Origin of the sequence: Sabulicella glaciei (assembly GCF_026183895.1) — a bacterium.
GTDB classification, from domain to species: domain Bacteria; phylum Pseudomonadota; class Alphaproteobacteria; order Acetobacterales; family Acetobacteraceae; genus Roseococcus; species Roseococcus glaciei.
This window is the reverse complement of sequence record NZ_JAPFQI010000001.1, coordinates 267736-721551: the sequence shown is the minus strand read 5'-3', so window position 1 is coordinate 721551 and position 453816 is coordinate 267736. Positions and strand designations below refer to the sequence as shown.

The following is a 453816-nucleotide window of genomic DNA, read 5'->3' as shown; positions in this document are numbered from 1 at the left end:
GCGCTGCTGCGCGACGGGCGCTTTGACGTGCTCGTGGGCTTCGGCGGCGGCAGCCCGATGGACACGGCCAAAGCCATGGCGATCCTCGCCGCGGCGCCCGAAGGCGCCAGGATGCGTGAGTTCAAGGTGCCCTTCGCCGCCGATCGCGGGGCGCTGCCCATCGTGTGTGTTCCCACCACGGCGGGCACGGGCAGCGAGGCAACCCGCTTCACGGTCATCACCGATGCCGAGCGCGACGAGAAGATGCTGATCGCCGGGCTGGGCGCGCTGCCGCTCGCGGCCATCGTGGATTACGAACTGACCTTCACGGTGCCCTCTCGTATCACCGCTGACACGGGCATCGACAGCCTGACGCATGCGCTGGAGGCCTTCGTTTCCCGCCGCGCCAACCCGGTGAGCGACATGTACGCGCGGGAAGCGATGCGCCTCATCGGCCCGCGCCTGCGCGACGTGTGGCGGCGGCCGGACGACGCAAAGGCGCGCGAGGACATGATGCTGGGCGCGACCCTGGCGGGGTTGGCCTTTTCCAACGCATCGGTCGCGCTGGTCCATGGCATGTCGCGCCCCATCGGTGCGCATTTCCACGTCCCGCACGGCCTGTCCAACGCGATGCTGCTGCCGGCCGTGACCGAGTTCGGCCTGAACTCGGCGCTGCCCCGGTACGCGGAGGCGGCACGCTGCATGGGCGTCGCCTCGGGTGCCGATGCCGACCAGGTCGCCGGCTCCCGGCTGCTCGAGGAATTGCGCGCCCTGAACCGTGAGCTGGAGGTGCCGAGCCCGGCCGCCTGGGGCATCGAGGAAGCGCGCTGGAACGCGTTGGTGCCGACCATGGCGGAACAGGCGCTCGCCTCCGGGTCGCCCGCCAACAACCCGCGCGTCCCCGATGCCGGGGAAATCGTGGACCTCTACGGCCGCGCCTTCCGCGGCTGACCGACGCTGCGCCGTGCCCAGGCTGCCAGGGCCTGGGCCGGCAGGGGCCGCGCCAGCCAGAAGCCCTGACCGCGGCGGACGCCCAGGGCACGCAACAGCCGCGCCTCGCTGCGCGAGGAAATGCCCTCCGCCGTCACGGCCATCCCCGTCTCGCACAGGGCATGGATCTGATTGCGGGCGCGCGCGCTGGTGAGGGCGAGGCGCGTGAGGCTGCGATCGAGCTTCAGCCCGCTGAAGGGCAGATGGAGCAAACGGCGCCGCGGGTCGTCCAGGATCACGTCGTCCATCAGCACCTCATGCCGCGCCGCGCGAAGCCGTCGCAGCGCGTGGGCCAGGCGCGACACGTCACGCACCGGCGAGGTCTCGGTGAGTTCGATGCCGACCCGCGATGGGGGAAGGCCGGCGCGGCGCGCCTCGAAACTGAGCCATGAAGCAACGTCGCGCCGCTCGAACTCCGCCACCGAAAGGTTCACGGTCACGCACAGGGGCCAAGGCATCCGCGCCATGTCCTGCGTTGCGAGGCGCGTGACCGCGCGCGCCAGGACGCGCCCAAGGCCCATGAGCTCGATCGCCGGAACGAAATGGATGGGCGTCACAGCAACCGGCTCGCTCGCCCAGCGGGCCAGCGCCTCGACCATCTCGATCCTCCCGTCGCGCAGCGACACGATGGGCTGGTAGCGCAGCATCAGCCCGCCCGGACGCAAGGGCGGAGTGAGCTTTGCCTCGGGCGGGGTGGGGCCCGAAAGAAGCGTCGCAACCGCCTCGGGGTCCGAATCCGAGTCGACGACGGAGATCACGGCCTTGGGCGAGGCCTCAGCCAGCGCATCCACCAATTCTGCGCCGAGGCCCGGCAGGCCTCGCTCGATCAGGATGCGCCCGAAGCCCCCGATCTGAGCGACGACGGCGTGGAGCAGCGCTGCATCATCGCCAAGCAGCACCGGGTCCGGCAGGCCGCTCCGCCTTATCGCCAGGGACGCCGCCTCGCGCAGGGCGGGGCTGGAGGCGACGATGACCGTGCCGCCTGTTCCCACGACCTAACGAGCCGCCGGAGCCGTGCCTGGACGCGCGGTTTCGACCTCAGCACGGCGAAGGGAGCGGCGCCCCGTGAAGAGCACGATCGGCGCCGCGATGAACACAGAGGAGGAAGTGGAGATCACGATGCCGAACAGCATCACCCAGGCGAAGCCCGAGAGCGTCTCGCCACCAAACAGGGCAAGCGGCAGGGCGGACAGCAACAGCGTCATCGAAGTGCCGAGCGAGCGGTTCAGCGTCTCGTCGATCGAAAGGTCCACGAGGTCGCGCAGCGGCATCGTCTTGAACTTGCGAAGGTTCTCCCGCATCCGGTCGAAGACCACGACCTTGTCGTTCACGCTGAAGCCCACGACGGTGAGGATGGCTGCGATGGTGGTCAGGTTGAACTCGACCTGGAAGAGAACCATGAAGCCGATCGTCTTCGTGGTGTCGAGGATCAGCGTGATGATGCCCGCCACGCCGAACTGCCACTCGAACCGCGCCCAGATATAGACCAGCATCGCGACGAGGCTGATGCCGAGGGCGATCAGCCCTCCCCGGAACAACTCGTCCGAAATGCGGTTGCCTACGGCCTCGACGCGCAGGATGCGGACGCCCGGGCTGGCTTCCTCCAGCGCGCCGCGGACTCGGTTCACCACGGCCTGGGTCTGCGCCTCCTCCGGCGGGGCGGGCAGGCGCAACAGGATCGTACGGTCATCGCCGAATTGCTGGAGCCCGACATCGCCCGCGTTCAAGGTGGAGACGGCGGAGCGCATCCGGGCGAGGTCGGCCGCCTGCTCCGTCCGCACCTCCATCACGATGCCGCCCTTGAAGTCGATGCCCTTCTCCAGCCCCGGATAGAAGGCACCGGCCAGCGAGGCGAGCGACAGGACAGCGGAGACCAGAAGGCCTGCCCGCGCCCCCTTCATGAAGGGGATGCGGGTGATGTCGGGCACCAAACGGAACAGCGGCCGGGCGAGGCGCTGGCCGAGGGAAAGGCCCGGCCGCTCGATCACCGGCAACTCCTTCGGGCGGCGGGCGCGGTACCACCAGATCACCATCAGGCGGGTCAGCACGGTCGCGGTCCACATCTGCACCACTGTGCCGATCGCCACCGTCACGGCGAAGCCGCGAACGGGCCCGGAGCCGAAGCCGTAGAGGCAGGCCATGGCGATCAGGTTGGTGAGGTTGGCGTCCAGGATCGTCCCTGACGCCTTGGTGTAGCCGGCTTCCAGCGCATTGATCGGCGAGCGCCCGAGCTTCACCTCCTCGCGGATGCGCTCGTTGATGAGGATGTTGGCGTCGAGCGCCGTGCCCAGTGTCAGCACGATGCCGGCGATGCCCGGCAGGGTGAGAGTCGCCTCCAGCAAGGTCAGGCAGGCGATGAGCAGCACGATGTTCACGGCGAGCGCGATGTTCGCGAACCAGCCGAACAGGCCGTAGGCAAGGCCCATGTAGAGGAACACCACCACGGTCCCGACGGCCATGGAGATCATGCCGGCGCGGATCGCGTCCGCCCCGAGCTCTGGCCCGACGGTCCGTTCCTCGATCACGGTCAGCGGGGCGGGCAGGGCGCCCGCGCGCAGCAGCACGGCAAGGTCGTTGGCGGTGCGGACGGTGAAGGACCCGCTGATCTGCCCGCGCCCGGCCGTGATGGGCTCGCGGATCACGGGTGCGGTGATCACCTTGTCGTCCAGGACGATGGCGAAGGGGCGGCCCACGTTCTGGCGCGTCACTTCGGAAAAGCGTCGCGTGCCGATCCCATCGAAGGTGAAGTTCACCACCCATTCGCCGGTGCGCGAATCCTGCGCGGCCCGGGCATCGGAAAGATTGGCGCCATCCACCTCAACACGGCGCCGCACGGCGTAGCGCTCCTCCGCGCCGGCGCGCTCGCCCTGCAGGAACAGCACGCCCGGCGGCGGCGTCGCGGCGGAAAGACTCGCCGTGTCGTCCAGGAGGTGGAAGGTCATGCGGGCGGTTCGGCCCAGCAGGTCCTTGATGCGCGCCGGATCCTCGACGCCGGGAAGCTGGACCAGGATGCGGTTCGCGCCTTGGCGCGCGATCAGCGCCTCGACCACGCCCGTCTCGTCGATGCGACGGCGGACGATCTCGATGGACTGCTCGACGGCGTTGGTGGCCTTGGCGCGCAGCCCAGCCTCCGTCACCGTCGCGGTGACGAGCCCGTCCGGGGCGGCTACGACCTCGATGTCAGGCTGCGTCGCGCCCCCGCCCACGTTCACGGCATTCGCCATCTCGCGCAGGACGCGGAGCGCGACGTCGCGCTGGGATGGATCGGTGAGGCGAAGCTGGATACGCCGCTGGTCTGAATTGGCGGAAAGCCCCGTGTAGCCGACGCGAGGGTTCGCCTGGTTCAACCCGCGGCGCGCACCTTCGACGAGGCCCTCCAGCCGCTCGCGCAGCAGGACGGATGTGTCCACTTCCAGCAGCAGGTAGGAGCCGCCGCGGAGGTCGAGGCCGAGCGCGACCTGCCGCACCGGGAACCAGTCGGGGAAACTGGTGCGCGGCAGCAGGTTGGGCAGGCTCACCAGCGCGCCCAGAAGGCAGACGAGAAGAATCGCGGCCTGCTTCCACCGCGCGAAATACATCATGACCGAACCATATCCCCTTGGGGTGTCCCGCGTCCGGGATTCGGCCGGAACATGACGAGGGGAGGGGGGGGATGCAAGCCCGGTCCCCTTTCGGCTACCGGAGGGGCATGAATCCCCGCATCGGCGTGATCGGCGCCGGCCATTTCGGCCGCTTCCACACCTTGAAGCTGAAGGGCCGCGGCCTGTCCGGCCTGCATGACCCCGACCCCTCCCGCGCCGCACTGGTGGCCGCCGAGGCGGGGACGGAGGCGCTGGCCCTGGACGCGTTGATCGAGCGCTCCGAAGCCCTGATCATTGCCGCCCCGACGCCATATCACTTCGCCCTGGCCAGCCGTGCCCTCGAAGCCGGGCGGCATGTGCTGGTGGAAAAGCCCATCGCCGCGACGCTGGAGGAGGCGGACGCGCTGATCGCCCTCGCCGCGCGCAAGGGCCTCGTCCTCATGGTGGGGCAGATCGAGCGTCACTCGGCCGCGATTCGGACCCTTCGGGCGGAGTGTGCGGGGCGTCGCCTCCGTGCGCTGGAAGCAGTGCGCGTCGCGTCCTTCCGGCCCCGTTCGCTTGACGTGTCGGTCGTATTGGACCTGATGATTCACGACCTCGACCTGGTGATGGCGCTCACCGGCGCGGATCTGGCCGAGGTCCAGGCCGTAGGCGGGCGGGCGGTGAGCGAGCAGACGGACTGGGCCGTGGCCCATCTCCTCCTCACGGATGGGACCCGGGCGACCGTCACGGCCAGCCGGATCGCGGTCGGGCTGGAGCGCCGTCTGCGCGCCCTCGGCCCGGAGGGTGAACTGCGGGTGGACTTCCTGGCACGCACCCTGGATTTCGTCGCGCCGGGCGGCGCCGAGCCCATGGAACACCTTCCTGGCTGGGGCACCACTCGCCGATCCTGGGTCGAGCATGACAGCTTGGAGGCGGAGCACGACGCCCTCCGCGCTGCCATCGCCGGGGCTCGCCCCTACGAGGCGGATGGGGCGGCCGGGCGCGCGGCGCTCGACGCGGCGCTTCGTGTCGAAGCCGCGCTCAGCGCCCCCGCCTGAGCAACTGCCCGGGAAGCTCCCCCGTGGGACGACCATCCCGGTAGGTCACTCGGCCCCGCTTGACCGTTGCGCGATAGCCGCGTGCCCGTTGCAGCAGGCGCTTGCCACCGGCCGGCAGGTCATGGGCCATGAAGGGGGCCTCCAGCCCCAGCCCGTTCGGATCCAGTATGTTCAGGTCCGCCAGCATGCCGGGCGCAACTACGCCCCGGTCGAAGAGTCCGATGGCGCGGGCGGTGTCCGAGCTCTGCCGGCGGATCAGCTCCTCAAGGGAAAACCCCTTCTTTGACCAATAATCAAGAACATAGGTTGGGAAGCTTCCGTCTGAAACGAAGCCGACATGGGCGCCGCCATCGCCAAGCCCGATGATGGTGTTGCGGTGCCGCATGCATTCCGCTGATGCATCAAGGCTGAAGTCGGCAAAGTTCGTCAGCGGTGCGAAGATCCAGCCACCGGAAACGAGCAGGTTATAGGCCACTTCCTCCGGCGAGCGTCCCTCGCGTGCAGCCTGGGCCTCCAGGCTTGCCTCGCGCGGGGGTGCGTAGTCCGGGGGATCGCCGAAGGGAAACATGCGGGCCCAGGACAGGCGGGTGATCAGCGGAAAGCTGGAGCCGGTCACACGGTCCTCGGACAGGATGCGTGCGCGAAGGTCCGGGTCACGCATCGCCGCCGCGCGCCGCTCGGGCGCGAGGTCGGCGATCGCCTTATAGGAGGGGCAGCCCGAGAATGGGTTCTGGCTCCCTTGAAGCCCAAGCAGGATGCCGATGGGCCGAGGCGGGAAGACCGGGCGGATGGATAGCCCCTCCTCGGCCGCATCGTCGGACAGTGCCAGCAATTCCTTCCAGGCTTCCGTGCGATCGTGCCGCGCGGTCAGGCTGAACAGGACCGGCCGCCCCGACGCCTCATGGATCCGGCGAACCATGGCGAACTCGGTGGCGGGGTCCGGCTCGTTCCAGTCCGAGATCAGTTCCAGCAGGCCACCGCCCATGCCCCGCGTCAGGGCCAGCAACTCCGCTTCCTGCGCACGCAGCGTCGGCGTCGGGTCGCCGGCGAGGGTCTTATGGCTGATGGTGCGGCTGGTGGAGGCCCCGAAGGCGCCCGCGGCGATCGCCTCGCCCGCGATGCGCCCCATGGCTTCCGCTTCCGCGTCGGTGGCGTTCTCCAGCGCAAGGGCGCGCTCCCCCATCACATGGACGCGGACCGCGGCGTGTGGCAGCAGCACGGCCGTGTCCACATCGCGGGTGCGAGATTCCAGCGCGTCAAGATACTCGGGGAAGCTTTCCCAGGCCCAGTTCAGCCCTTCATGCAGCACGGGGCCAGGGATGTCCTCCACGCCTTCCATCAGGCGGATCAGCGTTTCCCGGTCCTCGGCCCGGCACGGAGCAAAGCCGACGCCGCAATTCCCCATCAGAACGGTAGTGACGCCATGCCAAGATGAGGGGGCCAAGTGCGAATCCCACACGGCCTGCCCGTCGTAATGCGTGTGCAGGTCCACGAAGCCGGGGCAGACAACATGGCCGCCGGCATCGATCTCCGTCTCGCCACGGCCCGGCACGTCGCCCACTGCGACGATGGTGCCGTCCCGCACCGCCACGTCGGCACGGAAGCCAGGGGCGCCGGTGCCGTCCATCACGGTACCACCGCGGATCACGAGGTCATGGGTCATGCGCGCGTCCCCCGCACAAGCTTGCCGGGCAAGGCTCCGGTTTCCTCGCCATGGCGCCGCGTCACGACGCCTGAAACGATTGTCGCGTCATAGCCGGTGGCGCCTTGCACCAAGCGCTTGCCGCCAGCCGGGAGGTCGTAGCGCATCTCCGGCCGATGGAGCGACAATGCTTCAAAATCAATAATATTCAGGTCAGCCTTGAGGCCTTCCTTGAGCAGCCCGCGGTCGCGAAGGCCGATCGCCTTGGCATTGTCGGCGGAAAGCCGCTGCACGGCGAACTCCACCGGCAAGCGCCCGCCACGGGCCCGGTCGCGGACCCAATGGGTGAGGAGATGGGTGGGTGCGGAGGCATCGCAGATATAGCCGACATGCGCCCCGCCATCGCCCAGGCCCAGCAGGGTGTGCGGGTGGGTAACCATCTCGCGGATCGCGTCGAGGTTGCCATTGGCGTAGTTCAAAAGGGGGCGGTTGAGGATGGCGCGGCCATTCTCCTCCAGCATCCAGTCGTAGCAAAGATCCTCGGGGTCGCGTCGCTCGCGCTTGGCCGTCTCCAGCACCGAGGCCTCGGGCGGCGGTTCGTAGTCCGGCGTCAGGCGATAGATCCGGGCGTAGTTGTTGAGGCGCGCGCGGAGCGCCGGGTCGTCCGTCAGTTCAGCAAGGATGCGGGCGCGGCGCGCCGGGTCGCGTAGTGCGGTCACCCGCTCGTCGATGGGAAGATGCGCGACCTCGCGATAGGCCGCCCGGGTCAGGAAGGGGTGCTGCGACAACTCCCAGCCGAACATCAAGCCGACTGGCCGTCCCATCACCTGGCCGGTGACGCGGAGTCCCTCCGCATTCGCCTCGGAGACGCGGTCCAGCAGCCAGCGCCAGAAATCGGGCCGGGATTCGCGCTGGAGCAGCGAGAAGGTCATGGGCCGCCCAGCCAGCCGCGCAACGCGGGTCAGCCTCTCCCATTCCTCCTCGGCCGGGTCGTCGAAATCGGAGATGACCTGCAGCCAGCCGCCGCCAAGTGCCCTTCCGATCTCGGCCAGCTCGATCTCGGCCGCGCCGAGGGTCGGGGTCGGCTCTCCGGCCAGCGTCTTGTGGGCGATGGCGCGGGAGGTGGAGAAGCCCAGCGCCCCGGCCGCGATGCCCTCGCGCGCAAGCCGCGCCATCTCGGCCCGGTCCGCCTCGGTGGCGGGCTCGCGCTCGAAGCCGCGCTTCCCCATCACGTGCACCCGAAGCGCCGCGTGTGGTACCTGGGCCGCGACGTCCATGTCGTAGGGGCGGGAATCCAGCGCGTCGAGGTAGTCGGGGAAGCTTTCCCAGTTCCAGGGCAGGCCTTCGGTCAGCACCACCTCGGGCAGGTCCTCCACCCCTTCCATGAGGGCGACCAGCATGTCGCGATGCTCGGGCCGGCAGGGGGCGAAGCCGACGCCGCAATTGCCCAGCAGCGCCGTGGTCACCCCGTGCAAGGAGGAAGAAAGGATCTTCGACGTCCAGGTGGCCTGGGCGTCGTAATGGGTGTGGATGTCCACGAAGCCCGGGGTCACGAGGCGTCCCTTGGCCTCGATCTCCTCCGCGCCGCGCGGGATGGAAAGGTTGCGGCCGATGGCCGCGATGCGGTCGCCGGAAAGCGCGATATCCGCTTCGAAAGGCGACGCGCCGGTGCCATCCACCAGCGTGCCGCCCCGGATCACGAGAGTCGGCTCCATGTTTCCTCCGGTGCTTTGGCCGGAGGATAGACCCCTTCAGCCCGCCTTCACCAGAACGTGCCGCTTGCGCCCGGCCGATAGCTTGGCCGGCGCCTCCACCACCAGTGCCGGATCAGAAACCGGCGCGTCGTCGAGGCGTACCCCGTTCTGGGCGATGAGGCGCCGCGCCTCCCCCTTGGAGGCGCAGAGCTTCGCCTCCACCAGCAGGTCCAGCAGCGGGGCGGGAAGGGCATGGATGATGCTGGGCAGGGTCTCTGCCGCCTCGCCCTGCTCGAAGGCACGGCGCGCCGTTTCGGCCGCTTCCTCCGCCGCCGCACGGCCGTGCAGCAGCGCGGTCGCTTCCGTCGCCAGCACCTTCTTCGCCTCGTTGATCTCGGCGCCGCCCAGCGCACCCAGGCGCCGCACCTCCTCCATGGGCAGGTCCGTGAAGAGGGCGAGGAAGCGGCCTGCATCCGCATCCTCGGCGTTGCGCCAGTACTGCCAGTAATCGTAGGGGCTCAGGCGGTCTGCGTTCAGCCAGACCGCGCCGCCCGCCGTCTTGCCCATCTTGGCGCCCGACGCCGTGGTGATGAGCGGCGCGGTGAGGCCGTGCACCGTGGCATTGCTCATGCGGCGAACCAGGTCGGCGCCCATGACGATGTTGCCCCATTGGTCGGAGCCGCCCATCTGCAGCGTCACGCCGTGGCGCTTGTGAAGCTCCACGAAGTCGTAGCTCTGCAGCAGCATGTAGTTGAACTCGATGAAGGTGAGCGGCTGGTCGCGCTCCAGCCGCAGCCGGACGCTGTCCATGCTCAGCATGCGGTTGACGCTGAAATGCCGCCCGACCTCGCGCAGGAAGGGGATGTAGCGCAGCCCGTCCAGCCATTCGGCATTGTCGAGCATGATCGCCTTGCCCGGCCCGTCGCCAAACTGAAGGAAGCCGTCAAAGGCGCGGCGGATGCCCGCCTTGTTCTGCTCGATCCGCTCCTCGGTCAGGATCTGACGCGTCTCGTCGCGGCCGGAGGGGTCGCCGATCTTGGTCGTGCCGCCGCCCATCAGGACGACGGGGCGGTTGCCCGTGCGCGCCAGCCAGCGCAGCAGCATGATCTGGACGAGGTGGCCGACATGCAGGCTGTCTGCCGTCGCGTCGAACCCGATATACCCCGTCACCGGCCCGGCGCGCAGCGACGCCCGCAGCGCCTCCGCATCCGTGACCTGATGGACGAAGCCGCGCTCCGTCACGACGTCGAGAAAATCCTGCCCGCTCATTTCAAACCCCGCCCGATGGCGCAAAGACTGCGGCGGTAGCACAATGCGGGGATGCTGAGAATCATCGGGACGATGAGCGGCACCTCGCTGGACGGGGTGGATGCCGCCTGGGTGGAGACGGACGGCGAGAAGGTCGCCCAGCTAGGCCCCGCCATCACCGTTCCCTACGAGCCCGCGCTGCGCCGCGACCTGCGACGCCTGCTCGAACTGGCGCCCGGCCTTCCGCCCGACGACCAATTCCTGCGCGACTGCGAGGCTCGGCTGACCGAGCGCCACGCCGCGGCCATCAACCGCGTTGCCCTGGATGCGCAGCGCGCCGGGCTGCCGGCACCGGAAATGGCCGCCTTCCATGGTCAGACCATCCTGCACCGCCCGCGCCAGCCCGGCGACGCGGCGGGCGCTGAGGGGCGAACCTGGCAGATCGGCGATGCGGCCGCGCTTTCACGTCAGACGGGCCTTTCAATCGCCCATGATTTCCGCTCGGCGGACGTGGCGGCGGGCGGGCAAGGGGCGCCGCTGGTTCCCGTCGCCCATGCCGCGCTCGCTCATGCCCTGCCGAAGCCGCTCGCCGTGCTGAACCTGGGCGGGGTCGGCAACGTCACCTTCCTGGGAAGCGACGGCACGCTCCTCGCCTTCGACACCGGGCCGGCGAACGGGCCTCTCGATGACTGGGCGCGGCGCTCGGCTGGGCGGGATTACGACCGGGACGGGAACCTCGCTTCCGCCGGGCAGGCGGACGGGGCCGTGCTGGGAAGGCTGATGAACCATCCCTTCCTGGCTCAGCCCCCGCCGAAGTCGCTGGATCGGCTTGATTTCGACCGGGCGCTGCGGGATGCCGGAGCGCACGAGTTGTCGCCAAAGGATGGCGCGGCGACCTTGGTCGCCTTCGCCGCGATCTGCGTGGCCGCCGCCGCACGTCATTTTCCGGAGCCGCCTCTGCAATGGCTCGTCGCCGGGGGCGGGCGCAGAAACTCGGCCATGATGCGCGCCCTCGCGGCCACCCTGGCCGAACCTGTGCGGCCCGTAGAAGTGGCGGGCTGGAACGGGGATGCGCTGGAGGCTCAGTGCTTCGCCGTGCTGGCCGCCCGCACGGCCCGCGGCCTGCCGATCAGCTTTCCCGGCACGACCGGCGCGCCCCAGCCGATGCCGGGCGGCCGGATCCTGGGCGGCCTGCTCTAGTCGGACAGATCAGCCGGGCTGAGGCGCCAGCCCTCCCCCTCTGGCTTGCACCATAGAGGCAGGGCATTCGGGGTGCGGACATTCGGCTCCAGCCCCGCTTCGTAGCGGAAGGCACGGAACAGCGCGCCATGCGCCACCACCAGGACCGGGCCGGGCAGGGCGGTGGCGCGGTTGATGCCCCGCGCCGCGCGGGCGCGGAGATCGGCGAAGGGCTCGCAGCCCTCTGGCGTGAACTCGCCCCGGATCCAGTCGTCGTACCAGTCGCCCATGGGCTGGCCCTCCTGTTCCCCGAAGGCGACCTCCATCAACTCGGGGTCGAGGGCGGCGATGGGCAGGTCGAGCGCCTTCGCCACCACCTCCGCCGTGACGCGGGCGCGGGAGAGCGGCGAGGAGACGATGGTGACGATGCCCCGGCCCACCAGCGCGCGCGCTGCACGCTCGGCCTGCATCATCCCGACTTGGTTCAAGGGGATGTCTGTCTGGCCCTGCGACCGGCCTTCGGCGTTCCAGTCGGTCTCGCCGTGTCGGAGGAACCAGAACGAGACGGGGTTGAGGCTCACGTGGCAAATCCTTCGGCGGAGAGGGCGTCCTGGAGGGCGGGCAGGGCGAAGAACCGGCGGCGATGCGCCGTCAAGGCCTCAGGCGGCGCGATGCCGAGAAATCCCCCCAGAACCGTCAGCAGGGCAAGCGAGCAATCCGCTGCCGTGGGCGCGCCGCCGACCGCCCAGTCCCGCCCCTCGACGCGCGAGGCGGCGTAGATAAGCGCAAGGTCGGCGCGTGCCAGGGCCGCGCGGCGAATACCCTCCTCCGCCGGCGCGGGGCCGAAGCGGCCGGGATCGAAGCCGGGCATGAAGGTGCCCGGTATCGTCCAGGCGACCCAGGAGAGCCATTCCATCACCCGCCAGCGCTCCTCGCGCGAGGTGCCGAGGAGGTTGGATTCGGGAAACATCTCGCCCAGCGCGACAAGGATCGCGGGCGTCTCGGTCAATGCGAACCCGCCCTCCATCTCAAGGACAGGCACCTGTCCCTTCGGGTTGATGGCGATGAAGCCGGGGGTTCGGGCCTCGCCGGCGCGCAGGCTGATCTCCCGCACCTCCCCGGGCGTGCCGCACATTGCGAAAGCCAGGCGCGCGGCGAGGGAGGAGGTGCGCGGCGAGACCCAAAGGATCAAGCGAGGCCCTCGCGTGCCATCGCGCGCTGCACGGAGGGACGCGCCCGCATCGCGGCGTAATGCGCGGCCAGGCGGCCGGGAAGCTCCATCTTGAGGCGCTCGGCTGCCCAGAAGGAGATGTAGAATGGCGCGGCATCCCCGAAGGAGAAGCGTCCGGCAAAGAAATCGCGGCCCTCCAGCGAGGCGTCGAGGTTCTGCAGCCCCTTGGTAAAGATTTCGGTCCCTCGCGCCTTCACAGCCTCGTGGTCGGCCTCGCTCGGTGCGAAGTTCGCCGGGCGGAAGATGCGGGAGAAACCTTGCATGTGCACCGTGGCCACGGCGTAATCCGTCGCCTCGATCGCCCGCGCCATGGCGTCGGCGCCCTCGGGCATCAGCCCTGCCTTGGGGAAGCTGGCGGCGAGCCAGAAGGCGATGGCGGGAAACTCGGTCAGCACCGAGCCGTCCCCACGCATCAGGGTCGGCACCTTGGATTTCGGGTTCACCGCCTTGAACTCGGGCTTGAACTGGGCGCCCTCGCGCAGGTTCGTGGCCACCGCCTCGAAGGGCGCGCCGATCTCCTCCAACAGCATGTGGATGCCCAGCGAGCATGCGCCGGGCGAGTAGTACAGCTTCATCATGGGGAAATCCCCTCCCGCTTCATCGCCCGCTCGACGGCGGGGCGGTCCTTCATGGCCTTGTGATGCGCCTTCAGCCGCGGCGGCAGTTCGATGCCTGCGCGGCCCGCCGCCCAGTGCTCGAGGAAGAACAGCGCGCAATCCGCGACGCTGTAGCCGCTGGGCAAAAGCCAGGTGCCGCCCTTCCACAGCTTTTCGATCGTTTCCAGGTAGCCGGCCGCGAGCTCCTTGCCCTGCGCGACGACCCGCGCCTCGTCCTCCGCGTCGCGCGCGAAGTTGCTGGCGCGGAACATACGGGTGAAGCCCTGCGGGTGGACCGTGCCACACAGGTAGTCCATCCATTCGAGGCAGCGCGTCTCCGCCTCGAACTCGACCGGGATCAGGTTGGACATCGGATTCGCTTTGGCGAGCCACCAGGCGATGACCGGCCATTCCGTCAGCACCGTGCCGTCGTCGCGCTGGAGCGCGGGCACCTTGGCCTTTGGGTTGATGGCCAGGTATTCCGGCTTCCGGTTCGATCCGTCGCGCGTCGAGACGGCGACCGCCTCGAAAGGCTTGCCGATCTCTTCCAGGATGACGTGAATTCCGAGCGAACAGGCGCCCGGCGAGTAATAGAGCTTCATGGTCCGCTGCCTCCGAAACCCTCAACCTGCCATAGCCGCCCCGGGGCGGGTGCGGAAGCCGACCCCTAGTCGAAGAGCGAGGAGACGGACGCTTCTTCGCTGATCCGGCGCATCGCCTCGGCCAGGAGAGGGGCAATGGGGATCTGGCGGATGTTCTCCGCCTGCTGCACCGCCTCGGTCGCCGCGATCGAGTCGGTCACCACCATCGCCTCGATCGGCGCGTCGGCGATGCGCTGCACCGCGGCGCCCGAAAGCACGCCATGGGTGACATAGGCTGAGACGGAGCGGGCGCCGTTCTTCATCAACGCGGCTGCGGCGTTGCAATGCGTCCCGCCGCTGTCGCAGATGTCGTCGATGATGATGCAGTCGCGGCCCGACACGTCGCCGATCACGTTCATCACCTCGGACACGCCGGCTTGCGGGCGGCGCTTGTCGATGATCGCAAGGTCGGTGTTGAGGCGCTGGGCGATGACGCGGGCACGCACCACGCCACCCACGTCGGGCGAGACGATCATCAGGTCGCGCCCCGCGTAGCGACTCTGGATGTCGCGCGCAAAGAGCGGCGCGGCGTAGAGATTGTCCACCGGGATGTCGAAGAAGCCCTGGATCTGCCCCGCATGCAGGTCCAGCGTCAGCACCCGGTCCGCCCCGGCCTGGGTGATGAGGTTCGCGACGAGCTTGGCGCTGATCGGCGTGCGCGGTCCGCTCTTCCGGTCCTGACGGGCATAGCCAAAATACGGCACCACCGCCGTCACCCGCCGTGCCGAGGAGCGGCGCAGCGCGTCGAGCGTGATCAGCAGCTCCATCAGGTGGTCGTTGGCGGGGTAGGAGGTGGACTGGATGACGAAGACGTCCTCGCCGCGGATGTTCTCATGGATCTCCACGAAAATTTCCATGTCGGCGAAGCGGCGCACCGAGGCGTCGGTCAGCTTCAGCCCGAGTATGTCGGCGACGGCCTGCGCGAGGGGCCGGTTGCTGTTGCAGGCGACGATCTTCATCGGGCGGGGGCTTTTCCTTGCGGGGCCTTGGGCGGCACGGCGGACGGATACAGGCGCCGCGCCGGCCCTTCAACCGGGGGAGGAGGCATTGCGGATGATCTGCAGGATGCCGCCGGCGGCCTCCTGGGCGGCGGCATAGGCGACATCGCCCCAGAAACGGTCCAGGGACCCGGCGCGGACCTCGTTCAGTTGCAACACCCGTCCCAGCTCGTGGCCATCCCGGCGGGAAACGATCCACTGGATCTCCACGCGCTGGTTGCCCGGCGTGCCGGCCACCACCGAGACCTCCGCGGTGACGGCATGGTTCGCGCCCTCGGCCAGGTCCTGCACCACGTAGCCGCGGGTGGACAGGAACTCCCGCAGTCGGTTGGTCAGGGCGTTGTTGCCGTCGCCCGGGGCGCCACGCACCGGGATCAGCCGCAGCCGGGGCGGGCCGCTGGCGATGGCGTCCGGCGTGGCGCTGGCCCGCGCAGCCTGGATGCCGAGCAGGATCTGCGTCACCCTGGGGGCGCCTTGCGCCGCGATGGCGCGGAGCGTGGCCGGATCCCCCGTCGTCCAGGCGCGGGCCGGAACGGGGGTGGTGGAGACGGCGCCCTGCTCCCGCCCATCCGCGTCGGTGATGACCAGGCGTGGCCGCACCGTGCCCCCCGAGGACTCGGCGCGCATCAGGAGGCGCCAATCCAGCGGAAGCGGCGTCTCGGTCGCGGCGGCCGGCACGTCCTGCGCCTGCAAGGCGGCCGCCAGTTCGTCGGCGACGAGGCGTGCCCCTGCGTCGCTCAACAAGGCCTCGGGCGGCGGCGGGACGGCGATACGGATCGCGAGCGGGACCGAAAGGCGCGGCGCCAGCCCACCCGGCCGCCCGCGATGCGGGCGCGGAATGTCGGCGCAGGCAGCCAAGGTACCCAGCGCGCCCAGGAGGAAAGCACGCCTCATGCCGCGATCGCCGAGATCTGGTGTCCGAGCGGCCCGCCGCCGGCGAGGGTCCGCCGGCGGTGCGAGAAGAACCGCGCCTCATCCGAAAGCGTGTCCAATCCCATCACCGCCACCTCTGCGACGCCACCGAGGCGCGATGCGCAATATCCAGCGAGGTCGAACTGCCAGTGCTCCGCGTCTCGGCCGGGCGCGAGGAAGCCCGGGTCGCCCACCGCCTCGTAAAGGTCACGCCCGACCTCATAGGAAGGCTGAGCGATGCACGGACCGACGACGGCACGGATGCGGTCGCGCCGGGCGCCCAGCCCCTCCATCGCGGCAAGGGTCGCCTCCAGCACGCCGCCCACCGCGCCGCGCCAGCCGGCATGGGCAGCGCCGACCACCCGCGCCTCGGGATCCGCGAACAGGACCGGCGCGCAATCGGCGGTGATGACGCCCAGCGCCACGTCCGGCTTGGCGCAGACCATGGCGTCGGCCTCGGGCAGCACATCCCAACCTAGCGCGGCGTCCACGACGCGGGGGCCATGGACCTGCCGTAGCGCACGCAGCGCCCGGGCACGGAGGACGGTGCGCACCCTTTCACGGTTCTCCGCCACCGCGTCGGGGTCATCCTCGCTCCGCAGGCCGCAGTTGAGGCTGGCATAGGCGCCCTGCGACACCCCGCCGCGTCGGGTGAAGAACCCATGGGAAAAGCCGGAAAGGGCGGGGTGGGTCAGGAACTCGGGTGTCACTCGCGGAATCCCTCCAGGGGTGGCAGGCCGGGATGGGTCAGGGCCAGGGATTTGAACAGGCGCCCCATGCCTTCTGGCGCCACGAGGCGCTGCGCCGCGCCGAGCAGGTTGCGGGCATGGAAGGGCTCGACTCTCGCCAGCATGGCAGAGCGCGAAACGAGGCCGAGGCGCTGAAGGAACAAGCCCATTGGAACCGGGCCCTGTGCCGTCGCTCCCGCTTTTGCCGCGGCAGCAGCGAAGGCCGCGAAATCCACATGCGCGGTGACGTCCACCGCACCCGGATCGGCCAGCGGGTCGGCCGGCTTTCCGGCCTTCATCGCCTGGAGGCTGTCGCCAAGCCCGCTTTCCCCCGGTCCGTAGTCGAGGAAGAGGGCCACCCCCCCTTCACGCGCCAGCCGCGCGCCAAGATGGGCGGCGATGGAAAGGCCCGGCTCGCAACGTTCCTTCACGCTGCCCTCAGGGGCCCCACCCCAATCCTCCTCGGTTGGGCATTCGACGAACTGGCCTTCGGACACCCAGCGTTCCCTCCAGACGCCCTCGCGGCGGATGAACTGGCGGATCGGCAGCGCGTCCAGGAACTCGTTGCCCAGAAGGACCAGCGGGCCACCCGGCAGATCCTCGATGCGGTCGTGCCAAGCGGACACGCGTGCGCCCATGCGGCCCTTCTGCATGGCGCGAAGCACGGGCGAAGTCTCGACCAGATGGATCTCGGCGGCCGAGGCGAAGGCGGGGACCATCTGCTCGACGGCGCGCAGGGCGTCCTGGATCAGCGTGCCTCGGCCGGGGCCGCATTCCGCCCAGACCACGCGCGCAGGACGGCCCATCGCCTCCCAGGCCAGGGCAGACCAGAGGCCGAGGCACTCGCCGAAAGCCTGGGTCATTTCGGGCGCGGTGGTGAAATCCGCGCCGATCCCGGCACCATGGCCGTAATAGGCCGCGGAAGCGCGGGCAAGGAACGCGTCCAGCCGCTCCATCAAGCGACGCGTCGCGCGCGAAGCATCAGGAACAGCCCCAGCGCGACCATGGGAATGGAAAGAAGCTGGCCCATGGTCGCCCCGGCGAAGAGGAAGCCCAGATGCGCGTCCGGCTCGCGGAACACCTCGCCGACGAGGCGCGCGACGCCGTACCCCGCGATCATCGCGCCGGCCAGGAAGCCGCGCTTGGCGCGGATGCCAGGCGTGAACCAGAGCGCCCAAAGCAACGCGGAAAGGGCAAGCCCTTCCAGCCCCGCCTGATAAAGCTGCGACGGGTGGCGGGGCACGCCGAGCGGGTCATGCGGAAATACCATCGCCCAGGGAACGTCCGAGGGCCGCCCCCACAACTCGCCATTCACGAAATTCGCCAGCCGCCCGAAGAAGATGCCGATCGGCACGACGATCGCGACCCGGTCGCCGAAAAGCAGCGTGTCCAGCTTGTTGCGATGGGTGAAGATCAGCGTCGCCAGGATCACGCCCAGCGCGCCGCCGTGGAAGCTCATGCCGCCCTGCCAGAGCGCCAGCGCCTCCATCGGGTTCTGGAGGTAGTAGCCCGGCCGGTAGAACAGCACGTAGCCCAGCCGCCCACCCAGGATGATGGCGAGGGTGATCCAGGTCACGTAGTCGTCCACTTGCTGTGCGGTGGCGGCGCGAGGCTCCGCCTCGACGAGGCGCCGAGCCACGCGCCAGCCGATCACGATTCCGGCGATATAGGCCAGCGCATACCAGCGAATGGCGAAGGGTCCGATCTGGAGCGCGACAGGGTCGATCATGCGCCGGGAGGCGTAGCCCGGTCCGGCCGCGCAAGGAAGCCGCGCCGCGCTTCAGCGTGCGCGGAAGACGGGCCCGCAGGCCGGCGGCAGGGCTGGGGGCGGACCCGGAGCGCGGGGTGGGGAAGGGGGGCGGCGCGCCTCGTCGCTCAGCCACCAATCCAGCGACGCGTCGCAGCCATCGCCGGCCGGGATGGGCGGGCCTTCCTGGCATTCCGGGCTTCCAGCGGGGCAGCGCAAGCGGACATGCATGTGGCTGTCATGCCCGCGCCAGGGCCGCACGCGGCGCAGCCAAGCCTCGCCGCCATGGACGGTGCAGAGCGAGCGCTTGATGCCGTGATTCACCAGCACGCGGTCCACGTTGGGCAGTTCGGCCGCCAGTCTAATCAGCCGGGCGTGGGCGGCGGTGAAGCGATTCGGGTCTGCCCCAGACTGGTCCGGGAGGACGAGCGACGCGACCGGCCAATCCTCGCGCTGGGCGCGGGAAAGCGGCGGGCGCGGATTGACGTCGAGCCACACGTCGAAATCCAGGCCCGATTGATGGCTGGCGTGTCCAAAGGGCATCGGGCCGCCGCGTGGCTGCGCGACATCGCCGATCAGCAGGTCCGGAAGCCCGGCGCTCCGCGCGCGCTGCGCCAGGGTGCGGATACCGCGGATCGTCTCGGGATGGCCCCAGTTCCGGTTGCGCGACAGGCGCACGGCTTGCCACGCGGGCCCTTCCGGCGGCAGCGCCTCCCCGCCCGCTAGGCAGCCCAGTGCGGTGGTGCCGATGACCCGTGCGGGGCCGGCGGAAGGCGCCTGGTGCGCCGCCCAGGAAGAGGCCGGCTGCGCCAGGGTCGGCCCCCCCGCGAGGGCCAGAAGGAATGCGAGGGCAAAGGGGCGCATGGGGGCGGGCCTCGGGCGAGTGCGGTCTGGCGGGCAGGGTGGGATTCGAACCCACGGTGGGCGTGAACCCACGCCGGTTTTCAAGACCGGTGCCTTAAACCGCTCGGCCACCTGCCCGGGCGCGAAGGCTTAGGACGCCGCGCGCTTCCTGCCCAGGCCCCTACTCGCCCGCGAGGCGGACAGGCTGCAGCGGCGCGCCCAGGCGCAGCATCGCGTGCACATCCTGTGCCTTGTCGAGGGTCAGAATCGCATCGGCCAGCTGGACCGCACGCTCGTGCCCTAGCACAGCATCGGCGAGGCCATGGAACTTCGCGCGGAGTTCGTCCTCGGTCAGGAAGTTCGACGGCTCGCCCTTCGGCACCTTCACGAACTTCGTGAAGACCTGGCCGCGGGCGCGCACGGTCAGCTTGCCGGACATGTTGGCCGGGAACTCGGCCTGCACCTCCGGATCCTCCTCGGTCGTGACCTTGGGCATCAGGGTGCGAAGCTCGGCCTCGTCCATGCGGGCGTAGCTGTCCCAGCCGAAAAGCCCGTGCGCCAGGGCGCAGGACACCACGAAGGGACCGGAGAACTGGCCATCCACCACGTTCTTCGGGTGCTGCTTGTATTCAAGCGGCGCGCCGACCAGCAGCATGCCCTTGTTCGGCAGGCCCATTGTGACGGACTCGATTTCCGCCGCCTTCAGCCCGTGCTCGGCGCGCAACGCCAGGGCCGCGTCCACGCAGGCATGGCCGTACCGGCAGGAAGGGTACGGCTTCACCGCCGTCTCCATCAGCTCGTACTCCTCGCCCAGGCCGCGCAATGCGCGCTCCGGGGTGGGGTTCGGGGCGTAGGCACGCAAGAATCCGGCCTTGCCCTCCAGCGCCTCGGCGGCGCCGCGGAAACCCTCGCGCGCCGTCAGCGCGGCGGCCAGCCCGGCCATGGAGGCCCAGCCCACCTGGAAGCGCTTGGTCCAGGCGCCATTGGCCAGGAACTGCAGCGACCCGGCCGCCTGGGACAGGGCGATCCCCAGCGCATCCTCGATTTGCGCTGCGGACAGCCCGAGCACGCGCCCCGCCGCCGCCGCCGCGCCGAAGGCGCCGCAGGTCGCGGTGGGGTGGTAGCCTCGGTCGTAATGGTCGCCGGCCGGCATGGCGACGGACAGGCGGTTGGTCACCTCATACCCGGCCACCACGGCGGCAATGATGTCGGCGCCCTTGGCCCCGGCGATCTCCGCGGCCGCTAGGGCTGCCGGGATGACCGGCGCGCCGGGGTGCAGCGTCCCGGCGGCATGCGTGTCGTCGAAATCCAGCGAATGGGCAAAGGCGCCGTTCAGCAGTGCGGCGCCGAGCGGTGAGACGCGCGCCGCCTCGCCCAGCACGGCGTGCTGGCCCTGCATCAGCCCCATGGCCCGCGCGGCGGCGAGGAGCGGGGCGCTGCTTTCCGCATCATGGCGTCCGCGCAGCATGTTTCCCGCGAGGTCGAGGAGGAGGAACCGCGTCCGCGCCTCCACCTCGGCCGGAAGGTCGGCATGGCGGATGCCGGCGGCGTAGGCGGCGAAACGTTGCGTGAGCGCGACCATGGGCGGGTTCCTCCGTTCGCCGCCCAAGGTGCGCCAGGCTTTTGCCAAGATCAACACGCGGACCGTGAAGGCTTCCGTTGCCGCCCTCGACGGAGCGTGGCAGGAAGCGCCCATGCTGACCCGACGTGCCCTGGCCGCCCTTCCCCTGGCGGCGGCGGCGAGCCCCGCCCTGGCCCAGGGCTCCTTCGCATCCTTCCTGGAAGGCGTGCGCACCGAGGCGCGGCGTGGCGGCGTGTCGCCGCAGACGCTGAGTCGCGCCTTGGCCAATCTCCGCCCCAATGATCGGGTTCTGGAACTGGACCGCCGACAGGCCGAGTTCACCCAGACCTGGTCGCAGTACCGCGACGCGCGCCTCTCTACGACACGGATCGAGAATGGCCGCCGCGCCTTCGCGGAGAACCGGGCCCTCCTCCAGGCCATCCACTCGCGCTTCCGCGTGGATCCGCGCGCGGTGGTGGGCATCTGGGGGATGGAAACCTCCTATGGCGGCTTCACCGGCAATTTCAACGTGATCGAGGCGCTGGCGACCCTGGCCTGGGAAGGGCGCCGCGCCGCCTTCTTTCGCGCCGAACTCCTCGCCGCCCTGCGCATCCTTGATGCCGGCAACATCAGCGTGGAGCGGATGCGCGGCTCCCATGCCGGCGCGATGGGCCACCCGCAATTCATGCCGACCTCCTTCGAAAGACTGGCGGTGGATTTCGACGGAGACGGCCGCAAGGACATCTGGGACAGCCGCGCCGACGCGCTTGGCTCCATCGCCAACTATCTTTCCCGCTCCGGCTGGCGCGACGGCGAGCCCTGGGGCTTCGAGGTGTCGCTTCCCAACAGCCTCAGCGCCGAGGGCCTGGACCACCGCACCATGCGATCCATGGTGGACTGGGCACGGGCGGGCGTGAGGCAATGGGATGGCAGCCTGCTGCCCGGCTACGAGGGCGAATGGGCCGTCGTCGTCCCCGGCTACTCGCGCGGCGAGGGGCAGAGCTTCATCGTTGGTCGCAACTTCATGGCCATCCGCCGCTACAACCCCTCGAACTTCTACGCGACCGCGGTAGGGATGCTGGCGGACCGCGTGGGATGAAGCGCGTCCTGGCGGGGCTCGCCGCCCTCGCGCTCCTGGCCTCGTGCGGGCGGCCCCCGCCGCCCGGGCCAGAGGCCCGTCCGCGCTACGTGGTGGGCGAGGGCTACAATCTCGGCGGGCAGTGGTCCTACCCGCGCGAGGATTGGAGCCTCGACCAGACCGGCATCGCCGAGACCATGCCGCGCCGCGCCGGGCTGACCGCGAATGGCGAACGCCACGACGCCTCCGCGCTGGTGGCAGCGCACCGCACCCTGCCGCTGCCCTCGATCGTCACCGTCACAAACCTAGAGAACGGACGCAGCCTGCGCGTGCGCGTCCATGACCGGGGGCCGGAGCGGGCAGGGCGCGTCATCGCCGTCTCACCGCGCGCCACCGAACTCCTCGGCGCCCGCGGACCCTTCCAGGCGAGGGTGACGGCGGATCAGGGCGCCTCGCGCCTCGCGGGCTCCGGGCTCGAAGGACACGCGCCGGCCCTCGCGATCGCCGCCGCGCCGGTCGGCCGGGTCGAACGGGAATCCCTTGCCGCGCCGGAGGGCGCCCGCGTGGCCGCGCCGCGTGCCGAGACCGTCCGCCCCGCCAACGCGGCCGAGACGGCCGTGGCCGTCCCGCCGCCCGAGCGCCTGCCGGAACAGGTAACCCAGGGCGCCCCCATGCCCGGCCGGCTGTGGACCGAGGCGGGCAGCTTCTTCCGTGCCGACTTCGCGCGAACCCAGGCCGCGCGCCTCGGCATGCGGGCGGAGCCCTTCGGACCGGCGGGCCGGCAGCAGGTCTGGCGCGTGCGCGGCGGGCCCTACGCGACGCTGGCGGAAGCCGACGAGGCCTTTGCCCGCGCGCTGCGTGCTGGTCAGCAAGAACTCCGTCTTGTGGTGGAGTAGCCGGCCGGCGTAAGCCTCCGCCATGCCGTCCCGCCGCCTCCTCCTCGCCGGTCTGTCCCTGCCGCTCGCCGCCCCGGCCCTCGCGCAGCAGCGCGGCGGCCCGCAGCGGCCCGCGGCGCGCGGACCCACGCCCCAACCGACCACGCCCGCCAACTCGCCGCTCGGCCCGGTGGACACGGCGGCGCGCTTCGCCTTGCTGATCGATTTCGAGACGGGCGCGACGTTGCTGGAGAAGGGTTCGGAGCAGTCCATGCCGCCCGCCTCTATGTCGAAGCTCATGACCATGTACGTGGTCTTCGACATGATCCGCAAAGGCCGCTTGGCCATGGACCAGCTCCTCCCAGTCAGCGAGGCGGCCTGGCGCATGGGCGGCTCCAAGATGTTCGTCGACCTGAACACCACGGTGAGCGTCGAGAACCTGGCGCGCGGCGTCATCATCCAGTCGGGCAACGATGCCTGCGTCGTCTTCGCGGAGGCGATCGCGGGCTCCGAACGCGCCTTTGCCGACCTCATGAACCAGCAGGCGCGGGAAATCGGCCTCACGGGCTCGAACTTCCGCAACAGCACCGGCTGGCCGGACCCCGAGCACCGGATGACGCCGCGCGACCTCGCGACGCTTGCGCGCCGCATCATCCTCGACTTCCCGGATCACTACCGCCTGTATTCCGAACGCTCCTTTCGCTGGCACAACATCACCCAGGAAAACCGGAACCCGATCCTGGGCCGCGTTCCGGGCGGCGATGGCCTCAAGACCGGCCACACGGAGGAGGCGGGCTACGGCCTCACAGCCAGCGCCAAGCGCGGCGACCGGCGCCTGATCCTCGTCGTCTCGGGCCTTCCCACCATGCGCGCGCGGGCCGAGGAGAGCGAGCGCCTCCTCGAATGGGGTTTCCGCGAGTTCGAGAATGTCGTGCTGTTCCGCGCCGAGGACACGATCGAGGAAGTGCCGGTGCATCTCGGTGGGCGCCGCACCGTGCCGCTGGTGGGCGGCCGCGACGTGGTGGCGACGCTGCCGCGCGGTTGGCGCAACGGCATGCAGGCGCGGCTGCGCTACGACGCGCCCGTCCGCGCGCCGGTGGCGAAGGGCCAGGAGCTCGGCCGCCTCGAAGTTTCCGGGCGCGGCGTGCCGGAGATGAGCCTTCCGCTCTATGCCGGCGCGGACGTGGAGCGGCTTGGCCTTGTGTCGCGCATCCCGGCGGTGCTCGGCCGCATGGTCGGCGGGGGCACTTGAAGGGTCGCTTCGTCACGCTGGAAGGCGGGGAGGGTGCGGGCAAGACGACCCAGGGCGGGCGCCTCGCCGCCGCGCTCTGCGCGCGAGGCCTTCCGGTGATGCGCACGCGCGAGCCCGGCGGATCGTTCCGCGCGGAGGCGCTGCGCAGCTTCATCCTGTCCCAGGGCGGCTGGGATCCGCTGGCCGAGATGGCACTGCATTTCGCCGCGCGCCGCGAGCACTGGTCGCGCCTGATCCGTCCGGCGCTGGAGGCCGGGATCACCGTGATCTGCGACCGATTCCACGACAGCACCTTTGCGTACCAAGTGGCCGGGCAGGGTGGCGACGCCGGAGCCTTCGAGGCACTTCGCCATGCCCTCGTCCCCGACGCCGTACCGGATGCGACGATCCTGCTCGACATCCCGCCACAGGCCGGCCTGTCCCGCGCCCGCGACGCCAATCGCTACGAGGCGATGGGGCCGGAGTTCCACGCGCGAGTCCGCGAGGGTTTCCTCCGGCGCGCATCGGCCGAGCCGGACCGCATCGCCGTGCTGGACGCCACCCGGCCGCAGGCGGAGGTGACGGAAGCGGCGTTGCGGCGGGTTCTCCATGGCGCCTGAGCCACGCGCCAATCCGGTCCTGTTCGGCCATGACGGCGCGGCCGCTGCCCTGGCTGCCGGGGCCCGCTCCGGTCGCCTGGCCCATGCATGGCTCGTCACCGGGCAGCCGGGCGTGGGCAAGGCGACACTGTGCTGGCGCTTTGCCCGCTGGCTGCTCGCCGGGATGCCGCGGGACGAGGGGGGCGAGACGGCACTCCACCTTCCGGAATCGGATCCGGTCTTCCGCCGCGTCAGCGCCTCGGGCCACCCGGATGTCCTTCTGCTGGCCCCGGCGCAGGAAGCCGGCAAGCGTCGCATCATCAAGGTTGACGAGGCACGCGAGGCCCGGCGCTTCCTTTCGCTGACCGCGGCCGAGGGCGGCTGGCGCACGGTCATCATGGACGAGGTGGAGGCGATGGAGGCCCCCGCCGCCAACACCATCCTCAAGACGCTTGAGGAACCGCCCCCGCGCACAGTGCTCCTGCTCGTCACCGCTGCCCCCGGGCGGCTGCTTCCCACCATCCGGTCCCGATGCCGCCGCCTCGATCTTGCTCCCCTGGAGCCGGACGCGATGCGAAAGGCGCTCAGCGTGCTGGCCCCGGATGCCGACGCGGCGGCGCTGATCCCGCTGGCGAATGGCTCGCCAGGCCGCGCCCTTGCGCTGGCGGAAGGGGAGGGCGTGGAATTGGCGCGCCTCGCCCGCGCGGCCTTGCAGGCCCTGCCGCAATCCGGCGCCGCCGAGGCCCATGCCCTGGCCGACCGAATCGCCGGCCGCGACGCCGCGGGCTTCGCGCCCTTCTTCGATGTCCTGACGCGCGAGCTTCAGGCCGCGCTTCGCGACGCGGCGCGGGGCCGGACGGCACCGCCCTGGCTTGCCCTCCGGCCGTTGCCCGCCTGGGTGGAGGCAGCCTCCTCCCTCCGCCGGCAGGTCGAGGAGGCGGAGCGCCTGTCGCTGGATCGCCGGCAGGCCGTCCTGGTGGCGCTGGACACGCTCCGCCGGGGGTAGCAGAAGGCGCCATGCGCCGCTGCTACCTCACCACGCCGATCTATTACGTCAACGACAAGCCCCATATCGGCCACGCCTACACCTCGCTGGCGGCGGACGTGCTGGCGCGTTGGCGCCGCCTGTCGGGCGATGAGGTCTTCTTCCTCACCGGCACGGACGAGCACGGGCAGAAGGTCGAGAAGGCAGCCCGCGATGCCGGGATGGACCCACAGGCCTTCACCGACCGCGTCTCCACCGCCTTTCGTGACCTGACGGCGACGATGGGCTTCAGCAACGACGCCTTCATCCGCACTACGGAGGAGCGTCACCGCCGCGCCTGCCAGGAATTGTGGAAGCGCCTCGCCGACCGTGGCGAGATCTATCTGGGCGGCTACGAAGGCTGGTACGCGGTGCGTGACGAGGCCTTCTACGGCCCGGACGAGCTGACGGAGCGCGACGGTGTGAAATACGCGCCCTCCGGAGCTCCGGTCGAATGGGTGACGGAGCCCAGCTACTTCTTCCGCCTTTCCGCCTGGCAGGACCGGCTGCTGCGCTTCTACGAGGAGAACCCCGACTTCATCGCGCCGCAAAGCCGCCGCAACGAGGTCATCGCCTTCGTGAAGTCAGGCCTGTCGGACCTTTCGATCAGCCGCACCTCCTTCCGCTGGGGCGTGCCCGTGCCCGGCGACGACGCGCACGTGATGTATGTCTGGTTGGACGCGCTGACCAACTACATTACCGCCCTCGGCTGGCCCGAGGAGGGCGAGGCTTGGAAGTTCTGGCCCGCCGACGTCCATTTCGTCGGCAAGGATATCCTGCGCTTCCACGCCATCTACTGGCCCGCCTTCCTGATGGCGGCGGGCCTCGAGCCGCCCCGGCGGGTCTTTGCCCATGGCTGGTGGACCAATGAGGGGCAGAAGATTTCGAAATCCCTGGGCAACGTGATCGACCCGGTCTCTCTGGTCGAGGAATACGGGCTCGACCCCGTGCGCTACTTCCTTCTGCGCGAGGTGCCCTTCGGCCAGGATGGCGACTTCTCGCGGACCGCCCTTGCCAACCGGACCAATGGGGAACTTGCCGATGTTCTCGGCAATCTCGCAAATCGGACGCTGACGCTGATCCAGAAGAATTGCGAGGCGAAGTTGCCCGCGCCGGCCGCGCCGGAAGGCGAGTTGGGCGCATTGCTGGGTGATCTTCCGGGGCGCGTGGGTGCGCATCTGGAGCGCCAGGATTTCCACTTGGCACTGGAAGCCGCCTTTGCAGCGGCCCGCGCCGCCAACGCCTACATCACCACCGAGGCACCCTGGGCCCTGCGCAAGACCGATCCGGCCCGCATGGCACAGGTCCTCCGTCGCCTCCATGACGCGCTGCGCGTGCTGGCGACGGTGCTTCAGCCCTTCATGCCCGGCACGATGGCGGCGATGCTCGACCAGCTTGGCGTCCCGGCCGAGGCGCGCGGCCTTTCCTCCCTCGCTGAGCCGTTGCCGGAGGGTGATGCCCTGCCACCGCCCGCGCCGCTCTTCAGGAAGATCGAAGCGTGATCGTCGATTCCCACTGCCACCTCGACTATTTCGAGGAGGCCGAACTCCCCGAGATCATCGCCCGCGCTGCGGCCGCGGGCGTCACCCGCATGGTGACCATCGGCACCCATGTCGAACAGGCCGCTTCCGTGAAGGCCCTGGCTGAGCGCCATCCCGAGATCTGGGGCACGGTTGGCGTGCACCCCCACCGGGCGGGCGAAGGGCGGATGCCGACGGTGGAGGAGCTTGTCGCCCTGGCGGACCACCCCCGGGTGATCGGCATCGGGGAAAGCGGCCTGGACTATTTCTACGACAAGTCACCGCGAGAGGTGCAGCGCGAAGGGTTCCGCCGCCACATCCGCGCCGCCCGCGCCGCCTGCGTGCCCCTGGTGGTCCACGCGCGCGACGCGGATGCGGACATCGCCGCCATCCTGCGCGAGGAGCGGGAAGGGGGCGACTTCGCTTTCCTCCTGCACTGCTTCTCCTCCGGCCCGGCTCTGGCGCGCGAGGCGGTGGCCATGGGCGGCTACATTTCCTTCTCTGGCATCCTCACCTTTCCGCGCAGCGGCGAGTTGCGCGCCCTGGCAGCGGAACTCCCCGAGGACCGGCTGCTGGTCGAGACCGACGCGCCATACCTTGCGCCCGCGCCGCATCGTGGAAAGCGCTGCGAGCCGGGCTTCACGGCCTTGACCGCCAAGGTGCTGGCCGAGGCCCGTGGCGCCGGCCTGGAGGCGATCGCCGCGGCGACGACCGATAATTTCCGCCGCCTTTTCCCGCGCGCGGAACTCTAAGCCTCCCCGAATCCGGCTTGCCCTGCCATCACGCAGGGCATGTCTCCCAAGAAGCGCGTTCGCCTGACCCTGCTCGGCACCGGCCCCTCCCAGGGCGTGCCCGCCATTGGCGGCCTCGACGGGCGGGGCGACTGGGGCGCCTGCGACGCGTCCGAACCGCGTAACAGGCGCCGCCGGACATCGGCGCTGCTGACCTGCGAGGGAACGCGCCTCCTCATCGACGCAGGTCCAGACTGCCGGGAACAACTTCTGTCCGCCGGGGCTGCTGGGCTGGATGGCGTGGTCTTCACCCATGCCCATGCCGACCATGTGATGGGCATCGATGAACTGCGGCAGGTGAACCGCAACACGGGCCAAGCTCTTCCGGCTTTTGGATTTCCCGAGACGCTCCGCGAACTGCGGGAACGCTTCGCCTATGCGTTCCGCGGGACGACACCCGGCTTCTTCAGACCGGCATTGGAGGGCAGGGAAGTCGAGCCCGGCGCGACCATTGTCCTAGGAACAATTTCCTTACGCCTGCACGAGCAGGACCATTCGGTCATGAGGACGATGGGCCTAAGATGCGGAAACCTAGCCTATTGTACGGATGTGGTCCGGATGCCGCCTGAGTCTGTGGAGGCGCTGCACGGCGTCGCCACGCTGGTGGTCGGCTGCTTCCGGCTGGCGAGCCATCCAGTGCATGCGGGCCTGGATGAGGTGCTCGCTTGGGCCGAGGCGATCGGGCCGCGCAGGGTCGTGCTGACCCATATGGGGCCGTCCATGGATTGGGCGACGCTGCGGCAGGATCTGCCTTCGGGCGTCGAGCCTGGCTACGACGGCATGGAACTCGACGGCGACCTTTGAGGGCGAAGAAAACCGCTTCGCGGGCGGGGAGGTCCGGGGACCAGCCGCGCAGTTTTCCCACCAGTTTTCCACCACCTTTTCTTTCCATAATCTATCTTATCCGGGAATTCGAAGTGTGGACAACCGGTGGACAGCGCGGAAATCCGGGGCTTTCGGCCCATCCCTTCCCCCTCTACACCCGAGGCTATGAGGCCAGACCCCCAAGCTGAACTCCTCCGTCTTCTGGATGTCATGGCGCGCCTGCGACACCCGGACACGGGCTGTCCCTGGGACCAGGTCCAGGACTTCGCGACCATCGCGCCCTATACGATTGAGGAGGCCTACGAGGTCGCCTCGGCGATCTCGGCCGGGCCTGAACCGGAGACGTTGCTCGAGGAACTCGGAGACCTGCTCTTTCAGGTCGTCTACCACGCTCGCATGGCCGAGGAGCGCGGCTGGTTCGGCTTCGGAGACGTCGCCGCGTCGATCGCGTCGAAGATGATCCGGCGGCACCCGCATGTCTTCGGCGAGGAGGCCAAGCGCGATGCCAGCACCCAGACCGAGGCCTGGGAGCGCCAGAAGGCCGCCGAGCGCGTCGAACGGGCGGAAACCGGGACCTTGTCCGGCGTGGCTTCCTCCCTGCCCGCCCTGACACGCGCCGCGAAGCTGACCAGCCGCGCCGCCCGGGTCGGCTTCGACTGGCCTGACGCCGCTTCGGTCCTGGACAAGCTCGAGGAGGAAGCGGACGAAGTCCGGGCTGAACTCGCCGCGGCCGACCAGGTTCGGCTGAAGGATGAGGTCGGTGATCTGCTCTTTGTCCTCGCCAACCTTGCGCGAAAGCTGGACCTGGATCCGGAGTACTGCCTGGTTGGGGCCAATGCGAAGTTCGAGCGGCGCTTCTCGTCGGTCGAGGCGCAGCTTTCGGCCCAGGGCCGAAGCCCGGCGGAGGCGACATTGGATGAGATGGAAGACCTATGGCGCGCTGCGAAGCAGCGCGAGCGTGAGGCCTGAAGTCCTAGGTCCGCGGTCCTGTCTGGCCCAGCCATCGACCGCCCATCGCGGGCAGATCCTTCGCGGGAAAGAGGGCACCGCCATAGCCGGCATCTTCCGGGATACGCAGCATCACGCCCCCTGCCCCGTCCGATATGGGTTCCGGCGTGACGGTCACGATGGTGCAGTCCCGCGCAGCGGCCAGGGCCTCGGCGGCACTGCCTTGCTTCGCCAGGCGCAGCAGGTTCAGTCGCGTGGCGAAGACAAGACGCCGCTTCCCGGCCTCGGCCTCCGCCACAACGTCGGCGGGCCGGACCCAGACCGCCTCGACCGCCTCATAGCCATCATGGACGGCCTCCTGGTCGTCGGGTGCCTGCGCCAGAAAGAAATGGGTGTCGAAGCGCTTTGGGCTGTAATGCGGGGTGATCCAATGCGCGAAGGGCACCACTGCCCCGACATCCGGGGTCACGTTCCGCTCCTGCAACGCGGCACTGAAGGGCCCAGCGGGCAAAGAGGCCGGCGCGGGGGCGCGGCCGAGGAGGATGCCGCACTCCTCCCAGGCCTCGCGGATCGCGGCGACCTTGAAGGCGCCCAGCGCATCGCCGGGCGGGGCAAGGTGCGAGTCTGCCTCCTCGACCCGGCCACCCGGGAAGACCAGCGCGCCGGAGGCGAAGTCCACCTCCCGCGCCCGGCAGACCATCAACACCTCAAGCCCCACTTCCCCATCCCGGATCAGGAGGATCGTGGCGGCCGGGCGGGGCGTGACGGGGACGGGCATATTCATGTCCGCCACGCTACGCCCGGTGCCGGTCCGGTCAATCCGCCTTGATGTTGGCGTCGCGGATCACCGGCTCCCAGGTTTCGTACTCCCGGCGGATATGGGCGGCGAACTCGGCCGGCGTGCCGCCGACCACGCGCCCGGCCTGCTGACGGAACACCGCCTCCTGTACCTCGGGCATGGCAGCGATCCGCCCGAACACGTCGTTGATCCGCAGGACGAGGCTCCGGTCCATCCCGGCCGGCGCGACGATGCCGTGCCAGACGGACTGGTCAAAGCCCGGCAGTGCCGCGGCAAGGCCCGGCGTGCCAGGCAGAAGCTGCGAGCCCGCCGGTTCGCTGACCGCCACGGCCCGCGCGCGGCCATCGCGGATCATCGCGAGGCCGGAGGAAACAGTGGGGAAGCCGAACTGGGCATCGCCGCGCACCAGTGCCGTCACCATCTCGGCGCCCGAGCGGTACGGCACGTGCACCATCCGGATGCCGGCGCGCTTCAGAAAGAGCTCCATGAACAGGTGCGAGCCATTGCCCGTCCCGGCCGAGGAATAGGTGAAGCCATCCGGCCGCGCCTTCGCCGCGCGCACGATCTCCTCGACGCTCCGCTCCGCGACCGAGGGATGGGCCATCAGCACCCCAGGCAGGTTCACCAGATGGATGATGGGGGTGAAGGCAGTCAGCGGGTCATAGGGCAGGCCCGGGTAAAGAAGGCGCCCGATCGCGTTGGCCCCCATGTCCGCCATCATCAGCACTTGCCCGTCCGGACGCTGCGTCGCCGCGAAGGCCCCGGCGATGGTGCCGCCAGCCCCGGGCCGGTTCTCCACCACCAGGGTCTGGCCGTTGGTGTGCTCGGCAAAGCGGGACGCCACGTTGCGCGAAAGCGTGTCAATGGCCCCGCCCGGCCCGAAGGGGACGATCAGGCGGATTGGCTTGTCCGGCCAGGGCGACTGCGCCAGCGCCGGCGCGGCAAGCAGGGCGCCGCCCGCGAGGGCAAGCCCGCGGCGCGAAAGATTGTGCTGCATCGTCTCCTCCTTTCTTCTTGGGTCGTCAGCCATGCCCGTCCAGCGCCTTGCAGGCAAGCAGGAAGCATGGCCAAGAAGGAACGTCGGCATTTTGGAGGCGGCCCGTCCATGACCTGGTCCCTGCTCGCCCATGAACCTGAGACGGGCGCCTTCGCTGTGGCGGTAGCCACCTGCGCCCTCGCCGTTGGGGCCTCCTGCCCTTTCCTGCGGCGCGGCGTCGGCGCGGTTTCGACGCAATCCATCACCAACCGCTACCTCGGTCCGGCGACGCTCGATGCGATGGAGCGTGGCTTGGCGCCGGCTGCGGCGCTGGAGGCCGCCTTGACCGGTGACGGTGGGCGCGGCCTGCGCCAGCTCCATGCGCTAGATGCCAAGGGTCGTGCCGCAGCGCATACGGGAGAGAATTGCGTCGAGTGGTGCGGCTCCCTCACGGGCCGGGGCTGGTCGATCGCGGGCAACATGCTGGCCGGTCCCGCGACGCTCATCGCGACGCGCGACGCCTTCCTGGCGCATGCCGCCCTGCCTTTGCCGGAGCGCATGCTGCTCGCCCTGCAGGCTGGCGAGACGGCGGGGGGCGACCGGCGCGGGCGCCAATCCGCCGCCATCCAGCTGGTGACGGAGGAGGACTTCCCTGACCTGGACCTGCGCGTGGACGACCACCACGCGCCGCTGGACGAACTGGAGCGCCTCCTGCGCCTATGGCGGCGCGACCGCGAACCGATGCTCAAGCGAGCGCCGCGCCGCGCAAGCCCGTCGGGCGATGCGGATATGGCGGCGATGGAGGCCGCCTGGGCCGCGAAGGGGCTAGACCTCCGCTTCCGGCGCTGACGGCTGGGAAGACGCCAGCTTGGCTTCCAGCGCGGCGATACGCGCCTCCAGCGCCTCCACCTGCTCCCGGGCGCGACGCGCGACTTCCATTGCAGCGTCGAGGTCCTCGGCACGGGCCAGGTCCAGGCGGCTGACCAACGCTTCCGCTTGGGCGCGGGCTACCGCCTCGAACTCCGCCTTCATCCCGCCGAGGAGCGACATCACGCCCCCAGCCACTCCGGCTAGGTCATCGAGCCGCTGCCGTCCATCCTTGAACATTGATTCGCTCCGTTCGTCGTCGTCTCGTCTCGATATAGGAGACACTCCCCGGCGCGCCACCTCAACCGGGCCTTGGTCTTTCCCGCCGTAAGTCTCCGTTAACCGCTTGCGCCCTATCGCCCTCCCTGCCGGCACACCGCCGGAGCGCCGGGGCCACCCCAGACCGGCGTGCCTGACGCCAGAACGGCGATGCAAGGGTCCCCCGGCCGATGCATACCCCCCCTTGGCAGGACATGCCGGACGATCTGCAACTGGCCTTGGCACGCGAAGCCCTCCGCTGCGCCGCCAAGACACTGGCCGAACATGCGGAAGTGCTGGCCGTGGAAATGGAGGCCGGCACATTGCTCGACCGAGGCGGGCCGGACGCGCTCCGCCTCTTTGCCCACGTGGTCCGCGCCACCAGCCTGGACGGGTGCGCGGCCGTGGGTCACGCCTGAGGAAACCGCACCTTGCCCGCTAACGGCGGAGAATGCGTCCCGCCACCACGTCGAGCTTCGCCAGGAGGGCGGGGTCGCGCCTTTCAGGCGCGGTGATCAGCGCGTGCTCCAGCGCCCGGTCGCAGCCTGCTGGGCATTCCCCGCGCGGCGCGCCGATCCGCGGCACCAGAGCCTTCACGAGCGCGCGCGCCTTGTCGGCATTGGAGAACAGCACCTTCACGACCTGGTCCACCGTGACGTGGTCGTGCTCCTCGTGCCAGCAGTCGTAATCCGTGACCATGGCGACGGAGGCGTAGCAAAGCTCCGCCTCGCGCGCGAGCTTCGCCTCGGGCATGTTGGTCATGCCGATCACGTGGCAGCCCCACTGCCGGTAGAGCAACGACTCAGCCTTGGTGGAGAACTGCGGCCCTTCCATGACCAAGTAGGTTCCGCCGCGCGTCATCGGCAGCGCAAGCTCCCTGCCCGCTTCCTCGATGGCATCCGACAGGCGCGGGCAGGTCGGGTGGGCGACGCTGACATGCGCGACGCAGCCAGTCCCGAAGAAGCTCTTCTCCCTCGCGAAGGTCCGGTCGATGAACTGGTCCACGATCACGAAATGACCGGGCGGCAGCTCTTCGCGCAGCGACCCCACGGCGGAGAGGGAAACGACATCGGTCACGCCCACGCGCTTCAGCGCGTCGATGTTGGCGCGATAATTCAGCGCCGAGGGTGAGCGCGGATGGCCCCTCCCATGGCGGGGCAGGAACACGCAGCGGATCCCGGCGAGGCGTCCAAACAGCAACTCGTCGGAAGGATCGCCCCAGGGGGTCTCGACCCGGCGCCACTCCCGGTCCTCGAGCCCCTCGATGTCGTAGAGGCCGGAGCCTCCGATCATGCCGATCACCGGCTCGATCATTTCCGCCATGTGGCGACCTCCTCGCAAGAAAAAGGCCCCCGCTTGCGGCGGGGGCCGGATCACGCCTCCGGTCGGAACCGGGCGGCGTCTGTCAGTGCTTCACCTCGGCCCACATCTTGCGCTTGGTGGCGTAGACGAGGCCGCCCAGGATGGCCAGGAAGATCAGGATCTTCACGCCCATCTGCTTGCGCTGCTCCGTCTCCGGCTCAGCGGCCCAGGCAAGGAAGGTAGTGACGTCGCGCGCCATCTGGTCGACCGTCGCGCGGGTCCCGTCCGCAAACTCCACCTGCCCGTCGTTGAGCACGTTGGGCATGGCGATCTGGTGGCCGGGGAAGTATTCGTTGTAGTGCATGCCATCGGCGAGAGTGACGCCCGGAGGCGGCTCCACATAGCCGGTCAGCAGGGCCCGCACATAGTTCGCTCCGTCATGCCGCGCCTTCACGATCACGGACAGGTCGGGCGGCAGGGCGCCGTTGTTGCCCGCGCGCGCCGCCTGCTCGTTCGGGAACGGGCTGCGGAAGCGGTCGGAAAGGCGGGCCGGACGCTCGAACATCTGGCCTTCGTCGTTCGGTCCATCCTGCACCGTGTAGCCGGCCGCGATCGCGCGCACCGCGGGCTCGCTCAGCCCGAGGTCCAGCAGGTTGCGGTAGGAAAGCAGCCGCATGCCATGGCAGGCGGCGCAAACCTCCTTGTAGACCTGGAAGCCACGCTGCTGCGCGCCACGGTCGAACGAGCCGAAGAAGCTGTTGAAGCCGAAGCGCGCATTCGGCGGCGCGGGGGCCTCCCCGGCCGCAAGGACGGGGGAGGACATCGCGACCGCGACGGTGACGGCAAGTACCTTGAGGAGCTTCATTGGTTCACGCCTTTTCCATCGGCTTGGCGGTCGCGGCGCCGGGGAGCGGCCCGCCGCCCGTGCTGGCCCTGGGGCCAAGCACGGCAGCCGCGATGCTCTCCGGCAGGGGAAGCGTCCGCTCGTACTTGCCGAGCAGCGGCAGGATCACGAGGAACCACAGGAAGTAATAGGCCGTCGCGACCTGCGCGATGATGACGTAGGGCTGCTCGGCCGGCTTGCCGCCCACGTACATCAGCACGAAGAAGCTGATGACCCAGAGGAAGAAGAAGATCCGGGCGATCGGGCGGAACCGCATGGAGCGCACCTTGGAGGTGTCGAGCCAGGGCAGCGCGAACCAGATCAGGATCGAGCCGAACATCAGCAGCACGCCGCCCAGCTTGTCAGGCACCGCGCGGAGGATCGCGTAGAAGGGCAGGAAGTACCACTCGGGGACGATGTGGGCCGGCGTCACCAGCGGATTGGCCGGGATGTAATTGTCCGGATGGCCCAGGTAGTTCGGCATGAAGAAGACCAGGAGGGCGAAGAGCGCGAAATACGCGACCATGCCGACCGAGTCCTTGATCGTGTAGTAGGGATGGAAGGGCAGCGTGTCCTGCGGACCCTTCGGCTCGATGCCCAGCGGATTGTTGGACCCGGTCACGTGCAGCGCGGCGACGTGAAGGAACACCACGCCCGTGATCACGAAGGGCAGCAGGTAGTGCAGCGAAAAGAAGCGGTTGAGCGTCGGGTTGTCGACGCTGAAGCCGCCCCACAGCCAGGTGACGATCTCCGGCCCGATCAGCGGGAAGGCGCTGAACAGGTTGGTGATCACCGTGGCGCCCCAGAAGGACATCTGGCCCCAGGGCAGCACGTAGCCGAGGAAGGCCGTGGCCATCATCAGCAGGAAGATGACGACGCCCAGCATCCAAAGCAGCTCACGCGGCGCCTTGTAGGAGCCGTAGTACATGCCGCGGTAGATGTGGATGAAGACCACGATGAAGAACATCGAGGCGCCGTTCATGTGAACGTAGCGCATGAGCCAGCCATAGTTCACGTCGCGCATGATGCGCTCGACGCTCTCGAACGCCAGGGTGGTGTGCGCGGTGTAGTTCATCGAAAGGAACACGCCGGTCAGGATCATGATCACCAGCGTGATCACGGCCAGGGCGCCGAAGTTCCAGAAATAGTTGAAGTTGCGGGGAGTCGGGAAGGTCCCGTACTCCTTCTGCAGCATGGTGATGACCGGCAGGCGCTGGTCGACCCAGCGCAGGACCGGGTTCTTCACCTCGGAGTCGTGAAGGCCGATGGCCATGGTGGGGTCCTCTTCAGCCGATTCGGATCATGGTGTCGGAGGTGAAGGCGTAGTCGGGAACCAGCAGGTTCGACGGCGCCGGGCCGCGGCGGATGCGCGCGGAGGTGTCGTAATGGCTGCCGTGGCAAGGGCAGAACCAGCCATTGTAGTCCCCCTTGGCGTCGGTCGGCTTCTGGCCGAGCGGCACGCAGCCGAGGTGTGTGCAGACGCCGACGACCACCAGCCAGTTGTCGCGCTTCACGCGGGATTCGTCGGTCGCGGGGTCCTTCAGCTCGGACATCGGGACGGAGCGCGCCTCGCGCACCTCCTCCTCCGTGCGGTTGCGGACAAAGACCGGTTTGCCGCGCCACATCACCGTCACGGACTGCCCTGCCGCGATGGGTGAAATGTCCACCTCCGTCGAGGCGAGGGCCAGCACGTCGCGCGCCGGCGCCATGGAGGAAACGAACGGCCAGACGATGCCTCCCACCCCGACCGCCGCGAAGGCCGCAGTGGTCAGCATCAGGAAGTCGCGCTTCGTGGTCCCGGGAACATCGCCCGGGGCCGCCTGGGCCATCTGCGGCGCCATGGAATCAGCCATTCCGTCCAAACCTCGCATAGGGGCCGGCAGGCGACGGCCCTGAACTCGCGGGCGGCACGGGACACGCTGCGCACCCCGTTCCGCGCCGTCCTGCCTATTAGGGTCGGTTCCGCCGCGTGGCAACCGCGGTTGCGCCTCCGTTCCCATCTCGGAAGCGCCATTCTGCGCTACTCTGCGCCCCCGATGACACAGCCCCCCGCCCATCCTCTCGCCGTTCCGGCACGGACTTGGTTCGAATCGCTGCGGGACCGCCTCTGCGCGGCCTTCGAAGCCATCGAGGACGACGGCACGCCGCCCGGCGAGCCCCCTGCCCGCTTCACCTTCACCCCCTGGGAGCGCCCTGGCGGGGGCGGTGGCACGATGGGGCTCATGCGCGGCCGCGTACTGGAGAAGGCGGGGGTCAACGTCTCCACGGTCTTCGGCGAGTTCTCGCCCGAGTTCCGGAAGCAGATCCCGGGCGCGGAGGAGGATCCTCGCTTCCTGGCCACCGGCGTTTCGCTTGTCGTGCATCCGCGCTCGCCGCACTGCCCCACCGCGCACATGAATACGCGCTTCATCGTGACCTCCCGCTCTTGGTTCGGAGGCGGGGGCGACATCACGCCGATGGACAGGGAGGCGCCGTGGTCGCAGGAGGACGCAGCCTTCTTCCACCAGCATTTCCGCGAGGCCTGCGACCGGCACGACCCCGGATACTACGACCGCTTCTCGCGTTGGTGCGACGAGTACTTCTTCCTGCCGCACCGGAACGAGACGCGCGGACTGGGCGGGATCTTCTATGACTGGCTGGGAGACCGGACGCCCGGAAAGGGGGCGGAGGCCGACTTCGCCTTCACGCGCGACGTGGGCCTCGCCTTCCTGGAAGCCTATCCGGCCATCCTGCGCCGACGCATGGCCGAACCGTTCGGGGAAGCGGAAAAGGCTGTCCAGCTTCATCGCCGCGGCCGCTACGTCGAGTTCAACCTGCTGCACGACCGCGGCACGCTGTTCGGTCTGCGTACCGGCGGCAACGTGGACGCGATCCTGATGTCCCTGCCGCCCCTGGCCGGCTGGTAGGTCAGCGCGACCCGCGCATGTAGCGGCGTTCCGGCCGGTAGCCGAGCCAGTGGCGAAATCGGTGGGCAAGCCAGGCCAGCATCCGGGATCTCCAGTTTCTCCTGGATGATCGAAGTCGCGCAGGCTGGCGGTGGCGTGGCGACGCCGTGGCGGGACGGTGGCGCGGGTTGGGTGACGGAAAGATTGCCGCGCTGCGAGGGATCGCGCATCCTCCGCCCATCCAAGAAACAGACCGGAGGAAACGGGATGAAGCCGACCCGACGCGCCCTTCTGGGTGCAAGCGCCCTTGCACCCCTCGCCTTGCCTGCCATCGCCCAGCCGCAATGGCCCGAGCGAACGGTCCGCGTGATCGTCCCCTGGCCGCCGGGCGGCTCCACGGACGTCTTGTGCCGCCTCCTGTGCGAGCAGATGCAGGCGCGCCTCGGCCAGTCCTTCGTGGTGGAAAACCGGCCGGGTGCGGGCGGCAACATCGGCGCCGATGCGGTCTCAAAATCGGCGCCCGACGGCTACACGATGGGGCCGATGACGCTCACGGTCTGGGCCATCGGCCAGTTCCTGTATGAGCGCCTGCCTTACAATCCGGATCGCGACTTCCAGCCCATCTCGATGCACTGGGAGCTGCCGAACGTCTTCGTCGTGCCGTCCCAGTACGTCCCGGCCCGCAACGTTCGGGAGTTCGTGGAATGGGCCAAGGCGCGGCGCCAGGGCGTGTCCTATGGGTCCCCCGGCGTGGGGACGACGCCGCATCTTTCTGGCGCGCTCTTCGCCGCGCGACAGAACGTGGACGCTCAGCACGTGCCCTTCCGCGGTGCCGCCCAAACCATTCCGGCCATGCTGTCGGGCGACGTGAACTTCGCCATCGACAACCTCGCCTCCTATGTGCCCGTCATCCAGGAAGGGCGGATGCGTGCCCTCGCCGTCACCTCGGCGGAGCGCCACCCGGCCTTGCCCGATGTGCCGACCATGCGCGAGGCGGGGATGGAGGATTTCGTCGTCACCTCCTGGTGCGCCATGTCCTTCCCGGCGGGCGTCGCGCGCCCGATCGTCGACCGCGCGAACGCCGCGATGAAGGCCATCGCCGAGGATCAATCGGTGAAGGAGCGCTTCCTCCGCACCGGCGCCCAGGCCGTGTGGTCCACGCCCGAAGGCGTGCTGGAGCGGGCCCGTCGTGAGCGGCCGTTGTGGCAGGAGATGGTGCGGATCTCCGGCGCGCGGCTGGAATAGCGCCTTTCCATTTCCGGGCAGGGCAACCTTTTCCCCGGCATGCGTGTTGCCCCGGCGTGGCGGCGGCCATTTCCGGCCGCTCCTCGCTCGGAAGGAATGACCATGACGCGGATTCATCTTGCTCTGTTGCTCGCGCCCCTGGCCCTTGTCGCCTGCGACCAAGGGATGGGCGGCGGGAACATGGCGCCCCGTGCCGCCTCCGACACGGCTGCCGCGCCTGGCGTGAGGTCCGCCTTGCCGCAGACCACGGTTCCGCAGGCCACCGGCAACACCTCCACCGGTCAGGTGACCAGCCCGAGCGCCCCGGGCCGCGCCTCCACCGCGGCTGGCTCCGGTTCTGCCGCCACCGGGATGCGCTGACCCTTTGCGGCGACGTGGATCGGGGGCATAGCCCCCGCCATGTCGCTTTGGGTGAACAGCCTTTTCGTCGACCACGCCCTGCTCCGCATTCCCTGGCGGAATTGGGGCGTGGTTGAGAGCGGAGCCCTTTATCGCTCCAACCACCCCCTGCCCTGGCAGCTGGCCGAGGGGACGAAGCGTCATGGCCTGCAGAGCGTCATCAACCTGCGCGGCCGTCGCGACAGCTGCGGCTCCGATGCGCTGGGTCGGGAGCGAGCTGCGGCGCTCGGCCTCGTCCATGCGGACCAGCCCTTCGAAAGCCGAGGCGCGCCGCACAAGGACCGCATCCTGCGGTTGATGGAACTCTACCGGACGCTGCCCCGGCCCATCCTGATCCACTGCAAGTCGGGCGCCGACCGAACCGGGCTCGCCGCCGGGATCTGGCACCTGATGCAAGGGCGGCCTGCTGCCGAAGCTGCGGGGGAACTCAGCCTCCGGCATGGCCACGTAGCCGCCGCGCGCACAGGCATTCTCGATGCCTTCTTTGAAGCCTACGCGAAGGCGGAAGCGCGCGGGGTGCCCTTCGAGACCTGGCTGACGGAGGAGTACGACGAGGCCGCGCTGCGCGCCGCCTTCCGTCCCCAGCCCTTAGCAAGCTGGATCACGGATCGGGTGCTGCGCCGGGAATAGGCCGCCGAACTCCTGCCACGATCCATGGTTTCCCTGGCATCGGTTCACCAGGGAAGCGCTCCACGGCCTTGCGTCACGGATTGCAGCTGGCCCTTCTCGCCCTGCCCGGTGCCGCCCAGGCGGGAAGCCAATCCTCCAACTCCTCCTCCAATTGCTCGGACGGACGCTGCACCCACCGCGAGTCCTACACCGTGGACGACGACCCTTACGGACCCCGTGGCTGGGTGCGCGAGGAACGGTGGCAGGGGAACCCGCGCCGCGGCCGGGAGCGCAATCTCCGGCATGCGGATGCGTGGTGGGATGACCGTCGGGTGCCGCGCCGTCGGCGGCGGGACGACGATGACGACGATTGACCGACTCAGGCCAGGGTGACGGCGTAGCGCAGGCGGCGCGTGTCCAGCCAGGACAGGCGCCATTCCACCGCGCGCCCGCCAAGCTCGAACGCAAGCCGTGCCACGTTCAGGACCGGGGTCCCTTCCGGCATGGAACCGCCCGCCGGCGCTGGGGTGGCGGCGAGCCACTCCTCCACCCGCGTCACGGTCAGGCCAAAGCCGCGCTGGTAGAGGACGTAAAGCTCGTCCTTCAACTCGACGCCGATCGGCAGCGTCAGCCCGGGAAAGAACGCGGCCGGGATCGCCACGCGTTCCAGGATCGCCGGCTCGCCATCCACCAGGCGCTCGCGCTCCATGAACAGCACCGCGGCCCCGGCCGCGAGGCCCAGGGCGCGCCGCTCCGCTTCACTCGCGCGGCGCCGCGTGAGCGACAGGACACGGCTGGTGGGCACTGGCCGCGTGCCGTCGAGCCGCTCCACCCGGAAGAAGTGAAACAGCGCGCGCTCGCTGGTCGCCTCGGCGACGAACGTGCCGACACCCTGGCGGCGCTCGATGACGCGGGCACGCTCCAGGGTGGCCAAGGCGCGGCGCAAGGTGCCCTGGCTGATACCCAGCTCCCCGGCCAGGGCCGGCTCGGTGGGCAGGGCCTTGCCGGGCTTCCACTCCCCGGCAGCGATGCGCGCACGCAGCGCCGCCTCTGCGCGTGCGTAGAGCGGACCGCTCAACGCTTGAGCGAGGGCGCCGGCAGCCCTTCGATCATCACGTTCACCAGGGCCGGGCGGCCGCTGGCGAAGGCACGTTCCAGCGCTGGGCCCAGATCTTCCGCGCGCTCCACGAACTCGCCATGCGCGCCGAAGCCCTGCGCGACGAGGTCGTAACGCGTCCCCGGGGCAAGTTCGCAGCCATGAGCGCGGTTTGCGCCGTAGTCGCGCTTCTGGATCTGGTATTCCGCGTTCCACTTGTTGTCGTTGCCGACCACCGCGACGAAGGGCAGGTTGTGCCGCACCGCCGTGTCCAGCTCAGCAATGTGAAACCCGGCCGTGCCGTCGCCCATCACCGCCAGCACGCGCTTTCCGGGTCGCGCCGCGCTTGACGCAAGGGCAAAGGGCAGTCCGGCGCCGATGGAGCCGGCCACGCCGTTCACGATGCGCTCCGGCGCGCGCAGCGTCGCCTGCATCCACTGGCCGATCTCACCGCCATCGGCGACCAGCACCGCGTCTTCCAGGAAAGGCTGCAGCGCCGCGCCGAGGGTCGCGGGATGGATTGGCGCGCCGCGTCGCCCCGCGAGGTCCTTCCACGCCGCGGGCCGGTGGGCGGTGGCACTCCATACCGACTCCGCCCATTCCTTGGCCGGGTGAGCCGTGGCCACGCCGGCCAGCGCCTGCGCCGCAGCGAGCGGCGCGGCGTCGAGGCGCAGCGCCAAGCGGTCGCCCAGCAGCCGCTCCGCCCGCGCAACCAGGGCCGAATCAGGCTCCGCCAGGGCGAAACGCGCCTTGGTGCCGCGTCCGAAGCGCAGGGTGAAGTCCAGCTGCTTGCCAAGCAGCAGCACCGCATCCGCCTCGCCGAGGCATGTGGCGAAGTCACCCAGCGACGGGTCGTTCAGCCCGCGCGGGCTTTCCATTAGCAACACGGGCAAACCCGAGCCTCGCTCCAGCCTCGCCAGCGCGGCGCGGCCCTCCGGGTTGTTCAGCGACGGCCCGGCCAGGACGAGCGGCCGTTCCGCACCGACCAGGAAGCGTGCGAGCGGGGCGGCATCCACCGGCTCCTCCACCGGTAGGAAGTCGGCCGGATCGGGCATGGCGGCGCTCGCATGGGCCTCCGTCACGTCGGTCGGCAGCGAGACATGCACCGGCCCAGGGCGCCCGGAACGCGCGAGGCGGAAGGCGCGCGCCATCTCCGCCGGAAGCCCAGCCGCGTCGCGCGCCAGCCAAGCGCCCTTGCACAGCGGTGCCGCCATCTCGACCTGCGGCGTCTCCTGGAAGGCGCCGGTGCCCAGCTCGTTTAGCGGTGCGTGGCCGGACAGCAGCAACACCGCAGTTTCCGAGGCCAGGGCGGTGGGCAGCGCCGCGACCGCGTTGCTGTGCCCCTGGCCGCCCGTCACCAGTGCGACGCCCACCTGGCCGGTCAGCCGCGCCCAGGCATCGGCCATGTGCACCGCAGCGGCCTCGTGCCGCACGTGGACGATCTCGATGGGGGAGCCGAAGCCGGCGTCGTAGATCGGCATGATGTGGTTGCCGGACAGGGAGAAGACCCGCGTCACGCCCCCCGCCTCCAGCGCCCGCCACAGCAGGTCGGCCCCGCGCAGCCGCGCCTCGGTCGCTTGTCCGTCGGGCATGGTTCCCTCCCCCTCGATCCGTTTCGTCGCTGCCGATGCTGCCCCGGTCTTGTATAAGACTCAAGCCGGGCGCATCCTGCCGGGGACGGAGGGAATGGGATGGCGCAACTCAAGGTCCGCATCCAGCGCGGCGACGGGATGGCCGAATATGGCGTCGCGGCCCGCGAGAATCAGACGGTGCTGGACGTGGTGACGGAAATCCAGCGCGAGCAGCAGCCCGACCTCGCCTACCGCTTCGCCTGCCGGGTCGGCATGTGCGGGTCCTGCGCGATGGAGGTGAACGGCGTCGCCCGCTGGACCTGCCGAACCCATGTGCGGAAGGTGGCCGAGGACGGGACGCTCACCCTGCGGCCGCTGGCGAATTTGCCGGTCATCCGCGACCTCGCCACCGACATGACGCCCTTCTTCGACAAATGGGCGCGGGCGCGCGGGCAGTTCCAACCCAAGGACGCACCGAACGGCGCCGTTCCGGCCGAATTCGCGGTCGTGCCCCCCTCCTCGCCCAAGCGGCAGGAGGCGGATGCGGGCATCGAGTGCATCGGCTGCGGGGTCTGCTACGCCTCCTGCGACGTCGTGTCCTGGAATCCGGATTATCTGGGGCCGGCGGCGATGAACCGCGCCTGGACGCTGGTGAACGACGTGCGCGACGGCGGGCGGCGGGAAAGGCTGGACGCCGTGGCGGGCGATGCCGGGTGCCACTCCTGCCATTCCACCCAGGGCTGCACGGAACGCTGCCCGAAGAACCTCGATCCCTCCTCGGCCATTGCGGGGCTCAAGCGCTCCATCTTCTGGGGCGTCCTGGCGCGATGAGGGGACAGGTGCATCTCTGGGCGGCGCAGCGCGTCTCCGCCGTCTTTCTGGCCGTGGCCGTGTTCGTTCACCTTGCCACCATCATGCTGGCCGTCCGGGGAGGGCTGTCCGCGGCCGAGATCGTTGCGCGGCTGCGCGGTGCGGAGGGGTGGCTGGCCTTCTATGCGGTCTTCGCGCTGGCGGCCGGCATCCACGGCGCGATCGGGATGCGCAACATCGCGGGGGAATGGCTCGGCTGGCGGGGGCGCGGCTTCGACGCGCTGTGGCTCGGCATCGGGCTCCTGACCGCGGGTTTCGGCATCCGCGCCGCCTGGGGCCTCTACCATGCGTGACCGGCGCCACCCGGCCTATTGGGGCTTCGTGCTGCACCGCGTTTCGGGCATCGGGCTCGCCCTGTTCCTGCCGCTGCATTTCTGGGCGCTGGGCCATGCCATCCAGGGCGAGGCCGCGCTCGAAGGCTTCCTGCGCTTCACCGACAACTGGGCCTTCAAGGCGGGTGAATGGGGCCTTGTCACGCTGTTGGCCCTCCACCTCGCCGGGGGGCTGCGCGTGCTGGCGCTGGAGTTCCTGGGCTGGCGCGCCCGTCAGAAGGACCTCGTCGCGCTCTCGGCCGGCTTCGCCCTGGGGGCGGGGCTGATGTTCCTTCTCCATGCTGGCTGACGCGCTGCTTCTTTCCGGCGCGTGCTTTGTCGCGGCGTTCTGCGCCGGGATGGCGGGCTTCGCCTTCGTCCTGGTCGGGGCCGGGCTGCTGCTCCAGTTCCTGCCGCCGGCAACCACCGCGCCCGTTCTGGTGCTCGGCAGCTTCGTCGTGCAGTCCATCGCGCTGAAGGCGATGTGGGATCACGTAGACTGGCAGGTGCTGCGCCGTTGGATGCTCTTCGCCATTCCCGGGATGCCGCTGGGAGTCTGGCTGCTCGCCCACGTCCCGGCAGGACCGATGACGGCGGGAGTGGGGGCGCTTCTGGTGGTGTATGCCGGATACATGCTTGCGCGGATCGGACTTCGCCTGCCCGCGCCGTCCCTCCAGGGCGGTCCAGCCGCCGACGGTGCGGTAGGCTTCGCGAGCGGCATCCTCGGCGGAATCGGCGGCTATGTCGGAGCGCTTCCGGCCATGTGGGCCGATGCCCAGGGCCTGGACAAGCTGGCGACGCGGGGTCTGCTGCAGCCCTTCATCGTCTTCATGCAGCTTCTCACCCTGCCGGCACTGATGTGGGCCGGGTTTTTCACGCGGGAGGCGGTGTGGCTCTCCCTCGCCGCGCTGCCGGGAATGCTGGCGGGCATGTGGCTCGGCCTCGCGGCCTTCCGGCGCCTTCCGCAGCAGGGATTCCGCCTCGTCCTGCTCGGCCTGCTGCTGATCTCCGGACTTTCGCTGCTCATCTAGGGGAACGCCCATGACCGACACGCTGCACATCGCGATGGACGCCGTGGAGGAAGCCGCGAAGCTCCTCTACATCCGTGCCCTCAAGGTCCTGCCGGACGACATCAAGCAGGGCTTCGCGCGGCTGGACTCAACGGAAAGCGACGGGTTGGCGCGCTCGGTCCTCGCCACCATGATCGAGAACATCGCCGTGGCGGAGCGGACGGACAACCTGCTGTGCCAGGACACGGGCATCCCGATCTACAACGTCACGATCGGCCGCAACGTGTCCTTTGACGGGTGGGAGCTCAAGCAGGCCATCCGCCGCGGCACCGAGCGCGCGACGCGCGAGCATCCGCTCCGCTCCTCCGTCGTGCATCCCCTCACCCGCGTGAACGAGCATACGAGCTGCGGCCTCCATGTCCCCGTCATCAACCTGGACTTCTCCGACGAAGACCGGGTGCTGCGGATCGAGATGGTCCCCAAGGGCTCCGGCTCGGAGAACGGTTCCTTCCTGCAGATGCTGATTCCGGCCGATGGCATCGCCGGCATCAAGCGCTTCGTGGTGGATGCGGCGATCCGCGCCGGCGGCAAGGTCTGCCCGCCCACCATCCTGGGCGTGGGCCTCGGCGGCACTTCCGATCTCTGCATGCACCTCGCCAAGGTTGCGGCGACCCGCGCCCTCGGCTCGCGCTGCGCCGACCCGGAAGGCGCGAAGCTGGAGCAGGAGCTGGGCGAGGCGGTGAACAGCCTTGGCATCGGCCCGCAAGGGCTTGGCGGTGATTCGACCGCCTTCGCCGTGCACGTGGAACTGGCGGCGACGCACATCACGATGAACCCAGTCGCGGTGAACGTGCAGTGCCACTCGGCGCGCCGTGCCAGCGCCACCTTCACCGCCTCCGGCGTCGAGATCGGATTCTGACCATGGCCCATCACGTTCTGCACATGCCCGCCACCGAGGAGCAGATTCGTGCGCTGCGCGTCGGCGACACGGTGACGCTGGAAGACACGCTGTTCGGCATCCGCGACGCCACGCAGATCCACATGTTCGATCGTGGGCGCCGCACCCGCTTCGACCTCAACGGCCACGCTGTCATCCACACCGCGCCCAACGTGCGCAAGGTCGAGCGCAGCGGCACGAACCAGGCGGGCTACGAGGCGGTGTGCATCGGCACCACCACCTCCGACCGCATGGAGCGCTTCACCCGCCCGCTTATGGAGCGCGAGGGTGTACGCCTCATCATCGGCAAGGGCGGGTTGCGCGACGAAAGCGCCAAGGCATTTGAAGAGCTGGGCGGCGCCTACCTGGCCGTGATCGGCGGCGCTGCGGCGCTGGAGACGACCTGGATCACGGCGATTGAGGACGTGGACCTGGACGACCTGAACCCCGAGTCGCTCTGGCGCTTCGCCATCAAGGGTTTCGGGCCGCTGATCGTCGGCATGGACTCGCACGGCGGCAGCCTCTACCGCGACGTGCAGTCCAAGGTCTCCGACCGGCGGGCGGAGGTGCTGGCGCGGATGGGAGTCTCGGCGTGATGGAGCGCATCCGCACCGACATCCTCGTCCTGGGCTCCGGCGGGGCCGGGCTGCTGGCGGCGCTGCACGCCAAGAGCGCCAATCCGGAGCTTTCCGTGACGGTCGCGGTGAAGGGACTGCTCGGCAAGTCGGGCTGCACCCGCATGGTGCAGGGCGGCTACAACGTCGCCCTCGCCGCCGATGACAGCGCCGAGCGGCACTTCATGGACACGCTCGATGGTGGGAAGTGGCTGAACGACCAGGACCTCGCCTGGACGCTGGTCACCGTCGCGCAGACCCGCATCCGCGAGTTGGAAAATCGCTGGGGCTGCTTCTTCGACCGCAATCCGGACGGAACCATCCACCAGAAGGCCTTCGCCGGGCAGACCTTCGACCGCACCGTCCACAAGGGCGACCTGACGGGCATCGAAATCATCAATCGCTTGGCCGAACAGACCTGGGCGCGCGGCATCGACCGGCTGGAGGAGCACCGCGCCCTGGCGCTTGTGCGGTCGATGGACGGGTCGCGGCTGTCCGGCGTGCTGCTGCTCGACATCCGGCGCGGCAGCTTTGTCTTCGTCCAGGCTAAGGCCGTGCTGCTGGGCACCGGCGGCGGGCCGACCATGTACAAGTATCACACCCCCTCGGGCGACAAGTCCTGCGACGGCATGGCGATGGCATTGCGCGCCGGCCTCGCCCTGCGCGACATGGAGATGGTGCAGTTCCACCCGACCGGCGTTTTGGCCGGGCCAGGAACGCGCATGACCGGCACCATCATCGAGGAAGGGCTGCGCGGCGCCGGCGGTTACCTGCTGAACGGCGACGGTGAGCGCTTCATGCACAACTATGACCCGCGCAACGAGCGGGCGACGCGCGACATCGTGTCCCGCTCCATGGAGCGTGAGATCCAGGCAGGCCGCGTGAATGACGCGGGCGGGCTGTGGATCGAGATGGGCCATCTCGGCCCCGAGAACGTCCGCAAGCAGTTCAAGGGCATGGTGGAACGCTGCGCCGACATGGGGTTCGACCTCGCGGGCGGGCGCGTGCCGGTGGTGCCGACTGCGCACTACATGATGGGCGGCGTGGCCTTTGCCGCCGACGGGTCGACTGCCCTGCCCGGGCTTTTCGCCGCGGGCGAGGACACGGGCGGCGTGCATGGCGCGAATCGCCTCGGCGGCAATGGCGTTGCCAATTCCACTGTGTTTGGCGGCATCGCGGGTGATGCCATGGCGCGCTGGGTTCCCCGCGAGGGTGCGTGGGCCGAGCCCGACCCGGCGGCGCTGGGCGCGGCGCGGGCGGCGGCCGAGGCCCCCTTCGGCCAGAAGGCGAAGCCCCTCGGGCCGATCCGCGATGCCCTGGCAACCCTGATGTGGGACAAGGCTGGCATCCTGCGCGACGGCCCTCGCCTTGCCGAGGCGTCGAGTGGGCTCGACGCACTGGAGGCGGAGCTTCGTGCCGCAGGCGTGGCCGATGGGACGCGGGACTTCAACCTTTCCTGGTCCGACTGGCTGAACCTGGAAAGCCTGATCCTGGTCAGTCGCGCCATCGTCGCGGCCGCCGAGGCGCGCACCGAAAGCCGCGGTGCCCATTGGCGCGAGGACTTTCCGCAGACGGAGGACGCAACCGGCGGGCTGCGCCACACCGTCGTGACCCTGGACGGCGGTGCGGTGCGCCTGAACTGGCGCGACGTCGCCTTCACGCGGCTGAAGCCGGGCGAAACTCTGCTGACCGAAGCCGCTTAACCCTTCCTTCACGGCATCCGGCGCAGCCTCGTGGCATGACGCCGGATGCCGCCCTTTATGCCCGTCTCGTCTCCACGCGCGAGGAACCGCCCGTGCCATTTCCGCCCGACATGGATCTGCCTTTGCTGGCGGCGCGCCTAGCCTCCGGCGTGCGCGACGTGTCGGAGGTGCTACGCGAGGCCGCTGACCTGATGGCCGAGTTGCGCGAGGGCCGGCGAGGCGTGGCGGAACGACTTGCCGCGACCATCGCTCGGGCTGAGACGGTGGCGGAGGTGCAGGCCATCCGCATGCGCGACCTCCTGCGCCATGTCCTGAGGCCGGCCTAGCTCGCCACCCGGATTCCGGGCTGATGCAGCCGCACGGCGCTCTGCTCGGTCACGGCGCTCACATACTCGAGGTCGCGCAGCGACCGGCCCGCGCGACTCATGTGCCCCTCTCGAAGCGAGCGCGAGTCTTCCAAGGGAGGGCCAGGGGGCCCACGCGCTTGACACGTGCGACAGCCCGCCGACATGCTGTCGCCCAAGGGGGCGACGCGATCCCCCCGTGAGGCTGCGGCCGAAGCATCGCCCGATCCCTCCTCACGGAGCATCCGTGCCATGCCTGCCCCCGGCATCATCACCGCCGCCCAGCTGTCCCGCCGCATCGGCCTGCCCGACGCGCCGATCCTTCTCGACCTCCGCACACCGGAGGATGCGTTGGACGACCCACGCATCCTTCCTGCTTCCCGCCGTGCCAGCCACGAGGACATCGCGGATTGGGCATCCGCCTTCCGGGGCAAGGAGGTGGTCGTGGTCTGCCAGAAAGGGCTGAAGCTGTCGCAGGGCGCAGCCGCCTTCCTTCGGCACGAAGGCGCGGCGGCCGAGGCGTTGGAAGGCGGCTTAGCCGGCTGGCGCGAAGCGGGGCTTCCGCTGGTCAAGGCAGCCGCCCTGCCCGCTCGCGACGCGCGGGGCCGCACGCTTTGGGTGACGCGCGCCCGGCCCAAGGTGGACCGCATCGCCTGTCCCTGGCTCATCCGTCGCTTCGTGGATCCGGAGGCGGTTTTCCTCTTCGTCGCGCCGGCCGAGGTGATGGGCGTCGCCGAACGCTTTGGCGCCACACCCTTCGACGTGGATGGCGTCTTCTGGTCGCATCGTGGTCCCCTCTGCACCTTCGACGTCATGACCGAGGAGTTCGGCCTCTCCATCCCGGCCTTGGACCGCCTGGCCCGGATCGTGCGCGGCGCCGACACGGCCCGGCTCGACCTCGCGCCAGAGAGCGCAGGGCTTTTGGCCGCGTCGCTCGGCCTTTCGCGGATGCACAAGGACGATCTCGCGCAGCTCGAGGCCGGTCTTGCCCTCTACGATTCGTTTTTTCGCTGGGCGCGCGACGCGCATGAGGAGACGCACAACTGGCCCGCGACCGCGATTCCGGCATGAACCCGCCTGCCCTTCCGACCTTCCGGGAAGCGTTGCCGGTCTGGATTCGCATCGGCCTCCTTTCCTTTGGCGGCCCCGCCGCGCAGATCGCGCTGATGCATCGCGAGCTGGTGCAGGAGCGACGCTGGGTCGGCGAGGCGCGGTTCCTCCATGCCCTCAATTTCTGCATGCTGCTGCCCGGGCCCGAGGCGACGCAGCTCGCCACGTATCTTGGCTGGCTGATGCATGGGGTGAAGGGCGGCGTGGTCGCGGGCGCCCTCTTCGTCCTGCCCGGGGCGCTGGTGCTGCTTCTCCTGTCGCTGATCTACGCCGTGCTCGGCGAAGTTCCGCTGGTCGCGGCGCTGTTCTTCGGGCTGAAATGCGCGGTGCTGGTGCTGGTGATCGAGGCGCTGCTACGCGTCGCCCGGCGAGCCCTGCACGGCCCGGTGCCCTGGATCGTGGCGGCGGTCGCCTTCGTCGCGCTTTTCTTCGTCGACGTGCCCTTCCCGGCGGTCGTGCTCGGCGCCGCGTTGGCCGGCTGGGCTGCGCCAGGAGCCTTCGCACCGGCTGCGCACAAGGGCGAAGCAGCAGACGCGCCGGCGGCGCTGGATGCCATGCTGCTGGCCGATCCCGGACGGATTGCCTCCCTCACCGCGGCGGCTCGTCGGGCCGGGCTGGTCGCGTTGGTGCTGTGGCTCTGGCCCGTGGCGCTGCTGGGAGTCCAGGGCGGGTTGTGGGGCGACATCGCCTGGTTCTTCTCCAAGATGGCGGTCGTGACCTTTGGCGGCGCCTATGCCGTCCTGGCCTACGTGGCGCAGGAGGCGGTGGAGCATTACCGCTGGCTGTCCGCCTCCGAGATGCTCGCGGGCCTCGGCCTCGCCGAGACGACGCCGGGGCCTCTGATCCTTGTGCTGGAGTTCGTGGGCTTTCTGGCGGGCTGGCGCCATGGCGGCCTCGTGAGCGGCGTGGCGGCGGCGGCGCTGACGGTCTGGGTTACCTTCGTCCCCTGCTTCGCCTGGATCTTCCTGGGGGCACCCTTCGTCGAGCGCCTGCACGGACACGCCAAGCTCTCCGGGGCGCTGGCCGGTGTGACGGCGGCGGTGGTGGGGGTCATTGCCAATTTGGCCCTGTGGTTCGGGCTCCGCGTGATCTTTCCGGAAACCGAAGGCCCGATGCCTGTCTTGGCCGGGATGCGATGGGATGCGCTGGCCCTGAGCATCCTCGCGGCGCTGGCCTTGTTCCGCTTCCGGCTCGGGGTGGTGCCGACGCTGGGGGTGACGGCGGTGGCGGGGCTGGCCGTTAGCCTCGTCCTATGAAGCGCGCTTGCCCCTGACGGCGCGCCAGATCTCGCGGAAGCCGGCAGCTTGCTGCCGGAGCCAGCCACCCTCGACATAGGCACGCGGCGCCGAAGGATCGCCGGTGCGGGGGTAGTGGTCGCGATGGAAATCTGCCGTGCCGAAGATCCAGTCCCAGACCGGCAGCAGCACGCCGTAATTCTTGCCCTCCGCTCCCACGCTCAGCACGCCGTGATGCAGGCGATGGAAGCGCGGCGAGACGATGAGCCTTTCGCCGACACGGCCGAAATCCAGTCGGACATTGGCGTGGGACAGGCTTTCGGCGAGGCGCAGGACGAGCAGGATGATGGGAAACTGCCCCGGAGGCACCCCGATCAGCACCGCGATGGCGCCGAACCACGCCGCGGCCAGGATGTCGTCCAGGATGTGGTTCCGGTCATCCGTCCAGAAGGTCATCTGCGTCTGGGCGTGGTGGATGGAATGCAGCGCCCACCACCAGCCGATGCGGTGCTGGAAGCGATGGTGCCAGTAGGCCGCGAAGTCCAGCACCACGATGTAGAAGAGAAGCGCGAGGAACGGCTCTTCCCTCAGGAACGGGAGAAAGGTTTCCAGAGTCGGCGGCACCCAGCCGGAATCGGCGATCATCGCCTCGATGCGTGACTGGGCGGCGAAGAACAGGACGAAACCGATCATGGGCAGGATGCCGAGGCGGGCGAGCAGCGTGTAGGCCACGTCCGTCAGCACCTTGCGCCGGCTTTCCCAACGCTCCACTGGCCGCCAGGCCTCGAGCGGCAGGCAGACCACCACCACCACCACCACCTGGATGAGGCCAAAGACGAGGAAATCCATCCACAGGAAGGCTTCGTCCGCCCAGTCCATCAGGCCGAGCCGGTACATGAGGGGCTGGAGGACGATCTCGAAAGCCCAGCCGGTGAACAGGTCGTAGCGGTCCGCGATCCAGTCCCACATCACGCGATGCCCTCCTCGGGCAGCGGGGCGAAACAGAAGCCACGTCCGAGAAGCCCTTCCAGCAGGCGGTCGAAGACCAGCCCGAAAGGCTCGCGGCGCGAGCGGACGCCCCAATGCATCACAAGAACCTCGTCGGGGCGGGTATTCGCCAAACCCCTGCGCAGCAGCGCGTCGTTGGGATGGACTGCGCTGTCAAGCTCGTCCCCCAGGAAGCCGTTGCGGCTCCAGCCCTGGTGGCGCAGCCCGCAGGCCGCTGCGAGGCGCAGCGCCCCCGGCGTGACGATCCCGCCTGGGGCCCGCCAGAGCGGCAGGATGCGCGCCCCTGGGACGAGTTGGCGCAGCGTCTCGACGGGGCGCAGCAGTTCGGCGCACAGGGCGGCGCCATCCAGCGTTTCCGCGCCTTCGCCCTGACGCGAGGCGTAGCGGACCCGGCCGGGGGTCGGATCGCCGCGAAAATACCAGTGGCGCCAGGTGTGGCTGGCGAAGACATGTCCCTCGGCCGCGCGGGCCCGCCAGAAGGGCGCCCAGCTTTCCTCGAGCTGGCGGTCGCCGCGATGCGTCCTTTCGTTGGCGACGAAGAGGGTCGCGACCACGCCGCGCCGCCGCAGGACCTCGGCGATCATTTCCGCCTCGCGCGACCAGCCCGTGTCGATGGTGAGGTAGAGCGTCCCGGCGCAGCCCTGCGCCAGGGCCGGTGCCGAAAGCAGTGCCGCGGCAAGGGCGCGGCGGGGGATCATCGCCAGGGCGCGCGCAGCCGCGAGGTGGGGGACCCGGCCTCGACCCGCACGGGCGTCACCGGCACGGCCGGGACATACCCGTCCAGGGCGGCGAGGCCTGGGGGCGGTGGCGCTTCCATGGGCCGCGTGCCGCTCCGTGCGCCGGGGAACTGGAAAGCGAAGGCGGCGTCGAGCCCCGGTCGGCGCGGCATCACGAAGACCCCATGCGGCGAGCGCCCCACCCGGATCTGCGCATGCTCGCCGGTCGCGGGGTCGAGGACCATCAGCCGCCCGGTCCAGCGCAGCGTGGCATAGAGTCGGCCTTCCGAATCGAAGGCGATGCAGTCCGGCCCGCCCGCGATCTCGAAAATGCGGCGGACTTCCAGCGTCTCCGCATCCACCTCGGCGATGCGGCTCTCGACGCGGGAGGTGGCGTAGAGGGTGCGCCCGTCCGGCCCCGGGAAGATGGTGTGCGCGCCACGCCCGACGCGGAAGGCGATGCGGACCTCGCGCGTCGAGGGGTCGAGGGCGACGAAATCCTCGCGCCCCATCAGCCCGACGATCAGCCGGCCGCGATGCCAGATGATGCCCGCCGGTTCCGGTCCGACATCCTGCACCCAGGCCGTCTGCCGCGCCTCGAGGTCCACCGCCGCGACCTGTCCGGAGCCTTGCAGGGTCACGAAGGCCCAGCGGCTGTCGGGGCTGAAGGCGACGTGGCTCGGCTTGTCCGGCTGGCGGAAGCGCTGAAGCAGGTTGAGCGACGCCGCCTCGTAGATGTCCACCTGGTCACGCCGCAGGCTGGCGACGACGAGGTAACGCCCGTCGGGACTGTATTCTAAGTGATAGGGATTGCTGATCCGCTCCCGCCGCTGCACCGCGCCGGACTCGGGATCCAGGAAGATGAGTTCGTTGCCGCCGCTGTCGCCGACCACGAGCGACCGCCCGTCCGGCGTGACGACGAGGTGATGCACCTCCCGCAGCACCGGGATGCGACGGATTTCGGCCCGGGTCTGTGTGTCGACCACACTGATCGTTGCGTCGCCAGAATTCAGCACATAGGCAAGGTCGGCGCGTGCCGGTGCAGCCCAGAAGGCAAGGACAAGAAGAAGGGCACGCCACATGACCGGCAATGTTCCAAGAATTTCCCTAAGAGGGAGAAAAGCCTGGACGCTTCCCGGTTTCAATCGGGCTTGAACTCAAGGGCGGCGCCGTTGATGCACCAGCGCATTCCGGTCGGCTCCGGCCCATCCGGAAAGACGTGGCCCAGATGCCCGCCGCAGGCTGCACAATGCGCCTCCGTCCGGCGCATGAAGAAGGAACTATCCTCCTCCGTGGCCACGTTGCCCTCGACCGGCGCGGTGAAGGACGGCCAACCCGTTCCGCTCTCGAACTTTGTATCCGACTCGAAGACCGGCGTCCCGCAACCGGCGCACAGGAAGTGGCCGGAGCGCTTCTCGGCATTCAGGGGGGAGGTGCCGGCGCGCTCCGTCCCGTGCTCGCGCAGCACCTTGTAGGCCGTGGGAGACAGGCTGGAGCGCCATTCTGCCTCGGTCCGCTGGATGGGGAAGCTTTCGTCCTTGGGCTTGCGTCCGAAGAACATGGCTCAGGCCTCCGTGCGGGAAAGTCGGTCGGCGAATCCCTTGCGAAACTTCGCGACCTTGGGGGCGATGACGGCCCGGCAGTAACCGGACCAGGGGTTGCGGCGGAAATAGTCCTGATGCTCCGTCTCGGCGGGCCAGAACTCGGCGGCCGGCAGCAATTCGGTCACGAGGGGGGCACCCCAGACGCCCGCTTGCTCCACCTCCGCCATCACGGCGCGGGCGGTTTCCATCTGCTCGGGCGTCTCGGCCATGATGACCGACCGGTATTGCGGACCCACATCGGCGCCCTGGCGGTCCTTGGTGGTCGGATCGTGCAGGGTGAAGAACATCCGCAGGATGTCGGCGTAGGAAATGACCGCCGGGTCGAATCGGAGGCGCACCACTTCCGCGTGACCGGTGCGCTTGCCGCAGACCTGCTCGTAGCTGGGGTTCGGGACATGGCCACCGGCATAGCCCGACACTACCTCCTGGATCCCGCGCACGTCGCGGTAGGCGCCGTCGAGGCACCAGAAGCAGCCACCGCCCAGGGTGGCATGTTCGAACGTGGCGTTCTCGGTCGCTGTCTGGCTCATGCGCTCGATGTGGGGTTGCCGAGCCCTTCCCGCCAGATCCACCCCGCAGCACCGGTTTTCCTGGCGTGGAAAGCGCTTTACAGGCTGGAATGTCAGGCGGTGCCACGACACCCGACACCGCCACGTCCGAGGAAACGCCATGCTCCGACCGCTTCTCGCCGCCACGGCCCTCGCCCTGCTGCCGAGCCTCGCTCAGGCCCAGGGTGCCGCCGCCTGCACCCATCGGGGGGCACTCGACGACGCCTTTTGCGATGAGGACCGCGACCTGGTGGCCGACCCGCCGCGGGATGCGAGCCGCTTCCGGAACCCCTCCACCCTCGTCTTCGCCTATACCCCGGTCGAGGACCCCGCCCTCTACGCCTCGCAGTTCCGGCCGCTGCTGGAGCATCTGACGCAGTGCACGGGGCGGCGGGTCGTGTATTTCCAGGTGACCAGCAACGCGGCGCAGGTCGAGGCCATGCGGTCGGGTCGGCTGCACATCGCCGGCTTCTCGACCGGGCCGACCGCCTTCGCGGTGAACCTCGCCGGCGCCGTGCCCTTCGCCATCAAGGGCAATGAACGGGAGTTCGAGAGCTATCGCGTCGTCACCCTCGTGCGGGCAAACAGCGAGTTCCGCAACCTAGCCGACCTGAAGGGCCGCCGCGTCGCCCATACCTCCGCCACCTCGAACAGCGGCAACCTTGCGCCGCGGGCCATGTTCCCGGCCCAGGGCCTGACGCCGGACACGGATTACCGCGTCATCTATTCCGGCGGGCACGATCGCAGCGTCATGGGGGTGAATGCGGGCGACTACGACGCCGCCCCGGTGGCCAGCGACGTGTACAACCGCATGGTGGGGCGCGGGCAGGTGCGCGGCGAGAACTTCCGCACGATCTGGCAGAGCGACCCCTTCCCCACCAGCAGCTTCGCCCACGCGCATGACCTGCAGCCCGAACTGGCGCAGCGCATCCGCCAATGCTTCTACGACTACCGCTTCCCCGAGCAGATGCAGCGCGACCTGGGCGGAAATGACCGGTTCTGGCCCGCCACCTACCTGCGCGAATGGGCACCGGTGCGCGCCGTGGCCGATGCGGTGAACGCGCCCTACACGCGCGCGGCCTTCGATGCCGAAAGCCGCCGCGAGCTGGAAGCGGAGGCTCGGCGCCGTGCGGCCCAGCAGCAGCAGCAACCGGCCCAGCAGCCTGCCCCGGCGCCGCAACGCCCGCAGTGACGCAGCCCATCCTCGAGATCCGCGGGCTGGTGAAGGAATACCAGCCCGGGAAGCCCGTCCTGCATGGCATCGACCTTGCCATCGGCGCGCAGGGCATCACCGCCATCATCGGCCCCTCCGGCACGGGCAAGTCCACCTTGTTGCGCTGCGTAAACCGCCTGGTGGAGCCGACGAAGGGGTCCATCATGATGGGCGGGCAGGATCTCGCGCGGCTGCGCGGCGGGGCGCTGCGTGCGGCGCGGCGGCGCATCGGCATGGTGTTCCAGGAATACAACCTCGTCGAACGCCTTTCGGTGATGGAGAACGTGCTCACCGGGCGTCTGGGCTACGTGCCGCTGTGGCGCGCCTGGCTGCGCCGTTATCCGCGCGCGGACCTCGACCGCGCCTTCGCCCTGCTGGACGCGGTCGGCCTGCCTGAGCACGCGACGCGGCGCGCGGACGCGCTCTCCGGCGGACAGCGGCAGCGCGTCGGCATCGCCCGCGCCCTAATGCAGTCCCCTGCCCTGCTCCTCGCCGACGAGCCCACCTCCTCGCTCGATCCCCGGACGGCGGTGGAGGTGATGGAGTTGATGGCGCGCCTCACCGGGGAGGCCGGGGTGCCGGTCATCGTGAACATCCACAACGTCGAGTTGGCCAAGCGTTTCGCCGTGCGGATCATCGGCATGACCGGCGGCCGCATCGTCTTCGACGGCCCGCCCGACGCCATCGGCAACGACCACCTCAGCGAAATCTACGGCGGCGAGGATTGGATTTGAGGCGCGCCTTCGCCCCGAACTGGCCTGCGCGGATCGGGCTATTCGTCCTCGCGGCCTATGCCGTCTGGGCCACGTCGCAGCTCGGCATCACGGGCGAGCGGCTGGCGACCGGGCTCGGCGAAGGCGGACGCTTCCTGGCCCGCATGTGGCCGCCCGACTTTTCCCGCTGGGAATTGCTGCTGGAGGGGCTGGTCGAGTCCATGCAGATCGCCGTGATCTCGACGGTGCTCGGCATCATCCTCTCACTACCGCTCGGGCTGATGGCGGCGCGCAACCTGTCCCCCGCCTGGCTTTCCGCGCCGACTCGCGGCTTCATCGCCGTGTGCCGGTCGCTGCATTACGTGATCGTCGCCATCCTGTTCGTGAAGGCGATCGGCTTCGGCGCGCTGGCCGGGGTCGCGGCGCTGACCGTCGCCTCGCTCGGCTTCGTCGCCAAGCTCTTCGCCGAGGCGATCGAGGAGATCAGCATGAAGCAGGTCGAGGCGGTGCGCGCCTCCGGCGCCGGGCCTGCCGCCGTGCTGCTCTACGGCGTGCTGCCGCAGGTCGCCTCGCGCTTCATCGGCTTCTCGCTCTACCAGCTCGACTCCAACCTGCGGAACTCGACGCTGGTGGGGATCGTCGGCGCCGGGGGTATCGGCGGGACGCTCTTCGCGGCTTTCAAGCGCTTCGACTACGACTTCGTCGCGGCCATCCTGCTCGCCATCATCGCGCTGATCTTCGTGGCCGAGATCGTTGCAGGACGCATCCGGGCGGCGCTGCAATGAGCGCGACGCTGCATCGCGAAGGGATCCGCCACACGCCAGGCCAACGCCTCGGGCGGTTCCTGGTCACGCTGCTCACCGTGGCGGCCGTGGTCTGGGCGATCCGCACGGTCGAGATCATTCCCGAGTTCCTGTCCGACGCGCCGGAACAGATGGCCGACCTGCTGGTGCGGATGTGGCCGCCCGACCTCGGGCACTACTATCCCTCCGTGCACGCGGCGCTGATGGAGACGCTGCATATCGCGACCTTGGGCACCCTGCTCGGCATCGCGCTGGCCATGCCCTTCGCGCTGATGGCGGCGCGCAACATCTGCCGCAGCGTGCTTCTGAACACGCTGGCGCAGCTTGTGCTCGTCTCCTCCCGGTCGGTGAACTCGCTGGTCTGGGCGCTGATCTTCGTGGCGGTGTTCGGGCCCGGCCCGGCGGCGGGGGTCTTCGCCATTGCCTTCCGATCCATCGGCTTCGTCGGCAAGCTGATGGCAGAGGCGCTGGAGGAGGCACATCCCGGCCCGGTCGAGGCGCTGACGGCCACGGGCGCCTCCTGGCCGCTGCGGATGCTCAAGGGCGTATGGCCGCAGGTCCAGCCCTCCTTCTGGGGCGTCGCGCTATTCCGCTGGGACATCAACCTGCGGGAATCCGCCGTCCTGGGACTGGTCGGCGCGGGCGGCATCGGCGTGGTGCTGGACGACGCGATCAACTTCTTCCAGTGGGAGCGCGTGGCGACGATCCTGCTCGCCATCCTGGCGGTGGTCCTGCTGGCCGAAATCCTCGTCACCCGTATCCGCGCCCGTCTTCTCTAGAGCGTCCCCATGCAGCAATTCGACATCCTGGTGATCGGCGGCGGGGTAAATGGCGCCGGCATCGCCCGCGATCTCCAGGGGCGCGGCCATTCCGTGCTGCTGGTGGAGCGCGGCGACCTCGCCCAGGCCACCTCCTCCGCCTCGTCCAAGCTCATCCATGGCGGCCTGCGCTACCTGGAACACCACGAGTACCGCCTCGTGCGCGAGGCGCTGGGCGAGCGCGAGGTACTGCTGCGAACTGCGCCGCACATCATCTGGCCGCTGCGCTTCGTCCTGCCGCACCGGCCGGAGATGCGGCCGCGCTGGATGATCCGCGCCGGGCTGTTCCTCTACGACCACCTCGCCCGCCGCGTGTCACTGCCCGGCGCCGAGAGCTTCCGCACCGCGGGCGACCCGCGCACCGCGCCGTTGCGGCCCGAGATCACCCATGCCTTCGGCTATTCGGATGCCTGGGTGGAGGACAGCCGCCTTGTCCTCCTGAGCGCCATGGATGCGCGGGCGCGCGGCGCCACGATCCGCCCGCGCACCTCCTTCACCGGTGCGCGCCGCGCGGCCGACCACTGGATCGTGACGCTCGAGGGCGGCGAGGAAGCGCGCGTGCGCGGCATCGTCAACGCGGCAGGGCCGTGGGTGCAGCGGGCCCTGGAGGCCGCGAACACCCCGCCCCCCGGCAAGGTGCGGCTGATCCGCGGCTCGCACGTCGTCGTGCCACGCCTTTACGAGGGCGACCACGCCTTCATCCTGCAGAATGACGACCGGCGCGTGGTCTTCGTCATTCCCTACGAAGGCCGCTTCTCCCTGATCGGCACGACCGACGTGCCGCATGAGGGCGACCCTGGTGAGGCGCGCTGCACGCCCGAGGAGGCGGAGTATCTGTGCGCCGCTGTATCCCGGCAGTTCCGCCGCGCCGTGACGCCCGAGGAGATCGTGTGGACCTATAGCGGCGTCCGGCCCCTGTTCGACGACGGCGCGGCCGACCCTTCGGCCGTCACCCGCGACTATGTCCTAAAGCTGGACGGCGCCGGGGCGCCGCTCCTTTCGGTCTATGGCGGCAAGATCACCACCTTCCGCCGCCTCGCCGAGGAAGCGTCCGGGCAGATCGGCGCCGCGCTCGGCCGCCCCGGCACTCCATGGACCGGTTCCGCCACGCTTCCCGGCGGCGACCTGGGCGGCATGACCCGCGCCGTCTTCATCGAGGAGATGGCACGCGCCCTGCCCCATATCCCGGCCGAATGGCTGCCGCGCCTCGTCCGCACCCATGGCTCGCTGCTGCCCGAGGTGATGGGCGGCGACCCAGGCCGCCATTTCGGCGCTGGCTTGACTGAGCGCGAGGCCGCCTGGATGCGCGCGCAGGAATGGGCCACGGCGCCGGACGACGTGCTGTGGCGCCGCACGCGCCTCGGCCTGCACCTTTCTCCGCAGGAGGCGCAGGCGTTCCGCGACTCCTGGGAAGGACTTACTTCGCGGCGGTGAGGGCGCGCTCGGGGGGCGTTGCGGCGCCCTCTCCCAAAGGACGCGTCATCAGGACGGAATCCACCCAGCGCCCGTGCTTCCATCCTACCGCGGGAAGCATCCCTGCATGGCGGAACCCGGCCGCCTCGTGCAGGCGGATGGAGGCCTTGTTGGCGCTATCCCCGATCACCGCGACCACGAGGCGACACCCCGCCTCCTCGCAACGTGCCAGCAACGTCGCCAGCAGGGCGCGCCCGACCCCGCCCCCGCCCATCCCGGGCGCGACGTAGATCGAGTTCTCGACGGTGAAGCGATAGGCACGGCGCGGGCGGTAGGGGCCGGCATAGGCGTAGCCAAGGACGCGCCCGCCTTGTTCGGCGACCAGATAGGGGAAGCCGCCCGCGAGGATCGCCTCGCGCCGGCGGCCCATCTCGGCGGCGCCCGGCGCCTCCTCCTCGAACGAGGCAAGGCCGTGCAGAACCCAGTGCCCGTAGATCGCGGCGATGGCGGGGACGTCTTCGGGGCGGCTGTCGCGGATGATCATGCGCAAGGAAAACCGCGGAAGCCCCATGCCGCCCAGATGGACGACCGGGCCGGAGGTCGTTAACCCAGACCGGAACGGCACACGGAACAGGCAACGGGGGCGAATATGGACCAGGACGGCGGCACTCCCATCCTTTCGGTCGCGGGGATGCGGGCCACGATCCGGCTCAACCGGCCCTCGGTCCACAATCGCATCGAGCCGGAGGACCTCCGGACCCTCATCGCCCACTTCGCCGCGATCGATGCCGACCCGGCGATCCGTGTCGTGATCATCACCGGCACCGGCCGGTCCTTCTCCTCCGGCTACCACCTGGGCGACCTCGCCTCCCGCCCCGCCGCCGAGGTGACGGGCGAGGCATCCTTCGAGCAGATGCTGGAAAAGCTGGAGAACCTCCGGGCTCCGGTGATCTGCCGGCTCAATGGCGGCGTGTACGGCGGCTCCACCGACCTCGCCCTGTGCTGCGACTTCCGCATCGGCGTGGACACGGCGGAGATGTTCATGCCCGCCGCGCGGCTGGGGCTGCACTACTATCCCTCTGGCATGGTGCGCTATGTGTCGCGGCTCGGGCTGAACGCCGCCAAGAAGCTGTTCCTGACCGCCGAGAAGATCGCCGCGCCGGAGATGCTGGCCATCGGGTACCTGACCGAGATGGTCCCGGCCAGCGAACTGGACGCGCGGGTGGACGCGCTCGCGGATCGCCTCGCCGCCATGGCGCCGCTTGCCGTGCAGGGCGTGAAGCGCTCGCTGAACGAGATCGCCCGCGGGCAGTTCGACGTGCCCGCCGCCCTGCTCCGCGCCAAGGAAAGCCAGGCGAGCGAGGATCTGCGCGAGGGTCTCGCCGCCTTCCGCGAGAAGCGCGTGCCCGTGTTCAAGGGGCGCTGAACACCTCGCGCAGGGCGTCGAAGGCGGCGTCGAGGTCGGTGCCGCCATTGTAGCCATGGAAGGACACGCGGATGCGTCCGCGCCCGCCCCAGGCCCAGACGCCATGCCGGGCCAGGAGGGCGGTGGCCGTGCGCGTGTCCGGATGCGGCAGGCAGACGCTGGCGCCGTGGTTCGCGGGCGTCAGCATGGGCAGCCGGACCTCCAGGGAGCGGGCGCGCAGCTCCCCGGCCAGGGCCAGGACATGCGATTCCAGCGCCGCCGCGTCGTGTCGGTCGAGGAAATCCAGCGCGGCATGCAGGGCATAGGCGCCGGCGTGATTCGGATTGCCGCGGTTGAAGCGCATGGCGCCGGGCACGAGGGGGCGCTCGGGCCAGTCCGGCCGCCATTCCGCACCGATGCTGTGCCACCCGGCGGTGCGCGGCGCCCAGCCCGGCTGCCGGGCGCGGTTCCAGTGGGCGATGGCGATGCCGGTGATTCCGAGCAGCCACTTGTAGCAGGCGGCGAAGCCGAAATCCTCGATTCCTGCGGCGATGCGGCACCAGCCCGCGGCCTGGGTATGGTCCAGCACCAGCGCCGCGCCCACGCGGTCCGCGGCCTCACGCAGGGCCCGCAGGTCGGCCCGTTCGGCGTCGAGGAAGCTTACATGGCTCGCCAGCACCATGCGTGTGCGCGAGTCGGAGCGGGCATGCAGGGCGGCGAGGTCCGCGACGACCCGGAGTTCCACCCCCGGCAGGGCGACAAAGGGCGCGGCGAGGGAGGGGTACTCGTGCGCGACCGCCACGACATTGTCGCCCGGCCGCCAGTCCCAGCTTTCCGCCAGGATGGAAACCCCCTCCGCCACGGAGGAGCAAAGGCCGACATCGCCCTCGGGCACCGACCAGAACCCGGCCAGGCGGCCGACGAGGCGCTCCACCTCCGCTTCCTGACGTGAATCGCCTTCCTTGCCGCCCGTCTTGTCCTGCAGGAACCGCAGAAGCGCGGTTTCCGTGCAGCGCAGCACCGCGGATTTTCCGCCTGCACAGAGATGATGCACCCCATCGGGGATGGTGAATTCACCGGGGTCGAAGAGGGGTCGCATGGTCCCTATAGTGACGCGCCGCTTGCTGACGGGGAACCATGTCCATCCACGCCGCGCTGACCCACCGCACCACCTATCGCTACGAGCGGCCGGTCAGCATTGGCCCTCAGGTCATCCGCCTCCGCCCGGCTCCGCATGCGCGGGCTCCGATCCTGTCCTATTCCCTCAAGGTCGAGCCGGCGAAGCACTTCCTGAACTGGCAACAGGATCCGCAGGGCAATTTCCAGGCCCGGGTCGTGTTCCCCGAAAAGGTGAAGGAATTCACCGTTACGGTGGACCTCGTCGCCGACATGGCGGTGATCAACCCCTTCGACTTCTTCCTGGAGCCAGAGGCGGAAAGCTTCCCATTCAGCTACGACCCGGTGCTGAGCGAGGAACTGGCCCCCTTCCGCAAACAGGCCCCGGCCGGGCCGATGCTTCGCTCCCTCCTCGCCGAAGTTGCGCCGCGCGAAGGCGAGGCGACGGTGGATTTCCTGTGGCGCATCAACCAGGCGGTGCAGGGGCGCATCGCCTACATCGTCCGGATGGAGCCGGGCGTATGGGAGCCGGAGCGCACCTTGGACGAAGGGCGCGGCTCCTGCCGCGACTCCGCCTGGCTGCTGGTCCAGGCGCTCCGCCACCTGGGCTTCGCCGCCCGCTTCTGCTCCGGCTACCTGATCCAGCTCGTCGCGGACGTGAAGCCGGTCGAGGGTCCGGAAGGGCCGAGTTCCGACTTCACCGACCTTCATGCCTGGGCCGAGGTCTATCTCCCTGGCGCGGGCTGGGTGGGGTTAGACGCCACCTCCGGCCTTTTCGCCGGCGAGGGCCACATCCCGCTGGCCTCGACGCCAGAGCCGCAATCCGCCGCGCCCATTTCCGGCCTCGTGGAAAAGGCGGAGGTCGAGTTCGGCTTCGAGATGCAGATCCGCCGCATCGAGGACCGGCCGCGCGTCACCAAGCCCTACACCCCCGAACAATCGGCCGCGATCGCCGCCATGGGGCGGGAGGTGGACCGGGCGCTGGCGCGGCAGGACGTGCGACTCTCCATGGGCGGGGAGCCGACCTTCGTTGCCGCCTCCGACCGCGACGCGCCGGAATGGAACACCGATGCGCTGGGGCCGACGAAGCGACTCTACGCGCAGAAGCTGATCCGTCGCCTCGCGCCGCTCTGGGCGCCGGGGTTCGTGCTGCACACCGGAGTGGGCAAGCAATATCCGGGCGAGCCCCTGCCCCGCTTCGCCCTGTCTTGCCACTGGCGGCGCGATGGCGAGGCGATCTGGCGCGACCCTGGCCTCCTCGCCTCCGACGACTCGCCGGGCGGGGCGACGCCGCAGGACGCCGCGCGCTTCGCCCAGCGCCTGGCCGAACGCCTCCAGGTCCCGCCCGAGCTGGTGCGGGACGCGCACGAGGACGTGCACTACTACCTGTGGCGCGAGAACCGGCTGCCCGCCAACGTGGCGGCCGAGGACAGCAAGCTGCTCGACCCGCTGGAGCGGGCACGCTTCGCCCGGCTGTTCCGCGGCGGCCTTGGTTCGCCGGTCGGCTCCGTGCTGCCCCTGCGCCGCGTCCGGATGGATGCCGACCGGCGCTGGCAATCGGGCCGCTGGTTCTTCCGGGACGACGCCCTGTTCCTCACCCCCGGCGACTCGCCGATGGGGCTGCGTCTGCCGCTGGCCTCGCTGCCCTGGCTGTCACCGGAAGATCTCGCGATGGAGGGCCCCTTCGAGCCGGACCCCTTCGCACCGAAGCAGCCCCTCCCCTTGCTGAACCAGCTTCGCGCCTCCGTATCCGGCGTGGACCTGCCGGTGAACGAGCGGCCCGTGCCGCAGCCGCCGCCCGAGGTGGGGATGAACGATCCTGCCCAGGTCCGCACCGCGCTGTGCGTCGAGCCGCGCGACGGGAAGCTGCACATCTTCTGCCCGCCCCTCTTCGATGCGGAGGATTGGCTGTCCCTTCTCGCCGCCATCGAGGCGACGGCCGAGGAGGCCGGGCGCCCGGTGGTGATCGAAGGATACCTGCCGCCCGAGGATGACCGGCTCAACAACTTCTCCGTCACGCCCGACCCCGGCGTGATCGAGGCCAACATCCACCCCGCCCATTCCTGGACGGAGATGGAGCAGCGCACGACGCAGCTCTACGAGGAGGCACGGCAGGTCGGCCTCGCCACCGAGAAGTTCATGCTGGATGGCCGCCATGTCGGCACGGGCGGCGGCAACCACGTCGTCATGGGCGGCGCGACGGTGGAGGACAGCCCCTTCCTGCGCCGGCCGGACCTGCTGCGCTCCCTCGTGTCCTTCTGGCACAACCACCCTTCGCTGAGCTTCCTGTTCTCCGGCCTGTTCATCGGCCCCACCTCGCAGCACCCGCGCGTGGACGAGGCGCGGATGGACGCGATCCGCGAGATGGAGATCGCCTTCCGTGAGCTGGACCGCGCGCGCGCCGGTGGACCGGTGCCGCCCTGGCTGACCGACCGGCTGTTCCGCAACCTCCTGGCCGACATGACCGGCAACACCCACCGGACGGAGTTCTGCATCGACAAGATGTACGACCCGAACGGCCCGGGCGGGCGCCGCGGCCTCGTCGAGTTCCGCGCCTTCGAGATGCCGCCCCATGCGGAGATGTCGCTGTCGCAGATGCTGCTGATGCGCGCCGCCGTCGCCGCCTTCTGGAACCAGCCCTACCGCCGCTCCCTGGTGCGCTGGGGCACCGCGCTGCATGACCGCTTCATGCTGCCCCACCACGCGGAGGAGGATTTCCGCGGCGCGCTGGAGGAGATCGGGCAGATGGGCTTCGCCTTCGATCCCGCCTGGTTCGCGCCGCATTTCGAGTTCCGCTTCCCGCGCCTCGGCGCGGTCGAGGCGGCGGGGATGGAGATCGAGCTTCGCCACGCCCTGGAGCCGTGGCACGTGCTGGGCGAGGAGAACGCCGCTGGCGGGACCGCGCGCTACGTGGACAGCAGCGTCGAGCGCGTGCAAGCCCGCGTTTCCAACTGGGTGCCGGAGCGATACTCCCTCGCCGCCAACGGCGCCGCCGTGCCGCTGCATCCGACGGGCCGGGCCGGCGAGTTCGTGGCCGGCATCCGCTTCAAGGCCTGGGACCCGCCATCCGCCCTGCATCCCACGGTGCGGGCGCAGACGCCGCTGGTGCTGGACGTGCACGATGCCTGGAGTGGCCGCGCCGTGGGCGGGCTGACCTACCACGTCTCGCATCCGGGCGGGCGCAACTACCAAACCTTCCCGGTCAATGCCAACGAGGCGGAAGCGCGCCGTCGCGCTCGCTTCTTCGCGCATGGCCACACCCCCGGCCCCATGCAGCGCCCGGTCCCAGCTCCCAGCCTCGAGCATCCCTGCACGCTCGACCTGCGCACGCATGTTTCCTGAGTTCACCGCCGGCCGGGACGAGATGGTCTCGGGCGAGGGCCGCATCCGTCCGCATTGGCGCGGCCTGATGGGCGCGGTCGGTTCGCTCGACCGCCCGGCGCTCGCCGAACGCGTCGAGCGCCTGTCGCGTGCCATGCAGGAGGAGGGCCCAGGCTCGGTCCTCCCGGGCGCACGGGCCGGCTGGCGGCTGGATCCGCTGCCCCTGCCGCTGGACAGCGCGGAGTTCGAGGCGTTGTCCCGTGGCGTCGCGCAGCGGGCGCGGCTGCTGGATGCGGTGCTGTCGGACCTTTACGGGCGGCAGGAGCTTCTTTCCGAGGGCCTCCTGCCCGCGCCGCTTGTGCTCGGCAGCCCGGATTTCCTGCGGCCCATGCGCGGCGCGGCGCCGCAATCCTGGCTGAAGCTCTACGCGGCCGACCTCGTGCGCGGGGCGGATGGCGCGTGGCGCGTGCTGCAGGACCGGACCGGCCGCGCCTCCGGCCTCGGCCAGGCGTTGGAGAACCGGCGCCTGCTTTCCTCCGCCATGCCGGAGGCATTCCGGACCGCCGCGCCGCTTTCCCTCTCCCCCTTCTTCGAGCTTTGGCAGGAAGCCCTCGCGCGCCTCGCGCCGGGGGGGCGGGTGGAGCCGGCCATCGCCCTCCTCTCCCCCGGCATCGGCGACCCGCACTGGTACGAGCATGTCGTCCTGTCGCGGGAACTGAACTGCGCACTGGTGGAAGCCGGCGACCTTTCGGTCCGCAACGGGGAGCTGTTCCTCAAGACATTGGCGGGGCTGCAGCGCCTCGACGTGCTGCTGTCCCGGCTCGATGCCCACGCGATCGACCCGCTGGACCAGCCCGAAGCGGATACGGGGCGCGGCGTGCCGGGCCTGCTCGACGCGCTCCGCCACGGGGCACTGGCCTGCGTCAACCGGCCGGGCGCATCGCTAGGGGAGATGCCGGCCCTCGCGACCTTTCTGGACGGGCTTGCCCCGCGGCTGATCGGCGAGGCGCTGGAGCTGCGCTCCCTGCCAACCTCGCTTCTCGCTCCTGGAGACCCCGCGCCGCGCCTGCCCGACGGCGCCTCCGCGTGGTTGTTCCGCCCGGGGGAGGATGGCCGCGCCATGGAGCGCCGCCACCGCGACCCCGCCCGGAGGGAGGCGGCCGTTGCCCTTCCAGCCCTGCCCATGGCGCCCTCGCTCGAGGAAGGGACCCTCACCCCGGCGCCGCTCATCCTGCGCGTCTTCGCCGTGCAGGACGGCGAGCGGTGGCACTGCTTTCCCGGCGGCATCGCGCGGCTCGTAGGCCCGGGCGCGCCACTCACCGGGCGGCTGCCGGGCGCGGGCTGGTGCAAGGATGTCTGGGTTCCGCCCGATCCGTCCGAGGCCATCATCGGCCCGGCTGCGCTTGTCTCGCCGCCCCTGCCCATCCGTCGGACCCCGGGCGCCATCCCGTCGCGCGTCGCCGACAACCTGTTCTGGCTGGGCCGGTACGTGGAACGGCTCGACCGCGGCGCGCGCCTGATGCGCGCCAGCATCGCCCGCATCCGGCGCGGCGGCCTCCTCCCGCGCGAGATGGTGGAGTTGTCGGTCCTGGCCCATTGCCTGAACGAGGCCACACTGGTGGGGCGCGAGGCCAAGCCTTCCACGGGCAGCCTTTCGCCGCTGGCGGATGCGCTGCAGCGGCAGGCCGCCCCCGCGATGCGGCACCTGCAGGACCGGATCGGCCAGCTTGTGGAATCCGTGCGCGACCGGCTGACCGCCGACATGCACGCCACCTTCACCCAGACGCTGCGCGCGGCGGAGGCGGCACTGGACACTGCACCACCCGACCTGCCGGAGTTGGGCCGGGCGCTGGTTCCCTCGCTGCGCTTCGCCAACGCCGTGGCCGGTATGGCGGCGGAGAACATGGTGCGGGGCGGGGCCCATCTCTTCCTGGAGCTCGGCCGCCGCATCGAGCGCGGACAGGCCATCGCCTCCGAGATCGCGACCGCCCTGGACGGCCCGCCCCAGCGCATCGAGGCGGGGCTGCGCCTCGTGCTGGAGCTTTGCGACAGCGCCATCACCTACCGCTCGCGCTACCTGAACGTGCTGCAGCCGGCCCCTGCTTTGGACCTCGTCCTGGCCGACCCGTCCAATCCGCGCGGCCTCGCCTTCCAGCTGGCGGGCGTGGCCTCCGCGCTGGGCGAGGTGTCCACGGAGCGGGATGACATGGCGGCTCAGGAAGCGGGGCGCCTGCTGGCCTTGGCGCAGGGCATCACGCCGCGGCTGCTCGACGCGGCGGACCAATCGCGCGAGGCGGCGGAACTGCCGCCGCTGCTGCGCCATGTCGCGAGCGAGATCGGCGTGCTGTCGGACATGGTGACGCGGCGCTACTTCGCTCTGCTGCCGGCCCCGCACGCTGTCGGCGTGGACACGGGCGGCGACGCGCTGGTCCTCGGCGCCTGAGCGTGCCCATGCCGATCTACTGGCTGCGCCACCGGACCGCCTATGAGTACCAGTACCCGGTAGACCTCGCTTCCCATCTCCTGCATCTGCGCCCGCGCGAGCTGCCGGGGCAGAAGGTGATCTCGACGCGCATCACATGCCTGCCCGCCCCCGACCACCACACGGAGGCGCCGGACCATTTCGGCAACCCGGCGACGCGGCTCTTCCTCGCCGCGCCGCACACCGCCTTCGAGGTGACCGCGGAAAGCCTGGTCGAAGTGGGTTTCGCCGCCCCACCCGCCGAGACGCCGCCTTGGGAAGCAGCGCGCGACGCCGCGCACGACGCGGAAGCCGCCGAGTTCGCCCTGCCCACCGCGACCGTTCCGCTGCTTTCCGCGACGCGCGACTATGCCTCGCCTTCCTTCCCCCCCGGCCAGCCCATGCTGCCCGGCCTGATAGACCTCAATGCCCGCATCCGGCGCGACTTCACCTTCCAGGCGGGCGTCACCAGCATCACCACGCCGATCGCCGAGGTGATGCGGACGCGGCGCGGCGTGTGCCAGGACTTCACCCAGGTGATGCTCTCGGCGCTGCGCGGGATGGGGCTGCCGGCGCGCTACGTCTCCGGCTACGTGCGGACGCGTCCGCCCCCTGGCCAGCCACGGCGGCGCGGGGCCGATCAGTCCCATGCCTGGGTGCAGGCTTGGCTCGGCCCGCGCCTCGGCTGGGCGCAGCTCGACCCGACCAACGGCATCGTCGTGCGGGACGAGCACGTGCTGCTCGCCTGGGGGCGGGACTTCGCCGATGTTTCGCCGATGCGCGGGGTGCTGCTGGGCGGCGGCGCTCACACCCTCAGCGTCAGCGTGGACCTGGAGCCCGAGGGCGAGAACTGATCGCCCGCCAGACCTTCTCCGGCGTCGCGGGCATGGTGATGTCCGCGCCCAGCGCATCGCGGATCGCCGCCATCACCGCCTGCGGCGCGGCGATGCATCCGGCCTGGCCGCTCCCCTTCACCCCAAGCCCGTTCGCCTCGGTGGGCTGGTCCTCGCGCAGCTCCACCCGCAGCTCGGGAAGGTCCGAAGCGCGGGGCATGGCGTAGTCGGAGAAGCCGGCCGAAAGCAGCTGGCCATCGGCATCATAGGCGATGCGTTCCATCATCGCCTGCCCGATGCCCTGCGCCAGCCCGCCCTGCACGCTGCCGCGGAGCAGCAACGGGTTGAGCACGCGCCCATAGTCATCGACGGCGAGGTATGAGAGCAACGCGACCTCGCCCGTCTCGGGGTCGACCTCCACCTCGGCGGCGTGGGCACCATTGGGAAAGGTGACGAGGTCCACGCCGTGCGCCGCCTCGCCCTCCAGCGCGCCTTCCAGCGCCGCCACCTCGACCAGGTCGAGGCCGCGGCAATCGGTCAGGGTGAAGCGGCCGGCGGTGTAGTGCAGCGCGTTCGGGTCGCATTGCAGCAGCCGGGCAGCGGCGGTGCGCGCGGAGGCGAGCAGGGCTGCCGCAGCAAGCCGGATGGCCTCGCCGCCCATGTGCAGGGAGCGGGCGCCGCCGTGGCCATTGCCGCGCACGATGCGGTCCGTGTCGGCCTGGACGTAGCGGAACGCTTCGGGCGGGATGTCCAGCAGGGTGGCGGCGTATTGCGGGAAACTGGTCTCGTGGCCCTGGCCGTTGCTTTGCGTGCCGACCGCCAGTTCCACCCCGCCATCCTTCAGCAGCCGCAGCCGCGCCCATTCGCCGGGGCTGCCGCGCGCCGTTTCCAGGAAGCAGGTCAGGCCGAAGCCGCGGAGCTTGCCGCGCGCTTCGCTGTCCCTGCGGCGTCCCGCGAAGCCGGCGCGGTCCGCGAGGCGCGCGGCCTCCTGCAGGCGCTCGGGGAAGGCGCCTTCGAGGATGTTCATGCCCAGCGCGGTGCGGTGGGGATGGCTGGCGATCAGGTTGCGGGCGCGCAGGTCGTGCCGCTCCCCACCCGCCAGCTCGATCAGGGATTCGATCAGGAAATTGGCTTCTGGCTTGCCGGCGCCGCGATACGCCTCGACGGGCGCGGCGTTGGTGAAGACGCCGCGCACGGAGAAGCGGATGGCCGGGATGTCGTAGCAGCCCCCCATGGCGGTCGAGGCCGCATTGGTCGGACAGTGCGGCCCGTGCAGGGACAGGTAGGCGCCCATCTCCGCGACGGCCTGCACATCCAGCGCCAGCATGCGCCCCTCGCCATCGAGGGCGAGGCGTGCCGTCCCGTGCAGGGCGCGGCCATGGGCGGAGGCGGCGAAATCCTCCGCCTGGGTCGAGATCCAGCGGACCGGGGCGCCGAGCCGCCGCGCGGCATGGAGGAGCGCCACATGCTCCGGGAAGGCCACGTTCTTCACGCCGAACCCGCCGCCCACATCCGGTGCGACGACGTGCAGGGCCTCCGGTTCAAGCCCCATCGTCGAAGCGATCTGCGACCGCATGCCATGCACCGCCTGCCCATTGCACAGGAGGTGGAGGCGCCCACCTTCCTCCCAGGCCAGGGCGGCGCGCGGCTCGATGGGCGCACAGGTGACGCGCTGGTTCGGGATCGTGGCCTCGATCACCCGCGCCGCGCGCGCGAAGCTGTCGCGCACGGCTTCCGTGTCGCCCTTGCTCCAGAGGAAGGCGAGATTGTCGGGCGCGATGTCGTGCAGCGCGGGCCCGGACGGATCCAGGGGGTCCGTGACGGCGGGGAGCGCCTCGTAATCCACCGCGACGAGTTCCGCGGCATCCAGCGCCTGCGCCTCGGTCTCGGCAACGACCAGCGCCACCGCCTCGCCGACGTGGCGCACGCGGTCGGTGGCGAGGCAGGGGCGAGGCGGCTCGCGCAGCGGGATCTCGGCGCCCGCGAGGGTGTTGGCACAGCGCAACGACCCGATGCCGGCGGTCGCGAGGTCGGCCCCCGTCACGACCAGGCGCACGCCGGGTATGGCCCGCGCCGCCTCCACCTCGACCGAAAGCAGCTTCGCATGCGCGTGCGGCGAGCGAAGGAACACGGCCCGGAGAGCGCCGGGGAGCACGCGGTCGGCCACGTAGTCGCCGCGTCCAACGAGGAATCGTGCATCCTCGAAGCGCCGGAGCGGTGCGCCGAAAACCGTCACCGCCGCGGGGCTCCGCTGTCGGCGAGGCCGAACAGGCCGCGCAGGAAGCCCGGCGTCAGCGCGGCCAGCGGGTTCACCGTCACCTGCGGGTCGTCCGCATCGCCTTGCGCACGGAAGGTCGCAGCGAACAGGCCGCCCCCTGCCTCGGGCGAGAAAAGCCGGCCGATCAGCGGAAGGTTCCCCAGGAGCGAGTTGAAGAAATAGGCCGGCACGATCGTCCCCTCCATGTCCAGTACGCCCCGCTCCCGCAGCAATCGCCCCCGCGCCGTCACGCCGAGCGAGGCGGAAAAGGCGCGCGCGTCGGCGATGCGGACCTCATCCGGCGTCAGGGTGAAGGGCACGATGGCGCGGGCGAAGGCAAGCCCGCTTCCGCCCTGCATCGCCTCGACGAGCCCGTAGAGCGTCATCGCCTGCAATGTCTTGCCGAGCGCCGGGGCGTCGCGCACCACGAACTGGTCCAGTTCCGCCGTGCCGCTGAGCGGCGCCCCGGGCCGGCTTTCGGCATACTGCGCCGCCAGCGTCATCCGCCCCCCGCGCACGGAGGAGGTGATGCCGAGCGCATTCAGCAGCGCGCCGCCATCATCGGCCACGCCACGAAGGGTCCGTGCCTGTCCGCGCGGCGTCAGCGCCAGCTCGAACCCGCCGGCGCCCCGCGCGGTGGCGCCACGCAGCGCGGCCTCGCGAAGCACGCCATGCCGGTCGGTGGCACCGCGCGCGACCACGCCGAAGACGTCGCGCCGCTCGCCCAGCAGCACCTGGTCGAAACGCAGGTCGAGCAGCAGCGGCGGTGCGTCGCCCTCCCCTTCATTCGGCGCCAGCCGGTCGCGTGCCGCGCCGCCCGAGACGTGGCCGGCGGGACCGAAGACCGGACGCAGGTCGAGTACGGGTCCACGCAGCGCCACGGTCCAAGGACCGCCGCGCTGCGCCGGCGCGCGCGCATCGCCCACGAAGCGGCTGCCGCCGAACAGGCTTTCAGCGAACTCGACGCGTTCGATCCGGCTGCCGCGCGGCGCGACGGCCCGGCCACGCAGCGCAAGCTCCAGGGCCTCGATGCGGATGTTCTCGATGCTGGTCAGCGCCTCGCCGTTCAGGCGCAGCGAGGCCTCGGCGCTGCCCGGCGTACCGCGCGGCTTGACCCAGTTCAGCGGTGAGAAGCGGAGCACCGCGTCGCGAAGGTCGCCGCGCAGCGCCACGGTGCCCTGGTTGTTGCGCCGGCGCTCGGTCCGCGCCTCGATCGCCACGGGGCCGGAGAGGAGCCCGCTGGCATCGAGACCCAGTTCCGCCAGCACGCGCGCATCGAAGCGGCCGCTCGCCGTTTCGCGCGAGACGACTTGCGTCGCCGGCCCCTGCCGGAAATCCATCTCCACCCCGACCCGCACCGGCGTCGCCGCAAAATTCGCGTTGCCGGCGACACGCATGGAGTCCGTGTCCAGCGCCAACTCGGCGTTGATCTCCTCCAGGTCACGCTCGAGCAGGAGGCGCGTGAGGCGCCCGCCCCGGACGCGACTCTCGGCGCGCAGGCGCAGCTGGTCCGTCGTGAGATTGGCTGCGAGGGGAAAGACCAGGTTCAGCGTCCCCTCCATCGTTCCCGCCGCCACCGTCACCGGAAAGGGCCGTCGGTCGAACAGATGCAGCCGCGGATGGCGGACGATGGCGACCACGTCCGTGACCGGCCCGGCGAGGTTCAAGGTCATCTCCGTGCGCGGCATCTGACCTGCGGGGAACAGGAAGCGCAGATTGGCATCACGGACCTCCAGCGCGCCCGCCTCCCCGCCATCGCGCTCCTGCCGTCCGCCGCGCGTCACGACGGTGACCTCCTCCAGCCCGAAGCGCACCGTCGCCGAGACGCCACGGACAGGCGGCACGGGGCGGAGCCAGTGGACCGTCGCCCCCTCCACCCGCGCCTCGCCGCGCAGGACGAGCGGCGTGAGGGTCGAGAAGTCGCTCGCCGCCTCCGCCTCCACGATCCAGCGGCCATTGCGGATTTCGCCGACCGTGAGGTTCTCCGTGATCCAGCTCCGCTCCGGTCCGCCGAGTCCGGTCGGCCACAGGGTCCGAAGGTCGTTGAGCCTGACCCGGTCAAGCGCGAGCTCCGCGCCGCCGCGCCACTTTCCACCCTCGGCCCGCGCGGCACCGGAGGCGCGCAGCACCGTGGCGGGCGCGCCTTGCGCGACGGGTTCCAGCCGGATCTCGGCGCGCCGCAGCGTCAGGGCGCCGCGTGCCGCCGCGGCGTCCAGCTCGGCGGCATCCAGGTTGATGCGCCCGAGCCCGTCAAGCGCCAGCGTCACCCCGGATGCGCGGGCCTGTGCCTCGCCGCCCTCCAGGCGCCATTCACGCAGCGCCCCGTCCGCTGTCACGTCCAGACCGAGCGAGATCGCATCCACTCGGCCGCGCGGCCAGGCGCCCACCACGCTGGCGCGCGTCTCGGGCCAGAGCGTGCTGGGCCACTGCCGGGCAAATTCCTCCGCCTCTACAGCATCCGCGCCGATGTTCAGCCGGCCGCGCCAGCCCGAATCGTGTCGCAGCAGCACGCCCTGGGCGGAAAGCGACCGTGGGCCGACGCCGATCCGCGCCTCCTCCAGGTCCAGCCGCTCTTCCGTCGCGTGCAGCCGCGCTTCCAACGCCGCGAAGGGAAGCCCAGCGATGCGGCCGCCCTCCGGCGCCGACAAGTTCACCGAGATGCCGCGCGGCGTCCCTTCCTGGTCGAAGGACGCCGCGGCTTCCAACGCGAGCGGCGCGTCCAGCGCGGAAAGCGCCTCGGCGGCGGGAAAGATGCGGGCGATCTCCGTCGGGCGCAGCACGGGCAGGGCAAGCCGCGCCGTGAGCGACCAGGGATCACCGCGCCCTTCGCCCGAGACATGGACCGGGACAGTCGTGCCCGCCGTGACCAGCTCGGCCTCGCCATCGGCCAGCAGCACGCCTCCCAGGTCGCGGTGGATCTCGACCTCCACGCCCTGCAGCCGCCACATGCGGTCCAGCGCCTGGTCCCGCACGGCGACGAGCCCATGACGGATGCGAAGGCGGCGCAGCTCGGCGACGGGAGAGTCGGACGAGCCGGGGCGCATCAATTCGGTCAGCAGGTCGGCGGTGGCGTCGGCCGGCGCCGCCTCGCGCGGTTCCCCCTCGCCCGGGAGGTCCAGGTGAAGCCGTCCGTCCTCTTCCCGGCGCAGGCGGATCTCCGGGTTGCGCAGGACGATTTCCGTCGGGGCCAGCCTTCCGCGCAGGAGCGGCCGCAGGGCCAGGAACAGCGAGGCATCGGGCAAGGCACCTACCATTCGCCCTGCCTCGTCGCGCAGCGCGACGCCGGAAACCTGCACCTCGATCGGTGTCGCGCCCCGGAACCCATCCCAGGCAAGGCGCGCCTCGGCGACGGAAAGGCGGCCCCTTCCTCCCTCCGGCGTCAGTTGCTGCTCGATCTGCCGCGCCAGGACGGGCACAGACAGGGGGCCCTGACCCAGCCGCCAGATCAGCGCACCCGCCGCCATCCCACCCAGCAAGGGGATTGCGACCAGGAGAGCCAGAAACCAGCGGAGCCATCGGTGGCGGCGAAGGGCTTGACCCCCGATCATCGCCCGGCCTTCCCTCTGTCCCGATGCCCGAAAGCCCGATCCACGACCCCGAGGCCGCCGCCACGCTGCGCGCCCGCCTTGCCGAGGGCGACGCGGCCCGCCAGGCCCTCGCCGCGCGATCCGACGCCCAGGCCCTGCTCGACCGCATCGGCGGCCACAGCCCCTTCCTTTCCGACCTCGCGGTCGGCGAGGCGCCGAGCCTGATCCGCCTGCTGGATCGTGGGCCGGAGGACGCGATGGCCTGCGCGCTGGAGCCCCTGACAAAGGCCGACCCGGCCTCCCCGCGCGAGGCGGTGGCGACGCTGCTGCGGCGCGCCAAGCGGCAAGGCGCGCTGGTGGCCGCCGCCGCCGACCTCGCGGGGCTGTGGAGCCTGGACAGCGTGACCGGCGCACTGTCCGACCTCGCGGACAGCGCGATCGAATTTGCCTGCGCCCATCTGCTGCTGGACGCGCATCGCCGCGGTCAGGTCCGCCTCCCGCGCGCCAAGGGCGAGCCGCGCGCGATCACTCGCGGCTCCGGCCTCATCGTGCTCGGCATGGGGAAGCTGGGTGGGAGGGAGCTGAACTACTCCTCCGATATTGACCTGATGCTGCTGCATGATCCCGATTCGGCAGCCTACCACGAGGAGCACGGTGCCGCCCCCTATGTGCGGCTGGCGCGCGACCTCGTGCGGCTGATTGAGGAACGCACCGGCGAGGGTTACGTCTTTCGGACCGACCTTCGCCTCCGCCCCGACCCAGCCGCGACGCCCCTTTGCGTCTCCGTCCCCATGGCGCTCACCTACTACGAGAGCCTCGGCCAGAACTGGGAACGCGCCGCGATGATCAAGGCGCGCCCCGTCGCGGGGGACCGCGCGGCGGGCGACGCCCTCCTGAAGGAGTTGCGCCCCTTCGTCTGGCGAAGGCATCTCGATTTCGCAGCCGTCGCCGACATCCATTCCATCAAGCGCCAGATCCACCGCCACAAGGGCGAGAAGGGCGCGGGCGGCACCATCGCCGTGGCGGGGCATGACGTGAAGCTCGGCCGCGGCGGCATCCGCGAGATCGAGTTCACCGCGCAGGTGCTGCAGCTGATCTGGGGCGGGCGTGACCCAGGGCTGCGCGACCCCACGACGCTTGGCGCGCTGGCAGCACTGGCTGGCGCGGGCAAGATGGACCGCCGCGCCGCCGCCGACCTCGCCGACGCCTACGTCTTCCTCCGCAACACCGAGCATCGGTTGCAGATGGTGGCGGACCGCCAGACCCACAGGCTTCCGGAGGCGCCGGACGAGCTGGCGCGCATCGCCCGCTTCATGGGCTATCCGGATGCCGAGGCCTTCTCCGCCGCTCTCACAGAGCACCAGCTGCGCGTGCAGAGCCACTATACCTCCATGTTCGAGACGGCGCCGCGGCTCTCGGCCGGCGACGGCGAGGGCGGCAGCCTTGTCTTCACCGGCGTCGAGGACGATCCGGAAACCCTGGAGACGCTGCGCGGCATGGGGTTCCGCGACGCATCCTCCGTCGCTGCCATGGTGCGCGGTTGGCACCACGGCCGCCCGCGCGCCACGCGCTCCGAACGCGCACGCGAGCTGTTGACCGAGATGATGCCGGCTCTGCTCGCCGCCTTCGCGCGGCAACGGGAGCCGGAAGCGGCGCTGGCGCGGCTCGACTCGCTTCTCGGCAAGCTTGCGGCGGGGGTGCAGTTCCTGTCGGTGCTGCACCGCAATCCTCGCCTGCTCATCCGCCTGGCCGGGCTGCTCGGCGCTGCGCCGACGCTGGCCGACCATCTGGCCCGGCGCCCGGCGGCGCTGGAGGGGCTGCTGGCCGGCACCCACGCGCCACCGGGCGAGAAACCCCTCGCCACCCTGCCCGCCTTGCTGCGCGAGGCGCGCGACCTGGACGACGCGCTGGAGGCAACGCGCCGCATGGTGGTCGAGCGCATGTTCGAGGTGGACGCGGCGGCGCTGGAAGGGCGGATGGACGCGGACAGCGCGGGCGAATGCCGTTCGGCCGTGTCGGATGCCGCCGTCTCCGCCCTGCTGCCGGCCGTCCAGGCGGATTTCGCCCGCCGCTTCGGTGAGGTGCCTGGCGGCGGCATGGCGGTGCTGGCCTTGGGCAAGCTAGGGGGCAAGGAGATGCTGCCCGCCTCCGACCTCGACCTGATCCTGATCTACGATTGCGATCCGGAGGCCGAGGGCAGCCAAGGCGGGGCACGCTCCCTCGCGCCTTCGGAGTACTTCATCCGACTCGCGCACCAGATCGTCGCCGCGCTGACCGCGCCCGGCGCGGAGGGGCGCGCCTTCGAGGTGGACATGCGGCTGCGCCCCTCGGGCAACAAAGGGCCGGTGGCGGTGCGGCTCTCCTCCTTCCAGCGCTACCACGCCGAGGAGGCCTGGACTTGGGAGCGCATGGCCCTCACCCGCGCGCGGGTCATCGCAGGCCCGGCCGCGCTGTCTCGGGCGGTGCGCGACTCGGTGCAATCCGCCTTGACTCAACCGCGCGACGCAGAGGCCGTGCTGGCGGATGCCGCCGCGATGCGCGCCCGCCTGCTGCGCGACCTGCCGCCGGACGGTCCCTGGGACATCAAGGGCATGCCGGGCGGCCTGACGGAGGTCGAGTTCATCGCCCAGGCGATGACCGTGGCCCATGCGCATTCGCACCCGCGCCTCCTGCGCGGCACGACCCGCGACGTGCTGCGCGCCCTGGGCCGTGAGGGGCTTCTGGATGAGCAAGAGGCCGAGACTCTGATCCGGGCCGAGCGGCTGTGGCGGACCCTACTCAGCCTGCTGCGCCTCACGGTCGGCAAGTGGCGCGAGGCGGCGCTGCCGCCCACGGCCGAGGAGGCGATGCGCGAGGTGGCCGGTGCGAAGGTCGGGCGGGAGATCCCGAATCTCGACGCGCTGCGCCGCGTGATGGAGGAGCATGCCTCCGCGGTGCGCGACAGCTTCGCGAGACGGGTCGGTGCCTTCAGCGCCGCTGCCGCGAAATAGCGTCGGCGACGAGGTTGCAGCCCAGCACGGCCAGCAGGATGGCAAGCCCGGGCCAAAGCGCGACGAGCGGCGCCTGAAACGCCAGCTCCTGCGCGTTGGCGAGCATGTTGCCCCAGGAGGGCGCAGGCGGCGCGATGCCAAGGCCGAGGAAGCTGAGCGTGCTCTCGGCCAGCACGGCGCCGCCGACCGCGAGCGCCGTGGCGATGGCGATGGGAGTCGCCAGCTCCGGCAAGACATGGCGGCGCAGGATGCGTGCCTCTCCCACACCCATGGCCCGCGCCGCCCGCACGAAGTCGCGCGCCAGCACGGAAAGCGCGCCCGCCCGCACCAGCCGCGCCACCCCGACCCAGCCGAACAGCGCCAGCAGCCCGGCGATGCGGATCATGTCGGACAGCGCCTCGCCGCGCGGCAGGCCGATCGCCGCCGGGTCCAGCGCCGCCAGGATGACGAGGAGCGGCAGGGCCGGCAGCGCCAGCATCCCGTCGGCCAGGCGCATCAGCGCCGCATCCATCCAGCCGCCCTTCCAGGCGGCGAGCAGTCCCGCCGTCGTGCCAATCACCGTCGCCGCCAGCGCCGCCGCCAGCCCGACCGCCAGCGAAACCCGCGCCCCGTGCAGAAGGCGCAGCAGCACGTCACGCCCCAGTTCGTCGGTACCGAGCGGATGTTCCACGGACGGTGGCGCGAAGCGGTTGAACAGATCCGGCAGGAACGGGTCATGCCCGAGCGCAGCGGCGGCGAGCGGCGCAGCCAAAGCCGCCAGGACCAGCGCGCCGAGGAGGATGAGCCCCGCCTTCACGCGAGGCGCGGGTCCAGCCAGCGCTGGACGAGGTCAGCGGCCAGCGTCGCCAGCATGGTCACCACGGCGACGACCAGCAGCGCCAGCAGGGCGAGGTTGAAGTCGCTGCCCATCACCGCATCGAAGATCAGCTTGCCCATGCCGGGCCGGGCGAAGACGGTTTCCGTCACCAAGGCGCCCGACACCAGCGCCCCGGCATCCAGCGCCGCGACGGCGACAACGGGAATGGCGGCGTTGGGCCAGGCATGCCGCCACAGCACCCGCGCCTCGGACGCGCCCTTGGCGCGGGCGGTGCGGATATGCGGCTCGGCCAGGGCGCTGCGCAGCGCGGCGGCAGAATGGCGCGTGTAGGCGGCGAGGTTGGCGAAGGCCAGGGTGACGACCGGCAGGAGGAGGAAGCGCCAGCCGCCCTCCGCCCCGCCCGCCGGCAGCCAGCCAAGCGTGACGGCGAAGAGGATGATAAGGAGGAGCCCGAGCCAGAAGGTGGGCACGGCCTGGGCCGCCAGCGCCAGGGCCTGCACGGGTCCTGACCAGCGCGGCCGCAGCGCCGCCAGCGCCCCCAGCCCGACCCCCGCACCCAAGGCCAGCAGCAGCGCGAGGCCCAGCAATTCGAGCGTCGAGAGCAGCGCCGGGCCTAGCAGCGCGGAAACGGGCTGCGCGAAGAGGCGGGAATGGCCGAAATTCCCGCCCAGGACCGACTGCGCCCAGGCGAGGTATCGCGCGAGCAGGGGTTGATCCAGGCCGTGCAGCGCCCGCATCCGTGCCGCGTCCGCCGCCGAAAGTCGCGGATCGCCCGCGATGGCGAGGTCGATCGGGTCGCCCGGCATCAGCCCGATCAGGAGAAAGGCGCAGAGCGACAGGATCGCGGTGGTCACCGCGATCTGCAGGAGGCGGCGGAGGATCAGCGCGCCCGCCATTCCTCGGCCCAGAGGGTGGAGGGGTTGAGGTGCCCGGTTGGCCGCACCCCTTCCAGCCAGCGCGGCCAGAGATGCGCGTCCTGGCGGAACCAGAGCGGCAGGGCCGGCAATTCCTCGGCATAGATGGCCTGGAGGCGCCGCCACATCTCGCGCCGCCTTTCCCGGTCCAGCTCCTGCGGCAGGGCTTCCAGCAGCGCGTCCATCTCCGCGTTGCGGAAGCCAGTGTAGTTCTGTCCCGACCAGTTGCGCTCGGCCGAGGGGATCTCCTCCGAGTGGAGGGAGGTGCGCGGCACGCCCTCGGGCGCGGAGATCCAGGCATACATGGCGGCTCCGCCGAAGCGGCGTCGGGACAGGCTCTCGCCGAACAAGACGCGCGGCGGTTCGTTGCGGATGCGCACCTCCACGCCCACGGCGCGCCACTGCGCCTGGAGCACCTGCTGCACCGCCTCCCGCGAGCGGTTGCCGGCGGTGGTCATCAGCTCAAAGGACAGGCGCTCGCCGGATGCGTTCACGCGGATGCCGCCGGGGCCGGGACGCCACCCCGCCTCCTCCAGCAGCGCGACAGCGCGGGCAGGGTCGTGCGCGTATTGCCGCGTCGCTGCCTCGTGCACCCAGTCGAGCGGATTCACTGTCGAGTGCGCCACGGTCTGCCGTCCCTCGAAGAGCCGCGCGACGATCTGCGGCCGGTCGAGCGCGTGCAGCAGCGCCTGCCGCACCCGCCGGTCGGAAAGCGCCGGGTGGTCGAGGCGAAGGTCCACGTGCTCGTAGATCAGGCCGGACTTGTACTCGACCTGGAAGCGGTTGCCGGCGCGGCGCATCAGGGCGGAGGCCTGCTCCACCGACAGGCCCAACTCGCCCGCAACCATGTCCACCTGTCCGGCCAGAAGCTGCGCCTCCAGGCTCGCCGTGTTCTCCACGGTGCGGACCTGGATGCGACGGAAATGCGGGGCGGGGCCGGACCAGCGCTCGTTGCGCTCCAGCGTCACGCCGGAGCCGGGTTGGACGGCGGTGATGCGGTAGGGGCCGTTCCAAAGGCCGGGATTGGTCGGCTCCGTGTCGTAGAGGGTGCGCATGCGATAGCCGCGCGGGTCGGCCCGCCATCGCTCGCGCTCCAGATGCGCGGGCAGCGGGGCGAAATCGCCCAGACTGGCGAACTCGAAGGTCACCTTGTCGAAGCGGATGGTGAAGCGCCGCGCGTCGTGGGCGGTGAACTCGTAGGCGGAGCGGTAGAACTCGGCGGGGCCGAAGCCGGTCGCCGCCTCGCGTCCCGCCTCCCAGGCGAAGCGCAGATCCTCGGTCGTGAGGGGCGTGCCGTCGCCCCAGCGCAGCTCCTCGCGAAGCACCCAGGTGACGGCGATGCCCTCCTTGCCGTCCGGCGTTCGCTCGCGCGCGGCGAGGCCATTCTCCAGGGTCGGCAGCGTCTCGCAGAGCAGGCAGACGGGGCGCCACTCGGCGTCGTAGGCGGTGACGGGACGGCGTGCGAAGCCCAGCACGTAGGATTTGGCCGCCATGTTGTCGATGTTGGGGTGGAAGGTGGAGGGATATTGCGTGATGCCGATGGTGAGCGCGTCGCGCCCCTGCGCCATCGTCGGCAGCGCAAGGAGAAGGAAGGCGAGGAGCCAGCGCTTCATGTCCCCTCCCCGCCCGTCAGGCGCCCTTGCCCTTGTGGGCCAGCGCCTCGTCCAGGCTGCCGACGCCGCCATTGGCGCGGCTCCATCCCACCGGGTCCTCCAGGAAGCGGCGCACCCCGGCGAGCGAGGATTCAGGGAAGTAGTCGCGCTCCCGGCACACCTCCAGCACGTCCCACCAGGAGGCGAGGTGGTGCAGCGAAAGGTCCATGGCCTTCATCTGCTCGAAGGAACCGGGGAAGACACCGTAATAGAACACGACGAAGGTATGGGCGCATTTCGCCCCCGCCTCGCGCAGCGCCTGGGCGAAGCGGATCTTGGAGGCGCCATCCGTCGTCAGATCCTCGACCAGCAGGGTCTCCCTGCCGACCGGAACGTCACCTTCGATCAGAGCGTTGCGCCCGAAGCCCTTGGGCTTCTTGCGGACATAGGCCATGGGCAGGTTCATGCGGTCGCTGATCCAGGCCGCGAAGGGAATGCCCGCCGTCTCGCCGCCCGCGATGCTCTCGATCGTTTCGAAGCCGACGGCGCGGTTGATCTTCTCCACGCCCAGATCGCAGATGCGGGCCCGCGCGCGGGGGTAGGAGATGATCTTGCGGCAATCGATATAGACGGGGCTCTTCCAGCCGCTGGTCAGGGTATAGGGGTCCTCCGGCCGGAAGTTCACGGCCTTGATCTCCAGGAGGATGCGCGCGGTGGTCAGGGCGGCGTCGCGGTCGAAGCCGGAATCGTGGTGGATGGTCATGCTGGAACCCCGGGAAAGCCACTCTCCCGATAGCCGCGCGCGGGTGGCGCGACAATGACCGAACCCGTCTGGGTGCTGGAAGATCCGCGCGCCGGCACCGCCGCGCAGGCCCTGGGCATCGCCGAGCGGCTGGGGCTGCCGCTCCGACGCGTGCCCCTGCGCTGGTCTCGCTGGGCCTCGCTTCCCGTGCCCTTTCCAACACTTCTGGGCCTTTCCGATGATGCGGCCTTCGCTCCGCCCTGGCCGCGCATCGCCATCTCGGCCGGGCGGCGCGCCGCACCAGTCTCGCGCTGGCTGCGGCGGCGAGGGGTGCGGACCGTGCATTGCATGTGGCCCGGGCTAGGCGCGGAAGATTTCGACCTCCTTGTCGTTGGGTCGCACGACGGTGCAAAAAAGACGGATAATCAGCTGGAAATTCTCGGTTCCACCCATCGCGTGACCGCTGAGTCCCTGAAGGCCGCGCCGCGCGTGCCCCGTTGCGACGTGGCGCTGCTGCTCGGCGGTCCGGTGCGCGCGGAGGGAATGGACCCCGCCCTTGCCGCCCGTTTCGCGCGCGAGGCTGCGGGGCTTGGCGGCTTTCTCTTCGTCACCACCTCCCGCCGCACGGGCGAGGAGGCGTCGCAGGCCGTGGCGGAAGCCCTGCAAGGCATGCCACACCACCTCCATCGCTTCGGGACGGAGGGACCTAATCCCTACCTGTCCCTGCTGGCCCAGGCGGGGCGCCTGGTCGTGACGGGAGATTCCATCTCGATGCTGTCGGAAGCCCTGCTCTCCCCCGCGCCCCTCTTCGTGGCCCAGCCTCCCGGCCTCGGGCCGCGCCACCGCCGGCTCCTGGCCGAACTTTATTCCCGCGGTCTCGCTGCGCCGCTGGGCGCCGCGTCTCCGCCAAGGCACCCGCCAGTCGACGAGACGGGACGCGTCCTGGACGCGATCCTGGCACGGCGCTGGCTGTGAGCGCGGCACCCTGGCGCGACCGTGCGGGGCGTGTCTCGCCCCTGCGGATCGCCACCTTGCTCGCCCTGGTCCTGCCAGCCGGGTGGATCCTCTCGCTGGCACTGTCGGACGGGCTTGGGCCGGAGCCGCTGAACCAGGCCATGCACGAGACCGGGCGTTGGGCGCTGCGCTTCCTCGTGATCACCCTTGCCGTCACGCCGCTTGGGCGGGCGCTCGCCTGGCCGAGGCTCTTCACGCTGCGGCGGATGCTTGGGCTGGGGACGCTGGCCTGGGCGGTGCTTCACCTTTCTCTCTACTTCGCCGACCAGAACTGGGTCATCTGGCGGGTGGCGCTGGAGATCGTGTCCCGCTTCTACCTGACGCTGGGTTTCGTGGCGCTGGCTGGCCTCGCAGTGCTGGGCTGGACCAGCACGGATGGCTGGATGAAGCGGCTGGGGCGGCGCTGGAAGAAGCTGCACCGGCTGGTCTTCCCCATTGCGCTTCTCGCCCTGCTGCACGCCTTCATCCAGAGCAAGGCCGACACCTCGCAGCCCGTGCTGATGGCGGGGCTGTTCCTGTGGCTCGTCGCGTGGCGCTTCCTGCCTGCGCGATGGCAGGCGCATCCGGCAGCGCTGCTCGGCCTCGCGGTGCTAGCGGTCGGCGGCGCGGCAGGGCTCGAGTATGCCTGGTACGCCCTGACTACCAATCTGCCCGCCGCGCGCATCGCGGCCGCCAATCTCGATCTGTCCTTCGGGCCGCGCCCGGCGGTACAGGCGGGGCTCGTCGCCTTGGCCCTGCCCCTGGGGGTCCTGCTGCGCCGTCTTGCCGGGGGACCCCGCGCGGCGTAACCCGGCCGGGTTCAGCAAGAGGGGAAAGCGTCCCATGGCCGGCCGCAAGCACCGCATCGCCGTCATTCCCGGGGATGGCATCGGCAAGGAAACCACGCCCGAGGGGCTGCGCGTCCTTGACGCGGCCGCCCGCCGCTTCGGCTTCGAGCTGGAGCTGAAGCACTACGACTGGTCCTGCGAGACCTACGCCGAGACGGGCAAGATGATGCCCGATGACGGGCTGGACCAGCTTCGCGACAGCGACAGCGTCTTCCTGGGCGCGGTGGGCTGGCCGGGCGTGCCGGACCATGTGTCGCTCTGGGGCCTCCTGATTCCGATCCGGCGCGGCTTCGACCAGTACGTGTCGCTCCGGCCCTGCAAGCTTCTGCCCGGCGTGAAGACGCCGCTGGCCGACCGCGCGCCGCATGAGATCGACTTCTACGTCGTGCGCGAGAACACGGAGGGCGAATATTCCTCCGTGGGCGGGCGCATGTTCCCCGGCACCGACCGTGAGTTCGTCTCGCAGCAATCCATCCTGACCCGCACGGGCACGGACCGCATCATCAAGTACGCCTTCGAGCTGGCGATGACCCGCCCGCGCAAGAAGGTGACCAGCGCCACCAAGTCCAACGGCATCACCTTCACCATGCCCTACTGGGACGAGCGCTTCGCAGAGATGGCGAAGAACTATCCCGCGGTTTCGACGGACCAGTTCCACATCGACATCCTCTGCGCGCATTTCGTGCAGCATCCGGACTGGTTCGACGTGGTGGTTGGCTCCAACCTGTTCGGCGACATCCTGTCCGACCTCGGCCCGGCCGTGGCCGGGTCCATCGGCGTCGCGGCCAGCGCCAACATCAACCCGGAGAAGGACCATCCCTCGATGTTCGAGCCGGTGCACGGCTCGGCGCCCGACATCGCCGGCAAGTGGGTGGCGAACCCGATCGGTCAGATCTGGTCCGGCGCGATGATGCTGGACCACCTGGGCGAGCGTGATGCCGCCAAGGCCATCACGGACTCCATTGAGGCGCTGCTGCGCGACGGCGGCCCGCGCACTCGCGACCTGGGCGGCCAGGCCGGTACCGTGGACGTAGGCAAGGCCATCGCGGAGGCAGTTTCGCGCGCCTGACGCGGCCGTCACTTGAACGCGTGTTCAAGCGTCGCTATCCTCCCTCCAAGTTGCGAGTGATTCGCAACTTGGAGGGTTACAATGGGTCGCGACTACAGCCACATCGCCCGGCGCTGCGAGCGGGCCGTCGTCACCGCCTATCGCGAACTGCGCGACCTGGGCCAGCCTGACATGGTCGCCTTCCAGGCCTGCACGACGCTGTATCGCGTCCACCATCCGGAATCTTCGGTGACGGAAGCGCGGCGCCTCGTGGCCGAGTGGGTGGATCATCACATCGTCCGCGGCTCCTTCGATCCCGCGCCGGGCTGCGAATGCTGAACTGACCCGGCTTCGCGCCGGGCCGCATCACCTCTATCCTCCGGAAGAATACGGAGGAACGCCGATGTCACAGTATCCCGAATTGAAGATGCTCATTGCCGGCGAGTGGCTCGGCGCCGAGGGCCGCAACAGCGAGCCCGTGCTGAACCCCGCGACGGGCCAGAGCCTGGGCACCCTGCCCCACGCATCCACCGCCGATCTCGACCGCGCCCTGGAAGCGGCGCAGAAGGCGCTGCCGGTCTGGGCGAACACCCCGGCCTATGAGCGCGCCCGCATCCTCCGCAAGACCGCCGATTCGATGCGCGAGCGCGCGGACGCGATCGCCGCGATGCTGACGCTGGAGGAGGGCAAGCCCCACCCCGAGGCGAAGATGGAAGTCCTCGCCGCGGCCGACGTGTTCGAGTTCATGGCCGAGGAAGGCAAGCGCGCCTATGGCCGCATCATCCCGGCCCGCGCCGGCGGCACGCGCCACATCGTGCTGAAGCAGCCTGTCGGCGTCACGGCGGCCTTCGCGCCCTGGAACTTCCCGGCCATCACCCCGGCCCGCAAGATGGCCGCCAGCCTCGCCGCCGGCTGCCCCTGCATCATCAAGCCCTCCGAGGAGACGCCGGCGACGGCGATCGAGATGGCGCGCCTCATCACCGAGGCGGGCGCGCCGGCCGGCGTGATCCAGGTCGTGTTCGGCGTCCCGGGCGAGGTCAGCACGCACATCATGGCGAGCGACGTCATCCGCAAGGTGTCCTTCACCGGCTCGACTGCCGTCGGCAAGCAATTGATGAAGCTGGCCGCGGACAAGGCGCAGCGCACCACCATGGAACTGGGCGGCCACGCCCCCGTGCTGGTCTTCGACGACGTGGATGCCGAGAAGGCGGCGGTCATGGCCGTAGCGGGCAAGTTCCGCAATGCCGGGCAGGTCTGCGTCTCGCCGACCCGCTTCATGGTGCACGAGAAGTCCCACGCGAAGTTTGTCGAAACCTTCGCCAAGGCCACCGAGGCGCTGAAGGTGGGCGACGGGATGGAGTCCGGCATCCAGATGGGACCGCTCGCCAATCCGCGCCGCGTGGATGCCATGACGGCCTTCATCGCCGACGCCACCTCCAAGGGCGCGAAGCTGCACACGGGCGGCGAGCGCATGGGCAACGAGGGCTTCTTCTTCCGCCCGACCGTGCTTTCCGACGTGCCGATGAACGCGCGCATGATGACCGAGGAGCCCTTCGGCCCTGTCGCCCTCATCAACCGCTTCTCGAGCGAGGACGAGGCCTTCGCCGAGGCGAACCGCCTTCCTTATGGCCTCGCCGCCTATGCCTTCACCCGTGACAGCGACCGCGCCATCCGCCTGCAGGAGCGGGTGGAGAGCGGCCTGCTGGGCATCAACACCTTCGGCATCTCCGTGGCCGAGACGCCGTTCGGCGGTGTGAAGGAGTCGGGCCATGGCAGCGAGGGCGGGCCGGAAGGGCTCGAGGCCTACCTGACGACCAAGTTTGTCGCCCACGCTCCGGGAATCTAACAATATTTGGGGCGGGCCTGGCCCGCCCTACCCTGGCAAGGTTGATCTGATCCGGAGGGATACACCTTGCGTTTGCTCTTGCCGCTGCTCGGCCTCGCCGGGGCGCTGTTCGCCGCCCCGGTCCTTTCCCAACCGGTCATTGCCACCGAAGGCGGCGCGCTGCGGGGCGTTTCCCGAGATGGCATCGCCGAGTACCGGGGCATTCCCTATGCTGCCGCGCCTGCCGGCGCCCGGCGCTGGGCAGCCCCCGAAGCCCCCTCCCCCTGGACCGGCACGCGCGATGCGGCGGAGTTCGGCCCGGCCTGCCCGCAGGTCGCCCGCTACGGCCTCACCGAGGCGAGCGACGCCGAGGATTGCCTCCAGCTCAACGTGGCCGTGCCGGAAGGCGGCGCCACGGGGCCGAAGCCGGTCCTGGTTTGGATCCACGGCGGCGCCTTCGTGGGCGGCTCCAGCTCCCTTTATCCGCTGGCGCCGCTGGCGCGTGCGGGGGACCTGATCGTCGTCTCGCTCAATTACCGGCTGGGCGTGTTCGGGTTCCTGTCGCACCCGGCCCTTCCCGCGGCGACGAATGGCGCCGTCGCGCTGGAAGACCAGCGGGCGGCGCTGCGCTGGGTCCAGCGCAACATCCACGCCTTTGGCGGCGACCCGGGCAACGTCACCCTCGCCGGCGAGTCGGCCGGCGCCGGTTCGGTCTGCATGCAGGTGCTCACCCCCGAGCGGGCCGAGGGCCTGTTCCAGAAGGCCATCATCCAGAGCGCCGGCTGCGCCTTCCATCTCCGCTCCGCCGAGGAGAACGAGGCGCTCGGCCAACGAATTGCCACCGCAGTGGGCTGCGGCGACGCGGCGACGGCCGCGGAATGCCTGCGCGGCAAGGATGTGAATGCGTTGCTGGACGCGGCCAACACCGCGGCGGGCAGTGACCTCATCGCATTCGCCCCCAGCTTCGGCAGCCCGGCCCTGCCGCGCCAAAGCGCGGATTCCCTTGAATCCGGCCGCTTCCTGCCCGTGCCCACCCTGTTCGGCGGCACGCGAGACGAATTGCGCCTTTACGTGGCCTACGACATCCAGGCGGGGGCTCGCATCACGGCGGAAACCTACTCGGACGGGCTCCGTCGCGCCTATGGCACGAACGCCGATGCGGTGGCCGCGGCCTACCCTTCCGACCACTTCGGTCCTGCGCCCGCAACGCTCGGCAGCGTGATGACCGAGTTCCACCCGACCGTCGGCATCAACCACTGCATCTACCTGCGGACGGCGGAGCTTCTCGCCCGCCGGGCCAGGGTCCACCGCTTCGAATTCGCCGACCGCACCGCCCCGATGCTCGGCGTGGCGCTGCCAGCGACGCCGGACCCGGGCTTCGATCTGGGCGCGGCGCATTCCTCCGACCTGAACTACATCTTCCCGCGCTTTTCCAACACGCGGGCGATCAACGGGCCGGACCTCGCCGGCGCATCGCGTCAACTGGCCGACATCATGGTCGCCTATTGGACCAGCTTCGCCCGGACCGGCACGCCGCGCGCGCCTGGCGCCCCGGAATGGGGAACGGACCAGACGCTGCGCTTCGAGGCCGGGCGCATCACTCCCATCAACCCGGAATCCGAGCATAATTGCGGCTTCTGGCGACGCCTCTACCCGGACCTTTTGGGCGGCTGAGCGCGCTTCAGGCGGAAGCGTAGCCCACGTGACGGATCGCCGCCCGGGCCAGGGCGGCGACCGTGTCCACCACCGGGAATTCCAACGCCTCTCCCGCCGCGATGCCGAGGGGGATCTCCGTGCAGCCAAGCACCACGGCACGGGCGCCCCTTCCGCGCAGGATGCGCGCTGCCTCGGCCAGCGGCGCATAGGCCTCGCGCACCCGGTTCGCCTTCACCAGGGCGATGCCCAGGCTGACATGGGAGTCCATCAGCGCCGCTTCGGGCACCAGGCATTCGCGTCCAATGCGGCCCTGGTAGAGCCCCATCGCCAGGGTGCCGGCCGTGCCCATCAGACCGATCGGCCCTTCGCCCACCTCCAAGCGCTCCAGTTCCTCGCGCGCGGCGTCCACGATGTGCAGGATGGGCAGCGTCGTCGCCGCCTGCATGGCGTCGAACCAGCCATGGGCGGTGTTGCAAGGAATGGCGACGGCACGGCATCCCGCCTGCTCCAGCCCGCGGATGCCTCGCATCAGCATGGGAAGCGGGTCTTCTGCCTGCCCCAGCCTTGCCGCGGTCCGGTCCGGAACGCGCGGGTCGCTCCACAGCACGGCGGGAACATGGTCCTGGTCGCGCTCCGCCCGGGTCAGCAGTGTCAACTGCCGCATGAAATCCGCCGAAGCCAAGGGGCCCATGCCGCCAAGCACGCCGAGCATCATCGAAGACCGCCTTCCCAGATTAGGTGCAGGGATGTGAGGAAAAGGAGGACATGGACCACCCGGTAGAAGATGCGGTCCGACATGCGCTGCGCCAACACGACGCCGATCCGGATCCCGAGCGGCGCCAAGGGCAGCAGGACAAGGCTGGTGAGCAGGTTCTGCACGGAAAGCACGCCCAGGAATCCATACGGCACCAGCTTCGCGTAGTTCACGAAGGCGAAGAAGACCGCCGTTGTCGCCGCCAGGGTCTGGCGCGGGAGGCGCAGGGGGAAGAGGTAGATCGCCAGCGGCGGACCCCCGGCATGGGCGATGAACGACGTGACGCCCGAGGCGGAAGAACTGAAGAACGCCTTCACGCGCGACGGCGCCCGGGCCGGCGCCTCGCCGGATGCGAGGAGGCTGCGAGCCAGGAAGGCCAGCGTCATCATCCCGATCACCAGCTTCACGCTGCGGTCCGACAGCGTACCGAAAACCAGTGTGCCCAGTGCCATGCCGATCACGGCGCCAGGCAGAAGGGAAAGCAGCACGCCCCGGTCCCATCTCCCCCACCAAGCCCGCACGGCAGAGATGTCCATGGCGCACAGCACGGGCAGAGCAATTCCGGCCGCGTCGGGTGCGGGGATCGCGATGGACATGAGAGGCACGCCTGTATTGCCGGCGCCGGAGGCGAAGCCGCCCTTGCTGATCCCGGTGAGCAGGAAGGCTGGGACAGCGAGGGCGTAGAAGAAGGGATCCGTGATCAGCACGCGCGCCTATCGTGACAGGTTGGGGCAGCGAAGCTATGGCGGAAGCGACTGACGAGGAAGGCGAGGCCCATGGTGGATTGGCAATGGCTGGCGGGGCTCGCCGCAGCGATGGTGTTCACGGGCTGCGTCTCCGGCGTGCTGGCGGGGCTGCTGGGCGTGGGCGGGGGCATCGTCATCGTGCCCGTGCTGTTCTACGTGCTGCCGCTCTTCGACGTTCCGGAGGCGACGCAGATGAAGGTCGCCGTCGCGACCTCGCTCGCCACCATCATCCCGACATCCATCGTTTCGGCGCGGAAGCATTACCAAAAGGGGGCGATGGACATGGCGCTGCTGCGGTCCCTGGCCCCCTCGATCTTCGTGGGCGTGCTGGTCGGCACGGCGCTGGCGGTCGCGATGCGCGGTCCCGGGCTGACGCTGGTCTTCGCCGTGACGGCGCTGGCCGTGGCCATCAACATGGGCTTCACCGGGGTGGATTTCCGGCTGCGGGACAGCCTCCCGGGCGGGGCGGCGCGCCAGTTGATCGGCGGCGGCATCGGCGCGATCAGCGCCATGATGGGCATCGGCGGCGGAACGGTGGGCGTTCCGGTCCTGAGCATGGCCGGCGTGGCGATTCGGCAGGCCGTCGCCACCTCCTCGGCCTTCGGGCTGATCATCTCGATCCCCGCGACGATCGGCTTCGTCCTGGCCGGGATCGGCGCCGAGGGTCGGCCGCCCTACTCGCTTGGCTGGGTGAACCTGATCGGCTTCGCGCTGATCGTGCCGTCCTCGATCGTCGCGACACCGTGGGGGGTCCGGCTCGCGCACTCTATCCCGCCCCTGGTGCTGAAGCGCGCCTTCGCGGTTTTCCTTGCCATCACCAGCACGCGGATGCTGTACACCTTGATCAAATAGGATCGTTCGCCGGCAACTCCATGAAGTTGGAGGCGAGCGAAGCACGGGAGATGAGGTTCCGCAGGGCCCGGTGCGTGAGCGGGTCCGCCCCAATCAGCGTGTCCATCGGGCAGAAGAACTCATGCGGCTGCGCCGTCTGGGTCTGGGCGAAGCCCAGGTAATCCTTCGGCTTCAGCGCAAAGAGCACGCGCGCGTCGCGCACGGGCAGGACCAGGGGCTCCTTCGGCTCGCGCTTCAGCAGCCGAAGCATGCGCCAGCGGGGCACGTCATGGCCCGGCTGGACGGGGGTCAGCAGCCAATCGACCGGGCACACGGCCAGCAGCGAGGTCACGGAAGGCGCGAAGCGCGAGCGCTTGTCCATCAGGTTCTGCACCGTCCCGCAGGCCTCGATGCAAAGGATGTCCACATAGGGCTCCTCCGCGCTTGGCGAGAAATGCAGGTAGAGCCCGTCCGGCAAGGTCCGAAGGCGGCTTGCTCCTGGAACCTTCAGGTAGGGTTGCGTCGCAGGCCGCCCGTGCTCCGGCCGGGCGCGCAGCCACGTGCCGGCTGCTTCGCTGACGCGGCGAGGCCAGGGGGCCGCTGGGGCCAAGCCGCGAGGCTGCGACGCACCTCGTTGTCGAGCCGCAGCTATCATTCACGTACGAAATATGAAGGACCATTCAATACCCCTGCGATATGACTGCGAAGCCGACCAGAATGCTTTCCTAGAAATCAGCTTTGCAACCTAGGATAGAATTACCGCACAGCGTGCAACCTGGCGAGTGAACCGACGTTTATTTTCCTTTTGAGACAGATACCATTCCCATTTCACTTGTGCCGTGGCGGGCGATTACTTGCATGAGCAAGAATCAAATGCCCGGCGCGACAGGGTCGGCCGGGCTCGAGATTTCCAGATTGGGTGGGGCGCGTCAGACTTCGCGCGCAGCGTCCAATATGTGGAGGCAGGCCGCTTCCTGATCGTTCCAACGGTCGACCCTCAGGTACCCGGCGATGGCAAGGGGTCCGCCGCCCTGGGCCAGCAGGGCATCTGCCAGGGGTCCTTCCTTGGCGCGGAAGCAGATCGCCTTCAGCCGCCCGCCATCCTCCCCCTCCAGGAAGACGCGGATCGTGGTCCCCTCGCGGCCGACCCGGCTGGAGCGGACCACCCGGGCCCGGGCGATGGCAAAGGCCGGTTCCTCGTTGGCGGGGCCGAAGGGGGACAGGCGTTCCACCTGCCCCGCCAGTTCAGGCGTCGCCCCACGCGGGTGCAGGGCACCCTCCAGAGCGAGTTCCGCCACGCTGGGGAGCGCGCGGGCCGCTTCCAAACGCTCGTTCAGATGCTCATGCAGCCGGGGCAGCGCGTCGGCCGGCAGGGTGAAGCCGGCTGCCATGGCATGTCCGCCGCCTGCGGAGAGAAGGCCGATCTGCCGGGCCGCGATGACCGCCGAGCCCAGATCGAGCCCGGGCACCGACCGTCCCGATCCCTTCGCCGTCCCGCCTTCCACCCCCGCCACGCAGGCGGGGCGGTTGAACCGTTCGCGCAACCGCCCGGCCACGATCCCGACCACGCCAGGATGCCAGCCCTCGTCGGAAACCAGCAGTGCCGCGTGGCCCACGTCGAGCTGGCGCTGCCCGGCCTCCATGGCCGCGGCCAGCACGCCCGCCTCGACTTCCTGCCGGCGGCGGTTCACGGCATCCAGCCGTTCCGCCATCGCCCGCGCCTCGACCGCGTCGGCTTCCAGCAGCAGACGCAGGCCGAGGTCCGGAACGGAGATCCGCCCCCCCGCGTTGATGCGCGGCCCGAGCGCGTAGCCCAGGGTGAAGGCGGTCGGTGCGTCCCGCCCGGCGGCGATGTCGAGCAGCGCGTTCAGCCCGGCCCGCCCCCGCCCGGCCAGCACGCGCAGCCCCTGCTGCACGAAGGCCCGGTTCACGCCGGAGAGCGGCACCACGTCACAGATCGTCGCGAGCGCCACGAGGTCGAGCAGCCGCTTCAGGTCTGGCTCCGGCCGGGTGGCGAAGAAGCCGCGGCGCCGCAGCTCGCGCTGCAGCGCGACGGCGGCCAGGAAGGCGACGCCGGCCGCGCAAAGCTGGCGCAGCCCGGAGGTGCAGTCGAGGCGGTTCGGATTGACGGCGGCCCGGATGCGCGGGGCCGGGCCTTCGGTCTTGTGGTGGTCGAGCACCACCACCTCCGCCCTGCCCTCCGCGACGGCAAGCGCGTCCTGCGCCGCGATGCCGCAGTCCACGCAGACGATCAGCGTCGCCCCGCCCCCCATCAGGCGCTCCAGTGCGGGCGCGTTCGGGCCATAGCCCTCAGCGATGCGGTCCGGGACGTGGTGGGTCACCGCGCAGCCCAGGCCGCGCAGCACCTCCACCATCAGCGCGCCGGAGCAGGCGCCGTCCACGTCGTAATCCGCGAAGACGGCGACGTGCTCGCCCCGCTCCACCGCATCGGCGAGACGCGCGGCCGCCGCGTCCATGTCGAGCATGATCGAGGGGTCGGGCAGCAGGGAACGAAGCGTCGGGGCCAGGAAGTCGGCGGCGGCATCCACCCCGATGCCGCGCGCCGCCAGCAGGCGCCCGACGAGTTCCGGCAGGGACAGGCGCTGGGCGAGCATCGCGCCCAGCCGCTCATCCCCGCCGCGCCAGACCCAGCGGCGCCCGGTGACGCTGCGCTCGATGCCGAGCGCGGTCTGCATCAGGCCTTGGGCATCATGGTGAAGTTGTGGTGCCCCTCGACGTAGCGCACCGTGCCGGTCTTGGAGCGCATGACGATGGAATGGGTAATGGCGCCGCCCGGGATCATGCGGACGCCGCGCAGCATGGGGCCGGAGGTCACGCCGGTCGCGGCGAACATCACCTCGCCGCGCGCCATCTCCTCCAGCACGTATTTCCGCTGCGGGTCGGCGATGCCCATGTCGCGGGCGCGGGCGACCTGCGCGTCATCCTCGAAGATCAGGCGGCCCTGCATCTGGCCGCCGATGCAGCGCAGCGCGGCCGCGGCCAGCACGCCCTCCGGCGCGCCGCCCCAGCCCATGTAGATGTCCACCCCCGTCTCGGGCTGCGACACCGCCACGACGCCGAACACGTCCCCATCCGGGATCAGCATCATGCGCGCCCCGGCCTCGCGGCAGGCGCGGATGATGTCCTTGTGGCGGTCGCGGTCAAGGGTACAGACGGTCAGTTCGCTGACCCCAACGCCGCGCGCCTCGGCCAGGCGGCGGAGGTTCTCGGCGGGCGACAGGTCGAGGTCCACGACGCCGGGCGGCAGGCCCGGACCCACCGCGATCTTGTCCATGTAGATGTCGGGGGCATGGAGAAAGCAGCCCTTGCTGGCCAGCGCCACGACGGCCATGGCGTTCGGCCCGGCCTTGGCGGTGAGCGAGGTGCCCTCCAGCGGGTCCACCGCGATGTCGGCCTGCACCCCGCCGCCCGTCTTGGCGTAGAGGCCGACCTTCTCGCCGATGAACAGCATCGGCGCCTCGTCCATCTCGCCCTCGCCGATCACCACCGTGCCCTCGATGCCGACCGTGTCGAAGGCACGGCGCATCGCCTCCACCGCCGCGCCGTCGGCGGCATTCTTGTCGCCCTTGCCCACCCAGCGCGATGCGGCCAGCGCCGCCGCCTCCGTCACGCGCACCAGCTCGAGCGCGAGGTTGCGGTCCACCACCTGGCCGGGTTCGATCTGCATCGTCGTCTGTCCTGCGTTCATCGGGGAAGAAGGATGGCCTCGGCGGAGGCGCGCACCGTCACGGGTGCCTCCTCCGGCAGCGAGACCGGGGACGGCGCCGCGCGCATCGCGCTGGCGGCCATCATGGGACGCGGCCCGTCATGCGCCATGTCGATCGAAAGCTCGGCGAGGTGGGAGACGCGCAGGCCGAGCTCGGCCGCCACGATCTCGGCGCGGGCACGCAACAGGCGGATGGCCTCGCGCGTCGCCTGCTCGCGCAGCTCGCGCTCGGCCTCGTCGGAAAGCTGGGCGCCCAGCATGTCGAGGGCGAGGCCCTGCGATTGCAGCGTGCCGACGAGGTCGGCCAGCGTCGAAGCCTCGCCGCCGCGCAGGGTGATGGACTGCACGGCGAGCCAGAGCCGCTGCTCCTCGCTGCGATGCGTGGCGTAGCGGCCGGTGGTGACGCGCAGCCCCTGCACGCGCTGCGCCTGCTCAACCGCGACCGCCACTGAGCGGTTCACCGCGGCCTGGGCGGCGGCGGCGCTCGTCGCGCGCGCCTCGGCCCGCAGCATCGCCACGGGTTCATCCGGGGCGCGGCGGAGCGTGGCGGACTCGCTCAGGCGCAGCTTCGTCTCCTGCGCCATCGCGGGCAGGGGCGCCAGCAGCAGGGGAAGCGCAAGGAGGGCGCGGCGCGGGTTCACAGCGTTTCGATCCGGATCACGGCGGGCTTCTCCACCACGGAAGGCAGCGCCTCGATGCGCGACAGCGCCTCGCTCATGCGCCGCTCCTCGCAATCATGGGTCACGAGCACCACGGGCACGGCCTCGCCCGGGGCACGACCGCGCTGCAGCATGGATTCCAGGCTGATCGCCGCATCGCGCAGGATCCCGGTCACGTCGGCGATGACACCCGGCTGGTCCAGCACCATCAGGCGCAAGTAGTAGGAACCGACATGGCGCTCCATGGGCATGGGCGGCGCGGTGTCCATCGGCTCCGCAGCACCCCAGACCGGGGTGAGGCGCCCGCGCGCGAGGTCCACGAGGTCCGAGACCACGGCGCTGGCGGTCGGTCCCGCGCCGGCGCCGCGGCCTTGCAGCACCACGCGCCCGACCGCGTCGCCCTCCGCCAGGACAGCGTTGAACACCCCCTCGACGGCCGCGAGCGGGCTGCCGACCGGCACCATGCAGGGATGCACCCGCGCCGCGACCCCGCCCGCCTCGCGCGAGGCGATGCCAAGCAGCTTGATGCGGTAGCCAAGCTCGCCGGCCAGGGCGATGTCCAACGCCGAGACGTGGCGGATGCCCTCGATGTGCAGGGCGGAAAGATCCACCGGACGCCCGAAGGCCAGCGCTGCGAGGATGGCGAGCTTGTGCGCCGCGTCCACCCCGTCAATGTCGAAGGACGGGTCGGCCTCGGCGTAGCCCAGGCGCTGCGCCTCGGCGAGCACGGTGTCGAAGGGCAGACCCTGCACACGCATCTCGGTGAGGATGTAGTTGCAGGTACCGTTGAGGATCCCCGCGACCCGGCTGAGCTTGTTGCCCGCCAGACCCTCGCGGATCGCCTTGATTGCCGGGATGCCGCCGGCCACCGCCGCCTCGTAGGCCAGGGCCGCGCCCGTCCGCTCGGACAAGGCCGCAAGCGCCGCGCCATGGGTGGCGAGCAGCGCCTTGTTGGCGGTGACGACGGGCTTGCCCGCTTCCAGCGACGCCTCGACCAGGGCGCGAGCGGGACCTTCCGCCCCGCCCATCACTTCGACCACCGCGTCCAGGTCGTTGTCGGCGGCCAGCGCCACCGGGTCGTCGTGCCAGCGCAGCCCGTCCAGCGCCACGCCGCGATCCTTGCCGCGGTCGCGGGCGGAAACCGCGACGACCTCGACCGGGCGCCCGGCGCGGGCGGTGATCACCCCCGCATTGGCCTGGAGCAGAGAGACCACCCCGGCGCCGACCGTGCCGAGCCCGGCGATTCCAACCTTGAGCGTCACTTCGCGACGGCCTCCTCGGCCGGGGCGACGTTGTCGCCCTGCAGGAAGCTTCGGATGCCGCGCAGCGCCTGGCGGATGCGGTGCGTGTTCTCCACCAGCGCGATGCGGACATGGTCGTCGCCATGCTCGCCGAAGCCGATGCCCGGCGCGACCGCGACCTTGGCCTTGGCCAGCAGCAGCTTGGAGAACTCGACCGAGCCCAGCGAGCGGAACCGCTCGGGAATGGGGGCCCAGAGGAACATGGACCCCTCACAGGGCGGCACGTCCCAGCCGGCCTGGCGCAGCCCCTTCACCAAGACGTCGCGGCGCTCGCGATAAAGGGTCCGCATCTCGGCCACGCAATCCTGCGGGCCGTTGAGCGCCGCCGCCGCCGCGACCTGGATCGGGGTGAAGGCGCCGTAGTCCAGGTAGGACTTCACGCGGGCGAGCGCCGCGATCAGCTTCGGGTTGCCGGCGGCGAAGCCCATGCGCCAGCCTGGCATGTTGTAGGTCTTGCTGAGCGAGGTGAACTCGACTGTGCATTCCTTCGCCCCCGGGATCTCCAGCACGGAGGGAGGCGGGTTGTTCTCGTCGAAATACAGCTCGGCATAGGCGAGGTCGCTCAGGATGAAGAGCTCGTGCTCCCGCGCGATCCGCACCAGCTCCTTGTAGAACTCCCGGCTTGCGAGCAGCGCGGTGGGGTTGGAGGGGAAGTTCACGATCAGCGCGGTCGGCTTCGGCACGGAATGCTTCACCGCCCGCACGATCGCCTCCAGCATCGCGTCGTCCGGCGTGTAGGGGATGGAGCGCGCGGTGGCGCCGGCGATGATGAAGCCGAACTGGTGGATGGGGTAGGACGGGTTCGGCACCAGGATCGTGTCGCCCGGCGAAGTGATGGCCTGGGCGAGGTTCGCCAGCCCCTCCTTGGAGCCGAGCGTGGCAACCACCTCCGTCTCCGGGTCCAGCTTCACGCCGAAGCGGCGGGCGTAGTAGCCGGCCAGCGCCTTGCGCAGCCCCGGGATGCCCTTGGACATGGAGTAGCGGTGGGTGCGCGGGTCCTGGACCGCCTCGACCAGCTTGGCGACGATGTGCGGAGGGGTCGGGCTGTCCGGGTTGCCCATGCCGAGGTCCACGATGTCCTCCGCCGCCGCGCGCGCCTTCGCCTTGGCCGAGTTCACCTCGGCAAAGACATAGGGCGGCAGTCGGCGGATGCGGTGGAACTCTTCGGCCATGATGGCCCTCCTCGGAACAAGGCTCTCGCGCGGGCTTTACCGCAGAGGCGGCGCGGGCGCGAGTAGGTCGGGCGGCGGCGGGGCCGGCGCCAGGAGTTCCGGCGGGGGTGGAGCGGGCACTTCGCCCGGGGTCGGGGCCGGGCCGATGGACGGGGCGGCGGGGCCACCGCGCGGCGGAGTCCAGGGCACCGCGGGCGCATTCGCGATGCGCGGCGGGGCCGGGGGTGCGGCGGCGATGTCCGGCGCGCCGGGCGCGGCTTCCGTGGCTCCCGGGTCGCGGCGCGGTGCCGGCCGCTCCGCCGCCGAGCGATCCTCCTCCAGGCGGCGGGTCAGGCTTTGGCGGGCGGCGAGGTCCGGCCGCTCCGGTATGGGGGGCACCGAGGCGAGGTTGGGCGCCGGGCGGTCGATCCCCGGCGGGGCGAGCCGTCCCGCAGCCTCCTGCCCCGTCGCCTCGCGCCACAGCCGCCCGAACTGGGGCGACTCGCCGCCACACCCGGCAAGCATGGCAGCCAGCAGAAGCGGGCCGATCGCTTGAATGGCGCGTGGCGCGTCACTACGCTCTAGACCAAGTGTGAAGTGGGACGGGAAGGGCTGTGTCACGCGGGATACCTTCGGGCTCCTGCTACCCATAGCGCCCCCTCGCCCCGCGCCAAAGCCGGAAGGGCGCCCCGCGTGAGCCAGAATCAGGAACCGATCAACCCCAAGCTGCCGGATCCGGCGCTGGTGACGCGCACCATGGCCGAGGTCGCGGAGCGCGGCCAGCGGATCGTGGCGGACTTCCTGAAGCGCCAGTCGGAGGAAACGCCGAGCCCGGACCCGTTCAACATCGGCTCGGCCTTTATGGAGATGACGACCCGGCTGATGGCCAATCCGGCGCGGCTGATGCAGGCGCAGATCGGCTTCTGGCAGGACTACCTGACGCTGTGGAACAGCACGGCGCGGCGCATGCTGGGCGAGCAGGTGGCCCCCGTCATCTCCGAGCCCAAGGGCGACCGCCGCTTCAAGGACGATGCCTGGCGGGAGAACGAGGTCTTCGACTTCATCCGGCAGTCCTACCTGCTTTCCGCGCGCTACTTCGTGAACGCGGTGCAGGGCGCGGAGGGGCTCGACCCCAAGACCGCGCAGAAGGTGGACTTCTACACGCGGCAGTTCGTGGACGCGATGAGCCCGGCGAACTTCCTGCTCACCAACCCGGAGGTGCTGCGCCGCACCGCGGAAACGGGCGGGGCCAACCTGCTGAAGGGCCTGTCCAACCTCCTGGCGGACCTGGAGCGGGGCAAGGGGCGCCTGCGCATCCGGATGACGGACGACACCAAGTTTAAGGTGGGCGAGAACATCGCCGTCACCCCGGGCAAGGTGGTGTTCGAGACGCCGCTGATGCAGCTCATCCAGTACAGCCCCACCACTGAGACAGTGCTGAAGCGGCCGCTCCTGATCCTGCCGCCCTGGATCAATAAGTTCTACATCCTCGACCTTCGCCCCAAGAACAGCTTCATCCGCTGGGCGGTGGAGCAGGGGCACACGGTCTTCGTCTGCTCCTGGGTCAACCCGGACGAGACCTTGGCCGAGAAGGGCTTCGAGGACTACATGACCGAGGGCGTGCTGGCCGCGCTCGAGGCCATCGAGAAGGCCACTGGCGAGCGCGAGGTGAATGCCATCGGCTACTGCCTCGGCGGGACGCTGCTGGCGACGACCCTCGCCCACATGACCGCGAGGAAGGACAACCGCATCAAGTCGGCGACCTACTTCGTCACCATGACGGACTTCGAGGAAGCGGGCGAGCTGGGCGTCTTCATCGACGAGGAGCAGCTGAAGTCCCTCGAGGACAAGATGCAGAAGCGTGGCTTCCTGGAAGGCGCCGAGATGGCGACCACCTTCAACATGCTTCGCGCGAACGACCTCATCTGGTCCTTCGTGGTGAACAACTACCTGCTCGGCCAGGATCCCTTCCCGTTCGACTTGCTGTACTGGAACGACGATTCGACCCGCATGCCGGCGCGGATGCATTCCTTCTACCTGCGCCGCATGTACCAGCAGAACGACCTGGTGAAGCCGGGTGAGATCGAACTGCTGGGGACCAAGATCGACCTCCGGAAGATCAAGGTGCCCAGCTACATGATCTCGACGCGCGAGGACCACATCGCACCCTGGAAGAGCACCTATCGCGGCACGCAGATCTATGGCGGGCCGATCCGCTTCGTCCTTGCGGCCTCGGGCCACATCGCGGGCGTGGTGAACCCGCCCGACTCCGGCAAGTACAGCCACTGGGTGAACGAGCAGCTTCCGCCCTCCCCCGATGACTGGCTCACCGGCGCGACGGAGATGGCCGGGTCCTGGTGGCCGGATTGGCAGCGCTGGGTGACGGCGCTGAACAGTGAGCGCGTCCCCGCCCGCGTGCCGGGCAGCGGCGCGCTGCCGGCGATCGAGGACGCGCCGGGCCGCTACGTGCGGGTCATGGCGACGGACTGACGCCGAAGGCGGTGTTCGCGGCGCCGCTGTTGCGCCGCGCCACCTCCTCCGCCAGCGCCGCCGTGGCTAAGGCGGCGTTCGGCAACGGGCCCGGCACCTGGAGCCTTTCGCGCGGCGTCGGCTGCGCGTTGCGGAACACGGGCGGCCCCAGGGAGGGCTCCCTCCCCGCCGCCAGGGCGCGGGACGCCTCCACCAAGGCGTCGATCACCGCGTCGGGCGCAGCTCGCGGCTCGATGCCAAGAGCTTGGCGCCCCTCCTCAACCGCCCTGTTCATGACGAAGCGGAATGAGTCGGGAAATCCAGCCATGGCGCCGCCGGGCGAAAGCGCGCGCGACAGGAATTCCAGCCGCGCGACCGCCAGGGCCGTGGCTGCCGGCCGCCCTTCGAGCCCGGCGCCCTGAGCGTCGAAGTCCCGCGCGGCGAGGCGCGCGACCTCCGGCGCAGGCAGGGCGCTCGGCCCGCCGGACAATTCGGGAGGTGGCGGCGGCGCCGGGGGCGTGCGCATCTCGGCGCAGCCCGCGGCAGCGAGGGCGAGGAGAAGGAGCGCGCGCCTCAAAACCGGACGCGGCCCCCGGCCCCTCCGCGGGTCTGGTCCGTTTGAAGCTGGACCTGCGCGGCCGAATTGGCGGCCTCCACCGTGCGCGGCAGCCGCGGCAGCGTGGCCAGGCGGGCGATCAGCGCCGGATCGTCGCGCGGCGGGATGCCCGACTGCTCATCGGAGGCGATGCGCGCCATGCGGTCGATCACCGCCTGGGCCGGCACTTCCGGCGGAATGCCGAGGACGCCCCGCCATTCCTGCCGTGCCTGCCGCAGCCGGACCGGCAGCAGCGGGTCGCGCTGGTTGTAGCGCGGGTCGGTCGGCAGCGAGGCCGCCAGGTATTCCATGTCGATGATCGCCGCCGCGGCCGCGCCGGGCCGGTTGGCCAGCGTCGCCGGATTGGCGAAGGCGTAGGAGGCGCGCAGCACGGCCGCCCGGGTCGGGTCGCCCGCGCCTTCGACGCTGCCGGGCGGCAGGCGCGCGTATTCGACGGGCGGCAGCGCTCCCTCCGCGCAGGCCGCCAACGGCAGCAGGACCAGGAAGGAGCGCCGGCGCATCAGCGGACGCTCCCTACCGGCGCGCCGGCCCCGCGGCCGCGCACCGCCTCCCCGGCCAGGGCGGCCGCCGCGGCCGTGGCCGGCATGACGGGCCGGGCCTGGAGCGCCGCGAGGCTGATGGGGGAGGCGCCGGTCGTCTCCAGCGAGCGCGCCGCGCCGTAATACTGGTTCACGACCAGCTGCGGCGGGGCGTCAGCCGGGATTCCGAGGGCCTGCCGCCACTCTCGCCGCGCCGTCCGAAGCTGGAGCGGCAGGTTGACGGGCGTGCTGTCGAGCGCCGGATTGTTCATGGAGGTGTTCTCCGTGAGGTACTCGAGGTTCGCGATGTTGCGCGCGGCATCCGCCAGGGTACCGAGCGGACGGCCACGAACGTCAAAGCCGCCCGCCACCGAGGTGATTGCGCTGCGCGTCGGATCGCCCGCACCGGGCACAGCGTCAGCGGGCAGATAGACGACGTTCTCTTGCGGCAGCGGCGCGCAGGCCCCCGCGAGGAGGAGAAGCGTCAGGAAAGCTTTCGTTCGCACGTTTGGTCACTCCTGGGTCAGGGATGGGAGCCGCTGCTGCCGCCATCCCCCGAGAATCGATCTTGCGTCTCGATCCGCATCATTTCCGATTGGGCAAGGCTGGTCGCCCGTGCCGCGACAGGCAAGGGGCGCGCCACCGAAAGGGCGGCGAGGGTCACGTCCGGCGTCGGGAAGCCCCACGTGGCGAGGGTGTTGCGGGCGGCGGCCTCGTCCTGCGCCTCCAGCGCCGCTCCCGCGGCCACCATCGCGTCCACGACCGCCTGGGGCGGGGCGCCGGGCGGAACCGCATAGGCGTGCCGAAGCTCGGCCCGCGCCTCGTCCAGCTGGAGGCCGACGGTCGGGGAATACTCCCACCAGCGCGGGTTCCAGCGGAAATCGGCCGCCATGAACTCCACCATCGCGGCGCCGCGCGCCCGGTCCACCGGGCGCGTGGCGGCCGGATGGCCGAAGACATAGGCGCTGGACAAGACGGAAGCCCGCATCGGGTCGGCCACGGACCCAACCACCGAGGGCGGCAGGGTGGCGGAAGGCGGCGCCTCGCCGACCGTGCAGCCGGCGAGACCGAGGAGCAGCGGGAGGGCGAGGCGGTTCATGGGATGAATCTAGAACGCCCGCATGGCACTACGAGGGAGGCGGGCTGTCTTTTTCGCCATCCAGCGAGGCACGGTGCCGACCGGCCAGTTCCACGTAGTGCGGCGCGGTGCGGGCGAAGCGGGCGCGCGCCGCATCGTCCAGCACCCGCACCATCCGGGCGGGGTTGCCCATCCACAGCTCCCCTGCCGCGATGCGCTTGCCCGGAGGCAGCACGGAACCCGCCCCCAGCATGCCGCCGCCCTCGATCACGCATCCATCCAGCACCGTGGCGCCCATGCCCACGAAGGCGCCATCCTCCAGCGTGCAGGCATGGATGATGGCGGCATGGCCCACCGTCACGTCGGCGCCGATGATCGCGGGCTCGCGCCCGTGATTCACGTGGACGATGGTGCCGTCCTGGATGTTCGAGCGCGCGCCGACGCGAATGACGTTCGTGTCGCCGCGGAGGACGCAGTGATACCAGATGCTGGCGCCCTCCCCGATCTCCACGTCGCCGATCACCGCCGCCGTGGGGGCGACCCAGGCGGCTCCGTGAACGCGGGGACGCTTCCCCTCGAACGGGTACAGGCTCACGCGGCGACCGGCAGGGCGGCGTCCACCTCCACCCCCAGCATCAGCCCGAGATTCTGCACCGCGGCACCCGAGGCGCCCTTGCCGAGATTGTCCAGCCGCGCGACCAGCACCGCCTGGCGATGCGCCGCGCTGCCATACACGCGCAGTTCCAGCGCGTTGGAGCCGTTGAGGTCTTCCGGGGTGAGGCGCGCCCCGCCTTCGCCGGGCAGCACCTTCACCCATTCCGAACCGGTGTAATGCGCCGTCAGCGCCGCCTCCAGGTCGCCCGGGGCGGGCTTCCCAGGCAGCGCGTCGAGGTGGAGCGGGATGGACACCAGCATTCCCTGCGCGAACTCCCCGACGCTCGGCACGAAGATCGGCCGCCGGGACAGGCCCGAGTAGAGCTGAAGCTCCGGCACGTGCTTGTGCTCCAAGCCTAGCCCGTAGAGGAAGAACGGCCCCACCGTGCCCGCGTCGAACTCCGCGATCATGGACTTGCCGCCGCCCGTGTAGCCGGAGACAGCATTGACCGCGATCGGGAAGTCCGCGGGCAGGATGCCGGACTCGGTCAGCGGGCGCAGCAGGGCGATGGCGCCGGTCGGGTAGCAGCCCGGGTTGGACACGCGCCGCGCGGCGGCGATGCGCTCCGCATGGCCCTTGGTCAGCTCGGGGAAGCCATAGACCCACTCCGGGTCCACCCGGTGGGCGGTTGACGCGTCCAGCAGCCGGGGGGCCTTCGCGCCCATCTCCCGCGCGATGGAAGCGACTTCCTTCGCGCCGGCATCGGGCAGGCAGAGCACGACTGCGTCCACCTCCTCCATCAGCGCGCGCTTGGTCTCCGGGTCCTTGCGCTTCTCCTCGGGGATGGAGCGGATCTCGATCCCCTTGTGGTTCGCCAGCCGCGCGCGGATCTGCAGGCCCGTCGTGCCGCTTTCGCCGTCGATGAAGATGGAAGGGGTCCTGGACATGGTCTCGTCTCCGTCGGTCTCGAGTGTGGAACAGGGTAGAGAAACGAAAAAGGGGCAGGTCCCTCGCGGAACCTGCCCCTGACACGGTCTGTGGAAGACCGGGCGCTGCCGCCCGGTCCCCAGGCGTCAGCGCTTGGAGAACTGGAAGGAACGTCGCGCCTTCATCTTGCCGTACTTCTTGCGCTCGACCGCACGCGGGTCGCGCGTCAGGAAGCCAGCCTTCTTCAGGATGGCCCGCAGCTCCGGCTCGTAGTTGCACAGGGCGCGCGAGATGCCGTGGCGCACCGCGCCAGCCTGGCCCGACAGCCCGCCGCCCGCCACGGTGGCGATGACGTCGAACTGCTGGTAGCGGTCCGCCACCAGGAAGGGCTGGGCGATCAGCATCCGCAGCACGGGGCGCGCGAAATACTTGCCCTGCGGCTTGTCGTTGATGGTGATGGTGCCCTTGCCGGGCTTCACCCAAACGCGCGCCACGCTCTCCTTGCGGGAGCCGGTGGCATAGGCGCGGCCTTGGGCGTCGCGCTTCGGCTCACGGACGGGCGCGGCCTCGCTGCCGGCGGCGGCCGGGGTGCCCTGGACCAGGTTCTTGAGGTCGGCGAGGGAGTTCGCCGTGGTCTGCTCGCTCATCTCAGCCAACCTTGTTCTTGCGGTTCATCGCGGCGACGTCGAGCGCCTGCGGACCCTGGCCCGCATGGGGATGCTCGCCGCCGGCATAGACATGCAGGTTCTTCATCTGCTGCCGGCCGAGCGGGCCACGCGTGATCATGCGCTCCACCGCCTTCTCCACCACGCGGGTGGGGAAGCGGCCATCGAGGCGGGAGCGGATGGTCTGCCCCTTGATGCCGCCCGGAAAGCCGGTGTGGTAGTAGAAGACCGATTGCTGGGCCTTGTTGCCCGTCATCCGCACCTTGTCCGCATTGACGACGACGACATGGTCGCCGCAATCCACGTGCGGGGTGAACGTCGCCTTGTGCTTGCCGCGCAGGCGGTTGGCGATGATGGAGGCGAGGCGGCCGAGGACGAGACCCTCGGCGTCGATCACCCACCAGTTCTTCTGGACCTCCGCCGGCTTCACCGAGCGGGTCTGAGTGCTGAGCATGTGCGAACCTTGAACCGCAGAATTACGTTCAGGACTTCTCGCCGGAAACCCGCCTCCGGTCAAGCCTTTGTTGATGAGGTAGCATGATACCGCTCCAACGTCCTTTCCCTTGAGCCCCGCGCCCCTGCGCTGCCAAGGTGGGAGAAACGGAGGAACCCAGGAATGATCGAACGCCGCGCCCTCTTGGCCTCGCCCGTCCTGCTCGCCCTTCCCGCGCGGGCGCAGGCCTGGCCGGGGGGCCAGACCGTCTCGGTGGTGCTGCCCTATTCGCCCGGCGGCTCCACCGACGTGCTCGGGAGGATCCTGACCCAGGGCCTGTCGGAGCGGCTGGGCGGCACCTTCATCATGGATCACAAGCCCGGCGCCACCACGACGCTCGGCGCCCGCCATGTGGCCCGCGCCCGTCCTGATGGGCACACCCTGTTTCTCGGCACGGTGGTGTCCTTCACCATGGCGCCCTTCGCGCTGCGCAACATCGGCTACGACCCGGTCAACGACTTCGCGCACCTGACCATGCTCGCCGAGACGGGCTTCGTGCTGGTGGCCCATCCGCGCACCCCCACGGTGCAGTCGCTGGTCGAGGCCGCGAAGGCCCGGCCGGGCCAGCTGTCCTACGCGACATGGGGCGTCGGCTCGTCCTCGCACCTACTGATGCTGGACTTCATGCGCCGGACGGGCACCGACATGCTCCATGTGCCGTTCAACGGTTCTCCGCCGGGCCTGACCGAGACGATGGCCGGCCGCATCGACGCGATGATGACCGTCGTCGCCCCGGCGCGGCCTCAGATCGAGGGAGGACGCTTGGCCGGACTCGCCATTCCCTCGGCCGTCCGGCTGGAAGCGCTTCCCGATGTGCAGACGGTGGAGGAGGTGGGGACGGGACTCGCCGGGATGCGTTCGGCAGGATGGTTCTCGCTCCAGGCGCCGGCGGGGACACCGCAGCCCATCCAGGAGCGCCTGGCCCAGGCAGCGGCCGAAAGCTTCCGCACCCCGGCGGCCAAGGCGCAGCTCGCCCAGCTCGGCTTCCTGGAAACGCCGCCGGGCCCGGGGCCGCTCCGCGCCCGCATCGGGGAGGAACTTGCCCTGCACCGGGATCTGATGGCCCGCGCCGGCATCCAGCCGGAGTAAGGAAGGAAAGGGGCGGCCCCTGGACGCCCCTGCCCTCTGCGGGCAGTTTGCCGGGCCTCAGATGTCCGGGGAGTGGCGGCGATGACCGAGAAGAAGGGGCTGGCGCGCGGCGCCGCCAACTACGGCGACAAGGAGTTCGCCCTCTACCTGCGGCGGTCCTTCGCCAAGTCCATGGGCTACTCCCAGGCCGCGCTCGACCGGCCCGTGGTGGGCATCGCCGACACGGGCAGCGACCTCAACAACTGCCACCGTACCGCGCCGGAACTGATCGAGGCCGTGAAGCGCGGCGTGCTGATGGCGGGCGGGCTGCCCCTCGCCTTTCCCACCATCTCGCTCTGCGAGCCGTTCCTGCAGCCCTGCTCCATGCACTACCGCAACCTGATGGCGCTGGACACGGAGGCGATGATCGCCGCCCAGCCCATGGATTCCGTCGTGCTGGTCGGTGGCTGCGACAAGACTGTCCCCGCCCAGCTCATGGCTGCCGCCAGCGCCGGCGTGCCCGCCGTGCAGCTTGTCGTCGGGCCGATGTCGGCCAACCGCTACATGGGCGAACGCTTGGCGGCCTGCACCGATTGCCGCCGCTACTGGGGCCGCTACCGCGCGGGCGACGTGAGCGAGGAGCGCATTGCCGAGGTGGAGGGCAACCTCGCCACCACCGCGGGCACCTGCGGCGTGATGGGCACGGCCAGCACCATGGCGTGCCTTGCCGCGACGCTCGGCTTCATGCCGCTGATGGCCGCCTCCATCCCAGCCACCCATGCCGACCGTCTGCGCGCGGCGGAGGAGGCGGGCGCCCAGGCCGTGCGGCTGATCCAGAATCCCGTCCGGCCCGAGACGCTGATCACGGAGAAGTCGGTCGAGAACGCGCTGCGCGTGCTGATGGCCCTCGGCGGCTCGACCAACGCCCTTGTCCACCTTTCGGCCATCGCCGGGCGCGTCGGCGTGAAGGTGGATTACGACCGGTTGAACGAACTGTCCGACACCACCCCCGTCCTAGTGGACCTCAAGCCCACCGGCGAGGGCTACATGGAGGATTTCCACGCGGCCGGCGGTCTCGTCGCCCTGCTGCACGAGATCCGCGACCTGCTGCACCTGGATTGCGTGGATCTCGACGGCAGCACCCTGACCGAGCGCATCGGCGACGGGCCGGCCTTCGTGGACCGCACCTACATCAAGCCGCGGGCCGAGCCCGTCTCCCCCGTCGGCGGCCTGGTCGCGTTGCGCGGCAGCCTGGCGCCCGACGGGGCGATCCTCAAGCGTTCTGCCGCGACGGAGTCCCTGTTCGAGCACGAGGCGGAATGCCACGTCTTTGACGGACTGGAGGACCTCGCCGCGCGCATTGACGACGACGCCCTGCCGGTGACCGCCGAGACGGTCATGATCCTGAAGGGCGCCGGTCCGCTTTCCCCGGCCGGGATGCCAGAGGCCGGCTACCTGCCCATCCCGCGCAAGCTGGGCCGGGCCGGGGTGAAGGACATGGTCCGGATGAGCGATTGCCGCATGTCCGGCACCGCCTTCGGCACGGTGGTGCTGCACATCGCCCCCGAGGCGCTGGCCGGCGGCCCGCTCGGCCTGGTCGAGACCGGCGACCGAATCCGCCTTTCCGTGAAGGAGCGCCGCCTCGACCTGCTGGTGGACGAAGCGGTGCTGGCCGAGCGCCGCGCCCGCTGGGTGGCCCCGCCCGCGCCAAAGCGCGGCTGGGACGCGCTGGTCCGGCGCGAGGTGACCCAGGCGCCGGAAGGGGCGGATCTGCGCTTCCTGCTGCCCGAGGGATGATCGCCCTCATCGGCGCGACGGGCCGCTCCGGCGCGGCGCTGGCCCACGCGCTGGACTGTCCCTTCCGCGCCGTGGTTCGGGACGCGGAGCGCTGGCGGGCGATGGGCATCGCGGCGCCACACGCCGTCGCGGCGCTGGAGGACGCAGCGGGATTGCGAAATGCGCTGGAGGGGGCGGAACTCGTCGTTTCCTGCGCCCATGCCCGTCACGCCCCCGCCATCCTGGCCGCGACAGGGGCGCCGGTCGTGCTGATGGGCTCCACGCGCCGCCATTCCCGCTGGCCCGACGCGCATGGCGATGGGGTGCGGGCGGGCGAGGCCGCCTTCCGGACCGATGGCCGACCCGGCGTGATGCTGCACCCGACCATGATCTACGGCGCGCAGGGCGAGGATAACGTGCAGCGCCTCGCCGCGCTGATGCGGCGCCTGCCCGTGCTCCCGCTTCCGGGTGGCGGGCAGGCCCTGGTGCAGCCCATCCATCAAGGGGACGTCACGCGTTCCCTCCTCGCAGCGATCCGCATCGCGCACCAAGCGCCGCGCGTCCTGGACGTGGCGGGGCCGGAGCCCCTGCCCTACCGCGAGTTCTGCGCCGAGGTGGCCCGCGCTGCCGGCTTTGCGCCACGCCCCGTCCTGCCTGTCCCGGCGGGTCTGCTGATGGCCGTCGCCCCGCTCGCCCGCCTCCTCCTGCCCCGGATCGGGCGCGACGAGATCCGCCGCCTGACCGAGGACAAGGCCTTCAACATCGCCGCCATGCGGGAGGCGCTGGGGGTCCACCCCATCCCCCTTGCCGAAGGGCTCCGCCTGACCTTTGCTTGACGCAAAGGAGTCTCTCTCATGCCCGTCATCAACCGCATCGCCGACTTCCACCCCGAGATGACGGAATGGCGGCACGACTTCCACCAACACCCCGAACTGGGCTTCGAGGAGACGCGCACCAGCGGCCTGGTCGCACAGCGCCTGCGCGAGTTCGGCTGCGACGAGGTGCATGAGGGCATCGCCCGCACCGGCGTCGTCGGCGTCATCCATGGCCAGGGCGGACCGAACGGCCGCGCCATCGGCTTCCGCGCCGACATGGACGCGCTGCCGATCGAGGAGGCGACGGGCCTGCCTTTCGCCTCTTCCATCCCGGGCAAGATGCACGCCTGCGGCCATGACGGGCACACGACCATGCTGCTCGGCGCGGCCAAGTACCTGGCCGAGACGCGCAACTTCTCCGGCACGATCTATGTGATCTTCCAGCCCGCCGAGGAGAACCTCGCTGGCGGCGGCGTGATGGTGAAGGAAGGGCTGTTCGACCGCTTCCCGATGCAGCGCGTCTTCGGCATCCACAACTGGCCCGGCATGCCCACCGGCACCTTCCTGTGGCGCGAGGGGCCGATGATGGCCGCCGTCGCCAACCTGGAGGTGGAGATCACCGGCAAGGGCGCACACGGCGCGATGCCGCACGAGGGCAACGACCCCATCGTGGTCGCCGCCGCCATCATCCAGGCGCTGCAGACCATCGTGGCCCGCAACGTGGAGCCGGTGGAAGCCGGCGTCATCACCATCGGCAGCATCCAGGGCGGGCACACCTACAACGTCATTCCCGGCGCGGTGAAGATGCTGGGCACGGCACGCTGGTTCCTGCCCGAGGTGGGCGACCTGCTGGAAAGCAGGTTCCTGAAGATCGTCACCGGCATTGCGGAAAGCTTCGGCTGCACGGCCGACGCGCGGTTCCTGCGCGCCTACCCGGCCACGGTGAACGACGCGGAAAGCACGCAGATGGTCTTGCCCGCCGCTCGCGCCGTGGTGGGCGATGACAAGGTGATGCCCCTTCCCAAGCCGACCATGGGCGCGGAGGATTTCTCCTTCATGCTGAATTCCTGCCCTGGCTCCTACCTCTTCTTGGGCGGCGCGGGCGAGTACTCGGTCCATCACCCGCAGTACCGCTTCAACGACGAGATCCTCCCCATCGGCGCCTCCTTCTTCGCCACGATCGCCGAACAGCTCCTTCCGCGGTGAGGCTCGGCGAGCTCTTCCTGGGCTACGCCAAGATCGGCCTGCTCGGCTTCGGCGGTGTGGCGGCCATCGCCCGCCACGTCATCGTGGAGGAGCGCAAATGGCTGAGCGAGCGCGACTATGCCGAGGTGCTGGGCCTCGGCCAGGTGCTGCCGGGGCCGAATGTGGGCAATGCGGCGGTGATGATCGGCCGGCGCTTCCACGGCTTCGCCGGGGCGGTGACCGCGACGGCGGGGCTGTATAGCGGACCTCTCGCGATTCTCGTGCTGCTTGCCGTGTTCTACGACCATTTCGGGCAGGAGCCGGGCGTCGCCTCCTTCATGCGCGGCGTCGCCGCCGCCGCCGCTGGCATGGTGATCGGCATGGCGGTGAAGATGGCGGACAAGCTGCGCCCGCCGATCGAACTGATCGGGGTTGGGCTTCTTTCGCTGGTCGCGGGCGCCTGGCTGCGCCTGCCCTTGCCGCTGATCGTCCTCATCCTGGCGCCGCTGGGCATCTGGCTGTCGCTCCGGAGGCACGCGGCGTGATCCTGCAACTGTTCCTCACCTTCTCCCTGCTCTCGCTCCTCGCGATCGGCGGCGCGAATGCCGTGCTGCCGGAAATGTACCGCCAGATCGTCGAGATCCATGGCTGGATGGAGGCCGCGACCTTCGCGCAGCTCTTTGCCCTGGCCCAGGCGGCGCCCGGGCCGAACATCCTCGCCGCCTCCGTGATGGGCTGGCGCATCGCTGGCCCGAGCGGGCTGGCGGCAGCGACACTCGGCATGCTGCTGCCGGCCGCCATCCTCGCCTGGTGCGTGGCGGGGGTGACGCAGCGCCTGTCGCGCGCGCCCTGGCTGAAGCCGGCGCAGTTCGGGCTCGTGCCCGTCGCCATCGGCCTCATCGCCGCCTCGGGCGTCATCATGGCGGAGGCGGCAGGGACCGGCCCCCTTCCCTGGATCATCATCCTGGGTAGCGCGGCTTTCGTCTGGCGCACCGCCTTCTCGCCGCTCTGGGCGCTCGCGGCAGGGGGCGTGCTGGGCTGGATCCTCCTGTGACACCCAGCCGGACGCAGCTTTTCCTGGCATACCTTCGGATCGGCCTCACCGGCTTCGGCGGGGTGAATGCCTGGGCGCGGCAGCTTCTGGTCGAGAAGAAGGGCTGGCTGACCGACCAGCAATACGCCGAGGCCCTGGGGGTGGGGCAGGTCCTTCCCGGTCCGAACGCCCTGAACTGCGCCATCAACATCGGCACACGCTTCCACGGTGCCGCCGGGGCCGCGCTGGCGGGGATCGGGCTCTTCGCAGGGCCGATGGCCGTGCTGCTCGGCGTCGCGGCGCTTTATGACCGCTACGGCCAGATTCCGCTGGTGCGCGCCGTGCTGACCGGTATCGCCGCTGCTGCCGCCGGGATGGTGCTGGGAACCGCGATCAAGATGGCGATCAAGCTTCGCCCCACGCCGATGCTGACGGCGACCGGGCTGCTGGCGCTGGTCCTGGCGCTGCTGCGGGTTCCCCTGCCCCTCGTGCTGCTCGGCCTTGCGCCGCTTGGCATCTGGGCGGCACGGCGGGCCGCGCGATGAGCGAGGACGGCGAGATCGGGCCCTTGGTGCTCGCCTTTCTCGCCCTTTCCCTTGTCAGCGTCGGCGGCGGCATCGCCGTTCTGCCGGAGATGCACCGGCTGGTGGTGGAGCAGCATGGCTGGATGGACAGCCTGGCCTTCGCCAAGCGCTTCGCCCTCGCCCAGGCCGCACCGGGGCCGAACATCATGGTGGTGGGGCTGATCGGCTGGCACGTCGCGGGCGCGACGGGCATGTTCGCCGCCATGCTCGCCATGTGCGGGCCGACCTCGCTCCTTGCCTATGCCGTGGCGCGGCTGCGGCAGCGCGACCTGCCCTGGCTGCGCCTCGTGGAGCGGGGGCTGGTTCCCATCGCGGTGGGGCTGATCGCCGCCTCGGGGCTGCTGCTGGCCAAGGGCACGGTGGAGGAGGCGACGCTGGCCCTGCCCCTGGCGGCCGCCTGCACCGTGTTCGTCTGGCGATCCTCGCGCTCGCCGCTCTGGGTGCTGGTGGCGGGGGCGCTCTACGGCGCGTTGCTGCTGTAGCGATACGCCCTTGCGGTGCGCCCCGTCCCGGCAGAAGAAGGACGAAACACGACGGAGGAACCCCCATGACGCAGCGTCGCCCGCTTCTCCTGGCCGGCATCGGGGCCGCCCTGGCCGCGCCGCCCCTCGCCCGCGCCCAGGCGGGCTGGCCGCAGCGCCCGGTGCGCATCGTGGTGCCCTTCGGGCTTGGCGGCAGCGCCGACGTCGCGGCGCGCATGCTGGCCGAGCCCCTTTCGGCCGCCTTCGGCCAACCCTTCGTCGTGGAGAACCGGCCCGGCGCCGGCGCCACCATCGGCACGGACGCGGTCGCGAAATCCCCGGCCGACGGGCAGACGCTGCTGCTGATGAGCAACACGCACACGGCGAACGAGACTCTGCTGCCGAACCGCCCCTACGTGCTGCTGCGCGACCTCGCACCCGTCGCGGCGATCAACATCGCCTACCACGCGCTCGTGGTGCACCCGTCCATCCAGGCCACGAGCGTGCCGGAACTGATCGCCCTGCTGAAGGCGAACCCGGGGCGATACGACTACGCCTCCTCCGGCCCCGGCACGCCCTACCACATCGCTGGCGAGGTGTTCCGCTCCATGGCCGGCGTCGAAGTCACGCACGTACCCTTCCGCGGTTCCAACGAGGCGCGCACCGCGGTCATCGCCGGCCAAGTGCCGATCATGTTCGACGCCATCCCGACGATGCGCGAGCAGATCACCGCCGGGCGCGTCCGCGGCTTGGCCACCACCGCGCCGCAGCGTTCGCCGCTTTTGCCGGAACTTCCAGCGGTGGCCGAGACGCTGCCGGGCTATGAAGCCAGCATCTGGCTGGGCCTCATGGCGCCAGCCGGCACGCCGCGTCCGGTGGTCGAGCGGCTCAACGCCGAGGTGAACCGCGTCCTCCGCCTGCCGGAGACGGCGCAGCGCCAGGCGGCGATGGGCGCGCAGCCCATGCCGATGAGCGTCGAGGAATTCGGTGCCTTCCTCCAGCGCGACGTGGCGCGGCAGCGCGAATGGATCACCGCGGCGCGCATCACGGCGGGGTGAGGATGGGGTTCACCTTGAACGGCCGCCCCGCAGAGCATCCGGGCGGCGTCACCCTCCTCGAAGCCCTGCGTAGCGACTTCGCATTGTCTGGTCCCCGCTTCGGCTGTGGCCAGGAGCAGTGCGGCGCTTGTCACGTCCTGCTGAACGGCGAGTCGGTGCCGTCCTGCGCCCTGCCGGTGGAAGCAGCGGAAGGACGCGAGGTCACGACGGTCGAAGGGCTCACGCCACATCCCTTGCAGGCGGCCTTCGAGGCGGAGCAGGCCGGGCAATGCGGCTTCTGCCTTTCCGGCATCCTGGTCAGCGCGGCGGCGCTGCTGCGGCGGAACCCCGGCCCGGACGAGGCAGCGATCCGCGCGGCGCTGGAGCCGCATCTCTGCCGCTGCGGCGTGCAGAACCGCATCCTGCGCGCCGTGCGGCGGGCCGTGGCATGAACCTCGCCTTCCATGGCTTCGCCGATGACGGCAAGGCGCGGCTTCCCGGCTCGCTTCACGTCAACCGGCGCCTGTCGCGCTGGCTCGCCTTCCACCCCGACGGCACGGCGACGATCCGTCCGGGAAAGGTGGAGCTTGGCCAGGGCATCCTGACCACGCTGGCGCAGATCGCGGCGGAGGAACTTGGGCTGCCCCTTTCCTCCATCCGCGTCGCGCCGACCGTGACCGGCGAAAGCCCGGACGAGGCGGTGACGTCCGGCTCGCTCTCCGTCCAGGAATGCGGCATGGCGCTGCGCCACGCCTGCGCCGATGCGCGCGCCCTGTTCCTGTCCGTCGCCGCGCAGTCGAGCGGCGTCCCACGCGAGGCGCTGCGGGTGGAGGCCGGAAGCTTCCTCGGCCCCGACGGCGTGGAGGTTTCCTCCTATGCCGCCCTGTCCGACCGTGACCTGCTGGACGCGGAGGCGAGCCCGGATGTCTCGCCCATCCCGGCTGGCGCACGGCGCGTCGCGGGAACCAGCGCGCCGCGCCTCGACCTGCCGCCGAAGCTGCGCGGGGAGCCGCGCTTCCTCCACGACATGCGCCTGCCCGGGATGCTTCATGCCCGGATGATCCGCCCGCCGCGCCCAGGCGCGCGATTGGTCACGGTGCCTGATTTCGCGCTGCGCGAGGGGGACTTCCTCGCCGTGGTCGCGGCGTCCGAGGCGGAGGCGACCCGCATGGCCGAACGCGCCGCGCGCCTCGCACGCTGGGAGGGCGGTATCGCCTTCCCCGCCGATTGGCCGCGGTGGCTGGAGGACACGCCGGGCGAGCGCAGCACCGTGGCCGAGCAGGGCGAGGCCCAGGACGGGACGCAGGTGCTGCGCCGCGTCTTCTGGCGCCCCTTCATCGCGCATGCCTCGGTCGGCACGTGCTGCGCGGTCGCGCTGTGGGAGGCGGGCGCCCTGCGCGTCTGGAGCCACAGCCAGGGCCCCTACAACCTTCGCACCGACCTCGCGAAGGCGCTTCGCCTTCCGCCCGAGGCGGTGGTCGTGGAGCATCGCGAGGGTGCCGGCTGCTACGGCCACAATGGCGCCGATGACGTGGCACTGGACGCCGCGCTCTGCGCACGCGCACATCCCGGGCGCCCCGTCCGCGCGCTGTGGACCCGCGCCGAGGAACTGGCTGCGGCGCCGCTCTCCCCGGCCATGCGGGTCGCGGTGGAGGTGCACCGCGATGGCGAAGGCCGCATCGTCTCGTGGCGGACGGAGGCGCGGGGCAACGGGCATTCCGGCCGGCCGGGCCGCGCGAAGGACCCGGCCTTGTTGAGCGCGCCCCTTCTGCCCGGCGCCGCGCCCATGCCGGTCTCCATCAACCCGCCTTTGGCCGGCGGAGGCGGCGTGCAGCGCAACCTCGTGCCCCTCTACCGCCTGCCGCACGTGAAGGCGGAGATGGTGCGGCTGACGGAGATGCCCATTCGTGCCTCCGCACTGCGCGGCCTGGGGGCACTCGCCAATGTCTGGGCGATCGAGAGCGTGATGGACGAGCTGGCGGAGGGCGATCCGGTCGGCTTCCGCCTGCGTCACCTGGACGATCCGCGCGCCGCCACCGTGCTGCGCGAGGCGGTCGCCCTGTCAGGCTTCGAGAACCGCCACGCCCTGTCCGAGGGCGAGGGAATGGGCATCGCCCTCGCCCGCTACAAGAACACCGGCGCGTGGTGCGCCGTCGTCGCGCATATCCGCGCCGAGGAGAGGCTGCGCTGCCTCGCCCTGCACCTCGCCTGCGACATGGGCGAGGTGATCAACCCCGACGGCGCGCTGAACCAGCTGGAGGGTGGCGCCATCCATGGCACCTCCATCGCGCTGAAGGAGGAGGCGCGGTTTGACGAGGAGTGCATCCTCAGCACTTCCTGGGACACCTACCCGGTGCTGCGCTTCTCCGAGGTGCCGCGCGTCGCGGTGAAGCTGATCGCGCGCCCCGAGGAGCCGCCCCTGGGCGCGGGCGAGCCGAGCGTCGCGCCCACCATCGCCGCCATCGCCAACGCGGTGCACCAGGCGCTGGGCATCCGCCCGACCCGGCTGCCCTTCACCCCCGAGAACCTCGCGAAAGAGAGCGACTGAATGGCGAAGCTGCGCCTTTCCCTGGCCTGCACCCTGTCCGACCGCACGCGACCCATCCTGGACGGGCGGGTTTCCGTGCCCGGCGTCGAGTTCATCGCCCAACCCGGCGAGCCGGAGGATATCTTCCGCCGCGCCCTTCGAAACCGCGCCTTCGAGGTGAGCGAGCTGTCCATGGGCAGCCACATCACCACCACGGCCCGCGGCGACGCTCCCTATCTCGGCGTGCCGGTCTTCCTGTCGCGCGCCTTTCGCCATTCGGCCATCCATGTGCGCACCGACCGCGGCATCGCGCGACCGGAGGACCTGGCGGGAAAGACGATCGCCCTGCCCGAATATCAGCAGACGGCGGCGCTGTGGGTTCGCGGCATCCTGCGAGAGCAGCACGGTGTGGACACGCGCGGCATCAAGTGGCGCATTGGGGCGGAGCGCATCGCCATCCAGCTTCCGCCGGGCCACGACGTCGCGCCGCTGGGCATGGAGCCCGAGGCCGCGCTGCGCGAGGGGGTGGTGGATGCGCTGATCACCCCGCGCCCGCCTGCGCCTCATCCGCAGGTCGCGCGCCTGTTTCCCGACTACGCCGCGGCGGAGAGGGCCTATTTCACCGCGACGCGCTTCTTCCCGATCATGCACTGCCTCGCGGTGCGGAAGGATGTAGCCGAAGCGCATCCCTGGCTGCCCGTCGCGCTGTTCCGCGCCTTCGCCGAGGCGCGGCGCATTTCCCTGGCGGAACTGCGCCTGACCAACGTGCTGCGCGTCTCCATGCCCTGGGTTGCGGCCGCCTTCGAGGAGCAAGAGCGGGCCATGGGTGGCGATCCGTGGCCCTACGGCTTCAGCCGCAACCGCGACGAGATCGCGGCCATGACTCGCTATGCCCTGGCGGATGGCCTCGCTTCGCGCGAGGTTTCGCCGGAGGAACTGTTCCATCCATCTACGCTGACGGAGGCCGCATGAACATCACGCTGGACGGGCGCTCTGCCCTCATCACCGGGGGGTCCAAGGGCCTCGGGCTCGCCATGGCGCTGGCCTTCGCGCGGGCTGGCGGAAACGTCGCGCTTGTGGCGCGGGACCAGGGCGGCCTCGACGAGGCGAAGGCCCAAGTGCAGGCCGCCGCCCCGCAGGCCAAGGTGGCCGCCATCGCCGCCGACATCCGCTCGGCGGAAGGGTGCCGCGACGCGCACGGCAAGGCCGAAGCCGCGCTGGGTCAGGTGGACATCCTGGTCAACAACGCCGGCACATCGCAGCGCGGCCCGTTCCTCGACGTGGGCGATGAGCTTTGGCAGGACGACCTCGACCTCAAGCTCATGGCGGCGGTCCGCTTGTGCCGCCTTGCGCTGCCTGGGATGCGCGAGCGGCGCTGGGGGCGCATCATCAACGTGCTGAACATCGGCGCGAAGGCGCCGCTTGCCACCTCCACTCCCACCAGCGTGTCGCGGGCCGCCGGCATGGCGCTGACCAAGGCATTGGCCAACGAGTTCGCGCCGCACAACATCCTGGTGAACGCGCTGCTGGTCGGCATCATCGAGAGCGACCAGTGGGTGCGGCGCCATGCCACGGACAAGCGCAACCTTTCCTGGGAGGAATGGAAGGCCGAGCAGGGCCGCTCCGTCCCGCTCGGGCGCATCGGCAAGGCGGAGGAGTTCGCGGCGATGGCGTTGCTGCTGGCGAGCGACGCAGGTGGCTACGTGACCGGCACGGCCATCAACGTGGATGGCGGGCGCAGCCCCGTGGTCTGAAATCGGCCGGAATGGAGTGCCCCGCCCTGTCCCTCAGGGCGTGATCCCCGTCGCACGGTGCGCCACCCGGTCAGTGCCGAGGGCGCGGCGCAGCCAGTAGCGCGCGGCCAGCAGGTGATACGCGCACCACGCACAGATTCCGGCGAACTTGGTCCCGTCCTCGAGGATGAGCCACTCCATGTCGCCGGCCAGCACGTCGAGCACCACGCTGCTGCCAAGCAAGGTGAGCGACGCGAGCAGGAGGGGCCAGTCCATCAACCGATGGACGTCGCGGAAGACCCAAAGATAGGTGATGGCGGAGGCCGCGTAGCAGGCGAGCACGAGGTTCTCCGGAACGCCGAAGAAGGGCAGCACCGACTCATGCAGCAGGAACATGTCGTCGAGGGTGAGCGCGGCTGCCAGCAAGCCCCCCGCGCCGAGCGCTGCGCGGGCGCGGGATGGCGGAAGCGTCAGCGCTGCGAGCAGGGATGAAGTCCCCGCCACGCACCAGGCAAGGATCCCGAGATTGGAAAAGAAGCCCAGATAAGGTGGGCTACCGGTGCTCGCCGCAGGGTCGCGGAACAGGAGTTCGGCATCGAAGCGCAGCGGGCCGACCAGCAGGGCCAGGGCGAGCGGCGCCAGGGCAAAGGCCACGACGCACAGGGGCCGCCGCGGTGGCAGGGTCGAGATCCGGTGCCGGACCCGGCCCATCAAATTTGCTGCAGCCACGTAATGAAACCTTCACTAGGACGTAATCACCCTGGCAAACACCTCATGCCCTTCCATGGTTTCAACGCGGGTGGACTTGGTCGAACGCTGTGCTAACCCCACGCGGTCGAGGCGCGGGAGAGAGGCATGGAAAGCTATACGGTTGGCATCGTCGGACTGGGCGCCATCGGGCTGAAGCTGGCGCGCGCACTGGATGAAGGTGTGCCTGGCCTCAAGCTCGCCGCCGTCGCCGTGCGCGATGCCGAGAAGGCGCGCCAAGCCATGAAGGGCTTCAGAGACCGTCCCCTCATCCTCGACATCGCGAAGCTCCCGCGCGAGTGCGACATCATCGTGGAGTGCGCACCTGCTGCCGTCTTCGAGGAGGTGGCGACCGCCGCCATCGAGGCAGGATGCGTCTTCGTCCCCTCCTCCTGCGGTCAGTTGCTGCCGCGCATGCATCTCGTGGAGCGTGCGCGGGAGACGGGGGCACGGATCATCGTCCCGACCGGCGCGCTGCTCGGCCTCGACGCGGTGCGCGCCGCGGCGGAGGGCGAGGTGGAAAGCGTGACCATCGAGACGCGCAAGCCGCCGCGCGGCCTCGCCGGGGCGCCCTATCTCGAGCGGAATGGCATCGACGTGACCACGATCGCGCAGGCGAAGCGTGTTTTCGCGGGCAATGCCTTCGATGCCGCTGCCGGCTTTCCGGCGAACGTCAACGTCGCCGCTGCACTCGCCATGGCCGGCATCGGCCCCGAGCGTACCACCGTCGAGATCTGGGCCGACCCCGGCGTCACCCGCAACACGCACACGATCCGCGTCGAGGCCGATTCGGCCCGGCTCACCATGACGATCGAGAACGTGCCGAGTGACGAGAACCCCCGGACGGGCCGCATCACCGCCCTGTCGCTGCTGGCCTGCCTGCGCGGTCTCGTCAGCACCCTCAAGGTCGGAAGTTGAGGGGGTGGCAAGCGCGGCGCCGCTGCGCGTAACCTCCGGCGCCGGGGCATGAAGACCCCGACACCCGGAGGAAACGCCATGCGCCGTCGTCACGCGCTGGGGGTCGCCCTGTGCGGCGCCGCCAGCCTTGCCCTGCCCCGCCATGCTCTCGCCCAGGCGGCGTGGCCGCAACGGCCCGTCCGCGTCATCGTGCCCTTCGCGGCCGGCGGGGCCACCGACATCCTGGCCCGCGCCATAGCTCAGGCCTGGCAGGCAGAGCACGGCCAGTCCTTCGTAGCCGAGAACCGCACCGGCGCAGGCGGCACCATCGGCGCGGAGGCGGTGGCGAAGGCCGCGCCCGATGGCCATACGCTTCTGCTCGGCACGACCGCGACGCAGTCCATCACGCCGCACCTGTATCCGCGCCTCGCCTATGATGCCGCCAAGGACTTCGCGCCGGTCGGCACGATCGCCTCCGTCCCGATGGCGCTCGTCGTGCACCCCTCGCTCGGCGTGTCCGACGTGGCGGGGCTCGTGGCAAAGGCGCGGGCGGAGCCGGGCCAGGTCACCTTCGCCTCCTCCGGCCAGGGTTCCATTACCCATCTCGCGGCGGAGCTGTTCCGCGCGCGGGCCGGGGTGGAGCTGAGCCACGTCCCGTATCGCGGCAGCGCCCAGGCCATGACGGATCTCGTCTCCGGCCGCGTGCTGATGATGGTGGACCACCTGCCCACCATCCTGCCGCATATCCAGAGCGGCGCGGTGCGGGCCCTCGGCGTCGCAGGGCCACGCCCCGTCGCGTCCCTGCCGGGGGTGCCGACCATCGGCTCGACGCTCCGCGACTACGAGGTCACGTCCTGGTTCGGGGTGCTGGCCCCGGCCGGGACGCCCGCGCCGGTGGTGACGCTGCTCAATGCCGGCATCGCCCGCGCACTCGCCCAGCCGGAGATCGTCGCGCGGCTCCGCGACCAGGGGGCTGACCCGCTGCCCGGCTCGCCCGAGGATTTCGCCGCGCTGATCGCCCGCGACTCGCGCCTGTGGGGCGAAGTCGTCCGCACTGCCGGGGTCACGCTTGGTTGATCAGCCAACCGGGAAGTCCGGCCTCGGCAGGCTGAGATAGGCGTCGCGCAGCGCGCCAGCCCAGCCTTCGCGAATGGCGCGGTAGTACGGGTCTTCCTCCGTGATGCGCTTGCGGAACGAAATCCGCAGCGCGTCACGCCGGATCACCGCGAGATCGAGCGGCAGCCCGACGGACAGGTTGGAGCGGACGGTGCTGTCCATGCTGATGAGCGTCAGCGCCACGCCCTCGCTGAGCGAGGTCTTCATGTTCAGCACGCGGTCGAGGATCGGCTTGCCGTATTTGTGCTCGCCGATCTGGAGGAAGGGCGTGTCCTCCGTCGCCTCGATGAAGTTGCCAGCCGCGTAGACCAGGAACAGCCGCGGCGGTCCGTCCAGGATCTGCCCGCCGAGCAGGATCGAGCATTCGAAGGAGATGCCCTGCGCGAGCAGCGCGGCCCCGTCCATCTGCTTGACCTGTCGCACGGCCGCGCCCACGAGTTGCGCCGCGTGGAACATGTCGGGCACCGTATCCAGCTGGTGCTGCGCACCGCCGAGCCAGACGCCCTGTTGCAGCAGGTTCCACACCGTCTGCGTGACGGCGAGGTTGCCCGCCGTCATCATCACCAGCGCGCGCTCGCCCGGCACCTCCGCCACGAACATCTTCGAGAAGGAGGAGATGTTGTCGAGCCCCGCATTGGTGCGGGTGTCGGAGAGCATCACCAGGCCCTCGTCCACGCACAGGCCGACACAATAGGTCATGGCCTCATCCTCCCCGGATGTAGAAATCCTCGATCGCGCCGCCAAGCTGGGCGGTGCGGCCGATCATCCGGGTCAGCCATTCGTGCAGCCCGCCTTCGAGGATGTCGGAAAGTTTGCAATAGCGCAGGGAGGCGGTGATCTCGCCGGACAGGCGGTGGCACTCGCCGCGGCGCCCGCCCTGCCCGACCGCGATCATCTCCAGCACCTCGGTCACGCGCGAGTGGCAGGCGACGAGCGATCTCGGCAGTTCGGGCCGCAGGATCAGGAGTTCGGCGATGCGCGCCGGCACCAGCCGCTCGCGAAAGATCCAATGATAGGCGCGCAGGGCGGAAACGGATTGCAGGATGGCTTGCCACTGGGCGAATTCCACCGTGCCGTTGCTGCCCGGCGTCAGCATGTCGTGCTTTACGTCCAGGATGCGCGCGGTGTTGTCGGCGCGCTCCAGCGCCGTGCCGAGCTGGACGAAGAGAAAGGCCTCGCCGCGAAGCATCGTGTCCTGCGCGGCCCCGTTGAACAGCAGCACCCGCTCCCGCACGCGGTCCAGGAACTCCGGGAGCCGCTCACCCTGGAAGTCGTCGGGGCTGGAATTGCGGAACTGCGCCCAGCTTTCGTTCAGCCCAGACCACATGTCCACGGTGAGCGCCGTCCGGACCTGACGTGCATTGGAGCGCGCGGCGGCGAAGCAGGACAGGATGCCCGAGGAATTGTCCGGGTCGCGCACCAGGAAATCCACGACCGCCTCGGGCGTCACCTCCCCGTGCTTCTCCATGAAGCCGGGCTCGCAGCCCGAGGCGACGAGGATGCGGTGCCATTCCTCCCCGGTTCCGAGCCCGTCGAGCCGCCAGGCGACGTTCAGGCCGCGTGCAACATTGGCCGCACGCTCGGTGTAGCGCCCGAGCCAGAACAGGGAATCTGCGGTGCGGCTCAGCACGAGATGTAGCCCTGCGACTGGGTCTGGGATTGCGACTGGGCGGGCGGTCCGCCCTCCTCCTCCAGCACCCAGGTATCCTTGGTGCCGCCACCCTGCGAGGAGTTCACCACCAGCGACCCTTCGCGCAGCGCCACGCGCGTCAACCCGCCAGGCACGATCCGCACCTGGTCGCGAGTCGAGAGCACGAAGGGGCGAAGATCCACGTGGCGCGGAGCCACTGCGTCGCCGCACAGCGTCGGCACGGTGGAGAGCGCAAGCGTCGGCTGCGCGATGTAGTGCGACGGGTTGGCGCGGATGCGCGCGGCGAATTCCTCGCGCTGCTCCCTTGTGGCGTGCGGCCCGATCAGCATCCCGTACCCGCCGGACCCCTGCGCCAGCTTCACCACCAGTTCGTCCAGGCGGGAAAGGACATGGGCGCGGTCGTCCTCCCGCTCGCAGAGAAAGGTGGGAACGTTGGCGAGGCGCGGCTTCTCGCCGAGATAGAAGCGGATCATCTCGGGCACGTAGGGGTAGATCGCCTTGTCGTCGGCAATGCCGCAGCCCGGCGCGTTCGCCAGCGCCACGTTGCCCGCCTTGTAGGCGGCCATGAGGCCGGGCACGCCAAGCATGGAGTCCGGGCGGAAGGCTCGCGGGTCGAGGTAGTCGTCGTCGATGCGGCGATAGATCACGTCCACGCGGCGCGGGCCCGCGGTGGTGCGCATGTGGACCACATCGTTCTCGACGCAGAGATCGGCGCCTTCCACGACCTCCACCCCCATCTCGTCGGCGAGGAAGCAGTGCTCGTAATAGGCGCTGTTGAAATGGCCGGGGGTGAGGATGGCGACGGTCGGGTCCGGCCCTGCGCGCTCCGGCGCCGCAGCCTTCAGCGTTTCGAGCAGCTCCTCCGGATAGCGACCGACCGGCGCAATGCGGTGGCGCGAGAACAGGCGCGGGAAGAGGCGCAGCATCGCCTCCCGGTTCTCCAGCATGTAGGAGACGCCGGAGGGGGTGCGGCAATTATCCTCCAGCACATAGAAATCGTCCGGGCCGGTGCGGACGAGGTCGATGCCCGCGATATGAGTGTAGACGCCGCCGGGTGGCGCGAAACCCTCCATCTCCGGCCGGAACTGCTCGTTGCGCAGCACGAGGCTTTCCGGGATGCGGCCGGCGCGCAGGATCTCCTTCGCGCCGTACACGTCCGCCAGGAAGGCGTTGAGGGCGCGCACGCGCTGCGACAGCCCCTGCGCCAGCCGGTCCCATTCGGCGCGGGCCAGGACGCGCGGGATGATGTCGAAGGGGATCAGCCGCTCCGGGTCCCCGCCCTCTCCATAGACGGCGAAGGTGATGCCCACCTTGCGGAACAGGTACTCGGCCTCGGCGCGCTTCGCCGCCAGTTCCTCGGGCGGTGTCGCCGCCAGCCAGCGCGCGACCTCGGCATAGGCGGCGCTGTGTTCCGGCCCCTCGCCCATCTCGTTGAATGCGGATCCCATCGCGGCTCCCTGCGCCCGGCTTTGCCTGACTTCACCAAGCCGCCCCAGCCGTGTCCAGCGCGACGGCTTGCCCCTCTCGCCCTGGCGGTGTCCGATCGCCCGCCGAATCAGCAAAGGAACTGGAAAGATGAACGGAGCGGAAGCGGTGGCGACGGCATTCGCGGCAGCGGGCATGCCCGCGATCTTCGGCGTGCCCGGCGGCGGCTCCTCGCTCGACCTCATCGCCGCGGCGAAGGCGCGCGGGATTCCCTTCCACCTCGCGCGCACGGAAAGCGGCGCGGGCATCATGGCCCTCACCTTGGCCGAGCTGAGCCACCGCCCGGTTGGCGTGCTGGTCACGCGCGGTCCGGGGGTTTCCAACGCCGCGAACGGTATCGCCGATGCCAGCCTGGAACGCGCCCCGGTGGTGCTGGTGGCCGATGGCTTCGGCAAGGCCGAAGCCCGTTTCGCCACGCACCAGCTGTTCGACCAGGCGGCAATGATGGCGCCCGTCACCCGCACACAGTGCCGGAGCCAGGATTTGCCGGCCGGGGCTGCCGCCGCACAGGCGCTCGCCGCCGCCCTGTCCGAGCCGCGCGGACCTTCCTATGTCGAGCTCAGCGGCGAGGACGCGCGCGCCGATGCGCCGCCCCCTCCCGCCTGGACGGCGCCCCGGCTGAACCCGCCCGATGCGTCTCGGGTGGCGGAAGCAAGGCACCAGCTCGCCGGGGCACGGCGGCCAGCCATCATCGCAGGGCTGGAGGCGACGGCGCCGGGCCGGACCGAGGCCGTGCGTGCCCTGGCCGAGGCGCTCGGCTGCCCAGTGCTCGTGACCTACAAGGCAAAGGGGGTGGTGCCCGATGCGCATCCGCTCTTCGGCGGCGTCTTCACCGGCGGCGAGGCCGAGGCGCCGGTCCTGCGCGAGGCCGACCTGATCCTCCTGATGGGCGCCGACCCGATCGAGTTCATCCCGCAGACCTGGCGCTTCGACGCGCCGATCGTCGATCTCGCCAATGCCGTGCGGGCACAGGAGTACCGTGCCCCCGCGCTGCGATTGACCGGCGCCTGGGAAGAAGCTGTCACGGCACTCACGAGCGGTGCGTCTCGTTCGGACTGGAACGAAGCCGGCATCGCCCGCCACCGGGAGACTTGGCTCGCGGCGCTGGAAAACGGGCGTAGCGGCAATCGCGGCATCTCGCCCTCCGCCATCGTGCGCCTCACCCAGGCGGCTTGCCGCGAGGTGGGCGCGGACCCGCGCGTCGCCGTGGATGCGGGGGCGCACATGTTTCCCGCCACGACCTTCTGGCAGGCCGAAAGGCCGGGGGACCTGCTGATCTCCAACGGCCTCGCCACCATGGGCCATGCCCTGCCGGCCGCGATCGGCGCCGCGATCCACGACCCGGCCCGCGGCGCCGTGGCGCTGACCGGAGATGGCGGCCTGCTGATGGCACTCGGGGAACTGGCGACGGCGGCGGCGATGGGACTCCGCCTGGTCGTGGTGGTCTTCAACGACGCGACCCTGTCGCTGATCGACATCAAGAAGGGCGGGCGGGACCTGCCGTCCCGATCGCTGGATTGGCCGGAGGCGGATTTCGCCCAGGTGATGCGCGGCTTCGGCGGGCAGGCGTGGCGCGCCTTCTCGGAGGAGGAGTTCAGCGAAGCCCTTCGCGCCGCCCTGGCCTCCGGTGGCCCTGCCCTGGTGGATGCGCGCTGCGATCCCTCCAGCTATGGCCGCCAGATCCAGGCGCTGCGCGGGTAGCGCTCAGCGTCGGCGCTGGACGCGCACCGGCACGGGCACCAGCACGGGGACGCGCCGTCCACCCTGCGGGGCGTCCGTAGCGGACAGCATCACGGCCGCCCCGACCTGCACGGCGCTGAAGGTCATGCCGAAAAAGCCCCAGAGCAGCACCAGGGGCAGAGGATGCTCGGCCGCGCGCAGCAGCAGGCCAGACAGCCCGGCCGGGTCCGCGAGCAGGATCGCCGCGACGAAGATCGTGGAAAGGCCGAAGCCGACCGAAGCCTGGCGCAGCAGGAAGGCGGGAATGGATGGCATGTGCAGGCATCCTCTCGAACCGTGTCCTGCACAACTCGCTCACGGCGCCTTGGGATGCGCCGAGCCGCCTACGCGACACACGCGCACGGCGTCGCGGGCCAATCTGGCGCGCCCTGGTGGATTCGAACCACCGGCCTGAAGCTTAGAAGGCTCCTGCTCTATCCAACTGAGCTAAGGGCGCGAAGCGGGTCAGTGGGACCAGTTCTCGGCCCGGCCATAGCGGAAATTATCCGCATAGACCTTGGGCTTGATCGGCGCGGGGGCCGGAACCGGCTCGACCTCGTAGGAGATGCCGCGTGCCTCGCAATACGCGACGGCGGCTTCCTTGGTCGGGAAGGTCAGGTAGACCTGCTTCATCGTGTCGCCCGAGCCGGCCCAGCCCATCAGGGGGTCGAGGCGCAGCTTCTCGGTCGGGGCGAAGCGCAACACCCATTCCCCGCTGCGGCCCTTGCCCGACTGGGTGGCGGGGCGCGGCGGCATGAAGATGCGCGCGAGAGGAGCGATCTCGGTCATGGACGACGTTGTGCGGCGATTGCGCGCCGCTGCCAAGCGTCCCCTGCGGCGCCGCGCAGCGCGGCCGACAACTCCCCGGCCAGGCAGGCATAGCCGCGGTCGTTGTGGTGCAGCGCATCGGAGGCGATCAGCGCGTCCTCGCCGCGTTCCGCCCAGGCGCGCATGGCGGCGGACCGACGGAACACCGGCGCGCCCAGCCGGGCGAGCTCCGCGTCGAAGACCGGCCCGCGCGCGGCGAGTCGCGGGCTGGCCTGGTTGTCCATCAGCACCACTGGGACCCCGGCCTCCCGTAGCCGGTCGAGGCCCTCGCGCATCACGGCGGCGAACTCGCCCGCCTCGCGCCCGCGCAGCGCCTCGTTGCCCCCGGCCTGCCAGATTACGAGGTCCGGCCGCTCGGCCAGCACGTCGCGCTCCATCCGCGCCAGCATCTCGGAGGAGGTTTCGCCGGAGCGACCGGCATTGACGACCCGCACCGTGACCCCGGGCCAGGCGACGCGCAGCCTTTCCTCCAGCAGGGTGGGGTAGCCCAGCCCGGCCGCCGAAGCCCCCGCCCCCTCGGTGGAGGAGGAGCCGAGCGCGACGATGGTCAGCGACCCGCGCTCCAGCGCCGCGGCCAGCGCGGGGATGGGCGGAAGCCGCACTCCGGCGGGCGGGCACGGTGCCGCAAGGGCCGGTCCGCTCAGGAGGCCCAGGAAAAGAAGGGGCAGGAAGCGCCGCATGCAATTATTATGGCGCCCGAAGGAGCACTTGGCCACAGGATGAAACGTGATCTGCGCGCCGATCTCTTCCGGGGCTTGGCCCTGTGGATGATCGTGGTGAACCACACGCCCGGCAACGCCCTGAGCCAGTTCACCCTCAAGAACTTCTCCTTCGCCGATGCGACCGAGGCCTTCGTGCTCCTCGCGGGCTATGCGGGGGCCTTCGCCTATGCCGGGGCGGCGGATCGCCAGGGCTGGGCCATGGCTTCGGCGCGGGCGCTGCGCCGGGTCGGCAAGCTCTACATGGCGCACATCTTCCTGCTGGTGGTCTTCACGGCGCAGGTCGGGTTTTCGGCCGCCGCGCTGGATCGAGGAACCTACCTGGACGAACTCGCCCTCGACCCCTTCGCCGAGGCCCCATACCGTACCCTGCTGGAGGCGCTGCTGCTGCGCTTCCAGCCTGCCTTCCTCGACATCCTGCCGCTCTACATCGTGCTTCTCCTGCTGCTGCTGCCCATGCTCGCGCTGCGCCGGCACCCGCTGCTGCTGCTGGGATTGTCCTTCGCCATCTGGGCCGCGGCGCGGGGTTTCGACGTGAACTTCCCGCGCTGGCGCGAGGGGGGCTGGTTCTTCAATCCGCTCGGCTGGCAATTGCTGTTCGTGCTGGGGTTCTTCCTGGGCCAGGCGGCGCGGGGTGGGCCCACCCTGCCCTGGCCGCCCCGCTCACGCCTCCTCACCGCGGCGGCCCTCGCCTACCTCACCGGCTGCGCCGTGGCGTTGGTGATCGAGGCGCGGATGCCCGCCGTCATGGCGGTGCTGCCGGCGGGCTTCGCTCAGTTCCTGGCCTCCGTGGACAAGACCAGCCTGCATCCGATGCGGCTGCTCGCCATCCTCGCGCTGTGCTGGCTGGTCGTGATGGGGGTGCCGCGCGACGCCGCCTGGATCAGGGGCCGGGTCGCGCGGCCCTTCGTCCTCATGGGCCAGCACTCACTGCCGGTCTTCTGCTTCGGGATCCTGCTGTCCTTCCTCGCGCGGGTGGTGCTGGAGGCGGAGGACGGGCTCCTCATGCAATGGCTGGTGAACCTGCTCTGCCTAGCGGCGCTGATCGCCCTGGCGGTGCTGTCGGACTGGCAGCGCGAAGGACAACGCTTGCCCACGCCGGCGCCCGCCCAATAAGGTAAGCTGCCATGCGGGCTTGCGCCCTCCTCCTGCTGCTCCTTTTCGCCGGGCCGGCCCTGGCCGACCCCCGCTGCGCCCTGCCGCCCGACTTCCTCGCCGGCACGCGACCCCTGCCCGTCACCACCCATGCTTTGGAAAGCAGGACGCTGCGGGTGCTGGTGCTTGGTTCGGCCAGCGTGACGGGTCCAGGGGGAAGCGGTCCCGACACGTCCTGGCCCGCACGCCTGCAGGTCCTGCTGGCGGAGGCTTTCCCTGGCCATACGGTGGAGGTCGCGGTGCGCGGCGGGCGAGGCGTGACGGTGCAGGATCACCTCGCGCTCCTTCGCGCGGAAGCGACGAGCCTCGCCCCCGCCCTGGTCATCTGGCAGGCCGGGACGGTGGAGGCGGCGCGCGGGGCGGATCTGGAGGAAATGGGCGAGGCGCTGCAAGCCGGGCTGGACCGCATCCGGCGTCGCGGCGCCGACGCGATCCTGATGGAGATGCAGTGGAGCCGCTTCCTGCGCGCCAACGCCAATGTCGAAGCCTACCGGGACAAGCTGCGCCTCGCCGCGGCAGGCGCCGGCGTCACGCTGTTCCGCCGCTGGGAGCTGATGGAGGGCTGGGTGGATGTGGGCTTCCTGGATATCGAGCGCACCCCCGCCGGGGAGCGGCGCGCAGCGGTCGACCGCCTGAACGACTGCATCGCCCGCGCCCTCGCCTTGACCGTGGTCGACGGTGTGCGCGAGGCGCAGCTCCGCTAGCTGCCTTTCCCGCCCAGCGCGGCGATGACCCGCCGCGCCGCTTCCGCCGTGCCATGAGCGCCGCCGATATCCGGCGTGCGGAGGCCACCCGCGAAGGCGCGGTCCACGGCCTCCCGCAATTCAGCGGCGGCCTCCTGCATCGGCGCCTCGCCCAGCCAGTCGAGCATCATCGCCGCCGAGAGGATCATGGCGGTGGGGTTGGCGAGGGCGCGCCCGGCGATGTCGGGCGCCGTGCCGTGGCTTGGCTGGAACACCGCGTATTCGTCGCCGACATCGGCCGAGGGTGCGAAGCCCATGCCGCCGATCAGCCCCGCGCCAAGGTCGGACAGGATGTCGCCGAACATGTTCTCCGTCGGCAGCAGGTCGTATTCCCAGGGACGGCGGAGCAGGTCGAGCGCCATCGCGTCCACGTAGGCCGCATCGAACCGCACATCCGGATGATCGGCGGCGATGGTTGTGAAGATGTCGCGCATCCATGCGAAGGCGCGGAACACGTTCGCCTTGTCCACCAGCGTCACGCGGTGGCGTCGCTGCCCAGCCAGGATGAAGGCTCGCCGCGCGAGTCGCTCCGTCACCGGGCGGGTGAGGCGAAGCGTCTCCTCCGCCCAGTCCTCCGTCACGGTGCCGCGATCCTTGCTGTAGAACAGCCCCTCCGTGCTTTCGCGCAGAATCACCAGGTCGATTTCCGCCGCCCGCGGGTCGGCGAGGGCGAGCGGAACGCCGGGAATCGCGCGGATCGGACGGATGCCGGCATAAAGGCCGAGGCGCTGGCGCAGCGTGATCTGCGGCGCCAGTTCGGTGCCATCGGCGGCACGGATCCCGGGCCAGCCCATCGCGCCCAACAGGATCGCGTCTGCACGGCGGCAGGCTTCGAAGACCTCGTCAGACAGGTCGGTGCCAGTATCGCGGTAGGCCATGGCGCCGGCACGATGCGAGGTGAAGCGCAGCCCAAGCGCGTGCCGCTTAGCCACCGCCTCCAGCACCGCGAGAGTCGCTTCCGTGACCTCGGGTCCGATCCCGTCGCCCGGCAGGACAGCGACTTCCACGGCATTCGCGCCCATAGCTTCCCCTTCCGAGTGTCGTGAGCCTAAGCTTTTCCTGAATAGGGAGGAAGCCATGGCATTGGTTGCACGACGGATTGTTCTGGCTGGTGGCGTCGCCGCGCTCGCTTCGCCCGCAGTGGCTCAACCCGCCTGGCCCGACCGGCCCGTCCGCATCATCGTCCCCTTTCCGCCGGGCCAGGCCGCGGACATCTTCACCCGACTCGTGGCGGACCAGCTTTCGCAGCGCTGGCCGCAGCGCGTGGTGGTGGAGAATCGCGGCGGTGGCGCAGGCGCGCCCGCGATGGATGCCGTCGCACGTTCTGCCGCGGATGGTTACGTGTTGGGTGCCGGCACCTCGGGCACGATCGGCATCCTGCCCTCCGTGCTCCCGCGCCTGCCCTACGACGTGGAGCGCGACTTCGCCGCCATCACCAACATCGTCATGGTGCCGCTGCTTCTCGTCGCGCACCCGTCCTTCGGCACCGCCGACCCGCGCGAGATGGCGGAACGCGTCCGCGCCCGTCCGGGCGAGGTGAACATCGCCTCGGCCGGCCCCGCCTCCTCGCAGCACATGGCGACGGAGCTGCTGCAGATGCGCACCGGGCTGCGCTTCAACATCGTGCACTATCGCGGCAGCGGCCCGGGCATGGCGGATCTCGTCGCAGGGACGGTGCCGCTGATGTTCGACAGCGTCGCCAGCGCCTTGCCGCAGATCCAGGGGGGCCGCGTGCGCGCCATCGCGGTGGCGCAGCCGCGCCGCCTGCCGCAGCTTCCTGACGTCCCGACCATCGCCGAGACCCTTTCCCCCGGGTACGAGGCGGCCGGCTGGACGGGCATGGTGGCGCCCTCCGGCACCCCGGCCGAGATCGTGTCGCGCATCAGCGCCGATGTGGGCGAGATCCTGCGCGATCCTGCGCTGGAAGCGCGCATCCTGTCCATGGGCGCCATCCCGGATCCGCAGACGCCGGACGGATTCGCGACCTTTGTCCGCAACGAGATCGCGAAGTGGCGCGAGGTGGCGCGCGCTGGCAACGTCCGCCTGGACGGGTAGTCAGCCGAGGCCGTGGCGGCGAAGCTCGGCGCCGAGCCGCCCGGTCGCCGCCAGCCAGGCGAGGCGGAGGTCGCCGAGCAGCGACCAGGTGGGATAGGTGAAGGTAGCCGGGCGGTTCCGCTCAATGAAGAAGTGCGACACCCAGGCGCAGCCATAGCCGATCACCGGCGCAAGCAGGACGAGCCACCACGGCCCGTTCACGATGCCGACCACCAGCACGGCCAGAGCGACCCAGGTTCCCACGACATGCACGGCCCTTGTCGCCGCGCGGGCGTGCTCGCGCAGGTAGAAGGGCCAGAACTCGGCAAAGGAGCGGAAGCGGTCTTCCATGCCTGAAGCTTGCCGCTGGCCGGCGCCGCCTCCAAGTGGAATCGGCGGCTCAGCGCAGGAAGTCGCGCTCCAGCCCCCGTAGCGCGTCGTCGCCCTGCAGGGCGAAGATCTCCGCGACGCTGGCGATGCGGCCCTCGACCGCGGCGATGCCGCCTTCCTCCCGGATGCGCCGGAAGGTGTCGCGCATGGCGGCGACGGCGGCGCGGATCGCATGGTTGCCGCAGATCACGAGGCCGACCTTCCCGAGCGCGGCGACATCCTTAAAGGAAAGCTGCGGATAGCTGGTGGGCACGAGCACGAGGGGCACGCGGCCATCCCAGGCGCGGCAGAAGGACAGGATCTCCTCCGGCGACTTGCTCTTGCTGTGGATCAGCACGGCATCGGCTCCGGCCTCGGCGTAGGCGGCGCCACGGCGAAGCGCCTCCGCCTCGCCCTGCCCGGCGATCAATGCCTCGGTGCGGGCGATGACCAGCATGCCGCCATGGGCGCGAGCCGCCTCGATCTTGCCCTGGAACTCACCCGCCGGGACCAGTTCCTGGCGGCCACCCGGGCGCAGCGAGCTGTCCTTGGGAAAGGTCTTGTCTTCCAGAACCACGGCGGCGACGCCGGCGGCGGCGTAGCGCGGCACCGCGTAGGCGACGTTCACCGCGTTGCCGAAGCCCGTGTCGATGTCGGCGACGATGGGGGTGTCCTGAACCTCGCCCATGCTGCGTATCATCTCGAGGTGAGTGCCCATGGGGAGGATGCTGGCGTCGGGCACGGCGTAGGAGGCCGAAAGCTCGAAGCCGCTCCCCCAGATCGCCGCGAACCCGGCCTCCGCGGCGAGCTTCGCCGCCAGCGGGTTGTGCGCGGCCATGGCGATGGCAGGGTCGTGCGGATTGAGAAGAGCGCGAAGCGCCTCAGCCCTTTCATTACGTGACGTCATTCGGGTTCCCCTCTCGCCACCAGTTCGCAGCAGCCGCGCTTGCTCGGCAAGCGAACTTATCGCCGGCTTGTCGGGGGAGTGCGGGCTGGAGGAAACTTGCGCTCCCATCACGGTTCTGGACAGGCGCGGGGCGCCTCGCCCATACTCTTGGCTGCTTCGCAAGACCAACGAACCAACAGGCGCGGAGCACAGCCCAGCTTTCCCCATTCGAGGAGACAGCTTCCATGGTTGTGCCCTGCCGTGCGCCTGCCGCCATTCCCAAGCCCACCCGGGGGACCCTCCATTTCTTGCGCCGCCGCCGCATCGTCGCCGCGAGCCTTGTGGCCGCCGCGGCCCCCCGACCTGGGCGCGCCCAGCTACCCTGGCCGCAGCGACCCCTTCGAACCGTGGTGGGCTTCCCGGCCGGCGGCGGCACGCTCGATGCGTTGGCGCGCGTCCTGGCGCCCCATCTCTCGGCGGCGCTCGGCCAGCCAGTGGTCGTCGAGAACCGCGCCGGCGCCGGTGGGGCAATCGGTGCCGAGTTCGTCGCACGGGCGGAGCCTGACGGATATACGCTGCTCTTCACCAGTGTCGGGCCGGCGGCGATTCTGCCGCACCTCAACCCCTCGCGCAGCTGGCGGCCGGAGGACTTCGCCTCCATCGGCCTCATCGGACGCAACCCGGCTGGGCTCTTCGTCCACACCGATCGTGCGCCCGACCTCGGTACGCTGATCGCCGCGGCGCGGGCGCAGCCTGGTGCTCTGACCTATGGCAGCAGCGGCGTCGGTAGCCTCAGCTATCTCGGCACGCGGTTGCTTGAGCGGGAAACCGGTATCGCGCTCCGTGACGTGCGCTATCGCGGCATCCCGCCGGTGGTGGCCGACGTGCTGGGCCGACGGTTGGACATGGCGCTCGACTCCCCATCAGCCTGGATAGAGCATGTGCGCACGGGACGGCTGCGTATGGTCGCGGTCACCTCGGCCGAGCGCTGGCCCGGAGCGCCGGACGTACCGACCTTTGTCGAATGCGGCATTGGTGGCATGGTGATGGAGAATTGGCAGGGGCTGCAGGTCCCAGCCCTGACGCCACAGGCGGTGCGGCAGCGCTTGGCCGCGACGCTGCGCGCCGCGCTGGAGGAACCGGCGGTGCGTCAGGTCCTCAACCAGCTCGGGGTCGAGGCGACACCCTCTACGCCGGAAACGATGGACCGCCTGCTCGCCATGGACTCCGCGCGTTGGCGGGCGTTGATCCGGGAGGCAAGGATCACAGTGGACTGACCTGCCCTGGCGTCGCGCGGCGCCGCCGGAGACATTGCCCGCGCTCGGAATCTGACCGCTGTGACCGCGGCATGCCGGTGCAAGGTCGGACACTAGCCGTCGAGGGGGGCGGGCGTGCCTCGACATCGAGTTCCGCAGCGCCCTCTCCTGCCGCAAGCAGCGGCCGCTGGCTCCCGAGACGGCACTCAGCCGGCCGGCCGCAGAGAGAGGCAAGCGCCTGTCCTCCAAACCCGGTGAGGCCCCGATGGCGGCGAGGGAAGCCCTAGGTGAATACGAAGGATTCTGGACATCCGGTGCGAGCATCTGCGCCTCGAGCGTGAGAATCTCTTCTGAAGGCAGGTCAGGATGGACGCGCGGCCGTTGCCGCCGAGGCGGGTGCATGATTTGGGCGGTTCCGAACTCAGGCCGGCTGGGGACCTCTCCTGTCGATCTCGGAAACCACCTTCCCGAGCAGGTCGACAATGTCCCGGATGCCGTCGATTTCGCTTGGACGGAATTCGCTCTCGGCCTCACGTTCCGAGACGGATCTGGCGATTTCTATCGCGGTCAGTCCGCACTGAATCACGGTCTGAACCTCTAGCATCAGCTGCGCATCGCGCGTCGCCTTGAAATCCACCGATCTCAGGACGCTGAGGATATTTTCGATTGCCGGGATACTGGACCAGCCGAGCCGGTGCCCGCCCTTCGGATCGGAGAGTGTTTCGTGCGCCACGAGGAGAAGCTTTGCGAGGTTGTTGGCGAGAAAGGCCACGCCTCTGCGCACGTCCCTCTGCTCGGCATGCTCGCGTCTCATCGCCATGCGCGTCTGCCTGCTCGCGATGCGCGCGGCGACGAGAATTGCCAGAACCGAACCGATTGCTTGCACCCAAGCGGCCCACGTGCGGCCTTCGACCTCTTGCAACAAAGTCCATGCTTGGGAAAGTTCCGCCACGGCTGATCGCTCCATCCCCGTTGATGCGCTCATGGTTCGCATCCAGTTGTCAGGCGGCAAGAGGCCGGCAATCGACCTGCTGACGCTCGCAAGCGTGCCCATGCACCTCCCTCACCTGCCGTGCTGCTCCTCGCCGCGACGGCCCAGGCCTAGGTGCAATGCCGCGCGAGGGGCAGCGTTTCGCGGAGGGGTGGCGGCGGAGGCAGAGGGCAGCGCCCTGGCGGAGATCTTGCTTCCGAACAGAGTGGTGCGGCCCCGCCAATCTGGCGCGAAATGGCTGACCCATCACGCCCCGGCTGCCATCAACGCCATGCTTTACGAAGAAGGGAAAGTGGCGCGCCCGGGAAGACGAGAATAATACTGTCGAAACAGACACTTATACTTGGCTAACCGCCCCAAACCATCCGCGGTTATCCTTGGCTTTGCGCGTGGAGTGGCTAACCTCTTCCTGCTGAGCGCCTCTCCCCCACGACCGATGTGTTCTTGTTTTGTTCACGCCATACTCTTACCATGCCGCGACTCGACGACGAGCCCCTCCTGCCGCTCACGCAGTTCTTGGGCGACGCCGACCGACATTGGCTGAGCATTGGTTGCAGGACCCTGGGATGCCAGCGCACTGTGAAGATGGGGTTTCGCCGGGCCGTCCGGCTCGCCGCGGGCATGCGCACCGAGGATTGGCTAGCACGACTGCGCTGCACCGCCTGCGGTAACCGCAACGCAACGCTGACCGTCTGTGCCGATTCGCGAAATCCCGACGCCATCGCCCGCGACGGGTTCCTGCTGGTCACCCGGCAAGAGTAGTCCGCACCCGCTTGGGGTGATACTCGCGGCCGTGACCAATGAACTGGACGTGATCGAGCAAGTCGGCCCCGAGGGTCGCCCGCGCTACCGCTACCGAAGCGCCTAGGTTGACCAGTCCCCACGAGGAGGGCCAAGCAAATTTTCAGTGGAGCATGGCTGTCGCCGAGCCTGAGCCAAATGGTGCATTCGAGGGCGGCGGCCATGTGAGGTGACACGGCGGAAGTGGTCCATGTTTGATGTTAGTTTTTCGGCGGATTTCCCCAGATTGGATGGAGGAGATTGGCCATGAAGAAGCGATACTCGGTGGAGCAGATTGTTGCGGTGCTGAAGCAGGCGGAGCTGGGCCTGCCGGTGGCTGAGCTGACGCGCCGGGTCGGCATTTCCGAGCAGACCTTCTATCGCTGGAAAAAGCAGTACGCTGGACTGGAGACAGACCAGGTCCGGGAGTTCAAGCAGCTCGCGGAGGAGAACACCCGGCTGAAGAAGCTCGTCGCGGAGTTGAGCCTGGACAAAGCCGTGCTGCGGGACGTGCTGTCAAAAAAGTTTCCCGGCCCGCGCTCATGAAGGAGGTTGTGGCCTACGTGGCGAGCCGCCACGGCTACAGCGAGCGCCGGGCTTGTTCTCTGACGCGTCAACACCGCTCGACGCAGCGCAAGCCGAGCACGCGGGATCCGCGTCTCGAGATCCGTCAGCGCATGCGCGAGATCGCGGCGACCCGAATCCGCTATGGCTACCGACGCATCCACATCATGCTCCGGCGCGACGGCTGGGAGGTCGGCCGCAACCTCGTCTGGCGTCTATACCGCGAGGAGGGCCTGTCCCTGCGCAGCAAGCGGCCAAGGCGGCGCAAGATGGCAGTGCACCGGGAGGCACGCTGCATTCCCAGACGACCAAACGAGGCCTGGAGCCTGGATTTCATCCACGATCAGCTCAGCCAGGGCACCAAGTTCCGAGCGCTGACGGTGGTCGATGTCTACAGCCGTGAAGGCTTGGCCATCGAGGTGGGCCAGCGGCTCCGGGGCGAGCACGTGGTCGAAGTGCTGAACCGCTTGGTGCGCCAGCGCGGTGCCCCGAAGTATATGTTTGCTGACAATGGGGCGGAGTTCACTGGTCAGCTGATCGACCTGTGGGCCTATCACCACGGCGTGCGGATCGACTTCTCGCGCCCTGGCAAGCCGACGGACAATGCGTTCATCGAGACGTTCAACGGCTCGCTGCGCGACGAGTGCCTGAACCTGCACTGGTTTGAAACGGTGGCCGAGGCACGGGCGGTGATCGAGGCTTGGCGACGGGACTACAACGAGAGCCGACCTCAGATGGCTCTTGGCCAGCGGACGCCGCAGGAATACCTTTTGCTGACACGCCCTTCACCAGCGGTGGAGGGTTCGACGACCGGCGAGGGCTAACACTGCACCTGGACCACCAAAGCCAAGCGCCTCAGGCTCCGCCGGGCTCACTTTACCGGCGGTCCGTTTCTAAGGGGGCAGGTCACCATAGCTCGTGCCGCTCAGAACCGCCGCCTCACAAGCGGATCGCCCTCGCGGATCGCTCGGGTGAGGCGGTTGCTGGCGCTAACACGCTTTAGCGGGGAAACGCACGATCCAGCCGGCCCCCTTCGCACTGTCGCCGCTGCCACGCGTCGAGCTCGTCGCTAATGCTCCCTCGAGCTGGGCGGCCAGGGCCCTTACCAAGCGTAGACCGATCCCCGTCCCCTGCGGCGGTGTACCTGGATTGAAGCCAACGCCGTCGTCTTCCACCGTCAGCACCAGTTCCTCTCCCTGCCGGCGCAGCGTGACCCAAATGTTCCCGTCTCGACCATCCGCAAAGGCGTATTTGAGAGCGTTACCCACCAGTTCATTCACGATGAGGCCCGCAGGAATGGCCCGCGCGATAGGTAAAGGCTGGGCCTCAGCGTCCACCTGAAAGGCAACGGGGCGCACGGCCTCGGTGCTGCTCTGAAGGTCGGCCATGAGTCCCTCAATGAACTCCTTCATGTTCACGGTAGCGTCAGACCACCAGTAACTCTCCAGGTACCGGTTGACCCGCGCCGCGGCCGCGACCCTCTCCGAGACTTCAGTGAGGGCCTGTGAGACGCTTCTGCTTTCAATGTTAGGCATCGCCGCCTGAAGCTGGATCATGGCCAAGAGGCGCTGGCTGTCATTGCGTGAGCGGTGGACCATCTCCTGCAGCAGCGTATCGCGGTCTGAAGCGGCCCTGGCGAGCGCCACCGCGCTTTCTTCAGCCTGCTTGCGGCGCTCCGAAACCTCCTTGAGGGCTCCATGAAGGGCCTCCAGGAGCGAGACGACCAGCAAAGAGGACAGGACGAAATAAAGGAGCGCGCCAAACTCTTGAGCCTCCTCGGGCCAGAGATCCCTGCTCGGCTCCACAAAGAAAAGTGCCGCCGCGACGCTGCTGAGAGCCGTCGCATAGAAACCGCTCATCCGGTCGAAGACCGCCGCAGTGATGACGATGGCGGGATAGAACGTGAAGTAGGGTCGGCCAGGCTCCGTCCCGAAGAGGGCATACCGTGCCAACGCAGCGGCAAGGATCAGCACCGTAGCGCCCGCATAGCGCACTGCGATCGGAAGGGCGCGGGTTGTGGCGGTCAGCAGAAAAAGCTGCACCATGGGGCTCGGAGGGACGGGCATCAGGAAAGATACCTATTTTTTGCACGGCCGGCTAAGGGCACACCGGGCGTCAAAACGTACGTATGGGCACAGAAGTTTGACAAAGATGGGAGATGCCCTGCTCAGGGTGCTGCTCGCTGAGGACGAAGCGATCATTGCCCTCTTCTTTCGCGAAGAATTGGAGCAGTGGGGCTGCAAGGTCACATGGGCGCCGAATGGCGAGCGCGCCCTGTCCGAAGCTCAGACTGGCGCAGTCTTTGACGTGTTGGTGACTGACCTCAAGATGTCTGGTCTGAGGGGCGAGGATCTGATCCGCCAGTTGCGGGAGACACGGCCTCTGCTGCCCGTTGTTGTGGTGACTGGGAGCCCCCCCACGGGTGGGGCGGCCTCCCTCAGCCGAGAGGGCGAGGGCCCGCTCACCCTTCTGATCAAGCCCACTTTGACTAGTGATATCTTGAGGGCCTTCACGAGCATGGGCCTTCTTGGCGCGTCTCCTTCTCTGTCGCTGTGATGGCCGTTGCCCCCCAAGGGACACATCCCTCAGGAGCTTTGGCCCGTACTCTGAACCCAGCCATGGTCACGAGATTTTTTGATAATTTTCCCACGTGTCCAGACGCCGCACTACTTGAATTTTTCCGCGAACGGAAGCTGCCGTACTGACTGACTGTCCGCAAAGGGCGGATGCGAGAGTAGAGCGTTGATCCGGCACAATTGTGCTGGAGGTCGCCATGCCCGACCGCCCCTATCCCTCCGACCTGAGCGACGGCGAATGGACGGTGCTGGAGCCACTGCTTCCGCGCCCGTCCCGCCTCGGGTGTCCGCTGAAGTGGCCACGCCGGATGATGGCGGAGGCCTTCTTCTATCTTGTCCGATCCGGCTGCGCGTGGCGCATGCTGCCGCGCCACTTCCCGCCCTGGCAAACGGTTCATTCGCAGCTGACCCGCCGGCGCAAGGACGGCACGCTCAAGCACCTGCACGACAGGCTGCGCGAGCACGCCCGCGAAAAGGCGGGGCGAAGCCGCGAAGCCTCGGCAGGAGTGATCGACTCCCAGACAGCACGCGCCACGGGCGCAGGCGGCCCTGAACGCGGGTTCGACGCAGGCAAGAAGACCTTCGGGCGCAAACGCCACCTGCTGGTGGATGCCTCTGGGTTGATCCTCCTCGCCCACATCCATGCAGCTAGCCTGCACGACACGGCAGGGGCGCGGCAGATGGTCGAGATGACGTCATCTAGCGCGTTGCCCCGTCTCGAACTGGTCTGGGCGGACGGAGCTTACACTGGCCCTTTCGCCAGGTGGCTGGACCAGGCCAGAGGATGGCGTGTCGGGGTGCCATTTCACCGTCAGCGCCAAGCGTGGCGTCCCGGCCTGGAGGACAAGCCCAAAGGCTTCCAGGTCATCCCGCGCAGGTGGGTGGTGGAACGCACCTTCGCATGGCTTTCGCGCTCCCGCCGCCTCGCCCGTGACTACGAGCGGCTGCCCGAAACCGGCATCGCCATGATCCACACCGCCATGAGCCGCATCATGCTTCGCCGCCTCGCTTGATCAACGGAAGCCACTTTGCGGACAGTCAGTGACAACCGGAGGAGTCGACCCCGCCCGGACAAAGGCTGCCGGGCGCTCAAGCGGTCGCTTATCCGCACCTCAGGAGACCTATGCAGATTATGCCCGCCGCCAAGAAGGCGAGACCGGCCGGGGCCGCGTCTCATATGGTCCATTGGGTCTCAACCGGTATCTCACTCCGGCCCCCCGGTCCGGTCCCGCACAGCCAGATCCGCTGCCTCCAGGAGCATGGCGACACGGTCAGCCAGCGCCTTCACATCAATCGGCTTGCGCAGAAGGGAGAAAGCGCCGCTGAGCGCGCCAGACATCGCGAGTTCCGCCGTGTCTGTCGCGAAACCGGTCAGCAGGATAGCCGGAAGACCCGGCCGCCGGCGCTGGGCGTCCTGGATGAGCGCCAGGCCATCCATCTCCGGCATGGATAGATCGGATACCAAGAGATCCACCTCCTCGCGGCTGTCCAGGACCGCCAGTGCATCCGACGCCCTCTCAGCGGTCCGAACGGTGAACCCAGATGCCCTCAGCCCCTCCGCGGTGATCTCACGCACGACTGCCTCGTCATCCACGACCAGAAGATGTCCTCGCCTCCCCTGTGCCGGCACTGGCACATCCGCAATGGAACGGTGCGGCTTCCGCAGATCCTCCTCGGCGGCCGGCAGCCAGATTGACACCGTCGTGCCTCGGCCGAGCTCACTTTCGACGGCAAGGGCTCCGCCTGATTGTTCTGCGAAGCCGCGCGCCATTGCGAGGCCGAGCCCGGTCCCTTTGCCTCGCGGCTTTGTCGTAAAGAAGGGTTCAGACACATGCGCCAGCACTTCTGGGGGAATGCCCACACCGGCATCACGCACGGACATTCGCACGTAGGCGCCCGGCTGGAGCTGCGGCCGCCGTCTCGCGCCCTCCCCGGCGATTAGCGCCGCTGCAGCGGACAGCTCGATCGTCCCCTGGCCACTCAGGGCGTCCCGCGCGTTTGTGGCGAGGTTCACCAGGACCGTCTCCAACTGTCCTTTGTCGGCGAGCATCTGCGGAAGACCGGCCTCGACCTCCAGTTTCACCCGTATCCCCCCGCCAAGGGTGTGTGCGAGCACCTCCTGCATGCTCTCGAGGAGATCTCTAACGTCCAGCGGCTCTGCACGCAGATCGGCACGCCTAGAGAAGGCTAGAAGGCGTCGCGTTACGGCCGAGCCCCGCCCTGCAGCCTCTCGGACCATCCCGGCAATCCGGAGCACGCGCGACGGATTGTCCGCTGAGTCCTCAATCAGCTTCGCGCCGCCCCCCACGGCCTGGAGGACGTTGTTGAAGTCATGTGCAATACCTCCGGCGAGTTGACCGAGCGCCTCCATGCGCTGCGCCTGGGCAAGCCGCGCCTGAGCGTCCTCGCGCGCCGCCACCTCCTGGCGCACGCGTGCCTCGAGTGCCTCGTTCAGGGCGCGCAGCGATCCCTCACTCGCCCGCAAGGCGGCCTCGGCCTCGGCGAAGCCGTGTCGCAACACCTCGAGTTCCGCAATGCCAGCAGGTGGGTTGCTGGTGGCCAAGGGCGCGGCCCGACCGGCAGCGAGAGCTTCGGCATGGTGGCGGAGTTGCTGAACAGGCTGGAGAATGCGACGCGCGACGAACGCCGCCGCGAGCCCACCAAGGATGACGGCCAAAGTGCCGCTCGCCAGGAGCACGAGGAGCGGCCAGCGCCAGGCTGCGTCAAAGCGTGCTGCGGGATCAGCGACGAAGACGGTCCATCCCTTTGCGGTGGGCACGGTCGCGAAGCCAAAGACGCGCTCCACTCCATCGAGAGCGATCGCGCGATAGACACCCCCTTCCATCCCCGCGAAGAGCCGGACGTTCTCGGCAGGCAAGGGCCGCCCGACGAGACGGTCGTGTGATGCGTCGGAGCGCGCGACGAGGATGGCGCGGGAGTCGGCTACCGCCGCGAAGGCCCCATCGGAAAGAGCCTGCGCCGCGAGCAAGTCGCGGAAACGTTCAGCACCTATGGCCGCGACGGCGACGCCCACCGCCTCCCCTGTCCTGTCTCTCAGAGGAATCGCAATCGAGACCACAGGCCGGCCGGAGAGTGAGCCGATCACGAGATCCCCAACAGCGGGCTGTCCCGAAGTGAGCGCACTTTGCACCGCTGCGGACGAGGATGCGGGCGGCATGGGGACGCCGAGTGGACGAAGGGAGCTAAGCACCTGCTCTCCATCGGGGGCTAGGACCGCTACGGTTGCCCCATACATCTGGCCGATCCGAACCGCCTGGGCATGCACGGCAGCCGGGTCGCGCGGCTGAAGAGGGTAGCTCCCAAGGGCGGGCGAAGCTGCGAAAGCGGAGAGAGCGCCCACGATCCCGCCGAAGTCACGGTCGATGGCGAGGGAGAGGCCACGTGCTGTGGCCAGGAGCCGTGCCTCAGCCGCCTCCTGCCGGCTCTCTGTGACGCTCCATACAGCTGCTCCACCTGCAACGAGAGGCGGCACGAGGGCGATCGCCACGAGGCCTACGAGGAAGGTGGAAAGTCTCGGGATACGAGGCGCGCCGTATTCGCCGCGTGTTGCGGCGGATGAATCTTCAGCGCTCATGACCAGACACGCGTATCGGCCTCGCCTCCGTCACGCGCGTGAGAGTCGTGTCCAAAGCTGTCATCCTCCGTACCAGGCAGGGAGCGCACGGCTAATCAGCGGCAACGCGCCCGTGCGCTGGGCGCACGGGGCGACCAAGCAGAGCGGGACGAGGAACAGGCCCCTCACGGCTTGGCCTGCACGCATGAGAATTCCACACTCGCACGCCCGTATTGGGAATACGAGGCAGTGTGGGAGGCGGTGACGTTCGCCTCGGCCACAAGGCCGCGCTGGGCACAATGGGCCTGGGCGGATTGGATGGCTTGGGTTTCGGCGCCTCCAGCCGTCCAGGTGTTGTCCGTGGTCGCGCGGTAGCGGTTGGCGCCGAGCTGAACGACAGCCGTCTCGGCGCAGGCCGCCAGCAGGATCAGCAGGGCAAACGGGGCAGAGGCGCGGCTCATGCCTGCCAAGCTATCATTTGAAGGTAGAGCGCCTGCAACCTGCTTTGTGGTGGTGCTCACTCCTCCTGCATCATCGGCTCCGGCCCGCCTCGCTGGATCCCCCGGCGTTCCGCGTGTCGGCGCAGATGCTCAACAGCGCGCCTCGGTGCTGAAACTCGACGCAGCGCGGGCGCGCCAGCCACTCCTCCGTGGTCATCCCGCCCCCAACCTAGCTGCCCGGCGTATGCCCATGGGAACGGCGCAGTGGCATCCTCCGCAGTCGGTCGAGAGGTGATAGCGATCCGCGCTGCCGAGGTAGACCGCGACGGGGAGGAGGGGCTCGCCCTCGGTACGAGACATGAGCGAAGGCTGCGCCCTCGTCTCCCCGCGCCGCAAGATTGTCCAGGAGATTTTTCCCAGCCTCATCGATCTAAACGGGCCGAAGCGCGGAGCCATAGGGCCGCGGCAAAACACCCTGTCTAGGTAAGGCTAGGCCCGCGCAGAACCAGGAGCGCGTTGGTGACCGCGCGACCGAGCTCCTCGGAGGAATAGGGTTTGGCCAGCCATCCGACCGGCGATGCCTCCCGGTTCCCCTGTTCGCGCGTTCGATCGTCGGCGTGCGCGCTGACGAACAGGCTACGGATTCCCAAGCGCTGAAAGATCTCAGCCGCAGCCTCCAAGCCACTGCTGCCCTCGGCCAGCCGGATGTCCATGAGCACGAGGTCAGGGCGTGCCGCCTCCGCAAGGGCAATGGCCTCATCTGCCGTCGTGGCGGGACCCAGCACCTCATGGCCCGCGTCGGTCAGAATCATTTCGGCGTTCAGCCCGATCAGATAGTCGTCCTCAACCAGCAGCAGGCGTGCCCTGTCCTTCCGGGCCCGAGCGCCGGAGCTGGGTTCAGGCACTGCGTAGCGCCTCTGATCCTGCGCCTCCAAAGACCACCGAGCGGGCAGCGCAGGGAGGAAAGCCTGCAACAAGAATTGAACACCCATCTGTCAATTCCCAGCCTGTCGTTCTGCTTCCAGCTGAGGCGGCCGGAAGCGGACCGAGGACCGCGCGCCGCCAAGCGCACTCTGTCCCAGCGTGACCGTGCCACCCATCTGACGCGCCAAGCCCCGCACGAGGCCCAATCCTGAGGCGCGACGCCCTGCTTCTGGAGCCGCCGACGGAAAGCCAGCCCCACCATCCTCGACCGTGAGTTCCAGTATGCCCCCCTCCAGCTCATCCAATGACACGCGTATGGGCACTAGGGGCCCGCCCGCAGAGCCATGCTTCACCGCGTTGGTCAGCAGCTCGTTCAAAATCAGGGCGAGTGGTACCGCCGTGTCATTGGGGATTTCAGCTTGCCCGGATGCGATGGCAAGGTGTCCCTCGGCGCCGAGCGATTTGGCAATGAGTGCGCCGAGGTGGCCGAGAAACGTGGCGGCCGCCACGCCCCGGATCGCGCCCTCCTGATGTAGGAGCTGATGGACCGCACCTGCAGCGGAAAGCCGGCGTGAGACCTCCCGGAGCACCGCCGCTGGTTCCTTGCCACCTTCCCGCTCGGCGGCCTGAAGCAGGCTGACAAAAGTCTGGAGGTTGTTCTTCACACGGTGGTGCAGTTCCCGCACAAGCAGTTCCCGGTCGCGGAGCGCTTCCTCAAGTCGTGCCTGCAAGTGGCGCCGTCGCCGCACCTCATCGTGAAGATCGCCAATCTTGCGGTTGAGTTCTGCAAAGCGCTGGTCGTTGCCCTCGACGAGACGCAAGAGGACCCGGGTTCCTCCACCTCCACCGATGCGGCTGGCTTGGCAGCGGAACCGCTGGCTGCCGCTCGTGGCTATCCGGAGGGTAACCACGCCTGGCAGCGAGGACGCCGTTCCGGAGGCCCGATGGAGCAGAGCCGAGAATGCTTCTCCATCCTCCGGCGTGTCGCACAGCGACGCAAGGTTGACGCCGGTCGCCTCTCCTGGGGAGAGAGCAAGGCTCTGGATGGCAGGTCCGTTGGCGTACAGGACCACTCCCTTGCCGTTCACCAGAACCGCAGGTTCTGCCAGGACGGCAATCACAGCCCGGGCGCCTGCATCCGCCTCAGTCATCTTTACGGAAGTATTCTCGCATACCGTGCCGGACACCGTCCGAGGGCCGGAGATAAACAACGACGCGGCAGCCTTCGTGACCCTGCGCGATAGTGCGCTCCAAGGAGACAGCCGCATAGCCCAGGTTTTCCGCGGCAATGGCGCCAAACACGTTGGACGTCATCATGCAGAGCGAGGGCCGGCCCAGCACAAGCTCCCCGAATGGGCACGCCCGATTGCCGAAGACGATGCGGTCCTCCGATTCCTCGATGACGAAGAAGTCGCCTTGAATGCGGCGTTTGAGATCGACGAGCACCGCCGCCACCTGGTCACGGGACAGCCGGTCCACCGAAAGGGCGCTGCGGTAGGCGTGATCGATGTGCTCGCCGATGCTCGCACCCACGACGCTGATATAGCCTGACGCTTCCTGGACGCCGACAACGTCCTGGAGGGTCCCTGCCAACTCACGGAGGAGACGCCGGAGGAAGACATCGCGTTCCAAAGGGAGGGGGAGGCAGGCCACGTTCTTTGTGGCGCCGATCTCGGTGGCTGGGTGGTCCATTGACGTGTTCCTCTGAAGGTGACGCCAGGGATGGTTCCGACGAGCTGACTGTATCGGAAGGCCGCCACCACCGCTAGGCTCGGTCAGACTCAAGTGTGCTGGCCCTACTGAACCCCCGCGCCCGCGCGAGGCACTCGCGCTCGATAGTGGGGCACTTTCTTCCCCGCCGCCGCTTTCTGCATGGCGCCCTCCACCGCCAGGATGGCGAGCGACGCGCCGGACGACCAAGCAAAGCTCGTTCGACGGAGCATGCCGCCGTGGCGTGGCACTTGAGAAGACAGCATTACGTATGGCGGGAGGTAGGATCGGGCGCAGGGATTTATGGATCGCCGTCCGGTCAATGTCCGGTTTGGCTTCGCGACCTCGCCAGATGGGAGATCGCGCTCTCACGCGTAATCCAAGGGTTTGATTGAAAATAGAATGGCGCGCCCGGGAAGATTCGAACTCCCAACCCCCAGATCCGTAGTCTGGTGCTCTATCCATTGAGCTACGGGCGCTGACCGTGGACGGGGAGATAACGCCGCGTGCGATGCGGCGCAACCCCCCTCGCCCATGCGTTTTACGCGGCGAGCTTCTCCAGCTCACGCAGGATGGCCTCACCCATCACGGCGGTGCCGACGCGCGCGAGGCCGGGCTGCATGATGTCGGCCGTGCGCAGGCCGCCGGCCAGCACCTTCTCCACCGCCGCCTCGATCATCCGCGCATCCTCCTCCATGCCGAAGGACCAGCGCAGCAACATGGCGAAGGACAGCATCTGCGCCGACGGATTCGCGACGCCGCGCCCCGCGATGTCAGGCGCGGAGCCATGGATCGGCTCGTACAGCGCATGACGCTTGCCCGAAGGCTGCACGGCGCCGAGCGTCGCGGAGGGTAGCATGCCGAGCGAGCCGGTAAGCGCCGCCGCGAGGTCGGACAGCACGTCGCCGAACAGGTTGCTCGCCAGGATCACGTCGAACTGCTTGGGGCGCGAGCAGAGCTGCATGGCCGCGTTGTCCGCGTACATGTGCTCCAGCTCCACGTCCGGGAACTCGGCTTGGTGAACCTCACTCACCACCGCGCGCCACAGGCGCCCGGACTGCATGACGTTGGCCTTCTCGGTGCTCGTCACCTTGTTGCGGCGCTTGCGGGCGAGGTCGAAGGCCACGCGCGCGACGCGGGCAATCTCGTCCTCCGTGTACACCTCGGTGTCGATGCCGGTGCGCTTGCCGTCGGGTCCGGTGTGCACGCCGCGCGGTTCGCCAAAGTAGATGCCGCCTGTGGACTCGCGCACGATCATGATGTCGAGCCCGCGCACGACATCCGCCTTCAGCGACGACGCGTCCACCAGCGGGTCCAGCACCACGGCGGGGCGCAGGTTGGCGAAGAGCCCCAGATCCTTGCGGAGCCGCAGGATGCCCAATTCCGGCCGCTGCTCGAAGGGCAGCTTGTCCCAGCGCGGGCCGCCGACGCTGCCGAACAGCACGGCATCGGCGCGCATCGCGGCCTCCACCGTCGAATCGGGGCAAGGCGTGCCCGTGGCCTCTATGGCGGCGCCGCCGACAAGGCCTTCCTCGATGTCGAAGGACGCGGCGCGGCGCCGGCCCATCCAGTCGATGACGCGGCGGACCTCGCCCATCACCTCCGGGCCGATGCCGTCGCCCGGCAGGACGAGCAGCTTCTTGTTCGCGCTCATGCGAAAAGCCAGGGCTGGGAAGCGCGCTGCCGCGTTTCGTAGGAGTCGATGGAGTCCTTGTGCTCGAGCGTCTGGCCGATGTCGTCCAGGCCGTTGAGCAAGCAGTGGCGGCGGAAGGCATCCACTTCGAAGGGGATCTCCTCCCCATTCGGACGCACGACCACCTGACGCTCGAGGTCCACGGAGAGGCGCGCATTGCCGCCCATCCGCGCATCCTCCATCAGCTTCTCGCACACCTCACGCGGCAGCTTCACCGGCAGGATGCCATTCTTGAAGCTGTTGTTGTGGAAGATGTCCGCGAAGTCGGGAGCGATGACGCAGCGGATCCCGAAGTCGAGCAGCGCCCAGGGCGCGTGCTCGCGCGAGGAGCCGCAGCCGAAATTCTCGAAGGCCACGAGGATCTCGGCCTTGCGGTACGGCTCCTGGTTCAGCACGAAGTCCGGGTTCTCGGACCCATCCTCGCGGAAGCGGAAATTGGCGAAGAGGTGCCGGCCCAGCCCGGTGCGCTGGATGGTCTTGAGGAAGCGGGCCGGAATGATCTGGTCCGTGTCCACATTGGCCTTGGGCAGCGGCGCTGCGATGCCCGTGAGCGTGGTGAAAGGCTTCATCGCGGCTGCCACTCCCTGACGTCGGCGAGGTGCCCGGCCAGCGCGGCCGCGGCGGCCATGGCGGGGCTGAGCAGGTGCGTGCGCCCGCCCGGACCCTGGCGGCCCTCGAAGTTGCGGTTGGAGGTGCTGGCGCAGCGCTGTCCCGGCGTGAGCTTGTCCGGGTTCATGCCGAGGCACATGGAGCACCCGGCCTCGCGCCACTCGAACCCGGCCTCCTTGAAGACCTGGTCCAGCCCTTCCGCCTCGGCCTGCTGCTTCACGAGGCCGGACCCGGGCACCACCATGGCGCGAACGCCGTCCGCGACCTTGCGGCCCCTGGCGATGTCGGCGGCGATCCGCATGTCCTCGATGCGCGAGTTGGTGCAGGAGCCGATGAAGACGACGTCCACCTTGAGGTCCGTCAGCTTTTGCCCGGCCTGAAGCCCCATGTAGTCCAGCATGCGCTTCACCTGCGCCTGCCGCGCCTCGTCGGCGAAGCTGGAAGGATCGGGCACGGTGCCGGTGATGGGCAGCACGTCCTCGGGGCTGGTGCCCCAGGACACCATGGGCAAGATCTCCTCGGCCCGCAGCGTCACTTCCTTGTCGAACACCGCGCCGGGGTCGCTGGGCAGCGACCGCCACCAGGCCACGGCGCGCTCGAGAGCCTCGCCCTGCGGCGCGTGGGGCTTGCCCCGCACGTACTCGAAGGTCGTCTCGTCCGGCGCCACCATGCCGGCGCGGGCGCCCGCCTCGATGGACATGTTGCAGATCGTCATGCGCCCGGCCATGTCGAGGGCGCGGATCGCCTCGCCGGCGAACTCGATCACGTGGCCTGTGCCGCCGGCCGTGCCGATCTTGCCGATAATGGCGAGGACGATGTCCTTCGCGGTGCAGCCGAGGGGCAGCGTGCCGTCGACCGTCACGCGCATGTTCTTGGCCGGCTTCTGCAGCAGCGTCTGCGTGGCGAGCACGTGCTCCACCTCGCTCGTGCCGATGCCGAAGGCCAGCGCGCCGAGGGCGCCATGGGTGGAGGTGTGGCTGTCGCCGCAGACGATGGTCATGCCGGGCAGCGAGAGCCCCAGCTCCGGACCGATGACGTGGACGATGCCCTGTCGCGCGTCGAGCAGCGGGATGTAGGGCACGCCGAACTCGACGACGTTGCGCTCCAGCGTCTCGACCTGGAGGCGGCTCTCGGGGTCGGTGATGCCAGTGCGGCGCGTGGCGTCGGTGGCGATGTTGTGGTCCACCACGGCGACCGTGGCGTCGGGCCGGCGCACCGGGCGGCCGGCAGCGCGAAGCCCCTCGAAGGCCTGCGGGCTCGTCACCTCGTGGACGAGGTGGCGGTCGATGTAGAGGAGCGCCGTCCCATCGGGCAGCGTCTCGACCACGTGATGGTCCCAGATCTTGTCGAACAGCGTGCGGGGCCGTGCTTCGGCCATTGTGCGTTCCCCCGACGGTAGAAACAGGAAGGGCCGCAACCCTACGGCTGCGGCCCCTGGTGGGTCAGCCCTGCGCCTGGGCTTCGGCCTTGGCCGGGTCGGTCCGCAGACCCAGCTTCTCGGCGATGCGCGCCGACTTGCCGGTGCGCCCGCGCAGGTAATACAGCTTCGCGCGCCGGACCTTGCCGCGGCGCACCACGCTGATCTCCGCGATGGACGGAGAGTGCAGCGGGAAGACGCGCTCCACGCCCTCGCCGTAGGAGAGCTTGCGGACGGTGAAGTTGCTGTGCAGCCCGCGGTTGGAGCGCGCGATCACCACGCCCTCATAGGCCTGGGTGCGGACGCGCTCGCCCTCGACCACCTTGACCATCACGCGGACGGTGTCGCCGGCGGCGAACTCGGGAACGGGGCGCTCGGCGAGAAGGCGCTGCTTCTGCGCCTCGTCGAACTGCTGCAACAGGTTCATGGCACTAGTCCTTTCGATTCAATCCGTTTAGGCCGCCGCGCCTTCGCGGGCAACCAGATGTCGGGTCCAGAGGTCAGGGCGCCGCTCCCGCGTCGCCGCCTCCATTTCTCCGCGCCGCCAGCGCGCCACCTCGGCATGGTGGCCCGAGAGCAGCACCGGCGGCACCGCGCGCCCCTGCCATTCGGCCGGGCGCGTGTAGTGCGGGTATTCGAGCAGTCCCGCGGAGTGGCTTTCTTCCACCCCGCTCTCGGCCGCGCCCATCACGCCGGGCAGCAGCCGCACGCAGGCATCCAGCAAGGTCAGCGCCGCCATCTCCCCGCCGCTCAGCACGAAATCCCCCAGGGAGACCTCCTGCATGGCGCGGTGCTCGATCACGCGCTGGTCCACCCCCTCGTAGCGGCCGCAGAGCAGCACCACGCCGGGGCCGGCGGACAGCTCGCGGACCAGGGGCTGGTCCAGGAGGCGCCCGCGCGGCGTCAGGTAGATCAGCGGGCGCGCATCGCCTTCCGGCATGGCTTCCGCGATGGCCGCGTCCACCACGTCGGGGCGCATCACCATGCCCGCGCCGCCGCCGAAGGGCGTGTCGTCCACGGTGCGGTGCCGGCCGAGCCCATGGGTGCGGATGTCCCGCGCCTCCAGCCGCCAGATCCTGTCGCGCAGCGCGCGGCCAGCGAGGGATTCGCCCAGCGGCCCGGGAAACATCCCGGGAAAGAGCGTCAGGCAGGTGGCGTGCCAGCTCATTCCGGCTTCGCCTCCACCTCGTCGGGCGGGGCCACGACGACGCGGCCGCCCTTCACATCCACCACCGGAACGGCGGCGCGGGTGAACGGGACCAGCCGCTCCGGCGTCGAGTCCAGCACCAGGAAGGGACCGCCACCATGGTCTTCCACGGCTCGGACCCGGCCAAGCGCCTCGCCCGCCTCCGTCACCGCCTCCAGCCCCTGGAGGTCGGCGAGGTAGAACTCCTCCTCCTCCGGCTCCGGCATGGCGTCGCGTGGGACGAAGAGCTTGGTGCCGGTCAGGCGCTGCGCCTCGTCGCGGTCCGCCACCCCCTCGATGCGGGCGAGGTCATCGGCCAGCATGGTAAGGGCGAAGCGCCGCTGCCCATCCTCGGAGAAGAGCGGGCCATAGGCGGCGAGGTCCCGCGGCGCGGCGGTGAAGCTGCGGACGCGCAGAAGGCCCCGCACGCCGTGCGGCCGCCCGATCTCGCCCAGCAGGATCATCCCCGACGCCACGCTCGCTCACCCCAGGCGGATGCTCAGCCAGCCGCCGCGGCTGCGGCCGCGCGCTCCTGCGCCTTCTTCTTCGGCGCGGACTGCTTCGGCTGCTCGGGGAACACGGGCATGGGAATGATGCCGGCCTTGCCGAGGAACTTGGCGACGCGGTCGGTCGCCAGCGCTCCCTTGCCCAGCCATTCCTTGATCTTGTCGTCCTGCAGGCGGATGCGGTCCGCGTGCTCGGCCGGCAGCATCGGGTTGTAGGAGCCCAACTTCTCGATGAAGCGGCCGTCGCGCGGCGAGCGGCTGTCGGCCACCACGATGTGGTAGTAGGGGCGCTTCTTGGCGCCGGCGCGGGCGAGGCGAATCTTCAGACCCATGAACTAACTCTCCTGCTTGCTTTCAGAATGGTCGCTTGCCGAGGCCGGGAAGGAGCGAGGCGAGGCCGCCGCGCATCATGCCCTTCTGACCCATCTTGTTCATGCGCTTCATCATGTCGCGCATGTCCTCGAACTGCTTGAGCAGCCGGTTCACCTCCTGGACGGAGGCGCCTGAGCCGGCCGCGATGCGCCGCTTGCGCGACGCCTTGATGATCTCGGGCGCGCGGCGCTCCTTCGGCGTCATGGAGCCGATGATCGCCGACTGCTTCTTCAAGATGGTGGTGTCGAGGTTGGCGTTCTCGATCTGCGCCTTCAGCTTGCCGACGCCCGGCAGCATCCCCAGCATCCCCGAAAGGCTGCCCATCTTGCCGATCTGCTTGAGCTGGGCCGCGTAGTCCTCCAGCGAGAACTGGCCCTTCTGCATCCGGGCGGCGAGCTTCTCCGCCTCCGCCTGGTCGATCGTCTCCGCCGCGCGCTCGACCAGGGAGACGATGTCGCCCATGCCGAGGATGCGGCCCGCGATGCGGTCGGGGTGGAATTCCTCCAGCGCGTCCAGCTTCTCGCCGGCGCCGAGCAGCTTGATCGGCGCGCCGGTGACGGCCCGCATGGAAAGCGCCGCGCCGCCGCGCGCATCGCCATCCACACGCGTCATGACGATACCGGAGACGCCGACCTTCTCGTTGAAGGCACGCGCCGTGTTCACCGCGTCCTGGCCGGTCATGGCGTCCACGACCAGCAGCGTCTCGTGCGGCTTCACCGCGGCCTTCACCGCCGCGACCTCGGCCATCAGCGCCTCGTCGATCGCGAGGCGGCCCGCGGTGTCCAGCACCACGACGTCGAACAGCTCGCGCCGCGCCTGGTCCATGGCGCGCTCGGCGATCTGCAAGGGCGTCTGGCCGGCGACGATCGGAAGCGAGGCGACCTCGGCCCGCTTCGCCAGCTGCTCCAGCTGGAGCTGCGCTGCCGGGCGATGCACGTCCAGCGAGGCGAGCAGGACTTTCTTGCGCTCCTTGCCGCGCAGCCGCAGCGCGATCTTGCCCGAGGTGGTCGTCTTGCCCGAGCCCTGGAGGCCCACCATCAGGATGGGCACCGGCGCCGGCGCGTTCAGGTCAAGGCCGCGCGGGCCTTCGTCGTTGCCGCCCAGCGCCTCCACCAGCGCGTCATGGACGATCTTCACCACCTGCTGGCCGGGCTGGATGGAGCGGATCACCTCCTGCCCCACCGCGCGCTCGCGCACCTTGGCTGTGATGTCCTTCACCACCGGAAGGGCGACGTCGGCTTCCAGCAGCGCGATCCGGACCTCGCGCAAGGCATCGTTCACATCGTCTTCGGACAGCGCGCCCCGGCCGCGCAGCCGGTCGAACACCCCCTGAAGCCGGTTGCCCAATGCCTCGAACACGAAGAACCCTTTCCAAACGACATTGCGCCGCTGCGCGAGCCTTCGCGAAGCGGCGGCGATCCCATCGGGGACCGGATGATGGGCCTTCCCTAGTCGGGATCGGCCCCAGGGTCAACCGGTAAGACGGGACCGGCGCTCACTTGGGCGCCAGCACCATCACCATCTGGCGGTTCTCCAGCCGAGGCATCGACTCGACCTTCACGAGCTCGCCAAGCTCCGTCCGGATCCGCTCCAGCAGCTTCACGCCAAGTTCCTGGTGCGCCATCTCGCGGCCACGGAAGCGGAGGGTCACCTTGACCTTGTCGCCCTCGCCAATGAAGGACCGCGCCTGCCTCATCTTCACGTCGTAGTCGTGGTCATCAATGTTCGGGCGAACCTTGATTTCCTTGATCTCGACGACTTTCTGCTTTTTGCGGGCCTCGTTGGCCTTCTTCTGCTGTTCATACTTGAACTTGCCGTAGTCGGTGATCTTGCAGACCGGCGGCACGGCATTCGGACTGATCTCGAGCAGGTCCATCCCGGCCTGATAGGCCCGATAGAGCGCGTCGCGGATGCTCAGCACCCCCAACATCTCGCCATTCTCGTCAATCAGGCGGACCTGTGGGACGCGGATCTCCTCGTTCACGCGGGGCCCCTCGCGGGTGGGAGGGACGGGCGGCATTGGACCTCGGGCTATTGTCTTCTCCTGTCGTGGTGACTGTGTGACGGCTGCTTTATGGTGCCGCGCGCGTCAAGGTGCAACCATCAGATCAGGCGCCCTCGCCTCGCGGGCCAGCATCTCCGCCGCTTCCGCCAAGGGAAGCACCTGCTGCTCCCGTCCCGGCAGGCGGCGCAGCACGACCTTGCCTTGCTCGGCCTCGCGCCTTCCGATGACGGCAAGGTAGGGGGTGCGCTGCTCGATGTGGAACGGGACCTTGGCGTTGATCTTCTCGTTCCGGAAATCCGTATCGACGCGCAGCCCGGCGGAGCGGAAGGCCGCGGCCACTTCCCGCGCAAAGGGGGCGGCATCGTCCACGATGGTCGCCACCGCCACCTGCACCGGCGCCAGCCAAAGCGGGAAGCGGCCGGCATGCTCCTCGATGAGGATGCCAAGGAAGCGCTCGAAGCTACCGAGGATCGCTCGGTGCAGCATGACGGGCCGCTTGCGGGTGCCGTCCTCGGCCACGTACTCGGCGTCGAGCCGCTCGGGCAGGACGAAATCCACCTGCAGCGTGCCGCACTGCCAATCGCGGCCGATCGCGTCGCGCAGCACGAATTCCAGCTTGGGTCCGTAGAAGGCACCCTCGCCCGGGTTCAGCTCGTACTCGACGCCGGCGATGCGGCAGGCTTCCTTCAGCGCGCCCTCGGCGCGGTCCCAGGTGGCGTCGTCGCCCGCCCGCTCCTCCGGCCGGTCGCTGAACTTCACCTGAAAGGCCTCGAAGCCGAAGTCGCGGTAGACTTGGGAAAGCAGCGCCACGAACTTCACCGTCTCGTCGGCGATCTGCGATTCCTCGCAGAAGATGTGGGCGTCGTCCTGGGTGAAGGCGCGTACGCGCATGATGCCGTGCAACGCGCCCGAAGGCTCGTAGCGGTGGCAGGCACCGAACTCGGCCATGCGCAGCGGCAGCTCGCGGTAGGAGCGCAGGCCATGGTTGAAGATCAGCACGTGGCAGGGGCAGTTCATCGGCTTCAGCGCCAGGAGGCGATGCGCCTCGTCCTGGTCCTCCACCGTCGCCATGAACATGTTCTTGCGGTAGTTCTCCCAGTGGCCGCTTGCTTCCCACAGCTTGCGGTCCAGCACCTGTGGGGTCCGAACCTCCTGGTAGCCCGCATCGTCCAGGCGACGGCGCATGTAGTCCTGCACGATCTGGTAGAGGCGCCAGCCCCTCGGGTGCCAGAAGATCGAGCCCGTCGCCTCCTCCTGAAGGTGGAACAGGCCCATCTCCTTGCCGATGCGGCGGTGGTCGCGGCGCTCCGCCTCCTCCAGCATGGTGAGGTAGGCGTCGAGCTCCTTCCGGTCGCGCCAAGCGGTGCCGTAGATGCGCGACAGCATCGGGTTGCCCGCCTTGCCGCGCCAATAGGCACCCGCGACCTTCATCAGCTTGAAGGCGTCGCCGATGTCGCCCGTGGAGCGCATGTGCGGTCCCCGGCACAGATCCTCCCAGCCGCCCTGGTCGTAGAGGGAGATGACCTGGTCCTCGGGCAGGTCGCGGATCAGCTCGACCTTGAAGCGCTCGCCCTTACCCTCGAACAGCGCCACCGCCTCCTCGCGCCGCACCTCGCGCCGGGTGAAGGCGGCGCCGCGCGCGATGATGTCGCGCATCTTCGCCTCAATCGCGGCGAAGTCCTCCGGGGTGAACGGCTGGTTGCGGTGGAAGTCGTAGTAGAAGCCGTTCTCGATCGGCGGGCCGATCGTGACCTGCGTGCCGGGGAAGAGCTCCTGCACCGCCTCGGCCAGGACATGGGCCGCGTCGTGGCGGATCATCTCCAGCGCCTCGCTGTCCTTGCGGGTGATGAAGCGCAGCCTCGCATCCGCCTCGATGCGGGTGGCGAGGTCCACCAGCTTGCCATCCAGCTCCATCGCCAATGCTGCCTTGGCGAGGCCAGGGCCGATGCTCGCCGCGACCTCGGTGCCCGTCACCGCGCCGTCGAACGGGCGGGTGGATCCGTCGGGCAGGGTGATCACGGGCATGATGGGCAAATTCCTCGGAAACGGGCGCGGACCATGGGGAAGGGCCGCAAAAGGGTCAAGGCCGGATGGGCAGCGTCGCCAGCGCCGCGGCCGCGGAGACTGCGCCAATGGGCTTCCCGCGCAGCACCGCCACACCTGGCCCCCGTGGGGCGCAAAGGGCCGGGTCGCTCTCCGCGCCGAAGATCGCGAGGGTGGGTGTTCCGCAGGCTGCGGCGAGGTGGGTCGGGCCGGTGTCGTTGCCCACGCACAGCGCGGCGTGGCGGGCGATGGCGCCCAGTTCCCGCAGGGTGGTCCGTCCGCAGAGGTCCAGCGCGCCGGGGATGGCAGCGGCCAGCGCGGACTCGGATGCGCTTCCGACCACCACGCAGGGCATGCCCATCCCCAGCGCCACCTTGGCGAAGCGTTCCACCGGCCAGCGCTTGCCGGGGCGGGCGGCGCTGGCGCCAGGAACCATCAGCGCATAGCGGGACGGCAGGCGGAAACGCGACAGATCGGCATCCAGCCAGGACAGGTCGGGCACTGGGAAGTGGCGGATGCCGGCCATCTCCAGCTGCTCGCGCTGGCGGTCCAGCGTGTGCATGGCATCGCGTGCCGGATTCGCGTGGGGGTGGGAGGCGCCGCGCGCGACCCCCGACCACTCCGCGCTGCGCAGGAACCACCGGTAGCGGGAGGAGCGCCCGGAGGTCTGCAGGTCATAGACGCGGCTAAATCCCCCCCTGCGCAGGCCGCGCGCAAGGCGCAGCATCGCCCCGAGATTTCCCCAGCCGGGCCGGCCGTCCGCACGGATGGTGTCGAACCAGGGCGCACCCGCCAGCAGCGCCGCGAAGGGCGGCGTGGTCAGCAAGGTGATGTGGGCGTCGGGATGATGCGCGCGGATCGCGGCGAAGGGCCCGAAGGCCTGCACCACGTCGCCCAGCGCGGACAGCTTGATGACCAGGATGCGCTTCATCGGCCTGGAAGAAGCTCGCGATACACGGCGAGCGTGGCCTCCTGCATGGCCGCCAGGGTCGGCACCCCGGCGCGCGCGGCCGCGCCGATCGCGGCTCGTGCCGCCGGTGGTAGCGCCAGCACCTCGCGCACGGCCTGAGCGAGCGCGGCGGGGTCGCCCGGGGGCACCAGCCAACCCGTCGCGCCGTGCCGGACCGTCTCGCGCGGGCCGCCGAGGTCGGCGGCGATGACGGGGCGCGCCATGGCCTGGGCCTCGATCACGGTGCGGCCGAAAGCCTCCGGCTCCGTGCTGGCGTGGATCACCACGTCGGCGGCGGCCAGGGCGGCAGGCATGTCGGTGACGTGCCCGGCGACGTGCAGCCGCTCCGCGACGCCCAGTGCCGCCGCGCGCTCCAGCAACGAAGCCACCAGACCCTGCCGCCCCTGTGCATCCCCCGCGAGGACGGCGTGGGCCTCGGGCAGATGCACCAGCGCGTCCACCAGCACCTCCTGCCCTTTCCAACGCGACAGGCGTGCCGGGAGCAGCAGCAGCTTCGCCCCCTCCGGAACCCGCCATCCCGCGCGCATCGCCATGACCCGCGCCGCCGGCACGGTGCCGGGATCGAAGCGGGCCGGATCCACGCCGCGCGGGATCAGGCGGACGCGATCGGGATGGATGCCGTGGATGCGGATGAGGTGTTCGGCGATGAAGCGGCTGATGGCGATGATGCGATCGCCGCTGGCCATCACCGAGTTGTAGAAGCGCTTGCCCGGAAAGCCCTCATTGTAGGTGCCGTGATAGGTGGTGACGAAAGGCACGCCAAGACGCCGCGCCGCGCCCAGCGCCGCCCAGGCTGGGGCGCGGGAACGCGCATGGATCAGCGACACGCCCTCCTTCCGCGCCACCTCAGCGAGCCGCCGGGCGTTACGCCAGATCGCCCATGGCGCCTTGGCGGCGAGGGGGAGCGTCACATGCGCCTCGCCCAGCCCCTCCGCGAGACGGCCGCCCTCGCTCGCGACCAGGGGACGCCAGCCGGCAGCGGCGATCGCCTCCGCGATCTCGACCGCGCCGCGCTCCACGCCACCCGAGTCGAGGGCGGGAAGCACCTGCAGGATGGTCGGGGGAACAGCCATTTCCATTCCGGGTTAGCCCTGCCATGCGCCAAAGCCTACCCCCCTGCCCCCACGCGGCGATGCGCCTTGGAGGCGCCCAGCCGCGGCCGCAGATGCCCCGCCGCCGTGATGGGCAGCCAGTTCGGCGGGTTACCCGGCCCGATGCAGGACGGGATGGCGGCGATCGGTGCGTCGGGATTGGGATTGCAGAAGAATGCGACCGGGAAGCGCTTAGCCGTCGGCGCGCGGACGCGGTGGAGGCTCATCAGGCGCACTTGGTCCAGCGCATGAGGCAGCCGTCGATGTTGCAGCAAAGGGCGCCGAAGCCCGAGCCCAGGCACGCCGTCATTCGCCAGCACTGTGACGTGGCCATGGCCGTGGGAATGTCGGGGATGGGGAACGCCATTGCAGAAGCACGATGGCGCGCGCGGGGCCTGTCAGCGCGGCTTGCCAAGCCGCGCGCCCCAATGCCATGCGAAGGCATGGACGAAACGACCATTCTCGCGCCCGACGGAACTCCCCTCGCCTATCGCCGCCAGGAGGGGCGCGGGCCCGGGGTGGTGTTCCTGGGCGGGTTCAACAGCGACATGACCGGCACCAAGGCGGAATACCTCGCCGAATGGTGCGCGTCGCGCGGGCGCGCCTTCCTCCGCTTCGACTATAGCGGCCATGGCGCAAGCGGCGGCCTCTTCGAGGACGGCACCATTTCCCGCTGGCTGGCGGATGCGGAGGCGGTGCTGCTCGCGCTGACCGAGGGCCCGCAGGTGCTCGTCGGTTCCTCCATGGGCGGCTGGATCGCTACGCTCCTGGCCCTGCGGCACGCAGAGCGCGTCTGCGGTCTTGTCGGCATCGCGCCTGCCCCCGACTTCACCCAGGAACTGATGTGGGCCGGCTTCACGCCGGAAATCCGCTCCGCCATCGCCCGCGACGGGGTGTGGATGCGGCCCAGCGAGTACGGCGCCCCCTTCCCGATCACCCGCGCGCTGATCGAGGACGGCCGACACAATCTCGTGCTCGGCGGGCCGATCGCGCTGCAATGCCCGGTTCGCATCCTCCAGGGCGACGCCGACCCCGACGTGCCCTGGCGTCACGCGCTGAGGCTGATGGAGGCGCTGGAGTCGGAAGACGTTCAGTTCACCTTGGTGAAGGGCGGCGACCATCGCCTGTCATCGCCCCGCGACCTTTTGCTGCTCGGCCGCGCCGTCGGCGCGTTGCTCGGCGAGGATGGCGCGTAGCCCCTCGCGAAAGCTCGGATACAGCCAGTCCAGACCGAGCACAGCCTTGGTTCGGCGGTTCAGCACGGTGCGCGACTCGGCCCAGAAGGAGCGTGCCATCGGGCTCATCCCCTTCCACGCCTCGGCGAAGGAGACGAGCGGCGGAGGGTCGATGCCGAGCAGCCGTGCCGCCTCTTCCGTCACCCGTGCGGGCTCGGCAGGTTCGTCGTCCACCAGGTGCAGGACGCGCTTTCCGCCAGGCCGCGTCATGGCGGCAAGGCAGGCGCGGGCGATGTCGTCGCGGTGGATGCGGCCGAAGCGGTGCCCGGAACGCTCCACGCGCCGTGCCGTGCCCTGCCGGAGGTCGTCCAGCGCGGATCGGCCGGGACCGTAGATCCCACCGACGCGGAACACATCCAGGGAGCACCGGAGAGCCTGCCATTGCTCCTCGGCCGCGAGGCGGCGTTGCGAGCGGGGCTGGCCCGGTGCGGGTGCCGCTTCCTCGTCCACCGCCGCGCCGCCGCGGTCGCCGTACACACCGGTCGTGGACAGGTAGCCGGCCCATTCCAGCCGCGCGCCGCGCAGCGCCGGACCATGCGCCGCCCAGGCCGGGTCACCCTCCTCACCGGGCGGCACGGTGGACAGGAGGTGCGTGATGCCGTCCAGCAGCACGGGGTCGCCGAAAGGGCGCTCGCCCTCGGCGGGCGGGCGGCGGGTCGAGACGGAAACGCGCCATCCGGCGCGGCGGGCCAAGGTCGCCACGGCGCTGCCGGAGAAGCCCCCGCCCAGGATGAGAAGGTGTCGGTCCATGTCGCTGATCTGGCGTGGAAACTCCGGCATCGCTAGGGTGAGGCCGTGCGGTCCCCCCTCCCCCTCATGCTCGGCTTCGCGAGTTCCCTGGCCCTTGTCGGGGCGGCAGGTTGGTGGCTCTGGCCGACCAGCGCCCAGCCGGAGCGCATAGCGGCAAACGAGATCCCGTCCCTGCCGCTGCCGCCGGAACCGCCCCGCATCGCCGATGGCGAGGATTACGAGAACTGCCTCGCCCTGCTGCGCCGCGACGTGGACGAGGCGCTGCGCTTCGCCCTGGCCTGGGAAGCGACGGGTGGCGGCGAGGGCGCACGGCATTGCCTGGCGCTGGCGACCATCGGCACGGGCGAGCCTTCGCGCGCCGCCGAGCGACTGGAAAGGCTGGCTGCGGGTTCGCGCGCCGGCAACTTGGCGCGGGCCGCAGTCTATGGACAGGCCGCGCAAGCCTGGATGATGGCGGATGCACCCAACCGGGCCTTCGCCGCCATCACCATCGCGCTGACCCTCTCACCCTTCGACGCGGAATTGCTGGTGGACCGCTCCGTGATCCTCGCCAGCCAGCGCCGCTACGGTGAGGCGCTGGAGGATCTGGACCGCGTTCTCGCCATCGAGCCCGACCGGGCCGAGGCGCTGGTCTTCCGCGCCGCCGCCCTGCGCCACCTGGAGCGGCCGGACGAAGCACGCGAGGCGGTGGAACGCGCCCTGACCCTTGCGCCCGACAACGCGGAAGCCCTGCTCGAACGGGGCATCCTGCGGCAGACACGAGGCGACATGCTGGGGGCCCAGGCCGACTGGCGCCGCGCCATCGAACTGGCGCCGGACAGCGCGGCCGCCGAACTGGCGCAGCAGAACCTTTCCCTGAGCGAGTTCGGGCCGGCCCGCCGCTGAGGGTCTAGAAGTCCAGGTCGGCGTAGTGCGACGGCGGGGAAAGCCCGCTGATGCGATCCTGCAGCAGGCCCCGGAAGGCGGGCCGCGACTTGATGCGGCTGTACCAATCCCGTGCCGCCCCGTTCAGCGTCCAGTCCACGTCATTCGCGTAGTCGAGCGTCGAGAGATGTGCCGCCGCCGCGAAATCCGCGAGCGAAAGTTGCTGCCCCGCCAGCCATGGCCGTGATTCGGCCAACCAGCCGATGACCTCCATGTGCGGCTTCAGATTCGCGTAGCCTGCCCGGATCGCCGCGCCGTCCGGGTTGCCGAGGCCGAGGGGGCGCTTCAGGTGCCGCTCCCAGATCAGGTTCCGCGTCACCTCCTCGCCGAACTTGGTGTCGAACCAGGAAACGAGGCGCCGCACCTCCGCCCGCTCCGCCAGGGTGCGGCCGAAGAGTGAGATGTCGGGATAAGCTTCGTCCAGGTACTCGCAGATGGCATAGGAGTCGGCGATGGCGAGACCGTTCTCCTCCACCAGGACCGGCACGGTGCCAGCGGGGTTCAGAGCCAGGAACTCGTCCCGCCGCTCCCAAACCCGCTCCACCCGGAGCTCGAAGGGGATGCGCTTCTCCGCAAGGGCGAGCCGGACCTTACGGCAGTAAGGGGAAAGGGGCAGGTGGTAGAGGATCCGCATCGCCGCATTTCAATGCCACGCGGTTTCGGCAACATGAAGGGAACGGAACGGGTCCTTCGCAACGAAAGTCCCTGTTCCGTTCTCTTTTCTGTCACTCTGCCGCTTGCGGCACCTCCGCCATCGGTCGCGGCAGGTAGCGAGCGTATTCCTTTGGCACGACGTGCCAGAAATGCGCCCGCTCCTCCGGCCAGTCATTCAGGATGCGCGCGGCGTGGCGGCTGCCCGTTTCGGCCACATGGCGCTCGATCAGCGCCCGCAGCTCCGCTTCCCAATGCGACGAAGCCAAGCGCTGCCACAGGAGGGTGTCGGGATTGACCCGCCGCTCGAAGGTGCCGACGGCGTCGTGGATGAAGGCTTGGCCGCCCGTGAAGCCGGCGCCGAAATTGTCGCCGACCGCGCCCAGGATCACGACGGTACCGCCGGTCATGTACTCGCAGCCATTGGCGCCGCATCCCTCCACCACCGCCAGCGCGCCGCTGTTGCGGACCGCGAAACGCTCGCCCGCCTGACCGGCGGCGAACAGCGCCCCCGCCGTCGCACCATAGAGGCAGGTGTTGCCGATGATCGTGTTGTCGTTCCAGACAAGGCTGGAAGACGGCGCCGGGCGCACCACGACCGTGGCGCCAGACAGCCCCTTGCCGACATAGTCGTTGGCGTCGCCGAACACCTCCAGCTTCAGCCCGCGCACGCCGAAGGCCCCAAGCGACTGCCCGGCCGAGCCACGCAGCCGCACCGCGAGGTGCCCGTCCTGGAGGCCGATCATCCCGAACTGCCGCACGATCCGCGACGACACCTTGGTGCCGATGGCGCGGTGGGTGTTCCGAATATTGTAGGCCAACTGCATCTTCTCGCCACGCTCGAAGAGCGGCGCGGCGTCCTTCAGCATGTCGGCGTCCAGCGTCTCGGGAACCTCGTTGCGGCCTTCGACCGTGCAGTAGGGCTTCTCTGCCCCTGCATCGGCCTTCACCAGCAGCGGGTTGAGGTCGAGGTCGTCCAGATCCTCGGAGCCGCGGCTGACCTGGCGCAGCAGGTCGGTGCGCCCGATGACGTCTTCCAGCTTGCGGAAGCCGAGCGAGGCCAGGATCTCGCGCACCTCCTCCGCGATGAAGGAGAACAGGGCGATGACCTTCTCCGGACTGCCGGCGAACTTTTCGCGCAGCGCCTCGTCCTGGGTGCAGACGCCGACCGGGCAGGTATTGGCATGGCACTGCCGCACCATGATGCAGCCCATGGCGACGAGCGAGGCTGTGCCGATGCCGAACTCCTCGGCGCCCAGCATGGCGGCGATGACCACGTCACGGCCGGTCTTGATGCCGCCATCCGTCCGCAGCTTCACTCGATGGCGCAGCCGGTTCAGCAGCAGCACCTGGTGCGTCTCGGAGAGGCCCATCTCCCAGGGCAACCCGGCATACTTGATGGAGGTGACGGGGCTGGCGCCCGTGCCGCCCGAATGGCCCGACACCAGAATGGCATCGGCCTTCGCCTTGGCCACGCCCGCCGCGATCGTGCCGATGCCCGAGCGCGAAACGAGCTTCACGCAGACCGAGGCATCCGGATTGATCTGCTTCAGGTCGTAGATGAGCTGCGCCAAATCCTCGATGGAATAAATGTCATGATGCGGCGGAGGCGAGATCAGCGTCACGCCCGGCGTCGAGTGCCGCAGCCGCGCGATCAGCCCGGTGACCTTGAAGCCGGGAAGCTGCCCGCCCTCGCCGGGCTTGGCGCCCTGGGCGACCTTGATCTCGATCTCGCGACAGTTGTTCAGGTATTCGGCGGTAACGCCGAAGCGGCCCGAGGCGATCTGCTTGATGGCGCTGTTCGCGTTGTCGCCATTCTGGCGCGGCTTCGCGCGCTCCGGATCCTCGCCGCCCTCACCGCTGTCGGAGCGGGCGCCAATGCGGTTCATCGCGATGGACAGCGTCTCGTGCGCCTCGGGGCTCAGCGCGCCGAGGGAGATGCCCGGCGCCAGCAGGCGCTTGCGGATCTCGGTGATGCTTTCCACGTCCTCCAGCGCGATGGGCTTCTGCCGCTCGCCGCGGAAATCCAGCAGGTCGCGCAGCGCGACGGGCGGCTGCTTGCGGACGAGTTCGCTGTAGCGCTTGAAGGTCTGGTAGCTGTCCGTCTCCACCGCGCGCTGCAGCGTGTGGATCAGCGTGCCGCCGAAGGCGTGCGCCTCGCCGCGCTGACGCAGCTTATACAAGCCGCCCACCGGCAGAACCACGACTTCCGAGCCGAAGGCACGCTCGTGCATGACGAGCACGCGACGCGCGAGGCCATTCAGCCCGATGCCGGAAATGCGCGAGGCGACGCCCGGGAAATACTCGGCGACCAGAGCGCGCGACAGGCCGATGGCCTCGAAGTTCATTCCGCCGCGATAGGAGGACAGGACGGAGATGCCCATCTTGGACATCACCTTCAGCATCCCCTTGTCCACCGCCTTCTTGAACCGGCCGATCGCCACTTCCAGCGCGACGTCCCCGAACAGGCCGCGCCGGTGGCGGTCGGCGATGGAGGCCTCGGCCAGGTAGGCGTTGACGGTCGTGGCGCCGGCGCCGACCAGCACGGCGAAGTAGTGCACGTCCAGGCATTCGGCGCAGCGCACGTTCAGCGACACGAAAGTGCGGAGCGAGGTGCGGACGAGGTGTGTGTGAACCGCGCTGACCGCCAGGATCATCGGGACCGCCGCGCGCTCGCGCTCCTGCGCCTCGTCGGTCAGGATGACGTGCTGGCAGCCGGAGCGCACGCCGTCCTCCGCCTCGCGCCGGATGCGCTCAAGCGCGCGCTTCAGCCCGGCCTCGCCCTCGCTCACCGGGAAGGTGCAGTCTACTTCGCAGGCGCTGGCACCCATGTAGTTGCGCATCGCCTGGAACTCGGCGGTCGAAAGGACCGGGCTGTCCAGCATGAGCATGTCGCACTGGCTCGGATCCTCATCGAGGATGTTGCCGAGGTTGCCCAGGCGCGTGCGGATCGTCATCACCCGCGTCTCGCGCAGGCTGTCGATGGGCGGGTTCGTGACCTGCGAGAAGGATTGGCGGAAGTAATGATGCAGGCCGCGATAATGGCCCGACAGCACGGCGATGGGCGTGTCGTCGCCCATGGAGCCGACCGCCTCCTGCGCGTCCTCGACCATCGGGTGCAGGATCTGCTCCAGCTCCTCCATGGTGTAGCCCATGGCGAGCTGGGCGCGGCGCAGCGCCTCGCCCGTCATCTGCTCGGGCTTCGCGCCGGACTTGCGGACGATCTCGTCGATGCGGGTGGTGCGGTTCACCCACTGGCCGAAGGGCTTGCGGGCCGCGAGCGTGTCCTTGAGTTCGCCGTCGAGGTAGAGGCGGCCTTCGTCAAGGTCCACGCCGATGCACTGGCCGGGGCCGACGCGGCCCTTCGCGATGATCTGATCCTCGCGCAGCTTCACCATGCCGGTCTCGCTGCCCACGATCAGCAGCTTGTCGTCGGTCATCGTGTAGCGCAGCGGACGCAGGCCGTTCCGGTCAAGGCCGGCGACGACCCAACGCCCATCCGTCGCGCAGACGGCGGCGGGGCCGTCCCACGGCTCCATCACGGCGTTGCAGTACAGGAACAGGTCGTGATGCGGCTGCGGCATGGTGGCGTTGTTGCCGATGCTCTCGGGAATGAGCATCGCCTTGGCCATCGGGGCGTCGCGCCCGCCACGCACCATCAACTCGAACACGTTGTCGAGGCAGGCCGTGTCGGAGTTGCCGGCCTGCACCACCGGCTTGATGTCGTCCAGGAACGGGTCGAGCAGCGGATGGGAGAGGCGAGTCTCGTGCGCCTTCATCCAGTTCACGTTGCCCGACAGCGTGTTGATTTCGCCGTTATGCGCCAGCATCCGGAAGGGCTGGGCCAGGCGCCACGTCGGGAAGGTGTTGGTCGAGTAGCGCTGGTGGTAGATGGCGAAGCGACTGACGAAGCGCTCATCCTGCAGGTCGGGATAGAATTCGCTCAGCGCCTCGGCGAGGAACATCCCCTTGTAGATGATGGAGCGCGAGGAGAGGGAGCAGAGGTACAGCTCCGGGATCTGGGCGGCGATGGCCTGCTTCTCGATCCGGCGCCGCGTGACGTAGAGGTCGCGTTCCGTCGTCGCCTGGTCGCGCCCTTCCGGGTCGTAGATCAGGATCTGCTCGATCTCGGGACGGGTCGCGTTCGCCTTCTCGCCGATCACGGTGGCGTTGATCGGCACTTGGCGCCAGCCATAGATGCCGAACCCCATGCCGAGGATCTCCGTCTCGACGATGGTGCGGCAGCGCTCCTGCGCGCCGAAATCCGTCTTGGGCAGGAACACCATGCCCACGGAGATCAGGCCGGGGCGCAGCGTGTCGCCGCCCAGGCGCACCGCGTCCTCGAAGAACTCGGGCGCCAGCTCGACATGGATGCCGGCGCCGTCGCCGGTCTTGCCGTCCGCGTCCACCGCGCCGCGATGCCAGACCGCCTTCAGCGCATCGATGCCCGCGCGCACCACGGCGCGCGATGGCTTTCCGTCCAGCGCGGCGACGAGGCCGACGCCGCAGGCGTCGTGCTCGGTCGTGTCGATGCCGGCCTCGTTGAGGAGGGCGGCGTTGCGCTGCCAGTTCTCGACGTAGTCGCGTTCCATGTCCGTCACTCCGCCGCCCGGGCGACTTGCGCCTTGCTCAAGACGTATTCCGCGATCTGCTCCGCCGCGTCGCGGCCGTCGCGGATGCCCCACACCACCAGCGATGCGCCGCGCACGATGTCGCCGCCGGCGAACACGCCGGGCAGGTCCGTCATCATGGTACGATGGTCCACCTTCAGCGTGCCCCAGCGCGTCACGGTCAGCGCCGGCTCGTTGAACATCGCCGGAAGGTCCTCCGGGTCGAAGCCCAACGCCTTGATGGCGAGGTCGGCCTGCACCGTGAACTCGCTGCCCGGAATGGGCTCGACCTGCTGGCGGCCCGTGACGTCGGGCAGGCCGAGATGCATCTGCGTGGCCCGGACGGCGACGACCGCGCCCGCCTTGCCCTCGAAGCCCGCCGGGGCGGAGAGCCAAAGGAACTCGACCCCCTCCTCCTCCGCGTTGCGCACCTCGCGCATGGAGCCGGGCATGTTCGCCTTGTCGCGACGATACAGGCACTTCACCGAGGCGGCGCCCTGGCGAACCGCCGTGCGGACGCAGTCCATAGCCGTGTCGCCGCCACCGATGACCACGACATGCTTGCCCGCGGCGTCGAGTGCACCCGACTCGAACTCGGGAACCGAGTCGCCCAGGCCCTGGCGGTTGCTGGCGGTCAGGTAGGCGAGTGCCGGAACGATGCCCGAAAGCTCTGCGCCGGGCAGTTCCACGTCCCGCGCCTTGTAGACGCCGGTGGCGAGGAAGATCGCGTCATGGCGCTCGCGCAGCGCCTCAAGCGTGATGTCGCGGCCGATCTCCACGCCCAGGTGAAACTGGATTCCGCCGGCCTCAAACTGCTTCCAGCGGGCCATCACGACCTCCTTCTCCAGCTTGAAGCTAGGGATGCCGTAGATCATGAGCCCGCCGACACGGTCGTAGCGGTCATAGACATGCACGGCGAAGCCGCGGATGCGCAGCCGCTCGGCCGCGGCGAGCCCCGCCGGCCCGGCGCCGATGATGCCGACCGAATACCCGTTCTCCCGCGAGGGGGTGGGCGGCTTCACCCAGCCCTTCTCCCAGGCCGTGTCCACGATGTACCGCTCGACGCTGCCGATCGTGACCGAGTCGAAGCCCTTCTCGATCACGCAATTGCCTTCGCAGAGGCGGTCCTGCGGGCAGACGCGGCCGCACACTTCGGGGAAGGTGTTGGTCGCGGCAGCGACCTCGTAAGCCTCTTCCAGCCGTCCCTCGGCCGTCAGCTTCAGCCAGTCGGGGATGTTGTTGTTGAGCGGACAATGCACCTGACAGAACGGCACACCGCACTGGGAGCATCGGCTTGCTTGCTCCGACGCGCTCTCCGGGTCGAAGCGGTTATAGATCTCGCGGAAATCCTCGCGCCGCTGGCTGGCCGTACGCTTCTGGGGCGTTTGCTGCGACAGGCGGACGAATTGCAGCATGCGCTCAGCCATGGGGCATCCTTTCAGCGGGCCCGCAGCGATTAGCGCAGGAACTCCCCCTTGGGAAGCGCGAAGTTGCGATTCATGTCAGTATTACTGACCTTATCATCCCCTTCGCTTACTTCGTGCCATTGCAGCCCTACCTACCGCACTTTCATTAGGTCCAAATCGGTCCTTTCAGTTATCGCGGATACGCCGGCCACCGCCCGAACGGAAGCGGCTCAGGAGGCGCGGCATGACCGCCTCCACGGCTTTCGGCGTCAGGCCGAGTTCCTTCAACCCAGGCATGTCCGCCGAAGCGACATTGTCCCTGTCCAGAAGCAGCAGCTGATCGCGGGTCAGCGGCGGGTTGGGCAGGAACTCCCCGAGCCAAGCCTGCATCCTCGCGAGCCCGTCGGGAATCGCGACGAGGCGCTTGTCGCGTCCCGTTTCCTTCAGGGTGAAGGCGAGGAGTTCGCGGAAGGTCCAGACGCGCGGACCCGCCACCTCGAAGATGCGACCCTCGGTCGCCGGGTCGCGCAGGCAGGCCAGCACCGCGTCGGCGACATCCCCGACATGGACGGGCTGAAACCGCGTCTGACCCTTGATGACGGGCATGACGGGCAGCCAAGCCGCCATGGGCCCGAATCGCCCGAAGAACCCATCGCCCTCGCCGAAGACGATGGAGGGTCGGATGATCGTCGCGCGCGGGAAGGCGGCGAGGAGGCCCTCCTCCCCTTCCGCCTTGGTCCGGGCATAGGCGGAGGCGCTTTGCCGGTCCGCTCCGATCGCCGAAAGGTGGACGACCCGCGCCACCCCGGCCGCCGCAGCGTGGCGCCCGATCCGCGCCGGACCCTCCGCCTGGATGCGCTGGAAGTCGCCATGGAGGATGCCGACCGTGTTCACCACGATCTCCGCCCCTGCGACGGCGCGCGCCACCGCAGCGTCATCCGTCACGTCGGCGGCCAGGGTCGCGACCTGAGCCACACGTCCCATCGTGTACAGCTGCGCCGAGGTCGGTGGGCGCCGCGCGCAGACGCGCACCACGTAATCCTCCCGCGCCAGTCGCTGCACCACTTGGCGGCCGATGAATCCCGTCCCGCCGAACACTGCCGCCACCTTCCGCATACGCCGCGCCTCCGTCTTCCGCTGCGACCTTATAGGGAGGAATCTGGGCCGGGGGACGGGGTTGACGCCATCCCGCACCGCCATTATTCCCCGCCTCACAGCACCGCTGATTGCCCAGGTGGTGGAATTGGTAGACGCGCTGGCTTCAGGTGCCAGTGACCGCAAGGTCGTGAAGGTTCGAGTCCTTTCCTGGGCACCACTCCTCCCCTGAGACGGTTTCGCCGCATGTCCAAGACGCTCTTCACCCCGGGCGGGACCGTGCACCTGCACGCGCACGACCTTCCGGACGGGCTTTCGCTCGGCCCCGTGGTGGCGGTGGACACCGAGACAATGGGCCTCGACCCGCGACGTGACCGTCTGTGCCTCGTGCAGCTTTCCAGTGGCGATGGGGCGGCGCACCTCGTCCAGTTCGTTCCGGAAGCCCTTGGCGGACGCGGCTTCGGCGCCGCCCACAACCTGTCACGGCTGCTTTCCGCGCCCGACGTGATCAAGCTGTTCCACTTCGCCCGCTTCGACGTGGCGGCGCTGCACAACGCGCTGGGCATCACCGTGGCTCCGGTTCGTTGCACCAAGGTCGCGTCCAAGCTGGTCCGAACCTACACGGACCGACACGGGCTGAAGGACCTGTGCCGTGACCTGCTGGGCGTCGAGATCAGCAAGCAGCAGCAGACCAGCGACTGGGGCGCCGCCGAGCTGACGCCGGAGCAGTGCGCCTATGCGGCCAGCGACGTGCTTCACCTCCATGCGCTCTGGGCGCGGTTGGAGGCCCTGCTGCGCCGCGAGGGCCGGCTGGAACTGGCCCTCGCCTGCTGCGATTTCCTGCCGGTGCGCGGGAAGCTGGACCTGCTGGGCTATGATGAGCCCGACCTGTTCGCGCACTGAGGCAGGTCCGGACGCGCGCTAGCTAGCCGGATCGATCCAGCCGATATGCCCGTCCGGGCGCCGGTAGACCACGTTGATTGTCTGCGAGGCGCGGTTGCGGAACACCAGCACCGGCCCGCCCTCAAGATCCAGGCGCATCGTCGCCTCGCCCACCGTCAGCGTGTGCAGTTCCCGCGTGTCCTCCGCGACCACGGCCGGGTGGTCTCCCCCGTCCGGCGCGGCCTGCGCCTCGTCCGTCGCGTCCTCCTCCTCGCCGCGGAACACGGTTTCGCGCGCCATCTCGCTGGCGTCGCGGCCCCCGGCCTGTGACCTTGCGTGCTCGTTCACGCGTCGGCGGTAGCGGCGCAGGCGCTTGGCAACATGCTCGGCCGCTTCGTCGAAGGCACGGTGCGCGTCGGGCCCCTGCCCTTCCCCGCGCATGAGCAGCCCGCGACCGGCATGGAGATTGATGTCGCAGGCAAATGACCCGGCCCCCTTCGCGGCCTTCCGAAAGGTGACTCGCGCTTCCAGCGCGTGATCGAAGTATTTCGATGTGATGGTGCCGAGGCCTTCCTCGACGTGAACCCGCAGCGCATCGCTGGTGGCAACCTGCTTGCCGGCGACGGTGATGTGCATCGTCTCGTCTTCCTCCGTTCCAGGCGCCGCCCGGCCGGACAGGGACATTTCCCCAGGCCGAGCCGGCCCCTCCGGGATGCCAACGGCCGAATGCCGGATCAGGCTTCAAGCGGCCGTGGTCTGGATCGCACCGCGATGCCCGCCCCGGAGGTTTCGCGGGCGTCGCGGCCCTCGCGTGGCGGAAGGGCCGCCTTTCTCAGCCCGCCGCCTTCTGGCGCCGCCGCTCCACCGATGAGGGGATGCGAAGCGCCTCCCGGTATTTGGCCACGGTCCGGCGCGCGATGTCCACGCCTTCCTCCCGCAGCCTTGCGACGATGGCATCGTCGCTCAGCACGGTTTCGGCCGTCTCGTCCTGGATCAGCGACCTGATGCGGTGGCGCACGACCTCGGCACTGACCGCCTCCGCTCCACTGGTCCCGCCCAGGGCGGTGGTGAAGAAAAACTTCAGCTCCAGGAGGCCGCGTGGCGTCGCGATGTATTTGTTGGAGGTGACGCGGCTGACCGTGCTTTCGTGCAATTCCACCGCATCGGCGACGTCGCGCAGGATGAGCGGGCGCAGGAACTTGATGCCATGGCGCAGGAAGCCGTCCTGGCGCCGGACGATCTCGCTGGCGACGCGCAGGATGGTGTTCGCGCGCTGCTCCAGGCTCTTCACCAGCCAATTGGCGGATTGCAGCTGCTCCTGCAGGAAGTTGCGGCCATCGCGGTCCCTGCAGGACACGGTGGCGCGCGCCGCGAAGCCCCGGTTGACCAGCACGCGCGGCATGGTTTCCGAGTTCAGCTCCAACACCCAGCCGCCATCGTGATCCGGACGCATCAGGATGTCGGCCTGCACGGTGCGGGCCGTTTCGTCATCCGCCCCCGCGCCCGGCTTGGGGTCGAGGCGCCTGAGCTCCGCCACCATCTCGGCGAGGTCCTCGGCATCGACACCACACGCTGCCTGGAGCCCACGCATGTCGCGCTGGGCGAGGAGGGGGAGGTTGTCCAGAAGCCGCTCCATGAATGGGTCGAACCGTCCGCGCTCGACCAGCTGCACCTTCAGGCATTCACGCAGGTCGCGGGCGAAGATGCCGACAGGCTCGAAGCGCATCAGCCTCCCCCGCACCGCCTCGACCAGCGCTTCCTCGCAGCCCAGCGCGTCGGCCACCCGGGCGGGCTCAGCCAGGAACCGGCCACACGGATCCAGCAGGGCGAGCAGCGCCGCGGCGACCATCCGCTCCCGCCCTTCGGGAAAGGAAAGGCGAATCTGCTCAGCGAGGCGTTCCCGCAGGCTGGGCGACGCGGCGGCGACGGTCTCAAGCGAGTCGAGCCCCTCGCCGAAATCCGTCCGCCCACCCGGCCCGGACGCAGGCTGCCAGGACTCGCCATCCTCTTGGACGTTGGAAAGGTCGACATCGAGCGGTGCCTCGGCGATGCGGTCGGAGGCGGCGGCCTCCGCCGAGTCCGGGACGGGCGCCTCGGGTGCGACGGCGACGCTGCCCTCCTCCCGCTCCAGGAGCGGGTTGCGCTCAAGCTCCTCCTCGACAAAGGCGGCGACCTCCACGTTCGAGGCATGAAGAAGCTTGATCGCCTGCCGCAGCTGCGGCGTCATCACCAGCGATTGCGACTGCCGAAGGTCGAGCCTGGGGCCGACAGACATGGGTCAGCGCGCCTCGCGGCGCATCAGAGGCTGAACTTCTCGCCCAGATAGACGCGGCGCACTCCTTCATGCGCCACGATCTCCTGCGGCAAGCCTTCCATCAGCACCTGGCCGTCATGGAGGATATAGGCGCGGTCGATGATCTCAAGCGTCTCGCGCACGTTGTGATCGGTGATGAGCACGCCGATCCCGCGATCCTTCAGGTGCTTCACGAGGTCACGGATCTCGCCGACGGCGATCGGGTCGATGCCGGCCAGGGGCTCGTCCAGCAGGATATAGGAAGGGTGGGTGGCCAGGGCGCGCGCGATCTCGCAGCGCCTCCGCTCGCCGCCCGAAAGCGCCAGCGCAGGTGCGCGGCGAAGGTGGCCGATGCCGAACTCCGCCAGGAGCCCGTCCAGCATCTGCTCGCGCAGGTCGCGCTTGGGCTCCGCCACCTCCAGCGCGGCGCGGATGTTGTCCTCCACGGAAAGGCCCCGGAAGATCGAGGCTTCCTGCGGAAGGTAGCCGATGCCGAGCCGCGCGCGGCGGTACATCGGAAGCCGCGTCACGTCCGCGCCGTCCAGCAGCACGCGGCCGCTATCTGGCTGGATGAGGCCCGTGATCATGTAGAAGGTCGTGGTCTTGCCGGCCCCGTTCGGGCCTAGCAGCCCCACCGCTTCGCCGCGCCGGACCGACACGTGGACGTCGCGCACGACGGGGCGCTTCTTGTAGCGCTTGCCCAGCCCCTCGGCGACGAGGCCGCCGCCGGAAGGAACTGCCTGCAGCTTGGGGCGAATCATCGCGGTGCCGCCTGTCCCTGCTGCGGGACGATCAATCCCTGCACGCGCTGCCCGGGCGCCGAGACGATGCGCGACACGCCGGTGTTCATGTTCACCAGCGCCTCACGGCCATTCACTTGGTTTTCCTGCCGGGTGATGCGGACATCGCCGAGCAGCCGCGCCATGCCGGTCTGGGCGGAATAGATGCCGCGCTCGCCGCGCACCACCTCGGTTGCCGTGCGGATCTCCACGTTGCCGAAAAGCTCGATGCGGTCGATGCGGCCCTGCCCAGGTGGCGGGGCGGCGGCCCCCTGCGAGCCGGCGCGCGGCTGGGCGGGCCCGCGGGCCGGGGTGGCACCCCCCGGCGCGGGCTGCGGATCCGGCAGCATGTAGGCGACCAGCGTGTCGGCGGTGATGCGGCGGCCATCCTCCGTCGTCACCACGGCCTCGCCCCGTGCCACGGCCATGCGGCGCTCGCTCCAGTACTCCAGGGAGTCGCGGCTGGTGATGGTCTGCTGCGGCGTGGCGTAGGACAGGTTGCGTCCGGTGAGCACCATCACCGACTGGTCCATGTCGAAAACGCCGCGGTCACCCGTCGCCCGGTCGGTGGCGGTGTGGATGCGGACATTACCCTCCGCCTCCATGCGCCAGATCTCGTTGCCGCCGGATAGCGGCGTTTCGCCGGGCCGGGCCGGGGCCGCCTCGCCGGATGCCGGGCGATAGCGGGCGAGGAGGCGGGCCGCCTCCACCGTGGTCCCGTCGCGCGACGCGCGGGCATTGCCGCGGGCGATCACCACCTGCTCGGCCTGGCGCCACTCGATGCCGTCATCGGCGGTGATGTCCACCGGGCCGCCCTGCGACATGTCCAACCCCTGCGCCGCCGCGAGGCCGGGAAGCAGGGAAAGGGCGACGAGAAAGCGCTTCATTGTTGGCGCCCTTCCAGGACGGCGTGGGCACGGCCGGTGAAGATCATCACGGCGCCACGGTCGCGCATCTCGAATCCTTCGCTTTCGATCGTGCCGAAGGGGCCCTGCGCCTGGGTTGGGCGGTTGCCCGAGGCATGGCCGGTATCCACCTGCAGCACCGCCGCCTCCGTCCGGAACATGGTGCCGCCGTCATGGAAGAGGCGCACGTCGCCCCAAAGGTCGAGCGCCTGCCGCGGCCGGTCGTACCGCCCCTCACGCGATTCGAGATACACCCAGGCCCCATCGTTCAGCAGGATATCCGCCTGTGGCGAGTCGAGGAGCAGGATCTGATCCTGCCCTGGCTGGCGCGCGGTCTGCGCGGTGACGGTGTAGGGGCGGTTGATCTCGTCGATGCCTTGGTAGCGGGGGGCGACCACCTGCAGCGCCTCGGGCGTCATCGACGGCCCCCGCCGGAAGGACAGGCGCCCTTCCCTCCCTTCGAATTCCGGCCAAAGGAACAGGAGGCCCAGCAGCGCCATGATCAGGGCCGGCAGGACGAGCTTCACGAGCCAGACGAAGCGCTGCCTGCGTGCGATCTGCCCCGCGCTCGGCGTGCGGCGCGGGCGCGACGGGACCGGGACGGCGCGGCTGGCCGGCAGCACCGCGGCGGGCGCACCACCGGCCCGGGCGGGCGCGTCGGAGGCAGGAGGGTTGCTCACTTCGGATGTATGGTGCGCGGGGTGGCGGAGGGTCAAGGCAAGGATCGTGCCAGTCAGACCCGCTCGCTGATCTTGATGGCGACCTTGCATCCCACCTTGATCGCGGCGGAAAGCGCGCGGTAGCCCGGCGTCAGCTCCGCCTCGTTGGCGATACCGATGTCGCGGTGCTCCAGCTCCTCGGCGCGGAAGCGGGCAATCTCCGCTTTCAGCTCCGCCTCGTCCTCGCCGAGATTGGCTTCCTGCGCCTGGTAGTGCTCGTCGATCGCCTCCTCGACCGCCACGGTGCAGGCCATGGCGGCGCGCGACCCCATCGCCGCCGTGGCCGCGCCCAGCACGAAGCCGGCGACGTGCCAGAAAGGCAGCAGCGCGGTCGGACGGACCCGCCGCTTCGCGATGTGGCGGGCGAAGGTGTCGAGATGGACCTGCTCCTGCTCCTGCATGTGGCGGATGGTCGGCTCGTGCTTCGTCCCGCGTAGCACCGCCAGCTGACCCTGGTAGATGCGCTTCGCGCCATATTCGCCGGCATGGTCCACGCGGATCACGCGCTCCAGGTAGCGGCGGGGGGTCCTTTCGGTCATCGGAACTCCTTGCGGGCGAAGGTGAAGGCCAGGGCCGCCAGGCCCGCTCCATAGATGAGGTTCATGCCCGCCATGGAAAGCGGGAAGCCGGGCAGCAGATAGGCGGGCTCGTCGCAGGGCTTGGTCGGCCGCGGCGCGAGGCTCGCCATCATCTCCTCTAGCGACAGGTTCGGATTGATTGCCGCGACCTGGCATCCCGCGAGCGGCGAGGGCCACCAGCCGAACTCGACCCCCAGGTGGAACGCCGCGATGAAGGCGGAGGCGGAGGCGCAGAGCCCGGCCCCGATCAGCAGCCACCGCCGCCCGAAGCCGAGCAGCGCGACGCTGGCCAGCGCAAAGCCGATCCAGTACGGCGCGCGTTGCCAAAGGCAAAGGGCGCAGGGCGGCAGGGCGAGCGTCGCCTCCGACAGGCGGGCAGCGAGCGGCGCGAGCGCCGAAAGAAATGCGACAAGGAAGGCTCCGGCCATGGCACTTCATCGCGCCGCGCGCCCCCTTCCGCAAGCCGGGCCCCGCGCCTAGCCTCCGCGCCACCAAACGGGGGAAATCCGATGCTGACCATCTGGGGCCGCGCCAGCTCGTCCAATGTCATGAAGCTGCTCTTCCTCTGCGAGGAGTTGGGGCTGCCCTTTGAGCGGCTGGATGCCGGCGGCTCCTTTGGGCGGACGAACGAGCCCGACTACCTCGCGATGAACCCGATGGCCCGCGTGCCGACCATCGTGGAGGAGGACGGGTTCTCGCTCTGGGAGAGCAATTCGATCCTCCGCTACCTGGTCGCGCGCCACGCGCCGGGCTCGCCGCTGCACCCTGCCGACCCGCGGACGCGCGCCGGCATCGAGAAGTGGATGGACTGGCAGCTTGGCCATCTGAACGCGCCGATGACGACCATCCTCTTCACCCTTTACCGGACACCGGAGCCGGAGCGCGACCGGGCGGCCCTGGCGCGGGCGGAAGCGGAGACGGCGACGCTGTGGGGTGTCGTGGAGGCGGCGCTGGAGGGGCGCGACTGGCTTGGCGGAAATGCGCTCTCGCTGGCGGAGATCGCCCTCGCGCCCTACCTGCATCGCTGGCTGAACTTCCCGATCACGCGGCCCGAGATGCCGCGGCTGAAGGCTCTGCACGGCAGGCTGATGATTCGGCCCGGTTTCGCCCGCCACGTCGCCGTCCCGATCACCTGAGGAGGGGGCCGCACGGGTCACGCGCCCTGCGAGCACAAAAAAATGGCGACCCATTGCTGGGCCGCCAAGTTTAGGGAGGAAACGTCCAAGAAAACAACGAGGCGAACCTCGCTGCCGGACCGATAGATAGCGCCGAGATCGTTTGCGCGCAAGTGATTTTTCGCATTGCAGCATTCGTCCTCTGCAACCCTGAGCCCAGGAAAAGTGGCACGCCGGTTGCGTGGACCGGGCCATGCGCCACGCCGCCTTCTTTGCCCTCCTGTCGTCGCTCTTCGCCCCGGTTGCCTCGGCCCAGGCCGACCCAGGCCAGCTTTGCCGCTCCGCCATCGCCCGCGCCGAGCGCGAGGCGGGGATTCCGGCTGGGTTGCTGCAAGCCATCGGACGCGTGGAGTCCGGCCGCCGCAACCCCGAGACCGGCACTATCTCTCCCTGGCCCTGGACGCAGAATGCCGAGGGACGTGGGCACTTCCTGCCGACCCGGGAGGCAGCCTTGGCCGCGCTGCGTGAGATGCAGGGTCGTGGCGTGCGCGTGATCGACGTGGGCTGCATGCAAGTGAACCTGCACCACCACCCCCGCGCCTTCACCACCCCCGAGGAAGCCTTCGATCCCGACCTCAATGCCCGCTACACCGCGCGCTTTCTGCTCGAACTCCACGGCGCGCGGCCCGACTGGATGGTGGCGGCCGGGCACTACCACTCGCACACGCCGGATCTGGCCCAGGCGTACCGGAGCCGCGTCCAGGCGGCCTGGGCCGAGAGGGCGGCGCGAGCCGCCGAGGACCGCGCCCTGGCCGCGCCCCGCCCGGCCCCTGCCCCGCGCCTGGCCCTGTCAAACCAAGCGGAGCGTGTCCAGGTCGCGGCGGCGACGATGCCGGGCCGAGGCCTCGACGCCTACCGCGCCCAGCCTGTGCCCCTTGCCGCCCGTTCCCTTCTGCCCGTCCCCCTCGCAGCGGGGCTACGTCGTCAGTAGGTGGCGCGGCCGCCTGAGCAGTCGAACACCGCCCCGGTCGAGAAGGACACCCCGTCCGAGGCGAGGAAGGCCGCCATCTCCGCCACCTCCTCGGCAAGGCCGAACCGTCCGAGCGGGATCTTGGACTTCATCCAGGCGACCTGCTCGGCCGTCATCTGGCGAAAAAGCTCCGTCTCCACCGCCGCCGGGGTGATGCAGTTCACGCGGATCTCCGTCTCCGCCAGCTCCTTGCCGAGCGACTTGGTGAGGGCGATCACCCCGGCCTTCGCGGCGGAATAGGCGGAGGCCATGGGATTTCCCTCCTTTCCCGCGACGCTGGCGATGTTGACGATGCGCCCGCGTCCGCGCTGCCGCATCCCGGGCAGCACGGCGCGGCAGCACAGGAAGACGCCGACCAGGTCCACCTCGACCACGCGGCGCCATGCCTCGACCGGATAATCCTCCAGCCGGTGGTTGGGGCCGGTGATGCCGGCATTCGCCACCAGGATGCCGACCGGGCCGATCGCCGCCTCGGTGCGGGCGAGTGCCGCCTCGACCGCCGCCGCATCGGTCACGTCCACCGTTTCGCGATGCGCGGCGGCCTCGCGCGAGAGCGCGGCCTCGTCCGCGTCCCAAAGGGTGACGCGCGCGCCCGCTGCCTCTAGCCGCCGCGCGATGGCGAGGCCGAGACCCCGCGCACCGCCAGTGACGACCGCTGCCTCGCCGGCGATTCCCTTCACGACGGCTCCAGCCCCACCTCCCGCGCGAGGCGGGTGAGGTCGGTGATCTGGCCTTGCAGGAAGCGCTGCCATTCGGTGGGCGGCATGGAGCGCGGTGCATAGCCGAGCCGGCCCAGCCGCTCGCGCAGCTCGGCCGAGCCCAGGACCTTCTCCAGCGCCGCGTTGAAGCGGGACACCACCGGGGCCGGGGTGTTGGCCGGAGCCGAGACGCCAAACCAGACGATCAGCTCGAAGCCCGGCACGTCACGTGCGATGGGCGGGATGTCGGGGGCCAGCGGCGTGGGCTCGCGGGAGGTGACGCCCAGCGCGCGCACCCGGCCGTCGCGCACCTGGGTCAGCCCTGCGACGAGGTCGGTCAGGGTGCAATCGATGCGTCCGGCCATCACCTCGGTCAGGGCGTCAGGCCCGCCGCGCACCGGCACGGGCAACATGGACACGCCGGCCGTCCGGTTCATCAGCTCCGTTCCGATGAGGGAGGAGGCGTTGCCGTGGCTGAAGGTCAGCGCCCCGGGCCGGCGCCGCGCCTGCTCCATCAGATCGGCCGTGGTGCGGGCCGGGTTGTTGGGGTTCACCACCAGCACGTAGGGCGCCTCGGCCAGGAAGCCGATCGGCGTGAAGTCGCGGATCGGGTCGTAGCCCAGGTTGCGGACGAGGTAGGTGTTCAGCGCGCCGTTGGTGACGCTGAGGATGCCGACCGTGTGGCCGTCCGGCGCCGCGCCCTTGAGCGCCATGGTCCCCACCACCCCGTTGCCGCCGGGGCGGTTGTCGATCACCACGGGCTGGCCGAGTTCGCGGCCCAGCGGCTCGGCGATCATGCGGGCCAGGCTGTCCGTCACGCTGCCGGCCGGGAAGCCCACGATCAAGCGGATCGGCCGGTCCGGCCATGACTGGGCCAGGGCCGGCGCCGCGAGGAGCGAAGGCGCGGCGGCGAGGAGAAGGCGGCGTTGGATCATGGACGTTCCCGTTCGATAAGGTGCTTGTGGATGGCCGTGTTGTCGGATTTCGGCCCTTGGGCGGCGACGGCCTCGGCCCATTCCTCGCGCAGCAGGCGCAACAGCCGCGCCTCCACCCCCGTGGCCTCGGCGATGCCGGCCGCCGTCTCGATGTCCTTGCGCATCAGGCCGAGCTGGAACCCGCCCGCGTAACGGCGCGAGGCGATCTCCTGACCCAGCTTGGTCTCGGACGCGATGTTACGGCCGGAGGATGCGTTCAGCACCTGCGTCAGGATGCCGAGGTCGAGGCCTTCCCGCTCCGCCATCAACGCAGCCTCGCTGACGGCCAGGAGGCCCGCGGCATAGACGTAGTTGTTGAGTGCCTTCATGGCATGGGCGCTGCCCAGCGCCCCGGTGCGGATGATCGCCTCGCCCATGCGGCGCAGCAGCGGCTCCACGCGATCCACATCGGACGGGGCGCCTCCGGCCATGATCGCCAGCGTCCCGGCCCGCGCCTTCACCACACTGCCGGAGACCGGCGCATCCACCATGGCGCAGCCCCGGGCGGCAAGGCGGCCCCCCCATTCCCGTGTCGCGGCGGGTAGCGAGGACCCCATGTCCACCACTACCGTCCCCGGCCGCATTGCCCCTTCCAGGGCGCCAAGAACCGAGGCCACGGCCGGGCTGTCGGGCAGCATCAGGATGATGGTCCCGGCCCGGGACGCGAGTTCCGCCGCGCCGGGCAGCGCCTCGGCCCCTGGAATCCCGACGTTCGCGGCGTCGTGGGTGAGAAGCGGCGTCCCCTTGGCCACCAGGTTCGCCGCCATCGGCGCGCCCATCATGCCAAGGCCAATGAAGCCCACCGCGCCGTCCATGCCGTTCCCCCTCTTTCCTTGGGAGGGAGTTTCGGGGGCGTGGCCGGATTTGTCACGCCACCCCTCGAAAACCGGCGCGGGCGGTGCTACATCTCCCGGTGCCGCTTGCGGCTATGGCGATAAACGTTGCGTGGAATAATCGTTACGGACCCGGGGGCAGTGCCCGGCGTCTCCACCAATCACCTTCCCCTTGTCGGGGGCGCGGTTCTGGGGACGAAACAGGCTCGACGTGCGAGGTAAAGACGTAGCTTTTGCCCGGCATTGTACCGCCGTTATCGGGCTAAATCACAAGTGCCAACGACAACAGCCGCGAGGCTGTGGCGCTCGCTGCCTAACAATAGGTAAGCGCGGTTTGGGGAGCACCGGGCAACAGAAGCTCCCCGCTTCTTCTTCCGGGCGGATGCAGGGTCCGTGCCTTCCTTCCCCTGACGGCGTTCCGCTCGTATGTTGCGCGCCGCAGGATTTTCACATGACCCAAGCTCCGCCCCCCAGCCTCCTCCCCTATGAACATTGGGCCGGCCGCGCCCTGCGCGCCGTCGTGGTGGACGCGCTGGAACACGCCGCGCGGGAGGGGCTGCCCGGCGAGCACCATTTCTACATCTCCTTCCGGACCGACCATCCGGGCACGGTCGTCCCGGGTCACCTCAAGGTGCGCTACCCACAGGAGATGACGATCGTCCTCCAGCACCGGTTCTGGGACCTGGCGGTGGACCGGGTGGCGCAGCGCTTCTCGGTCGGGCTGTCCTTTGCCGGGGTCCCTGCCATGCTTTCCGTGCCGTTTGGCGCCATGACCGCCTTCCAGGACCCCCACGCCCAGTTCGGGCTGCGCTTCGATCCGGACCTGGAGCTGGAGGCGCCGCAAGAGGAGCAGGCCGCCCCGGAGCCTGCCCCCACCGCCGCCGAGGAAGAGCCGCCCGCCGCGCCGCAGGTGGTGAGCCTCGACGCCTTCCGCCGCAAGCGCGACTGAAAGACAAGAAGCCATGACTCCTCCCCTCGACGTCGATGCCGCGCCGGTGACCGACGCGACCGAGACCAAGCGCATCGACTACGCGCCCATGTTCCCGCTGGGCGAGGACGCGACGCCCTACCGCAAGCTGCCGATCGAGGGCGTCTCGACGATCGAGGTGGACGGCAGGCGTGTGCTGCGCGTACCCCCGCGCGTGCTGGAGCAGCTGGCCTTCCAGGCCTGCCGCGACGTGTCGCACCTTCTGCGCCCGGGCCACCTCCAACAGCTTTCGAACATCCTGAAGGACCCCGAGGCGAGCGCGAATGACCGCTTCGTCGCGCTGGACCTGCTGAAGAACGCCAACATCGCGGCTGGCGGTAAGCTGCCCATGTGCCAGGACACCGGCACGGCCATCGTCTTCGGAAAGAAGGGCCAGCGCGTCTGGGTCGAGGGCGACGAGGAGGAGGCGATCTCCACCGGCGTCGCGCGCACCTACACCGAGACGAATTTGCGCTATTCCATGATGGCGCCGCTCTCCACCTTCGACGAGGTGAACACGGGCAACAACCTGCCGGTGGAGTTCACCATCCTGGCCAGCCCCGGCGAGCACCACGCCGAGGAGCTGCACCTGATGTTCGTGCTCAAGGGCGGCGGCTCGGCCAACAAGACCTTCCTGTTCCAGCAGACGCGCGCCGTGCTGAGCAAGCCGAAGCTGCTCGCCTTCCTGGAGGAGAAGATCAAGACGCTCGGCACATCCGCCTGCCCGCCCTATCACCTGGCGATCGCGATCGGCGGCACCTCGGCCGAGGCGAACCTCAAGGCGGTGAAGCTGGCTTCCACGCGCTACCTGGACAAGCTGCCGACGAAGGGCAGCAAGGCCGCCCACGCCATCCGCGACCCGGAGCTGGAGGCCGAGATCCACAAGCTGACGCAGAACCTCGGCATCGGCGCGCAATTCGGCGGCAAGTATTTCTGCCACGACGTGCGCGTGGTCCGCATGGCGCGCCACGGCGCCTCGCTGCCCATCGGCATCGGCGTCTCCTGCTCCGCCGACCGGCAGATCAAGGCGAAGATCACCGCCGAGGGCGTCTTCCTGGAGGATCTCGAGCACGACCCGGCCCGCTACCTGCCCGAGACGACAGACGAAATCCTGGGCGGCGACGTGGTCAAGATCGACCTGAACCAGCCCATGGACGCCATCCGCGCCGAGCTGACGAAGCATCCGGTGAAGACCCGCGTCTCGCTGACCGGCACCATCGTCGTGGCCCGCGACATCGCCCACGCCAAGCTGCAGGAGCGGCTGGACCGCGGCGAGGGCCTGCCCGACTACATCAAGAACCACCCCGTCTACTACGCAGGTCCAGCCAAGACGCCCGAAGGCATGCCCACTGGCTCCTTTGGCCCCACCACGGCCGGCCGCATGGACAGCTACGTGGAAGGGTTCCAGGCCGCCGGCGGCTCGCTGGTGATGCTGGCCAAGGGCAACCGCTCCAAGGCGGTGACCAATGCCTGCAAGGCCCATGGCGGGTTCTACCTCGGCTCCGTCGGCGGCCCCGCCGCGCGACTGGCCCAGGACTGCATCCGAAAGGTCGAGGTGCTGGAATACCCCGAGCTGGGCATGGAGGCGATCTGGCGCATCGAGGTCGAGGACTTCCCGGCCTTCATCGTAGTGGATGACAAGGGCAACGATTTCTACGACGGGCTGGAGTGAGCACTTCCGTGACGTCGCCTGCGAACAGGATCCCGGCGCGCTTCGCGCCCGTGGTGACCGGCCTGCTGCTGACCTGCCTGATGACCTTCGTGGTCTCGGGCATGTCCACGCTGCTCGCGCTCGGCCCGGGCGCGGAGTTCCTGGTGCGCTGGCCTGTGGCCTGGATGAGTTCCTGGGCCGTCGCCTTTCCGACCATCCTCCTCGTCATGCCGCTGGTGCGCCGCCTGGTCGGCCGGCTGGTTGCGGCGCCCCAGGCCTAGGACCGCACACATGTCGCGCCGCCTCATCTCCTCCGGCTCCCGCTTCGAGGCGGAGATCGGCTATTCGCGCGCCGTGGTGGACGGCGACTGGGTCTTCGTGTCCGGCACGACCGGCTACGACTACGCCACCATGACCATCGCCGAGGGCGTGGAGGAGCAGTGCGACCAGGCCTTCCGCAACATTGCCGCCGCGCTGAGCGAGGCGGGGGCGGAGATGGCCGACGTGGTGCGCGCCACCTTCATCGTGCCGCGCCGCGAGGATTGGGAGCCCTGCTGGCCCGTGGTCCGGCGCTGGTTCGGCGAGGTGCGCCCGGCCTCCACCCTGCTCCACGCAGGGCTGCAGACGGATGCAATGCGGATCGAGATCGAAGTGACGGCGCGGCTGCGCCGCCGGCAGGGGGACAAGGGCTGATGCGCTTCTCGGTGGACCGTCTCGATCACCTGGTCATCACCTGCCGGGACGTGGAGATCAGCGCCGCCTGGTACCAGCGCGTCCTCGGCATGGAGCGGGAGGAGTTCGGCCCGCACCGCCGCACCTCGCTGCGCTTCGGCGGGCAAAAGATCAACCTCCGTCCGCAGGACGCGACCCAGGCCGAATGGTGGTCCGGCACTGCCGCCGCCCCTGCCACGCAGGATCTTTGCTTCATCGTCACCGTCTCGGGCATGGAGGTGGTGGCGCATCTGCACGATTGCGGCGTCGCGGTGGAACAGGGCCCTGTCCCCAAGCAGGGAGCCCTGGGGCCCATCAGCAGCGTCTATTGCCGTGACCCGGACGGCAACCTGATCGAGATCGCGACCTACAGCGACTGACCATCCCGCTTCGGATTGGAACGCTCGCCTCGCCCGCGCTTTACTGCGGCAGACGGGAGGGCAGCATGACCACGCGAACCGAAACCGACAGCCTCGGCACCATCGAGATCCCGGAGGACCGCCTGTGGGGCCCGCAAACGGAGAGGGCGAGGCGCCTCTTCGCCATCGGGACGGAGCGCTTCCCGCCCGCGCTGATCCGTGCCGTCGGGCAGCAGAAATGGGCATCTGCTGAGGCGAATCGCCGCCTGGGCGAGTTGCCCGTCCTGCTGGCCGACCCGATCAAGCAGGCTGCGGAGGAAATCATCAGCGGCGTGCGCGACGCGGATTTTCCGCTGTCCGTCTGGCAGACCGGCTCCGGCACCCAGACCAACATGAACGCCAACGAGGTGATCTCGAACCGGGCGAACCAGATCCTCGGCCATAAGCTTGGCGCGCGCGATCCGGTGCATCCGAACGACCACGTGAATCGCGGCCAGTCCTCCAATGACAGCTTCCCGACGGTCATGCACCTCGCCGCCGCGCAAGCGGTGGAGGGCCGGCTGAAGCCTGCCCTGGCGACGCTGGCGGATAGCCTTGCGGCGCGGGCGAGTCAGTGGGCTTCCGTGGTCAAGGTCGGACGCACCCACCTGATGGACGCGGTGCCGGTGACCCTGGGCGGGGAATTCGCCACCTGGGAGCGTCAGGTCCGGCTGGGGCTGGAGCGCCTGGATGCCTGCATGCCCCGCCTTCTGCTGCTGCCGCAGGGCGGCACGGCGGCCGGGACCGGGCTGAATCGCCACAAGGAGTTCGACCGCGTCTTCTGCGAGGTGGTCGCGACCCGCACCGGGCTCGCCTTCGCGCCCAATCCGGACAAGTCGGAAGGGATGGCCGCGCATGACGCCTTGCTGGAGCTGCACGGCGCGCTGAACGTGATCGCCGCCTCGCTCACCAAGGTGGCGAACGACGTCCGGCTGCTCGGCTCCGGTCCGCGCTCCGGCCTTGCGGAATTGATGATCCCCGAGGACGGGCTTTCCTCCTCCATCATGCCGGGCAAGACCAATCCGACGCAGAGCGAGGCGCTGACCATGGTCTGCGCCCAGGTCATGGGGAACCAGGTCGCCGTCACCGTGGGGGCCGCGCATGGACACCTGGAGCTGAACACCTACAAGCCGCTGATCATCCAGGCGGTGCTGCAATCCATCACGCTGCTCGCCGACGCCTCCGAAAGCTTCGCGCGGCACATGGTGGACCAGCTGGAGCCGAACTTGCCGCGCATCGCGGAGAACCTCGCCAAGTCGCTCATGCTCGCCACCGCCTTGAACCCGCACGTGGGCTACGACAAGGCGGTGAAGGTGGCGAAGCTGGCCCTACACGAGGATCTGACGCTGCGTGAAGCCGCGATCCGGCTGGGCGTCACCTCCGGCGCCGAGTTCGATGCGTGGGTCCGACCCGAGACGATGATCCGGCCGGCGTGACCGGGGCGCATCTGTCCAAGCGCTCCCTGCGGCTCGCGGGCCATGCCACCTCCATTGCGCTGGAGCCCGAGTTCTGGTCGGCGCTGGAGCGCATGGCCGCAGGGCGCGGCCTCAGCCTCGCCGCGCTGGTGACGGAGCAGGACGCGCTTCGCGGCGAGCAGCCCCTGGCCAGCCGCCTGCGCGTCTTCGCCCTGGAAGCGTCCTGCGGCGCGGACTGACCGGCCGAGTCAGGTGCTCTTGAGCTCTGGTCCGTCTCCGCGCCCGCGGCCCGCCGGGTCGAACGGATCGGTGTCGGTCGGACCTTGCGGGCCGCGCCCCCCGCCGCCCCGGCCGCGTCCGACCGGATCGTTCGGGTCACGGTCGGTCACTCCGCCACCCTGCCCGCCTCCGCCGCCCCTGCCTCGGCCGACCGGGTCGTTCGGATCGCTATCCGTCGCGCCGTTGCCGGGCGGGCGGGATCCCCCACGCCCCCGGCCGGGCGGGTCATTGGGGTCACTGTCCGTCGTTCCGGGCGGGCGCGATCCGCCGCGTCCCTGGCCGGGCGGGTCGTTCGGATCGCTGTCCGTCGCGCCGCGCGGCCGGGCGCCGCCCCTGCCCTGGCCGGGCGGGTCGCTTGGGTCGGAGTCCGAGGTCCCTCGGTTTGGCGGCGGTGGACGCGGCGCCTGCTCCGGTGGCGAGGTCTTGCGCTTGCCGGGCGGCTCCACAGGCGCCGTGTCGGGAGGGCTGCTCTTGCGCTCCTGCGCGGTCGCGGGACCGGCGATTCCGCCGGTCGCCATTCCCAGCACCAGGATCCGGCGTCTCAGCCGCGGATCGCTCATCCCCCTCTCCTCCCTTTCATTCGCGGCCGGCCCGGCCGGCTCCTTCCGGCAGAAACGCGGCCGGGGCACCCAGGGTGGCAATCTCGGCGGTGCCGGTCACGCGCATTCGTCCCCCCAGGCTCAGAAAGGCGCCACGGATCTGCCCCCGAGCGAGAAGCAATTCCGCCTGACGAAGGCCGGCGTCCAGGGCCGCCTCCAGCAGCGGGGCTGGAAGGTCACCGACCGCGACCGTGACGCCCTGCCCTGCCAGGTCGGTATCCGGGTCCAACTCCTCCGCCGGACGCCGGAGGATGGCGGGGTGCTCGGCGTTCACGGCATTGGCGATCAGCGTCGCCGCCGCATCGGCCTCCGCCGCGCGGGGCGCCAGCACGGTCACCGCATCCGCGATGCCCAGGGAAAAGGATCGCCCGCGCCAGCCGGAAGTGGCGACGCCACCGACCCCGTCCTCGGCGCGCAGATGCGCAACGGGCCCGAGACCCGGGCGATCCGGCCGTTCCGCGAGCCCCACCCGCAAGGACGCCCCCGGGGTCAGATGAACCGCGATGTCGCCGCCGTTGTTCACATGGGCGGCGGACACGCCCGGCACGGCGGCAATGGCCGCCAGCACGTGCTCCGCCACCGCGCCGGCCACCGCTGCCATGGGCGTAATGAACGACGCGCGAAGGGGCCAGCAAGCCTCGACCATCCGGCACGCGACCGGGTGCTTGGCCTCGGGCGGCCGGCCGAGCAAGGGCGACCGCAACAGCGGGAGTTCCGCCGCCAGGGCAGGCAGCACGCCGCAAAGGGCGCGGAACGCCGCCTCGCGCGCCGACTGTATCGCCGGGCGCGTCCCTTCCAGCCCGATCACGAGGTCGATCGGTCCATCCGAGAGGTGCAGCCGCCCGTCGGGGAGGAGGCAGCGCTGGGGCGGTGGCCAATCCGTCACCCCGGCGCATCCGGCCAGGGATTGGCGGACATCCAGGGCGCCGCGAGACTCTCTGCGCCGTGACGCTCGATCAGCGCGGATAGCGCGATCGCATGCTCCACATGCCCCCCCAGCGCGGCGTAGAGGTCGGCACGCAGGGTGAACTCGATCGGCGCCACCAGCGCAGGGGTCGGCACGTAGCCGAACGCCTTGTCGGGGATGCGGAGGATATCCGCCATGAGGGTGATCCCGCCGCCAGGATACAGGTAGCAGGGCGCGCCGCCCATGGTGACGCGCACCTCTCCCGCCTGGACGCGGCGCGTGAGCAGGATCGGGTTCTCCGTCACCCCCGCGCGCAGCGAGCCCCCCGCCCCGGCCATGAAGAGGATGGAGGTCATCGCCGGCTCGCAGTTCTCGCCGATGCGGGCGACGGTGCGGCGCACGGCCTCGGGCATCGGCGCGGGGATCGGGCGCAGCGCGTCATCCAGTTCCAGGTAGAGCGCGTCCTCGCCGGTCGTGCTGGTCATCAGCACCCGCATCCCTGGCCAAGCCAGCTTCGGGTCGATGGATTCGAGGACCGTGAGCGGATCGGTGATATCTGTACCGCCCCAGCCCGTGCCCGGATGCGCCACCTGGAAGTAGCGCCCCGGGGTGGAGCGGCGGCCACGCACGCGCAGCCCTGTCGGCCGCATAGAAAGGCACTTCCCCGCCTGATGCTCGGACAGGACGCCGGTGATGTGGTCGTCCAGCACGACCACCTCGTCCACGTGGCCGAAGAATTGCTGCGCGAAGATGCCGATGGCAGCCGAGCCGCAGCCCACGCGCATCCGTGTCTCGCGCACGCCGTTCACGACCGGGGCGGCGCCAGCCTGAATCGAAAGCCGCGCCCCATCGGGGATGGTGACCTCGATCGCCTCCTTCCGGCACAGCGCCAGCATGGCCGCGCAGGTGACGCTGCCCTCGCGCTTGGAGCCGCCGGTGAGATGCCGCACCCCGCCGAGCGAAAGCATCTGCGAGCCGTATTCCGCCGTGGTGACGTGGCCGATCTGCTCGCCCTCATGCATCACCGGCGCGCATTCGGGGCCGAGATGCCGGTCGGTGTCGATCTTCACCTTCAAGCCGCAATAGCTGAAGATTCCCTCGGTCACGACCGTCACCGTGTCCACGCCGTGATGCCGGCTGCCGACGATGAACGGGGCCGGCTTGTAGTCCGGGTAGGTGGTGCCTGCGCCGATGGCGGTGACGAAGACCGGCTCGGCCGGCGTCACCTCGCCCGACCACTCTTGCGCCGCGTCCAGGAAGGGAACGACGGGCCGGCCCTCCTCCACGGCGCTCGTCAGCAGGACCAGCGGGTCGGTGCGGACGAGCCGCCCCTCCTCGTTGGCGTAGCGCGAGCAGGCGCCCGCGCGGCCCGGGCGGATGCGGCACAGCACCGGGCAGGCATCGCAACGGACGATGCCATCGGCCTCGGCGGCGCCGAAGAGGCTAGTGCGATCTACCATCCGGCTTCCTTCAGCGCCGCGCGCAGGCGGTGCGGCAAGGCCGGGATGCGCGTCACCTCCACGCCCGTCGCGTCGCGGATGGCGGAGAAGATGGCGGGCGCCGTCGCCACCAGCGCCGGCTCGCCCACGCCCTTGGCGCCGAAGGGGCCGAGAGGCTCGCTTTCCTCGACAAGCAGGCACTCGATCGGCGGCACGTCGCCGAAGGAGGGGATGAGGTAGTCATGCAGGTTCTCGGTGCGGCCGGGGATGTATTCCTCCATCAAGGCAAGGCCGATCCCCTGGGCGATGCCACCATGAGTCTGCCCCTCCACCAGCGTGGGGTTGACGGCGCGGCCCACGTCATGCGCCGCCACGAAGCGCTGCAGCGCGACGGTGCCGAGGCGCGTGTCCACCGCCAGGGCGCAGATCTGCGCCGCGAAACCATAGGTGGCGTAGGGCACGCCCTGCCCTTCCCCGTCCAGCGGGGTGGTGGGCGGGTCGAAGCGGCCCACGCCTTCCAACGCGGCCGCCGGAACAAAAGCCTCGCCGCCCACGGTCAGGCGCTTCCCGTCCCATCCAATCGCCGCGTTGCGCCCGGCGAGAACCCGCGCCCGCAGGTCGAGCGCCGCTTCCATCGCCGCGCGTCCGCTGACGAAAGTCTGGCGGGAGGCACTGGTCTTGCCTGCGTCCGGTGTCAGGTCAGTGTCGCCATTGACGTGACGCAGCGCGGAGACAGGTACGCCCAACGCCTCGGCGGCAATCTGGCAAAGCACCGTGCTGCTGCCCTGGCCAATGTCCACGGCGCCGTTCAGGAAGGTGAGCGTGCCGTCCGCTTCAAGGATCAGCCGCATCTCGGACGGGTTGGACATGCCGGTATTCCCGATGCCGTACCACATGCCGGCGATGCCGACTCCGTGGCGCAGCGTGCCGCCCTTCGCGTTCCGGGCCGCGGCCTCGGCGCGCAACTCATTCCAGCGCGGTCGCAGCGCCTCCAGGCATGGGCGCTGTCCGGCCGAATGTGCCAGCACCTGCCCGGTCGCCGTCTCGTCGCCCACCACCAGGGCGTTGCGGATGCGGAACTCGAGCCGGTCGAGCCCGCATGCATCGGCTAGGCGGTCCCACAGCGCCTCCTGCGCGATGGCGGCCTGCGGCACGCCGAAACCGCGAAAGGCGCCGGAAGGCGGCTGGTGGGTAAAGACCGCCCGCGCGCGCGCGCTCACATGGGGCACACGATAAGGTCCGGTGGCGTGGACCGGCACGCGCCCCGCCACGGTCGGTCCCCAGGAGGCATAGGCACCCGTGTCGTAGATCCCCTCGAATTCCAGCGCGAGGAGCCGGCCCTCCGCGTCGCACCCGGCGCGCGCGGTGATGCGCGCGGGGTGGCGCTTGGTGGAAGCGGCCATGCTTTCCGGCCGCGTCCAGGCCGCGCGCACCGGCCGCCCCGTGACCCAGGCGGCAAGGGCCAGCAGCGGCTGCATCCCCGCATCCAGCTTGCCACCGAAGCCGCCGCCGCAGGCGGAAGGGATGATCCGCACCGCTTCGAGCGAGAGGCCGAGCACGCCCGCCACCTCCTCGCGGTCCATCGCTGGCGCCTGGGTGGAGCACCAGATCTCCACCCGGTCGCCCACGCGTCGCGCCCAGCCGGCTTCCGGCTCGAGGTAGGCGTGCTCGACAAAGGAGGTGCGCCAAGTGCCTTCCACGACGTGCGCGGCTTCGGCGAGGGCGGCCACCGGATCGCCGCGCGTCACGCGGCCCTCGGCCAGAACGTTGTCCGGAAAATCCGTGTGCATTGCGTTCGCTCCGAGCGCAACGTCCGGATCGCCCAGCGCAGGCAGCACTTCGAAGGCGATGGGCAGCGCGGAGGGCGGGACGGAGAGCACGGGGTCACGCGGCCCGACCAGCGCCGCCACGGCATCGCCGCGGTACAGGACGCGCTCACCGGCCAGGACGGGCTGGTCCTTGATGTGCGGATAGATGCCGTAACCGTTGCGCCCCGGCACGTCGCGCGCGGTCAGGAGGCGAAGCCCGGGATGCGCACGGGCGAAGCCTTCCAGGTCGCCCAGGATGACCCGGGCGTGGGGATGCGGCGAACGGATGGTGCGTAGCCACAGCGCATCGGCGGGCGCGCCATCCGCGCCATACAAGGCCGTCCCGTCCAGCTTTGGCGCGCCATCCGTGCGCGGCAGGCGCGCGCCGACGCCGCCCTCCTCGGCTGCGGGTCCGGTGCCGAGCACCGCTTCGACGATGCGGCGATAGCCGGTGCAGCGGCACAGCACGCCGCCCAGCGCCTCCTCCACCTCCGCCTCGCTCGGCGTCGGGTTCTCCCGCAGCAACTCTGTCGCGGCAACCAGCATCCCCGGCGTGCAGATGCCGCATTGCGCCGCGCCGGCCGCGTGGAAGCGCTCGGCGAGCGCCTGGCCCTCCGGCGTGGCGGCAATGCCCTCCACCGTCTCGATCCGCGCGCCCTCGCATTGACCTAATGGGACGAGGCAGGCGCAGGCCTGGGCGCCCTCCAGCAGCACGGTGCAGGCGCCGCAATCCCCGGCGTCGCACCCGACCTTGGTGCCGGTGAGACCCAGCCCCTCGCGCAGCGCCTCGGAAAGGCGCGTCGCGGGCGGCAAGGAAAGGGCATGCGTTTCTCCGTTCACCAGCAAGGTGACCGGCGGCGCGGCGACGCGATTCATGCGGCGCTCGCCAGGGTCAGGGCACGGGAGACCACCTCGGCCGCAGCCTCGCGCCGATACTCCGCCGAGCCGCGGATGTCGCTGATCGGCGAGACCTCCCCGTTCCAGTGATGCGCGACTTCGGAGCAAGCGCCGATCGTCGCGCGGCCCTCCGCATCCGCCGCCGCCATGGCGATGGAGATAACGAGGTGGCGCCGCGCGCCCAGCTTCACGAAGGCGCTCGGCACTTCGGCCCGTTCGGCGGGGATCAATAGCGCGGCCAGGATCTCGTCGTCCCGCAGGACCGTGCGCCGGTTGCCGAGGATGAAGCGGTCCAGCGGGAGGCGTCGCTCGCCCACCGGCGAAAGCAGCACCGCCTCGGCCGCCAACAGCAGAAGGGGCGGCACGCCGTCGGCGGCGGGGGAAGCGTTGCAGAGATTGCCGCCGATCGTTCCCCGCGCCTGCACCTGCCGGCCGCCCACCTGCCGCGCCGCCTGCTGCAGGGCCCGGAAGCCCGGCGGAAGTGCGGCGTCGCGCAGCGCGGCCCAGGTGACGCCTGCGCCGAGGCGCCAATGGCGACCATCCCGCTCCAGCGTGCGAAGCTCGGCAATGGCCGAAAGGTCGAGCAGCGACTCCGCCACCGATCCCTCCCAGGCGGCGTGGTGGGCGCGCGCCGGATAGATGTCCGTTCCGCCAGCCAGGGGGCGCGCTCCCTCGCCCGCCCGGATGTCCAACGCCGCCCGCAGGTCGCGCGGGCGCCAGTACCGGTCCAACTCCGCCGCCTCCATGCCAAGCGCCGGGCGAGTGTGGGGGCGCACGCACGAAAAATCCACCGGGCTTTGACAAGGCCGGGCCCTGCCTTCCAACCTCACAGGGCGCGGCGAAAGGGGACAGATGACGCGAATCCTCATCCGGGGCCTCGGCCTCGTGTTTTCCGGCGAGGTGCGGGACCCCGTGCGGGATGCCGATGCCATCTTCGTGGAAGGGGGACGCATCGCCGGGATCGGCCGGGCGGCGGATTTCGAGGCCGAGCAGGTGATCGATGCGCATGGCTGCGCCGTCATGCCCGGGCTGATCGACAACCACGTCCATCCGGCCTTCGGCGACTGGACTCCACGCCAGAACCAGCTCGGCTGGATCGAGGGCATGGTCCATGGCGGAACGACGACGCTGGTCTCCGCGGGGGAGGTCCATCTGCCCGGACGGCCCAGGGACCCGGTCGGGGTGAAGGCCCTCGCCATTGCCGCGCAGCGCGCCTTTTCCGCCTTCCGCCCCATGGGCGCACGCGTCCTGGCCGGCGCCCCTGTGCCGGAGCGCGGCATCACCGCCGAGGACTATGCCGAGATGGCGCGGGCCGGGGTGCGCTGGGTCGGCGAGTTCGGGCTGGGGACGGTCAAGGACGAGGCGGAGGTGGTGGAGCACATGCAGGCCGCCCGCGCCGCCGGGCTGAACGCCATGATCCATTGTGGCGGCCCCTCCATCGCCGGCTCCAACCTGATGCGGGCGCCGGTGGTAATCGCGGCCGATGCCGACATCGTGGCGCATATCAACGGCGGCCCGACCTCCCTTCCGACGGCAGAACTCACCGAGGTGATCGAAGGCACGAAGCGCGCCATCGAGGTGGTCCACAACGGCAACCCGCGCAACGCCATTCACGCGATGAACGTCCTGCGGGAAATGGGACGGCTGGATCGGCTTGTGCTCGGCACGGACAGCCCGGCCGGATCGGGCGTGCAGCCGCTCGGCGTGCTGCGGACCATCTCCCTGCTTTGCTCGCTGGGCGAGCTGGATCCCGGCATCGCCATCGCGGCGGCGGGGGGCAACACGGCGCGCTGGCGCGGGATCGAGGCCGGGACCATCGCCGTCGGGCGCCCCGCGGACTTGGTCTTCCTCGACGCGCCGATTGGCGGTGCCGGGGAGGATGCGGCGGAGGCCTTCATCCATGGCGAACTGCCCGGGATCGGCATGGTCATGGTGGATGGCGAGGTGCGCTGCGGCCGTTCCCGCAACACTCCGCCCGCCGCCCGCATCCCGGAGGTGCTGGCGTGACCGCGATCCGCAAATGGGCTGTCCTCGTCGAGGAAACGGTCGTGGAGGCCGGGCGGCCCGTTTCCCCGTCCATCCGCCGTGCTGTTGCCATGGCCGTTCTGCGGAACCCCTTCGCCGCCCGCTTCGAGGAAGACCTGACAGTCCTGGTGGAGCTGGGAGCGACGCTCGGGGCGGAACTCGCGGCGCGGGCCATCGCGGCGCTCGCCATCTCCGGGGAGGAGGTCCATTCCTTCGGCAAGGCGGCAATCGTGGGCGAGGATGGCGAGCTGGAGCACGCAGCCGCGCTGCTGCACCCGAAGATGGGCGCCCCGGTCCGCACGGCGCTGGGCAAGGGACCGGCGCTGATCCCCTCCGCCAAGAAGCGCGGCGGGATGGGGGCCGCGATCGACGTGCCGCTCGGGCACAAGGACGCTGCCTTCGTCCGCTCGCATTTCGATGCGATCGAGGCGCGGCTGCCCGACGCGCCCCGGCGCGACGAGATCCTGCTCTGCCTCGCCCTGACGACGGGCGGACGCCCCCTGCCCCGTATCGGCGGCCTTACGGTCGAGGGCATTGTCGGCGAGGATGGTTTGCGGTGACAGCGGGGCCACGCCGCCCCCATCATGCGGCATGGCTTCCATCGAGATCACGCTGAACGGCGCGCGCCGGACGACCGAGGCGCCGCCCACCACCACGTTGCTGGACTGGCTGCGCACCGAGGGCCTGACCGGTGCCAAGGAAGGCTGCGCCGAGGGCGATTGCGGCGCCTGCACCGTCGTGATCGAGGCAGGCGCCTCGCGTCGCCCAATCAATGCCTGCCTGTGCGTGCTGGGCCAGGTGCATGGCCGCGCGATCCGCACCATCGAAGGGCTTGGACGCGACCATCCGGCCGTGCGCGCCATGGCAGAGGGCGGCGCCACGCAATGCGGCTTCTGCACGCCGGGCATCGTCATGGCAGCCTGGGCCTGGACCCGCACGGGCGGCGACCCGCACGCCGCACTGGCCGGGAATCTCTGCCGCTGCACCGGCTACCGCCCCATCCTCGAAGCCATGGCGGCGATGCGCGATGATGGCGGCTCCGCGCCCGGATACGCCGCTGCCCCGTCGCGCTTCGGCAGCTTCCATCTTCCGGCCACCCTGGAGGAGGCGGTGGTGCTGCGCGCCGCCCGGCCCGGTGCGATGCTGCTTGCAGGGGGGACCGACCTCGGCCTGCGCTTCTCCGAGGATCGCGAGCACCCGGAGGAGACAGTCTGCCTCCTCCACGTGCGCGAGATGCAGGGCGTGAAGACGGGTGCGGCAGGCCAGCGCATCGGCGCCGCCGCCCCGTACGCCGAATGGCTCGAAGCCTGCCGCGAGGATGCGCGCTTCACGCCCCTCGTGCCCTATCTGGAGCGGCTGGGGTCCCGGCAGATCCGTTCGCTCGGGACGGTCGGCGGCAACCTGGGAACGGCCTCGCCCATCGGCGATGCGCTGCCCGTGCTGCTGGCGCTGGACGCCGTGGTGGAATGCACCTCGCCGCGAGGCACGCGGCGGGTTCCGGTGGAGGAGTTCCTGCTCGGCTACCGGCGCAACGCCCTGGCCGCGGACGAGCTCATCGTCGCGGTGGAGCTTCCTGCACCGCCCCCCGGCGCGCTCCTGGCCGCGGAGAAATTGTCGCGCCGTCATGACCAGGACATCAGCGCCGTCTCGCTGGTGGCCTGCATTGAATTCGCGGGCGGCACCACGTCGCGCGCGCGCCTCGCCCTCGGGGGCATGGCGGCAAGGGCGATGCGGGCGCACGAGGCCGAAGTCGTGCTGGTCGGCCGCGCCCTGGATGACGCAGCCGCACGCGAGGCAGGCGAGGCCTTGCGCTTCGCCCCGATGGACGACCATCGCGGCACGGCCGCCTATCGCATGGAGGCGGCGCGCGGCCTCCTGCGTCGCCTCGCCCTGCGCCATGCGCGGCCGGACCTGCCCGCGACGATCCACGCATGAACACCGCCATCGTCGGCCACGCCCTGCGTCACGATAGCGCCCTGCTTCACGCGAGCGGCGGGGCGCGCTTCCTCGACGACCTTCCGGAGCCGGCGGGGACCTGGCACGCGGCGCTGGCCCTTTCGCCGGTGGCGCATGGCCGACTTCTGGGTCTCGACCTGCCCGAAGGGGTGCGGGCCATCCTCCCCGCGGATATCCCGGGCGAGAACGACATCGCCCCCATTGGCCAGGGCGAGGTGCTGCTGGTGGAGAACCTGATTGAGCACCACGGACAGCCCCTCGCCCTGCTGGTCGCGCCGACGCGCGACGCCGCCCTGCGCGCTGCCGCCGCAACCCGTGCCCACATCGAGGCGCTGCCGCCCATCCTGAGCATCGAGGCGGCGCTGGAGGCGGGCACTTTCCTTGTCCTGCCGCAGATCATCGCCGAGGGAGATGTCGAAGCCGCACTCGCGGCCGCGCCACATCGCCTGGCTGGCGAGTTCCGCGCGGGCGGCCAGGAGCATTTCTACCTGGAGGGCCAGATCGCCCTCGCCATCCCCGGCGAGGAGGACGAGATGCTGGTCCACTCCTCCACCCAGCATCCGACCGAGGTGCAGCACGTCGTCTCACGCGTTCTGGGCGTGCCGTTCCACCGGGTGACGGTGCAGTGCCGACGGCTCGGCGGCGGCTTCGGCGGCAAGGAAAGCAACGCCTCCTCCGTGGCAGCGGCAGCGGCGCTCGCGGCGCGGGTGACGGGTCGCCCGGTCAAGCTGCGCCTGCCCCGCCGCTCCGACATGGCGGCGACCGGCAAGCGCCACCCCTTCCTGTATCGCTGGCAGGCCGGTTTCGACGAGATGGGGCGCCTGCTTGCGCTGGATGCCATCTTGGCGGCCGATGGCGGGCACTCGCTGGACATGTCCGGCGGCGTGGTGTTCCGCGCCCTCACCCATGCGCTGAACTGCTATGGGGCGCCGGCGCTGCGAATCTCCGCCTGCGCCGTGAAGACGAACCACGTGAGCAACACCGCCTTTCGTGGCTTCGGCGGACCGCAAGGCGCGCTGCTGATGGAGGACGTGCTTCATCAAGCCGCAGCGCAGCTTGGCCATGACGTGGAGGCCCTGCGTCTGCGCAACCTCGCCGACCGGACGCCCTACGGCCAGGCGCTGGAGCCCGCGCTGACCCGGCGCGTCCTGGCCGAGGCCAAGGCCGATGCCGAATGGGACCGGCGGCGAGCGGATGCGGCTTCATTCAACGCCACGCATCCGACGCTCCGAAGAGGGGTGGGCGCCTTCTGCTGCGCTTTCGGCATCGCCTTCGGCATCCCGCACCTGAACCAGGCGGGCGCATTGGTGCATGTCTACACGGATGGCTCCATCCGCCTCGCCCATGGCGGGACGGAGATGGGCCAAGGGCTGTTCATCAAGGTGGCGCAGGTGGTGGCCGAGGTGTTCGGCGTGCCCGTCGAGACGGTCGGTCTCGCCCCTACCTCCACCGCCGAGATTCCCAACACCAGCGCCACTGCGGCCAGCACGGGCAGCGACCTGAACGGGTGGGCCGCACATGCCGCGGCGGTAGCGGTGCGGGACCGGATGGCGGAGGTCGCGGCGCGGCACTTCGGCTGCCCGCCCGAGGGGCTGCGTTTCGAGGAAGGCCACATCCTCCCGCCCGGCGGCAATGCCGGGATGCGCTTTGGCGAGCTGGCGAAGCTGTGCTGGCGGGAACGGGTCAGCCTTTCCGCGACCGGCTTCTACCGCACGCCCGACATCCACTGGGATGCCGAACGCATGCGGGGGGAACCATTTTTCTACTTCGCCTATGGCGCCGCGGTGGCGGAGGTGCTGCTCGACACCTTGACCGGCGAGCATCGCTGCCTGTCCGCGCACCTTGTCCAGGATTGCGGGAGGAGCCTCAACCCCGCCATCGACCTTGGTCAAATCGAGGGCGCCTTCGTGCAGGGGCTGGGCTGGCTGACGAGCGAGGAGTTGTGGTGGGATCACGAGGGACGGCAACGCACCCTAGGCCCCTCGACCTACAAGATCCCGGGCTCCCGCGACGTGCCGCCCGTGCTGCGGGCACGTCTGCTGGAAGGATCGGAAGCGCGGGACGGGGCGCTGTTCCGGTCCAAGGCGGTGGGGGAACCGCCGCTGCTGCTCGCAACGGCGGTTGTGAATGCCCTGCGCGACGCTACCGCCGTGGCGAGCCTCGACCTGCCGGCCACGCCGGAGCGCGTCCACGCAGCGCTCAGGCACCGCTAGCTTCCCGCTTCGGTGGGAACTGCGATGCCGCTTGCACATGGCTCATGGCATTGCCATACAAGTCAGCAAGCGCGGCTGGAATGCCGGATGGAATGGGAGGCTGGGCCGGGTGAGCGACACGATCCTCAAGGCGGAAGGACTAACAAAGGAGTTCCGTGGCTTCGTCGCGGTGAAGGACGTGAATCTTGCGATTCGCCGCGGGTCGATCCATGGCCTGATCGGGCCGAACGGCGCCGGCAAGACCACCTGCTTCAACCTGCTCACCAAGTTCCTGATCCCGACGCGCGGCACCATCACCTATGACGGGCGCGACATTACCTCCCTGAAACCGGCCGAGGTTGCGCGGCTTGGCCTCGTGCGCTCCTTCCAGATCTCCGCCGTCTTTCCGCACCTCACCGTGCTGGAGAACGTCAAGCTGGCCTTGCAGCGCCAGCGCGGCGGCTCCTTCGATTTCTGGCGCAGCGATTCGGTGCTGCGGGAATACGACACGCGGGCGCGCGAACTCCTCGCCGACGTGGCGCTGACGGAATATGAGCGCGTGCAGGCCGGGCAGCTCCCCTATGGCCGCAAGAGGGCGCTGGAGATCGCGACCACCCTCGCCCTCGACCCCGTCATGATGCTGCTGGACGAGCCCACGGCCGGCATGACGCATGAGGACGTGGATCGCATCGTGGCGCTTGTGAAGCGCGTCTCGGCTGGACGCACCGTGCTGCTGGTCGAGCACAACCTGAAGGTTGTGGAGGGGCTCTGTGACGAGATCACCGTGCTCGCGCGCGGCGAGGTGCTGGCCCAGGGCAATTACGCGACGGTGAGCCGCAACCCCGATGTGCAGGCTGCCTATCTCGGCACCGACCCGGCCAGCGTCGGCGCCCCCACCGCGACGGGAGAAGCCGCCCATGGCTGAGCCGATGCTGAAGATCCGTGGCCTGGAGGCGTGGTACGGCGAGAGCCACGTGCTGCACGGCGTATCGCTCGACATCCACGAGGGCGAGGTGATTACGCTGCTGGGGCGCAACGGCGCCGGCAAGACCTCCACGCTGCGCGCCATCATGGGGCTGACCGGCCGCCGCGCCGGCTCCATCCTGTTCGAGGGCAAGGAGATGATCGGGCTGCGGCCCGACCTGATCGCCCGCTCGGGAATCGCCTATTGCCCGGAGGAGCGGGGCATCTTCGCCTCGCTGGACGTGACCGAAAACCTGCTGCTCCCTCCGGCGGTGCGACCGGGCGGGCTGTCGGTGGACGAGATCTACACCCTCTTCCCCAACCTCAAGGAACGCGCGCTCTCCCCGGGCACCAAGCTCTCGGGCGGCGAGCAGCAGATGCTGGCGATCGGCCGCATCCTGCGCACGGGCGCCAAGCTGCTTCTGCTGGACGAGCCGTCGGAAGGGCTGGCGCCGGTCATCGTTCAGCAGATCGGCCGCACCATCCGCGAGCTGAAGAGTCGCGGCTTCACCGTCCTGCTGGTGGAGCAGAATTTCCGCTTCGCGCAGACCGTGGCCGACCGCCACTACGTGATGGAGCATGGCGAGGTGAAGGCGACCGTGACCAACGCCGAACTCGCCACCTCCTTGGACCGCCTGCACGAATACCTGGCCGTGTAAGGCACTCGAAAGGACTGATCTTATGACGTTGAACCGCCGCAACCTCCTCGCCGCCGCCGCGGCCACGCCCATCGCCGCCGGCTTGCCCCTGTCCGGCGCGCGGGCGCAGGCGCAGAACACCATCCGCATCGGCGTCCTCAACGACCAGTCGGGCCTGTATCGCGACCTGTCCGGTCCCGGCTCCACCCAGGCGGTGCGCCAAGCCATCCAGGACAGCGGCGTCACCCAGCGCGGCATCAACGTGGAGGTGGTGCAGGCCGACCACCAGAACAGGCCCGATGTCGGCTCCACCGTCGCCCGCCAGTGGATCGACCGCGACGGCGTGGACGTGATCGTAGACGTGCCGACATCCTCCGTGGCGCTGGCCGTGAACACCGTGGTGCGCGAGCGCAACAAGGTCTTCCTGAACTCCGGCGCGGCCACCAGCGACCTGACGGGCGCACAGTGCAGCCCCAACACGGTCCATTGGACCTACGACACCTGGATGCTGGCGCGCGGCACGGGCGGCGCCATGGTGCGCGCGGGCGGCGACACGTGGTTCTTCCTGACCGCCGACTACGCCTTCGGCCATGCGCTGGAGCGTGACACTGCGGAATTCGTGCGCTCGGCGGGCGGGCGCGTGCTCGGCCAGGTCCGCACTCCCTTCCCCGGTACGACCGACTTCTCCTCCTATCTGGTTCAGGCGCAGGCCAGCCGTGCCAAGGTGATTGGCCTCGCCAATGCGGGCGGCGACACCATCAACTCCATCAAGCAGGCCGCCGAGTTCGGCCTGACCCGGCGCGGCGTGAAGCTGGCGGGGCTGCTGGTCTTCGTGACGGATGTCCACTCGCTTGGGCTGCAGACGGCGCAGGGCCTCGTCCTGACCGAGACTTTCTACTGGGATCTGAACGACCGCACCCGCGCCCTGACGCAGCGCCTAGGCAACATGCCGGGCGGGCTGCGGCCGACCATGGTCCAGGCGGGCTGCTATTCCGCGGTGCTGCACTACCTGAAGGCCGCTGCCGACATGGGCGCGCAGCAGGCCAAGGCCAGCGGCATCGAAACGGTGAACCGCATGAAGGCCATGCCGACCGACGACGACGCCTTCGGCCAGGGCTCCATTCGTCCGGATGGGCGCAAGATCCACCCGGCTTATCTCTTCGAGGTGAAGACCCCGGGGGAAAGCCGCGGGGCGTGGGACTACTACAAGCTGCTGTCCACCGTGCCGGCCGACGAAGCCTTCCGGCCGCTCGCCCAGGGCGGGTGCAGCCTCGTCCGAACCTGACCCGACCATCAAGGGGCGAGTCGGCGCAGACCGGCCGCCCCAGCCATCCCGCCGGCCCCTGCCGGCGGGGACCAGAACAGGGAGTGTTGAGAACATGTCTGAGATCAATCGCCGCGGCTTGCTGGCGGGTGCTGCTGCCACCGCCGCCTTCGGCGCCCTACCGGTCTGGCAGGCCCGTGCCCAGGCGCAGAACACCATCCGCATCGGCGTGCTGAACGACCAGTCGGGCCTGTATCGCGACGTGAACGGACCCGGCTCGGTGTCCTGCGTCCGGCAGGCCATTGCCGACTCGGGCGTCACGCAGCGCGGCATCAATGTCGAGGTCTTGGTGGGCGACCACCAGAACCGGCCGGATGTCGGCTCCAACATCGCGCGGCAGTGGATGGACCGGGATGGCGTGGACGTCATCCTCGACGTGCCCACCTCTTCCGTCGCGCTTGCCATCAACACGGTGGTGCGCGAACGCAACAAGATCTTCCTCAACAGCAGCGCCGCGACCAGCGACCTGACGGGCGCGCAGTGCAGCCCGAACACGATCCACTGGACCTACGACACCTACATGCTCGCCAAGTCCACCGGCGGCGCCATGGTGCGCGCTGGCGGCGACACGTGGTTCTTCCTCACGGCGGACTACGCCTTCGGTCATGCGCTGGAGCGTGACACCTCGAACTTCGTGCGCGCCGCGGGCGGCCGCGTGTTGGGTGGCGTGCGGACGCCCTTCCCCGGCACCGATTTCTCCGGCTTCCTGGTGCAAGCGCAGGCGTCGCGGGCCAAGGTGATCGGCCTCGCGAACGCGGGCGGCGACACCATCAATTCCATCAAGCAGGCGGCCGAGTTCGGACTGACGCGGCGCGGCGTGAAGCTGGCGGCGCTTCTGATGTTCATCTCCGACGTGCATTCGCTTGGGCTGGAAACGGCGCAGGGGCTGGTCTGCACGGAAACCTTCTACTGGGACCTGAACGATCGGACCCGCGCCTTCACGCAGCGTGTCCTGCCCAGCATGCCCAACCAGCTTCGGCCGGGCATGGGCCAGGCGGGCTGCTACAGCGCCGTGATCCACTACCTGAAGGCGGTGGCCGACATGGGCGCGCAGCAGGCCAAGGCCAGCGGCATCGAAACGGTGAACCGCATGAAGGCCATGCCGACCGACGACGACGCGATGGGCCAAGGTTCGATCCGTCCCGACGGGCGGCGCATCCAGCCCTCCTACCTTTTCGAGGTGAAGTCGCCGGGAGAAAGCCGCGGGGCGTGGGACTACTACAAGCTGCTGCAGACCACCCCGGCGGAGGAAGCCTTCCGCCCGCTGAGCGAAGGCGGCTGCTCGCTCGTCCGAAGCTAAGAGAGACAAGGAGAGGGCGGGGCCGGACATGGGCACGAAGAATCCATGCCGGTCCCGCCGCGTCGGGGGCAACACGAAGAAGGAAACGCCAGCATGACCATTCACCGCCGCGGCCTCCTCGCCGGCGCTGCCGCCACGACACTGCCCTTCGCAACGCTGCGCGCCCAGCAGGCCAACATGCTGCGGTTGGGCGTCCTGACCGACATGTCGGGCCCGTATCGCGATCCGACGGGGCCCGGTTCCGCCATCTGCACGCAGCAGGCGGTGATGGAGTTCGCGTCGCGCCTCGGCATCCAGGCGGAGGTGATCCAGGCCGACCACCAGAACCGGCCCGATGTCGGCTCCAACATCGCGCGCCAATGGTACGATCAGGGCGTGGACGTCATCGTGGACGTGCCTACCTCCTCTGTCGCGCTCGCGATTAGTCAGATCGCCCGGGAGAAGAACAAGCTTTTCCTCAATTCCGGCGCCGCGACAAGCGACCTGACCGGTCCTGCCTGCTCGCCCAACACGGTACACTGGACCTATGACACCTACATGCTCGCCAAGGGCACCGGGGCGGCGCTGACCCGTGCGGGCGGCGATAGCTGGTTCTTCATCACGGCCGACTATGCGTTCGGCCACGCGCTCCAGCGCGACACCTCCTCCTTCGTGGAGCAGGGCGGCGGGCGGGTGCTCGGCGCCGCGCGCTATCCGTTTCCGCAGACGACGGATTTCTCCTCCTACCTGGTCCAGGCCCAGGCCAGCCGGGCCAAGGTGCTCGGCCTCGCCAATGCGGGGACGGACACGGCGAACTGCATCAAGCAGGCGCGCGAGTTCGGGCTGACCCGCAACATGCGGATCGCCGGGCTGCTGATGTCCTTCATGGAGGTGCACTCCCTCGGCCTCGACACGGCGCAGGGCCTGCTGCTGACCGAGCCGTTCTATTGGGACCTGAATGACCGCACGCGCGCCTTCAGCCAGCGCGTGCAGCCGCGCATGCCGAACCGCGCCATGCCGGCCCAGGTCCAGGCCGGATGCTACGGCGCGACGGTGCACTACCTGAAAGCCGCCGGGGCGATGGGTGCCGCCGCCGCGAAGGCCGATGCGCGGGCCGTCGTGGAGCGGATGAAGTCCATGGAAACGGATGACGACGCCTTCGGCACGGGCCGCATCCGGCCCGATGGCCGCAAGATCCACCCGACCTATCTGTTCCAGGTGAAGACGCCCCGCGAATCGCGCGGGACGTGGGATTACTACAACATCGCGGCGACCAACCCGGCCGAGGAGGCTTTCCGCCCCATGGCCGAGGGGAATTGCCCGCTCGTCAGGGGGTAAGACACGCGTATGGACGAGATCTTCGGCATCCCGGCACCGCTGCTCTTCGGGCAGTTGCTGCTCGGTCTCATCAACGGGGCCTTCTACGCGCTCCTCTCGCTCGGCCTCGCCGTCATCTTCGGGATGCTGAACGTCATCAATTTCACGCATGGCGCCCAGTTCATGCTGGGCGCCTTCGTTGCCTGGGCGATGCTGAACTTCCTCGGCCTCGGCTATTGGTGGGCCTTGCTTCTGGCGCCCATCGTGGTCGGGTTGTTTGGCGTGCTGCTCGAACGAACAATGATCTCGAAGCTCTACAAGCTCGACCACCTTTATGGGCTTCTGCTGACCTTCGGCGTCGGACTGATCATCGAGGGACTGGTGCGGAACGAGTTCGGCTCGTCCGGCCTGCCCTACCGCATCCCACCGGAGCTGTCGGGCGCCTGGGATCTCGGCTTCATGTTCATGCCGGTCTATCGCGGCTGGGTGGTGATCGTGGCCCTGGTGGCCTGCATCGCCACCTGGCTGGTGATCGAGAGGACGAGGATCGGCTCCTACCTGCGCGCAGCGACGGAGAATCCGGCATTGGTGCAGGCCTTCGGCATCAACGTGCCCCGCATGATGACCTTGACCTACGGCGCGGGTGTCGCCCTGGCCGCCTTCGCAGGCGTGCTGGCGGCGCCGATCTACAGCGTGAACCCACAGATGGGTTCCAACCTCATCATCATCGTCTTCGCCGTGGTCGTGATCGGCGGCATGGGCTCGATCCTGGGCTCGGTCCTCACGGGCTTCGGACTTGGCATCGTCGAGGGCCTGACCAAAGTGTTCTATCCGGAAGCTTCCGCCACCGTGATCTTCGTGGTCATGGCCATCGTCCTGCTGCTGCGGCCCGCCGGCCTGTTCGGGAGGGCCTGATCCATGGCGGCACCCGGCGGATTCTCCGGCAGCGACTTCAAGGCCGAGGAGACGGTGTTCCTCGGCTTCACTCGGACGCAGCTCATCGCCTTCCTGGTGATGGTGGCCGTCATCGCGGTCAGCCCCTTCTTTCTCTACCCCGTCTTCCTGATGAAGGTGCTGTGCTTCGCGCTCTTCGCCTGCGCCTTCAACCTGCTGATCGGCTATGTCGGCCTGCTTTCCTTCGGCCATGCGGCGTATTTCGGCATGGGCGGCTACCTCGCCGGCCACGCGGCCAAGGTCTGGGGCTTCACGCCCGAGATCGCGGTGCTGATCGGTGGTGCGGTGGGCGCCCTGCTCGGCCTCGTGATCGGCTGGATCGCCATCCGGCGGCAGGGCATCTACTTTGCCATGATCACCCTGGCCTTCGCGCAGATGGTTTATTTCTTCTGCGTGCAGGCTGCCTTCACCGGGGGCGAGGACGGCATCCAGGCCATTCCGCGCGGCAACCTTTTCGGCGTGATCCCCTTGAGCGCCGACATCACCATGTACTGGGTGACGGCGGCGGTGTTCCTCCTCGGTTTCCTGTTCATCCATCGCACCATCCATTCGCCCTTCGGCATGGTGCTGAAGTCTATCCGCGAGAACGAGCCGCGCGCCACCTCGCTCGGCTACCGGACCGACGACTACAAGCTCGTTGCCTTCGTGCTTTCCGCGATGCTCTCGGGCGTCGCGGGGGGGATCAAATCCATCGTCTTCGGCATCGCCACCCTGACCGACGTGTTTTGGACCATGTCGGGCGAGGTGGTGCTGATGTCCCTGGTCGGCGGGTTGGGCACGATCTTCGGGCCGGTGGTGGGTGCCGCCGTGATCATCACCATGCAGAACTACCTCGCGGAGTTCGGCGCCTGGGTGACGGTGATCCAGGGCGTCATCTTCGTGCTCTGCGTGCTGGCCTTCCGGCGTGGCATCGTCGGCGAGATCGGCAACTGGCTGCGCGTTCGGCTCTGATCGCCGACCGCCGCGCACAAAAAAGGGGGGCCGCGCGGCCCCCCTTCGCTTGTCCGAACCGGCTCTCAGACCTTGACGTCGTTCGCCGCCTCGGGGCGGATCACGCTCGCGATGGTGCCGCGCACCACCTCGACGCGGATGTTGGGGGCGATCTCGACTTCCACGACGTCGCTCGTCTCGCTCACCTTCCTCACCTCGCCGACGATGCCGCCGGCAGTCACGACCTTGTCGCCACGCTTCAGCGCGGCGAGCATGGAACGATGCTCCTTCATCTTCTTCTGCTGCGGACGGATCAGCAGGAAGTAGAAGACGACAAAGATCAGCAGCAGCGGCAGGAGCTGCATGACGACGGCGCCCGCGCCGGCCGCGGCGGCATCCTGGGCGTAAGCGGGGGAGATGAGCATGTTTCCTCGTGTCCTTTGGGGAATCCTGGCCGATGTGACCCGGCCCGGCCCTTGCGTCAACCGCGTCCGGGCGCTTCAACCCCCGCATGGACGCCGCCCTGCTGACCCGCATCGCCGAGGCCCTGGAACGCCTCGCCCCGCCCCCGGCCTCGCCGCCCCGCCTGGAGGGGGCCGATGCCTTCGTCTGGCACCCGCCCGCCGCGCTGAGCCCGGTGCCGCGCGTGTCGCGCGTGGAGATCGAACTGCTCCAGGGCGTCGAGCGGCAGCGCGAGATCATCCTGGAGAATACGCTCCGATTCGCCCGTGGCCTGCCCGCCAACAACGCGATGCTTTGGGGCGCCCGCGGCATGGGCAAGTCCTCCCTCGTCAAGGCCGCCCATGCCGAGGCCAACCGCCTGCATCCCGGCTCCCTCGCCCTGATCGAGATCCATCGCGAGGACATCCGCACCCTGCCGGAGTTGCTGAGCATCCTGCGCGGGCAGGAGCGGCGCGCCCTGGTCTTCTGCGACGACCTGTCCTTCGAGAAGGAGGACGCGGACTACAAGGCGCTGAAGAGCGTGCTCGATGGCGGGATCGAGGGGCGGCCGCCCAACGTGCTGTTCTACGCCACCTCCAATCGCCGACACCTCATGCCGCGCGACATGATCGAGAACGAGCGCTCCTCCGCCATCAACCCTTCCGAGGCGGTGGAGGAGAAGGTCTCGCTCTCCGATCGGTTCGGGCTCTGGGTCGGCTTCCACAATTGCGACCAGCCGACCTTCTTCGCGATGATCGAGGGCTATGCCCGCGCCATGGACCTTCCGGTCGAAACCTCCGAATTGCGCGCGGCGGCGGTCGAGTGGAGCGTCACCCGCGGCGGACGGTCGGGCCGGGTGGCTTGGCAGTTCGTCCAGGACATGGCCGGGCGGCTGGGGGTGAAGGGATGAAGTTCATCGAGACGCTGGACGAGCTCCACGCGCATTACGGAACGCCCGGTCCCGCCAGCCTCCGCAAGGAGGCACCCCGGCTGACGCCGGAGTACCGGCGCATCATCGAGGCCGCGCCCTTTCTCGCCCTCGCCACGGCGGGGCCCGAGGGGCTCGACTGCTCGCCCCGCGGCGACCGCCCCGGGCAGCTGGTGCGCGTGCTGGACGACCGGACCCTGGCCCTGCCCGACCGGCGCGGCAATGACCGGATCGACAGTCTGCGCAACATCCTGCGCGACCCGCGCGTGGCGCTGATGTTCCTGGTGCCCGGCAGCGGCAACGCCCTGCGGGTGAACGGCACAGCGCGGCTCACCGCTGACCGCGCCCTGCTGGACAGCTTCCTCATGGAGGGGAAGGCGCCCCGCACTGTCGCCGTGATCCAGGTGGAAACAGTGTATTTCCAATGCGCCCGCGCCGTCCTCCGCGCCGGGCTGTGGGAGCCGCACGAGGCGCCCACTCTCCCCACACCTGGCCAGATCCTGGCGGGCATGACCGCCGGCGAGGTGGGCGGCGAGGCTTATGACCGCGAATGGCCGGAACGCGCCAAGGCCAGCATGTGGTGATCGGTCCGGCCCAGCGCGGGGCGGACGGGCGCTTCCTGAATCCTGACGGTTCCCGCGCCGGCCAGGGGCTGCGCGCCTTGTGGCGCCTGTGGCGCGAAGGCGGCGGAACCCGCTGGCCCGCCGCGCTGGAGGACGCCCCCGAGGCGCCGGCGCTGCGCGACGTCCCAACGGGCCACGCCGGCTTCACCTTTATCGGCCACTCCACCTTCCTGGTGCGGCTGGAAGACGGGCGGGTCCTGCTCTTCGACCCGATCTTCAGCGAGCGCTGTTCGCCCGTCACCTGGGCCGGGCCGCGCCGGGTGCGCCCGCCTGCGCTCAGCCTCGCCGCGCTCGATCGCGTGGACGCGGTGCTGGTGAGCCACGCCCATTACGACCACATGGACCTTCCGAGCCTGCGCGAGCTTCATGCCCGCTTCGCGCCGCGCTTCTTCTCTGGGCTCGGCAACGCCGCCTTCCTGGCGCGACAAGGCATCCCGGATGTCACGGAACTGGATTGGGGCAGTCGCGCCGCGCTCCCCGGCGGGCACGAGGCGATCTTCCTGCCCATGCGTCATTTCGCAGCCCGCACCTGGCGTGACCGCTCGCGCACCCTCTGGGGTGGCTTTGCCATCGAGGCAGCCGGGGGCGGGCGCTTCCTCCATTGCGGCGACACGGCCTGGGGTGATCACCTCGCCGCCATCGGGCTGGCATTCGGTCCCTTCGATGCCGCCATGATCCCAATCGGAGCTTATGATCCACAGTGGTTCATGCAGGCGGTCCACATCACGCCGGAGCAGGCAGTGGTGGCGCAGCGCGACCTGCGCGCCCGCACCGCCATCGCCATGCATTTCGGCACCTTCCAGCTGACTCGCGAGCCGATAGACGAACCCGTGGAACGGCTGCGCGCCGCCGTGGGAGCGCAGGATTTCCGCATTCCCCGCTTCGGCGAGACGATCCTGCTGTCGCTTCAGAAGCCGTAGAGCCGGGCCGGGTTGTCCACCAGGATGGCGCGCGGCTCGGGCACCCAGTCGTAGAGCCAGTCGAGCAGCGCGCCGTCATCCAGCATCTCCGCCTCCGTGCGGAACTGGGTGTGCGGCCAGTCCGTGCCCCAGACGCAGCGCGTGGGTGCGACCTTCGCCAAGGCGCGCGCGATGGGGGCGAGGTCGCCATAGGGCGGCTTGCTGGCACGGTAGCCCGACAGCTTCACCCAGGCGCCGTCGCCCTCGAGCAAGCGCAGGAGCGCACGCATAGCCGGCGAGTCGGGACCCTGGGCCGCGTTCACGCCGCCCATGTGATCGAGCACCACCGGCACGGGCAGCCCCGACAGGCGCGGTGCGACTTCCTCGATGGAGGTGGTGTAGATCTGGATATGCCAGCCCAGCGGCGCGACGCGGTGGGCCAGGGCCTCCAGCTGCTCGAGGGGCGCGCCATTGCCGCTGACCGCGTTGAAGCGGACCCCGACCGCGCCGCCAGCGGCAAGCGCAGGGAGATCCGCTGCCTCGTCCACCACGACGACGGCGCGGGTATCGGCCGGGCCCAGCGCCTGCACGGCGTCCATCGTCACCCGGTTGTCCGTGCCGTAGACGCTGGCCTGCACGACGACGCGGCGGGAAAGGCCCAGCGTCCCTGCCATGTCGAGGTAGTGCGGAACCAGTGCCGGGGGCGGCGTGTAGGGGCGTCCCGGGTCCAGGGGAAAGCGGTCATAGGGGCCGAAGATGTGGAAGTGGCTGTCGCAGCTTCCCTCCGGCGCGCGGGTTCGCGGCGGATTGGTGCGGGGCTTGGCGGGGGCGCAGGTGAAGTCCATGGTGCCGCCATCTTCAAGGGAGAAGCGCATGACGGGCAAGGTTGCGGTGGTGACGGGTGCAGGCACCGGCATCGGCCGTTCGGTGGCGATCACGCTGCTGAAGGCGGGCTACCGCGTGGCCCTGGCCGGGCGCCGGCAAGAACCGCTGGACGAAACCGCGCAAATGGGCGGTGGCGAGGCCCTGCCCATCGCGACCGACGTGGCGAAGGCGGCGGACGTGGCGAAGCTGTTCGCGGCGGTGAAGGACAAGTGGGGCCGGGTGGACCTGCTGTTCAACAATGCCGGGCTGAATGCGCCGGGCGTTCCCTTCGAAGAGCTGCCGGTCGAGAAGTGGGAGGAGATCGTGGCGGTGAACCTCACCGGCTCCTTCCTCTGCGCCCAACACGCTTTCCGGATGATGAAAGAGCAGTCGCCGCGTGGCGGCCGCATCATCAACAATGGCAGCATCAGCGCCCATGCGCCGCGCCCCGACAGCGCGCCCTACACCGCCACCAAGCATGCGGTGACCGGGCTGACCAAGTCGCTGGCGCTGGACGGACGGAAATACGACATCGCCGCGGGCCAGGTGGATATCGGCAACGCCGCCACCCCCATGACCCAGCGCATGCAGCGCGGCGTGAAGCAGGCGAACGGAACAACCGAGGTCGAGCCGACGATGGATGTTCAGAATGTCGGGAATGCCATCCTGTTCATGGATAGCCTGACGCTCGACGCCAATGTCCTGTTCATGACCATCAAGGCGACCGCGATGCCTTTCGAGGGCCGCGGCTGAACTTCAGCGCCGGCGGCGGATGCCCGAACTCTGGGCGAACTGAAGCGCCGCCAGCAGCGCCTCCTGCCCGCTCGCCATCTGCATGATGCGCGTGCGGGTCGGGTCGCGCGGCGCGGTCGGCGTCCGCGCCATCAGGTCACGGATCGCAGCGTCCACGTCGCTTTCCGTTGATGCGTCCAAAGGGGCCATGATGGACCGAAACGCCGCGTGGATGCCGGGGTTGCGGTCACCGGCCGGTGAAGCGCGGTTCCCGCTTGGAAAGCATGGCATCCACCGCCTCCCGGTGGTCCTCCGTCTCCTGGGCAATCGCCTGGTAGGCCGCGCTCATCTCCAGCAGGGAGGCCAGCGACATGTGCTGGCCTTCGCGAAGCAGACGCTTCGTCATCCGGAGCACGGTGGGAGGGTTGCGCGTGATGCGGGAAGCCAGGGCGCGCGCCGCCTCCATCAGCTCGCCATGGGGCACGACTCGGCTGACGAGGCGCGCCTCCAGCCCCTCCTGGGCGTTCAGCGGGTCGCCCGTGAAGGACATCTCGGCCGCGCGGGACAGGCCCACGGCGCGAGGCAGCAGCCAAGCGCCGCCATCGCCGGGCACGATGCCGACCCGCACGAAGCTTTCGGCAAAGACGGCCTTCTCCGAAGCGATGCGGATGTCGCACATGCAGGCAAGGTCCAGTCCGGCGCCGATGGCCGGGCCGTTGATCGCGGCGACCGTCGGCACGTCCAGCTCCCACAGGGCGAGGGGGATGCGCTGGATGCCGTTGCGGTAGTTCTCCCGCATGTCGGCGGGGCCCTCCGCCGCCATGATGCCGGTCCGGTCGCGCATGGCCTTGAGGTCGCCACCCGCGCAGAAGGCCGGGTCGGCCCCGGTGACGATCACGCAGCGCACGGTGGCGTCGCGCGCGATGCGGCGACAGGCCGCCTCGACCTCCTCGCAATCGGCGAAGGAGGAGATGGCATTGCGCCGCTCGGGGGCATTCAGGGTCAGGACGACCAGTGGGCCTTCCTGCTCGATGCGGAGAAAGCTCATGCGGGAACTCCGGAAATGTCGCGGGCGGTGAGGTCGGGCCAGAGGGCATCGCCGCCGCGCGCCATGGCAGCGCGGCCGATCTCCTGCGCCCAGCCGCGCTCGGTGCCCCCCTCCTCCCGCCACGACCAAAGGCGGCGGGTGAGATGGTGCAGCTCGTGCTCCTCGGTGATGCCGATGGCGGCGAAGACCTGATGCGCCGTGGCGGCGCCGAACGTCGCGGCCTCGCCGGCCACGACCTTGGCGCAGGCGATCTCGAAGGCCGCGCCGTCCAGGCCACGCGCCTCCGCAGCGCGGGCGGCGGCTGCGACGGCGACCTGAACGGAGGCGACCTCGGCCGCCATGGCCGCGAGGGATTGCTGGATGGCCTGGAACTTGCCGATGGGCCGGCCGAACTGCTTGCGGGTATTCGCCCAGTCCACCGTCAGGGCGAGGACCTTCTCCAGCGCCCCGCCGATCTGCGCCGCCCGCAGCAGGGCAAGGCCGAGACGGGCCGGGCGGGGCCCAAAGCCGTTGGGCAGGTCGCCCTCAGCGGTGACCGAGCCGGGGGTGACGTCGTCGCGCGGCTCGCGGCCAGTGTTCTGCCCCTCGGTGGCCCCGCCGGGCGCGCGCAGCGAAACGCGGGTGCCGTCCACCAAGGCCAGGGCGGAGGCATGGCGGCCGAAGGGCGCAGCCTCCCCCGCTGGGGCCAGGGCCGTGAAGCCCGCAGGCAGCTCGACCCCGGCGGCGCCCAGGAAGGCACCCGCCAGCATGGCCTCACCCAGCGGGACCGGGGCGGCATGGCGGCCTAGCACGTGCCACAGCGCGGCCGCATCGCCCCAGCCCAGCCCGGCACCGCCTGCTTCCTCCGGCACCAGGGCGAGGGCGAGGCCCTGTCCCTCGACCTCGGCCCAGAGCGCTCCCGGCCAGGTGCCGCCTTCCACCTCGCGCAGGATGGCGACGCCGCCCTGCTCCGTCAGCAATCGATCCAGCTGCTCCACGAGCAGGGCACGCATTTCACTCATCGGCACGGCCCCCTCAACGCAGCCCAAGGTCGCGCGCGATGATGCCGCGCAGGATCTCCCGCGTGCCGCCGCGCAGGGAGAATGTGGGCGCGAGCATGGCCAGCGTCTCCAGCATCCGGGACAGGTTTTCGGGCCGCTCCTCCGGTTCCAGCAGGCCACGCAGCCGCTCGGGAAGCGCCTGCTCGAAGCCGTTGCCGGCATCCTTCACCAGCGCGGCTTCCACGGCCGGGTCCTCGCCGCGCTCCAGCATGCCCGTGACCGAGAGCGACATGGCCCGCAGCGTGGCAAGGCGAGCGACGATGCGCCCTGCCTCGGCCTCGCTGCCCGCTCCCAGCGCGGAAAGCCCGGCGACCAGGGCCGGGTAGCTGGACAGGTAGCGGTCGGGGCCGGAACGCTCGAAGGCCAATTCGCTCGTCGCCTGCGCCCAGCCCTGGCCTTCCTGACCCAGCAGGTCATCCTCCTTCAGCAGCACGTCGTCGAAGGTCACCTCATTGAAGCTGTCCTCACCCGCAAGGTCGCGAATCGGACGGATCGAGATGCCGGACAGGCGCAGATCCACCAGGAACTGCGAAAGCCCGGCATGGCGCGCCCCGCCCTCCGGCGCGGGCGAGGTCCGCATCAGGGCGATCATGTAGTCGCTCTTGTGCGCGAAGGTGGTCCAGATCTTGCGGCCGTTCAGCTTCCAGCCGCCCGGAACCCGCTCCGCCTTGCTGCGAAGGCTGGCGAGGTCGCTCCCCGAATCCGGCTCGGACAGGCCGATGCAGAAGGCGAGTTCCCCGCGCGCGATGCCGGGCAGGATGCGCTTGCGCTGCTCCTCCGTGCCGAGGCGCAGGATGAGGGGCCCCGATTGCCGGTCGCCGATCCAGTGCGCGCCAACCGGGGCGCCGGCGGCCAGCATCTCCTCCAGCACCACCACGCGTTCCATGGCGCTGCGCTCGTGCCCGCCATAGGCCTTCGGCCAGGTCATGCCGATCCAGCCGCGCTCGCCGACTGCGCGCGAGAATCCGCGGTCGAACCCCATCCAGGAGCGGGCGCGGGTCTCCGGCGTCCAGTCCCGCCCCGCTTCGGCCAGGAATTCGCGCAATTCGGCACGAAGTGTGCGCGTGTCTGGCAGGTCGGGCAGGTCGAAGCGCATGACGTTTCCTTCTTCGGGCAAGCTAGGACCGATTTTGCATCGCGCAAACCGCCCCCCTTCCCTTCCCCGCCCGTGCCGATAGCTTCACCGCCAAACGAGGGAAACGTGACCATGGACCAGTTCGGCATCGGCCAGCCCGTGCGACGCAAGGAAGATGTCCGCCTGCTCACCGGGCGCGGCCAGTTCACCGATGACCTCGTGCGCGACGGGATGGTGCATGCCGCCGTCCTGCGGTCGCCTCATGCCCATGCCCGCATCCTGTCCATCGACGTTTCCGCCGCGAAGGAGGCGCCCGGCGTCCTTGCGGTGCTGACCGGTCGCGACGCCGCCGCAGACGGGCTGGGCCTCTTCCCCGTGCTGGTCGAGGTGCCGGGCGTGGACGGCTCGCCGGTCTGGTGCCCGCCCCGCCCGATCCTGCAGACGGAGGCGGTGCGCTTCGTGGGCGACCCGGTGGCGCTGGTGGTGGCGGAGACGCGCGCCCAGGCCCTCGACGCCTGCGAGATGATCCTGGTGGATTACACGATGCTGCCCGCCGTTGCCGACACGGCGGCCGCGCTTGCCCCTGGCGCGCCCGTGATCTGGCCGGAGCGCGGCTCCAACCTTTGCGTCCACTGGTCCTCGGGTCGCGAGAAGGAGGCGGATGACGCCTTCGCTCGCGCCGACCGCACGGTTTCGGTGCGCCTCGTAAACAATCGCGTCGTCGGCAACCCGATGGAGCCGCGCGTGGCGCTCGGCGAATGGGACGGAACGCGCTTCACCCTCACCAGCCCGACCCAGGGCGTGGTGCGGGTCCGGGAAGGGCTAGCGAAGCACATCTTCCGGATCCCGCTCGACCAGATGCGCGTGGTCTCGCCCGATGTCGGCGGCGGGTTCGGCCTGCGCGGCAAGCTGTTCCCCGAATCCGCCATGGTGCTCTGGGCGGCGAGGCGGCTGGGGCGGCCCGTGAAGTGGCTCGCAGGCCGAACCGAGACCTTCATGTGCGACCCGCATGGCCGCGACCACGTGACGGAAGCCGAGATGGCCTTCGACGGCAACGGGCGCATCCTGGGCATGAAGGTGCGGACCGTCGCGGCGATGGGCGCCTACCTGCTGGATTTCGGCCCGCGCGTTCCGACCGTGGCCGGTGGGCGCATCCAGGGCACGGTCTACGACATGCAGGCGGTGAACGCGCAGGTGCGCTGCGTCTTCACCAACACCGTTCCGACCGACGCCTATCGCGGCGCGGGCCGGCCAGAGGTGGCCTACGTGATCGAGCGGCTGCTGGACCAGGGCGCCATCGCCTTCGGCCTGACACGCGAGGAGATTCGCGCCCGCAACTACGTGCGGCCGGAGCAGATCCCCTACCGCAACTGCGCGGGCAACGAGATCGACAGCGGCGCCTTCCTGGACACGCAGCGCCAGGCGCTTGACCTGATGGGATGGGACGGGTTCGCAGCGCGGCAGGCGGAAAGCCGGGCGCGCGGCAAGCTGCGCGGGCGCGGCATCGGCTACTTCATCGAGGCCTCAGGCGGGCAGCCCTCCGAATGGGCGCGGGTGCGCATCACCGAGTCGGGCGAGGCGATGGTGCATGTCGGCACCTTCAGCCACGGCCAGGGGCATGAGACTGCCTTCGCCCAGGTGCTGCACGCGCGGCTCGGCCTTCCCTTCGACAAGGTGCGGCTGGTGCAGGGCGATTCCGACGTGGTGCCGACCGGCGGCGGCACGGGCGGCTCCCGCTCCTCGCAGATGGGCGGCGTTGCGGTGGCGCGCGCCTCGGAACGCGTGCTGGAAAAGGCGCGCCGCCTCGCCTCCGAGAAGCTGGAGGCCGCAGAAGCCGATCTGGAGCACGGCCCCGATGGCTTCCGGATCGCCGGCACGGATCGCCGGGTCACGTGGGGTGAACTGGCGCAGGGCGACGCGCTGGATGAGGCGCTGACCTACAAGCGCGACACGGAGTGCAACTTCCCCAATGGCTGCCACCTCGCGGAGGTCGAGGTGGACCCCGACACGGGCGAGGTTGCAGTGGTGCGCTACGCAGCCGTGGACGACGTGGGCGTGCCGCTGAACCCGATGCTGGTGCATGGCCAGTGCCATGGCGGCATCGTCGCCGGCATCGGCCAGGCGGTGCTGGAGCGCACGGCCTATGAGGGGGAAAGCGGGCAGTTCCTGTCCGCCTCCTTCCAGGACTACGCCCTGCCGCGCGCGGAGGACGTGCCCGATCTGGTCGTCGGGCTGAACGTGGTGCCCTGCCCGTCCAACGACCTCGGGGTGAAGGGCGCCGGCGAGGGCGGGGCCTGCGGTGCCCCGCCCGCCATCGTCGGCGCGGTGTGCGACGCGCTGGGCGTCAGCCACGTGGACATGCCGCTGACGCCCGAAAGCGTGTGGCGGGCGCTGCGGAAGGGAAAGGCGGCCTGAGCCGCCCCGCTACTCCTTCTTCATCAGCTTGAGCCGCGCGACGTCGGGCACTTCCTTCCCCGCATCGGTGAAGGCCTGGCGCAGCGCGGCGATGTTGGGAGCAAAGATGCCCTCGCGGTTGCTCACGCACCAGTCGCGGCTGCCCTGCGGCTGGGCGAGCGAGCCCTGGAAGCGCGGCATGACCCAGCGCGCGAAGAGCTCGTAGCTGTTCAGCGTCTGCCGGCGGTCGGCCCACTCGTGCGAGCGGAACAGGATGCCGCCCGCGCCGCCCTCGGTGAAGCCGATGAGGCGCTCGATGCCGGCCGCCACCGTATCCGGGCTGCCGACTAGGGTGGTGCCGGCGCGCAGCCCGTCGCCCAGCGGGTCCTCCGTCCGGGTGGGTGGGCGGCCCAGCGTCTCGCCGAAATAGTCCACCGTCTCCAGCCGCTCGCCGACGCGCACCTGCTCCATGGCAGCGGCGTCGTCCTCCGCCACATGGAGATTCACGACGAGGCGCCACTCGGCGCGGTTCATCGCGTGGCCGTGCTTCGCCGCCTCCTCCTCCGCCATGCGCCACTGCTCGGCCAGCTTCTGCGGCCCGCCCGGCAGGCCGGCGCCGAGCGAGATGAGGCCCAGCCCGTGCCGTGCCGCGGCCAGCGCGCCGGAGGGGGTGGTGGAGGAGGCGACGCTGATCGGGAAACGTGGATGGCTGTAGGGCGCAAGGTGTAACCGCGCGTCGCGCAGTTCGAACCAGTCGGTCTTCATGTTGACCGGGCCGTCGCAGCGCAGCAGCGCCATGATGGCCGTCAGAGCCTCCTCCATGCGGCGGCGCTGGTCCTTGGCCTCGATGCCCATCATCGTCGCGTCGGAAACGAGGGCGCCCGGCCCGCAGCCCAGCATGATCCGCCCGCGTGACATGTGGTCCAGCTGGACGAAGCGCTGGGCGACCAGGAAGGGGTGGTGATAGGGCAGGCTCGTGACGCCGGAGCCGAGGCGGATGTGGCGCGTGCGTTCCAGCGCCGCGGCGATCATGACCTCCGGGCTGGCGATGATCTCCCAGCCGGCGGAATGGTGCTCTCCGATCCAGGCCTCGTCGAAGCCAAGCGCGTCCAGGCGCTCGATCAGCTCCAGGTCGCGCGCGAGGGCGAGGGTCGGGTTGTCGCCCAGCCGGTGAAACGGGGCGAGAAAGATGCCGAACTGAAGGCCGGCATGAGGCATGGCGCTGTTCCCTGGAGGTTCCTTGCCCAAAGGCTAGCGCCGCGCCACCACGAGGGCGACCCCCACCGCCGCGACCGCCGTGCCGCCGATGGCGAGCGGCGTCATGGCCGCGCCCAGCACCACCCAGGCGATAGCGGCCGCAACCGGGGGCACCAGGAAGAACACGCTGGAGGCACGCGCCGCCTCGCCATGGCGCAGCATCAGGAAGAGCAGCGAAAGCGAGATCAGCGAGTTCACCAGCACGAGATAGGCGAGCGCCGCGACGAACTCCCAGGTCCAGCGCACCTGCATCGCCTCGATGCCCCAGGCAAGCGGCACCGTCGCAAGCAGAGCGACGCCGCACATGACGAGGTTCGCGGTGACGAGGTGGCAGGGACGGCCGCCCCGCCGCTCCATGAGCGCGCCCGCGGCCATCAGAGCCAGCGCGAGCACGGAGAAGAACAGGCCAAGCCACCCCCCGGCGCGAAGGCCGGAGCCGGACAGGATCACCATGGCGGCGCCCAGCAACCCGAGCCCGAGCCCTGCCCAGCCCCGCGCGCCCACGGGCGGGTCACCCGCGACGGCGGGCGCGAGCAGGGCGACCACGACCGGCTGCAGGCCGATGATCAGGGCGATGGCGCCCGGGCCCATTCCGAATTGCTGGCCCAGATTCATCGCGGCGAAGTAGCCGAACTGCACCACCAGCCCCATGCGGACGAGGTGCCAAAGCGTCGCGCGGTCCGGCACGGGCGGGCGCAGGACCAGCCAGAGCGGCAGGAGGATCGCGACCACGCACACGTAGCGCACGGCCTGGAGCGTCAGTGCCTCGGCATAGGGGAGCGCCGCCTTCACGGCGGTGAAGCCGCCCGACCAGAGCAGCACGAACAGGAAGGGCGCCAGGGGCAGCCAGGGCGGCTTTGCTTCCTTCACGCCTTCCTCCATCGCCGGCAGGATTTCAGAGGTCCTGCTTGAAAGGAAGCCGGGTCCCGCCGCATAAGTGGGACAACCAACGAAACCACAGGGAGCCACGCCGTCCGATGACCCAACGCCGCACCTTGCTTCTCGGCGCGCTGGCCGCGCCGGCGCTGGTCCGCCCTGCCTCCGCACAGGAGGTGACGCTGCGGCTGCACCATTTCCTGCCGGCGGTCTCCAACGTGCATCGCCACTTCCTGCAGCCCTGGGCGCAGAAGATCGGCACGGAGTCGGGCGGGCGGCTGCGGGTGCAGATCTTCCCGGCGATGCAGCTGGGCGGCGCGCCGCCGCAGCTCTATGACCAAGCGAAGGACGGCGTGGTGGACATCGTCTGGACGCTGCCGGGCAACACGCCGGGCCGCTTCCCGTCCATCGAGGTGATCGAGCTTCCCTTCGTGCCGCACCGGCGCGCCAGCGTGAATGCGCGCGTGGTGCAGGAGCTGTACGACACCGCTTTCCGCAACGAGTTCGCGGATACGCAGATCCTTTGCGCCTGGGCGCATGATGCCGGCGTCATCCATTCGCGCCGCGAGGTGAAGCGGCTCGAGGACATGAACGGGCTGAAGCTGCGCTTCCCCACGCGCCAAGCCGGCGAGGCGCTGCGCGCCCTCGGCGCAGCGCCGGTCGGCATGCCGGTGCCGCAGGTGCCCGAGGCGATGTCCTCCGGTGTCATCGACGGAGCGGTGGTGCCGTGGGAGGTCGTGCCCTCCATCCGCCTGCAGGAGATGGCGCGCCACCACACCGAGTTCCCCGGCTCGCCCACCCTCTACACCGCCTCTTTCGTGCTCGCGATGAACAAGCCGCGCTATGAGGCGCTGCCGGCGGACCTCAAGCGCGTGGTGGACGCCAATAGCGGGCAGACAGCGGCAGCAATGGCTGCGAAGGTCTGGGACGAGCAGGGCCCGGTGGTGGAGCAGCAGGTGCGTCGCCGCGGCAACCAGATCGTCGAGTTGACCGAGGAGGAGCGCACCCGCTGGATGCGCCAGACGCAGCCGGTGCTGGACAACTGGGTGCGCGCCATGGGCGAGCGCAACATCGACGGCGGTGCGCTGCTGGAACGGACACGGGCGCTGATTGCGCAGCACGGCCAGGGCGTCTCCTGAGGCAATGCGGCGCGCGGCGTCGCTCCTGGCCCTGGCGGGCGGCGCCGTGCTGCTTTCCGCGGCGACGCTCACCTGCGTTTCCGTCGTGCTGCGCTGGCTGACCAGCCAGCCGGTGCGTGGTGACTTCGAGCTGGTCTCGCTCGGCTCCGGCCTCGCCGTGCTTGGCTTCCTGGCCTGGGGCACCTATCGCCGCGCCAACATCATCGTGGACAGCTTCACCACCTGGCTGCCGGCGCGGCTGGCCGATTGGGTGGACGCGTTCTGGTCGCTGGTCTGGGCGGCGGTGACCCTGCTGATCGCCGAGCGGATGGCGCGCGGGGCGATGGACACCTGGGCCTCCGGCACGCGCACCATCGGGCTGCTCGCGCTGCCCTATTGGTGGGCGGTGGCGGTGGGCGCGTTCTGCTTCGCGTTGACCGGGCTGGCGGCGCTCCTCGTCGCGCTCCGGCTGGCGCGGGGCTGATGGCGCCGGAATTCGTCCTCGCCGCGACAGGCTTCGCGGCGCTGCTGGGCCTGATCGCGCTGCGGGCGCCGATCGCGCTGGCCATGCTGCTGGTGGGGGCGTTGGGCTATGTCCACATCCTCGACTGGGCGGCGCTGTTCAACTACCTCAAGACCACGCCCTACCACCTCTTCGCCAACTACACCCTGTCGGTCATCCCGCTCTTCATCCTGATGGGCGCGCTGGCGGAACGCGGCGGGCTGGCACGCGACCTGTTCAGTGCGGCGAACGCCGTGATGGGCCGGCGCCCGGGCGGCATGGCGATGGGGGTGATCGGGGCCTCGGCGGCCTTTGGTGCGGTGTGTGGCTCCTCTGTCGCCACCACGGCTACGTTCGGACGTGCGGCGCTGCCCGAATTGCAGCGCTACGGCTACGACCCCGGCTTCGCGACCGGCACCATCGCGGTGGGCGGGACGCTGGGCATCCTGGTGCCGCCCTCGGTGATCCTGGTGGTCTATGCGATCTCGACCGAGCAAAACATCGCCAAGCTGTTCATGGCGGCGCTCATCCCCGGGCTGATCGCGATGCTGTTCTACATGGGGACGATCGCGATCTGGATGCGGGCGCGCCCCGGGCTCGGCCCAGCGACGCCGCAACTTTCCGCGGGGGAGCGGGCACGGGCCTTCCGGAACGTCCTCCCTGTGCTCGGCATCGCCATCGTGGTGGTGGGCGGCATCTATGGCGGGGTGTTCACGCCGACCGAAAGCGCGGCCATCGGCTGCATCGCCGTGCTGGCGGTCGGGCTGCTGCGCGGCACGCTGCGCGGCGCGGAGCTGCGCGAGGCGCTGCTCGCCACGGCCGAGACGACGGCGATGATCTTCGCCATCCTGCTGGGCGCGGAGGTCTTCAACGCGTTCCTCGCCCTCTCGCAGGCGCCGGACCTCCTGGCGATGTGGGTCACGGACCAAGGCTTTCCGCCCTATGGCGTGCTGCTTCTGCTGCTGGTCACCTATATCGTGCTCGGCGCCGTGATGGACGAACTGGCGATGATCCTGCTGACCCTGCCGGTGTTCTTTCCCGTCATCACCGTGCTCGATTTCGGCCTGACCGCGGAGGAGACGGCGATCTGGTTCGGCATCCTGGTGCTGGTCGTGGTGGGGATCGGGCTGACGGCACCGCCCATCGGGCTGAACGTCTTCGTCATCTCCTCCATCGCGCGGGATGTGCCGATCGCCCGCACCTATCGCGGCGTCCTGCCCTATCTTCTGTCCGACCTGCTGCGCTTGGCGTTGCTGGTCCTGTTTCCCGCCATCAGCCTCTGGCTGGTGCGCGTCCTGACGTGAGAGGAGCCGCTTCCATGGCCGATCCCCTGCCCTTCCGCCGCGACGACCCCGCGCATCAGCCGCCGCTGGACGCTCCGGCCTACCGCTCCACCCAGGGCCGCGCGCCGCTCCTGGCGCCAATCCGCGCACCCGTCACCCTGACGGAAGCCTCGGCGCCCCGCTTCGACCCGGCGCACTACCCGCCGCGCCTCGACCTGTCGCGGCTGGAGGGGCGGCAGGCCCAGGGCGAGCGCATCGTCGTCGCAGGCAGGCTGACCGACGGGGACGGGCGCCCCGTTGCGAATGCGATGATCGAGGTCTGGCAGGCCAATGCCGCCGGCCGCTACGACCACCCCGGCGACCAGCACGACGCGCCGCTGGACCCGAACTTCCTTGGCCGGGGGCGCCTCTTCACCGACGAGAAAGGCGAATACCGCTTCGAGACGATCAAGCCTGGCGCCTACCCTTGGGGCAATCACCACAATGCTTGGCGTCCCAACCACATCCATTTCGGCGTGCACGGTGCCGGTTCTGCCCAGCGCCTGATCACTCAGATGTACTTCCCCGGCGACCCGCTGCTGGCGCTGGACCCGGTCTTCAACACCATTCCCGACGCGGGGGCGCGGGAGCGGCTGGTCAGCCGCTTCGAGCTGGACCTCACCGTGCCGGAATACGCGCTGGGCTATCGCTTCGACATCGTCCTGCGCGGCCGCGACTCGACTCCCTTCGAGGAGGGCCACCCATGAGCACCGCGCACCAGACCGTTGGTCCCTACTGGCACTTGCTGGAATACGAGGGCTGGAACGACCTGCTGCGCGAGGATGGGCCGAACACAGGAATGGCGGCCGAGGCGATCACCCTGGCTGGCCGCGTCACCGACGGCGCCGGCGCCCCGGTGACGGACGCGCAGATCGAGATTTGGCAGGCCGGCCCGGACGGCCGCTACGACGGCAGCTTCCACGGCTTCGGCCGCGCTCGCACGGACGAAGCGGGCCGGTTCCGCTTCCGGACCGTGAAGCCCAGCCCGGTGCCGGGGCGAGGCAATGCCACCCAGGCGCCGCACATCCAGTTGCAGGTCTTCGCGCGTGGCCTGCTCCGCCATCTCACCACCCGGGCCTATTTTGCCGGCGAGGCGCTGAACGGGACCGACCCCCTGCTGGCCGTGGTGCCCGAGGAGAGGCGCGGCACGCTGATCGCTCAGCCGGGCGCCCCCGGCGAATGGGTCCTGGACATCCGCCTGCGCGGCGATGGCGAAACCGTCTTTCTGGATATCTGACACTATGTCCGTGAACCCCGCCGACTCGCCCGTGATGGGCGTCCTTTACGGCACCGACGCCATGCGCGACGCGATGGGCGAGCGCGCCTTCCTCCAGCGCATGCTGGAGGTGGAGGCGGCGCTGGCCCGCGCCCAGGCAAGGCTCGGCATCGTTCCTTCCGACGCCGCCGAGGCCATCACCCGCGCCGCCAAGGTGGACCGTCTGGACCTCCAGGCCCTGGGCGCGGCGACCCGCAACACCGGCTACCCGGTGGTCGGGCTGGTGAAGCAGCTGACCGCCCTGGCCGGCGAGGATGCCGGGCGCTGGACCCATTGGGGCGCCACCACACAGGACATCATGGACACGGCCGTGATGCTGCAGATGCGGCAGGGTCTGGATCTGATCCGCGGTGAGCTGCTCGCCACCAATGCCGGCTTCGCTCGCATGGCGCGCGAGCATCGCGACACGTTGATGGCAGGACGCACCCACCTCCAGCACGCCCTGCCCGTCACGTTCGGCTACAAGGTCGCGGTCTGGCTCGCACCGCTGCTGACCATGGTGGAGCGGCTTGACCAGATGCGCCCGCGCGTCGAGCGGCTGCAATTTGGCGGCGCGGCCGGCACGCTGGCCTCGCTGGGCAACCAGGGCCTCGCCGTACAGCGCGAACTGGCGACGGAACTGGGCCTCGCCCTGCCGGACATTCCCTGGCACGTGGCGCGCGACGGGATCGGCGAGGCGGTGTGTTTCCTCGGCTTGCTGTGCGGCGCGCTGTCGAAGATCGCCACGGACGTCATGCTGATGATGCAGACGGAACTGGGCGAGGTGAACGAGCCGCATGTCTTCGGCCGCGGCGGCTCCTCCACCATGCCGCAGAAGCGAAATCCCATTGCCTGCGAGTACATCCTGGCGCAGTCGCGCGGCGTGCATGCGCTGGTGCCGCAGGTGCTGGCGGCGATGGCGCAGGACCTTGAGCGCGGCACTGGTCCCTGGCAGGCCGAGGCACTGGCGATCGGCCAGTGCTTCAATCTCGCCCACGGGGCGTTGGCCCAGGCGCGCTTCCTGGCCGAAGGGCTGGTGGTGGACCCAGCGCGGATGCGACGGAACCTGGACGCCACCGGCGGGCTGATCGCCGGGGAGCAGGTCATGATGGGCCTCGCCCCCGTGCTGGGGCGTGGCGAGGCGCATCACGTGGTGAACCGCGCCTGCGACACCGCCATCGCCCGCGGCATCCCCCTGGCGCGAGCGCTGGAGGAGGAACCGGAGGTGGCGTCGCGCATCGAGCGCGACCGGATCGCCGAATTGTGCGACCCGGCCAACTACCTGGGCAGCGCCGGGGCCTTCGTCGACCAGGTGCTGCGTCGGGCGGACTGACGCCTCAGGAAGCCGAGGCGAAGCCCTTGCCGGCCTTGCGGTAGGCATCGCGCGGCGGGGCGAAGATGTCGAGCACGCGGCAGCCTTCAGGCCCCGCGCGCATCGTGTGCGGGACGCCGCCCGGGGTGCGCCAGAAATCGCCCTGCTTCACCGGAATCTCCTCGCCGCCCTGGATACGGACCGCGGAGCCTTCCAGCAGCACGCCCCACTGCTCCTCCGGGTGCGAGTGCATCGTGCCCTCGCCATTCGGGGCAATGGAAACGACGGACAGCATCGCTTGCTCGCCCGGGAAGATGCGGGTCGTGACGCCGGGCGCGAGTTCGCGCTGGATACCCTGCGTCGCGTCGTCGAGGTTGTGGAACTCCTCGCGCTGGCTCATGGATTTTTCCTCCTGTCGGGTGGCGGGTTCCTGCCCCAGCCGTGCCGGGCTGTCCATCACGGCTCCGCGTCGTTGTCCTCGCCGAGGCGCGGCGCCGGGCGGGGAATGTTGCGGTCGTGGTTGCCGAAGCGCACCGGCGGGGCCATGCGGGTCAGGCGTCCCTCGGTCGGGTGTTCCTCCTCCGTGAAGAAGCCGACGGCGACCAAGTGAGGGTCGGCGCGGAGCGATTCCAGCGTATGGGCAGGAGCGCAAGGAACGTCGGCTGCTTCCAGCAGGGCCAGCCACTCGGCGGTGGTGCGGGTGGCGAAGATGGCGGCCAGCTCGGCGTAGATGGCGTCGATGTTGCGGGTGCGGGCGGCGTGGTTCGCCATGCGCGGGTCCTGGGCGAAGCGCTCCTCCTCGCCGATGGCCGCGAAGAAGCGGCGCCACTGCCCGTCGCTGTAGACCATGGCGCAGATGAATCCGTCCCTTGTCGCATAGGGCTTGCGGTCGGGGCTGAGGAGGCGCGCATAGCCGCCGCCATCCATCGGCGGGTCGAAGACCAAGCCGCCCAGATGGTCGCCGAGGACGAAGGAGGCCATCGTCTCGAACATCGGCACCTCGATCTCCTGCCCCTTCCCCGTGCGACCGCGCTCCACGAGCGCGGCGAGGATGGCGGAAAGGGCGTGCAGCCCCGTCACGCGGTCAGCCAGGGCAAGCGGGGCGTAGCGCGCCTCGCCGGATTGGCGGCGGGCCAGCATGGGGATACCGGCGATGCCCTGGATCAGGTCGTCATAGGCCGGGCGCGCCGCATAGGGGCCGGATTGCCCGAAGCCGACGATGCCGCAATAGACCAGCGCCTTGTTGGACGCGCGCAGCGTTGCTGCGTCCATGCCAAGGCGGCGCATCGCGGCGGGGCGGATATTGGTCACCACCACGTCCACCGAGGCCGCGAGGCGCCGCGCCTCCTCCCGCGCCTCGGGGCGCTTGAGGTCGAGCATGACGCCCTTCTTGCCGCGGTTCAGGGTGAGGAACATCGCCCCCATCCCCGCGTGACGCTCGGGGCCGATCTGGCGCACCACGTCGCCCTCGGGCGGCTCCAGCTTGATCACCTCCGCCCCGTACTCCGCCAGGATCTGCGTGGCGTAGGGGCCGAGGAGCACCGTCGTCAGGTCGAGGACGCGGATGCCGGCGAGAGGGCCGCTCATCGCAGCGCGTCGAGGGCTTCCGGGAAGGCGCGCTGATAGGCCTCGCCGTAGGTCATCTTGCGGCCGGAATTGCGCGCGCCCTGCTGGCCGCGGTTGAGCGCCACCCGCTCGTAATAGGCCCAAAGATGGGTCTGGGTGGGCAGGAATTCGAAGGCGCGACGCTTCGTTTCCCAGGCACTGTCGATGTTGAGGATCAGATCCGGGCGGAAGCCGCACATCTCGGTCTGGTGCGGCTCGAACATGTAGAGCTGCGGCGCGCGATAGGCGGTCTCGGGCCCGGGCTTGTGCCCCGCCGCCTGCGCCACGATCCGCGCCGCGCGGGCAAGGCGGTTCGCGGTGGGGTGGTCGAGGTTGTAGGGATCCTCGTCCGCATGGGTCAGCACCACGTCCGGCTTCATGGCGCGGAAAGTGTCGGTCACGCGCTCCAGCATTTCCGGCGTGGTGACCAGCGGGTAGTCGCCCGCGTCGTGGAACTCGACCGTCGCGCCCAGGATGCCGGCGGCCTGCTCCGCCTCGGTCTTGCGGGCGGCCTTCACCTTTTCCAGCGTCGCGCCGGGCTTGGCCCATTCGCCCTGGCTTTCGCCCCGCTCGCCGAAGGAGAGGCAGACGATGTGCACCGACTCGCCGCGGGCGGCGTGCAGCGCGATGGCCCCGCCGGCGCGCCAGACGAAGTCCCCCGGATGGGCGGTGACGACCAGGACACCCGGCATGGGCGTGCTCCCCTTCTTGCTTGCGGCGGCAGGATTGCCCTCGGGCCCAAGCCGCGCAAGCCTGGGGACATGAACCCGTTCCGCATCGGCTATGTCGGCTTCGTGCCGCACCCAGCCTTCCTCGAGACCTGCGCGGAGGATCCGCGCCTCGAGATCGTCCGCGTCCCGCTGGAGATGCCGCTGGAGGAGCAGATCGCCCTGCTCGCCACCTGCGACGGCTACTACGTCATGGCGGCGCGCGACGAATTGCCGCTTCCCCTGCACGTCCATCGCGAGCTTCTGGCGAAGCTCCCGCGCCTGCTGATGGCGGCGTCCTACGGCGCCGGCTACGACCCGCTGGACCCCGAGGCCTGCACGGAGGCGGGCGTAATCCTGGTGAACCAGTCCGGCGGCAATGCGCGCGGCGTGGCCGAGCACGCGGTGGGCATGATGCTCGCTTGCCTGAAGCGGATGCCCGACGCCCATGCGGCGATGAAGGCCGGGCAGGCCCGCGACCGCGCGGCGCTGATGGGACGGGAGCTGTCGGGCCGCACGGTCGGCCTGGTCGGGTGCGGCCATGTCGGCACGTTGGTATCCCGCATGCTGCGCGACGCCTTCGGCTGCAAGATCCTGGCGACGGACCCCGCCCTGAACGAAGCCGCGCTGGCCGAGCGCGGCGCCCGCAAGGTGGACCTGCCGACCCTGCTGGCCGAGTCCGACGTGGTCAGCCTGCATTGCCCCCTGACGCGCGAGACGCGCGGCATGATCGGCGCCGCGCAATTCGCGGCGATGAAGCCCGGCGCGGTTTTCGTCACCACGGCGCGCGGTTCGATCCATGACGAGGCGGCGCTGCTGGCCGCGCTGGAATCCGGGCACATCGCCTCGGCCGGGCTGGATGTGTGGGAGGTGGAGCCGCCCCCGGTGGACCACCCCTTGCTTCATCACCCGGCCGTCATCGCCAGCCAGCACACGGCGGGCGTGACGCATGAAAGCCGCGCCAACATCACCCGCATCGCTGCCCTCGCCTTCTCGGATCTCGCGGCCGGGCGGCTGCCGCCGCGCATCGTCAACCCCGAGGTGCTGCCCCGCTTCCGCAAGCGCCTCGCGGAGGAGATGGGATTGACGCCGGGGGTGTGAAACCGCCCCGCCCTGCCGCGCGCTGCCCCCTTGCAGGGGAGGCGTGGATGGCGGACCGGGAACTGGATTGCGTTATCATCGGTGGCGGGCCGGCCGGGATGACCGCGGCCCTCTACCTTGCCCGGTTCCGGCGCCGCTTCCGGCTTCTGGATGCCGGGCACCCCCGTGCCGCCTGGATTCCCGAGAGCCACAACATTCCCTTCTTCGCGGAGGGCATGCCCGGTCCCGAGATGCTGGACACGCTGCGCGGCCACCTCGCCCGCTATGGGGTCGAGCCGGAACGCGCCACCGTTTCCGCCATCCAGCGCGAGGAGAACCGGTTCGTCGCGGTGGCGGAAACGCCCGAGGGCGAGGCGCGGCAGATCCGCGCGCGGCGCGTCCTCCTGGCGACTGGCGCGGTGGACATCGAACCGGACCTGCCCGGCCTGCCCGACGCGATCCGGCGTGGCCTCGTGCGGTACTGCCCGATCTGCGACGGGTTCGAGGCACGTGGTCGCGACATTGCGGTGCTCGGCCCCGGCGACCGCGGGCTGGGCGAGGCGATCTTCATCGCCCGCACCTACTCCCACCGCGTCACCCTTCTCACCCTCGGCCGCAAGCTGGAGCTCGACCCCAAGCGCCGCGCGGAGGCGGAAGGGCACGGGGTCCGGATCGTGGAGGACCCCGTCGAATCGCTTGAGATGGAGGGCGACCGCATCGCCGCCCTTCGCGCCGGTGGCGAACATCGCTTCGAAATCCTCTACTCTGCCCTGGGCCTTCGCTGGCGCAGCGACCTCGCCCTCGCCCTCGGCGCCGAGCATGACCAGGAGGGCGCGCTGCTGGTGGACGAACACAACCAGACCACCGTGCCGGGGCTCTACGCCGCCGGGTCCATCGTGCGCGGCCTGGACCAGATCGTGGTGGGGATGGGTCATGCGGCCATCGCCGCCACTCACATCCACAATCGCTGCGAGTTGCCGACGGAGGACGAGCCCAAGGGCGAGGTGTGACGCCAAGCCGTTGCGGGCGCGGAAGAGCCTGGGCCGGCCACCGCGAATCGTATGGAACAGTGTATTCTGACGCCTTCGCTTCCCATTTAGGCATCACCAGCGACGCTCACGCGTTGCGCTGCCGAGGCGTTAACGAGCGAGTTGCGGAGGGGAGAACATGCCGATCGCCGAGAAACTGACCGCGCGGGACGTGATTCTGGACTTCCCGACCGACGGGAAGCGGGACCTGCTCCAGGCACTTGCGGCGGCGGTGGCACCTGAGGCTGGCCTGCCCGAGATCGAGATCCTTGATGCGCTTACGGCGCGGGAACGGCTCGGCTCCACGGCGCTGGGACGTGGCGTGGCCCTGCCCCACGCGCGTCTTTCGGGAATGGACCGTCCCGTGATGCGCTTCCTGCGCCTGCGGCGCCCGATTGGCTACGAGGCGCGGGACGAGGAGCCCGTGGACCTCGTGATCCTCGTCCTTTGGCCCGAGGCGGAGGCGGAAGGCTTCCTCCCCACCCTGTCCGAGGTATGCCGGTCCCTGCGCGACCCGCAAGTGCTCCGCCGCCTGCGCGCCTCCGCAACGCCCGAGGAGGTGGCGACCCTTCTGCGAGCCGGCGAGGCATGAGGGCCGGGGGGCCGGAGGGTATCACGGCATGACGGAAACTGCCCTGCTGCTGATGCTCGTCGCCTTGCCGTTCGTGGGCGCGGCGATCGCCGGGGTGCTGCCGACCCAGGCAAGGCTGGCGGCCGCCCGGCTCGCCGGCGTCGTCGCGCTGTCGAGCCTTGCCCTGGTCTGGGCCGCCTATCCGACGGTCTCGGAGAACGAGGTGCTGCGGACGGAGTTCGAGTGGATCGCGACGCTTGGCCTGTCCTTCAAGCTGAGGATGGACGGGTTCGCCTGGCTCTTCGCCGGTTTGGTCTACGGCATCGGCTCGCTGGTGGTCGTCTATGCACGCTACTACATGGCCGAGGAGGACCCGGTTCCACGGTTCTTCGCCTTCCTGCTGGCATTCATGGGCGCGATGACGGGGCTGGTGCTGTCGGGGAACCTGATCCAGATCGCCTTCTTCTGGGAGTTGACGAGCCTCTTCTCCTTCCTGCTCATCGGCTACTGGCACCACACCCCGGCGGCACGGGACGGCGCGCGCATGGCGCTGACCGTAACGGCGACGGGCGGGCTGTGCCTGCTCGCGGGGATGCTGCTGCTAGGGCAGATGGCCGGCAGCTACGACCTGGACACCGTGCTGGCCGCCGGGCCGCAGATCCGTTCGCACGCGCTCTACCTGCCCGCCCTGGTGCTCATCCTGCTCGGAGCCCTGACCAAGAGCGCGCAGTTCCCCTTCCATTTCTGGCTGCCCCACGCGATGGCCGCGCCCACGCCCGTCTCGGCCTATCTGCATTCGGCAACGCTTGTGAAGGCCGGCGTGTTCCTGATGGCGCGGCTCTGGCCCGTCCTCGCGGGAACGGATGCGTGGTTCTGGCTGGTCGGCACGGCGGGGCTGGTGACGCTGGTGCTCGGCGCCTATGTCGCGATCTTCCAGAACGACCTGAAGGGGCTGCTGGCCTATTCCACCATCAGCCATCTCGGGCTCATCACCCTGCTGCTGGGGCTGAACAGCGACCTCGCGATGGTGGCGGCGATCTTCCACGTGATGAATCACGCGACCTTCAAGGCGTCGCTGTTCATGGCGGCAGGCATCATCGACCACGAGACGGGCACGCGCGACATCCGGCGCCTGTCGGGACTGAACCGAACCATGCCCTTCACGGGCCGCCTCGCCCTGGTGGCGGCGGCGGCGATGGCTGGCGTGCCGCTGCTCAACGGCTTCATCTCCAAGGAAATGTTTTTCGAGGAGGCACTGACCGCCCAGGCGCCGCTCCCCGCCATGCTGGCTGCCCTGCCCCTCCTCGCGATGGTGGCGAGCGCCTTTAGCGTCGCCTATTCGCTGCGCTTCATCCACGGCACCTTCTTCGGGCCGGACCCCGTGGACCTGCCACGCAAGCCGCATGAGCCGGCTGCCTGGATGCGCTTCCCTGTGGAGATCCTGGTCCTGGCCTGCATCATGGTCGGCGTGCTGCCTGCGGCAACGATCGGTCCCTACCTGGACATCGCCGCACGGTCGGTGCTGGGGTCCGAAATGCCCTACTACAGCCTCGCCGTTTGGCACGGCTTCAACCTGCCGCTAGTCATGAGCCTGATCGCACTGGCTGCTGGGACGGGGCTGTATCTCGGCCTGCAGAACCGGCTGCGCAACGGACCCGACGGGCCGCCAGTGATACGGCGTTTCGAGGGCCGGCGCATCTTCGAACGCGCGATGGTTACGCTGTCCTGGCGCCTCGCGCGCTCGGGCGAGAGGGTCCTCGGCACGCGGCGCCTGCAGCCTCAGCTTCGCTCCATCCTCCTCCTCGCGCTGGTGGCAGGCGGCGGCGCAGCGCTGGCGCGCGGCGTGGGGCCGGGCAACCTCGCGCCGCAGGGGGTGGACCCGGTGATCGCGCTGGTCTGGCTCGTGGGCGCGGCCTGCGCCGTGGGAGCCGCATGGCAGGCGAAGTACCACCGCCTCGCCGCGCTGATCCTGGTAGGCGGCGTGGGCCTCGTCGTCTGCGTGACCTTTGTGTGGTTCTCCGCGCCGGACCTGGCCCTTACCCAGCTCCTCGTCGAGATCGTGACCACGGTGCTGCTGCTGCTCGGCCTGCGTTGGCTGCCCAAGCGCTTCGAAGGTGTGCGTGGGGAGGCGGCGGAGGTGGTGAGCCTGGCGCGGCGCCTGCGCGACCTCGGCCTCGCGGTCGGCGCCGGGCTGGGCATGTCCGGGCTTGCCTATCTGGTGATGACGCGTACCCCGCCCGACCTGCTGGCCCGGCACTTCCTGGAGCGCGCCTACACCGAAGGCGGCGGTACCAACGTGGTGAACGTGATCCTGGTGGATTTCCGCGGCTTCGACACGCTGGGCGAGATCGTCGTGCTCGGGGCCGTGGCGCTCACCGTCTACGCGCTGCTGCGCCGGTTCCGTCCCGCCCCCGACAGCGTGGAGGTGCCGGAACAGCAGCGCGTCCAGGCCGCCTTCGACGCCGCCCATCCGGCGCGGCACGAAGGTGCGACGGTGGATGATTGGCTTCTCGTCCCATCCGTGGTGACGCGGCTGCTCTTTCCCCTCATCGCCGTGGTCGCCGTCTATCTGCTGCTGCGCGGCCACAACATGCCGGGCGGAGGCTTTGCGGCGGGCATCACCGCCTCCATCGCCATCATCCTGCAATACATGATCGGCGGCGCCCAGTGGACGGAGAACCAGTTGCGCGTGCTTCCCCTGCGCTGGATCGGCACCGGCCTCCTCCTCGCGGGCCTGACCGGGTTGGCCGCCTGGGCCTTCGGGCGGCCCTTCCTCACTTCGTACTACGCCTATGCGGACATCCCCGTGATCGGGCGCGTGCCGATGTCGAGCGCACTCGCCTTCGATATCGGCGTCTTCGCGCTGGTGGTGGGGGCGGTGGTGCTGATGCTCATCGCGCTGGCGCACCAGTCGGTGCGCGGGCAGCGCGTGGAGGATGCCCGGGCCGCCCGTACCGCCGCGTCGGAGGCGCTCTGATGGAACTGATCGTCGCGCTCGGCATCGGCGTGCTCACCGGTTCGGGCGTGTGGCTGCTGCTGCGGCCGCGCACCTTCCAGGTGATCATCGGCCTGTCGCTGCTTTCCTATGCCGTGAACCTGTTCATCTTCTCGACGGGCGGGCTCAAGACCGGCCAACCACCCATCCTGCCGCCTGGGGGCGAGGGCAACCTGCTGGAGTACGCGGATCCCCTTCCCCAGGCGCTGGTGCTGACGGCCATCGTCATCAGCTTCGCCACGACGGCGCTGTTCCTTGTCGTGCTGCTGGCCGCGCGCGGCCTGACTGGCACCGACCACGTGGATGGGCGGGAGCGCGAGCGATGACGGGATGGGTCGATCACCTCGTCATCGCCCCGGTCGTCCTGCCCCTGCTGGCCGGGACCTTGCTCATCCTGCTGGGCGAGCGGCGCCGGGCACTGCGCGCCGGGATCGCGGTCGCTTCCGCCGTGGCGCTGCTCGTCATCGCCACGTTGCTGGTCAGCCTGGCGGATGGCGCCGGGCACGAGGTGCGGGTTTATCGCCTGGGCAACTGGCCTTCGGTTTTCGCCATCGTGCTGGTGCTGGACCGGCTTTCCGCGATGATGGTGGCGCTGGTGGCGGTGCTGGGCCTCGCAGCCATGGTCTTCTCCCTCGCCCGATGGCAGGGGGCGGGGGCGCATTTCCACCCGCTGCTGCAATTCCAACTCATGGGACTGAACGGCGCATTCCTCACCGGCGACCTGTTCAACCTCTTCGTTTTCTTCGAGGTCATGCTGGCCGCCTCCTATGGGCTCGCCATGCATGGCTCCGGGCCGGCGCGCGTGCGGGCGGGGCTGCACTACATCGCGGTCAACCTCGTGGCGGCGCTGCTCTTCCTGGTCGGCGTCAGCGTGCTCTACGGCGTCGGCGGCACGCTCAGCATGGCCGATTTGTCGGCGCGCATGGGCGCCATCCCGGCCGAGGACCGGGCCCTGGTCGAGGCAGGGGCGGCGATCCTCGGCGTTGCCTTCCTGATCAAGGCGGCGATGTGGCCGGTCGGCTTCTGGCTGCCTGGGACCTATGCCGCGGCCAGCGCGCCTTCCGCAGCAATCCTCTCGATCCTCAGCAAGGTCGGCATCTGCGTTGTGCTGCGGCTGTGGCTGATGCTGTTCGGCGACGACGCGGCGGGCTCGGCTGGGTTCGGCGGGCCTTGGTTGATGGCGGGCGGTCTGGCCACCATCGCCTTCGGCTCCATCGCCGTGCTCGCGACGCAGGATCTGGCGCGGCTCGCGGGGGCGAGCGTGCTCGTTTCCTCCGGTACTCTGCTGGCCGCGATCGGGGCTGGCCTGCCCGGCGTGACGGCGGGGGCGCTCTACTACCTCGTCAGTTCCGTGCTGGCGATCGGGGCCTTCTTCCTGCTGGTGGAGCTTGTGGAACGCGGGCGGGAGGTAGGCGCCGACGTGCTGGCCGTGACGCGCGAGGCCTTCGGTACCCGGCGCGACGATGACGATCCCGAGGACATGCCGGCCGTGGACGCTCCCATCCCGGGCGCCATGGTGGTGCTGGGCGGCGCCTTCCTGTGCTGCGCCCTGCTTCTTGCCGGGCTGCCGCCGCTTTCCGGCTTCCTCGCGAAGCTCGCGATCCTGGCCCCCTTGCTGGCGGCCGCGCAGGGCGGGCTGCCGCCGCTGACCTGGCTGGTCCTGGCTGCGCTGATCCTTTCCGGCCTCGCCACGCTCGTCGCCATGCTGCGCGCGGGGATCGAGGCGTTCTGGACATCGCCACCCGTCTCGCCACCCCGCGTGGCGGCGCTCGAAGCGGGCCCGATCGCGGCGCTCCTTGCCCTGGCCGCCGGCCTCACCATCATGGGAGGCCCGGTCATGCGCTACACGAGCGAGGCGGCCGCGTCGCTGCACGCCCCGCGTGGCTACATCGAGGCCGTGCTGCCCCCCGAGGGCGTCACGGTGGAGGAGGTGCCGTGAGGCGATTCCTTCCCTACCCACTCGCCGCCCTCGCGCTGCTCCTGACTTGGCTGCTGCTGACAGGCCTTTCGCCCGCGACGCTGCTGCTTGGCGTCGTCCTTGCCTGGCTCGGGACCTGGTTGCTGCGCGTGATGGACCCACCGCGCCTGCGGCTGCGCCGGTTCCGGGTGGTGCTGGACCTGATGTGGGTGGTGGCGGCCGAGATCGCGCGTTCCAACTTCGCCGTCGCGCGCATCGTGCTGGCGCCGCGTCCGCGCACCCTTTCCTCCGGCTTCGTCCGCATCCCACTCGAGATGCGCGACCCAATCGGGCTCGCGGCGCTGGCCTGCATCATCACCGCGACGCCTGGGACGGTCTGGGTGGAGTACGACTCCGCCGACGGCACCATGCTGCTGCACGTGCTCGACCTGATCGACGAGACGGAATGGGCGGGCATCATCAAGAACCGCTACGAGCGGCGGCTGATGGAGGTCCTCGCATGAGCGCGGCGCTTCTGGAATGGTCGGTCTTCCTTGCGCAGGCGATGCTGGCGCTGGCGATGGGCTGCGCGGCCTGGCGCACGCTGCGTGGGCCCAGGGCGCAGGATCGCGTGCTGGGCCTCGACACGCTCTACGTCAACGCGGCCATGCTGCTGCTGGTCTTCGGCATCCGCACCGGCAGCGTGCTGTATTTCGAGGCGGCGCTGATCATCGCCCTGCTGGGCTTCGTCGCCACGGCGGCGCTCGCAAAATTCCTCATGCGTGGCGAGGTGATCGAATGAGCGCGACCGCCGACCTGCCGCTCTGGGCAGCGTTGCCCGTGGCCCTGCTGCTTCTGCTGGGGGCCGGGCTGACCCTGGCCGGCTCCATCGGCCTCATCCGGCTGCGGGATTTCTATGCGCGGGTGCATTCGCCCACGCTCGGCACCACGATGGGCGTGTCTTCCATCCTTCTGGGCTCGATCATCTATTTCTCGGTCACCGGGTCGCGCCTCGTGCTGCATGAGATCCTGATCGCGATCTTCATGGGCGTGACCACGCCGGTGACGCTGATGCTGCTGGCGCGCGCGGCGCTCTACCGCGACCGGCGCGAGGGCCGGGACGACGTGCCGCCGCCCGGCACCCACGGCGCGCCCTGAATTGGCTCAGCCCTTCAACACCGCGGCGGCGATGCTGAAATAGACCAACACCCCCGCGATGTCGGCGAGCGACGTGACGAGCGGCGCGCTTGCCGAGGCCGGGTCGAGGCGCAGGCGGTCGAGCAGGAACGGCAATGAAAGCCCGACCAGGCTGCCCGCCAGCACCACCAGCACCATGGTCAGCGCCACCACCAGCGCGATCTCCGCGCCACCGCGCCACACGCCGATTCCTGCCACCGCCACCGCCATCGTGACGCCGAGGGCGAGAGCCACCAGCGCCTCGCGCGCGATCAGGCGGCCCCAATCCGCCATGCGCACCTCGCCTGTCGCCATGGCGCGCACGGTGAGCGTCGCGGCCTGGGAGCCCGCGTTGCCGGCGCTGGCGATCAGCAGCGGAAGAAAGAACACCAGGGCAAGGTTGGCACTGATCGTTTCCTCGAAGGCGGCGATGCCGGCGCCGGACAGGATGTTGGCGAAGACCAGGGCCACCAGCCAGCCGACGCGCTTGCTGTAGAGCAGCGGGACGCTGGCACGCCCCATCTCGGCGACGAGGCCCGCCCCGGTCCCGCCCGCCTTCTCGAAATCCTCCGTCGCCTCGGCTTCGGCCACGTCCATGGCGTCGTCGGCGGTGACGATGCCGACCATGGCGCCGGTCGAATCCAGCACTGGCACGGCTGGCAGGTCGTAGCGCTGCACGAGGCGCGCGGCGTCGGGGGCCGGCTCGTCGGCCCCGACCGAGGGAGGGTCCGGCCGCATCAGCGCCGCGACGCCGAGTGCGGCAGGCGACAGGACGAGGTCCTCCAGCGTCACGGTGCCCAGCAGTCGGCGCTCGGACGAGAGCACATAGGCGACGCTGATGGTTTCCTTGGTCGCCGCCTGACCGCGCAGCGCCTCGATGGCATCGCGCGCGGAGAGGCTGGGAGAAAGCACCGCGTATTCGCTGGTCATCACCGCGCCAGCCGTGCCAGGCGGGTAGGCGGCGAGGCGGCGGATGTCCTCGCGTTCCGCCGCAGCCAGGGCACGGCCCAGGGCCTCGCGCGCCTCCTCGGGCAGCCGGGCCCAAAGGTCGGCCCGCTCATCCGCGTCCATGGCGGTCAGGAGCTCGGCGAGGGCCGGGGTCGGGCTGAATGCGGCCACTGCTGCTTGGCAGGCCGGGGAAAGATAGCCGAAGGTCTCGGCGCGCCGGGGCAGAGGCAGGGTGGTGAGGGTCTCCCAGGCCGTGCCCGGCTCCCGCTTCTCCAGAAGCGTCGCGAGGTCGGCCGGGTGCAGGGCCTCGGCCGCGCTGGGCGGGAGGGTCGCGCTGTTCATGCGTTCTCCGTCGGTCGGCGCGGCGGCCCGCGCGCGGTCTCAAGGGTGACGCGGGGTGCCGGGTTTCCTTGCTTCAGCATGCGCATCGCGCGTGGACAAGCTGCCTTGTCATCCAGGCCGTTGCGCCACCATTGCCCGCGCGCGGAATGATGTCATAACCGATGGAGAAGCGGGGACAGAGGCAGGAATGGCCGGGATCCGGAAGGCGCCAACGGGGATCGAGGGTTTCGACGAGTTGACCTTGGGGGGCCTACCCGCGGGCCGCCCGACACTTGTTTGCGGCTCGGCGGGCTGCGGCAAGACGCTTTTTGCCTCGACCTTCCTGATCAACGGCGCGCGTGAGTTCGACGAGCCGGGCGTCTTCGTCACCTTCGAGGAACGGCCCGAGGACATCGCGGACAACGTCGCCTCGTTGGGCTTTGCGCTGGATGAATTGGTTTCCGATGGGCGGGTGGCCTTCGAGCACATCGCCCTCGACCCTTCGCAGATGGCCGAGGCGGGCGATTACGACCTGGAGGGGCTTTTCCTGCGGTTGGAGCTGGCGGTCGCCTCCGTCGGCGCGAAACGAATCGTGCTGGACACGGTGGAGAGCCTGTTCTCCGCCTTCACAAATCAGGCCGTCCTGCGCGCCGAGATTCGCCGCCTCTTCGACTGGTTGAAGGAGAAAGGGCTGACCGCCGTCATCACCGGCGAACGAGGCGACGGTGCGCTGACACGTCAGGGCCTGGAGGAATACGTCTCGGACTGCGTGATCCTGCTGGATCACCGCGTCCACAACCAGGTCTCCACGCGCCGCCTGCGGATCGTGAAATACCGTGGCTCGGCCCACGGGACCAACGAATATCCGTTCCTGATCGACACGGACGGGTTCAGCGTGCTGCCGGTCTCTACCGTCGGCCTCGTCCACAAGGTGTCGGACGAGCGCATCTCCAGCGGCATCGCCGATCTGGACGCGATGATGGAGGGAGGCGGCTTCCACCGCGGCTCCTCCGTCCTCCTGACCGGCGTCGCGGGCTCTGGCAAGAGCACCATCGTCGCCTCCTTCCTCGCCGCCGCGTGCCGGGCGGGGGAAAGGGCGCTTTACATCTCCTTCGAGGAATCGGGCGAGCAGACGATCCGCAACATGCGCTCCGTGGGGCTGGATCTCGGCCCTTGCGTGGAAAGCGGCCTGTTGCGGATGCTGGCCGCCCGCCCGACCTTCTACAGCCTTGAAATGCACCTCGCCGTGATCCTGCGCGAGGTGGCGCGTTTCCGCCCCTCCATCGTGGCGCTCGATCCGATCTCGGCCTTCCTGGATGCCGGCGATCCGCTCGAGGTGCAGTCCATGCTGCTGCGGATCATCGATTTCCTGAAGTCGAACGGGATCACCGGGGTGTTCTCCCACCTTGCGCACGAGCAGGGAGCCGCGGAGACGGATGCCGGGCTTTCGTCGCTGATGGATGGATGGATCCTGCTCCTGAACCGTGAGGCAAGCGGCGAGTTCAACCGCGAGCTTTATTTGCTGAAGGCGCGCGGCATCGCCCACTCCAATCAGGTGCGCGAATTCGTGATGGGTTCCGATGGCATCCGCCTGCTCGCGCCCTACCTGGGCGAGCACGGCGCCCTCACCGGCTCCGCCCGTCGGGCGGAGGAGGCGCGGACGCGGCGCGATGAAGCGGCCCGGCGCGCGGCGGTAGAGATCGAGCATCGCAAGCTGGCGCTGCGGCGCCGACGCACCGAGGCGCAGGTCGCCGCGCTGCAGGCCGACCTCGAGATGGATACGCTGGAGCACCAAAGCTCCCTCGATGCGGAGCGCACCCTGCGCGGCGCGATGGAGCAGGATCAGCAGGACATTGCGCTGGCCAAGCGCAGGACAGGACGGGCATGACGAGCAAAAACCGGGGTGAGGGCGGCGAAGGAATCCTGCGGCTCACCCTTTATGTCGCGGGGCAGACACCAAAATCCGTTGCCGCCATCCGCAACCTGGAGCGGATCTGCACGGAGCATCTCGGCGCCGACTCCTACGCGATCGAGGTGGTGGATCTGCGTGTCTCGCCGCATCTCGCGCGGGAGCACAACATCGTCGCGATCCCCACGCTGGTTCGGCAACTGCCGGTGCCGATCCAGAAGGTCATCGGCGACCTGTCCGACACGCAAAAGGTTCTGGTGAGCCTCCAGGTGGACCGGGAAGGCTGAACGTGTCCGCGCCTGAGCTTTCCGAACTCCGCCGCCGCCTGGCCGAGGCGGAGGACACGCTGCGCGCCATCCGCGAGGGCGAGGTGGACGCGCTGGTCGTCCGGAGCGTCGAGCGGGAGCAGGTCTTCCACCTCGTCGGCGGCGACGAGACCTATCGCGCCTTCATGGAGTCCATGGAGCTGGGCGCGGCGGCGCTGGATACGGAAGGACGCCTCCTCTACGTCAATGCCGCGCTGCCTGGGCTGCTCGGCGTCCCGGCGGAGACGCTGGAGCGGCAAGGCCTCCTCGAGACGCTGGGCGTCGCAGGCGCGGCGCTGCGCGACCTGCTGGCACCCGAGCAAAGCTGCCGACGCAGCACCGAGGTGACGCTGAGCCGCGACGGGAAGCAGCGCCACCTGCTGGTCACGGCTGCGCCCTTGCCCCTTCCCTACGGCAAAGGCCATGCGCTGACCTTCACCGACATCACTCAGCGCCTGGATGCCGTGGCAAGGGAGGAGAGCGAACGCATCGGCCGTGCCATCATGGCCTCTGCGATCGAGGCGGTGGCGGTGTGCGATGCGCAAGGCATCGTCACCCATGCCAGCCCGGCGGCGACGCGAATGCTGGACATCTCCCCGCTGGGCCTGTCCTTCAGCGAGGCCTTCCCCCTCGCCTTCGCGCCTGGTGCCGGCGCGATGGAGGCGGGCGACCTCGTGGCCGTCGCACTGCGCGGCGGCGCGGCCCGCGCGATGGAGGCAACGCTTCGCGCCGGGGACCGCGCACGCGACATCCTGCTCAGCGTCTCGCCGCTTCGGAAGGCGGGCGGCGCGGTGGGTGGCTGCATCGTCACGCTGGTGGACGTGTCGGAGCGGCGGGCGCTGGAGAAGCGCCAGGAATTGCTGATGCACGAGCTGGACCACCGCATGAAGAACATGCTGGCCCTCGTGCTTTCCATCAGCGCGCGCACGCTGGAAGGCGCGACAGGGCTGCAGGACTTTGCCGAGCGATTCACGCAGCGGCTTTCGGCCCTCGCCGCGACGCAGGACCTTCTGGCGGGAAAGGTCCTGTCCGGCCTTTCGCTGCGGCAGCTCGTTTCCACCGAGGTGGCGCCCTATGTCTCCGCCCTGTCCGCCCGCATCTCGATGGAAGGGCTGGAGGTCGAGGTGTCGCGCGACGCGGCGGTGGCGCTCGGCCTCGTCTTCCACGAACTCGTCACCAACGCCGTGAAGTACGGTGCCCTCTCGAACGAGAGCGGGCGCGTTTCCATCCGCGCGCAGCGGCCGGAGGGCGGCGGGCTCGAGATCCTCTGGGAGGAAGCGGGAGGACCGCCGGTCAGCCCGCCCGCGCGGCGCGGCTTCGGCGAGACGGTGATCGCCCGTGGTCTCGGCAAGTTCGCCGGTGGCGGAACGGCGGTGGACTATCGGCCGGAAGGCGTGACCTGCCGCATGTTGCTCACCGCCGAAAGCCTGGGCTGACGGAGGCTACCCGGCTTTCGTCTGAAGCAGCGCCGCCGTCGTTTCCTCGTCCAACTCGATCTCGCCGGAGGAGGCGCGCCAAGTCACGGCCCAGGGGCCCACGGGGCGCCCGGCACGGACGCGCAGCAATTCCAGTGACCAGCGCGGATCGGCGAGGCCACCGATCCCAGCAATGCCGCCGACGCGCCATCGCGACGCCGTGCCGGCCAGGGGCGGCTCCTCCTCCGTCCGCAGGATGAGGCCCACGCCGCCCCCCGCCGCGGCGGCAAGCTGCAGGCGCCTTTGCGCGGACAGATCCGGCTCCGCACCGCCCAGCAGCAGCACACCGGAGATGGCCGGGCTGCGCAGCGCCTCCTCCATTGCCCAGAGCGCGTCCATCGGACGCGATGCCTGCGCCAGCACCAGGCGGTCCGGCGTCAGGCCCAGCGCCGCGAGGCCGGGCGGCCAGGGCGCATGCAGCAGGTCATCCGAGATCCAGAGCACCGTGCCGCCGCTGCGCCCCAGCACCATGGCGCTGAAGGCCGTGCCGGACCCGATTGAGGTTGCGCGGATCTCATGCACCGCAGCGCGGGCGATGCCGGGAAGTCCGGGTGCAAGGGGAATCTCGCCAGCCTCGGGCGCCAGGCTGTGCCGGGCGACGCGGGCGCGCAGCGCGGCAAGCACCGCGGCGCGGTCCATCCCACGCGTATCAAGAGAGGATTCCGGAAGGGCGGGCGAGTCGGGCATGAGCCGGCGACGCTGACACGCCGCTCAGAACGGATCAAGAACTTCTCGTCAGACAAACCGGTTCCGCCGCAAGGCGTTCCTTCGGCAACGGCCAGCCGTTACCCCTCCAACACAAGGAAACCAACGCCATGGGCCTGTTCTCGAAGCCGATCAAGACCCTTGATGACCTGTTCGTGCATACGCTGCAGGACATCTACTATGCCGAGCAGCAGATCGCGAAGAACCTGCCGACCATGATCTCCAAGGCCGGCGACGCTCAGCTCAAGCAGGGGCTGGAGCAGCACCTGACGGAGACGCAGAACCAGATCAAGCGGCTGGAGCAGGTCTTCCAGATGCATGGCCAGGAAGTGAAGGGCGCGACCTGCGCCGCCATGGACGGTATCATTTCCGAGGCCAAGGATATCCTCGGCGACGTGTCCGACCAGGACGTGATCGATGCCGCCATCATCTCCTCCGCGCAGGCGGTGGAGCATTACGAGATCACCCGCTACGGCACGTTGATCGCCTTCGCGAAGCAACTGGGCCGTCATGACTGCGCCAGCGTCCTGCAGCAGAACCTCGATGAGGAATACGCGGCGGACAAGAAGCTGACCGCGGTTGCCGAGAGCCGGGTGAACCGCAAGGCCGCCTGAGGCGGCGGAGGGGGCTAGCCCCCCTCCCCCATCAGGAAACGGGCGATGGCGTCGCGCGGCGCCGCCGTCGCCGGCCCGGCCGGGCTCATCCAGCTTCCTGGGAAGGCCTCGTCCGGATCAGCCATGAAAGCCCTAAGGGACGCCGCATCCCAGCGACGCCCCGCCTCCCGGCCCGCCTGCAAGGCCGGCGAATAGTCGAAGACCGCATCCCCGGCGACGCCCCGCGCGGCAAGGCCCTCGAGGTTCGGCCCTGCGCCCGCGGGCGCCCCCGGCTCGATCGCATGGCAGGAGGAGCAGTGGAGGCGGAACAGCGTCGCCCCCTCCTCCGCCACGGCCGGATGCGCCAGCAGGACCAGCAGGGCCAGCGCCCTCACAACCCGTACTGGATCCGCACGATGCGGTCGGTGCCGCTTTCGCCGCCCCAGGCCTCACCCTCTATCCCGTCCATCTGCCGTACATTCGCGCCCGGTCGGTCAGAGGGAAAGGACAGGAATGTCTCGGTCGCCGGGTCGAAGCGCACGATGGCATTGGCCGGGAAGTCGGTCAGCCACACCTTGTCCGACGGATCCACCCAGACCGAATAGGCGCGCGGCCGCTCACCCGGCAGGCGCCACTGGCGCCAGGACCCGTCGCGCGGATCGTGCACCGAGACGTTGCCGCTGTTCCACTCGCTGATCCACAGCCGGCCCTGGCTGTCGCTCCAGACGCGACGCGCGCCCTGGTTTGGCGTCGGGGGCTCCACGATGCGGATCCGCGCGGTGTCCAGATCCTCGATCTGCGCGAGGTGGTTGCCCGCCAGCGAGACGTACCAGATGCCGCCCTGCGGCGTCTTGGTGATGCCGTAGGCGCCACGCCCGCGCGGTGCCTCCCACACATCCATGCGCTCCGTCGCCGGGACGAAGCGGCCGACCATGCCGTTCTGCCCGGTGAACCAGTAGGTGCCGCGGTCGTCGAACACGCCGGTGTTGAGGTTCGCGTTGGCAAAGCGCTCAGGAAGGTTCCAGAGCTGCACGCGGTGGTCAGACGGGTCCACGCGGGCGATGCCGTTCTGGCCGCCCTCCGTCACCCAGGCGGCGCCGTCCGGCCCGCGCACCACGCCATGCGGCGCCGCGCGCTCCGCCCCATGGACGCGAAGGTCCACCACGCGAATGGAGCCGTCTCGCGGATCGAGCCGGTTCAGCGTTCCGTTGCGCTGGCCGCAGAACCACATGGTCCCGTCGCCTGCGGCGGTGACGTCGCGCGAGCCGACGCGCCCGCCATTGGGCGCGGCCGCGTTGAAGTGGGTGACGCGGAAGCCGTTGGGTGTGGCGCTGGCCGGCAGGGCCATCAGCGCGGCACCGAGTCCGAAAAGGGAACGACGCTTCATCCTGACCTCCGTTGCCTGAATCACGCTGACCGCATTCCGGACCGCTTCCGCGCGGCGAGCGCCGAAGAGAATAAGGTGCCATTTCACGAGACGTGAAGCGGAACCGGGCTGGACGGGGCTTTTTCCGCGATGCGCTCAGCCATCGCGCGGACGGATGCGCGGATCGGGGCGCGGTCCGCCGTCACCAGGAGCGAGCGGCATCCCCGCGGGCACGCGCTCCGCCCGTCCGGCGCCAATGGAAAACAGGAAGGCGGCGGCGTCGCGCGCCTCGGCTTCGGTCAGACCCAGATTGGGCATGGCAGTGCCGGGCGACATGGCCTGTGGGTCCAGCAGCCAAGCGACCAGCGTGTCGGGCCGGTTGGGGAAGCGCCCGGCAAGCCAGCCGCGCCGTGACCATTCCTCGAGAGGTGGCCCAGCCCATGACACGGCGCCACGCACGCCGGGGATGACGTGGCAGGCGCCGCATCCGCGCTCCCCGACGACGACGCGTCCCGCCGCGGCGTCGCCGCCCGCCACGCGGAGCTCCGGCGGCGGCTCGGCATCGCAGGCGGCCAGCGCCAGCAGCAGAGGCAGGGTCAACGCGCGCAATCGGAGTCTCCGGGCCTGTTCCTCCGGCAACATCAGCCCCGGCGCAGGGTTGCGCTCACGCCTCGCCCTCGCCCGCCACCTCGACCCGGCGTTCCAGGGTTTCGCGGACCCAGAGCTTCTGCACGACGACGAAGCACACCACCGTGATGGGTGCCGCCAGCACCACACCCGGCAGGCCGAACACGGCCCCTGCGGCCACGATGCCGAGAAGCAGGACAAAGGCCGGGATGTTCACCAGCCGCTCCTCGACCACGGGGGTGATCATGTTGCTCTCGACCTGCTGGATCACCACGAAGGCGCCGATGGTCCAGAGCAGGACGGAGCCGCCCTGCGCTGCGGCCAGCATCACCGCCGGGACTGCACCCACCACGGCGCCGATCACCGGCACGAACTGCGCCAGCCCCGCAAAGAGGCCAAGCGCCAGCGGCGCGGGCAGTCCAAGCCACCAGCTGGCAAGCCCCGCCGCCGTGCCGATGATGACCATGGCCACCAGCGTCGCCAGCAGGTAGCGGCGCAGCACGGCGCCCAGCGTGTCGAGCATGTCCTCGACGCGTGCGGTCTGGTCCTTGGGAAACAGCTTCACGACGCCGGCGCGGTAGCGCTGCGGATCGGCCGCCAGGAACCCGCCGCCCACCACGGCGAGGATCAGGGCCGAGGTGGCGTCCACCAACGCGCGGCCAAGCCCCGCGACATGTCCCATGATGTTGTTCGGCAAGGCCGCGGTGCCGCTCGGAAGGTCGATGCCGAGACGGTTCTCCACCTCGGTGAGCGCGCGCGGAAGGCCATTGATGAGTTGCGTCACCTGGCTCGCGACCTGGGTGCCGACGAGGAGTCCGCAAAGCCCCAGGAATGCAAGGATGAGCAGAGCCGAGAGGATCAGCGCCCAGCGCCGCCCCAACCCAGTGCGCGTGCTGATGAAATCCGCACAGGCACTCAGCATCACGGCGACAAGCAACGCGGCGAAGGCGATCAGCACCGCCTCGCGCACCGCCCAGAGGGTAAGCAGGAGAACGACGACGCCCAGGACAATCAGCACGCGGCGGAGGAAGTGCCGCTCCTCTTCGGTTCGGTCCAGCATCGCCTCGCTTTCCTGCATCGCAGCGTGAAGCCGCCAGGACCGGGAAGGTTGCGTTCCCTAGCTGCCCACCTGCCGCAGCCAATCGGCGAGGTTGTAGTGGTTGGTGACGCGGGCGATGCGCCCGTCCCGCACTTCGAAGAAGGCGCCCACAGGCAGGACGTAGCGTTGGCCACGGGCCTCGGGCAGGCCCTCGTCGGTCGCCAGGTATTCACCGTGGATGGTGAACTCCGCCGCCGCGCGCGCTCCGTCCGGCGAGGCCATGACGACGAGATCCTCGACGCGTTCACGATAGGCTCGCTCCATGCGGCCAAGGAAGGCGCGGAAGGCGTCGCGTCCTGTCTCGCGCCTGCCCTGGTTCACGTCATGCGCCACGTCTTGGGCAAGGAGGGACAGCATCGCCTCCCAGTCGCCACGGTTGAAGGCTGCGTAGTAGTCACGGATGGAGGTCTCGGTGTTCATGCCGAGACTGGTGCCACCACCTCCTCCATCGCGGCAAGCACCGCTGCGGCAGCGGCTGCACGGCAGGGTTCGATCACAGGAACGCCTGCGGCCTCCCGTGCCACGGCCACATGGCCGGCCATGCCGGCGCAGCCGAGGATCACCACCTCGGCCCCTTCATCGGCGAGGCGCTGCGCGGCCTCGGCGATGCGGCGCTGCGGCGCGACGGCATCGGTGAGCGCCTCCATCGGCAGGTTCAGCGGCACCCATCCGGCCATGCGCGCTTCCACGCCCATCCCGGCTAGGATGCGACGGTGGCGCGGCAGGGACGCGGCGGTGAAGCCGATCACGCCGAAGCGCTCAGCGCGGGCAAGGGCTGCGGCGACGGCACAGCGGAACATGCCCAGCACCGGACGGTCCGTCGCCGTGCGTGCCGCCTCCAGGCCGGGATCGCTCACGCAGGCGATCACGTAAGCATCGGCGGGAGTGGCCTCGATCACCCGGCACAAGGGCTCCGCAACCCGGAACCAGTCGCGCCACGTGACGATGGCGGGAGGACCATCGGCCAGCGAGGTCACCTCCAGCCCAGGCCCGAAGGGCGCGATCGCGTCCGCGATGCCCGCCGTGCAGGAGGACGATGCGTTGGGATTGATGAAGAGGATGCGCCGGTCCATCACAACAGCATGGCAGGCGTCACCCGTTCTTGCCACGCCGGCCCGAAAGGTATCATTGTGCAGCGCAACATGCCCGACACCCTCCCCGCCGAGCGCCTGCCCCAAGAAGCAGGGGCGCCCCTGCCTTATCCCTGGCCTCGCCTGCCGCTTGGCCAGTCCATGTGGCGTGGCGCGCGCAACCGCTGCCCGATCTGCGGGGAAGGCAAGGTCTTCCAGGGCTTCCTGCGCGTCGTGGACCGCTGCGAGGTTTGCGAGGCGCCGCTGGGCCGCCTGCGTGCCGACGACGCGCCGCCCTACTTCACCATCTTCCTGGTCGGTCACCTCCTCGTGCCGCCGATCTTCTGGCTCGAACGCGCGCAGGAGCCGCCCTTCTGGTTCTACCTGCTGATCGGGCTGCCACTCTTCGCCATCCTCACCACGCTGCTGCTGCGCCCCGTGAAGGGTGCGACGGTGGGGCTGATGGTGCGGCTCGGCCTGGAAGGCTGAGCGTGGCCGAACCTCGCTTGGTCCGCATCGAACTGCCCGGCGCGCCGCCTCCCCCCTCGGCCTATGCCGAAGCCGACCGACGGCAGGCGGTCGAGGACCTGCTGGCGGGCAACCGCTTCGATCCGGCAGGGCTCGGCCCCGGCCCCTTCGGGCTGCACCTGATGGTGCGGGAGGGAAGGTTGATCCTGGACATCCGCGACGGTGAGGACGAGCCACTGCGGGCGATCATCCTAGTACTCGGGCCGTTCCGGCGGATGATCAAAGACTACCACATGCTGGTGGAAAGCCACGAGCAGGCGGTGACGGAGGGTGCGATGGATGCCCGCGTCCAGGCGATCGACATGGGGCGGCGCGGCCTTCACAACGAAGCGGCAGAATTGCTGCAGACCCGGCTCGACGGCCGGATCGCGGTGGATTTCGAGACGGCCCGACGCCTCTTCACGCTGATCGCGGCGCTGCACGCGCGGGTCTGACTAGGGCCACAACACCGGCACGAGCGACAGCACCAGCAGCAGTGCCATCGCCAGGTTGAAGCGCCGAAGCGCCGCCTCGCTGCGCAGGAAGCGCGAGGCCCCGACCCCGGCTAGCGTCCAGAACGCCACGACGGGGAGCGTGACCGCGGTGAAGACCGCCGCGAGCAGCGTGGCCTGCACCAGGAAGGCGGTGCCGTCGCCGGTCGCGTAGGCGGCGACGCCCCCCAGGGCGATCATCCAGGCCTTCGGGTTCACCCATTGGAAAAGCGCGGCCTGCATGAAGGAGAAGGGCCGCCCGCGCGCCTCATTGCCCGCCGTCGGCACCGCCGTAGCGATGCGCCAAGCCAGCCAGAGCAGATAGGCGGCACCCACCCAGCGCAGGATGCCGGTCAGCCAAGGCAGCATTCGCAAGGCCTCTCCGGCCCCCAGCGCGACGGCGAGGAACATGAACGGGAAGCCGAGCGAGATGCCGAGGATGTGCGGAAGTGTGCGGCGAAAGCCCCAATTGGCGCCGGAAGCCGTGACCATGGCGTTGTTGGGTCCCGGCGTGGCCGCCATGGCGAAGGCGAAGCCAGTCACGGCAAGAAGCCATCCAGCGCCTTCCATCAGCTTCTTCTCCCTCCATATAGGACAGCAACGCTGCCCCAAACGGCTAGGCCGCCGCAACCACGCCTCTTGGGTGGCCGGAGCGGACCCGGTATGCGGCAGCGGCATCACAAGGGTCGGCGCATGAAGATCAACGGCGTTTCCTATCGCTCCGTCTGGCTGGACCGCGAGGATGGCTGGTCCGTCCGCATCTTCGACCAGACGCGCCTGCCCTGGGAGGTCGCGCCGCTGCGCCTTTCCACCTGGAGGGAAGCGGCGCACGCCATCCGCACCATGCAGGTGCGCGGCGCGCCGCTGATCGGCGCCGTCGCGGCCTATGGTGTTGCGCTGGCGATGCGCGAGGATCCGTCGCAGTTGGACGAGGTGCTGCGCGAGATGGCGGAAACCCGCCCGACCGCGATCAACCTCCGCTGGGCGCTGGAGCGGCAGAAGTCGCGCCTGCACAATCTTCCGCCTGCCGAACGCGCCGAGGCCGCCTATGCCGAGGCCGCCGAGATCGCCGATGACGACGCGGAAACATGCCGCCGCATCGGCGAGAACGGGTTGCCACTGCTGGAGGAGATCGCCGCCCGCAAGGGCAAGGTGAACGTGCTCACCCATTGCAACGCCGGATGGCTGGCGACGGTGGATTGGGGCACGGCGTTGGCGCCGATCTACATGGCCCACGACAAGGGTCTGGACGTGCATGTATGGGTGGACGAAACGCGCCCGCGTAACCAGGGCGCCGCGCTGACGGCGTTCGAGTTGGGCGCGCATGGAGTGAAGCACACCGTCGTTTCGGACAATGCCGGCGGCCACCTGATGCAGCATGGCGAGGTGGATATCGTCCTTGTCGGCACCGACCGCGTGACGCGCACTGGCGACGTAGCGAACAAGATCGGCACCTACCTCAAGGCGCTGGCGGCGCGCGACAACGGGGTGCCGTTCTGGGTCGCCCTGCCGCACTCTACCCTCGACATGACGGTGCGCGACGGCGTGGCCGAGATCCCGATCGAGGAACGCTCAGGCACCGAGGTGACGGATGTAACGGGCCGCACCGCCGATGGGCGGGTCGAGACGGTGCGCGTGGCAGCGGAAGGGAGCGAGGCGGCGAATCCCGCCTTCGACGTGACGCCGGCGCGGCTGGTGACGGGTCTCATCACCGAACGCGGGCGTTGCGCAGCCAACGAGGCTGCGTTGCTGGATCTCTACCCGGAGAAGGGGTAGCGCCGCTTCAGATGCGGATGCGCGCCTCTTCGGGCGCGCGCCCGCGCTCCAGCAGCACCATGCCGAGCACGAGCAGCGAGCCGCCCGAGGCCACCAGGGCGGCCGGCAGGAAGGCCGCGGCGCGCAGCAGATTCGCGCCGTCGGACAGAACCATGAGAACGACGCCAAGCACGAGGACGAGGCCGGAAAGCGTGAGGGCGAGGCCGAGACGTTGCATGGGCGGTCACTCCTTGGGAACCGTGACGAACCGATTCCTGACCCCCAATCGCGGCGAGACTGTGGTAACCCCTACCGCAATCCCTGCATGTTGCGCAGATCAGACCGGCATGAAAGGCTGCGCTGCACCGCAAACCTTCAGGGAAAAGGAGCCGACGCATGCGAGTTCTTCTCGCCGGCCTCTTCGCCGCCACGCTCTCCGCAACCGCCATGGCTCAGCAGGCTCAGCCGCCATTGCGATGCGCGGTGGACGGCACTTTTGCCCCACACGCCTTTCCCTCGCTGCAAGGCGGCGTCCAGGGATTCCAGATCGACCTGTTCCGTGAGGTCGCTCGCCGCATGGGCCGTGAAATCACGATCGATTCGGCGAGCTTCAGCGGGCTGATCCCGGCGCTGAATGCCGGGCGTTACGATTTCCTCTGCGCCCCTACCACCGTAACGCGCGAGCGCGCGGAGAACCTGCTCTTCACCGAAGGCTATCTCTGGACCGCATTGCAGTTCGGCATCCGTCGCGGCACCACGCCCATCCGGTCGGAGGAGGATCTGCGCGGCAAGGCGATCAGCGTGAACAAGGGGACGCCCTACGAGGCGTGGGTCCGCAACAACGCGGAGCGGCTGAACCTCACCCTGCTCGCCTTCGACACCCAGCCGGACGCGGTGCAGGCGGTGCTTTCGGGCCGTGCCTACGCCAACCTCTCGGGCAACACGGTGGTGCGCTACTCCGCGTCGCGGACGCCGCAATTCGTGGCGGACTGGGTCCTGCCCGGGACGCAGCTTCATTGGGGTACGCCCTTCCGCCGCGACTCGGGCGAGATGCGCCGGCAGGTCGAGGACGTGCTGGCCTGCATGAAGCGCGACGGCTTCATCGCCCGCATCTCCGAGCGCTGGTTCGGCGACCGCCCGGGCCCCGAGGAGGCCGAGAACATCGTCTTCCCCGGCTATGGTCCGCCTGACCTTCCCGGCTACGACCCGACGCCGCAGAACCCGAACTGCGGGTGAGCTTCGCCGACAGCTTCCTGAACCTCCGCGTCGCGGTCGAGCACGGGCCGAAGATCATCGAGGGGATGGGGGTGACGGTGGTGCTGGCGGCATGCGTCATCGCCACCGGCCTCGCCGCGGGGCTCGGCCTCGCGGTGCTGCGGGCCATGGGCGTGCGGCTGCTGAACTGGCTCATCGTCTTCGTGGTGGATCTGTTCCGCGCCGTGCCACCGCTTGTGGTGATCGTGCTGCTGTATTTCGGCCTTCCGGCGGCTGGGATGGCACTGGATGGGTTCGTAGCGGCGTGGCTCGCCCTTTCGCTGGTCTTGATGGCCTTCGCCGAGGAGATCTTCTGGGCGGGCATTACCACCCTGCCGAAGGGTCAGTGGGAGGCCTCCCGGGCGCTGGGCCTGCGCTTCGTGCCGACCTTCTTCCTGGTGGTGCTTCCCCAGGCGGTCCGGATCGTGATCCCGCCCCTGGTGAATCGCACCATCGCCATCACCAAGGGCACGGCCCTGGCCAGCGTGGTGGCCGTGCCGGAGATCCTGGGCGCGGCGCAGGCGGGCGTGTCGTTCTCCTTCAATCCGACCCCCCTCACTCTGGCGGCGCTGGCCTATCTGGCCCTGTTCCTGCCGGTGGTCGTGGTGGGACGCTGGGTGGAGCGGCGCTGGCATGTTCGCTGACGCCTTCCTCAACACCGAAATCCTTTGGGAAGCTTGGCCCATCCTGCTGGACGGGCTGGGACGGACGGTGCTGCTGTCGCTGATGGTGGTGCCGCTTGGCCTCCTCGGCGGTCTGGCGCTCGCCCTGCTGTCGCTGACTCAGCGGCGCACCCTACGCTGGTTTGTCGCCGCCTGGGTGGATGTGTTCCGCGCGCTTCCACCGCTGGTGCTGCTGGTCGTGGTCTATGCCGGCCTTCCCTTCGCGGGGCTTGAGGTCTCGGCCTGGCAAGCCGTGGCGATCGGCTTCTTTCTGAATACTGGTGCCTACTATGGGGAGATCCTTCGCGCTGGGATCGCCTCCGTCCCCAAGGGTCAGATGGAAGCCGCACGCTCGCTGGGCCTGAGCCGTCCTCATGCCCTGGCATTTGTCGTGCTGCCGCAGGCGGTGCGGAACGTGCTGCCCGACCTCGTCTCCAACACGCTGGAGGTGGTGAAGCTGACCTCGCTCGCGGCTGTGGTGGCACTGCCCGAACTCCTGTTCCAGGCGCGGCAGGCGCAGAGCGTGACCTACAACGCCACCCCCATCGTCGCCGCCGCGGTGATCTACTTCCTGTTGCTCTGGCCCTTCGTGCGGATGCTGTCGCGGTTGGAAAACCGGCAGCTCGCCGCGCGGCGCTAGACCCTACAAGACAGTTTCCGTCGCAGCCCCTTCCGGTCTATGGAGGCGCCGGTTCCAAAAAAATGGCCGGGATGCGGCGAATCTGACCGGGAGCGCAGGGGATGCAGGGGGACACCCTCAAGACGACCGCGGAGGTGAACACCGCGGTTGACGATATGGAGTTCGCGACCGCCCGCCGCGAATTGCCAGGTTTCGTCGGCATGGCGTGGCGCGCGGCGGCGGTGGCTTTTGTCGCCTTCCATCTCTGGATCCTGCTGGTCCAGCCCGTGGATCCGACCATCTCGCGCGCCATCCACGTCTTTTTCGGCGCCGCTCTCGGCTTCACCCTGTTCGCGTCGCGGGCCTCCACCACCCAGGCGACGCGGGTTCCGATCCTGGACTGGCTGCTGGTGCTGGCCAGCATCGCCATCCCATTCCACTACATCCTGGATGCCGACGGGATCGAGATGCGGTCCTTCATGGGCCCGAACATGGCCGATCTCTGGGTCGCGGGGGTGGGCATCCTGCTGGTGCTGGAATTCGCGCGGCGCACGGCCGGCTTCGTGATGCCGCTCATCGCCTGCGTCTTCATAGCCTACTGCTTCATCGGGCCATGGCTGCCGGGCATCCTCTTCCACCGCGGCGTATCCTTCGACCAGGCGCTGGTCGAGCTGTTCAACAACAACGGCGTGCTCGGCACCATCGTGCAGGTCAGCGCGTCCTTCATCATCATGTTCGTGGTCTTCGCCACCTTCCTCCAGACCTCGCGCGCGGGCGACTACTTCAACGACGTGGCGCTGGCGCTGGTGGGGCGGCTGCGCGGCGGCCCGGCGAAGGTGACCGTGCTGTCAGGCATCATGTTCGGCGCCATCTCGGGCTCCGCCGTCGCCAATGTCGTCGCCTCCGGTGCCTTCACGATCCCGATGATGCGCCGCGTCGGCTACGACCGTGCGACGGCTGGCGCCATCGAGGCCACCTCCTCCACCGGCGGGCAGATCACGCCGCCGGTGATGGGCGCGGGCGCCTTCATCATGGCCGAGGTGCTGGGCATCCCCTACACGGAGATCGCGCTGGCCGGGCTGATCCCCGCGCTTCTCTTCTATGTCGCCAACTACATCCACTGCGACCTGAACGCCCGCAAGCTGGGCATCAGGGGATTGCCGCGCGAGGAGTTGCCGCGCTGGAGCTACGTGCTGCGCCACCTCTACATGGCATCGCCGCTTGTGCTGCTGATCGCCATGCTGCTCCAGGGCTATTCGCCCTTCCGCGCGGCTGCCTGGGGCATCGCCGCGACGCTGGTGATCATGTTCGGCACCACTCTCGCCCATCGCGCCATGGTGCAGGGGCAGAACATCCTCGCTGCCACGGTCGCCACCTTCATCGAGACGGGGCAGTCCATCTACGCGACGCTGCACAACTCTATGAAGGAGGTGATGCAGCTCATCGCCGTCTGCGCCGCCGCTGGCATCGTGGCCGGGGTGATCGGCGTGACGGGGGTGGGTGGGCGCTTCGCGACCATGCTGCTGGACGTGGCCGGCGCCTCCTCGCTGCTCGCCATGATGTTCGCCATGGTCGTGGCGGTGATCCTGGGCATGGGGGTGCCGACGACGGCCGCCTACGCTATCGCGGCCGCGGTTGTGGCGCCGGGCCTGATCCGCATCGGGGTCGAGCCGCTGGTGGCGCACATGTTCATCTTCTACTTCGCGGTCCTCTCGTCCATCACGCCGCCGGTTGCGCTCGCCTCCTTCGCCGCGGCCTCCATGGCGGGGGCGGACATGTGGCGCACCAGCCTGATCGCGGTGAAGCTCGGCCTCGCCACCTTCATCGTGCCCTACCTGTTCTGGATGTCGCCAGTGCTGCTGGCGCAGGGGCCGTTGCTCGGCATCATGCTGTCCTTCACGACGGCGTGCTGCGGCATCTACCTGCTGGCATGCTCCACGGAAGGGTGGATGTGGAACGGGCCGCTCGCCCTGCCGCTGCGCTTCGTGTCCGGCGCGACCGGGCTGATGCTGATGGTGCCCGAGCTCGTCACGGACCTTTCGGGCATCGCCATCGGCATCGCCCTGCTGCTCTGGCAGAAGCGCACCTATCCGGAGGAAGTGACTCCCGCAGCGGTGCGCCAAGCATGAAAAAGGCCGCCCCGGCAGGACCGGGGCGGCCAAAAAGACGGGGGACGCCGCGGTGCCCCCCGGCCTCAGGCGAGGACGAGGTTGTCCGGGATGTTCTGCCCGACTTCGCGCAGGTAGCGCGCCGCACCGGGGTGATAGGGCAGGAAGCTGTTCTTGCTGGCGTTCGCGGCCGTCGTCTCCGACGCGGCGGCGATGGCCTGCTGCAGGCGCGGCTGCTGCCCCAGCACCGCCTTCACCATCTCGTAGACCAGGTCCTCGGGCAGGGAGCGGTGGCCGATGGCGAAGTTGAACATGCCGACAACCCGCAGCTCGCGACCCGCCGTGCGATAGGTGCTGGCCGGCAGCGTCGAGGCCGATAGCTCCGGGAAGGCCTGGGTGAGCTTCTGCACCTCCTCCTGCGTGTAGTCGAGGAAGTTCACCTCGCCCTGCGTCTCCGCCTCGGAGAAGGCGGGGATGGGTACGCCGGAGGCAAAAAGGAACGCATCCAGCAGCCCGTCCTGCAGCTGGCCGGACATGTCGCTGCCCGAGCCGAAGCGGATCGCGGCGGGGCGGTAGCCGAGCGTGTTCATGATGAGCGGGAAGTAGGTGCCCGGCGTGCCGCCGCGCGGCCCGACCCCGATGTTCTTGCCCGCCAGCTGCGACATCTGCGTGATGCCGCTGCGCTTCAGCGAGATGCCGTGGAACGGCGTGTCGTACATCGGGAAGAGCGCGCGGATCTCGCGGAACTGGTTGCCCTGCGTCCAGTCGCCCTGGCCGTTCCAGGCCTGCAGCGCCACGCCCATCGTCACCATGCCAACCTCGACCTCGCGCCGCTGCACCAGAACGATATTCTGGTTCGGCCCCTGCGTGGTCCGGTAGGAGATGTTGACGCCCGTCGCCTCCTGCACGAGCTGGCCCCAGGCCGGGCCATAAAGGGCATAGGTACCACCCGGCGCGGCGGTTCCCATGTTGAGGGCGCGCGGCCAGCTCGAATTGCGCGGCTGCGCGTGGACGCGGCCGAAGATGGCGGGCGCGGTGAGGCCAAGTGCGGCCCCGGTCAGCAGAATGCGTCGCTGCATGTGATCTTTACTCCTCCCAGTCATGACAAGGGGTGGCTCGCGCCGCCCTCGCCCGCCCCTTGGGGGCCCGGCGCGGGCAAAATGGCCCAGACCGGGGGAAAAGGGCAATCTCTTGTCGCTGGATCAAGCCGTTAGCGGACACGCACCCGTCGCATCATCCTTCGCGCATCCGCCCTCGATCCACCACGACGCCCCAGCGCTGACGCTCGCGCGCGAGGAAGCGACCGAAATCCTCGGGCGTGCGCGACGTTTCGATCTCGCAGCCTTGCTCCTCGATGCGCGCGGCCGTCGGCGCATCAGCCAAGGTCGCGTTCATCGCGTCCAGCAGGCGCGCTCGCACGGGGTCCGGCGTGCCAGCTGGCGTCACGAGACCGTACCAGGTTGCGCTGTCCAGGTCGGGAAAGCCTTGTTCGGCGCTGGTCGGAATCGCCGGCGCAACCTTGGAGCGCTCGCGCCCCGCGACGGCAATGCCGCGCAACGTTCCAGCGGAAAGAAAGGGAATGAAGGGCGCGGCGGCGTTGCTAATCAGCGAGACGCGCCCCGCCAGCACGTCCTGAAGCGCCGGCGCCGTGCCACGGTAATGCACGAATTCCAGTGGGATGCCGAGGGTAAGTGCGGTCATCGCACCCAGTGCATGCGCCGTGGTCCCCGCCCCTGCTGTTCCGAAGGTCAGCGACGGATTGGCGGCACGCCCTTTCTCGCGCAGCTCAGCGAGATCATCGATGCCCAGGCGCGGGTCCGCCGCGATGATGTTGGGCGAAGCGCCCAGCAGCCCGACCGGCGTGAAGTCGCGCTCCGGATCGTAGGGAAGGCGCGGATGCGTCAGCGCCGAGATGACGAAGGAACCTGACCCGGCCAGCAGCACCGTGTGCCCATCGGCCGGCGCCTTGGCGACGAGGTCGTTGCCAAGCACCCCGCCCGCACCGCCCCGATTCTCCACCACGATCGGCACGCCGAGGCGCATGGCCATCCCCTCTGCGAGGATGCGTCCGAGGATGTCGTTGGATCCGCCTGCGGTGAAGGGAATGACAAGGCGGATCGGACGCTGTGGGAAGGCTTGCGCGAAAGCGGGTGCGGCCAGGAAAAGCCCAGGCAGGGCGCGGCGGGTGAGCATGGTGGTGTCCTCCCTGAATTGTTGCGACAAGCTTGGCGAAGAAGCACACCGGGGCCAATCTCCGCCCCTCACGAATCAGGATCAGAGCATGGGCGATCGGGACGCGGGCAGCGCGGCATGGCAGGAAGCGCCTTCGGCCTATTGGGCGCGGAGGGAAACGCCGTTTCGCGTCCCCACGAAACCGCTCTCGCGCTATGTCACAATGCGCGACGGCTGCCGGATCGCCCTGGATGCGTGGCTGCCCGAGGGGGGTGAAGGCCCCTTCCCCGCCATCGTCGTGCTGACGCCCTATTACCGCCGCTTCAGCCTGGAGCCGGGCAGCACGGCCGAGGCCTGCCCCAACACCGCGAAGTTCCGCGAGGCCTTCGTGCCGCGCGGCTACGCGCTGGTGGTGGTGGATGTGCGCGGCACCGGGGCGTCCTTCGGCACGCGCGATTCCTTCCGCTCGCCGCGCGAGCGCGACGACGCGAAGGAACTCGCAGATTGGGTGGTCGCGCAGCCCTGGTCGAACGGCAGCATCGGCGCGACGGGCATTTCCTATCCCGGCGCGGCCTCCGACTTCCTCGCCTCGACCGCGCATCCGGCGGTGAAGGCGATCGCGCCCCTCTTCGCCGTGTGGGACACGTGGGCCGACCACTACTACCCGGGCGGGCTGTACCTGAACCGCCTCGCGCAGGTCTATGACGATCTCATGGTGGCGATGGACCATGATCGGCGCGACCTGCTCAAGAACTTCGCGTATTTCGCGAACCCCGACCTGCGCGGTCCCGCCCCGGTGGACGACGATCCGGACGGCGCGCTGTGCCGCGCAGCCGTGCACGAACACCTCGGCAATTTCCGGCAGCCCGATTTCATGGCCGACCTCCGCTTCCGGGAGGAGGCGCTGCCGCACGATCCGGGCTTCTCCTCCGCCAGTATCAGCCCCTACGCGGCGAGCCCCACGATTCCGGAGAGCGTCGCGGTGTGCTGCGTCTCCGGCTGGATGGATGGAGCGGGCTACGCCAATTCCGCCATCGCGCGCTACCTCACCCTGTCCCGCAACCCGCGCCACCTGCTGCTCGGCCCTTGGGATCACGGGGCACGCTGCAACGTTTCGCCCTGGCGCAACGGCGTGGACCCGGAATTCGCGCTGCTGGGAGAGGTGACGCGCTTCTTCGACGAATATTTGATGGAGCGTGACACGGGCCTGCGGAACGAGGCGCCGATCCACTATTTCGCCATGCACGAGGAAGCGTGGCACGCAGCCGATGCGTGGCCGCCCGCGCCGGAGTCCCGACGCCTGCACCTGCGCGACGGTGCTAGGCTGGAGCGCGAAGCAGGCACGCTGCGCGCGGAGGTCCAGGCGGATTTCGCCTGGGGCAGCGGCGACGGCACGCGCTACGAGCGCATCGCCGGCATCAACAGCACCACCTACCACGCGGACTGGACCGCGCGGCAGGAGGCCTTGTCCGACTTCACCACCGCGCCCCTCGACGCGCCGCTGGACCTTGCGGGCCATGTGATCGCCGATATCCAGCTGGAATGCTCAGAGCAGGACGGGGCGCTGCTCCTTTACCTGTCCGAGGTCGAGGCGGATGGGACGGTGCGATACGTGACGGAAGGCTTGCTGCGCCTCCTCCACCGGAAGGAGGCCGAGCCACCGCGGACCTATCGCTGCGCCTGGCCCTGGCGCAGCTATCGGCGCGAGGATGCCGCGCCGATGCAGCCGGGACAGGTGGAGCACGTGCGCCTTGCCCTGCTGCCGGTCGCGTGGCGCTTCAAGGCGGGCAGCAGGCTGCGCCTTTCCATCGCGGGCCACGATGCCGATCACATGATCCAGACCCCGCATGGGCGGCCGCCTCGCTTCGTGCTGCATGCGGGCAGCACGCTCGACCTTCCCCTCCGTCCCGGAGCCTGAGCCATGAACCGACGCACCCTCCTCGCCCTGCCCCTCCTGGCCGCCCCTGCCGTCGCGCGCGCGCAGGGCTTCCCTTCCGGCCCGGTGCGGATGCTGCTGCCGCAGGCGCCCGGCTCCTCCAACGACATGGTCGCGCGCATCATCCAGGATCCGGTGTCGGCCGCCTTGCGCCAGCCCGTGGTGGTCGAGAACCGTCCCGGCGCGAACGGCGCGGTGGCGATCAATGCGCTGAAGCAGGCACGCAACGACGGGCAGACCATCTTGCTGACCGGCGTGTCGCAGCTGGCCTTCAACCCGCATCTGTACCGCAGCCTGCCCTATGACGTGGCGCGCGACTTCACGGTGATCGCGCCCTGCACCGACACGCCCTTCGTCCTCATCACCAGCAAACGCAGCGGCATCACTACGCTGCCCGCGCTGATCGAGGCGGCGAAGGGGCGCGACCTGTCCTTTTCCTCCGCCGGCAACGGCAACTCCACGCATCTGGCGATGGAGATGCTGTGCGACCGCGCAGGCGTGCGGATGACGCACGTGCCCTATCCCGGCACCGCGCAGGGGGTGACCGCTGTCATCACCGGCGAGGTGGACGCGATGATCCCGACCTTCGGCGTGGCCTTTCCGCATATCCAGTCCGGCGCCGTGAACGCGCTGGCCGTGGTGGCGACGGAGCGCGTGCCGCAGATGCCTGACCTGCCGACCCAGGCCGAGGCCGGGCTGGACGTGCCGGTCATGCCGGGCTGGTTCGCCATGGTCGGCCTCGCCGGAATGCCGGCCCAGGCGGTGGAAACGCTGAATGCCGCGATCCGCGGCGCGCTGGCGGACGAGACGGTGCAGCGTCGCCTGCGCGAGCAGTTCCTGATCCCGCTCCAGGGATCGGCGTCAGACATGCAGGCACGCCTGGACCGGGAGAGCGCCCTGTGGGGCGAGTTCATCCGCCGTCGCAACCTTTCGATCGGCTGAGGAGAGCCACATGAAGACACGCGCCGCCGTCGCCTTCGAGGCGAAGAAGCCGCTCGAGATCGTGGAAGTGGACCTTGAAGGCCCGCGCGCGGGCGAGGTGCTGGTGGAGATCATGGCCACCGGCCTGTGCCATACCGACAAGTACACGCTCTCCGGTGCTGATCCGGAGGGGCTGTTCCCCGCCATCCTCGGCCATGAGGGCGCGGGCATCGTGCGGGAAGTCGGGCCGGGCGTTTCGTCGCTGAAGCCGGGCGACCACGTCATCCCGCTCTACACGCCCGAATGCCGGGAGTGCGAGTACTGCCTCAACCCCAAGACGAACCTTTGCCAGCGCATCCGCACCACCCAGGGGCGTGGGCTGATGCCGGACGGGTCGAGCCGCTTTTCCTACAAGGGCCAGAGCCTCCTGCACTACATGGGCTGCTCGACCTTCTCGAACTTCACCGTGCTGCCGGAGATCGCCCTGGCGAAGGTCCGCGCCGACGCGCCCTTCGACAAGATCTGCTACATCGGTTGCGGCGTCACCACCGGCGTGGGCGCCGTGATCTACACCGCGAAGGTCGAGCCGGGGGCGAATGTCGTCGTCTTCGGATTGGGCGGCATCGGGCTGAACGTGATCCAGGGCGCGCGCATGGTCGGCGCGAACATGATCGTCGGCGTGGACGTGAACCCCGACCGCGAGGCGATGGGCCGCGAATTCGGCATGACGCATTTCGTCAACCCGAAGGAGATCGGCGGCGACCTCGTCGCGCACATCGTCGAGCTGACGGGCGGCGGGGCCGACTACTCCTTCGAGTGCGTGGGCAACGTCCACCTCATGCGCCAGGCGCTGGAATGCGCGCACAAGGGCTGGGGGGTTTCCACCATCATCGGCGTCGCCTCGGCGGGTGCGGAGATTGCCACTCGGCCATTCCAGCTGGTGACGGGGCGACGCTGGCAGGGCTCGGCCTTCGGTGGGGCCAGGGGCCGCACCGACGTGCCGAAGATCGTGGACTGGTACATGGACGGCAAGATCGAGATCGACCCGCTCATCACCCACACCCTGCCGCTCGCGCGCATCAACGAGGGCTTCGAGATGATGGAGCGGGGCGAAAGCATCCGCACTGTCGTCCTCTACTGACGCGCGCTGCCTCCGGGCATGGAAACGGGGCGGACCTCGACCGGTGCCGTCCCGTCCTCCTTCATGCCGAGGCGTTCGGCCGTGCGTGGGCTGACATCGATGATGCGGCCGCGCCGGAAGGGTCCACGGTCGCGGATCGTCACGCGCTCCGCGCGCCCGGTGCGGAGGTTCCGCACCTCCGCCACCGTGCCGAGCGGTAGGCTGGGGTGGGCGGCCGTGTCGGAATCGGGGTCGAAGCGCTCGCCGCTCGCGGTCGGGCGCCCGGCCAGGGTCGGGCTGTAGTAGGAGCCCTCGCCGCGTTGCGCGGGGCCGGTGGCCTCGGGGGGCCGGGCAGGCCGCTCCGCGGACTGGCAGGCCGCAAGCCCCAGGGCCATCAAGGCCACCAGGGACGAATGGGACGCTCTCGGCATGGGCCGCTCCTTCGCCGGAATGATTCCGGCGAAGCAAACGCGCGACCCCCCTCCGCGTATCAGTCCAGCGAGATGCCCAGTTCCGGAACCTTGCGGGCCCAGTAGGCGCTCTCCTCCTTCACCGCAGTGGCGAAGGCCGCGCGGGGACGCTCTGGCGGCGGCTCCAGCCCCTCATTCGCAAGGCGCTGCACGTAGCTCGGGTTGGCGATGGCGCGGCGCGCCGCCTGCTCCAGCCGGTCGAGCACCGGCGCCGGCGTGCCGCCGGGGGCGAAGATGCCGTGCCATCCCTCGATGACGAGGTCCGGGATGACCTCGCGCAGGGTCGGAACCTCCGGGAGGGCCGGCATCCGCGCATTGCCGGTGACGGCCAGCGCGCGCAGCCTTCCCTCCCGCACCAGGCTGATGGCGGGGGGTGGCGAGGAAACGTTGAGGGTGATGTTGCGTGCCACCACGTCCATCAGCGCAGGCGCGGTGCCGCGATACGGCACGTGCTCCATCTCGATCCCCGCCGCCTCGGCGAAGAGCACGCCCGCGAGGTGGTTGTTTCCGCCCACTCCGGAAGAAGAGAAGGTGACGCTGCCGCGCGGCTGGCGCTTCACCCATTCCACGTATTCCTGGAGGGTGCGCGCCGGGTTCGAGGGATGCACCACCAGCACGTACTGGTAGGCGGAGGTCTGCACCACGGGCTCCAGCGAGTTCGCGAGGTCCACGCGGTCACCACGCTGGAGGTGCGGGTTGATCACCACGTTGGTCGAGACGGCGAAGAGCAGCGTTTGCCCGTCGGGCCGCGCGCGATGAACGGCCAGCGCGCCGACATGCCCGGCCCCGCCGGCCCGGTTCTCCACGATCACGCTCTGCCCGCCCAGTTCCTGCGAGAAGAGCCCGGCGAACTCGCGCGCCGCGATGTCCGTGCCGCCGCCGGCAGCGTAGGGCACCACCAGGGTCAGGGCGCGCGACTGGGCGCTGGCGATGGCGGGAACGGCGAGGGCCGAGGCCCCCAGCAGGCGTCGCGTGATCATCGGCGCTTCTCCATGGCGTTGCGCAGCAGGGCCAGCGCCCGGAAAGGCGCGTGCATCATCTTGGAATAGGGAAGCACCAGGAAGAAAGCCAAGACCAGCCCCAGATGCAGCGCGAGGGTGATCCCCATCGCCCCGGTGTGCCGCACCGCCAACAAGAGCAGCCCCGTCGCGCCGATCAGGAAAAGCAGCGCGAGCATCGCCACCTCCCCGCCCAGCAGGCGCCGCGCAACCGGCGCCGGGTCCGTCACCGCCTTGACGTAGAGCAGCCCCGCCGCGCCGATGCAGAGCAGCACGCCGCCCCAGGTGCCGAGCTGCACGGGCAGGCTCCAGAAGGGATGCGGCGAGAACCAGCCGAGGATGTGGTGGTACACCGTGCCGACCGAGGTAGCGGCGAAGCAAAGCAGGAAGCCGCCCGCCATGGCCTGGTGCAGCCAGCGGCGCTTCTGCGCGAAGCCGTCATCCAGATCGTTGCAGCCATGCCCCCCGCCGCCAAGGTTGCGCAGCAGCACCACGTCCATCGTCGCCTCCGCCACGGCCGGGCCTGAGAGCGGCAGGCGCGAGCGCGGCGCCGTGCCGCGCCAGTAGCGCCAGGAGGACAGGATCATCGCCACGATCGCCCATCCGAAGGTGAGCGAGGCAAGGTTCACCATCACCGTGTAGGGAATGACGCGAAAGAACGCGCCCGTCCCAGTCTGCGCCGACCACAGCACGCTGGGGTCCTGCAGCGCCACGACCAGCAGGAGCACCAGGGTCAGGGCCAGCGCCGAGATGCCGGCCACCACCGTGCCGTTGCGCTCGAAGAGGCGACCCATGGCGCGCGGCACCGCGTATTCGGCGTAGCTTTCCTGCCGGATGGTCGCGAAGGTCGCTGGGATGTTCACGCCGAAGGGGTGTGGAGGGGCGTACTGACAGGAATGGAAGCAGCCCTTGCAGTTGTGGCAAAGGTTGGCGAGGTGCGTCAGGTCACCTTCGGAGAAGGCGCGGCGCATCGCCATGGCAGGAAACACGGCGCAATAGCCTTCGCAGTAGCGGCAGGCATTGCAGATTTCCATCTGGCGGCGGGCTTCTGCCACGGTCGTTGATTCCGTACGCGGCGCGGCCTCGGTTCCGGCGGAATAGGCCGCCAGCTTCATGCCGTCAGAGGCTTGGGACATGGTCATTCTCCGAAGCCGCGGCGCGGCGCGCCCAAGGGCGGTTAGTTCCTGGCTGCACGGGCCGCCTCCTCCCCCGCGATGCGGCCGAACACGGTGCCGATCGCCATGCCGAAGCCGGCAAGGTAGCCCTGGCCGAGGATGTTGCCCGCCATGATCTCTCCGCTCGCGAACATGTTCGCCGAGGGCTTGCCATCCGCCATCATCACCCGCGCGCGGTCGTTCACCTTGACGCCGAGGAAGGTGAAGGTGATGCCAGGGCGCAGCGGATGCGCGTGGAAGGGCGGCTTCTCGATGCGCCGCGCCCAATGGGATTTGGGTGGCGTCAAGCCTTCCGTGTGGCAATCGTCCAGCGCCTTGCCGTTGAAGGTGCCGGGACGGACGGAGGCGTTGTAGTCCGCCACCACCCGCTCAAGCTTGTCTGGGTCGAGTTCCAGCTTGCCGGCCAGCTCACGGACCGAGCCGGCGAAGACCGGCGGGAAGACGCTGGGCAGGTAGTCGAACAGCGCTTGGGAGTCGCTGATGGCGAAGGCGCGCTGGTTGGGCTGCTGCGCGATGAGGCGGCCCCAGATGGCATAGCGCTTGGGCCAGACATCCTCGCCCTCGTCGTAGAAGCGCTCCACCTCCTCGTTCACCACGACAGAGAAGGGCACGCAGTCGAGGCGCATGGCGAGGCCGCCATCCTCCATCGGCGCGCGGGCGTCGTTGGCGACGGCGTGGAACTGGGTGGGGTCGCCCACCTCCTGCACGCCTTGGCCCAGCAGGTCCTTCAGGACGCGGCCCTGGGCGTAAGGCGTGCCGCGGATCTGGAAGTTGTCGGCCGCGTCGCCCCAATAGCGGCGCAGCCACTCGCGATTGGCCTGGAAGCCGCCACTGCTCGCGACCACGGTGCGGAAGCGGATGCGCTCGGGGAAGCCGCGCCAGGAGACGATGGCCTCCTTCGCGAAGCCCTCCTCCACGGCGATGTGCTGCACCTCGGTGTCATAGAGGACCTCGACGCCCAGCGCCTCGGCGGTGCGGTAGAGGGCGTTCACCAGCGCCTTGCCGCCGCCCAGGAAGAAGGCGTTGGTGCGGGACAGGGACAGCGTGCCGGACAGGCTCGGCTGGAAGACGACGCCGCACTCCTCCAGGAAGCCGGGCGCGTGCTGGCTGGCGCGGATGGTCATGCGGGCCAGCGCCTCGTCCGTGCGGCCGCCGGTCACGCGCAGCAAGTCGTCCCAGTACTCCTCCTCCAGGTAGGATTCGGTGAGGACGTTGGTGGGCGCCGGATGCAGGGCGCGAAGGTTGCGGGTGTGGCGGGAATTGCCGCCCCGCATGGGCTTCGGCGCATGCTCCGCCACGAGGACACTGGCGCCCAGGCGGCGCGCGGTGATGGCGGCGCAGAGAGCGGCATTGCCGCCTCCCACCACCAGAACGTCCCAGACCCTCGTGAAGTCCAACCCCGCCTCCCCCGATGCGAACCTTTGTATCCGCCTGTATCCAGTGCGTCCAGATGGGCAGTCCGGCCGCCCTTGCCTATGATGGAGCGATGGACGGAACGACCCCCGCACGCGACCTGGGCGAGGTTGCCTATTCCGCCATCCGTGCCGCGCTGCGCGACGGCTCGCTGCCGCCTGGGATACGGGTGACGGAAACCGACCTTGCCGCGCGCTTCGGCGTCTCGCGCACGCCGGTGCGGCAGGCCATCGCCCGGTTGGAGTCCGAAGGTCTGCTGACGCACGAGCCCCGGCGCGGCCTGTCCGTGACCCGGCCCGACCACGCCCAGGTCGTCGAGCTTTACGTGATGCGCGAGATCATGGAGGGGGCGGCGGCGCGCCTCGCTGCGCAGCACGCGAGTGACACGGAACTCGCAGCCATGACGGAGCTGCTGGACACGGAGCCGGGCAGCTTCACCAACGCGCCCGGCTTGGCGGAGCTGAACCTGCGCTTCCACGGCATGATCTATCTCGCCACCCATAACCGCTATCTATTGCGGACTTTGGAGCAGCTTTCCGCCCATCTGGCCCTGCTGCCCTCCATCCTCACCCTTGGCGGGCGGGCGGAAGCGGCCCATGCCGAGCACCGGGCCATCCTGGCCGCGCTTGTGGCGCGCGACGGGGCAGAGGCGGAGGATGCGGCGCGGGCGCATGCGCGGGCGGCGCAGCGGCACAGGCTGGCCTGGCTGCTGCGGACCCTCGGCGTGCCCGGCGCCGGGCAGGAATGATCAATCGCGCCCGAACAGCCGCCGCAGCCAGGCCCGGATCCCCTCTCCCCGCTTGACGCTAGGCTGGTGCGAGACATGCGGGCGACGCGCAGGCGGCGGCAAGGCGGTGGCGACGCTGTGCCGCCTTTCGTCCCGCGCCTCGATCAGGCGGAGTTCCAGCGTCAGCACCTGGGCGACCGCCTCGGGCGGGCTGGTGTCCAGCAGGCGGCGCGCGGTGTGCTCCGCATCCTCGTGCATGCCGGCGCGGCGCAGGCTGTCCACCACGCGCACCGTCTGCTCGGCGTCGAGCGGCGGGCCGGAGCGCCACAGCGCCACCGCCTCCCGCCGCCAGGCGCGCGAAAAATCGGCCTTGGCGAGGTCGTCCGCCACCCAGGCGGCCTGCAGCGTCGCTTCGGCCGACGCATGCAGCGCGCCCGTCTCCTCGAGGATCAGGGCCCAGGCCAGAAAGCGCCGCGCCAGGGGCGGGATGGACTGGTCGTTCAGCAGGGCCCGGAAATGGGCCGCCCCCACGGCCTGCGCGGCGGCGGGATGGGCCTGGGCGATCTCCGGCGCGGAATACCCGCAATGTGGGCATTGCTGGAGCCACCGCGCCATGGAACCGCGCAGCGGCTGGCCGGGCCGCAGATCGAGGTCGGGCGCCTGCTCGGGCATGGCGGGCTTGAAGTTCGGCTGGCGGCTTTCCGTGCCGCACACGCCACAGGCCACCATTCCCGGCGGCGGGCTGGCATGGGGCGGTGCGGGATTGGGCTGCTGGGCCATCATCTCCAAGTTAGGCGCGCTTGCGGCCGAGGCGAAGAGGCGTCGTCAAAGGATTGAACGCCGCGCGCCGGGAGGGGATAAGGATTTATGCCCCGTGGCGACCTCTTTCCGGACATCGCGCCCTTCGAGACGGGGTTGCTGCCGCTTGGCGACGGCCATGTCATGTACTGGGAGCAGGTGGGCAATCCTCGCGGCCAGCCGGTGCTGTTCCTGCATGGCGGGCCGGGGGCCGGGGCCGGGGCGGTGCATCGCCGCTTCTTCGACCCGACCCATTGGCGGCTCATCATCTTCGACCAGCGCGGTGCCGGCCGCTCCCGCCCGCTGGGCGAGCTGCGGGCGAACACCACCCCTCACCTCGTCGAGGACATCGAGACGCTGCGCCGCTTCCTGGGGCTGGAGAAGTGGCTGCTCTTCGGCGGATCCTGGGGGTCCACCCTCGCCCTTGCCTACGCGCAGGCGCACCCCTCGCGCGTCACGGGCTGCGTGCTGCGCGGCGTTTTCCTGGGGCGGCCGGCGGAGGTGGACTGGTTCCTCCACGGGCTCCGGCGCTTCTTCCCCGATGCCTGGGCTTCCTTCGTGGAGCACCTTCCTCCGCACGAGCGCGGCGAAATCCTCGGCTCCTACCTGCGCCGCCTGACCGACCCGGATCCCCTGGTGCACCTGCCCGCCGCGCGCGCCTGGAGCCATTACGAGGGATCCTGCTCCACCCTCCTCCCCTCGCCCGAGACGGTGGCAAGCTTCGCGCAGGACCGCTCGGCCCTCGGCCTCGCGCGGATCGAGGCGCATTACTTCGCCCACGGGCTGTTCCTGCGCGAAGGCGGGCTTCTCGCGGGGATGAACTCCCTCACCGAAATCCCGGCGGAGATCATCCAGGGCCGCTACGACATGGTCTGCCCGGCCGAGACCGCTTTCGACCTCGCCGCTGCTTGGCCGCGGGCGCGGCTCACGCTCGTGCCGGATGCGGGGCATTCGGCGCTGGAGCCTGGGGTGCGGACAGCGCTGGTGGCGGCGGTGGAGCGGTTCCGGCGGCGTTGAAGCATTTCGGGCTGGGCGGAACCGCTCGGCGGCTCTGAGAACGCGTGCAAGCAAAAGGTCTAAAGCCGACGGATTTCCTGCGGCGGCAGCGCGGCCAGAAGTTCCGGAAGCCCGGCCCCGGTGACCGGATGGCGCCACTCCGGCGCGACCTCGGCCAGGGGGCGCAACACGAAGGCGCGCGACGCAAGGCGTGGATGCGGCAAGCGCAGCGCGGGCGTGTCGGACACGGTGCCGTTGCAATCCAGGAGGTCGAGGTCGAGGGTGCGGGGGGCGTTGGGATAGGGACGCTCGCGGTGATGCGCCGCCTCGATCCCGTGCAGCGCGGCCAGCAAGGTGGCGGGGTCGATCCCGCCTTCCAGCCGCGCGACCCCGTTCACGAACCACGGCGCCCCGGGCATGGGCGGCACCGGCGCGCTTTCCCACCACCCGGACAAGCAGGCAAGGCGAAGCCCTGGCAGGGTCTGCAGCGCCGCCGCTGCCGCCTCGCAGGTCGCGCGCGGCAGGCTCCCATCCGCGCCGGGCAGGTTCGCGCCGATGCCGACGAGGATCACGCGGCCAGCGCCGCGTCCAGGGCGCGGCTCAGCGCGGGGCCATCGGGCGCGGTCTGGGTGGAGAAGCCGGAAACGCGCCGCCCGTCCCGCGCGACGAGGTACTTGTGGAAGTTCCAGCGCACGGGTCCGGCTTGGGCCGCCGCCCAGCGGAAGAAGGGATGGGCGCGTTCGCCCCGCACATGGCTGATGGCCGTGAGCGGAAAGGTGATGCCGAACATGGCGTCGCAGAACTCGCGCACCTTCGCCGCCTCGGTGCTTTCCTGGCTGAAGTCGTTGCTGGGCACCCCGATCACCGTCAACCCGCGGGCCTCATGCCGCTCGTGCAGGCGCTGCAGCGTCTCGTATTGCGGCGTGTAGCCGCAGAAGCTTGCGGTGTTCACCACCAGCAGCACGCGGCCGCGATACTGCGCGAGCGGCAGGGCGCCGCCCTCAAGCGCCTCAAAGGAGAAGCCCCAGGCATCCTCCCCCGTAGCGGCGTGACCATGGCGAACCGCGGGCAGGACGAAGCTGGAGGCCAGCAGCGCCGCACGGCGCAACGCGTCAACCATAGCGTTCCTCCAGCCAGGGATCGGCGTTGTTGTGATAGCCACGCACCTCCCAGAAGCCGGGGCGGTCCTCGGCGAGGAACTCGATGCGCGTCACCCACTTGGCCGACTTCCAGAAGTAATAGCGCGGAATGACGATCCGCGCCGGGCCGCCATGCACGCGGTCCAGGGGCTTCCCGGCCCAGCTATGCGCCACCAGCACATTCTCGTCCGCAAAGGAGTCAAGCGAGACGTTCGTGGTGTACCCGTCATAGGAGTGGAAGACGACGAAGCGCGCCTCGGGCTTCGGCTTCGCCAGTTCCAGCAGGTCCCGGCTAGCCACGCCGCGCCACGTATTATCGTAGCGCGACCAGGCCGTGACGCAGTGGATGTCGTTCACGAAGTCGCGCTGCCGCAAGGCCATGAAGGCGTCCCAGTTCAGGGCGAGGCGATTCTCCACCAGCCCTTCCAGGCGCAGGCGCCAGCGCTCCGGCTTCACCTCGGGCTGCACGCCGAGGTCGAGCACGGGGAAGTCGGTCACCAGGCGCTGGCCGGGCGGCAGGCGGTCCGCCCCAGTGGTGCCGGTGAGCAGCCGCCCTTCCCGGGCCCATTGCTCCTTGGAGCGCAGCAGCTTCTCGCGCACCTCCCCCTCGAGCCGCACGCCGTCCTCTTCCGCCATGGCATTCTATCCTTGCAGGCTTCGGTTCAGATCGGACATATGGGCCGGGGAACGCCAACCGGCCAGTCGCCTTTCCGGAGACCGGACCATGCATCGCCGCGCGCTCTTGCTCGCCCCGCTTGCCACGCCTGCCCTCGCCCAGGGGGGCTGGGCGCCAAGCCGGCCGATCCGCCTCATCGTCCCCTTTCCGGCCGGGGGCAGCCCGGACCTGCTGGCGCGTCTGATGGCGCCCCATGCCCAGGCGGCGCTGGGCCAGCCGGTGGCGGTGGAGAACCGGACCGGCGCCGGCGCCGCCGTCGGCTCCTCCATTGTGGCGCGGGAGGCGCCGGACGGGCACACCATCCTGGTTGCGGTCATCTCCTCCCTCACCGCGCCCTTCATGATGAACCCGCCGCCTTATGACCCGGTGCGGGACTTCCGGCCGCTCTCCATGCTCGCGGTCACGCCCACCGTGCTCGTGACGCGCCCGGGCTTCCCGGCGCAGTCCGTGCAGGACTGGCACCGCGTCGTGCAGGCCAATCCGGGGCGCTTCACCTTCGCCTCCGGCGGCGTCGGGAACCCGGCACACCTGGCTGGCGAACTCTATCGCGCCATGACCGGAGCCGAGATCACCCACGTCCCCTTCCGCGGTTCCGCGCCCTCGCTGACCGAGCTTCAGGCAGGCAGGGTGGATTTCACGATCCTGGACCTGCCCTCCGCCCAGGCACTGATCGCGCAGCGCGCTCTTCCCGCCCTGGCTGTCGGGACGGCGGAGCGGATTCCCGCTTTCCCTGAACTACCGACCGTCAGCGAAAGCGTGGTGCCGGGCTTCGAGGCCTATTCCTGGGTGATGTGGTGGGCTCCGGCCGGCACGCCCGATGCGGTGGCCGCCCGCCTCACGGAGGTTGCGGCCCATGCGATCGCGCAGCCGGACGTGCAGGCACGCGCCGCGGGCGCGGGCTTCCTCCTGCGCGGGTCGGACGAGGCGGCGGCGCGGGCCCATGTGCAGGCCGAGGCGGCGAAGTGGGGGCGCATCATCCGGGAGCGCAACATCATGTTCGAGAGCTAGCCTCAATCATCCCAAGGCCAGCATCCTTGTGTCGCGACGTGCTGAGCGTAGCGGGACGCTTCGCGTGGCCGGGGCAGCCATGGGTGCACCCGCTTCCCGCTTCGCGCATGGATGGCGGGCAGGTGCGCCGCTTCCATGCCCCGCGCTGGGACGGAGTGGCGCCCAATGCAGGGTCCATCACCATGCATGAATTCCCTGCAGGATTCAGCGAACGGTTCGCCTTGCGGCTCCGGTGCACATCCAAACAGGGCCTAGCAGCCGCCCCACCCCGCGCCCTATAAGGCAGACACCATCCAGTCTTTGCACATCCCAATTCGCAACCAGTTTCGCGCCAGCCCGTTACGGGAGCCATGAACATTCCCAGAATGGAAAGATGGAGGCTGCATCATCCGTTGCCACCCGGGCGCGGTGAGGGCGGGCCGGCCCATTCGCGGCGTGGCATCGACTTCGTATGAGCGTCGCCTCGGAACCCTCGCTCGGTCGTAAGGTGGCGGCCGCCGCCGGCGTGATGGTGGCTGGGCGCCTGGCGATCCGGCTGATCAGCATCTTCTCCACCTTGATCCTGGTGCGGCTGCTGGTCCCCGAGGATTTCGGCATCATCGCCCTCGCCTCCGCCATCTTTGCGATCGCGGACACGCTCACTGCGACCGGATATGCCATCCTCCTCGTGCGGCGGGCCGAGGTGGACCGCGATGCCTACGACACCGCCTGGACGATGAACCTCATCCGGTGCCTGCTGCTCTGCTTGCTGGTGGCGCTGACGGCACCCCTGCAGGCTTGGGCCTTCGACGAGCCGCGCATTGCGCCTGTCCTGCTGGTGATCTCGGGCACCATCGCGCTGGATGGCTTCATGAGCATCGGCCTCGCGCGGCTGCAGCGGGAGCTTCGCTTCGACCTCCTGTTCCGGCAGCAGGTGGCGCAGCGTCTTCTCTCGTTCATTCTGACGGTCGCTCTTGCGCTGATTCTTGGGAATTACTGGTGCCTCGTCCTGGGCAACCTCGCGGCAAAGCTGATCACCGTGCCGTACTCCTACCACTTGGCCCCGCACCGGCCGAGGTTCTGCCTGTCCCACTGGCGGGAGTTCTTCGGCTTCTCCAAGTGGATGTTCTGCTTCAACCTGTGTCTCGCTGCCGACGGCCAATCCCCGAACCTCACGCTCGGCGCTGCGGTCGGCGTCTCGGCAGTGGGCAGCTACAACGCCGCCTACCAGATCAGCGCGACGCCCGTCACAGAAGTGGCCGTACCGATCCGGCAACCACTCTATGCGGGCTATGCGCGCGTTCAGGACGATGCGGCGCTGCTGCGGAACCATTTCCTGGACAGCCTCGGTCTCCTTGCCGCTGTGATCATCCCGCTCTCGGTCGGCATCAGCCTCGTGGCGCCGGAGGTCGAGCGGATCGCGCTCGGCGCGAAATGGGAGGGGACGGCACCGCTGATCGTTCTTTGCGCCCTTTACTCGCTCGCCGACAGCTTCGCCCATTTCACCTTCAACGTGTTCACGTTGAAGGACCGGTTCCGCATGCTTGTGGTTACCTATATCGGGCTGGTGTTCTTCCGCCTCCCAATCATCCTTCTCGGAGTATGGCTGGGCGGGACGGTCGGCCTCCTCATGGGCATGCTGGTGAGCGCTTCAGTCAACATGGTCGTCTGGAACTGGCAGGCGGCACAGCTTCTGGGACATCGCCTGAGCGATACCGTGAAGCGGGTCTGGCGATCCTTCACAGCGGCCGCGTTGATGGCCGTTGTGGTCCTGGCGGCACGCCAGTGGGTCCCACCTGACCAGGCCGGCCTGGTCGACGACACCTGGCGGCTTGCGCTTCTGGCGGGCATCGGCGCCGCCGTTCATCTGATCGCCCAGGCCGTGCTGTGGTGGCTCGCCGGGCGCCCGGCCGGGCCGGAAGAGCGGATGACGGGAATGCTCCGCTCCGCGTGGATGGGGATGCGCCTCCGCCTGGCAAATTCGGTGCACCGATGAAGGGCTCGCTCGACGTGCAGGAACTCATGGACGACATCCAGTTGCCGGAGAAGGAAAGCGGTCGTTTCCTGCGCGTCGTTGACCTGAACTGCATCAGTTGGCGCGAGCGTCGGGCCGCCTGGCGACCCGGGGAGGGTGTCGATCCCGACCGTTCACACAAGATCCTGGCCGCGATGGACATCGAGTGGCGGTCGCGGGATGCGGGCACCCTGCCATGGAACCCCCTGGCAAATAAGGGGCCGCTGCTTCAGGGGCTCGACCCGCTTCGTGCCCTCCGCAGCCTTGCGGGCGACCGTGACGTCGACATCCTCCTTTCGGTCAACGAGGGTCCGGCCCTCGTGCCCTTGCTGCTGCGCCGCGCCGTCGGGTTTCGCCCAAAGATCGTGGTGTACGACCTGATCTTGAGCGAGAAGTGGTGGGTTCGAAACTGGGTGCTGGACAAGGTAGTTCCGCGCGCCGACGCCATCATCCTCCTCTCCTCCTTCCAGAAGGAGTATGTCGCGGCGCGATGGGGGCGCACCGAGGGTGTCGAGGTCCTGTGGCAGGCCATCGACACGGAGTTCTGGCGGAAGGCGCCGCCGCAGCCGGACGGGCCGATCCTGAGCATCGGGAATGACCACAGCCGGGACTTCGGTACGCTTCTCGAGGCGATGGAGGGGGTTCCTGCGGATCTCGTCCTGAAGACGTCCCGCATCCCGGCGACCCAGCCCCTTCCCCCTCGCACTTCGCTCATGAACAAGCGCATCAGCGAGTTGGAGCTTCGTTCGCTCTACGAGGCCAGCCGCTTCGTCGTGATTCCCTTGCGGCCAAGTCTGAATGCGGGCGGGGTCAACAGCATCCTCGAGGCGGCGGCGAGCGGCCGAGCCATGATCGTTTCGGACAACCCGGCGATCCGCGACTACATCCAGCACGAGGAAACCTGCTTGGTTGTCCCTTGTGGAGACAAGACCGCGCTGCGCGAAGCGATCCTGCGCCTTCTGCGGGAGCCGGACACCTGTGCCCGCCTCGGGGCCAACGCGCGCCGGTGGATCGAGCAGAATGCGACGGTCGAGCGCCAGCTGGCCAAGCAAGTGAGCATCCTCCGGAAGTACGCTGGCCCCTAGGACAGGCCTCGCGGAAGGTGCCATTCAAGGCGCCGGCGACAGGGCCTCGCTGACGCACCACGCCGTTTGGTCCGGCACCAGAACGCACCGAGCGCGGCGGCCCGCCACCGGCTCCCGAAGGCTCGGCACGTCGGCCAGGCAGGGTTCGTGCGCCCGGTCGCAGCGCGGCGCGAAGGCGCAGGCGGTCGGCTCCTTGTCCAGCGCCGGCGGCGCGCCAGGGATCGTGGTGAGGCGCTTGCCGCGCATTCCTGGATGCACGGTGGCGCCCAGCAATCCTTGCGCGTAGGGATGCAGCGGCCCGGACATCAGGCCCGAGACCGGCCCCTCCTCCACCACGCGCCCCGCGTACATCACCGCCACTCGATCCGCGATCTCGCCGGCCACGCCGAGGTCGTGGGTGACGAAGATCACCCCCATGTTGAAGCGCTGCTGCAGCTCGCGCAGCAGGAGCAGGACCTGGATTTGCACCGTGGCGTCCAGCGCGGTCGTCGGCTCGTCGGCGAGCAGCAGCTTGGGTCGGCAGGCCAGCGCCACGGCGATCATCGCGCGCTGGCGCAGCCCGCCCGACAATTCGTGCGGATAGGCAGCGAGGCGGCGCTTCGCCGAGGGGATCTGCACCAGTTCCAGCAACTCCAGCGCCCGCGCCTCGGCATCGGCGCGGGAGACGCGCTCGTGCCGCCGCACAGTCTCGGCGATCTGCTGGCCGATGGTGAAGACCGGGTCCATGGCCGTCATCGGCTCCTGGAAGATCATCGCCACGTCGCGTCCGCGAAGGTCGGTGAGCGCGGACTCGCTCATCCGCGTCACGTCCTGCCCCGCCACCTCCACCGTTCCCTGGACCTCGGCGAAGCGAGGGAGGAGGCGCATGAGGGCGCGCAGCGTCACGGACTTGCCGGAGCCGGACTCGCCCAGGATGCACAGCGTCTCGCCGGCGGCGAGGTCCAGATCCACGCCATTCACCGCATGCACCGTGCGGTCGCGGGTGCGGAAGGTGACGCGCAGGTCGCGCAGCTTCACAAGGCTCATGCCGCTACCTTCTCGGCCAGGGAATGGCCGCTTCCGGGATTCGCGATGTGGCACGCAGCGGCGTGGCCGACGCCCAGATCTGCCATGATGGGCTTCCGCTCGGCGCAGACCGCCTCCGCATGGGGGCAGCGCGTTCGGAAGCGGCAGCCGGAGGGCGGGTTCACCGGATTGGGCGGGTCGCCTGTCAGGGGCGGCGCGGTGCGGCGGTTGGACGGGTCCATGGACGGGCGGGAGGCGAGCAGGGCCGCCGTGTACGGATGGGCCGGGCGCTCATAGATGCGCTCCACCGGGCCGATCTCCGTCACCTCGCCCAGATACATAACCAGCACGCGGTCGCTGATGTACTGCACCACGTTCAGGTCGTGCGAGATGAAGACATAGGTGAGGCCGAACTCCTCCTTCAGATCTACCAGGAGGTTCAGCACCTGTGCCTCGACCGACTTGTCGAGGGCACTCACGGGCTCGTCGAGGATGACGAGGCGCGGGCGGAGGGCCAGGGCGCGGGCGATGTTCACGCGCTGGCGCTGGCCACCCGAGAGCTCGTGCGGATAGCGCCGGGCGAAGTTGGCCGGGGCCAGCCCCACCGCGGCCAGCATGTCGCGGGCGCGCCGCACCGCTTCGGCATTGCCGAGCCCATGAACCTTGGGCGCGAAGGCGACGCTGTCCTCGATCGGCAGGCGCGGATTGAGCGAGGCGTAGCTGTCCTGGAAGACCATCTGCACCTGGCGGCGATACGCGCGTAGCGGCAGGCCGCCCGACTGGGCGTTGCCGCCCACCGCCTCCCCGTCGAAGACCATGGTGCCGGAGTCGGGGTCGAGGAGGCGCATCAGGAGGCGCGCGGTCGTGGACTTGCCGCAGCCGCTTTCCCCCACGATGCCGAGCGTCTCGCCCTTGCGGACGTCGAAGCCCACCCCGTCCACGGCGCGCACCACGGCCTGGGTGCGGCCCAGGAGGCCGCCCTTGAGCGGGAAATGCTTCACCAGCCCATCCAGGCGCAGCAGGGGTTGGGCGGGTCCGCCACGGTCAGCGGAAGGGGGCAGCGCGTCCATGTGCCGATTTGGCGACAGGCGCGCGCCGGGCGCAACCGCTTCCGTCACCCAAAGGGGAGAGCGCGTCTCGAACCCTGCTCGCGCCCTGGGCAGCGCGGTGGACGCGCGCCCGGTGGCGCGGCATATCCTGTCCCCACCGAAGCGGAGGGTCCGATGCGCGCCATTTTCGTTATGATCAAGTGCGAGATGGGACAGGCCTACCGCGTGGCGCGCGAGATGGCCGACGGCATTGAGGAGATGTCGGAGATGCACTCCATCTCCGGCCAGTACGACCTGCTTGGGAAGTTCTACCTGTCGGCCGAGCAGGACATCGGCCTGTTCGTGGTGGAGAAGGTGCAGACCGTTCCGGGGGTGAAGGACACCTACACGCTGCAGACCTTCAACGCCTTCTCGCGCTGAGGGCGCCGGCCGGGCGACCCCTGCCCTCACATCGCCGCAATCTGCCGGAAAACACCTCCGCCCCGCCGTGCGTTGGACACGATGCACGCCCATTTTTGGGCGCATCGGAGGTTATTTCCATGCGCAAGCTCTTGATCCTGCCCGCGGCGCTCCTGGCGCTCGGCGCCTGCACGGACCCTTACGGGTATCCCGACCCCCTGGCCACGGGCCTGCTGGGCGCAGGCATCGGCGCCGCAGCCGGGCTGGGCATCGCGGCTGCCAGCCAGCCGCGCTACTCGTATTACGATCGCGGCTATTATGGGCCGCCGCCGCGCGCCTACGGCTATTACGGACGCCCGCGCCCCTATTACGGCTGGTAGTCCCGGGCTTCAGCCGAAGCCCAGGAAACCCTCCATCTGGGCGATTGGCGTCGCCGCGCGCAGCTTGGACAGGTCGGGCACGGGCCGCGCCGTCGCCGCACTGCCGGACAGCGCCTCCTCCAGCGCCGCCGCCACGCCGAGCAGGAAGGCATCGCCGCCGCGCGGCCCGACGATCTGCAGGCCGAAGGGCATGCCCTTCTCGTCGAGGCCGACGGGCAGGCTGATCGCGGGATGGCCGGTGAGGGTCACGTAATAGGCCAATGCGAGCCAGTGGAAGTAGGTACGGACCTTCGCCCCGTCGATCGTCTCAGGGAAGAGTTCGCGCCACGACCGGGGGCTGGTGGTGATGGCCGGCGTGATCAGGATGTCGTGGCGCTCGAAGAAGCTCTGGAAGCCACGGTAGATGCGCGTCTGCGTCGTGAGCGCCCTTGCTACGTCCTCGACGGAGTAGCGAAGCGCCTCCTCCACGTTGGCGTGCATGTTGGGGCCGCAATCCTCGGGACGGGTCCGCACTTTCTCGCCATGCGAGGCCAGGACGCCCACGGCGCGAAGCACCTCGAAGGCCTCGTCGCCGCCGGAAAGATCGGGCGTCGCATCCTCCATGCCGGCCGCCAGCGGGGCGATGGCGGAAACCGCCTCGCGGAACTTGCGGCGCACCACCTGTTCAACCAGGGCCTGGCCGAAATCCTCGGTTGCGGCGAAGCGCAAGGTGGCAAGGTCAATGCGGCGCGGCGGGTGGAACAGCGCTGCCTCGCCGCGCACGGTGCGAGCGTGCAGCGTGTAGGCCAGCGGATCAGCGGCGTCGTCGCTCGCCATCGCCGCCAGCATCAGCGACAGGTCGGGCACGGTGCGCGCCATGGGGCCGAGCACGGACAGCGCCGACCAGCCATGGATGCGTCGCTCCGACGGAACCAGGCCTGGTGAGGGGCGGTAGCCAACGATGCCGTTGAAGGCGGCGGGATTGCGAAGCGATCCGCCCGTGTCGCTGCCGCTGGCCAGCGGGACCATGCCGGTCGCCAGCGCGACGGCCGACCCGCCGGAGGAACCGGCGGAGTTGCGCGTGTTGTCGAAGGCATTGCCCGTGGCGCCATAGACGGCGTTGCGGCTGTTCGCGCCCAGGCCGAATTCCGGGACGTTGGTCTTGCCAAGCACGATCCCGCCGGCGGCGCGGAGATTCGTGACCATTCCCTCGTCGCGATCCGGGACGTGGTCACGGAAGATCGGGCTGCCCCAGGTGGTGCGCAGCCCCTTCGTCTGCTCCAGATCCTTGATGCCGAGCGGCAGGCCCGCGAGCGGGCCGATCGTGTCGCCGCGCGCGATGGCCGCCTCGACCGACTTGGCCTCCTGCCGGGCCGAAGCCTCATCCATGGCGACCATGGCGTTGACGGCAGGGTTCACCTCCTCGATCCGCCGCAGGCAGGATTCGAGGAGCTCGGTGGGGGAAAGATGCTTCTGCCCGATCAGGCGGCGCGCCTCAACGGCGGAAAGGTCGCAGGGTTCGGTCATGGCTCAGTATCCCAGCGCGCAGCCATCCTTGCGAGGGTCGCTGCCCCCGATCAGGCAGCCACGCTCGCGGTCGATGACGATGGCCTGCCCGCCGCCATGCGGCTTCTCGAAGTCGAGGCAGTCATGACCCATTGCGTTGAGGCCGCGCACCACCTCGGCGGGGATGCCGCGCTCCACCTGGATGCGGCCCTCCCGCGGGAAGAGTCGCGGCAGGTCGAGCGCCTGCTGCACGTCGAGGCCGTAATCCAGCATGTTGGTGAGCAGCAGCGACTGTCCCATGGGCTGGAAATGCCCGCCCATCACACCGAAGGGCATATGAACCTGCCCATCCTTCATCGCCATGCCGGGGATGATCGTGTGCATGGGGCGCTTGCCCGGGGCAATGCAGTTCGGATGCCCTTCCTGGAGGCGGAAGCCGAAGCCGCGATTGTGCAGCATCACTCCAGACTCCTCGGCGAGGATGCCGGAGCCGAAGCTTTCGAAGAGCGAGTTGATGAATGAGCAGGCATTCCCCTCCTCATCCACCACGCAGAGATAGACCGTGTCGGCATGGACCGGCAGCAGCGCCTGCCCCGCGGGCGGCAGCTCCGACGCGGCGTCGTCGCGGATGTTGCGCGCCAGGGCTTGCAGGTATTCGTCAGAAAGAAGCTTCTCCACCGGCACGTCCACATGCGCGGGGTCGGCGATGAAGGCGTCACGGTCGCGATAGGCCAGGCGTCCGGCCTCGATGTGGCGGTGCAGGCGCGTGAGGCCGAGCGGCCCGTCGGGCGCAGGGCCGAACCCCTCCAGCAGACCCAGCATCATCAGGGCGATGATGCCCGTGCCGTTGGGCGGGCACTCGAAGATGTCCAGGCCCTTGAACCGGCGCTGGATGGGGGTCACGAACTCCGGGCCGTTCAGCCCGGCGGCGAAATCCGCCTCCGTGTGGGTTCCGCCGGCATCGCGCAGGGTGCGGACCATGTCGGCCGCGATCTCGCCCTCGTAGAAGGCGCGGGCGCCGTTCCTGGCGATGGCGCCCAGCGTGCGGCCCAAGGCCGGGAACTCCATCCGGTCGCCCATGCGCGGGGCGGCACCGTCCTTCAGGTAGCGGCGGGCGCTGGCGGGGTGGCTGGTCAGCTTGCCCTCGGCCTCGGACCAGTCATGGGCGACGCGGGAATGGACGTGGAACCCCTTCTCCGCTGCGCGGATCGCGGGCTGGAGCAGTACGTCCAGGCCGCGCCGTCCGTAGGCCGCGTTCAGCTTCTCCCAGGCGGCCACGGCGCCGGGAATCGTCACCGAATGGGCGGAGGTGTTGACCATGGCGGAAAGCCCGGCGGCCCGCAGCACCTCCGGCGTCGCGCCCGCAGGAGCCCGGCCGGAGCCGTTCATGGCAATGACCTGGCCCGTCCCGGCCGGGGCGTAGAGGCAGAAGCAGTCCCCGCCGATGCCGGTGGATTGGGGCTCGATCACGCCCAGCAGGGCAACCGCGGCGATGGCGGCGTCCAGCGCGTTGCCGCCGCCCTTCAGCACCTCGATCGCGGCGAGGCTGGCCGCGGGCATGGAGGTCGCGGCCATCCCGCGCCCGGCGAGGACCGGGCTGCGGCCGGGAGCATGGAAATCGCGCATTGTGGGACCTTTCACAGCAGGACGTCGGGTCCTGTATGGCGCAAATTCGACCGCCCGGGAGCCCCCTTTCCAGGGAGACCAAGGATCGGCTAGGCGCCGGTCGAGCGATTCGAGAAGGCATCACGATGGCGCAGCGCTACTACACCGTGTCCTGGGACCAGCTTCACCGCGATGGCAAGGCCCTGGCGTGGCGCCTGGTGGGGGCCGGTCCCTGGAAGGGCGTCATCGCCATCACCCGCGGCGGACTGATCCCGGCTGCCATCGTGGCGCGCGAGCTGGATTGCCGCATCATCGAGACGGTGAGCGTCGTCACCTATGACGAGGAGGTGAAAGGCGACCCCCGCATCGTGAAGACGGCCGCCGCCGCCGGCGATGGCGAGGGCTGGCTGTTGCTGGACGATCTGGTGGACACCGGCACCACGGCCCGCGTCGTGCGCGCCATGTTGCCCAAGGCGCATTTCGCGACCGTCTATGCCAAGCCGGCGGGCAAGCCGCTGGTGGACACCTTCGTGACGGAGGTCAGCCAGGACACCTGGATCCTGTTCCCCTGGGACACGGAGCAGCAATTCGTCCCGCCCATCGCCCGCTCGGCCGGGGGGAAGTAGCAGGAACCCATTGAAGCAAGGGAAACCGCAGCTTTCCGCGGGCCGTTGCGGCGCTGACACCACGTCCAGACGGAGCTTTCCCCATGCTTCAACGCCGTAACGCCGGCCTCGCCCTGATGGGCGGCGCGCTTTTCCTTCCCACCATCGTGCGCGCGCAGGGCGCGATGGAAATGCGCACCGCCGCGCTGTCCGCCGGCACCGCTTCGCTTCAGTCGGCCCAGTCGGGCCTGCGGCGCGCCAGCAACCCCGCCGTGCGCCAGTTCGCGCAGCTCGAGGCAGAGGAACAGATGGCCGCCATGGAGGCGATGCGGATGGCGGGCGTCACCATCCCGCAGACCGTTTCCGTGCCCGCCGAGAAGATGCAGGCCATGCAGCGCATGGAGTCGATGAGCGGAACCGAGTTCGACCGTGCCTTCCTCCAGAGCCAGCTCGAGGGGCATCAGGAGCTTCTGCGCATCCACAGCTCCATCGCCCAGAGCGGAACCTCCACCGAGGAGCGCATCATCGGCACCATGGCGGTGCCGGCGATCAAGTCGCACATCGCGACGATCGAGATGCTGATGACGCAGCAGCGCGGCTGAGGCTCGGCCCTCAACCTTCCACAGGGGGCGGCGCGACCGCCTCCTCCCGCGCCGCGAGGACCTTGTCCACGCGGCGCCCATCCATATCCAGGATCTCGAAGCGCCACCCGCCATGGGCGATGCGGTCCCCTTCGCGCGGGACGCGCTGGAGCAGCGCGAGCATGAGGCCCGCGACGGTGTGGTAGGAGGCCGATTGCGGCGGCGGCTCGAACTCGCCCAGGCGCTCGCGCAGCTCGTCCAGCGCCATCATCCCGTCCAGCAGCATCGAGCCGTCATGGCGCGTCACGGCGGAAGGCTTGCCGGATTCGGGTGCGGGACCCAGCTCGCCCACGATGGCTTCCAGCAGGTCGGACGCGGTCACCACCCCTTCGAAGGAGCCGTACTCGTCCAGCACCAGCGCGATGCCGAGCGCGTCGGCGCGCAGCCTTTCCAGCGCATCCATGGCCGAAAGGTTGTCGGGCAGGACGGTGGGCTGACGCAGTGCGGTGGCCAGATTCATCGGACCTCCGGACAAGCATTGGTCCAGCAGGTCCTTGACCGCCACCACCCCCACTACGTTGTCCACGCGGCCGTCGGCGACGACGAAGCGCGTCAGCGTCTCGGAGCGCAGCGCCTCCGCGACCTGGTCGGACGTGGCGTTGCGGTCGATCCAGGCCACCTCGGTGCGCGGCGTCATCAGCGCGCGCACCGGGCGGTCGGCAAGGCGCAGGACGCGCTCGATCATCTGGCGCTCCGTGTGCTCCAGCGCGCCGGCCTCGGCTCCCTCGGCGACCAGGGCCTTCACCTCCTCTTCCGTCACCCCCTGCTCAGTCGGACGGTGCGCGCCCACGAGGCGCAGGATGAGGTCCGAGGAGCGCGAAAGAACCCAGATGACCGGCGAGCTGGTCCGCGCCAGCGCCTCCAGCGGCAGGGCGAGCATGGCGGCCACGCGCTCTGGGTCACGCAAGGCGATCTGCTTCGGCACGAGTTCGCCGAGAATGAGGTTGAGGTAGGTGATGCCGACGACCACCAGGAAGAAGGCGAGGCTGCGCCCCCAGACCGCAAGCGCAGGAACCTCCACGAACCAGTCGCCGAGCGGCCCGGCAATGGCCGCGCCGCCGAACACACCTGCAAGGATGCCGACCAGCGAGATGCCGACCTGCACGGTCGGCAGGAAGCGAGATGGATTCTCCTGCAGGCGCAGCGCGGCGGCCGCGCCGCGGCTGCCCTTGCGCTCCATGCTGATGAGGCGCGCCCTGCGCGAGGACACGACGGCGAGCTCGCTCATGGCGAATACGCCGTTGAGCACCGTCAGAAGGAGAACGATCGCAATCTCAAAGGTAACGCCCATGCCAGGGTATGTAGGGCATGCTGGACACCAGGACGAGGATGGGCTGACCTTCAATGATGGAAGCCGCGACGATGCGCCTCGCATGGACCCTTGGCCTGCTGGGCCTTCTCCCCTTCGCGGGGCTGGCGCTCGTGGCGCTGGCAGTCACCGGCTGGCATGAATGGGCGATGATGGCGCTGCGCGGTTATGGCGCGGTGATCCTGTCGTTCCTGGGCGCGGTGCACTGGGGACTCGCGCTCCGGGCGCCCGAGTCGGAGGTGCCAGCGAACCGGCAACGCCTCAGCCTGGGTGTGCTTCCAGCGCTCGTCGGTTGGGCCGCGCTGCTCCTGCCTTTGAAGTCGGGGCTCTGGCTTCTGGCGGCCACGGTGATCGCGGTCGCTGCCGTCGAGCAGTGGGCCTCGCTGCGTGGCCTCGTTCCGGGTCCCTACTTGGTGCTTCGCTGGGTGCTGTCGCTGAGCGCTGGAGCCTGCCTGCTGGCTGCCGCGCTCGCTTGAATATTTTATGAGACATGGTAACAAATTTAGAAGAGTGGTAAGGAAGGCTTCATCGTCCTGATGGAGCGCCGCATGGCCGATATCCTGCGTTTTCCTGCCCGCCGCGACCACCGTCTTCGCACCGCGCTACGCAGCCTCGATGCCGCCCTGGCAGACCAGCAGGCGGCCTTGGCGCAGTTCCGCGCCGAGTTGGGCTCGCTGCGGCAAACCGTCATGGGGCTGCAGGGCAGCGTGGTCGCTTACCAGGGCGGTCTCGCACGCCTTTCGGAGGACACGCGGGGCGCCGCGCGGGAAGCACGCAAGCTGGAACGCACGGCGGAGGGTTGGCTGAAGGCCTGACCGCTCTCACCGGCCCCCAGGACCAAAACGCCCCACGAGTCGGTGGCGGTCGCCCGGATAGGCGATGCGCGCCTCCGTCACGAGGCGCCCCGACTGCCAAGTGCGCCGCTCGAGCAGCAGGCAGGCGGCGCCCCGCTCAACCTGAAGGCGCTGAGCGAGTGCCGCATCGGCCGGGATGGCGGCGACAGCGTGCTCGGCCACGGTCCAGGCGACGCGGGCCAGGAGCCACGTACCGGGCGGCATGTCACGAAAGGACTCGCACTCCGCCTCGGGCACGGTGTCCAGGCTGATCAGGCGCGTCTCATAGGCGTCGGGCACGCCATCCGTGTGATGCAGTGTCGCAAGGCACAGCAGGCGCGCCCCGGCGGAGAGGCCAAGCCCCTGCGCCTCGGCCGGCCTTGCGCGGCGCATTTCACGCTCTAGCACTTCGTGCCGGTACTGCCGTCCGGCGCGGCGGGCCTCCAGCGCCAGATCATGGATCTCCAGCAGCGCCCGTTCGCCGGGCGGGCTGGCAACGACCGAGCCGGTGCGGCGTCGGCGCGTGATCAGCCCCTCCGCCGCAAGCGCTGAAAGCACCTTGTTCACCGTCATGCGCGAGCAGCCGAAGCGGGTGGCCAACTCGTGCTCGAAGGGAATGCGCGTGCCGGGCGGCCATTCGCCCGAGAGGATGGGACCCTCGATCTCGGCGCGGATGCGCGCGGCGATGGTGTCAGCCACGCAGCCGCTCCATCACCGCGCGGAAGCGCGCGGCGATGCGGTCGCGCGCCTGGTGCCTGCCCTGCTCCACCACCACGCGCCCGCCCACCATGACGCGCCGGATGGCACGCGCGCCGCGGACGAAGACGTAGTCGTCGAGTTCCGAGCCCGTCTCCAGCCACACCAGATCGGCCCGTGCGCCAGGCGCGATGCGACCCAGGGCACGGCCCGAGGCCTGGGCGCCGCCGGCCAGCGCCGCCTCGTAGAGGCTCGCTCCGGTGGAACTTCCCTCGCCCCGCGCCAGCACGTTGCGGGCGCGATGCAGCAGGCGCTGCCCGTATTCGAGCATCCGCAACTCGCCGGGGGCGGTGATCTCCACGTTGGAGTCGCTGCCGACCCCCCAAGGGCCGGCGAAGCTCATGGCGTCGAAGAAGCCATCGCCCAGATTGGCCTCGGTGATCGGGCAAAGACCGGCAACGGCGCCGCTGCGGGACAGCGCCTCGGTTTCCGAAGCCTCCATCTGGGTCGCGTGGATCAGGCACCAGCGCCGGTCCACGGGCTGAGTATCGAGCAGGTGCTGCACGGGCCGCGCGCCGCACCAGGCGAGGCAGGCCTCCACCTCCGCCACCTGCTCGGCGACGTGGATGTGAACCGGCCCCTGCGGGCGAAGGGCGAGGAGATGGCTGATTTCCTCCCCCGTCGCGGCGCGCAGGGAGTGAGGCGCCACGCCGAGCCTTGAATCCGGCAATCCGATGAGCGCGTCGGCGCTCGCCTCCAGCAGTCGCGCATAGGAGTCGCGGTCCGAGACGAAGCGGCGCTGGCCCTCAGCGGCCGGCACAGGGCCGAAGCCGCCATGGGCGTAGAAGACCGGCAGCAGCGTGAGGCCCACTCCCGTCTCGGCCGCCGCCGCGGCGATTCGCTCCGCCATTTCCGCGGGGTTGGCATAGGCCGAGCCGTCGGGCGCGTGGTGCAGGTATTGGAACTCGCAAAGGGCGGTGAAGCCCCCTTCCAGCATCTCCATCATGGCCTGGGCGGCGATGGCCTCGACGTCCTCCGGAGAAAGCCGGGCGAGGAATCCGTACATCACCTCGCGCCATGTCCAGAAGGAGTCCGAGGCGGGCCCGCGCGTCTCCGCGAGGCCAGCCATGGCGCGCTGGAACAGGTGGGAATGGAGGTTCGGCATGCCGGGAATGGCACGGCCGCCCATGCGCGGGCCATAATCCTGCGGCGCTCTCGGCACCACCTCGGTGATCGCGCCATTCTCGATCGTCACGCCGACGGAGCGCGCCCAGCCGGCTTCCAGGCGGGCTTCATCAAGCAGGATGCGATTCGGCATGGCGTGGCCCCTTCCCTCCACGCGGCGCTGGACGGAGCCGCGCGACACGCTTATGTCTATACATGAAGCCGCTCGGGAAGGCACCATGCTCTTCGACACGGTCTGGCGCGACTTGCGCCTCCTTACGTTGGCCGAGGGCGCGGCCCCGGTCGAGCGCGGCGCAGTCGCCGCGAAGGATGGGCGCATCGCCTTCGCAGGTCCCGAGGCGGAGATGCCCGCGCATGACGCGAAGCGCGTCGTGGACGGCGCCGGGCGCTGGGCCACGCCAGGCCTCGTGGATTGCCACACGCATCTCGTCTTCGGCGGAGACCGTGCGCGGGAGTTCGAGATGCGCCTCGCCGGCGCGTCCTATGAGGAGATCGCGCGGGCGGGCGGAGGCATCGTCTCCTCCGTGCAGGCCACACGGGCGGCCAACGTGGATTCGCTGGTCTCTTCGGCGCTTCGCCGGCTGGACCATCTGCTTGCCGAGGGCGCGACCACGGTGGAGGTGAAGTCGGGCTACGGGCTGGACCTCGAGACCGAGCGGCGTTGCCTGCGTGCGGCGCGGCGCCTCGCGCAGGAACGGCCGGTGACGATCCGCACGACCTTCCTGGGCGCTCACGCCCTGCCGCCGGAAGCGGCCGGCGACAAGGACGGCTACATCACCCGCGTCTGCGAGGAGATGCTGCCGGCACTGGCTGCCGAAGGCTTGGCTGATGCGGTGGATGCGTTTTGTGAAGGCATCGCCTTCTCGCCGGAGCAGACGCGGCGCGTCTTCGCCGCCGCGAAGGCGCACGGGCTTCCGGTGAAGCTGCACGCCGACCAGCTTTCCAACCTGCGCGGCGCCGCGCTGGCGGCGGAGCACGGCGCGCTCTCCGCCGACCACCTGGAGCACACGGATGAGGAAGGCGCCGCGGCGCTCGCGCGTTCCGGCACGGTGGCCGTGCTGCTTCCCGGCGCCTTCTACACGCTGCGCGAGACGCAGCGTCCGCCGGTGGAAGCGCTGCGCCGGGCCGGCGCGCGCATCGCCCTGGCGACCGACAGCAATCCCGGAACCTCGCCCCTCACCTCCTTGCTGCTGATCATGAACATGGGTGCCACGCTGTTCCGCCTCACCGTCGCCGAATGCCTCGCGGGGGTAACGCGGGAAGCCGCGCGGGCCCTTGGGCTGCTGGAGGATACCGGCACGCTGGAAGCCGGAAAGTCCTGCGACATGGCGATCTGGGATATCGAGAGCCCGGCGGAGCTCGTCTACCGCATCGGCTTCAATCCGCTGCATGCCCGCATCTGGAGGGGCCAATGATCCTTTCCCCTGGCAGGGCTCCCCTCGCCCTTTGGCGCGCCGTGTATCGCGGCGCCGTTCCGAGCCTCGACGGATCCTGCCGCGAGGCGGTGGAGGCGGGTGCGGCCACCGTCGCCGCCATCCTGCGCAAGGGCGAGGCGGTCTATGGAATCAACACCGGCTTCGGGAAGCTGGCGCAGGTGCGGATCGCCGATGCCGATCTCGCGACCCTCCAGCGCAACATCGTGCTGTCCCACGCGGCGGGCGTGGGCGAGAACCTGCCGGCCGACGTGGTGCGGCTGGTTCTGGCGCTGAAGCTGGGCAGCCTGGCGCGCGGCGCCTCCGGCGTGCGCTGGGCGGTGATCGAGATGCTCGCCGCATGCCTCCAGCGAGGCCTCCTGCCTGCCATCCCGGCGCAGGGCTCGGTCGGTGCCTCGGGCGACCTCGCGCCGCTGGCGCACATGACCGCCGCGCTGATGGGCGTCGGCGAGTTCCTCGGCGAGGGCGAGGCTTCGGCGGCGCTCACCCGGCACGGCATGGAGCCACTCGTGCTCGGACCGAAGGAAGGGCTGGCGCTGCTGAACGGCACGCAGGTGAGCACGGCCCTCGCCCTGGCCGGGTTGTTCGAGGCCGAGCGCGCCTATGCCTCCGCCCTGGTCACCGGTGCGCTGTCCACCGACGCGGCCAAGGGCAGCGACGGTCCGTTCGACCCTCGGATCCACGCGCTGCGCGGCCATCGTGGCCAGGCGGAGGCCGCTGCCTCGCTGCGCGCCCTGATGGATGGCAGCGCGATCCGCGCCAGCCACCGGGTGGACGACCCGCGCGTGCAGGACCCCTACTGCCTGCGCTGCCAGCCGCAGGTAATGGGCGCGTGCCTGGACATCCTGCGCCAGGCCGCTGCGACGCTGGAGATCGAGGCCAACGGCGTTTCCGACAACCCGCTGGTGTTCAGCGCGGAAAGCGAAGTGATCTCCGGCGGGAACTTCCATGCCGAGCCCGTGGCGTTTGCCGCCGACACCATCGCCATGGCGATTTGCGAGATCGGATCCCTCGCCGAGCGGCGCATCACCCTGCTGACCGATCCGGTGCTGTCCGGCCTGCCCGCCTTCCTGACGCCGCGTCCCGGGCTGAACTCGGGCTTCATGATCCCGCAGGTGACGGCGGCGGCGCTGGTCGCGGAGAACCGGCAGCGGGCCATGCCGGCGAGCGTGGATTCCATTCCGACCTCCGCCAACCAGGAGGACCACGTGAGCATGGCCACCCACGGCGCACGACGCCTCCTCCCCATGGCCGGGAACCTGCGCGCCATCCTGGGCATCGAGTACCTGGCGGCGGCCCAGGGCTGCGACTTCCACGCGCCGCTCCGCTCCTCGCCGAAGCTGGAGCAGGCGCGCGGGATCCTTCGCGCCTGCGTGCCCACGCTTGAGGAGGATCGCCACATGGCGCCCGACATGCATGCTGCCACAGAACTGATCGCCATCGGCGCCCTCGCCGAACTGACGGAGGTTTCGCTGTGACCACAAGCCGCAATGACCGCGTGATCCGGGCCCCGCGCGGGATGCAGATCTCCGCGAAATCCTGGCAGGCCGAGGCGCCGCTGCGGATGCTGATGAACAACCTGGACCCCGAGGTGGCGGAGAAGCCCGGCGAACTCGTCGTCTATGGCGGCATCGGGCGCGCCGCACGCGACTGGGACAGCTTCGACCGCATCTGCACGGTGCTGCGGCGGCTGGAGGAGGACCAGACGCTGCTGGTGCAATCGGGCAAGCCGGTCGGCGTGTTCCGCACCCATGCCGACGCGCCGCGCGTCCTGATCGCGAACAGCAACCTCGTCCCCGCCTGGGCCAACTGGGAGCACTTCAACGAGCTCGATCGCAAGGGGCTGATGATGTACGGCCAGATGACGGCCGGCTCCTGGATCTATATCGGCTCGCAGGGTATCGTTCAGGGTACCTACGAGACCTTCGTCGAGGCCGGGCGACAGCATTTCGGCGGATCGCTCGAAGGGCGCTGGATCCTGACGGGCGGGCTGGGCGGGATGGGCGGGGCGCAGCCCCTCGCGGGGGTGTTCGCCGGCGCCTGCGTGCTGGCTGTCGAGTGCCAGCCCTCGCGCATCGAGAAGCGGTTGGAGACGCGCTACCTCGACCACAAGGCCGACACGCTGGACGACGCGCTGGCGATGATCCGCCGCGCCTGCGAAGAGAAGCGAGCCATCTCCGTCGGCCTGCTGGGCAATGCGGCGGAGGTCTTTCCGGAACTCGTGCGGCGCGGGGTGGTGCCGGACATCGTGACCGACCAGACCAGCGCGCACGACCCGGCCAATGGCTACCTGCCCGCCGGCTGGACGCTGGAGGAATGGGAGCGCAAGCGCGAGGCCGACCCGAAGGCGGTGGCCGCTGCGGCGAAGAAGTCCATGGTCGCGCATGTCCAGGCCATGCTGGACTTCCAGAGGATGGGCGCGGCCGTGCTCGATTACGGCAACAACATCCGGCAGATGGCGAAGGACGAAGGTCTCAGGAACGCCTTCGACTTCCCGGGATTCGTGCCGGCCTATATCCGCCCGCTCTTCTGCCGCGGCGTCGGGCCGTTCCGCTGGGCCGCGCTTTCCGGCGACCCGGAGGACATCCGCAAGACTGACGACAAGGTGCGGGAGCTGATGCCGCACGACACCCATCTGCATCGCTGGCTGGACATGGCGCGGGAGCGCATCGCCTTCCAGGGATTGCCGGCGCGCATCTGCTGGGTTGGCCTAGGCGATCGCGACCGCATCGGCCTCGCCTTCAACGAGATGGTGGCACGGGGGGAGATCGGCCCTGTCGTCATCGGGCGCGACCACCTGGATTCCGGCTCGGTCGCCTCCCCCAACCGTGAGACGGAGGCGATGATGGACGGATCGGACGCGGTGTCGGACTGGCCGCTGCTGAACGCGCTGCTCAACTGCGCCTCGGGCGCGACCTGGGTGTCGCTCCATCACGGTGGCGGGGTCGGCATGGGCTACTCGCAGCACTCCGGCATGGTGGTGCTGTGCGACGGGACCGAGGCCGCGTCGCGCCGCCTGTCGCGCGTCCTGTGGAACGACCCGGCGACCGGCGTCATGCGCCATGCCGATGCGGGCTACGACATCGCCCAGGAGCACGCGCGCAAGATGGGCCTCGACCTGCCGGCGATCCTCCCATGCGGGTGATCCGGCGCTCGGCCTTCGAGAAACGCCCCTGGCGCAACGGCGGCGGCATCAGCCACGAGATCGCATGGCATTCCGATGACGACTGGCGCCTGTCCCTGGCCGAGATCGCGCGCGGCGGACCCTTCTCCGACTATTCGGGCTTCGACCGCACCCTGACTCCCATCGGCGGCGGCCTGCGCCTGAACGGACGACCCGTGGGACCGGAGCCTTTCTCCTTCCGGGGCGAGGATGTGGTGGAGGCCGCGCTGGATTCCGGGGCGATGCTGGCCTTCAACGTCATCACCCGGCGCGGGGCCGTCGCCCACGCGGTGCGCCGCGTGGCGCTGGACGCGCCGCGCAAGGTGACGGCCGACTTCGTCCTGGTGCTGGGCGGAACGGTGTCGCTGGGGGGCGAGAGGCTGGGGCTGCTCGACGCTGCCGAAACGGAGGGCACTCCCGTCCTGGCCGTGCCTGAGACGGCGGCGGAACTGGCGGAGGTCACGCTTCACCGCTTGTGACATGTCTTTACATATGCAGACCCAGGCTCGCATGATCGGGCCACAGAGGAGGGCAAGAGCATGGCGGTGACGGGGGCCGATTTCCGGGCCTATCAGAAGGATGGAGCCATCCTGCTGCGCGGCGCCTTCGCCGACTGGGTCGAGCCCCTGCGCGCAGGGATCGAGGCGCTGATCGCCTCACCCGGCCCCTATGAACGCTCCTACACGCCAAAGGACGGCTCTGCCCGCTTCTTCCAGGACCTTTGCAACTGGCAGCGCATCCCCGAATTCCGCGACTTCGTCGAGCGCGGACCGGGCGCCGCGATTGCCCGTGCCCTGATGGGCAGCGAAGGTGCGCAATTCTTCCATGACCACGTGCTGGTGAAGGAACCGGGGACGAGCATCGTCACTCCCTGGCACCAGGACAGCCCCTATTACTGCGTCGGCGGCGAGCAGAGCGTATCCTTCTGGATCCCGCTCGACCCCGTTGCGCGCGAGGTGACGCTGGAATGCGTCGCGGGTTCGCATCGCTGGGGGGTGAACCACAAGCCCAAGCGCTTCGACGGCACCGATCTTTACGAGGGCGACACGGCCGAGGACATGCCGGACATCGACACCCGGCGCGGCGAGTACCGCATCCAGGGCTGGGAGATGCAGCCGGGCGACGCCGTGGCCTTCGATTTCCGCACCGTCCATGGCGCGCCCGCCAACACCAACAGGCAGCAGCGCCGCCGCGTCTTCTCGGCGCGCTGGGTCGGCGACGATGCCGTCTTCATCGACCGCCAGGGCCGCGGCTCGCCGCCGCTGCGGCACCTGACGCTGAAGACCGGCGACAAGCTGTCGGGGCCGGAGTTTCCGCGCTTCACCTGACGCCCCGCCTCTGCCAATTTCCCCGCGCATCCGGAGAACGAACCATGCAGCGCCGCAACATCTTCGCCGCCTCGGCCGCCGCCGGTGCGGCTGCCCTCGCCACCCCTGCCCTGTCTCAGGGACGGATCGAATGGCGCATGGTCACGATCTGGCCGCGCAACCTTCCCGGTCCCGGCGTGGCGGCGCAGCGCTGCGCGGACCGCATCGGCCAGCTTTCCGGCGGGCGGCTCACCGTGCGCCTCTTCGCGGCGGGCGAGGTGGTGCCGGCGCCGGGCGCCTTCGATGCGGTGGCAGCGGGTACGGCGGATCTGTATCACGGCGTTCCCTCCTTTTGGATCTCGAAAAGCCCGGGCATCGGCTTCTTCGGCTCCTTCCCCTTCGGCCTCACCGCCTATGAGCGCCAGGGCTGGATGATGCATGGCGGCGGCCAGCCCCTTTACGACCAGATGTATGCGCGCTTCGGCATCAAGCCCTTCATCGTCGGTGACAGCGGGCCGCAGTGGATGGGCTTCTTCCGGCGCGAGATCCGCTCCGCCGACGATTTCCGTGGCCTGCGCTTCCGGACCGCCGGGCTGGGTGGCGAGATGTTCCGCCGCGCCGGCGCCTCGGTGGTCACGCTGCCGGCGGGCGAGATCTTCTCCGCCCTGCAATCCGGCACCATCGATGCCGCGGAATTCGTCGGCCCCTTCTCCGACCTGCCCCTCGGCCTGCATCAGGTAGCGAAGAACTACTACTACCCCGGCGTGCAGGAGCCGTCCTCCGCCGAGGAGATCGGCATCAACATGGCGCGCTGGAACGCCCTGCCGGACGACCTCAAGACTGTGGTCCGCATCGCCGCCCTGTCGCTCCACGAGGAAACGACGACCGAGTACGACACGCGCCATCCGATCGCGCTGCAGGAGTTGGTCTCGCGCCACGGCGTGACGGTGCGCGAGGTGCCGCGGGAGCTGCTGCAGGTCTTCGCCAGCACCGCTGCCGACATGATGGCCGAGTACCGCAGCCATTCCGACGCGCAGGTCAAGCAGATCGCCGACAGCTACGCGACCTATCGCGAGCGGTCGCAGGCCTACATGATGCAGAGCTACGGCGCGATCTTCAACGCGCGCGGCGCCGCGATCCGCCGGGGCTGATTACTTGCGCGCACTCGTCTCGCTCGCGAACGGCATCGACGCCGTCTCGCGGGCCATCGGCATGACGGTCCGCTGGCTCGCGGTGCTGCTGGTGTTGCTCCAATTCGCGGTGGTGGTGCTGCGCTACGCTTTCGGCTCCTCCTTCATCGGGATGCAGGAGGGGGTGATCTACGTCCACGCCATGCTGTTCATGCTGGCGATCGGCTACGCGCTGCTGATCGATGCGCATGTGCGCGTGGACTTCTTCTACGGACGCTGGTCCGAGCGCGGCAAGGCGTGGATGGATCTTGTCGGCGTGCTGGTGACGATCCTGCCATTCTGCTGGCTCCTGGTCTGGTCGTCCTGGGGCTATGTCGCGGTGTCGTTCCGCATGGGTGAGGGGCCGATGCAGTATGGCGGGCTGCCGTTCCAGCCTTACCTCAAGTCGTTGATCCTGGTGATGGCGGGGCTGCTCGCCATCCAGGGCCTGTCGGTGCTGATCAGGGCGCTGGCGGTGATCACCGGGACGTCGGACGTGCTCTTTCCTTCGCGCCGGACGGTGGGCGAGGCATGACCAGTATCGGGTCCATCCTCGACCTGCTGATGATGGTGGCGCTGTGCACCCTCATCATGACGGGCATCCCGGTCGTGTTCATCCTAACCGGCTGCTCCATCGTCTTCGCCGGTCTTGGCATTTTGTTCGGCGCTTTCGACCCGTTCATGCTGGGTGCCCTGGCGCAGCGCCTCTTCGGCACGATGACGAGCGAGGTGCTGATCGCCATCCCGCTCTTCATCTTCATGGGGATGATGCTGGAGCGATCCCGCATCGCGCCCGAGTTGCTGGAAGCGATGGGCCGCCTCTTCGGCACGGTGCGCGGCGGCCTAGCGGTGTCCGTCTCGGTGGTGGGAGCGCTGCTCGCGGCCTCGACCGGCATCGTCGGCGCGACGGTGGTGACGATGGGGCTGATCGCCCTGCCCGCCATGATGAAGCGTGGCTACGAGCCGGGCTTCGCCACAGGCTCCATCTGCGCCGCTGGGACGCTGGGGCAGATCATCCCGCCTTCCACCGTCATGGTCATCCTGGGCGAGGTGCTGGCCGCCGCCTATCAGCAGGCGCAGCTGGCGCAGGGCCTGTTCAGCGTCGAGACCATCTCCGTGGGGCAGCTCTTCGCCGGGTCGATGATCCCGGGGCTGATGCTCGCGGGTCTCTACATCCTTTATCAGCTCACCCTCTCCTGGCTGCGGCCCGAGGTGGGGCCGGCCCTGCCGCGCGGCGAGGCGGAGCACGTCTCCGGTTGGCAGCTGGCCGAGGCGCTGGTGCCGCCCATCGCGTTGATCGTCGCAGTTCTGGGCTCCATCCTCGCGGGCATCGCCACGCCGACCGAGGCCGCCTCCGTCGGCGCCGTGGGCGCCACACTGCTGGCCGGGCTGCGGGTCGAGCGGGGAAAGCCGTGGCCCATCTACATCGGCGCGATCTGCGCCGTATCGCTGGTTGCCCTCGGCTCCGTCTTCGACATGCGGCTGGGCCGGCAGGAAGTGTCGACCGCCGATCTTGCCGCGAGCTGGGTGGCGCTCGGGCTGGCGCTCGGCCTCGCCTACGGCATCGCCGAATCGCTACGGCGGGCATTCCGCCGCGGTGTGCTCGGCTCCGTCTCCCACGCCACCATGAGCGTGACCGCGATGATCTTCGCGACGCTGATCGGCGCCACGCTGTTCTCGCTCGTCTTCCGCGGCCTGGGCGGGGATGACTTGATTCGCGAGTTCCTGGAGATGATCCCGGGCGGGAAATATGGCGCCCTGCTGGTGGTGATGCTGATCGTCTTCGTGCTCGGCTTTCCGCTCGACTTCGTGGAGATCGCAATCATCGTCATCCCCATCGTTGGGCCGGTGCTGCTGCAGATGGGGGTGGACCCGATCTGGCTGGGCGTGCTGATCGCCATCAACCTCCAGACCTCGTTCCTGACGCCGCCGCTGGGGCCAACCCTGTTCTACATTCAGGGTGTGCTCCCACCGGGCGTCACCTCGCAGCACGTGTATCGCGGCATCCTGCCCTTTGTTGGCATCCAGCTCCTCGGGCTGGGGCTGGTCCTGGCTTTTCCGCAGCTCGCGACCTGGCTGCCCTCGGTGCTGTTCAAATAGCGGCGGGCGCCGTCGCGCCGCAGCCGCGCAGCAGGGCATCGAAGGCGGCCTCGTCCTCCCATTGGAGGGAGACGCTGACGACCTTGACCTGGGAACGGAAGTCGACGGGGATGCGGACCCAGTCCTTGCGCGTGGTGACCGGGATGGCGGAGAGCTTGTCGGCCTCCGCCAGAAGGCGGCGCAGGTCGCTGGCATCAAAGGGGTAATGGTCGGCGAAGGCCTCGCTGCCGGCCAGCACTGCACCGCCGGTCCGCAGCGTGTTGAAGAATTTCCGCGGATTGCCGATGCCGCAGAAGGCGAACACGCTGCCGCCGCGCAACTCCTCCATTTCCGGCCCCGGGACCAGCGAGGCACGCAGCACCGGCAACTCCGGTGGCAGGGTGGCCAGCGCGCCCGTCTCGTCCTCGCCGACCAGCACGGCCGCCTGGCAGCGCGCGGCCACGAGGGCCACCGGCTCCCGCAGTGGCCCTGCGGGAATCACGTGTCCGTTGCCGAAGCCGTAGGAGCCGTCGATGGTCAGCAGTGCGAGGGATTTTTCCAGCGTCGGGTTCTGCAGCCCGTCATCCATGATGATGACTCCTGCCCCCGCCTGGACGGCGTGGCGCGCGCCCTCGGCACGGTCGGCGCTGACCCAGGTGGGCGCCAGCGCCGCGAGGAGCAGCGCCTCGTCACCAACCTTGTTGCTGTCATGCTCCGCCGGGTCCACACGGACCGGCCCCTTGAGGGATCCGCCATAACCACGCAGCAGGAAATGCGGCGACAGGCCGCGCTCGGCGAGACGCCGGCCCGCCTCCAGCGCCAGCGTGGTCTTGCCAGCGCCGCCGGCCGTGGCGCCGCCGCAGCAGATCACCGGGACGGGCGCCTTCCAGCCGGGCTGGGACACGCGGCGCGCGGTGGCTCGGGCATAGGCCGCCGCGGCGGGACGGAGCAGCAGGGGCCAGATTCCCCCGCCGCGTCCCCAGAATTCGGGGGCACGGATGCCGATGGTCCTCGTCTCCTTCTCGTGTGGCCCGGCGGGGGTTCAGCCCGGCATCAGGCCCAGCAACTCCTCCGCCATGCGGGCCGGGACATGCGCGGCCGCATCGGCGAAGCCCCCGGCCGCGCGACGCATCGCGTCTGCCGAGGCGGGATTGGTTAGCACGTCATGCACCGCCTCCGCCAGCGCAGCGGCGTCTGCGACGGGGCGCAGGGCACCGGCCGCGATCAGGGCATCAGTCTGCTCGGTGAAGTTCTGCCGGTGCGGCCCCATCAGCACGGGGCAGCCCAGCCGCACCGCCTCCAGCGGATTCTGCCCGCCATGCGGAACCAGGCTGCCGCCGACGAAGGAGACTCCGGCAAGCCGGTAGAACAGGCCCAGCTCGCCGATCGTGTCCGCGACGTGAAAGGGCGCGGCATCAGGCAGCGCTTTCGCCGAGCGACGCCCTGCCCCCGTGAGGGCGGCGAGCTCGGCGCCACGCTCGGGGTGGCGGGGGGCGAGGATGGTGAGGAGGTCCGGCACGCCGCTGGCCTGATGGGCGGCGATCACCTGCTCCTCCTCGCCCGGATGGGTGGAGGCGGCCAGCAGGACCGGGCGGGCGCCGACCGCCGCCCGCAATGCCGCCAGCGCCTCCGGCTCCGCAGGAAGCGGTGCGGCGGATTGCTTGAGGTCGGCCGGGGCGGCGACGCGCCGCGCGCCAAGTGCCGAGACGCGCTCGGCATCCTCGGCGGAGCGCGGCAGGACCAGCGAAAGCCCGCCCAGCAGCCGCCCGGCCAAGGCGGGCGCCCAGCGGCGCCAGCGCTCGAAGGAGCGGGCGGAAAGCCGGGCATTGATCAGGGCCACCGGGATGCCGCGTTGGCTCAGCGCGGACAGGGTGTTGGGCCACAACTCGCTCTCGACGAAGCCGGCGGCATCGGGTCGCCAGCCGTCAAGGAAGCGCTCCACCCAGCCCGGCACGTCGAGCGGCGCGTAGCGATGCTGGACACGTCCCGACAGCGCGTCCGGCAGGCGCTTTGGCAGCAACGTCGCGGAGGTGACGGTGCCGGTGGTGAGCAGGACGGACAGGCGCGGGTCGCGCGCCAACAGCGCCTCCAGCAACGGCAGGACGGACAGGCTTTCGCCCACGCTGGCGGCGTGGAGCCAGAAGACGCGCCCTTCTGGGCGGGCCGCACCGTGCCCCTCGCGCTCGCCCAGGCGGGACGGGTCTTCCTTCCCGCGCTGGGCGCGGCGGCGCAGGTGCAGCCGGAGCGCCGGCGCAGCGATCGTCGCGATGCCGTGCCAGAGGTTGCTCATCGCGGAGGCCCCGCCTCGGCCTCGGCGCGCTCGGCAGCGGCGTTCAGCGCCGCCTCGATCGCGGAAAGCCCGGCCTCATGCGGCACGGGAGGCTCCAGCGCAAACACCCCACGGCCAAACGGCAATGGCACCACCATCCGATCCCAGGAGCGAAGCCGGATGCCTTGCGAGGTGAAGGCGGCGGCCGCCATCACCGGCAGGCGCGCCATGGTGGCCAGCTGCGCGATGCCGGGCGCGGCGACCCGGCGCGGGCCGCGCGGCCCGTCCGGGGTGATCGCCACCACCTCGCCCGCCCGGGTGAGGCGCAGAAGCGACAGGAGACCGGCCGCCCCGCCCCGGGAGGAAGAGGCATGGACGAGGCGCAGACCGAAGCGATCCACCACCTCCCCGATGAGGCGGCCGTCGCGGTGGCGCGACACCAGGACATGCACGGTCGAAGCCAGGCCCTTCTCCCGCGCCTCCTCCATCAGGCGTGGCATGAGGGGCAGGCACTCGTGCCAGAAGGCCAGGATGAAGTGGCCGCCCGTCGCCTCGGCGTGCTCCCAGCCGAGGATGCGCCAGCGCGTCGTGCGGTACACGAAGGCGAGGTAGAGGCCCAGGAGCCGGGCAGCGCCGGTCTGGAAGGCAGGGTGTCGCTTGATACGGCGCAGCATCGTCACCTTGGGCCGTGGCACGGCGCGCCCGGCGGCGCAAGCCTAGACCCGCATTGGAACCAGCCCGTCGCGCAGCATCCGCGCCGCCGCTTCCCAGGAGTGACGCCGCGCGACCGCAAGGGCGGCCTCGCGCGGGACCTCCAGTGCGAGGTGGCAGGCGCGGGACAGGTCCTCGTCGACGGCGCCGCCCTCCCCCACCACGTCGCGCGGCCCCATGACGGGGAAGCCGGCCACCGGGGTGCCGCAGGCCATTGCCTCCAACATGACGAGGCCGAATGTGTCCGTGCGGGAGGGAAAGACCAATACGTCGGCGGAGCGATAGGCGTCGGCCAGGGCCTCGCCATGACGCCAGCCGGCGAAATGCGCGTCCGGGAAAGCCGCCTGCAGCGCCGGCCTGCGCGGCCCGTCGCCGACCACCACCTTGGTTCCCGGCAGGTCGAGGCGCAGAAAGGCCTCGATGTTCTTTTCCACCGCGACGCGCCCCGCATGCAGCCAGATTGGCCGCGCCAACCCGTCCCATGCATCGCGCCGCCCCTCACGCCGGAACAAGGCGAGGTCTACGCCGCGCGTCCAGGCCAGGATGTGGCGGAAGCCGCGCGTCGTGAGTTCCTCGCGCAGCGTCGCGGTCGCGGCGAAGGTGGCGCCGGCCGGGCGGTGGAAGCGGCGCAGCCACGCCCAGGTGAGCGACGCCGGGATGCGTGTGCGCGCCTCCACGTATTCCGCGAAGCGCGTATGGAAGCTCGTGGTGAACTGCCAGCCGCGCTGAAGGCAAAGCCGCCGCGCGGCCAGGCCGAGCGGCCCTTCGGTGGCGATGTGTAGGTGCGTCGGGGCCGCTTCCTCGACCATGCGAGGAATGTCGCGGCCCGGCCGGAGCGCCAACCGGATCTCGGGGTAGAACGGCATGGGCAGGGAGCGGAACCGGTCGGGACCGATCACCTCCACCGCGTCGCCCGCCTCCCGCAATGACCCGGCCACCGCTTCCAGGGTGCGGACGACGCCGTTCACCTGAGGCCGCCAGGCGTCGGAGATGAAGAGGAGGCGGATCGGCGCCTCCCCGGAAGCCGCCATCACGCCAAGGCGTCCTCCGCTTCCGCCGCCTCGCGGGCGCGAATGCGGGCCGGCCAGTCCACCAGTTCGAAGCGGCCATCCGCGTGCTCGATCAGGGCGGTGCAGCTTTCCACCCAGTCCCCATCGTTCATGTAGAGCACGCCGTGGACGTGGCGCATCTCCGCGTGGTGGATGTGGCCGCAGATCACGCCGTCCAGCCCGCGCCTCTTCGCCTCGTTCGCCAACGCGACCTCGAAGCGGTCGATGGCCTTGACCGCCTCCTTCACCTGGCGCTTCAGCCAGGCTGAGAGCGACCAGTAGGGGTAGCCGAGCTTGCGTCGCGCCACGTTGAACCAGCGGTTCAACACCAGCGTCGTGTCGTAGGCCCAGTCGCCCAGATAGGCGAGGAACTTGGCGTAGCGGATCACGCCGTCGAACTCGTCGCCATGGATGACGAGGAAGCGGCGGCCATCGGCGCCGAGATGCACTGCCTCGCGCCGGATGCGCACGCCCGCGACGTCGAGATGGAGCCAGTCGCGGAAGATCTCGTCGTGATTGCCGGGGATGTAGGTGACCGTGACGCCGGATTGCGACAGGGCGATGACGGTGCGGATCACCTCGCTGAACTCGGGCTGCCAGTACCAGGATTTGCGGAGACGCCAGCCATCCACCACGTCGCCGACGAGATAGAGATGCTCGCACCTCACCTCACGCAGGAGATCGAGGAGCATGTCGGCACGGGCACCACGCGTCCCGAGATGGATGTCCGAGACGAAGACGCTGCGAGCCTGCAACATGCGTCGGATTCCGTTCTGCCTGCTGCGGCAATGCGACGAGAAAGCTTGCGTTGCACGTGAAGCTTGCATGAACGCTGCACCACGCACATGCCTCGCCAGCCCGACTCGCCGCCACCCCTGGCGGCGCGCGCCATTCCGTGGTGCCCTCCGCTCCAGCCGAACCCGTTCGAGGAGGAGACAGAATGACCATCGGATTCCGCGTGCGCGACGTGACGCGTCGAGTCGATCCCGCCCTGGCGCAGCGCGCCGCAAAGGTGCCGGCCGCCAATGTCGGCGACGTGATGAACCGGATGCAGTCGCTCTCCGGCACGTTCCACGCCTATGGCGGGCGCAAGCGCATGGTGGGGCCAGCCTTCACGGTGAAGGCGCGCTCGGGCGACAACCTGATGCTGCACCGCGCGGTGGACATGGCCCAGCCTGGCGACATCATCGTCTGCGACGGCAATGGCGACCTGTCCGTCGCGCTGATGGGCGACCTGATGCTGGGTCATGCCATGGTGCGCGGCGTGGCCGGCGTCGTCATCGACGGCGCGGTGCGCGACGTCGCCTCGCTGGCCAAGATGGAGTTGGGCGTTTGGGCCAAGGGCCACACCCCCGCGGGCCCCTGGAAGGAAGGCCCGGGCGAGATCGGCACCCCGATCTCATGCGGCGGGCAGGTGGTGATGCCGGGCGACCTGATCTGCTGCGACGAGGATGGGGTGGTGGTGGTGCCGCTGGACGAGGCCGAATCGGTGATCGCCGCGGCGGAGCAGCACCAGGCCAAGGAGATCAAGGCGGAGGAGGATATCCGCAACGGGCGCTGGCCGCGCGATTGGGTGCCGGCGAGCCTGAAGGAAAAGGGCTGCGAGGGGGGCTGAGCCCCCTCGCCTGCCGCTCGGTGCCGGCGCTCAGGCGCCGGCCTGCTGGATCGCCGAAAGCTGCCAGGGGCTACCCTGGCTGCGGACAAAGGTCCAGTACTCGATCGCCATGGTCCGCGTCTCTGGGTCGCCCTCGGTGATGCGGCCGGTGGCCACCTCTCGCGTCACGTCCACGGCAGAGAAGCGCATGGCGACGGTGGCATAGTCGCGCGCCCCTTCGCTCCAGGCCTCGGCAAGGTCGCCCTGCTCCAACCGGACGTCGCGCGTCTCGTTCTTCCAGCCCCGCGTCCGGAGGGCGGCGAAGTCGTCGCGGAAGAACCCCACCATCTCCGGCGTGGCGATGCGCGACAGGGTGCCCAGATCCTCGCGCGACCAAGCCTCGTTCACCTGCTTCAGCAGGGTCTCGAAGGATTGGTAATCGGCCGACCCGATCGAGACGGGTGCGGAGGCAGCGGCGCCACCGCCCGCGAGGCCGGGCAGCAGGCCGGGTCGGCCGCCGGCGCCATGGGCCTCGCGCGCCATGCCGGCCGGGGCCGGCTGGGCGCGGCGACGCAGCAGCGAGACCGCCAGCATGATCAGGCCGCCGATCAGAATGACCTGGAGCAGCACGCCGAGCATCCCGGCGAAGCCGCCGGCCAGGAAGCCACCGCCCATCATCAGCCCAAGCAGGCCGCCACCGATCAGCCCCGCCATGAAGGGGTTGCGGAACATGCCGCCGGGCTGGGCGGTCTGCGGCCGCGCTGCGCCGGGCGCCGCGGCCGGTGAGCCGGGGCGCGTGGGCTGCGTCATGGTGCGGTCCATCTGCCGGCTGGGCGCCGGCGCCGTGCTGGTCGAAGGCGGCGGCGCGTAGGTGCGCGCGCCCCGGCTGCCGGAGGAGAACCCGCCGCCTGGGCGGGCATCCGCCAGGGCCGGCGCCAGGGCGAGAAGCGCCGCGGCGGCGATGGCGAGGAGGTGGGAAGGACGGCGCATGATCCGGCGTCTCCTAGGTTGGGGACAATCTATCCCATAGATGGTGCGGGCAATCACGGATTGCGATGGCCCTCGCGCTTGCGCACCCTCAGAAACGACCGAGGAAAAGCAAGGAATGAAGGCAGGACGCCTCATGGCTGCGCTGGCCGTCGCAACCGCCCTCTCCGCCTGCGCCGTGCGGCCCCCGCCGCCCAGTGCCGAGACGGAGCAACCCCACATGTCGCCCCGTGCCCCCGACTGGGCCGACCAGCCGGAGATCATGCTCGCCCTCCGCTGGCCGAACGGCCGGGTCCGAGGGGCGCTCAGGCTGCGGCGGTGCGGCGTCGCCGCATCACCTGACCGACGAGCAACAGGATGCCGAGGCCCAGGCCCAACCAGTGCGGCGCCGGAATGGAATCCCACGTCACCGCCTCCAGGACGGCCGGGAAGACCATCAGCAGGCCGGCGAGCCCCATCATCCAACGCTCCAGCGTGCCCATGGCGGTGATGGCGAAGCCCTGGCAGGCGGAGGCTAGGCCCGCTAGGCCAAGCGTGGCGAAGAAGATCTGCCAGAACACGTCCACCCAGGTCATGTCCCCGACGAAGTTGAGCAGCAGCCCCACCCCCTGCGGATCGGTGACGAAGACGAAGGGCAGGACGAAGGCCGGGAGCGTGTACTTCCAAGCCATCAGCGTGGTGCGATAGGGGCCTGCGCCCGTGATGGCCGCCGCAGCGAAGGGCGAGAGCGCGGTCGGCGGAGAAACCTCGCTGAGCACGGCGTAGTAGAAGACGAACATGTGCGCCGCGTAGTCCGGAACGCCCAGCTTGATGAGCGCCGGCGCCGCGACCACCGCGCAGATGATGTAGGAGGCGGTGACGGGCACGGCGAGGCCGACCACCCAGACGATCAGCCCGGTGTAGATCGCCGTGACGATCAGCGAGCCGCCCGCCGCCTGGATGGCGATGTCGGAGAACTTCAGCCCCAACCCCGTCAGGGTGATGCAGCCGACGATGATGCCGGCGCAGGCGCAGGTGGCGGCGATGCCGAGCGCCTGCTCCGACCCCGCGGCGAGGGTGCGGGCCAGCTTCAGCGGGTACAGGGCGCTTTCCCGCGACAGGAAGGACAGCGCGATGGCCAGCAGCATGGCGTAGAGCACGGACAGCGTGGCCGAATAGCCGATGCTCATGAAGGCGATGATCGCGATCAGCGAGGTGAAATGGTACCACCCGCGCTTGAACATCGGCCAGACGCGCTCCGTCGTGATCGGCGCGTCGTCCACGTTAACGCCGGACAGGCGGATGCGGCGCTGGTCCAGTTCCACCATAAACAGCAGCGCGGCGTAGTAGAGCACCGTCGGGATGATCGCCATGATCAGCACGTCGAGGTAGCTGATCTTCAGGTATTCGGCGATCAGGAAGGCGGCGGCGCCCATGATGGGAGGCGAGACGATGGCCCCCAGGCCGCCCGCCGCGAGCAGCCCGCCCGCGTCGTGCGAGGTGTAGCCGACCCGGCGCATCATCGGCCATGCCACCGTGCCGATCGTCACCGTGGTGGCGACGCCCGACCCCGAGGGGCCGCCGAGAAGGAAGGCAGACAGCACCACGGTCCGCCCCGCCGAGGAGGGTCGGCCACCCGTAGCGGCGAAGGAGAAATCCACAAAGTACTTGCCCGCGCCTGTCGCGCTGAGGATCGCGCCGTAAATGGTGAAGAGGATGATCAACGTGGCGGACACGTCCACCGCCGTGCCAAAGATTCCCTCAAGCGTGATGGAGAGATGCGGGATCAGCCGCTCCTCGTCATATCCGCGATGGGTCCATGGCGCCGGGAGGTGGTTGCCGAAAAAGGCGTAGAGCAGGAAGCAGATCGCGACCACGGGCATGATCCAGCCCGTGCAGCGCCGCGTCGCCTCCAGCACCAATGCGATCAGCAGCCAGCCGACCACGATGTCCATCGGCTCGGGGAAGATGATGCGGTCCTGCAGGTCGTCGCCGCCGGAGATCAGGTACCAGGTGACGTAGAGCCCGGCAGCGATCAGCGCCCAATCCCAGGGTGGGAAGCGGTCGCGGAAGCGGCGCGCCACCGGGAAGAGCATGAAGCCCAGCACCAGGGTGAAGCCCACATGCGCGAAGCGCAGCGTCGTGGTGGGCACGATGCTCCAGGCCGCCCACAGGTGGAAAAGCGACATGACGAGGGCGATGCCCACCGCCACGACGCCCAGCGCCCCCTGGAAGCGGTTCATCACCCCCTCTTCCGCCTCGATCAGCTTTTCGACCTTGGCGGCGGTCTCGGCATCCATCGCGTTTGGAGCGATCTCGGAGAACGGATTTGAGGGCTGGGTCATGCGGGAAAGTTACCCTGGAAAAAGCGGGGCGCGGCACCGACGCCGCGCCCCGTATTGGCTCGAGGAAGCGCCGGAGGTCCGGTCAGCCCAGGTTGGCGCCCTGACCGCGCCAGAACGCCTCGGCCGCCGGGTGCCAGGGCACGCCCGCCGCGGCGGTCTTCTGCCCCTGGACGCTGAAGTTGCGTGCCTCGGCATGGACGCGGCCCCAATCCTCGCGATTCTCCCACAGCGTCGTCAGGATCGAGCGGACGAGATCGGGCGAGGCGTCCTCGCGCACCGCCAGGATGTTGGCGACGGAAAGCTGCTTGTTGGCCTGCGTCTGGCCGGGATACGTGTTCGCCGGAATTTCCTCGGCGAAATAGACCGGGCCGTTCTCGCGCACGATCGGCTCCAGGAACTCCGCGTGATCGATCAGGACGATCTGCGTGCCGGGCGTCGCCGCGAGGTCGGTGATGGCGCTGGTCGGCACGCCGGACACGAAGAAATAGGCGTCGATCTTGTTGTCGCGGATGGCGTTGGTGCTTTCCGCCGGCGACAGGCGCTCGCGGCCACGGAAGTCGCTGTTGAGGTTCAGCCCGGCGGCGGCGATGAGGCGCGAGGCGAAGAGTTCCGTCGCGCTCTGCGGCGCGCCGGTCGAGATGCGCTTGCCCTTCAGGTCGGCCATGGTGCGGATGTTGCGGTCCGCCGTGGTCACCACCTGCATGCGGTTGGTATACAGCACGGCGATGGCGCGCGTCGGCACCTGGCGGCCGCGGAACTGGCCCGCGCCGCGGATTGAGTCCACCGCCGCGTCCACCTGCCCGAACACGATCTGCGCGCGGTTCGCGCCAAGAAGCTGGAAGTTCGCGGTGGAGCCCGCCGTCACCTCGGCCGTGGCGGAGGTGTTGGGCAGGGCGCGGCTGAGGTAGTTCCCGAGCGCCCCGCCCAGCGGATAGTACACGCCACCGGTCGTCCCGGTTGCAATCACGAGTTGCTGACCCTGAGCCAGGGCGCCCGTGGAAGCCCCCAGGATCGCGGGCAAGGCAAGGGCGGCGCGGCGGCTGATGCGGTTCAAGGCTTGTTCCTCCGGACTGATTGATTCGTTTTGTCTGCATTAAGCGAGACGCCTCGCAAAAGCAAAGCCCTTGCGCGGGATCAAGGCGGCCGGTCCCTGGAGTGTCGCAAGACAGGGCAACTTGCTGGAGACCCTGCCATGAACCGCCTCACCGCCGGAGACCTGATGACCACCGTGGTCGTCACCGTCCCCCTCGCCACCCCCGTCTTCGCCATCGCACGCCTCCTGGCCGAGCGCGGCATCAGCGCCGTGCCCGTGCTGGGCGAGAAGGGCGACGTGATGGGCATCGTGACCGAGGCCGACCTGATCCGCCGCTTGGCCGGCGAGGAGGAACGCCCGGCTTCCTGGTTCCGCACCCTGTTCAGCGATCCGGGCGCCATGGCCGACCGCTTCGCCCGCACCCACGGCCTTCGCGCCGCCGACGTGATGACGGAGGAGGTCGTCTCCGTCGCCAGCGACATGCGCGCCAGCCAGGTGGCGGCGCTGATGGAGGAGCGGGGCATCCGCCGCGTTCTGGTCATCGAGGATGGGCGGCTGCGCGGCATCGTCAGCCGCGCCGACCTCTTGCGTGCCCTCGTCGCCCCCTCGGCCGAGCCCGCCGATTGCTCAGACGAGCGGATTCGTCGCGCCGTGCTGGCGTTGATGCGCCGCCAGCCCTGGGTGGACGGCTTTCACACCATGATCGAGGTGAAGGACGGAATTGTGGAGCTTCACGGCTTCATGCGCGATGAATCCGTGCGGCGCGGGTTGCGCGTGCTGGCGGAGTCCGTCCCGGGCGTGCGCGGGGTGCGCGACGAGACCATCCCAATGCCTGCCGTGATGATGTCCGGCACCTGACTTCAATGCGCTGGCAGTTTTTTTCAGCGCAGTGGTAAGCTTTCCAAGGCGGCGCGGTCCCTGCAGAGGACCGGCCGCGGAGGGAACGATGATGAAGGGATTCTCGCGCAGGTCGCTTTTCGGCGCCTGCCTTGCCTGCGGCTCGGCCCATCTCGGCCTGACCGCCACACCGGTCCAGGCACAGGGATCGGGCTGGTCGCCTCCAGCCTCAGCACAGCGCTGCCCGTCGCGCTGGGGGCCGAATGATCGCCGTGGCTCCATGAACCTGCTGACGCCGGAGCGGATGCGCGACGCCGCGGGGATGATCCGCGAGGGGCGCAAGATCGAGCTGGGCCACATGCTGTCGCAGGAAATGCCCTTCTTCGGGACGCGGCGCTTCGACGTGCACCTGAAGCAGATGTTCATGAACCCCCAGGCCAACCGGCGCGGCTCCAACGAGGAGCTGGTGGTGGGCGAGATGGCGCAGGTGGGGACGCAATTCGACGGCTTCCCGCACCAGACCATCGGCGACGAGACGTATAACTGCGTCAACGTCCCCTCCATCTCGTCGCGCGGCGGCTTCACGGAGATGGGGATCGAGACGGTCGGCACCATCATGACTCGCGGCGTGCTGATGGACGTGGCCGGGCTGAAGGGCGTGCAGACCCTGCCCGACGACTACGAGATCACGGTCCAGGACCTGGAGGAGGCCCTGCGGCGCCAGCGCGTGGAGCTGCGCGAAGGCGACGCCATGATCATCAACACCGGCTGGGGCCACCTCTGGGGCCGGGACAATGCGCGCTACGTGCGAGGCTGCCCCGGAATCGGCGTGGCGGCGGCGGAGTGGCTCATCGAGCGCAACCCGCTGCTGCTCGGCTCGGATAACTGGCCGGTGGAATGCGCGCCGTCCAAGACCATGCCGCACGCCTCGCTGCCCGTGCACCAGATCGCGCTGGTGGTGAACGGTGTCCATCTGCTTGAGAACATGAACCTCACGGAGATGGTCTCCACGGGGCGCTCGGAGTTCTGCTTCATGATGCAGCCGCTGCGGATGCGGGGCTTCACGGGCAGCACCGTGGCGCCCGCCGCGATGTTCTGACCCATCCGGCCCGGTTTCGCTTGCGTCGCGCCGCGAAGCCGGGCCAGCCTCCCATCGAGGTGCGAAGACGCCCCGAGGGAGGACCGCCATCACACTGCCCCGCCGCGCGGCGCTGGCTGCGCCACTCCTGCTTCCACTCGCCGCCCACGCACAGGGCAACTGGCCGACGCGGCCGGTCCGCGTGCTGGTCGGCTTCCCGCCCGGGGGCGGGGTGGACATTGTCGCACGCCTCGTACTGCCGCGCGTCGCCGACCGGCTGGGGCAGAGCTTCGTCATCGAGAACCGCGCCGGCGCCAACGGCAACATCGCCATGGATGCCTTCGCCAAATCCGGCACCGACGGCTACACGCTGTTCTACGGCAATGTCGGCAACCTGGCGGTCACCAACTCCCTCTACCGTGACCTTTCCTTCGACACGGTCCGCGATTTCGTTCCCGTGGCGCAGACCATGGAAAGCTTCCTGGTCGTCGCCGTCAGCAACGACACGCCGGCACGCAATCTGGCCGAACTGATGGCCTATGCCCGCGCCAACCCGGGGCGGCTGAACGGCGCTTCGGCCGGGGCGGGCGGGCCGACCCACCTCGCCTTGGAACTGTTCAAGCGCGAGTTCGGCCTGAACATCGTCCACGTGCCCTATCGCGGCAGCGCTCCGGCCATCCAGGACCTCGCCGGCGGGCGGGTGCAGATGATCATCGACGGCTACTCGCTGATGCGCGGCGCTGTGGAAAGCGGCCGCGTGCGCGTCCTGGCCGTGGCATCGGCTCGTCGCGAGCCCCTTCTGCCCGAGGTGCCCACCACAGACGAGGCCGGTGCGCCCGGCTTCACGGCCGGATCCTGGCACATGCTGATGGCGCTGCGCGGCACGCCGCAGCCGGCGCTGGACCGGCTGGAGGCCGCGCTGGATGGTGCTTTGCGCGACCCCGAGCTGGTGGCGGCCATGGCCCAGCAGGGCGTGGCCGCGCGGTTCCGCGGGCAGCGCGACGCCGCCGCCTTCCTCCAGGCCGAGCGCGAGCGCTGGACGCGCGTGATCCGCGAGGCGGGGATCACGGCGGAGGGGTGATCACGCCTCGGCAGGCGCGGCCCGACGCGGAAGCGTCGCGAGGATGGCCGCGCCGCCGCCCAGCAGCATCAGCACCACGGCCATCCCCCATCGCTGGGAGCGCGTCGCCGTCGTCACCAGTGCCAGCAGTGCCGGGCCAAGGAAGCTCGTCGCGCGTCCGCTGAGGGCGAAGAGGCCGAAATGCGCCGCCATCTCGCCGGGCGGGGCCATCTGCGCCATCAGGGAGCGGCTGGCCGCCTGGGCCGGCCCGAAGAACAGGCCGAGCGCAACGCCCAGCACCCAGAAGGCCAACTTGCTCTCGACCAGCAGCATGGCGGAGCCGAGTGCCATCAAGGCAAGCAGCGAGAACAGCACCGCGTTGCGTGCGCCCAGCCTTTCCTCCGCGAAGCCACCGGCCAGCGCGCCCAGCCCGCCCGTCACGTTCAGCGCGATGCCGAAAAGCAGGATCTCCTCGAAGCCCATCCCGAAGACCCCGGCGGCGAAGACCGCCCCGAAGGCGAAAAGGACGTTCAGCCCATCCGTGTAGAGCAACCGGGCGAGGAGGAAGCGCAGCAGCGCCGGGCGCCGTGGCAGGCGGCGGATCGTGCCCAGCACCTCGCCGAAGCCGTTGCGCCAGTCGCCGCCGCGCCGCTCGGGCGGGGCCCAGATCAGCAGCGGCCACGCGAAAAGGAGGAGCCATGCCGCGACAAGCGGCGCCGTCGCCCGCACATGCTCCGCCGCCGCGCGATCGAGGCCGAGCGGCGAAGGATCGGGCTGCACGAGCAGGACGAGGCAGACCAGCAGGCAGACGAGGCCGCCGGCATAGCCCAGCGCCCAGCCGATGCCCGAGACGCGGCCGATGCGCGAGGCCGCCGTCACCTCAGGCAGCATGGCGTTGTAGAACACCGTGCCAAGCTCGAAGCAGAAGGTGGCGAGCGCCACGGAGGCCAGCGCCCAGAGCGCCCATGACGGGCTGGGCTGGGCAAACCAGATGGAGGCGGTGCAGGCCGCCATCAGCGCCGTGAACACCGCGAGGAAGAAGCGCCGCCGCCCGCCCGCATCCGCCATCGCCCCCAGCACGGGCGAGGCCAGGCCGATGGCGAGGCCGGTCAGGGCCTGCATCCAGCCCCACCAGGCCTGTCCCGTCACCGGGTCGGGCGCGATGCCGCGGGTGAAATAGGCGGCGATGACGAAGGTGGAAACGACGGTCGGAAATGCGCTGTTGGCCCAATCATAGGAGGCCCAGGCCCATTCGCGGCGCGTCATGCCTCCACCAGCGCGAGAGCGCGCAGGGCCACGCTGGCAGCAGCGAAGTCCGGGGTGCGCGTCGCATCGCGCAGCAGTGGCACCGCGGCGCCCGGTTCCGGGGCACGGCCTTGCAGCACCGACGCTGCCAGGCGCGACTGCATGTCGCGCAGCTCGCCCAGAAGGGCGGCACGGGCACGGTCGGCGAAGGGGCCGCGCAGCGGGGCGCGGCGGATCGCATCGCGCAGCGCGTCGAGCATGAAGTGCTGCCCCACCTCCTCCCAGGCCTTCGCGGCTTCCGGCGGAGCAGCGCCCTGGCGGGCGGCAAGGCGCAGGATGGGAGGCGCGACCGCGAGGCGGGGCGCGCTCTGGAGGAAGTCGCGAAGGCTGGCCGCTTCCTGCCCTACCGCCAGGGCCGCAAGGCCAGGGCGAAGCTCCGTCAGGGCTGGGCCGATGCCTTGGCGCAGGAAGGGAAGCAACTCCGCCGTCGCGGCCTCCATCAATTCGCGCAGGGCACATTGCGCGGCGAGGCGTTCGTCGGGCGGCAGGGCCTCCGCTTCCTCGAACCGCGCTTCCAGCCCGAACAGCGCATCCGCTAGAAAGGCGGCGGCGACGATCTCCGCTGGGCCCGCCTCTGCGGTCAGGCGCGACAGGCCGGCGAGGCCGAGCCGATTGACCACCCGGTTGGAAAGCGCCGTCGCGACCAGTTCGCGGCGCAAGCGATGGCGGGCGATGAACCCCGCATAGGGCTCCTCGCGCAGCGGCGTCGGGAAGTAGTCGTGCAGGAGTTCAGAGAATTCCGGATTATCGGGCAGAGTGCTCTCGCCCAGGGCCTCCGCGAGCCAGAGCTTGGCGAAGGGCATGAGGGCGGCGATGGCGGGACGGGTCAGCGCGTCCCCGGCGACGATGCGCTCCGCGAGCGCGGCCGCGTCGGGCAGGCCCGCGACCTCGCGGTCCAGGATGCCCTCGGCCTCCAGCCGCGCCATCAGGGCCGTGTGGGCCGGAAGGGCAGCGGCGCCGGCCATGCCCTCCAGCGACAGGGCGACGGATTGCAGGTGGTTGTCGCGCAGCACCAGCGCCGCGACTTCCTCCGTCATGGCGGCCAGGAGGTCGTCGCGGCCGCGCCGGGTCAGCACGCCCTCCGCCTCCGCATCGGCCAGCAGGATCTTGATGTTGACCTCGTGGTCCGAGGTGGAGACGCCGGCGGAATTGTCCATCGCGTCGGTGTTGAGCCGGACGCCGGCCCGCGCCGCCTCCACGCGCCCGGACTGGGTGACGGCGAGGTTGGCCCCCTCCCCCACCACGCGGGCATGCAGGTCCTTCCCATCCACGCGGATCGCGTCATTGGCGCGGTCGCCCGCATCGGCGTGGCTTTCGGCGGAGGACTTCACGTAGGTGCCGATGCCGCCGAAGTACAGCAGGTCCACCCTCATGCGGAGGATGGCGCGCATCACCTCGGCCGGCTCCGCGCTTTCCGCCTCGATGCCCAGCATCTCGCGCGCCTCGGGGGAGAGCGGGATGGTTTTCTGCTGGCGCGAAAACACGCCGCCGCCCCGGCTGATGCGCCCGGCGTCGTAGTCGGCCCAGGAGGAGCGCGGGAGACCGAACAGGCGCTCCCGCTCCGCGTAGCTTTCGGCCGGGTCCGGATCGGGGTCGAGGAAGATGTGGCGATGGTCGAAGGCGGCGAGCAGCTTCGTCTGCTTCGAGATCAACAAGCCGTTGCCGAAGACGTCGCCCGACATGTCGCCCACGCCCGAAGCGGTGAAGGGCGCGTCGTGGATGGAGCGGCCCAGCGTCTCGGTGAAATGGCGCTCCACCATCACCCAGGCGCCGCGCGCCGTGATCCCCATGCCCTTGTGGTCGTAGCCGGCGGAACCGCCGCTGGCGAAGGCATCGCCCAGCCAGAACCCGTATTCGTCCGAAAGCCCGTTGGCGATGTCGCTGAAGGTGGCGGTGCCCTTGTCGGCGGCGGCGACGATGTAGGGGTCGTCCCCGTCGCGGCGGCGGATCCCAGGCGGAGTCACCACCTCCTTGCCCCGCAAGTTGTCCGTCAGATCCAGCATTCCGCGCACGAGGCTCTTGTAGGCGGCGATGCCGGTCTGCTGCAGCGCCTCGCGCTCCGTCGGGACCACGCCCTTCAGGACGAAGCCGCCCTTGGCGCCGGTAGGGACGATGACGACGTTCTTGAGGCGTTGCGCCTTCATCAGCCCAAGGATCTCGGTGCGGAAATCCTCGCGCCGGTCGGACCAGCGTATGCCGCCGCGCGCGACGGGGCCGGCGCGCAGGTGACAGCCTTCCATTGTAGGCGTATGGACGAAGATCTCCCGCCACGGGCGCGGTGCCGGCATGTCGCCCGCCCGCGCACTATCCAGCTTGAAGGCGAGGTAGGGCTTCTCACCGAAAAAGTTGGTTCGGAGCATCGCGTCCAGCACGACCTTCATGCGGCGGAGGATGCGGTCGGCATCCCGGTCCGCCACTTCGTCCAGGGCCCGGGCGAAGGCGGCTTCGGCCTCCTCCTCATTCCCTCCAGGTTCCTCGGCGAAGCGGGCGTGGAACAGGCGCACCAGCAGCCCAGCGGCCTTCGCCTCCTGGGCCAGGGCGGCGGTGACGCTCTCCTGCGCGAAGGGGAAGCCCACCTGCTTGCACCAGCGGAAGATGGCGCGGAGCAGCCAGCATTCGCGCCAGGAAAGGCCGGCGCGCAGGATGAGCCGGTTGAACCCGTCCGCCTCGGCCTGGCCGGACAGCAAGGCGTCGAGCGCGTCGAGCAGAAGTGGCGCCCGCCCCTCCTCCCATTTCGCACGGACGTCGAGCTGGAAGACGTGCAGCGTCATCGCCTCGCGCCCCTGCGGGGAAAGGCGATGCGGCACCTCCTCGATGGCGCGGAGGTCCAGGCTTTCGAAGATGGGCAGCACGTCGGCCAGGGCCAGCGGTGCGCCCGGCATGGCAAGGCGCAACACGACGCGGTCGGCGGGCGCGCCCGGGGCGCGGGCCAGAAGCGCGGCGGGACGATTCGTGCCGACCGCCCGCTCGGCCAGGGCCAGGTCCTGCCCGGCGGAGCCCGCATCCTCGCCCTCGCGGTAGGAGGCCGGGAAGGCGTCGCGCCAGACGGACAGTGCCTCGCCGGCCGCCGCCTCGCCGCGCTCAGCCGACAAGGCCTCGGCGAGACGCTCGGGGAAGGAGCGCGCCGCCTGGGTGATGGCCGCCTCCAGCGCCGCCTGATCCACCTCGCGCGCGGCGGTCGGGTCGGTGCCGATGATGTAATGGACGCGGGCCAGCGGCGCGTCGCCCAGCGCGATGTAGAAGGCGGAAAGCCGTCCGCCGAGCGCGCGCGCCAGCATCCCGCCGACATGGTGGCGCAGCCGCGTGTCGAAGCTTTCCCGCGGCAGCCATGCAATGGCGCTGGTGAAGCGGCCGAATGGGTCTCGCCGCAGGTAGAGGGCGGGGCGCGGACGGATCGTCAGGTCCAGCGCGCGGCGCGCGCCTTCGAGGATCTCGGCTTCGCTCGCCTGGAACAGCTCGTCGCGCGGCCAGGTGTCGAGGATGTTGCGCAGGGCGCGGCCGTCATGGGTGGAGGGCGAGACGCCGGCCGCATCCAGGATGCGCTCCACCTTGCCGCGCAGCAGCGGAATGGAGCGCGGGTTGCGGTTGTAGGCAGCCGCGGCGAAGAGGCCCAGGAAGAGCCGCGCCCCATCGGGACCGCGTGTCGCCACCACGTCGGCATGCTGCGGCCGGTGGACGGTCGCGCGCATGTTCGCCTTTGCCACGGTGACCGGTGGACCTTCCACCAGCGCCGCGCGGATGGAGGGCGCGATCTCCGGCAAGTGTGCCAGCGCGTCGAAGACGGGAAGCTCGGGCGAGCGCAGCAAGCCGAGATTCTCCTCCGGCACCGCTTCCGCTCCCTCCCCGTTCAGGACGAGGCGGCGGTGGCCGAGGAGCACGAAATTATCATCGCCCATCCAGCGCAGGAATTCGGCCGCCTCGCCGCCGCCGGCCTCCTCCTCCGCGCCGCGCAGCAATTCCGCCATGCGCGGGAAATCCGACACCGCGGCGCGCACATCGGCCATGGCGCGGCGCAGCGCCGCCTCCACGGTCGGCCAGTCGCCGGGCCGCGCCGTGGAAAGAAGCTGGCCCGGCGCGGCGGCGACGCTGACGCGCATCAGGCTCTGCCCGTCCAGGATCGGGTGCAGCAACTCCTTCACGACGCGCCCGTGCTGGGTCAACGCGGCGAGGACGCTGTCCACCAGGAAGGGCATGTCGTCCGTCACGAGTTCCGCAACGGCGTGCGGGCCGCTACCGGCGCCGGGCGGGGTCAGGCGGATCGCCGCCTCGTCCTTTCGGCGCGACGCGGCGAGGTCGGCCAGGGAGGCGGCGGCAGCGGCCAGCGCCTCGGGCGGCCGGGCGGCCAGTTCCGGCGTCGGAACATCATGGAACAGGGCCGGCAGGAGACGTTGCGCGAAGCCTTCGGGCACGCGGCGGGAGGCCGCGGCGAGGATCTCCTGCCGCAACGGGTCGCGCGTGGAATTGGGGGCTTCAGGCATCCGTGTCCTCCAGTTGCGGCCGACCATGGGCCAGGGGGGCCTTCCCCGTCCAGGGTCGGGTGGGGCAAGGTCGTGGAACGGGTCGGGGTTGCCGGCCGCGCGTGAAGTTCCGTCGCGCATTCGCTATGGAGGCGGACATGACCATGAACCTCGCCCAGCTTCTGGCGCCCATGACGCCGGAGCAGTTCTTCGCGGAATACCATGACAAGCAGCCGCTGCACCTGAAGGGGGACCCGGCGAAATTCGCCTCCGTCCTGTCCTGGCGGCAGATCAACCGGCTGCTGGACATGACCCACGCCTGGTCGTCGCACTCGCTCAAGCTTGTGTTGGATGGCAAGCCCGTGCCGCCGCACGAATACTGCGCGAGCAGCACGGGGCGCGACGAAGGCGGCACGCTGATGCAGCCCGTGGTGGACAAGGTACGCGATTGGGTGAAGCGCGGGGCGAGCGTCGTCATGAACGACGTGGACAGCCTGACGCCAGGCCTCGCATCGGTTTCCCACGCGATCGAATCTGCCGGCCTCGGGAAGGCGCAGGCGAATGTCTACATCTCCTGGCAGTCGCACAAGGCATTCCCGGCGCATTACGACACGCATGACGTGTGGGCAGTGCAGGTCGAGGGCGAGAAGACCTGGAACGTGTGGGAGGGCCGCGCCGAGTGGCCGATCAGCCATCCCATCTTCCGCTCCCAGACGCAGGAGCATCACGAGCAGGCGAAGGGCAGGTTGCGCGCCAAGGTGCTGATGAAGCCGGGCGACCTGCTTTACCTGCCGCGCGGCTGGTATCACGACGCGCTGGCCGAGGCGCCGGCTTCCGTCCACGTCGCCTATGGCGCCCATGCGCCGGTGGGAATGGATCTGATGACCATCCTGGGCGAGCGCGTGCTCTACGAGGCCGCCTTCCGCCAGCCCCTGCCGCGCCAGGATGGCTCCGCCGCCGCCAAGTTCGCGCTGACGCAACGCGCGGGGCAACTGGGCCAGCGCATCGCCGAGCTGTGCAAGGATCCCAAGGTGATGGAGGTGCTGGAGCGCTTCGTCGCCGATTTTCGCTACCGCCGAGGCGGCAACGACTTGCTGGGATGGCGCGGCATGGCGCCGGAGGGTGCTGGCGCGGGCGATGCGGATGGGGCGGACGCCACCGCCTTCCGCATCGTCGCGACCGGGGCCAAGCCGGTGCGTCGCGGCACGGAATGGGTGCTGAAGACGCCGAGCGGCGCGCTTCCGCTCTCCCCGCCAGAGGCAGAGGCGGCGGCCTGGGCGCTGGCGCGGCCCGACTTGACGGAAAGCGAGCTGGCGAAGGCGCATCCGGGCGCGGATGCCGCAGGGCTGCTCGGCAAGCTGAAGGTTGCCGGGTTGGTAGTGCCGGCATGATGCGCACCGCCCTCGCCACCCTGCTTCTGCTCAGCGCCACGCCGGCTGGGGCCCAGATCCGCGAATTCTCCTGCGTCGGCGCGGAGCGGCTGGAGGAGGATTACGCGATCGTCGCCTTCGGTCGCGCGAGGGACCGCGCGGAAGCCGCCGCGCTCGACCCGCTGGGGGAAATCGTGGCCCAGGCCAAGGCGACGCCCTCGCGCAATCTGTGCGTTCTGGGCTTCGCAGCGCCGGATGAAGGCGGCGCGGAGACGGCGAGCCGCCTGGCGGCACGGCGGGCGCGCTCCATCAGCGAGGAACTGGCGAAGATGGGGCTAGAGCGGGACCGCATCCGCGCCGAGGCGCGCACGCGCGGCTTCGTGCAGCGTGGCCCGGCCGGGGTGGCCCGTGCTTCCGGCGTCCGCGTGGTGCTGATGCCGCCTTCGCCGTAGCGCGGAGGCCACAGTTCGGACGGATTTGATGGCCTGGGTCATGGGTGGCCCCTCGCGTCGCGGGCGATGCGTACTCCGGATTGCGGCTGAGTTTCGCGAAGGCCATCCGGATCGAATGGACGCATTTCGCCGCTCGCGCGAGGCTCGCCGCGGTCGGCCCTTTCGGCGTCTCGCTGCGCCATCCACGTGACCCCGAATAGGATGCGGCGAAAACTGGGCCCGAACGCCGCATCCTTGCCTGATTCGTCGGCGACTTCGCGACCACCCAACGGGGGTGACGCCGTGGAGCTCAGGGTTCAACCATTCGACCGCGGGCAAGGACTAGGCCAGCGCCATCTTCGCTGCACAGGACGGGGCGGAGCCGAGACGCAGCCCGGCCAAAGGGCTGCTCTTCGGCACGGCTCGGTCGGACGTGATGCGCGCGCACCCGGACTGGAATGGCCGAAGCTGCGCCTCGAAGCAGTGGGTCCAGGAAAGCATCGCGCAGCATGGAGTCGCGGTCAGCGCGCGCTCTCGATGGGGACGCTTGGCACCGTTCTCGACGCACCGTCGCACGCTGCAAATGCCTGCAATCGCAAGGGAGTCAGTAAAGACCACATATGGTCGGCCATTGTGGCAGGCGGCCGTGATGTGGCAGCGATAGGACATGCCTGCACCGCGGGCACGGGTTGCCGTTTCCGCAAGCCGGAACCCGAAGCCTTGCTGACTGAAGCGCTGGAGCCCGTCTGATGCGACATTTTCCGGCTTTCCTCGAACTGCAGGGGCGCGACGTCCTCCTGCTGGGCGAGGGCGAGGCGCTGGAGGCTAAGGCGGCGCTGCTGCGCGCGTCTGGTGCAACGATGCGCGCGGCACGGCGCTTCACGCCCGAGTTGCTGGACGGCATCGCCTTGGCGGTCGGCGCCGGTGCCGAGGAGGAGGACCTCGTCGCCCTGCATGGCGCCTGCCTGGCGCGCGGCATCCCGGTAAACGTGGTGGACCGGCCGGAACTCTGCACCTTCATCACCCCGGCGATCATCCAGCGCGAGGACGTGACCATCGCCGTCTCGACCGGTGGCGCCGCGCCGGTGCTGGCGCGCCTGGTTCGCCAGCGCATCGAGGCGGCGCTGCCGCCGCTGCTCGGCCGCGTCGCCGCGCTGGGCGCGCGCTTCGGCGCGATGGTGCGCGATCGCCTTCCCTCCCTGCCCGCGCGGCGCGCCTTCCTGGAGCGCGCCTTCACCGGCGTTCCGGCACGGCTGGCGGAAGCGGGCCGGCAGCTGGAGGCAGAGACCGCCTTCCTGTCCATGCTCGACCGCGCCGGCACGCAGCCGGCGGGTTTCGTCCAGCTTGTGGGCGCCGGACCGGGCGCGGCCGACCTGCTGACCCTGCGTGCGCTCCGCGCGCTCGGCGAGGCCGATGTGATCGTCCATGACCGGCTGGTGCCCGATGCGGTGCTGGAGATGGCGCGACGGGATGCGCGGCGCATCTTCGTCGGCAAGCGCCGCAGCGAACATTGCGTGCCGCAGGAAGGCATCAACACCCTCCTGGTGGAGCTGGCGCGCGAAGGCAAGCGCGTGGTCCGCCTGAAGGGTGGCGACCCCTTCGTGTTCGGCCGTGGTGGCGAGGAAGCCGCGGCGCTGCGCGAGGCGGGGATCGCGCACGAGGTCGTCCCGGGCGTCACCGCTGCGCTGGGCTGCGCCGCCCAGGCGGGAATCCCCCTCACCCACCGCGACGCGGCGAGGATGCTGACGCTGGTCACCGGCCACACGCGCGAAGGCGTGCTGGATCTTGATTTCCGCGCCCTTGCCCGACCGGGTCAGACGCTGTGCGTCTACATGGGGATGAGCACCCTGGGGGCGTTGCACCAGGGCATGATCTGGGAAGGCTATGACGACGCCACGCCGGGCATGCTGATCGAGCGCGGCGGCACGCCGGATCAGCGTGAGTTGCGCGGCACCTTGGCCGAACTGGTCGAGCATGGCGAGGACTGGGCTGGCGACGGCCCGGTGCTGCTGATCCTCGGCGAAGCGGTTGGCATGGCCCCGCTTCCGCTGGTGCCGCAATCGGCTGCCAAGGCCGTGGTGGGGACGCCGGACCCGGTCTAGGGAATGCGGGCGGCGGGATTCGAACCCGCACGGCCTTTCGACCCAGGGTTTTTAAGACCCTTCCGGCTACCGTTTCGGCACGCCCGCCAAGCGCCTGCGCGCTTGGCCTTTTCTAGGCCCTGACCGGGCAACGGCAAAGCCTGAGAGGCGCCCGGCCGCGGCGGCCGAGGCCCAAGGGCGTTCAGGCCGCGTGCAGCGCCTTCCAAACCGCCTCCGGCGTCGCCGGCATGTCGATGCTCTGCACGCCATCCCCCGAAAGCGCGTCAACCAGCGCATTGACCACCGCTGGCGGCGACCCGACCGCCCCGGCCTCGCCGGCTCCCTTCACGCCGAGGGGGTTGGTCTCGCAGGGCACGGCGATCAGATCCACCTCGATCTCGGGCACGTCCTCCGCGCGCGGCAGGGCGTAATCCATGAAGGAGGCAGAAAGGAGCTGACCGCTGGAAGGGTCATAGGCCGTGCGCTCCAGCACCGCCTGGCCGATGCCCTGGACGACGCCGCCATGCACCTGTCCCCGCACGATCAGCGGGTTCAGCGCGTGGCCCACATCGTCCACCACGATGTAGCGCGGGATCGTAACCTGCCCCGTCTCCGGATCCACCTCGACCTCGGCGACGTGGCAGCCATTGGGGAAAGTGTGGCTGTCGATCTTCGCCGTTTCCAGCGCGTCGAGCAGGATCGTGTCCTCGCCCGCCGCGATGCGGGCGCGTTGCCGCGAAGCGACCTCCAGGATGTCCATGCCGCGGTCGGTGCCCGCCACGGTGAACCGCCCCTTGGTGAACTCGATATCCACCTTCGCCGCCTCCAGGAGCTGCGACGCGGCTTCCTTGCCCTTCTCGATCACGCTTGCCGTCGTGACGAGGATGGCCTGGCCTTCCGAGTACAGAGAACGCGCGCCGCCCGTGCCGCCGCCGGAGGGCAGCGTCTCGGAATCGCCCTGCTGGACGCGGATCTTCTCGACCGGGATGCCCAGCTCGTGCGAGGTGAGCATGGCGTAGGCGGTCTCGTGACCCTGCCCCGTGCTCTGCGTGCCGACATAGACGTCCACCATGCCGTCCTCCGCGAAGACGACCTTGGCGTTCTCCGTCGGGCTGCCGCCCGTGGCCTCCAGGTAGTAGGCGAGGCCTATCCCGCGCTTCTTGCCACGCGAGGCGGCCTCCGCCTTGCGGGCGGGGAAGCCAGCCCAGTCGATCTTCCCCAGCGCGGCGTCCATGACGCGCGGAAAATCGCCGCTGTCGTAGCGCTGGCCGATCGCGCTGGTGTAGGGCATGCGGGACTGCGCCACCATGTTTCGGCGGCGAAGCTCGATTCGATCGATCCCAAGATCGTGCGCCGCCTGGTCGATCAGCCGCTCGACGAGGTAGTTCGACTCGGGACGTCCTGCCCCGCGATAGGCATCCACCGGCACGGTGTTGGTGAGGATGCCGAGGACGCGGGCATGGATGGCCTGGAAGTCGTAAACGCTCGCCAGAACCTTGGTGCCCGCCCCGGTCGGGATGAAGGGCGCGAAGGTGGAAAGATAGGCGCCCATGTTGGCGTGGTTCAGGGTGCGGAGCGCCAGGAACCTGCCGTCGCTGTCCAGGGCCAGCTCACCGGTCGTCACGTTGTCGCGCCCATGCGTGTCGGACAGGAAGGCTTCCGTGCGCTCGGAGGTCCACTTGACCGGGCGGCCGACTTCGCGGGCCGCGTAGGCACAAAGCGCGTACTCGGCGTAGAGGAAGATCTTCATGCCGAAGCCGCCGCCCACGTCGGGGGTGACGACGCGCACCTTCTCCGGGTCCACCTTCAGCACGTTGGAGGCGAGCAGCCCCTTCACCAGCCAGGATCCCTGGGTGCCGGCATGCACCGTGAAGGTGCCCGAGGCCGCGTCAAAGGAGGCGCCGCAGGCGCGGGCTTCCATGGAGGAGACGACGATCCGGTTGTTCACCACCGTCAGCCGCGTGACATGCGCAGCCTTCGCGAACATCTCCTCCGCCTTCGCCTTGTCGCCGGCTTCCCAGTCGAAGCAGATGTTGTTCGGCGCGGCATCCCAGATCTGGGCTTGGCCGGCCTCGTGCGCGGTGGCGAGGTCGGAGATGGAGGGGAGGATGTCGTAATCCACCATCACCGCCTCGGCCGCGTCGCGCGCCTGCTGCGGCGTCTCGGCGACGATGAAGGCCACCGGGTCGCCCACGTGGCGAACGCGGTCCACCGCCAGGACGGGGTGCGGCGTGTCCGCGCGGGGCGAGCCGTCGCTGCTCTTCAGCGGCACGGCGCAGGGCACGTCCCCCACCCCGGCGGACTGAAGGTCGGCGCCGGTGTAGATCGCCAGCACGCCGGGCATGGCGCGGGCTTCCGTCGCGTCCACCGACGTGATGGCAGCATGGGCGTGCGGGGAGCGGAGCACGTGGCCATGAACCTGGCCGGGAAATGCGATGTCATCCGTGTAGCGGCCCTGGCCCAGAAGGAGCCTCGGGTCCTCGACGCGCCGCAGGGATTGGCTCAAGCCAAACTTCGCCATTTCGGGATTCCCTCACCTGTCCTCGCCATCATCTGACGGCGAGGGTGGGTTTGGGAAGGGGGCGTGGCGTCAGTGCGCCACGCTGCCCTTGCGGCGGAACAGATTATGCGTCCGCTCCCGCATCCCCTGGAACACGACGTAGAGCATCGGGATGATGAAGATCCCGACCAACGAGGCCGCCAGCATCCCCCCGAAGACCGGCAGGCCCACAGCGCGGCGGGACAGCATCGCAGCGCCCGTCGCCCAGACCAGCGGCACGAGGCCGAGGATGAAGGCGAAGGACGTCATCATCACGGCGCGGAAGCGCATCCGGCTGCCCATCACCGCCGCGTCGCGGATGGAGAGGCCCTTCTCGCGCTGCTCCTTCGCGAACTCGATGATCAGGATGCCGTTCTTCGCCGCCAGCGCGATCAGCACGACAAGGCCGATCTGGGCATAGACGGTGAGTGGGGCCCCCGCGATGAAGAGGGCGATGAAGGAGCCCAGCCCGCCCACCGCGACGGAGAGCAGAACCGGCATCGGGATCACCCAGCTCTCATACAGGGCCACCAGGAAGAGATAGGCGAAGAGCAGCGCCAGCCCGACCAGGACGCCCGTCTGCCCGGCGGCCTGCTTCTCCTGGTAGGCGGTGCCCGTCCAGTCGAAGCCGAAGCCCTGCGGCAGCACGGTGCGCGACACCTCCTCCATCGCGAGCAGCGCGTCGCCGGAAGAAATGCCGGGACGGCCCTGACCGAGGAAGTTCACGGAACGGTAGTTGTTGTAGCGCTGGATGGTCTGTGGCCCCAGCACCACGCGCACATTCGCAAAGGCAGCAAGCGGCACCATCTGCCCGCGCGTGTTGCGGACCTGAAGGCGCCAGATATCCGGCAGGTCGTCGCGGTCGGCGGCGACGGCCTGCACGTTCACCTGCCAGGTTCGGCCGAACAGGTTGAAATCGTTGACGTAGATGCCGCCCAGCGCCGCCTGGAGCGTGGTGAAGACGTCGCTGATCCGCACGCCGAGAGCCTGGGCCTTGTCGCGGTCCAGGTCGAGATAGAGGGACGGGCTGGTGGGGGCGTAGGTAGTGAAGACGCCGGCGAGGCGCTGGTCCTGGTTCGCCGCCACCATCAGCGCGAGGGAAACGCCGCCCAGCTCCACTGGGTCGCGCCCCTGGAAGTCCTGCAGCTGGTACTCGAAGCCGCCGCCCGTGCCGAGGCCCAGGATGGGCGGCACGTTGAAGGCGAAGACGTTGGCGGTGCGGAAGCCCTGGGCGAAGCCGAAGACTTGGCCGATGGCGGCGAAGACGCTCTGGTCGGCGCGGGTCCGGTCCTCGAAGGGCTTGAGGCGGCCGACGATGAAGGCGGAGTTGGACTGCGCGCCGCCATCGATGAAGGAGAAACCGATGATCTCCAGGATGTTCTCGATCGCCTCGTTCTGGCGCAGGAAGGCCGCCACCTGTCGCGACGCCTCGCTGGTGCGGGCGACGGAGGAACCCTGGGGAAGCTGAAGCTGCACAAAGAAGGCGCCCTGGTCCTCGGCCGGGAGGAAGGCTTGGGGCGTGCGCTTCGAGACCTCGAAGATGCCGAAGGCGATGGCGGCGGTGAGGACGACCGAAAGCAGCGCGACGCGGACGAGGCGCGTGACGACCCAGGCATAACCGTCCCGCACCTTATCGATGGCCCGGAGCACATACTTCATCGGCCCGCGGCGCGGTCCGGTATGCCGCAGCACCACGGCGCAGAGCGCCGGAGACAAGGTGAGAGCATTGATGGCCGAGATGACCATCGCGACGCTGATCGTCACCGCGAATTGCTGGAACAGCACGCCCGAGACGCCCGGAATCAGGCCGATCGGCACGAAGACCGACAGCAGCACTAGGGTGATGGCGATGATGGGGCCCGTGATCTCCCGCATGGCCTTGTCAGTTGCTTGGGCGGGGGTGAGGTCGGGCTCCTCCTCCATCACCCGCTCCACGTTCTCGACCACCACGATGGCGTCGTCCACGACGATGCCGATGGCGAGCACCATGGCGAGGAGCGAGATGGTGTTGGCCGTGTAGCCCATCATCAGCAGCACGGCGAAGGTGCCGATCAGCGACACGGGCACCGCGACGGTCGGAATGATCGTGGCGCGAAGCGAGCCGAGGAAGAGATAGACCACCAGCACCACGAGGATGAAGGCCTCGGCCAGGGTCTTCACCACCTCTGTCATCGTGTCGATGACGAAGTCGGTGGTGTTGTAGATGATCGTATGGCGCAGCCCCTGCGGAAAGCGGGAGGACATGTCGTTCAGGGTGCGCTTGGCCAGCTCCGCCACCTGCACCGCATTGGCACCGGGGGCAAGGTAGATGCCCATGTTGACGACGTTTTGCCCGTTCAGCCGGGCCTCGACGTCCAGGTTCGCGGCGCCAAGCTCTACCCGCGCCACGTCCCGGATGCGCAGCGTCGAGCCATCCGGGTTGGCGCGGATCACGATCTCGCCGAACTGCTCGGGCGAGATGAGGCGGCCCTGGGTCTGGATGTTGAATTGGAAGGACTGGTCGTCGCTGATCGGGCGCGCCCCGATGCGCCCCACCGCCGCCTGGACGTTCTGCGCCTGGATGGCGGCAATGATCTCGGAGGGCGAGAGGTTGAGGTTGTTGAGCCGGTCCACCTCGAACCAGACGCGCATGGAGTAGTCCTGCGCGCCGAACATCTGCACGTCTCCCACACCCGGCAGGCGGCGCATGGCGTCCAGCATGTTGATGGTGACGTAGTTCGAGATGAAGAGCGGCGAGTGGTCCGGATTGTCCGACGACACGCCGAGGAACATCAAGACCGCCGAGGATTGCTTGCGCACCGTGACGCCGGCGCGCTGCACCTCCTGCGGCAAGCGCGCCAGGACGCCCTGGACACGGTTGTTGACGTTCACCGTGTTGATGTCGGGGTTGGTGCCGAGGGCGAAGGTGACGGAAAGCGTATAAGAACCGTCATTGCCCGAGTTGGAGCGCATGTAGAGCATGCGGTCCGACCCGTTCACCGCGCTCTCGACGAGCTGCGCGACGGTGCTTTCCACCACCGCCGCCGAGGCGCCGGGGTAGCGCGTCGTCACCTGCACCACGGGCGGCACGATATCGGGGAACTGGGCCACCGGGATACGGGTCAGCGACAGCAGCCCCGCCAGGGTGATGACGATGGAGATGACCACGGCAAGCCGCGGCCGCCGAATGAAGACGGCGGAGATCATGGCCTTTCCCTCAGCCCGCGCGCTGCGGCTGGCCGGGGGCAGCGCCGGCGGGTTGCGGGTTCACCGGCGCCCCGGGGCGGATGCGCTGGATGCCTTCGGTGATGACGCGGTCGCCCTCGTTGACGCCTTCCTCGATCACCGCCGTCTCGGCAGTGGAGCGGCCGAGGCGGACGTTGCGGCGCTCCGCGACGTTGTTCTCGCCGACGACGAAGACGAAGAAGCCCTGCTGGTCCTGCGCGATGGCGTTGCGCGGGACCACGATGGCCTGGACCGGCTGCGCGGCTTCCAGCAGCACCGTGACCAGCTGGCCGTCAATCAGGGCGCGCGCGCCGGGCTCGCCGGCGCGCATCCCCTCGCGGAGCGGGTTCGGGATGCTGGCGCGGACCAGGATGCTGTCCGTGTCGCGGCCGAGGCTGGTGTCGATGAAGTCGATGTGCCCCACCTCGGAATACAGTGCCCCGGTGACGAGCCGCACGCGCACACGCGTCGCCTGGGCTCCGCCCCTTCCCTGGTAGCGCTCGCGGAGTTCGACTGCGGTGCGCTGGGGGATGGTGAAGGCGACGCGCATCGGATCCTGGCTGACGATGGTTGCCAGCGGGTCCGCAAGGGTTGGGCTGACCACGTTGCCTGGGGTGTAGTAGGCGCGGCCGATCGCCCCCGCGACCGGGGCGGTGATCTCCGTGTAGGCGAGGTTGATCTCGGCGGTGCGAAGCTGGGCCTGGGCGCCGAGCACCGCCGCGGCGCTCGTCCGCTCCTGCGCCTGGGCGTTGTCCAGCGCCGCCTGCGTGCCGGCCCCGGTGGAGCGCAGATCGCGTGCACGGGCCAGGACGACGCGGGCGTTGTTGAGCTGGGCTTCGGCGGAAGCGACGTTGGCGCGGGCCTGGTCCAGCTGGGCCTCGAAGGGCGCGCGTTCGAGACGAAACAGAGGCGCGCCCTCCTGCACCTCGCTGCCCTCGGTGAAGAGGCGCTGTTCCAGGAAGCCGGTGACGCGGGCGCGGATGTCCACGCGGTTGATCGCCTCGATCCGGCCGATGAACTCGTTGCTCTCGGTGACGGCCTGCCGCCGTGCCTCGACAAAGCCAACGGCGGGCGGCGGGCCGCCTGCGCCCATCTGCGCCTGGGCAGGAAAGGCGGCGAGTGCGAGAAACAGGGCGATCTTCTTCATCACCGGGGGGACGCCTTCATGCAAACCGGCGGAGGGGCCATGGCGCATCAGCCGGGGGCTGGGAACGCGGGGAAGCCGGTCAGGGTGAATGAAGACCACGCATGGTGCACCGCGCAAGAGGCTTGAAGTTCCTGGAACCGCGCCCAGTCGCCGCTTGTCTCTTGTTCGGGTTCGCGACGCCGGCGCATTGAAACGACGCAAAATCTTGGCCTTGCGCCTCCGGGAGAGTTCAGAGGCGTCTCGGCTTGGCACGGAGGCCGCAATGCTGCCATGCACAGCGAGGCGCGCCACTTTGACTTGCCCTGCAGCGCCATACACATTCCGGTTCATGCCCCATCGGGGCCCGCCCCCGAGGAACCCCCCATGTCCACCGCCACCCAAGCGAAGCCGCACGCGGCCTCCTTCGCCCTGTTCGTGGGCGTGGCCACCTGCGCCTTCGCTGGCGTCTGGATGGCGACGCCCCTCGCCTCCGTCCTGCTGGCGCAGCGCGGGGTCGAGGCGGCGGTGATCGGTCTCTACGCATCCGTGGTCTGGGGCGCGGCGCTGCTCGCGGCACCGATCACCCCTTGGCTGGCCGGGCGGCTGGGCGGGGCCTTTGCCCTGCATCGCGTCGCGGCGGGAATGGCGGCCGTTGCGCTGCTCGCATTGGGAACAGACCCTGCCTTGCCGCTCTGGTTCGTCTTCGGCGGCCTGCTGGGGGTGGGGTCTTGCCTTGCCTGGACGACGGCCGACGCCATCGCCGCCGCCATGGCACCGGAGGGGCGCGAGGGCGCGTCGCTTGGCCTCTACCAGACCTTTGTTTCCGCCGCGATCGGCGGCGGGCCGGCGGTGCTGCTGCTGACGGGGGTGGTGCCGCAGGCCTTCTGGGCTTCGGCGGGGATCCTGGCGCTGGGGCTGGCCATGGGCGCGGCGTTGCGCGACCCGGCCGGAACGGTCCCGGCGCGGATGCGACTGTCCCTCGCCCGGCTTCGGCCAGTGGCCTCCGTGATGGCGGCGCCCGCCGGCGCCGCGGCCCTTTGCGGTGCGCTGGAGGCGGCGGCCGGGGCGGTGTTCCCCGTGCAGGGTCTTGCCCTCGGCATGGCGGCGGCGGCCGCGGCCGCGATCGTCGTCGCCTCGGGCTTCGGCAACGTGCTGGCGCAATTCCCCCTTGGCATGGTGGCGGATCGCTGGGGGACGGACTGGGCGCTGCTGCTCTGCGGCGTGGTGGTGGCGGTGGCTTCGGTGTTCTGGCCGGCCCTGGCGCCGGGCCTGCCGGTCTGGCCGGTGCTGGCGGCATGGGGCGGGGCGGCGGGGGCGATCTACACCCTCGGCATGGTGCGCGCGGTGCAGCGCTTCGCAGGGCCGGCGCGGGCCCTCGGCATGGCCGGGCTGAACACCGCCTACCTGCTGGGCGGCGCCATTGGCGCGCCCCTTGCGGGAGTGGCGCTGGAGACCCTGCCGGGCTGGGGCCTGCCGGCGCTGATCGCCCTGGTCGGGCTGGGCGGCTGCGCGGCGCTGACGCGGATGGTGCGCGCCGCGCCGGTTCCGATCTAGGGAAGCATCAACCCTTCAGCGGGTCGTGGCCCCAGTTGCGGAGCGAGGCGCGCCAATCCGTGTCGCGCACGTCCCCCTTCGGACGCTGGGCGAGGTGACGGCGCACATACCCCACCACCTTCCTCATATGCGCCCGCTCCTCCTTCGTGTACTCGGCCGAGCGGCCCTTCGCGAGGATCGTGGCGATGCGCCGTCCGGAGGCATGGCCCACCGACTCGCCGCCGTCGCGCTTCTGCCCGACCTCCATCGAACGCTTGGTCTTGAGCCAGCGCTCCAGCATCGAGCGGCTGGTGTTCACCGCCTCGCGGAACTCCTGCACCAGTGCATCCGGCGCGGCCTTCCGCGCGGTCGCCGTCTTGCGTGCCGCGGTGGCGGGCTGGCGGGAATGCTGCTTTCCGGCCTTCGTGTCGCGCCGCTTGCGCGCGGTGGTCTGCGCGTACTCCTTTTCCGACAGCTTTTCCCGGGCGCGGCGCGGCAGGTATCGCTCGCCCGTGTCCTTCGAGCGGCGGCCGGACTTCGTGCCCCACTCCTCCTTCGTCCACTGGCTGAGGTGGTTGTCCTTGCTCTTTCGGCCAGCATAGCCGCCGCCCGCCTTCTTGTACTCGGCGGTGGCAAGCTGCGCCTTGCGCGCGGACCATTCGCCGGCGTCTCCGCCTTTCGTGCCACGCTTCACGCGCGCGACGACGCGCTTCCATAGGGCGGGGTCGGTCTTCTCGGCGGTCGCTGGCATGGCGGCGCAACGCCCACGGAAAGCCGGGGTTTCAGCCCGGCTTGCGGTCCTTCAGCGCGGCGACCTCCGCCTTCAGGCGCTCGTTCTCCGCGCGAAGCTGCTCCAGCTCGTTGGGACGCGGGAAGGGGCTGAACAGGCTCATCGCCCGTTCCATCATCGCGAGGTTCTGCCGCCCCACCTCCTCGAAGGAGAACGGCTTCAGGGCGCTTGCCATGTTGCGGCGCATTTCCTCGTGCTGGCGCGCGAAGCCTTGCATCGTCGCTTCGAGATACTTGGGCACAATCGTCTGCATGGAGCCGCCGTAGAAACCGATCAACGAGCGGAGGAAGCTTTCGGGCAGGAGCTGTCCGCCCTTCGCCTCCTCCTCGACGATGATCTGGGTGAGGACGGAGCGCGTGATGTCCTCGGCGGACTTCGCGTCGTAGACAACGAATTCCCTCCCGTCGCGGACCATCTTCGCCAAGTCCTCCAGGGTCACGTAGGAGGAGCTTTCCGTGTTGTAGAGCCGGCGGTTCGCGTATTTCTTGATCACCACGGGCGGCGTGGATTGCGTGGTCTGCAGTGCGGCCTCTGCCATCGTTTTCCCAGCCCCTTTTTGGATTCGTTGCCGTGTTGCTGTGCAGCGTAGCACCATCGGCATGGGCGACGGGAAGCCCTTCGGTTATAGAGGCCGCCAATGCCCACCGTCGTGGAACCGGATGAACGACCCCGAGGAACTCGAGCGCTTGGCCGCGGACTGGATCGCGCTGTGGGAGTCCGAGGTGGCCTCCGCCGCGCGCGACCGGGAGGCCACCGAGGCCTGGTCGGCCGGGTTGGCGCTGCTCGCCGCGTTCTGGCGCGCTCAGGCGGCGGGCGCAGCGGCTCTGGCGCGCTGGGCGCATGACGCCTCTCCCCACCCCCCGGCGCGGCCCGCGCCCCCTGCCCCTGCATCTGATGCTGGGGGCGGCGCGGGGGATGGCGGCGATGACCCCGCCACCCTTCGACGGCGCATCGCCGAGCTGGAGCGGCGGCTTTCCGAGATCGAGCGCAGCACGGGCGGAGGCGGCGCGGATCGCCGCCCGGCTGGCGGAAGGCGGCGTCGGGGCTGAGGCCTTTCGCGGCGCCGTGATGCGCCGGCTGCTGCGCGAGGACGCGGCGCTGATCCACGGCATCGCGCAGTACCGGCGCCACCAGCACCGCCGCACGCTGGAGGACCCGCCAGTGATCTGGCGGGAGGGCGCGTCGCGGCTGCTGGACTACCGGCCGGAGGGCGGCAGGCCCGTTCTGCTGGTCCCGTCCCTGGTGAACCGCGCCCAGGTGCTGGACCTGGACGAGGGTGCCTCGCTGGTGCGCTTCCTGGCCGGCCAGGGGCTGCGCCCCCTGCTTCTCGACTGGGGCTGGCCGGAGGCGGAGGAGCGGCGGATGACCCTCACCGACCTCGTGGCCGGCCGCCTGGAGCGGGCGATGGCCGCGGTGCCGGGGGAGATGGTGCTGCTGGGCTACTGCATGGGCGGGCTGCTCGCCCTCGCGGCGGCGCTGCGGCGGCCGGAGCGCGTGCGCGGCCTCGCCCTGCTGGCCACGCCCTGGAATTTCCACGCCGATCCGGAGGCGCCGAGCCTCGCGCGGCTTCTGCCCGGGTTGGAGGCGATGATGGCGCCGATGAACGCGCTGCCGGTGGATACCATCCAATCCCTGTTCGCCCTGCTCGACCCCTTCGGGCTCGCGCGGAAGTTCCGCGCCTTCGGGCGGCTGGACATGGCCGGCGCGCGGGCGCGGCGCTTCGTGGTGCTGGAGGACTGGCTAAACGACGGCGTGCCCCTCGCCGCCCCGGTGGCGCGGGAATGCCTCGCCGATTGGTACGGCGCGAACCTGCCGGGGCGCGGGGAGTGGCGCATCGCGGGATGGAAGGTGCGGCCGGAGGAATGGCGCGGCCCGGCCTTCGTCGCCATCCCGGCGCGCGACCGGATCGTGCTTCCGGCCTCCGCCCGCGCCCTGGCAGCGGCGCTTCCGGCGCCCCATGTGCTGGATGCGGCGGCCGGCCATATCGGCATGGTGGCGGGCGAAGGGGCCGAACGGGCCCTGTGGCGCCCCCTCCTCGAATGGTTGCGCGAGGCCTGACGCCGCGCAAGGATGCGCCGAAAGAGGGAAGCCAGCCCATGCAAGAGATCGTCATCGCCTCCATCGCCCGCACCCCGGTGGGCGCGTTCAACGGGGCCTTTGCCAACGTTCCCGCCCACGTGCTCGGCCAGGTCGCCATCGAGGCGGCGCTGGAGCGGGCCGGCGTCGCGCCCAACGAGGTGGACGAGGTGATCATGGGGCAGATCCTCACCGCCGGCGCGGGGCAGAACCCGGCGCGCCAGGCCGCCATGGCGGCGGGCATCCCGGCGGAGCGGACAGCCTTCGGGATCAACCAGCTCTGCGGCTCCGGCCTGCGCGCCGTGGCGCTCGCCGCGCAGCAGGTCGCCACGGGCGACGCCACCGTCGTCGTGGCGGGCGGGCAGGAAAGCATGTCCCAGGCGCCGCACGCGGCGAACCTCCGCTCCGGCCAGAAGATGGGCGGGCTGGAGCTGGTGGACACCATGCTCAAGGACGGGCTGTGGGACGCGTTCCACGGCTACCATATGGGCAACACCGCCGAGAACGTCGCGCAGAAGTACCAGCTGACCCGCCAGGAGCAGGACGAGTTCGCCCAGGCCAGCCAGCGCAAGGCTGGCGAGGCGATGAAGTCCGGGCGATTCAAGGAGGAGATCGCTCCCGTCACGGTGAAGGGCCGCAAGGGCGACGTGGTGGTGGACACGGACGAGTATCCGAAGCCCGAGACCAGCATGGAGATCCTGGGCAAGCTGCGCCCCGCCTTCAACAAGGAAGGCACGGTGACCGCCGGCAACGCCTCGGGCATCAACGATGGCGCCGCCGCCGCCGTGATCATGAGCGCCGAGGAAGCGAAGCGGCGCGGCATCACGCCGCTGGCGCGCATCGTGTCCTGGGCGACGGCGGGGGTGGACCCGGCGATCATGGGCACCGGCCCCATCCCGGCCAGCCGCCGCGCGCTGGAGAAGGCGGGCTGGAGCATCGCCGACCTGGACCTGATCGAGGCCAACGAGGCCTTCGCGGCCCAGGCTTGTGCCGTGAACAAGGACCTCGGCTGGGACACGGCCAAGGTCAACGTCAATGGCGGCGCCATCGCGCTGGGCCACCCGATCGGTGCCTCGGGCGCGCGGGTGCTGACCACGCTGCTCTATGAGATGCAGCGGCGCGGGGCGAAGAAGGGCCTGGCCACGCTGTGCATCGGCGGCGGCATGGGCGTCGCGATGTGCGTCGAACGGTGACGTTCGCGGGGAGAGCCGAGAGGCCGTGAGGCTCCCCGAGCACCGTCGCTACGCACATTCCGCGATCCCGACCCGGCCGGTCTATGACTGGCCGGGCGGGAAGCGGCTGGCCTTGCTGGTCGTCAACAACATCGAGCACTTCGCCTTTCGCGCCGGGCTTGGCTCTGATTCCACCGGATTGAACGCGGTGCAGAACCAGCGCCCCTATGCGTGGCGGGACTATGGCAACCGGGTCGGGCTGTGGAACCTGCTCGACCTGCTGGACGAGTTGGAGATTCCCTCGGCGCACAACGTCAACAGCGCGGCGCTCGAAACCTGCCCGGAGATCGCGCCTGCCCTGCGCGCACGCGGCGACGAGTTCATCGGCCATGGGCGCACCAACAGCGAGCGCCAGGACGGGCTGTGGGAGGAGGATGAGCGGCGCCTGATCGAGGAAAGCCGCGACATCCTGGCGCATCATGCCGGTGTCGCGCCTCGCGGCTGGCTCGGCCCTTACATCGCGCAGTCGCCGCACACGCCGGACCTGCTGCGCGAGGCGGGGTTCACCTACGTGATGGACTGGCCCGCGGACGATCAGCCCTTCTGGATGGAAACGCGCGCCGGACGGCTGCTATCCGTGCCCTATTCGGTCGAGATCAACGACAGCCCGGCCCTGATCGCCCGCCACCATTCGGGCCGCGAATTCGCGGACATGGTGGAGGACCAATTCCGCGAGCTTCTGGAGCAGAGCGAGAAGCGCCCGATGGTCTGCTCGGTCGTCCTGCATCCCTTCATCCTGGGCCAGCCGCACCGGCTCCGCCCCTTCCGCGCCGCGATGCGGCGCATCCTCGAGCACCGCGAGCATTTGTGGATCGCGCGGCCCGGGGAACTCGCGGATTACGTCGCAACGCTGCCCGGGGGCGTGGTACCATGACCGAGCGTGACTTTGTCGGCTATGGCCGCAACCCGCCCGACCCACGCTGGCCAAGCGGCGCGCGCGTCGCACTGAACTTCGTGCTGAACCACGAGGAGGGCGGCGAGGAGAGCCTTCCCGATGGCGACCCCCGTTCCGAGACAGCGCTGACCGAGGGCAGCACCGCCTCCGTGAAGGGCCGCGACTTGGCGGCGGAGAGCATGTTCCAGTTCGGTTCGCGTGTCGGGTTCTGGCGCATCCACCGCCTGTTCACCGAGCGCGCCCTGCCCTGCACCGTCTTCGCCGTGGCGCGCGCGCTTGAGCGCACGCCCGATGCCGCGGCCGCGATGGTGGAGGCCGGCTGGGATTTCTGCGGCCACGGGCTGCGCTGGGAAATGCACGCCGGAATGGAGGAGGCGAAGGAGCGTACCCGCGTCGCCGAGGCAACCGCCATCATCGAGCGCCTGACGGGCACGCGACCGATGGGCTGGTACACACGCTACGCCCCCTCGGAGAACACGCGGCGCCTCCTGGCCGAGTCCGGCTATCTCTACGACAGCGACGCCTATGACGACGAACTGCCCTATTGGCGCGCGGTGAAGGGCAAGCCGCACCTCGTCATCCCCTACACGCTCACGCACAACGACGTGCGCTTCCAGCGCGCCGCGCTTACCACAGGCGAGGAGTTCTTTGCCTATATCCGCCATGCCTGCGAGTTGATGCTCTCCGAGCCGGGCGGGCGCATCCTGTCCGTTGGGCTGCACAACCGCATCATCGGCCATGCCGGCCGGGCAAGCGGATTGGCGAAGGTGCTGGACTGGGCGAAAGCGCAGGATGGCGTCTGGGTCTGCCGCCGCGCCGACATCGCGGCCCATTGGATGAAGGAACACCCTGCAGCGTGACCTGGCGCTCCCTGCTCTACGTGCCCGTGGTGGAGGAGCGCTTCGTCGCCAAGGCGGCAGAGCGCGGGGCGGATGCTGTGATCCTCGACTGCGAGGACAGCATTGCGCCCGACCGCAAGCCGGAAGCACGGACTGCGCTGGCCGCGGCCGTGCCGCGCGCCCGTCGGCCGGGGGGCGACGTGCTGGTGCGAATCAACCGGCCGCTCGCCATGGCCGTGGCCGATATCGAGGCCGCCGCCGCGGCCGGCGCGGACGGGCTGGTGCTGACCAAGGTGATGGGACCGGATCACGTCCAGCTCCTCGCCGAGTTGGCGGCGCCGGGCATGAAGCTGGTCGCGCTCGTGGAGGAGGCGAAGGCCCTGCCCCATCTTGACGCCATCGCCCGCGCCCACCCTTCCCTAGTAGCGCTCGGCATCGGCGGCGAGGATCTGGCGACCGATCTGGGGGCGGAGGCGACTCCCGACGCGCTGGAACTGCCGAAGCGCCTAGGCCTCGTCGCGGCGCGGGGGGCGGGGATCCTGCCGCTGGGCTTCATCGGGACGGTGGCCGGCCTGTCGGACCCGGAGGGCTACCGCGCCATGCTGCGCCGGTCACGTGCGCTGGGCTTCGCCTGCGCCACCTGTGTCCACCCCTCCCAGGTTGCGGTGATCAACGAGGAATACGGCCCGCGCCCGGAGGAACTCGAGCGTGCGAGGCGCATGGTGGCCGCCTTCGACGCCGCCCTGGCCGAGGGCCGGGGCGCCGTCACCTTCGACGGGCAGATGATCGACCGCCCCATCGTGGAGCGCGCCAAGGCCCTTCTGCGCCGCGGCTGAAACCCAGACCACGGCCAGGGCTCAGCCGTGCTCACTCCCTGTGGCTTACCGTGCGGGGACCCCGTGTCATTCGCCCGCCATCGCGCCGGCGAGATCCGTGCCCGGACGCTCCTCCATCCGGCGCGCGATGGAGAGGTTGGCCTGGACACGCTCCGGCAGGTCGTCCCGCCCCGCGAAGGGCGACAGGATCTCCACGGCTGGCCTCGCCTGACCGGCAAGGAGAAGCGAAACGGCGCGGTTGTTCGCGATGGCCGCGTCGAGCGGCGCGAGCGACGCGGCACGGTCGTGCTGCGCCTGGGCCTCATCCGGCCGACCCAACAAATCCAGAGCGATGGCGCGCGCGCCAATCAGCCTCGCGTCGCGCGGCGCGGCGGCAAGGGCGCGGTCGAGCAGCGCCAGCGCCTCATGCGAGCGCCCAGCGCGCAGGCGCAATCGCGCCATCTCGCCGAGCAGGACAGGCGAGTTGGGCTGGCGCGCCATTGCGCCGTTCAGCGCGCGCTCGGCCTCGGCGAGCCGGCCCGTTCGCGCCAGGGCAGCGGCCTGCCGGCGGATGGGCTCGATCGCGCCGGGATTGGCGGCAACGGCCGCGCCATAGAGCGAGAGCGCCATGTCCGGCTGGCCCGAGCGCTCCGCCACCTCGGCCACGCGGAGCCGCGCGGCCGTCTCGCGGTCCGGCTCCTCGCTCGAAAGGCCGAGCGACGCACATCCGGCGAGAAGGAGAACCCCGAGAAGGACGGGAAGCGGCGTCATGGCTAACCTCCGAAATGGGAGCTGAGCTGGATGATCGAGGGACCGATCAACACGATGAAAAGGCAGGGCATGATGAAAAGGATCAGCGGCATGACGAGCAGCGCCGGAAGCCGCGCCGCGCGCTCCTCCAGGCTGGTCATCCGCTCCTGGCGCATCTCTGCCGCCAGGACGCGCAGCGCCTGCGCCAGCGGCGTCCCGTAGCGGAAGGTCTGCGACAAGGTCGCGGAGACGCGGCGGAACCCGTCGAGCCCTGTCCGTTCGCCAAGGCGGTTCAAGGCCTCACGCCGGTCCGGCAGCATCCGGAGTTCCTGCCCCAGCATGCCGAACTCGCGGGCGACGGCGGGGTTCGAGGCGCGCATTTCCACCGCCACGCGCTCGACCGCACTGTCGAGGCCAAGCCCCGCCTCGGCACACACGACAAGGAGGTCGAGCGAGTCCGGCAGTCCGCGCTGCAGCGCCTTGATGTAGGGCTTGCGGACCAGCTTGAGGATCCAGCCGGGAAGCATGATCCCGATGATGAGGCCAAAGGCCACAGAAAGCAGGATCCCATGGGCTTCCGAGCCGCGCAGCAGAGCAACGGCCAAGCCAGCAAGGGGAGACAGCAGGAGGAGAACGACCTTGGTGCCGATGAAAATCGGCACCGCTTGGCCAAGAGGAAGGCCCGAAGCCGCGATCGCCTGCTCCAGCTGCGACACCTCGGGCGGCGAGAAGATGGACCGGCGTCGAAGCGCCTCGCCGATTTGGCGCAAGAGGCCGATGACGCCTCCGAGAACGGGTGCTCCACCCGCGGCCTCCCGATCTTCGTCGGAGCGCGAAAGGCCGCGGATCCGCCGGCTCAGATCGCGGCGCGCGGCCTCACGGTTCAGCAAGAAGGACGCAACGCTGACCAGCAGCAGGGAGCCGAACCCGGCAATGAGGGCGAGTGCGAGGGCGTTCATCAGTCGGTCGTCGCACGCTGGATCAGCCAGCGAATGGTGAGGAGGCCGAGGGCGAGGAGCGTACCCCCTGTGATGAGCAGTTGCTGGCCTCCCGAAGACTGAAAGAACACATCCATGTATCCGGGCGAGAGGAGCATCAGCCCGAGCCCCGCGACGAAGGGCATCGCCACGAGAATTGCGGCCGACATGCGCCCCTCCGCGGCCAGGGCACGGGCACGGGAGCGCATGGCCACACGCTTGCGGACAATGTCGGCGAGGTTCTCAAGCGTCTCGGCCAAGCTGCCGCCGGTCTGAGCCTGAAGTCCCAACGTCACGGCGAAGAACGCATACTCCGTCAGCCCGGTGCGCTTGTAGAGGCGCCAGAGTGCAATCTCCACAGGCCGACCGATGGAGATCTCACCCACCACACGCCCAAACTCGCTGCGCGTCGGTTCGGGCATCTCACGCGCGAGGCCGCGGAGCGCCTCGGCAACCGGAAGGCCCGCCTTGACCGAACGCACCACGAAGCCCAGTGAGTCGGGCAGCTGCTCGAAGAGCGGACGCAGATAGGCCTGCGCCTGCCAATTGAACAGCGTCCGCGTCCCGAGCACGCCCGCGATGGCGCCCCCGACCATGCCCACCGGCATCCCGAACCAGCCCGAGACCCGCCAGTAGGCAAAGAGCCCGACGGCGCCGCCGAGCGCGGCGACGACGACGACAGGCAGGCGGGTCGGTAGCTCAGGTCGATAGCGGAAGAAGCGGGCAACCCGTCCGCCCTCCCCCGCCTCGGAAATTCGGATGCTGGGACCGCGCATCGTGGCCACAGCAGCGGTCGGCCCCGCGCCGCCGATCTCACGGACGCGGTCGCGCACGCGCCGGGTCGTGCCGTCGCGCATGAGCCAGAGCGCCCAAAGGACGAGGCAGAAGGCGAGGACGAGGAGGATTGCGACAACCATGCCTCAGGCCTCCTGGATCGCCCGCATCCAGACTTCGTCGAGGCCGAAATAGCGCAGCTTCTCGATGAAGCTGGGGCGCACACGCGGCGTCTCGTAATGCCCGCGGATCCGGCCCGTGGCGTCCTCGCCGTCATACACGAAGGTGAACACCTCGTTCATCGTGATGACCTCGCCCTCCAGCCCACACACCTCGGAGACCTGGGTGACGCGCCGGGAGCCGTCGCGCATGCGTTCGATCTGAACGATGAGGTCCACCGCGCTGGCAATCTGGGTGCGGATGGCGCGCACCGGAAGCGACATGCTGCCCATCTGCACCATGTTCTCGATGCGGATGGCAGCGTCGCGCGTGGTGTTGGCGTGAACCGTGCAGATGCTTCCGTCATGGCCCGTGTTCATGGCTTGAAGCATGTCGAAGGCCTCGGCGCCGCGCACCTCGCCGACGATGATCCGGTCGGGTCGCATCCGCAGCGCGTTCTTCAACAGGTCGCGCTGGGTGATCTCACCCTTGCCCTCCAGGTTGACCGGGCGGGTTTCCAAACGCACGACGTGGGGCTGCTGGAGTTGAAGCTCCGCCGCGTCCTCGATGGTTACGATGCGCTCGTCATGGTCGATCAGCCGGCTCATGGCGTTGAGCATCGTCGTCTTGCCCGAGCCGGTGCCGCCCGAGATGACGATGTTCAGGCGGCAGCGCGCCGCGATCTCCAGCACGCGCCCAACCGGGGCCGAAAGGCTCCCATTCTCGACCATCGCATTGAAGTCGAGCTTCTTCTTGGAGAATTTCCGGATGGACAGGCACGGGCCGTCGAGGGCGAGCGGCGGGAAGACCACGTTCACGCGGCTGCCATCGGCGAGGCGGCAATCGAGGAGCGGGCTCGATTCGTCCACCCGCCGCCCGACCGCGGCCGCCATCTTCTGCGCGATGTTCGCCACCTGCTGCGAGGAGCGGAAGCGGACCTTGGAAAGCTGGGTCTTGCCGCGCACCTCGATGAAGACCCGATCCGGGCCGTTCACCATGATGTCGCTGATCGTCTCGTCCTTCAGCAGCGGCTCCAGCGGCCCGTACCCGGCCATCTCCCAGGCGATGTCCTCCGCGAGGCGCTGCTGCTGCCGCGCGGTTACCTCGATCCGGTCCTGCTGGGCGATGGAATGGACGAGCGCCTCGAACTCCCGCTTCAGCTGCGCCATGTCGAGCTTCGCGGCGGCGATGGGATCGACCTGCTGCATCACCCGCGTGCGCAGTTCCTCGGGCAGGTCGTCTCCCGTCTTGATCTCGGGTGCGGGATCATCGTTTCCAGCGGCGCCCGGGCTGACCGGACTCACGAGCGGGTCGATGCGGCGCCCGAAATTCCTCATCGCCGGAACAGCCCCTTGACGATCCGGCCAAGGCCGCCCGCCGACGCTTCAACCAGGCGCTGACCGGTCGATTCCTGCACGAGCGGCGCGAGCGCCTTGCGCCACGCCGGATAGTCGAGCACGGCCGCACGGCCGAGATTGGCGGCCTTCGCAAGCTCCACCGGAAGGTCGGGCAGGCGGATATCCGGCTTTCCGCCGAGCCCCTGCTCCAGAAGCTTCGTGTCCAGCCCCCAGCGTGCATTGGCGCGGTTGAGTACGGAGATCGCCGCGCCTTCCCCGCCCAGCTCGGACAGGAAGGTACGCGCGGCGATCATGTCGCGGATCTGCGTCACCTCCGGCGTCATGACCAGCACACGCTGCCGCGCGCGGGCGAGGAGCGTCCGCTCCGCTGGGCCAGGCGGCAAGGCGACATCGGCCACTACGACATTGAAGCGTTGCAGCAGAAGGTCGAGCAGGTGGCAGACCCCCTCCTCGGTGGGTGCCGGCTGGCTGCCCAGCGGTTCTTCCGATGCGATGACGCGCAGGCGCTCGGTCACCGGCACGGCCACCCGGTCGACGAAGAGCGCATCGGCGCGCTCGGGCTGCTCGAGCGCGGTCCTCAGCGCGCCACCGGGCTGCACGCCGAGCAGCAAGGCCGCGTTGCCCCCGCGCAGATTCATGTCGAGCAGGCAGACATGGCCGCGGGTTTCGCTCGCAATCTGCATCGCCAGATTCGCGGCGATCGTCGTGCCACCCGCGCCGCCGCGAACGCCCATGACCGCGACAAGCCGGCCGCCTCGCGCGCCGGCCGCGCCCTCGCCTTCCGGAGTGTCAGATAGGTGGCGCCGCAGCACTCCCGAAATCGTGTCGCGCGTCAGTGGCTTCGGGAGGTACTCGTCCACGCCCAATTCGCGCGTGAGTTGGCGGTAGAAACCAATATCAGAGCGGTCGCCCAGCACGATCACGCGCACATCGGGCGCGCAGACGGCAGAGAGCGCATCCAGCGCCTGAAGCGGCGAGGCATCGCCCTCAATGTCCACGAGCAGAAGGCGGGGCGTCGGCTGCTGCGCAAGGGCTTTGATTGCGGTGCGGATATTGCCGCGCCGGATTGCCGAGCCGGCGGCGATGTCGGGAAGGCCAGCACGGACTGCGTCTTCGCTTGTCTCGTCCGCGATCCAGGCCGCGAGGGGCAGCCGGTCCCCTTCGACGGCCAGGGGAAGCTTCGCATCAACGTGCGACATTTCCGCCTCCAGCGGGCGCGATCGTGATTGCGGGAGCCGGGTTGGTCGAGCGAGGATTGGGAAGCGCTGGAACCTGCCCGGCGAGGAGCCGATCGACGCCTGGCGTCGCGGCCTGGCCCCGTGCCATGCGCGCCGCCCTGCCCTGCTGAAGGTCGCGCGGATCGGCGACCATGGCGCGGAGATTGGCTTCGTTCGCACCCGTGGCACGCCAGGTGCCGGGCCGGTCGAATGGATCCTGTGTCAGGGGACCGCAAGCGGCGAGCAGGAGGAGAAGCGGTGCGGCGCGCATCGGGTCAATCCAGGATGAAGCCCGCATCTACGGCGGGCAGCGGCGTCGGGGTACGCCCTGCGGCGATCTGCCTCTGTCGCAGGATGCGGTCGAGGTCGGTGGCCGGGCGGAAGCCGTCGGTGGGCGCAACAAGGGCCTGTGGGTTAGCGGCCGGACGGACGAGGTAGGGCGTGATAATGATCACGAGTTCAGTCTCGCCCTGCTGGAAACGAGTGGACCGGAACAGGGCGCCCAGCACAGGCACTTCCCCGAGCCCGGCCCAACCCTGCCCAACCTGCGCGCTGTTGCGCTGGAGCAGCCCCGCAATCGCGAAGCTCTGCCCGCTGCCAAGCTCGACGGTCGTCTCAGCGCGACGAACGGTGAGTGCAGGAATCCGCAGCGAGCCGCCGGAGAGCGGCAGGTTGATTGCGCCATTGTCCGAAAGTTCGCTCACCTCGGGTCGGACCCGCAGATTCAGCCGGTCCTGGGCCAAGACGGTGGGTACGAAGGCGAGGGAAACGCCGAACTGCTTGAATTCGATGGTCACCTGCCCGGTGAGATTCGCTGCCACTGGGACCGGAAACTCCCCTCCCGCAAGGAAGCTGGCGGTCTCGCCCGACTGCGCCGTGAGGTTAGGCTCCGCCAGGACGGTGATGAGCTGGTCGGCAGCCAGCGCGTCGATGACCCCGTTGATGTCGAGACGACTCGACCGGTATGCGAAACCGAGCCGCCCAGGGGTGCCCCCGAGACCCCCGCCGGCCCCTGCGCCGGAGATCGCCGAGAGAACCGAAGCAGCAGTCCCGCCCGTTTGCAGCCCGAGTGCAACGTTGCCAATGTTGCCGAGAGCCTGCCAGTTGAAGCCCAGTTCGCGGGTCACCTGCCGCGAAATCTCAGCGACGCGGACGCGCAGGTTCACCTGCACGGCCTGCAGCACCTCGAGCTGGTTCAGGATGGAGCGCCCCTCCCCCGCAAAGCCACGCGCAATGGCGATGGCGCGTTGCGCCTCTGCCGCTGTCGCGACAGTTCCGCTGAGGATCAGGCCACCCGCGTTGGATAGGACGCGCAGATTGGGGCCGACGGCCTGACGCAGGGTCGCCTCAATCGCCGCCGCATTGGGCGGCGGGGGCGCAGTGTTGGCAGCCGGCCCGATCGGTGCCGCGCCCATCGGCAGGGTGGCCGCGCCCTCCGAGCGCCCGCCAAAGACCGTGATGTCGTACTGCGCGACCGGCGAGCCGTTGGCGTCGGTCGCGATGAGCGTCGTGCGACCATTGCCGACCGCCATCAGGAACAGACTGGTCGGTGAAGCCGCCTGCACGCGCGCCACGCGCGGATCGGCGGCGAGCACAGTTGCCGCCGGGGCAGGCAGAGTCAGCATGCGGCCCATGCCGGCCTCGAGCCGGAGCGACACCGGCGCAGCCGGTGCGAGCGATGAAGACGGGACAAGGGGCGTCGGCTGCAGCGCGGGGGCTGGCGCCTGCGCGAGGACCGGGCCGGCGATGCCCAGAAGGCCCGCGAGGATGGCAGGGCGCATCATCGGAAACTTACCTCTGTCTGGTCGCCGCCCTGGATGAGGCGCATTCGCGCGCCCTCCCCCGGAAGCAAGGCGCGCGACACGTCGCCGCCGAACGTTGGAACGGGAGCGGCTGAGAGGAGCGGAGGACGCTCGCTCGATGGCTCGATGGCTCGCACCGTGAGGGAAAGCCGCCCCAGGCGCTGGGCGACCGCGAGGCGCTCCGCCTGCTCGGCCGAGACCTCAAGCGTGACCGTACGCGCCACGTTGCGGGGACCTGCGTCGCTCGGGCCGGCGCCCTGGGTGAACTGCTGGTCCACGGCAATGACGCGCGCGTCGTTCAACACCGTCTCACCGACATAGCGTCGAGCGGCCGTGACGCCGCCGCCCTCGAGTTCCTGCGTGAGCAGCACATCCACCTGGTCGCCAGGCCAGATCAGGCCGGCAGCGCCGGTGACGGCATCTACCCCGACCGCCATGGCTCGCGTCCCGGGTCGCAGCACAGCCGCCAGGAAGCCGCGGTCGCGCGGGTGCAGAACGTCCGCGCGGGCGAGGGTCGCATTCGGTTCCAGCCAGCGGCGCAGCATCGCGCCGCGCAACTCGGCCTTCATCTCATCCGAGGCCAACAGCGCGCCTTCGGGAACGGCATCGGTCGGGAACTCGCGGACCGTGAAATCCTCGTCCTTCAGCAGGGTGCCAACCTGGAGCGGCCGTGCCGCAGCGAGGTACCGCAGCCGGACTGGCGGCGGTGGGGCCGGTGCGGCTTCGGCCTCCAGCACGGGCGAGCCCGGACGGACGGCGAGAAGCGCGATGTAGCCGAGCCCGCCCGCGGTCAGGAGGAGCAGAAGAACGGCAAGGAGACGGAAGGGCATGGGTCAGGGATGTCCAAGAAGGACGAAGGTTCCGCCCACAGCGATGGCGACACCGTAGGGAAGCGGCGCCCCACGCCGGATACGCCAAGCCTCAACTGCCCCGACGCGGCCGGGAAACCGGGCCGGCCCCCAGCGACGCAGGAGGAGATGGAGAATGGCGAGAACCCCACCCGCGAAGGTGGTGGCCACCACGAATTCCCAGATGGCGGCCGGGGCCAGTCCGACTGCGATGGCCGAGGCGAGCTTCACGTCGCCGCCACCCAGAAAGCCACGGGCAAAAAACAGAAAAAGGGTGAGAAACAGTAGGGTCGCGCCCGCCAGCGAAACGGCGAGCGCCTCGAAGCCCAACGCACCTCGAGCACCGATGCCAATCCCGCCGATGAGCCAACTAGCGGCGTCTGGGATCGTCCGCGTCGCGACATCTCGCCAAGCCGCGACGGCAAGGACAAAAAACGCGAAGAGTCCGGCTGCGTAGGTCATTTAGCCTCGCCTTGACATTCCCAGGCAGCAAGTAGGGGTGCAGCAAGTCTGCGACCTCGCGCCACAGTGGTGGCGCGAGGCGCAGCCGACTCACTGAATCACTTGGCGCCGGCAACCCCAGTCGTGATCGCCGTGAAGATGGCCTGCACGTCCGCCTTCAGCGTAGTGATGCCAGCGATAACGGCGAGAACCACCGCGGCAGCAATGATGCCGTACTCAAGTGCCGTCACCCCACGGCGGTCGGACTGAAGCTTCGTGAAGAGCGCGGTCGCGGCCTGCACCATGAACAAATTCCTTCTGTTGCGAGCCGAGAGGAGCATTAAGCCGCCTTTGCTCGCGTGAAAAGCGACTTACTTGCCGAAGAATACACTCTATCGTTGAGTTCCTTACTTCGGCCTTTATAGTCTATACGCAAGGCCGCCTCCTACACGCAAGGGTTGATATGCTGGGGATGATACGTAGCTCGCGACGCATGCATCTATCCGATTGCCGAGGTTCGGTGCTGCTGGCCTTCGCCGCAGGCTCCGCCGGGCTGGTCGGGCTGACCGCCCTCGCGACCGATGGCGGGCTCTGGTACATGACGCGGCGCGCGGCGCAGAACGCGGCCGATGCAGCAGCGATCGGCGGCGCCGCGGCCATCATCGCGGGGGGGGTGCCCTCGACGGCCGGAGTGAACGTCGCTGGCCGTAATGGTTTTGCCGCGGATGCGCGTACCTCCGTTGTGGTGCGTTCGCCTCCGACTTCAGGCCCGAGTGCGGGGAGCAGCGCGGCTGTCGAAGTGGTCTTGAACCGGCAAATGACGCCTGGACTTTCCCGGATCTTCTTTCGCTCCGACGTGGATGTCGGGGCACGTGCGGTCGCTGTGGTACAGCCAGCAACGGAAAGCTGCGTGCTGAGCCTCCGTGGGAAGATGACGCTCAGCGGCAGTTCCAGCACAGCCGGGTCTGGCTGCGTCCTGGCTTCGAATTCGCGCGCGACGGGGTCCATCACGTTGCAGGGCGCGGCGACCGTGAGCGTGTTCTCGATGGTCATGGGCGGCAGCTGCAGTGGATGCACCAACAACACGCGCCTTACCCTCACGCGACCCTATTCCGAGTACCAGCCAAACCTGCCGGACCCCTACGCCTCCCTGAACAACAAGGTACTGCCGACCTTTGGCGCTAGCACCTGCCTCAACCCCGGCGGCAGCCCTACGAGCCTCCAGCCCTATGAGACGACGGGCAAGGCCTATTGCTCAGATGTGAGGGTGAACGGCAACAACATCCTGACCCTAACGCCAGGCACCTACTACTTCTCGAACGCATCCCTCACTGGGCAGAATGGGCAGATCATCTGTCCCACTTGCACGGGGAATGCCGGCGTCACCCTCGTCTTCACCGGCACGCCGGGAACGATCGGCGGACCCGACCTGAACGGCAACGTGAAAATCTCGCTCCAGGCTCCAGCCCAATCGGCCGACCCGGCTTGGAACGGCATACTCATGTATCGTGATGCGCGCGCTCCTGTCGGTTACTCGGTGCGGGTCAACGGCACGTCCGACAGCCAGATTGGAGGCGCCCTGTACTTTCCGACCTCGACGCTGGAGTTCCTTGGCAACATGAGCCTCTCGAACACGAGCTGCGTGTCCCTCGTCGCGGACACAGTGAACTTCGGCGGCAATGCTAGCGTCGCAGGCTGCGCCGCGCGCAACACCACCGTTCCGCGTGTCCAGGCCATCCGGCTAACGGAGTAGCATCATGCGCTGCCGCAGAGGCCTCGCCGCCATCGAATTCGCGCTCGTCGCACCCATCCTCGTCCTGCTGCTCGTTAGCGTGATGGACCTCGGGAACGCTTTGCAGCAGAAACAGCGGCTTTCAGCGGCGGCGCAGGCCGGAGCAGCCTATGCCTTGACCTTTCCTGCCGACAGCGCCGGCATTCAGGCTGCGATTAACCGACTGCTCTCCGGATGGAGCGGCGTGACAGTCACGGTTCCGGCGCCTGTCTGCGAGTGCCCGGGAACCGCCGGCACGGTGGATTGCGATGCGTCATGTCCGACAGGGCGGCAGACCTACTTGTCCATCACTCTCAGCCGGCCCCTCACGCCCATGCTGCTCAAGAATCTCAAGGAAGTAAGCGCGAATGTCGTCCTTCGCCTTCAATAGGCTGCGTTCTTTGGGACGGCGCGGCGTTACCGCGCTCGAGTTTGCCCTGTGCGGCCCCATCTTCATCATGATGATGGTAGGCGCCATGGACCTCTCCCGGTACTGGTTCACCACGCAATCCCTCCGCAACGCGGTCGCGGAAGCGTCGCGCAAGGCGATGGTCGATTCCACCCTGACCGGTTGCAATGCAGCGATACTGGCTGGCAGCCGCCCAGGCCTCGGAAGCAAGCTGCAGCTTTGCATTACGCGGGGAACGGTAAGCGGCATGAGCCAGCTGACGGTTACCGGATCGACCGATTTCCGCTTCGCCGTGCCATATTTCGGTACGCGGGACCGGTCGCTCCGGGAAGTCACCGAACTCCGCTTCTAGGAGTGCGAGGCGGTCGCGTGGACTCCCCTCTGACTGCGGCGCGCCGTGTCGCGAGGCGCATGAGGACAATCGTCGCGATCGAGATCGCCAGACCGAACAGGTCCGTCATCCCCTCCGGCACCAGCATGAGAAGCGCGCCGATGCCGATGCCGACGCGCGCCCAGGCCGGGGCGCGGCCAATCCAATACACATGCCCCTCGAAAGCCGAAGCGAGCAAGATCACCGCGGTCATCGCGGTGGCGACGGCCTGGATCACTGTGATGGCGTCGCCCTTCAGGATCAGCGCCGGCTGAAGAACGAAAAGCACCGGCAGGATCAGAAGCAAGCAGCCGATCCGAAGCGCCATCACGCCAGTGAGCATCGGGCTCGACTTGGCGATGGAAGCAGCAGCGATGGCAGCGAGCGCCACGGGGGGCGTGATGAAGGAAACGATGCCCCAGTAAAGGACGTAGAGATGCGAGGCCATCGGATCGAGCCCCGCCTGCACCAATGCCGGCGCCAGCACGATGGCCAGGAAGATGTAGCAGGCGGATGCCGTCATCCCCATGCCGAGGATGAAGCTGGTCAAGGCGCCCAGGGCCAGGAGCAGGACGACGTTGCCCGCTGCGTACTGCACCAACTCCCGCGAGAAGGAATTGGCGACCCCGGTGACCGAAAGCGCGCCGATGATGAGCCCGATTCCAGCGATCAGCGCCACGAGATGCGCGACCGCCTGGCCGGATTCCACGACCAGCGTCGCGAAGCTGCGCCAGCCAAACCCGGTGGCCCGCCGCCGAAGCAGCGCGACCCCGAGAAGGAACAACGAGACCCAGAATGGCGCCTCCGCCTCGATGCGGAATGCGAGCAGGAGGATGGTGAGGCCGATGATGGCAGCAAGGTAGTGCCAGCCTGCGGCTACCGTCGGCAGGAGCGGTGGCACCTCCGTCCGGGCCACCCCGCGCAGCCCGTGGCGAAGCGCGTAAAGGTCCGTCTGCAGGAAAAGCGCCATGTAGAAGAGCAGCGACGGCAGCAGCGCCGCCAGCATCACCTCGGAATAGGGCACGTTCAGGAAGTTCGCCATGATGAAGGCGGCTGCCCCCATGACCGGCGGCATCAGCGCACCGCCCGTGGACGAGCACGCTTCGACCGCTCCCGCGTAATGCGGCGCGTAGCCGCAGCGCTTCATGGTGGGGATGGTGAGCGTGCCTGTGGTCAGCACGTTGGAGGTGGGGCTGCCCGACAACATGCCGAACAATGCCGATGACACCACCGCCACCTTAGCCGGGCCGCCACGGCTGGTGCCCATCAATGCCAGAGCGAAGTTCATGAAGAAGGAGGCGCCGCCCGTCGCCGCAAGCACCACACCGAAGACGAGGAAGCCAATCAGCGTGTCGGCCACCACCTGCATCGGGATGCCGATCACGCTTTCCGTTCCGAAGACGTGCTCCTGCACCGTCGCGTCCAGCGGAAGCTGTACCCCCCAAAGGAAGCCTGGCATCTCACCTGCGAAGAGGGGGAAGGCGCCGAAGATCAGGCAGGCGACGAACAGGATGATCTCGCCTGTCCGGCGCACGCCCTCGAGCACCAAGGCAAGAAAGGCGCCCGCGGCGACGGTGGGCCAGAATGGCGCGGTGGCGTTCCAGCCGCGCAACTGGATCGTCAGCGCCTCGCTGGCGAGCCACGCGCCGAGTGCCACCATTGCGGCAGAGAGAATCCAGTCGAACCAGGCAACGTGGCGTCGCTGCGACTTCAGTGCAGGGAAGGCGAGGAACGCGAAGCCGCCGAACAGCCCGATCACCAGGTAGTAATAGGCAGTGCTGATCGGACGGAACCCGGCGAAGCCCAAATTGAAGACCTGATTGACGGTGAGAAGCAGCCCGACCGACGCCAAAACGAAACCTACCCAGAAGGCGGGCCCGGACAGGCGCGTGGAGCGCGCCTCCGGATCCTCGGACACATTCCCCCCCGACACGTCGGCCCTGCCCTGCTCTAGCTCAGCCTCGCGATGGCGGCGTTGCGCTTCTCGCTCCAGGCCGCGGTGAAGTCGGCCTCGGAAAGGTTGCGGCCGCGCGCGTCGGGCAGGAACTCGGCCCAGGCGGATTGCAGCGCCTTCTGCCGCCCCAGCGTGCGGTCCTGCCATTGGCCGATCGTGTCGTTCCAGATTCCTGCCTCGCGCAGGTAACGGATGGCGCCATTGTGGAAGGCAGCGTCCATTGGCGGCGTGGCGGCAAGGTTCATTGCCCAGCGCGGCATGATCGGGTTGACGTCCTTGTAGAGATCAAAGGTCTCGCCGATTGCCTTCATGAGCGCGTAGACCTCGGCGTCCGGCGCGTCGGCGTTGACCGTGATCATCGGATAACGGTAGCCCATGACATTCGCAGGGTTCTGCTCGGAAAGGCCGGCGCCGACCGTCTCGGCGAAGGGCTCGACGAAGGGAACGGCACGCTGCGCCTTGGCCCAGCCCTCGCGGTTCGTGGGGTCGAGCTGGACCCAGGCGATGCCGCGGGGGCTCGCCTCAAGCTCACGCAGCACGGCGGCATTGGGGGCGGCGCCGGCGCAATCGGCACGGCCTTCGATCAGCGCACGCAGGCTTGCGGCGTAGGACGGAAACTGCACCACGCGCACGTCATTCAGCGTCAGCCCTGCAAAGGCCAGGATCGGCTCGATCTTGATGTTCACCGAGGAGTTGGCCGGGACATAGGCGAGACGCTTGCCGCGCAGGTCTTCGGGCTTGGTGATTCCGCTCTCCTTGGTCGCGACGACGGAGAAGGCGTTCTTGCGCCCCATCAGGGTCCGGAAGTCCTGCGGGCCCCATTCCGGAGTCGCGTACTCGTACAGACCCTCGACGGCGAAGTAGAGTTCGTTTGCAAGCCAGCCATGGCTCGCCCGCTTCTGCTTCAAAGGCAGGACGCGGCCAATGGAGGTGCCCGAGGGCTGCAGGCGGACGCGGGTGCCGAAGGCGCGACCCATGGCGTCGGCAATGGCCGAGGCCTCCACATAGCCCGTGGATCCTACGTCATAGACGGACCACACTTGTGTGCCGGCAAGGCCCGGAATGCTGCGCTGCTGCGCGCGCGCGACCATCGGGGTGGCGATTGGGGCAAGCCCTGCGAGCAGGGCGAGACGGCGGGTGAGCATGGCAGAGTTCCTCCCCTCGGAAGCTTTCTTGGTCGTCATGCTGCACGGCACCGGGGCCCATGCCAAGCCGGACGCGTCTCATCTTGCCACAAGCAACCCTCAAAGATGAAAAAGCATTCATGCGCCGACCCGATTTTCGCGAGGAGAGCGCCATGCCCACGCGCCGCACCCTGATTTTTGCCCCTGCCCTGCTGGCGGCCCCGCACATCGCTCTCGCGCACGATGCGCCCCGCAGCGCGAGTGCGCAGCGTGGTGCGGTGCGGGTGGAACGCATGGGGCAGGCCGAGCATCCCTGGGGCATGGCCTTCCTGGATGGCGAGCGCTTTCTCGTCACCGAGCGCAATGCGGGCCGGCTTCGCCTGGGTCGTGTCGGAGGCGGGCTGTCTGAGCCCATCGCGGGCGCGCCGGAGGTGTACCGATACAAGGGTCCGACCAACCGCAGCCAGGGCGGCATGTTCGATGTGGCGCTGCATCCGCGATTCGCCGAGAACCGCCTCGTCTACCTCAGCCATTCTCGCTGGACCGATGAAGGCGGCGGGACGGCCGTGACGCGGGCACGACTCGAGGGCGCAGATGGCCGGTCGCCACGGCTGGAGGGCGCCGAGACGATCTTCATGATGAACAACCCCGATGGGAGCGGTCTGCATTTCGGCGGGCGCCTCGCCTTCCACCCGCAGGACGGAACGCTGATGCTTTCCATCGGCGACCGTCGCAACATGAATCGTGCGCAGGACGCGTCGGACCATGCGGGTTCGATCGTCCGGATGCGCGACGACGGAAGCCCTGCCGAAGGCAACCCTTTCCGGAGCCAGCAGGACAAGGACGCCCACATCTTCGCCATCGGCCTGCGCAACGTGCAGGGCATGGCCTTCCGCCCCGGCACAACGGAGCTCTGGGCCAACGACCATGGCCCGCAAAAGGGCGACGAGATCCACCGGATCGAGGCCGGCAAGAACTACGGTTGGCCCTTCGTGACGGGGGGCGTGGACTACTCGGGCGCGCGCGTCGGCGAGGGCACGCGACGCGAGAGCATGGAGCCAGCCGTGCACATCTTCGAGGAGACGGTCGGGCCATCGGGCCTTGCCTTCTATGACGGACCGGTCTTCGGCGAGTGGCGCGGCCACGCGCTCCATGGCGGCCTAGCGGCGAAGGCGCTGGTGCGCACACGTATCGAGAACGGCCGGGTCGCGGAGAAGGAGTGGATGCTGCGAGACCTCGACCGCCGGATCAGGGACGTGAAGGTGCATCGCGATGGCTCCGTCTGGCTCCTGACCGACCACGAGGACGGCGAGGTGCTGCGCCTGACTGCCGGCTGACGCTGGCATTCCGGTGCGGCCGGGGCGGCTTCTTCGCGGCGTGGCGCTGTTCCTGGGAGGTGCCCTGGCTGCCATCGTCTTCGTGAACCTGGTGCCCGCGCGGCGCGGCCTCGACGCGCCCTTCGCGCAGGTCCATGGCGCGGCCGATCCTGGCTTCGCGCATGTGATGGAGCAGCTGCTGGCCCCCGCGATCCGCGAGGGGAACCGCATCGAGACCCTGGTGAATGGCGACCGCATCTTCCCGGCCATGCTCGGCGCCATTCAGGAGGCCGAGCGCAGCATCCACCTTGAGACCTACATCTACTGGGACGGCGAGAGCGCCGGGCGCTTCGCGGAGGCGCTGGCGGAACGCGCGCGGGCCGGGGTCGAGGTTCGCGTCCTGCTGGACTGGTTCGGCTCCACCCCCACCGACCGAGACCACCTCCGCGTCATGCGCGATGCAGGAGCGGACTTGCTGCGCTTCCGCCGGCCGCGCTGGCACTCCATCGACCGCCTGAACAGCCGCACGCACCGCAAGCTGCTGGTGGTGGATGGCCGTATCGCCTTCACCGGCGGCGTCGGCATCGGCGACAAGTGGCAGGGCGACGCACGCAATCCTGAGGAATGGCGGGAAACGCAGTACCGCGTGGAAGGGCCGGTGGTGTCGCAGATGCAGGCCGCCTTCCTGGAGAACTGGATGGAGGCGGCAGGCGGCCTACCGCATCCTGGCCACCTGTTCCCCCCGCTGGATCGTGCCGGGGAGATCCGGGCCCAGGTCGCCGCCGCGTCGCCGCTGGGCGGGCCAGCGCAGATGCACATGGCTTTCCTCCTCGGGCTGGCGGCGGCGGAGCGGCGCATCCGCATCGGCACGCCCTACTTCGTGCCCGACGAGGTGAGCATCGCGCAGTTGATCGAGGCGCGCGAGCGCGGGGTGGAAGTGACGGTGCTGCTGCCGGGCGAGCACATCAACAAGGGCTTCGTGCGGCGCGCATCCCGCCATTTCTGGGGCCGGATGCTGGAGGCCGGCATCCGCATCCACGAGTACCAGCCTACCATGTACCACCCGAAGCTCCTCGTGGTGGACGAAGCATGGGCGACCATCGGCTCCGCCAATTTCGACGAGCGCTCGTTCCGCCTCAATGACGAGATGAATCTTATGGTCTTCGACGCAGGCTTCGCGCGGGAGCAGGCTGCGATCTTCGACGCCGACATCGCACGATCGCGGGAGGTGACGCTGGAGGAGTGGCGGGCCCGGCCCTGGCGGATGCGGACGGGCGATCGGATCTGGGCGCTGCTGCGTCCGCAGCTTTAGTCCGAGGGCGGCTCCAGCCCCGCCTCCCTCAACGCTTCCGGCGTCAACGCACCCTCGATCCGAGCAAGCAGGTCAGCCGCCCCGGGTGCGGCGTCGGTGAAGAGCGCAGCCGAGAAGACGGCGCACGTGTTGGCGCCCTCGGGCAGCTTGCCCACCACCTCGATCCCCTCGACGGCGAGGAGTTCGCTCACCTGCTGAATGGCAATCGCCACCTCGCCCCGCGCGGCGAGTTCGGCGGTGAAGCCTGACGGAATGATGGTCGCCTTGGGTGCAAGCGCTTCGGAAAGGCCAAGGCGCTCCACCAGGGAAGAAAAGAAGATGCCACTGGCCCCGGCACGCGACCAGGCAATGGACGGGGCGGCGAGCAGCGTCTCCCGCAGATCCTCCACCGTGCCGATCCGGGGATGCGCTTCTCCCTTTCGGACGGCGAGGCCGACAAAGGAGTGGACGAGGTCGCGTCGCGTGCCGGCGGCGAGGATCCCTTGCGCCGTCAGCTCCTCGATGCCGGCATCGGTGAGGATGGCGATGTCGGCACGCTCACCCTCTCCGATGCGCTGGAGGATGCGGGCCGTGGGATCGAAGCCGACACTGGCTTGGACGCCTTCGCGTTCCAGCACCGGCATGAGGCGGCGCAGCAGGACGGCGACGCCCAGGGTCGAGAGGATGCGCATCCTCAGCGGGCACGGCTGACGCAAAACTCGACCACGTCCGCCAGGGCCTGCCGGAATTCGCTCCGCGGGAAGGTCTCGAGCGCGGCAAGTGCAGCCGCGCCATAGCGCTCGGCGCGCCGGATGGTCTCGCCGATGCCATCGTGACGCGCGATCAGCGCTTGTGCATGGGCAAGGTCCGCCTGCTCCTGCGCCCGCTCCTCCATGGTGCGTCGCCAGAACGCCCGGTCCGGCTCGCCGCCGCGGTCGAAGGCGACGAGGATGGGGAGGGTGATCTTGCCCTCGCGGAAATCGTCCCCGACGGTCTTGCCCAAGGCTTCCTGCGCAGCCGCATAGTCGAGCGCATCGTCCACCAGCTGGAATGCGATCCCGAGATTCCGGCCATAGGCGTCGAGCGCCTCGGCCTCGCGCGGGGGCCGGTCGGCCACGACGGCGCCGACCCGCGTGGCAGCGGCAAAAAGCGCGGCGGTCTTGCCCTCGATCACCTCGAGGTACTGCGCCTCGGTCGTGGAAAGGTCGTTCTGCGTGACGAGCTGCAGCACCTCGCCTTCCGCGATGGTGGCGGACGCGGCGGAAAGGATGCGGAGAACTTCCAGCGAGCCATCCTCGACCATCAGCTGGAAGGCGCGGGCGAAGAGGAAGTCGCCCACCAGCACGGAGGCCTTGTTGCCGAACAGCGCGTTGGCGCTGGCCTGACCGCGTCGCAACGCACTTTCATCCACCACGTCGTCATGCAGCAGAGTCGCGGTGTGGATGAACTCGACGCACGCCGCGAGGGCGACATGACGCGGCCCTCCCGCCGGGTAGCCACAAAGCCGAGCGGCAGCGAGGGTGAGCAACGGACGCAGCCGCTTGCCGCCCGCCGCGACGAGATGCGCCGCGAGCTGAGGAATCAGCGCCACCGGGCTGTGCATGCGTTCCACGATCGCGCGGTTCGTGGCCTCGAGATCGGCCTGCACCAACGCGGTCAGCCGCGCCAGCGCGTCCTCACCCCTTGCCATCGCATCCGCTGCCGTCGTCACAGAACTTCCCTTGCTCGAACCCGCCTTCGGCGCCAATCTACCGGCGGGGCCATTTGGCTGCAAGGCAAGGAAAATCAAGGGGTTTGGCCATATGCGCGTGGTGGCGGAGGGGCTGGACCCCGTGCGGATAGGGTTCCTGCGCGCAGTGCTGGTCGACGCGGGGATCGAGGCGGTGATCCTCGACTCCGCGACTGCCTCGTTGGGCCTTGGCGTGGTGCCGGCGCGACTCGTCGTGCGGGACGAGGACGAGGTTCAGGCGCGACGCATCCTGGACGACGCGGATGGATGAGGCGCTGACCGAGGACACGCTGCTGGGGGGACGCGTGCGGCTGGCACAACCGCGGCACGGCTTCCGCGCCGCGGTGGACCCGGTGCTGCTGGCGGCCTTCGTGCCAGCCCGTCCGGGTGATGCGGTGCTGGAACTCGGCTGCGGCAGCGGCGCGGCCTTTCTGTGCCTTGCGGCGCGCGTGCCGGGAGTCACGGTCACGGCGCTTGAGCGCGACGCGTCGCTGGCGGAGCTTGCGACGCGAAATGCGTCGGCGAACGGTGTCGCCGCGACGGTGCTGACGGGCGACCTACGCGAGGCTAGGCTGCCCGAGGTCGCGCATGGTTTTGCCAACCCCCCCTTCTGGCCGGGTGGAACACCCTCCCCCAACTCCACGCGCCGGCAGGCCTCGCATGAGCAGGCACTTCTGGTCGATTGGGTGACGGCCCTGGGCAAGGCCGTCCGGACGCGCGGGACGGCGAGCCTCGTTCTTCCGGCGTCACGCTTTGCTGAGGCGTCCTCGCTACTGCGCAGTGCGGGGTTCGGCGCGGTGTCGCTGTGCCCGCTCTGGCCACGGGTGGGCGTGGCGGCGAAGCGCGTCCTGTTGCGCGCGGTGAAAGGCGGACGCGGGCCCGACGCCGTCCTGCCTGGCCTAGTGCTGCATGCGGGGACGAGCTGGAGCGCAACGGCCGACGCTGTGCTTCGGGAAGGCGCTGCCCTTCCCGTCAATCCCCCTGACGCTCGATGAGCGAGACATCGGAGCTGACAAGCGCCCAGTCCTGCTTCATGCCACCCGCTACGCTGGGAGCATCATTTTTGAAGGCGAGCCCTCTGCTCTCGCGCGCGATGGCCGGCCTTTTGACCCGGCAAAGGCCGCCTTTTGCGGATCTGCGAATGCTCGCGTCGCAGGCCGAGGCTCGGCCTGTCAGCGCCGCCGCAGCGCCGACAGGTCGCGCACCGCACCACGGGCAGCGCTGGTCGCCAGCGCGCCATAGGCCTTGAGCGCGGTGGACACCTGCCGCTTGCGGGGCGCCGCAGGCTGCCATGCGGCATCGCCCTTGGCCTCCATTGCGGCGCGGCGCCGCGCGATCTCCTGCTCGCCGACCGCGAGGTGGATGCGGCGGCCAGGAATGTCGAGTTCAACCGTGTCGCCATCCTCGACGAGGCCGATCAGGCCGCCTTCCGCCGCCTCGGGCGAGCAATGCCCGATGGACAGGCCAGAAGAGCCGCCGGAAAAGCGGCCATCCGTGACCAGGGCGCAGAGCTTCCCGAGGCCCTTCGACTTCAGGTAGCTGGTCGGGTACAGCATCTCCTGCATGCCGGGACCGCCGCGTGGGCCTTCGTAGCGCACGAGCACCACGTCGCCCGGCTGGACGGCGTCGCCGAGGATACCCTCGACCGCCGCGTCCTGGCTTTCGAAGACGCGGACCGGACCGCTGAAGCGCAGGATGCTTTCATCCACCCCGGCCGTCTTCACGATGCAGCCCTCCTCCGCGAGGTTGCCGAAGAGCACCGCGAGGCCTCCATCGGTCGAGAAGGCGTGGGCGACATCGCGGATCACGCCCTTCTCGCGATCTGTGTCCAGCGCCTCCCACCGGCTGTCCTGCGAAAAGGCCACCGTGGTCGGAATGCCGCCGGGCGCGGCGCGGAAGAAGTGGTGCACCTTGCTGTCCTGCGTGCGCTGGACGTCCCACTGGGAAAGTGCCTCAGCCAGGCTGGGCGCGTCCACGCGGCCGACGGAGGTGTCGAGCAGCCCGGCGCGGTCCAACTCGCCCAGGATGCCCATGATGCCGCCGGCGCGATGCACGTCCTCCACGTGGACGTTGATCACGGACGGCGCGACCTTGCACAGCACAGGGACGCGGCGCGACAGCCGATCGATGTCGGCCATGGTGAAGTTCACACCGCCCTCCTGCGCAGCGGCGAGGAGGTGCAGCACCGTGTTGGTGGACCCGCCCATCGCGATGTCCAGCGTCATCGCATTCTCGAAGGCGGCCACCGACGCGATGGAGCGCGGCAGCAACGAATAATCGTCCGTCTCATAGTGCTGGCGCGTAATCTCTACGATGCGGCGGCCGGCCTCCAGGAACAGGCGCTTGCGGTCGGCATGCGTGGCGACCACCGTACCATTTCCGGGCAGGGCGAGGCCAAGGGCCTCCGTCAGGCAATTCATCGAATTAGCCGTGAACATGCCCGAGCAGGAGCCGCAGGTCGGGCAGGCCGAGCGCTCGATGACCTGCACCTCCTCATCCGTGACGCTGCTGTCCGCCGCGACGATCATCGCGTCGATCAGGTCCACGCTACGCTTCACGCCGCGATGGACGACCTTGCCCGCCTCCATCGGGCCGCCGGAGACGAAGATGGCCGGAATATTGAGGCGCATCGCCGCCATCAGCATTCCCGGCGTGATCTTGTCGCAGTTGGAGATGCAGACCATCGCGTCTGCGCAATGGGCGTTCACCATGTACTCGACGCTGTCGGCGATCAGTTCGCGTGAAGGGAGGCTGTAGAGCATCCCGTCGTGGCCCATGGCGATGCCGTCATCTACCGCGATGGTGTTGAATTCCTTGGCGACACCGCCCGCCGCCTCGATTTCCCGCGCGACGAGTTGGCCTAGATCCTTCAGGTGGACGTGGCCAGGGACGAACTGCGTGAAGCTGTTGACGACCGCAATGATCGGCTTCCCGAAATCCGCGTCCTTCATCCCCGTCGCGCGCCACAGCCCGCGGGCGCCGGCCATGTTGCGGCCATGGGTGGTGGTGCGGGAACGGTAATGCGGCATGGGCTGATCCTCTCTCGGACCCGGTTTACGACGCGGCGCTAAGGCCGGCCAGACCGGTTGCGACGGCGCCAAGGTTTCGATATCCATGACGGAAGATAGCGACGGAGTGAAGCGTGCCCCGCCTGCCCCGCCGCGGCCTCGCCGCCGCCCTGCTCCTTCCTGGCATCGCGCGAGCCCAGGACGCGGCACCTCTGGTGGCGGGCGCGGCCGACCTCCAGTTCGCCTTGGCGGAGATCGTCGCCCTCTTCCGCGAGCGGACGGGAATGGAAGTGCGGACGACACTCGGAGCCTCGGGCAACCTCACACGGCAGATCGAGCAGGGCAGCCCGGTGGAGCTGTTTCTTTCCGCCGACGAGGCCTTCGTTTTCCGCCTCGCCGAGGGTGGCCATACGCGGGATCGCGGAGTTCTCTACGCCACCGGCCGGCTGGCGTTGCTGGTGCCGCCCGGCTCGCCGTTGCGCGCGGAGGATGGGTTGGCCGGAATGCGAGCGGCGCTTGAGGCGGGCCGCATTCGGCGCTTTGCCATCGCCAACCCGGAGCACGCGCCCTATGGCCGAGCCGCCGAGCAGGCCCTGCGTTCCGAAGGTCTATGGGAGCGCCTCCGCCCCCTGTTGGCCATGGGCGAGAACGTGTCCCAGGCGGCGCAGTTCGCCTTGGCGGGGGGTAGCCAAGGGGGGCTGGTGGCTTACTCGCTTGTGCTGGCTCCAGCCATGGCGGGGCGCGGCACCCATCAACTTCTTCCCGATACGCTGCACGAGCCCCTGCTGCAGCGCATGGTGCTGACGCGCCGCGCCGGGCCGGTGGCCGAGCGACTTTTCGCCTTCATGCAGGGGTCCGAGGCACGGGCGATCAAGCGGCGTTTCGGATTCGCCCTCCCGGGCGAGTGACGCGGGATGGATTGGGCAGCCTTTCGGCTTTCGGTTGAACTCGGGCTTTGGACGCTGGCGCTGCTGTTGCCTGCCTCGGTCTGGCTGGGGCGATTCCTCGCCATCCGCTCGTTTCGCGGACGTGGCTTCATCGAGGCGGCGGTCGCGCTGCCCTTGGTGCTTCCCCCGACCGTCGTCGGCTTCTACCTCCTGCTGGCCTTCGGCACCGGCTCGCCCCTCGGCAGAGCGTGGGAGGCGGTGGCTGAGCGTGGTCTCGCTTTCTCCTTCGAGGGGTTGCTGCTGGCCTCGGTGCTGGTGAACTTGCCTTTTGCGGTCCAGCCCATCCAGAACGGCTTTGCCGCCGTGCCGCAGCGCCTGCGCGAGGCGGGCGCCATGTCCGGCATGACGCCTTGGACGGTCTTCCGGCGAGTGGAGTTGCCGCTAGCTTGGCCAGGTATCGCCACTGCCGCCGTGCTGACCTTTGCCCATACCCTCGGTGAATTCGGCGTGGTGCTGATGGTGGGCGGCTCCATCCCAGGCGAGACGCGGACCGCGGCCATCGCCATCTATGACCGCGTGCAGGCCTTCGACGACCGGGGCGCCAGCTTGATGTCAGCCGTCTTGCTGGGCGTGTCGGTCTTGGCGCTGGGGCTGACCAATACCTTGTCGCGACGCGTGGGGCGGCGCCGGAATGGCTGAAGGGTTGCTCCTGCGGCTGAGGGCGGACGGCCCGATCCCGCTGGACTTGTCCCTGGACGTAGCCCCCGGTGAGGTGCTGGCGCTGGTCGGTCCCTCGGGTGCAGGCAAATCTACGGCGCTGCGCTGCGTCGCAGGGCTGCACCGGCCAACGCACGGGATGGTGCGGTGCGCCGGGGAAACTTGGCTGGACACCGCTTCGGGCCTGGTCCTTGCGCCGTATCGGCGAAGCGCAGGTCTTGTCTTCCAGGACTATGCGTTGTTCCCGCACATGACTGCACTGGGCAACGTCATGGCAGCCACGGGACACATGCCCCGTACCCAGCGGGAGGCGCGGGCGCGGGAATGGCTGGCCCGCGTTCATCTGGCCGGGCTGGAGGGACGGCGCCCGGAAGAGCTTTCAGGCGGGCAGCAGCAACGCGTCGCCGTGGCGCGCTCCTTGGCGCGCGACCCGGCGGTGCTGCTGCTGGATGAACCATTCTCTGCCGTGGATCGTGCGACGCGGCGACGCCTCCAGGCAGAACTGGCAGGATTGCGGCGAAGTCTGGCGATCCCGGTCGTCATGGTGACCCATGACCTGGAGGAGGCGCTGGCCCTCGCCGACCGGATCTGCGTGATGCATCGCGGCTCGGGCCTGCAGCTGGGCACGACCGCGGAGGTTCTCGCGCGTCCGGCCACGGCAGAGGTTGCTCGGCTGCTAGATCTGCGAAACCTATTCCGGGGCCGCATCGAGGCGCAGGATGGGGCGTCCGGCCGGGTCGTGCTCCGGTGGGGGAGCCGGCGCCTCGAAGCCGCATCCGGTCGCTGCTTCCGCCCCGGCATGGAAGTGGACTGGCTTGTTCCAGGTGGTGCGGTCGTTCTGCACCGTCGCGAGCGGCCTTCGCAAGGCCAACGGGAAAACCCAGTTCAGGCGAGGGTGATGGACCTCGTTCCGATGGGCGAGGAGGCGCGCGTCACGCTTGATGTGGACGACCCGGATGGTGGTTCCCTGGCCTTCTCCCTACCGCTGCATCATGCGCGGCGGAATGGTTTGGCTCCCGGGGCGGAATGCGGCGTATCGCTGTTGGCTGCGGCGATTCACCTGATGCCGCGGCCTGTCTGAGGGAGCCTTCGCTGTCTTTCGCCCGAATTGATGGGCGCCCCGACAACAGGGGGAAGGCGTGCCCCCACGGGCCTAGGGTTGCCCCGGACAACCCATCGCTTTCACACTCGACGTGCTGACCCCTCACAGGTCAGGAGTGGAGAGGGGAAAAGCCTCAGTCTTCCAACTCGGCGTCGGGATGGCGCAGGTGCCAAAGACGCTCATGCGCCGCGACCAGCGTCTCGATGTTGCGGCGCCGGTTGATGTCGGGCATCACCGGGCGGCGCGTCAGCATCATCTCCAGCACGCGGAGGAGCTGCTCAGCCACCTCGAAGTCGCTTTGATCACAAGCCTGGTGGAAGGCCACCAGAATCTTGTCCGAGAGGCGCCTTCCCTGCCGCACGCCAGGCGGCAGTCGGGCGGCCTCGTCATGAACCAGTTCGCGCTCGTCCTGGTCGGCCATCACCTGCTCCATCCTGCGAAAACCTCTGCTGCGCTCATTGCGCCACCAGCACTTATGCGCAGAGTTCTTTGGCACATGGAAGCCTCAAGAGCCTCCGCGAGAACCACTACGCAATTGCCCCAGGATAGACGCAGCCATGGTTTCTGGCGGCGTTTCGGGGCGAAACATCGTCCGCACACGGGAATCGGGACCGACGAAATAGATGAACGAGGAATGATCCATCGTGTAATCCGTGTGGTCCGGACGCTGCGCGCGCGCGTAATACACGCGGTACCGACGCGCCGCCTCGGCCACCTGCTCCGTCGTTCCGGTAAGGCCAACCATGCGCGGATGGAAACGTGAGACATAGTCCTTCAACGCGGCCGGCGTGTCCCTGGCTGGGTCCACGGTAACGAGAGCGGGGACAACCTGATCCCCGGCTGATCCCATCGTATCGAGTGCGGCCGCCATGGTGCCGAGCTCGGTCGGGCAGACATCGGGGCAATGGGTGAAGCCGAAATAGACCAGCATCCATCGCCCCGCGAAGTCACCCTCCGTCACTGCGCGGCCATCCTGGTCCACCAGCGAAAAGGCACCGCCCAGCGCAAGGCCGGGAGGCAGGGCGAGGCCACCCTGCCCGCCTCCTGCTGCCGGCACCGGAAGATCCGCGCCGAAGACACTGGCCAAGCGCGACGCAAAGGCTTCGCCCACGCTTTCGCCTGGGGCGCGCGAAGTCCAGGCCCAACCCCAGAGACCTGCGACGAAGAGGAGCAGCGCGAGGCTCGCATAGCGGATCACGGTCAGCATAGCCTGGGTTTAGCCTGGTCCGGCCCCCGGGGGTATTCCCGGGGGCGCATCGCTGACCAATCGCGGGCGCGCCCTAGTGCGTGCTTCCGAGGATCTGGCCCTCGGGCTGGGCAGTGGTGAAGGTCGAGGCGCCGAACGCCTCCTCCCACGTGCCCTCAGTGGAAGCCTTGCTGTACTCGGTCGCGCGGTTCTCGAAGAAGTTCGTGTGCTCAATCGCGTTCAGCATCTCGTCGAGCCAGGGGAGCGGGTTCTTCTCGACGTGGTAGAGCGGCTCCAGCCCGAGCTGCTGCAGGCGGCGATCGGCGATGAAGCGGATGTACTGCTTCACCTCGTCGCCAGTGAGCCCCTCGACGCCGCCCATCTCGAAAGCGAGGTCGATGAAGGCGTCCTCATGGTCCACTATGGTGGAGCAGACGAGATAAAGGTCGCGACGGAACTCTTCTGTCCAGATCTCCGGGTTTTCCTGCACGAAGGTGCGGAAGAGGCGGATGACGGACAGGCAGTGCAGCGTCTCGTCCCGCACGCTCCAGGACACGACTTGCCCCATGCCCTTCATCTTGTTGAAGCGCGGGAAGTTCATGAGGATGGCAAAGGAGGCGAAGAGCTGCAGCCCCTCGGTGAAGGCGCCGAACGCCGCGAGGGTCTTCGCGATCTCGGTCTTGTTCTCGACCGAGAAGTTCTGCATGTAGTCGTACTTGTCCTTCATCTCCTTGTACTTGAGGAAGGCCGTATATTCGATTTCCGGCATCCCGATCGTATCAAGAAGATGGGAATAGGCGGCGATGTGAACCGTCTCGATGTTGCTGAAAGCCGACAGCATCATGAGCACTTCCGTCGGCTTGAAGACCTGGGAATAGTGCTTCATGTAGCAGTTATTCACCTCGACATCGGCCTGGGTGAAGAAGCGGAAGATCTGCGTCAGCAGGTTCTTCTCGCCTTCCGTGAGGTTCTTCTGCCAGTCCTTCACGTCGTCCGCGAGGGGAATTTCCTCTGGCAGCCAGTGGATGCGCTGCTGCTGCAGCCATGCCTCGTAGGCCCAAGGATAGCGGAAGGGCTTGTAGACCGGGTTGGCGGTCAGCAGGTCGTGCCGCTGGGGCGCGTCTTCGTTGGTGTAGCCGTCGGGCATGGGTGCCTCACCGTGAGATGTGTTGTCTGGCGAGGGGCTTCACCCCTCGCACTCCCCACCAGGAAACACGGTTTCCTGGACCTTCGGAATGGGCCTTGGAGCCTGCCTTATTGGCAGGCCAGGCATTCCTCGTAGTTGGTGGACTCGGCCGGCGCCTGGAACGGTGCGACGTCGTCCTTGTGGCGCGTCATCACGTTCTCCTGGCCCACCACCTTCTGCGACACCGCGTCCGCGCGCTGGATGGATAGGGAGCGGCAGTAGTAGAGCGACTTCACGCCCTTCTTCCACGCCATCAGGTGGATTTGGTGCAGGTCGCGCTTGTGGACGTTGGCCGGCAAGAAGACGTTGAGCGACTGCGCCTGACAGATGAAGGGCGTGCGGTCGGCCGCATGCTCGATCACCCAGCGCTGGTCCAGCTCGAAGGCGGTCTTGAACACCGCCTTTTCCTGCTCGCTCAGGAAGTCGAGGTCCTGGACCGAGCCCTTGCTGACGGTGATGGTGGTCCAGGTGTCGCTGTCGTCGCGCCCGTGCTTGGCCAGCACCGCCTTCAGGTAGGGGTTGCGTACGATGTAGGAGCCGGAGAGCGTCTTGTGGTTGTAGACGTTCGCCGCGATCGGTTCGATGCCCGGGCTGGCTCCGCCGCAGATGATGGAGATCGAGGCCGTGGGCGCGATCGCCATCTTGTTGGAGAAGCGCTCGTTGAAGCCGTACTCGGCGGCGTCGGGGCACGGGCCGCGTTCCTCGGCGAGGAGGCGAGAGGCGGCATCCGCCTGCTCGCGGATATGGCGGAACATCTTCTTGTTCCACACCTTCGCGACCACGCTCTCGAAGGGCACGCCCATCTTCTGCAGGAAGGAGTGAAAGCCCATCACGCCGAGCCCGACCGAACGCTCGCGCATCGCGGAGTATCGGGCACGGGCCATCGAATCAGGGGCTGTGTCGATGAAGTTCTGGAGCACGTTGTCCAGGAACCGCATCACGTCGGTGATGAAGAGCGGGTGGTCCTTCCACTCCATCCAGGTCTCGAGATTCAGCGAGGAAAGGCAGCACACCGCCGTGCGCTGCTCCCCATGCTGATCGAGGCCGGTAGGGAGCGTGATCTCGGAGCAAAGGTTCGATGTCTTCACCTCCAGCCCCGCCAGCTTGTGATGCTCCGGCCGGGCATTGTTCACGTGGTCGGAGAAGATGAGGTACGGCTCGCCTGTTTCGATCCGCGCCGTGAGCAGGCGGATCCACAGCGAGCGCGCCGAGACGGTGCGCACCACCGCGTTGTCCTTGGGGCTGGTGAGCGCCCAGGCTTCGTCTGCCTCCACCGCGCGCATGAAGGCATCGGGCACCAAGATGCCGTGGTGCAGGTTCAGCGCCTTGCGGTTCGGGTCTCCGCCAGTGGGGCGGCGGATCTCGATGAACTCCTCAATCTCCGGATGGCTGATCGGCAGGTAGACGGCGGCCGACCCGCGACGGAGCGAGCCCTGCGAGATGGCGAGGGTGAGGCTGTCCATCACCCGGATGAAGGGAACGATGCCCGAGGTCTTGCCGTTCTGGCCGACCTTCTCGCCGAGCGAGCGCAGGTTGCCCCAATAGGAGCCGATGCCCCCACCCTTGGAGGCGAGCCACACATTCTCGTTCCACAAACCGACGATGGATTCGAGCGAGTCGTTCGCCTCGTTCAGGAAGCATGAAATGGGCAGGCCGCGCGTGGTCCCGCCATTCGACAGCACCGGTGTCGCCGGCATGAACCAAAGGCGCGAGATGTAGTCGTAGATGCGCTGGGCATGGGCAGCGTCGTCGCCATAGGCCGAGGCCACGCGCGCGAAGAGGTCCTGATAGGACTCGCCGGGCAGGAGGTAACGGTCATCGAGGGTCGCACGGCCAAAATCCGTGAGCAGGGCGTCCCGCGAGCGGTCCACCTGCACTTGGCCATGGCCCTGAAGCTGAACGGCATCGAACACGGCAATCTCCCCTGATCCCCCAGGCTCTAACCCCTCAGAGCCGGCCCGACGGGATACAACATCTTGCGGTCCCTGGCCAGAGAAACGGCTAGATACGGTGTGAGTTGCCCGGACGTTACGATTCAGCGCGACTCGCGGAGATTCCTGGGATTCCACGCAAAGCGGCAACGTGCCCCCTGTGTTTGCCGTGCCACAGGGCTGCTCCGCAATGCTCATGATCCGATATCCCCGTAATCCACAGACCGGTCAGGTATGTGGCACTACGAGAACACATCGTGAACTATCTGGCAAGGTTGACGACGATCCCACCGCCGCGGGGGCATCACTCGAGCGGCTTGAGTCCGCACCAATCCGCGATGAAGGCGGCGATCGAGAGCGTCGTCGTCCGCAGGAACTCGATGTCGGTACGCTCGTCAAATCCGTGCGCACCCTCGCCGCGCGGGCCGTAACAGAGCGCCGGAATGTCATAATACAGGCCGTAGTAGCGCGTGTCGTTCACGGCAGTGGAAATGCGCGCACCCATCTCCTCCCCGAAGGCGTGGCGGTGGGCCTGCGCCAGCACCGCCTCTGCCTCCGACCCGGGTTCGAGTGCGTAGCCATCCGCCTGGAACCCGTGCCACAGGATCTCGGGTGGGTTTTCCTCCAGGAAGCGGTCACCCCGTGCCGCTTCGGCAACGCAGCGTTCCACGGCTGCCATCGCCTCCTGCACGTCGCTGCCAGGCAGAAGGCCGATGCGGCAATCCACCTCGCACCAGGCAGGTGTGCTGGAGGCCCAATCGCCGCCACGGATGATGCCCGGGTTGAACTTGATCGGGTCCATCACCTCCGAATACCAGCGATGGCTGCGCGCCTCGCGATTCAGCGTGACGGTGTGGTTCTCCAGGGCCTGGACCAAGCGCATGGCGCTGGTGATCGCGTTCGACCCCGTCTGCGCCACGGCGACATGGACCGGAACGCCGCGCACGCGGAGCCGGAACCACAAAGTGCCCGTATGGGCGCGCGTGATGGTGCCGCCCGTGGGTTCGGGAATAAGGACGGCATCGGCCCGGTATCCGCGCAGCAGCGTCGCGAGCGCTCCGTTCCCAGTGCTTTCCTCTTCCGTGACAGTCATCACGTGCACGTCGCCCGCCGGGCACCATCCGGCCGCGCGGATCGCTTCCATGGCGAATACCATGGCGGCCACGCCGGACTTCATGTCGTGCGCCCCACGCCCGTAAAGCCATCCGTCGCGCACTGCAGCCGAGTAGGGCGGGACGCTCCACATTTCGGCGGGCCCCTCTGGCACCACGTCGATATGGCCCTGAAGGATCAGCGAGCGGCCATTCGCCTCGCCGCAGCGGCGCGTGGCAACGACCTGGATGCTCTGCGCCGGATCCACCTCCACCATGGGGGCAGCCTTCGGGTGGCTCGTCAGGGGCACATCGGCCAGTGAGAAGCGATCCACCGCATAGCCGCGACCGGCCAGCCACCGTGCGAGGAAGTCCTGTAGCGGCGCCTCCCGCCCGCGCAAGGACTGGAAGCGCACGATATCGGCCAGGAACCGCAGTTCCTCGTCGAACGCCGCCTCCACCGCATCCCGGAGGGCCTGCAAGGTCGCGCTATCTGGCATGTCGGGTGCTCTCCTCCGGCGATGCCCGGGCAACGCCCGGGGCCGGGCATTGTTGCAGCGCAAGGCCCCCGGCGTCAGCCCTCCCCCATGGGGGAAGCAAGAGGCGTGGCGCGGCCCAGTATCCGAGCGAGGGCATCAGAGGTGAAGGGCTTCTGGAGCACCCTCCCCGCGCCAAGTTCGCGCAGCGCCGCCTCATCTGCGTAGCCCGTCACGAAGATGACCGGCAGGCCGGGACGCCGTGTCGCGATCTCCCGCGCGAGTTCCGCGCCGGTCATGCCCGGCATCGCGTAGTCCAGCACCACGAGGTCGAAGGGCACTTCCTCGTTTGACAGTAGATCAAGTGCTGCGCCGCCGCTCCCTGCCTCCAGCACCTCGCAGCCGAGTTGGCCAAGCATGGACCCGGTGACCTCGCGCACAGCCGCATCGTCATCCACCAGCAGGACGCGCCGGCGCCGCGGCGCGCCATCCGTCTCAGTCCCCTCCCCGTCACCCGGTGCAGCCGGCGCCGAGGCGCGGGGCAGGAAGACGCGGACCGTGGTGCCACGTCCAGGCGCGGTCTCGATCCGCACTCCGCCCCCTGATTGCTTCGCAAAGCCGTAAACCTGGGCCAAGCCCAACCCCGAGCCCTTTCCGACAGGCTTGGTCGTGAAGAACGGTTCGAAGGCTTTTGCTCGCACTTCCGGTGTCATTCCACTGCCGGTGTCCGAAACGGCGACCATGACATAATCACCCGGCGCCGGCTCCTCCGGCCGCTCCGGCGCACCAAGCGAAACGTTCGCCGTCTCGACCCGGATCGAGCCGCCGGCTCCCATGGCGTCGCGCCCGTTGATGGCGAGGTTGAGGATCACGAGCTCAATCTGGGTCGGATCCACCAGCGCTGGCCAAAGCTCCGGCTGCAGCGTCCCCTCGATCGTCACGGCTCCGCCCATCGAGCTTTCAAGCAGGTCGCGCATCCCCGCCACCGTTTCATTCAGGTCGAGGGGGCGCGCGGCGAGGCGCTGGCGGCGCGAGAAGGCGAGAAGCTGCGCGGTCAGCGTCGCACCACGTTGCGCCGCCGCCCGCATGAGGGAAAGGCGCCGCAGAGAGCGCGCGTCCAGACCCGCTTGCTGAGCCGCCTGCTCCACGAAATCGAGGTTGCCGAGCACGACCGTGAGCAAGTTGTTGAAATCATGCGCGACGCCTGAGGTGAGCTGCCCCACCGCCTCCAGCCGCTGCATCTGCCGCAAGGTCGCCTCGATGCGCTCGCGCTCCTCGATCTGGCCGAGAAGCTGGCGATTGGTGGCGGCAAGCTCGGCCGTGCGCTCGGCCACGCGGCGTTCCAGCTCATCGCGGGCCAGGCGAGCCTCGGTCACGTCGATGGACACGCCGACATAGCCAAGGAAGCGACCCTCGCCATCCGCACGCGGCACACCCTGGACAAGCATCCAGCGAGCGCGCCGCTTGCGGTCCCAGACGCGAACTTCGCCGAGGAAATCCTCGCGCGCCGCGAAGGCGCGGGCGAAGCCTGCTTCGAACGACGTGAGGTCGGCCTCGTGGATGAAGTTGCGCCACGCTTCGGGTGCAGTGGCGCTCGGATCCAGCCCGAAGACGCGCTCATGGTGACGGTTGGCGTAGATGAGCCGCCCCTCGGACTCCGTCATCCAGATCAACGCCGGTGCGGAGTCGGCAAGCGAGCGGAAACGCTCCTCGCTTTCCCGCAGCGCAGCCTCGGCCATGCGGCGCACATGGATGTCTTCCGTTGCGCCATACCACTTCACGATGGCGTCCTTGCTGTCGCGCCGTGGGTAGGCGCGGGAATGCGCCCAGCGATACGAGCCGTCGCGCATCTTCATGCGGTGCTCGATGTCGTACGGCTCGCCAGTGGCGACCGAGTGGCCCCAGACCTCGAAGGTGCGGGCGCGGTCATCGGGGTGGAGCCCATCGGACCATGTCGAACCGAGGCCCGTCGTCCCGGTCCATTCCATCCAGCGCGGACTGACCTGGTCGAGCTGACCTTCGGGCAGGGCCGTCCAGCTCACCTGCGGGTTCAGATCAACCGTCGCGCGGTGATGGTCCTCGCTTTCCCGTAGCGCCGCCTCGGCCCGGGCACGCTGGATGGAGGACCAGCCGCGTTCGGCAAGTTCGAGGCCGAGCGCCACCTCGTCCGGCGTCCAGGGCGGAGGTCCGCGCCGCTCCGCAAGCAGGCGAGCGACAAGGTGCCCATCCCGCATCACTGGTGCGACGAGGCGCTGCGGCGCGGCCTCGCCCTCGGTGGCCGGGGGACGCCCGGCATGGCTGAGACGATGGAACTCGTCCTGCTGCGCCTCGAACATGGCGACGCCCTCGGCGCCCAGGTGGCGCAGCGCTGCCTGGGAAAGGGCATGGGCTGCAGCGGCGGGCGTCGCTGTCTCGCGCAGGCGATCACCCAGTTCCGAGAGCGCAGCCCTGCGCCGCTCGGCCATCCGGCGCGTCGTGGTCTCCACCACCACGGCGATGACGCCGCCCGGCCGGCCGCGCTCGTCCGGAACGGGCGAGTAGTCGAGATCCATCCAGACGCGCTCGGCCACGCCGTGGCGGAAGAGGGTGAACTCCTGGTCCTTGAAGGAAAGCGTACCACCGGCCAGGCCGACCCGCATGGCCCGGTCGTTGAAATCCGCGACCTCGGGCCAGCCTTCGCGAATGCGGGAACCAAGCAGCGCCGGATGGCGCCCACCCGCGAAACCGGAGTAGGCATCGTTGTAGATCATGACGCCCTCCTCCCCCCACAGCATGACCATGGGAACGGGGGAGCAGAGCAGCAGTCCGGTCGCCGTCCGCAGGCTTTGCGGCCACGACGCGATCGGGCCGAGCGGAGTGGCCGCCCAGTCGTGCTGCCGCACACTTTCCCGCATCCCGCCGCCATCGGCGAGGAAATGCAGGAACGGATCGGCGGCCTGAGCCTGGGTCAAGCGCATCATTTCCACGGTTCGAGGCCGGAACCCTGCGTGACTACCGGAATTCTCCGCACGGGTCAGCGGGAGCCAAGTCGGAAAATACATCCCTCGGTTGCGCACAAGCTCCAGCGTGACCGCCCTGAGCCTGGTTGCAAGGAGCCATCCCCTGCACAGGAGGGAACCCCCCAGCGCCTCCGAGATCCTGCGAGAGCACCCCTCACTCCCACTCGATGGTGCCGGGCGGCTTGGAGGTGATGTCGTAGGTGACGCGGTTGATGCCGCGCACCTCGTTGACGATGCGGTTCGCCACGCGCCCCAGGAAGCCCATGTCGAAGGGATAGAACTCCGCCGTCATCCCGTCCGTGCTGGTCACGGCGCGCAACGCGCAGGCCTGATCATAGGTGCGCCCATCTCCCATCACGCCCACGGTGCGCACCGGCAGCAGAACGGCGAAGGCCTGCCAGATCGCGTCGTACAGCCCCGCGGTCCGGATCTCCTCCAGGAAGACGCTGTCCACCTTGCGCAGGAGGTCCGCCTTCTCGCGCGTCACCTCGCCCGGGATGCGGATGGCGAGGCCGGGCCCCGGGAACGGGTGCCGCCCCACGATCTCCTCCGGGATGCCGAGCTCCCGGCCCAGCACGCGCACCTCGTCCTTGAACAGCTCGCGCAGCGGCTCGACGAGGCGCATCCGCATTCCCTCGGGTAGCCCGCCCACGTTGTGGTGCGACTTGATGGTGACCGAAGGCCCGCCCGTCGCGCTCACGCTCTCGATCACGTCGGGGTAGAGCGTGCCCTGGGCCAGGAAGTCGGCGCCGCCGATCTTGTTCTGCTCCTCCTCGAACACCTCGATGAACAGGCGCCCGATCGTCTTGCGCTTCGCCTCGGGATCGGTGAGGCCGGAAAGCTGGCCCAGGAACAGGTCGGACGCATCACGGTGGACAAGGTGGATGTTGAAGCGGTCGCGAAAGGTCTGCACGACCTGGTCGGCCTCGTTCGCCCGCATCAGCCCGTGATCCACGAAGATGCAGGTCAGCTGGTCGCCGATCGCCTCGTGGATCAGCACCGCCGCCACGGAGGAGTCGACGCCGCCGGACAGGCCGCACACCACGCGGCCCTTGCCCACCTGGTCGCGGATGCGCTGCACCATCTCGGCGCGGTAGGCCTTCATGGTCCAGTCGCCGCCGCAGCCGCAGATCGCCTTCGCGAAATTGTCGAGGAGCTGCGCGCCGTGCGGGGTGTGCACCACCTCCGGGTGGAACTGCACGCCGTAGAAACGACGCTCCTCGTCGGCCGTGATGGCGAAGGGGGCGCCGTCGCTGGTGGCGACCGCCCTGAATCCCTCGGGCAGGCGGGTGACGCGGTCGCCATGCGACATCCACACCTGCTCGCGCGCGCCCTTGGCCCAGATGCCCTGGGTCAGCGCGGAATCGGCCAGGACGTCCACAAAGGCGCGGCCGAACTCGCGATGGTCGTGACCCTCGACCTGCCCGCCCAGCTGCTGCGCCATGGTCTGCTGCCCGTAGCAGATGCCCAGCACCGGCAGCCCCGCCGAGAAGACGTGTTCCGGCGCGCGCGGGCTCTCCCCCTCGGTAACGGAGGCCGGTCCGCCGGACAGGATGATCCCCTTCGGCGCGAACTCCCGCACCTTCTCCTCCGGCGCCGCATTGAAGGGCCAGATCTCGCAATAGGTACCACCCTCGCGCAGCCGCCGGGCGATGAGCTGCGTCACCTGGGAGCCGAAATCGAGGATGAGGAGTCGGTCGTGGCGCTGGGTCATGGCGGCTGGCACCACAGGCGGCGCGCGCCGTCAAGCGCGGCGGGCCGCCTCACCGCGGCGCACGGGTGCCGGCGGTCGCCGTCAGCAGCAGGTGGATCGGGTCCCACGCATAGGCGCGCTGCGGCAGGTCCTGCCCGGCGAAGCGCACCACCTCCCGCGCCGCCGCCCGCGCACCCAGGCGTTCGTAGAAATAGCGGGAATTGTTGCCCTCCAGCACCCAGGCGAAGGCGCTCTGCGCCCCCAGCGACGCGAGATGCGACGCCATGGCGCGCATCAGGCGCCGCCCGATGCCGCGGCCCTGGAAATCGTCCAGCAGGTAGAGCGTCTCCACCTCCCCCTCGGCGATCCCGGCCCGGCGCGCGAAGCCTCCGGTCACGAAGCCCACCACCCCGCCGCCCGGCGTTTCCATTCCGTCGGCGATGGCCAGGAACCCGGCATGGCCGCCGCGCCCCAGGGCCAGGCCCTGCTCATACCCCGCCGCTTCCCGGGACACGGAAAGATTGGCCAGATAGGACGCCGGCAGCAGCGTCGGATAGGTGTTGCGCCAGGAGGCAAGGTGGACCCGTGCCATCGCCATGGCGTCGCCCGGCCGGGCGCGGCGAATGCTGACCGTCATGAGGCGCGCTCCATCACCGCGCAAAAGAACCCGTCCGTCCCATGCGCCGCCGGGCTGAGGGCGAGGTGCGGCCCCTCGCATGGCGGCGCGCCGGGCATTCCCGCCTCCGCCCAGGCCTGGGCGAGCGGAACGGCGTGGAAATCCCCGTGCGCTTGCAGGAAACCGTCCACCTGGGCCTCATCCTCCTCCGGCAGCAGTGAGCAGGTCGCGTAGACGAGCCTACCGCCCGGTCGAACAAGTTGCGCGGAGATGGACAGAATTTCACGTTGCTTGCCGACCAGTTCGGCAAGGTCCTCGCCGGTGGTGCGGCTGCGCGCATCAGGATTGCGCCGCCACGTGCCCGTCCCGGTGCAGGGGGCATCCACCAGCACCCGGTCGAACTGACCGGCGCGGCGCTTGGCCCAACGGTCGCCCGGGCTCAGCAGATGCGTCTCCGCGTTATGCACGCCGGCACGCCGCAGGCGCTTCGCCGCACCCTCCAGCCGAGGGGCGGAAACGTCGCAGGCGGTGATCCGCCCCTGATTCGCCATCGTCGCGGCCATCGCCAAAGTTTTCCCCGCGGCACCCGCGCAATAATCCGCGACGCGCATCCCGGGTTTCGCTCCCACAAGCGCAGCGATGAGTTGCGACCCCTCGTCCTGCACCTCGACCAGCCCATCCTTGTAGGCCGGGGTGGCGGCGACCGAGGCGCGTCCGCGCAGCCGCAGCCCCCAGGGCGAATGCGGCGTCGGCACCGCCTCCATCCCCAGCGCCGCCATCGCCGCCTCGCGCGTCGCCTTCAGCGCGTTGGCGCGCAGATCCAGCGGGGCCGCTGCCTCCAGCGCCGCCGCCTCGGCCTCCAGCGCCGCGCCGAATCGGGCGCGCATCCCCGGCAGCGCCCATTCGGGCAGGTTCAGCCGCGGCCCGTCGGGCATGTCCTTGCCGACCAGCGGCTTCCCGGCCAGGGAGCGCGCCACCTCCTCCTCGCCCACGTCCAGCGTCCCTGCGCCGTAGCGCCCGCCCATGAACAGCTTCGACGCCTCGCCGGGCTTCATGCCGCGGCCCAGGATCAGCAGCGCCAGCACCAGCAGGCGCGGCGTCACCCGCACCCCCGTCTGGCCGATCCACCATTCCAGCCGCAGCCTCTGACGCAGCACCCCCCAGGCGAGGTCGCTCACCTCGCGCCGGTCGCCGCCGCCGATGTAGCGGCGGGCGCGAAAGAACTCGGCCGCGATGGCGTCGGCCGGGCGGCGCGGCTGCTCCATCACGGCGTGCAGCAGGTCGATGGCGGCGGCGAGGCGGGCTTCGGGCGTCATGCGCCGCGCCCCGCGCGGGCGGGAGAAACGGGAACAGGCATGGAAATCGTCATGCCCCATCCTGCCAGCGATGCCCCGCCGGGCGAAGCGCCCGCGCTCATGCCGGCTCCCAGCAGCGCCGGATCCGCCGCGTCCCGGAAAACAGGCGGAACAAGGCCCGGCTGGCGCGCAGGAAACTCCCCTGCACCTCCGGCGGCCATCCCAGCAGCGAAGCAAGACCGGGCGAAAGAAAGCCGGCGTGGCAGCGCGCGGACAAACCCGGATCGGGGAAGCGGGAAAACGGCGCCCGCAGAGCCGACATCAGCCCCGTCGCCCGCGCCACCAGCACCCCGCGCATCCCCTGCCCCCGCCAAGCGCGGCGAAAGGCGCTGCACAGGAAATACTCCAGCGCCGGCAGGCCCGGCTTCTCCCGCCCGATCTTCAGCAGCAGTGCCATCCACAGCCGCCGCTCCGTCCAGCGGCGGAAGTTCGGGTGCAGCGTGTCGCCCTTCATCCCGGGCGCGGAGCGCGTCTCGACCTGCCGCCAGGGCAGGCGCGTGCAGGCGGCCTCCAGGCACGCCTCGAAACGCGACAGCAGGTCGTGCCGCGACGGCCGCCCCACCTCGTGCGCGCACAGCGCCTCCAGCACCGGCCACACGAAGCGGAGCTCCGCCTCGGTCAGCGGCCGCCACGGATGCGGCGGCGACAGCCGGGGCCTTGCCCTCCCCCGCACCTCCATCCGGTCCAGCGCAGCCACCGCCCCTGCGAAAAGCAGTGCCCTTTCCCCCGCTTCGCCTGCCGCACCGCCATGCCCGCCTCCGCACACAACCTTCCGAACAAATCAAGAACATGACAGCAAAGTCAAGGATTTCCGCTTGCGGGACCTCCTGGCGCCGCGCCCTACTTCCCGCGCAGCCGCAAGGACGCCGCCCATGTCCGTGAGCCCGACGCAAGGCCAGGCCCCGCTCTGGTCCGCCGCCAGCGCCTACGAATCCTATGTCGGCCGCTGGAGCCGACGCGTCGCGCCTAAGTTCCTGCGCTGGCTCGCCGTGCCGCCGGGCGGGCGCTGGCTGGACGTGGGCTGCGGCACCGGCATGCTGTCCCGCACGATCCTCGCCCGTTGCGACCCGGCTTCCGTCACCGGGGTGGACCTGTCCGACGCCTTCCTCGCCCACGCACGAAGCGAGTTGGCCGACCCGCGCGCCCGCTTCCATTCCGGCGACGCCCAGTCCCTGCCGGTGGAGGACGCGTCCTTCGACGCGGTGGTGAGCGGCCTCGTCCTGAACTTCGTCCCGGACCAGCCCCGCGCCGTCGCGGAGCTGCGCCGCGCCGCCCGCCCGGGCGGCACCGTCGCCGCCTATGTCTGGGACTATGCCGAGGGCATGCAGATGATGCGCCATTTCTGGGACGCCGCCGCCGCGCTCGACCCCGACAGCGCCGGCGGCCGGGACGAGGCGCTGCGCTTCCCCCTCTGCCGCCCCGGCCCGCTGGCCGCGCTGTTCCGTGATGCCGGGCTTACCGCGGTGGAGGTGACGGACATCACCGTACCCACCCCCTTCCGCGACTTCGAGGATTACTGGACGCCCTTCCTGGCAGGCGGCGCCCCGGCCCCCGGCTACTGCATGGCCCTCCCCGAGGAGCGCCGGGCCGCCCTGCGCGAAGCCCTGCGCGCCGCGCTGCCGGCGGGGCCCGACGGCAGCATCACCCTCTCCGCGCGGGCCTGGGCGGTGCGCGGCACCGCCTGATCCGCGTCAGTCGGCGCGGTAGTTCGGCGCCTCGCGCGTCACCGCCACGTCATGGACGTGGCTTTCGCGCAGGCCGGCATTGGTGATGCGGCGGAAGCGCGCGTTCTTCTGCAGGTCGGCGATGGTGGCGCTGCCGGTGTAGCCCATGGCGGCGCGCAGCCCGCCCACCATCTGGTGGATCACCGCGCCCACCGGCCCCTTGTAGCCGACGCGGCCTTCCACGCCCTCCGGCACCAGCTTCATCTGGTCCTGCACCTCGGCCTGGAAGTAGCGATCGGCCGAGCCGCGCGCCATGGCGCCCAGCGAGCCCATGCCGCGATACGACTTGTAGGAGCGTCCCTGGTAGAGGAACACCTCGCCCGGAGCCTCCTCCGTCCCGGCCAGCATGCTGCCCATCATTACGCAGTCGGCGCCCGCGGCCAGCGCCTTGGCGATGTCGCCTGAGTTGCGGATGCCGCCATCAGCGATGCAGGGCACGCCCGACTCCCGCGCCGCCGCCGCGCCCTCCATCACCGCCGTCAGTTGCGGCACGCCCACCCCCGCGACGATGCGCGTGGTGCAGATGGAGCCGGGGCCGATGCCGATCTTCACCGCGTCGGCACCGCCCTCGATCAGCGCCAGCACCGCCTCCGGCGTCGCCACGTTGCCGGCGATGACCTGCACCGTGTTGCTCAGCCGCTTGATGCGCTCGATGGCGCGGATCACGCCCTCGCTGTGGCCATGGGCGGTGTCCACCACCACCACGTCCACCTCGGCGGCGACCAGCGCCTCGGCGCGCTTCAGCCCGTCCTCGCCTACGCCGGTCGCGGCGGCGACGCGCAGCCGCCCCATCGCGTCCTTCACCGAGACGGGATGCGCCTCGCTCTTGTCCATGTCCTTCACGGTGATGAGGCCGACGCAGCGCCCCGCCTCGTCCACCACCAGCAGCTTCTCGATGCGGCGGCGGTGCAGCAGCGACCGCGCCTCCTCCGCGCTCACCCCCTCGCGCGCCGTCACCAGGTTCTCGCGCGTCATCAGCTCGTAGACGCGCTGGTTCGGGTCGGTGGCGAAGCGCACGTCGCGGTTGGTGATGATGCCCACCAGCCGGTTGGTCTTCGGTTCGACCACCGGGAAACCGCTGATCTTGTGCTGCGCCTTCAGCGCCATGACGTCGGCCAGCGTCTGGTCCGGATGGACCATGACCGGGTTCACCACCATGCCGCTCTCGAAGCGCTTCACCTGGCGGACCTGGTCCGCCTGCTCCTCCGGCGTGAGGTTCTTGTGGATCACGCCGATCCCGCCGCGCTGCGCCATCGCGATCGCCATCGGCGCCTCCGTCACCGTGTCCATGGCGGCGGAGATAAGCGGGATGTGCAGCCCGATCTCCCGCGTCAGCCGGGTGCGCGTGTCGGTCTGCGTCGGCAGCACCGTGGAATAGGCGGGCAGCATCAGCACGTCGTCGAAGGCATAGGCCTCGGCGATGCGGAGCGGTTCGGCGGAATCGAGAGCCATGGCGGGATGGGACCTTTCGGGCGGGGTCGCGGGCCTTGGCGGCCCCTCCTACTCCCGCCGCCCGGCCGCGTCCAGATTGCCCCCGCGAAAGCCGGTGGCCACCACATAAAGTTCACTCGATTCCTTGCGGCTCGACGGCGGCTTGGCATGGGCGACCCGGGTGAAGCCCTGGCGCAGCCGGTCCAGCATCGCGCGCTCCGCCCCGCCCTGGAACAGCTTCGCCGCGAATCCGCCGCCGGGCGCCAGCACCCGCTCCGCGAAGTCCAGGGCCAGCTCGCCCAGCGCCATGATCCGCAGGTGGTCGGTCGCGTTGTGCCCCGTGGTGTTGGGCGCCATGTCCGACAGGACCAGGTCGGCCTTGCCGCCCAGCGCCTCGATCACCGCCCGCTCCGCCGCCTCCTCCTGGAAGTCGCCCTGGAGGACGACGGCGCCCGGCACCGGGTCCATGGGCAGCAGGTCGAGCGCGACCACGTGCCCCGCCTCGCCGACCGCCTTCAGCGCCACCTGCGTCCACCCTCCCGGCGCGGCGCCGAGGTCCACGACGCGCATCCCCGGCCGCAGCAGGTGGAACTTTGCGTCGAGGTCGAGCAGCTTGAACGCGGCGCGCGACCGCCACCCTGCGGCCTTGGCCGCCTTGACGTAGGGGTCGTTCAATTGCCGGGCGAGCCAGCGCTGCGAGGCGGTGGAGCGACCCTTGGCGGTCTTGAGCTTGGTGTGGAGGTTGCGCGGGGGCGGGGCCATGCCCTTCCCTAACGCGCCGCGCACCCCGGCAGAAGCACCGGCCTCAGCGGCGTGCCGCACCGCGGATCAGGCGCATCAGCATCCCCTCCCGCAGCCCCCGGTCGGCCACGGTGAGTTCCGGCACCGGCCAGAGCCGGCGGATCGCCGCATAGACGGCGCAGCCCGGCAGGACGAAATCCGCCCGCTCCGGCCCCACGCAGGGATGCGCGGACAGCCCGGCCCGCCCCATGGCGAAGAGCCGCGCCAGCGCCTCGTCCGCCCGTTCCGCCGGCAGGCTCAACCCGTCCACCAGCTGCCGGCGGTAGCGCGGCAGGTCGAGCACGACGCCCGCCAGCGTCGTCACCGTGCCCGAGGTCCCGATGAGGCGGACCCCGCCGCGCGCGATCTCGTGCCGGATGCAATGGAGGCGCTCGAACTCTGCGAGCCGCGCCTCCACCTCCTCCGCCACCTCGGCGAAGCCGTTGGCGGAAAAGCAATCCTCCCCCGCGCGCTCGGCCAGCGTCACGACGCCGAGGGGAATCGAGGCATAGCCGATCAGTTCGGGCTGCGCGCCCGCGCGGATCCAGGCGATCTCCGTCGAGCCGCCGCCGATGTCGAACAGGATGGCGCGGCGGTCATCCGGCGCCAGCAGCGGCGCGCAGGACTCCATCGCCAACTCCGCCTCCTCGCGCGGGGAGATGATGCGCGGCCGCAGCCCCGTTTCCTCCTCCACCCGGCGCAGGAAGGGCGCGCCGTTCACGGCGCGACGGCAGGCCTCCGTCGCCACGGCGGCGACGCGCTGGACGCGGCGCCGCACGAGCCGCTCGGCGCAGAGCGACAGCGCCTCCACCGTCCGGTCCATGGCGGCCTCCGACAGGGCGCCGGTCCGCGCCAGCCCCTCCCCCAGCCGCACGATGCGCGAGAAGCTGTCCACGACGCGGAACCCGCCGCGTGTCGGCGCCCCGACGAGGAGGCGGCAATTGTTGGTGCCAAGGTCGAGGGCGGCGAAGAGTGCCGCAGAGCCTTCCTCGGCCCTGCCCCGGGCATCGAGGAGGGTAGGCGCGCGCATCAAACTCTTCCCAGATGGCAGTCCTGCATGATCCCCGTCCCTGGCCTCGCGTGCAAGCAGGATCGTCACGGACTTGGCAAGCGGTGGGGCCGGTGCTATCTGCCTGCCGCGTCGGCACCGCCGTCCCTGCTGGGGGATAGTTTAGCGGTAGAACTCCCGGCTCTGACCCGGGCAGCCTTGGTTCGAATCCAGGTCCCCCAGCCATTCGCAGCCGTCCCCCGCGGAATCCCTGGCCTCACGAAGGTGCCAGCGCCGAAGACGGGGTCGTCCGCGCCATGTGACCACCTGGATGTACCACTTCGCAGTGGCGGCCCGGCTGCGCAACGCGCATGTGCGACACCCCCCATCTCCATCACCGCGGTGGGACCCTCTAGTGGTGCCGGAGGTTGCCCGGATCGCTTCCGTCGTGCAGCCGTCGCGCAGCGGGCCTTTCGGCAGGGTCCCCGTTTCCAGCGCACGCATGCACCGGAACAACAGACGGCTCCGTGCCTCTTAAGGCAGGCGGAGCCAGAGTTATGCGCCTGGGCTGAGGCGATCTGTGTGGTTCCGGGAAGCGGCCTCGGCCAGGAGCCGGATAAGCCCCCGGGACCGCGCGCGGCCCAGCCACTTGAAGGTGGGGTCCGCGCCATTCCCTCACGTATCTTCCATCGGCTTGTCTTCCAACGGCTTGCGGCCAAGCCACGGCCGGCAAGGGTCGGAGGCACCGGGACCGGGGCCATCAGCCAGTCCCACAGTCCAGCGGCTTGGCCTGCTCCGAGCCCGGTCACGCGAAATTCGTCATGACGACTCGGCTCCTGGGCCGCTGCCCCATCGCCTAACCCGGCAAGGTTTGCGGCGGACGGCCGCCCACGACGATCATGGCCCGCTCCGTCATTCTGCCGCCCAGCCCGTCGGGGATGGAGGCCGAGATGACATGCCTCCCGTCCGACAGCCGTGCCGCCTGCTCGAAGCCCTGACCCAGTTCGCCGTCGCGGTCCGACTCCCATCGCACATCCTGCGGTGTCACCGCGCCCAACCCACGCGCATCGATGAACGCGCTCATCCGCACCCACCCTCCCGCACATGGGTCGGCCTCGGCCCGCACGAAAAGGCCACGGCCGAGCCGGGGAAGTTCGAACTCCGCCGTCTCGGCGGTGGCCGAGCGGAGGCGGGCCGTCGCCACCGCGCGGAAGCGGCAGCGCTGGCCTCCGGTCAGCTGCGCTGGGTCGATCACCAACGGCAGATCGGTCGGCGGATCCTCAGCGACCGGAGTCCAGGTTTCCCCATCGTCGCCGGTGAATAAGATCAGGGTGGAGACGCGTTCGTCGCTGCCCGACACCTCAAGGCGCAGATGCAGCCCGTCCTCATGCCGCTCAGGGCCTTCGAGCGCGATGTACGGCGGATCGCCGGCTACCACCACGAGCAGCGGCGCGTCGCCGGCGTGGAAGGAGATGCGCGCCACCTCACGTTCCGGCAGCGGGATCGCCTCAACGAAGCTGAGGAACGGCTCGCGCCCCTCAGGCACGCCGCCGCGTCCGCCGTGGCAGCCGCAACCGCCCGGCTCGGTGCGCATGGGAAAGGCGTGATGCGTCGCCAGGATCCGGTCATCCACGTCGAGGAGATCAATCGAGATCGGGCTCTCCTCCTGGCCCGCGGCCGCGGTGACGCTGCCTGGTGCGTCCAGCCGGATCGCCTTCTCCAACACGACGGCGCGCCCACCCCGGGCCAGGCGCTCAAGCTGGAAGGAAACGATCAGCCACGGCCGGACACGCCGCGGGTCGGCCGGGACGGTGGAATAAAGCGACCGCATCTCAAGGATCTTCGAATAGGTGTGGGGTGAAATCCATTGCGGCTCGCCCGCTGGCGTCGTGTAGGCCATGACGTCGATCGCCGTTGCCGGGTCGTAGAGTGTCGGTGGCGACAGCCCCACATCCATCCCGACCTCGCCGATCGAGCGGTTGAAGCCCTTCCGGTACTTTGGATACTCCGTGTCGTTCTTCGGGTCGTTCGGCACATGGACGTGCGGACGCCCGTAGATGTGGCCAATCTCGTGCGCGGTGGTCATCTCCTGCCCCGCGAAGAAGGCACCCACCCCGTCCTCCCCACTGCCGCAGCCTGTTTTGACCCTGGCTTGACCGGTCGGAAAGGCCGCCGACGGCACGATGCCGATCACGATGTCCGCGAGCTGGAACAGCTGCGTCCAGAAGCGCGCCTCCTTCAACCGCTTCAGGATTTCGACCCAGAGCGCGTTGCACCCGCCTGCGGCGACGGTCGCCCCGAAATTGCCGCTGCGCGTATAGGACAGCGTCAGGATGTTGGCCTCGAAATAGGGGAACGGCAGCATGCGCTCTGCCAGGCGTAAGGTGCCCAGCATGTCGTCGTCGGCCGGCGTGACCACCGTGCCCACGCTGTTGTCCCACTTGACGCGCACCAGCGCGACCTTGGGCGCGGCGACGTTCAGCACGTCCAGCCGAAGCGAGGCATCAGCGGAGACGCCCGCCGCCGAAGCGATCCACAGCCGCACCGTGACAACCGTTTGCTCCGCGCGGAGATACCAGGCCGGCACGAGGAAGTTCAGCGGCGGGTTGCCGCGGATGTGCTTCACCGACAGCCCGTCCCGCGAGCCCACCCACAAATCTTGCTCCCTGTCCCACAGGGTGCGGTCGAGTTCCGTCAACCGGCCGAGGCGCGCCCCACCAGGGCGGGTCGGGCCCGTCCGGTACACCTCCCTGCCCCATCGGCTCAGCACCAGCTCCCCCGTGACCTGCAGGCCGGAAAGCGTGTCCCCGGTGAGGATCCCTGGGATGGCGTAAGGATAGGCCCGCACCACCATGGGCTTGAGCGCGACGGTGGGAATGGAGTTGTCGGCGCCGAAGCCGGAGCCGAAATGCTGCGTGGCCTGCGTCACTTCGAGACCCTGGATCGCCAGCCTGGCCGGCCGGTTCAGCTCGGGCATTGGCCGGTCGAGAGGCGGCAGCTCCGGCAGGCGCGGGTCGGGCAGTCTCGTTGGTCCTGCCGGCGGCAGGGATCCGGAAGGAAGCCCGAGGCGCCGCAGCAGCGCGGCGGCGAGCGCGTCGAGATCGCCTTGGTCGAAATCCTGCACGGAAGCCTCCCATCGCTTTGCGCCCCACCACAGGCGCCGTGCAAATGCGCAGGCGACCTCGTGTGCGCACGGGCACCCGCGACCTCACGCGGCGTGAGCGGAATGCCCGAAGGATCAAGTGCGCCGGGCAGATCTCCGCTCCGGTTCGAACTGGCCGCATTCCATTCCGTCGAATAGAGCATTCAGCCGGTCGGTGCCGGAGCGCAACAAGATTGTGCTGGCCATTTCACGCTTGTCCGGTGACCGTTCCGGGTCGCCCCGTGCGAACCTTGCTGGTCACGCGCACCGGGCGGTGCTGCTCAGTCGCCTCGGCGAGGACGGCGCGGAAGTCCGTGTCGAACCGAATCTGCGGCGGTCGGGGCGAAGCCACGTGCCTGCAGAAGGCGGGACGGGCGTGATGGCGGACGTCGTGCTGGTAGATCTGCGCCACCCGTTGATGGCGCCGCCGCGCGATCCGCTCCGCTCGCTGATCTATCATGCCGCAACCGGGCGGTGCGGCGTGTGGTGGTTGGTGGGGAGACGATCTGGACTGATGGATGCCCGACGCGGCTCGCCGTGGCCGAGACCACAGGAATCCTCGCGGCTTCCCAGGCGCGGATGCGGCGCGACGCTTGCGGCCGGAACTACCGTGGACGCGATGGCGACGAGATCGCGCAGCTCAGCTTGTCCATGCTGTCCTGACGTCCGGTTCCTCTCCACATTCCCCGCGCGGGTCGATGCGCCCGCCACGGCGGGCCGATCTTCGTCCCAGACATCGTGGCCATTTGTCGGCATCGACCACCTCCTGCAGCAGCGACGCAGCCCCTGCGGGTGGATGCAGGCGGATCGGTCGTGCTGGACGAGGTGGCGTTCCTCCACCTCAGAGGATCATCGTGCCCGAAGAACCTGCGCTTCCGCAGGACCAGTTTCCGGGGTCAGGTCCAGCTCTACGGTCAGCACTGAGTGGAACTATCGGATGAACGACTGGTGCCGCCCTCTGCCGCGCCTTGGCGATCGCGACGAGGTGTACGCTGAGCGCCTATCGCCTGCCTCCCGCCTTCGGCTCGAGGCCCTCAGGCGACAAAAGCGGCTCAACCGCCGTCCACAGCGCATCGGAAACAAACGGTTTCGCCTGAAAACGCCAACATCCGCCAGCCTGTTTCGCCAGGCGCTCTGACACAGGATATGGACCTCTTCCGCCATGCCTCTTTGATCAGCTCATCGCTCGCGGTCACATGAACATCAAGCTTCCGCCGATCTGCGCCACAGCAGCCAGGCTACGACCCCCAGCGTCGCCGTACCCGCGGCCAAAGCAACCCAAAGCAACATACGGCGTCGTAATGCGGCGCGCCCGTCATCTGAAGCAACCGAGAGCCGCCAGTCGCTCGGCACATCAAGCGAGGCATATGTCGGGCCTTGATCCGCGTGCAGAGCGCCGGGCGGCAGAAATGCGGCGCTGCTACGCGCTCGTCCTACTGCGAGCGTGTAGGGCGCCGGGCCCGCCGCAGCAAAGGCGACCGTGTGCGGTGCCAAGCCAAGCTGCAAACGAGGCGCCGCGGCAAATCCCACGCCAGTTCCTTCGGATTCCACCCGGAACTCCTTGAGGTCCGTACGGTGCAGCGCGATGCGCGACACCTCACCGGAACCTTGCGGACGGGCCACTGACGTGCCGAGCAACATCCATGCCTGCTCCGGTGCGGCACGACCCAGAAGGCGATAGGGTACGATGACCTCTGCTTGAGCGGTCATGAGGCCCATCGAACGGACCGGGGTCGCAATCGGCAGGCCGAATTGCCATGCGCCCTCACTTGGGGTGCCAGCGATACTCGCTTCCACGAGCGCGTCCGCAGGCGGCCGGCGCGTCGTCAGCGTCGCACCGCGCACGGTCACTGGAGCGAGCAGCCGCGGCGTGGCGCTCCAAGTGACCCGGAGCCATTCGCCACGCACTTCCGAGGCTCGAAGCGGCACCTGCACTGTCGCGGGCGAAGCCCCCGGTTCAAAGGCGACTGTCTGGCCCAGCCGACGCCACGCCATCAGGTCGTTGCTCGCCTCGACCGTGAAGGTGACGGGCTGAGATGCCGGTACCTCGGCGTCGAGCAGGAGCGACGTCGTCGTGCCACTTACCTGCCGCGTGTCAAGCAAGATGGCGAGGAGCATAGACCCTGCAGCATCCAGATCTCTTTGGCCTGAAAGCACCCGCACGCTTCCGTCTGCGCCGACGCGCAGCGAAACGCCTGCCGTCCGCAGAGCATCGGCGGTACCCAAGACCGGCATCGGCCGCAGCGCGTTCTGCTGAGCGGTTCCATCAGCCTCGACCAACTCCATCGGCAGCAACCGTCCGTTGGCGTCGAACAATCTCAGATCAGCGAGCTTCGGGCTGAGCGAGCTAGCCAGTACAGCAGCCGGCAGCTCCAGGCGTTGCACGGACGCCTCGGGCGCAGGCAGGACCCGCAGGCGCAGCGCGAAGTCGGCGGGTGTGTCGGCCAGTCCAGGCACTGCAACGACGAGGAGCAGAAGCGCGAATAGGCCGAGCGCCGGCTTCATTCCCTTCACGCGGGTTGATCCTCTCGCGCCAGCCGCGGCGGCAACGGCGCCACGTACCCGATGACCAGCATCAGCGTGCCGACGCCGATGAACGCGACCACCCGGGCACCGCCGCCGGCATTCGCGAGATCCACGAGCAATAGCTTAGCGACCGTCAGCGTCAGCAGCCCGGCACCGGCAAGCCAGAGTGCACGGTCTGCTCGACGCCTGGCCACCAGCATCAGTGCCAGGGCCGCCAAGGTCCAGAGGATCGCCGTGCCAGTCTGCACCATGAAGCTGCCAAGCAGGGCGTCGCCGTTCCAGGCTACACCGAACACTTGATGCGAAATCCGCAGCCAAGCGCCGTTGAGCAATGCAAACCCCAGCACTGCGAGCGTGCTAGAGGGAAACCATTGCCCCACCCTGGCAATGCCGGAAACACTGCTCGTGCGCACCGTCCGCCACCACAGCGCCAACGTCACGATCGCCAGCATCACCGACAGATCCACCGGATTGAGCAGTGGAACGTACGGCAGCGGATAGGCATTCCCCGAAGCGAACAGCGCCGTCACTAGCGTCCCCCCAGCCAGCAAGACAGCGACCGGCACTGCGGCCGCCCAGGCATAGGCGGCTGCGTGCTGGGCCAGTGGCCAACGCCTACCGGGCTCCGAGGTGAGTGCCCGCCCAGCCCAAAGTGTCAAAAGCAGCAACACGATCGTCGCTGCCACGAGAAGGATGACTGCTGCCCAGGCGGTATCCCAGAGATGCGCTCGATCGATCCCAAACGCCAGGACATTTGAGAGCATCGCGAGCAGCAGCCAGACACCACTGATGTGTGCTGCCCTCAGCAGCGGCGCTGCCCGGTGGCTCGTTGTCGCCTGATCCTGTCGGGCGAGCGTGTGCAAATGCAGAACGACAGCCGTGGCCCATATCACGGGGTGAGCACCCCCCAACACCCATCCCTGGTCCAGAAGCATTGCCAGGAAGCCAAGCCAAAGGGCGAGAAAGGTCACACGGGCGGGCTCGGCAGCGGCGGGCCAGGCCGTGCGGCGAGCGAGTGTCTGTGCCCCCCATGCGCTGGCGACGAAGGCGAGCATGGCTAGGAGGTCCGCCGTCGCAGGATGGAAAATCGCATTGGATGGTGAGTCAGCCAGCAACCCCGGCTGTTCCCGGAACGCCTCGAAGGCGAAGCCGACCCACCAGATGACAAAGCCGGCCAGGAAAACCGGTTTGCCTAGCCGCGCCTCGAACGCCCCGTAGCGCGCCTCAAGCGGCGACCCTCCGTGCGCCAGCGGCGCGCGTAGCCACCAAGCAGTTGCGAAGAGTGACAGCGCCACCAAAAATGCACCGGAAAACGTGTCGTTGAGAAATGGCAGCGTGGCGATGTTGGTATCCAAGCTGCCCAGGAACAGCAGCGCCGCCACCGCTTGCAGAACGAGCCCGAAGAATCGCGGCATTGGACGCGATTGGCGCATGCCGACAAAGAAGGCGCCGGCGCCTTCCAGGGCCCAGGCAGCGGACGTCCAATGGGCACCCAGCGCCAGCGGGATGGCGAGAGTCACGAAGCCGACACCAATCGCGAGCATCGCTTCGCTCATCACCCGCATCTCGGCCATCCGCCGGCGGCCGAGCAGAGCCACGATCCCAAGATACAGACCGGCGAATCCCAACGCGGAGAAGGCAGGGCCGAAAGGCTGGTCACTGACGAGGCCCACCTGGAGGCCGAACCCTGCGATGGCCGGGCCAAACACCAGCGTGGTGTCCACGGCGCCTCCAAGCCTGCTGGGCGTGCGCTGCGAATAAGTGATGCCGGCGGCGATGTAGATCAGGATGGAAAGGATCAGGAATCCTTGGGCAAGCCAGAAATCGGCCGGATCGTAGCTGGACAGTCCCCACAGGGTCGCCGTGCCGAAGGTCGCCGTGAAGCCCAGTAGGTTCAACGATCGCCAGGACCGCCGTCCCGCGATGAACAGCACCGCCAGGTTCAGCAGCGTGTAGTAGCCAAAGAGCGCCAACGCACTGCCGCCATCGCCGGGGAGCAGCAGGGGGACCGCGAAACCACCGAGAAAGGACGTGAAGGCGAGGCTCTGCGCATTCTGCAGCAAGGCAAGAGCACAGCCGAGAGCGCAAACCACGACCATCAGTCCAAAGGCGACGCCGAGCGGCACCAGATCGAACAATCTCGTCGCGGCGAACAAGGTGAGGTAGATGACGGCGACGCCACCGCCTTGCAGCGCGAGTGCAAATCCGGCCCTGGCCTCCCGGGTGAGGAATCCGAACACCAGAAGCGCGATGCCAACCCCAGCCACCAATGCAAGCCGCAGCTCGACCGGGAACAGGCCGGCCTGTGCGGCGTAATTGGCCAGGAAGGCAAGACCCAGGAACAACAGCAGCAGGCCCACGCGGACGATTGTGTTCCCGCCCAGCAACCATGTCCTGGCCTGGGCGAACTTCACTGCCAGGAAGCTTGGCTCTGAGGGGATGTGTGCCGCTTCGATCGGGGAAAGGGCCTCAGGCGCTGAGGCTGGTGACCCCTCTGAGGGCGCGACCTCCGGGAGAACGACAGCGGCGGGCGCGGTCGCGTTCGCCACCGAGTCGGGAAGTGCGGCGCCTCTTAGCCGTTCGATCTCGGCCTGCAGTGGCGCGACAGCACGCAGTATCTCGTTTCGAACCGAGCGCAGGAGAAGCCGGCCGGCGAGAGCGCCAAACCCGCCCCCAATCACGGCTCCGACCAGATCGCCGGCGAGCATCATTCCGGCGAGCATTCCAATGACCAAGCCCCAGATCACCATCCTTCGCACTCCGAAGCTGGGCAATGCAGCGCTGGCCACGCGTCCATTCGCCGCATCTTGTCTTCACCGCCCACCGAAATCCGGTGCTATCCCAACCGCAGGCCCTTCGGCAGAGGCTACGCGACCTCCTCGTACGGGAAGCGCTCGATGCGGTCCGTGTTGACCCCTTCGATCCGCAGCAGCCGCGTGGGTCCGTCGCGCCGGGGGGAGTGGACATCGCCGGGGTGGTAGAGGTGCGCGTCCCCTGGGCGCAGCGCGTAGTCGCGGCCACGTCGGACCTGGCCAGGCTGCCCTGCCTGCGGGCGCGCGACGGCGATCCAGTCTGTCATCAAGGTTTCGCCAGCCGCCTGCCCGTAGATCGCCCAGGTGGTGCCGTGATCATGCGGCTGGCTCGCCTTCGCACCCTGATAGACGTGGCCGACGATCGCAAAGCCAAGCTCAGGATCCTCGTAAAGGATCTTTCGCTCGGGTGCCCCATCCGGCAGCTGAGCCGCCACGAACTCCCGGTCATTCAAGGCTTCCTGCACAAGTCGGCACACGGCCTCCCGGCCAGCCGGACCCTGATCGGCCAGCAGCGCCGCGCGGCATCGTTCTGCGAACTCCTCGAGTGACATGGGCATGGGCGAAGCACTCCTTTCCGGAAACGTTGAGACGGAACCCTTGCATCAGCTGAACTGCGTTCTCCAGCCGAATCTTCGGGCAGAGCGCGAGGTTGAAGCTAAACTCGCGAGTGGCCAGGACGGCCATCTCTGGCGCGTGATCGCCCCGGCGGTCGTCTTGGCGCGCCTCACGACTCAACATTGCATGGGCGCCAGAAATCTCTCGATCTCCTCGAGCAGGCGCGGCCAAGCCGGCTCGCCTTCCAGGATCACATGGTTCTCGCTTTCAAGCTCGACGAAGCGTGCACCGGGGATCCCGGCGGCGATGCGCCGGCCCTGGTCGAGCGGAGCGAGGTTGTCATGACGGCTGTGCAGCACCAACGTCGGCGCCCTCACCTGGCCCAGCAATTCCGTCACATCGATCTCGTCACAAGCCGTGCGGATCCGCACGGCCGTCTCAGCCGAGGTCGTCAGCCGCTGCAGCTCGATCCAGGCCCGCATCTGCTCCGGAGTGGCCGCAGGGAAATAGACCGAGGCGAAGGCGCGCACAAAGGCCGAGTGCTCATCGCCCCAGCCCTGCCGAATGAGCGCCTGGAAGGCTCTCGCCAGCTCGCGCTCCGCCTCCGTGCCTCGCCGGCCCCGCCCCTGTGCGAATGCGCAGTGCAGCACGATCCTGGAAACACGCTCCGGGTGCGCCGCGGCGTAGGCGATGGCGACGGCGCCACCCTGGGAGATGCCGAACAGGGCGAAACGCTCCAGACCGAGCCCCTCCACGACAGTCTCCAGGTCGCGCACGAAGGCGGAAAGGGAGATGTCGGCCACCTCGCGGTCGGACAGCCCGTGCCCGCGCCCGTCATAGCGCACCAGACGCCTTCCCGAAGCAAGCCGGTTCAGCAGCGGAAACCAGACCGGGCTACGCCAGTCGTGCTCGAGGTGGTTGAGCCAGTTGGCCGTCTTCACCAGCACAGCCGGACCCTCGCCCGCGGAGGCAATGGCCAAGCTCACTCCATCTGCCGCCGAAAGGAAGGTGACGTCCTGGCGGAGCGCGGGAGCAGCGCGGACGGAGAGGGAGATGTCAGCTCCCTGGGATGGGAACGCGTCGGGGGCCCCTTCCCCAGCCACCTCCGATGCCTCGCCCACGAAGCGCACGCCCCGACGCGCGAGGGTGCGGATCAGCCGCTGGGCTTCGCCACTGTCCCCGATGGCGCGTCGGGCGGCACCGATGCGGGAGGCGATGGTGGACTCCGAAACGATCCGCCCGCCCCACACCGCCTCCAGCATTTCGTCGCGGCTGACCACTCGGTCGCGGTGGCTCAGCAAGTGGAACAGCAGGTCGAAGACCTGCGGCTCGATGGGGATTGTCTTGCCTTCACGGCGCAGTTCCCGCCGCGCCGCGTCGAGCACGCACCCGTCGCCGAAGAGGAGGCGCATGAGCTGCTCCGTGTCCGTTCGTGGCGGGGGCGCGCCGCCCGCCGCCCCCGAGCCTGGGAGGAAATCAAGGCTGCCTCAAGGGAAAATCGGGCGCGTCTCAAAGCGCGCGGGAATGCCCGCCGTCAGGATCTGGACATGGGCACCGGCGCGACGCCGAGGCAGCCGAACGGAAGGGACATGGCCATGGCCGAGGGTTTTGAAGTTCACCGGAACCCCGATGGCTCGATCGACCTCGATCGCTATCGCCGGCGGGCGCGCCGGCTCAGGCGAAGCGCTAGGGAACAGGTGTGGCGCGTGTTGCGCCGTGCCGTGCGTGAAATGCTTCTTGCATCGGCGCAGGATGGCCCGGCAGTGTCCTCTTGGCACGCCCCAGCCGCGCGTCGCAGCGCGCGCGGCCTGAGAGGCAGGAGGCGCCGGTGATGTCGCGGCAGATGCATTACGGATGGGTGATCGTTGCCGTCGCGGCCACGATGCTCGCCCTCGCCATGGGTCAGCTGGTGAATGGCCTTTCGGTCTTCTTCGTCCCACTCGAAAGGGAGTTCGGCTGGTCGCGCGGATCGGTCGCCCTCATCAACACGGCGGGCCTCGTCGGCTTGGCGCTTGGCGGCGTGGCCATGGGCGCGCTGGCGGACCGGACTCCGATCCGAAGTGTCTGCCTGGCCGGCGGCCTTGCGGTGGGGCTCTGCGTCACGCTGGCGGCCGGCGCGAACCAGCTGTGGCAGTTCTACCTGCTCTTCTTTCTCGCCGGGATTTTCGGAGCCGGGCTCTTCGCCCCGCTCATCGCGGTGGTCGGCAGCTGGTTTCCGGCTGGCGCCGGCCTCGCGATCGGCTTGGCTTCGGCGGGTCAGGCCGTTGGGCAGGGGGGCGTGCCGCTCGCAGGCGCTTACATGATCGAGGCGCTTGGCTGGCGCGGCGCATTCCTGGCTGAGGGCGTGGTCTCGCTCGCCCTCCTCGTGCCGCTCGCCTTGCTGCTGAAGGAGCCGCCCCGGCTGGCGCAGCCCGCCGCTGCCCTGACCGAGGCTCCGCCGCCGATCTCCCCCAATCTGGTCGTGGCATGGCTCAGCGTTGCGGTGATCCTTTGCTGCGCCTGCATGTCGGTGCCGCTCGTGCATCTCGTTCCTTTGATCCAGGCGCACTGCATCTCGGCTCAGGACGCCTCGATCGTGCTGTTTGTCATGCTGATGGCGGCGATCCTGGGCCGCGTCGCCTTCGGTAAGCTCGCCGACATCATCGGCCCGGTCGCCGCCTACCTGACGGCCTCGCTCTGGCAGACGGTTGCGGTCTTCGCCTTCACGCAGATCGAAGACCTTGCCGGCTTCTACGCCTTCGCGCCGGTCTATGGCTTCGGCTACGCGGGGGTGATGACCGGGCTGCTCGTGACGGCACGGGCGCTGACGCCAGCGTCGCGGCGCGCAGAGTCCATGGGCGTGATCCTCGCCTTCGCCTGGCTGGGCCATGGGCTGGGCGGGTTCCAGGGCGGCGTCCTGTTCGACCTAACGGGTGGCTACACGGCGGGCTTTGCCACCGCCGCGCTGGCAGGAGTCGTCAATGTGGTCCTGCTCGGCGGGCTGCTCCTGGCTGTCCGACGGGGCCGGCGTGCACCCCAGCCGGCGTGACGCGGGTTGAGGGTGGCCCGCTGCCCGCTCCGAGGCGTGAGCGCCCGTTCCTCATGGGCGGCATATGTCTCATCGCTGCGCTCGATCAACTCAAGTGATGAAAGCCCCCAGCGGCCCGTCTGCTACCGAGGATTGGTCTGACTGGCTCTTGCCACTTCGAAGCTCGCGGCATGCCATGCGCGAAGTTGCCCTCCATGGTTTTACCTGCCCGGACTGGATCCAGGCTCCTCGATACTGATGTCAGGAAGTTCACACATGAGGTGAATTTAGCTTGCGGCCTGCGATCTGCGGTGGCAGCGTAACGCCAAAGTTTCCGCATAGTGCACCCGTACTGCCTGAACGCCACTGCGAATAGTTGCGTGAGGTAAGCTCTGCCCGGAGAGAGGGGCGATCAACAAAGGGGGGCCACGGATGTCTGTGAAGCTGTCGTACCCTGGCGTGTATATCGAAGAAGTGCCGAGCTCGGTTCGCACGATCAGCCAGGCTTCCACCTCCATCGCCGCCTTCGCGGGCTGGGCCAAGCGCGGTCCGGCCGGGCGGCCGGTTCGCTGCCTGAGCTGGACGGATTACGACCGCATCTTCGGCGGCCTCGATGGGCGAAGCTATCTCGGCTACGCGGTCTCGCACTTCTTCGGCAACGGCGGCTCGGATGCCTACGTGGTGCGCATCGTCGCCCCGGGCGACAAGGTCGCGACGGCCGTGGCCGACGGGCTGGAGGTCGAAGCCACCGGGCCCGGCGCCTGGGCAAACGACTACCAGATGGTGACCAAGCCACGCAACGACGACGACAGTCGCTTCCGGCTCGACCTTGTCGAGAAAGCCAGCGGCGCGGTTCTCGAATCCTACATGAACCTGTCGCTGGACCCCGTCGACAGCCGCTTTGCCACGAACGTGCTGCGCGACGAGTCCCAGCTCGTCTCCGTGACGAAGGCCGATGTGACGAAGAAGGTCACCGCCAGGACCGTGGACCTGACGGGCGGCGAGGACGGGACCGTCATCGGGCCCGGCGATGCGGCGTTCGACGCTGCCCTGATGGGCGATGGCGTCGCAACCGGCATCTTCTCCCTGGCCAAGGTGGACCTGTTCAACCTGCTGAATGTGCCGGGCTACGCGAACAGCGCCAACCTGGCCAAGCTGCAGAAATTCTGCCGCGACGAGCGCGCCCTGCTGATCGTCGATTCCGAGGCAGGCTCGACCCCGACCTCCACGGCCATGACCGGGGCGCCGAACGGCGCGCTCACCGGGGCGGACGGCATCAACGCCGCCTTCTACTATCCCTGGCTGCTGGCGCCGGATCCGGAGCAGCAATACCGCATTCGTTCGTTCCCGCCCGGCGGCGCGGTGGCCGGCGTCTACGCCCGCACCGACGCCACGCGCGGCGTCTGGAAGGCGCCCGCCGGCACCGACGCCAGCCTTTCGGGCGTCGTCGGCGTGACAATCCCGATGAACGACGCCGAGAACGGGGTGCTGAACCCGCTGGCGGTGAACTGCATCCGCACCTTCCCGGTCTACGGCACCATCGTCTGGGGCGCCCGCACGCTGCGGGGCAACGACGAGATCGGCTCCGAGTGGAAGTACGTGCCCGTCCGGCGCACGGCTCTCTTCATCGAGGAGAGCCTCTACCGCAGCCTCAAGTGGGTGGTCTTCGAGCCCAATGACGAGCCGCTGTGGGCGCAGATCCGGCTGAACGTGGGCTCGTTCATGAACGACCTGTTCCGCCAGGGCGCGTTCCAAGGGACTACTCCGAGGGACGCCTATTTCGTGAAGTGCGACAAGGACACCACCACCCAGAGCGACATCAACCGCGGCGTGGTCAACATCCTGGTCGGCTTTGCGCCGCTGAAGCCCGCCGAGTTCGTGGTCATCAAGCTCCAGCAGATGGCTGGCCAGCTGGCGACTTAAGACGGTCGGGAGGGCAAGGTCATGGTTCAGTTCAGCGTCAACGCGCAGCGCTTCGACCCGTACAAGAACTTCAAGTTCCGCGTGAGATGGGACGGCAAGTACGTGGCCGGCGTCAGCAAGGTCTCGTCGATCAAGCGGATGACCGAGGTGGTCAAGCATCGCGACGGGGGCGACCCGTCCAGCAGCCGCAAATCGCCGGGGCGCACCGAGTTCGAGGCCATCACGTTGGAACGCGGCGTCACTCACGACGTCGAGTTCGAGCAGTGGGCGAACAAGGTCTGGAACTACGGCTCGGGCCTAGGCGCCGAGGTGTCGCTCAAGGACTTCCGCAAGGACCTGATCCTGGAAGTCTACAACGAGGCCGGCCAGCTCGCGATCGCCTACAAGGTGTTCCGCGCCTGGGTGTCCGAGTACCAGGCGCTGCCGGATCTCGACGCCAACGCGAACGCCGTCGCCATCCAGCACATCAAGCTGGAGAATGAGGGCTGGGAGCGGGACTTCGAAGTCGGCGAGCCGGGCGAGCCCTCGTTCACCGAGCCCTGATCCATGGGCGCAGCACCCATCGCCGCAGCCTCACTGCTCGATGCATGGGAGCAGGGGGCGCGGCAGCATCCCCTTCATCGGGCCCTCAAGCTGCTCCAGGTGGCGGAACCGCATACGTCCCTCGAGGCCTTGGCCGAGCTGCCGATCGGCGAGCGCGACCGGCGGCTCTTTGCGCTGCGGGCGCGGCTGTTCGGCCCCCGGCTGGAGGCCGTCATCGCCTGCCCGCAATGCGGCGAGCAGATGGACATCGCCTGCGACGGCCGCGCCGTGTTCGGTGCTGAGGCCCGCGCATGCGAGGCCGAGCTCGAGATCGCCGGGCGACGCGTGTGCCTGCGCGCCCCCACGACGGCGGACCTGCTGGAAATCGCCCAGCTCCCTCCCGACGAACGACCCGCGGCGCTTCTGGCGCAGTGTGCGGACGAGGCTGCCGACGCGCACGAGGTGGAAAGCCGGCTGGCCGAGCTGGACCCGCTGGCGGAGGTGAGCTTCGCCCTCGGCTGCGCCGCGTGCGGCCATGCCTGGGCCGAGGTGTTCGACATCGCGGGCTTCCTCTGGACGGAGGTGGGCGAGCGGGCGCAGCGGCTGCTGCGCGACATCCACACCCTCGCCCGGGCCTATGGCTGGCGCGAGGGGGACATCCTGGCGCTGTCGCCACAGCGGCGCGCCGCCTACCTCAGCCTCGTGGCGGAGGGGTGACCGATGTTCCTGGCCCAACTCATCGCCCGCACCCTGGAGGGCCAGTCCGGGATCGCGCCGCGGCGGGCATCGCGCTTCGAGCCTGAGGCGGGCCTCGGCGCGCCGGGCTGGCTGGAACCCGAGGTCCAGCCGGCGTCCCCGGTGCAGGCCCCCGGAGTTCTCGCCTCGGGACCCGAGGCGGCCGCCGTGCCGCGGCCGCGCCCGGCGCCGCCCCACTCTCCAGGGCCGCAGGATGTCATCCGGGCGACGGAGCCCCGCGCGCCTGACGCGACATCCCCGCCGCGGGCGCCAGCGTCCAGCACGACCGCGCCGGCGCCCCAGGCGGTGGCCATGCTCGGGCGGCTGGAGCGCCTGCCGACGCACGAGCCCTCGCCGTCCGTCATCCACCCGCCGCCGCAGCCCCCCTCCACCGTCCCGCCATCGGCTCTGCGGGAGCTGCGCACCCTCGAGCGGGTCGAAATGGACCATGTGCCGCTGGAGATCGAGCGGCGCCTGGAGGTGCTGACCCGCGAGCACGTGATCGAACGCATCGCCCGCGAGGCAGCCGGCGGAGCCCCGCCGGTCTCCGTTGCGGCCCCTCGTGCAGGCTCCACGCCGGGCGCCGAGCCCGCCCGTCCGCGACCCGCGCCCTACACGGCACCGCCGGCGCCGCGGGGCCGGCGCGATCCCCCCACGCTGACGCCAGCGGCCCCCACGCAACCGCCGGCGCCCGCGATCGTGCAGGTGACGATCGGCCGGGTGGAGGTGCGCGGCGGCCCGCCGGCCTCGCCTCGGGCCGCGCCGCCGCGCCCGCGGGAGCCGCGCCTGGGCCTCGACGACTACCTGCGTCGCCGGGAGCAGGGCTGACGTGGCCGGGCCCTTCGCCATCGCCGCCGTCACGGCCGTGCTGAAGGACCTGCTGAATGACGGGCTGGCCAACCACGACCTGTCCGCAGTGGGGAACGTCGCGGTGACGGCGCTCCCGCCCGACCGGATCCCGGTCACGGCGGCGGAGGAGAAGAGCCAGATCAACCTCTTCCTGTACCAGGTCACCCCGAATATCGGCTGGCGCAACGTGGGCCTGCCCTCGCGCTCCTCGTCCAGCGAACGGCTCACCAACCCGCCCCTGGCGCTCGACCTGCACTATCTCGTCACGGCGTACGGCAAGGCAGAGTTCCACGCCGAGGCGCTGCTGGGCTACGCGATGCAGCTGCTGCACGAGCGGCCCGTGCTGACGCGCAACATGATCCGCGCGACGCTGAAGCCCGCTCTGCCCGCGGACGTGACGCTGCCGCCCGGGCTGGCGATGATCGCCAGCGCCGACCTCGCCGAGCAGGTGGAAACCATCAAGATCAGCCCGGCCCATCTCGACACGGAGGAGATGTCGCGCCTGTGGGCCGCGATGCAGGCGAAGTACCGCCCGACGGCCGTCTACCACCTCTCGGTGGTGCTGATCGACGCGGGACGGCCAGCCAGGGCCGCTCTTCCCGTGCTGCGCCAGGGCGACGACGGCCGGGGCCCGACGGCCAGTGCCGGGACCACGCCGCCCTTCCCGACCATCCAGTCGCTCGTCCTGCCATCCGGCCAGGTGCAGGCGCTTCTGGGGGACACGGTCGTCGTGGAGGGCCGCCACTTCGCCCTGGCCGCGGGCAAGCCCGCGGAGGTCACGGTCTTCGCGCGGCTGCGCTCGACGCTGCGCGAGGTCAGCGTCGACATCCCCGTGCCCGCCGCGGACCGTGGCGATGCACGCGCGAGTTTCGCCGTCCCGAACACGCCGGCCGACCTTCCCGCAGGCGTCTACGGACTTTCCCTGGGGGTGACGCCGACCGCGCCGGGCAGCAACACCCGCTTCAGCAACGTGGCGCCGCTGTCGGTGGCGCCCGTGATCGCCGGCGGGCTCGGTGCGCCGATCGCGCGCACGGCGATCGATCCGGATACCGGCCTCGGAGCCGCCACCATCGAGCTGACCGTCTCGCCGGAGGTCCTGCCCGAGCAGCGCGTGACCCTGGTGCTAGGCTCCAAGGAGATCCCCGCCGAGGCGCACCCGGCCAAGACCGACGCGCTCACCTTCAAGGCGGAACGGATCGCGGCCGGCAACTACCGCGTGCGCCTGCGCGTGGACGGAGCGGAGAGCCTGCTCGTCCAGGACGCGGCGACCGGTGCGCCGCAGTTCGATCCCACACAGAGCTTGAGTCTCACATGACGGACCTGGCGGCGTGGCAGGAACAGAACGGGCGCTACCTCGCCGCCTCGCTCGTGTGGCTGCGCGCGCGCCTGCAGCTCCTGGCCGAGAGCAATGACCCGGCGCAGCCCGCCCGGCCCACGCGCTGGCCGGCCAGGCTGGCGCTGCGCAGGTCGGCAGCCGCCAAGGAAAGCGTCCGCCTGGACACGGTCTCGGCTGCCCGCGAGCGCGCCGCCGCAATGGACCCGCCCCCGACCCTGCAACTGCTCGCCGACCAGCTGCGGCTGACGACGTTCGAGCGGGACCTGGTGCTGCTGTGCGTCGCGATGGAGCTGGACACGCGCGTGCCGGCCCTCTGCGCCCGGGCGCTGGGCGACCCGGCCGCCCCTTATCCGACATTCGGCCTCGCCATGGCGCTGTTCGAGGACCCGAGCTGGGACGCCATGACGCCGCAGCGGCCGCTGCGCTACTGGCAGGTGGTGGAGCCGGCTGCGGGCCCGGGACAGCCACTGTCGTCCGCGCCGCTGCGAGCCGACGAGCGGATCGTCCACTACGTCAAGGGCCTGAACCTGCTGGACCCGCGCCTGGCGCTGCTGGGCACCCCGTTCGTGACCACAGCAGAGCTGCCGCCCTCGCAGCAAGCCCAGGCGGACCGGATCGCGGAGCGCTGGGCCGCCGCCGACCTCGCCGCGCCCGCGCCGGTGGCGGTGCTGATCGGGCCGGACCGGGAGGCGAAGAAGCTGGTCGCCCATGCCGCGGCCGCCGCCCTGGGGCGCAAGCTGCTGGTCATCGGCGGCGAGAGCCTGCCGACCGGCAGCGCCGACCTCGACCGCCTGGCGCGCCTGTGGCAGCGCGAGGCGGCCTTGCTCCCCACCGCGCTCTACGTCGACGTGGAGGGTCCGGGCTATTCGGCAGAGCGCGATGGGGCGATCTCGCGGTTCCTGAGCCAGGCGGCGCGATCGGACGGCTTCGTATTCCTGGCCTCCCGCGAGCCGTGGGAGCCAGGGGGGGTCGAGGCGATGCTGGTCCCTTGCGCGCGGCCCACGGCCGACGAGCAGGAGGCCGCGTGGCGCGAGGCGCTGGCCGCCCTGCCCGACGACGAGCGGGAAGCCGCTTCGGCGCGCCTCGCGGGCCAGTTCAGCCTGAACCTTTCGGAGATCGCCCAGCTCGCGGCGACGACGCCGGCCGAAGGGCCGGAGCCGCTCGCCGACCGCCTCTGGGCGCGCTGCCGTGAGCGGGTTCGCCCGCGCCTGGGTTCCCTCGCGGACCGCATCGAGCCGCGCTCCACCTGGAAGGACCTGGTCGTCAGCCGGGAGACCGAGCATCTGCTGCGGGCGATGACCGCGCAGGTCGGATCCCGCGGGCACGTCTACAGCCATTGGGGATTCGCCGAGCGGATGAACCGGGGCCTGGGCGTCACCGCCCTGTTCGCCGGCGACAGCGGCACCGGCAAGACCATGGCTGCGGAGGTGATCGCCAACCAGCTGGGCTTGGCGCTCTACCGCATCGACCTGTCCCAGGTGGTCAGCAAGTACATCGGCGAGACCGAGAAGAACCTGCAGCGGGTCTTCGACCTGATGGAGGGCGGCGGGGCAATCCTGTTCTTCGACGAGGCGGACGCTCTGTTCGGCAAGCGCAGCGAGGTGCGCGACAGCCACGACCGCTACGCCAACATCGAGGTCAACTACCTGCTCCAACGGATGGAGACCTACACCGGCGTCGCGATCCTCGCGACGAACATCCAGAGCGCGCTCGATCCCGCCTTCGTGCGCCGCCTGCGCTTCATCGTCCCGTTCAGTTTCCCGAGCCCAGACGAGCGGCGGGCGCTGTGGGAGAAGGTGTTCCCCGAAGCCACCCCGGTGACCGGCCTGGACCCGGAACGGCTGGCGCGGCTAAGCCTCACCGGCGCGGGCATCCACAACGTGGCCCTGCAGGCGGCCTTCTTCGCGGCCAGCGAGGGCGGCGCGGTGACCATGCCGCTCATCATGCGGGCCGCGCGGGCCGAGTTCCGCAAGATGGACCGGCCGCTGAACGAAGCCGAGTTCAGGGTCTGAGCATGGAGGTCCGGGTCCATATCGAACGGCTGATCCTGGACGGGCCAAGCCTCGGCCCTGCGGATCGCGAGCGGCTGGAGGCCGCGCTTTCGACAGAGCTGTCGCGCATGATCGCCGAGCGCGGCCTCCCGCCGGGCGTCGCCCGAGGCTTCGCCATCCCGGGCAGCATCGGTGGGACCGTCTCGCGTCCATCCACGGATCCGGAGGCCTATGGCCGTGCGCTGGCCGGCGCCGTCTATGCGGGCCTGGGCGACGGCACATGAAGAGCGGCGCCGCCCTGCAGGCTCGCGAGGCAGCGCCCGATCCCACGGTCCAGGCGCCTGAGCCGGCTCTCCCGACGCACCGCCCTCGCCCGGCGGCGCGCGGCGACCGCCACTTTGCCGAGGTGCCGGCGGCGGTCGGCGGCGGCGATCCCGACGGCGAGGCGCTGAAGGCGCTGCTGACCCATCTGGCCGGCCAGATGGGGATGCGCCCGGGATCCCTGGAGGTTCGCGTCGGCCCCGAGGCCGAGCGGCTCGCCAGTGTGCGACGCGCCGCCGGCGTGGCCCATGACGGCATCATCCACATACCGCAGGCGCGGCTCGCGCCCTGCACGCCCGAGGGCCGGCGCCTGATCGCACACGAAGCCGCCCACGTCGCCCAGATGCGGCGGACGACGCCCGCGCGGCCTTCGCGGCGGGACCACGCGCGCGCCGAGGTCGAGGCCGAAACCCTCGCCCGCCGCTACGTCGCGACCCGTGTGGCCGATCCCGTCCGCCGGGCGCTCTCGCCGCGGATGATCGCGGCGGATGTCGACTACGAGGCGGTCGCGGCCGCCGCGGCCAAGAACCATCCCGAGGAGATCGCCGCGATCACGGACCTGCTGTCGTACGGGTTCCTGGATTGGGCGATCACCGACGGCGACATCTCCGACATCCTGCAGATCCTGGCGAGCTACATCGTCCCCGTCGCGCGCGGCATCATGGGCGGGCTGGAGCCGAAATACCGCAAGCGGTTCTTCTCCAACCTGGATGGGTCGCACTACGCCGCCCACCGCGCCGAGATCCTCGCCGCCGCCTGGGCAGTTCCCGACGAGGCCGAGTTCGCGGAGGCGAGCTTCGACGTCCTGGCCCGGATGAGGCTTCAGGACCTCGGTCCAGAGGAAGCGATCGCGCTCGACGGGGTGGTTCGGCGCCATCCCAGGCTGGTCAAGGCCGCCACCGACGCGGACGCCTCCAAGGCGGCCCGCATCGACGAGGCCCGCGCCTACGTGACCAGCGGCAAGGCCGCCAGCGACGGCGACAAGGAGATCACCGAGGGCCTGGCCGGTGAGCAGCGGCTGACGGCGCTTCGGGAAGATGCCGCCAGGCTCCGGGAGGACGCCCGCAAGGCCGATCCGAACGGCGAGGCCTTCGCCGCGCGCGTGGCCGAGCGCATCGACGCCGCGGACCTGACGGGTGCCGACGCCCAGCAGATCCTGGCCGACATCGCCGCCGAGGTCTTCCGCGTCCTCGACCGCCGGCTCGCCGCGGAATTTCTGGCGATCCGGATCGGCGTGCCGCGCATCAACCGGCTGCTGGAGCGCATTCCGGCGCGGGCGCTGTACGGCAACAAGGCGCTGCGCGACGCCTTCGTCCACCTGGCAGCGGTGCGGCCGGCCTACCTCAACGCCAAGCTTGCGGAGGACCTGGCCACGTCGCCGTGGTGGAAGGTCTGGGACGACGTCGCCGTCGACGAGGCCTACACCGCCTATCTGCTGGTGAAGGCATTGCCGGTACGCGGGCGCGCGGCGTTCCTCAAGGCTCGCGGGGGCGAGAAATGGGGGCCGGTCCTCGAGGCCTTGCCCGCCAGCGTGCGCGAGGATCCAGCCTTCAACTTCTATGGCGGCGACCGTGTCGAGAAGGGTCGAGAGGAGACCGACCGCCAGGGTCTGCTGATGGCGCTGATGGACGACAAGCTGTGGGAGGACGCCGCGCAGGCCCCGGCCGCCGCCCCGCCGAAGGCCGAAGGCCCTGAAGCCAGCAAGGACGCCGCGGCAGGCTACGATCCGCTCGCCAAGCTGGAGGCGCTGATCCGCCTGGCCGAGGCGGCCGACGAGCGTCTGTTCGCCTTCGAGCAATCGCGCCGCCAAGCCGCGTGGATCAAGGCCCGGCTGCAGCCCCTGGTGGAAGCCCATCGCCTCTACTGGAAGGGCCGGCGGGAAACCTATCAGCCGCCGGTGCTGCCGAGCGAGAACCAGGGCGGCTTCACCTGGGGCAAGCTGCTGTTCGGCCTGCGCAACTTCAGCCTCGACCTGAAGACCGGCGCGCTCGGTGTCGACGTGAACCTCAGCGACGCCACGGAGGTGAGCGGCATCCGGTTCCGCGAAGGCACCGGCGAGCGGCCGGAGGCCGGCAAGCTCGCCGACAACGTGATGCACGTGGAGTACGGCCCGAGCTTCATCGTGGCCGACGCTCCGAAGCTGGTCATCGAGCGGCTGGCCAGCGTGGGCGAAAGCGCCATCCACGCCGGGCCGATCACCTGCTCCGGCCTGCACCTGGACGTGCGGTTTGTGCCCGGCATGACCCGCCTGTCCATGAAGCGTCTCCTGTCGCTGGACCTGCGGTTCGACGAGTTGGTGATCGAAGACGTCACCTTCGCGGGCGCGGCCTCGCTCTTCGGCTTCAAGTCCCTGCGGATGACCGGCGCGGAACTGCGCGTGCGCAACCAGGCGATCGAGGATTCGCCCGAGGCGGTCTGGATCTGGAAGATCCTCGACGTGCTGATGGCGCCGGAGAAGGCGACCAACACCGCCCTCGCCTTCGACCTCCTGGCCCTTCGCAGCGTGGCGACCAGCGGCGGCCTCTTCGTGGACTCGGTGGAGATCGAGGGCTTCGCCATCCAGTCGTGCGGCGACGCGTCAGCCTATGACGAGGCGCTGATCCGGTCGCTCGGGCGACTGAAGCCGCGCGCCGCGGCCGAGCGCGACGCGGCACGCAGCGACCCCGACCACGCCGAGCAGCACAACCGCCAGGCCGAGCGAATTGAGAGGCAGATCGCCAAGACCCAGGCCGAGCTCGGCCGCGGCGGCCCGCACGGCGCGGTCGTTGACATCCGTGCAATCCGCATCAGCGGCGTGCCCGGAATCAGCGAGGAGCCGCTGGCCTTCGAGGACATCCACGGGCAGGGCCATTCGGTCACGGCCATCGTGCCGCTCTTCGCCGACCCGACCTCGATCCGCAACATGATCCGCGGAACGCAGGCGGCGCCGGCCATCCGCAACCTGCGCTCGGCCGAGGAGCAGTTCTCGATCGACATCGGCCGGATCGAGGCCAAGAAGCCGTTGCGCCTGGCGGGTGGAATCCCTAGTGCGAGCAAGGCGCAGGAGGAGTACGACGAGTACATCAAGGCCCACGCCAAGGACCGCTTCGACCCGCATTGGGCCCCGGTGGAAGCGGCGCTGCGCGACCGCGCCGCCCAGGCTCGCCGCTACTGGGAGCTCGCGGCGAAGGGCGTGCAGTTCCTGGGCGAGGACGAGGCCCGCGCCTTCCGCCAGCTGCGCGCCGCCCTGACGGCCTTCGAGGAGCGACGCGCGCTGATCGTCGAGTCGCTGGAACTGGAGGGCGTCTCGCTTAACATCGGCGCGGACGGCAATCCCGAGCTGATCGCCGAGACCTTCAAGACCAGCGCGATCCGCACCTTCGGTCCTGACGGGGCGGAGACCTTTTCCATCGGCGGCGTTGAAGCGCGCAACGTGGCCGTCGGCGCCGCCCTCCAGGGCGGCCTCGCCAACTACAAGGAGTGGCGCAAGGCCCTGCAGTCGGGGAGCCTGAAGGCCGAACAACTGACGCTGAAGGACATCCGGCACGCCGGCCTGGATGCCTCGATCGAAGAGCTGACATTCGAGTCCGAGGGCGACCTCAAGGCCCTGGACGTCACCTTCAACCGGGGCAAGGCCGAAACCGGCGGCGCCAGCGCCCTGCTGCGCTCAGGCAAGATCCGCGCGAAGGGGCTGAACGCTCCCACCCAGATGGCGCTCATCAAGGCCGAGAAGGCGCGCATCGAGGCCATCCGTCCTGAGAGCGACCGCACGAAGGAGGAACTCAAGCGGCTTCAGGCCATCGATCGTATGCTGCGTGACTACGACTTCGTCACCACAGCCAAGGCCAAGGCCGAATCGGATGCGGCCACTGCGAAGACGACGGCCCAGCGCGCGGCTGCGGCCAAGGCATTGGCGAAGGCCGAGCAGGCACTGAGGAACTGGCAGGACCGCCTCGTCGTCGAGAAGCTGACCGTCGATCAACTGGACCTCGCCATCTCCGGCCTCGGCGACGTGCTGGCCGAAGGCTATTCCTTCGACAAGAAGGCCACGGAGCTGACCGTCAAGGGCGGCACCGAGGGCCAGCCGTGGTTCCAGAAGGTCGAGGCGGAAGGCATCCGCCGCCGTGGCGACAAGGGCGACCAAACGGTGGCCGAGCGCATCACGATCGGCCCGGTCGCCGGCGAGGTGAAGCGCACCAAGAACGGCTACGCTCTGAACGGCTTCACCGTGGCCTCGGTGGCCGTGAAGGGCCTCTCCTGGCGATCCGGCGAAACCAGCCTCCAGTCGGTCAGCGAAAGCCGGCTGGAAGGGCTTTCGATCGACGCGGTCTACGCGAAGGACGGCGGCGCCACCCGGATCTCGATCACTAGAGCCGGGATACAGCGTATCGTCGCGGACCAGTTGCGCTACGAGAGCCCGAGCGCCGTGGTCACCGTGAAATCGGGCGCCCTCGTGGGCATCAGCGTCACCGGCCTGGACGTGACGCTGCCCGAGGAAGGCGATGCCGTTGTCCAGAAGGGCGGCGAGATAGCCGTGCGGCAGGTCCAGGCGCTGGCGCTGGAGGCGGTGGTCGGCGGCAAGAAGATCGTCGGTCAGGTGGATTCCAAGACCCCGGCGCCCGAAGCCAGCGCCATCAAGGTCCAGTTCGCAGACGCCGGCGGACGGACGCTGTCGCTGACGGGCCTGGTGGCCAATGCCCAGGTCACGGATTTGAAGACCGGCGGGCGCCTGAATGTCTCGGTGAAGAACATCAGCGGCGAGATCACTCAGAAGACGGAGAACGACTTCGAGGTCCGCAACCTGTCGATCCCGGACGTCACGCTCAGCGGCATCCACTGGATCGCCGGCGACTACACCATCGACGTGGCGGACAAGGTGACCCTCGCCGGCATCATGCTGGACGCGGATGCGAGCCTGCGGCCGAGGCCGCCAAAGAAGGGCGAGACCCCGAAGCTCGATGACGACGGCAAGCCGGTCGTTGAGAAGGAATTGGGCAAGCTGCTGGTCCAGAAGCTGACGGTCAGCGAGATCGCCGCCCGCGCCGTGAAGGTCACGTCCCCGCGCATCGAGCCGAAGGCCGGCAGCAAGGACACGGCCAAGCCCGAGAAGACCATCGAACTCAAGGAGGCCGTGATCCGGGGCCTGCGGATCACCGGCTTCGACGTCCTGAATCGCACCGGCAAGGTCGAGGTGACGCAGAGCGTCAAGGTCACCGACCTGAAGGCGACCATCGGCGCCGAAGCCACAAGAGACCTAAAGAAGGGCACGGCATCCTTCACCATCTACGGCAAGGACGCCAAGGAGCCGGGCGCCAAGGCCCGCGAGCTCTCGGCCATGCTCACGGCCAAGGACGGGACCACCCTGAAGCTGGGCCGCACCCAGGACCTGATGCTGAGCGATGTCGACCTGCTGAGCGAGGTTGAGGGCAAGCCCGGGGAGACCACCCGAACCGGCATCGACAAGGTCACGGTCCCCGGGATCAGCGTCGGCGGCGTCCTGGTCAAGGAAGACCAGGTCGTGATCGAGGACCTGGAGGTGGACGGCCCCGTCGAGATCGCCGGCGTCCACTGGAAGGCTTCGGCGGGTGGCAAGTCGGTCGAGATGAAGACCGCCAAGGTCGCCGAGACGCTCAAGATCAAGACCATCGACGCGCGGTTCACGAAGGTCCCGGTCAAGGACCCCAAGCCTGGCGAGGACCCGACCACGACCGAGCTGGCGTTCGTGAGCGTCAAGGGCCTCGGCATCCCCAGCCTCGAGGCCAAGGGCCTGACCTACGAGGGGCCATCGGATGAGAAGGACCACGCCGAGCGCGTGAAGGTCGACATGCCCGAAGCCGTCGTCGAAGGGATCGTCCTGGACGAGCTGACGAAGGACTTCGCCGCCAACACCCTGACGGTCAAGGGCGGCAAGATGCGCAAGCTCACCGCGCCGCACTTCGTCGTCACCCTCTCCAACGCCATCGACAAGGACAAGAGTTCCCAGCGCTTCGCTGCGGACGTCACGGCCGACAACTTCACCGCCGACGCCGTGCTCAAGACGACCAAGGTGCGCGGCGAGGATCAGACAAAGCTCGCAGAGGGCGGGTTCAAGATCACCACGGTGGGCCTCAAGCACATCGTCGGCCGCGAGATCCCTAGCCAGAAGGGCAAGGCCGGCTGGAGCTTCGGCGTCAGCGGCAAGTACAGGCCGAAGACCGGACCGGGCCTCATCGGCGACGGCTTCAACGCCGAGCTGTCGGGCGCCGGCTACGACGCCAAGGGCGCCTCGATCGAGAGCGCCAAGCTGCACAGCTTCAACTTCCATGACCCCGCGCACGGCATCACCCTCGACATCCAGGACCTCGAAGTCCCGAAGGGCATCACGGTCCCGAACGAGGGAGAGATATCCCTCCCCGAAGGCGTCATCACCAACGCGTCGTTCAAGATCGACGACCTGAACGCCCTCGTCAGCGGCGGCCCGGCCGGCAAGGAGGAGGATGAAGACCTCTTGACGAAGGCCCAGCGCGACGACCTGCTCGATCACATCAACGGCACGATCACCGGTGAGATCTATGTGCCCCTCTACCTCTTCAGTGCCCACTGGGACTGGTACCTTCGGCAGGACGTCTTCCCGCTGGACCTGAGGATCGTCGACGGAAAGCTGGACTACGCAACGGCCTGGAAGAAGGCCACCTGGCTGCGCAACGACCTCATCGCCAGCCTCGGGATGGACAGCGACCCCACCATGGGGATCAGCGGCGACGTGGTCCCCGGCGACTCCTACCTGACCCTCGAGGTCGCCGCGGTGAACCAGAAGATCTGGACGCCCGGCGACGAAACCGAACGCAAGGAGATGGAAGGCGGCGAGGTCCGCCTGAAGCGCCTGATCGCGCCCGATGGCTCGGACGTGAAGAAGCCCAAGAAGTACGACGAGCACGGTAAGGAAATTAAAGAGCGTCCGATGGTCAATCCGGACGAGATCGAGTTGCGGAAGGTCGATGCCAGCCTGGACATCACCGGCGGCACCCGCCTCGACCTCGGCAAGGACGGCAAATACGGCACGATCAAGCTGGGCGCCGAAGGGCGCAACGCGATCAGCGGCCTGAAGGTGCGCGGTGAGAACAAGAACTCCGTCACCTGGAAGGTGGGCGGCATCGCGGTTACCCTCGAGAAACTGAACATCATGGGCAATCAGATCGCTGGAAAGGAAGGCAAGCCGGCCGAGCTGCTCATCGACGGCATCACCGATGGCCAGCTCGACTTCCACGGCGGCAAGGTCGCCAAGCCGGGCAAGCTCGAGGGGACGATCAACTCCGCCACGATCCGAAACCTCGCCCTCACGCGCGGGAAGAAGTAGCCATGGGCGACAAGAAGAAGGCTCCGGAGCCGATCACGAAGGTCCCGGACTCGCCGGAGAAGGAGGCCTCGCCGCCGGCCGGCGCGCCGACGACGGGATCGGCGTCCACGGCGCAGGCCGCCTCGCCGCTCGCGGACGCAAAGCCGCTGGATCTCAGCCTCACGCCGCCCTCGCTGCTGGGAAAGGAAGCCGACGGGCCGGGCGGCCCGCGCATGCCGCACCTCAGCATCGAGAAGCGCGCCGGAACCCTCCTGGGCCCGGGCCTTGACCCGATCGACTGGGCGGCGATGCGCCAGCCATTCCTGACCCACAACATGCCGCTGACGGGTCGCGACGCCGATCAGATCACGCTCAACTTCTACAACAGCGTGGGAATGCTGCGCAGCTGGGGTCTTCCCGAAGGAACGGCGGTCAAGCTCGCCAACATCGGCCTGGCCTTCGCCTACGACACCCAGCTGGGCCTTGAGAGTCCGAACACGCTCGAGAAGTTCGACCGCGACACCGAGCGCATGCTCGGCCCCGGCAGGACGCTGGGCAAGTTCGTCGTCCCGGTGATCACTCCCGACACGCTTGGATGGGCGGTCGAGAAGGTCACCGGAAAGAAGATCGATTTCCGGTTCTAGGGGGGCGGCGATGGGCTTTCCGACGCGAACGCCGAGCCTGGTCCGCGGAGGGCTGGTCCAGATGGACGCCCAGACCGGACAGGTTAAGAACGTCGTCACGCTCCAGTACAACCCCGACACCCTCAGCCGCTCGCTGCAGATCAAGGGCGTCGGCGGCGACGGGGCCGAGTTCTCCGAGGCGCTGCGGCTGAAGGGCCCGCCGGTCGAGACGATCAAGCTCGAGGCCGAGATCGACGCCACGGACAAGCTAGAGGCCGGCGACGCGACGGCCCAGCAGCTGGGCCTTCACGCCCAGCTCGCGCAGTTCGAGGCCCTGGTCTATCCGTCCACGGGCACTCTGCGCTCCAACAACGCCGAGGCCTCCTCCGGCTCGCTCGAGATCGTCACGGCGAACAAGGACCTGCTGCTCTTCGTGTGGAGCCGCACGCGCATCCTGCCGGTGCGCATCACCGAGTTCTCCGTGAGCGAGGAAGGCTTCGACGCTGCTCTCAACCCGTTGCGCGCCAAGCTTTCCATCGGCATGCGCGTGCTGACGGTGGACGACCTCACCTTCGACTCCCGTGGCGGCTCGATCTTCATGAGCTACCTCGAGCAGAAGGAGCAGCTGGCCAGCCGCGTCGCGAGCACGGCTCTGCGCTTCCTCGGCATCAGCGCAATCCCTTGAGGGCCTCCCGATGACCATCTCCCCCACCAGCCGATACTTCGGCCTCGAGACCAGGATCCTGGAGCGCCCCGACGGAACCAAGGTGGCCTACCTGGCGCGCCGCCTCGTACCCCCGCCGGAGCGTTTCGCGACGCTGGGCTTCCACACGGTCGTGCAGGGCGAGCGCCCCGATCATGTGGCGGCGAAGCACCTGGGCGACCCGGAACAGTTCTGGCGGCTCGCCGATGCGAATGCCGTCCTGCGCCCCAACGAGCTCACGGCCCGCGTCGGATCCCTCGTTCGCGTCACCCTCCCCGAAGGCATCCCAGGGGTCGCGGATGCTTGAAGGCGTCCACCTCACGCTGATGATCGGGCCGGCTGTGCCGGTTCCGGCGCCACGCGTGGTGATGGACGCCCTGCGCTCGATCTCCGTGACCAGCGGCAAGGACCGTAGCGGGTTCCAGGTCACCTTCGCGGTGGGCCGCGATTCCCCGTTGCTGAACGTGATGCTGCCGGCCGGCTACTTCGACCCGATCACCACCCGGGTCCTGATCATCGCGACGGTGAACGGCTTCCCGCACGTGCTCATGGACGGGCTGGTCACCCAACAGGAGCTCTCGCCCAGCAACGAACCCGGCCAGTCCACGCTGTCGATCACCGGCGAGGACCTCAGCCTGGCCATGGACCTCGTCGAGACCGTCATCCCCTACCCTCAGGTGCCGCTGATCGCGCGGATCAGGCTGATCCTCGCCAAGTACGCCGCGCTCGGCTGCATTCCGGCGGTGATCCCCACGATCATTCCGGTGACCGAGGTGGCCACCTCCGGCTTCGAGACCCAGACGACCACGGATCGCGCCTACCTCAAATCGCTCGCCCGGCGCGCCGGCTACGTCTTCTACGTCGAGCCGGGACCGGCGCCCGGCACGTCCGTTGCCTATTTCGGGCCGGACATCCGCGTGCCGATCCCGCAATCGGCCCTGAACATCGACATGGACGCGGCGACCAACGTGGAGTCGCTGAGCTTCAGCCTCGATGGCCTGGCCAAGAAGCTGACCGTCGTGACCATCCTGGACCCGGTGACCGGCAAGGTCCCCATCCCCATCCCGATCCCGAACGTGAACATCTTCAAGCCGCCGCTGGGGCTGCGGCCCACCGCGCCCGCCCGGCTCGAATTCAACAGCGACTACGCGAAGCTGAAGCCCGACAAGGCGGCCGAGAAGATCCTGGGCCTTTTGATGAACAACGCCGAGGCGATCACGGCGTCCGGCAGCCTGGACGTGGTGCGCTATGGGCGGCCGCTGCGGTCGCGGGCGCTGGTGGGCGTTCGCGGCGCGGGCCTTGCCTACGACGGGCTCTATTATGTCGATACCGTCACCCACAAGATCAAGCCGGGAGAATACAAGCAGAGCTTCACGCTCTCCCGTGACGGACTGATCTCCAACACCCCGAAGGTGGTCCCATGAGCGAGCCCCAGAAGCCCGGCAAGTACCTCGGCAAGTATCGAGGGACGGTGGCCAGCAACATCGACCCGGAGCTGCGCGGCCGGATCATCGCGATGGTGCCTGACGTGCTGGGCCTCGTCCCGTCCAGCTGGTGCGAGCCGTGCGTGCCCCTGTCGGGGCCGACCGGGCCTCCCATGGGCAGCTACTTCGTGCCCCCGATCGGCGCCGCCGTGTGGATCGAGTTCGAGCAGGGTGACCCCAGCTACCCGATCTTCGCAGGCTGCCGCTTCGCCTCGCCCTCGGACGTGCCGACCCTGGCCCATGCGGGCCTGCCCGTCTCGCCCAGCATCGTCCTGCAGACGGCCGGCCAGAACACGCTCGTGATCAGTGACCTGCCCGGCCCGACGGGCGGGATCATGCTGAAGTCGGCGACCGGCGCGACCTTGATCGTCAACGACACGGGCATCTACATCCAGAACGGCAAGGGCGCTTCGCTCACCATGCTGGGGCCCACGGTGACCGTGAACAACGGCGCCCTGGTGGTGATCTAGCGATGCCTGGCTTCCTCATGCACGCCGGCGCGGTCGTCCAGTGCCCGCACGGGGCGCCATCCCAGATCATCCCGACCCAGGCGCGGGTGGCGGTGAACGGCATGCCCGTCGCGCTGATGACCGACCAGATCGTGGCGACCGGCTGTCCCTTCACCATCCCGCCCGCGAAGCCGCAGCCCTGCGTGCTGGCCAAATGGCTGATGCCAAGCACGCGGGTCACGGTCAACGGCAGCCCGGCCATGGTCGTGGCCGCGCCCGGCCCCGGCCCGGGGATCTTCCAGAGCGCCGACCAGATCCCCAACGGGCCGCCCATCGTGGGCAGCGTCCAGACCCGCGTCACCGTCATCTGAGGGCAGAGCCATGACCGTTCAGATCGACTACCCCTACCACTTCGACCACCGGCTCCGGACCGCGTCGACCAGCTACGACGAGCATGTCCGCGACATGATCGAGCAGTTCCTGCTCACCGAGCCGGGCGAGCGGGTGAACCGCCCCGATTTCGGTGGCGGCCTGGCGCAGCTGGTGTTCGCGCCGAACAGCCCCGAGCTCGCTGCGGCGCTGCAGTTCTCGGTCCGCGCCGGGCTGCAGCGCTGGCTGGGGGACGTGATCGAGGTGACCGACCTCCTCGTGGTCGCCCAGGACTCCACCCTGATCATCGACATCGCCTACCGCCTGCGGGCAACGGGCGAGGAGCGGACCGACCGGTTCGAGCGCACCCGATGAGCTCGTCGGATTGCAGGACCGATGGCCGCCGCGCGCTGGTGCGGGCAAGCGAAAACTGGAACGGCCTGGACTTCATCGAGGTGGATGAGGCCCAGACCACGCTGATGGTCTACTTCCTGGGCCGCGCACCGAGGGCGATCTCGGCGGACAACATCCGCCTCGCCGGCGGCCGCGGGCCGTCGGACCAGGTGAAGGTTGTCGGCGTCAAGGTGCGGTCATCGGACGATCCCGCCTATGACGACGTCCTGCACGTGTTCGTCGACAAGCCAGGCGACTACTCGCCCTACACGCTCTCTCTGGTCGGGCTCGAAGGGATCGATCCCCGCTACGCCAGCCTCGAATTCAGCTTCAAGGCAGGATGTCCGTCCGACCTCGACTGCGCGGACGACCACGGCTGCGGGCCGGAGGTCTTCCCGACGCCGCCGATCGACTACCTCGCCAAGGACTACGCCGGATTCCGCCAGCTGATGTTCGACCGGCTGGCGCTCACCTGCCCCGACTGGCGCGAACGGCATGCGCCGGACCTGGGCGTGGCGCTGGTGGAGCTGTTCGCCTACCTCGGCGACTACCTCAGCTACTATCAGGACGCGGCGGCCACCGAGGCCTATCTCGCCACGGCGCGGCGGCGGCCTTCGGTGCGACGGCACGCGCGGCTGGTGGATTACCGGCTCTCGGAGGGATGCAACGCCCGCGCGCTGGTTTCGGTGGAGACACGGCGCAACCTGTCCGTCGAAGCCGCCGACATCGCCTTCATCACCAGGGTCGCGGGCCTGGCGGAGACGCTCGGCGTCGGCGCGGTGACGCTGAAGGACCTGGGTGGCATCGCACCGGACCGGATCGAATGGTTCGAGCCGGTGCAACGCACGGGCCGCATCTTCTTCTGGGAGGCGAACAATCTTCTGCGGTTCCACAGCTGGGGTGGGCGCGAGTGCTGCCTGCACGCGGGCGCCACGCGGGCCACGCTGCTGGGCCAGCTGGCCAACCGCTCGCTCAGGACTGCGGAAGGCGGACCGGGTCCGCCAGGCAGGCGTGGCGAAGCGGAGGCCGCCAATCTCCGCACCGGCGAGCCCGAGGACGACGCCGAGAAACTGAAGGTCCGGCTGGCCCCCGGCGACTTCCTGATCTTCGAGGAGCGGGTCGGCCCGAAGACAGGCGACTTCTTCGACGCGGACCCGCGGCATCGCCAGGCCGTGCGCCTGACCGCCGTGCGGCAGTCGCGCGACGAGCTCCTGGACCTGCCGGTCATCGAGATCGAATGGGCCGAGGCGGATGCGCTCGCGTTCGACCTTTGCTTGTCGACGGTCGGGCCGCCACCCGCGTGCGACCTGATCGAGCATGTGTCGGTCGCGCGCGGCAACGTGGTGCTGGTCGACCATGGCCGCACGCAGGACCCGGAGGATCTCGGCCGCGTGCCGATCCGTCGGACCGAGCAGTGCTGCGAGTGCGAGGGCGAACCGACCATGCCGGTGGCCGTCGGGGGCCGCTACCGGCCGGAGCTCGGGAAGGCGCCGCTCACCTTCGCTGCGCCCTACGACCCGGCTGCGCCGGCCCGCGCCGTGCTGGCCCCCCAGCCCCACACGGCGCTGCCGGCCATCCGGCTCCGGTCGGATGACCGACGCGAATGGACGCCGCGCTACGACCTCCTGGATGCCGGCCGCGACGACCGCGCGTTCGTTGTGGAGATGGAGGAGGATCGCCGCGCCAGGATCCGCTTCGGCGATGGCGAGCTGGGCGCGGCCCCGCCGCCCGGCGCGGGCTTTTGCGCCGCCTACCGCGTCGGTTCTGGGCCGGCTGGCAACGTAGGCGCCGGCGCGATCGCCCTGCTGCTCCACCGGGAGAGCGTGCTCGCCAACGACATCGCCCGCGTCACCAATCCGATCGCCGCGTCCGGCGGAACCGCGCCTGAGCCGATGGCCGAGGCCAAGCTGAACGCGCCGCACGCCTTCCGCGCCGCGCCGAGCGGCCTGCGGCGCGCGATCACGCCGGACGACTATGCGCGGATCGCCGAGCGCGACGGCCGCATCCAGCGTGCCGCCGCCCGCTTCGCCTGGAGCGGCAGCTGGTACGAGGCGGCCGTGGGCCTGGACATCCGCGCCGCCGAGGCCGCCCGGCGCGAGGCGATCCTGGGCGAAGGGCTCACCCGGCTGGAGGCCGTGCGCCGCATCGGCCACGAGCTGGACGTGCGGGCCGCGAGGCTCGTGCCGATCGACCTGGCCCTCAAGGTCTGCGTCGCCCCCGATCATCTGCGCGGCCACGTGCGAGCAGCGCTGCTGGAGGCCTTCTCGGGCCGCCGGTCGCCCGACGGCCGGGTGGGATTCTTCCACCCCGACCGGCTGGCCTTCGGCGGGCCGATCTACCTCAGCGCCGTCGTCGCCGCGGCCCAGTCCGTGCCCGGGGTCGTGAGCGTCCAGGTCACGCGCCTGAAGCGCCAGTTCGCGCCTGCCAATCGTGAAATCGAGAACGGGCTGCTCCCCATCGGCCTGTTCGAGGTCGCCCGCCTGGACAACGATCCGAACCATCCGGACGGCGGGAAGCTGGAACTCACCCTCGAGGGAGGCCGCTGATGCCCTGCCCGGCCGACTGCCGCTGCGACTGCTGCGCGGGTCTTTCCGTTGTCACGCCCCGCGAGATCTGGAACCGCCCCGGCCTGCCCGCCTTGTCGGCGCGGGTGGGCGAGCACGGCAGCTTCCTCGAGACGATGAAGGCGCGGCTGTCGTCTTCGGACTTCCCGGCCCTCGCCGGCCTGGGCTCGCGCGAGACGGATGATCCCACGATCGCCCTGCTGGACGCCTGGTCGACGGTGGGCGACGTGCTGACCTTCTACCAGGAGCGTCTGGCGAACGAGGGCTACCTGCGCACCGCGACCGAGCGCCGGTCCGTGCTGGAGCTCGCCCGGCTGGTGGGCTACCAGCCGCGCCCGGGCGTGGCGGCCACGACCTATCTCTCGTTCGAGATCGACGCGAACGCGGCCGACCCGGTCACCATTCCGGTCGGGACGAAGGTGCAGAGCCTTCCGGGCCCCGGGGAAGCGCCGCAGACCTTCGAGACCATCGAAAAGCGCGTGGCGCGGCGCGAGTGGAACGCCATCCGCCCTCGCCTGGAGCGCCCGCCGACGGAGGAGACCATCCTCTACGGCGACGACGAGTCGCCGTTCGCGCGCGTCTACGTGAAGGGAATTTCCACCGGGCTGAAGCCGAACGACGCCCTGCTGCTGCAGGTGGGCGATGGAGCCCCGCGTGTCTTGCGGGCCCTGGTGGTGACGCCGAACATCGAAGCGGACCGCACGGAGGTACGATTGGGCCGCTGGCGCGGGGGCGAGGTCGAAGCGCCATCGGCGCTGCTGCTGCGCCGCGCGCTGGCGCAAGCGCAGCGCGCGCCGGCCGAGCGTTATCCGGGCCTGGCGGGCGAGGTCATCGCCGAGGTGGACTTGTTCCTGGCCTGGCTCACGCAGATGGCGACGGCGTCGCCGCTGCATCCCGAACTCGCGATCCTGCTCAGGAGCCGCACGGCGGTCGGGCTGATCCTCGATACCCTCGTCAAGACCCGGCAGGCCACCGCTTCCGCGCCGTCCGAGAGCGCGCTGCTGGACCTCATGGACCGGACCGATGGCGAGGGCGGGCGGAGGGGCTTCGTGCCGGACATCGAGCGCCTCAGCCGCGACGTGATCGAGGAATTCACCGGGATCGACGACGGCGGCATGGTGGGCGCCGAGACCGACGCCCTGGCGGCCCGCCTGGCCGCGCTCGGCCCTTCCGGTGATCTGGAGTCCGGCCCCCAAGCCCGCGCGTCCCGGCTGATGCGCAAGGTGATCGGCCGGCTCGCCGCGGAACGCTCCATCCCCCCGCGCAACAGCGAAGCCCTCGCGCGCGACTACAGGGCCCTGTTCTCCACCACCTCCGACGTGGGCGCCCAGGCCGTGGGCGTCCTGGAGCCGAAGCTGGCCGGGGTCGTCGGCGACGCCCTCGCGAACGTCCGGGTGGCCGATGCGCCACCAATCCGGCTCTGGGTGCTGAAGGATCGTGCGCTGCTGTTCGGTGCGACGGCCCCGCTGAAGGTGCTGGGCGTCGACCAGAAGACCGGCGTGGTCACCACCAGCGAGTGGACGGACGCCGACATCATCGGGACCGAGGACGCGTGGATCATCGCCCTCGACTCGCCAAGGGAGAATCTAGTCTCCGGCGACTGGGTGGTGCTCGACTACGGCGGCGTGTCAGGCAAGCTGGGTCGCATAGGCTTTCCGAAGCTCGACGACGACCAGCTGCTGATCGCCCTGGCAGGCCGCGTGCAGAGCAAGGGCGCGCGCGCCGGTTACGGGATGGTCGGCCAGACGACGCGCATACCGCTGCTGGATCCGCAGTCGCAGGACCCGGTCGCCTGGTTCCGGGCGACGGATGACCGCAGCGACGCCGTCAACGCGTTCCAGTTCGTCCGCAACCTTGCGGTCCTGGTCTCCTCGACGGAGCTCGAGCTGGCGCCGGAGCCGATCACCGCCGAGATCTGCGGCGACCAATGGATCGAGACCGACGCCCTTTACTCGGGCCTTGAGACCGGACGCTGGGTGGTCGTGAGCGGCGAGCGCAGCGACCTGCTCGGCACACCGGGGCTCAAGGGCAGCGAGCTCGCCATGATCGCGGCGGTAAGGCAGGACGTGGCGCGCACCCCCGGCTCCGACGACTTCGCGCCCGGCGAGAGCCTGCACAGCTTCATCCGCCTCGCGGCGCCCCTCGCCTATTGCTACAAGCGCAGCTCGGTCGCCTTGAGCGCCAATGTGGCGAAGGCCACCCATGGCGACGGCCGCTCCGACGTGCTTGGCGGCGGCGACGCCACCGTCGCGCTGCAGAGCTTCATGCTGCGCCAGCCCCCGCTGACCTATGTGCCGGCCAACACGCCCCAGGGCGTCGAAAGCACGCTGCGGGTCTTTGTCGACGGCGTGGAATGGAAGGAGGTCCCGACGACCGTGGGGATGGGACCGTCCGACCGCGTCTTCGTCACCCAGGTGGAGGAGGACGGCGCCACCAGGCTCGTCTTCGGCGACGGCAAGCAGGGCGCTCGCCTGCCCACAGGCCAGGAGAATGTCCTCGCCTTCTACCGCAGCGGCCTCGGCAAGGCCGGGAACGTAGCGCTGGGCCAGATCAACCAGCTGGTGAGCCGCCCGCTCGGCGTGAAGGGGACCTCCAACCCGATCGAGGCCGCCGGCGGCGCCGACCGCGAGCCTCGCGACCGCATCCGAGTCAACGTGCCGCTTGGCGTGCAGGCCTTGGACCGCCTCGTCGGGCCCAAGGACTACGCCGACTTCACCCGCACCTTCGGAGGAATCGGAAAGGCTGCGGCCGATCGCGTCTTCGTCGGCGGCGGGGCAGCCTTGTTCGTCACCATCGCCGGCGCCGACGACATCCCGGTCCCCAAGTCCAGCGGCCTCTACGCGAACCTCGTGGCGGCGCTCCGCACCTTCGGCGACCCGGCGCTTCCGGTCCAGGTTGAGAGCCGCGAGCTGCTGATGATGGTCATGTCCGCCCGCGTGGCGCCGGACCCGGCCTATCTCTGGGAGGACGTGATAGCCCGCGTCCGGGCGGCCCTGGTCGAACGCTACAGCTTCGACCGCCAGGAGCTGGGCCAGCAGGTGGCCCTCTCTGAGGTGATCGGCCTGATCCAGGCTGAGCGCGGCGTACTGTACGTCGACGTGGACGCCCTGGGTGCGGTCTCGCAGCTCACCCCGGACGGCGAACGCCGCTCGCCGCAGGAGCTCTCCGCCGCCATGCGCGAGGTCATCGACGCCGACCTCAGGAACGGCCGGCCCGCACCCTATGTCCGCGTGCGCGGCGCGCGACAGGTTTCGGGAAAGGTGCTGCCTACCCAGCTGGCGATGCTGCCGCCCAGCCTGCCGGAGACCCTCATCTTGACCCGGATCGAAGCCCCATGAGCGCCTCACCCGACCGCCTCTACGAGCTGCTGCCGGACATTTACCGTCTGCGCGACGCCGATCGGGGCTATCCGCTCCGCGAAATGCTGCGCGTCGTGGCCGAGCAGCTGGAGGGCATCGAGGCCGACATCGACCAGCTCTACGACAACTGGTTCGTCGAGACCGCAGCAGACTGGGCCGTGCCTTACATCGCCGAGCTCGTGGGCTATACGGCCGTCAACGCCGCCGGTGACCCGACCACCTCCGCGCCGGCGGAGAACCGGATCCTGGTGCCGCGCCGCGAGGTGGCCAACACCCTGGCCTTCCGTCGCCGCCGCGGGACCCTGTCGGTGCACGAGGATCTGGCGGCCGCCGTCACCGGCTGGCCGTCGCGCGCCGTCGAGCTCTTCCGACGCCTGGCCTGGAGCCAGAACCTCAACTTCCCGCACAACGAGGGACACCGCGCGCGCACCGTCAGCTTCCGCTCCGCCGCCGAGCTGGAGCGGATCAACACCCCCTTCGACCCGTTCGCCCACACGGCCGACCTCCGGCGCATCACCTCCCGCCGCGGGCCGGGGCTGCACAACGTTCCGAGCGTCGGCCTCTGGGTGTGGCGACTGAAGCCCTACACCGTGACCGGCGCGCCCGCCTATTGCCTGGACGAGGGCAAGAACAGCTACAGCTTCTCGGTCCTGGGCAACGACGTCCCGCTGGTGACCAAGCCCGAGCTGGAGCCCTCGCCCACCCACATCGCCACAGAGTTTCACGTCCCTGCGCCCATTCGCCGGCGCGCCTTCGCCGAGCACCCCGAGCGCTACTACGGGGCCGACAAGAGCTTCGTCATCGCCGCCGACTGGGGCGGGCATACTCACAACCGGCCGCTGCCGCTGGACGTCATCATTCCGGCCGACCTGACCGACTGGGCCTATACGCCGCCCAACGGGTTCGTGGCCGTCGATCCGCAGCTGGGCCGCATCCAGTTCCCGGCCAATCAGTTGCCGCGGCGGCAGGTGCGGGTGAGCTACCGCTACGCCTTCAGCGACGACATGGGCGCCGGGGAGTATGCGCGCGTCGTCAGCCAGCCGCCGGACGCGGTGATCTACCGTGTGGGCGAGCGCCAGGAGTTCAGGGAGCTGGGCGACGCGCTGGGCCGCTGGCGGAGCCAGGACCCGCGCTCCGCGGTGATCGAGATCACCGACAGCCGCGCCTATGTCGAGCAGGTCGCCGTGAAGCTGGCGCCCGGGCAGTCGCTGCAGATCCGAGCCGCCGACCGCAAGCGCCCGACGCTGCGCTTGCTCAACTGGCAAACCGATCGGCCCGACACGCTGCAGGTGACGCTGGGCGAGACCTCCAGCTTCCTCCTGGACGGCCTGCTCATCACCGGCCGCGGCGTCACCATCATGGGCGATCCGGAGACGCGGGGCGAAGGCTCGCCCTGCGGATCGCATGTCGAGATCCGCCACTGCACCCTGGTCCCCGGGTGGAGCCTGGACGCCCACTGCAACCCCGCGCGGATGAGCAAGGAAAGCCTGGAGCTGCGCAACGTCCGCGCCCACGTGCGCATCGCCAGCAGCATCCTGGGTCCGATCGAGGTGCATGAGGACGAGGTCCTCGCCGACCCGATCCCGCTCACCATCGAGGACAGCATCGTCGACGCCATGGGCGGCGAGCACGAGGCCATCATCGGACCCGACCAGCGCCACGCCCACGCGGTGCTGACGATCCGGCGCACCACCGTCTTCGGCATCGTACAGCTGCACGCGGTGCAACTGGCCGAGAACAGCATCTTCAACGACTGCGTCCACGTGGCCCGGCGGCAGATCGGCTGCATGCGGTTCTGCTACGTGCCGGCGGGCTGCCGCACGCCGCGCCGCTACAACTGCCAGCCCGACCTCGTGGTCGCAGCGGCCGTCGGCGAAGCGGACAAGGCGCTCGAGGCGCGGCGGGCGACGCCGCAATTTACCGCCCGCCGCTACGCCACGCCCGCCTATGGCCAGCTCGCCGACACGGGCCCGCGCGAGATCGCGACGGGAGCCGACGACGGCGCCGAGATGGGCGCCTTCCACAACCTCTTCCAGCCACAGCGCCTCGCCAACCTGCGGACGCGGCTCGAGGAGTTCACGCCCGCCGGCATGGACGCCGGCGTCCTGCTCGCGAACTGACCCCGGGGGAAACCATGAAGGGCGACTTCTCAACCATCCGCTTCGACCGCGCGAAGCACTACAATCGGCTGCTCAAGCAGCAGGGCCGCGTGGAGCTCGATTCCGACTGGAACGAGCAGACGGCGATCCTCCAGCACCTCATGCGCACCATGATGGCGGATCTCGTGGGGCCCGCCGCCGGCCCCGAGCTTGATTGCGGCTTTGGCCTGGGCGACTGGCAGGCGGCGGGTGAGAAGCCGCGCCAGCACAGCTTCCTGATCGGTCCCGGCCGCTACTACGTGGATGGCATCCTCGTGGAGAACGAGGCGCCCGTCGCCTACACGGCCCAGCCGCACTTCCCTGACCCGCCACTGCTCGACAACGGTGGGACCTACCTCGCCTACCTCGACGTCTGGGAACGGCACGTCACCGTGCTGGAGCACGAAAGCCTGCAGGAAGTGGCGCTCGGCGGGCCCGACACATGCACGCGCGTTCAGACCGCCTGGGCCGTGCGGGTCGTGCCCAACGAAGGCCGGCCGGCGAACAATGCTGCGGAGGGCACCGACGCGGCGGCCGCGGCGGAGCTGCGCGCCGCCATGGCGCGCCTCGCCGAGATCAAGGCCCGCCTCGACGGCGAGCTCACGGCCGCCCAGCGCGCCCGGCTGGAGCAGACCGCGGCACAGCTCGAGAAGCGGATCCAGGACCTCGCCGCCCGCGTCAACGAAGGCCAGCCCAGGTTGCCCAACCCCGAGGTCGACGGCCCGCCGTGCGAGGCCCTGCTGGCAACGCTCCGGGGCTGGCGCTCAGGGTCCATGACGGCTCGGCTTCCCGACAAGACGCCGCCCGACACGCCCTGCGTTTTGCCGATTGAGTCGCGCTATCGCGGCCTGGAGAACCATCTCTACCGCATCGAGATCCATGATGGCGGCGACACGAACGACGCCACCGCCGTGCCGACCTTCAAGTGGTCGCGCGAGAACGGCGCCATCGCCACGCGCCTCATCACGGCCAATGGGGCCGACGTGCAGGTGGCGAATGCCCGCGGCTTCGCGGCGGGCGCCTGGGTGGAGGTCTCGATCGAGGCCGACGAGCTCTCGGGCCGGCCCGGGACCTTGCGGCGCATCGCCCGCGTGGAGGGGAACACGCTCACCCTCGAGGACTCCGTCACGCTGGCCAAGGGCGCGACCAGCGCCATTGTCCGCCGCTGGGACCAGACCGCGAGCGAGGCTCAGCCGCTGAAGAGCGGCGCCATCCCGATCACCGCCGGAACGGGCGAGCAGGGTTGGATCGCGATCGAGGATGGCATCGAGGTGCAGTTCGGCGGGGGTCCCTACCGGTCCGGCGACTGGTGGTGGATCACCGCCCGGGTGGCCACGGGCGAGATCGACTGGCCGAAGGACGGCACCGGCGCGTCCCAGGCCTTGCAGCCGCACGGTGTCATGCACCACTACGCTCCGCTGTACCTGCTGCAGACGACTGACCGGTCCCCGTTCGTCACCCTTGTCGAGGATTGCCGCTGCCGCTTCGCTCGCCTGCCCTGCCTCGGCCACGAAGAGAAAGGCTGAGGCGATCAAGCTTGACCCGAACGCCGCAGAAACCTTCGTGAAGCCACCAGAGCTGCGGCCCGAAACCATGGCGACGGTGCGGGAGCGCCAGCAGCACCGGAATGGTGCCCCGTACCCGTCGCTGCATCGCGGGCCTCTCGGGCCGTAATTCCTGGCGCATGGAGGGGTTTGGTCCGGGGAAGCGCCGGTGCGCCGGTCGCCTCAGCCCGCCAGGGCGCCACGGCGCCATGCCGCACCGGCGGCGAGCGCCGCGACGGCAAGCACGAGCGGGCCAAACGACACCCACAGCACCGTGTCCCACCCATAGGCGGTCAGCAGCCCGCCCGAGGCGAAGGAGCCGACCGCCATCACGCCGAAGACGATGAAGTCGTTCAGCGACTGCACCCGCGTACGCTCCTCCGGCCGGTGGCATTCCAGCACCATCGCGGAGGCGCCGACGAAACCGAAATTCCAACCAAGGCCGAGCAGGGCCAGGCTCCACCAGAAATGCGCGACCTCCTGGCCGAGCAGCCCCGCGACGGCCGCCGCGGCGGTCAGCACCAGACCGGCCGCCACGACGCGCGGCGCCCCGAAGCGGGTGATCAGCCGGCCGGTGAAGAAGCTCGGCGCATACATGGCGATGACGTGCCATTGCAGGCCGAGATTGGCGGCCTCCTGCGACAGGCCGCAGAGGCGCATCGCGAGCGGCGCGGCGGTCATCAGGAAGTTCATCAGCAGGTAGGACACGACGCCGCAGGTCACCGCGACGATGAAGAGAGGCTGGCGCGCGATGGCGGAAATCGGCCGTCCGCCGGCCACCTCGGCCGCGGTCGGCTTGGGGAGGCGGATGCCGGCCAGGATGAAGGCGCAGAGCGCCGCCACCCCGGCCTGCGCCAGGAAGGTCGCGGCGAAAAGGAAGGGCGGCCACAGATCCATGGTGTGCGTGACGATCTGCGGGCCGATCACCCCAGCGAAGACGCCGCCCGCCATCACCAGCGACAGCGCGCGCGCGCGGCGCGCCGCCGGCACGCCATCCGCCGCCGCGAAGCGGAAAGACAGCACCACCGCCGCATAGGCGCCGCCGAAGAAGGTCCCCAGGCAGAACAGCCAGAAGGACCCCAGCACGACCGCAAGCGCCGAGATCAGCCCGACCAGCACGCCGCACCCGGTCCCGGCCAGGAAGGCGGCCCGGCGCCCATGCCGCCGCGCGATGGCGCCAGCCGGCAAGGTGCAGGCGGCCATGCCGACCACGAAGATGGAGATGGGCAGGGTTGCCAGCGCCTTGTCGGGCGCGAGCGTGTTGCCGATGATCGCACCCGTCGCATAGACGATCGTCGCATTCGCGCCGGCCAGTGCCTGCGCGATGGCGAGGCGGGCGACATTGCCCACCTCGTGCGGGGACGCGGCCTCGGCGGTGCCGGGCTGGGACATGGTCGAGTTTTCCTTCAGGCGGCGAGGAGGCCGAGCCAGCGCGTGTCGCGTGGCGAGGGGCGGCGGTGCAGCCGGCGGTCGAGCAGCGTGCGGGCCTTCGCGGCCTCGCCGCCCCGCAGCTGGGCGAGGAGCAGCATCTCCTCCAGCATCTCGCGCTGGGCGCCGCTGCCGCCGATGCGGGCGACCTCGGCCGCGACCGGCTCCAAAATGCGCGCGCAGCCCGCGTAGTCGCCGTCGGCGAAGGCCAGCGCGGCGCGGCAGATCGCAGGTACGACCGGGCCCGCGGCGTAGCTGCCCGCCTCGATCAGGCCCATCAGAGCGGCGACGCGGCGCTCGACCGCGTCGCGATCCCCCGTCGCCGCCTCGAGGATGGCCATGTGGGCATCGGCGAAGGCGAGGCCGGCCTGGGCGAAGGCCGGCTTCGCATAGGCCGCCGCCTCCTGCCACAGCCCCTCCGGCACCGCGTGCCCATAGGCCTGCATCCGCCACAGGAAGGAGGCCGTGTCGGTGACCACGTTGATCGGCAGCCCGGCCGAGACCGCCGGCCGGACATGCTGCCCATAAAGGCCGAGCGCCCGCTCCGTGTCGCCGCGGTCCAGCGCGGCCAGCGCGGCGTGCCAGGCGATGTGGCCGTGCAGCGTGCCGCTGCGGTCGTAGCTCGGCAGCCACTCGGCGATGAGCCGCTCCGCCTCCTCGCCCGCTCCGGCCTCGTGCATCGCGTGAGACAGCGCGTGGGCCGCGTTGGCGTTCTCCTTCCGAAGGTCGAAGCCGCGCTGCACGAGGGCGCGGCCCTGCCCGACCGCGCCGTTCTCCGCGTGGGACCAGCCGCGATAGGTGAGGAACCACCAGTCATCCGCCGCGTAATGCGGGGCGTGGCGCTCGCAAAGGTCCACGCGTGCCTGGTCATGGTCCGCCATGCCGGAAAAGGCGTAGAGCCCGAAGGCGCCGAGCGGCAGCGACAGGATCAGCGCATCGCGCGGCCAGGAATCGAGATGCGCGAGCGCATGATCCAGGGCCCGCCGCGACTGGCCGTTGATCGCGAGGGAAAGCGTCTCCACATGGCTCCCCTCCCGCTCGGTCCCCCTCTCGCGGACGAGTTCCGCCGCACGCGCGATGCTGGCGCGGGCCTGGGCCGGTTCGGCGCGGACGGCGTGCAGGCGGGCGCGCGCGGCATGGGCGAGGGCGAAGCCGGGATCGGCGGCGATCGCCTTCCCCAGCACCTCGGCCGCGCCGGCCCAGGCGGAAAGCAACAGGTCTACGCCCTCGCGGTAGCGTTCGGCGGCACGGTCGGAGGTCGTCGAGAGCGGCAGGCCGCGGCGGTCCAGGCGAGCCATGGCAATTCCCTCATCCTGGGAGTGTCGCTTCCGTATAGGCCGCCGCCGGATGGCCGTCTTTCGACGGGCTGCCATATCATGTAGAATGACCGCCAAAATGGGGCCGTTGCATGCGCTGGGACACCATTGCCGCCCCGCCCGGGACCAGACCGCCCAGCCCCATGACCGTGCGGGCGCAATCCATCCCGGCACGGCACTCCTTCAGCGAGCACAGCCATCCCTGGCACCAGGTCGTCTACGCGATCTCCGGGGTGCTGACGGTGACGGTTGAGGGCCAGTCCTTCGCGATCTCGACGGAGCAGGCGGTCTGGCTGCCGACCGGCCTTCGGCACCGGGTCGGGTCCCTGCTCGGCGCGGAGTTCCGCAGCTTGTGGATCGCCGAGGAGGCTGGTGAGGGTCTGCCCACCAATCCGACGGTCTTCAGCGTTTCCCCCCCTGCTGCAGGCGCTGATCGTTGAGGCGGCGGAGATCGAGGGCCACGGCGACGCAGGCGGCTATGCCGGGCGCGTTTCGGCGCTGATCCTCGACCAATTGCGACGGGCGCGGCCACTGCCCGGCGCCCTCCCCTGGCCGCGCGACGCTTCCCTGGTGACCCTCTGCCAAGCGCTCTACGCGGACCCGTCCGACGGGCGCGGTCCGGAGGCCTGGGGCCGCGAACTCGGCATGTCGGAACGGACCTTGGCGCGCCGGTTCGAGGCGGAGCTGGGCATGAGCCTGCGCTCCTGGCGACGGCGCCTGCGGCTCTTCAAGGCGATCGAACTGCTGGGCGGCGGCTTGAGCGTGACGCGGACGGCGATGGAACTCGGCTACGGCTCGTCCTCGGCCTTCGTCTATGCCTTCCGCACCGCAATGGGATGCAGCCCGCAGGCCTATATGCGGGGCGCGATGGCAGGCCGGCGAACCGGCGCGGGCCCTGCGGCCCAGGACGCGTCGCTACTCGAATGACACCCAGGGGCGCGGCGGCGGTGCCAGGAGGTCCCTCCGTGCCGCCTCGACCGCAGCGTCCAGCGCCGTCAGGAAGCGGGACCGGTCGTCGCGGGTCTGCGGCGCCGGGCCGCCGGTCATGAGACCCGCATCGCGCCGGCCCTGCGCGATCTCCCGGCCCGCCAGCGCCCCACCGATATTGTCCGTGGTCCAGGGCCGCCCGCGCGGGGAAAGCGCCCGCGCGCCCCGCTCCAGGCAGCGAGCGGCCAGCGGGATGTCGGCCGTGATGCAGACATCGCCGCGCACGATGTTCTCGACGATCCAGTCATCCGCCGCATCGGCCCCCTCCGCGACCAGCACGTCGCGCACACTCGGCAGGCCGGAGGGGCGGGCGGCGCGGGCGCCGTTGCTCACCACCACCACGGGCAGGTTCCGGCGCGTGGCGACGCGAAACACCTCCTCGCGCACCGGGCAGGCGTCTCCATCCACGTAAAGCGTCGTCATGGCCCGGACCATGCGCGGGCGGCGCCAAGGCCGCAAGCGCGCCCGGGCCGGGACACGGCCCTGGTCACAGGCCTTCTCACCGTCGTATGGGGATGCTGAACGGGGAACCCAACACGTGCGACGCTCCTTCAGCCTGCGGCTCCACCTGATGGGTCTCGTCGCGGCGGTGCTCGTCCCGTCGCTGATCGCCGGGGGCACGGCTGCGTGGCGCCTCGCCTCCTCCTACAGCGAAGCCTTCGAGGAACGGCTGCAGGACACGGCCAGCGCCCTTGCGCTCTTTGTGGAAAGCGAGATCGGGACCTACCGCACCATCGCGAACGCCCTGGCGCTTTCCCCGATGGCCGAGGGCGAGGACCTGTCCGCCTTCCGGGAATGGGCGCGCAGCCTGACCGAACCGCTCGGCAGCTGGGTGGTCGTGCACGAGATGCAGCCCTTGATCCGGCGCCTGCTGAACACCGCCACCGCCGACGACGCGGTGCTGGCGACCGGTCCGGGGCCGATGACCTCTCGCGCGCTGGGCCAGGCGCTCGAAACCCGGCAGGTGGCCGTCTCCGACTTCATTGTCGGCGGCGCGACCGGCCGGCCCATCGTCGTGGTCGCCGCCCCCGTGATCCGCGACGGCAAGGTCACGCGCATCGTCAGCGTGCCGGTCGACCTGGTGCGGCTCTCCGAGCGGCTGCGCGCCCGCGCGCCGGGCGGGGAGGCCTTCGCCTCCGTCGCCGATAGCGGCGGGAGGATCGTCGCGCGGTCGCGGAACCACCAGCAGCTTCTCGGGATGCTCCCGCCCAGCCGCTCCGTGCCCGAAGCGGCCCGCCGTCAGCGCGTCTTCGAGGCGCCGGCCAGCGATGGCGGCCGTGCGATCTTCTCGGGCCAGAACATCGGGAGCCTGCCGGGCTGGACCCTCGTGGTCGCCGAACCGCATGCCCGCTACCTCGCAAGCTGGCTCACCCCTTTTCTCACGCTCCTCGCAGGTGGGCTGGCCGCCGTGCTGCTGGGCGTCGCCGCGGCGGCCTGGGTCGCGAACCGGATCACGCGCCCGGTCCAGGCGATGATGCAGCGCGCCGGCACCGTGGCCGACCGGCCGGACCGGGAAAAGCGGCCACCTCCGCCTCCCATCGTCCCCGGCGTGCTGGAATTCGAACGGCTCCAGGACGCGACCGAACGCGCCGAGCTGGCGCTGGACGAGCGCGCGCTGGAGTACCAGGCCATCTTCGACACGGCCGCCGCAGGCGTCGCCGAGGTGGATGCCACGACGCTGCGATACGCGCGCGTCAATCGCCGCTTCTGCGAGATCGTCGGGCGCGAGGAGGCGGAACTGGTGGGCCGCCTCGTCCCCGACGACCTCGTCCACCCGGAGGACCGCGGCCGGACACCGGCGGCGGTCGCCCTTCGCAAGCGCCGCGCCATCCAGGTCGAGGGACGCGTGCTGCGGCCGGACGGCAAGCTCACCTGGGTCCGGGCGAGCGCCTCCGTGATCCTCGAACGCGGAACCGGCCGGCCCCTGCGTATCCTCACCATCCTCCAGGACGTCACCGAGCGACGGCAGGCGGAGGAGGCCCGGGCGCTGCTCGCGGGCGAGGTGGATCACCGCGCCAAGAACGCGCTGGCCATCGTGCTGGCCGCGGTCCGGCTGACACCCAGGACGGAGATGGAGGCCTACGCACGCGCCATCGAGGGCCGCGTCGCGGCGCTGGCCCGCACCCACACCCTGCTTGCCGAGGCGCGCTGGACGGGCGCCGACCTCCAGGCCCTCGTGGAGGGGGAGCTTGCGCCCTTCTTGGTGCCGTCCGCTGGCCCGCAGCCCCGCGCGCGCGTGTCGGGGCCCGAACTCGTCGTGGCGGCGGAGGCGGCGCAGACGATCTCGCTCCTTCTGCACGAACTGGCGACCAACGCGACGAAACATGGCGCCCTTTCGGTTCCAGGCGGCTTCGTCGAGGTAAGCTGGGAACGGGATGACGCGGCCTCGATGCTGCGCCTGCGCTGGGCCGAGCGGAACGGGCCGCCCGTGGAAAAGCCCAAGCGGCAGGGCTTCGGCACCCAGGTCATCAATCGCCTCGTCGAGGCGCAGCGCAACGGTATGGTGGAGCGTCACTGGGAGCCCGAAGGCTTCACCTGCGTCGTGACCATGGGGTTCGGCAAACCGCCCGCAAAGCCCGCCCCCCCGAGCCAGCCGCAGGACGTCCCTAGGCCGAAGGAGCCAGCTGGCGTCGGCTAGTGTCCTGACCGAGAAATAGCTGTTCACTTCTGCTTGGCTGTGATTCGTTGCGGCTGGCAGCGGAGGGCGGCGATGGCGGCGCCGAGGGCGGTTCGGATCGAGTTGTCGGAAGTCGAGCGCGCGGAGTTGGAAGCGCGGCTGCGGCGGCGAAAGGTGGCGCGCGGCGACGCGCTGCGGGCGCAAATCGTGCTGCTCGCCGCGGAGGGGCTCAGCAACTTGGCGATTGTGGAGCGGCTCGGGGTCGCCCGCATGACGGTGGCAACCTGGCGCCGCCGTTTCGCCGAGGAGCGCCTCGATGGACTGGCCGACGAGCCGCGCCCGGGCGCGCCGCGGACCGTCAGCGACGAGAAGGTGGCCGAGGTGGTGACGGCGACGCTGGAGAAGCTGCCCGCAGGGCGGACGCACTGGAGTTCGCGCGGCATGGCCAAGGCGGCGGGGCTGGCGCCGTCCACGGTGCAGCGCATCTGGAAGGCGTTCTCGCTCCAGCCGCACCGGGTGGAGACCTTCAAGCTCTCAACCGACCCTCGCTTTGTCGAGAAGGTGCGCGACATCGTTGGGCTCTACATGAGCCCGCCCGAGCGGGCGCTGGTGCTGTGCGTCGACGAGAAGAGCCAGATCCAGGCGCTCGACCGCACGCAGCCGCTGCTGCCGTTGCGTCCCGGCCAAGTCGAGCGGCGCACCCACGACGGCAAGCGTTGCGGCACGACCTCGCTGTTCGCCGCGCTCGACATCAAAGCTGGCACTGTCATCGGCAAATGCATGCCGAGACACAGGGCGGCCGAGTTCCGACGCTTCCTCGACACCGTCGAGGCCCGCGTGCCGGCAGACCTCGATGTTCACGTGGTGATGGACAATGCCGCGAGCCACAAGACGAAGCTCATCCGCGACTGGTTCGCCAAGCGGCCTCGCTGGCACGTCCACTACACCCCGACCTCGGCCTCCTGGATCAACCAGGTCGAGCGGTTCTTCGCGCTGCTGACCGACGGCGCCATCCGGCGAAGTGCTCACCGCTCCACGGCGGAGCTTGAAGCCGCGATCAAGGGCTACATCGATGCCCACAACGCCGATCCCAAGCCTTTTGCCTGGACAAAGAGCGCCGATGACATCCTCGCCGCCGTCCAGCGCTTCTGTCAGCGCACCATCACCGTCCAGGCAAAGTGCCTGGGAACTTCAGAATCAGGACACTAGCTGTTTGGTTGCGGATCATTATTGGGATCCGGTAGGCTTGGCGATCGTGGAGTATCGGCGCCGGTTTGAGCCCCTGCCGCGCGCCATCCTGGGACGGAGGTGAGCCATGCACCAGATCCACCCCAATGCCCGCACCACCCCCGCGGTGCGCGCCGAGATCGCCCGCTCAAGCGAGCCGTCCGGTGTGCTGGCCCAGCGCTTCGGGGTCAGCACCGAGACCATCCGCAAGTGGCGCAAGCGAGGCCCAGAGGGCTGCCTCGATCATTCGGCCAAGCCGCACCGCCTGCCCTGGAAGGCCACAGAGGAGGAGCGCGCCGTGGTCTGCGCCCTGCGCCGGGCCACCAACTTCGCCCTCGATGACCTCACCTTCGTCGTCACCCATTTCCTGCCGCATCTGAACCGCGACAGCATCTGGCGAATCCTCAAGGCCGAGGGCCTCAACCGAAGGCCTCCGCCGTCGTCGGAGCGGCCGAAGCGGGGCACAGGGCGGTTCCGCGATTACGACCTCGGCTTCATTCACATCGACATCAAACAGCTGCCCAAGCTGCAGACCGCCACAGGCGAGCGCCGCAAGCGCTATCTTTATGTCGCCATCGACCGCTGCTCGCGATCGGTTCATCTGGCGGTCAAGGACGACATGACCACGAAGAGTGCCATCGCCTTCCTCCGTGAGGCGGCTGCGGCCTTCCCCTTCCGGATCACCCATGTGCTGACCGACAACGGAAGCTGCTTCTCGCCGGCATTTGAGAAGGTCTGCGCCGCGCTAGGGGCGACGTACCGCCACACCCGGCCCTATACGCCGCAGACGAATGGAATGGCTGAACGCTTCAACGGCCGCGTCGAGAGCGAGGTGCTGGGCATCACCATCTACTTCCATCGCGATCTCGAGCAGCTGCTGCGCGGCTTCAACGCCGCCTACAACGCGCGCCGTCAGCGGGTTCTGGGTGGCAGGACGCCCAATCAGGTCGTGGCCGAGCGCCTCGCCGCCAGGCGAAGACTTCGGAACACGAAGCGCTCTGGTTAGGCCGACACAGAGGACATCGCCAAAGCTCGCCTCATCGTCGAGGCCGCCAAGGAGGTCTCACAACCAGACAGCAGAGGGTGTTACGGACCTAACCTGCGGTAGTACGCAAGAGGAATCCAGTTCGGCTCCGGCTGCTGGCTTCGACGCGAAGCGCTCTCCCTCGAACCAGACCAACGGCTTCCGCTGGGCCGCAATTGCCGCCGAAACACCGAAAGCGATGGACGGGCCACGAAACAAGGTCACAGGCTAGAGACACGGAACGCGAGAAAAGGCTAACTTTTGAGGCCGATCATTTCCCCTCGGAAGAGGAGGGCGCCAGCATGACCTCAGCTTGGGAAGACCCGATCACGAATCCCGCGCGGCTCTCGGCGCTTCAGGCCGTGAAGCTGCTGGACACGCCCACCGAGAACGCCTTCGACCAGCTGACCCGGCTTGCCTGCGAGACGCTCGACGCGCCAATGGCCCTCGTCTCCCTGGTCGATGGCGACCGGCAATTCTTCAAGAGCCACGCCGGTCCCATCCCCGAGGATTTTGCGGTCCAGCGCGAATCTCCGCTGTCCCACTCCTTTTGCCGTCATGCCGTGGCTTCGGGTGAGGCCTTTGTCGTCGAGAACGCAAAGGAGCATCCCCTGGTCAAGGACAACCCAACGGCTCGCGAGTACGGGGTGGCGGCCTATGCGGGCGTGCCACTCTTTTCCGCGGATCAGCAAGTGTTGGGCACGCTTTGCGTCCTCGACACCAAGCCGCGCCACTGGACCCAGGAGCAGCTGCAGCGGCTTTCCGCCCTGACCTCCGTTGCATCATCCCTGATCGCCTATCGGGCAGCCGCGCTTGACTCTGCCGCAGGGGCCGACACGGGCCCGGACCCCGCCAGTGTGGAACGAAGCGAAAGGCTGGCCGAGGCCGCGGCCTCCTACCTGGCCCAGCTGGATGCTTATCGCCGGGTCCTGGCGCGTGTCGAACCCACTGAGCAGAGCATCGAGGAAGAGGCGCGCAGCCGCGCGGCGCTGCTTGCCGCGGAGGACGTGTTGGAGGCGATGCTCGCCTCGGCCGGAACGACCGAGGCGTCCACTTCAGCCGAGACGGCAACGCTGCTTGCCGCCTGCCGTGACCATGCCGATGCCAAGATCCAGCGATCAGTGGCGGTGGCCTCCTTTCAGCAAATGGGCCTTCCGCTCGAGGAAGTTGAGCGGGCCAACGCGCTCGTGGTGCAGACCGAGCAGGAAGTCCGGTTCGCGCTGCGCGGCTACTTGATGAAGGGCGTGTGAGACGGGCGCGACCGAAATGGTGCGACGGGCTGTCTCGCGCGGTGGTCCGCGGTCCGCACATCCCGGATGCTCGTATCGGGTGCCGGCACAACCGCAGTCCGGGTCCGCAACGCGGTCCTGGACCAGGCCCCGCGCCTAGGCCACTCCCCTGCCCTCGCCCTCCCAATGCCGCGCCCGCAGCGCCTTCTTGTCCAGCTTGCCCAGAGGCGTCAGCGGCAGGGTTTCCGCGAACTCCACCTGCTTCGGCACGTGCAGCTTGCCCTTGCAGGCACGCACCAGCTCCATCAGCTCCGCCGCCGTCGCGCGCTGGCCGTCGCGCAGCACCACCACGGCCTTCACCGCCTCGCCCCATTGCGGGTCGGGCACGCCGATCACCGCCGCCATGGCGACGGCCGGATGGGTGGCGAGCACATCCTCCACCTCGCGCGGATAAACGTTGAAGCCGCCGCTCACCACCATGTCCTTTTTGCGGTCCACGATGGAAAGGCGCCCGGCTTCGTCACGCGTCGCGATGTCGCCCGTGTGCAGCCACCCGCCTGCGAAGGCTTCCGCCGTCTGCTCTGGCTGACCCCAGTATCCCTGCATGACGCAGGGCGAGCGGACGCAGATCTCGCCCGCCTCGCCGACCGGCACCTCGTTGCCGTCGCCATCCAGCAGCGCCACCTCGCTCGCTGCCGCGGGGAAGCCGCAGGCGGCCAGCAGCTCGGGCCGCGCCGGGTCGTGGTCCTCGCGCGGCAAGCTGGCGATCGGGTAGCACTCGCTCTGCCCGTAGAGCTGCGAGAAGACGGGGCCGATGCGCTCCAGCCCCTCCGCGAGACGCGTGGGCGCCATGGGCGAGGCGCCGTACAGAAGCAGGTCGAGCGAGGACAGGTCGAAATCCCCCAGCCGCGGGTGGTCGAGCAGCCGGTAGATCATGCTCGGCACCATCAGCGTCGTGGTGATGCGCGCCTCCGCGATGGTGCGCAGCAATTCCTCCGGCTCGAAGCGGCCCAGCAGATGGACGCTGCCGCCGCGCAGCAGCACCGGCACGACATTCGTTCCCGCGACGTGCGAGATGGGCGCGACGGCGAGGAAGCGCGGCCGCGCCGCCCACTCGAACTCCGCCATCACCGTCACCGCCATCTGCGCCAGCCCGCCCGAGGCGCGCATCACCCCCTTGGGACGCCCGGTCGTGCCGCCGGTGTAGTTCAGCGCCGCCAGATCCTCCGGCTTCGACAGGTCGCGCGCCGCGTGAGCGCCCGCCGCCTCCGCCGCGCGGACCAGGTCCAGCCCCGCCTCGTGCGCGCCGAGCGTCAGCAGCCGCAGCCCCGGCAGGGATGCCGCCAGCTCCGCCCCCCGCGCGCCGTAGGACGCGGCATCCACGACGAGGTGCCGCGCCCCGCTATCCTCGATCTGGAAGCGATGCGCCTCCGCCGCACCGAGAGGATGCAGCCATGTCGTCGCGGCGCCCAGCGCCTGCGCAGCGACGCCGACGCTCCAGGCCTCCCAGCGATTGGGCGAAAGCAGCGCGATGCGGTCCCCCGCGCCCAGCCCCTGCGCCGCCAGCACCGCCTGGACGCGACCGATGAAGTCGGAGGCCGCGCCGCCACTCACCTCCGTACCCCCCTCGACGAAGCAGGCGCGGTCGGGACGGCGTCGCAGCGCGCGCAGGGCCAGGGAGGGAAAGGTCGGACCGGTGTTCATGCCGCCAGCGCCCCCCGTGCCGCCTCGTATTCGCGCCGCGTCTCCGCCACCATCTCCGCCACGCTCGGGATCGCGCGGACGCCTGAAACGGAATGCCCCGCGCTCCACACATCCTTCCAGCGCCGGATGCCGCTGCTTCCGCCGCTGCCATAAAGGGCACCCGCGCGCTCCTCCGTCATGTCGGCCGGAAGGTGCGCGGGATCGAGCCCCGCGGCGCGGATCGAGGGGATCAGCGTGTTCGTTTCCAGCCCGGTAAAGGCCTTGGAGAGCAGGATGTCATCCAACGTGCTGTCCACGAGCATGCGCTTGTAGTCCGGGCTGGCCATGCTCTCGGCGGTGGCGATGAACTTCGTGCCCATGTAGCCCAGCTCGCAGCCCAGGGCGCGCGCCGCCAGCAGCGCCGCGCCGTCGCTGATGCCGCCCGCCATCACCAGCGGCTTGTCGGTCATGGCGCGCACCGCGCGGGCGAAGGCGAAGCCATTGGCCCAGCCCGTCTGCCCGCCCGCTCCCGCTGTCAGCAGGATCAGCCCGTCCGCCCCGGCGCGCAGCGCCTTCTCGGCGTGGCGCAGCGAGGCGACATCGGCCAGCACCAGGCAGCCCGCATCGTGCAGCGGCGCGACCACCGGGTCCGGCGCGCCGACCGAGGTGATGACGATCTCGGGCCGGTGGCGCAGCAGCACCGCCAGCTCCTCGCGCAGCGTCACGCGCCGCATGATGAGGTTGAGGCACCAGGGCGCATCACCCGGCGTCAGCGCCCCGCCGATGCGCGTGAGCCAGTCGTCCAGCTCCTCGGGTGAGCGGCAATTCGCACCCGGAAAGGCGCCGATCACCCCGGCACGGCAAGCGGCGATGACAAGCTCCGGGCCCGACACGCGAAACATCGGTGCCGCGATCAGCGGCAGGGCAAGGCGCCCCTCGAACATGCATCCACTCCCTCGGTCCCGGCGCCATGCTGTCTGGACTCGGGGCGTGCGGCAATCGCACCATGGCGTCAACGACACCGGAGGAACCCATGATCGCCCGCCGCACCCTGGCGCTCGGCGCGCTGCTGGCCCTGCCCGCGCCCCTGCGTGCCCAAGGCTTCCCGCAGCGCGCGGTTCGGCTGGTGATCCCCTACGCACCCGGCGGCCTCGCCGACATCATGAGCCGCATCATGGCCCAGGGCATGGGCGATTTCCTGGGCCAGCCCGTCGTGCCCGACAGCCGCCCCGGCGCCGCGACGATCATCGGTCACCAGCAGACGGTCCAGGCGCCGCCGGACGGCCACACGGTCGTCTTCACCAGCGGCGCCGGCTACGTCACCAACCCGCTCCTCTATCGCAACATGCCCTTCGACGCGCAGCGCGACCTGCGCGTCTTCGGCATCGTGGCGGAAACGCCCTTCGTCATGATCGTGCATCGCGACTTCCCGGCGCGCAGCGTGCAGGATTTCGTCGCCGAGGCGCGGCAAAGGCAAGGCGGGCTGAACTACGCCTCGGTCGGGCGCGGCAACCCGCTGGAACTCGCGGCGGAGATGTTCCGCATGGCCGCGGGCATCGAGATGCAGGGCGTGGTCTATAACGGCAGCGCGCCCTCGCACCTCGCGCTCCAGCGCGGCGAAGCGCACATGATGTTCGACGTGCTCGGCAACGCCATGCCGCAGATCCGCGACGGGGCGATGCGCCCGCTGGCCGTCGCGTCGAAGACCCGCCACCCGATGCTGCCCGACGTCCCGACCCTGGCGGAGAGCGGCTTCCCGGACTACTCGGCCGAGACGTGGTTCGGCCTCGCCACCCACCGTGCCGCGCCGGACGCCGCCGTGGCACGGCTGCGGGAGGCTCTGGCGCATGTGCAGCGCGACGAGGCCTTCATCCGCCGCTTCACCGGGGCCGGCATGACCCTGCCCGGCCCGATGGAGGAAAGCGCCATCGAGGCCCGCATCGCCGACGAGCGCGAGAAGTGGCGTCGCGTCATCCAGGCCAATGGCATCTCGCTGGAGATGCGCTAACGGGCGGCAGGCGCGCCGCGATGAAACTGTTGTCATGCGGCAACGAAACCGCGTGACCCCCCGCCGCCGGGCGCCCTAGCCTGCCTCGCCGCCCGGCACGAGCCCGCGGGATAGCGGGTGGTGCGAAGGGGCGAGCGTTGCTGTTGGCTACGGCGCCAGCGCCCTTTCCTCGTTGGTGGCCATCCTCCTCACAGCAAGGCGACGCACCCTCCGCGCATGCAGGGGCGGCGAAGGCTGGCTTCCGGCCCTCACATCGGCCTGGACCAGCAGCGCAAGGGAGGAGACATGCCATGAATCCGAACCAGGCCCTTTGGGAAAAGGGCGACTTCACCCGCATCGCGGCGACCATGCGCGAAAGCGGCGAGAACCTCGTGAAGGATCTCGGGGTTACGAGGGGCCTCAAGGTGCTCGACCTCGGCTGCGGCGACGGCACGACGGCGCTCCCCTCCGCCCGGCTCGGCGCCGAGGTGCTGGGCGTGGACATCGCACGCAACCTGGTGGAGGCAGCAAGCCAGCGTGCACGCGCCGAAGGACTGACCAACATCAGTTTCCAGCACGGCGACGCCTGCGACCTCCAGGACCTGCCGGATCGCTCCTTTGACCTCGTGGTAAGCATCTTCGGTGCGATGTTCGCGCCCAGGCCCTTCGACGTGGCCCAGGCGATGACGCGCGTCACGCGCCCCGGGGGGCGGATCGTCATGGGCAACTGGATCCCGAACGACCCGACGATGGTGGCGCAGGTCCTCAGGATCAGCTCCGCCTATTCCCCACCCCCACCCGAGGGCTTCGTCAGCCCGATGCTCTGGGGCGTGGAGTCGAACGTGCTGGAGCGTTTCGGCAAGGCGGGCGTGCCGAAGGAGAACGTGTCCTTCGCGCGCGACACCTACCACTTCCGGTTCGATGGTCCCCCGGCGGAACTCGTGTCCATGTTCCGGCGCTTCTACGGCCCTACCGTGAACGCCTTCGAGGCCGCCGAGCGCGACGGCCGCGCCGAGGATCTGGAACGCGAGCTCGTGGAGATGGTCGAAAGCCAGAACACCAGCCCGGACAGGAATGTCACCAAGGTTCCCGCCACCTTTCTTCGGGTGACCGTGACGGTGCCGTAGCTCCGCCAGGCAAGCCGGCTCAGACCGGGCAGACCCCGCTCGCGCATTGCAGGTGGGCCCAGTCCACGGCCTCCTGCACCGCGCCGTCGCGGATGCCCTCCACGATGGCGGCGAAGCGTCCGGCGGAGACTTCCTCCTCCGGCAGGTACTCATAGCCCAGCTCGGAGTCCGGGCGGCTCGGCAGGACGGCGCAGCAGCGCACGCGCGGTTGCTCCTCCCGCACGATGTCGCGGAACGCGTCCAGCCCCACGCGGTCGGTGAAGACTTTGAGCGTGTAGCTCACCTGGTTGCCCTGGTGCTCGCCGATCCAGTGCCGCTCCAGCAGGCGCAGCCAGGCATACTGCTCCTCCGGCGAGGCCTCGGGCGCCGTCACCAGCCTTGCCCCCAGGCCGAGGCGCAGCGCCAGCGGCACGGTGGGGAAGCCGACGACGCTCATCCCCGGGAAGCTCCGCAGCGCCCGGACCGGATATCCGCGCGTCTCGTACTCGGCCAGGAGCGGGTCCGAGCCTGGCAGCCACGCGCCCGTCGCCTCGTCCTTGGTGCCCTTGAACTGCACCCAGCGCAGGTATTGCCGCCGCGCCGGAAGATGCGCGCCCTCGGTCAGGCCGAAAAGCTTGCTGGTGGTGCCGGCGGGCTTCACCGTCGTCACCGTCACCGGACGCGCCATGCCCAGGCTCGCGGCGAAGGCATCGGCCTCCGCCTTCGCCGCCTCGGACAGGCGCTCCAGCGCCTGCCAGAAGGGGCGCGACCGCTCCTCGTCCAGCAGGTCGTGGAAGCCCAGGCCGAAGCGCATCCATGCCCATTCGTGCAGGCCGGTGGGGCCGATGCCGATGCGGTTCGTGCGCGCGACCTCCTCCCCATACAGCGCATCCATCCGGTTCGCGCGGATGAGGAAGCGCACGCCGAGCCGCACGCTATCCTCCACGCGCCGGTCCCAGAGCGCGGCCAGCTCAGCGGGCGCCTCGCCCGGGGCGAAGGAGTCGAGCTCGCCCGGGCAGGCCAGCAGTGGCGCGAAATCCGCGATCACGCAGTAGCCGCCCGTGACATGCAGCGTGATCTCGCCGCACGGATTGGTGGTGACTGGAAAGCGCGAGCCGGCGGCGCGGCGCGATGCCTCGGCCAGCAGGGGCGCCGCGTGGTCCACCTGGTAGCGGGCGCTGCGGAAGTCGCGCCCATCCTCGTGCACCGGCTTGGCCCAGGCCTCGCCGGTCCGGTGGTCCTCCAGCCGGTCGCCATTGATGAAGCCGGGCTCGCCGTTGATGTAGGCGCAGCGCGTTGCCTCCGCGAAGACCGCCTTGGCGTGCAGGGTCAGCGCGTCCCCCTCGCCTTCCGGCGCCCGGACGCGGCTCCAGAACTCCGCATCCACCATCACCGAGTTGTTCGCGGTCCAGAGCCCGCCCTCGGACTTTGCGCGCACGAAGCGCAGGACGCCCCGGTCGCGCCAGGACTTGGTGGCCATGCGCGCCGCGCGCCGCGCCCCGCCCACCTGCACCTCGACGGAAAGGTGATGGTCCACCAGCAGCGCCTGCTCCCAGGGCTGCAGCACCTCGCCTTCCGGGTCGCGGTCCCGCGCCGGGACCAGCACCTCGCGCCGGATGTTCAGCAGACCGCGCAGCAGCGACACCGGACCCGAGGAGGGCCGGCCCTGCATCCCCCGGATCGGGCTGCCAGCGGGGCGGATCCCGGACAGGTCGAGGACCAGCACCCGGTCCCGGGCGCCCGCGAAGGCCATGGACTCCAGAAGCTCCACCGCCTTGGCCCAGCCCTCGCGGCTATCCGCCACGCGATGGACCACCGCGCCTTCCGGCGCCGCGCTCAGTTCGGCCAGCATTTCGGTCGCCAGGAAGCCGCGCACCCGCGCCTCGGCCTCCGCGCCAAAGCCGGCCTCGTCCGTGCCCCAGGGAAGGACGCCCATCTCGATCCCGAAGCGCCGCAGGCCGTCCCGCCCGGCTGGGTGGTCGGGGTGGGAGGCGTCCACGTGCAGCAGGAGCGTGGGCGCCTGCCCCCAGTCCACCAGGCAAAGCTCGTCGTCATAGGCGCGGCCGACGCCCGAGCCGTTCAGCAGGAGATAGAACTCGGCGAAGGAGGCAATGGCGGTCGCGCAGTTGGTGAAGACCTCCATGTTGCGCGCGGCCTGCCCGGCATCGCCGTGCTGAAGGTGCCGCCCGGAGGTCAGCAGCGCCCCCGTGGCGATGGCGTTGCGCAGCCTCGCCTGCTCCACCGCATCTCCCAGCGGCGCGAGGCCCATGTTGCCGGCCGCGACCCGGTCTGCGACGCGTCCGAAATCCTCGGCATCCTCGGGCCGGAACACGGTACGCCGGCCCACCGCCACGCCCATGCCCCCATCCAGCGGTCGCGCACGGAGTGGCGCCTCGCCGAAGCTGGCGCCAACAGCGGAACGCGCCGCCTGCCGCTCGAGCGGGTCCTGGAAAAGGGGATGGAAGCCATCCATCGGGGCACTCCGCAATCATGAACACCAATTCGATGGGCACCCGCCGGAAACGTGGCACCGCCCTTCGGGCCGCTTGAGCGGCCTGCGTGAAAACCAGATATGGTGTCGATGGTTGCCCCAAACAACCAAATCTTGCGCTTAGAGGTGAGAACTCGGTCGATCGACCGTGATGGATCGCAGAGGAACAACGCGTTTCCCCGGAATGCGGGCGGGCAGAACCGCCGCCCACTCCCGTCGCGAGAGGAAACGAATCACTGCACGTATTGGAGTGGGCAACGCGGCCGCGACCCGGGGCGCGTCGCTCCCTTCTTACCCCGGCAAGCCTCGCCGGCGGATCTCGGTCAGGGACCCACCGCCTCCAGCATGCGCTTCGCCCCATCCAGCAGGCGGCGGAGGTCCGGAAGCATCTCGTTCGCCAGCGCCGAGATCGCAGGCTCGGGATGGTTCACCGCCCGTTCATAGCCGGGGATCTCCAACTCGAGGGCCTGGACCTGGACCTCGGCATAGCGCCGGCTGAGGGCAAGGAAGTCCAGCCGTTGCAGCCCTTCCCAAACCGTCTCCTGGTCCTCGAGCATCTGGAGGTCGCGGATGCCCCGCCCCTCGAGGAAGGATTGCAGCCTCGGCAGCTGCGCTTCCCGCCAGCGCGCCATCTCGGTCGCGAACGCCCTGACCTCCTCGCGCGTCTCGCGGGATGCCGCGAGGCGGGAAGCGCGAAGCTGCAACTCCGCGAAGCCGTAGAGGGAGCGCAGCGGCTCCTCCTGCCGGGGCTGGGCGGAGGCAGCGCCCGCCGCGGTCAGAAGGAGGACCAGGCCTCGTCGCGCTACTGCCATCCCGGCACCCCATGCATGTCCGGAAGGCGGTGCGCGATGCCGCGATGGCACTGGATGCAGGTCCGCTCGCCGGTGAACAGGAACCGCTCATGCGCCGCAGCGGCGCGCGGGTTCTGCTTCGTCAGGTCCATCGCCTCCGCCGTGTGGCAGTTCCGGCATTGCAGGCTGTCGTTCGCCTCCATGCGTGCCCATTCCCGCTCGGCCATCGTGCGTCGGTGGTTGAGGAAAAGCTCCCTCGTGCTGATCGTCCCGAAGAGGTGGCCCCAAACCTCCATGGAGGCCTGCATCTTGCGGCCCATCTTGTGCGTCCAGTCATGCGGCACGTGGCAATCCGCGCATTGCGCGCGCACACCCGAACGATTGACGGCGTGGATCGTGCCCTGCAATTCCTCGAACACATTGGCGCGCATCTCGTGGCAGCCGATGCAGAACTCGGTGCGGTTCGTGTACTCGAGCACGGTGTTGAAACCGCCCCAGAAGACGACGCCGGCAAAGAATCCACCCAGCGTCAGGAAGGCCAGGCTGAGCGTCGTCGCTGGCCCCAGCGCCGTGCGGATCAGCGGCAGGTTCCGGAAGGCATTCCACCGGCGCCGGATCCAGCCCGGCTGGCGTTCCGCCTGCTTCTCCGCTCCCGTATCCTCCGTCGCCGACATCAGCGCCTGCCCCGCGCACCGGTGCGCTGCTCGGGCTCGGCTAGTTCATCCATGTCGCGGAAGGTGTTCTCGACCAGGGGGCGCGCCTCCGTCTGCGGCACGTGGCACGCCAGGCAGGCGTAGCGCCGGGGCGCCAGCCCGCCGAGCGTGGTGCCGTCGCGGTCCTGGTAGTGCGTGACGGAGATCATCGGCGCTTGGCTCTGCTCCGTGAAGCGCCGGGCGTGGCAGGTCATGCACTGGTTCGCGTTGAGGTCGAGCGCATAGCCCTCGACGTTGTGCGGGATCAGCGGCGGCTGGTCCGGGTAGTTGCGGCGCACCCGCACGTCGTTGGTGATCGGCCGGGGCATGGGCGGCGCCGGCGCGTCCAGGGAGAAGGGCTCGGGCCCGCGCAGCCGGGGCGCATCCTGCGCGAACAAGGCGCCCGCGGCCGCAAGCGACACAGCCAAGATCGAGCCGGCGAGAAAGACTGGGCGCATCACCGGGGCCCTCCGCGCGGATCAGGCGGCGTCTGCGCCGTCGCGCCGGAGCGGTCCGATGCGAGCGCCACCTTGACCGCGCATTTCTTGAAATCGGTCTGCTTCGAGATCGGGTCCGTTGCGTCCAGCGTGACCTTGTTGATCAGCTGGCTCGCATCGAAGAAGGGCACGTAGACCACCCCGCGCGGCACGCGGTTGCGTCCCCGGATCTCCACGCGCGAGCGGATCTCGCCGCGGCGTGAAACGATGCGCACCTCCTGGCCCCGCCGCAGGCCACGTTGCTGCGCGTCCTCCGGATGCATGTAGAGCAGGGCGCTCGGGAAGGCGCGGTAAAGCTCGGGCACGCGCAGCGTCATCGAGCCGGAATGCCAGTGCTCCAGCACGCGCCCCGTCACGAGCCAAAGGTCATACTCCGCGTCCGGCACCTCGGCGGGCGGCTCGTAGGGCGCGCCGATCAGGTTCGCCTTCTTGTCAGGGTTGCCATAGAATTGGACCCCGGACCCGGCCTCGACATAGGGGTCGAGCCCCTCGCGGTAGCGCCACTTGGTTTCCTGCCCGCGCACCACCGGCCAGCGCAGCCCCCGCACCTCGTGATAGGTGTCGAAATCGGCGTAGTCATGGCCGTGGTCGTTTCCGAAGCGGACGTACTCGTTCCACAACCCCTTGTGGACGTAGAAGCCGAAGGCGCGGGATTCCTGGTTCTTCTGCTCGGCCCCCAGCTCGGAGAGCGGCACGGAGTCAACCTGCCCGTTGCGGTACAGCACGTCGAACAAGGTCTTGCCGCGGTACTCGGGCGCGCGGTCCAGGATCTCCGCTGGCCACACCTCGTCCGTGGTGAAGCGCTTGGAGAATTCCATGAGCTGCCACAGGTCGGACCGCGCCTCGCCCGGCGCATCCACCAGCTGGCGCCAGAACTGGGTGCGCCGCTCGGCGTTGCCGTAGGCGCCTTCCTTCTCGACCCACATCGCCGTCGGCAGGATGATGTCGGCGGCGAGCGCCGTGACCGTCGGATAGGGGTCCGACACGACGATCAGGTTGGCCGGGTTGCGGTAGCCCGGATAGGTCTCGTTATTGGTGTTCGGCGCCGTCTGGAGGTTGTTGTTGCACATGATCCAGTAGGCGTTGAGCTTGCCGTCCTTCAGCATGCGGTCCTGCAGGACGGCGTGGTACCCGACGCGCGACGGCAGCAGCCCCTGCGGCAGCTTCCAGATCTCCTCCGCCGTGCGGCGATGCTCCGGGTTCGTCACCTGCATGTCGGCCGGCAGGCGGTGCGCGAAGCAGCCGACCTCGCGCGCCGTCCCGCAGGCCGATGGCTGGCCCGTCAGGGAGAAGGGCGAGTTGCCCGGCTCGCTGATCTTCCCGGTGAGAAGATGGATATTGTAGACCATATGATTGGCCCACACGCCCCGGACGTGCTGGTTCATGCCCATGGTCCAGAGCGACATCACCTTGGTCTTCGGATCCGCATAGAGTCGCGCGAGCGCTTCGAGCTGCGGCTTTGGAACGCCGGACACCTCATGCGCGCGGTCGAGCGTGTATTCACTCATCAGCCGTGCATAGGCCTCGAAATCCGCTGGATGCGAGACCTGGGCGTCGTTCGCATGCTGGGCGCGCTGCTCCAGCACGTGCTCGGGGCGGAGCCCATAGCCGATATCCGTGTTCGCCATCCGGATGTTGACGTGGCGCTGCACGAAGTCGCGGTTCACCGCCCCCGACTGGATGATGTGGTTGGCGATGTAGTTCAGGATCACGAGGTCCGTGCCGGGCTTGAAGATGATCCCCGCGTCGGAAAGCTCGGTGGTCCGGTGCTGGTAGGTCGAGAGCGTGTGGATGCGCACGTGCCGCGCGCTGAGGCGGCGGTCCGTCACCCGCGTCCAGAGGATGGGGTGCATCTCCGCCATGTTGGAGCCCCACAGGACGAAGGCATCCGCATGCTCGAAATCGTCGTAGCACCCCATCGGCTCATCGCTGCCGAAGGTGCGGATGAAGGTGACGGCGGCCGAGGCCATGCAGTGGCGCGCATTGGGGTCGAGGTTGTTGGAGCGGAACCCGCCCCGCATCAGCTTGGTCGCGGCATACCCCTCGAACATCGTCCATTGGCCGGAACCGAACATGCCCACGGCCTCGGGCCCCTTCTCGCGCAGCACGCGCTTCCAGTGCGCGGCCATGGCGTCGAAGGCCTGATCCCAGGTGACGGGGCGGAACTCGCCATCCTTGTCCAGCCGCCCGTCGCGCATCCGCATCAGCGGCTGCGTCAGCCGGTCCGATCCGTACAGGATCTTCGACAGGAAATAGCCCTTGACGCAGTTGAGGCCACGATTCACCTCGGCGCGCATGTCGCCATGCGTCGCGACGATACGCCCGTCGCGCGTCCCGACCATTACGCCGCAGCCTGTGCCGCAGAACCGGCACGGCGCCTTGTCCCACTTGAGGCGAAGTTCGTCCCCCACTGGCACGTTCTGTGCCGATGCCGGCACGATCCCGCAGGCCGCGGCCGTGGCGGCTGCCGCCGCCTGTGTCTTGATCAGCTCACGACGCGACAAACCCATGGCTCACTCCCCGGAAACAGGCTCGCCGGCGAGCGCCGGCTCGTGGTGATGGAAGACCAGCGTCGCCGCCAGGACGCCCGACAGACGCTGGATGTGGTTCAAGCGGTCGACGATCTCGCCTTCGGACGGGGTCTCGAGCACGACGACGAGCTTGCCTGGCGCAGCCACGCTGATCTCGGCATCGGGCATCGCGCGCAGGGCGGTGATGACGCGCTCCGCCTCGTCGAGCCGGCAATGAACGACAAGGCTGGAGATGTGGGCTTCGGCAGCGCGGCCGGGCGGCTCGGACGCGCCTGCCCAGCCCTCGCGCAAATCCCCTTGGTTAGGAGGCGGCATGGCGTCAGCCCGGACCCGGCGGGCCGACGACGAGATGGTACATCCAGACCAGGAAGCCGAACCCGGCGACCACCCCCACGGCGATGAAAGGCCATATCAGGACGGCGAGAATGAAGAAGGCGAGAAGCTCCTGTCTCCTCGTTCCCCGTGCCGGCTTACTTGGCAAAGGCGTTGATGCGCCCATGTCGAGGGGTTCCTCGTGCCGTTTCCTTGCGGGTCAACACCGACACTCGCGCAATGGTTCCATGTCAATTGATGGAATGTTCTACGCGGCTCGGAAGCGCCGCCCAGCGCTCGATGTTCGCCAGAAGTCTTGAATTTCAGGATCTTGCGAGGAAAATCTCCCGCATGGCGAGGCTGACCCCCACCATGGATCTCGGCACGCGCGAAAGCGGGCGTTCGCGCGTGCCCCAGGCGTGCTGTCGCGCCTGCCGGCTCAGCCTCCGACCGGCTGGGCCCGCATCACGAAAAGCCGGTGGGTCGCGATGTCCACCTTCCGGCGCATCTCATCCTGCCAGGCTTGGTTGGCCGCCGCCTCGCTGTGGAAAGGGCCATGCAGTTCCTCGGTTCCGGGCTCCAGCTCCTCGAAATCCGTGTTCTTGAACACGCCACCCCAAACCACCCAGAATCCACGCTTGCTCATCGTCGTCTCGTTCTCCAGTCCGTGATCCCCGGTGCGGCGTGCGGGCGCCGCAGCCTTGCGTGGGGGAGCCATAGCCGCCGGCCGCGATGGACGAAACCGTGGCGCCTCCGCTTCAATGCCACGTGGGCCGGCATCGTCCCGCCGGCCGGCATCGCGAGGCCAGCAAGCCCGGCCCCGGGTTTCCAGGCCGCGGATCCAGGCGCATGCTCACGCCTGCGACAGCGGGAAGGAAGCGTCATGGCTTACACGGTGGGTGAACTCGTCGCCGAGTTCCTGCCGGCGGTGGGGGTCGACACCGCCTTCGGCATCGTTTCCGTCCACAACATCCCGATGCTCGACGCGCTGAGCCAGCGCAACGCCGTGCGCTACGTGATGGCGCGCGGCGAGATGGGCGGCGCCCACATGGCCGATGCCTATGCCCGCGTGTCGGGTCATCTCGGCGTCGTCTTCACCTCCACCGGCCCTGGCGCCGCCAATGCCATGCCCGGCCTCGTCGAGGCCCGCTTCGCCGGCAGCCCCGTGCTGCACGTCACCGGCCAGACCGCCACGCGCTTCCTCGGCCGCGACATGGGCACGGTACACGACGTGCCGGGCCAGACCGAGATGCTCGCCAGCGTGTGCAAGCGTGCCTTCCGGGTTCGTGCCCCGCAGGAAGCGCTGGCGACGCTGATGGTCGCCGCCACCGCCGCGCTGACCCCGCCCATGGGGCCCGTCAGCGTCGAGGTGCCGATCGACATCCAGCGCATGGAGGTGCCGCGTCCCGACTGGTCCGCGGTCGCGCTCTCCCTCCCCCCTGCCCCGCCGCCCGAGCCCCTCGCCCTCGCCGCCGCCGTCGCCGCGCTGCGGCAGGCGAAGCGACCCATGCTGTGGCTGGGCAACGGGGCCAAGGGCGCGCGGGAGGCGGCGCTGCGCCTGCTGGACCTCGGCTTCGGCGCCGTGTCTTCCTGGAACGGGCGCGGCATCGTCGCGGAGGACGACCCGCGCACCCTTGGCGGGCTGCACGGCGCCGGCTCGCCGCCCGTCGCCGAGTTCTACGCGGGCTGCGACGCCATGCTGGTGGTCGGCAGCCGCCTGCGCGGGCACGAGACGATGGAATTCTCGCTGAAGCTGCCGCGCCCGCTGATCCACGTGGACATCGACCCGGCGGCGAATGGCCGCACCTATCAGCCTGACATCTTCGTGCAGGGCGACGCCGCCCTGACCATGCACGCCATCGCCGACGCGCTGGAAGCGAAGCCCTCCGACCTACAGCGCGACCTCGCCGCGCTGAAGCCGCGCGCCGTGGCGGAATACGCGCGCGGCCTCGGCCCCTATGAAAGCTTCCCCGCCACGCTGCGCGCCGCCATGCCGCGCGACGCGCTGTGGGTGCGCGACATCACCATCAGCAATTCCGCCTGGGGCAACCGCATCATGCCGGTGCTGGGGCCGCGCGACGCGGTGCACCCGGTGGGCGCGGCGATCGGGCCGGGCCTGCCGCTCGGCATCGGCGCCGCCCTGGCGGGCAAGGGGCGCAAGGCCATCGCGATGGTGGGGGATGGCGGCTTCGCCCTGAACCTGCCGGAGCTTTGGACCGCGGTGCAGGAACAGGCCGAGCTCGTCATCATGGTGATGAACGACAAGGGCTACGGCGTGATCCGCCATATCCAGGATCACGCCGCCGGGCGCCGCTTCTTCCATGACCTCCAGGGGCCGGACCTGATGCAACTCGCGGCGCTGGCCGGGCTGCCGGGAATGCGCGTCTCCTCCGTGGAGGAGTTCGGGCCCACGCTGGAACGGGCCTTCGCGACGAAGGGACCGGTGCTGCTGGAGGTCGACATGGCGACCATCGGCGAGCACCCACCCTATGCGCCCTACAACCAGCCACGCAAGGCCGGCTGAGCCCCACCCGAATCAGCCCTTGCGGCGCCTCCGGCCCTTGTGGTCGGATCGCCTCGCGCGGCGCCGGCCGTCCCGGGAAGTCACGCGCGAAAATGATGACGCACGCGCCGGCACAATGGCGCGGCCAGGGAGGATTCCAGATGCTCAAGCGTCGCACCCTTGCGGCTGCGCTGGCGCTGCCCGCTTTCGGCGCGCCCCGGTCCCAGGCCCAGACCTCCGCCCCCTCATGGCCCGAGAAGCCGTTGCGCTACCTCGTCGGCGGCGCTGCGGGCGGGGCGAGCGACATCTTCATGCGCATCCTCGAGAACCACCTGCGCGAACGCCTGGGCCAGCCGCTCTGGCTCGACAACCGGCCGGGCGCGGGCGGCATGGTCGCCGCGGAGATAGCGGCCCGCGCCACGCCCGACGACCACACCTTCCTGGTGAACCACATCGCCAGCCACGGCATCGGCCCGACCCTCTACCGCACGCGCCTTTCCTTCGATCCGCTGCGCGACCTGCCGGGCGTCGCGCGCATCGCGCAGCTTCCAAACGTGCTGATCGTCAAGCCCGACCGCGGCATCAACACGGTTGAGGAGCTCGTGCGCTTCATCAAGGCCAATCCGCGCCAGTCCAACTTCGCCTCGGCCGGGGCGGGCACCTCCTCGCATCTTTCCGGCGTGCTGTTCGGGCTGCGGATGGGCGTCGAGGTGCAGCACGTCCCTTATCGCGGCACCGCCCCCAGCATGGCTGCCGTCATGAATGGCGAGGTGCTCTTCGCCATCGACAACGCCCCGGCTAGCCGCCAGCAGGTCCTTGCCGGGATGCTGCGTGCGCTTGGCGTTTCCACGGCGCAGCGCGTCAGCTTCATGCCGGAACTGCCCACGCTGCAGGAGCAGGGCGTGCCGGATTTCGACGTGGCGAGCTGGTACGGCGTCGCCGCCCCCGCCTCGACGCCGCGCCCGGTGGTCGAGCGGCTGGGCCAGGAAATCGTCGCGGCGCTGCAGGACCCGCGCATTATCGGACGCGTGCGCGAGTTCGGCGCCGAGCCGATGCCGCTCCCCCCGGCCGAGTACGACGCCTTCATGCGCCGGGAGGTGGAGAAGTGGCGCCCGGTGGTCGAGGCCTCGGGCGTCACCATCGACTAGGCAGCGCGCGCCCGAGTCTCGGCGAGCAGCCCGCCGAGGAACGCGGCCAGCGCCCCCATGCCCGAGCGCGGCGTCCCGGCGGTGCCGGCGCGGGCCTCCGCCTCGGGGTTGTAGTTCGTGTTGGTGTTCACGTCGTAGACCAGCTTCTGGCCATCCGGCCCGACTATGAACTCGATCCCGGCCACGTCCACGCCGGCCCCGTCCAGGAAGGCTTCGAGCCGGCCGATGAAGGCGCGGTCCGGCACCTCCACCACGGTGAACTTGTGCGCGGGACGCCCGGGCTCCACGCCCACCGGGCAGACCTGCTCGCCGATGGCGCAGACATCCGCCGGACAAAGCTCGAACCCCTCGCTGGTGTCCACCTCGACCGCGTAGGTGAAGCGCCGCCCGGCGAACTCCGCGCGGGTGATGACGGGCCGCGGCGCCCGCACGTAGGCCTGGAGGAGCTGGATCCCGTCCACCGGCGCCTCGTAGCGGTCGCTGCGGACGTAGTCCTCCAGCCTTTCGGGCGTGTGGAAGAGCTGCACGCCCAGGCCCTTGCCGCCGCGATTGGGCTTCAGGATGACCAGCTCGCTGCCGAAATGCTCACGCGCCGCCGCCGCGATGCCCTCTCGTCCCGCCACCATGACGGTGCGCGGCGTCCGCAGCCCCGCCGCCTCCAGCGCCGCGTATTGCCGCACCTTGCTGATCTCGAGGTCCAGCGCCGCCGGCCCGTTCACGACCTTTCGCCCCCAGCGCGTCAGCCAGGCGAGCACGCCGGCCGTCAATTCGGCGGAAAAGCGGTGGTCGCGCGTGTGCGACGAGGCGCTCATGCGGTTGTAGAAGATCCCTTCCGGGGGCGGGGCCGACAGGTCGAAAGCCTTGTCGTGCATGAACCACTCGGTCCAGGGCAGGCCCCGCGCGTCCAGCGCCTCGGCAAGGGGCGGCAGCCAGGCCGGGTTCTCGTGGATGACGTGGATCTGGCTCATCGCGGCGCTCCTCGGGCATTCCATTCAGGATGCACGATGTATGGTCGCGAAATATCAATTCCACAAGTAACCCCGAATTCCACCGAGAAATATCGTTTATTTCACGCTCCTCGGCAGCCGCCCGCCGCCAGGGCCTTCTCGACCACCGCTTGCAGGTCGGCGATGCGAAAGGGCTTGCGCAGCATGGCGGCCTCGGGCCCCGCAACGGCCTGGATCGCCGCCGTGTCCGAATAGCCGCTGACGAAGACCACCGGGCAGAGCGGATGCCGGAGCCTGGCCTGCCGCGCGAACTCCGCGCCGTTCATGCCGGGCATGGCGAAATCCACCACCAGGAGGTCCGTCCCGGCGCCCAGCTTCGCGAGCCCGCCCTCGCCATTCGCGGCCTCCTGGACCTCGTAGCCGCAGCTTTCCAGCGCCTCGACGAGGACGCGCCGCACATCCGGGTCATCGTCGACCACCAGCAGGGAAGCACGGGAGGAGGTCGACTCCGTCTCCGGCTCGGGCCTTTCCGCCGCCGGTTCCACCGCCACGGTCCGCGGCAGGAAGATACGGACCACGCTCCCCTCGCCCTCGCGGCTTTCGATGCGCACAGTCCCGCCACCCTGCCGCGCGATGCCATAGACCTGGCTGAGGCCCAGCCCGGTCCCCTGGCCGACGCTCTTCGTGGTGAAGAACGGCTCGAGGGCGCGCTCCATCACGGCGGGCGTCATCCCGGTCCCGGTGTCGGCCACCGCCAGCTCCACATACTCGCCATCGGCCAGATCGTTGTCGGCGGTGACGTCCCGGCCCGAAGCCAGGACCCGCAGTTCGCCGCCGTCGGGCATCGCATCGCGGGCGTTGATCGCGAGGTTGAGCAGCGCCAGTTCCAGCTGCGTCGGGTCGGACAGCACGGCCAGGCCCCGCCCCTCCACCTCCATCGCAAGCCGGATATGCGGCCCCAGGCTCCGTTCCAGGAGATCGCGCGCGCGCTTGATCACCTCCTCCACGAGCACGGGCCGCAGTTCCAGGCGCTGGGAGCGCGAAAAGGCGAGAAGCTGTCCGGTCAGCTTGGCCCCCCGCTCGGCCGCCCCGATCGCACCCTCGATGAGGCGGCGCGCCGAGGGCTCGACCACGGAGCACCGCTGCACCAGGTCGAGCGAGCCGACGATCGCCCCCAGCAGATTGTTGAAGTCGTGCGCGATGCCGCCGGCGAGCTGACCCAGAGCCTGCATCTTCTGCGCCTGCCGCAGCCCCTCCTCGGCCTGGACCTGTGCGGTGACGTTGCGTGCGCTGCCGACCAGCCGCGTGACGCGGCCCTGTGCACCCCGCAGCGGCACCAGCACCGTGTCCCAATATTCGCGGCGCCCGTTCAGCTCGAACTCGTCGCGGAAGGTGGTGGGCTCGCCCTTCTCCACCGCCTCGCGATAGGCGGCGACGACGCGCCCCGCCATCTCGGCCGGCAGGATCTCGTCGAGTGACTTTCCGCGCACCTCCTCGATGCGGAAGCCCACATGCTTCTGATGCGCCTCATTGAGCTGCTCCACGACAAAGGCGCCGTCCTCGCGCACTCCCATCACGAACAGCGCCTCCGCGGTGTTCTCGAAATAGGCGCGGTACAGCGCATCGGCCTCCGCCCTTGCGGCCTCGGCCAGCTCCGCATGCGCTTCGAGCCGTGCCTTGGCCTGAAGCAGCTCGGCTTCTGCGAACTTGCGGTCGTGGATGTCGGTGGACGTTCCGAACCAGTCCGTGATCGTCCCTTCCGCGTCGCGCAGCGGCTCCGCACGCGCCAGGAACCAGCGATGAACCCCGTCGTGGCGCCGATAGCGGACCTCGATCTCGTAGGTTCGGCCTTCGCCGCGGGCCTCCGCCCAAGCCCGGGTCGTGCGCTCGACATCGTCCGGATGCAGAGCCTCTGCCCATCCATCCGCCAGCGCGTCCTGCAAGTCCTGGCCCGTGTATTCGTACCAGCGCCGATTCAGGAAACGCAGGTGCCCATCGGGCGTGGCGAACCACACGAAGCCGGGCACGGTGTCTGCGAGCGTGCGGAACCGTGCCTCGGTTCCCTGCAGCGCCACTTCGGCGTCCCGGCTCCGGGTCACGTCGCGCAGCATCACCTCGATGCCCTGCGCGCTGGGAAGGAGCCGCGCTTCCAGCCAGCGCCCCGGCTTGACGGCCGAGGGCCCGACGAAGTCCCGCGCCTCGCCCGCCATGGCGGCGCGATACGCCGCCTCGCATTCCGTCCCGAGCAGCCCGGGCGCAAGCTCCCACAAGGTGGTTCCCAGCGCCCGCTCGCGGCTGGTTTCCAGGTGCCGCAGGGCGGTGTCGTTGGCGGCGGTCACCCGCCATTCGCGGTCGAGATTCAGGATGCCGTCGGGTGAGTGGGCCGGCGCGCCGCCCCAGCCCGGACTGGCGAGGAGGAGGCGAAGCCCGGCCTCCATCACCTCCTGACGGTTCCGGTATCGCCCGGCCTCGATCTCGGAGTCCATGAAGCGCTGAAGCTCGGGCGGGACGGCCGAAACCTGGCTGGGTTCATCCATGCTGCCCCCGCTTAAGGCATTTCGCGTACGCCGCCATGCGCCGGTCGGTCGGCCCGCCCACGCAGCAGTGCATGGAGGAGGATGGCCCCGAAGGTCGCGGTGCCAATCCCGCCCAGGGCGAAATCCCCGAAGCGCAGCGTGAACTCGCCCGTTCCCAGCACCAGCGGGATCGCGGCGGTCATCAAATTCTCGGGGCGCGAGAAATCCACCCGGTTATCCACCCAGATCTTCGCCCCGGCGACGGTGATCAGCCCGAACACCACGATGGAGACGCCGCCCATTACCGCCAGCGGGATGGCCTGGATCAGCGCCCCGAATTTCGGCGAGAAGCCGAGCACCACCGCCACCAGCGCCGCGACCACGAAGATCGCGGTCGAATAGACACGCGTCGCCGCCATCACGCCGATATTCTCGGCATAGGTCGTGACCCCCGTGCCGCCGGAGGATCCGGCCACCATCGTCGCCAGCCCGTCGCCCAGGAAGGCACGGCCCATATGGGGGTCCATGTCGCGGCCGGTCATCGCCGACACGGCCTTCAGGTGGCCGAGATTCTCAGCCACCAGCACCAGCGCCACGGGCGCGATCAGAAGGATCGCAGCGGGGGAGAAGACCGGCGCGGTGAAATCCGGCATCCCGAACCACGGCGCCGCCGCCAACGCATCCAGGCTCACCGGCGTGCCGAGGCCCAGCCCGTTGGTCAGCACCGCATAGGCCAGCGTGGCGAGAAGCAGCCCGACCAGGATCAGCAGGCGCTGCACCATCCCGCGCGTCCACACCGCGACAAGCGCGAGAACCAGGAAGGTCAGGGCCTGCATCCAGGCGTCGAAGGCCGTCGGCGCCATGTTCTTGACCGGGATCGCGGCGAGGTTGAGGCCGATCACCGCCACCACCGTCCCGGTGACGACGGGCGGCATCAGCCGCTCGATCCAGCGCGTCCCCACACCCATGACCACGAGGCCGATGACGGCATAAATCGCGCCGCAGGCAACGATGCCCCCCAGCGCCGCTGCGAGGTTCGGGTTCGGCCCGCTTCCCGCGTAGCCCGTCGCCGCCAGCACCACCGCGATGAAGGCGAAGGAGGAGCCGAGGTAGCTCGGCACCTTGCCGCGCGTGAGGACGAAGAAGACCAGCGTGCCCAGGCCGCTCATCAGGATGGCGATGTTGGCGTCGAAGCCCATCAGCCGCGGCGCGAGCACGGTGGCGCCGAACATCGCCACCACGTGCTGCACCCCCATGGCCATCGTCTGCGGCCAGGGCAGCCGCTCATCCGGCGCGATGGGCGCGCCCTCCGTGCCCTCGCGCCTCGTCCAATGCAGCATCCCGAACCCCCTCCGACTCCGCCGGGGATTGGGACGCAGGGCCGGCCGCGGCGCAAGGGGCGCCGCGGGCCTCAGCGTGGCGTCAGGACTCGACGCGCACGTTGGCGACGCGGACCACCTCGGCCCAGCGCGTCACCTCGTTCTCCACGAAGGCGGTGTACTCGGCCGGGCTCATCCTGCCCTCCGGCTGCATCGCCATGCCGCGCAGGAGTTCGCGTCCCTCCTGCGTCGCCAGCCAGCCGGCGAGGCTGGCATTGAGTCGCGACACGATCTCCGCCGGAATGCCGGCGCTGCCGGACAGGCCGTACCAGGCATTCGCCACCATGTCCGGGTAGCCCTGCTCTGCCCAGGTCGGGATGTCCGGATACTCGGGCAGGCGCTGCCGCGACGCCACGGCCAGCCCGCGCATCCGCCCGCCCGTCACCTGCCCGCCATGCGAGGACATGTTGTCTGAGATCAGCTCCAGCTGCCCCGCCAGCAGGTCCGTCTGCGCCGGTGCCGAGCCGCGATAGGAGATGTGCTGCACCGGGATGCCGAGCGTCCGCCCCGCCAGCTCCCCGCTGAGGTGTCCCAGGCTGCCGATGCCGCCTGAACCGAAGGAAGCTGGCGTGCCGCGCTGCTTCACCGTCTCCACCAAGCCGGCGAGGTCGCGATACGGCGCGGCGGCATTGGCCAGCAGCACCATGGGCCCGGTGCAGACCAGCCCAATATGGGTGAAGTCGCGCAGCGGGTGGTATTGCAGGTCGGAATACAGCCCCGGTGCCACGCCATGCGCCGCGCTGCTGGTGACGATCAGCGTGTAGCCATCGCCCGGCGAGCGCGCGACGGCCGTGGTGCCGATGCGTCCGCCCGCGCCGCTGCGGTTATCCACCACGAAGGGCTGGCCGAACTCGCGCTCCATGTGCCGCCCCATGGAACGGCCGATCGCGTCCAGGGACCCGCCGGCCGCAAAGGCGATCACGATGCGGACGGGCCGGTTGGGCCAAGCCCCTTGCGCGGCGGCGAGGCCCGGCAGGGCCAGGGCCGGCAGCGACAGGGCCAGGCGTCGGGACAGGGTGGTCATGCGCTCTCCTATTCAGCGGCGGCGGAGGCGCCGCCCGCGACGTGACGGTTGACGGGACGCGGCAGGCCCAGATGCTCGCGCAGCGTTGTGCCCGTGTAGTCCTGGCGATACAGCCCGCGCCGCTGCAGTTCGGGCACCACCTTCTCCACGAAATCGGTGAGGCAGGTGGGCAGCACCGGGAAGGTGACCATGAAGCCGTCGCAGGCCCCGGCCTCCATCCACTCCTCCATCACGTCGGCGATCTGCTCCGCCGTGCCGCAGAGCGTCGTCTTGCTGCGGTTGTAGCGCTGCGCGATCTGCCGCAGCGTCAACCCGTCGCGCACCATGCCGGCGATCTCGGCGAAATAGGCCTGGTGGTGGTTGCTGGCTGCTGGGATGCGGTGCGCGGGCACCGGCTCGTCCAACGGAAGGTCGGACAGGTCCACCTCCAGGTCCTGGCTGACGCGCGCCACGCCGACGGCCGGGTGCAGCATCTCCTGCAACTCGCGGTTCTTGGCCTCCGCCGCCTCGGCCGTGTCGCCGACGATGCAGGTGATGCCGCCGAGCACCTTCAGCGTGTCCGGGTGGCGACCGTACTTCGCCATGCGGCCCTTCAGGTCCTTGTAGAACTCCACCGCGCCCTTGACCGTGGCGGCGGTGCCGAACACCACCTCCGCCGTCGCCGCCGCCAGCTCCTTGCCGGTATCCGAGGCGCCAGCCTGGATGATGACCGGGTGGCCCTGAGGCGAGCGCGCGATGTTCAGCCCGCCATGGACGCGGAAGTGCTTCCCCTCATGCGCGACGGGATGCAGCTTCTCCGGCACGAAGGAGAGCTTCTCCTCGCGGTCGTAGATCCAGGCATCGTCCTCCCAGCTGTCCCAAAGCTGCTGCACCACCTCGACGAATTCCTGCGCGCGCGCGTAGCGCTCGCCATGCGGCGGCAGCTTGGCGTGGCCGAAGTTGCGCGCCGCGAAGTCGTTGGCCGAGGTGACGACGTTCCACGCCGCGCGCCCGCCCGTGATGTGGTCGAGCGAGGCGAACATGCGCGCGACGTTGTAGGGCTCGCTGAAGGAGGTGGAGACGGTCGCCCCCAGCCCGATATGCGTGGTCGCGCCCGCCACGGCGGACAGCAGCGTCACCGGCTCCAGCACGTTCATGAAGACCGGCCCGTGGCTCCAGATCTTCAGGTGCTCGGTGCGGACGGCCGGCGTGTCCGCGATGAAGAACAGGTCGAACTTGCCCTTCTCGGCCAGCTGGGCGATGCGCCGGTACCAGTTGATGTCGGGCCCCGCATCCGGCTTCGCCTCGGGCGCGAGCCAGGAGGCGAGATGCGTCCCGTTGGGCTGGACCAGCGTGGCGAGGGCGATCTGGCGGCGTTGCGGCATGGGAGGATCCTCCGGCGTTCCGGCCGGCAGTAAACTCCCTCCAGGTGCCATTCTGGAAGGGGACGGGCCGTCCTTGCCCGCCAGGAAGGCAGTCTGCCCTGGCCGGCGGGGCGCGCTGCGCCCCTCAGGGCGTTCCTTCGCGCATCAGGTGCAGCAACGGCGCGACGGCAAAGGCCCCGAGGATGGCGAGGACCGGCATCTGCGCCTCGCTGTAATGCCCGGCGCGGTCATGCAGGTTCAGGGAGCCGATGGTGCGCCCGGCCCAGCGCACCGGCAGGTTCACCGCGGACTCGCAGCCGAAGGCGGACAGTTCCTCGTGCCGGGGGAAGGCGCGGGCCATCTCCTCCGCATCCTTGCAGAAACGCGCCCGCCCCTGCCGCACGACGAGGTCATGGAAGTCCGACCCGTCATGGATCGGCGCCTCCTGGCCCAGCAGCCAGGTCTGCGGCTCGCTGGAATGGACGCGGCGCGTCACGCCCCGCGCCTCGTCCACCAGCAGGATGGTGAAGAGGCGGCGCCCGGCCAATCGCTCCCCCGCCGCGTCCAGCGCCGCGAAGCTGGCGCGCGGCTGGTCGGGGAGGGTCAGCGCCTCCGTCAGCAGGGCAAGGGTCACGGGGCCGCCCGGGTCAGGCCCGGCGCGCGGCGCCGGGCGCTCGGGGAGAGCATGGGCCGAAATCTGCCTTTCGCGGCGGCCAGGGGCCGATGCCGGAACGTGGGGAACGGCCCCTAACTGGCCGGATTGCGGTTGGGGGTCAACCGGAACGGGCCGGTCACCGCCCCGGGTCGCGCGGGTCCCACAGCAGGCGGTTCGCGCCGTGGGCATAGGCCTTGCCCCCGGGGTAGCTCACCAATTCGAACTGCAGGCCCCAGGGCGCGCGGAAGTACACCCAGCTCTGCCCGGCGCTGGGCCCCGCATGGCGCACCACCGGCTCGCCCATGACCTCGACGCCATGGGCGCGCAGATGCGCCAGCGCGGCCTCCATGTCGTCCACGTAGAGGGCGATGTGGTGCCCGCCCACGTCGCTGTTGCACGGAACCTCGCGGCTTTGGCCCGGCGCCTCGTACTCGAAGAGTTCGAGGTTCAGCCCCATGCCCAGGCGCAGGAAGCGCAGCATCCGCACGCGCGCCGCCGGGTCCACGCCCAGGCGGCGCGCCATGTCGTCGCGCGACGCCTCGATGGGGCCGATGTCGTAGAAGCGCTCCGCGCCCAGCACCTCGACGAAGAAGCGCGTCGCTTCCTCCAGGTCCGGCACGGTCAGCCCCACATGGTCGCCGCCGCGCAGCCCCGGCAGCCCTTTCCCCGCCTGACTCATCTTCTCTCCCTCACGCCATATGGAGGCCGCCATTCACCTGGATCGCCTCCCCGTTCACGAAGCCCGCCGCGTCGCTGCACAGGAAGGCGACGACGCCCGCCACCTCCTCGGCCTTGCCATGGCGACCCAGCGGCGTCTGCGCGCGCAGCGCCTCGCCCCGCGCCTCCCGCAGCCCCTCGGTCATCGCCGTCTCGATGATGCCCGGCGAGACGGCGTTCACCCGCGTGCGCGGTCCGAGCTCCCAAGCGAGGCTGCGCGCGAAGCCGATCAGCCCGGCCTTGGCCGCGGCGTAATGCGCATGGTCGCGGCTGCCCCGGTGCCCGGCGACCGAGGAAAGCAGGACGATGGCGCTGTTCTCCCGCAGCGCGGGGATGGCAGAGCGGCACAGGCGGAACACCCCGTCCAGGTTCACTTCCATCACCGCGCGCCATGCCTCGTCGCGCATCGTCGCGACCGAATTGTCCGGATAGACGCCGGCGGCAGGCACCAGGAAATCGAGCCCGCCGAAGCATCGCACGCAGCGCGCCACCGCCTCCTCCGCATCCGACCCCGAGGCGGCGTCCAGCCGCATCAACTCCACGCGCCGCGCATCGCCGAGGGTGGATGCCAGCGATTCCAGCGCCGCCGTGTCACGATCCGCCAGCAGCAGATCTGCGCCCGCCTCGTGGAACAGCCGCGCCACCGCGCGCCCGATGCCCCCGGCCGCGCCGGTCAGCAGCAGGCAGCGCCCCGCGAAGTCATGGCTGGTTCGCCCCATTTCAGAAGATCTCCGGATGCGCGGCGAGGGCGAGGCGCGTGCGGCGGATGTGCAGGGCCAGCAGCGCCTCCGCATCGATGCGGTCGCGGCGGCGCAGCGCCTCCACTAGCAGACGGTGCTCGTGATGGATTACCCACTGCCCCTCTCGCCCCACCAGCGAGGCATAGGCGCGGCGGTAGTGCTGCGTTCGGTCCCAGAAGCCGCGGATGGTGGCCTCCAGCATCGGCATCCCGGCGCGGCTGCACGTCAGCAGGTGGAAGACGCGGTCGAGGCGCAGGAAGGTCTCCACCTCCTCCGCCTCCTCCATCTCGGCGACCAGGGCTTCCAGCCGCGCGATCTCCTCCCCGGTCAGGGCCTGGATGCCCTCGCCAAGGGCCAGCGGCTCCAGCCGCTCGCGCATCTTGTAGGTCTCGAGGCACTCGGCGAGGTCCAGCTTGGCGACCCAGGCGCCGCTATTCGCGACGAGGCGCACGAGGCCCTCGGCCTCCAGCACGCGCAGTGCCTCGCGCACCGGGATGCGGCTACTGCCAAAGCGCTCGGCGAGCTCTTCCTGGCGGATGCGCGCGCCGGGTTCCATGGCGCCGCTTAGGATCGCCTCGCGCAGCGAGGCCGCCACGCGCCGTCCGACCAGCGAGTCCGCCTGCATCGCGCCATCCTTCTCCTGCCGGGTTCATGGCACGCAGGAGAGGTGGACGGCAAGACGATTGGATACGATCAGGCCGGTCCGGCGCCTTCTGATGCCCATACCGCTTGTCATTGGATACAATCACTGCCAAAGCCGTGAGATCCGAGGACGCCGGAAGGGACGACGCCATGGCTGAAGAGACTTCCCTCACCCACGCCGCCCCTTGGGTCGCGCTGCGTGCCACCCAGGCGGATTGGGACGCGCTCCCGCCCGAGGCTCTGCGCCGGATGCTCACCTCCCTCCACCTCATCCGCGCCTTCGAGGAGGCGGTGCTGGAACTGGCCGGCGAGGGGCTGGTCCATGGTCCCGCCCATTCCTCCATCGGCCAGGAAGGCGGCGCTGTCGGCGCCATCCTGCCCCTCCGCTCGGGCGACCACGTCAATGGCTCGCATCGCGGGCACCACCATTTCCTCGCCAAGGCGCTGAACCACGTTTCCGGGTCGCAGCCCCTAGACCCCGCCGCCCCCTTCGACGGGATGATCCACCGCACGCTGCATGGTGCCATGGCGGAGATCATGGGCCTCGCCGCCGGCTTCTGCCGCGGCCGTGGCGGCTCCATGCATCTGCGCTGGGCCGAGGCGGGGGTGCTGGGCACCAACGCCATCGTCGGCGGCGGCGTGCCGCTGGCGGCCGGCGCCGCCTGGGCGCATCGCCACGCCGGGACGGACGACGTCGCGGTTTCCTTTTTCGGCGATGGCGCCATGAACATCGGCTCGGTGCTGGAGACGATGAACCTCGCTGCCGCCTGGAAGCTGCCGCTGGTCTTCTTCGTGGAGAACAACCGCTACGCCGTCTCCACCACCGTCGAGGAATCCACAGCCGAGCCTCGGCTTTCCGCGCGCGGCCCCGGCTTCGCCATCCCCTCCTGGCGCGTGGACGGCATGGATCCGGTGGCGGTGATGCTCGCCATGGAGCGCGCCCTCGCCCATGCCCGCGCCGGAAACGGTCCGGCGCTCATCGAGGCGGAGGTGTATCGCTTCTTTCACCAGAACGGTCCGCTCCCCGGCAGCGCCTTCGGCTACCGCTCCAAGGAGGAGGAGGCGCAGTGGCGCGCCCGCGACCCGCTGGACCGCGCGGCGCGCGAGATGACCAGGCGCGGCCTCGTTACGGACGAGGAGGTTGCGGCCCTTCGCCGCCGCGCCGTGGAGGCGCACGCCGCCATCGTCGCCGAACTGACGGAGCCGGACGGCAATGCGCGCCGCGTCCGCCCCTCCCTTTGGCCCGACCGCGCCTTCCGCGACGTCGGCGTCCGTGGCGACCTGTCGGAACTGCGCGGCAAGCCCGCGCTGGACGGCGCGCCCCCCTGGCCGCTGACCGAGCGCCGCTTCGTGGACGTGGTGGCCGACGTCATGACCCGCCGCATGGAGCAGGATCCCCGCATCGTCGTGCTGGGCGAGGACGTGCACCGGCTGAAGGGCGGCACCAACGGCGCCACGCGCGGCCTCGCCGAGCGCTTCCCCGGCCGCGTCCTCGGCACCCCGATCAGCGAGAACGCCTTCTTCGGCCTCGCCGGCGGCGTGGCTATGGATGGCCGGTTCCGACCGGTGGTGGAATTCATGTACCCGGACTTCATGTGGGTCGCGGCGGACCAGGTGTTCAACCAGGTCGGCAAGGCGCGCCACATGTTCGGCGGCGACATGGCGGTGCCGCTGGTGCTTCGGACCAAGGTTGCGATGGGCACCGGCTACGGCTCGCAGCATTCCATGGACCCGGCCGGCATCTTCGCCACCGCCCCCGGGTGGCGCATCGTCGCCCCCTCCGACCCGGTGGACTACGTGGGGCTGATGAACGCGGCGCTGGCCTGCGACGACCCCGTGCTCGTCCTGGAGCACGTGGACCTCTACAACCGCACCATGCCGGCGCCTGCGGAGATGGACTACCTCCTCCCGCCCGGCCGCGCGGCTTTGCGCCGCAGGGGGCGCCGCGCCACGATCATCACATACCTTTCCATGGTGCATCGCGTGCTGGAGGCGGCCGACAAGCTGGAGGCCGACGTGGACGTGATCGACCTGCGCTGGCTGGACCGTGCGAGCCTCGACTGGGAAACGATCGAGGAAAGCGTGCGCCGCACCAACAACGTGCTCCTCGTGGAGCAGGGGGCGCGCGGCACTTCCTATGGCGCATGGCTGGCCGACGAGATGCAGCGCCGCCTCTTCGACTGGCTCGACCAACCCATCGCGCGCGTGACAGGCGGCGAGGCCTCGCCCTCCATCTCCAAGGTGCTGGAACGCGCCGCCTTCGCAGGCACGGAGGAGGTGGAGGAAGCACTCGCGGCATTGCTGCACCACGCCGCCTAGCGGGCGGGCCGGTCCGGTCGCGGGTTGACACCGCGCCTCCCCCCGTCCTTGATATATCCAACATCACATAACGCTCCGCCGGAGCAGGGAGAACGTCCGATGCCGGATAGCGCAACGCCGCGTGCCGTCGTCCAAAACGCCACCGTCGCGATGCGCCTCGCCGAGGCGTTCGCGCGGCACGGCGTTTCGGTGACCTTCGGCCAGAGCCTGCCCTCCGCCTTCCACCTCGCCGCGCCGCAGGTCGGCATCCGCCAGGCCATGTACCGGCAGGAAAACATGGGCGGCATCATGGCCGACGGCTATGCGCGCATCAGCGGCCGCGTCGGCGTCGTCACCGCGCAGAACGGCCCGGCCGCCGCCCTGCTCGTCGCCCCGCTGGCCGAGGCGCTGAAGGCCTCGGTCCCCGTCGTGGCACTGGTCCAGGAGGTGAACCGGAACCAGGCCGACAAGAACGCCTTCCAGGAACTCGACCACATCCGCATGTTCGACGCGGTGGCTAAGTGGGTGCGCCGCATCGATCGCGCCGACCGGCTCGAAGACTACGTGGACATGGCCTTCACCGCCGCCGCCTCTGGCCGACCCGGCCCGGCCGTGCTGCTCGTCCCGGCCGACCTGCTGACCGACAGCGCCGCGCCGCCCAGCCCGCGCCGTGCGAGCCTCGGCATCTATCCGCTCGACCGTTCCATGCCCGACCCGGCGCTGATCGAGCAGGCCGCCGATCTCCTTGCCTCGGCGAAGGCGCCGCTGGTGCTGGCCGGCGGCGGCGTCCATCTTTCCGACGCGACGGCCGCCCTCGCCGCGCTCCAGGCGGAGGCGCACCTGCCCGTCGGCACCACGGTGATGGGCAAGGGCACGGCGGACGAGAACCATCCGCTGACGCTCGGCATCATCGGCTACGTCATGTCGCCCGGCGCGCGCTCCCACAAGCTGCGCGCGATGGTGGAGCGGTCGGACGTGGTGCTGCTGGTCGGCACCCGCACCAACGCCAACGGCACCGACAACTGGACCATGTTCCCCGAGGGGACGCGCTTCATCCACATCGACCCCGACCCGCAAGAGATCGGCCGCAACTACGAGGCGCTGCGCCTCGTCGGCGATGCGCGCCTGACCCTGGAAGCCCTGCGGGCCGCGCTGGCGAAGCGCGACCTTTCTGCTCGGATGGCGGCGCGCAAGCGCATCGCGGGCGAGATCGCCGAGGCCGTTTCCGACTGGCGCGGCCGCATCAAGGAGGTCTCCACGCGCGAGGGCCGCCGCGTCCGCCCGGAGCGCATCATGGCCGAGCTGGACAGCCGCATGACCGGCGAGGAGATCGTCGTCGGCGATGCCAGCTACTCCTCCATGTGGGTCGGGCAGTTCCTCACCGCGCGCCGCGCCGGGCAGCGCTTCCTGACGCCGCGCGGCATCGCGGGGCTGGGCTGGGGCCTGCCGCTGGCCATCGGCGCGCAGGTGGCCGCGCCCGACCGGCGCGTCATCTGCCTCGCCGGCGATGGCGGCTTCGGTCATTCCTGGGCGGAGCTGGAGATGCTGCGGCGCCACGAGCTGCCGGTGACGCTGATCGTGCTGAACAACGGCATCCTCGGCTACCAGAAGCATGCCGAGCAGGTGAAGTTCGGCGAGCACACCGACGCGGTGGACTTCACCGAGGTGGACCACGCGCTGATCGCTCAGGGCTGCGGCGTCGCCTCGCTCCGCGTCACCGAGGCCTCGCAGGTCGGACCCGCGCTGGACGAGGCCTTCTCCGCCCGCCGCCCAATGCTGCTCGACGTCGTTTCCGACCCCGAGGCGCGACCGCCGATCAACTACTACGCCGGCCATTTCGACGAGCCGTACTGAGCATGCAGGCGCTGCGGAAGTCGCGCCCCGGCTCCGGGCTGGGGCTGGAGCCCGTCTCCGCCCTTCCCGCCCCCGCGGCGGGCGAGGTGCTGATGCGCGTCGAGAATGTCGGCATCTGCGGCAGCGACGTGCACGCCTATGAATGGACGGATGGCTACGGCTTCATGGAGCCGCACCTCCCGGTCACCATGGGCCACGAGTTCGCCGGCCATGTCGTCGCCACCGGTCCCGGCGTGGAGATGCAGCCGGGCCAGCGCGTCGCCGTGATGCCGGGCATCCCATGCGGCACCTGCGCGGCCTGCCGGCGCGGTGAGCCGCGCGGCTGCACCAACCGCCGGACGGTGGGGTTGACGGTGGATGGCGGCTTCGCCTCCCATGTCCGCGTTCCGGCCGCCAACTGCATCGCCCTGCCCGACAACGTGGACACCGAGGTCGGCGCCCTTGCCGAGCCGCTCGCCGTGGGTTGCGAGGGCGTGCTGACCGCGGGCGTCGGATTGGGCGACACGGTGCTGGTGATGGGGCCCGGCACCATCGGCCAAGCCCTGGCCCTCATGGCGCGCTTCGCGGGGGCGGCGCGCGTCATCGTCTCCGGCCGCGCCGATGCGCCGCGCTTCGAGGTGCTGCGTGCCCTGGGCTTCTGCGACCTCGTGGACGTGGCCGAAGCCCCGCTGCGCGATCAGGTGCTGGCACTGAACAACGGGCTGCCGGTGGACGCGGTGCTGGAGGCGACCGGCATCCCTTCGACGGTCAACGAGGGGCTGTCCGTGCTGCGCAAGGATGGGGTGCTGGTCGCGGTGGGCATCCATGCCTCCTCGCTGACGCTGCCGCTCACCGATTTCGTGCGGATGCGCCACCAGCTTCGCGCCTCGCACGGCGCCGCGCGCCGCACCTGGGACCGTGTCCTGGCGCTGCTGTCGCGCGACCCGGAAGCCTTCCGCCCGATGATCACCCATCGCCTGCCGCTGGAGCGCGGCGTCGAGGGCTTCGAACTGGCGCGGCAACGCGCCGCCTCCAAGGTGATGCTGCAACCATGAGCGAACGCGACCGCCTGGCCCTCGTCACCGGCGCGGCGCGCGGCATCGGCGCCGCTGTCGCCCGTCACCTCGCGCAGCGGGGCCATCCCGTCCTCATCACCGACGTGACCGGCGAGGAGGAAGCGACCGCCGCCGCCCTGCGCGCCGAAGGCCACGACGCCCGCGCCCTGCGCCTGGACGTTTCCGACGAGGCGGCGGTGGGCGCGCTGCCTGGGGCGGTGGGCGCGGATTGGTCGCGCCTCGCCATCGTGGTGAACAATGCCGGCATCTCGCCCAAGCACGGCGGCAAGCCGCTGCCGGTGGCGGAGATGCCCGTCGCCGAATGGCGCCGCGTGCTAGAGGTGAACCTGACCGGCGCCTTCCTGGTCACCCAGGCCGCCATCCCGGCCCTGGTGTCGCGTGGCTGGGGCCGCGTGGTGATGATCACGAGCCAGGCGGCGCGCGCCAAGAGCATGGTGGCCGGTGCCCACTACGCCGCCAGCAAGACCGGCCTCACCGGCCTCGCACGCTCCCTCGCCACGCAGCTTGGGCCGCGCGGCGTCACGGTGAACTGCATCGCCCCCGGCCGCATCGAGACTCCGATGGCCATGGGCGCCGCCGCCGGGATGAACGAGGCCTTCCTCGCGAACATCCCGCTTGGCCGCATGGGCACGCCGGAAGAGGTGGCGGAGGTCGCGGGATTCCTTGCTTCCGACGCCGCCTCCTACCTCAATGGAACGACGATCGACGTGGGTGGCGGCAGCTTCATGCCCTGAACGGGGCGCAGGACGGAGGAAACGACAATGAACCGACGGGAAGCCATCCTCGCATCGGGGGCCACGCTGCTCGCTGCGCCGGCGGTGCGCGCGCAGGGCGCCACCTGGCCGGACCGCGAGATCACCATCCTCGTCGCCTATGGCGCCGGCGGCTCCACCGATGTCTGCACCCGCGCCCTGGCCGGCGAGGCCGAGAAGATCCTCGGCGTGCCGGTGCAGATCGTGAACCGAACGGGCGGCCAGGGCACCAGCGCCCCGGCCCAGGTCGCCTCCATGCGGCCGGACGGGCACACGCTGGCGACGGCGGGCATGGCGGCGCTGGCCATCCTGCCGCACGTGCTGGACCTGCCCTACACGCTCGACAGCTTCACCTTCCTGCCCGGCTATGCCCGCTACCTCTACGGCATCGCCGTCCCGGCCGAGAGCCCGATCCGCACGGCGCAGGACCTCATCGCGCAGGGCAGGCAGCGCCGCGTCACCTTCGCCGCTGCCGGCGCGCCGCAGAACATCGGCATGTTCGAGTTGAACAAGAAGCTCAACACCCGCTTCGGCTTCGTCCCCTTCCCGGGCGGCGCGGAGGCGGTGACCGCCGCCATCGGCCGCCACGTGGATTTCGTGGTGCAGAACCCGCCCGAGATGCTGCCCGCCCTGCAATCCGGCCGGCTGCGCCTCATCGCCTCGGCCAGCGACGTGCGCTGGAAGGAATATCCGGACGTGCAGACCCTGCGCGAGCAGGGCGTAGACCTCGCGGTCGACAGCGTGCTCGGCCTCGTCGGGCCGAAGGGTATCCCGCAGGACCGGCTGGAGCGCCTGAACACGGCGCTGCTGCAGGCCGCTCGCTCCCCGGGCGTGGGCGAGACGGTGAGCCGCTTCGGCATGGTCCCCGCCCCCACCCCGGCCACGGAATTCGAAGCGATGCAGCGCGGCGCCTTCGCCGAGTTCGGCCCGCATCTGCGGGAAAACGGGCTGGCGCGGCGATGAGCGGACAGGAGACCACCATGAAGCGACGCCACATCCTCCTCGCGACCGGCGGCGCCACGCTGCTGGCCGCGCCCTCCCTCCACGCGCAGGGCGCGCGCTGGCCGGACCGCGAGATCACCATTCTCGTTCCCTTTGGCGCGGGCGGCTCCACCGATGTCTCGGTGCGCGCGGTCGCAGCCGAGGCGGAAAAGACGCTGGGCGTTCCCATCCAGATCGTGAACCGCGTCGGCGGCCAGGGCACGGCGTCGCTGATCCAGCTGGCGCAGGCGCGCCCGGACGGCCACACGCTGGGCAGCGCCGCCATGTCCGGCCTCGCCATCGCGCCGCACATGCTGGACGTGCCGTACAACCTCGACAGCTTCGCCTACCTCTCCGGCGCGGCGCGCTTCCTCTACGGCATCGGGGTGAAGGCGGATGGCCCCTATTCCACCATCCAGGACCTCTTCAACGCGGCCAAGGCGCGGCGCATCACCTTCAGCGCCACCGGCCCGCCCAACAACCTCGGCATGTTCGAGCTGAACCGGAAGTACGGCACGCGCTTCCACTTCATCCCCTTCCAGTCGGGGGCGGAGGCGGTGACGGCGGTGCTGGGCGGCCACGTGGAAGCCACCTCGCAGACGCCGCCGGAGATGATCCCGGCGATCCAGTCCGGCCGCATGAAGCTCCTCGCCGCCTCCTCCCCGGCGCGCTGGAAGGAATTCCCGGACGTCGCGACGCTGCGCGAGTCGGGCTTCGACGTGACGATCGAAAGCCTGCTGGGCTTCATCGCCCCACGCGCCACGCCCGCCGACCGCCTCGCCACCCTGTCCGACGCATTCCGCCGCGCCGCTGAAGCCCCGGCGCTGGAAGCGGCGCTGGAACGCTTCGGCATGGTGCCGGCCGTGATGGACGGGCAGACCTTCGAGCGCGCCATCCGCGAGGGTCATGCCCGCTTCGGCGAGCAGCTTCGCGAAGCGGGACTCGCGAGGCGCTGATGGCCTGGAACGCCCGGCTCGTCGCGATCGCGCTTCTCGCCTTCGCCGCCCTGGCGGGGTGGGAGGCGGCGCGCCTGCCCGCATGGTCGCAGTTCGACGGGCCGGGGCCGGGCCTCCTGCCGCAGATCCTCGCCGCGCTGATCGCCGTCGCGGCGATCGGCGTCCTCGCCGCGCCCGGGTCGGGAGAGCCCGAGGGCGGCGAGGCCCCGCCGCTGCGCTCGCGCGGCTTCCTGGGCTATGCGGGCGCGATGCTCGGGGTGGCGCTGGCGCTTCCCTATCTGGGCTTCGGCGTGACCGGCTTCCTGGCCACGCTGCTGGTCCTTCGCGTGGCCGAGGGCGTCGGCTGGGGCCTCGCCCTGCTGTGGTCGGTCGTTCTCGTCCTCGCCATCACGCTGATCTTCGGCACGGCGCTCGGCGTGCCCTTCCCGCCCGGCCCGGTGGAGCGCCTGCTGGCGCCACTCGGCCTCGTCCGGCTGGGCTGACGCCGCCATGATGGAAGGGCTGCTGCAGGGCTTCGGCGTGCTGATGACGGTGCAGAACGTCTCGCTCTGCATCCTCGGCGCCGTGCTCGGCACGCTGGTGGGCGTGCTCCCAGGGCTCGGCCCCGCCACCACCATCGCGCTGCTGCTGCCCATCTCGCTGAAGCTCGACCCCACGGGGGCGATCATCCTGCTCGCAGGCATCTATTACGGCGTTGCCTATGGCGGGACCATCACCTCCGTCCTGATGCGGATCCCCGGCGAGGCCTCCTCCGTCGTCACCTGCATCGACGGGCACGCCATGGCGAAGCGCGGGCGCGCGGGCGCGGCGCTGGGCATCGCCGCCATTGGCAGCTTCATCGCCGGCACCTTCGGCATCCTCGGCGTCATGCTGCTTTCCCCGCCGCTCGCGGAGATCGTGATCGCCTTCGGCCCCTGGGAATACGCGGCGCTGATGATGGCCGGGCTGTCGCTCATTGCCTTCTTCGCCGCCTCGGGCATCGCCAAGGCGGCGCTGATGGCCTTCCTTGGCCTGTTCCTGGGCCTCGTTGGGCTGGACCCGATCAGCGGAACGCCGCGCTTCACCTTCGGGGTGCCCGCGCTGGTGGACGGGATCAACATCGCGCCCCTCGCCCTCGGCATGTTCGGCCTGTCGGAGCTGCTGTTCCTCGCGCTCTCCAAGGACGCGAAGCCGGAAATCCTGCGCCCGCCCTCCACCCTGCTCGGCTTCATGCCGAACCGGGAGGAATGGAAGCGCAGCGCCGCCCCCATCGCGCGCGGCTCCGTGCTGGGCTTCTTTGTCGGGCTGCTTCCGGGTGGCGGGGCCGTGCTTGCCTCCTTCCTGTCCTACGCGGTGGAGAAGCGCCTGACCCGCCACCCCGACGAGTTCGGCAGGGGCGCGATCGAGGGCGTGGCCGGACCGGAAAGCGCCAACAACAGCGGCACGGCGGGCGCCTTCATCCCGCTGCTCACCCTCGGCATCCCGGCCAACGCGGTCACGGCCCTGCTGCTCGGCGCGCTGCTGGTGCACGGGGTCCAGCCGGGGCCGATGATCCTGGAGCGGCAGCCGGAGGTCTACTGGGGCGTCATCGCCTCCATGTATTTCGGCAACTTCATCCTTCTCGTGCTGAACCTGCCCTTCGTCGGGCTTTTCGTCCGCGCGCTGGAAGTGCCGCGCCGCTACATGGCCACCGCCATCCTGCTGGTCTGCGCCATCGGCACCTGGAGCGTGGGGCTGAACCATTTCGACGTGCTGATGGCCGTCCTGTTCGGCTTCGTCGGCTTCGCCCTGCGCCGGGGCGGCTTCGACCTGGGGCCGCTGATCCTGGCCTATGTGCTCGGCCCCACCCTGGAGCGCTCCCTCCGCCAGGCGCTGCTGATCGCGGACGGGGACCTGACGGAGGTGGTGAACCACCCCATCGCGCTCGGCTTCCTGGTGGCGGCCGCACTCATCCTGCTCAGCGGCATGCTGATGCGCAGCCGCCCGGCCGTGGTTCAGGATGGGGGAAGCTGAACCCGGGCAGACAGGCGAACCGGGCCTCGTCTATCCTGCGCCGGCCGAGGGAGAGGAAGGCGCATGGAATGGGTGTTGCTGGGCCTGGGCGTCCTGCTGCTGCTCTGGCTCGTCACCGTCTACAATCGGCTCGTGGCGCTCCGGCAGACCGTGGGCCAGGCCTGGGCCGACATCGAGGTGCAGCTCAAGCAGCGCCATGACCTGATTCCGAATCTCGTGGAGACGGTGAAGGGCTATGCGGGGCATGAGCGCGGCACGCTCGACGACGTCATCCGGGCGCGCAACGCAGCGACGGGCGCCCATGGGCCGGAACAGGCGGCCGCGGCCGAGGGCCAGCTTGGCGCCGCGCTCGGCCGGCTCTTCGCGCTGTCCGAATCCTATCCGGACCTGAAAGCGAACCAGAACTTCCTGTCCCTGCAGGAGGAGCTCTCCGCGCTGGAAACGCGGATCGCGGCGGCGCGGCGCTTCTTCAACAATGCGGTGGCGGAGTTCAACGCCGCCATCGGCTCCGTCCCGGCAGTGTTCTTCGCCGGCAGCCTCGGCTTCACGCCGCGCGGCTTCTTCGAGCTGGAGGCGTCAGAGCGCGCCGCCGTGCAGACGCCACCGCAGGTCAAGTTCTAGCCACGGGCCGGGGCCGCCATGCAGACATTCGGGCTTCGCACCCACGCATGGAACACGGCGCTCCGCTCCATCCTGCTCCTGGCCGGGTTTCCGCTTCTCCTCGCCGCGATGGGCTACGCCTTGGCACTGCTGCTCGTGGCCGGCGACGCCGCGAGCGTTCAGGAGGGGCTGAGGCGCGCCGCCGGCCTGCTGCCCACCATCATCCCCGCCGCGATCCTGCTGGCCGGCCTCTGGTTCGCCATTGCCTGGTTCGCCCACACCCGCATCCTCGACTTCGTGACGGGTGCCCGGCGCATCACGGACCCACGACAGGAGCCGCGACTTTGGCGCTTGACCGAGACGCTGTGCATCAGCCGCGGCATGCCCCTCCCGCGCCTGTCGGTCATCGAGACGCCGGCCCGCAACGCCTATGCCGCGGGGCTGACGCGGCGGCAGGCCTCGGTGACCGTCACGCGCGGCCTGATCGAGGCCATGGACGACCGCGAGCTCTCGGCGGTCCTCGCGCATGAGCTCAGCCATATCCGCAACGGCGACGCACGGCTCGGCGTGATCGCCGCCGTGTTCGTCGGCGTGATCACCCTGGTGACGGACCCGGTGTGGCGCATGCTGCGCCTGATGCGCTGGGAGGGCGGCACGGAGCGGAGGCGGCGCTCTTCCTCCTCGGGAGGCGGAAAGGGCCGCGGGGGCGGCTCGGGCGCCACGCTGGCGCTGATCGCGATTGCGGTCGTGATCGCGGCGCTCGCGCATCTCTTGGCCATCGTGCTGCGCATGGCCCTGTCGCGGAACCGGGAATACCTGGCGGATGCGGGGGCGGTGGAGATGACGCAGGACGCGGACGCGATGATCTCGGCCTTGCGAAAGGTCGCCCAGCTTC

General features: G+C 69.7%; 423 protein-coding genes, 6 tRNA genes, 1 other RNA gene and 1 pseudogene (2 of these 431 cut by a window edge). 215 read left to right on the top strand and 216 right to left on the bottom strand.

Going from position 1 to position 453816, the window contains the following annotated elements; all coding sequences use genetic code 11:
• Positions 1-930, top strand: partial view of an iron-containing alcohol dehydrogenase gene (locus tag OF850_RS03320; RefSeq protein ID WP_301588314.1) — the 3' portion only. The gene continues 240 nt to the left of window position 1, outside the view; the window shows 930 of its 1170 coding nt (coding positions 241-1170); the start codon falls outside the window, past its left edge; its stop codon occupies positions 928-930.
• On the opposite strand, the gene OF850_RS03315 is transcribed toward OF850_RS03320, so the two are convergent.
• Complete coding sequence (locus OF850_RS03315) at positions 906-1961, bottom strand: EAL domain-containing protein (RefSeq protein WP_301588313.1); 1056 nt, start codon at positions 1959-1961, stop codon at positions 906-908. The genes OF850_RS03320 and OF850_RS03315 overlap by 25 nt on opposite strands.
• 3 nt (positions 1962-1964) lie before the next feature.
• On the bottom strand, positions 1965-4550 hold the full coding sequence (secD, locus tag OF850_RS03310; RefSeq protein ID WP_301588312.1) for a protein translocase subunit SecD: 2586 nt from the start codon (positions 4548-4550) through the stop codon (positions 1965-1967).
• Between the two features lie 107 nt (positions 4551-4657).
• On the opposite strand from secD, the gene OF850_RS03305 reads away from it, so the two are divergent.
• Entirely contained in the window at positions 4658-5590 is a 933-nt protein-coding gene (locus OF850_RS03305; protein WP_301588311.1) for a Gfo/Idh/MocA family protein, read from the top strand.
• Here OF850_RS03305 and OF850_RS03300 read toward each other — a convergent pair.
• The 3 genes from OF850_RS03300 to tyrS are packed head-to-tail and all read right to left on the bottom strand — an operon-like array spanning position 5574 to position 10195.
• Positions 5574-7253 carry an N-acyl-D-amino-acid deacylase family protein gene (locus tag OF850_RS03300; RefSeq protein ID WP_301588310.1) on the bottom strand — a complete coding sequence of 560 codons (1680 nt, stop codon included), beginning with the start codon at positions 7251-7253 and terminating at the stop codon, positions 5574-5576. The two genes, OF850_RS03305 and OF850_RS03300, sit on opposite strands and share 17 nt — an antisense overlap.
• Positions 7250-8947, bottom strand: a complete 1698-nt coding sequence (locus OF850_RS03295; RefSeq protein WP_301588309.1) for an N-acyl-D-amino-acid deacylase family protein — start codon at positions 8945-8947, stop codon at positions 7250-7252. The genes OF850_RS03300 and OF850_RS03295 overlap by 4 nt, the downstream gene beginning before the upstream one ends.
• Positions 8948-8983: 36 nt before the next feature.
• Complete coding sequence (gene tyrS, locus OF850_RS03290; RefSeq protein ID WP_301588308.1) at positions 8984-10195, bottom strand: tyrosine--tRNA ligase; 1212 nt, start codon at positions 10193-10195, stop codon at positions 8984-8986.
• A 54-nt stretch (positions 10196-10249) separates the two neighbouring features.
• On the opposite strand from tyrS, the gene OF850_RS03285 reads away from it, so the two are divergent.
• Positions 10250-11374 (top strand): anhydro-N-acetylmuramic acid kinase, encoded by a 1125-nt coding sequence (locus tag OF850_RS03285; RefSeq protein WP_301588849.1) that lies wholly within the window; start codon positions 10250-10252, stop codon positions 11372-11374.
• Here the strand turns inward: OF850_RS03285 and OF850_RS03280 are convergent.
• The 12 genes from OF850_RS03280 to OF850_RS03225 all read right to left on the bottom strand — a co-directional run bounded on the left by OF850_RS03280 (position 11371) and on the right by OF850_RS03225 (position 20631).
• The gene (locus tag OF850_RS03280) at positions 11371-11934 is read right to left on the bottom strand and encodes a histidine phosphatase family protein (RefSeq protein ID WP_301588307.1); all 564 of its coding nucleotides are present in this window, start codon (positions 11932-11934) and stop codon (positions 11371-11373) included. The genes OF850_RS03285 and OF850_RS03280 overlap by 4 nt on opposite strands.
• Positions 11931-12545, bottom strand: coding sequence for a glutathione S-transferase family protein (locus OF850_RS03275; protein WP_301588306.1), 615 nt, complete (start codon positions 12543-12545; stop codon positions 11931-11933). Before OF850_RS03275 ends, OF850_RS03280 begins: the two co-directional genes overlap by 4 nt.
• Complete coding sequence (locus tag OF850_RS03270; RefSeq protein ID WP_301588304.1) at positions 12542-13162, bottom strand: glutathione S-transferase family protein; 621 nt, start codon at positions 13160-13162, stop codon at positions 12542-12544. The genes OF850_RS03275 and OF850_RS03270 overlap by 4 nt, the downstream gene beginning before the upstream one ends.
• On the bottom strand, positions 13159-13782 hold the full coding sequence (locus tag OF850_RS03265; RefSeq protein ID WP_301588303.1) for a glutathione S-transferase family protein: 624 nt from the start codon (positions 13780-13782) through the stop codon (positions 13159-13161). Before OF850_RS03265 ends, OF850_RS03270 begins: the two co-directional genes overlap by 4 nt.
• A 65-nt stretch (positions 13783-13847) precedes the next feature.
• Positions 13848-14780, bottom strand: a complete 933-nt coding sequence (locus tag OF850_RS03260; protein WP_301588301.1) for a ribose-phosphate pyrophosphokinase — start codon at positions 14778-14780, stop codon at positions 13848-13850.
• A 69-nt stretch (positions 14781-14849) separates the two neighbouring features.
• On the bottom strand, positions 14850-15713 hold the full coding sequence (locus tag OF850_RS03255) for a hypothetical protein (protein ID WP_301588300.1): 864 nt from the start codon (positions 15711-15713) through the stop codon (positions 14850-14852).
• Complete coding sequence (gene pgeF, locus OF850_RS03250) at positions 15710-16441, bottom strand: peptidoglycan editing factor PgeF (RefSeq protein ID WP_301588299.1); 732 nt, start codon at positions 16439-16441, stop codon at positions 15710-15712. The genes OF850_RS03255 and pgeF overlap by 4 nt, the downstream gene beginning before the upstream one ends.
• The gene (locus tag OF850_RS03245; protein WP_301588298.1) at positions 16438-17415 is read right to left on the bottom strand and encodes a class I SAM-dependent methyltransferase; all 978 of its coding nucleotides are present in this window, start codon (positions 17413-17415) and stop codon (positions 16438-16440) included. The genes pgeF and OF850_RS03245 overlap by 4 nt, the downstream gene beginning before the upstream one ends.
• Entirely contained in the window at positions 17415-18188 is a 774-nt protein-coding gene (gene lgt / locus OF850_RS03240) for a prolipoprotein diacylglyceryl transferase (protein ID WP_301588296.1), read from the bottom strand. The genes OF850_RS03245 and lgt overlap by 1 nt, the downstream gene beginning before the upstream one ends.
• Before the next feature lie 51 nt (positions 18189-18239).
• On the bottom strand, positions 18240-19070 hold the full coding sequence (mepA, locus tag OF850_RS03235) for a penicillin-insensitive murein endopeptidase (protein ID WP_301588294.1): 831 nt from the start codon (positions 19068-19070) through the stop codon (positions 18240-18242).
• Between the two features lie 27 nt (positions 19071-19097).
• A tRNA-Ser gene (locus OF850_RS03230) sits at positions 19098-19187 on the bottom strand.
• A gap of 43 nt (positions 19188-19230) precedes the next feature.
• Positions 19231-20631, bottom strand: a complete 1401-nt coding sequence (locus tag OF850_RS03225) for an MmgE/PrpD family protein (RefSeq protein WP_301588293.1) — start codon at positions 20629-20631, stop codon at positions 19231-19233.
• Here OF850_RS03225 and OF850_RS03220 point away from each other — a divergent pair.
• The 9 genes from OF850_RS03220 to mazG all read left to right on the top strand — a co-directional run bounded on the left by OF850_RS03220 (position 20618) and on the right by mazG (position 29522).
• A complete protein-coding gene (locus tag OF850_RS03220) occupies positions 20618-21709 on the top strand; it encodes a lytic murein transglycosylase (protein ID WP_368044670.1) in 1092 nt (363 codons plus the stop codon). The two genes, OF850_RS03225 and OF850_RS03220, sit on opposite strands and share 14 nt — an antisense overlap.
• Positions 21706-22584 carry an RlpA-like double-psi beta-barrel domain-containing protein gene (locus tag OF850_RS03215; RefSeq protein ID WP_301588292.1) on the top strand — a complete coding sequence of 293 codons (879 nt, stop codon included), beginning with the start codon at positions 21706-21708 and terminating at the stop codon, positions 22582-22584. Before OF850_RS03220 ends, OF850_RS03215 begins: the two co-directional genes overlap by 4 nt.
• Before the next feature lie 22 nt (positions 22585-22606).
• Positions 22607-23815, top strand: coding sequence for a D-alanyl-D-alanine carboxypeptidase family protein (locus OF850_RS03210; RefSeq protein ID WP_301588291.1), 1209 nt, complete (start codon positions 22607-22609; stop codon positions 23813-23815).
• A complete protein-coding gene (gene tmk / locus OF850_RS03205) occupies positions 23812-24414 on the top strand; it encodes a dTMP kinase (protein WP_301588288.1) in 603 nt (200 codons plus the stop codon). The genes OF850_RS03210 and tmk overlap by 4 nt, the downstream gene beginning before the upstream one ends.
• Positions 24404-25399 carry a DNA polymerase III subunit delta' gene (locus OF850_RS03200; protein ID WP_301588287.1) on the top strand — a complete coding sequence of 332 codons (996 nt, stop codon included), beginning with the start codon at positions 24404-24406 and terminating at the stop codon, positions 25397-25399. Before tmk ends, OF850_RS03200 begins: the two co-directional genes overlap by 11 nt.
• 11 nt (positions 25400-25410) lie before the next feature.
• The gene (gene metG, locus OF850_RS03195; protein WP_301588285.1) at positions 25411-26919 is read left to right on the top strand and encodes a methionine--tRNA ligase; all 1509 of its coding nucleotides are present in this window, start codon (positions 25411-25413) and stop codon (positions 26917-26919) included.
• Positions 26916-27689, top strand: a complete 774-nt coding sequence (locus OF850_RS03190; protein ID WP_301588284.1) for a TatD family hydrolase — start codon at positions 26916-26918, stop codon at positions 27687-27689. Before metG ends, OF850_RS03190 begins: the two co-directional genes overlap by 4 nt.
• Before the next feature lie 39 nt (positions 27690-27728).
• Positions 27729-28532 carry an MBL fold metallo-hydrolase gene (locus OF850_RS03185; RefSeq protein ID WP_301588283.1) on the top strand — a complete coding sequence of 268 codons (804 nt, stop codon included), beginning with the start codon at positions 27729-27731 and terminating at the stop codon, positions 28530-28532.
• Between the two features lie 186 nt (positions 28533-28718).
• Entirely contained in the window at positions 28719-29522 is an 804-nt protein-coding gene (mazG, locus tag OF850_RS03180; protein ID WP_301588282.1) for a nucleoside triphosphate pyrophosphohydrolase, read from the top strand.
• 4 nt (positions 29523-29526) lie between these two features.
• Here mazG and OF850_RS03175 read toward each other — a convergent pair whose 3' ends face one another.
• Together OF850_RS03175 and OF850_RS03170 are read right to left on the bottom strand one after the other, a co-directional pair.
• Positions 29527-30279: an NUDIX hydrolase gene (locus tag OF850_RS03175; RefSeq protein WP_301588280.1), complete on the bottom strand. Its 753-nt coding sequence runs from the start codon at positions 30277-30279 to the stop codon at positions 29527-29529.
• Positions 30280-30316: 37 nt separating this feature from the next.
• Positions 30317-31297 (bottom strand): Bug family tripartite tricarboxylate transporter substrate binding protein, encoded by a 981-nt coding sequence (locus OF850_RS03170; RefSeq protein WP_301588278.1) that lies wholly within the window; start codon positions 31295-31297, stop codon positions 30317-30319.
• Positions 31298-31405: 108 nt separating this feature from the next.
• Here OF850_RS03170 and OF850_RS03165 point away from each other — a divergent pair, with 108 nt between their 5' ends.
• Positions 31406-32125: a DUF1028 domain-containing protein gene (locus OF850_RS03165; protein ID WP_301588276.1), complete on the top strand. Its 720-nt coding sequence runs from the start codon at positions 31406-31408 to the stop codon at positions 32123-32125.
• On the opposite strand, the gene OF850_RS03160 is transcribed toward OF850_RS03165, so the two are convergent.
• The gene (locus OF850_RS03160) at positions 32102-32383 is read right to left on the bottom strand and encodes an accessory factor UbiK family protein (RefSeq protein ID WP_301588275.1); all 282 of its coding nucleotides are present in this window, start codon (positions 32381-32383) and stop codon (positions 32102-32104) included. The two genes, OF850_RS03165 and OF850_RS03160, sit on opposite strands and share 24 nt — an antisense overlap.
• A gap of 233 nt (positions 32384-32616) precedes the next feature.
• Between OF850_RS03160 and OF850_RS03155 the strand changes: the two genes are divergently transcribed.
• Positions 32617-32820 (top strand): hypothetical protein, encoded by a 204-nt coding sequence (locus tag OF850_RS03155; protein WP_301588274.1) that lies wholly within the window; start codon positions 32617-32619, stop codon positions 32818-32820.
• Positions 32821-32839: 19 nt separating this feature from the next.
• On the opposite strand, the gene OF850_RS03150 is transcribed toward OF850_RS03155, so the two are convergent.
• The 4 genes from OF850_RS03150 to petA all read right to left on the bottom strand — a co-directional run bounded on the left by OF850_RS03150 (position 32840) and on the right by petA (position 36439).
• A complete protein-coding gene (locus OF850_RS03150; RefSeq protein ID WP_301588273.1) occupies positions 32840-33724 on the bottom strand; it encodes an S-methyl-5'-thioadenosine phosphorylase in 885 nt (294 codons plus the stop codon).
• Positions 33725-33806: 82 nt separating this feature from the next.
• On the bottom strand, positions 33807-34568 hold the full coding sequence (locus tag OF850_RS03145; RefSeq protein ID WP_301588271.1) for a cytochrome c1: 762 nt from the start codon (positions 34566-34568) through the stop codon (positions 33807-33809).
• 4 nt (positions 34569-34572) lie between these two features.
• Positions 34573-35859 carry a cytochrome b gene (locus OF850_RS03140; protein WP_301588269.1) on the bottom strand — a complete coding sequence of 429 codons (1287 nt, stop codon included), beginning with the start codon at positions 35857-35859 and terminating at the stop codon, positions 34573-34575.
• Between the two features lie 13 nt (positions 35860-35872).
• A complete protein-coding gene (gene petA / locus OF850_RS03135; RefSeq protein ID WP_301588267.1) occupies positions 35873-36439 on the bottom strand; it encodes a ubiquinol-cytochrome c reductase iron-sulfur subunit in 567 nt (188 codons plus the stop codon).
• A gap of 183 nt (positions 36440-36622) precedes the next feature.
• Between petA and hemF the strand changes: the two genes are divergently transcribed.
• The 5 genes from hemF to OF850_RS03110 all read left to right on the top strand — a co-directional run bounded on the left by hemF (position 36623) and on the right by OF850_RS03110 (position 40098).
• Positions 36623-37492, top strand: coding sequence for an oxygen-dependent coproporphyrinogen oxidase (gene hemF / locus OF850_RS03130; RefSeq protein ID WP_301588265.1), 870 nt, complete (start codon positions 36623-36625; stop codon positions 37490-37492).
• Between the two features lie 246 nt (positions 37493-37738).
• Complete coding sequence (locus OF850_RS03125) at positions 37739-38716, top strand: Bug family tripartite tricarboxylate transporter substrate binding protein (RefSeq protein WP_301588264.1); 978 nt, start codon at positions 37739-37741, stop codon at positions 38714-38716.
• Positions 38717-38818: 102 nt separating this feature from the next.
• A complete protein-coding gene (locus OF850_RS03120; RefSeq protein ID WP_301588262.1) occupies positions 38819-39076 on the top strand; it encodes a hypothetical protein in 258 nt (85 codons plus the stop codon).
• A 39-nt stretch (positions 39077-39115) separates the two neighbouring features.
• Entirely contained in the window at positions 39116-39745 is a 630-nt protein-coding gene (locus OF850_RS03115; RefSeq protein WP_301588260.1) for a tyrosine-protein phosphatase, read from the top strand.
• A gap of 68 nt (positions 39746-39813) precedes the next feature.
• Positions 39814-40098, top strand: coding sequence for a hypothetical protein (locus OF850_RS03110; RefSeq protein ID WP_301588259.1), 285 nt, complete (start codon positions 39814-39816; stop codon positions 40096-40098).
• A gap of 5 nt (positions 40099-40103) precedes the next feature.
• Here OF850_RS03110 and OF850_RS03105 read toward each other — a convergent pair whose 3' ends face one another.
• Together OF850_RS03105 and OF850_RS03100 are read right to left on the bottom strand one after the other, a co-directional pair.
• The gene (locus OF850_RS03105) at positions 40104-40802 is read right to left on the bottom strand and encodes a GntR family transcriptional regulator (protein ID WP_301588257.1); all 699 of its coding nucleotides are present in this window, start codon (positions 40800-40802) and stop codon (positions 40104-40106) included.
• A complete protein-coding gene (locus OF850_RS03100) occupies positions 40799-42412 on the bottom strand; it encodes a thiamine pyrophosphate-binding protein (protein WP_301588255.1) in 1614 nt (537 codons plus the stop codon). Before OF850_RS03100 ends, OF850_RS03105 begins: the two co-directional genes overlap by 4 nt.
• A gap of 99 nt (positions 42413-42511) precedes the next feature.
• Between OF850_RS03100 and OF850_RS03095 the strand changes: the two genes are divergently transcribed.
• The 10 genes from OF850_RS03095 to chrA all read left to right on the top strand — a co-directional run bounded on the left by OF850_RS03095 (position 42512) and on the right by chrA (position 50546).
• Positions 42512-43222: a succinate dehydrogenase/fumarate reductase iron-sulfur subunit gene (locus OF850_RS03095; protein ID WP_301588254.1), complete on the top strand. Its 711-nt coding sequence runs from the start codon at positions 42512-42514 to the stop codon at positions 43220-43222.
• A complete protein-coding gene (locus OF850_RS03090; RefSeq protein ID WP_301588252.1) occupies positions 43219-43554 on the top strand; it encodes a succinate dehydrogenase in 336 nt (111 codons plus the stop codon). Before OF850_RS03095 ends, OF850_RS03090 begins: the two co-directional genes overlap by 4 nt.
• On the top strand, positions 43547-43882 hold the full coding sequence (sdhC, locus tag OF850_RS03085) for a succinate dehydrogenase, cytochrome b556 subunit (protein ID WP_301588250.1): 336 nt from the start codon (positions 43547-43549) through the stop codon (positions 43880-43882). The genes OF850_RS03090 and sdhC overlap by 8 nt, the downstream gene beginning before the upstream one ends.
• A complete protein-coding gene (locus OF850_RS03080; RefSeq protein ID WP_301588249.1) occupies positions 43872-44603 on the top strand; it encodes a sulfite exporter TauE/SafE family protein in 732 nt (243 codons plus the stop codon). The genes sdhC and OF850_RS03080 overlap by 11 nt, the downstream gene beginning before the upstream one ends.
• A gap of 10 nt (positions 44604-44613) precedes the next feature.
• Positions 44614-45501, top strand: coding sequence for a fumarate hydratase (locus tag OF850_RS03075; protein WP_301588247.1), 888 nt, complete (start codon positions 44614-44616; stop codon positions 45499-45501).
• Positions 45502-45503: 2 nt separating this feature from the next.
• On the top strand, positions 45504-46115 hold the full coding sequence (locus OF850_RS03070; protein ID WP_301588246.1) for a fumarate hydratase C-terminal domain-containing protein: 612 nt from the start codon (positions 45504-45506) through the stop codon (positions 46113-46115).
• Positions 46115-47836 (top strand): L-aspartate oxidase, encoded by a 1722-nt coding sequence (locus OF850_RS03065; protein ID WP_301588847.1) that lies wholly within the window; start codon positions 46115-46117, stop codon positions 47834-47836. Before OF850_RS03070 ends, OF850_RS03065 begins: the two co-directional genes overlap by 1 nt.
• Before the next feature lie 35 nt (positions 47837-47871).
• A complete protein-coding gene (locus OF850_RS03060; protein WP_301588245.1) occupies positions 47872-48162 on the top strand; it encodes a hypothetical protein in 291 nt (96 codons plus the stop codon).
• A gap of 270 nt (positions 48163-48432) precedes the next feature.
• The gene (locus tag OF850_RS03055; RefSeq protein WP_301588244.1) at positions 48433-49251 is read left to right on the top strand and encodes a sulfurtransferase/chromate resistance protein; all 819 of its coding nucleotides are present in this window, start codon (positions 48433-48435) and stop codon (positions 49249-49251) included.
• Complete coding sequence (gene chrA, locus OF850_RS03050) at positions 49248-50546, top strand: chromate efflux transporter (RefSeq protein ID WP_301588243.1); 1299 nt, start codon at positions 49248-49250, stop codon at positions 50544-50546. Before OF850_RS03055 ends, chrA begins: the two co-directional genes overlap by 4 nt.
• Here the strand turns inward: chrA and OF850_RS03045 are convergent.
• Genes OF850_RS03045 through msrA form a run of 5 tightly spaced genes read right to left on the bottom strand, consistent with a single transcriptional unit; the run spans position 50541 to position 54383 of the window.
• Positions 50541-51494, bottom strand: coding sequence for a sterol desaturase family protein (locus OF850_RS03045; RefSeq protein WP_301588846.1), 954 nt, complete (start codon positions 51492-51494; stop codon positions 50541-50543). The genes chrA and OF850_RS03045 overlap by 6 nt on opposite strands.
• The gene (locus OF850_RS03040; protein ID WP_301588241.1) at positions 51494-52231 is read right to left on the bottom strand and encodes a polysaccharide deacetylase family protein; all 738 of its coding nucleotides are present in this window, start codon (positions 52229-52231) and stop codon (positions 51494-51496) included. Before OF850_RS03040 ends, OF850_RS03045 begins: the two co-directional genes overlap by 1 nt.
• A complete protein-coding gene (locus tag OF850_RS03035; RefSeq protein WP_368044669.1) occupies positions 52228-53340 on the bottom strand; it encodes a YncE family protein in 1113 nt (370 codons plus the stop codon). The genes OF850_RS03040 and OF850_RS03035 overlap by 4 nt, the downstream gene beginning before the upstream one ends.
• Before the next feature lie 50 nt (positions 53341-53390).
• Positions 53391-53810 carry a peptide-methionine (R)-S-oxide reductase MsrB gene (msrB, locus tag OF850_RS03030; protein WP_301588238.1) on the bottom strand — a complete coding sequence of 140 codons (420 nt, stop codon included), beginning with the start codon at positions 53808-53810 and terminating at the stop codon, positions 53391-53393.
• Between the two features lie 3 nt (positions 53811-53813).
• The gene (gene msrA / locus OF850_RS03025) at positions 53814-54383 is read right to left on the bottom strand and encodes a peptide-methionine (S)-S-oxide reductase MsrA (protein WP_301588235.1); all 570 of its coding nucleotides are present in this window, start codon (positions 54381-54383) and stop codon (positions 53814-53816) included.
• A 139-nt stretch (positions 54384-54522) separates the two neighbouring features.
• Between msrA and phnD the strand changes: the two genes are divergently transcribed.
• Genes phnD through glpD form a run of 5 tightly spaced genes read left to right on the top strand, consistent with a single transcriptional unit; the run spans position 54523 to position 59382 of the window.
• Positions 54523-55593: a phosphate/phosphite/phosphonate ABC transporter substrate-binding protein gene (gene phnD / locus OF850_RS03020; RefSeq protein ID WP_301588233.1), complete on the top strand. Its 1071-nt coding sequence runs from the start codon at positions 54523-54525 to the stop codon at positions 55591-55593.
• Entirely contained in the window at positions 55590-56348 is a 759-nt protein-coding gene (gene phnC, locus OF850_RS03015; protein WP_301588232.1) for a phosphonate ABC transporter ATP-binding protein, read from the top strand. Before phnD ends, phnC begins: the two co-directional genes overlap by 4 nt.
• Positions 56345-57112 (top strand): phosphonate ABC transporter, permease protein PhnE, encoded by a 768-nt coding sequence (gene phnE, locus OF850_RS03010; RefSeq protein ID WP_301588231.1) that lies wholly within the window; start codon positions 56345-56347, stop codon positions 57110-57112. The genes phnC and phnE (OF850_RS03010) overlap by 4 nt, the downstream gene beginning before the upstream one ends.
• The gene (phnE, locus tag OF850_RS03005) at positions 57109-57909 is read left to right on the top strand and encodes a phosphonate ABC transporter, permease protein PhnE (protein ID WP_301588229.1); all 801 of its coding nucleotides are present in this window, start codon (positions 57109-57111) and stop codon (positions 57907-57909) included. The genes phnE (OF850_RS03010) and phnE (OF850_RS03005) overlap by 4 nt, the downstream gene beginning before the upstream one ends.
• Before the next feature lie 9 nt (positions 57910-57918).
• Complete coding sequence (gene glpD, locus OF850_RS03000; RefSeq protein WP_301588228.1) at positions 57919-59382, top strand: glycerol-3-phosphate dehydrogenase; 1464 nt, start codon at positions 57919-57921, stop codon at positions 59380-59382.
• Here glpD and OF850_RS02995 read toward each other — a convergent pair.
• The gene (locus OF850_RS02995; protein ID WP_301588227.1) at positions 59366-59905 is read right to left on the bottom strand and encodes a GNAT family N-acetyltransferase; all 540 of its coding nucleotides are present in this window, start codon (positions 59903-59905) and stop codon (positions 59366-59368) included. The two genes, glpD and OF850_RS02995, sit on opposite strands and share 17 nt — an antisense overlap.
• A 105-nt stretch (positions 59906-60010) precedes the next feature.
• Between OF850_RS02995 and OF850_RS02990 the strand changes: the two genes are divergently transcribed.
• Entirely contained in the window at positions 60011-60787 is a 777-nt protein-coding gene (locus OF850_RS02990) for an enoyl-CoA hydratase/isomerase family protein (RefSeq protein ID WP_301588226.1), read from the top strand.
• On the opposite strand, the gene OF850_RS02985 is transcribed toward OF850_RS02990, so the two are convergent.
• Positions 60774-61865, bottom strand: coding sequence for an aminotransferase class V-fold PLP-dependent enzyme (locus tag OF850_RS02985; protein WP_301588224.1), 1092 nt, complete (start codon positions 61863-61865; stop codon positions 60774-60776). The two genes, OF850_RS02990 and OF850_RS02985, sit on opposite strands and share 14 nt — an antisense overlap.
• Before the next feature lie 38 nt (positions 61866-61903).
• On the opposite strand from OF850_RS02985, the gene OF850_RS02980 reads away from it, so the two are divergent.
• From OF850_RS02980 to OF850_RS02970, 3 genes are read left to right on the top strand one after another with little or no spacing between them, the layout of a single operon-like run.
• Positions 61904-65224: a transglutaminase family protein gene (locus OF850_RS02980; RefSeq protein ID WP_301588223.1), complete on the top strand. Its 3321-nt coding sequence runs from the start codon at positions 61904-61906 to the stop codon at positions 65222-65224.
• Positions 65214-67646 carry a circularly permuted type 2 ATP-grasp protein gene (locus OF850_RS02975; RefSeq protein WP_301588222.1) on the top strand — a complete coding sequence of 811 codons (2433 nt, stop codon included), beginning with the start codon at positions 65214-65216 and terminating at the stop codon, positions 67644-67646. The genes OF850_RS02980 and OF850_RS02975 overlap by 11 nt, the downstream gene beginning before the upstream one ends.
• An 8-nt stretch (positions 67647-67654) precedes the next feature.
• Entirely contained in the window at positions 67655-68518 is an 864-nt protein-coding gene (locus OF850_RS02970) for a transglutaminase family protein (RefSeq protein ID WP_301588220.1), read from the top strand.
• On the opposite strand, the gene OF850_RS02965 is transcribed toward OF850_RS02970, so the two are convergent.
• Together OF850_RS02965 and OF850_RS02960 are read right to left on the bottom strand one after the other, a co-directional pair.
• On the bottom strand, positions 68484-70733 hold the full coding sequence (locus tag OF850_RS02965) for a xanthine dehydrogenase family protein molybdopterin-binding subunit (protein ID WP_301588219.1): 2250 nt from the start codon (positions 70731-70733) through the stop codon (positions 68484-68486). The two genes, OF850_RS02970 and OF850_RS02965, sit on opposite strands and share 35 nt — an antisense overlap.
• Positions 70730-74302: an AsmA-like C-terminal region-containing protein gene (locus OF850_RS02960; protein ID WP_301588218.1), complete on the bottom strand. Its 3573-nt coding sequence runs from the start codon at positions 74300-74302 to the stop codon at positions 70730-70732. Before OF850_RS02960 ends, OF850_RS02965 begins: the two co-directional genes overlap by 4 nt.
• Before the next feature lie 23 nt (positions 74303-74325).
• On the opposite strand from OF850_RS02960, the gene OF850_RS02955 reads away from it, so the two are divergent.
• Positions 74326-77271 carry a bifunctional [glutamine synthetase] adenylyltransferase/[glutamine synthetase]-adenylyl-L-tyrosine phosphorylase gene (locus tag OF850_RS02955; protein WP_301588217.1) on the top strand — a complete coding sequence of 982 codons (2946 nt, stop codon included), beginning with the start codon at positions 74326-74328 and terminating at the stop codon, positions 77269-77271.
• Here the strand turns inward: OF850_RS02955 and OF850_RS02950 are convergent.
• Genes OF850_RS02950 through OF850_RS02935 form a run of 4 tightly spaced genes read right to left on the bottom strand, consistent with a single transcriptional unit; the run spans position 77249 to position 81357 of the window.
• Positions 77249-78067 carry an ABC transporter permease gene (locus OF850_RS02950; protein WP_301588216.1) on the bottom strand — a complete coding sequence of 273 codons (819 nt, stop codon included), beginning with the start codon at positions 78065-78067 and terminating at the stop codon, positions 77249-77251. The two genes, OF850_RS02955 and OF850_RS02950, sit on opposite strands and share 23 nt — an antisense overlap.
• Positions 78064-78984 (bottom strand): ABC transporter permease, encoded by a 921-nt coding sequence (locus OF850_RS02945; RefSeq protein ID WP_301588215.1) that lies wholly within the window; start codon positions 78982-78984, stop codon positions 78064-78066. Before OF850_RS02945 ends, OF850_RS02950 begins: the two co-directional genes overlap by 4 nt.
• A complete protein-coding gene (locus OF850_RS02940) occupies positions 78969-80615 on the bottom strand; it encodes a peptide ABC transporter substrate-binding protein (RefSeq protein ID WP_301588214.1) in 1647 nt (548 codons plus the stop codon). The genes OF850_RS02945 and OF850_RS02940 overlap by 16 nt, the downstream gene beginning before the upstream one ends.
• A 16-nt stretch (positions 80616-80631) precedes the next feature.
• On the bottom strand, positions 80632-81357 hold the full coding sequence (locus OF850_RS02935) for an orotate phosphoribosyltransferase (protein ID WP_301588213.1): 726 nt from the start codon (positions 81355-81357) through the stop codon (positions 80632-80634).
• A 54-nt stretch (positions 81358-81411) separates the two neighbouring features.
• Between OF850_RS02935 and OF850_RS02930 the strand changes: the two genes are divergently transcribed.
• The 6 genes from OF850_RS02930 (at position 81412) to OF850_RS02905 (ending at position 87724) form a co-directional block, all read left to right on the top strand.
• Positions 81412-82311, top strand: a complete 900-nt coding sequence (locus OF850_RS02930; protein WP_301588212.1) for a mitochondrial fission ELM1 family protein — start codon at positions 81412-81414, stop codon at positions 82309-82311.
• Positions 82308-83138 carry a protein-methionine-sulfoxide reductase heme-binding subunit MsrQ gene (locus OF850_RS02925; protein WP_301588211.1) on the top strand — a complete coding sequence of 277 codons (831 nt, stop codon included), beginning with the start codon at positions 82308-82310 and terminating at the stop codon, positions 83136-83138. The genes OF850_RS02930 and OF850_RS02925 overlap by 4 nt, the downstream gene beginning before the upstream one ends.
• 34 nt (positions 83139-83172) lie before the next feature.
• On the top strand, positions 83173-84246 hold the full coding sequence (locus OF850_RS02920) for a tartrate dehydrogenase (protein ID WP_301588210.1): 1074 nt from the start codon (positions 83173-83175) through the stop codon (positions 84244-84246).
• 81 nt (positions 84247-84327) lie between these two features.
• The gene (locus tag OF850_RS02915; RefSeq protein WP_301588209.1) at positions 84328-84564 is read left to right on the top strand and encodes a hypothetical protein; all 237 of its coding nucleotides are present in this window, start codon (positions 84328-84330) and stop codon (positions 84562-84564) included.
• A 64-nt stretch (positions 84565-84628) separates the two neighbouring features.
• The gene (locus OF850_RS02910; RefSeq protein WP_301588208.1) at positions 84629-86071 is read left to right on the top strand and encodes an NAD-dependent succinate-semialdehyde dehydrogenase; all 1443 of its coding nucleotides are present in this window, start codon (positions 84629-84631) and stop codon (positions 86069-86071) included.
• 66 nt (positions 86072-86137) lie between these two features.
• Complete coding sequence (locus OF850_RS02905; protein WP_301588207.1) at positions 86138-87724, top strand: carboxylesterase/lipase family protein; 1587 nt, start codon at positions 86138-86140, stop codon at positions 87722-87724.
• A 7-nt stretch (positions 87725-87731) separates the two neighbouring features.
• Here the strand turns inward: OF850_RS02905 and cuyB are convergent, their stop codons facing one another.
• Together cuyB and OF850_RS02895 are read right to left on the bottom strand one after the other, a co-directional pair.
• Positions 87732-88421, bottom strand: a complete 690-nt coding sequence (gene cuyB, locus OF850_RS02900) for a cysteate racemase (RefSeq protein WP_301588206.1) — start codon at positions 88419-88421, stop codon at positions 87732-87734.
• Entirely contained in the window at positions 88418-89167 is a 750-nt protein-coding gene (locus OF850_RS02895; RefSeq protein WP_301588204.1) for a sulfite exporter TauE/SafE family protein, read from the bottom strand. Before OF850_RS02895 ends, cuyB begins: the two co-directional genes overlap by 4 nt.
• A gap of 69 nt (positions 89168-89236) precedes the next feature.
• Between OF850_RS02895 and OF850_RS02890 the strand changes: the two genes are divergently transcribed.
• Positions 89237-90058, top strand: a complete 822-nt coding sequence (locus tag OF850_RS02890; protein ID WP_301588203.1) for a sulfite exporter TauE/SafE family protein — start codon at positions 89237-89239, stop codon at positions 90056-90058.
• Here the strand turns inward: OF850_RS02890 and OF850_RS02885 are convergent.
• The 7 genes from OF850_RS02885 to OF850_RS02855 all read right to left on the bottom strand — a co-directional run bounded on the left by OF850_RS02885 (position 90051) and on the right by OF850_RS02855 (position 97496).
• Entirely contained in the window at positions 90051-90515 is a 465-nt protein-coding gene (locus OF850_RS02885) for a hypothetical protein (protein WP_301588201.1), read from the bottom strand. The two genes, OF850_RS02890 and OF850_RS02885, sit on opposite strands and share 8 nt — an antisense overlap.
• Before the next feature lie 451 nt (positions 90516-90966).
• Positions 90967-92733 (bottom strand): single-stranded-DNA-specific exonuclease RecJ, encoded by a 1767-nt coding sequence (recJ, locus tag OF850_RS02880; protein WP_301588200.1) that lies wholly within the window; start codon positions 92731-92733, stop codon positions 90967-90969.
• A complete protein-coding gene (gene glpX / locus OF850_RS02875) occupies positions 92733-93725 on the bottom strand; it encodes a class II fructose-bisphosphatase (RefSeq protein ID WP_301588199.1) in 993 nt (330 codons plus the stop codon). Before glpX ends, recJ begins: the two co-directional genes overlap by 1 nt.
• Before the next feature lie 17 nt (positions 93726-93742).
• Complete coding sequence (locus tag OF850_RS02870; RefSeq protein ID WP_301588198.1) at positions 93743-94405, bottom strand: SIMPL domain-containing protein; 663 nt, start codon at positions 94403-94405, stop codon at positions 93743-93745.
• Positions 94402-95685, bottom strand: coding sequence for a homoserine dehydrogenase (locus OF850_RS02865; RefSeq protein WP_301588197.1), 1284 nt, complete (start codon positions 95683-95685; stop codon positions 94402-94404). Before OF850_RS02865 ends, OF850_RS02870 begins: the two co-directional genes overlap by 4 nt.
• A complete protein-coding gene (locus OF850_RS02860; RefSeq protein ID WP_301588196.1) occupies positions 95682-96896 on the bottom strand; it encodes an LL-diaminopimelate aminotransferase in 1215 nt (404 codons plus the stop codon). The genes OF850_RS02865 and OF850_RS02860 overlap by 4 nt, the downstream gene beginning before the upstream one ends.
• A 36-nt stretch (positions 96897-96932) precedes the next feature.
• On the bottom strand, positions 96933-97496 hold the full coding sequence (locus OF850_RS02855; RefSeq protein ID WP_301588194.1) for a hypothetical protein: 564 nt from the start codon (positions 97494-97496) through the stop codon (positions 96933-96935).
• 72 nt (positions 97497-97568) lie between these two features.
• Between OF850_RS02855 and OF850_RS02850 the strand changes: the two genes are divergently transcribed.
• Entirely contained in the window at positions 97569-99365 is a 1797-nt protein-coding gene (locus tag OF850_RS02850; protein WP_301588193.1) for a PHA/PHB synthase family protein, read from the top strand.
• Here OF850_RS02850 and OF850_RS02845 read toward each other — a convergent pair.
• From OF850_RS02845 to rplM, 8 genes are all read right to left on the bottom strand, one after another.
• Entirely contained in the window at positions 99349-99870 is a 522-nt protein-coding gene (locus OF850_RS02845; protein ID WP_301588192.1) for a hypothetical protein, read from the bottom strand. The two genes, OF850_RS02850 and OF850_RS02845, sit on opposite strands and share 17 nt — an antisense overlap.
• A gap of 47 nt (positions 99871-99917) precedes the next feature.
• Entirely contained in the window at positions 99918-100460 is a 543-nt protein-coding gene (locus OF850_RS02840) for a hypothetical protein (RefSeq protein ID WP_301588191.1), read from the bottom strand.
• A complete protein-coding gene (locus OF850_RS02835; protein ID WP_301588190.1) occupies positions 100460-100984 on the bottom strand; it encodes a hypothetical protein in 525 nt (174 codons plus the stop codon). Before OF850_RS02835 ends, OF850_RS02840 begins: the two co-directional genes overlap by 1 nt.
• Positions 100985-101001: 17 nt before the next feature.
• Positions 101002-101577 (bottom strand): hypothetical protein, encoded by a 576-nt coding sequence (locus tag OF850_RS02830; RefSeq protein ID WP_301588189.1) that lies wholly within the window; start codon positions 101575-101577, stop codon positions 101002-101004.
• 28 nt (positions 101578-101605) lie between these two features.
• Positions 101606-102151, bottom strand: coding sequence for a gamma carbonic anhydrase family protein (locus OF850_RS02825; RefSeq protein ID WP_301588188.1), 546 nt, complete (start codon positions 102149-102151; stop codon positions 101606-101608).
• The gene (gene argC / locus OF850_RS02820) at positions 102148-103098 is read right to left on the bottom strand and encodes an N-acetyl-gamma-glutamyl-phosphate reductase (RefSeq protein WP_301588187.1); all 951 of its coding nucleotides are present in this window, start codon (positions 103096-103098) and stop codon (positions 102148-102150) included. The genes OF850_RS02825 and argC overlap by 4 nt, the downstream gene beginning before the upstream one ends.
• A gap of 126 nt (positions 103099-103224) precedes the next feature.
• On the bottom strand, positions 103225-103725 hold the full coding sequence (gene rpsI, locus OF850_RS02815; RefSeq protein ID WP_301588185.1) for a 30S ribosomal protein S9: 501 nt from the start codon (positions 103723-103725) through the stop codon (positions 103225-103227).
• Position 103726: 1 nt separating this feature from the next.
• Complete coding sequence (rplM, locus tag OF850_RS02810; RefSeq protein ID WP_301588183.1) at positions 103727-104197, bottom strand: 50S ribosomal protein L13; 471 nt, start codon at positions 104195-104197, stop codon at positions 103727-103729.
• Between the two features lie 162 nt (positions 104198-104359).
• On the opposite strand from rplM, the gene OF850_RS02805 reads away from it, so the two are divergent.
• The 13 genes from OF850_RS02805 (at position 104360) to OF850_RS02745 (ending at position 116476) form a co-directional block, all read left to right on the top strand.
• Positions 104360-105325 carry a Bug family tripartite tricarboxylate transporter substrate binding protein gene (locus OF850_RS02805; protein ID WP_301588181.1) on the top strand — a complete coding sequence of 322 codons (966 nt, stop codon included), beginning with the start codon at positions 104360-104362 and terminating at the stop codon, positions 105323-105325.
• 81 nt (positions 105326-105406) lie between these two features.
• Positions 105407-107101, top strand: coding sequence for a dihydroxy-acid dehydratase (locus OF850_RS02800; protein WP_301588179.1), 1695 nt, complete (start codon positions 105407-105409; stop codon positions 107099-107101).
• The gene (locus OF850_RS02795; RefSeq protein ID WP_301588177.1) at positions 107098-107916 is read left to right on the top strand and encodes an NAD(P)H-binding protein; all 819 of its coding nucleotides are present in this window, start codon (positions 107098-107100) and stop codon (positions 107914-107916) included. The genes OF850_RS02800 and OF850_RS02795 overlap by 4 nt, the downstream gene beginning before the upstream one ends.
• Before the next feature lie 18 nt (positions 107917-107934).
• Complete coding sequence (locus OF850_RS02790; RefSeq protein ID WP_301588175.1) at positions 107935-109101, top strand: M20 aminoacylase family protein; 1167 nt, start codon at positions 107935-107937, stop codon at positions 109099-109101.
• On the top strand, positions 109098-109625 hold the full coding sequence (locus tag OF850_RS02785) for a chromate transporter (protein ID WP_301588173.1): 528 nt from the start codon (positions 109098-109100) through the stop codon (positions 109623-109625). The genes OF850_RS02790 and OF850_RS02785 overlap by 4 nt, the downstream gene beginning before the upstream one ends.
• The gene (locus OF850_RS02780; protein ID WP_301588171.1) at positions 109622-110134 is read left to right on the top strand and encodes a chromate transporter; all 513 of its coding nucleotides are present in this window, start codon (positions 109622-109624) and stop codon (positions 110132-110134) included. Before OF850_RS02785 ends, OF850_RS02780 begins: the two co-directional genes overlap by 4 nt.
• Positions 110131-110658, top strand: coding sequence for a chromate transporter (locus tag OF850_RS02775; RefSeq protein ID WP_301588170.1), 528 nt, complete (start codon positions 110131-110133; stop codon positions 110656-110658). Before OF850_RS02780 ends, OF850_RS02775 begins: the two co-directional genes overlap by 4 nt.
• Positions 110655-111179: a chromate transporter gene (locus OF850_RS02770; RefSeq protein ID WP_301588169.1), complete on the top strand. Its 525-nt coding sequence runs from the start codon at positions 110655-110657 to the stop codon at positions 111177-111179. Before OF850_RS02775 ends, OF850_RS02770 begins: the two co-directional genes overlap by 4 nt.
• A 65-nt stretch (positions 111180-111244) precedes the next feature.
• Complete coding sequence (locus OF850_RS02765; protein ID WP_301588167.1) at positions 111245-112216, top strand: tripartite tricarboxylate transporter substrate binding protein; 972 nt, start codon at positions 111245-111247, stop codon at positions 112214-112216.
• 14 nt (positions 112217-112230) lie between these two features.
• Positions 112231-112647, top strand: a complete 417-nt coding sequence (locus OF850_RS02760) for a (2Fe-2S)-binding protein (protein ID WP_301588163.1) — start codon at positions 112231-112233, stop codon at positions 112645-112647.
• A complete protein-coding gene (locus OF850_RS02755) occupies positions 112644-114743 on the top strand; it encodes a xanthine dehydrogenase family protein molybdopterin-binding subunit (protein WP_301588161.1) in 2100 nt (699 codons plus the stop codon). Before OF850_RS02760 ends, OF850_RS02755 begins: the two co-directional genes overlap by 4 nt.
• Complete coding sequence (locus OF850_RS02750) at positions 114744-115694, top strand: PhnD/SsuA/transferrin family substrate-binding protein (protein WP_301588160.1); 951 nt, start codon at positions 114744-114746, stop codon at positions 115692-115694.
• Complete coding sequence (locus OF850_RS02745) at positions 115691-116476, top strand: SDR family oxidoreductase (protein ID WP_301588159.1); 786 nt, start codon at positions 115691-115693, stop codon at positions 116474-116476. Before OF850_RS02750 ends, OF850_RS02745 begins: the two co-directional genes overlap by 4 nt.
• A 33-nt stretch (positions 116477-116509) precedes the next feature.
• On the opposite strand, the gene OF850_RS02740 is transcribed toward OF850_RS02745, so the two are convergent.
• Positions 116510-117166, bottom strand: coding sequence for a hypothetical protein (locus OF850_RS02740; protein ID WP_301588158.1), 657 nt, complete (start codon positions 117164-117166; stop codon positions 116510-116512).
• 144 nt (positions 117167-117310) lie between these two features.
• Here OF850_RS02740 and OF850_RS02735 point away from each other — a divergent pair, with 144 nt between their 5' ends.
• Both OF850_RS02735 and OF850_RS02730 read left to right on the top strand, forming a co-directional pair.
• Complete coding sequence (locus OF850_RS02735) at positions 117311-118120, top strand: aspartate dehydrogenase (RefSeq protein ID WP_301588157.1); 810 nt, start codon at positions 117311-117313, stop codon at positions 118118-118120.
• Between the two features lie 78 nt (positions 118121-118198).
• Entirely contained in the window at positions 118199-119176 is a 978-nt protein-coding gene (locus tag OF850_RS02730; RefSeq protein ID WP_301588156.1) for a Bug family tripartite tricarboxylate transporter substrate binding protein, read from the top strand.
• Here the strand turns inward: OF850_RS02730 and OF850_RS02725 are convergent, their stop codons facing one another.
• The 3 genes from OF850_RS02725 to OF850_RS02715 are packed head-to-tail and all read right to left on the bottom strand — an operon-like array spanning position 119177 to position 122314.
• Positions 119177-119914 carry a proteasome-type protease gene (locus OF850_RS02725; protein WP_301588155.1) on the bottom strand — a complete coding sequence of 246 codons (738 nt, stop codon included), beginning with the start codon at positions 119912-119914 and terminating at the stop codon, positions 119177-119179. It lies immediately after the preceding gene.
• 4 nt (positions 119915-119918) lie between these two features.
• Positions 119919-120845 (bottom strand): alpha-E domain-containing protein, encoded by a 927-nt coding sequence (locus tag OF850_RS02720; protein ID WP_301588153.1) that lies wholly within the window; start codon positions 120843-120845, stop codon positions 119919-119921.
• Complete coding sequence (locus OF850_RS02715) at positions 120839-122314, bottom strand: circularly permuted type 2 ATP-grasp protein (RefSeq protein WP_301588152.1); 1476 nt, start codon at positions 122312-122314, stop codon at positions 120839-120841. Before OF850_RS02715 ends, OF850_RS02720 begins: the two co-directional genes overlap by 7 nt.
• Before the next feature lie 127 nt (positions 122315-122441).
• Between OF850_RS02715 and OF850_RS02710 the strand changes: the two genes are divergently transcribed.
• Positions 122442-124052, top strand: coding sequence for a thiamine pyrophosphate-binding protein (locus OF850_RS02710; protein WP_301588151.1), 1611 nt, complete (start codon positions 122442-122444; stop codon positions 124050-124052).
• 3 nt (positions 124053-124055) lie between these two features.
• Here OF850_RS02710 and OF850_RS02705 read toward each other — a convergent pair whose 3' ends face one another.
• From OF850_RS02705 to OF850_RS02690, 4 genes are all read right to left on the bottom strand, one after another.
• Entirely contained in the window at positions 124056-124346 is a 291-nt protein-coding gene (locus OF850_RS02705; protein ID WP_301588150.1) for a hypothetical protein, read from the bottom strand.
• 104 nt (positions 124347-124450) lie between these two features.
• Positions 124451-124527 (bottom strand) — tRNA-Arg (locus OF850_RS02700).
• An 8-nt stretch (positions 124528-124535) separates the two neighbouring features.
• Positions 124536-124859, bottom strand: a complete 324-nt coding sequence (locus tag OF850_RS02695; protein WP_301588149.1) for an ETC complex I subunit — start codon at positions 124857-124859, stop codon at positions 124536-124538.
• Positions 124856-125578: an SGNH/GDSL hydrolase family protein gene (locus tag OF850_RS02690; RefSeq protein WP_301588147.1), complete on the bottom strand. Its 723-nt coding sequence runs from the start codon at positions 125576-125578 to the stop codon at positions 124856-124858. The genes OF850_RS02695 and OF850_RS02690 overlap by 4 nt, the downstream gene beginning before the upstream one ends.
• Before the next feature lie 39 nt (positions 125579-125617).
• On the opposite strand from OF850_RS02690, the gene OF850_RS02685 reads away from it, so the two are divergent.
• Entirely contained in the window at positions 125618-126733 is a 1116-nt protein-coding gene (locus OF850_RS02685) for an OpgC family protein (protein WP_301588146.1), read from the top strand.
• Positions 126734-126744: 11 nt separating this feature from the next.
• Positions 126745-127476, top strand: a complete 732-nt coding sequence (locus OF850_RS02680; protein WP_301588145.1) for an SGNH/GDSL hydrolase family protein — start codon at positions 126745-126747, stop codon at positions 127474-127476.
• On the opposite strand, the gene OF850_RS02675 is transcribed toward OF850_RS02680, so the two are convergent.
• The gene (locus OF850_RS02675; RefSeq protein ID WP_301588144.1) at positions 127473-128537 is read right to left on the bottom strand and encodes an isocitrate/isopropylmalate dehydrogenase family protein; all 1065 of its coding nucleotides are present in this window, start codon (positions 128535-128537) and stop codon (positions 127473-127475) included. The genes OF850_RS02680 and OF850_RS02675 overlap by 4 nt on opposite strands.
• 55 nt (positions 128538-128592) lie before the next feature.
• On the opposite strand from OF850_RS02675, the gene OF850_RS02670 reads away from it, so the two are divergent.
• Positions 128593-129570 carry a Bug family tripartite tricarboxylate transporter substrate binding protein gene (locus tag OF850_RS02670; protein ID WP_301588143.1) on the top strand — a complete coding sequence of 326 codons (978 nt, stop codon included), beginning with the start codon at positions 128593-128595 and terminating at the stop codon, positions 129568-129570.
• On the opposite strand, the gene OF850_RS02665 is transcribed toward OF850_RS02670, so the two are convergent.
• A complete protein-coding gene (locus tag OF850_RS02665; RefSeq protein ID WP_301588142.1) occupies positions 129571-129900 on the bottom strand; it encodes a DUF962 domain-containing protein in 330 nt (109 codons plus the stop codon). It abuts the gene before it with no gap.
• 49 nt (positions 129901-129949) lie between these two features.
• Complete coding sequence (locus OF850_RS02660) at positions 129950-130825, bottom strand: phosphonopyruvate hydrolase (RefSeq protein ID WP_301588141.1); 876 nt, start codon at positions 130823-130825, stop codon at positions 129950-129952.
• 224 nt (positions 130826-131049) lie between these two features.
• Between OF850_RS02660 and OF850_RS02655 the strand changes: the two genes are divergently transcribed.
• Positions 131050-132081, top strand: coding sequence for a Bug family tripartite tricarboxylate transporter substrate binding protein (locus tag OF850_RS02655; protein ID WP_301588140.1), 1032 nt, complete (start codon positions 131050-131052; stop codon positions 132079-132081).
• 400 nt (positions 132082-132481) lie between these two features.
• Here the strand turns inward: OF850_RS02655 and OF850_RS02650 are convergent, their stop codons facing one another.
• Positions 132482-133114: a hypothetical protein gene (locus OF850_RS02650; RefSeq protein WP_301588139.1), complete on the bottom strand. Its 633-nt coding sequence runs from the start codon at positions 133112-133114 to the stop codon at positions 132482-132484.
• 408 nt (positions 133115-133522) lie between these two features.
• Here OF850_RS02650 and OF850_RS02645 point away from each other — a divergent pair, with 408 nt between their 5' ends.
• Both OF850_RS02645 and OF850_RS02640 read left to right on the top strand, forming a co-directional pair.
• Positions 133523-133813 carry a hypothetical protein gene (locus OF850_RS02645; protein WP_301588137.1) on the top strand — a complete coding sequence of 97 codons (291 nt, stop codon included), beginning with the start codon at positions 133523-133525 and terminating at the stop codon, positions 133811-133813.
• A 285-nt stretch (positions 133814-134098) separates the two neighbouring features.
• A protein-coding gene (locus OF850_RS02640; RefSeq protein ID WP_408906452.1) for an IS3 family transposase occupies positions 134099-135219 on the top strand; the annotation gives its coding sequence in 2 pieces (ribosomal slippage) (positions 134099-134342 and positions 134342-135219; 1122 coding nt in all).
• 165 nt (positions 135220-135384) lie between these two features.
• Here OF850_RS02640 and OF850_RS02635 read toward each other — a convergent pair.
• On the bottom strand, positions 135385-136440 hold the full coding sequence (locus OF850_RS02635) for a sensor histidine kinase (protein ID WP_301588134.1): 1056 nt from the start codon (positions 136438-136440) through the stop codon (positions 135385-135387).
• A 106-nt stretch (positions 136441-136546) separates the two neighbouring features.
• On the opposite strand from OF850_RS02635, the gene OF850_RS02630 reads away from it, so the two are divergent.
• Together OF850_RS02630 and OF850_RS02625 are read left to right on the top strand one after the other, a co-directional pair.
• Positions 136547-136951 (top strand): response regulator, encoded by a 405-nt coding sequence (locus tag OF850_RS02630; protein ID WP_301588133.1) that lies wholly within the window; start codon positions 136547-136549, stop codon positions 136949-136951.
• 217 nt (positions 136952-137168) lie between these two features.
• Positions 137169-137984, top strand: a complete 816-nt coding sequence (locus OF850_RS02625) for an IS5 family transposase (RefSeq protein ID WP_301588132.1) — start codon at positions 137169-137171, stop codon at positions 137982-137984.
• A gap of 191 nt (positions 137985-138175) precedes the next feature.
• On the opposite strand, the gene OF850_RS02620 is transcribed toward OF850_RS02625, so the two are convergent.
• From OF850_RS02620 to OF850_RS02530, 19 genes are all read right to left on the bottom strand, one after another.
• Complete coding sequence (locus OF850_RS02620; protein WP_408906457.1) at positions 138176-140227, bottom strand: hybrid sensor histidine kinase/response regulator; 2052 nt, start codon at positions 140225-140227, stop codon at positions 138176-138178.
• A gap of 503 nt (positions 140228-140730) precedes the next feature.
• Positions 140731-141006, bottom strand: coding sequence for a hypothetical protein (locus OF850_RS02615; protein ID WP_301588129.1), 276 nt, complete (start codon positions 141004-141006; stop codon positions 140731-140733).
• A gap of 458 nt (positions 141007-141464) precedes the next feature.
• Complete coding sequence (locus OF850_RS02610) at positions 141465-141977, bottom strand: response regulator (protein ID WP_301588128.1); 513 nt, start codon at positions 141975-141977, stop codon at positions 141465-141467.
• Between the two features lie 3 nt (positions 141978-141980).
• Positions 141981-143030, bottom strand: coding sequence for a sensor histidine kinase (locus OF850_RS02605; protein WP_301588127.1), 1050 nt, complete (start codon positions 143028-143030; stop codon positions 141981-141983).
• Positions 143031-143052: 22 nt separating this feature from the next.
• Positions 143053-143601 carry a methanogen output domain 1-containing protein gene (locus OF850_RS02600; RefSeq protein ID WP_301588125.1) on the bottom strand — a complete coding sequence of 183 codons (549 nt, stop codon included), beginning with the start codon at positions 143599-143601 and terminating at the stop codon, positions 143053-143055.
• A gap of 421 nt (positions 143602-144022) precedes the next feature.
• Positions 144023-144098 (bottom strand) — tRNA-Arg (locus tag OF850_RS02595).
• Between the two features lie 62 nt (positions 144099-144160).
• Positions 144161-145273: a 3-isopropylmalate dehydrogenase gene (gene leuB, locus OF850_RS02590; protein ID WP_301588124.1), complete on the bottom strand. Its 1113-nt coding sequence runs from the start codon at positions 145271-145273 to the stop codon at positions 144161-144163.
• On the bottom strand, positions 145270-145881 hold the full coding sequence (leuD, locus tag OF850_RS02585; protein WP_301588123.1) for a 3-isopropylmalate dehydratase small subunit: 612 nt from the start codon (positions 145879-145881) through the stop codon (positions 145270-145272). The genes leuB and leuD overlap by 4 nt, the downstream gene beginning before the upstream one ends.
• Positions 145878-147299 (bottom strand): 3-isopropylmalate dehydratase large subunit, encoded by a 1422-nt coding sequence (gene leuC, locus OF850_RS02580; protein WP_301588122.1) that lies wholly within the window; start codon positions 147297-147299, stop codon positions 145878-145880. Before leuC ends, leuD begins: the two co-directional genes overlap by 4 nt.
• A gap of 64 nt (positions 147300-147363) precedes the next feature.
• A complete protein-coding gene (rplS, locus tag OF850_RS02575; protein WP_207536752.1) occupies positions 147364-147765 on the bottom strand; it encodes a 50S ribosomal protein L19 in 402 nt (133 codons plus the stop codon).
• A gap of 27 nt (positions 147766-147792) precedes the next feature.
• On the bottom strand, positions 147793-148506 hold the full coding sequence (gene trmD / locus OF850_RS02570; RefSeq protein ID WP_301588120.1) for a tRNA (guanosine(37)-N1)-methyltransferase TrmD: 714 nt from the start codon (positions 148504-148506) through the stop codon (positions 147793-147795).
• Entirely contained in the window at positions 148503-148988 is a 486-nt protein-coding gene (gene rimM, locus OF850_RS02565) for a ribosome maturation factor RimM (protein WP_301588119.1), read from the bottom strand. Before rimM ends, trmD begins: the two co-directional genes overlap by 4 nt.
• A 35-nt stretch (positions 148989-149023) precedes the next feature.
• Complete coding sequence (gene rpsP / locus OF850_RS02560; RefSeq protein ID WP_301588118.1) at positions 149024-149362, bottom strand: 30S ribosomal protein S16; 339 nt, start codon at positions 149360-149362, stop codon at positions 149024-149026.
• A 22-nt stretch (positions 149363-149384) separates the two neighbouring features.
• Positions 149385-150761, bottom strand: coding sequence for a signal recognition particle protein (gene ffh / locus OF850_RS02555; RefSeq protein ID WP_301588116.1), 1377 nt, complete (start codon positions 150759-150761; stop codon positions 149385-149387).
• Positions 150762-150897: 136 nt separating this feature from the next.
• A complete protein-coding gene (gene infC, locus OF850_RS02550; protein ID WP_301588115.1) occupies positions 150898-151422 on the bottom strand; it encodes a translation initiation factor IF-3 in 525 nt (174 codons plus the stop codon).
• A 69-nt stretch (positions 151423-151491) separates the two neighbouring features.
• Complete coding sequence (thrS, locus tag OF850_RS02545; RefSeq protein ID WP_301588114.1) at positions 151492-153432, bottom strand: threonine--tRNA ligase; 1941 nt, start codon at positions 153430-153432, stop codon at positions 151492-151494.
• 55 nt (positions 153433-153487) lie between these two features.
• Positions 153488-154381, bottom strand: coding sequence for a glycosyltransferase family 9 protein (locus OF850_RS02540; protein WP_301588113.1), 894 nt, complete (start codon positions 154379-154381; stop codon positions 153488-153490).
• Positions 154378-155493, bottom strand: a complete 1116-nt coding sequence (locus OF850_RS02535; protein WP_301588111.1) for a glycosyltransferase family 4 protein — start codon at positions 155491-155493, stop codon at positions 154378-154380. Before OF850_RS02535 ends, OF850_RS02540 begins: the two co-directional genes overlap by 4 nt.
• 35 nt (positions 155494-155528) lie before the next feature.
• On the bottom strand, positions 155529-155738 hold the full coding sequence (locus tag OF850_RS02530) for a hypothetical protein (RefSeq protein ID WP_301588110.1): 210 nt from the start codon (positions 155736-155738) through the stop codon (positions 155529-155531).
• Positions 155739-155954: 216 nt separating this feature from the next.
• Here OF850_RS02530 and OF850_RS02525 point away from each other — a divergent pair, with 216 nt between their 5' ends.
• Positions 155955-156707, top strand: a complete 753-nt coding sequence (locus OF850_RS02525; protein ID WP_301588109.1) for an alpha/beta hydrolase — start codon at positions 155955-155957, stop codon at positions 156705-156707.
• Here OF850_RS02525 and OF850_RS02520 read toward each other — a convergent pair.
• Positions 156639-157496 carry an SDR family oxidoreductase gene (locus OF850_RS02520; protein ID WP_301588107.1) on the bottom strand — a complete coding sequence of 286 codons (858 nt, stop codon included), beginning with the start codon at positions 157494-157496 and terminating at the stop codon, positions 156639-156641. The genes OF850_RS02525 and OF850_RS02520 overlap by 69 nt on opposite strands.
• Before the next feature lie 45 nt (positions 157497-157541).
• Between OF850_RS02520 and OF850_RS02515 the strand changes: the two genes are divergently transcribed.
• Positions 157542-158381 (top strand): tetratricopeptide repeat protein, encoded by an 840-nt coding sequence (locus OF850_RS02515; RefSeq protein WP_301588106.1) that lies wholly within the window; start codon positions 157542-157544, stop codon positions 158379-158381.
• Between the two features lie 4 nt (positions 158382-158385).
• Here the strand turns inward: OF850_RS02515 and OF850_RS02510 are convergent, their stop codons facing one another.
• The 4 genes from OF850_RS02510 to OF850_RS02495 all read right to left on the bottom strand — a co-directional run bounded on the left by OF850_RS02510 (position 158386) and on the right by OF850_RS02495 (position 166203).
• Entirely contained in the window at positions 158386-159054 is a 669-nt protein-coding gene (locus tag OF850_RS02510) for a glutathione S-transferase family protein (RefSeq protein WP_301588105.1), read from the bottom strand.
• Positions 159055-159145: 91 nt separating this feature from the next.
• On the bottom strand, positions 159146-163663 hold the full coding sequence (gltB, locus tag OF850_RS02505; RefSeq protein ID WP_301588103.1) for a glutamate synthase large subunit: 4518 nt from the start codon (positions 163661-163663) through the stop codon (positions 159146-159148).
• A 5-nt stretch (positions 163664-163668) separates the two neighbouring features.
• Positions 163669-165108: an NAD(P)-dependent oxidoreductase gene (locus tag OF850_RS02500; protein ID WP_301588101.1), complete on the bottom strand. Its 1440-nt coding sequence runs from the start codon at positions 165106-165108 to the stop codon at positions 163669-163671.
• 165 nt (positions 165109-165273) lie between these two features.
• Positions 165274-166203, bottom strand: coding sequence for a complex I NDUFA9 subunit family protein (locus OF850_RS02495; RefSeq protein WP_301588100.1), 930 nt, complete (start codon positions 166201-166203; stop codon positions 165274-165276).
• A 112-nt stretch (positions 166204-166315) separates the two neighbouring features.
• Here OF850_RS02495 and OF850_RS02490 point away from each other — a divergent pair.
• Together OF850_RS02490 and OF850_RS02485 are read left to right on the top strand one after the other, a co-directional pair.
• A tRNA-Leu gene (locus OF850_RS02490) sits at positions 166316-166402 on the top strand.
• Between the two features lie 26 nt (positions 166403-166428).
• Positions 166429-167085, top strand: a complete 657-nt coding sequence (locus tag OF850_RS02485) for a ribonuclease D (protein ID WP_301588099.1) — start codon at positions 166429-166431, stop codon at positions 167083-167085.
• A gap of 18 nt (positions 167086-167103) precedes the next feature.
• Here the strand turns inward: OF850_RS02485 and hpf are convergent, their stop codons facing one another.
• From hpf to OF850_RS02450, 7 genes are all read right to left on the bottom strand, one after another.
• Positions 167104-167700, bottom strand: coding sequence for a ribosome hibernation-promoting factor, HPF/YfiA family (hpf, locus tag OF850_RS02480; protein ID WP_301588098.1), 597 nt, complete (start codon positions 167698-167700; stop codon positions 167104-167106).
• Between the two features lie 196 nt (positions 167701-167896).
• Entirely contained in the window at positions 167897-169339 is a 1443-nt protein-coding gene (gene rpoN / locus OF850_RS02475) for an RNA polymerase factor sigma-54 (protein ID WP_301588095.1), read from the bottom strand.
• A gap of 23 nt (positions 169340-169362) precedes the next feature.
• The gene (gene lptB / locus OF850_RS02470; protein ID WP_301588094.1) at positions 169363-170118 is read right to left on the bottom strand and encodes an LPS export ABC transporter ATP-binding protein; all 756 of its coding nucleotides are present in this window, start codon (positions 170116-170118) and stop codon (positions 169363-169365) included.
• On the bottom strand, positions 170115-171023 hold the full coding sequence (locus tag OF850_RS02465; RefSeq protein ID WP_301588092.1) for an LptA/OstA family protein: 909 nt from the start codon (positions 171021-171023) through the stop codon (positions 170115-170117). Before OF850_RS02465 ends, lptB begins: the two co-directional genes overlap by 4 nt.
• Entirely contained in the window at positions 171020-171721 is a 702-nt protein-coding gene (lptC, locus tag OF850_RS23610; RefSeq protein ID WP_301588090.1) for an LPS export ABC transporter periplasmic protein LptC, read from the bottom strand. Before lptC ends, OF850_RS02465 begins: the two co-directional genes overlap by 4 nt.
• 53 nt (positions 171722-171774) lie before the next feature.
• Positions 171775-172299: a demethoxyubiquinone hydroxylase family protein gene (locus tag OF850_RS02455; RefSeq protein ID WP_301588089.1), complete on the bottom strand. Its 525-nt coding sequence runs from the start codon at positions 172297-172299 to the stop codon at positions 171775-171777.
• Positions 172296-172766, bottom strand: coding sequence for a disulfide bond formation protein B (locus OF850_RS02450; protein WP_301588088.1), 471 nt, complete (start codon positions 172764-172766; stop codon positions 172296-172298). Before OF850_RS02450 ends, OF850_RS02455 begins: the two co-directional genes overlap by 4 nt.
• Positions 172767-172847: 81 nt before the next feature.
• Between OF850_RS02450 and OF850_RS02445 the strand changes: the two genes are divergently transcribed.
• Together OF850_RS02445 and OF850_RS02440 are read left to right on the top strand one after the other, a co-directional pair.
• Positions 172848-173474, top strand: coding sequence for a glutathione S-transferase family protein (locus tag OF850_RS02445; RefSeq protein ID WP_301588087.1), 627 nt, complete (start codon positions 172848-172850; stop codon positions 173472-173474).
• A gap of 232 nt (positions 173475-173706) precedes the next feature.
• On the top strand, positions 173707-174444 hold the full coding sequence (locus tag OF850_RS02440; protein WP_301588085.1) for a lytic transglycosylase domain-containing protein: 738 nt from the start codon (positions 173707-173709) through the stop codon (positions 174442-174444).
• Here the strand turns inward: OF850_RS02440 and OF850_RS02435 are convergent.
• Genes OF850_RS02435 through OF850_RS02425 form a run of 3 tightly spaced genes read right to left on the bottom strand, consistent with a single transcriptional unit; the run spans position 174438 to position 176970 of the window.
• Positions 174438-175163 carry an SDR family NAD(P)-dependent oxidoreductase gene (locus tag OF850_RS02435; protein WP_301588083.1) on the bottom strand — a complete coding sequence of 242 codons (726 nt, stop codon included), beginning with the start codon at positions 175161-175163 and terminating at the stop codon, positions 174438-174440. The two genes, OF850_RS02440 and OF850_RS02435, sit on opposite strands and share 7 nt — an antisense overlap.
• Positions 175160-176116 carry a Bug family tripartite tricarboxylate transporter substrate binding protein gene (locus OF850_RS02430; protein ID WP_301588081.1) on the bottom strand — a complete coding sequence of 319 codons (957 nt, stop codon included), beginning with the start codon at positions 176114-176116 and terminating at the stop codon, positions 175160-175162. The genes OF850_RS02435 and OF850_RS02430 overlap by 4 nt, the downstream gene beginning before the upstream one ends.
• Positions 176113-176970 (bottom strand): NAD(P)-dependent oxidoreductase, encoded by an 858-nt coding sequence (locus OF850_RS02425; RefSeq protein ID WP_301588079.1) that lies wholly within the window; start codon positions 176968-176970, stop codon positions 176113-176115. Before OF850_RS02425 ends, OF850_RS02430 begins: the two co-directional genes overlap by 4 nt.
• A 60-nt stretch (positions 176971-177030) precedes the next feature.
• On the opposite strand from OF850_RS02425, the gene ssrA reads away from it, so the two are divergent.
• From ssrA to OF850_RS02385, 8 genes are all read left to right on the top strand, one after another.
• Positions 177031-177355, top strand: a transfer-messenger RNA (tmRNA) gene (gene ssrA, locus OF850_RS02420).
• 84 nt (positions 177356-177439) lie between these two features.
• Positions 177440-177937 carry an SspB family protein gene (locus OF850_RS02415; RefSeq protein ID WP_301588078.1) on the top strand — a complete coding sequence of 166 codons (498 nt, stop codon included), beginning with the start codon at positions 177440-177442 and terminating at the stop codon, positions 177935-177937.
• Between the two features lie 88 nt (positions 177938-178025).
• Entirely contained in the window at positions 178026-179627 is a 1602-nt protein-coding gene (locus OF850_RS02410) for a fumarate hydratase (protein ID WP_301588845.1), read from the top strand.
• Between the two features lie 8 nt (positions 179628-179635).
• Positions 179636-179887, top strand: coding sequence for a DUF2798 domain-containing protein (locus OF850_RS02405; RefSeq protein ID WP_301588076.1), 252 nt, complete (start codon positions 179636-179638; stop codon positions 179885-179887).
• Between the two features lie 10 nt (positions 179888-179897).
• On the top strand, positions 179898-180299 hold the full coding sequence (locus OF850_RS02400; RefSeq protein WP_301588075.1) for a RidA family protein: 402 nt from the start codon (positions 179898-179900) through the stop codon (positions 180297-180299).
• A complete protein-coding gene (locus OF850_RS02395) occupies positions 180299-180697 on the top strand; it encodes a VOC family protein (protein ID WP_301588074.1) in 399 nt (132 codons plus the stop codon). Before OF850_RS02400 ends, OF850_RS02395 begins: the two co-directional genes overlap by 1 nt.
• 65 nt (positions 180698-180762) lie before the next feature.
• Entirely contained in the window at positions 180763-182151 is a 1389-nt protein-coding gene (locus tag OF850_RS02390) for a class II fumarate hydratase (RefSeq protein WP_301588073.1), read from the top strand.
• Positions 182148-182369 (top strand): ribbon-helix-helix domain-containing protein, encoded by a 222-nt coding sequence (locus OF850_RS02385; RefSeq protein WP_301588072.1) that lies wholly within the window; start codon positions 182148-182150, stop codon positions 182367-182369. The genes OF850_RS02390 and OF850_RS02385 overlap by 4 nt, the downstream gene beginning before the upstream one ends.
• A 9-nt stretch (positions 182370-182378) precedes the next feature.
• Here the strand turns inward: OF850_RS02385 and OF850_RS02380 are convergent, their stop codons facing one another.
• The 5 genes from OF850_RS02380 to OF850_RS02360 are packed head-to-tail and all read right to left on the bottom strand — an operon-like array spanning position 182379 to position 188835.
• Complete coding sequence (locus tag OF850_RS02380; protein WP_301588071.1) at positions 182379-182969, bottom strand: hypothetical protein; 591 nt, start codon at positions 182967-182969, stop codon at positions 182379-182381.
• Positions 182970-182985: 16 nt separating this feature from the next.
• Positions 182986-183894, bottom strand: a complete 909-nt coding sequence (locus OF850_RS02375; protein WP_301588069.1) for a UPF0280 family protein — start codon at positions 183892-183894, stop codon at positions 182986-182988.
• Positions 183891-185375 (bottom strand): 6-hydroxynicotinate reductase, encoded by a 1485-nt coding sequence (locus tag OF850_RS02370; protein WP_301588068.1) that lies wholly within the window; start codon positions 185373-185375, stop codon positions 183891-183893. Before OF850_RS02370 ends, OF850_RS02375 begins: the two co-directional genes overlap by 4 nt.
• A complete protein-coding gene (locus OF850_RS02365) occupies positions 185369-188038 on the bottom strand; it encodes a molybdopterin-dependent oxidoreductase (RefSeq protein WP_301588067.1) in 2670 nt (889 codons plus the stop codon). The genes OF850_RS02370 and OF850_RS02365 overlap by 7 nt, the downstream gene beginning before the upstream one ends.
• Positions 188035-188835 (bottom strand): FAD binding domain-containing protein, encoded by an 801-nt coding sequence (locus tag OF850_RS02360; RefSeq protein WP_301588066.1) that lies wholly within the window; start codon positions 188833-188835, stop codon positions 188035-188037. Before OF850_RS02360 ends, OF850_RS02365 begins: the two co-directional genes overlap by 4 nt.
• Positions 188836-188911: 76 nt before the next feature.
• Here OF850_RS02360 and OF850_RS02355 point away from each other — a divergent pair, with 76 nt between their 5' ends.
• The 11 genes from OF850_RS02355 to OF850_RS02305 all read left to right on the top strand — a co-directional run bounded on the left by OF850_RS02355 (position 188912) and on the right by OF850_RS02305 (position 201658).
• The gene (locus OF850_RS02355; protein WP_301588065.1) at positions 188912-190066 is read left to right on the top strand and encodes an amidohydrolase family protein; all 1155 of its coding nucleotides are present in this window, start codon (positions 188912-188914) and stop codon (positions 190064-190066) included.
• The gene (locus tag OF850_RS02350) at positions 190063-190644 is read left to right on the top strand and encodes an amino acid synthesis family protein (protein ID WP_301588063.1); all 582 of its coding nucleotides are present in this window, start codon (positions 190063-190065) and stop codon (positions 190642-190644) included. Before OF850_RS02355 ends, OF850_RS02350 begins: the two co-directional genes overlap by 4 nt.
• A 31-nt stretch (positions 190645-190675) precedes the next feature.
• Positions 190676-192019, top strand: a complete 1344-nt coding sequence (locus tag OF850_RS02345; RefSeq protein WP_301588061.1) for an FAD binding domain-containing protein — start codon at positions 190676-190678, stop codon at positions 192017-192019.
• Positions 192016-194253, top strand: a complete 2238-nt coding sequence (gene xdhB / locus OF850_RS02340) for a xanthine dehydrogenase molybdopterin binding subunit (RefSeq protein WP_301588060.1) — start codon at positions 192016-192018, stop codon at positions 194251-194253. The genes OF850_RS02345 and xdhB overlap by 4 nt, the downstream gene beginning before the upstream one ends.
• 109 nt (positions 194254-194362) lie before the next feature.
• On the top strand, positions 194363-195157 hold the full coding sequence (locus OF850_RS02335) for an ABC transporter ATP-binding protein (protein ID WP_301588059.1): 795 nt from the start codon (positions 194363-194365) through the stop codon (positions 195155-195157).
• Complete coding sequence (locus tag OF850_RS02330) at positions 195150-195854, top strand: ABC transporter ATP-binding protein (protein ID WP_301588057.1); 705 nt, start codon at positions 195150-195152, stop codon at positions 195852-195854. The genes OF850_RS02335 and OF850_RS02330 overlap by 8 nt, the downstream gene beginning before the upstream one ends.
• A gap of 22 nt (positions 195855-195876) precedes the next feature.
• Positions 195877-197118 carry an ABC transporter substrate-binding protein gene (locus tag OF850_RS02325; protein ID WP_301588055.1) on the top strand — a complete coding sequence of 414 codons (1242 nt, stop codon included), beginning with the start codon at positions 195877-195879 and terminating at the stop codon, positions 197116-197118.
• A gap of 94 nt (positions 197119-197212) precedes the next feature.
• The gene (locus OF850_RS02320) at positions 197213-198457 is read left to right on the top strand and encodes an ABC transporter substrate-binding protein (RefSeq protein ID WP_301588054.1); all 1245 of its coding nucleotides are present in this window, start codon (positions 197213-197215) and stop codon (positions 198455-198457) included.
• A 93-nt stretch (positions 198458-198550) separates the two neighbouring features.
• The gene (locus tag OF850_RS02315) at positions 198551-199774 is read left to right on the top strand and encodes an ABC transporter substrate-binding protein (RefSeq protein ID WP_301588053.1); all 1224 of its coding nucleotides are present in this window, start codon (positions 198551-198553) and stop codon (positions 199772-199774) included.
• 9 nt (positions 199775-199783) lie between these two features.
• A complete protein-coding gene (locus tag OF850_RS02310; RefSeq protein ID WP_301588051.1) occupies positions 199784-200668 on the top strand; it encodes a branched-chain amino acid ABC transporter permease in 885 nt (294 codons plus the stop codon).
• Between the two features lie 3 nt (positions 200669-200671).
• Positions 200672-201658, top strand: a complete 987-nt coding sequence (locus OF850_RS02305) for a branched-chain amino acid ABC transporter permease (RefSeq protein ID WP_301588049.1) — start codon at positions 200672-200674, stop codon at positions 201656-201658.
• Positions 201659-201723: 65 nt separating this feature from the next.
• Here the strand turns inward: OF850_RS02305 and yajC are convergent, their stop codons facing one another.
• Positions 201724-202062, bottom strand: a complete 339-nt coding sequence (gene yajC / locus OF850_RS02300; protein WP_301588047.1) for a preprotein translocase subunit YajC — start codon at positions 202060-202062, stop codon at positions 201724-201726.
• 86 nt (positions 202063-202148) lie between these two features.
• Between yajC and OF850_RS02295 the strand changes: the two genes are divergently transcribed.
• Genes OF850_RS02295 through OF850_RS02285 form a run of 3 tightly spaced genes read left to right on the top strand, consistent with a single transcriptional unit; the run spans position 202149 to position 204549 of the window.
• Positions 202149-202988, top strand: a complete 840-nt coding sequence (locus OF850_RS02295) for an ATP-binding protein (protein ID WP_301588046.1) — start codon at positions 202149-202151, stop codon at positions 202986-202988.
• Positions 202985-203590 carry a pyridoxamine 5'-phosphate oxidase family protein gene (locus OF850_RS02290; protein ID WP_301588045.1) on the top strand — a complete coding sequence of 202 codons (606 nt, stop codon included), beginning with the start codon at positions 202985-202987 and terminating at the stop codon, positions 203588-203590. The genes OF850_RS02295 and OF850_RS02290 overlap by 4 nt, the downstream gene beginning before the upstream one ends.
• The gene (locus tag OF850_RS02285; RefSeq protein WP_301588044.1) at positions 203557-204549 is read left to right on the top strand and encodes an MBL fold metallo-hydrolase; all 993 of its coding nucleotides are present in this window, start codon (positions 203557-203559) and stop codon (positions 204547-204549) included. Before OF850_RS02290 ends, OF850_RS02285 begins: the two co-directional genes overlap by 34 nt.
• Here the strand turns inward: OF850_RS02285 and OF850_RS02280 are convergent.
• Positions 204537-205403: an amidohydrolase family protein gene (locus tag OF850_RS02280; RefSeq protein WP_301588042.1), complete on the bottom strand. Its 867-nt coding sequence runs from the start codon at positions 205401-205403 to the stop codon at positions 204537-204539. The two genes, OF850_RS02285 and OF850_RS02280, sit on opposite strands and share 13 nt — an antisense overlap.
• On the opposite strand from OF850_RS02280, the gene OF850_RS02275 reads away from it, so the two are divergent.
• On the top strand, positions 205402-206145 hold the full coding sequence (locus OF850_RS02275) for an SDR family oxidoreductase (RefSeq protein ID WP_301588041.1): 744 nt from the start codon (positions 205402-205404) through the stop codon (positions 206143-206145). The genes OF850_RS02280 and OF850_RS02275 overlap by 2 nt on opposite strands.
• 3 nt (positions 206146-206148) lie before the next feature.
• Here OF850_RS02275 and OF850_RS02270 read toward each other — a convergent pair whose 3' ends face one another.
• The 4 genes from OF850_RS02270 to OF850_RS02255 form a co-directional block, all read right to left on the bottom strand.
• Positions 206149-206301, bottom strand: a complete 153-nt coding sequence (locus tag OF850_RS02270) for a hypothetical protein (protein WP_301588040.1) — start codon at positions 206299-206301, stop codon at positions 206149-206151.
• Positions 206302-206371: 70 nt separating this feature from the next.
• Positions 206372-207172, bottom strand: coding sequence for a crotonase/enoyl-CoA hydratase family protein (locus tag OF850_RS02265; RefSeq protein WP_301588039.1), 801 nt, complete (start codon positions 207170-207172; stop codon positions 206372-206374).
• A complete protein-coding gene (locus tag OF850_RS02260) occupies positions 207169-208173 on the bottom strand; it encodes an acyl-CoA dehydrogenase (protein ID WP_301588038.1) in 1005 nt (334 codons plus the stop codon). Before OF850_RS02260 ends, OF850_RS02265 begins: the two co-directional genes overlap by 4 nt.
• A gap of 13 nt (positions 208174-208186) precedes the next feature.
• On the bottom strand, positions 208187-209308 hold the full coding sequence (locus OF850_RS02255; RefSeq protein ID WP_301588037.1) for an acyl-CoA dehydrogenase family protein: 1122 nt from the start codon (positions 209306-209308) through the stop codon (positions 208187-208189).
• A 111-nt stretch (positions 209309-209419) separates the two neighbouring features.
• Here OF850_RS02255 and OF850_RS02250 point away from each other — a divergent pair, with 111 nt between their 5' ends.
• Positions 209420-211702, top strand: a complete 2283-nt coding sequence (locus OF850_RS02250; protein WP_301588036.1) for a xanthine dehydrogenase family protein molybdopterin-binding subunit — start codon at positions 209420-209422, stop codon at positions 211700-211702.
• 9 nt (positions 211703-211711) lie between these two features.
• Here OF850_RS02250 and OF850_RS02245 read toward each other — a convergent pair whose 3' ends face one another.
• Together OF850_RS02245 and OF850_RS02240 are read right to left on the bottom strand one after the other, a co-directional pair.
• A complete protein-coding gene (locus OF850_RS02245) occupies positions 211712-212899 on the bottom strand; it encodes an LLM class flavin-dependent oxidoreductase (RefSeq protein WP_301588035.1) in 1188 nt (395 codons plus the stop codon).
• A 33-nt stretch (positions 212900-212932) separates the two neighbouring features.
• A complete protein-coding gene (locus tag OF850_RS02240) occupies positions 212933-213808 on the bottom strand; it encodes a DMT family transporter (protein WP_301588034.1) in 876 nt (291 codons plus the stop codon).
• 107 nt (positions 213809-213915) lie between these two features.
• Here OF850_RS02240 and OF850_RS02235 point away from each other — a divergent pair, with 107 nt between their 5' ends.
• The 6 genes from OF850_RS02235 to pcaB are packed head-to-tail and all read left to right on the top strand — an operon-like array spanning position 213916 to position 219344.
• A complete protein-coding gene (locus OF850_RS02235) occupies positions 213916-214953 on the top strand; it encodes a TRAP transporter substrate-binding protein (protein WP_301588033.1) in 1038 nt (345 codons plus the stop codon).
• 4 nt (positions 214954-214957) lie between these two features.
• Entirely contained in the window at positions 214958-215416 is a 459-nt protein-coding gene (locus tag OF850_RS02230; protein WP_301588032.1) for a TRAP transporter small permease, read from the top strand.
• Positions 215416-216738: a TRAP transporter large permease gene (locus OF850_RS02225; RefSeq protein WP_301588031.1), complete on the top strand. Its 1323-nt coding sequence runs from the start codon at positions 215416-215418 to the stop codon at positions 216736-216738. The genes OF850_RS02230 and OF850_RS02225 overlap by 1 nt, the downstream gene beginning before the upstream one ends.
• Before the next feature lie 14 nt (positions 216739-216752).
• Positions 216753-217463: a protocatechuate 3,4-dioxygenase subunit beta gene (gene pcaH, locus OF850_RS02220; RefSeq protein ID WP_301588030.1), complete on the top strand. Its 711-nt coding sequence runs from the start codon at positions 216753-216755 to the stop codon at positions 217461-217463.
• Positions 217460-217993 (top strand): protocatechuate 3,4-dioxygenase subunit alpha, encoded by a 534-nt coding sequence (gene pcaG / locus OF850_RS02215; protein WP_301588029.1) that lies wholly within the window; start codon positions 217460-217462, stop codon positions 217991-217993. Before pcaH ends, pcaG begins: the two co-directional genes overlap by 4 nt.
• A 4-nt stretch (positions 217994-217997) precedes the next feature.
• Positions 217998-219344 carry a 3-carboxy-cis,cis-muconate cycloisomerase gene (gene pcaB / locus OF850_RS02210; protein WP_301588028.1) on the top strand — a complete coding sequence of 449 codons (1347 nt, stop codon included), beginning with the start codon at positions 217998-218000 and terminating at the stop codon, positions 219342-219344.
• Positions 219345-219348: 4 nt separating this feature from the next.
• On the opposite strand, the gene OF850_RS02205 is transcribed toward pcaB, so the two are convergent.
• The 3 genes from OF850_RS02205 to OF850_RS02195 are packed head-to-tail and all read right to left on the bottom strand — an operon-like array spanning position 219349 to position 221620.
• Positions 219349-219723 (bottom strand): cupin domain-containing protein, encoded by a 375-nt coding sequence (locus OF850_RS02205; RefSeq protein WP_301588027.1) that lies wholly within the window; start codon positions 219721-219723, stop codon positions 219349-219351.
• A 56-nt stretch (positions 219724-219779) separates the two neighbouring features.
• Positions 219780-220910, bottom strand: coding sequence for a CaiB/BaiF CoA transferase family protein (locus tag OF850_RS02200; protein ID WP_301588026.1), 1131 nt, complete (start codon positions 220908-220910; stop codon positions 219780-219782).
• Positions 220907-221620, bottom strand: coding sequence for a PIG-L deacetylase family protein (locus OF850_RS02195; RefSeq protein ID WP_301588025.1), 714 nt, complete (start codon positions 221618-221620; stop codon positions 220907-220909). Before OF850_RS02195 ends, OF850_RS02200 begins: the two co-directional genes overlap by 4 nt.
• A gap of 69 nt (positions 221621-221689) precedes the next feature.
• Between OF850_RS02195 and OF850_RS02190 the strand changes: the two genes are divergently transcribed.
• The 9 genes from OF850_RS02190 to mnhG all read left to right on the top strand — a co-directional run bounded on the left by OF850_RS02190 (position 221690) and on the right by mnhG (position 230364).
• Positions 221690-222736 carry a hydroxyacid dehydrogenase gene (locus OF850_RS02190; RefSeq protein WP_301588024.1) on the top strand — a complete coding sequence of 349 codons (1047 nt, stop codon included), beginning with the start codon at positions 221690-221692 and terminating at the stop codon, positions 222734-222736.
• Positions 222737-222783: 47 nt separating this feature from the next.
• The gene (locus tag OF850_RS02185) at positions 222784-223725 is read left to right on the top strand and encodes an NAD(P)/FAD-dependent oxidoreductase (RefSeq protein ID WP_301588023.1); all 942 of its coding nucleotides are present in this window, start codon (positions 222784-222786) and stop codon (positions 223723-223725) included.
• A 157-nt stretch (positions 223726-223882) separates the two neighbouring features.
• Entirely contained in the window at positions 223883-224335 is a 453-nt protein-coding gene (locus OF850_RS02180) for a PTS sugar transporter subunit IIA (RefSeq protein WP_301588022.1), read from the top strand.
• A 28-nt stretch (positions 224336-224363) separates the two neighbouring features.
• Complete coding sequence (locus tag OF850_RS02175) at positions 224364-227291, top strand: monovalent cation/H+ antiporter subunit A (RefSeq protein ID WP_301588021.1); 2928 nt, start codon at positions 224364-224366, stop codon at positions 227289-227291.
• The gene (locus OF850_RS02170; protein ID WP_301588020.1) at positions 227291-227635 is read left to right on the top strand and encodes a Na+/H+ antiporter subunit C; all 345 of its coding nucleotides are present in this window, start codon (positions 227291-227293) and stop codon (positions 227633-227635) included. Before OF850_RS02175 ends, OF850_RS02170 begins: the two co-directional genes overlap by 1 nt.
• On the top strand, positions 227632-229248 hold the full coding sequence (locus OF850_RS02165) for a monovalent cation/H+ antiporter subunit D (protein WP_301588019.1): 1617 nt from the start codon (positions 227632-227634) through the stop codon (positions 229246-229248). Before OF850_RS02170 ends, OF850_RS02165 begins: the two co-directional genes overlap by 4 nt.
• Entirely contained in the window at positions 229245-229730 is a 486-nt protein-coding gene (locus OF850_RS02160) for a Na+/H+ antiporter subunit E (RefSeq protein WP_301588018.1), read from the top strand. The genes OF850_RS02165 and OF850_RS02160 overlap by 4 nt, the downstream gene beginning before the upstream one ends.
• The gene (locus OF850_RS02155; protein ID WP_301588017.1) at positions 229727-230008 is read left to right on the top strand and encodes a K+/H+ antiporter subunit F; all 282 of its coding nucleotides are present in this window, start codon (positions 229727-229729) and stop codon (positions 230006-230008) included. Before OF850_RS02160 ends, OF850_RS02155 begins: the two co-directional genes overlap by 4 nt.
• Entirely contained in the window at positions 230005-230364 is a 360-nt protein-coding gene (mnhG, locus tag OF850_RS02150) for a monovalent cation/H(+) antiporter subunit G (protein WP_301588016.1), read from the top strand. The genes OF850_RS02155 and mnhG overlap by 4 nt, the downstream gene beginning before the upstream one ends.
• Before the next feature lie 6 nt (positions 230365-230370).
• On the opposite strand, the gene mgtE is transcribed toward mnhG, so the two are convergent.
• Entirely contained in the window at positions 230371-231672 is a 1302-nt protein-coding gene (gene mgtE / locus OF850_RS02145) for a magnesium transporter (RefSeq protein ID WP_301588015.1), read from the bottom strand.
• Positions 231673-231859: 187 nt separating this feature from the next.
• Here mgtE and kaiC point away from each other — a divergent pair, with 187 nt between their 5' ends.
• Genes kaiC through OF850_RS02130 form a run of 3 tightly spaced genes read left to right on the top strand, consistent with a single transcriptional unit; the run spans position 231860 to position 235301 of the window.
• Entirely contained in the window at positions 231860-233539 is a 1680-nt protein-coding gene (gene kaiC / locus OF850_RS02140) for a circadian clock protein KaiC (protein WP_301588014.1), read from the top strand.
• Entirely contained in the window at positions 233536-233847 is a 312-nt protein-coding gene (locus OF850_RS02135; RefSeq protein WP_301588013.1) for a circadian clock KaiB family protein, read from the top strand. The genes kaiC and OF850_RS02135 overlap by 4 nt, the downstream gene beginning before the upstream one ends.
• Before the next feature lie 2 nt (positions 233848-233849).
• Positions 233850-235301, top strand: a complete 1452-nt coding sequence (locus OF850_RS02130; RefSeq protein WP_301588012.1) for a sensor histidine kinase — start codon at positions 233850-233852, stop codon at positions 235299-235301.
• 6 nt (positions 235302-235307) lie between these two features.
• On the opposite strand, the gene OF850_RS02125 is transcribed toward OF850_RS02130, so the two are convergent.
• Entirely contained in the window at positions 235308-235979 is a 672-nt protein-coding gene (locus tag OF850_RS02125) for an ImuA family protein (protein WP_301588011.1), read from the bottom strand.
• Positions 235980-236155: 176 nt separating this feature from the next.
• On the opposite strand from OF850_RS02125, the gene OF850_RS02120 reads away from it, so the two are divergent.
• Entirely contained in the window at positions 236156-236659 is a 504-nt protein-coding gene (locus OF850_RS02120) for a YciE/YciF ferroxidase family protein (RefSeq protein WP_301588010.1), read from the top strand.
• Positions 236660-236673: 14 nt separating this feature from the next.
• Here OF850_RS02120 and OF850_RS02115 read toward each other — a convergent pair whose 3' ends face one another.
• From OF850_RS02115 to OF850_RS02090, 6 genes are all read right to left on the bottom strand, one after another.
• A complete protein-coding gene (locus tag OF850_RS02115) occupies positions 236674-237033 on the bottom strand; it encodes a c-type cytochrome (RefSeq protein ID WP_301588009.1) in 360 nt (119 codons plus the stop codon).
• Entirely contained in the window at positions 237030-238025 is a 996-nt protein-coding gene (locus tag OF850_RS02110; RefSeq protein ID WP_301588008.1) for a Vgb family protein, read from the bottom strand. The genes OF850_RS02115 and OF850_RS02110 overlap by 4 nt, the downstream gene beginning before the upstream one ends.
• Before the next feature lie 135 nt (positions 238026-238160).
• Positions 238161-238613, bottom strand: a complete 453-nt coding sequence (locus tag OF850_RS02105; RefSeq protein WP_301588007.1) for a c-type cytochrome — start codon at positions 238611-238613, stop codon at positions 238161-238163.
• Between the two features lie 55 nt (positions 238614-238668).
• The gene (locus OF850_RS02100) at positions 238669-239691 is read right to left on the bottom strand and encodes an AI-2E family transporter (protein ID WP_301588006.1); all 1023 of its coding nucleotides are present in this window, start codon (positions 239689-239691) and stop codon (positions 238669-238671) included.
• A gap of 57 nt (positions 239692-239748) precedes the next feature.
• Positions 239749-240150, bottom strand: a complete 402-nt coding sequence (locus OF850_RS02095) for a ketosteroid isomerase-related protein (RefSeq protein WP_301588005.1) — start codon at positions 240148-240150, stop codon at positions 239749-239751.
• The gene (locus tag OF850_RS02090; RefSeq protein WP_301588004.1) at positions 240147-240803 is read right to left on the bottom strand and encodes an aspartate/glutamate racemase family protein; all 657 of its coding nucleotides are present in this window, start codon (positions 240801-240803) and stop codon (positions 240147-240149) included. The genes OF850_RS02095 and OF850_RS02090 overlap by 4 nt, the downstream gene beginning before the upstream one ends.
• Positions 240804-240872: 69 nt before the next feature.
• Here OF850_RS02090 and OF850_RS02085 point away from each other — a divergent pair, with 69 nt between their 5' ends.
• Positions 240873-241289, top strand: coding sequence for a DUF983 domain-containing protein (locus tag OF850_RS02085; protein ID WP_301588003.1), 417 nt, complete (start codon positions 240873-240875; stop codon positions 241287-241289).
• Between the two features lie 2 nt (positions 241290-241291).
• Entirely contained in the window at positions 241292-241762 is a 471-nt protein-coding gene (locus OF850_RS02080; RefSeq protein WP_408906451.1) for a UPF0262 family protein, read from the top strand.
• Here OF850_RS02080 and OF850_RS02075 read toward each other — a convergent pair whose 3' ends face one another.
• Complete coding sequence (locus tag OF850_RS02075) at positions 241763-242368, bottom strand: LysE family translocator (protein WP_301588002.1); 606 nt, start codon at positions 242366-242368, stop codon at positions 241763-241765.
• Positions 242369-242491: 123 nt separating this feature from the next.
• Between OF850_RS02075 and mtnA the strand changes: the two genes are divergently transcribed.
• Complete coding sequence (gene mtnA, locus OF850_RS02070) at positions 242492-243574, top strand: S-methyl-5-thioribose-1-phosphate isomerase (RefSeq protein WP_301588001.1); 1083 nt, start codon at positions 242492-242494, stop codon at positions 243572-243574.
• 7 nt (positions 243575-243581) lie between these two features.
• On the opposite strand, the gene OF850_RS02065 is transcribed toward mtnA, so the two are convergent.
• Entirely contained in the window at positions 243582-243791 is a 210-nt protein-coding gene (locus tag OF850_RS02065) for a hypothetical protein (RefSeq protein ID WP_301588000.1), read from the bottom strand.
• 158 nt (positions 243792-243949) lie between these two features.
• Here OF850_RS02065 and OF850_RS02060 point away from each other — a divergent pair, with 158 nt between their 5' ends.
• The 4 genes from OF850_RS02060 to OF850_RS02045 all read left to right on the top strand — a co-directional run bounded on the left by OF850_RS02060 (position 243950) and on the right by OF850_RS02045 (position 248217).
• On the top strand, positions 243950-244789 hold the full coding sequence (locus OF850_RS02060; protein ID WP_301587999.1) for a transporter substrate-binding domain-containing protein: 840 nt from the start codon (positions 243950-243952) through the stop codon (positions 244787-244789).
• A complete protein-coding gene (locus OF850_RS02055) occupies positions 244786-245451 on the top strand; it encodes an amino acid ABC transporter permease (RefSeq protein WP_301587998.1) in 666 nt (221 codons plus the stop codon). Before OF850_RS02060 ends, OF850_RS02055 begins: the two co-directional genes overlap by 4 nt.
• The gene (locus OF850_RS02050; protein ID WP_301587997.1) at positions 245441-246109 is read left to right on the top strand and encodes an amino acid ABC transporter permease; all 669 of its coding nucleotides are present in this window, start codon (positions 245441-245443) and stop codon (positions 246107-246109) included. The genes OF850_RS02055 and OF850_RS02050 overlap by 11 nt, the downstream gene beginning before the upstream one ends.
• 101 nt (positions 246110-246210) lie before the next feature.
• Positions 246211-248217 carry a TRAP transporter permease gene (locus OF850_RS02045; protein ID WP_301587996.1) on the top strand — a complete coding sequence of 669 codons (2007 nt, stop codon included), beginning with the start codon at positions 246211-246213 and terminating at the stop codon, positions 248215-248217.
• 65 nt (positions 248218-248282) lie between these two features.
• Here the strand turns inward: OF850_RS02045 and OF850_RS02040 are convergent, their stop codons facing one another.
• Both OF850_RS02040 and OF850_RS02035 read right to left on the bottom strand, forming a co-directional pair.
• The gene (locus OF850_RS02040; protein WP_301587995.1) at positions 248283-249275 is read right to left on the bottom strand and encodes a TAXI family TRAP transporter solute-binding subunit; all 993 of its coding nucleotides are present in this window, start codon (positions 249273-249275) and stop codon (positions 248283-248285) included.
• A gap of 154 nt (positions 249276-249429) precedes the next feature.
• On the bottom strand, positions 249430-250389 hold the full coding sequence (locus tag OF850_RS02035) for a Bug family tripartite tricarboxylate transporter substrate binding protein (RefSeq protein ID WP_301587994.1): 960 nt from the start codon (positions 250387-250389) through the stop codon (positions 249430-249432).
• Positions 250390-250477: 88 nt separating this feature from the next.
• Between OF850_RS02035 and OF850_RS02030 the strand changes: the two genes are divergently transcribed.
• Genes OF850_RS02030 through OF850_RS02020 form a run of 3 tightly spaced genes read left to right on the top strand, consistent with a single transcriptional unit; the run spans position 250478 to position 254366 of the window.
• Positions 250478-252286 (top strand): CocE/NonD family hydrolase, encoded by a 1809-nt coding sequence (locus OF850_RS02030; protein WP_301587993.1) that lies wholly within the window; start codon positions 250478-250480, stop codon positions 252284-252286.
• Between the two features lie 3 nt (positions 252287-252289).
• Positions 252290-253246 carry a Bug family tripartite tricarboxylate transporter substrate binding protein gene (locus OF850_RS02025; protein WP_301587992.1) on the top strand — a complete coding sequence of 319 codons (957 nt, stop codon included), beginning with the start codon at positions 252290-252292 and terminating at the stop codon, positions 253244-253246.
• A gap of 10 nt (positions 253247-253256) precedes the next feature.
• Entirely contained in the window at positions 253257-254366 is a 1110-nt protein-coding gene (locus OF850_RS02020; protein ID WP_301587991.1) for an S-(hydroxymethyl)glutathione dehydrogenase/class III alcohol dehydrogenase, read from the top strand.
• On the opposite strand, the gene OF850_RS02015 is transcribed toward OF850_RS02020, so the two are convergent.
• The 4 genes from OF850_RS02015 to tcuA are packed head-to-tail and all read right to left on the bottom strand — an operon-like array spanning position 254360 to position 258385.
• Positions 254360-254776 carry a septal ring lytic transglycosylase RlpA family protein gene (locus OF850_RS02015; RefSeq protein ID WP_301587990.1) on the bottom strand — a complete coding sequence of 139 codons (417 nt, stop codon included), beginning with the start codon at positions 254774-254776 and terminating at the stop codon, positions 254360-254362. The genes OF850_RS02020 and OF850_RS02015 overlap by 7 nt on opposite strands.
• Positions 254777-254835: 59 nt before the next feature.
• The gene (locus OF850_RS02010; RefSeq protein WP_301587989.1) at positions 254836-255795 is read right to left on the bottom strand and encodes a Bug family tripartite tricarboxylate transporter substrate binding protein; all 960 of its coding nucleotides are present in this window, start codon (positions 255793-255795) and stop codon (positions 254836-254838) included.
• On the bottom strand, positions 255792-256949 hold the full coding sequence (gene tcuB, locus OF850_RS02005) for a tricarballylate utilization 4Fe-4S protein TcuB (protein ID WP_301587988.1): 1158 nt from the start codon (positions 256947-256949) through the stop codon (positions 255792-255794). The genes OF850_RS02010 and tcuB overlap by 4 nt, the downstream gene beginning before the upstream one ends.
• Before the next feature lie 41 nt (positions 256950-256990).
• Complete coding sequence (tcuA, locus tag OF850_RS02000) at positions 256991-258385, bottom strand: FAD-dependent tricarballylate dehydrogenase TcuA (protein ID WP_301587987.1); 1395 nt, start codon at positions 258383-258385, stop codon at positions 256991-256993.
• Between the two features lie 89 nt (positions 258386-258474).
• On the opposite strand from tcuA, the gene OF850_RS01995 reads away from it, so the two are divergent.
• Positions 258475-259149, top strand: coding sequence for a GntR family transcriptional regulator (locus OF850_RS01995; RefSeq protein WP_301587986.1), 675 nt, complete (start codon positions 258475-258477; stop codon positions 259147-259149).
• On the opposite strand, the gene OF850_RS01990 is transcribed toward OF850_RS01995, so the two are convergent.
• Entirely contained in the window at positions 259150-259911 is a 762-nt protein-coding gene (locus tag OF850_RS01990) for a hypothetical protein (RefSeq protein ID WP_301588843.1), read from the bottom strand.
• Positions 259912-259995: 84 nt separating this feature from the next.
• Between OF850_RS01990 and pip the strand changes: the two genes are divergently transcribed.
• Positions 259996-260943, top strand: coding sequence for a prolyl aminopeptidase (pip, locus tag OF850_RS01985; RefSeq protein WP_301587985.1), 948 nt, complete (start codon positions 259996-259998; stop codon positions 260941-260943).
• Between the two features lie 59 nt (positions 260944-261002).
• Here the strand turns inward: pip and folK are convergent, their stop codons facing one another.
• From folK to OF850_RS01970, 3 genes are read right to left on the bottom strand one after another with little or no spacing between them, the layout of a single operon-like run.
• Positions 261003-261494 carry a 2-amino-4-hydroxy-6-hydroxymethyldihydropteridine diphosphokinase gene (gene folK, locus OF850_RS01980; RefSeq protein WP_301587984.1) on the bottom strand — a complete coding sequence of 164 codons (492 nt, stop codon included), beginning with the start codon at positions 261492-261494 and terminating at the stop codon, positions 261003-261005.
• Positions 261491-262042, bottom strand: coding sequence for a glutathione peroxidase (locus OF850_RS01975; RefSeq protein WP_301587983.1), 552 nt, complete (start codon positions 262040-262042; stop codon positions 261491-261493). Before OF850_RS01975 ends, folK begins: the two co-directional genes overlap by 4 nt.
• Positions 262035-262697, bottom strand: coding sequence for a sulfite oxidase-like oxidoreductase (locus OF850_RS01970; protein WP_301587982.1), 663 nt, complete (start codon positions 262695-262697; stop codon positions 262035-262037). The genes OF850_RS01975 and OF850_RS01970 overlap by 8 nt, the downstream gene beginning before the upstream one ends.
• Before the next feature lie 88 nt (positions 262698-262785).
• Between OF850_RS01970 and OF850_RS01965 the strand changes: the two genes are divergently transcribed.
• From OF850_RS01965 to OF850_RS01955, 3 genes are all read left to right on the top strand, one after another.
• Entirely contained in the window at positions 262786-263745 is a 960-nt protein-coding gene (locus OF850_RS01965; RefSeq protein ID WP_301587981.1) for a Bug family tripartite tricarboxylate transporter substrate binding protein, read from the top strand.
• Positions 263746-264196: 451 nt separating this feature from the next.
• Positions 264197-265720, top strand: a complete 1524-nt coding sequence (locus OF850_RS01960; protein WP_301587980.1) for a lipopolysaccharide biosynthesis protein — start codon at positions 264197-264199, stop codon at positions 265718-265720.
• Positions 265717-266823 (top strand): glycosyltransferase family 4 protein, encoded by a 1107-nt coding sequence (locus OF850_RS01955; protein ID WP_301587979.1) that lies wholly within the window; start codon positions 265717-265719, stop codon positions 266821-266823. The genes OF850_RS01960 and OF850_RS01955 overlap by 4 nt, the downstream gene beginning before the upstream one ends.
• A gap of 24 nt (positions 266824-266847) precedes the next feature.
• Here OF850_RS01955 and OF850_RS01950 read toward each other — a convergent pair whose 3' ends face one another.
• Positions 266848-267849 carry an ABC transporter ATP-binding protein gene (locus tag OF850_RS01950; RefSeq protein ID WP_301587978.1) on the bottom strand — a complete coding sequence of 334 codons (1002 nt, stop codon included), beginning with the start codon at positions 267847-267849 and terminating at the stop codon, positions 266848-266850.
• Positions 267846-268898 (bottom strand): ABC transporter ATP-binding protein, encoded by a 1053-nt coding sequence (locus tag OF850_RS01945; RefSeq protein ID WP_301587977.1) that lies wholly within the window; start codon positions 268896-268898, stop codon positions 267846-267848. Before OF850_RS01945 ends, OF850_RS01950 begins: the two co-directional genes overlap by 4 nt.
• A gap of 153 nt (positions 268899-269051) precedes the next feature.
• Here OF850_RS01945 and OF850_RS01940 point away from each other — a divergent pair, with 153 nt between their 5' ends.
• Both OF850_RS01940 and OF850_RS01935 read left to right on the top strand, forming a co-directional pair.
• A complete protein-coding gene (locus OF850_RS01940) occupies positions 269052-269297 on the top strand; it encodes an Lrp/AsnC family transcriptional regulator (RefSeq protein ID WP_301587976.1) in 246 nt (81 codons plus the stop codon).
• Between the two features lie 119 nt (positions 269298-269416).
• Positions 269417-269656, top strand: coding sequence for a hypothetical protein (locus tag OF850_RS01935; protein ID WP_301587975.1), 240 nt, complete (start codon positions 269417-269419; stop codon positions 269654-269656).
• A 9-nt stretch (positions 269657-269665) separates the two neighbouring features.
• Here OF850_RS01935 and OF850_RS01930 read toward each other — a convergent pair whose 3' ends face one another.
• Both OF850_RS01930 and OF850_RS01925 read right to left on the bottom strand, forming a co-directional pair.
• Positions 269666-271162, bottom strand: a complete 1497-nt coding sequence (locus OF850_RS01930; protein WP_301587974.1) for an amidase — start codon at positions 271160-271162, stop codon at positions 269666-269668.
• Between the two features lie 3 nt (positions 271163-271165).
• Complete coding sequence (locus OF850_RS01925) at positions 271166-272767, bottom strand: gamma-glutamyltransferase family protein (RefSeq protein WP_301587973.1); 1602 nt, start codon at positions 272765-272767, stop codon at positions 271166-271168.
• A gap of 125 nt (positions 272768-272892) precedes the next feature.
• Between OF850_RS01925 and gpt the strand changes: the two genes are divergently transcribed.
• Both gpt and OF850_RS01915 read left to right on the top strand, forming a co-directional pair.
• Positions 272893-273372: a xanthine phosphoribosyltransferase gene (gene gpt, locus OF850_RS01920; RefSeq protein WP_301587972.1), complete on the top strand. Its 480-nt coding sequence runs from the start codon at positions 272893-272895 to the stop codon at positions 273370-273372.
• An 83-nt stretch (positions 273373-273455) separates the two neighbouring features.
• Entirely contained in the window at positions 273456-273953 is a 498-nt protein-coding gene (locus OF850_RS01915) for a DUF4142 domain-containing protein (protein WP_301587971.1), read from the top strand.
• 10 nt (positions 273954-273963) lie between these two features.
• On the opposite strand, the gene OF850_RS01910 is transcribed toward OF850_RS01915, so the two are convergent.
• Positions 273964-275283, bottom strand: a complete 1320-nt coding sequence (locus OF850_RS01910; RefSeq protein ID WP_301587970.1) for a hemolysin family protein — start codon at positions 275281-275283, stop codon at positions 273964-273966.
• Positions 275284-275336: 53 nt separating this feature from the next.
• On the opposite strand from OF850_RS01910, the gene OF850_RS01905 reads away from it, so the two are divergent.
• Together OF850_RS01905 and OF850_RS01900 are read left to right on the top strand one after the other, a co-directional pair.
• Positions 275337-275777 carry a DUF3429 domain-containing protein gene (locus OF850_RS01905; protein ID WP_301587969.1) on the top strand — a complete coding sequence of 147 codons (441 nt, stop codon included), beginning with the start codon at positions 275337-275339 and terminating at the stop codon, positions 275775-275777.
• Between the two features lie 72 nt (positions 275778-275849).
• The gene (locus OF850_RS01900; protein WP_301587968.1) at positions 275850-276116 is read left to right on the top strand and encodes a hypothetical protein; all 267 of its coding nucleotides are present in this window, start codon (positions 275850-275852) and stop codon (positions 276114-276116) included.
• A gap of 6 nt (positions 276117-276122) precedes the next feature.
• Here the strand turns inward: OF850_RS01900 and hutC are convergent, their stop codons facing one another.
• Together hutC and OF850_RS01890 are read right to left on the bottom strand one after the other, a co-directional pair.
• On the bottom strand, positions 276123-276833 hold the full coding sequence (gene hutC, locus OF850_RS01895) for a histidine utilization repressor (RefSeq protein WP_301587967.1): 711 nt from the start codon (positions 276831-276833) through the stop codon (positions 276123-276125).
• Positions 276826-278148 (bottom strand): formimidoylglutamate deiminase, encoded by a 1323-nt coding sequence (locus tag OF850_RS01890; RefSeq protein WP_301587966.1) that lies wholly within the window; start codon positions 278146-278148, stop codon positions 276826-276828. The genes hutC and OF850_RS01890 overlap by 8 nt, the downstream gene beginning before the upstream one ends.
• On the opposite strand from OF850_RS01890, the gene hutI reads away from it, so the two are divergent.
• From hutI to OF850_RS01850, 8 genes are read left to right on the top strand one after another with little or no spacing between them, the layout of a single operon-like run.
• Positions 278147-279430 (top strand): imidazolonepropionase, encoded by a 1284-nt coding sequence (gene hutI, locus OF850_RS01885; RefSeq protein WP_456313541.1) that lies wholly within the window; start codon positions 278147-278149, stop codon positions 279428-279430. The genes OF850_RS01890 and hutI overlap by 2 nt on opposite strands.
• Positions 279427-280926 carry a histidine ammonia-lyase gene (gene hutH / locus OF850_RS01880; protein WP_301587965.1) on the top strand — a complete coding sequence of 500 codons (1500 nt, stop codon included), beginning with the start codon at positions 279427-279429 and terminating at the stop codon, positions 280924-280926. The genes hutI and hutH overlap by 4 nt, the downstream gene beginning before the upstream one ends.
• The gene (gene hutU, locus OF850_RS01875; protein ID WP_301587964.1) at positions 280923-282593 is read left to right on the top strand and encodes a urocanate hydratase; all 1671 of its coding nucleotides are present in this window, start codon (positions 280923-280925) and stop codon (positions 282591-282593) included. Before hutH ends, hutU begins: the two co-directional genes overlap by 4 nt.
• Positions 282584-283090, top strand: coding sequence for a HutD/Ves family protein (locus OF850_RS01870; RefSeq protein WP_301587963.1), 507 nt, complete (start codon positions 282584-282586; stop codon positions 283088-283090). Before hutU ends, OF850_RS01870 begins: the two co-directional genes overlap by 10 nt.
• 60 nt (positions 283091-283150) lie before the next feature.
• On the top strand, positions 283151-283939 hold the full coding sequence (locus OF850_RS01865; protein ID WP_301587962.1) for a phytanoyl-CoA dioxygenase family protein: 789 nt from the start codon (positions 283151-283153) through the stop codon (positions 283937-283939).
• Positions 283940-283983: 44 nt separating this feature from the next.
• Positions 283984-285069, top strand: coding sequence for a TRAP transporter substrate-binding protein (locus tag OF850_RS01860; RefSeq protein ID WP_301587961.1), 1086 nt, complete (start codon positions 283984-283986; stop codon positions 285067-285069).
• Between the two features lie 4 nt (positions 285070-285073).
• Positions 285074-285622 carry a TRAP transporter small permease subunit gene (locus OF850_RS01855; protein ID WP_301587960.1) on the top strand — a complete coding sequence of 183 codons (549 nt, stop codon included), beginning with the start codon at positions 285074-285076 and terminating at the stop codon, positions 285620-285622.
• Positions 285619-287187 carry a TRAP transporter large permease gene (locus OF850_RS01850; protein ID WP_301587959.1) on the top strand — a complete coding sequence of 523 codons (1569 nt, stop codon included), beginning with the start codon at positions 285619-285621 and terminating at the stop codon, positions 287185-287187. Before OF850_RS01855 ends, OF850_RS01850 begins: the two co-directional genes overlap by 4 nt.
• On the opposite strand, the gene lpxK is transcribed toward OF850_RS01850, so the two are convergent.
• From lpxK to OF850_RS01825, 5 genes are read right to left on the bottom strand one after another with little or no spacing between them, the layout of a single operon-like run.
• Positions 287180-288166: a tetraacyldisaccharide 4'-kinase gene (gene lpxK, locus OF850_RS01845; RefSeq protein WP_301588841.1), complete on the bottom strand. Its 987-nt coding sequence runs from the start codon at positions 288164-288166 to the stop codon at positions 287180-287182. The two genes, OF850_RS01850 and lpxK, sit on opposite strands and share 8 nt — an antisense overlap.
• A gap of 42 nt (positions 288167-288208) precedes the next feature.
• Positions 288209-289456, bottom strand: a complete 1248-nt coding sequence (locus OF850_RS01840) for a 3-deoxy-D-manno-octulosonic acid transferase (protein ID WP_301587958.1) — start codon at positions 289454-289456, stop codon at positions 288209-288211.
• The gene (locus tag OF850_RS01835; protein ID WP_301587957.1) at positions 289453-290109 is read right to left on the bottom strand and encodes a lysophospholipid acyltransferase family protein; all 657 of its coding nucleotides are present in this window, start codon (positions 290107-290109) and stop codon (positions 289453-289455) included. The genes OF850_RS01840 and OF850_RS01835 overlap by 4 nt, the downstream gene beginning before the upstream one ends.
• Before the next feature lie 42 nt (positions 290110-290151).
• A complete protein-coding gene (locus OF850_RS01830) occupies positions 290152-291177 on the bottom strand; it encodes a glycosyltransferase family 4 protein (protein WP_301588840.1) in 1026 nt (341 codons plus the stop codon).
• Positions 291177-291953: a UDP-2,3-diacylglucosamine diphosphatase gene (locus tag OF850_RS01825; protein ID WP_301587956.1), complete on the bottom strand. Its 777-nt coding sequence runs from the start codon at positions 291951-291953 to the stop codon at positions 291177-291179. Before OF850_RS01825 ends, OF850_RS01830 begins: the two co-directional genes overlap by 1 nt.
• A 182-nt stretch (positions 291954-292135) precedes the next feature.
• Between OF850_RS01825 and OF850_RS01820 the strand changes: the two genes are divergently transcribed.
• Positions 292136-292810 carry an RraA family protein gene (locus tag OF850_RS01820; protein WP_301587955.1) on the top strand — a complete coding sequence of 225 codons (675 nt, stop codon included), beginning with the start codon at positions 292136-292138 and terminating at the stop codon, positions 292808-292810.
• A 30-nt stretch (positions 292811-292840) separates the two neighbouring features.
• Here OF850_RS01820 and OF850_RS01815 read toward each other — a convergent pair whose 3' ends face one another.
• From OF850_RS01815 to OF850_RS01805, 3 genes are all read right to left on the bottom strand, one after another.
• Positions 292841-293779, bottom strand: coding sequence for a TIM44-like domain-containing protein (locus tag OF850_RS01815; protein ID WP_301587954.1), 939 nt, complete (start codon positions 293777-293779; stop codon positions 292841-292843).
• A 302-nt stretch (positions 293780-294081) separates the two neighbouring features.
• Positions 294082-296100, bottom strand: coding sequence for a TRAP transporter permease (locus tag OF850_RS01810; RefSeq protein ID WP_301587953.1), 2019 nt, complete (start codon positions 296098-296100; stop codon positions 294082-294084).
• An 82-nt stretch (positions 296101-296182) separates the two neighbouring features.
• On the bottom strand, positions 296183-297154 hold the full coding sequence (locus OF850_RS01805) for a TAXI family TRAP transporter solute-binding subunit (protein ID WP_301587952.1): 972 nt from the start codon (positions 297152-297154) through the stop codon (positions 296183-296185).
• Between the two features lie 138 nt (positions 297155-297292).
• On the opposite strand from OF850_RS01805, the gene OF850_RS01800 reads away from it, so the two are divergent.
• The 3 genes from OF850_RS01800 to OF850_RS01790 all read left to right on the top strand — a co-directional run bounded on the left by OF850_RS01800 (position 297293) and on the right by OF850_RS01790 (position 300129).
• Positions 297293-297991, top strand: coding sequence for a CBS domain-containing protein (locus OF850_RS01800; protein WP_301587951.1), 699 nt, complete (start codon positions 297293-297295; stop codon positions 297989-297991).
• An 88-nt stretch (positions 297992-298079) separates the two neighbouring features.
• Positions 298080-299069: a cyclase family protein gene (locus tag OF850_RS01795; RefSeq protein WP_301587950.1), complete on the top strand. Its 990-nt coding sequence runs from the start codon at positions 298080-298082 to the stop codon at positions 299067-299069.
• 181 nt (positions 299070-299250) lie between these two features.
• The gene (locus OF850_RS01790) at positions 299251-300129 is read left to right on the top strand and encodes a Bug family tripartite tricarboxylate transporter substrate binding protein (protein ID WP_301587949.1); all 879 of its coding nucleotides are present in this window, start codon (positions 299251-299253) and stop codon (positions 300127-300129) included.
• Here OF850_RS01790 and OF850_RS01785 read toward each other — a convergent pair whose 3' ends face one another.
• Both OF850_RS01785 and OF850_RS01780 read right to left on the bottom strand, forming a co-directional pair.
• Positions 300130-301374 (bottom strand): MFS transporter, encoded by a 1245-nt coding sequence (locus OF850_RS01785; RefSeq protein ID WP_301587948.1) that lies wholly within the window; start codon positions 301372-301374, stop codon positions 300130-300132.
• The gene (locus tag OF850_RS01780) at positions 301371-305891 is read right to left on the bottom strand and encodes an NAD-glutamate dehydrogenase (protein ID WP_301587947.1); all 4521 of its coding nucleotides are present in this window, start codon (positions 305889-305891) and stop codon (positions 301371-301373) included. Before OF850_RS01780 ends, OF850_RS01785 begins: the two co-directional genes overlap by 4 nt.
• Positions 305892-306028: 137 nt before the next feature.
• Between OF850_RS01780 and OF850_RS01775 the strand changes: the two genes are divergently transcribed.
• The 3 genes from OF850_RS01775 (at position 306029) to cysG (ending at position 309773) form a co-directional block, all read left to right on the top strand.
• Positions 306029-307261: a cupin domain-containing protein gene (locus tag OF850_RS01775; protein ID WP_301587946.1), complete on the top strand. Its 1233-nt coding sequence runs from the start codon at positions 306029-306031 to the stop codon at positions 307259-307261.
• Positions 307258-307692, top strand: a complete 435-nt coding sequence (locus OF850_RS01770; RefSeq protein ID WP_301587945.1) for an OmpA family protein — start codon at positions 307258-307260, stop codon at positions 307690-307692. Before OF850_RS01775 ends, OF850_RS01770 begins: the two co-directional genes overlap by 4 nt.
• A 728-nt stretch (positions 307693-308420) precedes the next feature.
• The gene (cysG, locus tag OF850_RS01765) at positions 308421-309773 is read left to right on the top strand and encodes a siroheme synthase CysG (RefSeq protein ID WP_301587944.1); all 1353 of its coding nucleotides are present in this window, start codon (positions 308421-308423) and stop codon (positions 309771-309773) included.
• 4 nt (positions 309774-309777) lie between these two features.
• On the opposite strand, the gene OF850_RS01760 is transcribed toward cysG, so the two are convergent.
• From OF850_RS01760 to OF850_RS01745, 4 genes are all read right to left on the bottom strand, one after another.
• Positions 309778-309860, bottom strand: a tRNA-Leu gene (locus OF850_RS01760).
• Positions 309861-309954: 94 nt separating this feature from the next.
• Positions 309955-312273 (bottom strand): xanthine dehydrogenase family protein molybdopterin-binding subunit, encoded by a 2319-nt coding sequence (locus tag OF850_RS01755; RefSeq protein WP_301587943.1) that lies wholly within the window; start codon positions 312271-312273, stop codon positions 309955-309957.
• Between the two features lie 69 nt (positions 312274-312342).
• Positions 312343-315477, bottom strand: coding sequence for an efflux RND transporter permease subunit (locus OF850_RS01750; RefSeq protein ID WP_301587942.1), 3135 nt, complete (start codon positions 315475-315477; stop codon positions 312343-312345).
• Between the two features lie 10 nt (positions 315478-315487).
• Positions 315488-316642 (bottom strand): efflux RND transporter periplasmic adaptor subunit, encoded by a 1155-nt coding sequence (locus tag OF850_RS01745; RefSeq protein ID WP_301587941.1) that lies wholly within the window; start codon positions 316640-316642, stop codon positions 315488-315490.
• A 363-nt stretch (positions 316643-317005) separates the two neighbouring features.
• On the opposite strand from OF850_RS01745, the gene OF850_RS01740 reads away from it, so the two are divergent.
• Positions 317006-318175 (top strand): MFS transporter, encoded by a 1170-nt coding sequence (locus OF850_RS01740; protein ID WP_301587940.1) that lies wholly within the window; start codon positions 317006-317008, stop codon positions 318173-318175.
• A 7-nt stretch (positions 318176-318182) separates the two neighbouring features.
• On the opposite strand, the gene OF850_RS01735 is transcribed toward OF850_RS01740, so the two are convergent.
• Both OF850_RS01735 and phaR read right to left on the bottom strand, forming a co-directional pair.
• Positions 318183-318905 (bottom strand): DUF3140 domain-containing protein, encoded by a 723-nt coding sequence (locus OF850_RS01735; protein ID WP_301587939.1) that lies wholly within the window; start codon positions 318903-318905, stop codon positions 318183-318185.
• A gap of 31 nt (positions 318906-318936) precedes the next feature.
• The gene (gene phaR / locus OF850_RS01730) at positions 318937-319482 is read right to left on the bottom strand and encodes a polyhydroxyalkanoate synthesis repressor PhaR (protein WP_301587938.1); all 546 of its coding nucleotides are present in this window, start codon (positions 319480-319482) and stop codon (positions 318937-318939) included.
• A 121-nt stretch (positions 319483-319603) separates the two neighbouring features.
• Between phaR and OF850_RS01725 the strand changes: the two genes are divergently transcribed.
• The 6 genes from OF850_RS01725 to OF850_RS01700 are packed head-to-tail and all read left to right on the top strand — an operon-like array spanning position 319604 to position 324822.
• Positions 319604-319993 carry a hypothetical protein gene (locus OF850_RS01725; protein WP_301587937.1) on the top strand — a complete coding sequence of 130 codons (390 nt, stop codon included), beginning with the start codon at positions 319604-319606 and terminating at the stop codon, positions 319991-319993.
• Positions 319994-320012: 19 nt separating this feature from the next.
• The gene (locus OF850_RS01720; RefSeq protein WP_301588839.1) at positions 320013-321002 is read left to right on the top strand and encodes an alpha/beta fold hydrolase; all 990 of its coding nucleotides are present in this window, start codon (positions 320013-320015) and stop codon (positions 321000-321002) included.
• Positions 321003-321040: 38 nt separating this feature from the next.
• The gene (locus OF850_RS01715) at positions 321041-322213 is read left to right on the top strand and encodes an acetyl-CoA C-acetyltransferase (protein WP_301587936.1); all 1173 of its coding nucleotides are present in this window, start codon (positions 321041-321043) and stop codon (positions 322211-322213) included.
• Between the two features lie 25 nt (positions 322214-322238).
• Entirely contained in the window at positions 322239-323126 is an 888-nt protein-coding gene (locus OF850_RS01710; protein WP_301587935.1) for a polysaccharide deacetylase family protein, read from the top strand.
• Positions 323123-324007 carry a polysaccharide deacetylase family protein gene (locus OF850_RS01705; RefSeq protein WP_301587934.1) on the top strand — a complete coding sequence of 295 codons (885 nt, stop codon included), beginning with the start codon at positions 323123-323125 and terminating at the stop codon, positions 324005-324007. The genes OF850_RS01710 and OF850_RS01705 overlap by 4 nt, the downstream gene beginning before the upstream one ends.
• Positions 324004-324822, top strand: a complete 819-nt coding sequence (locus tag OF850_RS01700; RefSeq protein WP_301587933.1) for an HpcH/HpaI aldolase/citrate lyase family protein — start codon at positions 324004-324006, stop codon at positions 324820-324822. Before OF850_RS01705 ends, OF850_RS01700 begins: the two co-directional genes overlap by 4 nt.
• A gap of 66 nt (positions 324823-324888) precedes the next feature.
• On the opposite strand, the gene OF850_RS01695 is transcribed toward OF850_RS01700, so the two are convergent.
• The 9 genes from OF850_RS01695 to OF850_RS01655 all read right to left on the bottom strand — a co-directional run bounded on the left by OF850_RS01695 (position 324889) and on the right by OF850_RS01655 (position 333432).
• A complete protein-coding gene (locus OF850_RS01695) occupies positions 324889-325572 on the bottom strand; it encodes a tetratricopeptide repeat protein (RefSeq protein WP_301587932.1) in 684 nt (227 codons plus the stop codon).
• Positions 325573-325574: 2 nt separating this feature from the next.
• A complete protein-coding gene (locus OF850_RS01690; RefSeq protein ID WP_301587931.1) occupies positions 325575-326510 on the bottom strand; it encodes a type II secretion system F family protein in 936 nt (311 codons plus the stop codon).
• Positions 326510-327445, bottom strand: coding sequence for a type II secretion system F family protein (locus OF850_RS01685; protein WP_301587930.1), 936 nt, complete (start codon positions 327443-327445; stop codon positions 326510-326512). The genes OF850_RS01690 and OF850_RS01685 overlap by 1 nt, the downstream gene beginning before the upstream one ends.
• Before the next feature lie 3 nt (positions 327446-327448).
• Positions 327449-328798: a CpaF family protein gene (locus OF850_RS01680; protein WP_301587929.1), complete on the bottom strand. Its 1350-nt coding sequence runs from the start codon at positions 328796-328798 to the stop codon at positions 327449-327451.
• Positions 328795-330018 carry an AAA family ATPase gene (locus tag OF850_RS01675; RefSeq protein WP_301587928.1) on the bottom strand — a complete coding sequence of 408 codons (1224 nt, stop codon included), beginning with the start codon at positions 330016-330018 and terminating at the stop codon, positions 328795-328797. The genes OF850_RS01680 and OF850_RS01675 overlap by 4 nt, the downstream gene beginning before the upstream one ends.
• A gap of 293 nt (positions 330019-330311) precedes the next feature.
• Positions 330312-331820, bottom strand: coding sequence for a type II and III secretion system protein family protein (locus OF850_RS01670; RefSeq protein WP_301587927.1), 1509 nt, complete (start codon positions 331818-331820; stop codon positions 330312-330314).
• Positions 331817-332668, bottom strand: coding sequence for a Flp pilus assembly protein CpaB (gene cpaB, locus OF850_RS01665; protein ID WP_301587926.1), 852 nt, complete (start codon positions 332666-332668; stop codon positions 331817-331819). The genes OF850_RS01670 and cpaB overlap by 4 nt, the downstream gene beginning before the upstream one ends.
• A 3-nt stretch (positions 332669-332671) precedes the next feature.
• Positions 332672-333148: an A24 family peptidase gene (locus OF850_RS01660; RefSeq protein WP_301587925.1), complete on the bottom strand. Its 477-nt coding sequence runs from the start codon at positions 333146-333148 to the stop codon at positions 332672-332674.
• 98 nt (positions 333149-333246) lie between these two features.
• Entirely contained in the window at positions 333247-333432 is a 186-nt protein-coding gene (locus OF850_RS01655; RefSeq protein ID WP_301587924.1) for a Flp family type IVb pilin, read from the bottom strand.
• A 215-nt stretch (positions 333433-333647) separates the two neighbouring features.
• Between OF850_RS01655 and OF850_RS01650 the strand changes: the two genes are divergently transcribed.
• The 3 genes from OF850_RS01650 to OF850_RS01640 are packed head-to-tail and all read left to right on the top strand — an operon-like array spanning position 333648 to position 335659.
• Positions 333648-334880: a pilus assembly protein TadG-related protein gene (locus OF850_RS01650; protein WP_301587923.1), complete on the top strand. Its 1233-nt coding sequence runs from the start codon at positions 333648-333650 to the stop codon at positions 334878-334880.
• A 4-nt stretch (positions 334881-334884) separates the two neighbouring features.
• Positions 334885-335289 (top strand): TadE/TadG family type IV pilus assembly protein, encoded by a 405-nt coding sequence (locus tag OF850_RS01645; protein WP_301587922.1) that lies wholly within the window; start codon positions 334885-334887, stop codon positions 335287-335289.
• Positions 335267-335659, top strand: a complete 393-nt coding sequence (locus tag OF850_RS01640) for a TadE/TadG family type IV pilus assembly protein (RefSeq protein WP_301587921.1) — start codon at positions 335267-335269, stop codon at positions 335657-335659. Before OF850_RS01645 ends, OF850_RS01640 begins: the two co-directional genes overlap by 23 nt.
• Here OF850_RS01640 and OF850_RS01635 read toward each other — a convergent pair.
• A complete protein-coding gene (locus tag OF850_RS01635) occupies positions 335640-337595 on the bottom strand; it encodes a TRAP transporter permease (protein WP_301587920.1) in 1956 nt (651 codons plus the stop codon). The genes OF850_RS01640 and OF850_RS01635 overlap by 20 nt on opposite strands.
• Positions 337596-337627: 32 nt before the next feature.
• Complete coding sequence (locus OF850_RS01630; protein ID WP_301587919.1) at positions 337628-338776, bottom strand: TAXI family TRAP transporter solute-binding subunit; 1149 nt, start codon at positions 338774-338776, stop codon at positions 337628-337630.
• 152 nt (positions 338777-338928) lie between these two features.
• On the opposite strand from OF850_RS01630, the gene OF850_RS01625 reads away from it, so the two are divergent.
• Complete coding sequence (locus OF850_RS01625; RefSeq protein WP_301587918.1) at positions 338929-340092, top strand: PQQ-dependent sugar dehydrogenase; 1164 nt, start codon at positions 338929-338931, stop codon at positions 340090-340092.
• A 40-nt stretch (positions 340093-340132) separates the two neighbouring features.
• The gene (locus OF850_RS01620; RefSeq protein WP_301587917.1) at positions 340133-341383 is read left to right on the top strand and encodes a phospholipase D-like domain-containing protein; all 1251 of its coding nucleotides are present in this window, start codon (positions 340133-340135) and stop codon (positions 341381-341383) included.
• On the opposite strand, the gene OF850_RS01615 is transcribed toward OF850_RS01620, so the two are convergent.
• The gene (locus OF850_RS01615) at positions 341380-342054 is read right to left on the bottom strand and encodes a substrate-binding domain-containing protein (protein WP_301587916.1); all 675 of its coding nucleotides are present in this window, start codon (positions 342052-342054) and stop codon (positions 341380-341382) included. The two genes, OF850_RS01620 and OF850_RS01615, sit on opposite strands and share 4 nt — an antisense overlap.
• Positions 342055-342056: 2 nt before the next feature.
• On the bottom strand, positions 342057-343052 hold the full coding sequence (locus OF850_RS01610; RefSeq protein WP_301588838.1) for a polyprenyl synthetase family protein: 996 nt from the start codon (positions 343050-343052) through the stop codon (positions 342057-342059).
• A gap of 31 nt (positions 343053-343083) precedes the next feature.
• Between OF850_RS01610 and OF850_RS01605 the strand changes: the two genes are divergently transcribed.
• Together OF850_RS01605 and OF850_RS01600 are read left to right on the top strand one after the other, a co-directional pair.
• Positions 343084-343362, top strand: coding sequence for a putative signal transducing protein (locus OF850_RS01605; RefSeq protein WP_301587915.1), 279 nt, complete (start codon positions 343084-343086; stop codon positions 343360-343362).
• Positions 343355-344086 carry a tRNA1(Val) (adenine(37)-N6)-methyltransferase gene (locus OF850_RS01600; RefSeq protein WP_301587914.1) on the top strand — a complete coding sequence of 244 codons (732 nt, stop codon included), beginning with the start codon at positions 343355-343357 and terminating at the stop codon, positions 344084-344086. Before OF850_RS01605 ends, OF850_RS01600 begins: the two co-directional genes overlap by 8 nt.
• A gap of 177 nt (positions 344087-344263) precedes the next feature.
• Here OF850_RS01600 and ilvD read toward each other — a convergent pair whose 3' ends face one another.
• A complete protein-coding gene (gene ilvD, locus OF850_RS01595) occupies positions 344264-346120 on the bottom strand; it encodes a dihydroxy-acid dehydratase (protein ID WP_301587913.1) in 1857 nt (618 codons plus the stop codon).
• Between the two features lie 113 nt (positions 346121-346233).
• Here ilvD and modA point away from each other — a divergent pair, with 113 nt between their 5' ends.
• The 3 genes from modA to OF850_RS01580 are packed head-to-tail and all read left to right on the top strand — an operon-like array spanning position 346234 to position 348784.
• Positions 346234-347007: a molybdate ABC transporter substrate-binding protein gene (gene modA / locus OF850_RS01590; RefSeq protein WP_301587912.1), complete on the top strand. Its 774-nt coding sequence runs from the start codon at positions 346234-346236 to the stop codon at positions 347005-347007.
• Between the two features lie 6 nt (positions 347008-347013).
• The gene (modB, locus tag OF850_RS01585) at positions 347014-347685 is read left to right on the top strand and encodes a molybdate ABC transporter permease subunit (protein ID WP_301587911.1); all 672 of its coding nucleotides are present in this window, start codon (positions 347014-347016) and stop codon (positions 347683-347685) included.
• Positions 347678-348784, top strand: coding sequence for an ABC transporter ATP-binding protein (locus tag OF850_RS01580; protein ID WP_301587910.1), 1107 nt, complete (start codon positions 347678-347680; stop codon positions 348782-348784). The genes modB and OF850_RS01580 overlap by 8 nt, the downstream gene beginning before the upstream one ends.
• Positions 348785-348938: 154 nt before the next feature.
• On the opposite strand, the gene OF850_RS01575 is transcribed toward OF850_RS01580, so the two are convergent.
• From OF850_RS01575 to OF850_RS01530, 10 genes are all read right to left on the bottom strand, one after another.
• Positions 348939-349226, bottom strand: coding sequence for a hypothetical protein (locus OF850_RS01575; protein WP_301587909.1), 288 nt, complete (start codon positions 349224-349226; stop codon positions 348939-348941).
• Positions 349227-349310: 84 nt separating this feature from the next.
• Complete coding sequence (locus tag OF850_RS01570) at positions 349311-350012, bottom strand: SCO family protein (protein ID WP_301587908.1); 702 nt, start codon at positions 350010-350012, stop codon at positions 349311-349313.
• 73 nt (positions 350013-350085) lie between these two features.
• The gene (locus OF850_RS01565; protein ID WP_301587907.1) at positions 350086-351138 is read right to left on the bottom strand and encodes a ribonucleotide-diphosphate reductase subunit beta; all 1053 of its coding nucleotides are present in this window, start codon (positions 351136-351138) and stop codon (positions 350086-350088) included.
• A 107-nt stretch (positions 351139-351245) separates the two neighbouring features.
• The gene (locus OF850_RS01560; RefSeq protein WP_368044668.1) at positions 351246-353090 is read right to left on the bottom strand and encodes a ribonucleoside-diphosphate reductase subunit alpha; all 1845 of its coding nucleotides are present in this window, start codon (positions 353088-353090) and stop codon (positions 351246-351248) included.
• A gap of 322 nt (positions 353091-353412) precedes the next feature.
• Positions 353413-354699 carry an ArgE/DapE family deacylase gene (locus OF850_RS01555; RefSeq protein WP_301587906.1) on the bottom strand — a complete coding sequence of 429 codons (1287 nt, stop codon included), beginning with the start codon at positions 354697-354699 and terminating at the stop codon, positions 353413-353415.
• A gap of 74 nt (positions 354700-354773) precedes the next feature.
• Positions 354774-357626, bottom strand: coding sequence for a PAS domain S-box protein (locus tag OF850_RS01550; RefSeq protein ID WP_301587905.1), 2853 nt, complete (start codon positions 357624-357626; stop codon positions 354774-354776).
• 202 nt (positions 357627-357828) lie between these two features.
• Positions 357829-359388, bottom strand: a complete 1560-nt coding sequence (gene guaA / locus OF850_RS01545) for a glutamine-hydrolyzing GMP synthase (RefSeq protein WP_301587904.1) — start codon at positions 359386-359388, stop codon at positions 357829-357831.
• Between the two features lie 49 nt (positions 359389-359437).
• Positions 359438-360004, bottom strand: a complete 567-nt coding sequence (locus tag OF850_RS01540) for a GNAT family N-acetyltransferase (RefSeq protein ID WP_301587903.1) — start codon at positions 360002-360004, stop codon at positions 359438-359440.
• Complete coding sequence (locus OF850_RS01535; RefSeq protein ID WP_301587902.1) at positions 360001-361299, bottom strand: RsmB/NOP family class I SAM-dependent RNA methyltransferase; 1299 nt, start codon at positions 361297-361299, stop codon at positions 360001-360003. The genes OF850_RS01540 and OF850_RS01535 overlap by 4 nt, the downstream gene beginning before the upstream one ends.
• A 97-nt stretch (positions 361300-361396) precedes the next feature.
• Positions 361397-362035, bottom strand: a complete 639-nt coding sequence (locus OF850_RS01530) for a hypothetical protein (protein ID WP_301587901.1) — start codon at positions 362033-362035, stop codon at positions 361397-361399.
• 175 nt (positions 362036-362210) lie between these two features.
• Between OF850_RS01530 and OF850_RS01525 the strand changes: the two genes are divergently transcribed.
• Positions 362211-363023: a class I SAM-dependent methyltransferase gene (locus tag OF850_RS01525; RefSeq protein ID WP_301587900.1), complete on the top strand. Its 813-nt coding sequence runs from the start codon at positions 362211-362213 to the stop codon at positions 363021-363023.
• 6 nt (positions 363024-363029) lie between these two features.
• Here the strand turns inward: OF850_RS01525 and guaB are convergent, their stop codons facing one another.
• From guaB to OF850_RS01510, 3 genes are read right to left on the bottom strand one after another with little or no spacing between them, the layout of a single operon-like run.
• Positions 363030-364514 (bottom strand): IMP dehydrogenase, encoded by a 1485-nt coding sequence (gene guaB / locus OF850_RS01520; RefSeq protein ID WP_301587899.1) that lies wholly within the window; start codon positions 364512-364514, stop codon positions 363030-363032.
• Positions 364515-364562: 48 nt separating this feature from the next.
• Positions 364563-365255 carry an RlmE family RNA methyltransferase gene (locus OF850_RS01515; protein WP_301587898.1) on the bottom strand — a complete coding sequence of 231 codons (693 nt, stop codon included), beginning with the start codon at positions 365253-365255 and terminating at the stop codon, positions 364563-364565.
• 43 nt (positions 365256-365298) lie between these two features.
• A complete protein-coding gene (locus tag OF850_RS01510) occupies positions 365299-366303 on the bottom strand; it encodes a Ppx/GppA phosphatase family protein (RefSeq protein ID WP_301587897.1) in 1005 nt (334 codons plus the stop codon).
• Positions 366304-366433: 130 nt separating this feature from the next.
• Here OF850_RS01510 and OF850_RS01505 point away from each other — a divergent pair.
• Positions 366434-366507 (top strand) — tRNA-Gln (locus tag OF850_RS01505).
• 610 nt (positions 366508-367117) lie between these two features.
• On the opposite strand, the gene OF850_RS01500 is transcribed toward OF850_RS01505, so the two are convergent.
• The 5 genes from OF850_RS01500 to OF850_RS01480 all read right to left on the bottom strand — a co-directional run bounded on the left by OF850_RS01500 (position 367118) and on the right by OF850_RS01480 (position 376709).
• Positions 367118-369385 (bottom strand): hypothetical protein, encoded by a 2268-nt coding sequence (locus tag OF850_RS01500; protein ID WP_301587896.1) that lies wholly within the window; start codon positions 369383-369385, stop codon positions 367118-367120.
• Positions 369386-370606: 1221 nt separating this feature from the next.
• Positions 370607-371908, bottom strand: a complete 1302-nt coding sequence (locus OF850_RS01495; protein WP_301588836.1) for a DUF3999 family protein — start codon at positions 371906-371908, stop codon at positions 370607-370609.
• A gap of 5 nt (positions 371909-371913) precedes the next feature.
• Positions 371914-374679: a DUF2339 domain-containing protein gene (locus OF850_RS01490; RefSeq protein WP_301587895.1), complete on the bottom strand. Its 2766-nt coding sequence runs from the start codon at positions 374677-374679 to the stop codon at positions 371914-371916.
• Positions 374680-374795: 116 nt separating this feature from the next.
• Positions 374796-375299: a hypothetical protein gene (locus tag OF850_RS01485; RefSeq protein ID WP_301587894.1), complete on the bottom strand. Its 504-nt coding sequence runs from the start codon at positions 375297-375299 to the stop codon at positions 374796-374798.
• A gap of 174 nt (positions 375300-375473) precedes the next feature.
• Positions 375474-376709, bottom strand: a complete 1236-nt coding sequence (locus OF850_RS01480; RefSeq protein WP_301587893.1) for an alpha/beta fold hydrolase — start codon at positions 376707-376709, stop codon at positions 375474-375476.
• 419 nt (positions 376710-377128) lie between these two features.
• Between OF850_RS01480 and OF850_RS01475 the strand changes: the two genes are divergently transcribed.
• The 20 genes from OF850_RS01475 to OF850_RS01380 all read left to right on the top strand — a co-directional run bounded on the left by OF850_RS01475 (position 377129) and on the right by OF850_RS01380 (position 406883).
• Positions 377129-378325: an MFS transporter gene (locus tag OF850_RS01475; protein WP_301587892.1), complete on the top strand. Its 1197-nt coding sequence runs from the start codon at positions 377129-377131 to the stop codon at positions 378323-378325.
• Positions 378326-378736: 411 nt separating this feature from the next.
• Positions 378737-380227: a phage tail sheath family protein gene (locus OF850_RS01470; RefSeq protein WP_301587891.1), complete on the top strand. Its 1491-nt coding sequence runs from the start codon at positions 378737-378739 to the stop codon at positions 380225-380227.
• A gap of 21 nt (positions 380228-380248) precedes the next feature.
• Positions 380249-380770, top strand: a complete 522-nt coding sequence (locus OF850_RS01465; RefSeq protein ID WP_301587890.1) for a phage tail protein — start codon at positions 380249-380251, stop codon at positions 380768-380770.
• Positions 380771-380773: 3 nt separating this feature from the next.
• On the top strand, positions 380774-381466 hold the full coding sequence (locus tag OF850_RS01460; RefSeq protein ID WP_301587889.1) for a hypothetical protein: 693 nt from the start codon (positions 380774-380776) through the stop codon (positions 381464-381466).
• Positions 381467-381469: 3 nt separating this feature from the next.
• Positions 381470-382312 (top strand): hypothetical protein, encoded by an 843-nt coding sequence (locus OF850_RS01455; protein ID WP_301587888.1) that lies wholly within the window; start codon positions 381470-381472, stop codon positions 382310-382312.
• Position 382313: 1 nt separating this feature from the next.
• Complete coding sequence (locus OF850_RS01450; RefSeq protein WP_301587887.1) at positions 382314-383648, top strand: DUF4255 domain-containing protein; 1335 nt, start codon at positions 382314-382316, stop codon at positions 383646-383648.
• Positions 383645-385681, top strand: a complete 2037-nt coding sequence (locus OF850_RS01445) for an ATP-binding protein (RefSeq protein WP_301587886.1) — start codon at positions 383645-383647, stop codon at positions 385679-385681. Before OF850_RS01450 ends, OF850_RS01445 begins: the two co-directional genes overlap by 4 nt.
• 2 nt (positions 385682-385683) lie before the next feature.
• The gene (locus OF850_RS01440; protein ID WP_301587885.1) at positions 385684-385944 is read left to right on the top strand and encodes a hypothetical protein; all 261 of its coding nucleotides are present in this window, start codon (positions 385684-385686) and stop codon (positions 385942-385944) included.
• Positions 385941-393296 (top strand): eCIS core domain-containing protein, encoded by a 7356-nt coding sequence (locus OF850_RS01435; protein ID WP_301587884.1) that lies wholly within the window; start codon positions 385941-385943, stop codon positions 393294-393296. The genes OF850_RS01440 and OF850_RS01435 overlap by 4 nt, the downstream gene beginning before the upstream one ends.
• 2 nt (positions 393297-393298) lie before the next feature.
• Entirely contained in the window at positions 393299-393919 is a 621-nt protein-coding gene (locus OF850_RS01430) for a hypothetical protein (RefSeq protein ID WP_301587883.1), read from the top strand.
• A 61-nt stretch (positions 393920-393980) separates the two neighbouring features.
• A complete protein-coding gene (locus OF850_RS01425; RefSeq protein WP_301587882.1) occupies positions 393981-394583 on the top strand; it encodes a hypothetical protein in 603 nt (200 codons plus the stop codon).
• 10 nt (positions 394584-394593) lie between these two features.
• The gene (locus OF850_RS01420) at positions 394594-394908 is read left to right on the top strand and encodes a hypothetical protein (RefSeq protein WP_301587881.1); all 315 of its coding nucleotides are present in this window, start codon (positions 394594-394596) and stop codon (positions 394906-394908) included.
• The gene (locus OF850_RS01415) at positions 394901-396025 is read left to right on the top strand and encodes a hypothetical protein (protein WP_301587880.1); all 1125 of its coding nucleotides are present in this window, start codon (positions 394901-394903) and stop codon (positions 396023-396025) included. The genes OF850_RS01420 and OF850_RS01415 overlap by 8 nt, the downstream gene beginning before the upstream one ends.
• Positions 396022-396555, top strand: a complete 534-nt coding sequence (locus OF850_RS01410) for a phage baseplate assembly protein V (RefSeq protein ID WP_301587879.1) — start codon at positions 396022-396024, stop codon at positions 396553-396555. Before OF850_RS01415 ends, OF850_RS01410 begins: the two co-directional genes overlap by 4 nt.
• Before the next feature lie 2 nt (positions 396556-396557).
• Complete coding sequence (locus tag OF850_RS01405) at positions 396558-396905, top strand: hypothetical protein (RefSeq protein WP_301587878.1); 348 nt, start codon at positions 396558-396560, stop codon at positions 396903-396905.
• Between the two features lie 10 nt (positions 396906-396915).
• Positions 396916-397278, top strand: a complete 363-nt coding sequence (locus tag OF850_RS01400) for a GPW/gp25 family protein (protein WP_301587877.1) — start codon at positions 396916-396918, stop codon at positions 397276-397278.
• Positions 397275-399842 carry a putative baseplate assembly protein gene (locus OF850_RS01395; protein ID WP_301587876.1) on the top strand — a complete coding sequence of 856 codons (2568 nt, stop codon included), beginning with the start codon at positions 397275-397277 and terminating at the stop codon, positions 399840-399842. The genes OF850_RS01400 and OF850_RS01395 overlap by 4 nt, the downstream gene beginning before the upstream one ends.
• A 104-nt stretch (positions 399843-399946) precedes the next feature.
• Positions 399947-403198, top strand: coding sequence for a baseplate J/gp47 family protein (locus tag OF850_RS01390; RefSeq protein ID WP_301587875.1), 3252 nt, complete (start codon positions 399947-399949; stop codon positions 403196-403198).
• A complete protein-coding gene (locus tag OF850_RS01385) occupies positions 403195-405339 on the top strand; it encodes a hypothetical protein (protein WP_301587874.1) in 2145 nt (714 codons plus the stop codon). The genes OF850_RS01390 and OF850_RS01385 overlap by 4 nt, the downstream gene beginning before the upstream one ends.
• 14 nt (positions 405340-405353) lie before the next feature.
• Positions 405354-406883 (top strand): DUF6519 domain-containing protein, encoded by a 1530-nt coding sequence (locus OF850_RS01380; RefSeq protein WP_301587873.1) that lies wholly within the window; start codon positions 405354-405356, stop codon positions 406881-406883.
• 201 nt (positions 406884-407084) lie between these two features.
• On the opposite strand, the gene OF850_RS01375 is transcribed toward OF850_RS01380, so the two are convergent.
• Together OF850_RS01375 and OF850_RS01370 are read right to left on the bottom strand one after the other, a co-directional pair.
• Entirely contained in the window at positions 407085-408293 is a 1209-nt protein-coding gene (locus OF850_RS01375; protein ID WP_301587872.1) for an MFS transporter, read from the bottom strand.
• Positions 408294-408307: 14 nt separating this feature from the next.
• Positions 408308-409627: a tetratricopeptide repeat protein gene (locus tag OF850_RS01370; RefSeq protein ID WP_301587871.1), complete on the bottom strand. Its 1320-nt coding sequence runs from the start codon at positions 409625-409627 to the stop codon at positions 408308-408310.
• Positions 409628-409737: 110 nt separating this feature from the next.
• Here OF850_RS01370 and OF850_RS01365 point away from each other — a divergent pair, with 110 nt between their 5' ends.
• Positions 409738-410085, top strand: a complete 348-nt coding sequence (locus OF850_RS01365) for an AraC family ligand binding domain-containing protein (RefSeq protein WP_301587870.1) — start codon at positions 409738-409740, stop codon at positions 410083-410085.
• Entirely contained in the window at positions 410018-410572 is a 555-nt protein-coding gene (locus OF850_RS23605; protein ID WP_301587869.1) for a helix-turn-helix domain-containing protein, read from the top strand. The genes OF850_RS01365 and OF850_RS23605 overlap by 68 nt, the downstream gene beginning before the upstream one ends.
• Here OF850_RS23605 and OF850_RS01355 read toward each other — a convergent pair.
• Positions 410561-411055: a YaiI/YqxD family protein gene (locus OF850_RS01355; protein ID WP_301587868.1), complete on the bottom strand. Its 495-nt coding sequence runs from the start codon at positions 411053-411055 to the stop codon at positions 410561-410563. The genes OF850_RS23605 and OF850_RS01355 overlap by 12 nt on opposite strands.
• A gap of 115 nt (positions 411056-411170) precedes the next feature.
• Here OF850_RS01355 and OF850_RS23600 point away from each other — a divergent pair, with 115 nt between their 5' ends.
• The 4 genes and pseudogenes from OF850_RS23600 (at position 411171) to OF850_RS01335 (ending at position 416750) form a co-directional block, all read left to right on the top strand.
• Positions 411171-413270 (top strand): HWE histidine kinase domain-containing protein, encoded by a 2100-nt coding sequence (locus OF850_RS23600; protein ID WP_301587867.1) that lies wholly within the window; start codon positions 411171-411173, stop codon positions 413268-413270.
• A gap of 72 nt (positions 413271-413342) precedes the next feature.
• Positions 413343-414458, top strand: a complete 1116-nt coding sequence (locus OF850_RS01345) for an IS630 family transposase (RefSeq protein ID WP_301587866.1) — start codon at positions 413343-413345, stop codon at positions 414456-414458.
• A gap of 106 nt (positions 414459-414564) precedes the next feature.
• Positions 414565-415584 (top strand): annotated as a pseudogene (locus tag OF850_RS01340) (IS481 family transposase).
• A gap of 278 nt (positions 415585-415862) precedes the next feature.
• Positions 415863-416750: a GAF domain-containing protein gene (locus OF850_RS01335; protein WP_301587865.1), complete on the top strand. Its 888-nt coding sequence runs from the start codon at positions 415863-415865 to the stop codon at positions 416748-416750.
• Between the two features lie 135 nt (positions 416751-416885).
• On the opposite strand, the gene OF850_RS01330 is transcribed toward OF850_RS01335, so the two are convergent.
• Both OF850_RS01330 and OF850_RS01325 read right to left on the bottom strand, forming a co-directional pair.
• Complete coding sequence (locus OF850_RS01330) at positions 416886-418433, bottom strand: AMP-binding protein (protein WP_301587864.1); 1548 nt, start codon at positions 418431-418433, stop codon at positions 416886-416888.
• Positions 418430-419356, bottom strand: coding sequence for an NAD(P)H-dependent flavin oxidoreductase (locus tag OF850_RS01325; RefSeq protein ID WP_301587863.1), 927 nt, complete (start codon positions 419354-419356; stop codon positions 418430-418432). Before OF850_RS01325 ends, OF850_RS01330 begins: the two co-directional genes overlap by 4 nt.
• 89 nt (positions 419357-419445) lie before the next feature.
• On the opposite strand from OF850_RS01325, the gene OF850_RS01320 reads away from it, so the two are divergent.
• Both OF850_RS01320 and OF850_RS01315 read left to right on the top strand, forming a co-directional pair.
• Positions 419446-420420, top strand: coding sequence for a Bug family tripartite tricarboxylate transporter substrate binding protein (locus OF850_RS01320; protein ID WP_301587862.1), 975 nt, complete (start codon positions 419446-419448; stop codon positions 420418-420420).
• Between the two features lie 290 nt (positions 420421-420710).
• A complete protein-coding gene (locus OF850_RS01315) occupies positions 420711-421526 on the top strand; it encodes a class I SAM-dependent methyltransferase (RefSeq protein WP_301587861.1) in 816 nt (271 codons plus the stop codon).
• 19 nt (positions 421527-421545) lie between these two features.
• Here the strand turns inward: OF850_RS01315 and OF850_RS01310 are convergent, their stop codons facing one another.
• The 8 genes from OF850_RS01310 to OF850_RS01275 all read right to left on the bottom strand — a co-directional run bounded on the left by OF850_RS01310 (position 421546) and on the right by OF850_RS01275 (position 429465).
• Positions 421546-423978: a recombinase gene (locus tag OF850_RS01310; RefSeq protein WP_301587860.1), complete on the bottom strand. Its 2433-nt coding sequence runs from the start codon at positions 423976-423978 to the stop codon at positions 421546-421548.
• Between the two features lie 341 nt (positions 423979-424319).
• Entirely contained in the window at positions 424320-424808 is a 489-nt protein-coding gene (locus tag OF850_RS01305) for a DUF4142 domain-containing protein (protein ID WP_301587859.1), read from the bottom strand.
• On the bottom strand, positions 424799-425461 hold the full coding sequence (locus tag OF850_RS01300; RefSeq protein WP_301587858.1) for a NapC/NirT family cytochrome c: 663 nt from the start codon (positions 425459-425461) through the stop codon (positions 424799-424801). The genes OF850_RS01305 and OF850_RS01300 overlap by 10 nt, the downstream gene beginning before the upstream one ends.
• Positions 425461-425937, bottom strand: a complete 477-nt coding sequence (locus tag OF850_RS01295) for a nitrate reductase cytochrome c-type subunit (protein WP_301587857.1) — start codon at positions 425935-425937, stop codon at positions 425461-425463. Before OF850_RS01295 ends, OF850_RS01300 begins: the two co-directional genes overlap by 1 nt.
• Positions 425937-428486, bottom strand: a complete 2550-nt coding sequence (gene napA, locus OF850_RS01290) for a periplasmic nitrate reductase subunit alpha (protein WP_301587856.1) — start codon at positions 428484-428486, stop codon at positions 425937-425939. The genes OF850_RS01295 and napA overlap by 1 nt, the downstream gene beginning before the upstream one ends.
• A gap of 3 nt (positions 428487-428489) precedes the next feature.
• The gene (locus tag OF850_RS01285; RefSeq protein WP_301587855.1) at positions 428490-428798 is read right to left on the bottom strand and encodes a chaperone NapD; all 309 of its coding nucleotides are present in this window, start codon (positions 428796-428798) and stop codon (positions 428490-428492) included.
• A 28-nt stretch (positions 428799-428826) separates the two neighbouring features.
• Complete coding sequence (gene napE / locus OF850_RS01280) at positions 428827-429006, bottom strand: periplasmic nitrate reductase, NapE protein (protein ID WP_301587854.1); 180 nt, start codon at positions 429004-429006, stop codon at positions 428827-428829.
• Positions 429007-429258: 252 nt separating this feature from the next.
• Positions 429259-429465, bottom strand: a complete 207-nt coding sequence (locus OF850_RS01275) for a DUF4170 domain-containing protein (protein WP_301587853.1) — start codon at positions 429463-429465, stop codon at positions 429259-429261.
• A gap of 237 nt (positions 429466-429702) precedes the next feature.
• Here OF850_RS01275 and OF850_RS01270 point away from each other — a divergent pair, with 237 nt between their 5' ends.
• Positions 429703-431343 (top strand): thiamine pyrophosphate-binding protein, encoded by a 1641-nt coding sequence (locus OF850_RS01270; protein ID WP_301587852.1) that lies wholly within the window; start codon positions 429703-429705, stop codon positions 431341-431343.
• Between the two features lie 140 nt (positions 431344-431483).
• Positions 431484-432470 carry a Bug family tripartite tricarboxylate transporter substrate binding protein gene (locus OF850_RS01265; protein ID WP_301587851.1) on the top strand — a complete coding sequence of 329 codons (987 nt, stop codon included), beginning with the start codon at positions 431484-431486 and terminating at the stop codon, positions 432468-432470.
• Here OF850_RS01265 and OF850_RS01260 read toward each other — a convergent pair.
• From OF850_RS01260 to OF850_RS01220, 9 genes are all read right to left on the bottom strand, one after another.
• Positions 432467-433438, bottom strand: a complete 972-nt coding sequence (locus OF850_RS01260) for an ATP-grasp domain-containing protein (protein ID WP_301587850.1) — start codon at positions 433436-433438, stop codon at positions 432467-432469. The two genes, OF850_RS01265 and OF850_RS01260, sit on opposite strands and share 4 nt — an antisense overlap.
• Positions 433439-433539: 101 nt before the next feature.
• The gene (locus OF850_RS01255) at positions 433540-435954 is read right to left on the bottom strand and encodes a PAS domain-containing protein (RefSeq protein WP_301587849.1); all 2415 of its coding nucleotides are present in this window, start codon (positions 435952-435954) and stop codon (positions 433540-433542) included.
• A gap of 11 nt (positions 435955-435965) precedes the next feature.
• On the bottom strand, positions 435966-437273 hold the full coding sequence (locus tag OF850_RS01250; protein WP_301587848.1) for a solute carrier family 23 protein: 1308 nt from the start codon (positions 437271-437273) through the stop codon (positions 435966-435968).
• An 82-nt stretch (positions 437274-437355) separates the two neighbouring features.
• Positions 437356-438336: a Bug family tripartite tricarboxylate transporter substrate binding protein gene (locus OF850_RS01245; RefSeq protein ID WP_301587847.1), complete on the bottom strand. Its 981-nt coding sequence runs from the start codon at positions 438334-438336 to the stop codon at positions 437356-437358.
• 8 nt (positions 438337-438344) lie between these two features.
• Positions 438345-439700: an LLM class flavin-dependent oxidoreductase gene (locus OF850_RS01240; RefSeq protein WP_301587846.1), complete on the bottom strand. Its 1356-nt coding sequence runs from the start codon at positions 439698-439700 to the stop codon at positions 438345-438347.
• 124 nt (positions 439701-439824) lie between these two features.
• The gene (locus tag OF850_RS01235) at positions 439825-440313 is read right to left on the bottom strand and encodes a GAF domain-containing protein (RefSeq protein ID WP_301587845.1); all 489 of its coding nucleotides are present in this window, start codon (positions 440311-440313) and stop codon (positions 439825-439827) included.
• 157 nt (positions 440314-440470) lie between these two features.
• Positions 440471-441013: a VOC family protein gene (locus OF850_RS01230; protein ID WP_301587844.1), complete on the bottom strand. Its 543-nt coding sequence runs from the start codon at positions 441011-441013 to the stop codon at positions 440471-440473.
• Positions 441014-441023: 10 nt separating this feature from the next.
• A complete protein-coding gene (locus tag OF850_RS01225; RefSeq protein ID WP_301587843.1) occupies positions 441024-441770 on the bottom strand; it encodes an SDR family oxidoreductase in 747 nt (248 codons plus the stop codon).
• 1 nt (position 441771) lies between these two features.
• Positions 441772-442416, bottom strand: coding sequence for a GntR family transcriptional regulator (locus tag OF850_RS01220; protein WP_301587842.1), 645 nt, complete (start codon positions 442414-442416; stop codon positions 441772-441774).
• 167 nt (positions 442417-442583) lie between these two features.
• Between OF850_RS01220 and OF850_RS01215 the strand changes: the two genes are divergently transcribed.
• The 10 genes from OF850_RS01215 to OF850_RS01170 form a co-directional block, all read left to right on the top strand.
• Positions 442584-444752: an alpha-ketoacid dehydrogenase subunit alpha/beta gene (locus OF850_RS01215; RefSeq protein ID WP_301587841.1), complete on the top strand. Its 2169-nt coding sequence runs from the start codon at positions 442584-442586 to the stop codon at positions 444750-444752.
• A gap of 99 nt (positions 444753-444851) precedes the next feature.
• On the top strand, positions 444852-446585 hold the full coding sequence (locus OF850_RS01210; protein ID WP_301587840.1) for an acetolactate synthase catalytic subunit: 1734 nt from the start codon (positions 444852-444854) through the stop codon (positions 446583-446585).
• A gap of 2 nt (positions 446586-446587) precedes the next feature.
• Positions 446588-447619, top strand: a complete 1032-nt coding sequence (locus OF850_RS01205) for a zinc-dependent alcohol dehydrogenase (protein WP_301587839.1) — start codon at positions 446588-446590, stop codon at positions 447617-447619.
• Positions 447616-448374 carry an SDR family oxidoreductase gene (locus tag OF850_RS01200; RefSeq protein WP_301587838.1) on the top strand — a complete coding sequence of 253 codons (759 nt, stop codon included), beginning with the start codon at positions 447616-447618 and terminating at the stop codon, positions 448372-448374. Before OF850_RS01205 ends, OF850_RS01200 begins: the two co-directional genes overlap by 4 nt.
• A gap of 27 nt (positions 448375-448401) precedes the next feature.
• The gene (locus OF850_RS01195; protein ID WP_301587837.1) at positions 448402-449355 is read left to right on the top strand and encodes a Bug family tripartite tricarboxylate transporter substrate binding protein; all 954 of its coding nucleotides are present in this window, start codon (positions 448402-448404) and stop codon (positions 449353-449355) included.
• A gap of 17 nt (positions 449356-449372) precedes the next feature.
• Positions 449373-450329, top strand: coding sequence for a Bug family tripartite tricarboxylate transporter substrate binding protein (locus OF850_RS01190; RefSeq protein WP_301587836.1), 957 nt, complete (start codon positions 449373-449375; stop codon positions 450327-450329).
• A complete protein-coding gene (locus OF850_RS01185; protein WP_301587835.1) occupies positions 450329-450811 on the top strand; it encodes a tripartite tricarboxylate transporter TctB family protein in 483 nt (160 codons plus the stop codon). Before OF850_RS01190 ends, OF850_RS01185 begins: the two co-directional genes overlap by 1 nt.
• Before the next feature lie 7 nt (positions 450812-450818).
• Positions 450819-452321 carry a tripartite tricarboxylate transporter permease gene (locus tag OF850_RS01180; RefSeq protein WP_301587834.1) on the top strand — a complete coding sequence of 501 codons (1503 nt, stop codon included), beginning with the start codon at positions 450819-450821 and terminating at the stop codon, positions 452319-452321.
• Positions 452322-452384: 63 nt separating this feature from the next.
• Positions 452385-452942, top strand: a complete 558-nt coding sequence (locus OF850_RS01175) for a LemA family protein (protein WP_301587833.1) — start codon at positions 452385-452387, stop codon at positions 452940-452942.
• 18 nt (positions 452943-452960) lie between these two features.
• On the top strand, positions 452961-453816 hold the 5' portion of the coding sequence (locus tag OF850_RS01170) for a M48 family metalloprotease (RefSeq protein WP_301587832.1). 362 nt of this gene lie beyond the right edge of the window; only the first 856 of its 1218 coding nucleotides appear in the window; it begins with the start codon at positions 452961-452963; its stop codon lies beyond the right edge, outside the window.

Excerpts from the sequence above, each read along its gene's own strand:
- secD (WP_301588312.1), bottom strand. The coding sequence starts at position 4,550 with ATGATGTATTTCGCGCGGTGGAAGCAGGCCGCGATTCTTCTCGTCTGC.
- OF850_RS03305 (WP_301588311.1), top strand. The coding sequence starts at position 4,658 with ATGAATCCCCGCATCGGCGTGATCGGCGCCGGCCATTTCGGCCGCTTC.
- OF850_RS03300 (WP_301588310.1), bottom strand. The coding sequence starts at position 7,253 with ATGACCCATGACCTCGTGATCCGCGGTGGTACCGTGATGGACGGCACC.
- OF850_RS03295 (WP_301588309.1), bottom strand. The coding sequence starts at position 8,947 with ATGGAGCCGACTCTCGTGATCCGGGGCGGCACGCTGGTGGATGGCACC.
- tyrS (WP_301588308.1), bottom strand. The coding sequence starts at position 10,195 with ATGAGCGGGCAGGATTTTCTCGACGTCGTGACGGAGCGCGGCTTCGTC.
- OF850_RS03270 (WP_301588304.1), bottom strand. The coding sequence starts at position 13,162 with ATGATGAAGCTGTACTACTCGCCCGGCGCATGCTCGCTGGGCATCCAC.
- OF850_RS03265 (WP_301588303.1), bottom strand. The coding sequence starts at position 13,782 with ATGAAGCTCTATTACTCGCCGGGCGCCTGTTCGCTCGGAATTCACGTC.
- OF850_RS03260 (WP_301588301.1), bottom strand. The coding sequence starts at position 14,780 with ATGAAGATCGTCGCCTGCAACAGCAACCGGCCCCTCGCGCAGGCCGTC.
- OF850_RS03255 (WP_301588300.1), bottom strand. The coding sequence starts at position 15,713 with ATGAGGCGTGCTTTCCTCCTGGGCGCGCTGGGTACCTTGGCTGCCTGC.
- OF850_RS03245 (WP_301588298.1), bottom strand. The coding sequence starts at position 17,415 with ATGGAGCGGCTGGACGCGTTCCTTGCCCGCGCTTCCGCGGCCTATTAC.
- lgt (WP_301588296.1), bottom strand. The coding sequence starts at position 18,188 with ATGATCGACCCTGTCGCGCTCCAGATCGGACCCTTCGCCATTCGCTGG.
- mepA (WP_301588294.1), bottom strand. The coding sequence starts at position 19,070 with ATGCGCCCCTTTGCCCTCGCATTCCTTCTGGCCCTCGCGGGGGGGCCG.
- OF850_RS03225 (WP_301588293.1), bottom strand. The coding sequence starts at position 20,631 with ATGGTCGCGCTCACGCAACGTTTCGCCGCCTACGCCGCCGGCATCCGC.
- OF850_RS03215 (WP_301588292.1), top strand. The coding sequence starts at position 21,706 with ATGAAGCGCGTCCTGGCGGGGCTCGCCGCCCTCGCGCTCCTGGCCTCG.
- OF850_RS03210 (WP_301588291.1), top strand. The coding sequence starts at position 22,607 with ATGCCGTCCCGCCGCCTCCTCCTCGCCGGTCTGTCCCTGCCGCTCGCC.
- OF850_RS03200 (WP_301588287.1), top strand. The coding sequence starts at position 24,404 with ATGGCGCCTGAGCCACGCGCCAATCCGGTCCTGTTCGGCCATGACGGC.
- metG (WP_301588285.1), top strand. The coding sequence starts at position 25,411 with ATGCGCCGCTGCTACCTCACCACGCCGATCTATTACGTCAACGACAAG.
- OF850_RS03185 (WP_301588283.1), top strand. The coding sequence starts at position 27,729 with ATGTCTCCCAAGAAGCGCGTTCGCCTGACCCTGCTCGGCACCGGCCCC.
- mazG (WP_301588282.1), top strand. The coding sequence starts at position 28,719 with ATGAGGCCAGACCCCCAAGCTGAACTCCTCCGTCTTCTGGATGTCATG.
- OF850_RS03175 (WP_301588280.1), bottom strand. The coding sequence starts at position 30,279 with ATGCCCGTCCCCGTCACGCCCCGCCCGGCCGCCACGATCCTCCTGATC.
- OF850_RS03170 (WP_301588278.1), bottom strand. The coding sequence starts at position 31,297 with ATGCAGCACAATCTTTCGCGCCGCGGGCTTGCCCTCGCGGGCGGCGCC.
- OF850_RS03165 (WP_301588276.1), top strand. The coding sequence starts at position 31,406 with ATGACCTGGTCCCTGCTCGCCCATGAACCTGAGACGGGCGCCTTCGCT.
- OF850_RS03160 (WP_301588275.1), bottom strand. The coding sequence starts at position 32,383 with ATGTTCAAGGATGGACGGCAGCGGCTCGATGACCTAGCCGGAGTGGCT.
- OF850_RS03155 (WP_301588274.1), top strand. The coding sequence starts at position 32,617 with ATGCCGGACGATCTGCAACTGGCCTTGGCACGCGAAGCCCTCCGCTGC.
- OF850_RS03150 (WP_301588273.1), bottom strand. The coding sequence starts at position 33,724 with ATGGCGGAAATGATCGAGCCGGTGATCGGCATGATCGGAGGCTCCGGC.
- OF850_RS03145 (WP_301588271.1), bottom strand. The coding sequence starts at position 34,568 with ATGAAGCTCCTCAAGGTACTTGCCGTCACCGTCGCGGTCGCGATGTCC.
- OF850_RS03140 (WP_301588269.1), bottom strand. The coding sequence starts at position 35,859 with ATGGCCATCGGCCTTCACGACTCCGAGGTGAAGAACCCGGTCCTGCGC.
- petA (WP_301588267.1), bottom strand. The coding sequence starts at position 36,439 with ATGGCTGATTCCATGGCGCCGCAGATGGCCCAGGCGGCCCCGGGCGAT.
- hemF (WP_301588265.1), top strand. The coding sequence starts at position 36,623 with ATGACACAGCCCCCCGCCCATCCTCTCGCCGTTCCGGCACGGACTTGG.
- OF850_RS03125 (WP_301588264.1), top strand. The coding sequence starts at position 37,739 with ATGAAGCCGACCCGACGCGCCCTTCTGGGTGCAAGCGCCCTTGCACCC.
- OF850_RS03120 (WP_301588262.1), top strand. The coding sequence starts at position 38,819 with ATGACGCGGATTCATCTTGCTCTGTTGCTCGCGCCCCTGGCCCTTGTC.
- OF850_RS03115 (WP_301588260.1), top strand. The coding sequence starts at position 39,116 with ATGTCGCTTTGGGTGAACAGCCTTTTCGTCGACCACGCCCTGCTCCGC.
- OF850_RS03100 (WP_301588255.1), bottom strand. The coding sequence starts at position 42,412 with ATGCCCGACGGACAAGCGACCGAGGCGCGGCTGCGCGGGGCCGACCTG.
- OF850_RS03095 (WP_301588254.1), top strand. The coding sequence starts at position 42,512 with ATGGCGCAACTCAAGGTCCGCATCCAGCGCGGCGACGGGATGGCCGAA.
- OF850_RS03090 (WP_301588252.1), top strand. The coding sequence starts at position 43,219 with ATGAGGGGACAGGTGCATCTCTGGGCGGCGCAGCGCGTCTCCGCCGTC.
- sdhC (WP_301588250.1), top strand. The coding sequence starts at position 43,547 with ATGCGTGACCGGCGCCACCCGGCCTATTGGGGCTTCGTGCTGCACCGC.
- OF850_RS03080 (WP_301588249.1), top strand. The coding sequence starts at position 43,872 with ATGCTGGCTGACGCGCTGCTTCTTTCCGGCGCGTGCTTTGTCGCGGCG.
- OF850_RS03075 (WP_301588247.1), top strand. The coding sequence starts at position 44,614 with ATGACCGACACGCTGCACATCGCGATGGACGCCGTGGAGGAAGCCGCG.
- OF850_RS03070 (WP_301588246.1), top strand. The coding sequence starts at position 45,504 with ATGGCCCATCACGTTCTGCACATGCCCGCCACCGAGGAGCAGATTCGT.
- OF850_RS03065 (WP_301588847.1), top strand. The coding sequence starts at position 46,115 with ATGGAGCGCATCCGCACCGACATCCTCGTCCTGGGCTCCGGCGGGGCC.
- OF850_RS03060 (WP_301588245.1), top strand. The coding sequence starts at position 47,872 with ATGACGCCGGATGCCGCCCTTTATGCCCGTCTCGTCTCCACGCGCGAG.
- OF850_RS03055 (WP_301588244.1), top strand. The coding sequence starts at position 48,433 with ATGCCTGCCCCCGGCATCATCACCGCCGCCCAGCTGTCCCGCCGCATC.
- chrA (WP_301588243.1), top strand. The coding sequence starts at position 49,248 with ATGAACCCGCCTGCCCTTCCGACCTTCCGGGAAGCGTTGCCGGTCTGG.
- OF850_RS03045 (WP_301588846.1), bottom strand. The coding sequence starts at position 51,494 with ATGTGGGACTGGATCGCGGACCGCTACGACCTGTTCACCGGCTGGGCT.
- OF850_RS03040 (WP_301588241.1), bottom strand. The coding sequence starts at position 52,231 with ATGATCCCCCGCCGCGCCCTTGCCGCGGCACTGCTTTCGGCACCGGCC.
- msrB (WP_301588238.1), bottom strand. The coding sequence starts at position 53,810 with ATGTTCTTCGGACGCAAGCCCAAGGACGAAAGCTTCCCCATCCAGCGG.
- msrA (WP_301588235.1), bottom strand. The coding sequence starts at position 54,383 with ATGAGCCAGACAGCGACCGAGAACGCCACGTTCGAACATGCCACCCTG.
- phnD (WP_301588233.1), top strand. The coding sequence starts at position 54,523 with ATGCTCCGACCGCTTCTCGCCGCCACGGCCCTCGCCCTGCTGCCGAGC.
- phnE (WP_301588229.1), top strand. The coding sequence starts at position 57,109 with ATGAGCGCGACGCTGCATCGCGAAGGGATCCGCCACACGCCAGGCCAA.
- glpD (WP_301588228.1), top strand. The coding sequence starts at position 57,919 with ATGCAGCAATTCGACATCCTGGTGATCGGCGGCGGGGTAAATGGCGCC.
- OF850_RS02995 (WP_301588227.1), bottom strand. The coding sequence starts at position 59,905 with ATGATCATCCGCGACAGCCGCCCCGAAGACGTCCCCGCCATCGCCGCG.
- OF850_RS02990 (WP_301588226.1), top strand. The coding sequence starts at position 60,011 with ATGGACCAGGACGGCGGCACTCCCATCCTTTCGGTCGCGGGGATGCGG.
- OF850_RS02985 (WP_301588224.1), bottom strand. The coding sequence starts at position 61,865 with ATGCGACCCCTCTTCGACCCCGGTGAATTCACCATCCCCGATGGGGTG.
- OF850_RS02980 (WP_301588223.1), top strand. The coding sequence starts at position 61,904 with ATGTCCATCCACGCCGCGCTGACCCACCGCACCACCTATCGCTACGAG.
- OF850_RS02975 (WP_301588222.1), top strand. The coding sequence starts at position 65,214 with ATGTTTCCTGAGTTCACCGCCGGCCGGGACGAGATGGTCTCGGGCGAG.
- OF850_RS02970 (WP_301588220.1), top strand. The coding sequence starts at position 67,655 with ATGCCGATCTACTGGCTGCGCCACCGGACCGCCTATGAGTACCAGTAC.
- OF850_RS02960 (WP_301588218.1), bottom strand. The coding sequence starts at position 74,302 with ATGATCGGGGGTCAAGCCCTTCGCCGCCACCGATGGCTCCGCTGGTTT.
- OF850_RS02955 (WP_301588217.1), top strand. The coding sequence starts at position 74,326 with ATGCCCGAAAGCCCGATCCACGACCCCGAGGCCGCCGCCACGCTGCGC.
- OF850_RS02945 (WP_301588215.1), bottom strand. The coding sequence starts at position 78,984 with ATGGCGGGCGCGCTGATCCTCCGCCGCCTCCTGCAGATCGCGGTGACC.
- OF850_RS02940 (WP_301588214.1), bottom strand. The coding sequence starts at position 80,615 with ATGAAGCGCTGGCTCCTCGCCTTCCTTCTCCTTGCGCTGCCGACGATG.
- OF850_RS02935 (WP_301588213.1), bottom strand. The coding sequence starts at position 81,357 with ATGACCATCCACCACGATTCCGGCTTCGACCGCGACGCCGCCCTGACC.
- OF850_RS02930 (WP_301588212.1), top strand. The coding sequence starts at position 81,412 with ATGACCGAACCCGTCTGGGTGCTGGAAGATCCGCGCGCCGGCACCGCC.
- OF850_RS02920 (WP_301588210.1), top strand. The coding sequence starts at position 83,173 with ATGGCCGGCCGCAAGCACCGCATCGCCGTCATTCCCGGGGATGGCATC.
- OF850_RS02915 (WP_301588209.1), top strand. The coding sequence starts at position 84,328 with ATGGGTCGCGACTACAGCCACATCGCCCGGCGCTGCGAGCGGGCCGTC.
- OF850_RS02910 (WP_301588208.1), top strand. The coding sequence starts at position 84,629 with ATGTCACAGTATCCCGAATTGAAGATGCTCATTGCCGGCGAGTGGCTC.
- cuyB (WP_301588206.1), bottom strand. The coding sequence starts at position 88,421 with ATGATGCTCGGCGTGCTTGGCGGCATGGGCCCCTTGGCTTCGGCGGAT.
- OF850_RS02890 (WP_301588203.1), top strand. The coding sequence starts at position 89,237 with ATGGTGGATTGGCAATGGCTGGCGGGGCTCGCCGCAGCGATGGTGTTC.
- recJ (WP_301588200.1), bottom strand. The coding sequence starts at position 92,733 with ATGCAGACCGCGCTCGGCATCGAGCGCAGCGTCACCGGGCGCCGCTGG.
- glpX (WP_301588199.1), bottom strand. The coding sequence starts at position 93,725 with ATGCAGATCGAACCCGGCCAGGTGGTGGACCGCAACCTCGCGCTCGAG.
- OF850_RS02860 (WP_301588196.1), bottom strand. The coding sequence starts at position 96,896 with ATGGCCGAAGAGTTCCACCGCATCCGCCGACTGCCGCCCTATGTCTTT.
- OF850_RS02845 (WP_301588192.1), bottom strand. The coding sequence starts at position 99,870 with ATGCGCACGCCCCCGGCGCCGCCGCCACCTCCCGAATTGTCCGGCGGG.
- OF850_RS02840 (WP_301588191.1), bottom strand. The coding sequence starts at position 100,460 with ATGCGCCGGCGCTCCTTCCTGGTCCTGCTGCCGTTGGCGGCCTGCGCG.
- OF850_RS02830 (WP_301588189.1), bottom strand. The coding sequence starts at position 101,577 with ATGAACCGCCTCGCCCTCCCGCTGCTCCTCGGTCTCGCCGGCTGCACG.
- argC (WP_301588187.1), bottom strand. The coding sequence starts at position 103,098 with ATGTCCAGGACCCCTTCCATCTTCATCGACGGCGAAAGCGGCACGACG.
- rpsI (WP_301588185.1), bottom strand. The coding sequence starts at position 103,725 with ATGAGCGAGCAGACCACGGCGAACTCCCTCGCCGACCTCAAGAACCTG.
- rplM (WP_301588183.1), bottom strand. The coding sequence starts at position 104,197 with ATGCTCAGCACTCAGACCCGCTCGGTGAAGCCGGCGGAGGTCCAGAAG.
- OF850_RS02805 (WP_301588181.1), top strand. The coding sequence starts at position 104,360 with ATGATCGAACGCCGCGCCCTCTTGGCCTCGCCCGTCCTGCTCGCCCTT.
- OF850_RS02800 (WP_301588179.1), top strand. The coding sequence starts at position 105,407 with ATGACCGAGAAGAAGGGGCTGGCGCGCGGCGCCGCCAACTACGGCGAC.
- OF850_RS02795 (WP_301588177.1), top strand. The coding sequence starts at position 107,098 with ATGATCGCCCTCATCGGCGCGACGGGCCGCTCCGGCGCGGCGCTGGCC.
- OF850_RS02790 (WP_301588175.1), top strand. The coding sequence starts at position 107,935 with ATGCCCGTCATCAACCGCATCGCCGACTTCCACCCCGAGATGACGGAA.
- OF850_RS02770 (WP_301588169.1), top strand. The coding sequence starts at position 110,655 with ATGAGCGAGGACGGCGAGATCGGGCCCTTGGTGCTCGCCTTTCTCGCC.
- OF850_RS02765 (WP_301588167.1), top strand. The coding sequence starts at position 111,245 with ATGACGCAGCGTCGCCCGCTTCTCCTGGCCGGCATCGGGGCCGCCCTG.
- OF850_RS02755 (WP_301588161.1), top strand. The coding sequence starts at position 112,644 with ATGAACCTCGCCTTCCATGGCTTCGCCGATGACGGCAAGGCGCGGCTT.
- OF850_RS02750 (WP_301588160.1), top strand. The coding sequence starts at position 114,744 with ATGGCGAAGCTGCGCCTTTCCCTGGCCTGCACCCTGTCCGACCGCACG.
- OF850_RS02745 (WP_301588159.1), top strand. The coding sequence starts at position 115,691 with ATGAACATCACGCTGGACGGGCGCTCTGCCCTCATCACCGGGGGGTCC.
- OF850_RS02740 (WP_301588158.1), bottom strand. The coding sequence starts at position 117,166 with ATGGGCCGGGTCCGGCACCGGATCTCGACCCTGCCACCGCGGCGGCCC.
- OF850_RS02735 (WP_301588157.1), top strand. The coding sequence starts at position 117,311 with ATGGAAAGCTATACGGTTGGCATCGTCGGACTGGGCGCCATCGGGCTG.
- OF850_RS02730 (WP_301588156.1), top strand. The coding sequence starts at position 118,199 with ATGCGCCGTCGTCACGCGCTGGGGGTCGCCCTGTGCGGCGCCGCCAGC.
- OF850_RS02725 (WP_301588155.1), bottom strand. The coding sequence starts at position 119,914 with ATGACCTATTGTGTCGGCCTGTGCGTGGACGAGGGCCTGGTGATGCTC.
- OF850_RS02715 (WP_301588152.1), bottom strand. The coding sequence starts at position 122,314 with ATGGGATCCGCATTCAACGAGATGGGCGAGGGGCCGGAACACAGCGCC.
- OF850_RS02710 (WP_301588151.1), top strand. The coding sequence starts at position 122,442 with ATGAACGGAGCGGAAGCGGTGGCGACGGCATTCGCGGCAGCGGGCATG.
- OF850_RS02705 (WP_301588150.1), bottom strand. The coding sequence starts at position 124,346 with ATGCCATCCATTCCCGCCTTCCTGCTGCGCCAGGCTTCGGTCGGCTTC.
- OF850_RS02695 (WP_301588149.1), bottom strand. The coding sequence starts at position 124,859 with ATGACCGAGATCGCTCCTCTCGCGCGCATCTTCATGCCGCCGCGCCCC.
- OF850_RS02690 (WP_301588147.1), bottom strand. The coding sequence starts at position 125,578 with ATGCGGCGCTTCCTGCCCCTTCTTTTCCTGGGCCTCCTGAGCGGACCG.
- OF850_RS02685 (WP_301588146.1), top strand. The coding sequence starts at position 125,618 with ATGAAACGTGATCTGCGCGCCGATCTCTTCCGGGGCTTGGCCCTGTGG.
- OF850_RS02680 (WP_301588145.1), top strand. The coding sequence starts at position 126,745 with ATGCGGGCTTGCGCCCTCCTCCTGCTGCTCCTTTTCGCCGGGCCGGCC.
- OF850_RS02675 (WP_301588144.1), bottom strand. The coding sequence starts at position 128,537 with ATGGGCGCGAATGCCGTGGAAGTCGCTGTCCTGCCGGGCGACGGGATC.
- OF850_RS02670 (WP_301588143.1), top strand. The coding sequence starts at position 128,593 with ATGGCATTGGTTGCACGACGGATTGTTCTGGCTGGTGGCGTCGCCGCG.
- OF850_RS02665 (WP_301588142.1), bottom strand. The coding sequence starts at position 129,900 with ATGGAAGACCGCTTCCGCTCCTTTGCCGAGTTCTGGCCCTTCTACCTG.
- OF850_RS02660 (WP_301588141.1), bottom strand. The coding sequence starts at position 130,825 with ATGACGTCACGTAATGAAAGGGCTGAGGCGCTTCGCGCTCTTCTCAAT.
- OF850_RS02655 (WP_301588140.1), top strand. The coding sequence starts at position 131,050 with ATGGTTGTGCCCTGCCGTGCGCCTGCCGCCATTCCCAAGCCCACCCGG.
- OF850_RS02650 (WP_301588139.1), bottom strand. The coding sequence starts at position 133,114 with ATGGGCACGCTTGCGAGCGTCAGCAGGTCGATTGCCGGCCTCTTGCCG.
- OF850_RS02645 (WP_301588137.1), top strand. The coding sequence starts at position 133,523 with ATGCCGCGACTCGACGACGAGCCCCTCCTGCCGCTCACGCAGTTCTTG.
- OF850_RS02635 (WP_301588134.1), bottom strand. The coding sequence starts at position 136,440 with ATGGTGCAGCTTTTTCTGCTGACCGCCACAACCCGCGCCCTTCCGATC.
- OF850_RS02630 (WP_301588133.1), top strand. The coding sequence starts at position 136,547 with ATGGGAGATGCCCTGCTCAGGGTGCTGCTCGCTGAGGACGAAGCGATC.
- OF850_RS02625 (WP_301588132.1), top strand. The coding sequence starts at position 137,169 with ATGCCCGACCGCCCCTATCCCTCCGACCTGAGCGACGGCGAATGGACG.
- OF850_RS02620 (WP_408906457.1), bottom strand. The coding sequence starts at position 140,227 with ATGTATGGGGCAACCGTAGCGGTCCTAGCCCCCGATGGAGAGCAGGTG.
- OF850_RS02615 (WP_301588129.1), bottom strand. The coding sequence starts at position 141,006 with ATGAGCCGCGCCTCTGCCCCGTTTGCCCTGCTGATCCTGCTGGCGGCC.
- OF850_RS02610 (WP_301588128.1), bottom strand. The coding sequence starts at position 141,977 with ATGGGTGTTCAATTCTTGTTGCAGGCTTTCCTCCCTGCGCTGCCCGCT.
- OF850_RS02600 (WP_301588125.1), bottom strand. The coding sequence starts at position 143,601 with ATGGACCACCCAGCCACCGAGATCGGCGCCACAAAGAACGTGGCCTGC.
- leuB (WP_301588124.1), bottom strand. The coding sequence starts at position 145,273 with ATGAGCGCGAACAAGAAGCTGCTCGTCCTGCCGGGCGACGGCATCGGC.
- leuD (WP_301588123.1), bottom strand. The coding sequence starts at position 145,881 with ATGAAGCCTTTCACCACGCTCACGGGCATCGCAGCGCCGCTGCCCAAG.
- leuC (WP_301588122.1), bottom strand. The coding sequence starts at position 147,299 with ATGGCCGAAGCACGGCCCCGCACGCTGTTCGACAAGATCTGGGACCAT.
- rplS (WP_207536752.1), bottom strand. The coding sequence starts at position 147,765 with ATGAACCTGTTGCAGCAGTTCGACGAGGCGCAGAAGCAGCGCCTTCTC.
- trmD (WP_301588120.1), bottom strand. The coding sequence starts at position 148,506 with ATGAGCTGGCACGCCACCTGCCTGACGCTCTTTCCCGGGATGTTTCCC.
- rimM (WP_301588119.1), bottom strand. The coding sequence starts at position 148,988 with ATGATCCTGCTGGGCGAGATCGGGCGGCCGCACGGCGTGCGGGGCCTT.
- rpsP (WP_301588118.1), bottom strand. The coding sequence starts at position 149,362 with ATGGGTCTGAAGATTCGCCTCGCCCGCGCCGGCGCCAAGAAGCGCCCC.
- infC (WP_301588115.1), bottom strand. The coding sequence starts at position 151,422 with ATGCCGCCCGTCCCTCCCACCCGCGAGGGGCCCCGCGTGAACGAGGAG.
- thrS (WP_301588114.1), bottom strand. The coding sequence starts at position 153,432 with ATGCCCGTGATCACCCTGCCCGACGGATCCACCCGCCCGTTCGACGGC.
- OF850_RS02540 (WP_301588113.1), bottom strand. The coding sequence starts at position 154,381 with ATGAAGCGCATCCTGGTCATCAAGCTGTCCGCGCTGGGCGACGTGGTG.
- OF850_RS02535 (WP_301588111.1), bottom strand. The coding sequence starts at position 155,493 with ATGGCTGTTCCCCCGACCATCCTGCAGGTGCTTCCCGCCCTCGACTCG.
- OF850_RS02530 (WP_301588110.1), bottom strand. The coding sequence starts at position 155,738 with ATGAGCCTCCACCGCGTCCGCGCGCCGACGGCTAAGCGCTTCCCGGTC.
- OF850_RS02525 (WP_301588109.1), top strand. The coding sequence starts at position 155,955 with ATGGACGAAACGACCATTCTCGCGCCCGACGGAACTCCCCTCGCCTAT.
- OF850_RS02520 (WP_301588107.1), bottom strand. The coding sequence starts at position 157,496 with ATGGACCGACACCTTCTCATCCTGGGCGGGGGCTTCTCCGGCAGCGCC.
- OF850_RS02510 (WP_301588105.1), bottom strand. The coding sequence starts at position 159,054 with ATGCGGATCCTCTACCACCTGCCCCTTTCCCCTTACTGCCGTAAGGTC.
- gltB (WP_301588103.1), bottom strand. The coding sequence starts at position 163,663 with ATGGAACGCGACTACGTCGAGAACTGGCAGCGCAACGCCGCCCTCCTC.
- OF850_RS02500 (WP_301588101.1), bottom strand. The coding sequence starts at position 165,108 with ATGGCTGAGCGCATGCTGCAATTCGTCCGCCTGTCGCAGCAAACGCCC.
- OF850_RS02495 (WP_301588100.1), bottom strand. The coding sequence starts at position 166,203 with ATGCGGAAGGTGGCGGCAGTGTTCGGCGGGACGGGATTCATCGGCCGC.
- OF850_RS02485 (WP_301588099.1), top strand. The coding sequence starts at position 166,429 with ATGTCCAAGACGCTCTTCACCCCGGGCGGGACCGTGCACCTGCACGCG.
- hpf (WP_301588098.1), bottom strand. The coding sequence starts at position 167,700 with ATGCACATCACCGTCGCCGGCAAGCAGGTTGCCACCAGCGATGCGCTG.
- rpoN (WP_301588095.1), bottom strand. The coding sequence starts at position 169,339 with ATGTCTGTCGGCCCCAGGCTCGACCTTCGGCAGTCGCAATCGCTGGTG.
- lptB (WP_301588094.1), bottom strand. The coding sequence starts at position 170,118 with ATGATTCGCCCCAAGCTGCAGGCAGTTCCTTCCGGCGGCGGCCTCGTC.
- OF850_RS02465 (WP_301588092.1), bottom strand. The coding sequence starts at position 171,023 with ATGAAGCGCTTTCTCGTCGCCCTTTCCCTGCTTCCCGGCCTCGCGGCG.
- OF850_RS02455 (WP_301588089.1), bottom strand. The coding sequence starts at position 172,299 with ATGACCGAAAGGACCCCCCGCCGCTACCTGGAGCGCGTGATCCGCGTG.
- OF850_RS02450 (WP_301588088.1), bottom strand. The coding sequence starts at position 172,766 with ATGGCCGGAGCCTTCCTTGTCGCATTTCTTTCGGCGCTCGCGCCGCTC.
- OF850_RS02445 (WP_301588087.1), top strand. The coding sequence starts at position 172,848 with ATGCTGACCATCTGGGGCCGCGCCAGCTCGTCCAATGTCATGAAGCTG.
- OF850_RS02440 (WP_301588085.1), top strand. The coding sequence starts at position 173,707 with ATGCGCCACGCCGCCTTCTTTGCCCTCCTGTCGTCGCTCTTCGCCCCG.
- OF850_RS02430 (WP_301588081.1), bottom strand. The coding sequence starts at position 176,116 with ATGATCCAACGCCGCCTTCTCCTCGCCGCCGCGCCTTCGCTCCTCGCG.
- OF850_RS02425 (WP_301588079.1), bottom strand. The coding sequence starts at position 176,970 with ATGGACGGCGCGGTGGGCTTCATTGGCCTTGGCATGATGGGCGCGCCG.
- OF850_RS02415 (WP_301588078.1), top strand. The coding sequence starts at position 177,440 with ATGACCCAAGCTCCGCCCCCCAGCCTCCTCCCCTATGAACATTGGGCC.
- OF850_RS02410 (WP_301588845.1), top strand. The coding sequence starts at position 178,026 with ATGTTCCCGCTGGGCGAGGACGCGACGCCCTACCGCAAGCTGCCGATC.
- OF850_RS02400 (WP_301588075.1), top strand. The coding sequence starts at position 179,898 with ATGTCGCGCCGCCTCATCTCCTCCGGCTCCCGCTTCGAGGCGGAGATC.
- OF850_RS02395 (WP_301588074.1), top strand. The coding sequence starts at position 180,299 with ATGCGCTTCTCGGTGGACCGTCTCGATCACCTGGTCATCACCTGCCGG.
- OF850_RS02390 (WP_301588073.1), top strand. The coding sequence starts at position 180,763 with ATGACCACGCGAACCGAAACCGACAGCCTCGGCACCATCGAGATCCCG.
- OF850_RS02380 (WP_301588071.1), bottom strand. The coding sequence starts at position 182,969 with ATGAGCGATCCGCGGCTGAGACGCCGGATCCTGGTGCTGGGAATGGCG.
- OF850_RS02370 (WP_301588068.1), bottom strand. The coding sequence starts at position 185,375 with ATGGTAGATCGCACTAGCCTCTTCGGCGCCGCCGAGGCCGATGGCATC.
- OF850_RS02365 (WP_301588067.1), bottom strand. The coding sequence starts at position 188,038 with ATGAATCGCGTCGCCGCGCCGCCGGTCACCTTGCTGGTGAACGGAGAA.
- OF850_RS02355 (WP_301588065.1), top strand. The coding sequence starts at position 188,912 with ATGACGCGAATCCTCATCCGGGGCCTCGGCCTCGTGTTTTCCGGCGAG.
- OF850_RS02345 (WP_301588061.1), top strand. The coding sequence starts at position 190,676 with ATGGCTTCCATCGAGATCACGCTGAACGGCGCGCGCCGGACGACCGAG.
- xdhB (WP_301588060.1), top strand. The coding sequence starts at position 192,016 with ATGAACACCGCCATCGTCGGCCACGCCCTGCGTCACGATAGCGCCCTG.
- OF850_RS02330 (WP_301588057.1), top strand. The coding sequence starts at position 195,150 with ATGGCTGAGCCGATGCTGAAGATCCGTGGCCTGGAGGCGTGGTACGGC.
- OF850_RS02325 (WP_301588055.1), top strand. The coding sequence starts at position 195,877 with ATGACGTTGAACCGCCGCAACCTCCTCGCCGCCGCCGCGGCCACGCCC.
- OF850_RS02320 (WP_301588054.1), top strand. The coding sequence starts at position 197,213 with ATGTCTGAGATCAATCGCCGCGGCTTGCTGGCGGGTGCTGCTGCCACC.
- OF850_RS02315 (WP_301588053.1), top strand. The coding sequence starts at position 198,551 with ATGACCATTCACCGCCGCGGCCTCCTCGCCGGCGCTGCCGCCACGACA.
- OF850_RS02310 (WP_301588051.1), top strand. The coding sequence starts at position 199,784 with ATGGACGAGATCTTCGGCATCCCGGCACCGCTGCTCTTCGGGCAGTTG.
- OF850_RS02305 (WP_301588049.1), top strand. The coding sequence starts at position 200,672 with ATGGCGGCACCCGGCGGATTCTCCGGCAGCGACTTCAAGGCCGAGGAG.
- yajC (WP_301588047.1), bottom strand. The coding sequence starts at position 202,062 with ATGCTCATCTCCCCCGCTTACGCCCAGGATGCCGCCGCGGCCGGCGCG.
- OF850_RS02295 (WP_301588046.1), top strand. The coding sequence starts at position 202,149 with ATGGACGCCGCCCTGCTGACCCGCATCGCCGAGGCCCTGGAACGCCTC.
- OF850_RS02290 (WP_301588045.1), top strand. The coding sequence starts at position 202,985 with ATGAAGTTCATCGAGACGCTGGACGAGCTCCACGCGCATTACGGAACG.
- OF850_RS02285 (WP_301588044.1), top strand. The coding sequence starts at position 203,557 with ATGGCCGGAACGCGCCAAGGCCAGCATGTGGTGATCGGTCCGGCCCAG.
- OF850_RS02275 (WP_301588041.1), top strand. The coding sequence starts at position 205,402 with ATGACGGGCAAGGTTGCGGTGGTGACGGGTGCAGGCACCGGCATCGGC.
- OF850_RS02280 (WP_301588042.1), bottom strand. The coding sequence starts at position 205,403 with ATGCGCTTCTCCCTTGAAGATGGCGGCACCATGGACTTCACCTGCGCC.
- OF850_RS02265 (WP_301588039.1), bottom strand. The coding sequence starts at position 207,172 with ATGAGCTTTCTCCGCATCGAGCAGGAAGGCCCACTGGTCGTCCTGACC.
- OF850_RS02260 (WP_301588038.1), bottom strand. The coding sequence starts at position 208,173 with ATGAGTGAAATGCGTGCCCTGCTCGTGGAGCAGCTGGATCGATTGCTG.
- OF850_RS02255 (WP_301588037.1), bottom strand. The coding sequence starts at position 209,308 with ATGCGCTTCGACCTGCCCGACCTGCCAGACACGCGCACACTTCGTGCC.
- OF850_RS02250 (WP_301588036.1), top strand. The coding sequence starts at position 209,420 with ATGGACCAGTTCGGCATCGGCCAGCCCGTGCGACGCAAGGAAGATGTC.
- OF850_RS02245 (WP_301588035.1), bottom strand. The coding sequence starts at position 212,899 with ATGCCTCATGCCGGCCTTCAGTTCGGCATCTTTCTCGCCCCGTTTCAC.
- OF850_RS02235 (WP_301588033.1), top strand. The coding sequence starts at position 213,916 with ATGACCCAACGCCGCACCTTGCTTCTCGGCGCGCTGGCCGCGCCGGCG.
- OF850_RS02230 (WP_301588032.1), top strand. The coding sequence starts at position 214,958 with ATGCGGCGCGCGGCGTCGCTCCTGGCCCTGGCGGGCGGCGCCGTGCTG.
- OF850_RS02225 (WP_301588031.1), top strand. The coding sequence starts at position 215,416 with ATGGCGCCGGAATTCGTCCTCGCCGCGACAGGCTTCGCGGCGCTGCTG.
- pcaH (WP_301588030.1), top strand. The coding sequence starts at position 216,753 with ATGGCCGATCCCCTGCCCTTCCGCCGCGACGACCCCGCGCATCAGCCG.
- pcaG (WP_301588029.1), top strand. The coding sequence starts at position 217,460 with ATGAGCACCGCGCACCAGACCGTTGGTCCCTACTGGCACTTGCTGGAA.
- pcaB (WP_301588028.1), top strand. The coding sequence starts at position 217,998 with ATGTCCGTGAACCCCGCCGACTCGCCCGTGATGGGCGTCCTTTACGGC.
- OF850_RS02205 (WP_301588027.1), bottom strand. The coding sequence starts at position 219,723 with ATGAGCCAGCGCGAGGAGTTCCACAACCTCGACGACGCGACGCAGGGT.
- OF850_RS02200 (WP_301588026.1), bottom strand. The coding sequence starts at position 220,910 with ATGAGCGGCCCTCTCGCCGGCATCCGCGTCCTCGACCTGACGACGGTG.
- OF850_RS02195 (WP_301588025.1), bottom strand. The coding sequence starts at position 221,620 with ATGCCGGGTGTCCTGGTCGTCACCGCCCATCCGGGGGACTTCGTCTGG.
- OF850_RS02190 (WP_301588024.1), top strand. The coding sequence starts at position 221,690 with ATGAACCCGTTCCGCATCGGCTATGTCGGCTTCGTGCCGCACCCAGCC.
- OF850_RS02185 (WP_301588023.1), top strand. The coding sequence starts at position 222,784 with ATGGCGGACCGGGAACTGGATTGCGTTATCATCGGTGGCGGGCCGGCC.
- OF850_RS02180 (WP_301588022.1), top strand. The coding sequence starts at position 223,883 with ATGCCGATCGCCGAGAAACTGACCGCGCGGGACGTGATTCTGGACTTC.
- OF850_RS02175 (WP_301588021.1), top strand. The coding sequence starts at position 224,364 with ATGACGGAAACTGCCCTGCTGCTGATGCTCGTCGCCTTGCCGTTCGTG.
- OF850_RS02170 (WP_301588020.1), top strand. The coding sequence starts at position 227,291 with ATGGAACTGATCGTCGCGCTCGGCATCGGCGTGCTCACCGGTTCGGGC.
- OF850_RS02165 (WP_301588019.1), top strand. The coding sequence starts at position 227,632 with ATGACGGGATGGGTCGATCACCTCGTCATCGCCCCGGTCGTCCTGCCC.
- OF850_RS02155 (WP_301588017.1), top strand. The coding sequence starts at position 229,727 with ATGAGCGCGGCGCTTCTGGAATGGTCGGTCTTCCTTGCGCAGGCGATG.
- mnhG (WP_301588016.1), top strand. The coding sequence starts at position 230,005 with ATGAGCGCGACCGCCGACCTGCCGCTCTGGGCAGCGTTGCCCGTGGCC.
- mgtE (WP_301588015.1), bottom strand. The coding sequence starts at position 231,672 with ATGAACAGCGCGACCCTCCCGCCCAGCGCGGCCGAGGCCCTGCACCCG.
- kaiC (WP_301588014.1), top strand. The coding sequence starts at position 231,860 with ATGGCCGGGATCCGGAAGGCGCCAACGGGGATCGAGGGTTTCGACGAG.
- OF850_RS02135 (WP_301588013.1), top strand. The coding sequence starts at position 233,536 with ATGACGAGCAAAAACCGGGGTGAGGGCGGCGAAGGAATCCTGCGGCTC.
- OF850_RS02125 (WP_301588011.1), bottom strand. The coding sequence starts at position 235,979 with ATGGACCGCGCCGCGGTGCTTGCCGCGCTGCGCGCCCGCGTCGCCCGG.
- OF850_RS02120 (WP_301588010.1), top strand. The coding sequence starts at position 236,156 with ATGGGCCTGTTCTCGAAGCCGATCAAGACCCTTGATGACCTGTTCGTG.
- OF850_RS02110 (WP_301588008.1), bottom strand. The coding sequence starts at position 238,025 with ATGAAGCGTCGTTCCCTTTTCGGACTCGGTGCCGCGCTGATGGCCCTG.
- OF850_RS02100 (WP_301588006.1), bottom strand. The coding sequence starts at position 239,691 with ATGCTGGACCGAACCGAAGAGGAGCGGCACTTCCTCCGCCGCGTGCTG.
- OF850_RS02095 (WP_301588005.1), bottom strand. The coding sequence starts at position 240,150 with ATGAACACCGAGACCTCCATCCGTGACTACTACGCAGCCTTCAACCGT.
- OF850_RS02090 (WP_301588004.1), bottom strand. The coding sequence starts at position 240,803 with ATGGACCGGCGCATCCTCTTCATCAATCCCAACGCATCGTCCTCCTGC.
- OF850_RS02085 (WP_301588003.1), top strand. The coding sequence starts at position 240,873 with ATGCCCGACACCCTCCCCGCCGAGCGCCTGCCCCAAGAAGCAGGGGCG.
- OF850_RS02075 (WP_301588002.1), bottom strand. The coding sequence starts at position 242,368 with ATGGAAGGCGCTGGATGGCTTCTTGCCGTGACTGGCTTCGCCTTCGCC.
- mtnA (WP_301588001.1), top strand. The coding sequence starts at position 242,492 with ATGAAGATCAACGGCGTTTCCTATCGCTCCGTCTGGCTGGACCGCGAG.
- OF850_RS02065 (WP_301588000.1), bottom strand. The coding sequence starts at position 243,791 with ATGCAACGTCTCGGCCTCGCCCTCACGCTTTCCGGCCTCGTCCTCGTG.
- OF850_RS02060 (WP_301587999.1), top strand. The coding sequence starts at position 243,950 with ATGCGAGTTCTTCTCGCCGGCCTCTTCGCCGCCACGCTCTCCGCAACC.
- OF850_RS02050 (WP_301587997.1), top strand. The coding sequence starts at position 245,441 with ATGTTCGCTGACGCCTTCCTCAACACCGAAATCCTTTGGGAAGCTTGG.
- OF850_RS02045 (WP_301587996.1), top strand. The coding sequence starts at position 246,211 with ATGCAGGGGGACACCCTCAAGACGACCGCGGAGGTGAACACCGCGGTT.
- OF850_RS02040 (WP_301587995.1), bottom strand. The coding sequence starts at position 249,275 with ATGCAGCGACGCATTCTGCTGACCGGGGCCGCACTTGGCCTCACCGCG.
- OF850_RS02035 (WP_301587994.1), bottom strand. The coding sequence starts at position 250,389 with ATGCTCACCCGCCGCGCCCTGCCTGGGCTTTTCCTGGCCGCACCCGCT.
- OF850_RS02030 (WP_301587993.1), top strand. The coding sequence starts at position 250,478 with ATGGGCGATCGGGACGCGGGCAGCGCGGCATGGCAGGAAGCGCCTTCG.
- OF850_RS02025 (WP_301587992.1), top strand. The coding sequence starts at position 252,290 with ATGAACCGACGCACCCTCCTCGCCCTGCCCCTCCTGGCCGCCCCTGCC.
- OF850_RS02020 (WP_301587991.1), top strand. The coding sequence starts at position 253,257 with ATGAAGACACGCGCCGCCGTCGCCTTCGAGGCGAAGAAGCCGCTCGAG.
- OF850_RS02015 (WP_301587990.1), bottom strand. The coding sequence starts at position 254,776 with ATGCCGAGAGCGTCCCATTCGTCCCTGGTGGCCTTGATGGCCCTGGGG.
- OF850_RS02010 (WP_301587989.1), bottom strand. The coding sequence starts at position 255,795 with ATGATCACGCGACGCCTGCTGGGGGCCTCGGCCCTCGCCGTTCCCGCC.
- tcuB (WP_301587988.1), bottom strand. The coding sequence starts at position 256,949 with ATGTCCCAAGCCTCTGACGGCATGAAGCTGGCGGCCTATTCCGCCGGA.
- OF850_RS01995 (WP_301587986.1), top strand. The coding sequence starts at position 258,475 with ATGGACGGAACGACCCCCGCACGCGACCTGGGCGAGGTTGCCTATTCC.
- OF850_RS01990 (WP_301588843.1), bottom strand. The coding sequence starts at position 259,911 with ATGATGGCCCAGCAGCCCAATCCCGCACCGCCCCATGCCAGCCCGCCG.
- pip (WP_301587985.1), top strand. The coding sequence starts at position 259,996 with ATGCCCCGTGGCGACCTCTTTCCGGACATCGCGCCCTTCGAGACGGGG.
- OF850_RS01975 (WP_301587983.1), bottom strand. The coding sequence starts at position 262,042 with ATGGTTGACGCGTTGCGCCGTGCGGCGCTGCTGGCCTCCAGCTTCGTC.
- OF850_RS01970 (WP_301587982.1), bottom strand. The coding sequence starts at position 262,697 with ATGGCGGAAGAGGACGGCGTGCGGCTCGAGGGGGAGGTGCGCGAGAAG.
- OF850_RS01965 (WP_301587981.1), top strand. The coding sequence starts at position 262,786 with ATGCATCGCCGCGCGCTCTTGCTCGCCCCGCTTGCCACGCCTGCCCTC.
- OF850_RS01960 (WP_301587980.1), top strand. The coding sequence starts at position 264,197 with ATGAGCGTCGCCTCGGAACCCTCGCTCGGTCGTAAGGTGGCGGCCGCC.
- OF850_RS01955 (WP_301587979.1), top strand. The coding sequence starts at position 265,717 with ATGAAGGGCTCGCTCGACGTGCAGGAACTCATGGACGACATCCAGTTG.
- OF850_RS01950 (WP_301587978.1), bottom strand. The coding sequence starts at position 267,849 with ATGAGCCTTGTGAAGCTGCGCGACCTGCGCGTCACCTTCCGCACCCGC.
- OF850_RS01945 (WP_301587977.1), bottom strand. The coding sequence starts at position 268,898 with ATGGACGCGCTGCCCCCTTCCGCTGACCGTGGCGGACCCGCCCAACCC.
- OF850_RS01940 (WP_301587976.1), top strand. The coding sequence starts at position 269,052 with ATGCGCGCCATTTTCGTTATGATCAAGTGCGAGATGGGACAGGCCTAC.
- OF850_RS01935 (WP_301587975.1), top strand. The coding sequence starts at position 269,417 with ATGCGCAAGCTCTTGATCCTGCCCGCGGCGCTCCTGGCGCTCGGCGCC.
- OF850_RS01930 (WP_301587974.1), bottom strand. The coding sequence starts at position 271,162 with ATGACCGAACCCTGCGACCTTTCCGCCGTTGAGGCGCGCCGCCTGATC.
- OF850_RS01925 (WP_301587973.1), bottom strand. The coding sequence starts at position 272,767 with ATGCGCGATTTCCATGCTCCCGGCCGCAGCCCGGTCCTCGCCGGGCGC.
- gpt (WP_301587972.1), top strand. The coding sequence starts at position 272,893 with ATGGCGCAGCGCTACTACACCGTGTCCTGGGACCAGCTTCACCGCGAT.
- OF850_RS01915 (WP_301587971.1), top strand. The coding sequence starts at position 273,456 with ATGCTTCAACGCCGTAACGCCGGCCTCGCCCTGATGGGCGGCGCGCTT.
- OF850_RS01910 (WP_301587970.1), bottom strand. The coding sequence starts at position 275,283 with ATGGGCGTTACCTTTGAGATTGCGATCGTTCTCCTTCTGACGGTGCTC.
- OF850_RS01905 (WP_301587969.1), top strand. The coding sequence starts at position 275,337 with ATGATGGAAGCCGCGACGATGCGCCTCGCATGGACCCTTGGCCTGCTG.
- OF850_RS01900 (WP_301587968.1), top strand. The coding sequence starts at position 275,850 with ATGGCCGATATCCTGCGTTTTCCTGCCCGCCGCGACCACCGTCTTCGC.
- hutI (WP_456313541.1), top strand. The coding sequence starts at position 278,147 with ATGGCGTGGCCCCTTCCCTCCACGCGGCGCTGGACGGAGCCGCGCGAC.
- OF850_RS01890 (WP_301587966.1), bottom strand. The coding sequence starts at position 278,148 with ATGCCGAATCGCATCCTGCTTGATGAAGCCCGCCTGGAAGCCGGCTGG.
- hutH (WP_301587965.1), top strand. The coding sequence starts at position 279,427 with ATGATCCTTTCCCCTGGCAGGGCTCCCCTCGCCCTTTGGCGCGCCGTG.
- OF850_RS01870 (WP_301587963.1), top strand. The coding sequence starts at position 282,584 with ATGCGGGTGATCCGGCGCTCGGCCTTCGAGAAACGCCCCTGGCGCAAC.
- OF850_RS01865 (WP_301587962.1), top strand. The coding sequence starts at position 283,151 with ATGGCGGTGACGGGGGCCGATTTCCGGGCCTATCAGAAGGATGGAGCC.
- OF850_RS01860 (WP_301587961.1), top strand. The coding sequence starts at position 283,984 with ATGCAGCGCCGCAACATCTTCGCCGCCTCGGCCGCCGCCGGTGCGGCT.
- OF850_RS01850 (WP_301587959.1), top strand. The coding sequence starts at position 285,619 with ATGACCAGTATCGGGTCCATCCTCGACCTGCTGATGATGGTGGCGCTG.
- OF850_RS01840 (WP_301587958.1), bottom strand. The coding sequence starts at position 289,456 with ATGAGCAACCTCTGGCACGGCATCGCGACGATCGCTGCGCCGGCGCTC.
- OF850_RS01835 (WP_301587957.1), bottom strand. The coding sequence starts at position 290,109 with ATGCTGCGCCGTATCAAGCGACACCCTGCCTTCCAGACCGGCGCTGCC.
- OF850_RS01830 (WP_301588840.1), bottom strand. The coding sequence starts at position 291,177 with ATGGCGGCTTCCGGGGAGGCGCCGATCCGCCTCCTCTTCATCTCCGAC.
- OF850_RS01825 (WP_301587956.1), bottom strand. The coding sequence starts at position 291,953 with ATGTTGCAGGCTCGCAGCGTCTTCGTCTCGGACATCCATCTCGGGACG.
- OF850_RS01820 (WP_301587955.1), top strand. The coding sequence starts at position 292,136 with ATGACCATCGGATTCCGCGTGCGCGACGTGACGCGTCGAGTCGATCCC.
- OF850_RS01815 (WP_301587954.1), bottom strand. The coding sequence starts at position 293,779 with ATGCGCCGTCCTTCCCACCTCCTCGCCATCGCCGCCGCGGCGCTTCTC.
- OF850_RS01810 (WP_301587953.1), bottom strand. The coding sequence starts at position 296,100 with ATGACCCAGCCCTCAAATCCGTTCTCCGAGATCGCTCCAAACGCGATG.
- OF850_RS01800 (WP_301587951.1), top strand. The coding sequence starts at position 297,293 with ATGAACCGCCTCACCGCCGGAGACCTGATGACCACCGTGGTCGTCACC.
- OF850_RS01795 (WP_301587950.1), top strand. The coding sequence starts at position 298,080 with ATGATGAAGGGATTCTCGCGCAGGTCGCTTTTCGGCGCCTGCCTTGCC.
- OF850_RS01785 (WP_301587948.1), bottom strand. The coding sequence starts at position 301,374 with ATGACGCGCCGCGAATGGGCCTGGGCCTCCTATGATTGGGCCAACAGC.
- OF850_RS01780 (WP_301587947.1), bottom strand. The coding sequence starts at position 305,891 with ATGCCTGAAGCCCCCAATTCCACGCGCGACCCGTTGCGGCAGGAGATC.
- OF850_RS01775 (WP_301587946.1), top strand. The coding sequence starts at position 306,029 with ATGACCATGAACCTCGCCCAGCTTCTGGCGCCCATGACGCCGGAGCAG.
- OF850_RS01770 (WP_301587945.1), top strand. The coding sequence starts at position 307,258 with ATGATGCGCACCGCCCTCGCCACCCTGCTTCTGCTCAGCGCCACGCCG.
- cysG (WP_301587944.1), top strand. The coding sequence starts at position 308,421 with ATGCGACATTTTCCGGCTTTCCTCGAACTGCAGGGGCGCGACGTCCTC.
- OF850_RS01755 (WP_301587943.1), bottom strand. The coding sequence starts at position 312,273 with ATGGCGAAGTTTGGCTTGAGCCAATCCCTGCGGCGCGTCGAGGACCCG.
- OF850_RS01750 (WP_301587942.1), bottom strand. The coding sequence starts at position 315,477 with ATGATCTCCGCCGTCTTCATTCGGCGGCCGCGGCTTGCCGTGGTCATC.
- OF850_RS01745 (WP_301587941.1), bottom strand. The coding sequence starts at position 316,642 with ATGAAGAAGATCGCCCTGTTTCTCGCACTCGCCGCCTTTCCTGCCCAG.
- OF850_RS01740 (WP_301587940.1), top strand. The coding sequence starts at position 317,006 with ATGTCCACCGCCACCCAAGCGAAGCCGCACGCGGCCTCCTTCGCCCTG.
- OF850_RS01735 (WP_301587939.1), bottom strand. The coding sequence starts at position 318,905 with ATGCCAGCGACCGCCGAGAAGACCGACCCCGCCCTATGGAAGCGCGTC.
- phaR (WP_301587938.1), bottom strand. The coding sequence starts at position 319,482 with ATGGCAGAGGCCGCACTGCAGACCACGCAATCCACGCCGCCCGTGGTG.
- OF850_RS01725 (WP_301587937.1), top strand. The coding sequence starts at position 319,604 with ATGAACGACCCCGAGGAACTCGAGCGCTTGGCCGCGGACTGGATCGCG.
- OF850_RS01720 (WP_301588839.1), top strand. The coding sequence starts at position 320,013 with ATGCGCCGGCTGCTGCGCGAGGACGCGGCGCTGATCCACGGCATCGCG.
- OF850_RS01715 (WP_301587936.1), top strand. The coding sequence starts at position 321,041 with ATGCAAGAGATCGTCATCGCCTCCATCGCCCGCACCCCGGTGGGCGCG.
- OF850_RS01705 (WP_301587934.1), top strand. The coding sequence starts at position 323,123 with ATGACCGAGCGTGACTTTGTCGGCTATGGCCGCAACCCGCCCGACCCA.
- OF850_RS01695 (WP_301587932.1), bottom strand. The coding sequence starts at position 325,572 with ATGACGCCGCTTCCCGTCCTTCTCGGGGTTCTCCTTCTCGCCGGATGT.
- OF850_RS01690 (WP_301587931.1), bottom strand. The coding sequence starts at position 326,510 with ATGAACGCCCTCGCACTCGCCCTCATTGCCGGGTTCGGCTCCCTGCTG.
- OF850_RS01685 (WP_301587930.1), bottom strand. The coding sequence starts at position 327,445 with ATGGTTGTCGCAATCCTCCTCGTCCTCGCCTTCTGCCTCGTCCTTTGG.
- OF850_RS01680 (WP_301587929.1), bottom strand. The coding sequence starts at position 328,798 with ATGAGGAATTTCGGGCGCCGCATCGACCCGCTCGTGAGTCCGGTCAGC.
- OF850_RS01675 (WP_301587928.1), bottom strand. The coding sequence starts at position 330,018 with ATGTCGCACGTTGATGCGAAGCTTCCCCTGGCCGTCGAAGGGGACCGG.
- OF850_RS01670 (WP_301587927.1), bottom strand. The coding sequence starts at position 331,820 with ATGATGCGCCCTGCCATCCTCGCGGGCCTTCTGGGCATCGCCGGCCCG.
- cpaB (WP_301587926.1), bottom strand. The coding sequence starts at position 332,668 with ATGCCCTTCCGTCTCCTTGCCGTTCTTCTGCTCCTCCTGACCGCGGGC.
- OF850_RS01660 (WP_301587925.1), bottom strand. The coding sequence starts at position 333,148 with ATGACCTACGCAGCCGGACTCTTCGCGTTTTTTGTCCTTGCCGTCGCG.
- OF850_RS01655 (WP_301587924.1), bottom strand. The coding sequence starts at position 333,432 with ATGGTGCAGGCCGCGACCGCGCTCTTCACGAAGCTTCAGTCCGACCGC.
- OF850_RS01645 (WP_301587922.1), top strand. The coding sequence starts at position 334,885 with ATGCGCTGCCGCAGAGGCCTCGCCGCCATCGAATTCGCGCTCGTCGCA.
- OF850_RS01640 (WP_301587921.1), top strand. The coding sequence starts at position 335,267 with ATGTCGTCCTTCGCCTTCAATAGGCTGCGTTCTTTGGGACGGCGCGGC.
- OF850_RS01630 (WP_301587919.1), bottom strand. The coding sequence starts at position 338,776 with ATGCTCACCCGCCGTCTCGCCCTGCTCGCAGGGCTTGCCCCAATCGCC.
- OF850_RS01625 (WP_301587918.1), top strand. The coding sequence starts at position 338,929 with ATGCCCACGCGCCGCACCCTGATTTTTGCCCCTGCCCTGCTGGCGGCC.
- OF850_RS01615 (WP_301587916.1), bottom strand. The coding sequence starts at position 342,054 with ATGCGCATCCTCTCGACCCTGGGCGTCGCCGTCCTGCTGCGCCGCCTC.
- OF850_RS01610 (WP_301588838.1), bottom strand. The coding sequence starts at position 343,052 with ATGGCAAGGGGTGAGGACGCGCTGGCGCGGCTGACCGCGTTGGTGCAG.
- OF850_RS01600 (WP_301587914.1), top strand. The coding sequence starts at position 343,355 with ATGGATGAGGCGCTGACCGAGGACACGCTGCTGGGGGGACGCGTGCGG.
- ilvD (WP_301587913.1), bottom strand. The coding sequence starts at position 346,120 with ATGCCGCATTACCGTTCCCGCACCACCACCCATGGCCGCAACATGGCC.
- modB (WP_301587911.1), top strand. The coding sequence starts at position 347,014 with ATGGATTGGGCAGCCTTTCGGCTTTCGGTTGAACTCGGGCTTTGGACG.
- OF850_RS01580 (WP_301587910.1), top strand. The coding sequence starts at position 347,678 with ATGGCTGAAGGGTTGCTCCTGCGGCTGAGGGCGGACGGCCCGATCCCG.
- OF850_RS01575 (WP_301587909.1), bottom strand. The coding sequence starts at position 349,226 with ATGGCCGACCAGGACGAGCGCGAACTGGTTCATGACGAGGCCGCCCGA.
- OF850_RS01570 (WP_301587908.1), bottom strand. The coding sequence starts at position 350,012 with ATGCTGACCGTGATCCGCTATGCGAGCCTCGCGCTGCTCCTCTTCGTC.
- OF850_RS01565 (WP_301587907.1), bottom strand. The coding sequence starts at position 351,138 with ATGCCCGACGGCTACACCAACGAAGACGCGCCCCAGCGGCACGACCTG.
- OF850_RS01555 (WP_301587906.1), bottom strand. The coding sequence starts at position 354,699 with ATGCCAGATAGCGCGACCTTGCAGGCCCTCCGGGATGCGGTGGAGGCG.
- guaA (WP_301587904.1), bottom strand. The coding sequence starts at position 359,388 with ATGACCCAGCGCCACGACCGACTCCTCATCCTCGATTTCGGCTCCCAG.
- OF850_RS01540 (WP_301587903.1), bottom strand. The coding sequence starts at position 360,004 with ATGACGGTCAGCATTCGCCGCGCCCGGCCGGGCGACGCCATGGCGATG.
- OF850_RS01535 (WP_301587902.1), bottom strand. The coding sequence starts at position 361,299 with ATGACGCCCGAAGCCCGCCTCGCCGCCGCCATCGACCTGCTGCACGCC.
- OF850_RS01525 (WP_301587900.1), top strand. The coding sequence starts at position 362,211 with ATGTCCGTGAGCCCGACGCAAGGCCAGGCCCCGCTCTGGTCCGCCGCC.
- guaB (WP_301587899.1), bottom strand. The coding sequence starts at position 364,514 with ATGGCTCTCGATTCCGCCGAACCGCTCCGCATCGCCGAGGCCTATGCC.
- OF850_RS01515 (WP_301587898.1), bottom strand. The coding sequence starts at position 365,255 with ATGGCCCCGCCCCCGCGCAACCTCCACACCAAGCTCAAGACCGCCAAG.
- OF850_RS01510 (WP_301587897.1), bottom strand. The coding sequence starts at position 366,303 with ATGCGCGCGCCTACCCTCCTCGATGCCCGGGGCAGGGCCGAGGAAGGC.
- OF850_RS01495 (WP_301588836.1), bottom strand. The coding sequence starts at position 371,908 with ATGAAGCCGGCGCTCGGCCTATTCGCGCTTCTGCTCCTCGTCGTTGCA.
- OF850_RS01490 (WP_301587895.1), bottom strand. The coding sequence starts at position 374,679 with ATGGTGATCTGGGGCTTGGTCATTGGAATGCTCGCCGGAATGATGCTC.
- OF850_RS01485 (WP_301587894.1), bottom strand. The coding sequence starts at position 375,299 with ATGCCCATGTCACTCGAGGAGTTCGCAGAACGATGCCGCGCGGCGCTG.
- OF850_RS01480 (WP_301587893.1), bottom strand. The coding sequence starts at position 376,709 with ATGCGCCTCCTCTTCGGCGACGGGTGCGTGCTCGACGCGGCGCGGCGG.
- OF850_RS01475 (WP_301587892.1), top strand. The coding sequence starts at position 377,129 with ATGTCGCGGCAGATGCATTACGGATGGGTGATCGTTGCCGTCGCGGCC.
- OF850_RS01470 (WP_301587891.1), top strand. The coding sequence starts at position 378,737 with ATGTCTGTGAAGCTGTCGTACCCTGGCGTGTATATCGAAGAAGTGCCG.
- OF850_RS01465 (WP_301587890.1), top strand. The coding sequence starts at position 380,249 with ATGGTTCAGTTCAGCGTCAACGCGCAGCGCTTCGACCCGTACAAGAAC.
- OF850_RS01460 (WP_301587889.1), top strand. The coding sequence starts at position 380,774 with ATGGGCGCAGCACCCATCGCCGCAGCCTCACTGCTCGATGCATGGGAG.
- OF850_RS01455 (WP_301587888.1), top strand. The coding sequence starts at position 381,470 with ATGTTCCTGGCCCAACTCATCGCCCGCACCCTGGAGGGCCAGTCCGGG.
- OF850_RS01445 (WP_301587886.1), top strand. The coding sequence starts at position 383,645 with ATGACGGACCTGGCGGCGTGGCAGGAACAGAACGGGCGCTACCTCGCC.
- OF850_RS01440 (WP_301587885.1), top strand. The coding sequence starts at position 385,684 with ATGGAGGTCCGGGTCCATATCGAACGGCTGATCCTGGACGGGCCAAGC.
- OF850_RS01435 (WP_301587884.1), top strand. The coding sequence starts at position 385,941 with ATGAAGAGCGGCGCCGCCCTGCAGGCTCGCGAGGCAGCGCCCGATCCC.
- OF850_RS01430 (WP_301587883.1), top strand. The coding sequence starts at position 393,299 with ATGGGCGACAAGAAGAAGGCTCCGGAGCCGATCACGAAGGTCCCGGAC.
- OF850_RS01425 (WP_301587882.1), top strand. The coding sequence starts at position 393,981 with ATGGACGCCCAGACCGGACAGGTTAAGAACGTCGTCACGCTCCAGTAC.
- OF850_RS01420 (WP_301587881.1), top strand. The coding sequence starts at position 394,594 with ATGACCATCTCCCCCACCAGCCGATACTTCGGCCTCGAGACCAGGATC.
- OF850_RS01415 (WP_301587880.1), top strand. The coding sequence starts at position 394,901 with ATGCTTGAAGGCGTCCACCTCACGCTGATGATCGGGCCGGCTGTGCCG.
- OF850_RS01410 (WP_301587879.1), top strand. The coding sequence starts at position 396,022 with ATGAGCGAGCCCCAGAAGCCCGGCAAGTACCTCGGCAAGTATCGAGGG.
- OF850_RS01405 (WP_301587878.1), top strand. The coding sequence starts at position 396,558 with ATGCCTGGCTTCCTCATGCACGCCGGCGCGGTCGTCCAGTGCCCGCAC.
- OF850_RS01400 (WP_301587877.1), top strand. The coding sequence starts at position 396,916 with ATGACCGTTCAGATCGACTACCCCTACCACTTCGACCACCGGCTCCGG.
- OF850_RS01395 (WP_301587876.1), top strand. The coding sequence starts at position 397,275 with ATGAGCTCGTCGGATTGCAGGACCGATGGCCGCCGCGCGCTGGTGCGG.
- OF850_RS01385 (WP_301587874.1), top strand. The coding sequence starts at position 403,195 with ATGAGCGCCTCACCCGACCGCCTCTACGAGCTGCTGCCGGACATTTAC.
- OF850_RS01380 (WP_301587873.1), top strand. The coding sequence starts at position 405,354 with ATGAAGGGCGACTTCTCAACCATCCGCTTCGACCGCGCGAAGCACTAC.
- OF850_RS01375 (WP_301587872.1), bottom strand. The coding sequence starts at position 408,293 with ATGTCCCAGCCCGGCACCGCCGAGGCCGCGTCCCCGCACGAGGTGGGC.
- OF850_RS01370 (WP_301587871.1), bottom strand. The coding sequence starts at position 409,627 with ATGGCTCGCCTGGACCGCCGCGGCCTGCCGCTCTCGACGACCTCCGAC.
- OF850_RS01365 (WP_301587870.1), top strand. The coding sequence starts at position 409,738 with ATGCGCTGGGACACCATTGCCGCCCCGCCCGGGACCAGACCGCCCAGC.
- OF850_RS01355 (WP_301587868.1), bottom strand. The coding sequence starts at position 411,055 with ATGACGACGCTTTACGTGGATGGAGACGCCTGCCCGGTGCGCGAGGAG.
- OF850_RS01345 (WP_301587866.1), top strand. The coding sequence starts at position 413,343 with ATGGCGGCGCCGAGGGCGGTTCGGATCGAGTTGTCGGAAGTCGAGCGC.
- OF850_RS01330 (WP_301587864.1), bottom strand. The coding sequence starts at position 418,433 with ATGAACACCGGTCCGACCTTTCCCTCCCTGGCCCTGCGCGCGCTGCGA.
- OF850_RS01325 (WP_301587863.1), bottom strand. The coding sequence starts at position 419,356 with ATGTTCGAGGGGCGCCTTGCCCTGCCGCTGATCGCGGCACCGATGTTT.
- OF850_RS01320 (WP_301587862.1), top strand. The coding sequence starts at position 419,446 with ATGATCGCCCGCCGCACCCTGGCGCTCGGCGCGCTGCTGGCCCTGCCC.
- OF850_RS01315 (WP_301587861.1), top strand. The coding sequence starts at position 420,711 with ATGAATCCGAACCAGGCCCTTTGGGAAAAGGGCGACTTCACCCGCATC.
- OF850_RS01310 (WP_301587860.1), bottom strand. The coding sequence starts at position 423,978 with ATGGATGGCTTCCATCCCCTTTTCCAGGACCCGCTCGAGCGGCAGGCG.
- OF850_RS01305 (WP_301587859.1), bottom strand. The coding sequence starts at position 424,808 with ATGGCAGTAGCGCGACGAGGCCTGGTCCTCCTTCTGACCGCGGCGGGC.
- OF850_RS01300 (WP_301587858.1), bottom strand. The coding sequence starts at position 425,461 with ATGTCGGCGACGGAGGATACGGGAGCGGAGAAGCAGGCGGAACGCCAG.
- OF850_RS01295 (WP_301587857.1), bottom strand. The coding sequence starts at position 425,937 with ATGCGCCCAGTCTTTCTCGCCGGCTCGATCTTGGCTGTGTCGCTTGCG.
- napA (WP_301587856.1), bottom strand. The coding sequence starts at position 428,486 with ATGGGTTTGTCGCGTCGTGAGCTGATCAAGACACAGGCGGCGGCAGCC.
- napE (WP_301587854.1), bottom strand. The coding sequence starts at position 429,006 with ATGGGCGCATCAACGCCTTTGCCAAGTAAGCCGGCACGGGGAACGAGG.
- OF850_RS01275 (WP_301587853.1), bottom strand. The coding sequence starts at position 429,465 with ATGAGCAAGCGTGGATTCTGGGTGGTTTGGGGTGGCGTGTTCAAGAAC.
- OF850_RS01270 (WP_301587852.1), top strand. The coding sequence starts at position 429,703 with ATGGCTTACACGGTGGGTGAACTCGTCGCCGAGTTCCTGCCGGCGGTG.
- OF850_RS01265 (WP_301587851.1), top strand. The coding sequence starts at position 431,484 with ATGCTCAAGCGTCGCACCCTTGCGGCTGCGCTGGCGCTGCCCGCTTTC.
- OF850_RS01260 (WP_301587850.1), bottom strand. The coding sequence starts at position 433,438 with ATGAGCCAGATCCACGTCATCCACGAGAACCCGGCCTGGCTGCCGCCC.
- OF850_RS01255 (WP_301587849.1), bottom strand. The coding sequence starts at position 435,954 with ATGGATGAACCCAGCCAGGTTTCGGCCGTCCCGCCCGAGCTTCAGCGC.
- OF850_RS01250 (WP_301587848.1), bottom strand. The coding sequence starts at position 437,273 with ATGCTGCATTGGACGAGGCGCGAGGGCACGGAGGGCGCGCCCATCGCG.
- OF850_RS01245 (WP_301587847.1), bottom strand. The coding sequence starts at position 438,336 with ATGACCACCCTGTCCCGACGCCTGGCCCTGTCGCTGCCGGCCCTGGCC.
- OF850_RS01240 (WP_301587846.1), bottom strand. The coding sequence starts at position 439,700 with ATGCCGCAACGCCGCCAGATCGCCCTCGCCACGCTGGTCCAGCCCAAC.
- OF850_RS01230 (WP_301587844.1), bottom strand. The coding sequence starts at position 441,013 with ATGAGTCAGGCGGGGAAAGGGCTGCCGGGGCTGCGCGGCGGCGACCAT.
- OF850_RS01225 (WP_301587843.1), bottom strand. The coding sequence starts at position 441,770 with ATGGGGCGAACCAGCCATGACTTCGCGGGGCGCTGCCTGCTGCTGACC.
- OF850_RS01220 (WP_301587842.1), bottom strand. The coding sequence starts at position 442,416 with ATGCAGGCGGACTCGCTGGTCGGACGGCGCGTGGCGGCCTCGCTGCGC.
- OF850_RS01215 (WP_301587841.1), top strand. The coding sequence starts at position 442,584 with ATGGCTGAAGAGACTTCCCTCACCCACGCCGCCCCTTGGGTCGCGCTG.
- OF850_RS01210 (WP_301587840.1), top strand. The coding sequence starts at position 444,852 with ATGCCGGATAGCGCAACGCCGCGTGCCGTCGTCCAAAACGCCACCGTC.
- OF850_RS01205 (WP_301587839.1), top strand. The coding sequence starts at position 446,588 with ATGCAGGCGCTGCGGAAGTCGCGCCCCGGCTCCGGGCTGGGGCTGGAG.
- OF850_RS01200 (WP_301587838.1), top strand. The coding sequence starts at position 447,616 with ATGAGCGAACGCGACCGCCTGGCCCTCGTCACCGGCGCGGCGCGCGGC.
- OF850_RS01195 (WP_301587837.1), top strand. The coding sequence starts at position 448,402 with ATGAACCGACGGGAAGCCATCCTCGCATCGGGGGCCACGCTGCTCGCT.
- OF850_RS01190 (WP_301587836.1), top strand. The coding sequence starts at position 449,373 with ATGAAGCGACGCCACATCCTCCTCGCGACCGGCGGCGCCACGCTGCTG.
- OF850_RS01185 (WP_301587835.1), top strand. The coding sequence starts at position 450,329 with ATGGCCTGGAACGCCCGGCTCGTCGCGATCGCGCTTCTCGCCTTCGCC.
- OF850_RS01180 (WP_301587834.1), top strand. The coding sequence starts at position 450,819 with ATGATGGAAGGGCTGCTGCAGGGCTTCGGCGTGCTGATGACGGTGCAG.
- OF850_RS01175 (WP_301587833.1), top strand. The coding sequence starts at position 452,385 with ATGGAATGGGTGTTGCTGGGCCTGGGCGTCCTGCTGCTGCTCTGGCTC.